Raw genomic sequence first — 452,778 nt, forward strand, 5'->3', positions numbered from 1 at the left:
CCATATTCAGCCGCTCGTCGGAAACCGGCGTGAAGTTGGTCATTTCGGTAATCTCGCCCTCAACCTCTTGCGCGCCGACCATCGTCGCAAAATAGCTGTCGCGTTCCTCGTCAGACAGCGCGGCGATTTTGGCCGCCTGTTCGGAGGGAAGCTCGACGAGGCGCCAGCCCTTGATCAGCAGGCAATTGCGGCGATTGGCGCGCCGCATCTGCCCCTCGACAATGGCTTTGCCGATGGCAGCGCCGATCCCCGAGGCGGCCCCGGCAGCCAGCGGGGACAGGGCGGAGTTATAGAGGTTCGGATCATATACCGGCACCGATCCCGCCGGGGTTTTGGACCCGCGCGCAATCATGCGGCAGGCTTGCCAATCGGCATCATATTCGGCGCGCGTTGCACCGGGTTTGTTATAAAAACGGCTGTCCTTCAAGTCACGGGCCGCATCCTTGGCGATTTCTTCCGCCGAATCGTCGCCCTTTTCACTTTCCTGCGCGCACAATGGTTGAACGAATAGGGCCGCAGCCGAGCAGCCCAGCAATATCTTCTTCATCTCTTCTTGTCCCCCAACGTCCCTCGATAAGCCGAGAGCCCCTCTTTGTCTGCCGCGCCGAAAAAAAATCGTCAATCGGCAAATAAACATAAAGTCACGCAGGCCAGATTTCTCAGTAAAATGAGCAGGGAAGGTCCGATGGACAGCCAAAAATCTTACGGCTCCGCCTTCTCACCTTTCCCCAAAAGGTCTAGGCTGGCGGCATGACCATCCCGGCCGGCGCCCCCATTTTGACGAGCGATGCGATGCGCGCGGCGGAGGCGGCGTGTGCGGAGTCGGGCCTCTCGCTCGCCGAGTTGATGGAGCGTGCGGGGGCGGCGGTGGCTGATCTGGCGTGGCGCATCGGCGCGGGGGCGCCGGTGCTGATCCTGTGCGGGCCGGGCAATAATGGCGGCGATGGCTATGTCGCGGCGCGGCGGCTTGCGGAACGCGGGGTGGCGGTGCGCGTTGCGGCGCTCGTCCCGCCCACAACCGACCTGGCGCGCGCCGCCCGGGCACGCTGGACGGGCGCGGTCGAGGCGCTGGCGCCGGGAATGAAGGGCGCGCCGCTGGTCGTCGATGCGCTGTTCGGCGTGGGTCTCAGCCGTCCGATTGCGAGCGAGCTTTCCAAGACACTGGAAGGTCTGGAAGCGCGGCGCATCCTCGCGGTCGATGTGCCGAGCGGGGTTGATGGCGATGGCGTCGAGCCTTGGCGCGCGCCGCTCAAGGCCGATGTCACGCTGGCGCTGGGCGCGCTCAAGCCCGCGCATGTACTGCTTCCCGCCGCGCGCGATTGCGGGACGGTGCGGCTCGCCAATATCGGCCTGTCCGCCGACGCCCGCTGGCAGAGCCTCCCTATCATCAAGCCCTCCGCTCCCGACGCGGCGGCGCACAAGTTCAGCCGCGGCATGCTACTGGTGCGCGGCGGCGCCATGCCCGGCGCAGCGGCACTGGCAGCCGGCGGCGCCGCACGCGCGGGCGCGGGCTATGTCGTGCTGAGCGGGGCCGGGGCGCAGGTGCCCTTTGCCGCGATCATCGCCGAGGATGGCGCGGCTTATGGCGCGCGGCTCGGCGACAAAAGGCTGGGCGCGGTGGTGATCGGTCCCGGCCATAACGCGGGCGCGGCGCTTGGCGCCGATGTCGCGGCGGCGCTGGACAGCGGCAAGGCGCTCGTCCTCGATGCCGCCGCGATAGAGGCCGCGCTGCCGCGACTGATCGACGAACGCGGCCAGCACCGTGCGATACTCACCCCGCATGAAGGCGAATTTGCGCGCGCCTTTCCCGGCCTCACGGGCAGCAAGATCGACCGCGCCTTGGCGGCAGCGGAACAGAGCGGCGCGGTCGTCATCTACAAGGGCGCCGACACGGTGATCGCCGCTCCCGATGGGCGGGTCGCGGCGGCATGGCCCGGAACCCCCTGGCTGGCGAGCGCGGGGACGGGCGATGTGCTCGCGGGGGCGTGCGGCGCAATGCTCGCGCGCGGGGAAGGGGCTTTCGACGCCGCGATGGCGGCGGTGCGCTGGCATATCGCGCGCGCGGCGCGTATAGGCCCCGGCCTTATCGCCGATGATCTGATTGGGACATGAGATGAATGACAGCGCGCTGATCGAGCGCATCGCCGCCCGCGGAGACGGGGTGACGGGCGATGGCCGCCATTTCGCGGGCACAGTGCCGGGGGACCGGATCGCTGCCGATGGCACAATCCTGCCCGGTCCCAATCGCGCCGAGCCTGTCTGCCGCCATTTCGGCAAGTGCGGCGGGTGCCAGCTTCAGCATGTGGCCGAAGCCGCGCTCGCCGATTTCGTCCGCGACCGGGTGGCGGGCGCGCTCGCCGCGCAAGAGGTTGAGGCGCAGGATATTTTGCCCGCGCATCTCTCGCCGCCGCAAAGCCGCCGCCGCGCGGCGCTGACCGCGCTCAAAACCGGCAAGCAGGTGGTGCTGGGCTTTAACGCCGCGCAGAGCAACCAGATTGTCGATATGCGCGAATGCCCGCTGCTGCGGCCCGAATTATTCGCGCTGGTCGCGCCCGTGCGGACGCTGCTGGCGCAAATCGCGCCGCAACGCCGCCCGGTAAAGGTCAAGATGCAGATGCTCGACCAGGGCGTCGAACTCATCCTCGAAGGCGTGCGGGCCGAGGGGCTGGACGCCGCCATGGCGCTCCAGGATTTCGCGGGCGCGCACAATCTCGCGCGCTTCGCGGTCGATCAGGGGGATGGGCTGGAAACGCTGTGGCAGCCCGAACCGCCGACGATGCGCTTTGGCGCCATCATGGTCGAGCCGCCGCCCTTTGCCTTTTTGCAGCCGACCGAAGCGGGGCAGGCCGCGCTGGTGAGCGCGGTGGAGGAGGCCATCGGCGATGCCGGCGCGGTCGCCGACCTGTTCGCGGGCGTCGGCACCTTTGCGCTGTCGGTCGCCGACGGGCGCAGAATCTATGCGGCGGAGGGCGCGCGCGATGCCATCGCCGCGCTCGCGGGCGCGGCGAACCGCGCGCAGGCGCTGGTCGCGACCGAGCATCGCGACCTGTTCCGCCGCCCGCTGGTCCCTGCCGAGCTTGACCGGTTCGGCGCGATCATCCTTGATCCGCCGCGCGCCGGGGCGGAAGAGCAGGTGAAACAGCTTGCCGCCTCCACCGCACCGGTCATCGCCTATGTCAGCTGCAACCCCGCGAGCTTTGCCCGCGATGCCAAGCGGCTGGTCGCGGGCGGCTATCGGCTCGACTGGGTGCGCCCCGTCGGCCAGTTCCGCTGGTCCACCCATGTGGAACTGGCCGCGCGTTTCAGCCGAAGCTGACGGCGGCGATCCTAGCCGCCAAAGACAAAGGCGCCGACCGTGCGAAGGCAGAGCGCCAGCAGGACGAGGCTCGCCAGCGCAAAGACCGAAAAGCGCCACAGCACCCGGTTCACCGTCACCTGAATCAGGCTGTGAACGATGCGCAGTGCGACATAGGCCCAGGCCAGCTGCGCGCTGATCCCGCCGCCCATACCGCCGATGGCGAGCGCCAGCGCGACGGCATAAAATACCGTCGGCTGTTCCATCAGATGATTGTAATTATGCGCTTTCCATTGGACCGAGGCGGGCAGCACGCCTTCCAGATTCTGCCCCGTTCCGCCGGTCGCCTGCCACACGTCGAGCTTAGCCTGCTTCATCGCGGGAATGCGGGTGGCGTAAAGCCACAGCCACATGATCATCGACCACAGCGCCAGAACGGCGACCGGCGCCAATATCGCCTGATTGTCCATCATCGCCCCCTCAGCCCAGCGTCGCGATCACGGCGAGCAGCGACAGGATGAACAGGCAGATGGTCGAAAGCAGGAAAATGCCAAAGCGGACGGGGACGCGGTTGACCGTCGCCTGCCAGAGGCTGTGGACGATCCGCAATATGACATAGGCCCAGGCGAGGCCGACGGTCAGGCCGGTCACCCCGCCCGCCAAATGCAGGAAGATGATCACGGCATAGAAAAGCGTCGGCTGTTCCAGCAGATGCGTATAATTATGCGACTTCCAATTGACATTGGGGGGCAGCACCCCTTCGAGGTCGGCGCCGCGTCCGCCCGGTGGGGCGGCCTTGAGATCGACCCCGGCCTTCGCCATCGCCGAAAAGCGGGTGGCTGCCACCCACAAAAGCATGATGAGGGTCCAGAGCGCCAGCACGGCACCCGGCGCAAGTAAGCTGTTCGACATAATTCCCCCTTTATTGTTACAGCGCCCCGTTGGGGTGCAGAAGGGGGATGCTAGGGCGCGCGTTGCAAGTTGCAACCGCCTATATCATCCAGCGCGGCGACGTTGGCGTCCGCTGGATAGGGTCAGGCCGCGGCGGGGGTCAGCGGGGCAGAGCTTTTCTGCGTCTCTTCCGGGGTCAGCGCGGTGATGAAATCATCAGCCCAGCCGAGCACGTCGGCGTCGCGCACGACGCGGTACAGCTTTTCCCAGCGTGCCTTGCGCTCGGCGAGCGGCATATGCAGAGCGGTCCATATCGCGCGCGTCACTTCTTCATGGTTGAGCGGGTTGACGAGCAAGGCGTCGGTCAACTGCTCCGCCGCCCCCGCAAAGCGCGAGAGGATCAGAACGCCGGGATCTTCGGGGTCCTGCGCCGCGACATATTCCTTGGCGACCAGATTCATGCCGTCGCGGATCGGCGTGACGAGGCCGATTTTGGCCGCGCGGTAAAAGCCGAAAAGCTCCGCCCGGCCAAAGCCCCGGTTCACATAACGAATGGGGACCAGATCGACGTCGGAATGCGCGCCATTGAACTGACCGGTCTTGCGTTCGAGAGTGGCGCGTATCTGGCGATAGGATTGCACATCCTCGCGCGATGGCGGCGCGATCTGGATATAAAGAAGCTGGTTCACCATATCCTCATGGCTGGCGAACAGTCGCTCCATCGCGTCGATGCGTTCGGGAAGCCCCTTGCTGTAATCGAGCCTGTCGACCCCGATCACCACCGTGCGGTTGCGCGCGCTACTTGCCAGCCGTTCATAGGCGCGCTTTGCTTCGTCGGTTTCGCCCAGCGCCAGAAATTCGCTGTGGTCGATGCCGATGGGAAAGGCGCGGGCGGTGGTCACATTGCCCTTGTGGCGAATGGTGCCGGTCGCCTCATCCACCTCGGCATGCAATTCCTTGCGGCAATAATGAAGGAAGCTTTCGAGCCATTCGACCGACTGAAAGCCGATGACGTCATAGTGCAGCATCGCCTCCACCAGCCGCTCATGATAGGGCAGCGATACGAGCAGACGCGCGGGCGGCCAGGGGATGTGCAGAAACAGCCCCAGCCGATTATCGAGACCGTGCGCGCGCAACCGTTCGCCCAGCGGCAGGAAATGATAATCCTGCACCCAGATGATGTCCTCTTCCTCGACCAGCGGGATCAGGCTGTTGGCAAATTGCTCATTAACCCGCTCATAGCCGCGCCCGAATTCATTCTCATATTCGGCCAGGTCAATGCGGTAATGGAACAACGGCCAGATCGTCCGATTGGCATAGCCATTATAATATTCCTCGACGTCATGGGGTTCGAGGTCGATGGTCGCGGTGGTGAAACCGTCGGCGCGCTGCATCGTCAACTGGCCGGTAAATTCATCGACTTCCTTGCCTGACCAGCCGAACCATATGCCGCCGCGCGCACGCAGCGCCCCGTTCATCGCGACGGCCAATCCCCCTTGCGCGCCCGCGGCGCCGCGACCTTTGGTGACAGACACACGATTGGAAACAACGATTAAACGGCTCATCGGACGGTATCCCAGCTGCGCGATAACAGCCCCGCGCAATTAATTATTCCTACGAGCGAATAAGTCTGGGGAAAGTTCCCCCACAGCTCGCCCGTTTCGAAATCCAGATCTTCGGAAAGCAGCCCCGAAGGGGTGCGATGCGCGAGCATGGTTTCGAACAATTGCCGCGCTTCCGTGGTGCGTCCGCAAAGATGGAGCGCCTCGATCAACCAGAATGTGCAGATGTTGAACGCCGTTTCGGGCTGGCCGAAATCATCTTCGCTGTCATAGCGTAGCATATGTTCGCCCCGGCGTAGTGCTTTTTCGATCGCGGCAAAGGTGGCCTGAAAGCGCGGATCATCGGCGCGGATGAAACGCAGCTCGACCATCTGGAGCAGGCTGGCGTCGAGATGGGCGTGGCCAAAGGCCGCGCCATAATGGCCCTCGGCCTCGCTCCACGCCTCGCGCTCGATGGTCGCGCGGATCGCGGCGGCGCGCTCGATCCACAATTTCTCGCGGTCCCTGCGCCCGATCCGTGCCGCCACATTGGCCAGTCGGTCGCACGCCGCCCAGCTCATCACCGCCGAATAGGTGTGGACAAGCTGCCGCGTGCGAAACTCCCACAGACCCGCGTCGGGCTGGTCGTGCATTTTCCACGCGACCTCGCCGACGCTTTCGAGGCTCTCGAAATCCCGTTCATCGGCAATGCGAAACAGCCGCTGGTCGAAAAAGCCCTGCGCGGTGGGCAGCACAATCTGGCCATAGGCGTCATGCTGCACCTGATGATAGGCGGCATTGCCGACGCGCACCGGTCCCATGCCGCGATAGCCGGGCAGATGATCGGCGGTGCTTTCGTCGAGTTCGGCGACCCCCATCACTGAATAAAGCGGCTGGATCTGCCCGCCCGCCGCGCGATCGACGATGTTTCGCAAATAGCCCAGATATTTTTCGAGCACATCGAGCGCGCCCAGCCGGTTGAGCGCCTGCACCGTGTAATAGGCGTCGCGTATCCAGCAATAGCGATAGTCCCAGTTGCGCTCACTATTGGGCGCTTCGGGGATGGAGGTCGTCAGCGCGGCGACAATCGCGCCCGTTTCCTCATGCTGGCAAAGCTTGAGCGTGATCGCGGCGCGGATTACCGCATCCTGCCAGTCCATCGGGGTTGCGAGGCCGCGCACCCAGCTGCGCCAGTAAAGGTCGGTGGCTTCTTCCATCGAGCGGACGGCCTCCAACACATTGCCGGTGAAGGGCTCGTCGGGTCCCAAGAAAAAATGCAGATCCTGCTCGACGCGAAAGGCCCGCCTTTCCATCACATAGCCGACGGGCGCATCGGTGGTCAGGCGAAGTGGCTGGGTGCCGACCAGATAGCGGATATGATTGGTGCCGCGCGTGGTTGGCGCCACCTCCGTCCCATAATCGCGCATCGGCGACAGGTTCATCTCCAGTCGCGGGTTGCCGGCGATGGGCCGAACAATGCGGACATAGGCGACGGGGCGATACATGCGGCCCGCGCGTTCGAAACGCGGACAGAAATCAATGACATCGACCGCGCTGCCATCCTCAGCCTCCAGTCGGGTAATCAAAATCGGGCTGTTGCGCCGATAATGCGGCGTTGCCTTGACCTGCCCCGCGAGACGAAAGCGCCAGACCCCCTGATGCTGTTGTTCGCCGCCCAGCAGTGCACAGAACACCGGGTCGCCATCGACGCGCGGCACGCATCCCCACACCAGGCCTGCCTCCCCATCGATCAGCGCGCTGACCTGGCAATTGCCGATGGGCCAGAGCGAGAGCGAAGTTACAGCGTCAGCCATTGATGCACCTCTGTCGGATTGTTCAGTCGATATCGGGCCGCGGTGGGCCGGTCGTGCCCCACCAATATGCCATAGCCGGCATCGGCGGAGGCGGCGGCAAAGCCATCCTCGTCGGTAATGTCGTCGCCGATAAAAATCGGTAGCGCGCCGTGAAAGGGCGCGCTCGTCATCAAGCTCGCCAGCGCCGCCCCCTTGTTCGCGCCGCGCGGCCCCAGTTCGACCACCATCTTGCCCCGCCGCTGCGCCAGCCCCTCGCGTCTTGCAATTGCTTCCATGACCTTAAAGACGGATGGCGCGGCATCGGGTTCCTGCCGGTAGTGAAGCGCGATGCCATGCGGCTTGGCTTCGAGCAGCAGGGCGGCGTGTGCACCCAGCAGCGCGTCGAGCTCGGCGCGGCTGGCGGCCGAGAGGACAAGATCGGGGCGATCCGCACCGCCGATCTCGGCCCCGTGCGAGCCGACGATCATCAGTCCCGGCACATCGAGATAAAGGCTGATATCGGCCACCGCGCGCCCGCTGACGATGGCAACGCGGCCCTCCAGCGCGGCGCACAGCGCCATCAGTCGCGCCGAAAGCTGATGGTCAACGGATATGCCGTCGGGCGTATCGGCAATCTCCACCAGAGTGCCGTCAAAATCGAGGAAAAGGGCGAGCGGATGCTGTGCCGCCAGCGCGTCGAGCGCCGGCGGGGGAGCGAGGTGCGTTCTATTGTGCATTGCGGCAAAAGCTAAGCCGCCTCAGCAGGATGTCAACCGCCGCTTGGAAAACGGCCCATATTCGCTGTCCACCCCAAGCCGTCACGCCTAAGCCGTTCCTCCCGAAACCGTCATTGCAAGCCCGGCATAGCCGGACGAAGCAATCCCCAGCCATCGTCCCTCAAGGAGCGCGGGCTGGAGATTGCGTCGTCGCCCGGACCAGTCCGGGCTCCTTGCAATGACAAATTTCGAAAGCGTCCTGGTGCCAACAGGCCTCAGAACAGCTTGGTCACCGTCGCGCTGCGGCGTTCCTGTTCCTCGACCTCGCCGGTGTAAAGGCTCGCCATCGGCTCATCCTTCACCACATGGGTTTCCTCGGCGCCAAAGCCGTTGAACTTGGTCCGCATCGCGCAGCCATAGGCGCCCAGCATCCCGATCTCGATAAAATCACCGGCCTTGATGTCGGCGGGCAGGTAAAAGGGGCCTGCCATATGGTCGAGATCGTCGCAGGTCGGGCCGTAAAAGCTGAACGGCACCAGCTCGACGCCCTCATCCTCTTCACGCTGCAGCGCGACGGGGAAGCGCCAGCCGACATGCGCGGCATCGAACAGCGCGCCATAGGCGCCGTCGTTGATATAAAGCTCGTCGCCGCGCCGCTTTTCCACGCGCACGATCAGCGAGCTATATTCGGCCGACAGCGCGCGGCCCGGCTCGCACCACAATTCCGCCGAATAGCTGATCGGCAGGCTTTCAAAGCTGCGGTGGATGGTGTCGAAATAGGCCTCCAGCGGGGGCGGCTCCATACCGGGATAGGAGGAAGGAAAGCCGCCGCCAACATCGACGATATCGACCGTGACCGATGCCGCGACAATCGCCGCGCGCACACGCTCCATCGCCTGGGCATAGGCATGGGGGGTCATCGCCTGGCTGCCGACATGGAAACAGATGCCAAGCGCGTCCGAAGCCTGGCGGGTCGCCATCAGCAATTCGGGCACATCTTCCGGCTCGGCGCCGAATTTGGCGGCAAGGCTCAGTTTCGAATGATCCGACGAAACGCGCAGGCGAACGAGCAGGTTGAGATCCTGCGCGCCTTCGGTCGCGCGGACGATCTTTTCCAGCTCTTCCATCGTGTCGAGCGAAAAGGTGCGGACGCCATATTTCCAATAGGCATCGGCAATCGCTTCCTCGGCCTTGACCGGGTGCATGAAGCACAGGGTCGCTTCTGGAAGCGTGCGCGCAACCAGCCGCACCTCGGCGATGGAGGCGACGTCATAATGGGTAACCCCGGCATCCCACAGGACGCGCAACAGGTCGGGCGAAGGATTGGCCTTCACCGCATAAAGAGTCGTTCCGGGAAAGCGATCGATAAAAAAACGCGCTGCGCGCCGCGCGGCATGCGGGCGGACAAGCGTGACAGGTTCGACCGGCGAAAGTGCCTGAATCAGCCCGTGGGCGCTATTGTGCTGGAGCAATGCAAGGGACCCCCAAAGGTTAAGTTAAACGACAAAGGCTGCCTTGCGGTTATTGGAAGTCCCCCTGGGGCAGCGGGGTGCGCATATATGGGCGGGGCCCCCCCCTGTAAAGACCCTTTCCGGGCCTTTTTCTGCGGAAATTTGCGGGGCCCGCGCCATGAAATAGCGAAAAAATGCCTGAAAACGGCAATTTGTGGCCCCGGCGGTTCGGGATGGGGGCAGGGGCGGGGGGATGTAACATGGGCGCCTCCTTTTGGCATCATCACTTTATGCGACGCCCCGCCCGCCCTTTTCGTTGCTTTTGCTGCGACGAGTCGCTGCCAAAGGAGCCAGGAATCAGCTCAGTCGCATCTTGAAATCCGCATAGTCAAACCGGCGTATCTCGGTCAGTTCGTCGCTTTCGCTGTCCCACAGCCAGATGGAGGGCAGGGGAACGCCGTTGAAGCTGTTGGTCTTGACCATTGAATAATGCGCCTGGTCCAGAAAGGCGAAGCGCTGGCCGACGCGCGCGCCGCCCGGCAGGCGGTAATCGCCGATCACATCGCCCGCGAGGCAGGACGGCCCGCCAAGCCGCACCGTGGGTCCTTCGGCTTCCTCGCCCAGCATCGCGGGGCGATAGGGGGCCTCGATCACATCGGGCATATGGCAGGTCGCCGAAATATCGGTGATGCCGATCGCGACGCCATTGTCGAACAGGTCGAGGATTTCGCCAACCAAAATGCCGGCGTCGAGCGCCACCGCCTCGCCGGGCTCGATCATCACCTCGCATCCGGTCGCCGCACGTACCTGTTTCAGAAAGGCGACCAGTTCATCGACCTGATAATCGGCGCGGGTGATATGATGGCCGCCGCCGAAGTTCAGCCACTTCAATTGCTTGAAAAAGGGACGCAGCATCGGCGCCACGGCCTTCCATGTGCGTTCCAGCGGCGGGAAATCCTGCTCGCACAGGCTGTGCATATGGATGCCGTCCACGCCTTCCATATGTTCGGGCAAAAGCTGGGTGATGGGAAAGCCCAGGCGGCTGCACGGTGCGGCGGGGTCATATTTGGCGACCTCGCCCTCACTGTGCATCGGATTGATCCGCAGGCCGATGTCAAAGCTTTCGCCGCCCGCGCGCAGTTCATCGAGCAGTGGGCGGAAACGGGCGAGCTGGCCGGGCGAATTGAAGATCAGATGATCGGACAGCCGCGCGATTTCCGGCAGGTCGTCGGCCTTGTAGCCCGCGCAATAGGTGGCAACCTCGCGGCTGCCATCCGCTCCCGTATATTCCTCGCGCCCCAGCCGTGCTTCATACAGACCTGAGGCGCACACCCCGTCCAGATAATCGGCCACGGTCGGGCCGAGCGACCACATGGAAAAGGCCTTGAGCGCGGCGAGCACCTTCGCCCCCGACGCATCGCCGACCTGCCGCAGCAGCGCCAGATTGGCGCGCACTTTCGCGGCATCGACGACAAAGGCGGGCGTCGGCACGCGCGAAAGATCAAATCGGGCAAAGGCTCCGGGGTCGCCGGCACGTGTTTCCATTGTCATAAGGTCCTGAAAAGGCCATCTTCGGCCAGATGAAATCGCTGCAAAAATAGGAAGATTGCCGCAATCGGCAAGGGGAAGCTTCAATCGGCGGCGGGGCCGATACGCTTTTTCAGGCGGCTGAGCGCGGGCGGGGTAATGCCGATATAGGCGGCGAGATCGGCCTGGCTGATCCGCGCCGCGAGCGGGCCAAGGCTTTCGAACGCGCGGCGATAGCGCGCCTCGGCGGGCAGGCAGAGCAATTCATATTCGCGCGCCTCCTTGCGCCGGGCATAGGCGGACAGAAAGGCGATGACGCCATTGGCCAGCGCCAGATCGCCGAGCGCCGCCGCCTCGACCCTGGCATAGGGCAGGGCGATCAGCGTCGCCGCTTCCAGCGCGATCAGGCTGAAGGTCGCCGCCCCTTCGCCACTCGCCGCGACCATGCTGCCGATCACCGCCCCCGCAGGGACAAAGCTTTTGACATGTTCGCGCCCGTCAGGCCGCAGATAATAAGCTTTGAGCAGGCCGCTCTGTACCAGAAACAGCCGGTCGCAATCCTCGCCCTGCCGGAAGAGATGCTCCCCCGCGCTCACCGCCAGCGCCGCGCCATTTTGCCGGATAAAGTCGTACAAGGGGGTCAACTTAACCTCGATCAATTACAGCGCGCCGCCGCCGGGCAAAGGGGCATTTCCCTTCAACAGCGAGACCCGGATTCGATGAACATCACCAACCAGCATATCGTCCTGACCGGCGCTTCGTCCGGCATCGGACGCGAAATTGCAACCATGCTCGCGCCCGATAACCGGCTGACCCTGATCGGCCGCCGCGTGCCCGAAGGAATCGAGCCTGCGCCCCACCGCTTCCTCGGCGCCGATCTCGCCGATGCCGCAGCGGTGCGGGCGGCGGCGGCGGCAGCAATTGCAGACGAAGGCACCGCCGTCGACGGGCTGATCAACTGCGCCGCCATCCAATATACCCCGCGTCTGACCGATGCCGATTTCGATCCGGAGCGCTCGATTCGCGAAATCGCAGTCAATCTCACCGCGCCTGTCTTGCTCGCCGCCGCCTTGCTCCCCGCGCTGCGCCGTGCACCCGCCGCCTTTATCTGCAACGTCAATTCAGGCCTCGCGCTCGTGCCCAAAAGCGAATCCGCCGTCTATTGCGCGACGAAGGCGGGGCTGGACAATTTCTCGCAAGGCCTGCGATTACAGCTTGCGGGCACCTCCATCGCCGTCCTTCAGGCTTTCCTCCCCCTCGTCGATACCCCGATGACGGCGGGACGCGGGCGCGGCAAGATGGACGCGGCGACAGCGGCCAAGGCGATATTGCGCGGAATCGAAAACCGCCATGCCGACAATGATATCGGCAAGGTCGGCCTCTTGCGCCTGCTCCGCCGCCTCTCGCCGGCGCTCGCGTCGCGGGTGATGCAGGGGGCGGCGCAATGAAAAGCCTGCTCAAGCTCATGGCGGGTCTCGCCGCCCTTTTTGCGACCACTTTCATCATTGGCCGCCTGCTCGGTCTCTTCACCGCCGACAATATTCGCGGCTGGCTCGATGCGGCGGCCCAATGGTCGGCGCCGACCGTCGCCATGCTGGTGATATTGCTGCTTTTCGCCGATCTCTTCATCGCCGTGCCGACGCTGACGGTGATGCTGCTTGCGGGTTATTTCCTCGGCTTCCTCCCCGGCTTTGCCGCCGCGCTCACCGGTTCCTGCCTAGCTGCCTTTGTCGGCTATGCCCTCGGCCGTCGCTATGGCACGCGCATCATCGCCCGGATCATCCGCGATCCCGCCGAGCGCGCGCGGATCGACGCCGCCTTTGCCGATCATGGCGGCGCGATGATCCTGCTCGCGCGCGCCGCGCCAATCCTGCCCGAAGTCACGGCCAGCATGGCAGGCGCGACCGTCATGGCGTTCCCGCGCTTCGCCTTGCTCTATCTCGCCGCGACCATTCCCTATGCCGCGATTGCAGCGTGGGCCGGGTCGGTGAGCACGCTCAGCAATCCGATGCCCGCCATTTACGCAGTGATCGGCCTCTACGCCCTCTTCTGGACCGCAGGCTTCCTCTATCGCCGCCGCACGGGGCGCCAGATGCTCTAGAAATCCAGCGGCGCGTCGAGTTCCTTCACCTGCCACGGCAGGCCATGTTTCATCAGCATGTCCATGAAGGGATCGGGGTCCATCTGTTCCATGTTGAACACACCTTCGCCCGCCCATGTGCCCGTCACCATCATCGCGGTGCCGATCATCGCGGGAACGCCGGTGGTATAGCTTACCGCCTGATTGCCCGTTTCGGCATAAGCGTCCTCATGGTCGCAGATATTATAGAGATAGAGCGTCTTTTCCTTGCCATCCTTGCCAAGGCCGGTGGCGATGACACCGATATTGGTCTTGCCCTTGGTCGTTTCGCCCAGGCTCGACGGTTCGGGCAGCACGGCCTTCAAAAACTGGAGCGGAATGATTTCCTTGCCCTCATAGATCACCGGGTCGATCCGCGTCATGCCGACATTCTGCAGCACATTGAGGTGGGTGATATAGGCATCGCCAAAAGTCATCCAGAAACGGATGCGCTTGATTTCGGGCAGATGCGTTTTCAGGCTCTCAATCTCCTCATGATACATGAGGTACATATTTTTCGGGCCAACCTCTTCGAAATCAAATTCCTGCTTCACCGACATGGCGGGAGTTTCGACCCATTCGCCATTTTCCCAGTGACGCGCGACCGCGGTGACTTCGCGGATATTGATCTCGGGGTTGAAGTTGGTTGCAAAATGCTGGCCATGGTCGCCGCCATTGCAGTCGAGAATGTCGAGCGTGTCGATCCGCTCGAAATGATGCTTCTTCAGCCAGGTGGTGAAAACGCTCGTCACGCCGGGGTCAAAGCCCGATCCCAGCAGCGCCATCAGCCCCGCTTCCTTGAACCGGTCCTGATAGGCCCATTGCCAATGATATTCGAACTTCGCCTCGTCGCGCGGTTCATAGTTGGCGGTGTCGAGATAATGCGCGCCGGTGTTGAGGCACGCCTCCATGATGTTGAGGTCCTGATAGGGCAGGGCAAGGTTCACCACATGGGTCGCGCCGATTTCGCGGATCAGCGCGGCGGTCGCGTCAATATCATCGGCGTCGATCTCGGCGGTCTTGATGACGACTCCGGTGCGGCTTTTCACCGATTCGGCGATGGCGTCGCATTTGAACTTGCGGCGGCTGGCGAGAGTGATGTGGGGGAAAATATTGGCGTTCATCGCCATTTTATGGACCGCCACCGACCCGACGCCGCCTGCGCCGATCACCAGAACCTTGCTCATCGAAAAATCTCCTGTCGCGGCGCGCGCCGCCTGCTAATCTGGCCCGCCATATAGGACCAAGCCATGACAGAACAAAGCCCCCATCCCGCCGCCGGTTCCATGCGCGCGCCCACTGCCGGGGGCGTGGCGCGCGCGGCGGAAAAAATTGCCGAAATTCTCCCGCCCACACCCTTGTTGCCGCTGGAGGTCGATGGCCGCACCATCTGGTGCAAGGCCGAATGCCTTCAGCCCGTGGGTGCGTTCAAGATTCGCGGCGCGTGGCACCGGCTGACCGATTTGAGCGCGGAGGAAGCCGCGGCAGGGGTCGTCGGCGTTTCCAGCGGCAATCATGCCCAGGGGGTCGCCTGGGCGGCGAAGCGGCTGGGCATAGCGGCGACCATCATCATGCCCAGCAATGCGCCGCGGATGAAACTCGACGCCACCCGCGCGCTGGGGGCCGAGGTCATCCTCTATGACCGCGTCAATGAATCGCGCGACGCGATCGCGGCGGAGCTTTTGCGCACGCGCGGCGGTACGCTCGTCCATGCCTATGGCGATCCCTGGATTATCGAGGGGCAGGGGACGACCGGCATCGAGGCCAGCGCCCAGCTTGCCGCGCGCGGGCTCGGCTCGCCCGACCGGATCGTCGCCTGTTGCGGCGGCGGCGGCTTGTCCGCGGGCCTCGCGCTCGCCTGCCCCGACGCCGAAATTATCGCGGTCGAACCCGAAGGGTGGGACGATGTCACCCGCTCGCTCGAGGCGGGGCGCATTCTCGCGGTCGAGGATCTTGCCTATCCCACCGAATGCGATGCGCTCCAGACGCCGCAAACCTGGCCGATCAACTTTGCGGTGCTGCAGGCGCGGGGCGTGCGCGGGGTGGCGGTGACGCGCGAGGAAGTGCGCCACGCGGTGCGCGTCGCCTTTGAACGGCTGCACCTCGTCGTCGAGCCGGGCGGCGCGGCGGCGCTCGCTGCGGTGCTGGCGGGCAAGGCTGGGTTCAGCGACACTATGCTTGTCACTTTGTCGGGCGGGAACATCGACCCGGCGCATTTTGCCGAGATTTTGCAGGCGCGCTGAGTTTCAAACTGACATGATGCCCCTTTATACAGGGTATCGAAAGCGGGAGATTGATTATGAAATGGCACGGACTGATGATGGGCGCGGCCGCAGCGATGCTGCTCGCGGGCTGCGAAAAGGCCGAAGCGCCTGCTCCCGACGAAACGGTGGCAGAGGTGGAGAGCGAAGCCAGCATGCCGGCGGCCGAAACAGGTGCCGAAGGGCATAAATTCGCCGACTGGGCCGGGCGCTGGATCGGGGTGGAGGGCATGTATGTCGACATCACCCCGACCGAACCGGGCCAATATGCGCTCGCCATGCAATCCGACCTTGATACCAAGGGCGAATATCAGGGCAGCGACAGCGAAGAGGGCATCAAGTTCGAACGCGGCGGCGAAAACCTCACCCTGCGCGCGAGCAATGGCGATGCCATTGGCCTTAAATATCTGGCGGGCAAGCAGGACTGCCTGATCGTCAAGCCCGGCGAAGGCTATTGCCGCGACTGAGCGGGCGCTTGGCAGGTTGATGCACCCCGGCGAAAACCGGGGTGCACGCCGCATAGCGCCGCCCCCTCCGGCCTCTGGCCTTCGCCGGGACGCCCATAATCTGTCGTCATTTTGTCACCGAAAGGACGCGGGAATCGCAAATTGACCTGCCATGCGCAGCCCTAGGGGACTTATTTTTCCGGGGTGCACATGATGGCCAGCCTGCCCAATCGCATGATTGCAACTGCCGTCGTCCGTCAGGATGGCGCGCAGAAACAGCGAATGCTCGACCGCGCCTTTGCGCTGGCGTTCAAGGGGCTGGTCTATGCCCAGATATGGGAAGACCCGCTGGTCGATATGGAGGCGCTGGCGATCCAGCCGGGGCAGCGGATTGCGACCATCGCCAGCGGCGGCTGCAATGTCCTCTCCTATCTCACTGCTGATCCGGCCGAGATCGTCGCGGTCGATCTCAACACCGCGCATGTCGCGCTCAACCATCTCAAACGCGTCGCGGTCCAGCGCCTGCCCGATTACCCGAGCTATCGCCGCTTCTTCGCCGACGCCGACAGCAATGCCAATATCGCCGATTATCGCCATTTCATTGCACCCCATCTCGACGATGTCAGCCGCCGTTATTGGGAGGGGCGCGATCTTGCCGGGCGCCGCCGCATCAACGGCTTTGCCCGCGGCGTCTACAAGCGCGGGCTGCTCGGCAATTTCATCGGCCTTGCCCATTTGCTCGCGCGGCTGCACCGCGTCGATCCGCGCGCCTTTCTCGAAGCCAAAAGCGTGGAGGAACAGCGGGCGATTTTCGACGCGAAATTCGCGCCCTTTTTCGACCGCAAGTTCATCCGCTGGATGACCGACCAGCGTTCCTCGCTCTTCGGCCTTGGCATCCCTCCGGCGCAATATGATGCGCTGGCGGGGGGCAAACCCATGGCGGACGTGCTGCGCGCGCGGCTCGAAAAGCTCGCCTGCGATTTTCCGCTTCAGGATAATTATTTTGCCTGGCAGGCCTTCGGACGCGGCTATGGCAAGACGCCCGCTGCGCCGCTGCCGCCCTATTTGCAGGCCGATCATTATGCCGCGGTCAAGGCGCGCGCCCATCGGGTGACGATGCTTCACGCCAATATGACCGACATGCTCGCGGCCAGCGATGCCGCCAGCTTCGACCGCTATGTGTTTCTGGACGCGCAGGATTGGATGAGCGACGCGCAGCTCACCGCGCTCTGGGCCGAAGTGACGCGCACCGCGCGTCCTGGCGCGCGCGTCCTCTTCCGGACCGCCGCGGAGCCGAGCCTCTTGCCGGGACGCCTGCTTGCTGCCTTGCTCGACCGCTGGGACTATCGGGCCGAGGAATCGCGCGATTACACCCGCCGCGACCGCTCGGCCATTTATGGCGGCGTCCATCTTTATGTGCTGCGGGGCGCCTGATCATGGCGGGGGGGCATGGCGAACTGATGGATCGCGTCTATCGGACGCAGCGGCATATTTATGACCTCAGCCGCAAATATTATCTGCTGGGGCGCGACGGGCTGATCGCCGATCTGGCGCCGCCGCCGGGCGGCGCGATATTGGAGATTGGCTGCGGCACGGGGCGCAATCTGGTCGCGGCGGCGCGGCGCTGGCCGCAGGCGCAATGTTTCGGGATCGATATTTCGGAGGCGATGCTGGAAACCGCGCGCGCTTCGATCCGCCGCGCCGGGCTGGCGGGCCGGGTGACGGTCGCGCGCGCCGATGCCTGCGATTTCGATGCCGATGCCTTGTTCGGAAGGGCCGCCTTCGACCGGATTTTCATCAGCTATGCGCTGTCGATGATCCCCGACTGGAAGGCCGCGCTGGTTCAGGCGGCGCAGCATGTCGCCCCCGGCGGGCGGCTCGAAGTTGTCGACTTCGGCCAGCAGGAAGGCCTGCCTTCCTTGTGGAAGCAGGGCCTCTTCGGCTGGCTCTCCCAATTCCACGTCGCCCCGCGCGCCGAACTCGGCCCGCTCATCGCCGGATTGGCAAGGGAAACCGGCAGCGCCGGCTATTGCCGCAGCCTCTATCGTGGCTACGCCCTGCGCTGCGGCCTCGTGCGATAACCCCGTCACTTTCGTCATCCCGGGCTCGACCCGGTTGGTCATCCCGGGCTCGATCCGGGATCCAGACGAGCCAGCAAGGTCGGGCAATATCCGTCAACCCCGCCGCACCAAACGAACGCTGCGCGGCACCTTTGCCAACATCCGCTCCGTTTCAGGCGGCCTTTTGCAGTTGCAATTCCAGCCGATCCCAGATTTCGACCAGCGCCGCGGTCAAATCGCGCATCATCGCTTCGTTATGCGCCGGCCCCGGCGTAAAGCGCAGCCGCTCGGTGCCGCGCGGCACGGTCGGGAAATTGATCGGCTGCACATAAACGCCATATTCGGCGAGCAAAATATCGCTGATCTTCTTCGCCCGCACCGGATCGCCGACCATCAGCGGGACGATATGCGTCGTCGAATCCATGACCGGCAACCCCGCCTCGCGAAAGCTCTGCTTGAGGAAAGCCGCCGCCGCCTGCTGCGCCTCGCGCTCGACGCTCGACTCTTTCAAATGCCGTACGCTCGCCAGTACGCCCGCAACGAGCACCGGCGACAGGCTGGTTGTGAAGATGAAACCGGGGGCATAAGATCGGATGACGTCGATGATATTCTTGTCGGCGGCGATATAGCCGCCCATCACGCCAAGGGCCTTGCCCAGCGTGCCTTCGATGATCGTCACGCGGCTGGCGGCCTCGTCGCGGTCGGTGATGCCGCCGCCGCGCGGGCCATACATGCCGACGGCGTGAACCTCGTCGCAATAGGTAATGGCGTTATATTTGTCGGCCAGATCGCAAATGGCGTGGATCGGCGCGACATCGCCGTCCATCGAATAGACGCTTTCAAAGGCGATGACCTTCGCCGCCTCGGGATCGTCGGCGGCCAGCATCTCTTCCAGATGGTCAAGGTCATTGTGGCGCCAAACGCGCTTTTCGCAGCCCGAATTGCGGATTCCCGCGATCATTGAGGCGTGGTTGAGCTCGTCCGAATAGATGATGCAATTGGGCAAAAGCTTGCCCAGCGTGCCCAGCGTTGCCTCGTTCGAAATATAGCCCGAAGTAAAGAGTAGCGCGCCTTCCTTGCCGTGCAGGTCGGCCAACTCATGCTCCAGATCGACATGATAATGGGTATTGCCGCCGATGTTGCGCGTGCCGCCCGATCCTGCGCCGACATCGTGCAGCGCTTCTTCCATCGCGGCGACGACCTTGGGGTGCTGCCCCATGGCGAGATAATCGTTCGAGCACCAGACGGTGATCGGCTTGGGGCCATTATGCCCCGCAAAACAGCGCGCATTGGGGAAAGCGCCCTTGTTGCGAAGAATGTCGATAAAGACGCGGTAACGGCCTTCTTCGTGGAGGCGATCGATCGCCCTGGCGAAAATATCGTTGTAATTCACTATGGCAGCCCCGCGGATCTTATCGGCGTGCGCCGCTTCCTCCAGCGACGAATTTGGCTCCCAATAACTTCGAATATGGCCGAAATCCAGTGCAAACGATTCGCAAGCCTGGGTCAAATTGTCTCAATGCTGCCGATCCCATAGGGCGCAAGCGTCGCCAGCGGCGGCGGCGGACGACCCGCGCTGCGCGTGAAAACGGCGATTCCGGGGGGCGCCCGGTCGGGCCAGACGCTCCCTTCGGTCAGATGGGCAACGCGCCGGGAAATGCCCTCCGCCCCGTCGATCATCGTCACGCTGTCGCCCAGTTCGCGCTGCAATTCGGCCTCCAGCAAGGGGAAATGGGTGCAGGCGAGCACGAGCACGTCCATGGCCGCGCCCTGCGGCTGTTCGCGCAGGCCCGCTACGGCGCGGGCCACGACCGCCTGATCGACGATGCCGCCGTGCAGCTTGGTTTCGGCTGCCGTTACCAATTCGGGGCTTCCATGGCGCAGGACGCATTGGTCCGCCGCAAACCGGCGCGAAAGATCCTCGACATAGGGTTGGCGCACCGTTGCCTCGGTGCCGAGCACACCGATGACGCCGCTTTTCGAAAGCGCCGCCGCCGGTTTGATCGCGGGAACGGTGCCGACGATCGGCAGGTCGAGCGCGGCGCGAATATGGGGAAGGGCGATGGTCGAGGCCGTGTTGCAGGCGATGACCGCAAGCCGCGGTTGATAGCGCTCCACCAGTCGTCCCAAAAGGGCAGGGACGCGGGACGCCAGCTCCGCCTCGCTTTTCTGGCCATAGGGCAGGCCGGCATAATCGGCCGCATAGACGATGGGCGCCGTGGGCAGCAGCGCGCGCGTCGGCCCCAGTACGGTAAGACCGCCGAGGCCGCTGTCGAAAAACAGGATAGGCGCGTCAGGGGAAGCAGAAGACATGGACGATGCGCGTAGCATGGCGGGGGATGAGGTCAATCGCGGGAATGCCGTGCTCCCGCGAAAAGCCTCCCGCCAATGCCGGAATCCGTTGATCGGGGGCGGCAATCGCGCCACAGTGGGGCGAAACAGCGGGGAACCGGAATGACCGTCTATCTTCTCATTTTGGCCGTATATCTGATCGGCTCCATCCCCTTTGGGGTGATATTGACCCGCGCGATGGGCGCGGGCGACCTGCGCCAGATCGGTTCGGGCAATATCGGCGCGACCAATGTGCTGCGGACGGGGCGCAAGGGGTTGGCGGCGGCGACCTTGCTGCTCGACGGTGCCAAAGGGGCGGTGGCGGTGCTGCTGGCGCGGCATTTCGCTCCGGAGCTGGGTAACGACGGCGCGATGATCGCGGGGGCGGCGGCGATGATCGGCCATTGCTATCCCGTCTGGCTGCGCTTTCGGGGTGGCAAGGGCGTCGCCACGCTGGGCGGCCTGGCGCTGGCGCTCGCCTGGCCCTTGGGGCTGATCTTTGCGGTCGTGTGGATTGGCACTTTGCTCCTTTCGCGAATTTCTTCCCTTGGCGGCATGACGGCCGCAGTGGCGGCGCCGGTTGCCGCGCTTGCGCTGGGCTATCCCGCCTATGCCGTGGGCCTCGCGGGGCTGGCGCTGATCGTCCTCTGGCGCCACCGGGCCAATATCGCCCGGCTACGCGCCGGGACGGAACCGCGCGTTGGCGGCAAGAAGGATGCTGCATGACGGCTGACGAGCGGCTGGCGCGGCTGCGCTTGATCCGCACGCCGCAGGTCGGACCGGTAAGCTGGCGTCAGTTGATGGCGCGCTTCGGTTCCGCCGAGGCGGCGATTGAGGCGCTCCCCGAACTCGCCGCGCGCGGCGGTCGGCGCTTGCGCGTGGCCCCTGCCGCCGTGGCGGAGCAGGAGATGGCGCGCGTCGCCGCGCTGGGTGCACGGCATATTTTCTGCGACGAGGCCGATTATTCCCCCTTGCTCCGCGAAATCGAAAGCGCGCCGCCGGTGCTCATCGCGCGCGGCGATGCGGCGATACTGCACCGTCCCTGTGTCGCCATCGTCGGCGCGCGCAACGCTTCGGCGGCGGCGTGCCGCTTTGCCCGGCAACTCGCCAGCGATCTGGCGGTCGAGGGGGTGACGGTGGTCAGCGGGCTGGCGCGCGGCGTCGATACAGCGGCCCATGTCGGCGCGCTGGGCGGCGCGACCGTTGGCGTGATCGCCAGCGGGATCGACGTCGCTTTTCCGACCGAAAATGCAGCGCTTCAGGAAAAGCTCGCCAGCGAGCATCTTCTCCTCGCCGAACAGCCGCCGGGCACCGAGCCGCTTGCGCGCCATTTTCCCTCGCGCAATCGCATCATCGCGGGCGCCGCGCAGGCGACGGTGGTGATCGAGGCCGCCCCCAAATCGGGATCGCTGATCACCGCCCGCCGCGCCGCTGACTATGGCCGCGAGGTGATGGCCGTGCCGGGATCGCCGCTCGACCCGCGCGCGCAGGGCTGCAATCTGCTGATCCGCGAAGGCGCGACGCTGATCCAATATGCTGCCGATGTGCTGGAGGCGCTGAACCCCATCGACCCTCGCATGATGCGCGAAACGCCCCGCGAATATGCCTTCGCGCCCTTGGAAGCGGCGATGGCGGACGCGCCCGTTGGCGAAGCGGAGCGAGAGGGGCTCGCCGCGCTCCTTGGCCCAACCCCGGTGGGCGTCGATGAGCTGGTGCGCCAGTCGGGCCAGCCTCCGTCCGCTGTGCAGCTCGTGCTTCTGGAAATGGAACTGGCGGGCCGGATCGAACGGCATGCCGGGGCGAAGGTCTCGCTCGCCTGATCCATCCCCCTTGCAGGGCGGCTTCCCAAATCCCTCTTGACGGCAGGGCAGGGCGCCCCCAACCCTCGCGCGTATGTGTAAGGGTTCCCAAGGAACGGATTTTCAATGCAATTGGTAATTGTCGAATCGCCGGCCAAGGCAAAGACGATCGAAAAATATCTGGGCCGCGATTTCAAGGTTCTCGCCAGCTATGGCCATGTGCGCGATCTGCCGCCCAAGGACGGATCGGTCGATCCCGATGACGGCTTTGCGATGCAGTGGCAGCTTTATCCCGACAAGGCGAAGCGGCTGAAGGAAATTTCGGATGCCGCCAAACAGGCCGACCGTCTGATCCTCGCGACCGACCCTGATCGCGAAGGGGAAGCGATCAGCTGGCATGTGCAGGAATTGCTGCGCAGCAAAAAGGCGCTGCCGGCCAAGGTCGATCGCGTCACCTTCAACGCCATCACCAAACAGGCCGTGACCGATGCGATGGCGCAGCCGCGCGGGCTCGACGATGATCTGATCGACGCATACCGCGCCCGCCGCGCGCTCGATTATCTGGTCGGCTTTACCCTGTCGCCCGTCCTGTGGCGCAAGCTGCCGGGTGCGAAATCGGCGGGGCGCGTCCAGTCGGTTGCGCTGCGCATGATCGTCGAGCGCGAGCGCGAGATCGAAGCCTTTGTCGCGGTCCAATATTGGTCGGTCACCGGCCTTTTCGAAATGGGCGGAACGCCGTTCAAGGCGCGGCTCGCGCGCTGGCGCGGCGACAAGATCGAGCGGCTGACGATCCAGAGCGAAGCCGACGCGCGCGCTGCCGAAGCCGATGTGAAGGCCGGCCATTTCACGGTCGAGGGCGTCGAAACCCGCCCGCTCACCCGTAACCCCCCGCCGCCCTTCACCACCTCCACCTTGCAGCAGGAGGCCGCGCGCAAGCTGGGCTTTTCGGCGAGCCACACGATGCGGATCGCGCAGGGCCTCTATGAGGATGGTGCGATCACCTATATGCGTACCGACGGCGTGCAGATGGACGGCAGCGCGATCAGCGCCGCGCGGCGCGCCATCGCTGACCGCTATGACGGCGGCTATGTCCCCGACAAGCCGCGCCAATATCAAAGCAAGGCGAAAAATGCGCAGGAAGCGCACGAAGCCATCCGCCCCACCGATTTTTCAAAGGACAAGGCGGGAAGCGGCGATCATGCGCGGCTCTATGAACTGGTCTGGAAGCGCGCGCTCGCCAGCCAGATGGCCTCGGCGCGGCTGGAGCGCACCAGCATCGATCTGGTCGATGGCACGGGCAAGACGATGCTTCGCGCGACGGGCCAGGTGGTGAAATTCCCCGGCTTCCTTGCCCTATATGACGAAGGGCGCGACGATGCGGGTGAAGAGGATGATGCGCGCCTGCTTCCTGCCATGGCCAAGGGCGATGCCCCGGCCAAGACCGGGGTGGAGGTCGAAGCCCATGAAACCCAGCCGCCGCCGCGCTATTCGGAGGCAAGCCTCGTCAAAAAGATGGAGGAGCTCGGCATCGGGCGCCCCTCGACCTATGCCTCCATTCTTCAGGTGCTCAAGGACCGCGCCTATGTGACGGTGGAGAAAAACCGCTTCATCCCAGAGGAAAGCGGGCGCCTGCTCACCGCCTTTCTGGAACGCTTCTTCGAACGCTATGTCCAATATGATTTCACCGCCGGGCTCGAAGAAGAGCTCGACGATGTGTCGGGTGGCCGCGCGCAGTGGCAGGCGGTGCTCGATCGCTTCTGGCGCGATTTCAAACCCCGCACTGGCGAGGTGATGGAGCAAAAGCCGTCGGAAATCACCGCGGCGCTCGACGAATTTCTCGGCCCCTATCTTTTCCCGGAGAAGGGCGACGGCAGCGACCCGCGCGTCTGCCCCAGCTGCACCACCGGGCGGCTGGCGCTGCGCGGCGGGCGTTTCGGCCCCTTCATTGCGTGCAGCAATTATCCCGATTGCAAATTCACCCGCAAATTCGCGCAGCCGGGGGGCAGCGATACTGGCGATACCGGCCCCGAAACGCTGGGCACCGATCCCGACACGGGCGAAGAGGTGACAAAGCGCAGCGGCCGCTTCGGACCCTATGTGCAATTGGGCGAGGGGAAGGAGGCCAAGCGCGCCTCCATCCCCAAGGATGTTGCGCCCGAGGATTTCGATCTCGACTATGCGCTGCGGCTGCTCAGCCTGCCGCGCGAGATTGGCGTGCATCCCGAAAGCGGAAAGCCGATTCTGGCAGGGCTGGGCCGCTATGGCCCCTATCTGCTCCATGACGGCAAATATGCGAAATTGTCGGGGACTGCCGAAATTTTCGAGATCGGGATGAATGCGGCAGTCGTCCGCATCGCCGAGGCCGCCGCCAATGGCGGACGCGGCCGCACCAAGGCCGAGCCGCTCAAGACATTCGGCGCCCATCCCACCAGTGGCGGAGAAATCAAGCTGATGGCGGGCCGCTATGGCCCCTATGTCACCGACGGTACCACCAATGCGACCTTGCCCAAGACAATCGAACCCGACGCGCTAACTGAAGAGGAAGCCGTCGCGCTGATCGATGCCAAGGCCGCCAAGGGACCGGCAAAGGGCAAGAAAAAGGCGCCTGCCAAAAAGGCTGCGGCGAAAAAGGCTCCCGCCAAAAAGGCGGCAGCGAAGAAGGCGCCTGCCAAAAAGAAGAAGGCAGAGGAAAAGGCGGCGGAATAGGGCGCGCGGGGGAACCCGCGTCATTGCGACGAGCATAGCGACGAAGCAATCTCCAGTCCTCATGCCATATCAAGGCGTGGACTGGCGATTGCGCCTCCCTCTCCGGGCGCAATGACCGCTGCCACGAACAAGCTGTTCCGCCTTCCTTTTCAGCGGGATGACGCCCTGGTTTGAATATGATAGCCTCCCCTTTAAATTGGGGAGGCTTTGCTTATGCGTTCATTGCTCGCCGTCTGCGCCGCGTCGCTTCTGGCCTTCGCCGCGCCAGCATCCGCCCAGCAGGTCGGATCGCTTGTTTCCGCCGATCCTGTCACCGACACGCCGCCGGGAATGCAGGCGTGGCGGATACGCTATTGGACGAGCAATGGCGCCGGCGCGCGGCAGGAGGTGACGGGCATGGTCGTCGCCCCGCGCGAAGCCATGCCGCGCACCCCGCGCCGGGTGATCGCATGGGCGCATGGCACGTCGGGCGTAGCCGAAAAATGCGCGCCGTCGAACAGCCCCGGCTTTTACGAGGCGACCCCGGGCCTCGCCGAGATGATCGCGCAAAATTACGTCGTGGTCGCGCCCGACTATCCGGGGCTGGGCAGCAAGGGGCCGCACCCCTATCTGATCGGGGTCGATACCGCCTATTCGGTACTCGACGCCGTGCGCGCCGCGCGCTCTGTTTCGGGCGCAGCTGCGGGGGATCGCTTTGCCGTGTGGGGCGAATCGCAGGGCGGGCACGCCGCTCTGTGGACCGCCGCCACCGCGCGCGGCTATGCGCCCGATCTGACCCTCGTCGGCACCGCCGCCGCCGCGCCGCCGACCGATCTTCCCGCAAACATGCGGCAGGCGAGCGATGCCAATGCGCGTGCGATGCTCCTCGCCTTCACCCTCTATAGCTGGTCGCAATATTTCGGCTATTCACTCGACGGCTTCACCAACAAGACAAACCAGGGCGTCATTCGCCGCCTTTCGGAAAATAACTGCATCGAATTGCACAACAAGCCGAAGCTTGGCACGATTCTCGGCATATTGGCGGTGCGGCAGGCGATGAAACGAAGGGATGTTACGCGGCTTCAGCCCTTCGCCGCGACGATGCAGGCGAACAGCGTCGATCCGGCCAGCGTGCCGGGACCGCTGCTGATCGCACAGGGGAGCAAGGACACGATCGTCGCCCCCGCCGTAACGCGCAGCTTTGCCAAGGCGGTGTGCAAGCGCCGCACCCCGCTGCAGTGGATCGAGGTAGAGGGCGGCAGCCATACCGACAGCGCGCGCGGCAATGCGACCGGGCAGACGCTGGACTGGATCACCGCGCGCTTTAATGGACAGGCGCCGCCCGACGATTGCGGACGCTTTTGATCTCCGCAAAGCGGCAGGGGCGCAGGAAAGGGGGGTAGGCGACCCGGGCGCCTCAATCCACCCAGTCAAGCCCCATGTCGCGGTACACGCTGCGGTCCTCGTCCCAATTTTCCTTGACCTTGACGTGCAGGAACAGGTGGACCTTGCGCCCCATCAGCTCTGCGAGCTCGGCGCGCGCGCGGGCGCCGATTTCCTTGATCCGGCTGCCGCCCTTGCCAAGCACGATCGCGCGCTGATTGTCGCGCGCGACATAAATTTGCTGGTGAATTTCGGCGCTCCCGTCGGGACGCGTCTTGAACAATTCAGTCTCGACCGTTGATTGATAGGGCAGTTCTTCGTGAAGCTGGCGGTAAAGCTGCTCGCGCGTGATTTCAGCCGCCAACATGCGCTCGGGCGCATCGCTCACCTCATCTTCGGGGAAGTGCCATGGCCCCTCGGGCATCAGGGTGGCAAGGTGCGCCTTGAGCTGCATCACCCCGTCGCCGCTGCTTGCCGCAATGAAAAATGTTTCATCAAAGGGCAGGCGCTGGTTCAATTCGGTGGCGATGGTCAGCAGCTTGTCTTTCTTGACCAGATCGACCTTGTTGAGGATCAGATATTTCTTCTCGGGCCGCCCCGCGACGCCTTCCAGCACGCGCTCGACGCGGCCCGTCAGCTTGGCCGCGGCATCGACCATCACCAATATCGCCTCGGCTTCTTCCAGGCTGCCCCAAGCGGCTGCGACCATGGCGCGGTCGAGGCGGCGATTGGGGGCAAAAATGCCCGGTGTGTCGATCAGGACGATTTGCGCGTCGCCTTCCATCGCGACGCCCATCAGCCTTGTGCGCGTCGTCTGCGCCTTGGGGCTGACGATCGCGACCTTCTGGCCGACAAGGGCGTTGACGAGCGTCGACTTGCCCGCATTGGGCGCACCGACTACCGCGACGAAACCGCAGCGCTGGGTCATTTTTCTTCTTCCTGAATCAATTTGTCGAGCAGGGCGGCGGCTGCCGCTTTTTCGGCGGCCTGTTTCGACGCGCCTTCGCCGGTGGCTTCGGCGAGCTTGCCGATGGTGGCCGCGACCAGAAAGCGCGGGGCATGATCGGGGCCTTCGCGCCGCACGATGCGATATTCGGGCGGGCGCCGTTTGCGCGCCAGCGCCCATTCCTGCAGCGCCGCCTTGGGATGTTTGGGCGCCGCGACCTGCCCGTCGATCATCTCGCCCCATTGGGCAGTGATAAAGGCGCGCGCCGCCGCTTCGCCGAGATCAAGCCAGATGGCGCCGATCAGCGCCTCCAGAACATCGGCGGCGATATTGTCGCTGTGCCGCCCGCCATCGCTGACCGCCTGGGCGCCGAAGCGGACATGGGCGTTAAGGTCGAGCCGCCGGGCAATGCGCGCGCAGGCTTCCCCCGAGGCCAGCGCGTGCAGCCGCGAGGATAATTCGCCCTCGCTTGCCTTGGGAAAGCGGCGAAACAATTCCGACGCGATGATCAGGCCCAGAACGCGGTCGCCCAGAAATTCCAGCCGCTGATAATCGCTTTCGCCGCTGCTCCCATGCGTCAGCGCCTGGTGATAAAGCGCTATGTCCTGCGGGCGCGCGCCGATAATCGCGGTCAGGGCTTCGCTGGAGATGGCTGCCTTCAAAAAGCTTCCCCGATACGGTCCCAGCGGGTGGCGGTAAACCAGCTGACGGGGTTGAACCAGCTCGCCGATCCGTCGGTCGAGAACATGCCGACCAGCGCGTGACCCACCAGATTTTCTTCGGGCACAAGGCCGATGCCCTGATTTTCAATCGCCGGGAAACGGCTGTCGGCGCTGCGGTCGCGATTGTCGCCCATCATGAACAAATGCCCCTCGGGCACGGTGATCAGCGGCGTGTCATCCTCGGCAATGGGCATCAGGTCGAGGATCGCATAGCTGCGACCGCCGGGCAGCGTTTCGCGGAACTGCGGATAGCGGCACTGGCGCTGGCCCGTCGCGGACACTTCCTCAAATTCGGGCGCGAAACAGGGCAGCGACCCCGTTGCGCGCGCCGCATCGATCATATTTTGCGTCACCGGAATGACGAAATCGGCCATGCGCTCGCGTTTCAGCGGCTTGCCGTTCAGCCAGACAATACCATCCTTCAGCTGGATCGTGTCGCCCGGCAGGCCGATCACCCGCTTGATATAGTCATTGTCGTTGAGCGGGGGCGCTTTGAACACCGCAACATCGCCGCGTTCGGGTGTGCGCGGAAAAATGCGGCCAGGGATCAGCGGCACACTGAACGGCAGGCTATATCGGGAATAGCCATAAGCCATTTTATTCACGAGCAAATAATCGCCGATCAGCAAGCGCGGCTGCATCGATTCCGACGGAATGTTGAAAGGAGAAAGAAAGAAACTGCGAAACACCAACACCGCCACCGCGAGGAGCGCAAGGAAGCGCACGGTGTCGACCGCTTCTTCCTTTGCGGAAACGGGGGCGGAGCTGGGTTTGTTGTCGGCGGTGGCGCTGGCGTCTGTCATGCCCATGGCATTGGCGATGAATAGGTCTGCGCGTCAAGCAAATATCGGCCAGCGATGCTGGCAAGGCGCTGATGGCTCGCCTATGGATCGCTCGACGATTTCCGTTCGCTTCCGCGCGGGGATGCTGCGGAGCAGAACGGTGAAGGGAACTCGTTCCGCCCCGGCCCATTTCGGAGGCGAGTAACAGAAGGAAGACCGATGACGGACGCTGCTCAGGCCTGGCAATCACTGGCCGATTGGAAACCGCAGAAAATCGCCGACCTGATCGCGGCGGGACCGGAAGCGCGACTGAACTCCCTTGTTCGCACCATCGCCGACATTCGTTTTGACTTCACCAAAACCCATTTGGATCAGCCCGCCATCGGCTTGTTGTCGGATCTGGCCGAAGCGCAGGATTTTGCCGGTCGTCGCAAGACGCTCTTTTCGGGCGGCATCGCCAACCCGACCGAAGACCGGGCGGCGGAACATAGCGCCGAACGCGGCGAAGGCGCGCCCGAATCGGTGCATCGCGCGCAGGCATTCCACCAGCGCATGCGGATGTTGATCGACGCGATTGAAGCGGGCGCTTTTGGCGAGATACGGCATTTGCTGCATATCGGCATCGGCGGTTCGGCGCTTGGCCCCGACCTGCTTGTCGATGCCTTGGGCCGTAACAGCGACCGCTATGATGTGGCGGTGGTTTCCAATGTCGATGGCGCCGCGCTGAGCGAGGCTTTCGCCAAGTTCGATCCGCAATATACGCTGGTGGCCGTCGCCTCCAAAACCTTCACCACCACCGAAACGCTGCTTAACGCCGCTTCGGCGCGTCAGTGGCTTGAAGAAGCGGGCGTGGATGACCCGACAGGCCGCTTTATCGCGCTGACGGCCAACCCCGACAAGGCGATGGAGTGGGGGATCGACGAAACGCGTATCTTGCCGTTCAATGAAACGGTAGGCGGGCGCTATTCGCTCTGGTCGTCGATCGGCTTTCCCGCCGCGCTGGCGCTGGGGTGGGAGGCTTTTGCCGAGCTGTTGGAAGGCGCGGCGGAGATGGACCGGCACTTCCGGCTGGCGAATGGCGCCGACAATGTCTGCCTGCTCGCCGCCTTTGTCGATCAGCTTTATGCCAATCGGCTCGATTGCCAGACGCGCGCAGTCTTTGCTTATGACGAGCGGCTGCGCCTGCTTCCCGATTATCTGCAGCAATTGGAGATGGAATCGAACGGCAAGGGCGTGACGCTGGACGGCCAGCCGCTGGGCCGGGCCAGTGCGTCCATCACCTGGGGCGGGGTCGGCACCGACGCGCAGCATGCGGTGTTCCAGCTTCTCCATCAGGGCACCCATCTGGTGCCCGTCGAATTTCTGGTTGCGCGCGAACCCGATCATAATCTGGATCTTACCCATCATGACACGCTGGTCGCCAATTGCATCGCGCAGGGCGCCGCACTGATGACCGGACGCGCCAGTGAAGATGGCGCGCGCCATTATCCGGGCGACCGGCCCTCGACCACCATATTGCTCGACCGGGTCAGCCCGCGCAGCCTTGGCGCGCTCATCGCCTTTTACGAGCATCGGGTGTTCGCCAACGCCGTGCTGCTGGGCATCAATCCCTTTGACCAGTTCGGGGTCGAGCTGGGCAAGGAGGTCGCCAAGGGGCTGGGCGAGGGCAGCATGGAATTTGATCCGGCGACCCAGGCCCTGATGGCGGCGGCGCTGGACGAAGGGGTCTGATCGCAAAATTCGATTGGCAAAGCTCGATCGGCTGACCACATAGGCGTCTGCCAACCAGCAGGGGCTTATCCATGAGTAAATTTGACTTCGACCTGTTTGTCATCGGCGCCGGGTCGGGCGGCGTGCGCGCAAGCCGCGTGGCAGCCTCACATGGCGCGCGCGTCGCGGTCGCCGAAGAGCATCGGGTCGGCGGCACCTGCGTTATCCGCGGCTGCGTGCCCAAGAAGCTGCTCGTCTATGGCGCGCATTTTGCCGAGGACCTGAAGGACGCGCGCCAATTTGGCTGGGACGTTCCCGATTGCAAGTTCGACTGGGACCGGCTGCGCGACAATGTGCTGAACGAGGTCACGCGGCTGGAGGGTCTTTATGGCCAGACGCTCGAAAATCACAAGGTGACGCTGTTCAAGAGCCGCGCGACGGTGACCGGGCCGCAGCAGGTAACGCTGGCGGACGGGCAGACGATCAGCGCCGAACGCATATTGATCGCGACGGGCGGCTGGCCCTTCGTCCCCGAATTTCCCGGCAGTGAATATGCCATCACTTCGAATGAAGTGTTCCATCTGGGTAAGTTGCCCAAGCGGATCGTGATCGCGGGCGGCGGCTATATCGCCAATGAATTTGCCGGCATTTTCAACGAATTTGGCAGCAAGGTCACCATCGTCAATCGCAGCGATACGATTTTGCGCGGCTATGATGAGCAAATCCGCGACCGGTTGCTGCAGATTTCGATGACCAAGGGCATCGAGTTCAAATTCAACGCCCCCTTCCGGTCTATCGAGAAAAAGGATGACGGCTCGCTGACCGTCCATCTCGATAATTGCGACCCGATCGACGCCGACGCGGTGCTGATCGCCACCGGCCGCGTCCCCAATACCAAGGGGCTGGGGCTGGAAGACGTCGGGGTCGAACTGGATGAAAAGGGCGCGATCAAGGTCGATGAAGCCAATCAGTCATCGGTTCCCGGCATCTATGCCGTCGGCGACGTGACCGACCGCATTCAATTGACCCCCGTCGCGATCCGCGAAGGTCAGGCCTTTGCCGACAGCGTCTTCGGCGGCAAGCCCACCACGGTCGATTATCGCAATGTGCCAAGCGCCGTGTTCAGCCATCCGCCCATCGGTGCGGTGGGCATGACCGAGGCAGAAGCGCGCAACACGCTGGGGAGCATCCGTACCTATACCAGCGATTTTCGCGCGATGAAAAATGTGCTCGCCGGACGCAATGAGCGCGCGCTGTACAAGATGATCGTCAACGCCGCGACCGATCAGGTCGTTGGCCTCCATATGATCGGCCCCGATGCGCCCGAGATTTTGCAGGCGGCTGCGGTCGCGGTAAAGGCGGGGCTGACCAAGGCGGATTTCGACGCGACCGTCGCGCTGCACCCCAGCATGGCCGAAGAACTGGTGCTGCTGAAATAGCCTGCCTCAACCCGAATTCCCGTTCGTGTCGAGCGAAGTCGAGACAGGTTGGGCCTGCCTTCGACTTCATGCGTCTCGACTTCGCTCGACACGAACGGAGCTTGGTGTAGCTCCCCTCGCTTCACCCAATCCGGTACGGCACCACATCGCGCCGGTCGGGATCGACCAATATCGGCCGGTCGCTGGGCGGAAAGGCGCGCTGGTCGCAGTCGTCGCGCGGGCAGATGCGGCAGGAGGGGCCGATGCGGGTTGCGGCCTGCGGGGCAGTGACATCGACGCCATCGGCATAGACGAAATCGGCGGCATATTGCGCCTCGCACCCCAGGGCCACGGCATAGCGGCGCGGGGCGCGGGTATAGCTGCCTGAGGCTTTGACCAGCCCCTTTGCCATGGAAACATAGCGCAGCCCATCGGGGGTTTCGGCAAGCTGGAACAGGATGCGGTCGGGGATGGCCGCAGCTTCATGGACGATCCACAAGGGGCAGGCGCCGCCGAAGCGCGCAAATTGCAGCCGCGTGGCGCTGTGCCTTTTGGTGATATTGCCTGCCATATCGACGCGGCAGAAGAACATGGGAATACCGCGCGCGCCGGGGCGCTGAAGCGTCGACAGGCGGTGACATGCCTGTTCGAAACTCACCCCATATTCCAGACGCAGCCGGTCGATATCATGCCGCAAGGCACGGGCGCTGGCGCGAAAGGCGCTGTAAGGCATGAGCAGCGCGCCCGCGGCATAATTGGCGAGGCCCACATGAAGCAATTGCCGTGCAGCAGTCGTGCGAAGCGGCGTGTCCTCGACCACTGCACTTATTTCCTTGGCCAGCGCAAGCGCGGCAAATTGATGCGCGAGCTGAAAGCGGCGGCTTTCGGCGGGCTGCGACGGGTCGATGACCAGATGGCGCATCGTTGCATCGAAATCGCGTAGCGCCTGCGCCTGCCGATAGACGATGGAAATGCCGAGCGCATCGCGCAGCCGCCGTTCGATCGTCTCGATCGGCGGCGAGGCGGCGGAACCGCGAAGCTGGCCCGCAAGCGCTTCGGCGGCGCGGTCGATGCTGTCGACATAATTGCCGGCATCATGGAACCAGTCGCGCACCTCTTCCCATGGCAGACGGCTGCCCTCAGCCGTGCCGCCGGTCAGCGCCTCGTCAATCATCTGGAGCCGCTGACCGGCGCGGCGATAGGCGGCATGGAGCGCGACAAACTGGTCGGCAAATTGCGGCTGTTGAAGCGCGGCGCGTTCAAGCTGGTCGGGGGGCAGGGGGGCTGCTGCAAAGAGCGGGTCGGCGGCGGCTTCGCGCAGCGCGGCGGCGCGCCGGTCGCCCGTCTCGGCGGCGACCTCCTCCCACTCCAGCGGGAAGAGCTTTTGCAGGCGGCTGAGCAAGGCGGGCGTCAGCGGGCGGTCGTCATGCTCGATCTGGCTGAGATAGGAGGGCGAAATGCTGAGGCGGGCCGCGAAATCGGCCTGCTTGATACCGCGGCTTTCCCGAAGTTGGCGAAGTTGCCGCCCAGCGTAGAGTCGAAGCTGCACCATCGGCGGTAACATAATTTGCAAAGATGAACTTCGCAACTTTGCAAATTCGCATTTGCATGGCGGGGCGGGGCGGGGCAGATGGGAGGCGGAAACAAGCTGGAGATGTGCATGTCCGCCAATATCGCCGAAATGGAACGCCGCCGCGCCGCTGCTGCCGTGGGCGGGGGGCAGAAACGCATCGACGCGCAGCATGCCAAGGGCAAGCTGACCGCGCGCGAGCGGCTCGACGTGCTGCTCGACGAAGGCTCGTTTGAAGAGCTTGATACCTATGTCGAGCATGACTGTGTCGATTTCGGGATGCAGGAACAGCGGATTCCCGGTGATGGCGTGGTGACCGGGTCGGGGACGATCAACGGCCGGCTCGTCTACGTCTTCAGCCAGGATTTCACCGTGTTCGGCGGCTCGCTGTCGAAGCGCCATGCCGAGAAAATCTGCAAGGTGATGGAAAAGGCGATGCTGGTGGGCGCGCCGGTCATCGGGCTCAACGACAGCGGCGGCGCGCGTATCCAGGAGGGCGTGGCCTCGCTCGGCGGCTATGCAGAGGTGTTTCAGAAGAATGTGCTGGCATCGGGCGTGGTGCCGCAGATCAGCCTGATCATGGGCCCGTGTGCGGGCGGCGCGGTTTACAGCCCTGCGATGACCGACTTCATCTTCATGGTGAAGGATTCGAGCTATATGTTCGTTACCGGCCCCGATGTTGTCAAAACGGTGACGAACGAAGTGGTGACGCAGGAAGAGCTCGGCGGCGCGATCACCCATACGACCAAAAGCTCGGTCGCCGATCTGGCATTTGAAAATGACATTGAGGCGCTGCTCGCGGCCCGCGATTTCTTTGATTACCTGCCCGCAAACAACCGCAGCGGGGTGCCCGAGCGGCCGACCGCCGACCCCTATGACCGGATCGAGGAAAGCCTCGACACGCTGATCCCGCCCAATGCGAACCAGCCCTATGACATGCACGAGCTGATCCGCAAAACCGTCGACGAGGGCGATTTCTTCGAGGTGCAGCCCGCGCACGCCGCGAACATCATCTGCGGTTTCGGGCGCATCGAAGGGCGCACCATCGGCATTATCGCGAACCAGCCGCTGGTGCTCGCGGGCGTGCTCGACATCAATTCGTCAAAGAAAGCGGCGCGCTTCGTGCGCTTCTGCGATGCGTTCGAAATCCCGATCGTCACCTTCGTCGACGTCCCCGGCTTCCTGCCCGGCACGGCGCAGGAATATAATGGCATCATCAAACATGGCGCGAAGCTGCTCTTCGCCTATGCCGAGGCGACGGTGCCCAAGATCACGGTGATCACGCGCAAGGCCTATGGCGGCGCCTATGACGTGATGGCGTCAAAGCATTTGCGCGGCGATCTCAACTACGCCTGGCCGACCGCCGAGATTGCGGTGATGGGCGCGAAGGGCGCGGTCGAGATCATCTTCCGCAAGGATATTGGCGACCCCGAAAGAATTGCCGAGCGCACGAAGGAATATGAGGACCGCTTCGCCAACCCCTTCGTCGCGGCGCAGCGCGGCTATATCGACGAGGTGATCTACCCGCACTCAACGCGGAAGCGGATTGCGTTGGGGCTGCGAAAGCTGCGGAACAAGCAGTTGGAGAACCCGTGGAAGAAGCATGACAATATTCCGCTTTAGGCTCTGTTCGTCATGCCGGACTTGATCCGGCATCCATGAAGACAGCGCAGGAAGAATGGACCCCCGGATCAAGTCCGGGGTGACGAAAGTTGGAGAGAGTTCGACATGAGACTAGGCCGCCTCAATCACATCGGCGTTGTGAAGCCTGCCATTGCCGACTTGCTGCAACGTGGCGGTGCGCTGCCAACAGATTTGGAGGACTGTCAGCATGGCCAAATATGAAGCATTGATCGAGTGGGAGGCTTCGCCGTCCGATGACGTGGCGGGCGGCAAATATGGGCGGGGGCACCGCTGGACTTTTGACGAGGGTGTGGTCGTCCCGGCGTCATCGTCGAAGCATGTCGTGCCGCTGCCCTGGTCGCTCGAAGCTGCCGTGGACCCCGAAGAGGCGCTCGTCGCCTCGGCTTCGAGCTGTCACATGCTGACCTTCCTCTATATCGCGGCGAAGGCGGGATATCCCGTGCGCTCCTATCGCGACGCTGCGGTGGGCACCATGGCCAAGGGCGAAGACGGGCGGGTCCAGATTACGCGGGTCGACCTTTTTCCCGAGATCGAGTGGCAGGGCCCGGCTCCCGATGCGGAAACATTGAGTAGACTGCACCATGACGCCCATGATCAATGCTTTATTGCCAATAGCGTCAAGTTTCCGATCGAGGTCATGGCATGAAACTAGGCCGCCTCAACCATATCGGCGTTGCGACGCCGTCGATTGCCGACAGCATCGTCTTTTACCGCGATGTGATGGGCGCGACGCATATTCATGAGCCTTTCGACCTGCCCGAACAGGGGGTGAAAGTGTGTTTCGTCGATACGCCGACCGACAGCGGCATGAATGGTACGCAGATCGAGTTGATCGAGCCGCTGCCCGGCAATACTTCGATTCAGGGCTTCCTCGACAAGAACCCGGCGGGTGGTCAGCATCATCTTTGTTACGAGGTGCCCGACATTCACGCCGCCAAGGCCGAGTTTGAAGCAATGGGCAAGCGCGTGCTTGGCGAGCCGCGGATCGGGGCGCATGGGACGCTTATTTTCTTCGTCCATCCCAAGGATATGGGCGGGGTGCTGACCGAGATTATGGAGACGCCGAAAGGCGATCATTGACGTTCATTCATCGTCACCCCGGACTTGATCCGGGGTCCATTATTCCCGCGCGGAAGGATGGGATGCCGGATCAAGTCCGGCATGACGAAAAGAGAGTAGAGATTATGATCGACAAACCCACCATCGCCGACTGGCAGGCCACCGCCGAGAGGGAGGTGAAGGGCCGCGACCTCACGTGGCACACGCCCGAGGGGATCGAGGTCAAGCCGCTCTACACCGCCGAGGATGTGACCACCGACCCGGGCCTTCCCGGTTTCGCGCCCTTCACGCGCGGGGTGAAGGCGTCGATGTATGCGGGGCGCCCGTGGACGATCCGGCAATATGCGGGCTTTTCGACCGCCGAGGAATCGAACGCATTTTATCGCCGCAACCTCGCGGCGGGGCAAAAGGGGCTGTCGGTCGCCTTCGACCTCGCGACGCACCGCGGCTATGACAGCGACCATCCGCGCGTCGTCGGCGACGTCGGCAAGGCGGGGGTCGCGATCGACAGCGTCGAGGATATGAAGATCCTGTTCGATGGCATCCCGCTCGACAAGATGTCGGTTTCGATGACGATGAACGGCGCGGTGATTCCGATCCTCGCTTTCTTCATCGTCGCGGGCGAGGAGCAGGGGGTCGAACGCGCGTTGCTCGACGGGACGATCCAGAACGACATTCTGAAGGAGTTCATGGTCCGCAACACGTACATCTATCCGCCCGAACCCTCGATGCGGATCATCAGCGACATTTTCGGTTACACGTCACGCGAGATGCCCAAATTCAACAGCATCTCCATCTCCGGCTATCATATGCAGGAAGCGGGGGCGACGCAGGTGCAGGAGCTCGCCTTCACCATCGCCGACGGCATCGAATATGTGAAATATGGCGTCGCCTCGGGGCTCGACATCGACAAGTTCGCGGGGCGCCTGTCCTTCTTTTTCGCGATCGGCATGAACTTCTTCATGGAGGCGGCGAAGCTGCGCGCGGCGCGCGTGCTGTGGCACCGCGCGATGACCCAGCTCGGCGCGCAGTCCGAACGCTCGAAAATGCTGCGCACGCATTGCCAGACGAGCGGCGTCTCGCTGACCGAGCAGGACCCCTATAACAATGTCATCCGCACGACGATCGAGGCGATGGCGGCGATGCTCGGCGGCACGCAGAGCCTCCACACCAATGCGCTCGACGAGGCGATTGCGCTGCCGACCGATTTTTCGGCGCGGATCGCGCGCAATACGCAGATCATCCTGCAGGAAGAGACGGGGATGACCAATGTCGTCGATCCCCTGGGCGGTTCCTATTATGTCGAGGCGCTGACGCAGGAACTGGTCGACAAGGCGCAGGCGATCATCGACCGCGTCGAGGCCGAGGGCGGCATGGCAAAGGCGGTCGCGGCAGGCTGGCCCAAGGCGATGATCGAAGAGGCCGCCGCCGCGCGGCAGGCGCGGGTCGACCGCGGCGACGATGTGATCGTCGGGGTGAACAAATATCGGCTGAAGGACGAAGACCTGCTCGAAACGCTCGAGGTCGACAACACCAAGGTCCGCGAGGCGCAGGTCGCGCGGTTGGGCAAGGTAAAGGCGAGCCGTGACGAGGCGGCATGCCAGGCGGCGCTGAAGGCGCTGCGCGATGCCGCCGCGGCGCCGCAGTCGGTCGAGACCAATCTCCTCGCCCATGCGGTCGAGGCAGCGCGCGCGCGCGCGACGCTCGGTGAGATTTCGGCGGCGATGGAAGAGGCGTTCGACCGCTATGCGACCGTGCCGACGCCGGTGAAGGGCGTCTATGCCGCGCCCTACAAGGACGACACCCGCTGGGCGCAGGTCGTCGACGGGGTGAAGGCGGTCGAGCGGCGGCTGGGGCGCAAGCCGAAATTGCTCGTCGCCAAGATGGGGCAGGATGGCCATGATCGCGGCGCCAATGTGATCGCATCGGCGTTCGGCGACATGGGCTTCGACGTCGTGTCGGGTCCGCTGTTCCAGACGCCCGAGGAAACGGTGGTGCTGGCGCTCGAGAATGACGTCGACGCGGTGGGCGCGTCGAGCCTTGCCGCCGGACACAAGACGCTGATCCCCGAACTGATCAAGGGGCTGAAGGCTGCCGGACGCAGCGATATCAAGGTGATCGCGGGCGGGGTCATCCCGCCGCAGGACTATGATTATCTGCGCGACGCGGGCGTGCAGGGCATTTATGGCCCCGGCTCCAACGTGGTCGAGTGCGCCGCCGATGTGCTGCGCCTGCTCGGCCATAATATGCCGCCCGCCGACGAAAGCGAGGCGGCCTGAGAGCCGGAGGAATTATGAGCGACCACAAGCCCGAAACGCTGGCCATCCATGCCGGAACCGCGCCCGACCCGACGACGAAGGCGCGGATCACTCCGATTTACCAGACCGCATCCTATGTGTTCGACGATGTCGATCACGCCGCGCGCCTGTTCAATCTGGAGGAATTCGGGAATATTTATTCGCGGATCATGAACCCGACCAATGGCGCGCTGGAAGGCAAGATTGCCGCGCTCGAACGCGGGCAGGCGGCGCTGGCGGTGGCATCGGGCCATGCCGCGCAATTCCTGACCTTTCACACGCTGATGGAGCCGGGCTGCGAAATCGTCGCGGCGAAAAAACTCTATGGCGGCTCGCTGACCCAATTGGGACAGAGCTTTCGCAAGATGGCATGGACCACGCGCTTCGTCGATGCCGATGATCCGGCCAATGTCGCCGCCGCGATCAACGACAAGACGCGGGCGGTCTTTATCGAAAGCCTCGCCAACCCCGGCGGGGTGGTGCAGGATATCGCGGCCATCGCCAAAATCGCCCATGATGCGGGCGTGCCGCTGATCGTCGACAATACGATGGCGACCCCCATGCTGTGCCGCCCCATCGAGCATGGCGCCGATATCGTCGTTCATTCGGCGACCAAATTCCTCAATGGCCATGGCAATGCCGTCGGCGGGGTGATCGTCGACGCCGGAACATTCGACTGGGCCAGCCATGGCAAATATCCGGCGCTGAGCGAGGCCAATCCCTCCTATCATGGCACGGTCTTTACCGAGGCGTTCGGTAATCTCGCCTTCATTCTCGCCGCGCGCACGCTGGGCCTGCGCGATCTGGGCCCCGCGCTGGCGCCGATGAATGCCTTTCTGGCGCTGACCGGCATGGAGACGCTGGCACTGCGGATGGAGCGGCACTGCGCCAATGCACTTGCGCTCGCCGAATGGCTGGAAAAACATCCGAAGATCGGCTGGGTTTCCTACGCCGGCCTGCCGGACAGCCCCTATCACGCGCTTGCCAAACAATATCTGGGCGGACGCGGGGGCGCGGTGTTCACCTTTGGGCTGAAGGGCGGATATGATGCGGGGGTGAAGCTTGTCTCTTCGGTCAAGCTGTTCAGCCATCTCGCCAATCTGGGCGACACCCGCTCGCTGATCATCCACCCGGCCTCGACCACCCACCGCCAGCTTTCCGGGGCCGAACAGGCAGAGGCGGGCGCCGGACCCGATGTGATTCGCGTGTCGGTGGGCATTGAACATATCAACGATATTATCGCCGATCTGGAACAGGCGCTGGAGACGATTGCATGACCGAGGAACTGATCCGCACCGACTGGAGCCGCGAGGAAATCGCCGCGCTGTTCGACCTGCCGTTCGATGAACTGATGTGGGAGGCGCAGAGCGTCCACCGCCGCCATCACGCGCGGGGCGAGGTGCAGCTTTGCACGCTGCTTTCGATCAAGACCGGCGGCTGCGCCGAGGATTGCGGCTATTGCTCGCAGAGCGCCCATGCTGACAGCGGGGTGAAGGCGACGAAGCTGATGGATGTGCGCGCGGTGCTGCAGGCGGCGGCGCAGGCCAAGGATGCAGGATCGAAGCGGTTCTGCATGGGCGCCGCGTGGCGCAACCCCAAGGATCGCGACATGCCCGCCATCGTCGAAATGATCGAGGGCGTGCGCCAGATGGGCATGGAAACCTGCATGACGCTGGGGATGCTGACGCAGGAACAGGCGCAGCAACTCGCGGTGGCGGGGCTCGATTATTATAATCATAATATCGACACCAGCCCGGAAAATTACGAAAATATCATCTCGACGCGCACCTTTCAGGACCGGCTCGATACGCTCGAACAGGTGCGTAATGCGGGGATCAACGTTTGTTCGGGCGGGATCGTCGGCATGGGCGAGACGCGCGCGGATCGCGTCGGATTCATCCATGCGCTCGCGACGCTCGAACGCCATCCCGAAAGCGTGCCGGTCAATGCGCTGGTGCCGGTGAAGGGCACGGTGCTCGGCGACATGCTCGCCGACACACCGCTCGCGCAGATCGACGAAATTGAGTTTGTCCGCACCGTTGCGGTGGCGCGCATCACCATGCCGCGCTCGATGGTCCGCCTGTCGGCGGGGCGCGAGAGCATGTCGGATTCGACGCAGGCGCTCTGCTTCATGGCGGGCGCGAACAGCATCTTCACCGGCGACAGGCTGCTGACCGCGGCCAATGCGGGCGACAGCAAAGACGCCGCGCTGCTCGCAAAGCTGGGGATGCGACCGATGGAGAGCGAAGAGCCGATGCGGATGGAGGCGGCGGAGTGAAGTTCGAACTTCCATCGTCAGTGCGCAAATTAGTCGCGGCAAGAAATGAACTGAAAGCCCACTTCTCGGACGTCGATTTGCACTTCACCTTTGATGGAAATTTGGTCGGCGATTTGGGTGAGGCCGTTGCGGCTGAACTCTACAAGCTTAAGCTAACTGGACGGAGCAACGAAGGCGTGGACGGATATGCGGCAGACGGTCGCTCCGTACAGGTAAAAGCGAGCGGTACAGCGCGAGGGGCGGCCTTCAGATTAGTCGAAACAAAGGCAGATCATCTGCTCTTTTTCCATTTCAACTACGACGAGTGCTTTGGCGAAGTGATCTACAATGGCCCGGAAGAGCAGGTGAGGAAGTCTCTTCCTGAAACTTGGGTGGGTCAACGAAGTGTAAGCGCAGCCACCTTTCGGCAGCTCAATGCCCTCGTGAACGATACCGATCGTCTTCCAATGCAAATGCCGAGGGAAAATTGATGTTTTCTAAAATCCTGATCGCCAATCGCGGTGAAATCGCCTGCCGCGTCATCAAGACCGCGAGGGCCATGGGCATATCGACCGTTGCCGTCTATTCGGACGCCGACGCGCGCGCGCCCTTTGTGGCGATGGCGGATGAGGCGGTGCACATCGGGGCTTCGCCCGCGTCCGAATCCTATCTGATCGCTGAGAAGATCATCGCGGCGTGCAAGGAAGCCGGCGCCGAGGCGGTGCATCCGGGCTATGGATTTTTGTCCGAACGCACCAGTTTTGCCGAGGCGCTGGCGAAGGAAAATATCGCCTTTATCGGCCCGCCGGTGAAGGCCATCGCCGCAATGGGCGACAAGATTGAATCGAAGAAGTTGGCGAAGGAAGCAGGCGTCAATGTCGTCCCCGGCTTTGTCGGCGAAATCCGCGATACCGACCATGCGGTCGAGATAGCGAATGACATCGGCTATCCGGTGATGATGAAGGCGTCGGCTGGCGGCGGCGGCAAGGGGATGCGGCTCGCCTATAGCGAGCAGGATGTCCGCGAAGGCTTTGAAAGCGTCAAACGCGAAGGGCTGAGCAGCTTTGGCGACGACCGGGTTTTCATCGAGAAATTCATCCTCAATCCGCGCCACATCGAGATCCAGATTCTGGGCGACCAGCATGGCAATATCCTCTACCTCAACGAGCGCGAATGCTCGATCCAGCGCCGCCACCAAAAGGTGGTCGAGGAAGCCCCGTCGCCCTTCGTCACCCCCAAAATGCGGAAAGCGATGGGCGAGCAATGCGTCGCGCTGGCGAAGGCGGTCGGCTATTATAGCGCCGGCACGGTCGAACTGATCGTGTCGGGCGCCGACCCGACGGGCGAAAGCTTTTACTTCCTCGAAATGAACACGCGGCTCCAGGTCGAGCATCCGGTGACCGAGGCAATTACCGGCATCGATCTGGTCGAACAGATGATCCGGGTGGCCGCAGGCGAAAAGCTGGCGATGACCCAGGATGATGTGAAAATCGACGGCTGGTCGATTGAAAATCGCGTCTATGCCGAGGACCCCTATCGCGGCTTCCTGCCGTCGACCGGGCGGCTGGTGCGCTATTCGCCCCCGGTGGAGGGGTGGAGCGACGACGGCGCGGAAAATGGCCGCCGGGGCCTTGCCGGCGTGCGCGTCGACGACGGCGTATATGAAGGCGGCGAGGTGTCGATCTTTTACGACCCGATGATCGCCAAGCTGATCACCTGGGGCGAAACCCGCGATGAAGCCGCGGATCTGCAAGTCGCCGCACTCGACCGGTTCGAGATCGAAGGGCTGGGCCATAATATCGATTTTCTGTCGGCGATCATGCAGCACCCGCGCTTCCGCTCGGGCGAATTGACGACGGGCTTTATCGCCGAGGAATATCCCGAAGGCTTTCAGGGCGCCGAAACGAGCGACGATGTGGTGCGCGCTCTTGCCGCCATTGCGGGCTTTATGGCGAGCGCCCATGCCGACCGGGCACGCCGGATCGATGGGCAGCTGGGCGACCGCCTCGCCCCGCCGGGCCATTGGCAGGTGGTGGTCGATGGCCGCGACCATGCGGTGAAGGTCGGCACCAAATATATCCAGGTCGATGATGAAAAGCTGGAACTGGCGCTCGAATATACCCCCGGCGACCGCCTGGTCATTGCCGAACTCGACGAGAGCGAATTGGCAGTGAAGGTCGCCAGAACCCGTACCGGCTGGCGCATGACGACGCGCGGACGCATACATGAGGTGCGGGTGCTGCCCGCCCATGTCGCGCCGCTGGCCGCGCACATGATCGAGAAAGTCCCGCCCGACCTTTCGAAATTCCTTATCTGCCCCATGCCGGGCCTGCTGGTCGCGCTGTATGTCGGGGAGGGCGATGCCGTCGAAGCTGGTCAACCGCTCGCAACCGTCGAGGCGATGAAGATGGAGAATATCCTGCGCGCCGAGAAGACGGGCGTGGTGAAAAGCATCAATGCCGCCGAAGGCGACAGTCTGGCGGTGGATGCGGTGATTTTGGAACTGGAATAATGGTCTGTGCTTCGTCATTGCGAGGGACGCAGCGACGAAGCAATCTCCAGCTATCGGCATTTGGGCCGATGGCTGGAGATTGCTTCTCGCGGCCCTTGCCGGGCTCGCCCTGACGGAATTGGAATATGCACCTTCACCACGCCCCCGATACCCCCGCCGCCGATCCCATCGCCTTCGACGATTTCCTGAAGGTCGATATCCGCATCGGCACCATCATCGAGGCGGAGGATTTTCCCGAGGCACGCAAACCCGCCTTCAAGCTGAAGATCGACTTTGGCCCCGCGATTGGCGTTCGGAAGAGCAGCGCGCAGATCGTCGCGCGCTATGCTCGCGATGAGCTGGTGGGGCGACAGATCGCCGCCGTGGTCAATTTTCCGCCGCGCCAGATCGGCAAATTTATGTCTGAAGTGCTGACATTGGGCTTCGCCGACGAAGAAGGCGCGGTGATCCTCTTCGCCCCCGACCAGGCGGTGCCCAACGGCTCGCGTCTGTTTTGACCGCTTTGACCGCAGACACAGGTCTGCACCGCCGCCGCGTTGACGGCGCGCCTTTACTGAATGGGATGATTATGAATTACCGCTTTCCGATGCTCGCCCTCGCGCTGTTTTGCGCGCCCTTCGCGGCGGCGAGCGAAACCCCGGCTGTCCCCTATGCGGTGAGCGTGACGCAGGACGCGGTCTATGGCGAGGGCGCGGTGACGACACCCGGCGGCAAGCTGACCGAGCGGGCGCTCAAAATGGACGTCTATCGCCCCGCACGGGACGGCAAGCTTCTGACCGACCGCCCCGCCGTCGTGATGATGTTCGGCGGCGCCTTTCATCGCGGCTCAAAAGGGGCCGAGAATTTCGAGGAGGATGGCGCTTCCGACAGTTCGATGGCCGATTATTGCACGCGTTTCGCGCGCGCAGGCTATGTCTGTACGGCGATCGAATATCGGCTCGCCCCCGAAAATCCGCAACTGACGCATCAGCCTGATCCCGGCCATCTGATGCCGCGCGAGATGATGACGGGGCCTGCCGCGACCGGGCGTGTGGAGCTGGTGCGCCAGCGCATGGGCCTTCCCCCGCTTGACGACGCCTCGCGCGATGCCCTGTGGCGCAGCTATCTTGCGGCGAGCGAGGATCTGGTCACCGCCGTCCATCATTTGCGCGGCCATGCAAAAAAATGGGGGGTGGCCCCCGACCGGATCGCCATCGGCGGCTTTTCCGCCGGCGCGATCAGCGTGGTCAACGCAGCCTATGGCATGGGCGCGCCGGTGCGCGGGGCGATCATGTTGTCGGGCGGCTTTGGCGCCTATGACCTGCGCCAGACGGTCCAGGGGGACATGCCGCCCGCGCTCTTCTTTCTGGGACAGAATGACCTTGGCGGCATCATGGCCGGAACGCGTGCCGCCATCGGCGTTCTGAAAGCTGCCGACGTGCCGGTCGAAAGCGCGTGGGTTCCGGGTTTCGGCCATTTTTATCCGATGGGTGCGGTGAGCCTCGGTAGCGACATGAGCCGCGCGACGGTGGAGCGCCGCATCCTCGACTTCCTCGACCGGACTATCGGAGAGGAAGCAGAGGGTAAGGGCGCGCGTTAAGCCGCTTTCTCGTCCAGCAGCGCCACCGCCCGGATCCAGCCCGCGCTCGCGCGTTCGATCTTCACCGGAAAGCAGGACAGCGTCCAGCCGGTCGGCGGCAGCGCGGCCAGATTGGCCAGCTTCTCGATCTGGTAATAGGGGCGGATACGCCCCGCCTTATGCCCTTCCCAGATGATCGACGGGTCGTGCGTTTCGGCCCAGCGTCTGGCGGTGTGACTGAACGGCGCGTCCCAGCTCCACGCATCGGTGCCGACGACCTTGACCCCGCGTTCGGTCAGATAGAGGGTCGCCTCCGCGCCCATGCCGCAGCCCTGATCGGTGAAATTTTCGCTGCCGTAAATCGCGCCCGACTGGACGAGCACGATATCGAGCGGCTGAAGATCGTGACCGATGCGCGCAAGCTCCGCCTCCACTTCGCCTGCGCTCACCACATGGCCTGCCGGGCGATCCGAAAAATCGAGCTTCACGCCGGGGCGAAAGAAAATGTCGAGCGGCGCCTCGTCAATGCTGGGGGCGGGGCTTTGGCCTTCATCGGTGGTCGAATGAAAATGCCAGGGCGCGTCCATATGCGTGCCATTATGGGTGGACAGCGTCAGGCTCTCGACCGCCCAGCCTTCGCCATCGGGCAGATCCTCTTTACGCAGGCCGGGGAAGAACATCGCGATCTGCTCCCAGGTGCTGTCATGGGTCATATAGGTGATTTGCGGCCGCATCACCGGCGGGTCGGATATGACATCATTGGTGATGGGGATGGACAGGTCGATGAATTTCATGGCGACCAGTCTGCCACGTGCCCCGGCTTTCGCCAACAAGTCTTGCGCGGCGCCGCAACTGCGATAGACGTAGGGTAAGCGCTGCATAAGGCACAGGACATAAGGGCGAGAGCGGATGGCTTCTCGCTGAGGGAGACGAGATGAGCGAACAGGCTGCCGCCGCCGATGCGGGCGCGGTTTATCAACCGACCGCGAAGGATATTCGCATGGTCATCGCCGCATCATCGGCGGGCACCGTGTTCGAATGGTATGATTTCTTCATCTATGGCACGCTGGCAGCGATCATCGGCAAGGCCTTTTTCCCCAGCGACAATGCCACGCTGGAAATATTGCTCGTCTGGGCGGGTTTTGCCGTCGGCTTCGGCTTTCGTCCGCTCGGCGCCGTGCTGTTCGGCTTTCTCGGCGACCGGCTGGGACGCAAATATACATTTCTGGTGACCGTGACGCTGATGGGCATAGCGACCGCGGGGGTCGGCATGATCCCGTCGGCGGCGACCATCGGCATTGCGGCGCCGATCATCGTTATTCTGCTGCGTATCTTGCAGGGACTGGCGCTCGGCGGCGAATATGGCGGCGCTGCCATCTATGTCGCCGAACATTCGCCGCCTGGAAAGCGCGGCTTTTACACCAGCTTTATCCAGGCGAGCGTCGTCGGCGGCTTTGTCCTCAGCCTGATCGTCGTCCTGGGGTGCAAGGCCTTGATGCCCGACGCCATCTGGGAAAGCTGGGGCTGGCGTGTGCCCTTCCTGCTGTCGATCATCCTCCTCGTCATATCCTTGTGGATGCGGATGAAATTGTCCGAAAGCCCGGTGTTCCAGGCGATGAAGCGCGAGGGTGAGCTGGCGAAAAACCCGCTGAAGGAAAGCTTTACCTATCCCGGCAATCCGCGCCGCATCTTCATCGCGCTGTTCGGCATCGCCGCCGGGCTGACAGTCATCTGGTATACGGCGATGTTTTCGGGCCTGTCGTTCCTCAAAGGGCCGATGAAGGTCGACGACACCGCCGCCGAAATCATCGTCGGGCTGGCGGCGGCGCTCGGCATGGGCTTTTTCATCTGGGCGGGCCGCCTCTCCGACCGGGTGGGGCGCAAAAAGCCGATCGTCTGGGGCTATGGCGCGACCCTGCTGCTGCTCTTTCCGCTCTTCTGGCTGATGGGCAGCGTCGGCAATCCCGCGCTGACCGCCGCCGCCGAAAAGGCGCCGGTGACGGTGACCGGGTCGCAGTGCAGCTTCGATCCCTTTGCCGAGCGGCAGGAAACCATCTGCGGACAAACGCTGGGCGAGCTGACGAAGCTGGGGGTCCCGTACAAGATTGCGGCGAGCGACACGCCTTTCGATACGGTGCAGGTCACCATCGGCGACCGCGAAGTGGCGAGCGAAGACCCCGCGCTGCTCAAACCGGCGCTGGAGGCGATGGGATATGATTTTGAAAAGCAGATCCCTGCGCCCTTGGGAATCGCCGTCATCTTCATCGCGCTATTGGGGCTGAGCGCGCTGTCGGGCTTTACCTATGGTCCGGTTGCGGCGCTGCTCGCTGAAATGTTCCCGCCGCATGTGCGCTATTCCTCGCTTTCCATCCCCTATCATCTGGGGACGGGATATTTTGGCGGCTTTCTTCCGCTGATCGCCAGCTTCATCATCGCCAAGACCGGCGATGCCTATGCCGGGCTCTGGTATACATGGGGGGTGGTGCTGATGGCTTTCCTCGTCACCGCCTTCATGCTGCGCGAGCCAAAGGAAGGGGAGTGGGACAAGCCGGCGGAGGCTTAGCCCTGGCCTCATAACTCTCCCCTTGGCGCGCCTTTCAAAAGGCGGCTAGGTGACGGGCATGATCACCATTCCGTCCCCGCTTCGTCTGCGCCGCGATTCTGCGGCCCTTGTGTCCAACTGGCGCTGGCTCGCGGCTCGCGGCAATGGCGCAGCCTGCGGCGCGGCGATCAAGGCGAATGGCTATGGCCTTGGCGCCGCCTGGGTGATGGACCATCTCGTGCCTGCCGGATGCCGCGACTTTTTCGTCGCCACCTGGGCCGAGGCCGCGGCGCTGATGCCCTTGCCCCGGGGCGTCTCGCTTTCGGTCCTCCACGGCGTGGGTGAAAGCGACATGGCGGCCGCGCGCCTGCTTCCTGCACGCCCCATCCTCAACAGCGTCGAACAGGTGGCGCGCTGGCGGACGGGCGGGGAAGGGCGGCCGTGCGACGTGATGGTCGATACCGGCATGAACCGGCTGGGGCTGCGCGTCGAAGAGGCGATGGGCGGGGCGCTCGACGGGCTAGCCATCCACACACTGCACAGCCATCTCGCCTCCGCCGACGAAGACAGCCCGCAAAATGAACAACAGCTCGCGGCCTTCCGCGCGGTGCGGGCGCATGTGCCCGCGCAGCGTTACAGCCTTGCGAACAGCGCGGGCATCTGTCTGGGGCCGGACTATGCGTTCGACCTGATGCGCCCCGGCATCGCCCTCTACGGCGGCATCCCCCGTGCAGAGGCCGAAGGGCATATCCGGCAAGTCGCCTATCCCGAGGCACGCGTCCTCCAGATGCGAACCGTGCCCGCGGGCGAAACCGTCGGCTATGGCGCCACCTGGACCGCACCGCGCGACAGCCGCATCGCCATCGTCAACATGGGCTATGCCGACGGCTATCTGCGCTGCCACGCCGGCCATGGCGGCGCGACATGGAAAGGCTCGCCCCTGCTCCTCGTGGGCCGCGTGTCCATGGACCTGCTGGCCTTTGAAGCGAGCGGGACCGACGGGATGAAAGACGGTGATTGGCTGAGAGTGGATTACAATCTTGCCGCTCTGTCGAAGCGAAGTGGTTTGTCACAATATGAATTGCTGACGGGATTGGGGCGACGGTTTGATCAAGGTATTAGGTCATAGAATTTTCATGGAAGGAGGAGGTGCGAAGCCCCCATGGGTCAAAATTATGGCGCCGTATCCAACGTGTGCAGATCCATTTAATACCCCGACTGACCGGCTGGCCTGCATGACGGCTCGGTAAATCCACATCTCCGTTGGGATGAGTGTTGGCAAAACATATCATATCGCCTCTTCTGCCTTTGATGGACAGTTGGATGCGGCAAAGCTGGTTTCTCCGCCCTGATAATCGTCATTGAGATAAGCAATGGCAGTGAACGCTCGTTGGTTGATTTCGCCCGGAAGGCAATCATGATGCTCTCGATATTGTTCTCCGGTCACATAACGAAGGATGGCAAGTGGCTCCCCTGCTTCTATCTGGGTATTGGTGGCGAGAGCTATTCGCATATTAATGGCATGGATCTCGAGATCCTGTTGCAGTGGGCCGAGGATTGCGCCTGAGGAGGTGCGAATAGGATCCGGGCGCTGCTGCCCGGTTTGAGGGTCCACTATGATCGACGGAGAAAGGTGAGGCGAAGCCAAGGTGATGAGATGTTCGCATTCCAGAGGCGTGAGAAAACCGGAATAATGCCGTACTGGCGCTTTGTCATGCACGCGCAACCGTGTTTGTGCTTCTGGTTTGGGCTTGCCCTCGGCATCGAGTTGCATGGCATTGAGAAGAGCCAGTTGTGCCTCGGCTTCTTTGTCACGATCGGCTATATTTCAAATATTTGTCTCGCCTGATTCCAGCTAGGTTTGCCGCCTGCGCCTAGCGCTACAAAACTGCGTGACGCTTTGCTGCCCACAGTCGCCTAATCGGGACGCTCGATCAAATAGCGTCCGTGCTAATCCGAAATTCCGTTGGACAGGATAGCCGTAGACTAGCCAGCGTCCGAGTTCCTACAATGCTTGGGGATCTCCTTGCTCTGCTGCATACCGCAGAAGAGTCAGGGCTTGCTCCGGTCGATTGTTATTTAAGAGCCGGATGGCACGAGGTGTCGGTTCGTCCATTTTTTGTCACAAGATAAGAGATAAAAAGAAAGGGTGGAAGGCAAGCTTCCACCCTAAGAATATTATATGAGTTTTAAAAGCGTGCGCGGAATCCCGCGTACAAATTGCGGCCACGAATGCTGTAGATTGCTGCGGCTCCCGCTGTGCCGGTCGATCCCAAAGGAGGCTGCTTATCCAAGATATTGTCTACCCCCAAGGTAAGTTGGAAATCTCGACCAAAGCCAGCCAGGTTCTTCAGATTCCATTGTAGTCGTACATCATGATAAATGACGCTTGGGTATGTGCGGATATCTGAATAGTCCGAATTGACCGGGGGACATCCGTTCGTAGTGCAGGCGGATGGGAGCTCGTTAAAGTCCTCATATGCATTCACGAACATGGGTCCGATATAATGCATGCCATATCCGAAGGTAACGTTCCCGACCTCTAGATCCACATCCCACCGGAACTCATTCTTGGGATCGCCAAGCTCACTCAGGATGCGGTTTTCAAAGTCAGGAAGTGACGGGTTCTCGAAGTTGCTATTCTGCAGCCCATGCACGAAGATAACGGTTGTATCGAGCTTTACGGCGTCGCTCAGGGCAGTCCGATAACCAAAATTGACATCGATCCCCCGTCGCACGCGCTTCGCAAAATTCAGCGGTGAGGAAAGGAGCGAGTTCGCCAAAATCTGCCCCGGTTGCTCGCCCAGAGGGCCGGTGCCTGGCCCCCGCCAGCGCGAGAAATTGCCGCATAGCGGGTTATTCAACGTTGGTTGGTCGTAACACCCATTTGCAATGGCCTGGGCGGTCAAGGAAACGATGACATCGTCGACTTTGATGTCATAATAATCGACACTTAATGACAGGCCCGGGATGAAGCGAGGCGCCAAAATCGCTCCTACTGTCAGCGATTTGGATGTTTCCGAAATCAACTCGGTGTTGCTGCCGCTGACAATCGGTAACGAGTAGGTTGAGGTTGGCAGTCCTGCGAGCAGGGCAGAGCCCAAATCTGCGAGACAGTTAGCCTGCCGATTGGGGTTGTTGCCGATGTTGTTCGAATTGCAGGGATCCTGAAAACCCGGCGCGAAGTTAGGCACTGCAGGGAAGCCCGTTTCGGACACGTTAGGAGCACGCACTGCTTTGCCATAGTTGGCGCGCAGGCGAAGATCAGGAATCGGTGCCCACGTTGCACCCGCGTTATAAGTCCAGACGGTGCCTGCATTGCCCTTATAATCTGAAACACGTCCTGCGCCTGTGACGGTTAATTCATGAGCGAAAGGGATGTCCGCCAAAAGTGGAAGGCGAATTTCTCCGTAAGCCTCTTTGACTTCGAAGGCCGGTGGGTCGAACACCCCAACATTAACCGCATTGGTAGCTCCGCTAACAATGAAGGGGTCATTAATATATTTCGCTCGCTCTCTGCGATATTCGCCGCCTAGGACAAAACCAATAGGCCCGCCAGGAAGGGAAATAAATTCACTCGTGTCTCCGTTGACGAATCCGAGTATATCTATCTGCTCCAAGCTCGCTTTATTTGTTGCGTTGTACGTGAAGTATTTTGCAGCAGCTGAGTTGTCGGCGGCGCCAAAAGGATTGTATGGAACACAGGCAGCGATGTCGCTCGCCAAGCGTGCAGCACCGTTCGCAGCGGGAAATGCATAGGCCGCCGCTGGGTCAAACTGTGACCGGCATTGAATTTCGCCCGTAGCCGGGTTGCGGCCCGCGTCCAGGGACAGCAGGAACCTCTGTCGATCCAAATAGCCGTAAGTTACAGTGGTTTCCTTGAATTTACCGTAGTTTGCGGATAGCTCGTAACCCCAATCATCGTTGAATGACCCTCGAACGCCTGCGACGATACGATATGTGTCGCGACGAAACTCTTCGTCACGAATGCCGGAATCAGCCAGCTGTCGCGAGGTAACGAAGCGATATGTTCCCGCGTTGATCGCTGCTATGTCGGCCGCATTGAGCGGACCGCCCACCCCTTGCCCTTCCCGTGAGGAACGGGTGAAGGAGCCGGAAACGCCTGTCACATTACAGGATGCGGTCAGGCTGGTGTTACAGCCTGAAGCTAGGATGGCATTTGCGATTGTGGCTCGGTCGGCAGGGTGAAGAAACGGGTTGTCGAGACGAATTCGTTCGCGCAGATCGAATTGGCTAAATGTGCCTTGAATAAACGACGGCCCGGCGTTTGATCCCAAAGTGTCGACACGATTCCACTTTGCTTCAATAAACGGCTCAAAACCTTCGCTGACGGTGAAATGAGCCAGAGCGTTGAAGTTCAAGCGCTGCTGATAAGGAAGCACCGAAAGCAATTTATCCTCGCGGCCGGTTTGGCCGTTGCCGCCGATGATGCCTCCAATAATTCCCGTACTGAAACGGCTGCCCGTTTGAGGGGTCAATCGCCCATCTGTTCCAAAAATATATGTGCAATTATAGGGCAGGCCTACGGATGCCCCGGAGCCCACTCCGCCTGCTCCATTCGTTTGGCCCAAACCTGTTCCACAGCCTGCGATAGACGAAGGTTGAGTAATCGGCACAAGGCCTTGACGATGAATGGAGGCACTACGCAAATCGCGGAAAAAGGCTCGATCTGGAAAGCCGTCTGAGCCGTTGGGTAAGCCGGAAGGGTCCACATCGATTATGCCCAAGCCATCCTGTCGGCGAAATGCGGGAATATCTGATCCAAATACGCGTTCCTGATGAGCGTATTCGGCATGGAGGGTGATATTGCCCCGATCATCCCCAAAATTGCTCCCGAACATAATCGAGGCATATTGGTTTGCGCCGAAGCCTTTATCGGCGATTCCAACTTTGCCGCGAAGTTGCAGACCTTCAAATTCTTTACGTAGAATGAAATTAACCACGCCGGCAATGGCATCGGATCCGTAAACAGCAGAATTGCCTCCGGTGACAATGTCGACACGCTCGATAAGGTCGTTGGGGATGCTGTTGACGTCCGGCGATACAGCGTTACTCAAAATGTCGGCTGGAACATGGCGGCGACCGTTTACCAAGACCAGTGTGCGCTGAGTTCCGAGGCCGCGGAGATCCAGCAGGTTCAAGCCGGCGATTCCTACTCCCAAGCCCGGGTTTTGTTGAGAACGGGTATTTCGCAACTGAGGCAGGTCGTTTAGTGCGTCGCCTATATTGCTGTTGCCTTGGCTGAAAAACTGCTCTCCGGTGATTGTCGTAACAGGGACGTTCGTCACCAGATTAGGGGTTTGGATACGCGATCCGGTCACCACGATCATGGTTTCGGGTGCTGAAGCGGTTTCCTCTGCGGCCCCTATTTCTTCTTGGGCCATCGCAGGGCTTATGCTGAACAGGGCAAGTGCCAGGGCGGAGCCCTGCACCAATAGATTGGTCTTTCTCATGTTGATGTTCCCCGTGCCGTTCGGAGTTGATTTGAACGGACAGCACATGAGGAATGCAGATTTTCAATCTTGGCAATAGGGTTAATTCAGGCGGGTGATAATCTTGTAACGATAGCGTAAAAATGTGATATTTTTGCTACAGGCTAACTTTCCTTTTGGCCTCATCGATCGGCAATATTATTGCGTCTTAATGAACGTATATTGCTGAAAATGAAGCAGCAGTTTCCTTCGGACCCTGTTGTTAGGTTTCAAGGGAAACTAAATTGCTTTACGCCGCTTTTTCGCGTGAGGGTGGGGGCTGCGGGAGAAAATCTCTAGCGCTTCCTGTAGTGGGGGCCTCGCTGCTCATATTTCCATGATGGCAACCGCCCTTCTTTCTCTACTTGCGAGGAGCGAATCGATGCCCATCGCCTTGGCGGGAGGATGTTGCGACGCGTCATAAACTGGTGCTAAGGCCGGGCTTTGGAAAGCTTAAGCGTATCTAGAGCCAAAAGGAGAGTGATTACGATGGCCAAGGCGAAGGCGCACCCGGATGGCGAAGCCGTCGTTATCAAAAAATACGCGAACCGGCGGCTCTATGATACCGAACGCAGCTGTTACATCACGCTTGATGATCTGGGAACGATGGTGCGGGACGGGCGCGAGTTTCGGGTGGTCGATGCGAAGAGCGGGGAGGATATTACGCATAATGTCCTGACCCAGATCATCATGGATACCGAAACGCGCGGCGAAACCTTGCTTCCCATATCGTTCCTGCGTCAGATCATCGGCCTGTACGGCGACAAGATGCAATCGATGGTTCCGCAATATCTCGAAGCCTCGATGGCGGCGTTTCACAAAAATCAGCAGGATGTGCGCGCGGCCTTTGAGGGCGCCCTCGGCGCCAATCCGCTTGCTGAAATGGCGCGGCGCAATATGGAATTGTTCCAGCAGGCGGCGGGCGCCTTCATGCCGGGCGTTGCGGCCAATCGTTCGCAGGATGCGGAGATTGCCGCGCTGAAGGCCGAGATTGCCGAGCTGAAGGCCGAGCTGGCGAAGCAAGACAAATAAGGGCCGCGTGCCCTCCATTACAAACGGAAACACAGAACGATCATGGTCAAACATGCGCTTAGCGTAACGCGGCAGGCCGATTTTGCCGCCTGGTATCAGCAGGTAATTGCCGAAGCCGACCTCGCCGAGGAATCGGGGGTGCGCGGCTGCATGATCATCAAGCCGTGGGGATATGGCATTTGGGAACGCATCCAGTTGGTGATGGATGCGCGCATCAAGGATGCCGGGGTCCAAAATGCCTATTTCCCGCTGTTCATCCCCTTGAGCTTCTTTGAGAAGGAAGCCGACCATGTCGATGGCTTTGCCAAGGAAATGGCGGTCGTCACCCACCACCGGCTGATCGCCGACGGAAAGGGCAAGCTGATCCCCGACCCCGAGGCAAAGCTGGAAGAGCCATTGATCGTCCGCCCGACCTCCGAAACGGTGATTGGCTCCGCGATGAGCCGCTGGATACAAAGCTGGCGCGACCTGCCGCTCAAGGTCAATCAGTGGGCCAATGTCGTGCGCTGGGAAATGCGAACGCGCATGTTCCTGCGGACCAGCGAATTTCTGTGGCAGGAAGGGCATACCGCGCACGCCACCCGCGAGGATGCGATGGAAGAGACGCTGCGCGCGCTCGAAATGTATCGCGCCTTTGCCGAAGATGTGCTGGCCATGCCGGTGATTGCGGGCGAAAAGCCGGAGAATGAACGCTTCCCCGGCGCCGTTGCCACCTATTCCATCGAAGCGATGATGCAGGACGGCAAGGCGCTGCAAGCCGGAACCTCCCACTATCTCGGCACCGGCTTTGCCGAAGCGGCGAATATCCGCTTTCAGGACAAGGACGGTGGGCACAGCCTCTGCCATACGACAAGCTGGGGCGTCTCGACCCGGATGATCGGCGGCGTCATCATGACCCATGGTGATGACGACGGGCTGCGCTGTCCGCCGCGCATCGCTCCGCATCAGATCGTCATCGTGCCGATGCTGCGCGACAATGAGGAGGATGCGGCGATCCTCGATTATTGCCGCGCGCTGGAAAGCGAATTGAAGGCGCTCAATGTCTTTCGTGAACCGCTCCGCGTCCTGCTGGATGCCAGCGCCAACAAGGCGCAGGCAAAACGCTGGGGCTGGGTCAAGAAGGGCGCGCCGGTCATATTGGAAATCGGACCGCGCGATGTGGCGGCGGGCAAGGTCGCCGCGATCCGCCGCGACCGCTTGTACAAGGAAGATGGCAAGCTCAACACCGCCTTCCTGACAAAAGAGGAATTTGTCACCGGCGCGGCGGCCATGCTGGAAGCGATTCAGCAGAGCCTTTATGCCGAAGCGAAGGAGCGGCTTCACGCCAATATCCGCCGCGACGTCACCGACCTTGCCGCGCATTTCGCGGGCGAGGAAAAATTTGCGGGCTGGGTGGAGGTGCAATGGGCGCGCCCCACCGGCGACGTGCTGGACGGGATCGTTGAGCAGCTCAAAGCGTTAAAGCTGACGATGCGAAACACCCCTCTCGATGCAGCCCCCGCCGATGACGCCTGCTTCTTTACCGGCGAGCCTGCGGTGGAACGGGTGCTGATCGGGCGGACCTACTGAGGCAGGCGGTGGACGGGATCGCCATCGTTGCTGCCGTCGGTGAAGCCGAAATTGCGACCGTCGCATCGCTTTTTCGAGATTATGCCGCGTCGCTCGATGTCGATCTTGCCTACCAGAATTTTGACGCGGAACTTGCCGGTCTGCCGGGAGAATATGCGCCGCCCCGCGGGTTGCTTCTGCTCGCACATGATAGCGATGGCACACCTCTTGGATGTATTGCCTGCCGCCCTCTTGACGATCGCATCTGCGAGATGAAGCGCCTGTTCGTCGCGCCGGCGGGACGCGGGCGCGGCATCGGCACGCTTCTCGTGCGGCGGCTTTTTTCCGCCGCCCGCGAGGCGGGATATGCCGAGATGCGGCTGGACACGCTTGCGTCGATGGCGGCGGCGCAGGCGCTTTATCGGGCCGAAGGGTTTGAACCCACAACCCCTTATTATGACACGCCGATTGCGCGCACGGTCTTCATGCGCCGCCCTCTCGCTTAATTGCCCGTTTCCGCTTAAAGGGGGGACTATGCCCTCTTCCAGAAAAGCTTCGCGCAATTCCACAAAGGCTGCGCCGACCGGTTTGCCTTCGCCCGATGACATTCTTCGCTTCATCGAACAAAGCCCCGGCGCCGTCGGCAAGCGGGAGATTGCCAAGCATTTCGCCTTGCGCGGCGCCGACAAGATCGCGCTGAAGGCGTTGCTCAAGGATATGACCGACGAAGGGCTGGTCGATATGGCGCCGGGGCGCGCCTTCCACAAACATGGCGGACTGCCCCGCGTCACCGTGCTGCGCGTAGCGTCCGTGGAGGGCGATACGGTCTGGGCCGTGCCTGAGCGTTGGGAAGGCAGCGCGCCGCCGCCACGCCTGCGCGTGATGGAAAAGGGCCGCCGCAACGCGCTGGGCGTCGGAGATCGCATCCTTGCGCGCACCGAGGAGCGCGGAAAGGGGCATGTCGCCCACCCGATGAAAAAGCTTCAGGCCGGGGGTGAAACGATCATCGGCGTGCTGGTCACCGATACCGGGCCGGGCGGCAAGCCCATGACCTGGCTGCGCCCTGCTGACAAGCGCGCGCGGTTCGATTTTGCCGTCGCCGATATGGGCGATGCCGCCATCGGCGACCTCGTCCGCGCCGAATTGTCCGGGCGCGGCCCCGCGACCAAGGCGCGGGTGGTGGACCGTATCGGCGATCCTTTTGCCCCGCGCTCGCTCAGCATGATCGCCATCGCCCGGCACGAAATCCCCCATGTCTTTGGCGAGGACGTCATCGCCGAGGCCGAGACGGCGGCAAAGCTCTCCCTCTCGCCCGAAGGGCGCGAGGATCTGCGCCATCTGCCGATATTGGCCATCGACCCCGCCGATGCGCGCGACCATGATGATGCGGTGTGGGCTGCGCCCGACGACGATCCCGCGAACAAGGGCGGCTGGCACGCCATCGTCGCGATTGCCGATGTCAGCTATTATGTGCGCGCCGACAGCACGCTCGACCGCGAGGCGCGGCGGCGCGGCAACAGCGTCTATTTCCCCGATCAGGTGGTGCCGATGCTGCCCGAAACCCTGTCTGCCGGCGTCTGTTCGCTGAAGGCGGGGGAGGACCGGGCGGCGATGGCGTGCCATCTGGTGATCGACAAGCAGGGTAGGCTGGTGTCGTGGCGCTTCACGCGGGCGCTGGTGCGGCTTCACGCCAATATCGCTTATGAACGCGCGCAGGCGGCCTATGACGCGGGGGAAGCGGACGCGGGTTGGGACGAGGCCGTGCTGCCGGCCTTGCAGAATCTCTGGGGCTGCTGGAAATTGCTCGCCAGGGCGCGCGATACGCGCACGCCGCTCGACCTAGACCTGCCTGAACGGCAGGTGATGCTCGACGAGGCGGGCAATATCGCCGAAATTCGCGTGCGCGAACGGCTCGACGCGCACCGGCTGATCGAGGATTATATGATCGCGGCCAATGTCGCGGCAGCGAAGGCGCTGGAAGCGAAGAAGTCGCCGGTCATGTACCGCATCCACGAGCCGCCGAGCCGCGAAAAGCTTGTCAGTCTCAAGGATTATCTCGACACATTCGACCAGAGTTTCGCGCTGGGGCAGGTGATCACCCCGGCGGTGTTCAACCGGCTGATCGACGGCTTTGCCGGTGACGACCGCTTGCCCGAGATCATGCAGGCAATCCTGCGCAGCCAGACGCAGGCCTATTATGGCCCCGCCAATGCCGGGCATTTCGGCCTTGCGCTCGGCAGCTACGCCCATTTCACCTCGCCGATCCGCCGCTATGCCGATCTGATTGTTCACCGCGCGCTTGTCGATGCGTACAAGCTGGAGGTGCCGGGCAAGCCCAAGGGGCTGCCCGAACGCACCGGGCTGGGCGAGGCCGACCGCAAGGGGCTGGCGCGCATCGGGGAGGCGATCAGCGCGCTCGAACGCCGCGCGATGGAGGCGGAGCGCGAAACGGTCGATCGCTATGTCGCGGCCTATCTTGCGGGCAAGGTGGGTGAGATTGTGCAGGCGCGGATCACCGGGGTGCAGCCCTTTGGCTTCTTCGCGACGGTTGACGGGCTGGGGGGCGACGGCCTTGTCCCCGTCTCGACACTGGGCAGCGAACGCTTCTATTATGACGAGGCCGCGCGCACGCTCGACAGCGAACATGGCCGGGTCAGCTATAGCGTGGGGCAGCGGCTCGAGCTGCGGCTGATGGATGCCAATCCCGTCAGCGGCGCGCTGCGCTTCGAACTGCCCGACGCACCCGAAGGCGGCGCGCGCTCCCGCCCGCCGCGCCGTGACGGAAAGGGCAAGCATGTGGTCGGCCGCCGCGGGCGTCCCGGCAATGTCCGCCACCAGGGACGGCGGCGCTAGGACCCGGCGCATAGCTATGCGGGTTGCTTTGTGCCCGCCGGACGACATGGCTGCGCCAAGGGACAAAGAGTGAGAGGGATGCGATGAGCGAAAAAATCGTCACGGTGGATATTGGCGGAACCCATGCGCGTTTCGCTATCGCCGAAGTCGAGAAGGGGCGCTGCGTCGCGCTGGGCGAGCCGACCACGCTCCACACCGATGATCATGCCAGCTTTCAGACCGCGTGGCAGGATTTCGAGCAGCGTCAGGGCGGTACTCTCCCGCGCGCAGTCGCCATTGCCATCGCCGGGCCGACGCGCGGCGATGTGATCCGCTTTACCAACACCCCCTGGATCATCCGTCCCGCGCTGATCGGCGAAAAGCTGGATGTCGACCGCTATGTGCTGGTCAATGATTTCGAGGCCGTCGGCCATGCGGTGGCGCGGGTCGATGATAGCTATTTCGAGCGGCTCGCCGGTCCCGACGAGCCGCTGCCCGTCGAAGGCACGATCAGCGTGATCGGGCCGGGCACCGGGCTGGGCGTCGCGCATATCTGGCGTGATGAAAACAGCTACCGCGTCCAGGCGACCGAGGGCGGGCATATCGACTTCGCCCCGCTCGACAATATCGAGGATGCGATATTGGCGCGGCTACGCAAAAGGCATCGCCGCGTCTCGGCCGAGCGTGTCGTCTCCGGCCCTGCCATCGTCGACATCTACGAAACGCTGGCCGCGCTCGAAGGACGGCCGGTGACCCCGCTGGAGGACAAGGAAATCTGGACCCGCGCGCTGGAAGGGCGCGACAGTCTCGCCGCCGCCGCGGTCGACCGCTTCTGCCTGTCTCTCGGCAGCGTCGCGGGCGATCTCGCCCTGGCACAGGGGGCAAAGGCCGTCGTCATCGCGGGCGGCCTCGGCCTCCGCATCCGCGACAGCCTGATCGGCTCGGGCTTTCCCGAACGCTTCGTCGCCAAGGGACGCTTTGAACATTATATGGCGAGCCTGCCGGTCAAGCTCATCACCCATCCCCAGCCGGGTCTCTTCGGCGCCGCTGCCGCCTTTGCGCGGCAATATGGGTGAGTGCGGGGAGAGCTGACTCATTGACACATATCTTACTCCCGTTAATTATACCTTGTATAATTAACGGGAGTATCCTGTGGTAACTGGACATATATTCATCGCCTCGAGCCTCGATGGCTTTATCGCTCGTGAAAACGGGGACCTTGATTGGCTTCTCAAATATGAGGGAGCAGGCGAGGATCATGGCTATGACGCCTTCATCCAGGATATCGACGTCATCATCATGGGGCGGGGCACTTATGAAGCGGTGCGAAAAATGGGGCCCTGGTTCTATACCCGCCCTGTCACCGTCCTGTCGGCCCGGCTTGCACAGCAGAAGGTGCCGCAGGAATTGCAAGGCAAAGTGCGCTTTTCGGACGAGACGCCAGCCGATGTCATGGCGAGGCTGAGCGACGAGGGTGCGCGCCGCGCCTATGTCGATGGGGGAGCAGTCATCCGCTCGTTCCTCGAGAATCAATTGATCAGCGACATGGTTCTCACGCGCGTACCCATTTTGCTCGGTGCGGGGCGTCCTCTCTTTGGCGGGGCTTCTCGCGATGTGGCGCTTGTTCACAGGGAGACCAGGTCCTTTCCGTCCGGTCTCGTCCAATCGCGCTATGAGGTAGAAAGGTGACGACCCGGCGGCGGGGGCGGCCCTCTGCTGATGGTCAGGCTGTTTCCCCCGACGCCATTGTCGCGGAGGCGTTGCGGATACTCGATGCCGAAGGTCTCGATCGTTTGACGATGCGCGCGCTGGCCCAGCGGGCAGGCGTCAACCCCATGACCATTTATCATCATTTCACCGACCGGGACGGGCTTATCAAGGCGCTGGCGGAAAGGGCCTATGCCCATCTTTCCGCGCCGCCCAGCGGCAGCAGGCAGGACAGGGTGCGCCACCTGCTTGGCGGATATTATTCCGGAGTCGTTCGCTATCCCGATTTGACCTTGGCGATCTTTGCGCGGCCTACATTATTTCCCGATCGCGCGCGGGCGATCACCGGCGCGCTGGCCGATTTGCTCGGGGAACATGGCGGCCAGCCTCGCTGGACCCATATATTGATTGATTACACCCACGGTGCAGCTCTCGCGGCAGCGCATCGAACGGTCGAGCCGAGGGATCACGCCTCAAAAGAGGCCCTGCGCGAAGACTTCGACGCCGGGCTCACCGAATTGTTGGAAGCCTTTGCCCAGTCGGCGGAGCGGACGACAACAGCATAACGCGGCGGGCGAGAAATCAAGATAAGCCGTGCTTGGCGGAGCGGGTGGGATTCGAACCCACGATACGGTTTTGCCGTATACTCACTTTCCAGGCGAGCGCCTTCGACCACTCGGCCACCGCTCCGCATTGCACTGGAAGGCGCGCCCTAATGGTTTCGCGGGGCTTTCGCAAGTCGCTTGGGCGTGGCAGACAGATGCAATGATCCATCGCCTTCTTGCGGCCTCCATGGCCCTCGCGCTCGCTCTTCCCGGCCATGCAGCCGAGAGCGGAGTTTCACCTGCCGAAATCGTCGCCACCGCGCCCGCTGCGGCCTGGGTTACGATTGCGCCCAAGGATCTGCTTGTGATGGATCTGGCACCGGATGCGGCGGGTAAGGGGCGCCAAGTTGTCATCCAGTTGATGCCCGCACCCTTCGCCCGGGGATGGGTCGGCAATATCCGCAAGCTGGCCGCTGCCCATTGGTGGGATGGCATGGCGATCACCCGCGTGCAGGATAATTATGTCGTCCAATGGGGCGACCCCGATGCCGAGGACGCGGCCAAAGCCAAGCCGCTGCCCAAGGATTTGGCGGTGATGGGCGAGGGGGACTATGTCGTCGCAGGCGCGCCACCTTCGCGCGGCCCGGAGAAGGACGCCTATGCCGCTGCTACCGGCTTTTATGCCGGCTGGCCCATCGCCTATGACAAGGAGGGGCAATGGCCCGTACATTGCTATGCCATGGTTGGCGTGGGCCGCAATTTATCGCCCGACACGGGAACCGGCGCAGAGCTTTACACGGTGATCGGCCATGCCCCGCGCCATCTTGACCGCAATATCGCGCTGGCGGGGCGGGTGATCAGCGGGATTGAGCATCTCTCCAGCCTGCCGCGCGGCACGGGGGCGCTGGGCTTTTATGAAGATCCGGCGGAACGGACAATGATTCGCCAAATTCGTATGGGAAGCGACTTGCCACAGGCGGAGCAGCCGCAACTGCAATATCTCTCGACCGAAAGCGCCAGCTTCACGCGCTATGCCGACGCCCGGGCCAATCGCCGGGATGCCTTTTTCATCCGGCCCGCGGGCGGCGCGGATATATGCAATATCCCGGTTCCGGTGCGCGTAACCCCGCAATAGCGGCGTGCGGGGACCATGGAGGATTTCACTGTCACGACCCGGCTCTGGCGCTGGCAGTCGGCGAGCGGGCCGGGGGCGTGGTTCTTCCTCACCATCGACGGGGAGGCGGCTGACAACATCCGCATGGCAGCGCTGAGCGGGCAATGGCTGGAAAAGCGGCGCGGGTTCGGCTCGGCCAAGGTGCAGGCGTGCATTGGCGCGACGCGGTGGAGCACGTCGCTCTTTCCGCACAAGCAGAGCGGCGGCTGGCTGCTGCCGGTCAAGGCGGCGGTTCGCAAGGCAGAGGGGCTGGCCGAAGGCGCTGCGGTGACGGTGACCGTCAGTCTTTAGCGCTGTTTTCGGCCTCGGCATCGCGAGCCTGCGCCTTGCGCTTGCGCAAATTGGCGCGGAGGGCTTCGGCGAGGCGTTTTTCGCGTTCTTGTTCGCTGGGGGCGGGTTTCCTGTTCACGCTGCGGCAATCGTGTGAAAAAGCATTTTCGTCAAGCCTCACGCCTTGACAGGCGAGGGGCGTCCCGCCATAGGCCGCGCCTGTCCGGCGAACTTATGTCGCCCGGCTTTCCGGCGCTGCTGTAGCTCAGTGGTAGAGCACTCCCTTGGTAAGGGAGAGGCCGCGAGTTCAATCCTCGCCAGCAGCACCACTTCCCGTTTTTGCAAAAGTTTCTTTCTCCCTCTTGCGTTCAAACGATCTCTCCATAAAGTCACTTAATGACACCGGTTACCAATGGGGAGAAGGCCATGACCATCAAAAAGGACATTTCGCGCTGGGCGTTGTCGTGCACGGCCGGATTGCTGCTGCTGGCTCCTTGGCACCAGGGGGCAGCCCAGGAGAAGGCTGCGGAGCTTCGAGTGGCACAAAATGGACGGCATTTGGTCGCCGCCGACGATGTTCCCTTTTTCTATCTCGCGGACACCGCATGGGCGATGTTCCATCGACTGAACCGAGAAGAGGTTGATGCCTATTTGAAGGATCGCGCAAAAAAGGGCTTTAATGTCATTCAAGCTGTGGTTCTGGCCGAGCTGGGCGGAATAACAGAGCCCAATTCTTATGGCGATATGGCGCTGCTGGATGGAAACCCTGCCACGCCCAACCCTGCATATTTTCGTCACGTGGACTATGCCGTTCGACGTGCGAACGAGCAGGGATTAGCCATTGGGTTGCTGCCGTCGTGGGGGCGCTATTGGCGGGATGGAAAGGAGCAGATTTTCGATGTGGAAAGCGCCGAAATCTTCGGAGAGTATCTGGGGAAGCGATATCGCCATGCCAATCTGATCTGGATATTGGGCGGCGATTCCAATGTCCGCTCTGCCAAGGAACGAAAAATTATTGATGCCATGGCCCGTGGATTGCGAAAAGGAGATGGCGGGCGGCATTTGATTAGCTTTCATCCACGAGGTCCCGGCTTGGCTTCCAAGCAGCTTGGCGATGCAAAATGGCTGGATTTTTACATGAGCCAGTCGTCCCATGCCGCCCGTGATCTGGATACCGGACTGTACATCGAACATGATCGTCGAATGCAACCCCGACGTCCGGTTATTGACGGCGAGCCACGCTATGAAGGCATTCCTGTGGGCTTTTACAATCAGGGCCATGATCCCAGATTGCGTTTCGACGACACTGATACGCGGCAAGCGGGTTGGTGGGCGCTTCTCGCCGGGGCGGCGGGGCATAGCTACGGGAATAATAATGTTTGGCAGATGTGGACGACGGCAAGGGAGCCCGCCATCGGAGCCAACCGCCCCTGGATCGAAGCCCTGGATGATCCAGGGGCCCGCCAGGCCGGATATCTGCGTCGCTTTGCAGAAGCGCATGATTTTGCAAATTGGGAGCCCCGGCAGGACCTCATTCTTGATGGTTCCCTGTCTGGTCCGGCCAAAATTCGTGCGGCGCGAGCCCGCGATGGGCACCGTATTATCGTCTACTCCCCGCGCGGAGAGCCGTTTACGCTCGACTTGGGAGAGGTGAATGGGGCCATGCACAATCAATCGTGGTTTGATCCGCGCTATGGCGTTTCCTACAAATTTCGAACAGAACAAAGCCATGGAATCCAGGCCTTTGTTCCGCCTTCATCGGGGCGCGGGCAGGACTGGGTTCTAGTGCTGGAGAGCCAATAGGGGGTTCGCCCCCTATGATAGCTTGGAACGCAGTCCGCGCATATTCTGCCCTACTGATCAGATTTTAGCCGCCAGCAGCCAGTCGTGGAACAGTTTGACCGCGGGTTGGCGGAGCGCGCGGGGGCGGCAGACGAACCAATAGCTGTAGGGGCTGTCGACATCATGGTCGAACAGGCGGACGAGGCGCGGGTCGTGGGCATCGTCGAAATGATGGCCGTGCATGAAGGCCACGCCAATGCCCTGCGCGGCGGCTTCGAGCATCAGCGGTCCCGAATCGAAATAGTCGGTCGCGGCGGGCTCCAGCCAGGGCATGCCGACCGCCTTTTTCCATTCGAGAAAGGTTTCGGGCATTTCGCGGTGGAGCAGGATCGTCACCCGCTGCAATTGTTCCGGGACGGTGATCGGCCGCTCGCCGTCATCGAGCGTGCGCGCGGCGATGGGGAAAACCTTGTCCTGATCGAGCCGCGCCGCATAAAGCGCCGGGTCGATCGAGCGGGCGAGGGTGATCGCCGCGTCGATCCCGTCGCCAAGCCGCGCTTCGGCATGCGACAGGGTTTCAATGTCGATATGCAGTTCGGGATGCGCGCGGCGAAGCTCGGGAAGGCGCGGAAACAGGCGCTGCTGCGCGAACAGCGGCAGGATATTCAGCCGCAGGCGCAGCGTCGCGTCGGGGCTGGACGCCTTTTCGATGACGCTGCGCAGATCATCGAGGATCGGCCATAGCTGCCCTTGCAGCTCGCGTCCGGCCTCGGTCAGGCTCAGCCCATGGTGATGGCGGTTGAAAAGCGGGCGGCCGATCGCATGTTCCAGCGTCTGGATACGCCGCGACAGGGCGGGCATCGACAGGCCAAGCTCCAGCGCGGCCGCCTTGACCGTGCCGTGGCGTGCGACCTCCAGAAAGGCCTCCATGCTGCTAAGGGGTGGAAGTCGTGCCATATTCCCGTCCTGCGCGATGATGGCATGATGCGCGCGGAACCGCCACAGGAAATTGTGCATTGCATCATGAAAGTGGAATCGCTGGGGGGTCGTAAAAGCAAATTGATCACCCTATCTTTCCGATATTCATAGCATTTCGCAGGAGAGACGCCTTGGCCGACGCGGCGACAAAAGAAAAACAGGTGAAACTGCAGGTGGCGAATGCCCGGGCCGAGGAAAGCGGTGGGGGCGTTGCGCGCATTCCCCGCGCGGTCATGGCCGAACTGGGCCTGGCCGAAGGCGATGTTGTGCAGATTCGCGGCAAGCGCGACACGGTCTCACGGGTGATGGCGCCCTATGCCGAGGATGAGGGGCTGAATGTCATCCGCCTCGACGGTCTGCAACGCGCCAACGCCGACGCCGGTGCGGGCGATATGGTGGTGCTGAGCCGGGTCGACATGCGCCCCGCGACCCGCGTGACCTTTGCTCCCGCACAGCAGAATCTGCGCCTGCAAGGCTCCGCAATCGCTCTGAAACGCAGCTTTTTCGGTCGGCCGCTGGTTGCGGGTGATGCGGTGGCGACCGCGGGGCAACAGCGCCTGCCCTCGGGCGATATGCCCCCGCAGCTTCGTCAGATGCTCAACGCACCGGCCTATGCCTTGGCCGAAGTGCGTCTGCTCGTCGTGTCGGCGGCGCCCAAGGGCGTCGTCTATATCGACGAGAATACCGAGGTAGAGCTGCTTCCCGAATATCAGGAGCCGCAGGATGCGCGGCGCACCGATGTCACCTATGACGATCTGGGCGGGCTGGGTGATACGATCGACCAGCTTCGCGAAATGGTCGAACTGCCGCTGCGCTATCCCGAACTTTTCCGCCGGCTGGGCGTCGACCCGCCGCGCGGGGTGCTGCTCCATGGGCCGCCGGGAACGGGCAAGACCCGGCTGGCGCGCGCGGTCGCCAATGAAAGCGACGCGCAATTTTTCCTGATCAACGGCCCCGAAGTCATGGGCTCTGCCTATGGCGAGTCCGAAAAGCGGCTGCGCGAGATTTTCGAGGCCGCGGCCAAGGCGGCCCCTTCGATCCTGTTCATCGACGAAATCGATTCGATCGCGCCCAAGCGCGGGCAGGTGCAGGGCGAGGCTGAAAAGCGCCTTGTCGCCCAGCTTTTGACGCTGATGGACGGGCTGGAGCCGCGCACCAATCTGGTCGTCATCGCCGCGACCAATCGCCCCGATGCGATTGACGAAGCGCTGCGGCGGCCGGGCCGCTTTGACCGCGAAATCGTCATCGGCGTTCCCGATGAAAGCGGGCGGCGCGAGATTTTGGGCATCCACACGCGCGGGATGCCGCTTGCGGAAGATGTCGATCTCGCCGAGCTCGCGCGCACGACCTTCGGCTTCGTCGGGGCTGATATGGCGGCGCTGACACGCGAAGCCGCGATTGAGGCGGTGCGGCGCATCATGCCGCGGATCAACCTCGAAGAAGGAACGATCCCGCCCGAAGTGCTGGAAGAAATCCGCGTTACGCGCGCCGATTTTCTCAACGCGCTGAAACGGGTGCAGCCCTCTGCCATGCGCGAGGTGATGGTGCAGGCGCCCTCCATTCGCTGGAAGGATATTGGCGGGCTCGACGATGCTCGCGACAAGATGATGGAAGGGATTGAGCTTCCGCTCAAGCATCCGGAGGCCTTCCGCCGCCTCGGCATTCGTCCGGCCAAGGGGTTCTTGCTCTATGGGCCGCCAGGAACGGGGAAAACCTTGCTCGCCAAGGCGACCGCGCGCGAATCGGACGCCAATTTCATCGCGATCAAATCATCGGACCTTTTGTCCAAATGGTATGGAGAGAGCGAGCAGCAGATTGCGCGCCTGTTCGCGCGCGCCCGCGCTGTTGCGCCGACGATCATATTCATCGATGAGCTGGACAGCCTGGTTCCCGCGCGCGGCAGCGGCGCGTCGGGTGAGCCGCAGGTCACCGAGCGTGTCGTCAACACCATCCTGGCGGAGATGGACGGGATAGAGGAAATGCAGTCGGTCGTCGTCATCGGCGCGACCAACCGCCCCAATCTGATCGACCCCGCCTTGCTGCGCCCCGGCCGGCTCGATGAGCTGATCTATGTATCGGTCCCCGATAAGGGCGGTCGGCAGCGCATCCTTGAGATCCATACGGCCAAAATGCCGCTGGCGGACAATGTCGACCTGCCGGCGCTCGCTGAAAAGGCGGATCGTTTCACAGGGGCCGATCTGGAAGATCTTGTGCGCCGGGCCGGGCTGGCAGCGCTCAAACGCTCCATGGACAGCGAAACGGTGACCATGGAAGACTTTGAATCCGCGCTCAAGGACACCCGCGCATCGGTGACCGAAGCGATGGAACGCGAATATGAAAAAATCCAGGGTGAGATCAAGCAGAAGGCGCGTAGCGCCGATCCTATCGGCTTTTTCGCGCCCGGCATGCTGAAGCCCGTGCGCGAGCAAAAGCATGAGCCGGAGGAAGCGGCGAAGAAGGAGCGCTGATCCTTGCTGTCAAGCTGGGCGGGCGGCGTGGATTATCCGCCGCTCTCCCGCTTGGCCTGTTCATGGTGGCGGATCACTTCCTCGATAATGAAGCGCAGAAATTTCTCGCTGAACTCAGGGTCCAGATCAGCTTCGCGGGCCAGCGAGCGCAGTCGTTCGATCTGACGTTCCTCGCGTCCGGGATCGGCGGGGGGCAGTCCTTCGCGGGCCTTGAGCTCGCCTACCGCCTTGGTCACCTTGAATCGTTCCGCCAGCATATAGACGAGCGCGGCGTCGATATTGTCGATGCTCTGACGATAATGGCTCAACTGATCCTGCATGACGGTGCGGCTCCCTTTTTGCGCCGCACGCTTGGCACCGACCAGGGGGCGGTGGCAAGCCGAAAGTCATTGCAAAATCCTCCCCGCTTGGCCAAGGCGAGGCCATTATGACTGCCGAAATTCATCAGCTCCACGGCGACCGCCCGCCTTCGCTCGAACCGATGATGGCGCTTGTCGCCGCCGATATGAATGAAGTGAACGCGGTCATATTGGACCGGATGCAGTCCGACGTGCCGCTGATCCCGGAACTCGCCGGTCATCTGATCGCCGGGGGTGGCAAGCGGATGCGCCCGATGCTGACCCTCGCTTGCGGCAAGCTGCTGGGCTATCCGGGGCAGCGCCATTGCAAGCTTGCCGCCGCGGTCGAGTTTATTCACACCGCGACGCTGCTTCACGATGATGTCGTCGATGGCTCTGACCTGCGGCGCGGGCGCAAGACGGCGAATATCATCTGGGGCAACAGCGCCTCGGTACTCGTCGGCGATTTCCTGTTCAGCCGCGCCTTTGAGGTGATGGTCGAAGATGGTTCGCTGAAAGTGCTCAAGATACTTTCGCGCGCCTCGGCGGTCATCGCCGAGGGCGAGGTCAACCAGCTTTCGGCGCAGCGCCGCATCGAAACCAGCGAGGATCAATATCTCGCGATCATCAATGCCAAGACGGCGGAGCTTTTCGCCGCCGCCAGCAAGATAGCCGCGGTTGTCGCTGAACGCGACGACGCGACCGAGGCGGCGCTCGACGCCTATGGCCGCAATCTCGGCATCGCCTTTCAGCTTGTCGATGATGCCATCGACTATGTCTCCGACGCTGAAACCATGGGCAAAGGCGTTGGCGATGATTTTCGCGACGGGAAGATCACCCTGCCGGTGATCCTCGCCTATGCGCGCGGCACCGCCGAAGAGCGCGAGTTCTGGAAACAGGCGATGGTTGGCCACCGCTCGTCCGATACGGATCTCGCCCATGCGACCGGCCTGCTCCACAAGCATGGCGCCATTGAAGATACACTCGCCCGCGCGCGCCATTATGGCCAGCGCGCGGTCGATGCCATCGGCACATTCGGCGCAAGCCAGGCCAAATCGGCGCTGACCGAAGCGGTCGCTTTTGCGGTGGCGCGCGCTTATTGAGCCTTCATCGGGGGAAGGGGAGCAGGCGATGAGCATGGGACCGGCAGCCTCCAGCCCCGATGCCTATATCGCCGCGCTGTCGGGGTGGCAGCGCGACCGGGCCGAAATGATGCGCGCGGCGATCATGGGTGCGGCCCCCTTTGAAGAAACCATCAAATGGACCAATCTGGTGTTTCTGGCCAAAGGGCCGTGCATCTTGATCCGTGCCGAGGAAAGCCGCGTGCTGCTGGGTTTCTGGCGCGGCATAAGGCTGCGGGGGCTCGACCCGCGGATCAAGGCCAGCGGCAAATATGAACTGGGCAATCTGATCCTGACCGAGGAGATGGTGGTGACACCGGACAGCGTCGCTGAGCTTGCCGCCGAGGCCTTTCGCCTCAATCAGCAGCTTGGCGATCCGACGGCGCTGCGCGCATGAAGGCGCTACCGATTGATGCCGTGTTGCCCGATGTGGCGGCAGCGCTGGCCCTGAAACCCAATGTCGTGGTCGTGGCGCCGCCGGGCGCGGGCAAGACGACGCGCATCGCCCCGGCTTTGCTCGATCAGCCCTGGTGCCGCGATGCAGTCTGGCTGCTCTCGCCCCGCCGCCTGTCGGCGCGGGCGGCGGCGGAGCGCATTGCCGAGGAAATGGGCACGGATATTGGCGAAACGGTGGGCTATGCCACCCGGCTCGACAGCAAACAGTCGGACAAGACGCGCCTTTTGGTGATGACGCCGGGTCTGTTCCGCAATCGCATCCTCGCCGACCCGGAGCTGAAGGGCGTCTCGGCGGTGCTGTTCGACGAAGTGCATGAGCGCAGCCTCGACAGCGATTTCGCGCTCGCCCTTGCCATCGACGCGCAGCAGGGGCTGCGCGAGGATCTGCGGCTGGTCGCCATGTCCGCCACGCTCGACGGCGCGCGCTTCGGCGCGCTGCTCGGCAATGCGCCGCTCGTCAAAAGCGAAGGGAAAAGCTGGCCGCTCGACATTCGCTATATCAGCCGCCGCGCCGAAGACCGGCTGGAGGCGAGCATCCTTGGCGCCGTGCGGCAGGCGATGGCGGAGGAGGCCGAGGGCGATATGCTCGCCTTCCTGCCCGGCGCGGCGGAAATCGAACGCGCGGCGAATGCGGTGGAGGAGGCGCGGTTGCCCTTGGCCGTCCACCGGCTTCACGGCCAGATCGACCCCGCGCTGCAACGCAAGGCGCTGCTTCCCGACGCGCACGGGCAGCGCAAGCTGATCCTCGCGACCAGCATTGCCGAGACCAGCCTGACGATAGAGGGCGTGCGGATCGTCATCGACGCGGGCCTGTCGCGGCGTCCGCGTTTCGACAAGGCGGCGGGCCTTGCCCGGCTCGTCACCGAACGCGCGAGCCAGGCCTCCGCCACCCAGCGGGCGGGCCGCGCCGCGCGGCAAGGGCCGGGGGTGGCCTATCGTTTGTGGGAAGAGGCGGCGACAGCGGGAATGCCGCCGTTCGACCCGCCCGAAATCCACGAAAATGACCTGATGCCCGTCGTTCTCGACTGCGCGAGCTGGGGTATTATCGACCCGCGCCAGCTTGGCTGGCTCGATCCGCCGTCCCCGGCAGCAGTCGCGGAGGCGAAAAAGCGGCTGCAGGGGATCGGCGCGCTGGGCGAGGATGGGCGCATCACCCCCGCGGGCCGCGCTCTCGCCTCCATTCCCTTGCCCGTGCCGCTCGCGCATATGCTGATCGAGGCGGGCCGGGCCGGTCATGCCGATGTGGCGGGGCGGCTCGCGGTATTGCTGACCGAGCCGGGGCTGGGCGGGCGCGACGTCGATATCGAAACGCGGCTTCAGCGGTGGCAGGGGGGCCGGGGCGGGCGCGGCGCAGCAGCGGCGCGGCTGGCGCAGCGGCTTGCCAGACTCGCAGCACAGGTCGGAGGCGAGCAGGGCTCATTATCGGCCGATGAGCGGTCACCCGGCGGCTGGGTCGCCACAGCCTGGCCCGAGCGGGTCGCGCGCAAACGCGCCGGGCAGGACGGCGAATATCTGAGCGTCGGGGGACGCGCCTATCGGCTCGATCCGCTCGACCCGCTGGCACGCAGCGAATGGCTCGCCATCGCCGATGCCCAAGGCCATGCGGCGGGGGTACGGATTCTCGCGGCGGCGGCGTTGACGGCGGAAGAAGTGGAGGCGCTCTTCGCCGACAATATCGTGCAGCATCACGCAAGCCTTTATGATGCCGACAGCGACCGGGTCGACCATCGGCGCGAGCGGCGGCTGGGCGCTATCGCCCTGTCGCGCGGGCAGGCCCCGCGCGGCGATCATGCCGAGGAGGATGTCGCGGTTCGCCTCGCGGTGGTGCGCGCCAAGGGGCTGGGACTCATCGAATGGGGCGCAGAGGCGCAGGCGCTGCGCCAGCGTGCCTCCTTTGCCGGGCTCGACACGCTGTCCACCGCCGCACTCGCCGACAGTCTCGATCTGTGGCTCGCACCGCTTTTGCCCCGCTGCCGGGGGCTGCGTGACATTGGCGACCGCGCGCTTGCCGATGCGCTTGCGGGGCTGCTCGACTGGCCCGCGCGGCAATTGCTCGAAAAGCTGGCGCCCGCCGATTATGCGACCCCGGCGGGCAGCCGGCACCATATTGACTATGGGGCGCCCGGCGGGCCGACGGTCAGTGTCCGGGTCCAGGAACTTTTCGGGCTGACCCGCCACCCCATGGTGGGTGATCCGCCGGTGCCGCTCGTGCTCGCGCTGACCTCGCCCGCGCATCGCCCCATCCAGACGACACGCGACATCGCCAGTTTCTGGGCCGGAAGCTGGCGCGAGGTCGCACGCGAAATGCGCGGCCGCTATCCCAAGCACAGCTGGCCCGACGATCCGGCGAACGCCCGGCCCACGCTGCTGACAAAGGCGGCGCAAGCGCGGCGCGATGCGCGATAAGCCTCTTTCCGCGGGCGCCGCAAAGGGCTAAGGGCCGCATATCGACATGAGCGTGAGGATGATGATGAAAGCGCGTATTTTCCAGAAGCCCAAAAATGCCATGCAGTCTGGCCGTGCCGGCACGCATCGCTGGATTTTGGAATTTGCGCCTGCCGAAGCGCGCAAGCCTGATCCGCTGATGGGCTGGGCAGGAAGCGGGGATACGCGGCGACAGATTCGGTTGAGCTTTGCCAGCCGCGACGAAGCCATGGCTTATGCTGAACGTTATGGCATTTCGGCCGAAATCATCGATACCCCGCCGCGTGCGCTGAAAATTCAGGCTTACGCCGATAATTTTCGGTGAATTAAAAAGGGCGCCTCAGGCGCCCTTTTTGCTTTGCCGGTAGCTCTAGATGGCCAGCCTGCTGCGGGCCCGTCCGGGCGGCTCAGCCTTCACCTTCGACATCGGGTTCCAGCAGCTTGTGCAGATGCACGACGACATACTTCATCTCGGCGTCATCGACGGTGCGCTGCGCGGCGGCGCGCCATGCTTTTTCAGCGCTTTTATAATCCGGAAAAAGACCAACGACGTCGAGTGCCCCCAGGTCTACAAAATCCAGACCTTGAGGGTCGCTGACGCGACCGCCGAAAACCAGATGCAGCTTGCTCATTACTTTCTTCCTTGACGTAAGGCGCGGGGGGAGGAGAGGGCAAAGCCCCTAACAGCGCCGCGCCGTTACGGCAAGCGGGTCAGTCTTCGCGCGATCCCGACCCCTTGGGCAGAAGCGAGCCCAAAATGGCACCCACCGCAATCGCGCCCGCGAGCAGGGTCAGCGGCTGCTCATGGGCGACCTGCTTCAGCTTGCTGTTCGCGCGCTTGGCCTGAACCTTGCCTTTTTCCAGCGCCTGGGCGGTGGCTTCGCGGGCGGTCTCGGCATGTTCGCGCCCTTTTGCGGCCAGCTCGCCAGTGGCGACGCGCGTGCGGTCGGCCAATTCGCTCGTCGCGGCGCGGGCGCGGCCATAGCCGTCCTGAATGCGCGCGCGCGCAGCATCGGCGGTCTGGCGGGCGGTGTCGGCGGTGCGCTCGGCCAGTTCGCTGGCCTTGGCGCGGGTGTCGCGGGCGGTTTCACCAAAGGGTTTCATGTCACTTTTCCTCTGCATATTGTGTCATATCATCATCCGAAGCGGGGCTAGCCTCCGCCTCTTCATCTTCATCACCGAAGGCCGGTTCATCCCCTTCCTCGGCTATATCCCCTTCCTCTTCGCCCGCCCTATCGCCGACCCCGAAGAAGGCGGCGACCCCGTCGGCCCATTCGCCCATTTTCTGCACCGCTTTCGGGGCATGTTTCTGGATCGGCTCGCGAAATACCCAGGCGAGCCCGGCTATGGCAGCCAGCGTCAGCGGGACGCGGTGCGCGCGAAATTCCTCATGCACGATATAGGCAATATCCTCCGCCGTTTCCTCGGCCCGGCGCTTGCCGCGATCGAGCAGCGCCTGCGGGCGAAAAGCGTCGCGCGTGGCGGTCGCCCGGCGGCGAAGTTCGGCGCGTTGCAGCATCGAGCGCCGCGCGGCGTTGATCAGGCGGGCACGTGATCCCGGCATCAGTCCGGCTCCCCTTCCTGTGAAAGATCGCGTTTCAGCGCGATCCGCACATCGTCGACGCCCTCCTTGGCGCGCCATCCCGCGAAAGCGGCAATGGCGAGCAGCAGGCCCACCACGATCAGCGTGGCGAACAGCGGGCCGACATGCGGGATCAGCGCCAATATCGCGCCAAAAGCGACGGCGAGCAACGCCACCAGCAGCGCGCAGGCCGCCACAAAACCCCAAGCTGACGCCCATTTGACGCCATAGCGCGCAAGGGCGACCCGCGCCTCGAGCAATTCCAGTTCGGTTTTGGCGGTTCTCGACAGATCGTTCACCAATCCCTCCACCATCGAATCGAGGGGAGAGAGCGGCGGGGAGGAAGGCGTCTGCTTTCCGGGGGCAAAGCCATGGCTCACCCCGTCAAAAGCGGCTCCTTCACTGGATTGCGAATGGTCCTTTGGTTTCGTTGACAAGATGTGATCAGTCGTTGCTCGATCCACCCTTCAACATGCGCGCAAGGACAAAGCCCAGCACGGCGGCGGCGCCGGCGGTCACCGCCGGGTTCTTCTTGACCATATCGCGGGTCGAAGCCGCGAGTTCGTCAAGATCCTTCTTGTCGAGCGTCGAGGCGAGGCCGGCCACCGTGCTGGCGGCGGTGCGCGCATAATCGCCATATTGCTTGCCAAATTTGCTGTCGACCGTGGCGGCGCTGTCTTCGAGCAGCTTGGCGAGGCTTCCGACCGTTTCGGCGGCCTTGTCCTTGCCCTTGGTCGCGGCATCGCGGGCCGCGGCCGAAGCCTGGTTTTTCAGCGTGGTCGCATCTTCCTTCAGCGACGCCGCCTTGCGGCTGGCTTCGGCCTTGATCGTGTCGCGCGTGGCGGCCAGTTGATCGCGAATGGGGCTGTCCTTGGCGGCGCTTTTGACACTGGCGGGCTTGCGCGCCGGCGCTGCCTTTGTCGCAGCGGCCTTGGCGGGGGCTTTGGCGCGGGGAGCAGCTTTCTTGGTGGCGGGAGTAGCGGCCTTGGCCATAAGGGTTATCCTCTTCTTCATTTGGGGGCATCGCCAAAAGGGGAGGCGGCGTCCCGATGCATTTATCAATATATAGCAGGGCGCGCGCTTTGGTTCCATAGGCGCACGAAATTCCTATGCGTCTTGCCTTGCGCGCGCTGCGCCGATAACAGGCACGCGCCTTTTCAACCGCCCCCACACGGGGGCGTCAGCAGGACAAGATCATGACCGCCATCATCGACATTCACGGCCGCGAAATATTGGATAGCCGGGGCAATCCCACGGTCGAGGTTGATGTTCTGTTGGAAGATGGCAGTTTTGGCCGCGCCGCGGTGCCTTCGGGTGCCTCGACGGGCGCGCATGAGGCCGTCGAGCTGCGCGATGGCGACAAGGGGCGGTATCTCGGCAAGGGCGTCACCAAGGCGGTGGCTGCCGTCAATGGCGAAATCGCCGAAGCGCTGATCGGCTTCGACGCCGAAGACCAGCGTGACCTCGACAAGATGATGATCGACCTCGACGGCACGCCCAACAAGGGCCGCCTCGGCGCCAATGCGATTTTGGGCGTCAGCCTGGCAGCGGCCAAGGCGGCGGCGGATGCGCGCGGCCTGCCGCTTTACCGCTATGTCGGCGGTGTCTCGGCGCGCACCTTGCCCGTCCCGATGATGAACATCATCAATGGCGGCGAACATGCCGACAACCCCATCGACGTTCAGGAGTTCATGATCATGCCCGTCGGTGCGGGCAGCATCGCCGAAGCGGTCCGCTGGGGCGCCGAGATTTTCTACACGCTGAAAAAGGGGCTGACGCAAAAGGGTCTCGCCACCGCAGTCGGTGATGAGGGCGGCTTCGCCCCCAATCTGGCCTCGACCCGCGACGCGCTCGATTTCATCGCCGCGTCGGTCGGGCAGGCGGGCTTCAAGCTCGGCAGCGATGTCGTGCTCGCGCTCGACTGCGCCGCGACCGAATTTTTCAAAAATGGCAAATATGAAATCAGCGGCGAAAATCTCTCGCTGACGCCCGAGGAAATGGCCGAATATCTGGCCGCGCTCGTCAATGATTATCCGATCCGCTCGATCGAGGACGGGATGGGCGAAGATGATTTCGCTGGCTGGAAAGCGCTGACCGACCTGATCGGCGATAAATGCCAGCTTGTCGGCGACGATTTGTTCGTCACCAATCCCGTGCGCCTTGAACAGGGCATCAAGGACGGCCTCGCCAATTCGCTGCTGGTGAAGGTCAACCAGATCGGCACCTTGTCGGAAACGCTCGATGCCGTCGATATGGCGCACCGCGCGCGCTACACCGCCGTCATGTCGCACCGTTCGGGCGAGACTGAGGATTCGACGATCGCCGATCTCGCGGTTGCGACCAACTGCGGCCAGATCAAGACCGGCAGCCTCGCGCGCTCCGACCGGCTTGCCAAATATAATCAGCTCATCCGTATCGAGGAGGAGCTGGGCGATATGGCCTATTATCCGGGCGCATCGATTTTCGCTTGATCGCATTGCCGGGGAAAAGCGGCTGACGCTGCTTGACGCCCCGAATCACTTGTGATTCAAGGGGCCTATGACGCAGCGCCATAAAATCCGGAAATCCCTGGGGCGGGCCATGGGCCCCACCCTTGCGCTGCTCGCGGTGACGGCGATGCTCGGCTATGCCATATTCGGCCCCACCGGCCTTTATGCCTGGGGCGAATATAGCCAGTCGGTCGAGAAAAAGAAGATTGTCCTCAGCAAGTTGACCAAGAAGCAGGGCGAGCTGCAAAATCGCGTCAACTTGCTCGACCGCAACCGCGTCGACCCCGATCTGGCGGAGGAATATGTGCGCGAAAAACTGGGCGCCTATCACCCCGACGAGGTGATTATTCCGATGGAGCCGGAGCCCAAGCCCTGACCCGTTGATGTCCTTGTCAGGGCAAAACGGGCTTTTCGACGCGTTGAGACTGGCTTGAAAGGCGCGGAAACGCGCGGGCCTGCCTCTGCATTCGTAACCGCTTCACTTCAAAGCTAGGCAGGCGTTGCCAAGCGGGGCGGGGCGGTCTTATAGGGGCCATGCCGTAACGGCTAGATGCAAAGGAAAACACCTTGGCCAAAGCACCTGCGCGCAAAAGTGACGCGCCAAAAAAATCTGTTTCCACCCCAGCTCCCGCGACCAATCGCGAACAGCCCCGCGACCCCGCGCCCTATGAGGCGACGCCGGAGGAGCTTGAAAAATTCTACCGCGAGATGCTGCTCATCCGCCGCTTTGAGGAAAAGGCGGGTCAGCTTTACGGCCTCGGCCTGATCGGCGGCTTTTGCCACCTTTATATCGGTCAGGAAGCCGTGGCGGTCGGCCTTCAGTCGGCGCTCGACGGCGACAAGGACAGCGTGATCACCGGCTATCGCGACCATGGCCATATGCTCGCCTATGGCATCGATCCCAAGGTCATCATGGCCGAACTCACCGGGCGCCAGGCCGGTATTTCAAAGGGCAAGGGCGGCTCGATGCACATGTTCAGCGTCGAGCATAAATTCTACGGCGGCCACGGCATCGTCGGCGCGCAGGTGTCGCTCGGCACCGGTCTTGCCTTCGCGCATAAATATCGCGGCGACGGCGGCGTTGCCATGGCCTATTTCGGCGATGGCGCGGCGAACCAGGGCCAGGTCTATGAAAGCTTCAACATGGCCGAGCTGTGGAAGCTTCCGATCATTTTCGTGATCGAGAATAACCAATATGCCATGGGCACCAGCGTCAACCGCTCCTCGGCGGAGGACCAGCTTTACCGCCGCGGCGAAAGCTTCCGCATCCCCGGTATGCAGGTCGACGGCATGGACGTGCTCGCGGTGCGCGGCGCGGCCGAATCCGCCCTTGAATGGGTGCGCGCGGGCAAGGGGCCGATCCTGCTCGAGCTCAAAACCTATCGCTATCGCGGCCACTCCATGTCCGACCCCGCCAAATATCGCAGCCGCGAGGAAGTGCAGGCGGTTCGCGACAAGAGCGACGCGATCGAAGGGCTGAAAAAGCTGATGGTCGAGGCCGGTATCGGCGAAGATCGCATCAAGGATATCGACAAGGAAATTCGCGCCATCGTTGCGGAATCGGCGGACTTTGCAGAAAGCGCCCCCGAACCCGACTTGTCTGAACTTTATACCGACGTGCTGGTGGAGCAATATTGAGATGGCGATCGAACTGAAGATGCCGGCGCTTTCGCCGACGATGGAAGAAGGTACGCTCGCCAAATGGCTCGTCAAGGAAGGCGATGAGGTCAAATCGGGCGACATTCTCGCCGAGATTGAGACCGACAAGGCGACGATGGAATTTGAAGCGGTCGACGAAGGCACGATCAGCCAGATATTGGTCGCCGAAGGCACCGACAATGTGAAGGTCGGCACCGTCATCGCGATGATCGCGGGCGAGGGGGAAGACGCCGCTGCGGCGCCTGCGCCTGCACCAGCCAAGGACGAAGCCGCTCCTGCTCCCGCGCCCGCGCCAGCGGCCCCTGCCGCTGCCAACGCGGCCGAGCGCCCCGCACCGACCCAGCGCGCCGCCGATCCCGCCATTCCCGAAGGCACGGCGATGGTGAAGCTCACCGTCCGCGAAGCCTTGCGCGATGCGATGGCCGAAGAAATGCGCAGCGACGACCGCGTATTCGTGATGGGCGAGGAAGTCGCCGAATATCAAGGCGCCTACAAGGTCACCCAGGGCCTGCTCGACGAGTTTGGCGCGCGCCGCGTCATTGACACGCCGATCACCGAACATGGCTTTGCGGGGCTGGGCGCCGGGGCGGCCATGGGCGGCCTGCGTCCGGTCATCGAGTTCATGACGTTCAACTTCGCCATGCAGGCGATTGACCACATCATCAACTCGGCGGCGAAGACCAATTATATGTCGGGCGGCCAGATGCGCTGTCCCATCGTGTTCCGCGGTCCCAATGGCGCGGCTTCGCGCGTGGGCGCGCAGCATAGCCAGAATTATGCGCCCTGGTATGCGAATGTCCCCGGCCTGATCGTGATCTCGCCCTATGACGCGGTCGACGCCAAGGGGCTGCTCAAGGCCGCGATCCGCAGCGAAGACCCGGTCGTTTTCCTCGAAAATGAGCTGCTCTACGGCCGCAGCTTCGAGGTGCCGGATCTTGAGGATTATGTCCTGCCGATCGGCAAGGCGCGCATCATGCGCGAGGGCAGCGATGTCACCATCGTCAGCTATTCGATCGGCGTCGGCCTCGCGCTCGAAGCCGCCGACACGCTGGCGGGTGAGGGCATTGAGGCAGAGGTCATCGACCTTCGCACCCTGCGCCCGCTCGACACCGCAACGGTGCTCGAAAGCCTGAAAAAGACCAACCGCCTTGTGGTGGTTGAGGAAGGCTGGCCGGTTTGCTCGATCGCCAGCGAATTGGCGATGGTCGCGATGGAGCAGGGCTTTGACGATCTCGACGCGCCGGTTACCCGCGTGTGTAACGAGGATGTGCCGCTGCCCTATGCCGCCAATCTCGAAAAGGCCGCGATTGTCGACACGCCGCGCGTGATTGCTGCGGTGAAGGCGGTCTGCAATCGTTAGTGCGTCGCCCCCGCGAAGGCGGGGGCCGTCATCGGCCCGTCGCTTCAATGCCGCATGATCCGCCCCCGACCCCCGTCTTCACGGGGGTGACGGGGGACGTCGGCAGCCTCCCCGACATTCGCGACCCGCGCGTGATGGTCGCCGTGCCGCGCGACCGCCGCGCGGCGATGGCGGCGCTGTGGGCGCTGGCTGAGCGGCTCACGACGCTGCTCATCGACGCGACCGAGCCGCTGATCGGCCAGATCAAGCTCGCCTGGTGGCGTGACATGATGACAATGCTCGCGAGCAATCCGGACGCGCTTCCGAAGGGCGAGCCGTTGCTCGCCGAATTGCAGCAGCATTGGGCCGGGTGCCAGGGACTGGATGCGCTGGTCGACGCGGCCGAGGCAATGCTCGTCGCAAATGAACTGGCGGAGCGGCATGACGCCGCCCTGGCCTTCGGACGCGCGCTCTTCACTCTCTCGGCGGACAGGGCGGGTGATGGCGCGCCGCTCTCGCCGCCATGGGCGCTGCTCTGGGGCGCGATGCTGCAGGGCGAGGAGAACGACGCCCGCGCGCTCCTCGCGGCGGCAAAGGCGGCGCCGAAAACCCCCCGCGCTCGCTTTCGCGGCGCGCGGGCGCTGTTGATGCTCGATCGCTGGGCCGCCTCTATTGCGGCGCATGACGGTGCGCGGCGCTGGCGCGGCGAAGGCCTGCTCCTTCTCCGGCTCGGTTTGTTCGGCCGCTGAGTTGCGGACGGATTAAGTTGCGCCGGGGGTAGAAATGCCTCCACCGAACATCTATCTTGTTCGCTACGCTTAAATCGCAGGGGAAAATGCGATGTTTAATGGCCTGATCGCTTATCTGGATTCGATCAAGGCGCGCGATCCCGCCCCGCGGACGCGCTGGGAAATCCTCCTCTATCCGGGGCTGCTGGCGGTCGGGATGCACCGCATCGCGCATTGGCTGTTCGAAGCCGACATGTTCTTTCTTGCCCGGCTGGTGAACCATATATCGCGTTGGTTGACGGCGATTGATATCCACCCCGGTGCCAAGATCGGTCGCCATCTGTTCATCGACCATGGTTTCACCGTGATCGGCGAAACGGCGGAGATCGGCGACAATGTCACCATTTACCAATGTGTGACGCTGGGCGGGACTGATCCCGCCAATGGTGTCGGCGGAAAACGTCACCCGACCTTGTGCGACGATGTGATCGTCGGGTCGGGCGCGCAGATATTGGGGCCGGTTACCGTGATGGAGCGCGCCCGCGTCGGCGCCAATGCCGTGGTGACAAAGGATGTGCCCGAAGGGGCGGTGATGGTTGGCATTCCGGCCCGTTCCACTCTGCTCGACGCTAGCGAATATTCGCGGGACTTCGTCCCCTATGGCACGCCCTGCAATGAAACATTCGATCCGGCGACACAAAAGGTCGAGATTCTGCAGTGCCAGCTTGAGGTCATGCAGAAACAGCTCGCGGCGCTGATCGCTGAACGCGAAACGGCGGAGGAGGGCGAGGCACCAGCGCGTAAGGGAGGGCGGAAAAGCGCCTGATGGGGACCGTCACACCCTGGCCCCATCCCGGGCGGGCCACCCCCCAACAGACCGGATTTGACCGGCAGGAACTGCTCCGCATCCTCGACCTTTACGGGCGCATGGTCGCGGCGGGTCGCTGGCGCGATTATGCAATGGACTTTCACCGCGACGTCGCGATCTTCTCGGCCTTTCGCCGCGCCGCCGAACGCCCCGAATATCGCATCGAAAAGCGCCCCGCGCTGCGCCACCGTCAGGGCATGTGGGCGCTGGTGTCCGAAGCCGGGGCGATATTGAAGCGCGGCGACGATCTGGCAAACATCCTCGCCCCCGTCGAACGCAAGCTGTTGAAGCTGGTCGAGGATTGAATATCCTTCCCCCGCTCGCAAAAGCGAACGGGGGAGGGACAAGATGCCTCAACCCAGCGCCTGAAGCGCCTTCATCACCACCATCGACTGTTCGCTGCCCGACTGGGGGATGATCTCGCCCTTGCGGTCGATGATCTTGTCCCAATGCTCCGCAATGGCTTCGGGCGTGCGCTCGCCTTCGGGAAGCGCGATGCCCGGCGTCGCGGTGACATAGGCGGCGTGATAGGCGCCTGCGCCCGCGCCGATGATCATATTGGTCGGCGCATCCTCGCTCACCAGATAAAGCGCGGCGGGAACGACATTGTCGGGGGTGAATTTCTCGAACAATTCGGGCGGGAAAATATCTTCGGTCATCCGCGTGCCTGCGACCGGCGCGATGGTGTTGCAGCGGATATTATATTTGGCGCCTTCGAGATGCAGCGTCTTGGTAAAGCCCGCGAGGCCCAGCTTGGCCGCGCCATAATTGGCCTGGCCGAAATTGCCGTACAGCCCCGTCGACGATGCCGTCATCAGGATGCGGCCATAGGCCTGTTCGCGCATCAATTCCCAGCACGCCTTGGTGACATTGGCGCTGCCCATCAGATGGACCTTCACCACCAGGTCGAAATCCTCCATCGTCATCTTGGCAAAGCTTTTGTCGCGCAAGATGCCGGCATTGTTGATCAGGACATGGACGCCGCCCCATTCTTCCTTCGCCTTGGCGACCATTTCTTCCATCTGGCCATATTCGGTGACGCTGCCGCCATTCGACATGGCGGTGCCGCCCGCCGCGCGGATTTCCTCGACCACCTGCAGCGCAGCGTCCGAATGGCCGGTGCCGTCGCGTGCGCCGCCCAGATCGTTGACGACAACCTTTGCGCCGCGCCGCGCAAGCTCAAGGGCATAGGCCCGGCCCAGGCCGCCACCGGCGCCTGTGACAATGGCAACGCGGCCGTCAAAATTGATCGTCATCTTTGTCTCCCCGAATGCGAGTCCCTGAAAAACAGGTTTTACGATAAAACGCGATTGTCCTTAACGCGTCGTCCCCGCGACACAAGGGGGAGAGATAATATTGGCCGCTGCAATATAAATGTCATTCGTCTGACGCCAATTTGTCATCATATATCCATAATGGCGACCGCGAAATGTCACCAATCCGCAATGGAGCGATTGTTCATGCGCCTCTTTCTGACTGCCGCCCTGATGGGCACCACTTCGCTTTGCCTGTCTTCCCCGGCGTTCGCCCAGCCGATGAGCGCAGAGGAGGCCGAGGCGCTGCGGGGCGAACTTGCCGCGCTGAAGGCGCAGGTCGCGGCGCTGGAGGAGCGGCTCGATCGGGCGGCCGATCGGCCTGCGCCTGTCGCATCCGTTGGCATGGCGCCCGCTTCCACCCCTTCTGCCGTCGCACCCGCCGCGCAGGCGCGTCCTGCTACCGAGATCGGCTGGAAAGGCGCGCCTGAGTTGAAAAGCGACAGCGGCTGGAGCTTCAAGCCGCGCGGCCGCATCCTGATCGATGCCGGACATGTCAGCGCGCCGGAGGGGATCAGCGACCCCGCGCTCGGCTTTTCCAACGAGATCCGCCGCGCGCGCTTGGGCGTCGAAGGAACGATGCCCGGCGGCTTCGGCTATAAGCTGGAGGCTGATTTTGCCGAAGGCGACGCCGAACTGACCGACGCCCATCTGACCTACAAACATGGTCCGTTCAAAATCACCGTGGGCCAGCATAACAATTTCCAGGGCCTCGAAGAATTGTCGAGCAGCAACGACACCAGCTTTATCGAGCGCGCGGCCTTCACCGACGCCTTTGGTTTCGAACGCCGCATCGGCGTGTCCGGCGAATATGGCCGGGGCGATATTCTGGTTCAGGCGGGGGTCTTTACCGATAATGCCAGCGATCTTGGCGACAGCGGAAACTCGTCGGTCAGCCTCGACGGGCGTCTGGTCTATGCGCCCAAGCTGGGCGAGACCCAGCTGCATTTCGGCACCTCGGCCCATTGGCGCAATCTGGGCGATACGGTCACCTCGGTTCGCTATCGCCAGCGCCCGCTGGTGCACAGCGCCGATATCCGCTTTATCTCCACCCCCAGCATCGGCGCCAAGGGCGAACGCGGGCTGGGGGCAGAGGCGGCCTTTATCCGCGGGCGCTTCCACGGCGCGGCAGAGGCTTTCTGGCAGACGGTCGAACGCCCTGGACAGGCGGACCCCACTTTCTTTGGCGGCGCCATTGAGGCGGGTCTTTTCCTTACCGACGATAGGCGCGGTTATCGCGACGGCATGTTCAAGGGCGTGAAGGTCAAGAACCCCGTCGGCAGCGGCGGGCTTGGCGCATGGCAGGTCAATTTGCGCTATGATCGGCTCGATCTCGACGATGCCGGCATCGATGGCGGCAAGCAAAATGGCTATATGGCCTCGCTGATCTGGACGCCGATCGATTATCTGCGTTTCATGATTAACTATGCGCGGCTCGACTATCGCGGCGCGGTTATTCCGGCGGGAACCGATCGTAACTATGGCGTCGATGTGGTTGGGATGCGCGGACAGATTGTCTTCTGATCGCCATTCGCAAAGCATAAAAAACGGCGCGGCTCTGCGGGGTCCGCGCCGTTTTTTATGAAGGGGCGGCAGGGAGTTTGCCGCCCGGAGCTTTGACCCTAAATGCTCTACCCCGCATCGAGCGCATAGCCCGCCGAGCGCACCGTGCGGATAATATCGCTGGTGCCGGGCAGGTTGATCGCCTTTCGCAGGCGGCGGATATGGACGTCGACCGTGCGAAGCTCGATATCGCTGTCCTGGCCCCACACGCTGTCGAGCAATTGCCCGCGTGAAAAGACGCGGCCCGGATGCTCCATGAAATGGCGCAGCAGGCGAAATTCGGTCGGCCCCATATTCACAATCTGCCCCGCGCGCACGACCTTGTGCGCCACTGAATCGAGCTCGATATCGGCATAGCTCAGCATTTCGCCCGCAAGCGCAGGGCGCAAGCGGCGGAGCACCGCCGACACGCGCGCTACCAGCTCGCGCGGGCTGAAGGGTTTGGTGACATAATCGTCGGCGCCGGTTTCCAGCCCGCGAATGCGATCCTCTTCCTCGCCGCGCGCGGTGAGCATGATGATCGGCACATTCGCCGATTTGGGATTGCGGCGCAGGCGGCGGCACACTTCGATGCCGGGCAGGCTTTCGATCATCCAGTCGAGCAGGACGATGTCGGGCACCCGTTCTTCGACCAGGACCAGCGCCTGTTCGCCATCGGGGGTCTGACGGACCGAGAAACCTTCGCGCGCGAAATGCCAGACGATGAGCTCGGCAATCGCCTCATCATCCTCGATCAGCAACAGGTCGGGCTGGGGCATCAGCCTTGCTCCTTCTCCGCGGTCGCCGCTTCCTCGGGGGTTTCGCCGCGCTCGCGCTCCTCCATCCGCTCGCCGGTGACGACATAATAGACCATCTCGGCGATGTTGGTCGCATGGTCGCCCATGCGTTCCAGATTCTTGGCGACGAACAGCAGATGCGCGCATTCCGAAATCAGCTTCGGATTTTCCATCATGAAGGTGACGAGCGTGCGAAAAATGCTGTTGTAGAAATCATCGACATTCTTGTCGCGGACCGTCACGCTGACGGCGAGTTCGGCATCGCGCGCGGCAAAGCTGTCGAGCGCGTCATGGACCAGTTCGACGACGAGGCTCGACATTGACATCAGCACCGGGATCGCCTCGATCGACCGGGTCTGGTCCATCAGCGCAACGCGCTTGGCGATATTCTTGGCATAATCGCCGATGCGCTCGACGACCGACACGATTTTCAGCGCGGCGATCATTTCGCGCAGATCGTCGGCCATCGGGGCGCGCAGCGCGATGGTCTGGACGGCAAGCTGTTCGACTTCGGCTTCCAGCGCGTCGATCTTCTTGTCGTCGCGCACGACCTGGCTTGCCAGTTCCTGATCGCCCTTGCTCAGCGCGGTCATCGCCTGCAGCAGCGCCTGTTCGGCACGGCCGCCCATTTCGCTGATCAAACCGCGCAGGCGATTGAGATCCTCGTCGAAAGCCTTGACCGTATGATCGTTCGTAACTGCCATTGCTTTGTCCTTTAAAGTCCGTTCCAACCCCGTTCGCGGAGAGGAGGGGCCATATTACCCATAGCGGCCGGTGATATAATCCTTGGTCCGTTCCGCCTTGGGATTGGTGAAAATATCGGTCGTCTTGCCATATTCGACCAAGGTGCCGAGGTGGAAAAAGGCGGTGCGCTGCGATACGCGCGCGGCCTGCTGCATATTGTGGGTAACGATCACAATCGCATATTTGCCGCGCAGTTCGTGGATCAATTCCTCGATCTTCGCGGTCGCAATCGGATCGAGCGCCGAACAGGGCTCGTCCATCAAAATCACTTCGGGATCGACCGCGATGGCGCGCGCAATGCACAGGCGCTGCTGCTGGCCGCCCGACAGCGCCGTTCCGCTTTCGCCCAGCCGGTCCTTCACCTCTTCCCACAATCCCGCGCGGGTCAGCGCGCGTTCGACGACCCCGTCGAGATCGCCCTTGTTCGGCGCCAGCCCGTGGATGCGCGGGCCATAAGCGACATTGTCATAGATGGATTTGGGAAAGGGATTGGGTTTCTGGAACACCATCCCGACGCGCGCGCGCAATTGCACCACGTCCATCGAGGGGGCGTAAATATCCTCGCCGTCCAGTTCGATCTTTCCTTCGACCCGCGCGCTGGCAACCGTATCGTTCATCCGGTTGAGCGAGCGCAGAAAGGTCGACTTGCCGCAGCCCGACGGGCCGATGAAGGCGGTGACGAGATCGGTTCCGACGTCGATCGAAACATCCTTGATCGCCTGTTTTTCGCCGTAGAAGACATTGACCCCCTGGGCCCGCATCTTGGGATCGGCGATGTGCAGTTCATCTTGGGTCATAGTCATATCGTCAGCTTCACCAGCGTTTTTCAAATTTGTTGCGAAGATAGATGGCCAGCGCGTTCATCGACAGCAGCACGACGAGCAGCACGATGATCGCGGCCGAGGTTTTCTCGACAAAGCCGCGGTCAACCTCGTCCGACCAGAGGAAAATCTGCATCGGCAGCACGGTCGAGGGCGAGCAGAGCCCGCCCGGAACGTCACCGATAAAGGCGCGCATCCCGACGAGCAGCAGCGGCGCGGTTTCACCCAGCGCGCGCGCCATGCCGATGATCGTCCCCGTCAAAATGCCGGGCAGGGCGAGGGGGAGGACATGGTGGAACACCACCTGCACCGGGCTTGCGCCAACCCCCAGCGCCGCGTCGCGGATCGAGGGCGGCACCGCCTTGATCGCATTGCGGCTGGCAATCACGATCACCGGCATCGTCATCAGCGCCAGCGTCAGCCCGCCGACCAGCGGGCTTGCCTGACAAATGCCGAACCAGTTGATGAACACCGCGAGCGCGAGCAGGCCAAAGATGATCGAGGGCACGGCAGCCAGATTGTTGATCGACACTTCAATCAGGTCGGTCCAGCGGTTCTTCGGCGCATATTCTTCCAGATAAAGCGCCGCGAGTACGCCGGTGGGAAAGGCGATGAGAAAGGCGATGAGGATCGTCAGCACCGATCCTTTCAGCGCGCCCCAGATGCCCGCGACGGCGGGATCGGTGGCATCGGCATTTTTGAAGAAGGGCCAGTGAATGCCCGTCGACAATTTGCCGTCCTTTTCCAGCGCCGCGACCTTCTGCCCCAGCGCGCCCTTGGCGCCTTCCTTGGCGGCAATATCGACGCGGCTCGACGCGGGCAGTTCAAAGACCGTCTCGCCCTTCAGCAAGTCGGGGTCCGCCTTGATCGCGCTGCGTACTTCCTTCCACGCATTTTCGCTGATCAGCGCCGACCCGTCCGCGCCCAGCGCCTCGTCGGCGGCAAAGGCGACAATGTCGGCCAGCCCCGCATTGGCGATCATCTGGTCGGCGTCGGGATCGTCGAGCCGGTCGGCATCGATGGTCAGCGGCATGGCCGCAAAGTCGATCGGCACGGCAACATGCGTATAGGTAAAGCCGCGCGCGCCATTGCCGACCATGACGAACAGCAGAAAGGCAAGGAAGGCGCCCGACAGCAGCACCGCGCCCAGCCCCATCAGCTTGAAGCGGCGTTCGGCGGCATAGCGGCGGGCGATCCGCGCCTGCATTGCGCTCGCCTTCCAGTCGGTGGGGGCGGTTTCGCTATTCATAAGCTTCCCGATATTTTTTGACGATCCGCAGCGCGACGATGTTGAGCAGCAGCGTGACGAGGAACAGCACGAGGCCGAGCGCAAAGGCGGCAAGCGTCTTGGCGCTGTCAAATTCCTGGTCGCCGGTCAGCAGCTTGACGATCTGCGCGGTCACCGTGGTGACGCTGGCGAAGGGATTGGCGGTAAGATTGGCAGACAGACCCGCAGCCATGACGACGATCATCGTCTCGCCAATCGCGCGGCTGACGGCGAGCAAAATGCCCCCCATCACCCCCGGCAGCGCGGCGGGGATCAGCACCTGGCGGATCGTCTCGTTCGGCGTTGCGCCCAGCGCCAGCGACCCGTCGCGCATCGATTGCGGCACCGCATTGATGCTGTCGTCGGCCATCGAGGAGACAAAGGGGATGATCATCACCCCCATGACGATACCCGCCGCCAGCGCGCTTTCGGTCGAGGCATTGGGGATGCCGATCATCACCGCAAATTCGCGCATCGCCGGCGCGACGGTCAGCGCCGCGAAATAACCGTAAACAACCGTCGGGATCCCGGCGAGAATCTCCAGGCACGGCTTTACCCATTTACGCACCGTCGGCGCGGCATATTGGGTGAGATAAACCGCGGTCATCATGCCGATGGGAATGGCGACGATCATCGCGATGATCGCCCCGATCAGCACCGTGCCCCAGAAAAGCGGAATGCCGCCAAAGGTGCCCGCGACCGCCGCGCCGCTTTGCGGGTTCCAATGCGTCCCGAACAACAGCTCCAGCGGCGAGACCAGCTGAAAGAAGCGGATCGATTCGAACAACAGCGACAGGACAATGCCAAAGGTGGTGAGGATCGCGACCAGCGACGCCAGCAACAGCAATCCCATCACGATCCGCTCGACCCGGCTGCGCGCGCGGAAATCGGGCTTGATCCGGGTAAAGGCATAAAGCCCGCCCGCCAGCGCCAGCGCCAGCATCGCCGCCATGCCGATCATGCCATAATGGCGCATCGCCTGGGCATAGGGTTTGACCAGCGGCGCGGCGCCCGCCATCCGCACCATATCCTGCTTGCCCTGCGCGACGGAGCGCGCATCGGCCAGCATGGCGGAGCGTTCAAAGCCAAAGGCGGGAAGCTGCTGCGCCGCCTCGCTCTCCAGCACGCTGTTGGTGATCAGCGCGGGCGACACGCTGGTCCATATGGCAAGGAAAATCGCGGCAGGGGCAAACAGCCACAGCGCGACATACCAGCCATGATATTGGGGGCGGGAATGCAGCTTGGTCTGCGCGCGGCCAGCCAGCAGGGCGGAACGCGCCCGACCGGCAAGCCATCCGATCAGGCCCAGCCCGGCGACCAGCAGCAAAAGAGCGGCGGGATTGAAAGTCACATGGTCCTCGTCATGGCGCCCTGTCAAAGCGGGGGCACGTGGCAGTTTGATGACTCGGCGTCATAATTCAACAGCCGTCATTGCGAACCCGGCGCAGCCGGGCGAAGCAATCTCCAGTCATCGGCCTTGCACAAGGCGTCCGGGCTGTGGATTGCCGCGTCTCCCGGCATTCGCCGGGCTCCTCGCAATGACGCACGCGGAAAAATCACAAGGCAGACCGGGCAGGCCTTCACCCACCCGGCCATTCGCCCTGATTACTTCAGCTCCGAACCGCTCAGCGGCGTCATATTCTTCGCATTGGCCGCGGCCTTAGCGGCCACATCCTTGGGCGCGGTGATCAGGCCCTTGTCGGCCAGATAGCCGCCCTCGGCGCCGCCCTTCAGAAACTCTGCGACATATTCGGCAATGCCGGGGATCACGCCGACATGCGCTTTCTTCACATAGATGAACAGCGGGCGCGAACCGGGATAGCTGCCATCGGCAATCGCGTCATAGGTCGGCGCAACGCCCTGGATCGGCACAGCCTTGATCTTGTTCTTGTTCGCATCAAGATAGGAAAAGCCGAAAATGCCAAGGCTGGTCGGATTCTTGTCGAGCTTGGAGATGATCAGATTGTCATTCTCGCCCTGCTCGACGTAAAAGGGCGCACCGCGCAGCCCCGTGCAGACCGCTTCATGCTTGTCCTTGTCGCTGTCTTTCAGCGCCTTCATCTCGGGATTGGCGTCGCACCCGGCGGCCAGGATCAATTCCTTGAACGCATCATAGGTGCCGCTGGTGGAGGGCGGGCCAAAGACGGAGATCGACACGGCGGGAAGCGCGGGGTTCACGTCCTTCCACGTCTTGGCGGTGTTGGGCTTGCCATAGGGATTGGCAGCCAGCGCCTTGTACACATCTTCTTCCGACAGCTCAAAGCCGGGGCCGCGCTGCGCTTCGCCCAGCGCAATGCCGTCGATGCCGACCTGAATTTCGACCACATCGGTCACGCCATTGGCCTGACAAGTGTCGAATTCCTTCTTCTTCATCCGGCGCGAGGCGTTGATGATGTCGGGCGTGTCGCCGCCGACGCCCTGGCAAAAGCGTTCAAAGCCGCCGCCAGTGCCGGTGCTGTCGATCTTGGGCGTCTTGTTCCCCGTCGCTTCGGCGAATTTCTCGCCGACCGCGGTGGCAAAGGGATAGACGGTGGAGGAGCCGACCGCGCTGATATAATCCCGCGCGGCGCCGCCCTGCGACGCCTGGTCCTGGCACGCCGAAAGCGCCAGCGCAGAAGAGGCGGCGAGGGCGGCAAGAGCGAATTTCTTGACCATGAAACTATCCTGTCGGGGGCCGTGACCAAAACAAGCCGCCCCCCCTGTCCGGCGACTCGCTGAGGGCCATTTGGGCGTTTTGTGTGACGTGTTTGTGACAGCGAGTGTCATGGAAGTGTCATGATTTCAATTAGCGCAGCATTGTGTTTGACTTGGCCTGCAAAGCTCGTCTCGTTGATAGTTTAGTGTGAGGTGAGCACATACAATTACCTATTTGTCGATTGTTTGTGGAATCTGCTTCCATTTAGGTGCTAGACATGTAGGGGATAATTCGATAGCGCCCGAATGGGAACATAAAGAGAACATTTGGCTTGTAGAGGGAGCGCACATGGACAATCGAGCGGTAGCGCTGAAGCTGATTTTGGACAGGCTGGAGATAGGCGACATCTCCACAGTTGATCAGCGGATGGAGGTTCAGAAAGCCGTTTACCTGGCACAGGCGGCTGGAGTCCCCTTGGGGTATACATATGGCTGGTACATTAAGGGGCCATACTCTCCATCGTTAACCAGAGATTATTATAGCCTGCTGGGAGAAGGGGTTCCTCATGGGACTACTCTTCGGGAGGCTGCGGCTGCGCGGGTCGATGAAATTGGCCAGCTTATGGAGGTGCCTATTGGTTCCCTAGATCGCCCGAAGCGATTAGAACTTTTAGCTTCGTTGCACTATTTGGTGAAGGCGTCCGGGTTATCGCGTGCAAGTGCGAAGAAACGGATCGCAACTGTGAAGCCGCATTTGCTTGACAATGTGGATGCTGGATTCAATGTGCTTGAAGGAAAAAATCTGCTGTAGAGGCGCTCGGTGTCCTTCAATCACAAGTCGATTACAGATCCGTTGTATGGCTATGTTGGACTCAGCGAAGCTGAAGCGGATATAGTCTCGTCTCCAATTTTTCAGCGTCTCCACAATGTACGGCAGCTTGGGTTGGTGCATCTTGTATTTCCAAGCGCTAGCTATTCTCGTTTTTCTCATTCCGTAGGGGCCTGCCACAATGCAGGACGCATCATTGATGCGATAAGAGAAAACTCCACCGTCAGAATTCCTGATAGTCGAAAGCAGCTTTATAGGCTTGCTGCGTTGTTGCACGATATCGGGCACTACCCTTTGTCGCATGCCACAGAGCATGCTATAACGTCTCATTATGTGGGGGAATCGATTCTTGATATGGGGGGGCTTTCACCTTCCAATTCAGGAAATGGAAAAGTGGGCCTCTCTCATGAAAAAGTAGGCCAGATAATTATCGAGAACGATCCTGATTTATCTAAGATTTTTGAAAAACACGGTATAAATAAGAAGAAACTTTTGGGGATATTTTCGAAGAAAGACCCCGATGCTCTATTTGGAATTATAAGTTCTGATCTAGACTGTGATAGGTTGGATTATTTGCCTCGGTCAGCTCATACGAGCGGTGTTCCTTATGGCGCTACGGATGTTGATTTTATTATAAGCAAGGCTACAGTCGACAAGGACGGAATTCTTTGTTTTGAGGCTAAGGCGGCGACGGCAATTGATCATTTTCTGGTTAGTCGGTTTTACGATTATATGCAGGTCGTTTTCCATAAAACGGTTATGGGGCTCGAATGGAGTCTGAATTTCTGTGTAACTCAACTACTAGAGCGACAAGAAATAGAAATTTCTGCCGAGGATGTGCAAAGACTCGTTGAAAGGCGCGAGTGGGCCAACTTTGACGACAGCCACATCTTTTCCAAATTTAAAAAACTTTCGGAATCATTAAATAATCATGCGGGAACGCAGGTCGTTTGTGATCACTTGAGAGCGATACTCTATAGGGCTCCTCCAAAGCTGGTCTATGAATGGGAGGCGCTTTTAAATAAGGATGATGAGCAAGTTAAACTACGATCAAAACTGATACATTCTAAGACAGATGAAATAGCTAGGGCCTTGTCATTGGACCCACAGCGTTTTCATATCGTCGGGAGAAATCCGTTTCCTTTTTCGAGTGATTTTTCGAAGCCCGCCAAAGAGTTAACATATGGCGAGCAAGCTAGGTCTGTGAGTATTCTTGAAAAGGGAAAGAAGAAGTCGGTGCTGCTCTCTGAAAGAAATGAATGCTTAATTGGTAGTATGTCTGGAATAAGAAATTACGCGATCAAGGTTCTGTATCTTCCTCGTGAGGGAGAGAGTAAGGAAATACGCGATAAGATTCGTAAGATGTTTTCTGAAATTTAGCGATTTCTTGTACTGTTGATGATCCTCGTCACCGGTCAGGTGTTTCCATCCCCGAAAATCACGATATCAGTTGGCGTCCGGATGACGGTGCATGATAGGCTTCCCACTCTTCTGATCATGTCGGGGGATGACTTGTGCGCTGTCGCCACAGCTGCTGGTGATGCGCGTGTTCGCCGCAGAGGATATATTCGCGTCGTTTAGACAGGATTGCCTCACGCAAAGGCGCGAAGAGCTGGCTTTCCCACGCTCGCGCCCCGCGCACATCGAGCGGCATCCAAAAGTCGCCGGACTTTGTCCGGCGATTGTCGAAACAGAGCCGTCGCTGGGCAACTCGTCGCTCACCCCGAAAGGCGGCCATCTTTGTGTCTTTGTGTGAGACACCCCGCCCGCAGCACACAGAGCGTCGCCAGCGACCAACAACCAATATCTTCGCGCCTTCGCGTCTTCGCGTGAAACAAAAGGAAACGGACGTCGCGCGGTCAACCGCGCCCCCGGGTCAAACCGCACTGGGGTGGGCATCCTCGCTCCCATCCCGCTTGCGGGGAGAGACTGGGCGAACCCAATTTCGTCATGCCGGACTTGATCCGGCATCCATGTGGCGCGGCGCTGCCGACCCCCGCTTCCATCCCGGCGCGGCACAAAGCGCCACCGCCGACGCGCGGGCGCTCCGCTACAGGCCGGACCCCATCGCCGCTAGCGCACGAAGGGCAGGAATAGGCGCTGTCCTACATGCTGCCGCTATGCCAAGCCTTGATCCGGCTCTTTCTATCGACGGACATTCTGGCGCAGCCATTCAGGGAGCGCCGCCCAAGGCGCGCGCCTCTCGCGCGCAGCCATCGCGGGAAAAAGCGCCACGGACACTAGTGTCACAAGGCTGAACTTTACTGAACTTTGAACCCGCGCCGCGCGAAAAACGGTGGAATTACGAGCGAAAAACGGGGCCCCAACGCCGTTCGTGTCGAACCCATCGACGGCCGGGGCAGGTGCTCAGGATAAACGTCGCCCACTAGGCCGAAGCCAAGGCCCGCCCCGGGGCCGTGCGTCACCGATGGGCATCTCGACTTCGCTCGATGCGAACGGGTTGGCAGGGTTGGGGCCGCCCCATTTTGTCAGGCCGCACCCTTCGACAGGCGCAGAACAGGCTTGATCCGGCAACGATTGCGCGGCGCCGCTGGACCCCGGGTCGAGCCCGGGGTGACGAGAGGGAGGGGGAGGCGCCTTGTCCCCGCCCGCAAGCGGGAGGGGCAGCGAGACTTGCGAACCCTGTTCGCTAGTCGCAGCGGGGTGGGCCTTCGCGCCGCCGCTGGCGCATCCCGCCGCTCGGGCAGGCAAAAGCGAGGAAAATCATTACGACAATAATGGCTTCAAATACTGCCCGGTAAAGCTGCGCTTTTCCTTCACCACCTCTTCGGGCGTCCCCGCCGCGACGATTTCGCCGCCCTTCACCCCGCCTTCGGGGCCAAGGTCGAGGATATAATCGGCGGTCTTGATGACATCGAGGTTATGCTCGATCACCACGACGCTGTTGCCCTGATCGACCAGCGCCTGCAGCACCTCCAGCAATTTGCGCACATCCTCGAAATGCAGCCCCGTCGTCGGCTCGTCGAGGATATAGAGCGTCTGTCCGGTCGAGCGGCGCGACAATTCCTTGGCGAGCTTCACCCGCTGCGCCTCGCCCCCCGACAGCGTCGTCGCCTGTTGCCCGACCTTGATATAGCCCAGGCCCACACGGCACAGCATCGCCATCTTGTCGCGGATCGCGGGGACCGCCTTGAAAAACTCCGCCGCATCCTCGACCGTCATGTCGAGCACGTCGGCGATGCTCATCCCCTTGAACTTCACCTCCAGCGTTTCGCGGTTGTATCGTTTGCCGTGGCACGTCTCGCACGTCACATAAACGTCGGGCAGGAAGTGCATCTCGATCTTGATCAGGCCGTCGCCGGTGCACGTCTCGCAGCGCCCGCCCTTGACGTTGAAGCTGAAACGCCCGGGCTTGTACCCGCGCGCCTGCGCCTCGGGTAGCCCGGCGAACCAGTCGCGGATCACGGTGAAGGCGCCGGTATAAGTGGCGGGGTTCGACCGCGGGGTGCGGCCGATCGGCGACTGGTCGATGTCGATCACCTTGTCGCAATGTTCCAGCCCCGACAGGCTGTCGTGCGGCCCCGCGACCATCCGCGCGCCGTTCAATGTGCGCGCCGCGGCGGCGTAAAGCGTGTCGATGATCAGGCTCGACTTGCCCGACCCCGACAGGCCGGTGACGCAGGTAAAGGTGCCGAGCGGGATCTTCGCGGTGACATTGTTGAGGTTGTTCGCGCGCGCACCCGTCAGCACCAGGTCGAACCCGTTGCCGGGGCGGCGGTGCGCGGGCACCTCGATCTTCTTCGCGCCGGTCAGATAGGCGGCGGTCAGGCTCTTCTTGCTCTTGAGCAGCGTCTTGAGCGGCCCTTCGGCAACAATCTCGCCGCCATGCACCCCGGCGCCGGGGCCCATGTCGACGACATAATCGGCGCTGCGGATCGCATCCTCGTCATGCTCGACGACGATCACCGTATTGCCAAGGTCGCGCAGCCGCCGCAGCGTCGCGAGCAGCCGGTCATTGTCGCGCTGGTGCAGCCCGATGCTCGGCTCGTCGAGTACATAGAGCACGCCCGAAAGGCCGCTGCCGATCTGGCTCGCGAGGCGGATGCGCTGGCTTTCGCCGCCCGACAGCGTGCCACTGGTGCGGTTGAGGTTGAGGTAATCGAGCCCGACATTGTTGAGGAAGCCGAGCCGCTCGTTGATCTCTTTCAGGATCGCCTTGGCAATCTGCCGCTGCTGCTCGTTCAGCTTCTCCTCAAGCGTGCCGAACCAGTGGAGCGCGTCGGCGACCGAGCGCCGCGCCGACTGGCTGATGTCCTCGCCCGCGATTTTAACCGCGAGCGGTTCGGGGCGCAGCCGCGCGCCATGACATGTCTCGCACGGCTGCGCGGTCTGATATTTGCCGAGCTCCTCGCGCATCCACGCGCTCTCGGTCTGGAGCATCCGGCGGTTCAAATTGCCGATCACCCCTTCGAACGCCTTGTGCGTCGTATAGCTACGCCGCCCGTCCTTGAAGGTCAGCTCGACGGGCATGCCGCCGCTGCCGAACAGGATGATCTGCTGCACCCCGCCGGGCAGGTCCTGCCACGGGGTGTCGAGTGCGAAATCATAGGCTTTGGCCAGGCTTTCGAGCACTTGCATATAATAAGGCGAGGGCGGGTTCGATTTCGCCCACGGCACCACCGCGCCCTTTTTCAGGCTCAGCGCATGGTTGGGGACGACCAGCTCGGGATCGAACTCCAGCCGCTCGCCAAGCCCGTCGCACGCGGGGCACGCGCCCTGCGGTGCGTTGAAGCTGAACAGCCGCGGCTCGATCTCGGCAATCGTGAAGCCGCTGACGGGGCAGGCGAATTTTTCGGAGAAGATGATGCGGTTCGCGGGGATGCCGGCGCCTCTCATCGCGCCGCCGGTATCTTCTTCTGCGCGTCCCGGCACGACGCCGTCGGCCAAGTCTACATAGGCCAGCCCCTCGGCGAGCTTCAGCGCCGTCTCGAAACTGTCGGCGAGCCGCGTCTCGATCCCCTCGCGCACCGCGATGCGGTCGACCACCACCTCGATGTCATGCTTGTACTTCTTGTCGAGCGCGGGCGCGTCCTCGATCTCGTAAAATTCGCCGTCGATACGGACGCGGGTAAAGCCTTCCTTCTGCCACTGCGCCAGTTCCTTTTTATACTCGCCCTTGCGCCCGCGCACGACGGGGGCGAGAAGGTAGGCGCGCGTGCCTTCGGGCAGCTCCATCACGCGGTCGACCATCTGGCTCACCGTCTGCGCGCTGATCGGCTCGCCCGTCGCGGGCGAATAGGGAACGCCGACGCGCGCCCACAAGAGGCGCATATAGTCATAGATTTCGGTGACGGTCGCGACGGTCGAGCGCGGGTTGCGGCTCGTCGTCTTCTGCTCGATGCTGATCGCGGGCGACAGGCCGTCGATATGCTCGACGTCGGGCTTTTGCATCATCTCCAGGAACTGGCGCGCATAGGCCGACAGGCTCTCGACATAGCGCCGCTGGCCTTCGGCATAGATGGTGTCGAACGCCAGGCTCGACTTGCCGCTGCCCGACAGGCCGGTGATGACGATCAAGCTGTCGCGCGGCAGATCGACGTCGACGCCCTTCAGATTATGCTCGCGCGCGCCGCGCACCGAAATATGGGTCAGACTCATGGGAGGGGCTTGTTCCAGATTTGTTCTATGCGCGCAAGGGGCACGGTGCGATGGACGAAAGGAGGATATAGGAAGGGTAGTTTAACCCCGCAATCGGGGAAGACTATGCGGACGAAAAGCCATTAATGCCAGCGAGGCGCCTGCCCCCAAAACGACGAACAATGCGGGAAATCCGCCGAGAACCGACATCATGCGAATCCCATCCAATCCTGATGCCGCGACCAACACTACGGCGACCAGCCCCACGACCACGCCCCAGGCCAGTTTTACGTGCAGCGGTGCTTCGGGCGATTCTGGCGTAATGCCATGCGTGGATAGCGCGCTCATAGCCGAGACATTGCTATCGGCGGCTGTCACATAGGAAAGAAAGATCGCCAGGATGAGCATTGCAAGAACGAAACCGCCTCCGCCGAGCTGACTGAAAAGGCTGTAAAGAAGCGGATCGGGGCCTGCCCGGACAAGCGTGTCATAAAGGGTGCCATGCAGGGACTGATCCAATGTAATCGTCGTTCCTGCAATAATCGTCATCCAGAGCGCACCGAAAAGGGCGGGAAAGAGCAGATTAAACAGGATGAAACTGCGAACGCTGTAACCGACCGCCAACCGTCCGAGGAACAAAGCCGTAATCGGCGCCCAAGCAAACCAGTTCGCCCAGTTGAAAATGGTCCATTGGCGGTGCCAGTTCAGGTTGACGTCAGTTCCAAAACTGCGCGGGATGAATGTTACGATATAGTTTTTGGCTCCCGCAAGGCCTAGGCTCGGCAATGCGCTGGCTACGCCGCTGAACAGAACGAACAGCAAAATGGCGAAGAAAAGCCAGATGTTGAGAAGCGACAATCGCGCGATTCCGCGGCGAAGGCCAAAAACTGCTGAGAGGATAAAGATCAAAACCAAGGCTCCCGCAATAGTAGCGCGCAGCCACTCGCCACCGCGAAAAACGAAAAGCCCCTCAATTCCTCCTGCAAGAGCGAGCACGCCGGCACCTAGTGAGGCTGACATCCCCGCTACCAGGGCGAAAAGGCAGACGATATCTATCCCGCTGCCGACCACCCCATGTGCCCGGCGCCCGATCAGCGGCACGAAAAGCGAGGAGATTCTGAACGGCTCGCGTTGATTATAATAGAGGAGGGCGAAAGCGAGGGCGGCCACGGTGTAAATTGCATAGGGCGTGAAGGTCCAATGCAGAAACATGGTCGACATAGCGAAAGCCGCAGCGCCCTCGCTGCCCGGTGTCAATCCCAACAGGGGAGGAGGGGCGTTCAAGTGAAATAGGGGTTCAGCAACGCCCCAAAACAGGATTCCTGTGGCAACGGTCGTGCACAGCGTCACGGCAAACCAGCGCCAGCGTCCCAAAAGAGGCGTGGCCTGCGCCCCTCCGATGACCGTACCCCCAAAGGGGGAGATCGCTATGACCGCTAGCAATGGGAGAAAGGCAAATCCTGCCAAGGCAAAGAGTCGGCCGAAATGAAGGAGTATCCAGTCATTGATATCAGTCTCAACCTGCAAGAAGAGACTGTTCCGCCACAGGCTGAAACCTATGGAAATGACCAGTATTGCCAGCGGAATGAAGAAAACCGGACGATTTACAGAATGTGCATTGGGGCTTGGCAAATTTCCGCCCTTCGGTCAAAGGAGGGAAGCATGACGGAGACTGTTCATGCGGTCAAACGGGCGGGAACATTTTTCCCGAACCGGGCGTTCGCTCCGTGCAGGAGCCTTTAAAGGAGACAGTCTGGTGAACAGATTCTATTTGCCGTTCGTTGCAATCGGCGCCGCGCTCGTCGCGACGCCGACACTGGCGGTCAATCCTGCGCAGTCATCGTCGGTCGCAGTCGACGCGAGCGTAGATCGCACCACGGCTGAAGAACGCGCCAATACCGCGCGTTTGAACGCTGAACAGGCGGCTCGGGCCAAGACTGATAATATTGTTTACGAGCAAGAGGTTTCCGCGGCTACGCAGCAAGTTGCGCATGACGAAGCGGAGTTTGTGGATGAGACTGCGGCTTATGAAGCCGAAAAGGCCCGCATTGCAGCGGAGGCGGCGGCGGAGCGGTTGCAATGGGAAGCTGATGTGGCCGCCTGCAAAGCTGGCGACCGGAACCGGTGCGCGAAAGTGGAAGTGCGGCCAGCCGGTGTACCTCAAAACGATCAATAATTCGGCGCTTCGCTATGGGTGATAAGCTATTGGGATGGGTCGCCGGGCTGAGGTTCGGTTTGGTCCTTGAGCGGCGAGGGAGCCGCCGATTTGCGCGGGGGTGAGAGCAGGTTGTTGTTCTTTTCTCTTGCTCCCGGCACACTTTGAGCATTGGGGCGTTCTAACGGCTGAGTTCCCAGAGAGTGGCTTTCGGGTAACAGATCCCGAGGAGATGGACTCAAAGAGGCTGAGGCTTCGGAAGAAAATGCCCTTGCCGAAAAACTGCCGCCATATTGGTAATCGCCTTCTTGTGCGTCGATAGGCGCTGGCTTGTTCATCTCGCCTGTATGGGAATCGTTTAACTCTACGGGCGCATAGGGATAGGCATAGCCATACTCGGTACGGCGATCGCGGAGTTTGGCCCCTACTCCAAAACTGTCCGGGCAGAATATACAATCAGGTTGTGCCACCGGATCCGCTGTGGCGGCATCCGGATTTGCGCTGAGGCTGGCAAATGGCTGCTGCTCCGGGCCCACCACACGGAGCCGGTCCCCTGCGATCATTTTGCCCAGAAGCGTGCCCATCAAGGTTGCGCCCATCACCAGCCACACCCACAACATAAGGCGTCGCGACCTAGGTCGACGAGTCGAATAGCGGCGGTTCGGCTCTTTCATCCCCGATGATGATCATGTGCGGACCTTCATTTCAACCCCCCGCCCTGCCATTTCGCCCGTTGGTCGACCCACAAATGCCATTCGTCCGCCAATCGACAGAGCAGCGGAACCGGTCGAAGCGTGCGTGAGGGCATCTGAAATCATGGGCATAAGGGTCTTGCGAGACAGAATGTCGCGGTCTCCCCGGTCCGGGTGTTCTGTCTCGCATCATAAAAGAGAGGACTCCCCCCATGTTGAAACTGAAAACCATAATTGCCACGTCGTTATTGGCTGTCACAACGACCGTATCCGTCGCCGGCGCCCAAGAGACGGATCGGCGCACTGTCGAGGTTGCAGTGGCTGATCTTGACCTGTCTACGGCGGCTGGACAGGCGGTACTTGATCGGCGGATCGAATTGGCACTGCGTCAAGTCTGTGCCACGGACCCGCGCCCTGATCTGCGCCAGCAAGCCCAGGCTCAATCCTGCCGCGCCCAGGCGATGCGGGAAATTGAACCTCAATTGGCCAGCCTGACGGGTGGCGGCAACACCATGCTGGCGAAGCGTGAGCAAAATTACGTCGCCGCACGCTGAGCGCGGGCGATGCGTGTCAGGACCGGTAACAGCCGGCCAGGAAGGCGGTCATGCTCCGTGCATGATCGCTTTCACGTCGTGGAGATAGGTGCGACCGATACGATGGAGGCCACCATCACCCAGATCGACGCTCCATGCGCCATCGCCATGATGCTTGAGGCCGATGATGCCATCTTTTCGGACCATTTTTGAACGATGGATCCGCATGAAACGCGCCGGGTCCATGCGCGCTTCCAGCGATTTGATCGTTTGATGAATGAGCCAGCTGCGGGCGCCGACGTGGAGGCGCATATAGTCTCGCTCTGCTTCGATCAAATCGACTTGCGCGGCGTCGACGCGCAGCATTTCCCCGCGATTCTGAACCCAGAATTCCGTGATCCACTGGCTTTTGTTCGACACAGGCCGATCCGCCGCGCGCCATTCGCGCACGCGATTGAGTGCGCGCTCCAGCCGTTCCGGTGAAACGGGTTTCAAGAGATAATCGACGGCGGCGACATCGAAAGCCGCGACGGCATATTGATCGAAGGCGGTGACGAACACCACCGCGGGCGGATTATCTGCCTTTTCCAGCGCTGCTGCGACGTCCAGGCCGTTAAGATCCGGCATGGCGATATCACAGAGGAGGAGGTCGGGGGCGAGCGCCTCGACCATGCGAAGCGCCGAAGCGCCGTCGCTCGCCGTTCCGACGAGGGATATGCCATCCTGCTGCCCGGCCAGAATCTGCAAGCGCTCAATCGCCAGCGGCTCGTCGTCGACAATCAACGTTCGCAAGGTTTGTAACATGGTCAGCACCCGTCTCTATTGAGTGGCAACCATAGAGAAACGAAAAAGCCGCCCGTGTCCAGCTGTCCCCATTCGCATCCTGCGGACGGGCCATAGCGCGTGAGCAAGCGCTCGCGCACATTGCCGAGGCCGAGGCCGGTTCCGGCGGGCGGCGTGGGGGCATGGGCATCAATGTCATTTTCGATACGCAGCACGAGCATGCCATGTTCGGCGCGGGCGTCGAGGCGGATGCCGATCTTCCCCTTGCTGGGCCCGACGCCATATTTGATCGCATTTTCGATGATCGGCTGCAGGATCAGCACCGGGACGCAGGCATGACGCAGATCGGGCGGCATTTTCACCTCCACCTGCAGCCGGTCGGGGAAGCGCGCCTGTTCGATGTCGAGATAGAGCCGCTGGAGGGCGATTTCCTCTTCGAGACTGACCAGCTGTTCGGGGTCGATCGCAAGGCTGGAGCGCAAGAAGGAGGAGAGATTCATGATCATCGCCTCTGCCTCTGCCTTTGACCCGCGCAGCACAAGCGTCGAGAGCGAGTTGAGGGTGTTGAAGAGGAAATGCGGATTGACCTGATAATGGAGCGCGCGAAGCTGCGCGTTTTTTGCCTCCATGCGAAAGAGATTGGCGCGGCGTTCAACCGCGCGCATTTCATTGGCGTAACCGAGCGCGACATAGAGGGCGGCCCAGACGGCGAAGAAGAAATACCAGCGGATCGAGCTGTCGACGACGAGGACGGTTTCCCACGCGACAGGAAATTTCGCCTGCACCTCTTCGATGATACGGGTCGTGTCGGGGGCGGGAAACCAGTAGAAAAACACCATCAGGTTGATGCAGGCATAGATAATGACCAGCGGCACCGCCGCGCCCATGGCGACGCCGAGGCGGGCGCCGAAGCCCTGCGGCTGGACGCGCTGGACAAGCTGATAGAGGACGAAGGTGCACAAGATGCCCGCGACCACGACCAGCGCGCGGCGTCCGACATAGGCCCATTGATCGGGCGCGCCGGTGAGCAGCGCGAGGCCGGTGGTGGTGAGGAAATAGATGACCCACATGGCGAAGATGGAGCCGATGGCGACGCGCGGATTGACGCGCGCGTCCGAGGCGCGCCAGCCGGGCGCCGCCGCGAGCATTTTAGCGCGCTGTTCGCGCAGCGCGGCCTTGGCCAAACCCATATTCATTCTCCCCGTTTAAATGCCGCGACCGATGCTGACCAGAGCGCGCGGGGTCGCCAGTCGAAGGGGCGGGCCTTTTGGTCGAAAGGCCGTCGCTTTGTCGCTCGCCGGGCGGCGTTCGGCGCTGTGGTGCCGAAGCCGGTGGAATGGCGCCAATGTTTGCGAAAGTGCCACGCAGCGTAACATGGGCTTGGCGCATTTCTGTTTATATATGCGTTGTTTATGAGATGGTTAAATGAACTTGAGATGATCTCTTTGGTGGTTTCGGGCTTGTATGTCGGCGCATGGGGGCGGTGGACCCCGGCTTTCGCCGGGGTCCATGCAGTTCGTCGGAGGGGGACACGCGCCGGGAGGGGCACGCAGCGATAAGCGCCGGTTCCTGTCAGCTTAGCCGGGCGAGGGCCGCCGTCAGGCGGTCGGCTTCGGCGGCTTTGGCTTCATGGTCGGCGCGCGCTTTTTCGACCGCTTCGGGTTTGGCACGTTCGACGAAATTGGCGTTCGACAGGCGCGCGGCGAGGCTGTCGCGTTCCTTGGTCGCGGCAGCAAGCGCCTTGCTCAGGCGTTCGCGCTCGGCGGCGAGGTCGATGACACCTTCGAGCGGGACGGTGATGGTTTCGCCCTCGACCACCAGCTGCGCCGACGCTCCGGCGGGCGCGGGATCGAAGCTGATGCTGTCGAGCCGCGCGAGCCGGTCGAGCTGCGCAGCGAGCTTGTCGGCGCGATTTTTCAGCGTTTCGGGGAAATGGGCGGCAAGGCGCGCGCCGGGGGGGAGGCCGAGCTCGGCCTTGGCCCCGCGCAATTCGCCGACCAGCTTGATCAACCAGTTGATGTCGGCGCTGGCCTCGGCATCGCGCGTCGCCTGCGGTTCGGGCCATTTGGCGGTGATCAGCGGATAGGCGTCGCGCTCGCCAAGGCTCGCCCACAGCTCTTCAGTGATGAAGGGCATGAAGGGGTGGAGCATGACCAGAATCTGGTCGAGCACCCAGCCGGCGACGGCGCGGGTTTCGAGGGCCTCAGCCCCTTCAGCCTGTTCCGAAACCGGCCCACCCCCGACCCCTCCTGCAGGCGGGAGGGGGGAAAGAACGGGCTTGATCAGTTCCAGATACCAGTCGCAGAAACGGTCCCAGGCGAAGCTGTAAATGGCGTTGGCGGCCTCGTCGAAGCGGAAGGCGGCGAGCGCCTTGTCGAGCGCGGCGACGGTGTCGGCCACTTCGCCGATGATCCAGCGGTTGAGCGGCAGCGTTGCAGAGGGTGCGGCGAGGCTGGTCGAGGCCGAAATGCCATTGCTCTGGCAGAAACGGGTGGCGTTCCACAGCTTAGTCGCGAAATTGCGATAGCCTGCAAGGCGCGCCTCATCCATCTTGATATCGCGGCCCTGGCTTTCCATCGCGGCCATGAAAAAGCGCAGCGCATCGGCGCCATATTGGTCGATGAGACCAAGCGGATCGACGACATTGCCCTTTGATTTCGACATTTTAGAGCCGTCGGGCGCGCGGACAAGACCGTGGAGATAGAGGGTCTTCCACGGCGGGATGCCCTTGCCCTTTTCGTCGCGCATGAAATGCATCCCCTGCATCGCCATGCGCGCATCCCAGAAGAAGAGGATGTCGAAGCCGGAGATGAGGACGTCATTGGGGTAATGGCGGGCGAGCAAATCCTCCCCGGAACGGGGAGCATCTTGTGGCCAGCCAAGGGTGGCGAAGGGCCAGAGAGCGGAGGAGAACCAGGTGTCGAGGACGTCGGGGTCGCGAGTTAGTGCGACGCCTTCGCCTGCTTCCGCTTGCGCCTCTTCTTCGCTTTCAGCGACGAAAATGCGCCCGTCTTCGGCGTACCACGCCGGAATCCGGTGCCCCCACCAAAGCTGGCGGGAGACGCACCAGGGCTGGATATTTTCCATCCAGTTGAAGAAGGTTTTTTCCCATGTCTTGGGGACGATATTGATGTCGCCGTTGCGTACGGCCTGAAGCGGAGCCTGTGCGAGCTTTTCGGCGTCGACATACCATTGGTCGGTCAGCCAGGGCTCGATGACCACGCCGCCGCGGTCGCCAAAGGGGGTCTGGATGGTGCGGGGTTCGGCGTCATGTTCGTTGCCGTCCTTGTCGACATGCGGGATCAGGAAGCCGCCTTCTTTCATCCGCGCGACGACCAGTTCGCGCGCGCCGTCCGTGTCGCCGTGCTTGAAGCGGTGGAGGCCCAGAAACTCGTCCGGAATCAGGCCGTCAGCGGTCTGGATGACGTTGGCGTCGCCGTCGAGCATGTTGAGCATTTCGCTCGCCTTGAAACCGGCGCGTTTGCCAACTTCAAAGTCGTTGAAATCATGCCCCGGCGTGATCTTCACCGCGCCGCTGCCGAGCTCGGGGTCGGCATGTTCGTCGGCAATGATGGGGACGCGGCGCCCGGTGATGGGCAGTTCGACGAACTTGCCGATGACGCTTTTATAGCGATCATCATCGGGATGAACCGCGACCGCCATATCGGCAAGCATGGTTTCGGGACGGGTGGTCGCAACTTCGATATAGTCGCGGCCATCGTCGAGGGTCACGCCATCGGCGAGCGGATATTTAAAGTGCCAGAAGCTGCCCTGAACCTCGCGCGTTTCGACTTCGAGGTCCGAAATGGCGGTTTTGAGCGCCGGGTCCCAGTTTACGAGCCGCTTGTCGCGGTAGATGAGGCCCTGCTTGTGGAGATCGACAAAGACCTTCACCACCGCCTTGGTGAAATGCGGGTCCATGGTGAACTGCTCGCGCGACCAGTCCATCGAGCAGCCGAGGCGGCGAAGCTGGCCGGTGATTTGGCCGCCGCTTTCGGCCTTCCATTCCCATACCTTGTCGACGAACGCGTCGCGGGTGAAATGCACCCGCTTCTCACCCTTCGCTTCGAGCTGGCGCTCGACGACCATCTGGGTGGCGATGCCTGCATGGTCGGTGCCGACGACCCACAGCGCATCCTTGCCGCGCAGCCGTTCGTAGCGGACGAGAACATCCTGCAATGTATTGTCGAGCGCATGGCCGATATGCAGCGCGCCGGTGACATTGGGCGGCGGGTTGACGATGGTGAAAGGCTGCGCGTCGGGGCGGTGCGGGCGGAACAGGCCGCGGCTTTCCCAGATATGGGCCCATTTCGCCTCGATGGAGGCGGGGTCGAAGGTTTTTTCCATTGGCATAGCGGGCGCGCTTTGCCAGCCACGCTGCGGCGCGGCAAGGGGGAATGGTCGTCGTGCGCGTTCCGTTCGTGTCGAGCCCTTCGACTGCCTTGGCAGGCGCTCGGGATGAACTTGGGCCTTTAGCCGAAGTCGAGACACCGCGAAGGCAAGCGCCAATGATGGGCATCTCGACTTCGCTCGATGCGAACGGGGCGGCGGCGGCGGCGCGGTCGTGGAACCCGGATCAAGTCCGGGTGGCGAGTGCAGCGGGGGGGGGGGCGGTTATTTCTTCAGATGTGCGCCCAGCCAGTCGAAGACGGTGCGATACCATTGGACGCTGTTCTTGCCCTTGAGCACCCAGTGATTTTCATCGGGGTAGATGAGCAATTCGCCCTTGATACCCTGCCGCTGGAGCGCGGTGAAGGCAGCGAGGCTTTGGGTGTAGGGGATGCGGAAATCCTTTTCGCCGTGGATCAGCAGCATCGGCGTTTTCCAGTTGGTCACATGATTGACGGGATTCCATTTTTCCGCGTCGCTGCGTTCCCACCAGGGGCCGCCATGATCCCATTCGTCGAACCACAATTCCTCGGTTTCGAAGGCCATGGCGCGCAGGTCGAAGACGCCGGCATGATTGACGAGGCATTTGAAGCCGTCGGGCCAATTGCCCGCAATCCAGTTCATCATATAGCCGCCATAGGAGCCGCCGAGCGCGCAGGCATTGTGGATGTCGATGCCCGGATCCTGCTTGCCCGCGGCGGCAAGACCTAGTTTGAGGTCGACGAGCGGTTTGCCGCCCCAATCCTTGTTGATGCTGTCGGTGAAGGCCTGCCCATAGCCCGTCGAGCCGTGAAAATCGATCATCACTGCGGCATAGCCGGGGGCGGAGAAGAGGCGCGGGTTCCAGCGGGTGGACCAGCTGTTGCCAAAGCTGCCCTGCGGGCCGCCATGAACGAGGAAGGCGACGGGGAGCTTGCCTATCGCCTTGGCAGGCTTGACGATCTGGCCCCAGACCTTGTCGCCATTGGCGCCGGAAAACTGCAGCCGCTCGACGGTGACCGGGTCGATCTCGGCCAGCCGGTCGCGGTTGGCGTTAGTCAGGCGCGTGATCTGCCCTTTGGCATCGCGCAGCCAGAGGTCGGTGGGGACCGATACACTGTTGCGTGAATAGAGAAGGGCGCCATCGGGAAGCGCGGTAACCGCGCCGATATTGCCTTCCCATTTTTCGTTCGTCGCCTTGATCCGTTCGACCTTGCCGCTGGCAACATCGACGCGGAACATCGGATGATCGAGCACATCCTGCGCGGTGACATAAAGGGATTTGCCGTCGGGGGCCCAGGCGATCGAGCCGACCGAACGGTCCCAGCCTTCGGTGAGCTTGCGCGTTTCGCCGCTTTCGAGATTGCGGAGCATCAGGACGAGGCGGTCGGCCTCGTAAGTGGGACGCGCCATTGCGGCATAGGCAAGCCATTTGCCGTCGGGCGACGGGGTGGGCAGCGTGTCGGTCGCCTTGTTCGCCTCGGTCAGATTGACTGGCGGCATGCGCGCATCGACGAGGGTGCGATAAATGTCGAGATTGGTCGAGCGCGGCTCATCCTTGTCGGCCTTGCGCAGCGTGAAATAGATGGTGCGGCTGTCGGGGCCCCACGCCAGCTCCTCGCCGCCGCCAAAGGGTTTGGACGGGGTGTCGCCGATCAGCCCGGCGTCGAGCGGGCGCGCGACGCCAGCCTTGCCCTTATCAAGGTTGAAGACGAAGGGGCGGCTGTAGGTGCCGGGCGTTTCCCAGCTGTCCCAATGGCGAACAAAGCCCGCGCCATCTTTGTAATGGCGGCCCGTGCCGGGGCCGGGGAGTTCGCCCTTGTCCTTTGCTTCGCAGCCGAAATCGGTGCATTCGCGGGGGATGTCGCCCCAGGCAAGGAGGCGCTTGCCATCGGGCGAAATCTTGAAGCCGCTGACATCGGCCTTTGTGTCGGTGACCTGTGCCGGGGCGCCGCCCTTGGCGGGGTCGATGCGCCAGACCTGGCTGCTGCCCGAGGCGCCCGAAAGGAAATAAAGCTGTCCATCGGGGCCAAAGGCGGGGTCGCTTTCGCTGTGGCCGGGCATGTCGGCGATGCGGACCGGGGCTGCCTTTGCCGTCTTGCGGTCGATGAGCCAGAGGCCGGTCGAGCGCTTGTAATCCTCGCCCGTCGTTTCGGTCATCGGATAGGCGATCCAGCGCCCGTCGGCTGAGGCGGCGGGGGCACCGACGCGGTTCATCGTCGCAAGATCTTCCGCCGTCATCGGGCGGGCCTGAACGGAAAGGGGGAGGGCGGTGAGCGCAGCGGCGCTGAGCATGAGAAGGTTACGCATGCAACAACTCTCTACCGCGCCTCCGGCCATGATCAAGCCCGGAAGGCGCGGCGGGCGCCTTTTCTTCGCCCGTTCAGGCGTTAAATCTGAGCCTCGAAAGCATTGCACTGGCGCGGATCGCCGGTTTCGAGCCCGCGGCGCAGCCAGGTCATGCGCTGCTGGCTGGTGCCATGGGTGAAGCTTTCGGGGACGGGGCGGCGCCCGGCGGAGCGCATCAGCGTATCGTCGCCAATGGCGTTGGCGGCGCGCATCGCTTCTTCCATATCGCCCGGCTCCATCACCGGCTGGCCCGCGCTGTTGCGCGCGCGAGCGGCCCAGACGCCGGCGTAGCAGTCGGCCTGCAATTCCATGCGGACCTGCAGCGCATTGCCCTCGGCCTGCGAAGCGCGGCCTTGCGCGCGGCGGACCTGATCCGAAATGCCGCTGATCGTCTGGATATGGTGGCCGACCTCATGCGCGACGACATAGGCCTGCGCCGCATCGCCCGCTGCGCCGAATTTGGTTTCCAGTTCGCGGAAGAAACTGGTGTCCAGATAGACGCCCTGATCGGCGGGGCAGTAGAAGGGGCCCATTGCCGCCTGCGCCGCGCCGCAGTCTGAGCTGTTCTGTTTGTCGAAGAAATTGAGCGTTGGTTTCTCATAGCCGCTGATCAGCGATTCCCAGACTTGATGGGTCGAGCCGAAGACATTGCAGGCAAAGCGTTCGGCCTGAGTGTCGCAGGGGACGCCCTGTGCGCTTTGGCTGTTGCCCGCCGGGGCGACGCTGCCGCCGCCGAGGCTGAGCATTTGCGAGCCGGGGCCAAGGAGAAAGAAAGCCGCCGCGCCGAGGAGCAGGATCGTCCCGCAGCCCATTTTTCGCCCGAGAAGCATGGGAAGAAAGGCGAAGAGGATGTTGCCCAGGCCGCCGCCGCCGCCGAAACCGCCAAAGCCTCCCCCGCCGCCGCGCCCGAGGTCGCGAATATCGTCGCCGGGATCATAATCGTCGAGGCGCATCCTGTTTCTCCAAAGCTCAGGGTCAGGACCCTATGGGGCGAAGACCCCATCTTTTGACAGTCGCATGCAATTATTGAAAGAGGCTTTACTCGCTTCGCACCTTGCAAAAAACTTTGCTGCGGTGCACAATTCCTGTTCCTTTCGTCCCCTGGTGAAGGATCACACCCATGCCACGACGCACGACGAAAGCCGCGCTGCCACTGCCCGATCTGGTCGTGCTGGTGTTGCAAGGCGGCGGCGCGCTCGGATCCTATCAGGCGGGGGTTTATGAGGCGTTGATCGAATTGGGCATTGAGCTCGATTGGGTCGCGGGCATTTCCATCGGCGCGGTGAATGCGGCGATTATCGCGGGCAATGACCGCGAAAGCGCGCCCGCGAAGCTGCGCGAATTCTGGAACGAGATATCATCGGCGCTGCCCGCGTTGCCGACGGTCGACAATGACCTGATCCGCGAATGGACGCATCTGGGGGCGGCCGCCCATGTCGCAACCTTTGGCGTGCCGGGCTTTTTCATTCCGCGATGGCCGCCGCCTGCATTTGCGGCGCGGCAGACGCCGGCGGCGGTGAGCCTTTATGATACAGCGCCTTTGGCCGCCACCTTGGACCGGCTGGTCGATTGGGACCGGCTCAACAACGGCGCGATGCGGCTGTCGGTCGGTGCGGTCGCGGTCGAAACGGGGAATTTCCGCTATTTCGATACGAAAAAGGAGCGGATTGACGCGCGGCATATCATGGCGTCAGGGGCCTTGCCGCCCGGATTGCCCCCGGTCGAGATCGACGGCCACTGGTATTGGGACGGCGGGCTGGTCTCGAATACGCCGCTGGAACATGTGGTGGCCGCGGCGGATCGCGACATGCTCGCCTTTCAGGTCGACCTGTTCCCGGCGCGCGGGGCGCGGCCGCATGATCTGGAAGAGGCCTGGTCGCGCGAGAAGGATATTCGCTATTCCAGCCGGACGCGGCGCATATCCGACGGGCTGGTGCGGCGACGCAAGGAACATCGGCTGATCACCCGCCTGCTCGACAAGCTGCCCGGTGATCTGGCCGAGAGCATGGAAGCGAAGGCTGTGCGCAAAATGGTCGATGCCCAGGCACTGAATGTCGTGCAGCTGATCCATGAGCCGACCATATGGCAGACCGGCGCGCGCGATTTCGAATTTTCCCGTTCGACGGTCGAGGTGAACTGGGCGCAGGGACGCGCGGCGGTCGAGGCGGCAATGAAGGACGGGCAATTGCTGGCCCAGAGCATCGCCGAGGGCCGTTCGGAAAGTTTTGCCGTGCATTCCGATGCGCTGCACGCCAAGGCTGATGAGGAGTCAGCCTGAAAATCCCCCATGGGCGAAAGGATAAAAGATGTTTCTCAAGGGAAAAACCGCGCTTGTTACCGGGTCGACGTCGGGCATCGGGCTGGGGCTGGCCAAGGCGTTTGCCGCCGAAGGCGCGCAGGTGATCATCAATGGTTTCGGCGAAGCGGACGCGATCGAGAAGGAGCGCCAGGCGCTGGAAGAATTGAGCGGAGCGAAGGCGATCTATGACAGCGCCGATCTGACCAAGGCCGAGGCGATTGCTGACATGTTTTTGCGCGCCGAGGCCGATTTTGGCGGGGTGGACATATTGGTCAATAATGCCGGCACGCAATTTGTGTCGCCGATCGAGGATTTTCCGCCCGAGAAATGGGACCTGATCCTGTCGCTCAATTTGACCTCGGCCTTTCATACCATTCGCCATGCGGTTCCGACGATGCGGAAAAAGGGCTGGGGGCGGATCATCGGCACAGCATCGGCGCATTCGCTCGTCGCCTCGCCGTTCAAATCGGCCTATGTCGCGGCCAAGCACGGGCTTGCGGGGCTGACGAAAACGGTCGCGCTGGAAGTGGCCGATGCCGGGATCACCGTCAATTGCATCAGCCCCGGTTATGTCTGGACGCCGCTGGTGGAAAATCAGATTCCGGACACGATGAAGGCGCGCGGGATGACGCGCGAACAGGTGATCGACGATGTGCTGCTCGCCAGCCAGCCGACCAAGGAATTTGTCACCGTCGAACAGGTCGCAGCGCTGGCCACTTTTCTTTGTCGCGACGAGGCGGCGAATATCACCGGCGCCAATTTGAGCGTCGATGGCGGGTGGACCGCACATTAAAAGCTGTTTTGCAGCGCCGCCATTTCCTTGGCGTTGCCCTTGAGCATTGCCCCACCCACCTTTATGGTTAATGGCGAATGAAGGGATTGGGGGCAATGCAATGAAGTTCGGTAAGACATTGATATTGGCGGCAGGGCTGCTGCTGGCGGGGTGCGAGACCGTACCGTCCATACCCGCCTCTGCAGCGGACGAAGCGCCCCCGGGAAGCTGGCGCGCGACGGCGACCGACGCTGACAAGGCGCGCATAAGGGGCTGGTATCGAAGCTGGCAGGCGGCGCTCGCCGATGCGCGGGCCAAAGGGCATGGCGCGGAGATTGCGGCGGAAGGGGTGTTGTTGCAGCCGTTAGCTGCGCTTCCCGGCCCCGAATTGCCCGCGGGCGATTATCTTTGCCGCACCATCAAGGTCGGAGCCAAGGGGCGCAGCGCGCTGGGCTATATCGCCTATGACTGGTTCCGTTGCCGCGTGACGGCAAAGCAGCTGGTTTCCAGCCTGACGAAATTGTCCGGGTCGCAGAGGCCGGTCGGGACGGTGTTTCCGGACAATCTCAAGCGCCAGATTTTCCTCGGCACGCTGGAACTGGGCGACGAGACGATTCCGCTCAATTATGGCAGCGACCGGATGCGCGATATGGCCGGGCTGATCGAACGGGTAGGCGACAATCGCTGGCGGCTCGTGCTACCCGCACCGGCCTATGAGTCCCTGCTTGATGTAATCGAGCTGGTGCCAGCGGGTTGAAGTGAAGGAAAAGATGATGCGGTTTTTGTGGATTGGTGGAGCGGCGATTGCCCTGGCGCAGGCATCCGTCGCGGCGCAGGGCATTGACGAACAGGTCAAAAGTCAGATGCCGTCATTGATGAAGATTTATGACGATCTTCACGCCAATCCCGAACTCAGCTTTATGGAAGTGCGGTCGGCAGGCATATTGGCCGCGGAGGCCCGCAAATTGGGCTTTAACGTCACCGAGAAAGTCGGCGGCACCGGGGTCGTCGCGGTGATGAAAAATGGCGCTGGCCCCGTGGTGATGGTGCGCGCCGATATGGACGGCCTGCCGGTGACCGAGCAGACCGGCCTGCCCATCGCGTCGAAAGTACGGGTTACGACCGATGAGGGGGTGGAAACCGGCGTGATGCATGCTTGCGGGCATGACACGCATATGACCGCGTGGGTCGGCGTGGCGCGGCTGATGGCGGCGAACAAGGATAAATGGTCGGGGACGCTGGTGATGATCGGCCAACCCGCCGAAGAGCGCGGTGCGGGCGCGCGGATGATGTTGGAAGACGGACTGTATGAGCGTTTTCCCAAGCCCGAATATGTGCTCGCCTTTCACGATGCGGCGCAATTTCCGGCCGGGATGATTGGCTATACCCCGGGCTATGCGCTCGCCAATGTTGACAGCGTCGATATCAGCGTGAAGGGCGTGGGCGGGCATGGCGCTTATCCGCAGACCGCGAAGGACCCGATCGTGCTGGCCAGCCGTATTGTTGGTTCGCTGCAGACGCTGGTGTCGCGCGAGATCAGCCCGCTCGACAGCGCGGTGGTGACCGTGGGAAGTTTCCACGCGGGCGCGAAGCATAATATCATCTCGGACGAGGCGCGGCTCCAACTGACGGTGCGCAGTTATACCGACGAGGTGCGCGACCATTTGCTCGACGGGATTGCCCGCATTGCGAAGGGTGAGGCAATTGCCGCGGGAATGCCCGAAGACAAGATGCCGGTCGTCACGATCGACCGCAATCAATATACGCCCGCCACCTATAACAGCCCTGAATTTACAGAAGAGATGGCAGGCTATCTCAAAGGGCGTTTTGGCGATCAACGCGTGGTTAAGCTGCCGCCGGTGATGGGTGGCGAGGATTTCGGGCGCTTTGGCCGCGAAGACAAGGATATCAAAAGCTTGATCATCTGGGTCGGCGGCGTTCCGCACGATGAAGTTGAAGCGGCGAAGAAGGAAGGCCGCCCTTTGCCCAGCCTCCATTCGCCTTTCTGGGCGCCCGATGCCAATGCGGTGGTTTCGACCGCCACCGAAGCACTGGCAGGGATGACGCTTAAGCTGATGGTGAAAAACTGATCGCCGCCGCATAGGGCACCGGAAACAGTTAGGCGGGGGGCAGGATGCCTTTTTTGCGCCGCCTCCTGCGACAGGGCGGAAGCGGAAAATTCGGTTTCGATGACTTCCTTTCAGTGTGATGATTTCCGCCTCTTGAAAGTCGGAGGGCGGCACCCTAAATGCGCCAAGTGCGGGCCGGGCCCCTCTGGCGTGGGCGGGTTATTATCCGTCTGTGTGATGTCGGACCGCATCGGGTGACACCGATGCATGGCGGCCGACCTCTCCCCCCTGATGGGCCCCGGCATCGGCGTCACCTGTTTCTTGAGCATGCTCAAAACAGGAGGCCCTATGTCCTTGAATAGCAAAATTTATCGTTTGACCGAATGGCATCGCCGTATCGATGAAGCCCTGCGGCGCGAAATGCGGCGGCGCGGCGCCGATCCGCTGCGCCTGCTGCGGCTGCGCCATTTGAAGCAGCGGGTGAAAGAACGGCTTCACCGCTCGATGCGTTCGCCCGCCTTTGGGTGAGCGCAGGGCCGCTGGCGACGTTTTGCGGCCGGTTTCACCCCCAACATTCAACTCACTACGTCCCTGCCGCCTGAGGCGGGGCGTGTCTTGTAACGGGATCTGATCCTATGGAATTTCTGTTTACCGACTGGCTCGGGACCCCTGCCTGGTTCTGGCTGGTCTTCCTGATATTGGTTGCCGGGCTGACCGCCTTTGACCTTGGTTTCCTGAACAAGGAAAACAAGGAGATGGGGATAGGCGAGAGTTTGAAGCTTTCCGCCCTTTATATCGGCATTGCGCTCGCCTTTGGCGCGTGGATCTGGGCCGAGAAGGGCGGGGAGGCCGGGCTTCAATATTATACCGGCTTCTTCATCGAAAAAGCGCTGTCGATCGACAATATCTTCGTCATTTCGCTTATTTTCGCGACTTTTGCCATTCCGCCGCGCTTTCAATATCGCGCCCTGCTGTGGGGCATTATCGCGGTGATCGTGCTGCGCGGGCTGATGATCGCAGGCGGCGTGGCGCTGGTCAGCGAATATGGCTGGGTGCTCTATATTTTCGCGGCCTTCCTGATCTTTACCGGGATCAAGATGCTGTTCGCCGATGAAAAGCCGATGGATGTCGCGGGCAATCCGGTGGTCAAATGGCTGTCACGCCATATTCCGATCACGTCGGAGCTTCATGGCGAGAAATTCTTTGTCCGCGTGGCCGATGCGCGGACGGGGAAGATCGCACTGGCGGCGACCCCGCTGTTCCTCGCGCTGGTCGTGATCAATCTCGCCGACCTGGTGTTCGCGGTCGATAGCGTGCCCGCCATTTTGGCGATCACTACCGACAGCTTCATCGTCTATACGTCGAATATAATGGCGATATTGGGCCTGCGCGCGCTTTATTTCGCGCTGGCGGCGATGGTGCATCGCTTCCATTATCTCAAATATGCGCTGGCGCTGGTGCTGGTGTTTATCGGATCCAAGATTTTCATCGCCGATTTTGTGCTGGGCGGCGGCAAATTCCCGCCGTGGATCAGCCTGGGCGTGACCTTTGGCCTGATCGCGGGCGGTATTATCTGGTCGCTGGCGAGCACGAGCAAGGAAGAGGGCGCACGCAGCGACGCCTGATTCGACAAACAAAGGGCCTCGCCCCCGCGTATCGCGGGGCGGGGCCCTTTCCGCTTATACGGCGAGGAGGAGAATATCCTTGTCGCTGGGCGCGCCCGGCTGGAAATCAGGAAGAGGGTCAAAGCCTTCTTCCTTCACCATGGTTTCGCCGAGTCCGTCGAGTTTGAAATGGCCGAGGCGCCGTTCCTCTTCGGATCGGAAATTCTTGCCGAGATTGAGCGCGCTGACGAACAGCGCACCATGCCGTTCGAACATCTGGTGCGGGGCCAGCGCCATTTCCTGCCCATTATAATGGGTGGAGACGATCCGCCTCCGGGCAATGGCTTCCATTAATTTCAGTCGCGTGTCGTTCATCGATCCGGGAGGCTTTAGGTGAATTTGGTTTTGTTGTGCGGTGCATCATAAACATGAGAGGGAGGGCATGGCAAGGGCGGCCTTTTGGTCGCTCCATGGATAAGAAGCCCGCAATTTTCGCATTTAATGGCCAATTAACTGTCGTCCTTTTATGACAAAGACATGACAAAGGGTGAGGGACGGGACCTGGCGACGCTGGCATTTGCCGCGATCGCGACGCTGATGCTCGAGCTGGCGCTCGTGGAGCGCAAATTCGCCATCTTTGGCGGAGGATATGGGCAATCGCATATATTGGACACGCCCATGGAAATCGGCTTGTTCCTTCTGGGAGCCCTGTTGGCCCACGGGCTGTTGTTCGGCCTTTTCTATATGCTGCTGCGCTGGCTGCATGGGCGCGAGCATGACCGGATGGTTTTCCGTTTCAATATGCTCTTTTTTGGCGTGGCGGCCTTTGCGGCGGCGCTGATCGCGAAATTCCAGCTTTTATCCTATTTCAGCGATGCGGTGAGTTTCCAGCTTATCCGCAATCTGGGCGGCGGCAGCCTGCTCGATGCGTTCCTGTTCGCGCTCAGCGAAAGCGCGTTGATGCTGATCGGCATAGCGGGAGCGCTGATCCTCTATGCGATAATCTTGCGCTGGTTGCGGCGCCGCAAGGGACATGCGGTGAAGCCGCGCGGAGCGTGGCGGGGATGGTGGATTGCGATATCGGCTGTGCTGCTGGTGCCGGTGGCGGTGGTCGCAAAAGGCATGCCCGATGTTCGCTATGGGCTCGACCGTATGGTGGGATTTGGGCTGGCGAACAAGGTGCTGGCCGACGTCACCGATTTCGACCGCGACGGTTATGGCTGGTTTTCGCCGCAGGTGGACCGGCATCCGTTTGACGCGTCGCGCCACCCGCTGGCGCTCGATATACCCGATAATGGCGTCGATGAAGACGGATTTGGTGGCGATTTGCGCTTTACTGGCGCGGATCCGAAGATTTCCGCACCGCAATTGCCGCCGCGGCCCAAACATCTGGTCGTGATCGTCATGGAAAGCACACGCGCCGACCTGCTCACCAAGCGGGTGAATGGAAAGGCGGTGGCGCCCAACGTCGCGGCTTTGGCGCGCGCGGGCAGCGCGTTTCCCTATGCCTATAGCCATGTCGGTTTTACCACTGCGTCGCTGAAAAGCCTGTTTTCGGGGGCGCTCGATCCGCGCGTGGGCGATGGGTCCCTGTTCAGCGACCTGAAGGCCAATGGCTATCGCATCGGGGTTTTTTCAGGCCAGCCCGAAAGCTTTGGTGATATTTCGGCGGTTGTCGGAATGCAAAAGGCTGCGGACGTCTATGTCGATGCCGAAACGCTGGAGCATGAGCGGGCATTCAGCTTTGCCGCCAAGGGATCGTTGCTGGTCGATGAGCGCAAGATACTGCGCGAGTTCGAGAAGCGCATGGGCGATGCGGCGCAATGGAAAAAGCCGCATTTCGTCTATTTCAACTTCCAGTCGGCGCATTTCCCCTATCATCATCGCGATGTTCCCGACCTGTTAGGCGTCAAGCCGTTGCCGCGCGGCCAGATCAAGGCCGCCAATGCGCGGCGGGTGCAGGACACTTATTGGAATGCGGTCGCCTATGCCGATGCACAGGTGGGAGCGGTGATCGCGCGGCTGAAGGCGCTGGGTGTCTGGGACGATACGGTGCTGATGGTCACGGGCGATCATGGCGAGGCTTTGTTCGAAAACGGCTTTCTGGGGCATGGCCATGTGATCGAACCGACCCAGACGCATATCCCCTTTGTGATCAATGTTCCGGGACTGGCGAGCGATGCGCCGCTGGGCTTGAAAGATATGCGTGCGGTGCTGCTTCAAGCCTTGGGCGGCGCGCCCGCGCCCGAGCGGAAGGCGCCGGTGTTTCAGCATATCGGGTCGGTCGATACGCCCGCCGCCATCGGCATGGTCGAGCCGGGCGGGAAGTTCACCACCATGATTTTTGCGACCGAAGAGGTCTGGTTTTCCGACCGCGACCGCCGGGCGCGCTATGATGATTTGAAGGGCGCGGACAAGGCGCGGGCCGACCGGCTGATCAGCGAATGGGGGCGGCAGCGCTGGATGCGGCATCTGGCGGATGAGAAAGCGGCGGCGCCGACATCCACGCCAGCCTCCCGATAAAAAATGCCCGCCGAAGGTCATCAGGACCTTCGACGGGCAGGCTTTCCTCCCCAGGAAAGTTCGGGAGGCGCGGGGTTGCAACGAACACCCCGCGCCACAAGCTCGGGTTCCTTAAAGGCCGGAGAGGGGGTGAGCCTCTCCGGCTGCGGTGTCAGGCCGCAAACTGGTTCATCGTATTGTCCTTGCCGGCGGCTTTCAGCGCGGCTTCGCCGGCGAAATATTCCTTGTGATCGTCACCGATGTCGCTGCCCGACATATTCTGGTGCTTCACACAGGCGATGCCCTGGCGGATTTCCGCGCGCTGGACGTTCTTGACATAGCCCAGCATCGCTTCGTCGCCGAAATATTCCTTCGCCAGATTGTCGGTCGACAAGGCGGCGGTGTGATAGGTCGGCAGGGTGATGAGATGGTGGAAAATGCCTGCCCGCTTCGCCGCGTCGCGCTGGAAGCTGCGGATGCGGTTGTCGGCTTCGACCGCCAGCTCGCTACCGTCATAATCGACGCTCATCAGCTTGGCGCGGTCATAGGCGCTGACGTCCTTGCCTTCCTGTTCCCAGGCGTCGAACACCTGCTGGCGGAAGTTCAACGTCCAGTTGAAGCTGGGCGAATTATTATAGGCGAGCTTCGCATTGGGGACGACTTCGCGGATGCGGTCGACCATGCCGGCAATCTGTTCGATATGCGGTTTTTCGGTCTCGATCCAGATAAGGTCGGCGCCATTCTGCAGCGAGGTGATGCAGTCGAGCACGCAGCGATCCTCGCCGGTTCCGGGGCGGAACTGATAGAGGTTTGAGGGCAGGCGCTTGGGGCGCATCAGCTTGCCGTCGCGGTTGATGAGGACGTCGCCGGGGTTGCCCGCGCCGTCCACCTCTTCGCAATCGAGAAAGCTGTTATACTGGTCGCCAAGGTCGCCCGGTTCGCGGGTGAAGGCGATCTGCTTGGTGAGGCCCGCGCCGAGGCTGTCGGTGCGTGCGACGATGATGCCGTCCTCGACCCCCATTTCCATGAAGGCATAGCGGATCGCGCGGATTTTCTGGAGGAAATCCTCGTGCGGCACGGTGACCTTGCCGTCCTGGTGGCCGCATTGCTTTTCATCCGACACCTGATTTTCGATCTGCAGCGCGCAGGCGCCAGCCTCGATCATCTTCTTGGCCAGCAGATAGGTCGCCTCGGCATTGCCGAAGCCCGCGTCGATGTCGGCGATGATCGGGACGACATGGGTTTCGTGATTGTCGATCGCATGCTGGATCTGCTTTGCCTTGACCTCGTCGCCAGCGGCGCGGGCGGCGTCGAGGTCGCGGAACAGGCCGCCGAGCTCGCGGGCGTCGGCCTGGCGCAGGAAGGTGTAGATTTCCTCGATCAGCGCGGGAACGCTGGTCTTTTCGTGCATCGATTGGTCGGGAAGCGGGCCGAATTCGCTACGCAGCGCGGCAATCATCCAGCCGGAGAGGTAGATGTAGCGCTGTTTGGTGGTCCCGAAATGTTTCTTGATCGCGATCATCTTTTGCTGCGCGATAAAGCCGTGCCAGCAGCCCAGCGACTGGGTGTAGTTGGCGGGATCGGCGTCATAGGCGGCCATGTCGGCGCGCATGATGCGGGCGGTGTAGCGAGCGATATCGACACCGGTCTTGAAGCGGTTCTGGGCGCGCATACGGGCGACATTTTCGGCGGCAATCGCATCCCAGCGACCATCCTGATCGCGGATGAGTCGGCCAGCCTGTGCCATGTCTTCGGTGTAGCTCATCATCTTCGTCCTTGGCTGCGCCCCTGGGCATTGGCCTTTGGGGCTTGGGATGAGCCGAAGTTGGCGCAACGGGCGTGGAAAGTGAAAAGCTTTGTCAATCTTTCTTGTGAATATCGCGGAACTAGTGCATTTTGCGATGTAAATTAGTAAAGAAAGTTACATTATGACCGAGCGGAAGCTGTTTGCGGGCCCCGCGGTTCGGCGGTTGCGGCGCGATGCGGGATTGACGCAGGCGGCGATGGCCGAGGCGCTGGACATCTCGCCCAGCTATCTCAACCTCATCGAAAATGGGCAGCGGCCCCTGTCGGCGAGCGTGATTGTCAAACTGGCGGAACGCTTTGCCTTTGACGCGGCGAGCCTGGGCGAAGAGGCGGTGCCGGGGGGTATGGCGGGGATGCGCCGCCGCCTTGCCGACCCGCGCTTTGCCGACCTCGGGATCGCGCCGCAGGACGTCGAGGAATGGATGCAGGCGGCGCCGGCGACCGCCGCCGCCTTTGCCCGCCTGTTCGATGCGGCGGGGGAAAATGCCGCCGCTGCGGAAATATCCGATGCGCCCGAAATTGCCGCCGTGCGCCGCGCGATCGAGAAATGGCGCAATCATTTCGCCGATCTCGACAGCCGCGCCGAGGAACTGGCCGATGAATTGCGGCTGGCGGGCGGCGATCTTTATGGCACGATTTCAGAGCGTTTGCGCACGCGGCATCAGCTGGGCATTCGCATATTGCCCGCCGATGTGATGCCCGACCGGCTGCGCTGGCTCGACTGGCATGCGCGGCAGCTTATGCTCAATGAATTGCTGCGCCCGGCCTCGCGCACCTTTCAGGCGGCGGCGACGCTCGCGCAGATGGAGGCCAAGGCGGAGATTGGCGCGCTGGTCGAAGGCGGCGAATTTGAACATGAAGCGTCGGCGCGACTGTTCGAGCGGCATCTGGTGCAATATTTCGCTGCCGCGCTGATGATGCCCTATGGCCGTTTTCTGCGCGCCTGCGATGCGACGGGCTATGATCTGCTGTTGCTCCAGCGGCGGTTCGGGGCAAGTTTCGAGCAGGTGGCGCACCGGCTGACAACCTTGCAGCGGGTGGGTGCGCGTGGGCTGCCCTTTTTCATGCTGCGCATCGACCGGGCGGGGCAGGGGTCGAAACGCTATGCCGGGGCGAGCCAGTCGCCGCTGGTCGACGGCGATGCGCGCTGTCCGCTGTGGGGGATTCACGAGGCCTTTGCCCGGCCCGGCGAAGTGGTCGCCGATCTGGTCGAGCTGGAGGATGGTGGCCGCTGGTTCACCCAGAGCCGCAGCGTCGCCGCTCCCGGTGCGCGCGGCGGGGGCACGCCGGCGCGCTTTGTGCTGTGCGTCGGGGTTGACGCCAAGGTGGCGGCGCCGCTGGCCGCCGCGCGCGGTATCGACCTGATGCGCGCACCCGCGACGCCGATCGGGCTGGGGTGCCGCCGCTGCACGCGCACCGGATGCGTCCAGCGATCGGCGCCGCCGATGGCGCGGGGGTTGCGGTTCCGCGAGGGCGAGCGCGGGGTCAGCGCCTTTGACTTTGCGGGGGATTAGGGGCGGGCGCCCCTGTCGCCCCTTTGCCTAGAGCCCTTCGGGGGCGGCGGTGGGGGCCGACTGGCGCGCTTTGCGGGCGTCGATTTCGGCCTGTAATTCGCGCTCATTCTGTTCGGCGAGGATGACGTCGGGCAGCCACTCGGCGCGAAATTCGAGCGTCATGCGATTTTCCATGACCTGAAATTCGAGGAATTGCGAATAGGGGTGGCCCTTGTTTCGCGAATCGAGCGCGGAGAAGAGCCGCTGCGCCGTCGCATCGCCCGCGAGGACGGCGGTGCATTCGCTCGGCACCGGCTTCGACACGTCGCGGCGGATGTCGGAGAGGCAGAAATAGCGGCTGATCTTGACCGGGCGCTGCCGGAACATTTCGAAATCTTCGCGGTTGTCGACCGGGTCGGCCTCATAGCCTTTGGGAAGCGGCGCCTGAATATAATAAAAGGCGGAGACATTGCCGGGCTGGCGGTTCGCCTTTGTCGGTTCGCCCAGCCGCTTTTCCAAAGTCGCGGCATAGGCGCGCGGGTCGACGCCGGGGTCGAAGGTGCGGCGATATTGCACCGAGAAGAGGCGCTGGACGCCCTGTGCATCGACATAGAACCAGGGCGCGATGCTTTCGGTGTTCGGCGGGCGCTGCTGGCTGGGCATATTGACGTCGCCGCCATCGGGGAGGCGGAACCAGTTATAATTGCGTTCCTGCCGCGTTCCGGGTTTTTGCTCGACGCGCGGCCCCATGCCCAGATCGAGCGAATAGCCGCGCACCCGCGGATCGCCGCGATCGGCATAGTCGGCGGGGATGCCGAAGCCCTGTTTGGTGAGCGCGGCGCGCACTTCATCGACGGTCATGTCGAATTTGAGACCAAAGACGTCCATGTCCATCGCCTCGCGCACACTGTAAAAGCGCGCGTCGAACTTGTCCGATGTGGCGGTGTCGGTCGCAGCGCTCGATGCGCTGCTGGCCCCGGCGTCGGTGCTTGCGTCGCCGCTCTTTTCGCTATCGGAGCCGCAACCGGCCAGCGCGAGCGCCGCTAGGCCGCAGAACATCATATGTCGCATTCATTCCCCCCTTAGTTACCTATCCATTGGCGATGGTGCGGATGGGAGGGGGGTGCGTCAACCCCGGAATGGCTGATTTCAGCCATTTTTTTGATTGTCAGGCTGGGATGGAGCCTAGTCGCCGCGCAACTGGGCGATGGCGCGCACCTGCTGCGCGCGGGCGAGGGGGATGATGAGAATGTCATCGCCATCGACGACGACCGCCAGATCCTCAACTCCGACGAGCGCGACACGCTTGCCGCCAGCGTGAACGAGATTGCCCCGGCTGTCGTGGAAAATCACGTCGCCGCTTTGGGCATTGCCATCGCCATCCTGCGGCGAAAGCGCGTGGACGGCGTGCCAGCTTCCAAGGTCCGACCAGCCCATGGCGACGGGGACGACCGCGACCCGGTCGGCCTTTTCCATCACCGCATAGTCGATCGACTGATTGGGCGAGGCGGTGAAGGCGTCGGCATCGGCGTGGAAGGCGTCCGCTTCCTCCCGCCCCTGCGCCACCGCTGCGGCGGCGGCCTGCCAAATGGCGGGGCAGTGGGTTTCGAGCGCGGCCTGCATATGGCCCGCGCGAAAAAGGAAAATGCCAGCGTTCCAGCTATAGCTCCCGGCGGCGAGCATCGCCTGCGCCTTGTCCAGCGGGGGCTTTTCGACGAAATGGTCGACGGCAAAGCCCGCTGTGCCGAGCGGCGCCCCGGCGGCGATATAGCCAAAGCCCGTTTCAGGGCGATCGGGGGTGATGCCGAAGGTAACGAGCCGGTCGTCGCGCGCGAGCGGCGCTGCCTGGGCGATGGCGGCGTGAAAGGCGGCGACATCGGCGATGACATGGTCGCTGGGCATGACGAGCAGCAGCGCCTGCGGGTCGGCGCGCGCGACGGCGAGTGCGATGGCGGCGGCGGTGCCGCGCGGGGCAGGTTCGATCAGCAGATGCACGGCGTGGTCGCCCATTTGCGCGCGCACCGCATCGACATGGCCGGTGCCGCAGATGACAAGCGGCGCGGCAAAACCCTGATCCTGCGGCACGCGGTCAAGGCTTTGGCGGAACAGGCTGGTTTCGCCGACGAGAGGCAGAAATTGTTTCGCCGCCTGTCCGCGCGAAGCGGGCCAGAGCCGCGTTCCGGCGCCGCCGCACATGATGATGGGCTGAATCTTGCTGGTCATCGCGCGGGTGTATCGCGGCGAAAGGAGCGGGTCACCCCCCGCTGCGCCTTGGCACGAAATTAGCGGCGCGATTGTCGCCATATTATAGGTGTAAAATTTACCGACAATTCACGCCTCCACCCTATAGGGTGCCCCGTGAAAGGGCCGTCCATTCGATCATGTTCCGTTTTTTCAAACATTATGTCTCTCACGCCGTCACGCTGATGGCGCTGATCGAGTTTCTGGCGTTGCTCTGCGCCGCCGAGGGCGCTTGGCATATCTATGCCTATCAGGCGGGGTTTCACGCCGGCCCCTTTGCCGAGCGCGCGGTGCCGGTGATGACCTTTGCCATTGCCAATTCGCTCGCGCTGATGGCGGTCGGCGCCTATAGCAGCGAGGCGCTGCGCTCGATGGGTTTTGCCGTCGTGCGGCTGCTCGCGGCGATCTCGCTGGGGGTGATTTTCCTCGCCGTTGTCGGCTTTGCCCTGCCCAATGCGACCATGTGGCGCGCGAACAGCCTCTATGCGATGGCCATCGCGCTGGCGGCGCTGTTCCTGATCCGGTTGATCATGTCGCAATGCGCGGGCGCGTCGACCTTTCAGCGGCGGATTTTGGTGCTGGGCGCAGGGCCGCGCGCGGCGCGGCTCGCCAAGCTGGCGGAGAAGCCGGGTAGCGGACTGGTGATGGCGGGATTTGTCGCCATGTCGGACAAGGAAAAAACGGTGAAGGGCGCGCTACCGCGCGACACTTTTGACAGCCTGTCCGAGCATGTCCTTGCGCTGCGCGTCGGCGAGGTAGTGCTGGCGCCAGAGGAAAGGCGCGGATCGCTGCCGCTGTCCGATCTGCTGCGTGTCAAGACGACGGGGGTGCATGTCAATGACATCGCAAGCTTTATCGAGCGCGAGACGGGGCGTGTTGATCTCGCAACGACCAACCCCAGCGGGCTAATCTTTTCCGATGGTTTTTCGGCGGGACAGCGGATGTCGAAGGTCGGCAAGCGGATTTTCGACATAGTCGCCAGCCTGCTGGTGCTGATCATCGGCCTGCCGCTGATCCTGATTGGCGGGCTGGCGGTCAAGCTGGATAGCAAGGGGCCGATTTTCTATCGCCAGTCGCGCGTCGGTCTGTTCGGCGAACCTTATGACATCTGGAAGCTCCGCTCGATGCGGACCGATGCCGAAGCGGCGGGCAAGGCGGTGTGGGCGAGCGAAAATGACCCGCGCATTACCCGCGTCGGGCGGATCATCCGCAAGCTCAGGATCGACGAATTGCCGCAGCTCTGGTGCGTGCTGAAAGGCGATATGAGCTTTGTCGGGCCGCGTCCCGAGCGGCCAAGCTTTGTCGCGGAACTGGAACGCGAACTGCCCTTTTATGCCGAACGCCATATGGTGAAGCCGGGGCTGACCGGCTGGGCGCAGATCAACTATCCCTATGGCGCGTCGGTCGAGGATGCGCGGGTGAAGCTGGAATATGATCTTTATTATGCCAAAAATTATTCGCCCTTCCTCGACCTGTTGATCCTGCTTCAGACGGTGCGCGTCGTGATGTGGCCCGAGGGGGCGCGCTGACCGTGCACCTGCCGCTTCTGTCCCATCTCCTGTCGGGACTGGCGCTGGTCGCGGCGCTGGGGGTCACGCTGTGGCTCTGGGTGCGGCAGCGCGACATTCCCCGCGGGGTGGCGCCGGGGCGGCTGTTGGCGATGGCGGCGGGTTTCGCGCTGTGGTGCGGGGCGCTTTATGCCTTTGGCTCGGGATCGCTTCAGGCTTTCGCTCTTGAAGGACTACGCGACCTCGGGATTTTATGGTGGCTGAGCGGGGCCTTTTGGGCGGCGCCGCGCCCGCCGATGACGGCGCCGCTGCGATTGATCTGGCGGTTGCTGATCCTGATCTCTCTGGTGACGCTTTTGACGGGCCTCGGCGCGCATATGCGCGGCGTTTCGATTGACCATGTGCCGCTGATGTTCGCGCTCAACATCGGCGCGATGATCGTCGCGGCGGCGGGACTGATCATTGTCGATGCCGGGGTACGGCAATTGGGGGCGGTTGGACGCGTTCCCGCCGCCGCCGCCGCGGGCGGCATTGCGATGCTGTGGGCCTATGAATTGAACGTCCAGCTGATCGGCGCGCTGACGGGGCAGGCGCCCACCACGCTGATCGCGCTGGTGCCCGCAGTCGTGGTGGGGGTGTTGCCCACTTTCGTTATCGCAGCGGTCGAGGCCGGACGCCGCCGGATCGGCCTGTCGCGGCCAGCGGCGATACGGGCGATATTGCTGCTGGGCGCGGCATGTTATCTGATCCTGATCGGGCTGGTGGCAGCCTTGTCGCGCGCCTTTGGCGGCGATTATGTGGGGCTGGCCCAGGCCGCCTTCCTTTGTTTTGCCATAGGGGCGGGGGGCTTGCTGTTATTTTCCGCGCGCGCCCGCGCGTGGCTGTCGGTGGTGATTACCAAGCATTTCTTTGAGCATCGCTATGATTATCGGGCCGAATGGATGCGCTTTACCGCCACGCTGGCGCAGGAAGCGCGCGACCGGGAGGGCGAGAAGGGCGATGACGCAGAGGAGGCAGCCGGAGAGGAAACCAGCCTGCATCGCCGGGTCGCCAAGGCGCTCGCCGAACTGACGGGAAGCCCCGGCGCGCTGCTGATGCTGCCCGACACATTGGGCGGCTTTCGCATCGCCGATCACTGGCGCTGGCCGGTGCATGTGGTGGAGGAAGCCGCCATATCGCTCCGCTCTGCCTTCATGCTGCAGGAAAGCCGGCATATCGTCGACCTCGACGCCCGGCGCGAAGGACGCGCGCCGGTGCAGGCGGAACTCGCCGACCTTGCCATTCCCGACTGGCTGGTCGCCGATCAGCGGGCCTGGGTGGTGGTGCCGATTTTGCATTTCAAGCGCATGATCGCGATTGTCGTCCTGCAGCGCCCGTCGGTTCCGCGCGCGCTGGACTGGGAAGATCTGGACGTGCTGCGAATCGCCGGGCAGCAGGCCGCGAGCTATCTGGCCGAGGCGCAGAGCGAACGCGCCCTTTCCGAAGCGCGGCGGTTCGACGAGTTCAACCGCCGTTTTGCCTTTATCATGCACGACATCAAGAATCTGGCGAGCCAATTGTCGCTGCTCGCGCGCAATGCCGAACGCCATGCGGATAATCCCGAATTTCGCAGCGACATGGTCGGAACGCTGAAATTGTCCGCAGGGCGGCTTTCGGACCTGCTGGGCCGACTATCGTCGCGCGAGCGCAGCCCCGTGGCCGAGGCGAGGCGGGTCGGGATCGAGCCGATGCTCGACCGGATCGCCGATGAACAGGCGGCGCGGCGCCAGATCTATACCGGTTGCCAGACAGGACTGGCGGCGTGGGCCGATGCCGGATCGCTGCACCAGATATTGGTGCATCTGGTTTCCAATGCCATCGAGGCGTCGCCGGAGGACGCCCCGGTCCAGATCCTTGCCATGGCGGAACAGCAGCGCGTGCGGATCGACATTATCGACCAAGGGGTGGGCATGACGCGCCAATTCATTCGCGACGAATTGTTCAAACCCTTTGTCTCCACCAAAAATGGCGGCTTCGGTCTGGGTGCCCCCGAAGCCTTGCAATTGGCCCAGGCGATGAACGGCACGATCGAGGTGGCAAGCGAGCCGGGACGCGGAAGCTGCTTTACGGTCTGGCTGCCCATCGCCGATGCGGCGCGGGAGCCCGGCGGATTGACTGACGAGACGCAATTTTCCGTGACACCATCCGACAAGAAGGCAGGAAGCCTGTGATCGCTCCCAATGCTTCCGAACAGATATTGCTGATCGTCGAGGATGATCCGGGGCTGCAGGCGCAGCTCAAATGGGCGTATGAAGATTATCGCGTGCTGATCGCGGGTGACCATGACAGCGCAATCGAGATGCTGCGCGCCGAGGAGCCGGCGGTGGTGACGCTTGACCTGGGCCTGCCGCCCGATCCCGATGGCACGGCGGAAGGCTTTCGCACGCTGGCGGCCATATTGTCGATGAAGCCCGATACCAAGGTGATCGTCGTATCGGGGCATGGCGAACGCGCGAGTGCGCTGGCCGCCATTGGCCATGGCGCGTGGGATTTTTACCAGAAGCCCATCGACATTGACGAACTGGGGCTGATCGTTCGCCGTGCCTTTCATGTTCATGCGCTGGAGGCGGAGAACAGCCGCCTCGCCGCCGAGGTCGGGAGCGACAAGCATATTTTGGGCGGCATGGTCACCGGCGCGCCTGAAATGCAGAAGGTCGCACGCACCATCGAACGGGTCGCCGACCGCAATGTGTCGGTAATGCTGCTGGGCGCGAGCGGGACGGGCAAGGAATTGCTGGCGCGCGGGCTGCATGAAGCGAGCGCGCGGCGCGACGGGGCCTTTGTCGCGATCAATTGCGCGGCAATCCCCGAAAATCTGCTCGAAAGCGAATTATTCGGTTATGAAAAGGGCGCCTTTACCGGGGCGGTCAAGACGACCGAGGGCAAGGTCGAACTGGCGCATGGCGGCACCTTGTTCCTCGATGAAGTTGGCGATATTCCCCTGGCCTTGCAGGTCAAGCTGCTGCGTTTCCTGCAGGAGCGCACCATCGAACGGGTGGGCGGGCGCAAGCCGATCAAGGTCGATACGCGCATCGTCTGTGCAACGCACCGCGACTTGGATAGCATGATCGCCGAGGAGCGGTTTCGCGACGATCTTTATTATCGGCTGGCCGAAATCGTGATCAAAATTCCCTCGCTCGCCGAAAGGCCGGGCGATGCAGTCTTGCTGGCGCGGCATTTCCTGCACAAATATGCGCCCGAGATGAACCCGGCGGTGCGCGGCTTTTCGCCCGATGCGCTGCAAAGCATCGACGAGGCGGCGTGGCCCGGCAATGTGCGCGAGCTGGAAAATCGCGTGAAGCGCGCGGTGATCCTGGCCGATGGCAAGCTGGTGACGCGCGAGGATCTCGACATGGCCGCGAGCGAGGCAAGGGACGAACAGGGCGGTCCGGACTGGCTGAATTTGCGCAGTGCGCGCGAGGCCGCCGACCGGGTGGCGATCCGCCGCGCGATGACGCAGAGCGAGGGCAATATTTCGCAGGCGGCGAAGCTGCTCGGGATCAGCCGCCCGACGCTTTACGATCTGCTCAAACAATATCGGATGCAAAGCTGAGTGAGCGCCAAGGGGGCCCCATTTCGCGCGCTGGGCGCGCTGATGCCGCTGGCGCTGATGCTCGCCGCATGCCGCGAGGCACCGCCCGCGCCCGCAGCGGGGGAGCAGGCCGAGCTGAGCGGTGGGAGCGCGGCCTTTGCCGACGATATCGCCGGGACCGACAACGCGGTGGTGCAGGCGGTGCGCGATGCCCGCGCTGCGCTGCGGCTGGGTGACGGCATTGCCGCAGAAGCCGCGATCCGCCGGGCATTGAGCGCGGGCGGCGATGCAGCGGCGCTGTCGGCGCCGCTGGCGCGCGCCTATGCCTTGCAGGGCGAGGGCGGACGGGCGCTGCGCGCGCTGGAGGAACATCCGCCCGTTGCGGCGATGGTGGGCGAAGCGGCGTGGGTCGCGGGCGATGTCTATTTGAGGAACGGCAATTTGCGGGCGGCGGGCGCAGCCTATGACCGCGCGTTGCAGGCAATGCCGCAAAATTCCGCGCTGTGGCTGTCGGTCGCGCGCTATCGCGCCGCCAATGCCGATATCAGCGGCGCCGATGAAGCGGCGAGCAATGCGGTCGATTTTGACCGACGCAATGCCGATGCGCTGGCGCTGAAGGCCAATCTGGCACGGACGCGCAGCGGGCTGAGCGCCGCGCTGCGCTGGTATGATGCCGCGCTGCAGGTCAATCCCGATCATGCCGGGGCGCTGATCGAGCGTGCTGCCACGCTGGGCGACATGGGCCGCTATCGGGACATGCTCGCCTCGCTGCGGCGCGCGGCGACGCTCACTCCCAATGAACCCCGGCTTTTCTATTTGCAGGCGGTGGTGGCGGCGCGCGCGGGCAATTATTTGCTGGCGCGCAGCCTGCTGCAACGCACGCGCGGCGCGATGGACGATGTGCCAGGCGTGATGCTGCTCAACATGATCGTCGAAATGCAGCTTGAGGGCGAAGCGGTGGCGGCGACCTGGGGCGAGCGGCTGCTGGAAATCCAGCCGCACAATCGCAGTGTGCGCCGCCTGCTTGCCGCGGCCGAATGGGCCGATGGCAATGCCGCCAATGCGCTGGAGGCGCTGCTCCCCGTCGTTGCGCGGCCCGATGCCGATAGCTGGTCGCTGCTTTTCGCCGCGCGCATGGCGGCGGAGCTGGAGCAGGCAGATGAGGCGGCGGCGCTGATGACGCGCGCCGGGGCGCTGGAGCGCGGCGGGGCGCCGCCCTTTGCTCCCGATGCCCCCTATGGCTTGCTATCCGCCGCGGCTGATGCCGCCCCGCTCGATCCCGCCAAGGTGATTCCCGCGATGGCCGCAGAGATCGAGCGCGGTGCCGGCGAAGCGGCGATGATGCGCGCCGCGGCGCTTCGCGATGCCAATCGCGGGGTTGCCGACGCGCATCTGCTGCTGGGCGATGCCGCGCTGGCCGCGGGGCGGATCGAGGTGGCGCTGGGCGCCTATCGCAGCGCGCATGAACTCGACAGCGGCGAGCGCACCAGCCTGCGGCTCGCCTATGGCTTGCAACGCGCGGGTTTCACCGGCGAAGCGGGAACCGTGATCGCGCGGTTGCTGGAGGCGCAGCCGTCGAGCCTTGCCGCGCACCGAATTGCGGGCGCGCGAGCGATGGCGGCGCGGCAATGGGATGCGGCGATTACCCATTATGAATTTGTGCGCCGCCGGATGGGCAATCGCGACGCGCTGGTGCTGCGCGAACTGGGCCGCGCGTGGGAAGCCAAGGGCGAGGTCGAGCGGGCCTCCGCCTATATCGACCGCGCTTATCGCTTGCAGCCGCTCAACCGTGAGACGATGCTGATCTATGCGCGGTTGATGAACAAGCGTGGCGACGCGCAGGCCGCCGCCGATTTGCGCGACAAGGCGGCGCAGATCGGGCGGTAAGCGGCGTTTTTTGGCGCATTTCGGCACCGGTGCGGTATTGAAATACTGGCCCTCAAACCAGCGGACCAAATTCCTCGACCAGCCCGCGATACAGCGTGCGTTTGAAGGGGACGATCAGCTTTTCGATTTCGTCAAGCTCCGCCCAGCGCCACGCGCGAAATTCCTGATGCTTGGTGTGGATATTGATATCCGAATCCTGTCCGGTGAAGCGCATCAAAAACCAGTGCTGGCGCTGGCCGCGATATTTTCCGCCCCAGATTTTGCCGATGAGATCGTCGGGCAGATCGTAAAAATATTCCTCGCGGCTGCGCGCGATAATCTGGACGAGGGCGGGCTCGATGCCGGTTTCCTCGCCCAGTTCGCGCAGCGCTGCCGCCTCTGCATCTTCGCCATCGTCGATACCGCCTTGCGGCATTTGCCAAGCCTCGGTGGTGGTATCGAGTCGCTGGCCAACGAACACGCGGCCGTCGCGGTTGGCGAGCATTACCCCGGCGCAGGGGCGATAGGGGAGTTTGTCATGGTCGATCATTCGTTCGCCATGGACTCAGCGACGATCGCTTTCAAGAGTTTGAGTGCGCCCGCTATATCCTGCTGCGCGCTGGGGATCGCCTGAGCGAGATTGATATAGCCGTGGATATTGCCCGCCGCCTCGCGATAGCTGGTGGCTACCCCCGCTTCGATGAGCTTGGCGGCATAGGCGCGGCCCTGATCGCGCAAGGGGTCGAGCCCGGCGGTAACGAGCAGCGTAGGCGGCAGGCCTTCGGCGGGAAAATCGAGCGGCGCGGCGCGATAATCGGCGGGGTCGGCGGCATAATGATTGCCGAAATATGTCATGCTGTCGGTGGTGAGCAAATGGCCCTCGCCAAAATCGCGATAGCTTTGCCAATCATCATGGGTGGTCACCGCAGGATAAATGGGGTGGAGGGCGATAACGGGTTTTGAGGCGGGTTTGTCGCGCAGCGTCAATGCGGTCGCGATGGTGAGATTGCCGCCCGCGCTTTCGCCCGCCAGCACAAGGCCGGTGCAGGGGATATGATCGGCAACCCAGCGCGCCGCCGCCTCGCAATCCTCTGGCGCCGCCGGAAAGGAATGCTCGGGGGCGAGGCGATAATCGACCGCGATCACCGGCATATCGAGAAGCCGCGCCGCCTCTGCACAATAGCCATCATGGGTGTCGAGATCGCCGATCACCCAGCCGCCGCCGTGGAAAAAGACCATTACCGGACCCGGCTCGCGATCGGGGCGATTGTCATAGAGGCGAATGGGGATCTCGCCCGCGGGGCCGGGGATGCTGCTGTCCTCCACCTTCGCAATGTCGCCGCGCGGGCGGTCGGCGAGCTGGCACATGGTGCGGAACATTTCGCGCGCGCCCTCGGGCGGCATTTCGTGCATCTTCGGCCCCTCCTGCGCGTTCAGAAAGGCGAGGAACATTGCCACATCGGCGCGCGGGGCGGACGGGCTGGCGGCTGGGGTGGATGCCTGGGTCATGCAGTGCCTCTCCTTGGTTTCATTGATGTAAGTTATTCGCTATGGGCGATGCTTATTCAATCGCAAAATGAAACCCGTTGGACTCTTTCGCTTTGCGGCGCACAATTTTTTCTGAATTGCGGCACGCGCCCGAGAGGCCTAGGCCATGGACAGAAGTTCGCAGGATTTGAAGGCAGAAACTAAATGGCGACAGCGGTAGAGGATCGGGCTGACGTGCCCCAGTCCCCCCTTTCCGATGCAGTGGTGGTGCGGTTCGCGGGCGACAGCGGCGACGGGATGCAGCTGACCGGCGGGCAGTTCACACTTTCGACCGCGCTTGCGGGCAATGACCTTGCCACTTTTCCCGACTTTCCTGCCGAAATTCGCGCGCCGCAGGGTACGCTGTTCGGCGTGTCGGCCTTTCAGATCAATTTCGGGTCGAGCCAGATCGACACGGCGGGCGATGCCCCCGATGTGCTGGTGGCGATGAACCCGGCGGCGCTGAAAACCAATGTCGGCGCGCTGAAACTGGGCGGGCTGATCATCGCCGACGAGGGCGAGTTCAACGCGCGCAACCTTGCCAAGGCGAAATATGACAGCAATCCGCTGGAGGATGGCAGCCTCGCGAAATGGCAGCTGTTGAAGCTGAACATCAGCCAGGCGACGCTCGATGCGGTGAAGCCCTTTGGCCTTGGCAATAAGGAAGCGCTGCGCTGCAAGAATATGTGGACGCTGGGCCTCGCGCTGTGGATGTTCGACCGCGACCGCCAGCCGCTGATCGACTGGCTGAAAGCCAAATTCGCGAAAAAGCCCGAGATTGCCGACGCCAATATTGCGGCGCTGAACGCGGGCCATGCCTATGGCGAGACGGCTGAACTGGCGGGGCCGCTGAAGCAGCATCATGTGCCTGCGGCGCCCGCCGAGCCGGGGCTGTACCGCACGCTGACCGGCGCCGAGGCGATTGCGCTGGGGCTGGTCGCGGGCGCGCAGCTTGCCAAATTGCCGATGTTCTTTGGCGGCTATCCGATCACGCCCGCCTCGGCGATTTTGCACCATCTGTCGCGGCTGAAGGAATATGACGTCACGACCTTTCAGGCCGAGGATGAGATTGCGGCCATTTGTTCGGCGATTGGCGCCAGCTATGGCGGGTCGCTGGGGGTCACCAGCTCGTCGGGGCCGGGGATCGCGCTGAAGGGCGAGGCGATGGGGCTGGCGATCATGACCGAGCTGCCGCTCGTCATCGTCAATTCGCAGCGCGGCGGACCTTCGACGGGCCTGCCGACCAAGACCGAGCAATCGGACCTGTATCAGGCGGTTTATGGCCGTAACGGCGATGCGCCGATGCCGGTGATCGCCGCGCGTTCGCCCGCCGATGCCTTTGAATGCGCGATAGAGGCGTGCCGGATCGCGGTTCAATATATGACCCCGGTGATGCTGCTCACCGACGGCTATATCGCCAATGCCGCCGAGCCGTGGCAGGTGCCCGACCTCACGGCCTACGAGGCTTTTCCGGTCGAGTTTCTGACCGACGTGCCCGAAGGCGGCTTCAAGCCCTATGGCCGCGACGAAAAGCTCGCGCGGCCGTGGGTCAAGCCCGGAACGCCCGGCCTGCTCCACCGCATCGGCGGGATCGAGAAGGAAGTCGATAGCGGGCACATCAACTATGCGCCCGAAAATCATCAGGCGATGACCGATATTCGCAAGGCGAAGGTCGATGGCGTGAAAGTGCCCGATCAGGTGGTGGAGCTGGGCGCCGAAGGCGGCAAGCTCGCCATTGTCGGCTGGGGATCGACCTTTGGCCCCATTCATCAGGCGGTGCGGCGCAAGCGCGCCGAAGGGGCCGACGTCAGCCATATCCACATCCGCCACATCTGGCCGATGCCCGCCAATCTGGGCGAACTGCTCAAAAGCTATGACAAGGTGATCGTGCCCGAAATGAACACGGGGCAGCTCAAGACCGTGCTGCGCGATCAATATCTGGTCGATGCGCGGCCGCTCAATAAAGTGTCGGGCCAGCCCTTCCGCATCGCCGAGATTGAAGCGGCCATTGATGAGGCGTTGGCCTGACGCGCGCGTCGGTGCCCCGAGAGGAATTGCCATGAACGAGATGACGACCATCGCCCCCAAGACGACGCTGAAAGATTGGGAAACCGACCAGGAAGTACGCTGGTGCCCCGGCTGCGGCGACTATGCGATTTTGAAGGCGGTGCAGCGCACCATGCCCGACATCGGCACGGCGCCTGAAAATACCGTGTTCATCAGCGGTATCGGCTGTTCGTCGCGCTTTCCCTATTATATGGAAACCTATGGCTTTCATACGATCCATGGGCGCGCGCCGGCTTTTGCCACCGGGCTGAAGCTTGCCAATCCCGATCTTGATATCTGGATCGTCACCGGTGATGGCGATGGACTGTCGATTGGCGGCAACCACACCATGCACCTGATCCGCCGCAATCTCGATTGCCAGATCATGCTGTTCAACAACGAGATTTACGGGCTGACCAAAGGGCAATATTCGCCGACCAGCCGGGTGGGCACCAACAGCCCCTCGACCCCCTATGGCTCGGTCGACCGTCCGGCGCAGCCTTGCGCCTTTGCGCTGGGGGCAGGCGCGCGTTTCGTGGCGCGGGGGTTCGACGTATCGAAGGAATTGCCCCATGTGCTGAAGGCCGCCCACGCGCACAAGGGCGCGGCCTTTATCGAAATTTTCCAGAATTGCATCGTCTATAACAAGGATGTGTTCGAGGATTTCGCCGCGCCCAAGGGCGCCGAGGACCGGCAGCTTTGGCTGAAGCATGGCGAGCCGATGCTCTTTGCCAAGGGGACGAAGGGCATTGCGCTCGACAAGGATGCGCTGGAGCTGAAGGTCGTCGATGTGGTCGATGGCGATTGGCAGGCGGCGGGGGTGATCGTCCATGACGTCACCAATCGCGGCATCGCGCATATGCTGGTCGAAATGCGCTTTGGTGAGTTTCCGATGGCGCTGGGCGTGCTTTATGACGACCCCCGCCCGACCTTTGAAGCCGATGTGGTGCGACAAAATGCCGCGGCGCGCGAAGGCAAGACGGCGGATCTGCAGGGGCTGCTGAAGAAGGGGCAGACCTGGACGGTGACGGAGGGTGGGCCGGAGCTTTAAAGACTCGCACAAAGCCACGAAGCCACAAAGGGGGTGGGGTTGTCGGTGGATGTCGAAGAACTGGCCCGCATCACCCTGGATTGCGGTTATAATCTACACCGGGAGATTGGGCCGGGGCTGCTCGAAACCGTTTATGAAATTCTGCTTGAGGAATTTCTGATCGAGCGCGGGTTGCGTGTGGAGCGGCAGAAGATTGTGCCAATCATGTTCCGTGGCAGACCGCTGGACGAAGCGTTTCGCGTTGATTTGCTGCTCGAAGGACGGCTGGTGATTGAATTAAAGTCCACGGAGCGACATGCGCCGGTCCATGCCAACCAATTGCTCACCTATCTGCGACTGATGGGTTTGCCGCTCGGGCTGCTGATGAATTTTGGCGCGCCGAGTTTCAAAGAAGGCGTAAAGCGCCTGGCCAATAATTACTATCGACCGCTTGCTTCATAAGCTCTTTGTGGCTTCGTGGCTTTGTGCGAGTCATTCCCAAGGCAACGAGTTGAGGTGAAATGGACAATCTGACGCATAGTCTGGTCGGGGCGGTGTTGGGGCAGATGGGGCTCAAGCGGAAGAGCGGCTTGGCCATGCCGACGCTGATTATCGCCGCCAATCTGCCCGATATTGACGCGGGATGTGCGCTTTACGGGATTGAGTCGCTGGCGATGCGGCGGGGGATTACCCATGGGCCGATTGCGCTCCTTGTCCTGCCGTTGATCCTGTGGGGGGCGATGATCGCCTTTGACCGGTGGCAGACGCGGCGCGGGACGCGGCCTGCGGGGCGCTTGCCGGTCGACAAGGGGTGGCTGCTCGCGCTGGCCTATATCGGCTGCCTTAGCCATCCGGCGCTCGACTGGCTCAACAATTATGGCATTCGCCTGTTGGAGCCTTTTTCCTCGCGCTGGTTTTATGGCGATACGCTGTTCATCATCGACTTGTGGATCTGGGCGATGCTGGGCGTGTCGCTGTGGCTGTCGATACGGCGCGAGAAAGTGGGATCGCCGCGCTGGACGACGCCCGCGCGCGCGGGTTTTGCCGCGGTTCTCGGCTATATTGTCGTCAACGGCCTGATCAGCCATGCTGCCGAGCGCACGACGGTTGAAGCGTTACGGGCGACAGGCAAAAAGGATGTGCTGGCGGTGGCGAGCCCGCCGCCGCTGTTTTTCTGGCGCCGCGATATTTTCTGGCGCGCCGGGGGGCGCTTTGGCAGCGGGGAGTTTGTTCCGGGCGTGGGCGGGAGCCTCGATATTTCTGGCGCGCCGACGGGGACGGAGGATGAGCAGGCGAAAGCGCGCTGGGCGAAGGCCGATCCGGCGGCGCGCGCCTTTCTCTTCTGGGCGCGCATGCCAATCGTCGAACGCGATGCCGATGGCGCCCGGTGGCTGCGCGACCAGCGTTACAACAGCCCCTTTGCCCGCGAACGCTTTCAGGTGCCTTTGCCCGCCACGCAGGGAAGCGGGACTGAGAGTAGCCGCGGCGGATGAGCGCGCCGCGCCTCGTCTGGCTGCGGCGCGACCTGCGCCTTGCCGATCAGGCGGCGCTGGCGGCGGCGGCAAGGGCGGGGCCGGTCCTTCCCGTCTATATCCTTGATGATGGGGCGCCGGGGCCGCGCGCGATGGGCGGGGCGGCGCGCTGGTGGCTGCACCATAGCCTGCAGGCGCTCGATGCGGCATTGCGGGCGCTCGGGTCGCAGCTGATCCTGCGGCGGGGACACACCGAGGAGCGACTCGCGCAGATTGCGGAGGAAAGCGGCACGGCCGAGGTGCATTGCCTGCGCCACTATGAACCCTGGTGGCAGGAGGCGGAGCGCGCGGTCGCGCAAAGGCTGCGGCTGGTGCGCCACGACGGCAATTATCTGGCCCCGCCCGGCGCGGTGAGAAGTGGCAATGGCACACCGTATAAAATCTATACGCCCTTCTGGCGCGCGCTGCGCCAGCAGATGCCCCCGCCGGTCCCTGCTGAAGCTCCGTCGATGCTGGCCGCGCCCGCACGATGGCCGACGTCCGAGCGGATCGTGGAGTGGGGTTTGACGCCGCACCAGCCCGACTGGGCCGCAGGCTTTGGCGAGATATGGACGCCGGGGGAAGCGGGAGCGAAAGAGCGCCTTGCGGTCTTTGCAACGCGTGCATCCGATTATGGGGCCCGGCGCGACCTGCCATCCGAAGAAGCGACGGCGCGCCTGTCGCCGCACCTGCATTTCGGTGAAATCTCGCCCGCCACCATCTGGCATGCGCTCGCCGATGCGGGAGGGTCGGTCGAGACTTTTCTGTCCGAACTGGCGTGGCGCGACTATGCCCAGAATGTCATTGCCGAATATCCCGATTATGCCGAGCGCAACGCGCGGACGGGTTTCGATGCGATGCGGTGGCGCATGGGCGGAGATGCTGACGCCGACCTGCGCGCCTGGCAGCAGGGACGCACCGGCTATCCGATCGTCGATGCCGGGATGCGGCAATTATGGGCCAGTGGCTGGATGCATAACCGGGTGCGGATGATCGCGGCGAGCTTTTTGATCAAACATCTGCTGATCGACTGGCGGCGCGGCGAGCGATGGTTTTGGGATACGCTGATCGATGCCGATTATGCCAATAATGCGGTCAATTGGCAGTGGGTGGCCGGGACCGGCATCGACAGCAATATGTTCAGTCGGATTATGGCACCGCTTGGCCAATCGGTGAAATTCGATGCAGCCGATTATATTCGCCGCTGGGTTCCCGAACTCGCGCATCTGGATGATGATGCGGTGCACGATCCGGAAGAAGCCGGACGTCGTCCCGCCGATTATACACCGAAGATTATCGGCCACCCCGAAGCGCGCGCGCGGGCGCTGGCGGCTCATGCGACGATGCGGGACCCCCGGTCTTAAACGGCCCTTGCGCCCTTTGGCCACGTAACTTGTCGGAAAGGGATAATCGCCCTTTAAACGCCATCCAAAAGCTTGCTTTTGCGCGAAACGGCAGGGCGCGAGAACGCCCGGCTGCCGGAGGCGGCGGACCGATTGTCAGGGGGGGCTTTTTCAGGCAGAAAGGCCTTATGAACCATCATGTCAGCCCCGGTCGCGGCAAGAATTTGCTGCGCGCGGACCGCGCCTATGGCGCGGCAGGGCTGCTCGCCGGACTGTTTTCGCGCGCCCCGACAGGGATTTTTCATCGCTTTCTCGACCGGCTCGACGCCGGGCTGGCTTGCGGAACGATCGAAGGCCATTTGCCCGATGGCAGCGTTCGCCTGCTGGGCGGGCGCGAGGATGGGCCGGTCGCTATCGTCCATCTTCATCGCTGGACCGCGCTGGTGCGGCTGGTGCTGTCGGGCTCGATCGGATGGTATCGCGCGTGGGAAAAGGGCGAATGGTCATCGCCCGACCCGGTGCCGCTGTTCGACCTGTTCATGCGCAACGCCGAAAGGCTGGGTGATGCCGGCCGCGCGCGCGGGCCCTGGCGGTGGTTCAACAGGCTGATTCACGCGCGGCGGCATAATGACCGCCGCGGGGCGCGGCAGAATATCCATGCCCATTATGATATCGGCAATGATTTCTATCGCCTGTGGCTCGATGCGGGGATGAATTATTCCAGCGCGCTGTTCGACGATGGCGCGGAGACGCTGGAGGAAGGACAAAAGCGCAAGGTCGATGCGATCCTCGACCGGCTCGACCTGCGGTCGGGGAGCCGGTTGCTGGAGATTGGGTGTGGCTGGGGCGCGCTGGCCGAGCGGGCGATTGAACGGCATGACGTCATTTATACCGGCATCACCCTGTCGACCGAGCAGGCCGAAATTGCCGAGGACCGCGTGCGTGCGCTCGACCTTTCCGGGCGTTCGCGGATCGAGATTTGCGATTATCGCGATGTACAGGGGCCGTTTGATGCCATCGCCAGCGTCGAGATGGTCGAGGCCGTAGGACAGGCCTATTGGCCCGCCTATCTTGATACGATTGCGCGGCTATTGCGACCCGGCGGCAAAGCGGCGATCCAATATATTTCGATCAAGGATGCGCTGTTTGAATCCTATGCGGCGAGCAGCGATTTCATCCAGGCCTATATCTTCCCTGGCGGATGCCTGATTTCCGAAAGCCGTTTTCGCGCGCTGGCCGAGGCGCGGGGACTGGTGTGGCGCGACCAGCACAGCTTTGGCCTCGATTATGCGCGCACCTTGCGCGAATGGCGTGAGCGATTTGACGCAGTCGTGGCGCGCGGTGCCTTGCCCGCCGGCTTTGACGAGCGCTTCGTGCGGCTCTGGCGCTATTATCTGCAATATTGCGAAGGCGGGTTTCGTGGTGGCGGGATCGATGTCGCGCAGGTGACGCTCGAAAAACGATAGCCCGAAAAATCATCGACCCGATAATCATAAACAGGAGAGAGGAATGAAGCGATTTCTGGCCGCCGCGGCACTGCTGGCGGTGACGACCGGCTGTAACGCGAGCGATGCGGCAGCCGATGCCATTACCCCCGATATGTTGCCAAAGGATCTGAATGTGCTGTTCTGGAATCAGGATCAACGCGACCTTGCTTTTCGCACGATGGAAAAAGTGCCGAAGGTTGTGGTGAACCAGATTGAGGCGGGCGACGATGTCTATCCGCTTCCCGAAGGCGCGCCGATTGATCTGGGCATGGATGTCGATGCCTATATGGCGAAACAGCGCAATGCCGGGCTGATCATCGTTGAGGATGGCAAGATCAGACTCGAAAAATATGCGCTGGGCTATGGTCCTGCGGGGCGCTGGACGAGCTTTTCGGTCGCCAAAAGCTTTGCCTCCACGCTGGTCGGCGCGGCGGTGAAGGATGGCTATATCAAGAGCCTGGATGACAAGGTGACCGCCTATATTCCGGGCCTCAAAGGATCGGCCTATGACGATGTCAGCGTGCGGCAATTGCTGACCATGACATCGGGGGTGAAATGGAATGAGGATTATACCGACCCCAAATCCGACGTCGCGATGTTCAACCGGCAACAGCCGGTGGCGGGCGAGGATATCACCGTCAGCTATATGAAGACGCTGCCGCGCGAGGCGCCGGCGGGATCGAAATGGGTGTACAAGACGGGCGAGACCAATTTGATCGGCGTGCTGGTGTCGAGCGCGACGGGCAAGAGCTTGTCGCAATATCTGTCGGAAAAGGTCTGGAAGCCCTTTGCGATGGAGCAGGACGCGGTGTGGATGCTCGGCGCGACCGGGCACGAGATCAGCGGCTGCTGCATTTCGGCGAGCCTCAAGGATTATGCGCGGTTCGGGCAGTTCATCCTGAATGGCGGCGTTGCGGGCGGGGAGAAGATGCTGCCCGACGACTGGTTGGCGGCGGCGACGACCAGGCAGGCCGATATTGGCGTGCCGGGGCGCGGCTATGGTTATCAATGGTGGACTAATGATGACGGCAGCTTTGCCGCGCAGGGGATTTTCGGGCAGGGGATTTTTATCGATCCCAAGCGCAAGCTGGTGATTGCGTCGAACGGAAACTGGCCGGTCGCTACGGACCCCGAAGGCGTGGGCGCGGAGCGCGAAGCTTTTTACAAGGCGGTGCAGGCGGCGGTGGACCGGGAGAAGCGGCGCTGAGCAGCGGGGCTTGCTATCCGCCCCCGCAAGTGCGGGGGCGGGAGATTGCCTCGCCCGGCTTTCGCCGGGTTCGCCATGACATCTTCAAGCGCAGCGTGGACCCCGGATCAGGTCCGGGGTGACGATGTTGTTCTGCTCGATCAGGCGGCGGCGGTGTTGCTCTTGGCCGTGGCTATGGCGCGTTCGGCCATCCAGACGGCGAGCAGCGGCAGAATCACGGCGAGGGCCATCACCCACCAGGCATCGGCGAGGGTGACCGCACGGTAAAGGGCGGCGCCGATGACCGCGCCCGCGACGATCCAGCCGACGCCGCTGCCTTCGGACATACGCATGGCGAGCCAGCTTCCCGCGAAGCTTCCCGCGAACCAGCCGATGAACAGGGCAATGGTAGATCCCAGCGGAATCAATATTTCGCCCGTCTCGGGGTCATAGACGATGGGGGCGAGGTTGCCGCCCGCATATTGGAGCAGCCAGACAAGGCCGAAGGCGACGATGATTCCCACTATGCCGGCGAGCGCCGAGCGGACCCACTTGTTTTTCATATTCTTGCCCCCCTGATCATGCCTTTGGACATGGACTTGTTCATGCTGGTCGCGAAGCGGCGTAGCATAAGAAGGCAAAAAGGGCGTTAAGCTTCTTCCATCACTTTGGGCAGCGAATGGAATGCCGTGCTGTCAAAGCCTTCGACCATCAGCCGCGCGACAAATTCGCCGACCGCTTCGGGATCCTTGATGCTTTTGGGGTCTTCACCGGGATAGGCGCGCGCGCGCATCTGGGTGCGGGTGCCGCCGGGATCGAGAATCGCGGTGCGGACCGGCGAGATATTCTGCATTTCGGCACCATAGCTCGTGACAAGGGCTTCGAGCGCCGCCTTGGAAGCCGCATAGGCGCCCCAATAGGCACGCGGGCTTCGCGCAACGCCGCTCGACAGCGCGAGCAGGCGGCCTTTGGCGGCACGGCGGAGCAGCGGGTCGAAATTGGCGATCAGTGCCTGCTGCGCGACGAGGTTAAGGGTCAGCAGCCGGTTGAATTCCTTGCCGTCAATCGCCGCGACCGGGGTCAGCGTGCCGAGCATGGCGGCGTTGAGTACTAGCATGTCCAGATGCTGCCAGCGTTCAGCCATGGCGCTCGCCAGCCGCGCAATGCTGTCGCCGTCGGTGAGATCGAGCGGCGCGATGGTCGCATGGCCGCCCGCGGCATGGATGCGGTCCTCCAGCTCTTCCAGCCCGCCCGCCGTGCGCGCGGTAATGACGACATGCGCGCCGCGCGCTGCGAGCGACTGGGCGATGGCGGCGCCAATGCCGCGGCTGGCGCCGGTGACGAGCGCAACCTGGCCCGCAAGCTGTTGAGAAGAATCGGTCATGGGTTAGACAACGCGCTCTGCGAGGAGGGAGAATTGATCGTCGGCGCTGCTTTCGTCGAAATCGGTCAGCGTGGTCGGATAATCGCCGGTGAAACAGGCGTCGCAATATTGCGGGCAATCATCGGTACGTTTTGCTTCGCCCAGCGCGCGATACAGCCCCTCGATCGTCAGGAAGGACAGGGTGTCGGCGTTGATGAAATTGGCCATCTGGCCCACCGTCATCTGCGCGGCGAGCAGCTTTGCCCGCTCGGGCGTGTCGACGCCATAGAAGCAGCTATGCTGCGTCGGTGGGCTGGCGATACGCATATGCACTTCGGCGGCGCCCGCGTCGCGCATCATCCGCACGATCTTGAGGCTGGTCGTGCCGCGCACGATCGAATCGTCGATCAGCACGATGCGCTTGCCCGCGATCAGTGCGCGATTGGCATTATGCTTGAGCTTGACGCCCAGATTGCGGACCTTGTCCCCCGGCTGGATAAAGGTGCGTCCGACATAGTGCGAACGGATAATCCCCAATTCAAAGGGAATGCCCGATTCCTGCGCATAGCCGATGGCGGCTGGCGTCCCCGAATCGGGGACGGGGATGACGAGATCGGCATCCACCGGATTTTCGCGCGCCAGTTCCGCGCCAATCGCCTTGCGCACCGAATAGACGCTGGTGCCGTCGACAATCGAGTCGGGGCGCGAGAAATAGACATACTCGAAAATGCACGGACGCGCGGGGCGGTCGGTGAAGGGGTGGTGCGAGGTTAGCTCGCCATCGCGCACAATCACCAGCTCTCCCGGTTCCACCGAGCGAACAAAATCGGCGCCGACCACATCGAGCGCGACGGTTTCCGAAGCGAAGATATAGGCGTCGTTGAGCTTGCCGATCACCAGCGGGCGAATGCCGAGCGGATCGCGGCATCCGATCATCCCTTCGGCGGTGAGGACGATCAGCGAATAAGCGCCCTCCACCTGCTTGAGCGCGTCGATGAAACGGTCGAGCAGAGTGCGATAGCTGGAGGTGGCGGCGAGGTGAATGATCACCTCTGTATCGCTGGTCGATTGGAAAATGGCGCCGCGCCGCACAAGGCTCTTGCGCAGCGCCGTGGCGTTGGAAATATTGCCATTATGCGCGATGGTAAAACCGCCGGTCGCGAGATCGGCAAAGAGCGGCTGTACATTGCGCAGCCCCGTATCGCCTGTGGTCGAATAGCGGACATGGCCGATGGCGGCATTGCCCGCGAGCTGACGCATCAGATCATCACGGTCGAAATTGCCCGCGACATGGCCGGTCGCGCGGTGCGTATGAAAATCCTTGCCGTCAAAGGCGGTGATCCCGGCCGCTTCCTGACCGCGATGCTGAAGCGCATGCAGGCCAAGAGCAACCGCAGCGGCGGCGCTTTCTGCGCCATGAATACCAAAGACTCCGCATTCTTCGCGGAGCTTGTCGTCGTCAAAAGCATGGGTCGTCAGCATGTCATTCCGGGGGCAGGGGGGCTGGGACTGGGGCGCATATAGGAGCGCGGAAGCGAAATGTCGCCCCCAATTTGGCTGCTTTTTCGCAAATCCCTTTATATTCCGCTCCCCCATCGGGCTTTTCAGGCCCCTGTCATCTGCTCTATGCCGCCTCCATGAACGCAAAAGCCGATGAGACCAATCAATTTCTACCGCGCTTTGACGCGGCGGGGCTGGTGACCGCCATTGTCGTCGATGCCGCGCACGGCACGCTGCTGATGGTGGCCCATATGAATGAGGAAGCGATCACGCAAAGCCGCTCCACGGGACGGGCCCATTTCTGGTCCCGGTCGCGTCAGGCCTTGTGGCGCAAGGGCGAAAGCTCCGGCAATGAGCTGGAGCTGATCGAAATGCTGGTCGATTGCGATCAGGACGCGATCTTGCTGAAGGTCCGCCCCATGGGCCCGGCCTGTCACACCGGGCGGCGGTCCTGCTTTTACCGCCGCATCGAATCCGATGGAACGCTGGCGTTTCTGGGCGACGATGATCAAGGTTGATCCAGCGGATAAAGGGCGGAGGCATTTGCTGACCGCTTTGTTAATGCTGGCGCTCGCCGGGTGCCAGGGGGAGGGGCCAGATGAGGCGGCGCGACATGTTGATGCCGATAATCCGCTGGAACGCGCCGCGCGGGCCCGCGGGCTGGTGCAGGCCGAGGCTGGGCCGCTGACGGGTGTGTTCGAGCGCACACATAATCTGGGGCGCGATGCCATGTGTGTGGTGCCCGATGGACCGGGGCGGTGGCGCTTTGCCTTGAGCGCCTCCTTTGGCGAGGCGCTGAGTTGTGCGGCACGAGGAAGCGTGAGCAAGACGGACGACGGCTGGCGATTGCAGTTCGGCGGTGCGGACAAGTGCGAACTCCGCGTAAGCGAGGAGGCAGACGAGCTTCGCTTTGACGGGGAATGGCCCGAATCCTGTGCGTCGCTTTGTCCGGGCCGCTCATCATTGGCGGGGTTGCGGCTGCCGCGCGCGAGCTGGGCCGAGGATGACGCAAGGGGCTTGCGAATGCGGGATAAAGCGGGCAATGTCATCCGGCCCTGCGCTGATTAAGGGCAGAACGGACCGCCGGCAGCCCGACGCTACGGCGCCGCCCAGTCGGGCTTGACGTTCACGTCAACGGAAACTAGTCTTTTCGCATGACCGACGAATACGGCCACGCCCATATCGACACGCCCGACCATTTGGGCCGGGAGCAGTTCAGCATCACCGACCTGTCGTCCGAATTTGGCGTTACCGCCCGGGCGCTGCGCTTTTATGAGGATGAAGGGCTGATCAGCCCGTCGCGCAAGGGATTGTCGCGCATCTATTCAAAGCGCGACCGGGCCCGGCTGGCGTGGATTTTGCGCGCCAAGCGCACCGGTTTCAGCCTGGCCGACATTCGCGAGATGATCGACCTCTACGACGTTGGCGATGGCCGCAAATTGCAGCGGCAGGTCACGATCGAGAAATGCGAACAACGTATCGCCTTGCTCCAGCGGCAGCGGGACGATATTGACAGCGCTGTAGATGAGCTGACACGGTTCATCGAAACGGTGAAGAAGGTCGACGCCGCCGAGAAAAAGAAGAAGGTCGGCTGAGCCCTTTTTCCTTTCTCCCCAGGCAGGACTTGTTCGCTGAAACCGCTTTTCGGAAGGATGATTCATGCCCGTCTATCGCGCGCCTGTCCAAGACACGCTTTTCCTGATCAACGATGTGCTCGGCATTGAGCGCTATTCGCATCTTCCCGGCTTTTCGAACGCCACCCCCGACATGGTCGAGGCGGTGTTGAGCGAGGCAGGGAAATTTTGCGAGGAAGTGCTGTTTCCGATCAACCAGTCGGGCGACCTTGAAGGCTGTACGCGCCATGACGACGGATCGGTGACGACGCCCAAGGGCTTCAAGGAGGCTTATCAGGCCTATTGCGAGGCGGGCTGGGGCCTGCTCACCGCGCCCGAGGAATTTGGCGGACAGGCGTTGCCGCATGTCATCGGTTTTCCGGTCGAGGAATATCGCAATGCGGCCAACCAGGCCTTTGCCATGTATCCCGGTCTGACCCAGGGTGCGGTCGCGGCGATCCTGGCCAAAGGGTCGGACGAGCAGAAAGCAAAATATACGCCCAAGATGATCGCGGGCGAATGGGGCGGGACGATGAACCTGACCGAACCCCATTGCGGCACCGATCTGGGCCTGATCCGCACGCGCGCGGTGCCCAATGGTGATGGCAGCTATGACGTCACCGGCACCAAAATTTTCATCTCGTCAGGCGAGCATGACCTGACCGAAAATATCATCCATCTGGTGCTGGCCAAAACTCCCGATGCGCCCGACAGCGTGAAGGGGATTTCGCTGTTCATCGTGCCCAAATTCCTCGTCCATGACGATGGCTCGCTGGGCGAGCGCAACAGCCTGTCCTGCGGGTCGATCGAGCACAAGATGGGGATTCACGCCAATTCGACCTGCGTAATGAATTATGACGGCGCGAAGGGCTGGATGGTCGGCGAGGAAAACAAGGGTCTCGCCGCGATGTTCATCATGATGAACGCTGCGCGGCTGGGCGTCGGCATTCAGGGGCTGGGCCAGGCCGATGTCGCCTATCAGAACGCCGTGCAATATGCCCATGACCGGCGGCAGGGCCGCGCGCTGACCGGGCCGCAGGAGCCGCAGGAAAAGGCCGATCCGCTGTTCGTCCATCCCGATATCCGCCGGATGCTGATGGACGGCAAGGCGACGGTCGAGGGGCTGCGCGCGCTGTGCACCTGGGGCGCGCTTCAGGTCGATCTCGCCCATCTGGCCGAAAGCGAGGAGGGGCGGCAGCAGGCCGACGACCTCGTCAGCCTGCTGACTCCGGTGATCAAGGGCTATGGCACCGACAAGGGCTATGAAGTCGCAACCAACGCCCAGCAGGTGTTCGGCGGCCATGGCTACATCGAGGAACAGGGCATGAGCCAATATGTCCGCGATGCCCGCATCACGATGATTTACGAAGGCGCGAACGGCGTACAGGCGATGGATCTGGTGGGCCGCAAGCTGGCGCAAAATGGCGGGCGCGCGGTGCAGGCTTTCTTTGCCATCGTCGATGCCGAATGCGCGGCGGCGAAGGACGGGCCGCTCGCCGATTTTGCAGGAAGGCTGGAAAAGGCCAATGGCGAGCTGAAAGCCGCGACCATGTGGTTCATGCAAAATGGCATGGCCAACCCCAATAATGTTGGCGCGGGCGCGCATCATTATATGCATATCATGGGCATTGTCGCGCTGGGGCTGATGTGGCTTCGCATGGCCGAGGCCGCGCAAAGGGCATTGGACGAAGGGCGCGGTAACAAGGCGTTTCTGGAAGCCAAGCTGGTGACCGCGCGTCACTTCGCCGAGCGCTTCATGCCCGACGCGGGCGCGCTGCGCCGCAAGATTGAAGCGGGCAGCGAAGCGATGATGGCGCTGACGCCCGAACAATTTTCCGTGGCTTGAGCCAGCGGCGACGCAACCATCGGCCTCGTCATGCGTGCCGAGGCCGATGAGCGTCGCACCCCCAACTTCTTCGCCATTGGCTCCCATTGTCCGGGAAGGGCATAATTGCTGGCGGATCGAGCGCGCCGACAAGGCGCGGATGATCGTCGATGCCGCCGATTATTATGCCCTGCTCGAACGATTGATGGAGGGCGCACGCGAGCGCATCCTGCTGATCGGATGGGATTTCGATCCGCGCATTTCGCTGCGCCCCGATGAACAGGGCCATGGCGAGGCGCTGGGACATTTCATGCTGCGTCTGGCGCATGACAAGCCGGGGCGCGACATTGATATTTTGCGCTGGAACTTTGGCGGGCTGAAGCAATTGTTCATGCCGCGCATCCTGGCGATGATCCTGCGCTGGAAGGCGACGCGATCGATCAGTTTCCGCCTGGACGGCGCGCATCCCGTGGGATGCAGCCATCATCAGAAAGTGGCGATATTCGACGATCATCTGGCGGTATGCGGGGGCATCGACGTCGGCGCGCGCCGCTGGGACACGCGCGATCACCGCGATGATGATCCGCACCGCATCGCCCCCGATGGGCGTGCTTATTTGCCCTGGCATGATGTGACGATGATCCTCGCGGGGAAGGTCGGTAATGCCCTGGCGGACCTTGGCAATGAGCGCTGGCAGCGCGCGACGAACAAGGCGCTGCGCGACCTGTCAGGCGAAGGCGAGAATTGGCCGGACGATCTGGAGGCTGATTTCGAGGATGTGGATGTCTCCATATCGCGGACCCGCGCCGCCTATCGCGATTGCACCGAAGTGCGCGAAATTGAGCAGCTTTATCTCGACATGATCGCGGCAGCCGAGCGCTTCATCTATTTCGAAAATCAGTATTTCACTTGCGGGAAGATCGCCGCCGCCATCGCCGCCCGGCTGGACGAGGATGATCCGCCCGAATTTATCCTGGTGATGCCGCATACTGCCGACGGATGGCTGGAGCAGATGGCGATGGATGCGGCACGGGTGGAGCTGGTGCGGCAGATTTCCAAGACGCGCCATGGCGACCGGCTGCGTATCTATTGCCCGCGGACGACAGGGGGCACTCCCATTTATGTTCATGCCAAGACGGCGATTGTCGATGACCGGTTGATCCGCGTGGGGTCCGCCAATCTCAACAATCGATCGATGGGGCTCGACAGCGAATGCGATGTCACCATCGACGCCGCGCTGCCTGCAAACCGGGAAACAGGCCCGGCCATCCGGCGGCTGCGCGAATCGCTGATCGCCGAACATCTGGGGGTGGAGCCGGAAGCCGTGGGCAAAGCCTTTAAGGCCCACGGATCGCTGATCGCTGCCATAGAGGAATTGCGCGGCGAAGGGCGTTCACTGGAATGGCTCGACCTGGTGGCGCCGGGCCCGCTCGACGAATTTATTGCGGCCAATGAATTGCTCGACCCGACGCGCCCCGATGCCATGTTCGAGCCCGTGGCCGAGCGCGGATTGCGGCGAAGCTGGCGGCGCGGGAAAAGCTGGATGAAGCGGCACCGGCCTTTTCGGCGGCGGTGATTTGGCGGCGTAGCCACGCACGGGAGCGCGAAGGGGAAGGCGGGCCCCGGATCGACTCCGGGGTGACGTTTGGCTTCAGTCCGCGAGGGCGAGGATATGCTGCGCCTGCTTCAAATGCGGCGCGTCGACCATCTTGCCATCGACCTGAAGCACCCCGACGCCGGGGTTGGCGGCAAAGGCGTCGACAATCGCCTGCGCGCGGGCAACCTCTTCGGTGGAGGGGGTGAAGGCGGCGTTGATCGGCTCGACCTGCGCGGGGTGGATTGCCATCATACCGGTGAAGCCGTCGCGGCGCGCGCGCGCCGCATAGGCGGCTAGGCCGTCCGTATCCTTGATCGCCGGAAAGACGGTGTCGATGGCGGCGGCGCCCGCGGCATGGGCGGCAAAAAGCGTGAGCGAACGGGCGACGCGATAGGGATCGGTATAGCTGCCGTCCGCCTCGCGGCTCGTCGCGGCGCCGATGGCGGCGGGCAAGTCCTCGGCACCCCAGGTGAGGCCGAGCAGACGGTCCCTGACCTCGCGGTAGCTGCCTACGGTGAAGATCGCCGCCGGGGTTTCCGTGGCGATGGGGAGGATCGGCGGCAGCGAGGCGCCGGAGGGTGCTTCGCTGCGTAAAATCGTGTCGAGCTGCGCGATGCTGGGCGCGCCTTCGGCCTTGGGCAGCATGATCGCATCAGGCCGCGCGGCGGCGATGGCGGCGATATCGGCGGCGGTCATATGACCATCGAGCGGATTGACGCGCACGAGAGTGACGCCGCTGCGTTCTTTCGCCAGATAATCGGCGATATGATCGCGCGCCGCCTGTTTGTTGGCTGGTGCGACCGAATCCTCCAGATCAAGGATGATCGCGTCGGCGCCCGACGCAGCCGCCTTGGCAAAGCGTTCGGGCCGGTCGCCGGGGACGAAGAGAAGCGAGCGGAGGCGCATCAGCTATCCTTCCTCTTGAGGAGTGCCGAGCGTTCGCACTGGCAGACGATTTCGGCGCGCTGGTTGATGCAGCGGTGGAGGAAGGTGACGATCCCGGCATTGGGGCGCGATTTCGACGGTTTGAGCGCGATGACTTCACTGGTCGCGCGCAGCGTGTCGCCGATGAACACCGGTTTGGGCATGACGAGCTTGTCATAGCCCAGATTGGCGACGAGCGTGCCGAGCGTTGTGTCGCCGACCGAGAGGCCGACCATCAGGCTGAAGGTGAAGGTCCCGTTGACGAGGATCTGGCCGAATTCGGACGCTTTGGCCGCCTCGACATCGAGGTGAAGCGGCTGGGGGTTGTGGGTCATCGTCGTGAAGAGCAGATTGTCGGTTTCGGTGACCGTCCGGCGGATTTCATGCTCCAGCGTGTCGCCGATGCTCCATTCGTCGAAAAATCTGCCGGCCATTCTGTCTGCTCCCGGGGGTGTGCGGTTATTCGGTCGAGCCATCGGGCGCGGGGGGCGCTTCCTTGGCGATCAGATAGCGATAGACGCCAATGCCATTGATGACCAGCAGCGCGATATTCTGCCAGCCAATGCCTTCGCTGTCCGATTGCAGAAAGCCCCAGGCGATGAGCGCGATGCTGCTGGTGACAAAGATGACAAAGGCCCAGCCGGTCCAGCGGCGGCCCAGATTGAGCGAGACGATCAGCGCGGCGAGCGTGGCGGCGCCCGCGCCATAATATTGCAGCGCATCGAGTATCGTTTGATTCATGGCCATCCTCCCACCAAGGCGAACAGACCCGCCGCCACCAGCGCAAGCCAGATGATATGGCGTCCACGGGTGTAGAGGGCATTGGCGAGCCCGGTAGCGAGCCAGCCTGACCCTATCAACAAAATGAGCCCCCCTGGCGTTCCCGGCCAGAGGATCGTCGCCGCCGACAGGAGCATCAGCACCGCGGTCGCATACCAGGCGAAGCGGAAGATGCGGCGGGCGAGCGGGTTCGCCATAATGCCATCGTCGAGCGCGAGCAGCGGGCGGAGCAGCCGGCGTTCGCCTGCAAGGCCGTGGATGAGCGCGGAGACCAGCATCGCCGCGGCGGACAGGGCGAGCCAGATCACCGGCGATGCCGGGACGGACGTGGGGACAGGAGGCATGGCATGGCGGCCCTTCCAAAGACTGGCTTGCAGGGATGAAAGGCCATACAGTTTGCGCGAGCGCCGCGACAGGGGCAATGCCATCCGCATGAGTGACACGCTGACCCATCTCGACCGGCTGGAGGCCGAGAGCATTCATATCATGCGCGAAGTGATGGCCGACGCCGCCAAGCCGGTGATGCTTTATTCGGTCGGCAAGGATAGCGCGGTGATGCTGCATCTTGCGCGCAAGGCCTTTTACCCTTCGCCGCCGCCTTTCCCGCTGCTGCATGTCGATACGACGTGGAAATTCCGCGCCATGTACGAAATGCGTGACCGCATGGCGGTCGAAAGCGGCATGGAGCTGATCGTCTATCAGAACCCGGAGGCCAAGGCGCGCGGGATCAACCCCTTTGACCATGGCCCACTGCACACCGACATGTGGAAGACCGAGGGGTTGAAGCAGGCGCTTGACCTCCATGGATTCGATGTCGCCTTTGGCGGCGCGCGGCGCGACGAGGAAAAGAGCCGGGCGAAGGAGCGCATCTTCTCCTTTCGCACCGTCAGCCATGGCTGGGATCCGAAGAAGCAGCGGCCCGAGCTGTGGAATCTCTATAATGCCAGGAAGGCGCCCCGCACCGAGAGTGGGGGCGAGAGCATTCGCGTCTTTCCGATCAGCAACTGGACCGAGCTTGATATTTGGCAATATATCGCCCGCGAGAATATCCCCATCGTCCCGCTCTATTTTGCTGCACCGCGTCCGACGGTGGAACGCGACGGCATGCTGCTGATGGTCGATGACGAGCGCTTCCCCTTGCGCGATGGCGAGGAGCCGGTGCTGCGCTCGGTGCGCTTTCGTACGCTGGGCTGCTATCCGCTGACGGGTGCGGTCGAGAGCGAGGCGGCGACGCTGAGCGAGGTGATCCAGGAAATGCTGCTGACCACGACGAGCGAACGGCAGGGCCGCGTCATCGACAAGGATGGCGGCGATGCGTCGATGGAGAAGAAGAAGCAGGAGGGCTACTTCTGATGACCGACCCCATCTATGTCACCGATGCGCTGATCGCCGAGGATATCGACGCCTATCTGGCGCAGCATGAGAAAAAGTCGCTGCTGCGCTTCATCACCTGCGGCAGCGTGGACGATGGCAAATCGACGCTGATCGGACGCCTGCTCTATGACAGCAAGATGATCTTTGAAGACCAGCTTGCCGCGCTGGAGGCCGACAGCAAGCGCGTGGGGACGCAGGGGCAGGAGATCGACTTTGCCCTGCTGGTCGACGGCCTCGCCGCCGAGCGCGAGCAGGGGATCACCATCGACGTCGCCTACCGTTTTTTCACGACCGAAAAGCGCAAATTCATCGTCGCCGATACGCCGGGGCATGAACAATATACGCGCAACATGGTCACCGGCGCTTCGACCGCCGATCTGGCGGTGATCCTGGTCGATGCGCGCAAAGGCGTGCTGACCCAGACGCGGCGGCACAGCTTCCTCGCGCAATTGCTGGGCATCAAGCATATTGTGCTGGCGGTGAACAAGATGGACCTTGTCGGTTATGACAAGGGGGTGTTCGAGCGCATCCTGCTGTCATACCGCAGCTTTGCGAGCGAGATCGGCATTACCGATTTTACCGCCATCCCCATTTCGGGGTTCAAGGGCGACAATATCGCCGCCGCATCGCCCCATATGCCCTGGTACAAGGGCCCGGCGCTGATCGAGCATCTGGAAAGTGTTGAAGTTGCCACGCAGCGTGAGGCGCGGTCAGAATTTCTGATGCCTGTCCAATGGGTCAATCGCCCGAACCTCGATTTTCGCGGCTTTTCGGGGCAGATTGCGGCCGGATCGGTCAAGCCGGGCGATGCCGTGCGTATCCTGCCGAGCGGCAAGCAGACGCGGGTTGAGCGCATTGTGACGCTGGACGGCGACCTGGAGGAAGGCGTTTCCGGTCAGTCGATCACTTTGACACTGTCCGACGAAATTGACTGTTCGCGCGGCGATGTGATCGCCGCCGCCGATGCGCCGCCCGAAGTCGCCGACCGGTTCGAGGCGACCATCGTCTGGATGGCTGATGAGGCGATGATTCCGGGCCGCGCCTATTGGCTGAAGCTGGGGACGCAAAGCGTGTCGGCGACGGTGCAGCCGCCCAAATATGAGATTAACGTCAACACGCTCGACCGGCTGGCGGCCAAGACGCTGGAGCTGAACGGCATTGGCGTGGCCGAAGTGTCGACCGACAAGCCGCTGGTTTTCACCCCCTATGCCGATAATCGCACGCTGGGCGGCTTTATCCTCATCGACAAGCTGATCAATGCGACCGTCGCGGCGGGGATGCTGCATTTCAGCCTGCGCCGCGCCCAAAATGTCCACTGGCAGGCCACCGACGTCAGCCGCGAGATGCGCGCCGATCTCAAGAATCAGAAGCCGGCGCTGCTGTGGTTCACCGGACTGTCGGGGTCGGGCAAATCGACCATCGCCAATCTGGTCGAAAAAAAGCTGCACCGCATGAATCGCCACAGTTTCCTGCTCGACGGCGATAATGTCCGCCACGGGTTGAACAAGGATCTCGGTTTTACCGAGGCTGACCGGATCGAAAATATCCGCCGCGTCGGCGAGGTCGCCAAGCTGATGACCGACGCGGGGCTGATCGTCATCACCGCCTTTATTTCGCCGTTCAAGGCGGAGCGGGAGATGGTGCGCGCGATGATGCCCGAAGGCGAGTTTATCGAGATTTTCGTCGATACGCCGCTGGAGGAAGCCGAGCGCCGCGACGTCAAGGGCCTGTATAAAAAGGCCCGCGCCGGGGAACTTAAAAATTTCACCGGCATCGACAGCCCCTATGAAGCGCCTGAAAATCCGGAAATTCATATCGACACCCGCGCGATGAGCGCCGATGAAGCGGCCGAACGCATCATCGACCATCTGCTGGGGTAAGAGGGACCATGCGCGAGAGCGACGAGAAGCTGGCCGAGCGGCTTGCGGACGCTGCGGGCGAATTGCTGCTGCACCTGCGCGCCGAGGGGCGCCATGCGGGCAAGGCGCTGGGGCAGGCGGGCGATGCCGCGGCCAATGCTTTGCTGTGCCGCGAATTGCGCGCGGCGCGGCCCGACGATGCGATCCTGTCCGAAGAGGAAAAGGACAGCGAAGCCCGGCTGGCGGCGTCACGCGTGTGGATCGTCGATCCGCTCGACGGCACACGCGAATATGGCGAGGGTCGCAGCGATTGGGCGGTCCATGTCGCGCTGGCGGTCGATGGCGAAGCGAAAATCGGCGCGGTCGCGCTGCCGGGGCTGGGCGTGACGCTGACCTCGGGCAGCCCGCCCGCGTTGAAACCCGCCAATGCGCCGCTGAAAATGCTCGTAAGCCGGACGAGGCCCGCGGCGGAAGCGCTGTTTGTCGCCGAACGCCTGCGCGCCGAACTGCTCGCCATGGGATCGGCGGGGGCGAAGGCGATGGCGGTGGTACGCGGCGAGGCCGATATTTATCTGCACAGCGGCGGCCAATATGAATGGGACAATTGCGCGCCCGTGGCCGTGGCCGAAGCGGCGGGACTGCACGCAAGCCGCGCCGATGGCACGCCGCTGCGCTATAATGCGCACGATACCTATTTGCCCGATCTGCTGATCTGCCGGAAGGAGTTGGCGGGGGAGGTGCTGCGGATCGCGGCGGGGTTTGCAGCCAGCAGCTAAGGGCGCGGCGTTTTCTCTTTTTCGTTATCCCGGACTTGATCCGGGACCCATGGTGCCGGTGGCTCGCCCCATGCAACACATCCGGAAAGATCTGCTCATGGCCCCGGATCAAGTCCGGGGTGACGATGCTGGGGCGGTGTGGGCTGCTGCGGATTTTTTCCAGCTCGCCTCATTGCCACCACCGACGCGCGCCCCTATTTCCGTTGCATCTGAAAACCAAAGCAAGGGAGACGCATGTGACCGACCTGCCCGATACCAATCTTGTCATGGTGACGCTGGTAAAGCCTGAAGGCGAGCTGGAGGTTTATTTTGAGCGGCGCGCCATGCCGACTCCCAAGCCGCATGAAGTGCTGGTGAAGGTGCTGGCGACGCCCATCAATCCTTCTGACTTAGGGCTATTGTTTGGCGGCGCCGACATGTCGACGGCGCGGGCGGGGGAGCGTGACGGGCTGCCGATGCTCAGCGCCGATGTGCCGCCGCCGGGGATGCGCGCGATGAGCGGGCGGATCGGCGATGCACTGCCGATCGGAAATGAAGGCAGCGGTGTCGTTGTCGCAGCGGGCGATTCGCCCGAGGCGCAGGCGCTGGTCGGCAAGACGGTCGCCCTGTTGGGCGGCGAAATGTATGCCGAATATCGCTGCCTGCCCGTCCAGATGGTGATGGAGCTTCCCGATGGCACCGATCCCGCCGATGGCGCATCCTGCTTCGTCAACCCGCTGACCTCGCAAGCCTTTGTCGAGACGATGCGGATGGAAGGGCATAGCGCGATCGTCCACACCGCCGCTGCGTCGAACCTGGGGCAGATGCTGGTCAAGATTTGCGCCAAGGACGGCGTGCCGCTGGTCAATATCGTCCGCAGCGAAGCGCAGGTGAAGCTGCTCAAGGATCTGGGCGCTGAATATGTCGTCAACAGCTGCGACGAGGATTTTCAGGCGAAGCTGATCGAGGCGATCACCGCGACCGAAGCGACGCTGGGCTTTGACGCCATCGGCGGCGGCAAGCTCGCCGGGCAGATTTTGTCGGCGATGGAAGTCGCCGCGGTGAAGCGGATGAAAAATTACAGCCGCTATGGCTCCGACACGATGAAGCAGGTCTATATTTATGGCGCGCTTGATCTGGGCCCGACGATCCTCAACCGCAGCTTTGGCCTGACCTGGTCGCTGTCGGGCTTTTTGCTGACGCCTTTCCTCCAGAAAGCAGGCCCCGAAGTCGCGGCGCGGCTCCGCAAGCGGGTGGTCGATGAGCTGACCACCACCTTCAAGAGCCATTATAGCCACAATATTTCACTGACCGAGGCACTGAGCCTTGATGTGGCGCAGGCCTATAATGCCAAGCGCACGGGCGAGAAATATCTGATCCGCCCGCATGGGTGACGGGTAACAAGGGGGCAGGCGGAGGCCGGCCCCCTTTTTGCTGGCCGGTAGCCGCAAGGGCGCGGGCTGGGGATTGCTTCGTCCGGCGTTGGGTTCGCAATGGCGATGGGCGTGGGCCTCTGGATGCCGGATCAAGTCCGGCATCCAGAGGGGGCGGCGTCCTGACTGGGACCTTTATCTTTTCATGCACTGACGCGGATTGTCGCGCTTATATTCGCCGCAGTTCCATAGCGCCTTTTCGAAACCCGCCTTGTCGTCGCGTAGATAGGAAAAACTCATCGCGTCGCGCTGATTGTCGGACATGGCCTCGCTTGCGGGCTTCGCCTTGGCGTCGGTCCAGCCCATCAGCTTGCAATAGCTGCGCGTGCCGCAGAGGCGCAGTGCGGTGGTGACGAAGCTTTCCGGGGCTGCGCCGCGGTCAAGCTGCACGATGATGGTGTCGCGGCTTTCGGTTTTGGCGGGCGCGCCGCCGGGGGCGGCCGAGGGCGTGACGGAGGGCAGGCCGGGTGCCGCCGGGGCCGGGAAAATCTGGACTTCGCCGACTTCGGCATTTTGGTCGATGGGCGAGAAGCTGCCCGTCAATTCAGTGGGAAAGACGCCGCCCGTTGCATGGGCGAGCGAGAGGGCGGCGAGCTTGGCGACGGGGGCGTCGTCGCCGCGCACGGCGCCGCGGAACGCACCCGGAGTGCCCCAATAACCAGGCCAGCGGAAGAAAAGATGCGTGTCGACCGCTGCGATTTTTTCGAGACTGTCGCTCCAATAAGGGCGCACCCAATCGGTGTGATAATGGGTGGCGAGGCCGACGGGGGCATAGGTGGTGCCCGACAGCATCCGGTCAGCATTGGCCTGCGCGCGGGTCCAGGCGGCGGCTGAATAGCGGCGCGCGAGGGCGCCGTCGCAGGTAAAGGTGAACTGGCAGCCGGTTCGCCGTTCCGACCCCTGAAAGACGACACCGCAAATGGATTTGGGGAAGGCAGGGTGCCGCGCGCGGTTGATCACCACCTGTCCCACCGCCAGCTGACCCTTTGCATCGTCGCCCGCTTCGTAAAGCATCGCCGTGGCGAGGCAGTCGCGGGCACGGGCGCGCGCTTCACCGCCGCCGGCATAGATGAAGGGGCGCGCCGCGGTCACATCGCGCGTGACGAGGGGGATGCGGGCGTTGGCGGCGCGCGCCTCCTCCTCTGCCAGCGGCGCCAATTCCATCGGCGGCGGCGGGGGCACGACATCGGGGCGCGGGGCGACGGGCTTGGCGCGCGGTGCGTCGGGCGCGAAGCCCGCACGGCCGTTGCTGTAAAGCACGGCAGCGATGGCGGCGACGGCGAGCAGGACGAACAGCCAGCCCGCGACGTCGCGCATCCACGCCTTGTCCGCGTCATCGGCGCCCCTGGCGCTGCGATCGGTGCGGCGCATGGGCGCGATCAGATCTCGGGCAGGAAATCGGGCACCGACAGATAGCGCTCGCCCGTGTCATAGTTGAAGCCAAGGACGCGGCTGCCCGGCGGAAGCTCGGCGAGCTTTTGCTGAATGGCGGCGAGCGTCGCGCCCGAGGAGATGCCGACGAGCATTCCTTCCTCGGTCGCGGCGCGGCGCGCCATATCCTTGGCATCGGCGGCATCGACCTTGATCACCCCGTCGAGCAGGTCGGTGTGAAGATTGCGCGGAATGAAACCAGCGCCAATGCCCTGGATCGGGTGCGGGGCGGGCTGGCCGCCCGAAATGACGGGGGAGGCGAGCGGTTCGACCGCAAAGACTTTCAAATTCGGCCAATGTTGTTTGAGGAACTGCGCGCAGCCGGTGATATGACCGCCGGTGCCGACGCCGGTGATCAGCACGTCGATCGGCGTATCCTTGAAATCGGCGAGGATTTCGGGGCCGGTCGTGCGGACATGGACGTCGATATTGGCGTCATTTTCAAACTGTTGCGGCATCCACGCGCCGGGGGTGGTTTCGACGAGCTCGATCGCGCGTTCGATTGCGCCCTTCATCCCCTTTTCGCGCGGAGTCAGGTCAAAGGTCGCGCCGTAAGCGAGCATCAGGCGGCGACGCTCGACCGACATGGATTCGGGCATGACGAGGACGAGTTTGTAACCCTTCACCGCCGCGGCCATGGCAAGGCCGATGCCGGTGTTGCCCGAGGTCGGCTCGACAATGGTGCCGCCGGGTTTCAGGCTGCCGTCCTGTTCGGCGGCTTCGATCATCGCGAGGCCGATGCGGTCCTTGATCGAGCCGCCGGGGTTGCTGCGTTCGGATTTGACCCAGACTTCGGCGCCGGGAAACAGTTTTGCCACGCGAATATGCGGCGTATTGCCGATGGTTTCGAGGATCGAATTGGCTTTCATTTGCTACCTGCCTTGAATTGGGGTTCGAAGGTGCGCGCGCGGCGCAATTCCGGGAACAGCCACGACCATAGCGCGGTGATCCCTATCGCGCCAGCGCCGCCGATCACGACTGCGCTGACCGGACCGATGAGTGCGGCCATCGCCCCGGCGCGCATTTCGCCCAGCTCGTTCGAGGCCGAAATGGCAAGACCCGAAGCCGCGCTGACCCGCCCGCGCATATGATCGGGAGTGTTGAGCTGGATGAGCGTACCGCGCACAAAGACCGAGAACATGTCGGCGCCGCCCATGATGACGAGCAGCAGCATCGACAGAAGGAAGTTGGTCGAAAGGCCAAAGCCGACGGTGACCGCGCCGAACACCGCGACCGCCCACAGCATCTTCACCCCGACATTCTGTTCGATTGGACGAAAGGCGAGGCCCACCGCAATCGTGACCGCGCCGATCGCGGGCGCGGCGCGCAGGAAGCCCAGCCCTTCGGGGCCCATATGCAAGATATCGCGGGCATAGACGGGAAGCATCGCGGTCGCCCCGGCCAGCAGCACAGCGAACAGGTCGAGGGTAATGGTGCCAAGGAGGAAGCGCTCGTTCCATACGAAACCCAGCCCGTCGACCATTTCGCGCAAGGGGTGACGGCGCACTTCGGCGGGCGGCGGCGGCACCGGGCGCACGCGGCTGATCGAAAAGGCCGACAGGGCGAGCAGCGCCATGGCGAAAAGATAGACGGCGGTGGGCTGCGCTGCATAGATGAGACCGCCCGCCGCCGGGCCGATGATTGTCGCCGCCTGCCACGCGATGCTGCTCATCGCCACGGCACGCGGCAGAACGTCGGTGGGGACGATATTGGGGGCAATGGCGGTGAGCGCGGGCCCCGAAAAAACGCGCGCGACCCCGTGCAGCGCGGCGAGCGTGAAAATCAGCGGCAAGGTCAGGGCGTCGGTCCAGGTGAACCAGGCGAGCGCGGCGGCGATCAGAAGGTCGATGAGGTTCGAGAAAATGGCGACGCGGCGCCGCTCGAACCGGTCCGCTGCCCAGCCCGCGACGGGGGTGAGGATGGCAAGCGGGACGAACTGGAAGAGGCCGAGCAGACCAAGCTGGAACGATGCTTCCTTGATCGACATGCCATAGTCGGTGCGTGCCGTGTCATAGAGCTGGTAGCCGATGACGACGACCATTGCGATGGTCGCCATGACAGCGGTGAAGCGCGCGACCCAGAAGAAACGGAAATCGACAAAGGCGAGCGGCGACGGCGGCTTGATGCGCGCGGCGGCAAAATCCGGTTCATCGACGGGGCCGCCGGTTGGCGGCGTGGATGGGGGCTTTGCCATTTGCTCTTACCCTGGAAAATGCAGTCGGCGCCCCATGACGTCAGGCGTCCGGTGCGCGCAGCCGCGCGATGAAGAAGCCGTCGATCCCGCCCTTATCGCCGAGCAATGTCGGGAGCGTACGGGTATGGCCCGCCGCATGGGGGGCGATGAAGGGGGGCAGTTCGTCGACCTGCGGTGGATCGACCTGCCAGTCCGGATGGGCGGAAAGGAAGGCCGATATCTGATCCTCCCCCTCGGCGCGTTCGAGCGAACAGGTCGCATAGACAAGGATGCCGCCGGGGCGAACCCAAGTGGCGGCGCGGGCGAGCAATTCAGCCTGAAGCTCCGCCATCGCAGCGATTTGCGGGGCTTCGACGCGATGGAGCACATCGGGATGCCGGCGGAAAATGCCGGTGGCGGTGCAGGGCGCGTCGAGCAGTACGGCGTCGGCGGGGGCGTCCGCCTGCCAGCTTCGAATGTCCGCTTGAACGATATCGGCTTCAAGGCCGGTACGCGCGAGATTATCCTGAAGCCGGGCGAGCCGCTTGGCGCTGGCGTCGAGCGCCGTGACGCGCCAGCCGGCGGCAGCAAGCTGCATTGTCTTGCCGCCGGGGGCGGCGCAAAGGTCGAGGACATGACGCCCATCGCCCGCCCCCAGCAGGCGCGCGGGAAGGCTGGCGGCGAGATCCTGCACCCACCAGCCACCCTCGGCATAGCCGGGCAGGCTTTCCACCGCCTGTCCGCGCGACAGGCGAAGGTGCCGGGGCGCGAGCTTCGCTGCGCCGGGCCATTGCGCGGCATCGGGCTCACCGGCGAAACTGAGGTCGAGCGGCGGCGCGTTGCTCCAAGCGGCGGAGGCGGCAGCACACATATCGACGCCCCATTGCGCTTGCCAGCGTTCGGCGGTCGCGGGAGGCAAGGTGGCGGTGTCGGGAAGGCGCCATTCTTCCTGTTGTGCGCGTGACAAGATCGCGTGGACGAGGCGGCGGGGTCCCCCCGCGACCAGCGGCAGGGCGGTCGCGACGACGGCGTGCGGCGGACTGCCAAGCGCAAGAAGCTGGGCGAGGGCGAGACGGAGCACCGCGCGCGACTTGACGTCATCGGGCAGCGGTTCGTTCGTCGCGCTGTCGATCAGCGCGTCGATATCCTGCATCCAGCGCAGCGCCTCTGACACAATCGCGATGGCAAAGGCGCGGTCGGCAGGGGCGAGGCCCTGCGTTGCAGCGTGAAGCGCAAGGTCGAGCGGGTCGCCGCGGCGCAGCACCGCGTCGATGAGGCGCAGCGCCGCGCGGCGCTGCGCCGTGCCGGGCGGATCGCCCTCAGCGGGTGAACGGCGTCGGCGCTGTGGGCGGCGATCAGCCATGAACTGTTTTCGTCCGACGCTTGGCGCGGGGCGCGCAAAAGCCTATAGGCTGGGGGTTATGAATAGCATAGCTCCCAAGGATCATATCGGCGGCACGGCGCGGGCGACCAAGCGCCCCGCGCATGTCAAGCCGCCTGAAGGATGGATCAACCCGCCGATACCCGCGCCGCGCGCCATGGTCGAGGATGCCCCCGAGGATCAGCCGGGCGGACGTAACCCGGTGCGCTATGGCGACTGGGAGCTGAAAGGGCTGGCGGTCGATTTCTGACGGGCGCGAAGCGGCCCGGCGACGGATGAGGATCAAAAGGGATTCATCCGTGCGAGGATTCCCGTGCGGTCGACCAATTGATGCTTGAGCGCCGCAAGAATATGGAGCGCCGCCAGCGCTAGCATCGACAAACCCAGAAATTCATGCCGTTCATGCATGGCATCGGCGAGCGCCTTGTCGGGGGCGACGAGCGCCGGAACCTCGAACAATCCGAAAAAGTCGATCGGATAGCCTGCGGCGGAAAACCAGATCCAGCCCGACAGCGGCAGAAGAATCAGCAGCACATAGAAAAGGAAATGCACCATCTTGCTGATCGGGCGTTGCCAGCCGGGCATGGCGGCAGGCGGCGGCGGCGCGCGGTGGCCGATGCGCCAGAGGATAAGCAGGATGGTCAGCGCGAGGACGGTAATGCCCAGCGGCTTGTGAATATCCATCAACGCCCCGCGCGTTTCGCGCGGCAGCCCTTCGGTCAGCATCGCGATGCCGATATTGGTCAGAACGGCAAGGCCGATGATCCAGTGGAGCCATATGGCCACCTTCGTATAGCGCGGCATAGGCGCAGCGGTATCGACGGTGGCCATAGGAAATCTCCTTATGCGGTCGGGGCTTCTGCGGTCGGCGCTTCGGTCACCTGCGGCATTTTACCGCTCTTCACCTGTTCCGCAAAAACTTCGCGCATCAGCTGGAGCGAGAAGAGATGGGCGAAGATGATCGGCAACATGCCATTCTGCATCATCTTACGCAGCACGTCGCCGCGCAGTTCGCGCAGCTTGTTTTCGTCGACCATCTGGAAACCGCGATAGACGAAGGGCTGCGGATTGCCTTCCTGCTGAATGCTGACTTCGCCGTCCATGAGCAGGTCGGCCTTTTTCAGTTCCTCGACAAAGGCGCCGGTGCGCTGGCCCGCTTCCTCGAAATTCTGGCAGAATTGCAGGATCGCGTTGGTCGCGTCCGACGGCTTGCCATCGGTGAACAGGTCGTCGCCTTCGTCGAACTTGCCGAGCGCATCGGCGGTCGGGTCGAAGCAGAGCGACAATTCTTCGCTGTCGGGACGCAGCCGCGCGAGCAGGAAGGGGTAACGGCGGATATAGGCCGGCACATAGACGGGGTTGATCAGCTTGCCTTCGGCGTCAACGAAGGTGTTGACCCCTTCGTTAAGGCCCATCAGCGCGAGCGGAACCGGATTGTCGCCCGCCGAGAAAACGATCGGGTAAAAGCGCGAGGCGGCAACAAATTCGTCGCTGGTCAGCGGCACGGCATGCTGGCTGATCAGGAAATCGGCGCGGTCGAGCGGGCGCGCTTTCCAATCGGCGTGATCGACGCTCGAGAGCGGAAGAAGGTCTTTATAGAAGATCGGCAGGTTGGAAGGGGCGGGCGCTGTCGCCATTATGATGCTCCGATACAAGGGCCCGGCGGATCCGGGCGAAAAAGGATAAAGCCGCGCCTTATTGACCTATGGCTTTCGACGCAAGGGCGCAGTAGCGGCGGCTTTGGCTTCGGCGCGGGTCCGAGCGATCAGGGCGCGATCAGCTTGCCGGGGTTGAAAAGCCCCGCCGGGTCCATCCCCGTCTTGATTGCGCGCAGCGCGGCAAGGCGCGCCGGGCTGTCGAGTTCAGCCATCACCTGCCGCTTCATCTGGCCAATGCCATGTTCCGCCGAAACGGAGCCGCCCCATTCGAGCACATGGGTATAGACGAGGCGGCTGACCGCTGCGCCATGCTCGGCAAGCCAGGCGGCGCCGTCGGCTTTTTCGGGCGGCTGGACGTGATAATGGATATTGCCGTCGCCCAAATGGCCGAAGGCGAGCGTGCGAATGCCGGGAAAAGCGGCGGCAAGCCGGTGCGGATTCTCGGCGATGAATTCGGGCATCCGGTCCACAGGCACGCTGATATCATGCTGAAGCGCGGGGCCTTCGGCGCGTTCTGCTTCGGAAATCGAATCGCGCAGCCGCCAGAAATCCTCGCTCTCGCTCTCGTTCTTCGCCAGAATCGCATCGGCGATCCGTCCGCTTTCGAGCGCAGCGTGGAGGGCGGTTTCGAGCGGCAGGCGCAATTCGGTTTCGCTGTCGCCGACGAGTTCAATCAGCGCATACCAGGGTTGGGGCGTGGCGAGCGGCGCCCGCGTCTGCGGGATATGGCGCAGCACGGCGTCGAGGCAGCCATGGGGCAATATCTCAAACCCTTCGAGCGCGCGGCCCATGTCATCGTCGAGCCGGCGCAGCAAGTCGAGCGCCCGGTCGGGCGAGGCGAGGCCGACCCAGGCGGTGAGCCGCGCGGCTGCCGCCGGAACAAGCTGAAGGCTGGCTGCGGTGACGATGCCCAACGTTCCTTCGGCGCCGCAGAAGAGATGGCGCAGATCATAGCCGCGATTATCCTTTTTGAGTGGTGCCAGTCCTTCGAACAAGCTGCCGTCGGGCAGCACCGCCTCGATACCGGTAACCAGCGCGCGCATCGTGCCATGGCGCAGCACCTGCGTTCCGCCGGCATTGGTCGAGACCAGTCCGCCGATGGTCGCCGACCCCTTGCCGCCGAGGGTGAGCGGGAAGCGCAGCCCCTCTGCCAGTGCAGCGTCATGGAAATGGGCGAGGATCACTCCCGCTTCGGCCACGGCAATGCGCGCGTCGCGGTCGATGACGCGGATGCGGTTCATCCGGCGCAGACTGAGCAGAAGCTGGTGGCCCGATGCGTCGGGGGTCGCGCCGCCGACCATGCCGCTGTTCCCGCCCTGCGGCACCAGCGCGGCCTTTGCTTCGCCGCACAGGCGGACGATCGTGGCGACGTCCTCGGCTGAGGCGGGAGAGAGCATGGCGGCGGCAGCGCCCTGATATTTGCCGCGCCAGTCGGTCAGCCATGGCGCCATTTCCTCGGCGTCAGTGGTGAAGCCCTTGGGGCCAAGCCGCGCGGCGAGCGCGTCGAGAAGCGCGGGGGAGGGTGGGCGCGTGGTCACGGGCGATCCTCTTTCTAAAGGCCCCGGCGGACCTAAAGGCGGCTGGGGACTCGACAGCAGTTCATTGGTTGTTCAAGCATATATGATATTGGGCGGGGCGATGGACGAAGAATCCCTGACCGTCCAGTCACGGAGCTTTGCGTTGGAATGAGCAGCAGGATCGGCCTATTTGCGCGAGGAGCGTTGCGGTTGCCGTGTTAAGCTGGGCTGTGTTCCTGTTTGTCGGCGCGGTGCCTGCCGCTGATACCGACTTGCCCGTCGCCATGGCGGAACTTCCTGTCATGGTGGTGCTGCCGGTTCCCGGCTATGTCGGGAATGAGTATTGGCAGATGGTGATCCAGCAGCGCATGATCATTCGCGTTCCCGCGCGGCGCACTCCTATCAACAATTTCGGCGCGGAACCGCGCGTGAAGCTGGTGCCGCGTGAACGGCCCGTCGTGTGGAAAGAGAAAAAAGCCCCCAAATGCGTGCCGATGCGGAATATATTGGGGATGCAGGCGACGCAGCGTGACAGTATCGACCTGATTACGCGCCAGCGCCAGCGGCTGCGCGCGCGGCTCAACGACGGGTGCAGGGCGCTTGATTTTTATGCGGGGTTTTACATGGAAGGAAATAAGGACGGCCGCCTGTGCGAACGGCGTGATCAGATCCATGCCCGCACCGGCGCGAAATGCGAGGTTGATAAATTCCGTCTGCTTGTCCCCGTGCCGGTCGAGGACGACTGATCGCAGCCACGATCATCACCGCCATTTAACAGGCTTTTCTTGACTTTCCTTCTGCCTTTGCCCAATGCCCGCGGCAGCGACGGTATGCGTGGGATGCCGAGCTGTCATATTTTTCCGGACATGATGACCTTATGAAATTTGCCGACCTCGGCCTTTCCGACGAATTGCTCCGCGCCGTTACCGAAGCGGGCTATGATGAACCGACCCCAATTCAGGCAGGCGCCATCCCTTCGGTCCTGATGATGCGCGACATGATCGGCATTGCCCAGACGGGAACGGGCAAGACCGCTTCCTTCGTCCTGCCGATGATCGACATATTGGCGCATGGCCGCGCGCGCGCACTGATGCCGCGCTCGCTGATCCTAGAGCCGACGCGCGAGTTGGCGGCGCAGGTTGCCGAGAATTTTGAAAATTACGGCAAATATCACAAGCTTTCCATGGCGCTGCTGATTGGCGGGGTCCAGATGGGCGACCAGATCAAGGCGTTGGAAAAGGGCGTCGACGTTTTGATCGCTACGCCGGGCCGCCTGATGGATCTGTTCGAGCGCGGGAAGATCTTGCTCACCGGGTGCGACCTGCTCGTGATCGACGAGGCCGACCGTATGCTCGACATGGGCTTCATCCCCGATATCGAACATATCTGCACCAAATTGCCCGCAAACCGGCAGACCTTGCTTTTTTCGGCAACGATGCCGCCGCCGATCAAGAAGCTGGCCGACAAATTTTTGTCGAACCCCAAAACGATCGAGGTTGCGCGTCCCGCGAGCACCAACAAGAATATCGCCCAATTCCTGGTCAAGACGAGCGAGCGCGGCAAGCGCGCGACGCTGCGCCGCTTGCTGGAGGAGGAAGATGTCGGCACCGCGATCATTTTTTGCAATCGCAAGACGACGGTGCGCGACCTTGCCAAATCGCTGTCCCGTCATCGCTATCGCGCGGGCGAAATCCATGGCGACATGGACCAGTCGAGCCGAGTGGCTGAGCTTGAGCGGTTCAAAAAGGGCGATATCAACATATTGGCGGCGTCCGACGTCGCGGCGCGCGGGCTGGACGTCAAGGGCGTCAGCCATGTGTTTAATTTCGATGCCCCCTGGCACCCCGATGATTATGTTCACCGCGTCGGCCGCACCGGCCGCGCGGGAGCAAAGGGTCGCGCCTTTACGCTGGTCACGCCGTCGGACGCCGAAGCCATCGACAATATCGAGAAGCTGACCGGCGCGAAGATCGAATATCTGACCTTGGGAGAGGATGCCGAAAACGGCACACCGCCAGCGGAGGATGACGCCGGTGCCGCGCGGTCCAGAGGCGGGCGGGGCAAGAGCGTCAGAGCCGACAAGAGCGACGACCAAAAGGCCGATACGGATACAGCCGCTGCGCCGAAAAGCCGGAGAAGCACCAGCGCCAAGGCGAAGAGCGAAGACGCCGGGACCGCACGCAAGAGCGCGCCCCGCCGTGATCGCGATGAAACCGCTCAACCCGACGAGGGCTGGAACGGCCCGATCCCCGGCTTTTTATCGGTGGACTTCAACCGCTGAACCGCAACGGACGCGCACGTGCAGCGCAGGGCGTGAGCGATACAGACATTGAATTTCGGCCGATTGAGACGGCCGACCTGCCCGCGCTTCGGCGGTGGTTCGGCGACAATGAACTGGCGCGGCGCCTGTCCTTTCCCGATGACATCTGGTTCGCACATGTGACCCGCGGGGCAGACGCAAGCTGCTGGGTCGCGGCGGCGGCGGGAACGCCGATTGCGCGGTTCCAGCTGGAGACGGCGGCGGGCGGTACTGCCTATATCGACATTGGTCTGCGCCCCGACCTGCGCGGGCAGGGGCTGGGGCGGCGCCTGCTTGAAGCGTTTTTGGCCGGCCCGGCCCGCTTTCATGCGCGGGTGGCGGCCTTCATTGAGCCGGACCATCATGCAAGCTTGCGCTGTTTTTCCGCATGCGGCTTTCGCCTGTCGTCCGAGGTCGATGCCGATGGCATGATCCGCGCAGATTGGACGGCGAAGGGCGAGGCTGCCTAGGATATGGCCGCCGGGGCCGCGTCCGCCCTTAAAGGCGCACCAGCATCTTGCCGATATTTTGTCCTGCAAACAGACCGCCGAAGGCGGTGGGTGCTGATTCGAGCCCGTCGTGCACGGTTTCGCGCATCTGAACCGCTCCGCTGGCGATCAGCCCGCCCATATCGGCGTAAAATTCCTCCATATAGCGGCTGAACAGATCCGAGTAGATAAAGCCTTCCATGCGGATGCGGGCGGCGATGGCGCGTCCGATATAACGCAGCGGTTGCGGGGCGGCGCCATTATAGATGTCGATCATCCCGCAGAGTGCAAAGCGGGCAAAGCCATTGGCCGTCGCGAGCGCGGCGTCGAGATGTTCGCCGCCGACATTGTCGAAATAAACGTCGATGCCGGGCTTGCCGAGCCGCGTAAGGGCGCCGCGAAGCTGATCCAGAACGCCGCCCTGTTTATAGTCGAAGACGGCGTCAGCGCCGAGGTCGCGCACCCACTCCCCTTTTTCCGGGCCGCCCGCCGAGGCGATGACGGTCATTTCCCGCGCCTTGGCCAGTTGCACCACCGCCGAGCCAACCGCGCCCGCTGCGGCGGACACAAAGACAACATCGCCCGGCCGCGCGGCGGCCACCTGGAGCAGGCCGATCCACGCGGTGCCCCCTGTCAGCCCCATATTATGGAGAAAGCATTGCGGCTTTATCCCGCTGTCGAGCCATTGGACGGGAAGCAGGCGCGGCATATGGTCGAGGGTGATGATGCCCCCGTCGCGCCAGCCGCCTAGATGAAGAATGAGATCGCCCGGCGCAAAACCTTCAATACGGCTTTCGAGCACTTCGCCGATGGCGCCCCCCGTTAGCGGCGTGTCGAGCGGATAGGCGGGGGCGTAGCTTGCCCCCTCATTCATCCGGCCCCGCATATAGGGATCGACCGACAGCCAATGGTTGCGAACCCGAAGCTGATCCTCGCCCAGCGGAAGATCGGGAAGGTCGCGCAAGGCAAAATTATCGGCGGAGGGCAATCCAGTCGGACGCGACGTTAAAAACCATGCTTTGGCCATAGTCCCCCAACCCCCTTTTTGATGCCGCCCCAGCGCATGTCGGCCATTGGTGAGAAAGCCGTTGCCACTGTCAAGCGGGATCGTTAAGACCCCGCGGTCCGGGGCCGTAGCTCAGATGGGAGAGCGCTGCAATCGCACTGCAGAGGTCAGGGGTTCGATTCCCCTCGGCTCCACCAATTTTCGAATATAACGGATATTATGCTGTGCGTGCGCGCTGGGGTATGGCCATTCCTCCGTTGCTTTGAAAAGCAGGCAGCGATCCGGTACTCAAATTCCCCACCCTTATTGCGATCCCGGCGTAGCCGGGGGAAGCAATCTGCAGCCAGCGTCTTTCGAATGGCCGACGGCTGGAGATTGCTTCGCTTTGCTCGCAATAAGGGTGGGGAGGCGGATCAAGTGGTGTGCGGGCCTTTAGCGGCGGCGTTCGAGCCACCAGCTTTGGCGCCAGCCATAGGGGCTGGCGATGGCTTCACCGCGATTGTTGGTCGCGGGGCGAAAGCGAAATCGCTGTTCAATCAGGCGGCAGGTGGTCGCGTCGATGGCGGTGTCGCCGCTGGAGCGTGAGACACGGCAACCAGTGACGCGCCCATCGGGCTGGACAGTAAAGCGCACTTCCACATCTCCTCCCACTTTGGCGCGGCTGGCCAAGGGGGGATAATCGCTGTCGCGGATTGTGCCGCTGCGCCAGGCAGGGCGTGTACCGCCGCCCGTGCCGCTGCCCGCCCCTCCCGCGCCGCGCCCGTCGCCCTGACCCCCGGCGCCGGTGCCCGGGCCGGGATCAGGCGCTGCGCCGGCTGAGGACTCATCGCCGCTACCTGGGGTCGGTGCGGCGGCGACCGGCGGCGTGACAGGGGGCAGCTTGGAAGGGGCGGCAAGGACGGGCGCGGGATCAGCGCGCTTGTTGGGCGCGGAGGCCGCGCCGCTTGCCGCATCGTCGGGCTGTTGGGGCGGGGGCGGTGGCTCGGGCGGGGGCGGGGCGGGAATGGCGATGGCGGTGATCGTCTCCCCCGCTTTGCGGACTACGGCGAAATCGAGGCCGCGCGCCAGCATAAAGCCCACGCCGCCGACGACAGCCAGCACGGCGACGGCCGAAATGAGCCTTTGCCGCGGTGAAATCCGCCCGCTGTATCGCATAGCGCCCCCTCAGCCTGTGACGCAGGCCGAACCGTCGCCGCCCGGCCCGTTACAAAAAATTGTCGAGTGTCGCCATGAAACGCTCGAACTGATCATGGTGCAACCAGTGACCGGCATTTTCAAATTCGATCACCTTTGCATGGTTGAAATGCCCGATGCGGCCATCGCGTTCCGGATTGGAGGCCCAGCTATTTGCTCCGTACAGCAGCAGGGTCGGGCAGGCGATCGCCGACCAGAGCGATTCGATATCCGCCTGGGGCATGTCGAATCCCGACCAGATGTTCAGATAGTTATCGAATTTCCAGCTCCAGCTTCCATCTTCATTGCGGCTGACGCCATGGATGGTGAGGTGCCGCGCTTGTTCGGGGGTCAGATAGCTGTTTTCGCCCATCATCCGGGCGAGCGCATCGTCTAGCGTCGCATAACGGCGGGGCGTGCGGCCCGCCGCCTGGCGTTTTTCGTCGATCCATTTGCGGAAGCGTTCGGCGAAGGGCGTGGCGGCGCGTTCGGCGAGCATTTTGGGGGAGGGGCCAAGGCCTTCAATCGCCACCAGCTTGGCGACATTTTTGGGATAAAGCCCAGCATAGCGCAGCGCGACATTGCCGCCCATCGAATGGGCGACGATGGAAACAGGGGCGAGATCAAGCTGGTGAACAAGCTGCGCCAGATCATAGACGAAGCCGTCCATCGGATAATTGCCATCGGGCGACCAGGCGCTGTCGCCATGGCCGCGCAGATCGGGGGCGATGATGTGAAAGCGGTCCCGCAGCCGTTCGGCCACCCAATCCCAATTGCGACAATGGTCGCGCCCGCCATGGATCAGCAGAAGCGGGGGCGCGGCGTCATTACCCCAATCGACATAGTGAAGCTTCAACCGTTGCGAGATGAAGCTGTTCGACGTCGGGCCTGTGCCTGCCATGCTGATTCTCCCCAATTTAATTCGGTTTCAAAAGGCCACGGAACAGGGTTCCGTCAACCCCTTGAGGAAAAGAGAGGGAAGGGAGGCGGGCCGGACGCCCGCGCCAGGGGCAGGTTTGACCCTGGGGCCAACCGCCTTGTTTTTCGGGGAATGAAAGGGAAATGGTGGGCGTGGCAAGGATTGAACTTGCGACCCCTGCGATGTCAACACAGTGCTCTACCACTGAGCTACACGCCCACATGTTTCCGGGGTGACGCGGCCCTTAAAGCGCTTGGCGCGGGCTGGCAAGCCCTTCGCGCCCCTTCGATGAAATTATTGTTGGCTGGACTGGCGGCTGACGCCGAACATGCTGTCGACTTCGCGCACCAGATCCTTGAGGTGGAAGGGCTTGGAAAGCATCTTGGCCTGGGGGACCTGATCTTCGGCGCGCAGCGTGACGGCCGCAAAACCGGTGATGAACATCACCTGCGTATCGGGGGATACTTTGGCGCAATGCTGCGCCAGTTCGATCCCGTCCATTTCGGGCATGACAATATCCGACAGCAAAAGGTCGAAAGTGCCCGAATCGAGCAGCGGAGCCGCCGCCGTTCCGCGATCGACCGATGTGACGTCATAGCCGCTCTGCACCAGCGCACGCTCCAGATAACCACGCATCGCGGCGTCATCCTCGGCGAGCAAAATCCGAATCATAGTGAAAATATCCCCCATCCGACCGAATCCCCACGGTCGCGCGATCATGACGTCCCGCGCGCCATAGTGCGAGACCTTTAACAAATTGCCGTGACACTGGCTTTGTTACCGCATTTTTGGCACGGATATGCGATGAATGGCCTCGCTGCCCAGGAAAAGTCGATCCATGTGGACCGTCCGGCTAACGCCGGCCCGGTTGTCGTGTCGGTGCCGCATGCCGGACGCATTTACCCCCCCGAACTGTTGGCAGCCGCGCGGGTCGACAAGCCGGTATTGGAAAGGCTGGAAGACCGCTGGTGCGATTTGATCGCCGCCGAAGCGAGCGCGGCGGGTGCGGTGGTGGTGCGGGCGTTGTGGGCGCGCGCCGTTGCCGACTGTAACCGCGGCGAAGGACAGATGGCCCCTGCGGAGGTTGCCCCCGCGATGCGGCCTCGCTTCACCGCGCCGGGGCGAAAGGAGCGTGCGGGGCTTGGGGTGGTGCCGACGCGGATTGCGGGCGCCGGACCGCTGTGGACCCGGACCGTTGATGAGGCGAGTTTTGAATGGCGGCTGACGCATTTGCACCGCCCCTATCATCGAAGGCTGGCCGAAGAGATTGAGGCCGCGCGCAGGCGGCACGGCAGAGCGATATTGATTGATCTGCACAGCATGCCGCCAATCGCGCGGGGACAGCCGGGGCATGGGGCGCAAATTGTCGTGGGTGATCATTTTGGCGAGTCCTGTGTCCCTTGGCTTTCCGACCTGGCGATCGACATGGCGGCGCGGCTAGGCGGCCCTGTCGCGCGCAACCAGCCCTATGCAGGCGGACATATTCTTCACGTCCACGGGCGTCCGCAGCGCGGTATCGATGCGATACAGATTGAAATCGACCGCAGCCTCTATCTGACGGCTGCGCGTCAGCCCGATGAGGCGCAGGTCGCCCGGCTGGCCCGCTGGTTTGCCGCGCTGGTTCTGGAAGCGGGGCGCGGAGCCCAATATGGGACGGAGCCGCTGGCCGCCGAATAAAAAAACCACCCCATATCGAAATATGAGGTGGCCAGGGTCCAGGGAGGACGCGCCCTGTCTTACGACAAGGCACTCACCGCAGTGGAAAGGGGGTAACCACAGCGGGTAAAAAACAATCTAGGATGAGTTGTCCCGCAAAACAAGGGGCGGGAGAAAATCTCATTCCAAGGGCGCATCACGGTCCAGAGCGAGGCGGATATTGGCGAAGGGCAGGCCTTCGTCGTCGACATCGCGGCGAGAGATTTCGCGAAACCCCAGCGCCGCGTAAAAGGCGCGCGCGCCATGGTTGTCGGCGTAAACTTCGAGCGATAACCGCCCCTTGAGCGCCAGTGCATGGGCAATCAGTGCGCGCCCCGCGCCACGCCCCTGCGCCTCGGGCGTGACGAACAGCCCACCGACATGCTCGCCCAGCAGGCCGATGAAGGCGATAGGGTGATCCTTGATGCAGGCGACCCAATTTTCAGCCTGCTCGAGATAAATATCCTCGACTGCCCGCTGTTGCTGGCGCAGCCTTTCTTCGCTGAGAAAAGGGTGGGCGCGGCGCGAGGCTTCGTACCAGATGGACGACAGGAGGCTCTTGTCCGCAGCCCGATAGGCGCGGATCGATAGCGATATATTTTTCATGATTAGAAATTCCACGAACATACACAGTAAGGCGGCGCGAAGGCCGGAATTGGTCCGCTTTAGCGGGGCAATATCATTTACTGCGCATCAAACTCCGTGGCTGGCCGACCGGAGGGTCCGGCGGAAAACTGGTCGGGGAGAGAGGATTCGAACCTCCGGCCCCTGCCTCCCGAAGACAGTGCTCTACCAGGCTGAGCTACTCCCCGACCGATGCCGCACCGGTTTCCCGGTGCGAAGGCAGGGCGGTCCTCTAGACGCGCTTTGGGCGAACTTCAAGCGCCAATCGTACGGGAGGAAAGCGATCGGCGGATCAGAGCAGCGCGGCGCGGCGAAAACTGAAATGTCCATTTTCGACAAAGATCAGATGGTCGGCAAGCTCAATGCCCAATGAGGCAAGGAGAGCCGCCGCCTTTTGTGTGCAGCGGCGGTCAGCGTCGCTCGGCCAAGGGGTGCCCGAGGGATGGTTGTGGGCCATGACGACATGATGGACCCCGTCGCGGCTCAGCGCTCGCCAGCAGCGCGAAGGCACAGCGCACAGATCGGCCTTTTCCGGCCGTGTCGTTTCAACCCCAAGCAAGCGGCCATAGGCATCGAAGCCAAGGAGGATGAGGCGCTCCTTCCCGGCAGGAAAGCGGGGGCGCAACAGGCAGGCCGTGACATCATCCTCCTGCGCGCGGCGGACGAAACCAGCCTCCAGAGCGGGAGCGGCGGCGGGGATATTCGAAAGGGTGGTAAGCATGAACCGGCCTGTGCCCCGGGGCGGCGAGACCCCCAAGCGGTGAATGACCCATTTCGGAGTGAGCGATGGCTCTTGCCCGCGCGCGCCTCGCCCCCTAGCAGAGAGACGACGGAGAGATTGTTGACCGATTCCATCCATTATGAACTGCAATATCTTGACCTGATGCGCCGCATCTGGACCGGGGGTGACGAACGGGTTGATCGCACCGGCGTCGGCACGCGCTCGCTTTTTGGCGAGACGATGCGATTCTCTCTGCGCGATGACGCGATCCCGCTGCTTACCACCAAGCGCGTTTACTGGAAAACCGCGCTGCGCGAGCTTTTGTGGTTCCTGACCGGTGACACCAATATTCGCGCGCTGGTCTCGCAAGGTGTGCGGATCTGGACCGACTGGCCGCTCGACCGCTATCGCCGCGAGACGGGCGAAGCGATCAGCGCCGAGGAATTTGAGCGGCGCATCATCGGCGATGATGCTTTTGCTGCGGCCTGGGGCGACCTTGGCCCCGTTTATGGCCATCAATGGGTGAATTGGCCGCTTTATGAAGCCGCGGAGGGCGGGCTGTTCCGGCGCGCCGAGGCGGGGCATAACCAGATTGCCGCGCTGATCGCGTCGCTGCGGAACAATCCGGGGTCGCGCCGCCATATTTTCACCGCCTGGAATGTCGCCGATCTGAACCAGATGGCGCTACCCCCTTGTCACATGACCTATCAATTTCATGTGCGCAGCGACGGCGGCCTCTCCTGCCTTCTGTTTCAGCGTTCGTGCGATCTGGGCCTTGGCTTCGCTTTCAATATTTTCGAGGCGGCGCTGCTGACGCGGATGATCGCAGAGCAGTGCGGCCTTCACGCGCATGAACTTGTTTGGACCGGCGGTGACGTTCATCTTTATCTGAACCATGGCGAATTGGTCGAAGAGCAACTCAAGCGCACGCCGGAGGGCGCGCCCAGGCTGCGCATCCTGCGCCGCCCGGCCTCGATTTTCGACTATAAATTCGAGGATTTCGCGGTCGAAGCCTATACACCGCAGGCGCATATCCCGGCGCCCGTCGCGGTCTGAACGCGCATATTGCAATGAGTTGGCGTCGGTAATATTATGTCGCCACATTGAAATATAACTAGACAGCGCGATGATTCGCGCTGGAAGGGAAGATGATATGCCTGAAACGCATCGGCGTCCGGCGCGCAATTTGCCGCCGCTGTCGCTTCACGTTCCCGAACCGCGTTATCGCCCCGGCGATACGCCGGACTTTTCCGATATCGAGGTACCCGCGGTCGATGCGACACCGCGCCCCGGAGAGGCGACCAAGGCCGATGCGATGCGCGAGCTTTGCTACGGGCTGGTGCGGGTTCTCGATTTCGACGGTGAGGCCAAGGGGCCATGGGACCCCAAGCTTTCGCCTGATCGGCTGCGCGTGATGCTGCGCTATATGATGCTGGTGCGCGCCTTTGACGACCGCATGTTTCGCGCGCAGCGACAGGGCAAGACCAGCTTTTACATGAAGTCGACCGGCGAGGAAGCGACCTCGGTCGCTTCAACGATGGCGATCGACCGCAATGACATGTGCTTTCCCAGCTATCGCCAGCAAGGCATTCTGATTACACGCGAATATCCGCTGATTCAGATGATGAACCAGATTTATTCGAACCGCGGCGATCATCTGCTGGGGCGACAATTGCCGATCATGTATTCAGCGCCCGAACATGGATTTTTTAGCGTGTCGGGCAATCTCGCGACCCAATATCCGCAGGCGGTGGGCTGGGCGATGGCCTCGGCGTCAAAGGGCGACAGCCGGATCGCGACCGTGTGGTGCGGGGAAGGGTCGTCGGCCGAAGGGGATTTCCATTCGGCGCTGACCTTTGCGACCGTCTATAATGCCCCGGTCATCTTCAATGTCGTGAACAATCAATGGGCGATTTCCAGCTTTTCGGGCTTTGCCGGGGGCGAGCGCACCACCTTTGCAGCGCGCGCCGTGGGCTATGGCATTGCCGGGCTGCGCGTCGACGGCAATGATCCGCTCGCCGTCTATGCTGCGACCCAATGGGCCGCCGACCGCGCGCGGACCAACAATGGCCCGACCCTAATCGAGCATTTCACCTATCGCGCCGAAGGGCATAGCACGTCGGACGACCCCAGCGCCTATCGTGCCGCACAGGAGGCAAGCGCCTGGCCTTTCGGCGATCCGGTCGCGCGATTGAAGCAGCATCTGGAAAAGTTGGGCGAATGGGACGAAGCGCAGCATGAGGCGCTTCAGAAGGAGCTCGAAGATCTGGTAAAGACGACTCAGAAGCAGTCGGAAAAACTTGGCATTTTGGGCCATGGGATGCACCAACCCTTTGAGACCATGTTCGAAGATGTGTTCGAGGATATGCCCTGGCACCTCAAGGAACAATGCGCCCAGATGCTCGCCGAACAGGAAGCGAAGTTCGGCCCCGATTGGAAGCCCGAATGATGGCCCCTGACACCATGGCCCCTGACGGGGTGGCAGCTACCCCCACCACGACCAAGACGATGAACATGATCGAGGCGATCAACAGCGCCATGGACATCATGCTCGATCGTGACCCCAGCACCATCGTGATGGGGGAGGATGTCGGCTATTTCGGCGGGGTTTTCCGCGCGACCGCGGGCTTGCAGAAAAAATATGGCAAGACGCGGGTGTTCGACACGCCGATCAACGAATGCGGCATCATCGGTGTTGCGGTGGGCATGGGCGCCTATGGTCTGCGCCCCGTGCCCGAAATCCAGTTCGCCGATTATATTTATCCGGGGCTCGACCAACTCGTCAGCGAGGCGGCGCGGCTGCGCTATCGCTCGGCCAATGATTTCATCTGTCCGATGACGGTGCGCACCCCCTTTGGCGGTGGCATTTTCGGCGGACAAACGCATAGCCAGTCGCCCGAAAGCATCATGACGCATATCTGCGGGGTGAAAACGGTGATCCCGTCCAACCCCTATGATGCAAAAGGGCTGCTTATCGCGGCGATCGAGGATAATGACCCGGTCGTCTTTCTGGAGCCCAAACGCATCTATAACGGCCCGTTCAGCGGCTATTATGACCGCCCGGTCGAGCCCTGGTCGCGTCATGACGCCAGCACGGTTCCGACCGATTATTACCGCATCGAACTGGGCAAGGCCGCGACGGTGCGCGAGGGGGAGGCGGTGACGGTGCTGGTTTATGGCACGATGGTCCATGTCGCCAAGACGGTGGTCGAGGAGCAGGGGATTGATGCGGAGATCATCGACCTGCGCACCCTGCTGCCGCTTGATATCGAGGCGGTCGAGGCGTCGGTCCGCAAGACCGGACGCTGTTTGATCATTCATGAAGCCACCCGCACCTCGGGCTTTGGCGCCGAACTGGCCGCGCTGGTTCAGGAGCGCTGCTTTTATCATCTCGAAGCGCCGGTCGAGCGCGTCACCGGGTTCGACACGCCTTATCCGCACAGCCTCGAATGGGCCTATTTCCCCGGACCCGTTCGCATCGCGACTGCGCTCAACAAGATTTTGAAGGACTGATCGCCATGGCTCGTTATTCCTTTCGTTTGCCGGATATTGGCGAAGGCATCGCCGAGGCCGAGATTGTCGCTTGGCATGTGAAAATCGGTGACCGTGTCGAAGAAGATGCACAGCTTGCCGATATGATGACCGACAAGGCGACGGTCGAGATGGAATCGCCGGTGTCCGGCGTGGTCGTTGAACTGGCGGGCGAGGTCGGCGATATGGTGTCGATTGGATCGACGCTTGCCGTGATCGAGACTGATGCCGAGGTCAGCGAGGATGTCGAAGCTGCGCCTGACAGGAAAAACGATATAACAGAAGACGTTGTGTCAAGAATCTTATCTTCGAAGGAGGATGAGGTTGAGGTGCCGGCGCCCGCCGTCACACCGGCAGACGCCAGCACGGAAGTCCGGGAGGCCTCGCCTGTTGCCGCGCAAGAGCGCGACCCTGCTCGGAAAATCCTTGCTTCCCCTGCTGTGCGGGCGCGGGCGAGGGATCTGGGGGTCGATCTTGCTGATGTGTCGGGCGATGGCGAGCGCATCCGGCACGCCGATCTCGACGCCTATCTGCGCTACCATGCGGGGCAGGGCTATCAGGCGCCCGGCGCATCGCGCGCGCACGTTGACGAGCCGGTCAAGGTCATCGGGATGCGGCGCAAGATTGCGGAAAATATGGCGGCTTCGAAAAGGGCCATTCCGCACTTCACCTATGTTGAGGAAATGGATGTCACCGCGCTGGAAGCGATGCGCGCCGACCTTAATGAAAATCGCGGTAATCGGCCTAAGTTAACGATGTTACCGTTCTTGATCGTTGCGATCTGCCGCACGATTCCGGCCTTTCCGATGATCAATGCCCGCTATGATGACGAAGCGGGCGTAGTGACGCGGCACGGCGCGGTGCATCTGGGGATGGCTACGCAAACCGACGCGGGATTGATGGTTCCGATAATCCGCGACGCGCAGGACAAGAATGTCTGGCAATTGGCGAGCGAAATCACCCGTCTGGCCGAGGCGGCGCGCAGCGGAAAGGCGAAACCCGCCGAATTGACGGGCGGAACGCTGACCGTCACTTCGTTGGGCCCGCTGGGCGGCGTGGCGACCACGCCGGTGATCAACCGCCCCGAAGTGGCGATTATCGGCCCCAACAAGATTGTCGAGCGCCCCATGTTCGCCCGAAATGCCCAAGGCGGTGAGGAAATCCGTCGCGCCAAGCTGATGAACCTGTCGATCAGCTGCGACCACCGCGTTGTCGATGGCTGGGATGCCGCCAGCTTCGTTCAGGCGCTCAAAAAGCTGATCGAAACGCCGGTTCTGCTGTTTGCAGAGTGATATAGCGCGCCTGCGGATTTTTGGCTCGCGGGTTACTATGTTTACATTGTTTTGCGGCTCTTTTTTGGGGCTTTTTTGCGCTCCTTCCGCTGCTTCAGAGGGAATGACGCAAGGAAAGTGGGGTTTGCGTGGTGTACGCCTCCGGCTTTTGTACAGCCAGGCATATTTTTTGAGCGGGCTATGCGGTGCGTCGCTTGAAAATCCTTGGAAATTCTGGAGCTCTTGATTTTAGCACTCAATGTGACGCGCGTTAGCATGGTCGATTTGTGGTCCTAAAGCCGCTCATCCGCTCCATGCTGAAGGTATTGAGGCTATTGGCACCCGGCCAGACGCCTAGGGCGCACAGGAAATCCTCTCTAAAGATGCGCTCGGGCGGTGCCTGGCGATGACGGAAGAGGCATTCGCCTTGTGCCGCGAAGAAGGCAATGGCTAACGGTCGCGTCTTTATGCTCTGCGCTCTGGCCCGCGTCAGACGCGAGCATCGCCGATTTGCCTTTAATCGCTTGTTCTGGTGCTACTCCTTGCACGTCCCTGTTCGCCGCCAAGGGGAATCTACGCGCCGCTATGTTAACCGTGTCATCCTGGCGCTTGTCCGCGAAAGAGGTTGCGGGCGCGGGGTGGAGAAATGGGAAGCAAAGGAACGGGGCTGAGTGCGCTTTTCTGGGTATCCCGCGCTTATGGCTAATGTTAACAATGTTAATGCGATATCGCAGTTCCGTGGGGCAAGCGGTTGTGCAGGCCAGAAGCTGCCAAACACCGAAGGACAGGCGTTCTCGGATCGGCAGGATGTCAATGAGTTTCGCAAAAAGACGCAAAGACATGACGATGTCTTACCAGCCATGAAGGGGCCAACGTGTTTACGACTCGCGAGGGGTCGGGCCGTGGATGAGGAAATGGGCCTCGCAGGCCAAACCACGCGGCGCTGGCGCGGCAAGCAAAGCTGGCGTAGATGGGGTACAAGGGAATGAAGGAGAGCGGGCGTGGCTGAAGACCGGGGGAAGGACGATGTGCGGCAGACGCCCATTAATCCCCTGCATCAGATTGAGATTGATGATTTTCGGCGCGATCGGTTGCTCGCCGCGCTGACGCTAATTCTGGGGGCGGCCTTTTGCTTGGGACTACCCTTTGCCTTGCAGGCGGGGGCGGAATTCTTTCTGCCCCTGACGGCGGCAATTGTCATTTCCATCGCGCTGGTGCCGCTGCTCGAATGGCTGGAACGGCACCGCGTGCCCTCGGCGCTTGCCTCCTTTCTGTCGCTTTCGGCCTTTCTGATGCTGGTCAATGCCGCACTGGCGATTATTGTCGTGCCGGCGACGGGGTGGTTTGGGCGGTTGCCGGAGGCTATTCCTCGCATTCAGTCTAACCTGGCGCCGCTGATTGATTTTTATTCGACGTTGCAGCGTTTCGTAGAACGCACATTGACGTCGGTGGCGAGCGGAACCGAGGCGACGGCGCAGGCGGTGGCCGATACGACGCCGACATCGGTGGTCGATTATTTCATCTCCGCCGCCCCGGCGGTCGCGATCCAGCTTTTCTTCGCCATTTTGGTCATCTTCTTCTTCCTTGCCGGGTGGACGCGGCTGCGCCAGCGGACGATTCGCCGGCGCGGAAGCTTTGACGGGGCGATGCAGACCGCGCGGGTGATCCAGAATGTCGTGGATGCCACCGCCGATTATCTGGCGACGATCACCATGATCAACGCGATATTGGGGCTGGTCGTCGCGCTGCTTTTGTGGGCGCTGGGGATGCCGTCGCCCTTCATGTGGGGCGGGATCGTCAGCATCTGCAATTTCGTGCCCTATCTGGGCCCCATCGTCGCCTCGGTGCTGCTGGGGCTGGGCGGGCTGATGACGTTCGACGTGGTCGGCCTTGCGCTGCTTCCCGCGATTATCTTTATCGGGGTGCATACGATTGAAGCGAATCTGATCACGCCGCTGGTGCTCGGCAAAAGGCTGACGATAAATCCCTTGCTGATTCTCGTCTCGCTGAGCTTTTGGGGATGGATATGGGGGGCGCCGGGCGCCTTGCTCGCGGTGCCGCTGCTGTTGATCCTGCAAACGATTTTGCAGTCGACCGGAACGCCGGATTTGGCGGGTTTCCTGTTCGAACGCGGCACATTGACGACCGCCGAGGAAATGCGCGAACGATTATTTCGCAAAGATAATGATCGCGACGGTTGACAGGTCGCGGCGCGCGTCATATTGGCGCGTCTCCCAAGCCCAAGCGGGTGTAGCTCAGTTGGTTAGAGCGCCGGCCTGTCACGCCGGAGGTCGCGGGTTCGAGCCCCGTCACTCGCGCCATTTCCTGTTTCTCTTCAACAGGATGGCGCGCTTGGTTTCCAGACATTCAAGATGATGACGAGGCAAGGGCGGCCTTTGTATGCGGCCCGCGAGGCTCAAATCTGTGGGCCTTTTCCTCTCGCTGTGCGCAGGAGAGGCCTGCCCTTCGGAGGGAGCGCAAGCCTGCTTCAGATTGGTGTCAGGCCGCGCGGGTCCGCAGATGGGTCCCTGTCGTCGCGGGGACACATGTTCTTTATCTTTAGTAACAGTTGGGTTGCCGATCAGCCGCGCCAGCGGCCCAGTTCCATCCAGCGCAGCAGCGGCTTGAGCGGCATGATCCAGATTGTGCCGGCGATCAGGTAGAAGATGGCTTGCACGAGCACCGGCCAGTCGCCGACCCGGCGCGAGAGGCTGGCGATGAGCACCGCCCAGACGAGGATGAGCAGCAGGATCATCGCCATGCCCGCGGGCTTGCGCCAGCTTGGCTGGGGGTTGGCGGGGTCGTCGTTCAAATCCTGTCTCCCATGACGATAAATTCCTGTTCGGTGAGTATGGCGTCGAGCGCCATGTCGGTGGCTTCGCGCGGAACGCTGTCAACTTCCTGCACCGCCCAGGCAATGCCGACGCGCAAGGCGTCGGGATGGGCGGCGAAATAGCGGTCATAATGGCCGCCGCCCTGACCCAGCCGCCCGCCGTGGCGGTCAAAGCCGAGGAGCGGGCAGAAGATAAGGCCCGGCTGCGCCGATGGCGCATTTTCTGCGGGTTGCGGGGTATGCCACGGCCCCGGCGCCAGCGGGTCGCCCGGTTTCCACAGGCGAAAACCCATATGCTCATCGCGTGCTTCATGATAGGGAAGGGTCGTTGTTAACCCTGTAAACATAGGCAGTATATCGGGTTCATGCTGCCAAGGCGCATAGAGGCCGATGACCCCATGCGCCTTAACCAGCGTGGCGACGGGATCGGGGAGGGCGCGAAAGGCGGCGAGGCGCGCGATGCCGTCGAGACCCGCCACAAAATGGCGGCGGCGAAAGCGGAGGCGGTCGCGCAGCGCCTGTTTCTGCTGTGTCAGATCGGAAGAACCCATATCGGGCGAAGATAGGGTCATGGCCGCGAGAGACTTTCCACTGTCCTGACCCCCATTGTCCTGACCCCAATGTCGGACACTGCAGGCCGACTGACTGCGGGCCGACTTGGCGCGGGGCGGGTTGGCGGGACCGCCATGGGGTCGTTTGCCGGAAGATCCTCTGACGCCAGTAACGTCAGGTGGGGGCCATATACGTCGGGCCAGGGCCCGGGCAGGGACAGCTCCCTTGGATGATGTATCGCCTCAGGGATTTTCGCAACGGCTCGTACCGGGCAGTGCCCGCCGTAGCCTATGTAGGGAGGCGGCGCTTCCGGCTCAAGCCCCATGCGCGTTTGTGCGATCAGGGGAGCTGTTCGATCCGTGTCGCGAGCGTTTCGATGCGGTCGGCGATGGCCAGCAGCGCGCGATCGTGCAGGCGGCCATTGCCATTCGGGGCCGGATAGGCTTTTTCGGAAGCCGCCTCGGCCAGGGCGTGCCGAAGCGCGCCAATTTCCTGGCGCGCAGCCTCCAGCTTCTTGTTGGCTTTCGCTTCACGCTCTTCGGCAAGCGTCAGGGCGCCGCGCAATTTTTCCGAAGCGGCATCGGTGGTGCCCGATCCCGATTCCTGAACTTCGTCGGCGAGCATCAGGGCAGCGAAGAGAAGCTGGCGCACCTCGGTCCCGCCGCCAAAGCTTCGTGCCTTTTCGTCGATCATTGCGGCAAGACGGAATAATTGCTGTTCCTCGCCATCGGCGCAGTGGACGTCATAGGTGCGTCCCGCGATGCTGAGTTTGACGTCAGCCACGCTGCGCCTCCGCAATTATCCGGTCGAGCTCGCCGATCACGGCGGCCACTTCCTGTTTCAACGCCGGATCGGGCGCGGAGGCTGTGGTGGGGGTTGGGCGATTCGACATGTCAGCCAGTTTTTTCTCGATACGGCTTAGCGCCCGCTCGATACGGCCGATGGCAAGGCTGGATTCGTCGAGATCGAGTTGCATGCGGAAAAAGCTAGCAGTCGCGGAAACCGCGCGCAAATATTTGTCGCTCCGTCCCGGTGAAGGAAAATGCGTAGCGGAATGGCCGCGCGCTATGGAATTTGCGCCCCGGACGGTTGACTCCTGCCCCTACGACCGCAAAGGGCTGTCGGCATCAACGGGCCGGCGCAAAAGGCTTGGCCCTTTACTGCTTTCAACCCAATTGATGCGGGGAAAAAATGACACTGCCCGAACGCCAGCTCGCCAACGCCATTCGCGCGCTTGCCATGGATGCCGTCCAGGCCGCGAACAGCGGGCATCCGGGGATGCCCATGGGCATGGCCGATGTCGCGACAGTGCTTTATTCCGACTATCTGAAATTTGACGCCGCCGACCCGCACTGGCCCGACCGCGACCGATTCGTCCTGTCGGCGGGCCATGGATCGATGCTCGCGTATGCGACGCTGCATCTTGCGGGATATGCGCGTCCCACCATCGACGATATTCGGGGTTTCCGCCAGATCAGCAGCCCCTGCGCGGGCCATCCGGAAAATTTCGAGCTGGAAGGTGTCGAGACGACGACCGGACCGCTGGGGCAGGGGCTGGCCACCGCGGTCGGCATGGCGATTGCCGAGCGTCATCTGAACGCGCTTTATGGCGACGATCTGGTCGATCACCGCACCTGGGTGATCGCGGGCGACGGATGCCTGATGGAAGGCATCAACCATGAGGCCATCGGGCTGGCGGGCCATTTGCAGCTGGGCCGGATGATCGTGCTTTGGGACGATAACAAGATCACCATCGACGGATCGACCGATTTGTCGACGAGCGAGGATGTGAAGGCCCGCTATGCCGCGACCGGCTGGCATGTCGAAAGCTGCGACGGGCATGACCCCGCCGATATTCGCCGCGCCATCGACGCCGCGCTCGCCGATCCGCGTCCCTCGCTGATCGCGTGCCGCACGATCATCGGCTTTGGTGCGCCGAACAAGCAGGGCACCTCGGCCACCCATGGCGCGCCGCTGGGCGGCGATGAAATTGCCGCTGCGCGTGCGGAGCTGGGTTGGGACGCCGAACCCTTTGTCATTCCCGCCGATGTGGCACAGGCCTGGAAAGGCTTTGGCGCGCGCGGGGTGAAAGTGCATAGCGAATGGAAGGATCGCCTTTCAAGCAGCGGAAAAGAAAAGGAATTTCTGGACCGCATGGCGGGCGACGTCACCCCCGGCGCGGCCTTTAAATCCTATCTCGACTCGCTGGTTGCCGAGCCGCCCAAGGTGGCGACGCGCAAGGCGTCCGAAAATGCGCTGGGCGCGCTGACGGCCGATATTGACGCGCTGATCGGGGGAAGCGCCGATCTGACGGGATCGAACAACACCAAAACATCGTCTACCAAGCCTTTGACAAAAGAGGATTATTCGGGTCGGTATATTTATTATGGCATCCGTGAATTCGGCATGGCGGCCGCGATGAATGGCATGGCGCTGCATGGCGGTGTCATTCCCTATGGCGGCACCTTCCTCGTCTTTGCCGATTATTGCCGTGCGGCGATCCGCCTGTCGGCGCTTCAGAAGCAGCGGACCGTCTATGTGATGACACATGACAGCATCGGCCTTGGCGAAGACGGGCCGACGCACCAGCCGATCGAGCATCTGCAGTCGCTGCGCGCCATGCCCAATCTGCTTGTCATGCGCCCCGCCGATGCGGTCGAGACCGCTGAATGCTGGGCGATTGCGCTGGCGCAAAAAGATCGCCCGTCGCTGCTGGCGCTGACCCGGCAGAATCTGCCGCCGCTGCGCCATGACGTCAGCGAAAATCTTTGCGCGAAAGGCGCTTACCGGATGCGCGCGGCTTCGGCGGCGCGCAAGGTCGTGCTGGTTGCGACCGGTTCGGAAGTGTCGCTCGCGCTGGCGGTGGCCGACAAGCTGGAGGCCGCAGGGCAGGGCGCCGATGTAGTGTCGATGGTTTCGACCGAGCTGTTTGACGAGCAGGACGCTGCCTATCAGGCCGATATGCTGCCGCGCGATGCGCTGATCGTTTCGATCGAGGCGGGCACGACCTTTGGCTGGGAACGCTATACCGGCCGCGATGGCCTGCGCTTCGGAATCGACAGCTTTGGTGCCTCGGCCCCGATCGAAGACCTATTCAAGCATTTCGGCCTGACCGCCGATGATATTACCCCACAAATCTTGGCAAAGCTGGGCGCCTGAGCCCCGCTCCCCTCGCAGAAAGGACGTTTCCATATGGCAGTGAAAGTCGCGATCAACGGTTTTGGACGTATCGGCCGCCTGGTGGCCCGCGCCATTCTTGAACGCCCCGATTGCGGGCTGGAACTGGTCTCCATCAACGACCTTGCCGATGCCAAGGCCAATGCGCTGCTGTTCAAGCGCGACAGCGTCCATGGGCCTTTCCCCGGCGATGTGTCGGCCGAGGGCGACAAGATGATCGTCAATGGCAAGGAAATCCGCGTCACCAAGGAACGCGACCCCGCCAATCTGCCGCATGGCGAGCTGGGCATCGACATTGCGCTGGAGTGCACCGGCTTTTTCACCGATGCCGAAAGCGCGGGCAAGCATTTGGGCGCGGGCGCCAAGCGCGTGCTGATCTCGGCCCCGGCCAAGGGCGTGGACCTGACCGTTGTTTACGGTGTCAACCATGACAAGCTGACCGCCGATCACAAGATTGTGTCGAACGCGAGCTGCACCACCAACTGCCTTGCGCCTGTCGCCAAGGTGCTGAACGACGCGCTGGGAATCGAGCGCGGGCTGATGACCACGGTTCACGCCTATACCAATGACCAGAAGATCCTCGACCAGATCCATGGCGACATGCGCCGCGCGCGCGCCGCTGGCATGTCGATGATCCCGACCACCACGGGCGCGGCCCGCGCGGTGGGCGAGGTTCTGCCCGAACTCAAGGGCAAGCTCGACGGATCGGCGATCCGTGTGCCGACCCCCAATGTCAGCCTTGTTGACCTGACCTTCACGCCGAAGCGCGACACGACGAAGGAAGAGGTGAACAAGCTGCTGAAGGACGCGTCGGAAGGCGCGCTGAAGGGCGTTCTCGCTTTCTCGGACGAGCCGCTGGTGTCGATCGACTATAACCACTGCCCGGCGAGCTCGACCATCGACAGCCTCGAGACGGCGGTGCTCGAAGGCAAGCTGGTGCGCGTGGTAAGCTGGTATGACAATGAATGGGGTTTCTCGAACCGCATGGTCGATACCGCTGGCGTGATCGCCAAGCTGCTTTGATGCATAATTGCCGCGGCGGATCGTTGAGGTCCGCCGCGGCGATTTATTGATGCCGGAAATGGCGCGCGGGTTTTCATAGGGAGTGACGGCAATGGCGGCGTTTAAAAGCCTGGACGATATGGGCGATGTCAGCGGCAAGCGCGTGCTGGTCCGCGTTGACCTCAATGTCCCCATGAACGAAGGCGCGGTCAGCGATGCGACCCGCCTGCAGGCCGCCGTGCCGACGATCCGCGAATTGTCGGAAAAGGGCGCGATCGTCCTGCTCCTCGCCCATTTCGGGCGGCCCAAGGGCGCGAAAAATCCGACCCAGTCGCTGAGCCTGGTCATGGGCGGGCTCGAAGATGTGCTCGGTCATTCGGTGATGTTCATCCCCGATTGCATCGGTGAGGGCGCGAAGGCTGGCATCGCAGTGCTGGCGCCGGGGGATGTCGCGGTGCTGGAAAATACACGCTTTCATCCCGGTGAAGAGAAGAATGATCCCGCTTTTGCCGATGCGCTGGCAGAAATCGGCGATTTTTATGTGAATGACGCTTTTTCGGCGGCGCACCGCGCGCATGGCTCGACCGAAGGCATTGCGCGGCGTCTGCCCGCCTTTGCCGGGCGCGCGATGGAGGCGGAGTTGAAGGCGCTCGATGCGGCGCTGGGCAATCCCGAACAACCGGTCGCGGCGGTTGTGGGCGGCGCGAAGGTGTCGACGAAGATCGACGTGCTGCGTAATCTGGTGGGCAAGGTCGATCATCTGATCATCGGCGGCGGCATGGCAAATACGTTCTTGGCCGCGCGCGGGGTCGATGTGGGCAAATCGCTGTGCGAGCATGATCTGGTGGAAACCGTTAATGCGATTTTCGACAGCGCCGATGCGGCGGGCTGCACTATTCATCTGCCCTATGATGTGGTGGTCGCGAAAGAATTTGCGCCCAATCCGCCGACGCGGACGGTCAATGTGCATGAGGTCGCGGGCGACGAGATGATCCTCGATGTCGGTCCGGCGGCGGTCGAGGCGCTGGGCGATGCGATCAAGAATTGCCGCACGCTGGTGTGGAACGGCCCGCTCGGCGCTTTTGAAACGCCGCCCTTCGATACAGCGACGGTTGCGCTCGCCAAGACGGCGGCGGCGCTGACGCGCGAGGGATCGCTGACGTCGGTGGCCGGTGGCGGCGACACGGTGGCGGCGCTGAACCATGCCGGGGTTGCCGCAGATTTCACTTTTGTTTCAACGGCGGGCGGGGCTTTCCTCGAATGGATGGAAGGTAAGCCGCTGCCGGGCGTGGACGCCCTGAAAGGCTGACGCACGCGGGCATTTGCATCCCGCGCGGCGGGAGGCTATGCGCGCCGCAACATACGTATGCAGACCATCGTGCAAATATCGGAGACGTTATGACCGCCAAGGCCGAAATGCTGGAACAGATCAAGTCGGGACAGGGATTTATCGCCGCGCTGGACCAGAGCGGCGGATCGACGCCCAAGGCGCTGAAAGGCTATGGCATCGGAGAGGATGCTTTTTCGAATGAAGAGGAAATGTTCGCGCTGATTCATGCGATGCGTAGCCGCATCGTGACGGCCCCCTGCTTTAACGGCGAAAAGGTGATTGGCGCGATCCTGTTCGAGCGGACGATGGACGGCGAAGCGGGCGGCAAGCCCGTGCCCGAGCTGCTGTGGGAACGCGGCGTCGTGCCTTTTCTGAAGGTCGACAAGGGGCTGGAAGCCGAAGCCGATGGCGTGCAGCTGATGAAACCCAATCCGGGGCTCGACGAGCTGTGCGCGCGCGCCGTCGCCAAGGGCGTATTCGGCACGAAGATGCGGAGCGTCGTCAACCTGGCCAATGCGGCGGGCGTCAAGGCTATCGTCGAGCAGCAATTTGCCGAAGCCGCACGGATCGCAGCGCATGGGCTGGTTCCGATCATCGAGCCTGAGATCAATATCAAGAGCCCCGAACGCGATGCAGCCGACCGGCTGTTGCTGAAGGAAATCAGCGTGGCGCTCGATAGCTGGACCGGGGAGCCGGTGATGCTGAAACTCTCAATTCCTGCCGAAGCCAATTTGTTCGCGCCGCTGGTCGATCATCCCAAGGTGCTGCGCGTCGTGGCGCTGTCGGGCGGTTTTTCGCGGCAGGAAGCGTGCGCCGAACTCGCGAAGAATCGCGGGATGATCGCAAGCTTCAGCCGCGCGCTGCTCGAAGATCTGCGCGCGTCGATGAACGATGAGGCGTTCAACCAGTCGCTGAACGGCGCCATCGACGAGATTCACGCCGCTTCGGTCGCCTGATGGAGGCGCGCTGGGAGGCGGTCGATGCCTATATCGGCGAGCATCTGCTCGCCGATGATCCCGGCCTGACCGCCGTGCTGGCGAATAATGGCGTGCACCGCCTGCCGCCGATCGATGTCTCACCCGCGCAGGGCAAGCTCCTCTATCTGCTGGCGCAGATGGCGGGGGCGCGGCGGATATTGGAAGTGGGAACGCTGGGCGGCTATTCGACCATCTGGCTGGCGCGCGCGCTGCCGGAGGACGGGCGGCTGATCACGCTGGAAGTGGACCGGCGCCACGCCGAGGTCGCGCGCGAAAATCTCGATGTGGCCGGAGTCGGTGACAAGGTGGAAATTCTTGTCGGGCCCGCGCACGACAGCCTTGCGACGATGGCCGATGACACGGGCTTTGATTTCATCTTTATCGACGCCGACAAACAGGGGAACCCCCATTATATGCGCGAGGCGATGCGGCTGGGGCGCAGCGGGGCGACGATCATTGTCGACAATGTCGTGCGCGCAGGCGGGCTGATCGAGCCCGATAGCGACGATCCGCGCATCCTCGCGACTCGCGCCTTGTTCGAGCAGTTGAAGGAAGAAGCCCGCATCGACGCGACCGCCGTGCAGACGGTCGGCGCCAAGGGCTGGGACGGATTTCTGATCGCGCGGCTGCGCTGAGTTCTGGTCAAAGGCCACCGTCGAAGCGCATCGAGAAGCGATAATCGCCGGGCTTTATCGAACGGTCGGTGCGTTTCTCGGGGCTGACCGATTGCAGCAGGATGGAGCCGTCGGCGATTTGGGTGCGCTCACCCAGCGTCACTTCAAAGGGCTTATGTTCACCGGTCGGACGCAGCCACAGCATTTTGACGCGTACCCGCCCCGGCCAGACGCATTGGGTGCCGACGGGACAACGGCTGTCTTCCAGCACTTCGACCGGCTGAATCAAGGGGCCATCGACATAGGCGCGCTGGCCCAGGGCGACATGGCTGCCATCGGGCAGCGGCGGATCGTCCGGAAGCGAGGCGCAGGCGGAAAGCAGGATCCCGGCAAGCGGGATGGCGAGGGCGGTGGGAAGTGATATCATCTGCATTTGCCCATGATAGGCAGCATCGCTATGAACCCGCAATGACCATAGATGCTTTGAATATTTGTCAACTTTATCTGATTTCGCCGCTGGATGTCGGCGGCGATTTCCCGGCCCGGCTGGAAGAGGCGCTGGCGGCGGCGCCCGTCGCGGCCTTTCAGTTTCGCGTCAAAAATGTCGATCAGCATGAAGCCGCACGGCTTGCCGAGCCCTTGCAGGCGATTTGCGCGGCCCATGACGTCGCCTTCATCGTCAATGACGATATGGCGCTCGCCAAGCGGATCAAGGCCGATGGCGTCCATCTGGGGCAGGGCGATGGCGACCCCAAAGAGGCGCGGCGCCTGCTGGGACCCGATGCCCAGATTGGCGTGACCTGTCACAACAGCCGCCATCTGGCGATGGACGCGGGCGAGGCGGGGGCCGATTATGTTGCGTTCGGGGCCTTTTTCCCGACCGAAACCAAGGCCGTCGCGCATCGCGCCGAACCGGAGATTCTGCGCTGGTGGCAAGGATTGTTCGAACTGCCCTGTGTCGCCATTGGCGGGATTACGGCCGAAAATGGCGGCGAACTGGTCGCAGCGGGCGCGGATTTCCTGGCCGTTTCAGGCGCGGTGTGGAAGCATCCCGAGGGGCCTGCTGCGGGCGTGCGGGCGCTCGCGGCGATTCTGCCGGGCGAGGGCGCTGAGGCGGGTTGATCGGCAATCGCCCGGCCATGGGGCAGGGGCGCGACGCCATTCGGCTTGCCTCGCGCGGCGTGGGCGGCTAAGGGCGCGCTCCTGATACCGGCGGGCGGAAGCCCAGGCCGGCGGCTCTTTTCCATCCTTGTTTGAAGCGAGTGTGCGCGATGAAAATCTCTGGCGTCGATATCCGTCCCGGCAATATTATCGAATATGAAGGCGGCATCTGGAAAGTTACCAAGATCCAGCACACCCAGCCGGGTAAGGGCGGCGCCTATATGCAGGTCGAGGCCAAGAATCTGATCGACGGGCGCAAGCTGAACAATCGTTTCCGCAGCGCCGATACGGTCGAGAAGATCCGGCTCGATACCAAGGATTTCCAATATCTTTATGCCGAAGGCGACGACCTCGTCTTTATGGACAAGGATACATATGAGCAGATCACCATCGGCAAGGATGTGGTCGGCGACGCGCATGAATTTCTGCAGGACGGCATGGATGTCGTTCTGGAGCTGTGGGAAGAGCGCCCGATTTCGGTCGAACTGCCCGAACAGATTGAAGCCACCATCGTCGAAGCCGATGCGGTGGTGAAGGGGCAGACCGCCTCTTCCTCCTACAAGCCCGCGATATTGGACAATGGCGTGCGCGTGATGGTGCCGCCGCATATCACCAGCGGAACGCGCATCGTGGTCAATGTCTATGACCGCGAATATGTCCGCCGCGCGGATTGAATAATGGCGCCCCTGCGAAAGGCGGGGGCCGCTGTCGATAGAGTGCAAATTTGCCAACGGCCCCCGCCTTCGCGGGGGCGACGTGTTGGAGGAAAATGAAAATGGCCGTATCCGGCATCATCACCGTTATGGAGCGCGCCGCGCGCAAGGCTGGTTCGAAGCTTCGCCGCGATTTCGGCGAAGTCGAGCATCTGCAGGTGTCGCAGAAAGGCCCGGCGGATTTCGTGTCCAAGGCCGATCAGGCCGCCGAACGCACCCTGTATGACGAACTGACCCATGCGCGGCCCGGCTGGGGGTTCCTGATGGAAGAGGCGGGCGAGATTGAAGGCGAGCCCGGCAAGCCGCGTTTCATCATCGATCCCCTCGACGGAACATCGAACTTCCTGCACGCGATTCCGCAGTTTGCGATTTCGATTGCGGTGCAGGAGCCGAAGCTTGGCGGTGGCTGGGGCGATATCACGGCGGCGCTCATCTATCAGCCGGTCACCGACGAAAGCTATTGGGCCGAGCGCGGACGCGGGGCCTGGCTCCACGACCGGCGCCTGCGCGTTTCCTCGCGCCGCAGCCTGCATGAATGTCTGATCGCCACCGGCATTCCCTTTATGGGCCATGGCGACATGGCGCAGTGGAGCCGGATTTTTGGCGCCGTGGCCCCGGAAGTTGCGGGCATTCGCCGTTTCGGCGCCGCGAGTCTCGACCTTGCGTGGGTGGCGGCGGGCCGTTTTGACGGTTTCTGGGAAAGCGACCTCAAAATCTGGGACGTGGCCGCGGGCATGTTGCTCGTGCGTGAAGCGGGCGGCTTTGTCAGCGATTTTCGCGGCGGCGACCGGGCGGTCGAGCGCAGCGAATTTATCGCGGGCAGCGGCGCGGTGCATTCGAAGCTGCAAAAGCTGGTCGCGGGCGCGCTTCGCAACGCCTGATCAGGCGCCAGCGACTCCATCATTGGGGCCGTCGGGACGGTGCGAGGCGGCCTTCGCCCCGGCCGTGATGGCGGTTGACCCCGGCCCCTGACACGGGGCGGAGGCGGCCTTTCCCTGACTTTTGCGAGTCGCTCCGCTAGCTGGCGCGATTAAAGCCGGAGAAAGGGCAAATTTCTGTCTCCAACGCTTGCGACCTTGGGCGGGCTGGCCTAAAGCGCCCCCCATAAACGGGTGGCACCGCCCGATAGATAATTGGACTGCGAGTTTCATGGTCGATCTGACTCAATATCTGCCCATATTGATCTTTCTGGTCATTGCGCTGGGCCTGTCGGTGGCTTTCGTGTTTTTGCCGATGGGCGTGTCGCGCCTGACCGGCGCGCACAAGCCCGATCCCGAAAAGCTGACCGAATATGAGTGCGGCTTTCCCGCCTTTGACGATGCGCGCAGCCAGTTTGATGTGCGCTTCTATCTGGTCGCCATCCTGTTCATCATCTTTGACCTTGAGGCAGCCTTCCTCTTTCCCTGGGCCGTGAGCCTGGACGAGATTGGCTGGGCGGGCTGGGGCGCCATGATGGTGTTCCTCGGCATTTTGACCGTCGGCTTCATCTATGAATGGAAGAAAGGGGCGTTGGACTGGGAATGAGCCGTTCATCGATCATTACCGACACGCGCGGATTGACCCCCGAAGGCGTGGAGCCGCGGCTGCATCTGCCCGAGGGGCAGGCACCCGATCAGGCCTATTTCGACGATCTGAATGCCGAGCTGGGCGACAAGGGTTTCCTCGTCACATCGACCGAGGATCTGTTCACCTGGGCGCGCACCGGTTCACTGTGGTGGATGACCTTTGGTCTTGCCTGCTGCGCAGTCGAGATGATCCACGTCAACATGCCGCGTTACGATATGGAGCGTTTCGGCGCCGCGCCGCGCGCATCGCCGCGCCAGTCAGACGTGATGATCGTCGCGGGGACCTTGTGCAACAAGATGGCTCCCGCGCTGCGCCGCGTTTATGACCAGATGTCGAATCCCAAATATGTGATCTCGATGGGAAGCTGCGCCAATGGCGGCGGCTATTATCATTACAGCTATTCGGTGGTGCGCGGATGCGACCGCATTGTGCCCGTCGATATTTATGTTCCCGGCTGCCCGCCGACTGCCGAAGCGCTGCTCTATGGCGTGATGCAGCTCCAGCGGAAAATCCGCCGGGTCGGAACGGTTGAACGCTGATGGCTCATCCTGCTCCCCTTGTTGCGCCGCAGCCCGCGCTGGGCGACGCACTGAAGAAATTGCTGGGCAAGGATTTGCTCGCGCATGACTTCGCTGCTGATGAAGACAGCGTCACGGTCCGCCGCGATTCCATCGGCGCGGTGATGGTCGCGCTGCGCGATAATCTGGAATATCAGCAGTTGATGGAAATTGCCGGGGTGGATTATCCCGACCGCGCCGAGCGGTTCGAAATTGTCTATCATCTGCTGAGCGTGACGAAAAACCATCGCCTGCGCGTGCGCGTGTCGACCGACGAAGCGACGCCGGTGCCGACGATCGTCCCGATCTGGCCGGTTGCGGGCTGGCTCGAGCGCGAAGTGTTCGACATGTATGGCGTGTTGTTCGCGGGCAACCCCGACCTGCGCCGCATTTTGACCGACTATGGCTTTGAAGGGCATCCGCAGCGCAAGGATTTCCCGCTGACCGGCTATACCGAGCTGCGCTATTCCGAAGAGGATAAGCGCGTCGTCTATGAGCCTGTGCGGCTGGCGCAGGATTTCCGCAATTTCGACTTTTTGAGCCCGTGGGAAGGCGCCGATTATGTGCTGCCGGGCGATGAAAAGGCCGGCGGCACACATGAAGCGCCCGGAAAGGGCGCGCCGACACCGATGAGCGCCAAAGAGGTCGATAAGGCGGACGACAAGGCCAAAGCGAAGGCTCCGCCGCCGCCCACGCCCAAGACGACCGACAATGCCGGACAGACCGGTGCGGGCAAAAAGGCCGACAAGGCCGCCGCCAAGCCGAGCAAGGATGGCGCGAAGGCCAAGGCCGGAGAGGGCAAGGGCAAGACACCTGCCACCGAAAAGGCTGAAAAGGCCTCCGCAAAGCCCCGCGCACCGCGCAAGCCCAAGGCGCCCAAAGGAGGTGACGCATGACCGACGCTCCTGAGGTCAGGCACCATGGCAGTGACATGTTTGCAGGCTATCCGGTCGACGCGGCCGAGACCGCCGGTGATCAGGTCGTTACCAATTATACGATCAACTTCGGTCCCCAGCATCCGGCGGCGCACGGCGTGCTTCGCATGGTCATGGAACTCGACGGCGAGATAATCGAGCGCGTCGACCCGCACGTCGGCCTGCTGCATCGCGGCACCGAAAAGCTGATCGAGCATAAGACCTATCTGCAGGCGTTGCCTTATTTCGACCGGCTCGACTATTGTTCGCCGCTCGCCATGGAGCACAGCTATGTGCTCGCGATCGAGAAGCTGCTCGACCTTGAGGTGCCCGAACGCGCGCAATATCTGCGCGTGCTCTTCGCCGAGCTGACGCGCATCTGTAACCACATGCTCAATATCGGTGCGCATGTCATGGACGTTGGCGCAATGACCCCGAACCTGTGGGTGTTCGAGCTGCGCGAAGATTGCCTGAACTTCTTTGAGCGGGCGAGCGGAGCGCGGATGCACAGCGCCTATTTTCGTCCCGGCGGGGTTCATCAGGATGTCCCCGAAAAGCTGCTGGTCGATATTGGCGAATGGTGCGAGACGCGCCTGCCGAAACTGTTTGGCGATGCGATGAGCCTTGTCATCGATAACCGCATCTTCAAGCAGCGCAACGTCGACATCGCGACGGTGAGTAAAGAAGATGCGCTGGCATGGGGCTTCTCCGGCCCGATGATCCGTGGCAGCGGCATCGCCTGGGATTTGCGCAAGTCGCAGCCCTATGACGCCTATGCCAAGATGGAATTCGACATTCCCGTCGGTACGCGCGGCGATTGCTATGACCGTTTCATGGTGCGCGTCGAGGAAGTGTATCAATCGGCGAAGATCATCAAGCAGTGCCTGCGCGACATGCCGAACGGACCGATCGCCAGCCTCGACCGCAAGGTGGTGCCGCCGAAGCGCGGCGAAATGAAGCAGTCGATGGAATCGCTGATCCATCACTTCAAGCTTTATACCGAAGGTTTCCACGTGCCCGCAGGCGAAGTCTATGTCGCCACCGAAAGCCCGAAGGGTGAGTTCGGCGTTTATCTGGTCAGCGACGGCACGAACAAGCCCTATCGCTGCAAGATCCGTCCGACGGCGTTTTCGCACCTTCAGGCGATGGACTTCATGAGCAAGGGGCACATGCTGGCGGACACCACCGCCATCATCGGTGCGATCGACGTCGTGTTCGGGGAGTGTGACCGGTGAGCGCGCCCGTCGTCGTCAATCTGGCGGAAAAGCTCGCGGCCTTTGACGAGCATTGGAAGCCGCATATCGTAGGCCATTATAATGGCAACGAGGTGCGCGTTGCCAAGATCGGCGGCGATTTCACCTGGCATTCCCATCCCGAAACCGACGAGATGTTTCTGGTGATCAAGGGCGAGATGGGCATCGAATTTCGCGACGGCGTTCGCCATTTCGGCGCCGGCGAGATGGTGGTCGTGCCCAAAGGCGTCGAGCATCGGCCCTTTGCGGCGGAAGAATGCCATATCCTGTTTCTCGATCGCGAAGGCGAACCCAACACCGGCGATACGCCGTCGCATCGCACACGCGCAAAACTGGAATCGATCTGATGACGGGCGTACCGAGATTTTTTGCTCTGGCCAATGGCGCCCCGATGGTGGGCGTGACCGGCGCTATCTTGCGGGAGTGCGACCAATGATGCTCCGCGAACTCGCGATCCTTATTCTCGCGCTCGCCGGCTTTGCGTCGGCGACCGCCGCATATCTCGCTGCCTTTCATGGCGAGGTAACGATAAAGGAAGTCGTCTCGACTGCATTTGCCGCCACGGTCGGCATGTATGTCGGGCGCTATGTTGAACGAGGTCTGGCCCGTGGCTGACGCACCCCAAATTCCCGATGAAGCCGAAGTCCGCGCACGCTGGGGCGCTTTTGCGTGGACACCGGAAAATGCCGAAAAGGCCAAGGCGGTCATCGCGCGCTATCCTGCCGGGCGGCAGCGGTCGGCGGTGATGCCCTTGCTCGACCTTGCCCAGCGCCAGGTCGGGGCGGAGACGAATACGCAGGGCTGGTTGCCGGTGCCGGTGATCGAATATGTTGCGGCCCAGCTCGATATGCCCTTCATCCGCGCCTATGAGGTCGCGACTTTTTACACTATGTACAATTTGGCGCCCGTTGGCCGCTATCATGTGCAGGTGTGCGGCACGACACCCTGCCTGCTGCGCGGGTCGGACGATGTTATGGCGGCGTGCAAGAATCGCGGCATGACCAAGGGCAAGACGACGCCCGACGGGCTGTTCACCCTGACCGAAGTCGAGTGCCTGGGTGTCTGCACCAATGCGCCGATGGTCCAGATTAACGACGATAATTTTGAAGATCTGGATTATGACAGCATGACCCGCATTCTCGATGAGCTAGCGGCGGGCAAGCAGCCCAAGCCGGGCACGCAAAATCCGGGACGCCACACGAGCGACCCCGAAGGCGGGCCGACGACGCTGGTCGAGATGGTCAAGGCCAATCATGATTATCGGAAGGAGTGGGGGGCATGAACAACGCTTCATTCCTTCGTCATGCCGGACATGATCCGGCATCCATTCCAGCGCTGAAGTCGTGGACCCCGGATCAAGTCCGGGGTGACGAATTGGGAGGGGTGGCATGAGCCTCGCCGACAAGGATCGCATCTTTACCAATGTGTACGGATTCCAGCCGTGGAATCTGAAAAGCGCGCAGGCGCGGGGTGATTGGGACAAGACCAAGGATCTGATGACTCGCGGCTCGGACGCGATCATCGAGGAGATCAAGGCATCGGGGCTGCGCGGCCGTGGCGGCGCGGGCTTCCCCACGGGGCTGAAATGGTCCTTCATGCCGAAGGAGCCGCGCGCCGACCGCCCGAGCTTCCTCGTCATCAACGCCGACGAATCCGAGCCTGGTAGCTGCAAGGATCGCGAGATCATTCGCCACGATCCGCACAAGCTGATCGAAGGCGCGCTGCTCGCCGGTTTCGCGATGCGCGCGCGTGCGGCCTATATCTATATTCGCGGCGAGTTCATCCGCGAGGCGGAGACGCTGTTCGCCGCCGTGCAGGAGGCGTATGACGCCGGACTGCTCGGCAAGAATGCGGCCAAGTCGGGCTATGACTTCGATGTCTTCGTCCACCGCGGCGCGGGCGCCTATATTTGCGGTGAAGAAACCGCGATGATCGAAAGCCTGGAAGGCAAGAAGGGCCAGCCGCGCCTGAAACCGCCTTTCCCGGCAGGCGCGGGCCTTTATGGCTGCCCGACGACGGTGAACAATGTCGAGAGCATCGCGGTTGTTCCGACGATCCTGCGGCGCGGCGCAAGCTGGTTCTCCTCCTTTGGACGCGAGAATAACAAGGGCACCAAGCTGTTCCAGATTTCGGGCCATGTGAACAAGCCCTGCGTCGTCGAGGAGGAAATGGGGATCAGCTTTCGCGAGCTGATCGACAAGCATTGCGGCGGCATCCGCGGCGGATGGGACAATCTGCTCGCCGTCATCCCCGGCGGATCGTCGGTGCCGCTGGTTCCGGCGGCGCAGATCATGGATGCGCCAATGGATTTCGACGGGCTGAAAGAGCTTGGATCGGGCCTTGGCACCGCCGCCGCCATCGTCATGGACAAGTCCACCGACGTGGTTCAGGCGATCAGCCGCATCAGCTATTTCTACAAGCATGAAAGCTGCGGCCAGTGCACGCCGTGCCGCGAAGGCACGGGCTGGATGTGGCGCGTGATGGAGCGGCTGCGCTCCGGCGATGCCGACATCGAAGAAATCGATACCTTGTTCGATGTGACCAAACAGGTGGAAGGCCATACGATCTGCGCGCTGGGCGATGCCGCCGCATGGCCGATCCAGGGGCTGATCCGCCACTTCCGCCCCGAACTGGAGCGTCGCATCCGCGAAAATGGCGGCGTGATGGAGGCCGCGGAATAATGCCTAAAGTTACCGTAGACGGCACCGAACTCGACGTCCCGCAGGGCGCGACCGTTTTGCAGGCTTGTGAGCTGGCGGGGAAGGAAATTCCGCGCTTTTGCTATCATGAGCGGCTGAGCATTGCGGGCAATTGCCGCATGTGCCTGGTTGAAGTGTCCCCGGGTCCGCCGAAGCCGCAGGCATCCTGCGCGCTGCCCGCCGCCGAAGGGCAGGTGATCAAGACCGACAGCCCGATGGTCAAAAAGGCGCGCGAAGGCGTGATGGAGTTTCTGCTCATCAACCATCCGCTCGATTGCCCGATCTGCGATCAGGGCGGCGAGTGCGATTTGCAGGACCAGAGCATCGCCTATGGCCGCGGCGCGTCGCGCTATGACGAAAACAAGCGCGCGGTGACCGAAAAATATATGGGCCCCATCGTCAAGACGGTGATGACCCGCTGTATCCAGTGCACGCGCTGCGTCCGCTTTGCGGAGGAAGTCGCCGGGGTCGAGGATATTGGTGCCATTTATCGCGGCGAGAACATGCAGATCACCTCCTATCTGGAACATGCGATCCAGAGTGAGTTGAGCGGCAATGTCGTCGATCTGTGCCCGGTGGGCGCGCTGACGTCCAAACCCTATGCATTCGAGGCGCGTCCGTGGGAGCTGACCAAGACGCTGGGCATCGACATGATGGACGCGGTGGGCACCAATGTGCGCATCGACAGCCGCGGGCGGCAGGTGCTGCGCGTGCTGCCGCGCGTCAATGACGATGTGAATGAGGAATGGGCGAGCGACAAGACGCGCCACCATGTCGATGGGCTGGTGCGCCGCCGTCTCGACCAGCCTTTCGTGCGCCGGAATGGCAAGCTGGAAGCGGCGAGCTGGGGCGAGGCTTTTGACGCGATCAAGGCAGCGAATGCCGGATCGTCGGTCGCGGCCATCGCGGGCGATCTGGTCGATTGCGAAACCATGTTTGCGGCCAAGGCGCTGGTCAATGCGCTTGGCGGCAATCTGCTCGAAGGGCGGCAGACGGGGCTTGACTATGATGTCACCAGCCTGTCGGCGGTCAATTTCAACACAACGATTGCCGAGGCCGAAAATGCCGATGTGATCCTGCTCGTCGGCACCAATTTGCGCTGGGAAGCGCCGCTGATCAATACGCGCATCCGCAAGGCGGTGTACAAGAAGGGCGCGAAGGTCTTTGCCATCGGTCCTGAAACCGATCTGACCTACAAGGTCGAATGGCTGGGCAATGACGCTTCGCTCGTTGCCAAGCTGCCCAAGGCGGCGCTGGATGCGTTGAAGGGTGCCGAGCGGCCTATGCTGGTCTTTGGCGGCGGCGCGCTGTCGGTGCCGGGTGTGCATGGCGCCGGGCTGGCGCTCGCCAAATCGGTGAATGCGGTGCGCGAGGGCTGGAACGGCTTTAACGTTGTGCATTTCTCCGCCGCGCGCATGGGCGCGCTGATGCTCGGCTATGCACAGCCGGGCGGGATCAAGGATGTGATTGCGGCCAAGCCCAAGCTCGCCTTTTTCCTGGGCGCAGACGAGGTAGATTTTGCCGCTTTTGCGGACACGGTCAAAGTCTATGTCGGCCATCATGGCGACAAGGGCGCACATGCCGCCGACGTCATCCTGCCAGCAGCGGCCTGGACCGAAAAGGATTTCACCACGGTCAATACCGAGGGCCGGGTGCAGCGCAGCGAAAAGGCGGTATTCGCGCCGGGCGATGCGCGCGAGGACTGGAGCATTTTCCGGGCGCTGGCCGATGTGCTGGGCGTTTCGGTCGGCTTTGACAGTTTCGATCAATGCCGTGCAGCGATGATCGCGGAGGTACCCGAACTGGGCGTCGAAGGCCTGGTCGATTATGGCTGGTCGGCGCCGAGTCTGCCCGCCAAGCCGGAAGCGCAGGAAATCCCGTCGCCGATCAAGGATTTCTATCTGACCAACGCCATTTGCCGGGCCTCGCCCACCATGGCACGCTGTTCGGAAGAAATTTTGCACGGCGCCGACTTTGCGGAGGCGGCGGAATGAGCGCTGTGTTCAAGGACTTCGTCATGCCGGACCTGATCCGGCATCCATGGACCCCGGATCAAGTCCGGGGTGACGACAGGGAGTGGTCGCTGTGACCGAGTTTTTTCAATCGCTTGGGCTTTCCTATGAGTGGGCTTGGGGGCTTGCGACCATTGCGGGAATCCTGCTGATCGCGCTGCCGCTGATGCTCAGCGTGGCGATGATCATCTATGCCGACCGGAAAATCTGGGCGGCGATCGCGCTGCGCCGTGGTCCGAACGTTGTCGGTCCCTTTGGTCTGCTGCAAAGCTTTGCGGATGGTTTGAAGGTTTTCCTTCAGGAAACGATCATTCCGACCTCGGCCAATCGCGGGCTGTTCCTGATCGCGCCGATAATCACCTTTACCGTCGCGCTGCTCGCCTGGGCGGTGATCCCGTTCAATTCGGGCGCGGTGCTCGCCGATATCAACGTCGGGCTGCTCTATATTCTCGCGATTTCGTCGCTCGGCGTTTATGGTGTGATCCTGTCCGGCTGGGCGTCCAACTCCAAATATCCCTTCTTTTCCGCGCTGCGCGCATCGGCGCAGATGATATCCTATGAAGTGTCGATCGGTTTCATCCTGATCGGCGTGGTGCTCTTTGCCGACAGCTTCAACATGAACGAGATCGTCAAGGCGCAGCAGGGGCATGGGCTGGGCATCGTGAACGCATTTGGGTTTAACCTGTTGCTCTTTCCGCTGGCGGTGATGTTCCTGATTTCGGCGCTTGCTGAAACCGCGCGTGCGCCCTTTGACCTGACCGAGGCAGAGAGCGAGCTGGTCGCGGGGTATCAGACCGAATATTCGTCGATGAGCTTCGCGCTCTTCTGGCTCGGCGAATATGCCAACGTGCTGCTGATGTGCGCGCTCAACGCCATTCTCTTCTGGGGTGGCTGGCTGCCGCCGCTCGACTGGGCGCCGCTTTATGCCGTACCGGGCATCATCTGGCTGTTCCTGAAGATATTCTTCTTCTTCTTTGTCTTTTCCTGGGTGAAGGCGACCGTCCCGCGTTTCCGCTATGACCAGCTGATGCGGCTGGGCTGGAAGGTGTTTCTGCCCATCTCGCTGATCTGGGTCTTCCTGGTCTCCGGCTATCTGATGCTGACGAGGTATTCATGAGTTACGTTGCCCATCTCGTCAAAACCTTCACCCTTTGGGAATTTGTGAAGGCGCATGCCCTGACGCTGAAATATTTTTTCAAGCCGAAGGCGACGATCAACTATCCGTTCGAGAAGAACCCGCTGAGCCCGCGTTTTCGCGGTGAACATGCGCTGCGTCGCTATCCCAACGGGGAAGAGCGCTGCATTGCGTGCAAGCTGTGCGAGGCAGTGTGTCCGGCGCAGGCGATTACCATCGAAGCGGAACCCCGCGATGATGGTTCGCGCCGCACGACGCGCTATGACATCGACATGACCAAATGCATTTACTGCGGCTTTTGTCAGGAAGCCTGCCCGGTCGATGCGATTGTCGAGGGACCCAATTTCGAATTCGCCACCGAAACGCGCGAGGAGCTGCTGTATGACAAGGCTAAGCTGCTCGCCAATGGTGACAAATGGGAACGCGCGATTGCGGCCAATCTTGCCGCTGACGCGCCCTATCGGTAAGGCGCGCCGCACATGATTCAGCTTATTGCCTTTTACCTTTTTGCCAGCATCGTCATCGCCTCTGGCGCGATGGTGATCCTTGCGCGCAACCCCGTCCACAGCGTGATGTGGCTGATCCTCGCCTTTTTCAACGCGGCGGGGCTGATGCTGCTTGCAGGCGCGGAGTTTATCGCGATGCTGCTCGTCATCGTCTATGTCGGCGCGGTCGCGGTGCTGTTCCTGTTCGTTGTGATGATGCTCGACATTGATTTCGCCGAGCTGCGCGCGGGATTTGTGCGCTATCTGCCGCTGGGCGCGCTGATTGCCATCATCCTTGCCGCCGAACTGATCTTCGCTGTGGGCGCCTGGAGCGCGGGCGGCGTTGATCTTGCGGCGCGCAGCGCCCCGATGGTCAGCGATATGAGCAATATCGAGCAGATCGGTGCGCTTCTTTATACGCGCTATATTTTCCTGTTCGAAGCGGCAGGCATCATCCTGCTCGTCGCCATGGTCGGCGCGATTGTGCTGACGCACCGCCGCCGTCCGGGCGTGCGCTCGCAGAATATCAGCCAGCAGGTGCGCCGCCGTCCGCAGGATGCGACGCGCCTCGTTGATCCGGGCAGCGGGAAGGGAGTTGAACTGTGATTTCCGTCGGCCATTATCTTGCCGTGTCGGCCGTGCTGTTCACGCTGGGCGTGCTCGGTATTTTCATCAACCGCAAGAATATCATCGTCATCCTGATGGCGCTGGAGCTCATTCTGCTGGCCGTAAACATCAATCTGGTCGCGTTCAGCGCCGCGCTCGGCGATATGGTCGGGCAGGTGTTCTCGATGTTCGTGCTGACCGTTGCTGCGGGTGAAGCGGCGATCGGGCTCGCCATTCTTGTTATCTATTTCCGCGGGCGCGGCACCATTGCCGTCGATGATGCCAACCGGATGAAGGGGTAAGCCGGTGATTCAGGCTATCGTATTTCTGCCGCTGCTGGCGGCGCTTGTCGCGGGCCTTGGCCAGCGCATCATCGGCACGACCGCGTCGAAGCTGGTCACGACGGGCGCGCTGTTTGTCAGCTGTGCGCTGAGTTGGCCGATTTTCCTGTCGTTCATCGGAGGAACCGGTGAAGCGGGCGTTGTTCCGGTGCTGCACTGGATCACCTCGGGCAGCCTCAGCTTCAACTGGGAATTGCGCGTCGATGCGCTGACCTCGGTGATGCTGGTCGTGATCACGACCGTCTCGGCGCTCGTGCACCTCTATAGCTGGGGCTATATGGAGGAAGATCCGGATCAACCGCGCTTCTTTGCCTATCTGTCGCTTTTCACCTTCGCGATGCTGATGCTCGTGACCGCGAACAATCTGGTGCAGATGTTCTTCGGCTGGGAAGGCGTGGGTCTCGCTTCCTATCTGCTGATCGGTTTCTGGTATAAGAAGCCGAGCGCCAATGCGGCGGCGATCAAGGCTTTTGTCGTCAACCGCGTCGGCGACCTTGGCTTCATGCTTGGCATTTTCGGCACCTTCCTTGTGTTCGGCACCGTGTCGATCCCCGAAATTCTGGCGGCTGCGCCGGGCATGGCGGGAAGCAGCATCACCTTCCTGGGTATGCGTCTCGACACGATGACGATCCTCTGCCTGCTGCTCTTCATCGGTGCGATGGGCAAGTCGGCGCAGCTTGGGCTGCACACTTGGCTTCCCGACGCGATGGAAGGGCCGACGCCGGTGTCGGCGCTGATCCATGCCGCGACGATGGTGACCGCGGGCGTGTTCATGGTGTGCCGCCTGTCTCCGATGTTCGAGGCTGCTCCGATTGCGCTGGGCGTTGTCACCTTTGTCGGCGCCGCAACCTGTCTGTTCGCCGCGACAATCGGGACGACGCAGTGGGATATCAAGCGCGTCATCGCCTATTCGACCTGTTCGCAGCTGGGCTATATGTTCTTTGCTGCGGGTGTCGGCGCTTATGGCGCGGCGATGTTCCACCTGTTCACCCACGCTTTCTTCAAAGCCCTGCTGTTCCTTGGCGCCGGATCGGTGATCCACGCCATGCATCATGAGCAGGACATGCGCTATTATGGCGCGCTGCGTAAGCGCATCCCCATCACCTATTGGGCGATGATGATGGGCACGCTGGCGATTACCGGCGTCGGGATCGCGGGCGTTGCGGGCTTTGCCGGATTCCATTCGAAGGACGGAATTTTGGAAGCCGCCTTTGCGGCTGGCGGCGGCGGTGTGATCGCCTTCTGGGTCGGTATTTTTGCCGCGCTGCTCACCAGCTTCTATTCGTGGCGCCTCGTCTTCCTGACCTTCCACGGCAAGCCCCGCTGGGCCGCGAGCGAGCATATTCAGCACGCGGTGCATGGCGATGATCATGATCATCCCGCCAAAGAAGATTCGGGAGATGACGTCCACCACGCTCATGGCGCGGAGGCCGAGGATGGCACGGCGGGATATAAGCCGCATGAAAGCCCGTGGCCGATGCTCGTACCCCTGCTTGTGCTGTCGGTCGGAGCGATTTTTGCTGGCTATGCTTTCAAATATCCGTTCATCTATCCCGAACAGGGACTTGCCTTCTGGAACGGCAGCCTCGCCTTTGACGCGCATCTAATGCACGCGGCGCATGAGGTGCCGACCTGGGTCAAGTGGACGCCTTTTGCAGTGATGGCGATCGGCCTGTTCCTTGCCTGGAACAGCTATATCCGCAATCCGTCGCTGCCCGCCAAATTTGTCGAGCAATTCCGTCTGTTGCACCAGTTTCTGTTCAACAAATGGTATTTCGACGAGCTGTATAATGTCTTGTTCGTCAAGCCTGCCTTCGCCCTTGGCCGCTTTTTCTGGAAGCGCGGCGACGAAGGAACCATCGACCGCTTTGGTCCTGACGGCGCGGCGGCGCTGGTGCAGGGCGGAACGCGGCTCGCGGTCCGGCTGCAATCGGGTTATGTATATGGATATGCGTTCGTGATGCTGCTTGGCCTTGTCGGCCTGGTCAGCTGGGCCATGGTGAATTTCCTGTGAGCGGCGGTATGAATATGCTTTCGCTGATGCTGGCGATCCCCGCGATTGCCGCCATCATCTGTTTGTTCGTCGGTGATGCGCGGGCCCGCTGGGTCGCGCTGGGGGCGACGCTGATCAACTTTGCGCTGGGCGTCATGCTGTGGGCGCAGTTCGATATTGGCGGCGCGCAGTGGCAATTTACCGAACGCGCCGACCTGTTCGGGCGTTTCCAATGGGCGCTTGGCATCGACGGCATGGCGCTGATGCTGATCATGCTCAGCGTGTTCCTCATGCCGCTGTGTATTTTGGCGAGCTGGGAAGCGATCCAGAAGCGCGTCGGCCTGTACATGGCGATGTTCCTGCTGATGGAAACGATCATGATCGGCGTCTTTGCGGCGCAGGATCTGATCCTTTTCTATATCTTCTTCGAAGCCGGGCTGATCCCGATGTATTTCATCATCGGTATCTGGGGCGGACAGAACCGCATCTATGCGGCGTTCAAATTCTTCCTCTATACGCTGCTCGGATCGGTGCTGATGCTGATCGCGATGATCGCCATGATCCGCGAGGCGGGGACGACCGATATCCCGACGCTGTTGAACTATGACTTCCCGGTCGAGATGCAGACATGGCTGTGGTTGGCCTTCTTCGCCAGCCTTGCGGTGAAAATGCCGATGTGGCCCGTCCACACCTGGCTTCCCGACGCGCATGTGCAGGCGCCCACCGCAGGATCGATGATCCTGGCGGGTGTGCTGCTGAAGATGGGCAGCTATGGCTTCATCCGCTTCATGATGCCGATGTTCCCAGATGCCTCGGCGCAGCTGATGTGGCTGGTCTTCATCCTGTCGATGATCGCCGTCGTTTACACGAGCCTCGTCGCGCTGGTGCAGAAGGATATGAAGAAGCTGATCGCCTATTCCTCGGTCGCGCATATGGCGATCGTGACGGCGGGCCTCTTCGCCTTTAACCAGCAAGGGATTGAAGGCGCGCTGATCATCATGCTGAGCCACGGTGTCGTGTCGGCCGCGCTCTTCTTCTGCGTCGGCGTCATCTATGACCGGCTGCATACGCGCGAGATTGACCGTTATGGCGGGCTTGCGGTGAATATGCCGGCCTATGCGCTCTTCTTCATGCTGTTCACCATGGCGTCGATCGGGCTGCCGGGAACCAGCGGCTTTGTCGGCGAATTCCTGAGCCTGCTCGGCATTTATGAAGCGTCGAGCCTGATCGCCTTTGTCTGCACCACCGGGATCATCCTGGGTGCCGCCTATATGCTGTATCTCTATCGCCGCGTTGTGTTCGGCGATCTTACCAAGGACGATGTGAAGGCCATGCCCGATCTCAATCCGCGCGAGTGGGCGATTATGGCGCCGCTCGCTGCCGTGGCGCTGTGGATGGGCGTCTATCCCGAAAGCTTCCTGGCGCCGATGCGGAATGACGTGACCACGGTGGTGGCGCGGCTCGCGCCGGCCAAGCCCACCGGCGACGCCCATCTGGCGATGGGCAAGCCCAAGGTGGCGGCCGAGGCCGGGGCGGGGAACTCCGCCAATGGTGAAGGGCATCATGGGGGAGGCGTGCAATGACCGCTGATCTTGCGCTTGTCTGGCCCGAAATCATCCTGTCGGTCGGCGGGTTGGTGACACTGATGATCGGCACCTATATGGGCGACCGGCGCGTTGCGCTTTATCAACTGGCGGCGATGCTGACGCTGGCGGGGGCGATGGCCGCCGTTGTCGCGCTGTTCGGCGTCAATAGCACCGCTTTTTCAGGAACGGTGACGGTCGACGCCTTTGGCGGCTTTGCCAAGCTGCTTATCTATGCCGCAAGCTTTCTGTGCGTGATGATCGCGCCGCGCTTTTTCGGGAGCGCGATGCGCGCCGAATATCCCGCGCTGATTATTTTCGCCGCACTGGGCATGGGGCTGATGGCGTCGGCGCGCGACCTGATGACGCTGTATATCGGGCTCGAGCTCAACAGCCTTGCGGCCTATGTGCTCGCAAGCTTCATGCGCAATGATGACCGGTCGAGCGAGGCGGGGCTCAAATATTTCGTGCTTGGCGCGCTGGCGTCGGGAATGCTGCTCTATGGCATTTCGCTCGTCTATGGCTTTGCGGGCAGCACCGAATTTTCGGTGATCGCGACCGCGATGGAAGGTGAGATCGGACTGGGGCTGCTCTTTGGTCTTGTGTTCATGATCGCTGGCCTCGCGTTCAAGATCAGCGCTGTTCCGTTCCACATGTGGACGCCCGACGTTTATGAAGGCGCGCCGACCCCGGTGACGACTTTCTTTGCGAGCGCCCCCAAGGTGGCGGCAATGGCGTTGATGACCCGTGTGGTGATCGACGCCATGGGCCCGGCCATTGGCGCATGGCAGCAGATTGTCATCTTCCTCGCACTCGCCTCGATCATTCTGGGAGCGGTGGGCGCCATCGGGCAGAAGAATATCAAGCGCCTGCTCGCCTATTCGTCGATCAATAACGTCGGCTTCATCCTGATCGGCCTTGCTGCGGGAACGCAGCAGGGGGTCGAGGCGGTGCTGACCTATTTGCTCGTCTATGTCGTGACGACGATCGGCGCTTTTCTGGTGGTGCTGCAATTGCGCGATGCCGAGGGCAAACAGGTGGAGAGCATCCCGGCACTTGCCGGCCTGTCGCAACGTCGCCCCGGCCTCGCCGCGGCGATGGCGGTATTCCTCTTCAGCCTGGCCGGTATTCCGCCGCTCTTTGGCTTCTGGCCGAAATATCTGGTGTTCGAGGCGGCGGTGAACGCCAATCTCGTGCCGCTGGCGGTGGCGGGTATCGTCGCCTCGGTGATCGGCGCTTTCTATTATATCGCCATCATCAAGACGATGTATTTTGATGAGAAGTCCGACGTCGATATGCCCGCCGGCAATGGTGTGGTAGTTGAGGATGCGGTGATCACGGCCAGCGCGCTGTGGTTGTCGGTCGTCGGCTATCTGTTCATCCCCCTGTTGGCGATGGTGTCAGCCAGCGCCGCCGCGGTGCTGTTCTGATCCCGCCCATCGAGCGGGTCCGGCAGACAGGCTCCACCAACGCCGACCTGCTGGCACGGCTGGCGCGCGGCGAGAAGGTCGGCGAAGGCCATTGGCTGGTCGCCGACCGACAGACCGCCGGTCGGGGGCGGCTGGGCCGCGCCTGGGGCGATGGGCTAGGCAATTTCATGGGTTCGACCGCGGTGCATCTGTCGGCGAGCGATCCGTCGCCTGCAGGCCTGTCGCTCGTGGCTGGAGTAGCGCTGGCGCGCGCGGTGCGCGTTGTGGCGCCAGAGGTTGAGGCGCGGCTGAAATGGCCCAATGACCTGCTCATCGACGGCGTGAAATGCACGGGCATCTTGCTGGAGCGCGCGGGGAACAGCGTTGTTATTGGCATGGGGGTCAATCTCGTCTCTTCCCCCGAATTGCCTGATCGTCCGACGATCAGCTTTGCCGACAAGGGCGTGAAGATCGACCGCGATCATTTTTCCGAAGTGCTCGCGCTGGCGTTTCTCGATGCGCTGGTCGAATGGCGGGGCGGCGGAATGGAGCTCATTGTGGCCGAATGGACAGCCCGTGCCCACCCGGTCGGAACACCGCTTCATGTCTCCGAACAGGGGATTGACGGCTTTTTCGACGGGCTGGCGCCTGATGGCGCGCTGCGCTTGCGCCGCGAGGGTGGGGAAGTCATGCTGATCCACGCGGGCGATGTCGAGTTGCGCCGTCCGGTCAGGGAAGGAAATTAATTCGTGCTGCTCGCCATTGATGTCGGCAATACCAATGCCAAATTCGCGCTGTTCGACGGCAAGGACATGCGCGCGCGCTGGCGTATCGCGACCGATGATCGCCGGACCGCCGATGAATATGCCGTCTGGCTCGATCAATTGATGCGGATCGAAGGACATGCGCGCGGTGATGTCGATGCTGTGATTATCTCGACCGTCGTGCCGCGCGCGCTCCATAATCTGCGCCTACTGTCGCATAAATATTTTGGCGTCGAGGCACTGATCGCCGGGCGCGACCCGGTGAGCTGGGGCATTGCGCTGAAGGTGGACGAGCCGCAAGCCGTTGGCGCCGACCGCGCGGTCAATGCCATTTCGGCGCAAGCATTGGAGCCGGGCAAGGACAAGCTGGTGATCAGCTTTGGCACCGCGACAACGCTCGATCATATCGATCCCGACGGCGCCTATATGGGCGGGATCATCGCGCCGGGGGTCAATCTGTCGCTTGAAGCGCTTGTCGCCGCCGCCGCAAAATTACCGCGCATCGCCATTGAAGCGCCCGCCACGCCCTCGGTTATCGGGCGCACGACTGAAAGCCAGATGTTGATTGGCGTTTATTGGGGATATGTTTCGATGATGGAAGGGCTGATTGGCCGCATGAAGGCCGAGATCGGCAAGCCGCTGACGGTGATCGCGACCGGAGGGTTGGCGACATTGTTTCAGGAACAGGCGCATTTGTTTGACCGCATCGACCCCGATCTGACCTTGAACGGCCTGATGCATCTTCATGCCCAGCGGGGCGCGGCATGACTTCTGCAGAAAAGAATTTTCCGGGTAAGGAGTTGCTGTTTCTCGCGCTGGGCGGTTCCGGCGAGATTGGCATGAACGCCAATCTTTATGGCTGTGACGGCAAATGGATCATGCTCGATCTGGGCGTAACCTTTGGCACGGCGGATTATCCCGGCATCGACATCATTATGCCTGACCTCGACTTTATCGAGGAACGCGCCGATGATCTGCTCGGCATCGTGCTGACCCATGGCCATGAAGATCATATCGGCGCCATTCCCTATCTGGCGGCCGACCTGGGCGTCCCTCTTTATGCCAATCGTTTCACCGCCGGGCTGATCGCGCACAAACTGGCCGAAGAGGGCGTGGAGAAAGAGGTGGATTTGCGCGTGGTCGATCTCGACGCGCAATTCGATCTTGGCCCCTTCCGCTGCCAGATGGTTCCGCTCGCGCATTCGATTCTCGAAATGAGCGCGGTGGTGATCGACACGCCCTATGGGCGGATTTTTCACAGCGGCGACTGGAAGCTGGACGAAGACCCGGTGCTGGGGAGCCCCGCGACCGCGGCGGGGCTTACCGCGATCGGCGATGAGGGCGTCGATTTTCTCGTTTGCGATTCAACCAATGCCTTCAATCCCGAAACATCGGGGAGCGAAGGCGGGTTGCGTCAGGGGTTGATTGATGCGGTCGGGGCAGCGCGAGGCCGGGTAGTTGTCACCACCTTTGCCTCCAACGCCGCGCGGCTTCACACGCTGGGCGAGGTGGCGCGCGCGACAGGGCGGACGCTTTGCGTCGCTGGACGCTCGCTCGACCGCATTTTGGGGGTCGCCCGCGCGACAGGCTACCTCAAGGATTTTCCGCCCACCGTCGATTTCGACGAAGCGATGCGCCTGCCGCGCGACAAGCTGATGGTGATCGCCACAGGCGGGCAGGGCGAACCCCGCGCCGCGCTGGCGCGCATGGCAGGTGATGCCCACCAGATCAAGCTGGAGGCAGGCGACAGCGTCGTTTTTTCTTCCAAGCAAATTCCTGGCAATGAGGTTGCGATCGGGCGGATCATGAATCAGCTTGCGGCCAAGGATGTGCTGACCGTGACCGAGAAGCAGGCGCATATTCACGTTAGCGGTCATCCGGGACAGCCTGAATTGGCGGCGCTTTATGGCTGGCTACGCCCGAAAACGGTTGTGCCCGTCCATGGCGAGATTCGCCATATGCATGAACAGGCACGCTTCGCGCTGGCGCAGGGCGTGCCTGATGTGCTGGTGCAGGAAAATGGGGACCTCGTTCGTCTGGCGCCGGGTCCGGCAAAAATCATCGAAAAGGTACGCGCGGGACGGCTGATCCTCGACGGCGACGTCATTTTGCCGGCCGATGGAGATACGATCAACGAGCGGCGCAAGCTCGCGATCAACGGACAGATTTCGGTCGCCGTTGTGATGAGAAAGGGTCGCTATGTCGCCAGCGACATTCGCTATCGCGGCGTTCCGGTCGAAGATGATCGCGACGAATTTATCGATGAGATGATCGCTGCCGCCGGGCGAGCCGCAGCCAAGCCTGCGCGCGACCGCGAGGTGCTGCGGGAGGGCGTGCGCCTGGGTGTGCGCCGCGTTGCAACCGACTGGACCGGCAAAAAGCCAATTGTCGATGTGCTGATCGTGGATATCTGACCGATGAAATGGACGTCGGCACTGGCGATTTTCTGTCTGTTCTGGGTGTTCAGCGCCTTTTTTGTCCTGCCCTTTCATGGGCGCCGCGCGGAAGATGACGCGGTGCCGATGATCAAGGGGCAGGATATCGGTGCCCCGGCCCATTTCCGACCGGGGCGCATCCTGCTGCAGATGACTATCGTTGCCGCCGTCGCCTTCGGCCTTTATTATGTCGCCTATGTCAATGGCTGGGCCGACCCCGATGTGCTGACAGGGCGGGCTTAGTTAGCTTGTTCTCACCTCTCGACGCATGGCAAACAGCCCGAGCAGCGGCAGAGCGATGTGGATGAGGATCAGCCACCACAGGTTGCCGGTTGCGGCGTAAGCGCCCGTGAATAGCAGGGCAGAGAGGAAGCTGACCGCGAACCGTTTGCGATCCTTGATTCCGTGCGAGGCGGTATAGGCTGCGGCGGCAATGAGGATGGCCAGAGGCAAGCCGACAAGGGGCGATAGATAAAAGAGCAGATATCCTCGATACAGAATCTCCCATCCGATACCCGCGAACAGAATGAAGAGCAGAAAGAGTCGCTTTTCCGGCTCTTTAACGGGCATGATAGAGCGGGCTTCGGGATTGACCTTCATCGCTGCGCTTTGATCGGGCAGCGGTCGCCACAGAGCGACGAGCAACAGCCCAGCGATGGTGGCTGCGCCGCCACCGAGCGCCCAGATCCCAATGGGAGATTGCGGCAACCCGAGGCCCAGCAAGGCCACGCCTCGCCCCTCAACGCGCCAAATCATGAAAAGACCAGCGAGCAGCAGCGCAATCATCAAGATGGAGCGTGTGTAGCGCTGTGATGGTGTAGAATGGAAAATCGCGCCATCCCTTTGGCGGATACAGATATAGAAGGGCAGCAGCAGGGTTAGAAGGACAGCAAAAAGGGCGTCCAGCATGGAGTGTCTCCAAAAATAGCGAAGGAAGAAGCCAGCTCGTCAGAACGGGCGGCTTAGGTGATTTGTGGGAAGGACAGCTGTATGCGGCGGGCCGATTAAACTTGGCCCGGCCCGCGGCACCTTGCCGTTGATCGCGGAGACTTCTCTCCGCCGATCTCAGTTTGTTGACGGAAACGATAATAGGGAATGCGGTTAGCCGCTGATCGCGCCATAATCGGACGAGGGCGGGTCAGCGGCTGGCGGGCCAGAAGATTGGAGACCACTGTCGGCAGATCGTAGCGCATGAGGCCGGGGGAGAAGGCAAGACTGCCGATTTCCAGAGCCAGGAACCAGCCGGCCAATGTCGAGCCGATAAGAAAAGCCGCGCTCACCCCGTCGAGATCATGTGCACACCAAATGGAGGCCATTTGCACGGCAAGGATCACGGCGCCGCCGATGAGAGCCGGGCCTATGTCAGGAGCGCGGACCATTCCTGTGTTTCGCAAGGCCCGACGACAGAAGCAAGCGTCTTTTACCCCCGCAGTCGGTCGATGGCCTGCGCCAGCGCCACGTAGAGTTTGCCGATGTCCGACGACAACAGGGTTACGCTGATCGCCGAGCCGTCGCGGGCGCCGAGGAGGAGGCGCAGCATGGCTTCGAAATCATGGATATATTGGTTGACCGCGCTGTGGAAGGCGCCCTCTTCCTGATAGAGGCGGAGAATTTCCTTCGCCTCACTATTTTCGACCAGCTTGACCGCGCGGCGCGAAAAGACCCCGCGATCACCCTTTAGATAGGCATCCCACGCGGTGTCGCTGACTTCGCTCGACAGGATTTTCGTGACGTCGATGGCGGTGGATTTTAAGGCTTCGGTCAATATGCCGACCTGCTTGGCGAGCGTGTCGCGGTCGCTCGCGGTAATCGCTTGCTCAGCCTCGGCGACGCGGGTCTGCAACGCACTACTGCCGTCGATGAGCGAGGCGAGCTGCTGCTTCAGTCGCCCTGCTGCGTCGTCGGCAGCCCTGATCGCGCGCTGTGACGCATCTTCTATGGCGGCGATCTGGCGCTTCGCTTCGCCTTCGAACAGTGTATCGAGCGCCTGCGCCGCCGCCCCTTGCATGGCCGCGCCGATGTCGGCGGCTATAGCATCGAACCGGGCGCGCGTGTCGGCAGCGATGGTGTCGGCGGTGTCGCGGACCGAACCAAGTGCGGCCATCATCTTCTCGCCGTCTGCGCGGCTGAACGCATCCGCATTTTCACGCAGCTTGGCAAAGCTCGCCTCGGCTTCCGCGAGCGAGGCCTGCAACCCCTGCGCCATCGCTTCCTGACTTTCGGCCTGGACGGCGAGTTTTGCCTGATTTTTCTTTAGGAGGGATTGGGCGGCGTTGACGTGTGAAAGCGTCGATTGGGCCACAAGCTCCGATGCCTCGAGCATCGGTTTGAGCGTGGCCAGCGCGTCTTCGGTTTCCTGTTTGTGCGCGCCGATACGATCGAGCGCGCGCGGCAATGTTTCGTCGAGCTCGCGCGTTACAGCATCGAGCGCGAGAAGCAGCGATTCGGCGTGGCCGACCAACTGCTGGGACGCCCCATTGCCCTTGCCGACTTCGGCCTGAAAGGCCGTCAGCTGTTCGCGCGTTCCTTCCAGCGCACGCGCAATATTGGCATTGGTGGCAGTGACTGCGGTTTCCACATTTTGCAACTGGTGCGAAAGCGTATCGACATGGCCGAAAAAGCGCTGGGCGAGCGCTTCGCTTGCCTCGCCATGACCGCTAAGCACCTCACCCATCGCCTCCCCGGCGGAACGGGCGTCGCGGAGCCGTTCATCCATATGATCCGCTGCCTCGCCGACATGGCGGCGGAAGGCCTGCCAGCTTTGTTCCATCCGGTCGGTGATGGTGGCGAGAAGTGTCGACATTTGCGTGTCAATGGCCGCGCTGCCTTCGTGCATGCGCGCCAGTGCCGTTTCATGTGCGTGGGTTATATGGTCAGAAGCGCCAAGCAAATCTGCTTCGGTTTCCTTCGCTTGCTGGGTGAGCGCGCCAATAGCCTCGTGAAGTTTTGCGGCCGATGCTTCGCCCAACTGCGCAGCTTTGGCGCCCTCTTCGGCGAGAGCGGCGAGATGCGCTTCCAGATTGGCGCCTTGTTGATGCGCGACCAGCCCGGCCTCGCGGAAATTGACTGCAAGCCGCTGCGCGACATCGTCGATACGGGGGAGGCCGGCGAGAAGCCCGTCCATGCGCTGCAAGGCGACATCGCCCGATCGGGCGAGTTGGTCGTGCGCATTGGCGATGACCGAGGCATTGCTGGCTAGACGGTCGCTGCTTTCGTTGAGACGCTGCACCGTATCGACGCCCAGCTGCTGGACCAGGCGGGCCTGTTCCGACAGGCCCTGCTGCGCAGTGGAAAGGTCGCGGTTGAGCTGGGCAAGAGATTCGCTCAGCGCTCTGTTTTCCTGCCGCAGGGCGGCGGCAACCCGCGCGAAGCGGCCCTGTTCCGCCCGGCCAGATCGTAAAAAGGCCATCCAGCCCAACAGCAGCAGCGCGACCGGCATCGACCAGGTGGCGATGATGGTGGGCAGATCGCCCATGGGCGGCACCTGTGTAAAGTCGTTGCTCCCCGCCCACGCGATAAAGAGCGTCCAGCCAGCCGCCAGCAGGAGGAGAAGTCCCCCCATCAGCCGATCGCGCGTCGATGAAGGCGGCGGACGCGATTCGTCCTGTTCCTGTTCGGTAAGCGCGGACATGTCGAGCCAGTCGGGTTGCGTTTGGGCTTTTTCGGCTTCTCCCTCACCAGTTATGGCGCGGTCGGCGGAGCGAGGGGCATTGCCCTCCGCCGCCTGAGCAAGCTGAGTGTCAGCGGATTCTTCCGCCCCGGTGTCGCGCCACAATCCGACGATTTTCTTATCCCCCGTCATCTTGTCATATTAGCAGCAAATGCCGCGCATGAAACGGAAACTTAACCATATCGTGCCAAGGCCTTCGCATGTCTTTCGACAGTGGCCCTCTTGATCGCTATCTGACGGCCGCTGTCGGCGATGATCCTGCCATGGCCGCCGAACTGCGCGCGAACTTCGTTCAGAACGCCCGCGAACTCGCAGACCTGATGCGACGGGCGCGCTGTGATGCCAATTGGCATATGGCGGCACTGCGGCTCAAGAGCCTTGCGGCGACTTTCGGCGTAATTCCGCTGATCGAGCTTGCGGAAGAGGCAATGGATGGCGCCCCTGGCGACCCGGCAGTACTGCGCCATATATCCGCCATGCTCGACGAGATGGGTTAAAGCCGCGTTCAGCCGCGTATTCTATGGTGATTTTCAATTACCCCTGTCTTGCCATGGCCACGCGGGAAAGCTAGCCGCGTGCTTGGACCGCGGTGAGCCTCGACGCGCCATGTGGGGCGGCCGACCTATTGAGGAGAGATTTTGATGTTCAACCGTTTCCGCTCCCTGCCCGCCACGGCGATGGCCGCTGTGCTGGGTTGCGCGCTGACGATGACGGCGACCCCCGCCGCTGCGCGCGAGAAGGCGAAGAAGGAAGAGGCAAGCAAAGGAAATCAGCTTGCCCCCAGCCGTGAATTCACACCCGCGCTCAAAAAACTGACCGATGCTGCCCAAGGCAAGGATGCCGCGGCCCTTCAGGCTGCGTTGACCGAGGCCGAAGCATCGGCGGCCAAGGCTGACGATCATTATCTCACTGCCTTTTATCGGCTGCAGCTGGGAATTTTGAACAAGGACCAGGCAATTCAGGCACAGGCGCTCGACGCCATGCTCGATTCGGGACTGACCCCGCCTGAGAATGCGGCGACCTATAATTTCTTCTCCGGCAATTTTGCTTATGCCGCCAAGGATTATGCGAAGGCGATTCAGCGACTGGAAGCGGCGCAGGCCGCCGGTTCAACCGAAGCCGCGCTCACCCCGATTCTGATGGACAGCTATTTGAATGCTGGCCAGATCGACAAGGGCTGGGCCATTGCCAAGGCCGAGATTGAAGCCCGTCGCGCGGCCGAGGAACGCCCCGGCGAAGAATTGTTCGTGCGCCCTGCACAGGCTTTTCAAAAGGCCAACCGCACGCCGGACGTGCTGGAAGTGCTGACGATGCGCGTTGAAGATTACAGCACCCCGGCCACCTGGCGGAATACGCTGTATATATTGCTGCAGCAGGCTGGCGGGGACAAGGATCTGAGCCTCGACATATTGCGCCTGATGCGCGCTACCGGCTCGATGACGGATCGCGCCGAATATTCGGAATATGCCGCGCTGGCGACCGAGGCCGGCTATCCGGGCGAAGTCGTGTCGCTGATCAAGCAGGGGCAGGCGAAAGGCGTGATTCCTGCAAGCGACGTGCATTTCAAGGGCGTGCTCGATTCGCAAACGCCGCGCGCGCGCGATGACGAGGCGGCGCTTGCCGCCGATGCGGGCAAGGCCTCGACCAAGGCTAATCCCAAGGTTGCGCTGGGAACGGCCGATGCGCTGGTCGGCAATGGCGATTATGCCAAGGCGATTCCGCTGTACGAAGCCGCGCTCGCCGCGGGTGCCAATCCGGTTGCCCAATATCGTCTGGGCGTCGCGCAGGTGCAGGCCGGCCAATATGACGCCGGCATCGCAACCCTGGCGAAGGTCGAAGGCAACCGGGCCCGCCTTGCGCGCTTGTGGTCCGTGCACGCCAAGCAGAAGGCAAGCGGGTCTGCCGGATAAGATCGACCCTGTCGGATAAGAAAAGGGCGCCGGTCCAAGGCAGGATCGGCGCCCCTTTTTATAAGCGAATGTCGGCGATGCGGCGTCAGGCCTGAACGGGAATGCCAGCCAATTGCTTCGCAGTGCGAATCGTGAGCGATGTTTTGACGCTTGTCACATTGGGTGCCGAGGTGAGCTGCGCGGTGAGGAAGGCCTGAAAGCTTTGCAGATCGCGCGCCACGACCTTGAGCAGAAAGTCGATTTCACCATTCAGCATATAGCATTCGCGGACCTCGGGCAGATCGGCGATATAATCTTCAAACGCCTGAAGATCGGATTCGGCCTGGCTACGCAGGCTGACCATCGCAAACACGGTAATGCCATAGCCCAGCTTGGCCGGATCGAGATCGGCGTGATAGGACCGGATAACCCCGCTTTCTTCCAGCGCACGGACGCGGCGCAAGCAGGGGGGCGCTGTTAACCCGACGTGATGGGCAAGCTCGACGTTGGTGATGCGTCCATTCTTCTGCAACTCGTCGAGAATTTGCAGATCAATTTCATCGAATTTCTGACTGGCCATTGCTGAAACTTCCATCGCGAATATCTGGCGCGACCATAATATTATTTCAGCCGATTGCAATTGTCCCACAATGCGACGTGGATGGTTAATGCACTTTCGCAGCAAGCCATTTCACGCTAGCCGCTAAGAATATGCTAACCAAACCGCTGGGGGAGGGGCCCGTGCGTCACTCGCCCGACCCGATGATCGACACAATTTTGCGTCAGTCGCCCGGTGAAGGGCGGGGTGCGGTGGCAGCGTGGCGCCAGTTGACCGATATATTGGCGCAGCGGGGCAACAGCCTTTCTGAATCGGATGTTCTCAGGGCCTTGCGCGCTTTGGCGCTGTTACGCCCGCGGATCGAGGAAAGGATAAGGCGCGATACCGCTTTGGCGGTGGCGCGGCATGGGCGTTTTGCGCCGCTTGTCGCCTTTTACGCGCATGATGTTCCATCGGTGGCAGTCGCAATGCTGCAAAATGCCCGCCTTGATGAACCGGATTGGTTGGCGCTGCTGCCCGCAACCGGGGCCATGGCGCGTTCAGTTCTGGCGGGTCGGGGGGATCTCCCGCTGCGGGTTCGGCGTGCGCTCGCCAGCCTTGGAGCAGCGTCGATGGCGCTTCCCGCCGCTTCGCACCAGGCGGCGGAAGTCCAAGCGGATGCGGAACCAGAACAAGCGCCTCCGCGCGCGGCAGGCGGAAGCCAGATCAGCGAACTGGTTCGCCGAATCGACAAGTTCAAATCGTCGCGCGCGCAAAAAGAATCGAGCGCGGAACGAACGGATCAGGTTGCCGCGTTCCGTTTTGAAACCGGTGCCGACGGCCTGTTTTGCTGGGTGGAAGGAGTCGCACGCGGGGCGGCCATCGGCCTTTCTCTGGCCGAGGCGGCCTATGGCGAGGAAACCGGTGTGGACGCCGCTGCGGCAGGCGCTTTTCGGCAACGCGCCGAAATCGTCAACGCGCAGTTGCGGCTCGCAGGACGCAACAAGGAGGCCGGGGAATGGCGGCTTTCGGCACGTCCGCGCTTCGATCCGGCAACGGGACAATTTATAGGGTATCGCGGTCATGCGCGGCGACCGTTGGCCAATGAGCGCCCCTATGGACGCTCCAGCGAAGAAGAATCGGGCGATTCGATTCGGCAGCTGATTCATGAGCTTCGCAGTCCCCTGAATGCTATTTCGGGCTTTGCGCAGATCATTGCAGGACAAATGTTCGGCCCCGTCAGCGGCGCTTACCGGGCGATGGCGGAGGGAGTCATTACCGATGCAGCATCGATTCAGGCGATTATCGACGACCTGCATCTCGCCACCCGGCACGAGCCTGCCCCTCCCGCTGATGATGAAGAGCAACGGGAAGCCGCCGATATCGCGGCCGTTACCCAGAAGGTAGAGGATGATCTGGCGCCCTTGCTCGCGGATCAGGGGGTGCGCCTCAGCCTTTCGCGCATTGGCGGGCCTTTCCTCGCGCATGTGGTCGAGCATGACGCCCGTCGCATGATCGGGCGCCTGGTCACTGCGATGGTCGATATTTGCGAGCCTGGTGCCAATTTGGTCGGCCAGCTTTTGCTGGATGCGTCGGAGACAGGGATGCTGCGGCTGCGTATCGTCAGACCCGCCGCTATTCGTTTTGCCTCTGCCGAAGAATTGCTCGATCCCGGCTTCAGCCCGGAAGGAGAGGCACCCGGTGCTGCGATTCTGAGTCTGGGATTCTCGCTGCGGTTGGTGGACCGTCTGGCCCGCGCCGTTGGCGGAGAGTTGGAGATCGGACACAACGCCTTGACCTTGCGATTGCGATCCGCCACGTCGAATCCCCGAACGGAGGATGAGCCTTCGCCGGATATTCAGCGAAACGAGTAATTCGCTATATCCGCAAAAGGTCAAGGAGACAGGGTGCAGTCCGCGAGCGATCTTCTCATGCCGCCGACGCCGCCAAATCTGGTGACTCTCTCCGAGGGTGAGGCTTCGCGTTTCTGGGTAACCATTGATGCCGAAGAGGATTTTGACTGGGCGGGGCCGTTTTCCCGTACCGGGCATCGGCTCGATTCGGTGCCGGCTCTGGCGGATTGTCAGCATTATTTCGAACAAGCCGGGGTGTGCCCCATTTATCTGGTCGACTGGCCCATCGTCGAGGATGACCGGGCCGTCGAGATATTGGGAAATGCCTTGCGAGGTGGACGATGCGAAGTCGGCGCGCAACTCCACCCCTGGGTGACGCCGCCGTTCGAGGAAGAGGTCAACGCCCATAATAGCTATACGGGCAATCTTCCGCCGGAGCTCCAGCGTGCAAAAATGGCTGCGCTGCAACGCGGCATAGAGGATCGGTTCGGGGTGGCGCCGCTGGTTTATCGCGCCGGGCGCTATGGCCTCGGCCATGACACAGCTACGATGCTTGCCGAACTCGGGTTCCGCTGCGACACATCGGTGCGCTCCGCCTTTGACTATCGGCCCGGTCATGGGCCCGATTATCGCAACGCACCGCTTCAGCCCTGGTGGGTCGAAACCGATGTTCAGCCTATTTTAGAAGTGCCGGTGACGACTGTTTTCGGTGGGCTGCTTGGCGGGAAAGGACGCGGGCTTTACCATCGGCTGACGCGCGGCGGGTCGCATGCGGGGGCGGCGCTGGCGCGTTCGCGGTTGGTGGAACGTATCGCGCTGACGCCGGAAGGCATTCCCGCCGAACGTGCGTGCAAGGCGATTGATATCGCCCTGGCGCGGCGCTTACCGATATTGAACTTTTCCTTTCATTCGCCTTCGCTGCAGCCGGGGAATACACCCTATGTGCGCGACGAGGCGGATCTGGTGCGTTTCTATCGCTGGTGGGATATCGTACTGGATCATCTGAAGCGCCGGGGGGTCGAACCGACCAGCGCGGCGGAAATTCTGGCCATGGCGGATCAAAAACGCGGCGCGCATTGAGCATCATGCTTGCCAATTGCCCGACGCCTCCGCTATCGCGCCTTCATCCCTTCGGGGGCCTGTAGCTCAATGGTTAGAGCTGGCCGCTCATAACGGCTAGGTTGCGGGTTCGAGTCCTGCCGGGCCCACCATTTCCGATCTTTATCTGCGCTGTCTCGATTGCGGCGCGGCAGGGTTGTTCGGGATAGACTTGCCTTGCTGCCCCGTCTAAGGGGCGGAGCCGGTCGGGGAGTAGCGCAGCCCGGTAGCGCGCCTGCTTTGGGAGCAGGATGTCGCAGGTTCGAATCCTGTCTCCCCGACCAAGCAGCTTTCTCTGCTGCCATTCATCTCCCCTTCCTCCGTCCAATTGGTCGCAGCTCTGTGCTTTCCGCGCGACGGAACGATGGAACATCGCCTTGATGGCTCCGTTGATAGAGCAGGTAGCGCGGGATGCTGCCGTCATAACCAAGGAGAAGGAGTATGACCGACACGTTGGAACGCAACGAAACCCATCGCCTCATTTCGTCTGAAAAGGTCGAGGGAACGGCGGTATACAGCCCTGAGAGCGACAAGCTTGGGACCGTCAGCCATGTGATGATCGACAAAAGATCAGGGCAAGCCGAATATGCCGTCCTGGAATTTGGCGGATTGTTCGGAATTGGCAGCGATCATTATCCCATTCCCTGGGATATGCTGAGCTATGATACGGACAAGGGGGGCTATATCGTCAACCTGTCGAAAGAGCAGATCGAAGGCGCTCCTCGCTATCAGCGCGATAGCATGCCTGTTTATGATGACAACTATGGACGGACGGTATTCAGCTATTACGGGCTGAATTATCCGGCCCTTTGACCATGAAACGCAAATATGGGGAGCCGTCGTTCCATAAAGCCCGGCACGTACGGGGCGGGGAAATCATATTGAACACGGATCGGCGCCGTTACATTTTCATGGGAGGGTTGATAGCCTTCATCCTGTTTGCGCTGGCGGCGGCGATTTTGGCCCCCAATTGATAGAAGCCATATCCTGCAGGTAAAAAAGGCGGCCTTCCAGTGGAAGACCGCCCTTTTTGTCAAAGCCCTTGAAAAAGGGCCGCGACTTACTTCGCTTCTTCAGCCGGAGCAGCTTCAGCAGCAGCGTCGGTTGCTTCAGCGGTCGCAGCAGCAGCAGCGTCGGTCGCTTCAACAGCAGCAGCTTCAGCGCCTTCAGCAGCAGCTTCAGCGCCAGCAGCGGCAGCTTCAGCGCCTTCTTCAGCAACAGCTTCAGCAGCCGGGGCGTCGACGGTTGCTTCTTCAGCAGCCTTTTCACCGCAAGCGGCGAGGGCGAACATGCTGGCAGCAGCAGCGATAGCAGCAAATTTCTTCATGGTCTGTGGGCTCCCTAAAATGCCTATCCGCGCCGGGAAGTTGTTTCCCGCTACGCGAGCGGCGGGATTTAGCTGTTCCGTAACAATCGTCAACAAAAATAATTGAGATGGCGATTAAGGCCAGAATAGCGTGTCTTTTTGGGAGAGGGGCGACGGCGTCCAAGGGTGCCTGGCGCCGCAAGAATCATTCAACCCTCTCTCTAACGCAGGTGGTTGGTCGATAAAAGGGGGCCGAGCTCGGCGGCGACAAGCACCCAAAAGGAGTGAGCGAGACGAAAGCGGGCTGAGGCGCCGATTGCCAAGGCGACGCCCATTCGCTAACCGGCGCGCGAGTAGTTCATGGCCGCTTTGCGGTCCCGCCAGCTTTTGGAGCAGATATGGCCGCCCAATATAGTTTTGTGATGAAGGGTCTGACCAAGACCTACCCCGGTGCCCAGAAGCCGACGCTGAACGGCATCCACCTGCAATTTTATCCCGATGCCAAGATCGGCATCGTCGGGCCGAACGGCACCGGTAAATCGACTTTGATGAAGATCATGGCCGGGATCGACACCGATTATAGCGGTGAGGCCTGGCCGGGTGAGGGGATTACCGTTGGCTATCTGGCACAGGAGCCCGAGCTGGATCCCAAAAAGACGGTGAAGGAAAATGTCATGGACGGGGTGCGCCCCGTTGCCGACATGCTCGACCGCTTCAACGAGATCAGCACGTTGATGGCTGATCCGCCCGAAGATGCTGATTTCGACGCGCTGATGACCGAAATGGGCGAGCTTCAGGAAAAGATCGACGCCGTCGATGGCTGGACGCTCGACAATCAGCTTGAGATAGCGATGGAAGCGCTGCGCTGCCCGCCGGGCGACTGGAGCGTTGAAAATCTGTCGGGCGGTGAAAAACGTCGTATCGCGCTCACTCGCCTGCTGCTTGAAAAGCCCTCGATCCTGCTGCTCGACGAGCCGACCAACCACCTCGACGCCGAAAGCGTCGCCTGGCTGGAGAAGCATCTCGTCGATTATCCGGGCAACGTCATCCTCGTCACCCACGATCGCTATTTCCTCGACAATGTGGTGAACTGGATACTCGAACTCGATCGCGGTCGCTACTTTGTCTATGAAGGCAATTATTCGACCTATCTGGAAAAGAAGGGCAAGCGCCTCGAACAGGAAGCGCGCGAGGATCAGGGACGCCAGAAGGCGATCAAGGACGAGCTCGAATGGATCCGGCAGTCGCCCAAGGCGCGGCAGGCCAAATCGAAAGCGCGTATCAAATCGTTCGACCAGCTTGTCGAGGCACAGGAAAACCGTGCACCCGGCAAGGCGCAGATTGTCATCCAGGTCCCCGAACGCCTCGGCGGCAAGGTGATCGAGGTCGACAATCTGTCCAAAGCCTATGGCGACAAGCTCCTTTTCGAAAATCTGTCCTTCACGCTGCCGCCCGGCGGGATCGTTGGCGTCATCGGCCCCAATGGCGCAGGCAAGTCGACGCTGTTCAAACTGATCACCGGACAGGAACAGCCCGATAGCGGCAGCATCAGCGTCGGCGACACAGTGCGCCTCGGCTATGTCGACCAGAGCCGCGACGCGCTCGATCCGGGCAAGAATGTCTGGGAAGAAATTTCGGGCGGCCATGACATGATGTCCATCGGCAAGCACGAGATGCAGACGCGCGCCTATGTGGGCGCCTTCAACTTCAAGGGCGTGGACCAGCAGAAGAAGGTCGGCATGTTGTCGGGCGGTGAACGCAACCGCGTTCATTTGGCCAAGATGCTCAAGACTGGCGGCAATGTGCTGCTGCTTGACGAGCCGACCAACGACCTCGACACCGAAACCCTCGCTGCGCTTGAGGAAGCGCTGGAGAATTTCGCGGGCTGCGCGGTGGTGATCAGCCACGACCGCTTTTTCCTCGACCGTCTGGCGACGCATATTCTTGCCTTTGAGGGCAATAGCCATGTCGAATGGTTCGAGGGCAATTTCGAAGCCTATGAGGAAGACAAGATCCGCCGTCTGGGCGAAGGCGCAACGCGGCCCCACGCGACGACGTATAAAAAGCTGTCGCGTTGACGTTGGAGGCAGCAGGGACGGCTCCCATATCGGCGAGCGCGATCCGCATGGATGTGGCCGCGCTCAACGCCTTTATGGAGAATGCCTTCCCTGAGCCGCGCCCCGGCGCGCTTCCCTATGTCGTACAGGCCGCGCCCGGGCATGTGCAGGCCCGTCTCGACCCGGGTGACCATGCGCTGCGCCCCGGCGGCCTGATATCGGGTCCCACGCAAATGGGCTTTGCCGATATGGTCGCCTATATGCTCGTTCTGGCTCACATCGGTCCAGTGGCCATGGCCGTGACCAGCGCGCTCAACTATCAGTTTTTACGCCCCTGTCGGCCCGGCCCGCTGTTCGCCGATGCTCATATGTTGCGCCTTGGCAAGCGGCTCGCCGTGATGGACGTGCGCATCTGGACAGAGGATGCCGCAAAAAAGCCCGTGGGGCAGGCCAATGTCACATATGCGATTCCATAGAGAAGTTTGAAAGCTTTGGCTTAGCGGGCAAGTCCCATATTACGGGCCAATCCATGATAGAGGCGCGTCGGGCAGATTTGCGCGCTGGCCCAATCGGCGATCAGCGCCGTTGCAAAAAGCGACACGATGATCCCCCGCGCTGCCGTGGCTTCGATCAGGATGATCACCGCGGTGAGGGGCGCGCGAACGACCCCCACGAAATAGCCCACCATGCCCATGATCACGATGGGGCCGACCGCGCTGCCAGGGAAAAAGGGCGTCAGCAAATTGCCAAATCCCGCGCCCACCGCCAGCGAGGGCGCGAAAATCCCGCCAGGAGCGCCGCTGAGCGTGGAGGCGAGGGCGGCAACGAATTTAGCGGGAAAGAACCAGAGCTTGCCATGATTGCCCTCGACCAGGAAGCGGGTGACATCATAGCCTGTGCCCCAGGTGGCGCCGCTGGTAATGACTCCGACCACAGCAACCACCATACCGCATCCTGCAGCAAAGAGGACGGGGCGCCTGGCGACGCGACGCGCCCAGCCAGTGGTCCGCTCGCTTGCCGCCAGAACGATGCGAGCAAAGAAACCGCCCGCCAGTCCTCCGCCAATGCCGGCGATGGGGGCGATAACCAGCACTTCCATCACCGGTAGAGTTTCGTGCATCTCGCCAAAATAGACATAATCGCCTGCAATCGAGAGGCTGACCAGTCCGGCGATCATCACCGCGCCCATAGTGAGAACGGCAACGCGCTGTTCATAGGCGGCGGCGAGCTCCTCTATGGCAAAGGCGATACCGGCAAGGGGCGTGTTGAAAGCAGCGGCGACGCCAGCGGCACCCCCCGCAATATAGACACCCGCCGTGACGGGCACCTTCAATAGGCGATGTGCGGCGACCATGATGGCGGCGCTGACCTGCACCGTGGGGCCTTCACGGCCAACCGATCCGCCTCCCGCCAGGGTGACGAGCGTCAGGCCCAATTTGGCAAAGGCGGTGCGCAGCGAGACCAGCGGCCCGCTTGCCTCCTGCTCTGGCCGCCGCCCTGCCGCGATGATCTGGGGGATGCCCGATCCGCGCGCTTCGGGGAAATGGCGGGTTGATATCCAGACGACCAAAGCGAAAAGACCGGGTGTGACAAGGAGCGGAAGCCACCAGGCCTGCCGCGCCATATAGCTGATCAACAGCTGGGCTTCGTCCCCTGCGCTGGCGAAAGCGAGGGCGACCAGGCCCAGCAAGACTGCGCCGCCGACCATGGCCGTACGGCGACGAATATCGATAACTTCGCGGTGAGCGCGGCGATGGAAACGCAGTTGCCAGAGGCGCAGCGCGCGTCGGAGACTCGGTTCGGCAGCCATGGCAGCGGATTGGACCCGCGCAGCGGAGAGTGCAACCCCGCGGAGAGAAACGGATCAGCGCACCCGCTTGACGCGGAGCGACCCCCCGGCGGCCTTGTCGGTCACAAAATTGGGAATATCCGCGATCAGTTCCGACAAACGGGCATAGCCATAATTGCGGACATCAAAGCTGGAGCGGTTGCCGGCAATTTGCCCAACCTCGCTGAGCGAGGCGAAACCCTGTTCGTCGCGGCGCGCGGCCTTCCAAGCATTGCTCAAAAGGTCGATCAACGCGGGGTCAATGCTTTTCCGCGCGCGTCCTTCTGCCGCGGGCGTCGCCCTGTCCGTATCGGCGTCAATCAGCGCGTCGACGTCGATAAAGCGCGTGCAGGCGCCTTGGAAGCCCTCCGGGGTTTTGGCGGCGCTGCCAAAGCCATAGACCGGAATGCCCTCCTGTCGCACGCGCATGGCGAGCGGCATGAAATCACTGTCGCTGGACATGATGCCGAGACCATCGAGCCGCCCGCGGTAAAGCAGGTCCATCGCGTCGATCGTCAATTTCATGTCGGTGGCATTTTTGCCCTTGGTGAGGTCGAATTGCTGCTGCGGTTCAATGCCGAAGCGGTGGAGTTGGTCCACCCAGCCCTTCAGCCCCTGTTTTCGCCAATTGCCATAGGCGCGGCGAATATTGACCGTGCCAAGTTCCGCCAGCGCGGTCAGCACGGGGTCCAGCCCTTGCGGGCGAGCATTATCAGCGTCGATCAACAAGGCGACATTGCCGTCCGCGCGCTTTACCATCGCTTGTCCTTCCTTGTCGGCGCTCCGCAGGGTAAAGGGGGCGCTAGGCACGTCCTCCCATCCCTCTTAGCTGTCAGGCAGGGCTGAAAGCGCCCTTGTCTTCATCCAGCACGTGCAAAATGCCATCGCTGATTGCGAAAAAAGCGCCGCGCAATTTAATCTCGCCGCTTCCCTCTTTCTCCTGAATGCAGGGGAAAGTGCGAAGATTGGCAAGGCTGACCTGTACGGCCGCCATTTCCATCGCGCGTCCCGCATCGCGGGTTGAAATGTCGTTATGATCGGCGCGCACAGCGGCGCTGGCGTCATCGAGCAAGCCAATCCAATCGGCGATAAAGCCGCCGCGCCCCGGCTCGGCGCCCGCCATGGTCTGATGAAGCGCGGCATGACAGCCGCCGCAAAGGCCGTGGCCCACGACCACGATTTCCTTCACCTTCAGAAACTGGACGGCAAATTCGAGCGCCGCAGATACGCCGTGGCGCCCCGGTGTGGTTTCAAAGGGCGGCACCAGCGCAGCGACGTTGCGGACCACGAAAATCTCGCCTGGATTGGTGTCGAAAATCTGCGCGGGCTCCACCCGGCTGTCGGAGCAGGCGATAACCATGACTTCCGGCGATTGACCCTCGGCCAATTCGCTCCAGCGATCACGCTGTTCCTGCCAGCCGCCTTCGCGAAAGCGATGATAGCCTTGGATGAGATCCTTGAATAGCGGCATATGTCCCCCTTGGCTGCGATTCGTCGATTGCGCTTTAGCATGCGCTGAAAGGTTGAGAAGAGCGTCCGGCGCGACTATGTGAGCGCGATGACAGCTTCACTGCCCACCGCGACGGGTCAACGCGCCCGCAAGCCCGACTGGATCCGCGTCAAGGCGCCGACCAGCCCCGGTTATACCGAAACGCGCAAATTGATGCGTGAACTTGGTCTTCATACTGTGTGCGAAGAGGCGGCCTGTCCCAATATCGGGGAGTGCTGGACCAAGAAACATGCCACGGTGATGATCCTGGGCGATACCTGTACCCGGGCTTGCGCCTTTTGCAACGTCAAGACGGGCATGCCGCGCCCGGTCGATCCGCTGGAGCCTGAACATACCGCGATTGCAGCGGCAAAAATGGGGCTGAGCCATATCGTCATCACCTCGGTGGACCGCGACGATCTTCCCGACGGCGGGGCGAGCCAGTTTGTGAAGGTCATTCAGGCTTTGCGCCGCGAAACGCCTCAGACGACGATTGAAATTCTGACCCCTGATTTCCGGAACAAGCCGGAAAGCGCCGTCGCCGCGATCGTCGATGCGCGCCCCGACGTATATAATCATAATCTGGAAACCGTTCCGCGCCTTTATCCCACCATCCGGCCGGGCGCGCGCTATTATGCATCGCTACGCCTGTTGGAAAGCGTGAAGCGCCGCGACCCCTCGATCTTTACCAAATCGGGGATCATGCTCGGGCTTGGCGAGGAGCGGATGGAGGTTCATCAGGTGATGGACGATATGCGCAGTGCGGACATCGACTTCATGACGATGGGGCAATATCTCCAGCCAACTCCCAAGCATGCCAAGGTCGTCGATTTTGTGACGCCGCAGGCTTTCGACGCTTATGCGCAAATCGCCCGCGCCAAGGGGTTTTTGCAGGTGGCCTCGTCACCGCTTACGCGCTCCAGCTATCACGCCGGCGATGACTTTGAGCGGATGCGCGCGGCCCGCGAAGCAAAGCTTGCCCGCGGCGAGGCAGGCTGACCTCTCTTGCCGCGCCACCATGAAAGTCGCGTTCTTCCCTATAGTGACGAGCAAATGTTTGCGCTGGTCACCGACATTGCGCGCTATCCCGAGTTTCTGCCGTGGGTGATAGCGCTGCGCGTCCGCAGCGAAAGCGAGCATGAGGCGGAGGCGGACATGATCGTCGGCTTCAAGGGGCTGCGAGAGAGCTTTTCCTGCCGCGTCCATAAAAAGCGACCAAGTGAAGTGAGCGTCGCCTATATCGACGGGCCGATGCGCCACCTTAACAATGAATGGCATTTCGAGCCCTTGCCAGAGGGCGGATGCCGGGTCGACTTCATGGTCGATTTTTCCTTTCGCAACCGCATGTTCGAAATGCTCGCCGGACAGATGTTCGACAAGGCGTTGCGAAAGATGATTGCCGCCTTTGAGGCGCGCGCTGCGGATCTCTATTCGGCGGGCAGCGAAACATCTTCCGATGGCCGGAGCGAATCCTTTTCGGGCTGAAGCAGCTCCAGCGCGAAAATAGTGGCCGCATGGCGGATGGCAGCCCGGTCGCCGTCTTCAAACAGGATGCGCTGCGTGAAATAATCGTCAGGGTCCTGCCCCCGCAGCGCGCGCGCAAAAGCGACGAGCCCGACGGGCTTTTTCTCGGAGCCGCCGCCGGGGCCCGCAATGCCGGTGACCGCAACCGCAACGTCGGCGTCGCTTCGGGCAAGCGTTCCGGCGGCCATGGCCCAGGCCGTGGCCAGCGACACTTCGCCGAAAGTTTCGATTATTTCGCTACTTACATCCAGCTGCCGCATTTTTGCATCCGCCGAATAGGTGACGAAGCCGGCGGTGAACACGTCGCTGGAACCGGGAATATCGGTAAGAGCGGCGCTGAGCATGCCCCCGGTGCAGCTTTCAGCGACGGCGATTTTTCGTCCGGCAGCCCGATTGGCGGCAAGCGCGGATGTGGCGGCTTTTTCGCGCGCCGATTGGCGCATTTCAATGGCATGCGGCACGGGGTTAATTCTCCGGGAGTTTCAGGGTGGCTACGGCCTGCGCTGCAATTCCTTCACGGCGACCGGTAAAACCCAGCCGCTCCGATGTTGTTGCTTTCACGCTTACCCGGCTAGGGCTGATATTTGCTATCTGGGCAATCCGCGCCTGCATGGCGGCACGGTGCGGCCCAATTTTGGGGGCCTCGGCGATGATGGTGAGGTCGAGATGGTCGATATGGCCACTCCTGTCCGATACACGCCGGGCCGCATAGGCCAAAAACTGATCCGAAGCGGCGCCGCGCCATTGTGGATCGCTGGGCGGGAAATGATCCCCAATATCGCCTTCTGCCAGCGCACCGAAAATTGCGTCGGTCAGGGCGTGGAGCGCGACATCGGCATCGCTGTGGCCATCAAGGCCATGACTATGCGCGATTTCCATGCCGCCAAGCCATAGCGGCTTACCGGTCACCAAACGGTGAACATCATACCCCATTCCAACGGCTATTCGCATGGCAGCTTCTTTCACCAACAAGGCAGAGAGGATCGCCATATCCTCGGCATAGGTCAGCTTGTGCAGCCGCGGGTCGCCTTCAATCAAATGCACCTCAATCCCCAAGCCCTGCACGAGCTGCGCGTCGTCCGTGGCGATGCTGCCGGACGCTTCTTCATGCGCTCGCCGCAAGACACCCAGATGAAACCCCTGGGGTGTTTGAACGCGCGCCAGGCGACTGCGATCGACGGCGCCCCCCGCACGAGGCCCATCGCGTTCAATGAGCGTATCGGGAACAGCGAGGGTGGGGATCACCGCCACATGCCTTTGCAAGCCGGCGAGGGTCCGGTCGATCATCGCTGTCGTAATGCCGGGGCGAGCCGCGTCATGAACAAGGATGAGGCTGTCGGCATCCCAAGCGCGAAGAGCTTGCAGCGCATTGGCCACCGATTGCTGGCGCTCGTCGCCCGGGGGGGCGATTTGCCAGCCGGGCGGAAGAGCGGGCAGAGCGGCGGCGACATCTGCCGCAGCAACCAATATGCCCCCCGCGACATTGGGGTGCGCGGCAAAGCAGTCGAGGCTCCATTGCAAAATGCTTTTCCGGCCCAGCATTTCAAGCTGTTTTGGTCGCGAAAAAGCTGCGCGTCGGCCCAGCCCGCCTGCAAGCAGCACGACCGCGACGCGCGGGGCGCGAAAGGAAGCCGAGTCGGTCATGGTGGGCGCGCGTTAGCGCAGCGGCGCCTTGCGGAAAAGGCGCTTAACGTGTAGTGGCCTGCTTAAATTTTAGGCAGTCATCGCGAAAGAGGCCTTATGGCGGCGCTGCGCCCCATTCAGATCGACAATATCACCATCCCCGATCCGGTGATCCTCGCGCCCATGACGGGCGTGACCGATATGCCGTTTCGCACGCTGGTGCGCCGCTTCGGTTCGGGTTTGAACGTCACTGAAATGATCGCGAGCCAGGCGGCGATCCGCGAAACGCGTCAGTCGGTTCAAAAGGCCGCCTGGCATCCGGTCGAAGAACCGGTGTCGATGCAGCTAGTCGGCTGCACTCCTTATGAAATGGGGGAGGCGGCCAAGCTGAATGAGGATCGCGGCGCGGCAATTATCGACATCAACATGGGATGCCCGGTTCGCAAAGTCACCAATGGCGACGCCGGTTCGGCGTTGATGCGCGATTTGAAGCTGGCGGCGGCACTGATCGAATCCTGCGTCAAGGCCGTGACGGTGCCGGTGACGGTGAAGATGCGTATGGGATGGTGCCATGACAGCCTGAACGCCCCGGAACTTGCGCATATTTCGGAAGATCTGGGGGCGAAAATGGTCACCGTCCATGGCCGCACCCGCAATCAAATGTATCGGGGGACCGCCGACTGGGGCTTCGTCCGCAAGGTAAAGGATGCTGTCTCCATTCCCGTTATCGTCAATGGCGATATTTGTTCGCCCGAGGATGCGCGCCGCGCGCTGGACCAGAGCGGCGCCGACGGGGTGATGATCGGTCGCGGGGCTTATGGGCGCCCCTGGTTGCTCAGCCAGGTCATCGCGTCGCTGCGCGGCGAAACGCCGCGCGCCGATCCGGGCGTCGACGAACAATATGACATCATCACATCGCATTACCGCGCGATGGTCGAACATTATGGCGAGATGACCGGCGTGAATATCGCGCGCAAGCATCTCGGCTGGTATGTCAAAGGCCTGCCGGGGTCGGCGGAGTTCCGCAACAAGGTGAACCAGATTCCAAGCAGCCGCGAAGTACTCGACGCGCTGGAGGCCTTTTATACGCCGTTCATGAGCAAGGCCGCTGCGTGACGGCCGCGACGTCGAATATTCCGACATTCGACCATGACGAACTGATTCAATCGCATCCCGTTGCGACCATGTTGATCGACCGCGCGGGGGTGCTGCTTTTCGTCAATGCAGCGGCCGAGCAGCTGTGTAACCTCGGTCGCGGAACCATGATCGGCCGGGTCGTCCATGACGTCATCACGATGGACCGCGGGTGCCGGCAAAGAATGCAGGATCCGGCGACATCCGCTCTTTTCGCGCATCGCGCCGAAATTTCTGTGGGCAGGCGCGGCGCCCTGTTTGTCGATTTGCAAATGGTGCCCTTTGGAACCGGCGGGCATCGCATATTGACCCTGCAACCCGTGCAGAGCGACGCCGATCTGATGGGCGGCACCATTGGCCGTTCGGGGCGCGCGGCAGGCGCCGCGGCGTCGATGCTCGCTCATGAAATCAAAAACCCGCTTGCCGGCATCAAGGGCGCGGCTCAGCTTCTCGCCCGGCGCGCCGATCCCGATGGTGAACGTTTTACCCAGCTTATCTGTGCCGAAGTGGATCGGATCACCAAGCTGATCGACCAGATGGAGCATTTCTCGCGGGGCCAGCCGATCGCCTGCGGGCCGATAAACCTGTATCAAGCCATTCATCAGGCGATGGAAACAATCCACGCGCGGCAATTCTCCTCGGTCCGTTTTGTGGAGGATTTCGACCCTTCGCTTCCGCTCGTTCACGGCAACCACGATGCCTTGGTCCAGATATTGCTCAATCTTCTGACCAATGGCTGCGAGGCGCTGGGCGGACGTCCTGACGCCATGCTCCGCGTGGCGACGGCATATCGTCACGGGCTTTCCATTGATAATGGCGATGGGCGGGGGCGCGTCGCTTTACCGATTGAGGTGAGTATCAGCGACAATGGCCCGGGTGTTCCCGCCGACATTCGCGGCGATCTTTTCGACCCTTTCGTCACCACCAAGCGGGAGGGGAGGGGCCTGGGGCTCGCACTCGTTGCCAAGCTTGTTCACGACATGGGGGGAACCGTGCGCCACACGCGTGATGAGGAATGGACCCGTTTTCGTGTGCATTTGCCCGCCGCCTCACAGGAAAGGCGCGGGTAATGGCCGGCGACAAGAAAATATTGCTGGTCGAAGATGATCCCGCGATTGCGATGATTATCCGTGAGACGCTTGCGGATGAATGCGCTGAGTTTGCGGCGGTGGCGACGCTTGCCGAACGCGATGCGTGGCTGGCTGAAAATCAGCCGGACCTGATCATCACCGATGTCGTGCTGCCCGATGGAGACGGAATCGACTCTTTGGAGCGCGCGCAGCTCGCAGAAGAAACGCCGGTCATCATCCTGTCCGCCCAGAACACCCTAGATACGGCTGTGCGGGCGGCCAGCAGCGGCAGCTATGATTATCTGCCCAAACCCTTCGACCTTGCCGAGTTGACGGCCAGTGTTCGCTCATCCCTACGGCGAGGGAGAAATGTGCAGGCTGACGGGGCCGCCACTGTTGTGGCGGGCGACAGCCACGGGCTCGTCGGGCGCGCACCGGCGATGCAGGCGGTGTATCGCACCATTGCAAGACTCGCATCCAACGATCTGGCTGTGTTGATTCTAGGGGAATCCGGCACCGGCAAAGAAGTGGTCGCCCGCGCCATTCATTCCACCGGGTTGCGCCGCAAAGGGCCTTTTGTCGCGATCAACATGGCCGCTATCCCGCGCGAATTGATCGAAGCTGAACTGTTCGGCCACGAAAAGGGCGCTTTTACCGGGGCGCATAGCCGCAATGCCGGGCGTTTTGAACAGGCGGCGGGGGGGACGCTGTTCCTCGATGAAATTGGCGACATGCCGCTGGAGGCGCAAACCCGCTTGCTGCGCGTGCTGCAGACCAGTGAATATTCGACCGTAGGTGGCAACCAGTCGCTTAGGGCCGACGTGCGGATCATCGCCGCCACGCACCGGGACATGCAGACCCATGTCGCCGATGGCCGGTTTCGCGAAGATCTTTTCTATCGCCTGAATGTCATTCCGGTCACCTTGCCGCCGCTGCGCGAGCGACGCAGCGATATTGCCGCGCTGGTGGGTCATTTCATCGAAAACGGTCAAGCATCGGGCCTCCCTTCCCGACAATTTTCAGCGCAAGCTATGCAGTTGCTCGAACGCTATGATTGGCCCGGAAATGTCCGCGAACTGGGCAATATGGTGCAGCGACTAGTCGTGCTCTCACGCGACATGGTTGTCTCGGCCGATGAAGTGCGGGCCGTCCTTAAAGATAGTAAAGAAGGCGAAGCAACGCTCGACCCTGCGGGCCAAATCCAGCGCGCGGTGGATGATTGGGCGCGCGACATGCTGGCAGGAACAGGGGCGGACGGAAAAATCCATGAGCAGTTGGAAGCCATCGTCGAGGCTGCGCTGCTACGCCGCACTTTGCGCGAAGTGGGGGGCAATCAGCTCGAAGCTGCGCGGCGACTGGGGATTAACCGCAACACATTGCGAAAACGGTTGGGACAGCTGGAGATCGACCCATCGGCGCCATAGAAGAGGCGGGCTGGTGCAGATTGTGTGTTTTCGCTGCAACAGCTTTGTCGTAAAGAGGCCACAATGGCTGGCAACGCCTCCTTGATCCGCGATAGCGATTCTGTGTCTGCATCGAAGGAAGATCGCGGCTGGCATTTCGCCGCCCCCGAATATTATACGCTTGCGCTGATCGTCAGCATTGCGGCCGCAACCTATATGATCGTCACCCGCGATGCACAGAGCGAGCGGTTGCTGACCCCGGCGCTGGTCGCGGCGATCATGGTTGCCAACCTTGTTCCGGCAATGGCGCTGATCGTGCTCGTCGGGCGCCGGATCGCGCGTGCGCGTGCCGAACGCACCATGGGCGGCGGCAATGGTCGGCTACACGTGCGGTTGGTGGCGCTATTCTCTTTGCTGGCCGCCGTGCCGACCTTGCTCGTGGTGATTTTCGCGTCCCTGCTTTTCCAGTTTGGCGTGGATTTCTGGTTCTCCGACCGTTCGCGCGGCATGTTTGAAAATGCTGCCAGTCTTGCGGAAGGATATTATCAGGAAAATCAGCGCGAAGTGGCTGCCAACACTGATGCCATGGCGACGGATATTGGTGGCTTTCTCGACCGATCCTCAACCGAAGATCCGGCCTTCTCCAACTTCTACCTTCAGCAGGTGGTCGTGCGGAATCTGAACGAATCTGCGGTGATTGAAATCGGTGACGACAATGTTGCGCGAACGGCCGCTGCCATCGACCCCGATAACCGTGCCGCGGAAAATCGCCTGACGCCGGAGATGGTTGCGCGGCTTGATGCCGGGGAAGACGTCGTGGTGGTGCGCCAGTCGGACCGGATCGAAGCCGCGACGCGCCTGCCTGGCACGCGCCGCGCCTATCTTTATGCCTCGCGCGATTTCAACGTGCCGGGGTTTCAGCAATCGGTTCGCGCGGGAACCGTCCTTGCCGATTATAATAATCTTTTTCAGCGCTCGCAGCAGTTGCAGTTGCAGTTCAACGGCGCCCTTTACCTGATCGCACTATTGCTGCTGGCTCTCGCCGTGGTGGCTGCAATTGTTGTGGCGGACCGTATCGTGCGTCCGCTGGGCACGCTGATTGGGGCCACGCGGACCGCTGCGGGCGGGGATTTGTCGGTACGGGTGGAGCCGCCGGTGCGCGACGATGAAATTTCGGTCCTGACGCGGGCGTTCAACCGCATGACGGAACAGCTCGAAGCGCAGACGGGGGCGCTTCTCAATGCAAATGAGCAACTGGAAGCGCGGCGCAGCTTCATCGAGGCGGTGCTGAGCGGCGTTTCGTCCGCTGTTGTGTCAGTGGATGGCAAGAACCGGATTTTGTTGGCTAATTCGGCCGCCGAGCGCCTGATCGGTCAAAGTGCAGAAGCGCTGACCGGCAAGCCGCTGGTCGAGGTCGCGCCCGAACTGGCTGGCCTGTTGGAAGGCGATGAGCGTGAAGCGGTGGTGCAATTGGCGCGCACCGATGCCGAGCCCGCGACGCTGGCGGCGAAAGCTGTGGCTCAAGGGGACGGTTTTGTTCTGAGCTTTGAGGATATCACGCAGCAGCTACTCGATCAGCGCCGCGCCGCCTGGTCCGACGTGGCCCGGCGTATCGCGCATGAAATCAAAAACCCGCTGACTCCCATTCAGCTCGCTGCCGAAAGGCTCCAGCGGCGCTTTGGTGAAAAGGTGCCCGGCGAGGAAACGGTGTTCCGCAAGCTGACCGATACGGTCATTCGGCAGGTGCATGACATGCGCCGCATGGTCGATGAATTTTCAAGCTTTGCGCGCATGCCGAAGCCTACCTTTGGCGTCGAGGATATTCGCGACATTCTGCGTCAGACGATCTTCCTGTTTGAAGTGGCCAAGCCCGATATCCAGTTCCGGGTGGAAACGCCCGACGAGATTGAGCCGCTCGTTTGTGACCGGCGCCTCTTGTCGCAAGCCTTGACCAACATCGTGAAAAACGCGGTCGAAGCGATTGAGGAAAGCGCAAAAAGTCCCGACGTGCGCGGACATATCGACGCGGAACTGCAATGCGATGCGGACGGGTTGCTCCACATCATCATCAGTGATGATGGCATCGGCTTGCCCGATGCGCGGGATGCCATTGCGGAACCCTATATGACGACCCGGCAGGGGGGCACCGGACTGGGGTTGGCAATTGTCAAAAAGATCGTCGAGCAACATTATGGCGAACTTGAATTTTCCGATAATCCCGCAGGCCGGGGCGCGCGGGTGCGGATGACCCTGCATCCCGATCGTTTGCGTCCGCTCAAGGGACGACCGGAAGAAGCAGTGAGGGGGCAAAGAGAGACCGTACCGGGGAGGGTACAACACCGGCTGGATAGAGAAGATTATGGCGCTTGATATTTTGATCGTCGATGACGAACGCGACATTTGCGATCTGGTCGCTGGGGTGATGGAGGATGAAGGCTATGAAGCCCGCACCGCATCCAACAGCGACGAGGCGCTTGAGGCGATACGCCAGCGCCGCCCTTCGTTGGCGTTGGTCGATGTGTGGCTGCAAGGGTCGCGACTGGACGGTCTCGGCCTCGTTGAAGCGATCAAGGATTTCGATCCGACCCTGCCGATCATCGTCATTTCAGGTCATGGAGGCATTGATACCGCCGTGGCGGCAATCCGGCGGGGCGCCTTCGATTTTATCGAAAAGCCGTTCGAAGCCGAAAAACTGCTTCATCTTGTCGCGCGTGCGACGGAGAATGAACGGCTGAAATTTGAGTATGAGCAGCTTCGGGAAAAAGCAGGCCCCGCTGCCGAACTGACCGGTACCAGCGCCGCGATCAACAATGTCCGGGCGACGCTGAAGCGCGTGGCGGGAACGGGAAGCCGGGTGCTGATCACCGGGGATGCCGGGGTGGGCAAGGAAGTCGCCGCGCGTGTTCTCCATGGCTGGAGTGGCCGGCAATCTGCGCCTTTTCGAGTAATTTCGTCGGCCCGCATGGACCCGGAAACGGTTGAAATCGAATTATTCGGCGCCGAAGCCGATGATGGTTCCATCAGGGTGGGGCTTCTGGAACAGGCGCATGGGGGTACATTATTCCTCGACGAAGTGGCGGATATGCCGCTGACGACGCAGGGTAAAATATTGCGCGTCTTGACCGATCAAAGCTTCACCCGGGTCGGGGGACGCACCATGATCCGCGTCGATGTGCGCATTATTTCCGGTTCGGCGCGCGATTTGATGGCCGAAATCAGCGAAGGGCGGTTTCGCGAGGATCTCTACTATCGCTTGAATGTTGTACCGGTGCACATTCCGCCGCTGCGGGAGCGGCGCGACGATATCATCAGCCTGTGCGACCATTTCATCCATCGCTATGCCGCCGACCGGCGCACAGCGCCACCTGAAATCAGCCATGAAGCCATGGCGGCGCTTCAGGCCTATGAATGGCCTGGAAATGTGCGCGAATTGCGGAATATGGTCGAACGCATCATGATCTTGGCGCCCAGCGAGCGCCTGTCGCGTATCGACCTTGATATGTTGCCGACCGAACTGGTGCGCGGCGGGAACGAGATATTGCCCAATAATGAATCGATCACGGCCATTCCGCTCAAGGAAGCGCGGGAAAATTTTGAGCGCGAATATCTGCGAATCCAGATTAGCCGTTTTTCGGGCAATATTTCCCGCACCGCGACCTTTATCGGCATGGAAAGGTCGGCTTTGCACCGCAAGTTGAAACTATTGGGGCTTACCGAGAGTTCCGATCCAGAGAAATGATGGCTTTATGCTAGACCTCTGGGAGGCTTTCCCGCATATTGCCCTTAAGACGGTGGGATATAAACGAAAAATCAATGCCATATCGCGGCTTTGCCGCCAAGAACAGGAGGCCAATGTGTCCGATAAAAATCAGAATCTTCAAGATATTTTCCTCAACGCCCTTCGCCGTAGCAAGACGCCGGTTACGATGTTTCTTGTCAAAGGCGTAAAGCTACAGGGTATTATTACCTGGTTTGACAATTTTTCGTTGCTGCTAAGGCGCGATGGTCAGTCCCAGCTTGTTTACAAGCATGCGATTTCAACGATCATGCCGTCCCACGACTTTGACCTCGCTTTGCTGGGCGATGCTGTCCACAATGCGCCGCCGTCAAAGGGTAAGGCGCTGCAGGACGTGTTTTTGAATGCGGTGCGCCGGTCCGAAGAATCCGTGACCATGTTCCTCGTCAACGGGGTGATGTTGCAGGGGGAAATTGCGGCGTTCGACCTGTTCTGCATGTTGCTGGAACGCGAACACCAGGTTCAGCTTGTATATAAGCATGCGATTTCGACCGTGCAGCCTAATGGTCCGGTCAACTTGCATGATAGCGGCGAAGCCGATGACGGCGATAGTGAGGCTGCCTGATCATTTTGACATTCTTACTTTGCGATAAAATTTCATGATGGACGCCGTTGAGGAGGTGCGCCGAGGCGGCATCGCCTTGCTGATCATACCCGAATGGCACGGGCAGGGATTGACGCGGTCGCTGGAGGCAAGGGCCGAAGAAGCGCAGGGGCTTGCCCTTGCCATCGGGCTGAAGGTCGCAGCGACCCACTGTCTGCGCCTGCGCCAGACGCGGGCGGCCACCTTGATCGGTGTAGGGCAGATCGAAACGATCAAACCTGCTGTGGCCGACAGCGGCGCGCAGCTCGTGATCGTGGACGCGGCGCTTAGCGCCATTCAGCAGCGCAATCTGGAAACCGAGCTGGGGGCCAAGGTGATCGACCGCACCGGGCTAATCCTCGAAATCTTTGGCGAAAGGGCCGCGACCGCCGAAGGGCGGATGCAAGTGGAACTGGCTCATCTCGATTATCAAGCCGGACGCCTTGTGCGGAGCTGGACCCACCTTGAACGCCAGCGCGGCGGTTTCGGCTTTCTCGGCGGCCCCGGCGAAACCCAGATTGAGGCGGATCGACGCATGATCCGCAACCGCATGGCGCGCATCCGCCGTCAGCTGGAGGATATGCGCCGCACCCGCCAGTTGCAGCGCAATAAGCGGCAGCGGGCGCCGTGGCCGGTAATCGCGCTTGTCGGTTATACAAATGCCGGAAAATCAACATTTTTCAATCGTCTGACAGGCAGTGACGTCATGGCGGAGGATATGCTTTTCGCCACGCTCGACCCAACAATGCGGGAAATTCGGCTTCCCGGAATCGACAAAGCCATATTGTCCGATACGGTGGGGTTCGTCTCCGATCTTCCGACCGAGTTGGTCGCGGCCTTTCGCGCGACGCTGGAAGAAGTCACCACGGCCGACTTGATCGTGCATGTTCGCGATATCAGCCATGATGATAGCGAAGCGCAGTATCGCGATGTCTCCTCCATTCTCGGCTCCCTCGGCGTCAATGACTGGGAAGAGGAGCAAGACGAGGGGGAAGGGGAGCAAAAGGGCGGCCCCATCCCGCAGATCGAGATATGGAACAAGATCGACAAGGTAAAAGGGGATAGCCGCGCAGCCGTGATGCAACAGGCAGCGAAACGAGATGACGTCGCCATCATCTCAGCCGGAACGGGCGAGGGGGTCGAGGACGCAAAGCGGCTGATAGCGACCGTTCTCACGATGAATCATGAAATCGTCACCCTGTTGCTGGAACATGGCCAGGGAGATGCCATCGCTTGGCTTCACGCGCGCGGGGAAGTGCTGCGCGAGGAAACCCATGCCGCGGGGCAGTCTTTAACCGTCCGACTGGCGCCCGCTGACAAGGCACGCTTTCGGCGATTGTGGCCGGATGTCGAGACCTCAGAGGGGCGGGGCGGTTAGTCTTTTTCGCAGGCCTTCACCGCTTGCCAGTGGCTTTCAAGCACATCAAGGGACAGGTCGGCCATAGGGGCGTTGATCCGTTGTTCGACCGCTTCAAATCGGCGGGTGAACTTGGCATTCGCTTCCCGCAGCGCATGTTCCGCATCGACGCCCAAATGACGCGCATAATTGACAACCGCGAACAGCAGGTCGCCGACCTCTTCGCGTCTCGCGGCGTCATTCTCAGCCGCTGCCACCTCGGCCAATTCCTCACTTATCTTGTCACGCGGACCTTCGGCGTCGGGCCAGTCGAAGCCGACGCGGGCAGCGCGCGCCTGCAATTTTTGCGCCCGCGCCAAAGCGGGCAACGACAAGGCGACGCCCGCCAATGCACCGGTTCGTCCGTCGGCCGCCCGCTCTTGCGCCTTGATGACCTCCCATTGTTCGCGCACGTCGGCGTTGGGTCGATCACCAAAAATATGAGGGTGCCGGCGTTCCATCTTGTCGGCGATCGCAGTGGCGACATCATCGAAATGGAACAAGTCTTCATCGGCTGCAATCTGTGCGTGAAATACCACCTGGAGAAGAAGATCACCCAGTTCATCGCAAATGGCGCGGGGGTCGCCCGACGCGATAGCATCGGCGACTTCATAAGCTTCTTCAAGCGTATAGGGAGCGATGCTGGAAAAGTTTTGCGCTAAATCCCATTCACAGCCGTGCTCAGGGTCGCGCAGCCTTCGCATCACCGTCAGCAGACGCTCCACAGGCGACAGGGAAGATGAAGATGATGTAGTGTCGCGGGACAAATTTCACCGATAATATATATTATGTTAAATTTATCCGGATCATTCTCGATCCGGAAGCATGCCTTATCGTTTTTGTGGCGTGTGCGTCGAGAAAAACCAAAGCCATACTGCTTCGATTTCTGGCGAGTCTAGAAAGAACGGCGTTGCTCACTCCCTTGACCGCGTCTTACTGAAACACCTGCTTCAGCATCGTCAAAACGGCCTCATGCCCTTTTTCCTGAAGGCGTACGATGACCCGCCTTCGATCCAGCGGATCGGAAAAGCGCTCAATCAGCCCGGCTTCCTCTAGACGGTCGATGCGCCGAATAGCCGCAGCGGCGGATTCACCGGAACTGAGCATCAGCTGCTTTACATAAAGGATGCCGCCTTCTTCCTGCGCGACAAACAGCTCGAGGATCATATCCCAGGCGGAATCGCGCAGAAGTCCTTTGGGAAGAAGCGCAGCCATCTTGTGACGCGCTTTCAGCAGATGGCGTGCGCCTTCGACGATTTGTCGTTCAGCGATCGTGCGATTATTTTGCGCAGCTTGCGACAGGGAGGCGACCGTCCGCACGGCGGATGGTGAGTGTCGTTCGGCTGCATGGGTGTATTCACGGCGATAATACATGATATTCCCCGTTCTGTTTCGTCATTGCGCGGTTTGCGACACACCCACTGTCGGCGGAACCGCTTGTCCTTTCTTCTCCTTTGCGTCGCCGATCATATCGGCGGTCATTTTTAACCATTCGACCAGCAGGTGCACGGCGCTGCCATGCGATCCCTTGATCATCAGCAGATCTCCATCCTGAAGATCAGCCATAAGCGCTGCCTGTAAATCGGTCAGGGCTTGCGCCCTCCCCCCTCGACATTCCTCAGGTAGCGCAGACCACAATTCATCATAAAGATTACCGACTAGATAAACTCGGTCGATTTTATTTGCGCTTATCAGGGGGGCAAGGGCCGTGTGGTAAGTTTTTTCTTCGGTTCCCAGCTCCAACATCTCACCAAGAACAACGATTTTGCGGGCCGCATATTCTGCGCCGACGCGTGTGAGCGCCGCCGCCATTGATCCGGGATTGGCGTTATAGCTTTCATCAATCAGGCATATCTGGCGCCCGGACAGGTTGATATGCAGATCGGCGCCCCGCCCTGCCACTGGCGCAAAATCGGCAAGAGCGCTAAGCGCCGCCTCGATCTCGTGCCCGGCGGCCCTCACCGCGGCGAGCGTCGCGAGGCTGTTGAGCGCCATATGTTCGCCGCGCGCGCCCAGCGCATAGTCATATTCTGCGCCAAAGACCGCGGCTTTCACGCGTCCGCTTGCCTGATCATAGGATAGCAGGCGAAAGTTCGCTTCGCCCGAGCGGCCATAATGGAGCACGTCTAGCCCATGCATTCGGGCTGCCATATGCACTTGTTCCCATTCGGCCATATCCCGATTGAGGATAGCAACGCCGCCAGGAGACATTCCCTGGAAAATGGCGCTTTTACGGGCAGCAATTGTCGCCAGATCGCGATGATATTCCAGGTGAGCAGGAAGAATATTGGTGAAAATGGCAATGTCCGGACGCGCGAGCCGGGCGTTGCGCGCCATCCGTCCGATGGCCAGTTCCAGCACAATATGGGGGACCGACCAAGCGATGGATGCGAGATTCCACGCTATTCCATGGGGAAGATTGGCGTTGTGCCGGGTTTGACCTACCTCGCCATAAGCGCCCAGCGCGTGGGCCAGCATGGCAACGACCGTTGTTTTCCCAGCGCTGCCTGTCACGGCCAGCACCTTGCCCTGCATACGTGCGCGGGCATAACGACCCAGGGCCAGAACCGCATCGCCGCCATTTGGCACGGCGAGCAGCGGAATATCGACACCCAATGCAGCAGGAGGCGGAGCGGGGGCGCGTTGTCGATCCGCAGCGACAATTTCGCTTTCTTCGCTTTCTACGACTGGGCCCCGACTGTCATCCTGTTCCGGCCTTCTCTCTTCGCTCGCCCCCGATCCCGCCGCATTATCGGGGACGATCAGCGCGGTGGGCGGGGCTGGCAGCCCCGTCAGGCGTTCGACGCTGACCCCGACCTGCCCCTCTGCCTGCCTTACGACAACCATGTCACCCGAACGCATGGTGACGGGCGCAATGCATAACCCGGTCGCTCGCCATTCAGAGGGCGGTGTGCGCAACCAGAAGCCGCCGGTTGCACGCTCTACATCATCGGGGGTCCAATGATGGAAAGCCGTGGTTTCCCTATCCTCCGCGCCATCCGGGCGATGATCGTGGCCGGCCGCGGTGGAGAGTAAAAACTCCCGATAGGCAACCAACCCCGACAGATAATGTTCGACATCGTCGATACGGATACGAAATGCGTGATGGCGAATGAAGAAGCTGCCCTCGATCGCGTCCGGCCGCGCGAAAAACATTGCCAGTTCCGGCCAGAAATGCCCGTTCAGCAGGTAATTGGCGCGGTGGTGCAGTGCGCGATAGAAAAGATTAAGGTCAAAATCGCGCAGCAGATGTTCATGGGCGGGATCGTCCCGTATCCGTTCGATCATCCGGGCCGCCGCCATCATCAATTCGAGCAAGGTCGGGAAGGTGGTGATGCGCTCCAGCACAAAATCGAGATAGTCGCGGACATTGTCGAGCCCGAATTGATAATAGGTTTCGGACGGGTCATGTCGGGTGAGTTCGTTGATGCAATAGCTCAGCCAATGGTCATGGGTGCGCCAATGTTCCTCGCGCATGAAATGGACGAATCCATTTTCAACGGCATGGAGCCAGCGCCGGTCGCCCGTGCGCTCAAACAACCGCATCAACGCGAAGGCGGCCTCGCCATCATAATAGATGGTGCGAAAAGACTCTTTCACGTCCAGCGCCGGATAGTTGAGCACATGGACGAAGCGTCCGCTCACATCATTTTGCATATAGAGGATGGTGCGGGCCAGTTGTTCGCACAAAGCCAGGTGCCGCTCATCGCCCGTTACTTGGCCATATTTGACCAGCGCCAGAATGGCGAGCGCATTGCCTCCCAGTTTAATTTCCCCGCCGCTATCGACCAGAAAGGCCGCGGCCTCTCCGCCCGGTAGCGGACCGCAATCCACGAGATGCTCGACCAGATAGGCGAGCGCACGGTCAATCGCCGCGTTCAAGACCTTATCGCGCGTCACCTCCCATGCTTCGATCATGGCATAAAGGCTGCTCGCGTGCCGCAGGCTGTTGTAAGCGGCAATCTCGCGATTGAAACAGGGATGCCAGCCATAGCGAAACCGCCCATCCGGGCCGACCTGCCGCGCGAGGTAGCGGCTTCCCCGCTCGATCAGTTGCAAGCTCGAGTCCGCGTCGAGCGGAGGCAAGCTGCGCCTTCCGGCATTGAGACCCTTGCCGCTCAGCGCCTGGACATCGTCGCCGACGGCATGAAAGGCGCCGCGCGTGGTGAACAGCCATATGTCGCGCTTGCCATCAAAATCGACGCGCTCAATACCATGACGTTGGGCAGCATAGCGATTGAAATTCGCTTCATTGACCATCGCCGCCGCTTCGCGCGGGCCGCCATATAGCATGGCATTGCCGTTAAGCTCGGTCTCCAGAAAAGCTTGTTCAAATGCGGCATCAAGCGCAATGCCCAGTCGGAAATAGTTGCGCTTGACGTCCTTCAAGCGCTCGCGAAGCGCGTTCCAACTGCTTCGCTCGACCGCATCGACCCATTCGATGCGAAGCCAGCGCGCAGCGCCGCCTTCCTGCGCCAATTTCTCGGCCGCGCGTTGCCACGCGCTGTCAGCAGTTCCGCCAGTGACGGTCGCCACCTGCGCACGCTGCTCGCCATCGGTCCAGGACAGGAAAAGGACAACCCGGCGGATTCCGCCCGTCACGACTGGCTGAACGGTGCCGAGAGCCTCGCGCATCGAAGCGAGGCGAAGGGCCAAATCCCTGGTCATCGCTCGCGCAGCGCCTCGCGCGCTCGATTGAGCGGCTTGACCAGATATTGCAGCACCGTCTTTTTCCCGGTGTGAATGTCCACCGTGGCGATCATGCCGGGGACGATAGGAAAGCGCTTTCCTTCCTTGTTTACCAAGGCGTCCGAGCCGGTTCGCACAAAGACGCGATAATAATAGATTTCGGGCTGGACCTCGTCACGGATGGTGTCGGGGGAAATGGTCGTCACCCGCCCTTCCAGCCCGCCATAGATGGAATAATCATAGGCGGAGACCTTAACCGTCGCGCGCTGGCCTGGATGGATGAAAGCAATGTCGCGCGGGGAAATACGCGCTTCGATCATCAGTTGATCGTCCAGCGGAATGATTTCCATCAACTTGCCGTTGGGCGGGATCACCCCGCCCTTTGTCGATACTTCGATGCTCTTGACCACCCCGCGCACCGGTGAGCGCAGGGTCAACCGCTCCAGAGTATCCGCGCGGCCGCGCACCACCGGCGCCAGTGCCTGCACCTCCTCATCGGCCTTGGCCAGTTGCTGCCGCGCCTCGACAATATATTGCGAGCGAAGGTCGGCTTTCTTGAGCTGAAGATCAGCATGCTGGCGTTTGAGCCGCAATACTTCGACATTGCTGGCCGCGCCCACCTCGATCAGCGACTCGCCAATGGCCACTTCTTTGCGGATCAGCGCCAGCGATTCGTCGATAAGGCTCAGGGAGGATTGAAGACTGCGCCGCCGTGCTTCGAACAAGCGGGTTTCTTCGGCGCGCAGTTCGGGAAAATCATCAAGCTCATCGGAAAATTTGATCGCGGTCTGGTTGACCTCTGCGCGCAGCCGGGCCGATGCGGCAAGTGCTGCGCGATATTTGGCGGCGCTTTCCTCGACGGTCGAACCGGCCTGTGTCGGATCGAGCTGCGCCAATATCTGCCCCGGCTCGACGATCATATCCTGATGTACGAACAGCTTGGCCAATATCCCTCCTTCGAGCGACTGGATAACCTGCTCGCGTGAGGTCGGCACAACGCGCCCGTCGCCGGTCGCGACCTCATCAAGCTCGGCGAACCATGCCCAGCCAATGGCCGCTGCGACAAGCGCGGCCAGGAGCCAGATCATTCGCGCGGGGCCGGACAGAGTTTCGCTCGGGCCTGCGCCCAGCGGCCAATCATCGGATGGCGGCTGGTCGGTCATGCCCCCCTCCCCTTGGCCTGCATGATTTCCAGCGCCTTGTTTTTCGGGGCATCGAGCGCGATCGCGCCATTTTGCACGACAAGAATGCGGTCGACCAGATCGAGAACCCGCATGCGATGGGTCGCGATAATCACAGTACGATCACGACTCCAATCGCGAAAACGGTCGATGAAAAGCCGCTCGGCAGCCTCGTCCATTGCGGCAGTCGGTTCGTCGAGAAGCAATATGCGGGGCTGGCGGATCAACAGCCGGGCGAGAAGCAGCGCCTGTATTTGTCCACCCGACAGCCCCCTCCCCCCTTCCAGGATCATTTGCTCCAGCCCCTGGCGTGATCGGCGGATGAAATCATCGGCGCCGACCATCGCGACGGCTTCCATGATTTCCTCGGTTGTTGCCTGGGGCCGGCCGAGCAGCATATTCTCCCGAATGCTTCCGTGGAAAAGACGGCTTTGCTGGCCCAGCAACCCGACGTCCCGCCGAACATCCGATGGGTCGAGCTGATGGAGCGCGAAACCGTCAAGAAGGACTTCGCCGGACACCGGCTGAAGAAGACCTGAGCATGCCTGAAGCAGAGTGGACTTCCCGGCGCCATTGCGTCCGACAAGGGCGACTTTCTCTCCCGGCGCAATGGTGAGGTCGGCCACGGTGAGGGCGGGCGGGGTCGACGGATCGCCGTAGCGAAAACTGGCGGCGCGCAGCTGGTAAGCGCCTTCGATCAGGGGGAGCTGGATCCGATGCTCGTCATCCGGATCATCGACCGGCAGTGCCATGATCTGGTCGATGCTTTCCACCCCGATACGGGCATGTTGCAGGCGATTGAGCAGCTGCGCGACCTGGGAGACCGGCGCGATCATACGCGATCCCAAGATGGAGGCGGCAACCAGGACGCCGGTGGTGATGCGACCATCCATCACGAACGGAGCCCCGACAAAGATGATGGCGGCATACACGCCATTCTGGACATTATGCGTCCACACCGTCAGGCTGTTCGTCAGTCCCCGTAGCCGTAAATGCGCCTCTGCAGTGGCCGCGTTGTAATGGTTCCACTGCTGCTGAAAACGCGATTCCGCCTGAAGAATCTTGATATCTTCATGCCCCTGCACGGCCTCGACGAGCATGGCATTGCGAAGCGACCCTTCGCGCATGGCTTCATTGGCAAGGGCGCGCAGCTTTCGCTGTGCCAGAAGGCCGGGGACGATCAAAAGGACAAGGGCCGCAAGCGGGATGAGCGCGAGCGGCCCGGCGATAAACCAGAAAATGGCAAGGAAAAGCAGAAAGAAAGGTATATCGACAAGCGCCGCTACGGTTGTTGAGGTCAACAGCTCGCGCACTTGTTCAAGATCGCGTAGCTGCGCGATAAACGCGCCCGTTGACGTGGGCTTGTCTGAATTGCGCACGCGCAGGGCGTGGCCGAACACGCGGTCGGACATGCGAAGGTCGGCGCGCTTGCCCAATATGTCGATCAAGCGCATTCGAAGCCGACGAAAGAGAAAATCGAAACCGATCGCCAGCAACACGCCCCCGAATAAAATGTAAAGCGTGGGCAGCGATTGGGCCGGGATAACCCGGTCATAAACCTGCATCGAAAAAAGAACCCCCGCCAGGGCCAGCGAATTGGCAACAAGCGAAGCGATAAGAACATGCCAATAAGCCCGCGCATCGCGAAAGAGGATACGCCGCAGCCAATGTTCTTCATAAGGGCGAATATAGGTATCTACCCGGGCGTCGCGCAGCATCCTGACCGGACGGGCTGCAATTAAACGCGCGGAGGCAGCGCACAAGGCCTCCAGCGTCATTTCATTGTCCTGCACTGCAGGGCCGCCCACCACCGTCAGCCTTGCATGCCCATCAGAGGAGATGGAGCGGACCACGACCAGTCCCTCGCCGCCGTTTAACTCAGCGATGAAGGGCAGCCGCGCCACGGTCAGAAAACCCGGCTGCGCAGCGAGGAATTCGACGCGCAGCCCGATCCGGCGGGCCATCGCGCGAATACGATCGTCCCGCTCTTCTGATGGATGCCAAAGACTGGCGAGCTTTGAATTTTCAGCAGGGCCGGGCAAGCGATAATAGCGCGCTATTTCGCCAAGCGCCTCGACCCATTCATTGGCGGCGAACTCGTTTTCAGCCGGAAGGGGTGCACCTGTGCTCACAAGATCACCCCCCTCACCCGCGATCCGGAAAGGCCATAGGCCTCGCGCTGTCGTCCCGCTGCATAGAGACACATTGCTTCCAAGCGGAGAATATCAAAGCGGATATGGACGAGATCGAAGCGAACCTGATGCAATTCCTGCTGTGCGTTCAGGAGATCGACGAGCGTACGGGTGCCCATGTCGAGATATTGGAGGCGATATAAATGCCCGGTTTCCGACATGCTGGCCTGCCTGGCGGTCAAAGTGTCGATGACCTCACGCAGACTTTGAAGCTGTTGCCGCGCCTCGGCAAGCTGGCGGCCGATATCGTTGCGGACGCGGGCTTCGGCTGCGTCGGCTGCCCGCAGTCCATATTCTGCCTCGCGTGCCCGCGCACCATAAGCCCCTCCGCTATAAAGGGGCGCGGAAATATTGAGGCCGATATTATAGTCATTGCGCCCGAACGGGTCGGTCAGGTTGCTCCCGCCGCCGCCGCGCAGCGCCAGCGTCGGCATCCGGTCCGCCCGGGCCCGGTCGCGTTCCGCGCGGGCTTCGTCGCGCTCCGCATGCGCCTGCATCATCGCGGGAATATCGTTCCACTCAGGCTCGCCCCGTTCACATGCCCCGCGAAGGGGTGGGGGCGGGTCCTGGGCCAACTGTGGCGGTTCCGCCCTGCCCAGAAGATAGACCAAATTTGCTTCCCAGCGTTTCCGCTCAGCGCCGATTTCGCGAATGGAAACCTCTGCCGCTTGCACACGGGCTTGCGCCTGGAGCCAATCTGACTTGGTACTCGCTCCCAAACGATAGCGGTGATGGACCAGATCGTTAATCTCGCCAATGCTCGCGAGCTGATCGCGTGCGACCCGTTCCAGTGCGCGCGCGCGTTGAATTTCAACAATGGCAAGGCTGGTGTCGCGCGCCAGAGCATCGACGGCCAGCAGGAGCGTTGCTCGTCCGATCCGCACGCCCGCCTCTGCCATCGCGACATCGCTTTTCAGCTTTCCGAAATCAAACAGCATTTGCGACGCGGATAATTCAGCGCGCGGGCGCCACCCTCCCTGTCCGATCGCGCCATTATATCCGGCGTTCAAACCGCCGCTGATCTGGGGGCGCCCCGCCGCCTCGGCGATCGAAATGCGCTCTTCGCGGGCCGAAAGGCGGGCAATAGCCTCCGTGACCGAAGGATGCCAGGCAACGGCCTCGCGAACCGCACCGTCCCAGCTTAGTTCACCGCTAGTCGGCGAAGCGCCAAAGGATGCGGAAGAGGTGGAGAATAAACCAAAGGAAGCCAAGGCCGAAAAGGCGATTGCCCGTGAAGACCAGCTATATTGCAGACGCCGTTGAAAAACCGGCATTCGCCCTCCGCCCCTTGAGCTCCACATTACGAGTTCATCCGGACAATGTGGACCGGATGAACCCGCTGGTATAGCTATTAGACTGGCGAAGGATCAGATCATCGTTTGATGCGTTGAACCCAGATTATCCTCTGTATCAAATATCAAATATCCCAGTGAATCCTCCATAACGGGGGGGATTTCACTTTCGATTGGTTCGTCCTTCACAGTCCCCGGCACCGATCCGACGCCAGGATCTTCTTGTTCCCCTATTTTCAAATAGTTTTCAAGAAGATTTGCGTCCTCAACCGGCGCCTCGAACAAGTCGTAGGTGAGCGGCGCGGACGGTGCCAGGGCGATCTGCCCCAGCGGAGCTGGCGCATCCATTTCCGCCAACATGATGACATCGCCGCCGTCGGGGATCATCATCATCGCAGCGGCGGGCAGCGCCCCGCCCGGGTCGACGACATCGACTGTCACCGTCAGCTCGCTTTGGGAAATCTCGCCATTGGGATGACGGATCTGATAGGCGAAGCTGTCGGTCAGGTCGACCGCTGAATAGGGCAGTGCCGGGTTCGGGACATAGGTATAACTTCCCGTCTCATCGATGGTCAGCGTACCATGCGCACCGACCAGCACCACTGGCGTGTCCCCAATTTCGGTGAAGCCGCCGCCGCTCTCGACCAGCACCGCGGTGAACAGCGAACCGGCGACATCATTGGCTAGCAGATTGCCCGAGGCCGAGGCGGTGGCATCCACTTCAAAGGCATTGAAGTTCGTGACAGTCTGCGTGAGATCGACATCGGAGGTAAAGCCGAGCGCGGGGCCCGCAGCCTGGACCGTGACCCGGTAATCACCGGGCGGCAATGTGCCGGCATTGACTGTTACCTGTCCCAGTCCCCCTACACCGATCACAGCGGTCAGCGATTGGGTATGAACCACCGCGCTGGTCGCAATATTGGTGACCGTGACCGTATAGGTCGGGACCAGTCCGCCGCTTGCCGTAATGTGGACGACGGCATTCGACTCGGTTCCTGCTGCAACCGAGAAGTTAGCATTGGCGGACTGCGGCCCTCCCAAAGCCGGATTGTTTAGCGTCAACAGATCCGACGTGGATGTGCTGACTTGATGCTTGAAAAGGACACCGGCACTGACGGCATCGCTGGATGCGACAAAGTCGATCGTTGCGTTGCTGCCGGGCGCACCCCAACTCAGCGCCACATCGGGGCTGCCGATCTGGATCGTGAGCGAGGCGCTTTCCTGAACCCCGTCGGGCCGGGCAATCACATAGGTGAAGCTTTCGGCCTTGCCGATGTTCGCGGCATCGCTTCCCGGCGTATAGGTGTAGCTACCGTCGAGATAGATCACCAGCGTGCCAAATTGTCCGGCCACAATGGTGCCGTCAACAATGACGTCGGTCGTTACACCATTGACGATGATGCTGTGCACGACGGTTCCTGCCGGCGCCAGGTCGGCATTCCCTTCGCCATCCACATCGGTGATCACATTGCCGCTGGCATTGATCGCGATGATGTTGGCGATGTCGGTATAATCGCTGTCGGTCCCGCTGACCGAAAGCTCGCCCAATATCCCAAGGCCGGCGACCCCTTCAAAGGCCATGAAGGCACGATATTCCCCGGCGCCCAGATCCTGCATGGCAGCAAGGTCGCCGCCCAGCAGTGAAACGTCGAGGAGGGTTGCCGTGCCGTTGCCGCCGACACCGACCCATTCGCCGTTGATCCGCTGTTGCAGAACAACGCGATAGTCGGAAGCCGCCCCTATATTGGCCAGCCCATTATATTCGAACAGCGCGTCCAATGTGTGGGATTGGCCAACGGTAAAGGTCACGGCACTGCTGAGATTGGCCGACAGATCAATGCTCGCGAGCGACAGCAACGCGACATAGGTATGGCTACCCAGGTCGACATTGGTTGTCGTCGGTATCAGATCGAGCGCGGCGTTATTCACATCATCGACCGCATCGAACAGATCGGGCGCTACGCCCGTTCCGGGGAGCGAGACATTGCCTGTCGCATCGGCCTGAACCGCAGTCAGCGTTTCCCCGTTGGTACGGGCGGCAATGGTGATGCTGTAATTGCCGTCGCCATCGACGGTTCCGGTGCCAAGCACCGTAACCCCGTCGACATCGAAGATCGTCACCGTCGCGCCGATTTCACCCACTCCGGTAACAATGGTGCCGGTGAGACCGTCAATATCGATGGTCGGCGCATCGGGCGGGGTCAGATCGGGCGCGATGCCCGAGCCGGGCAGCGAGACATTGCCCGCCGCGTCGGCCTGAACCGCGGTCAGCGTTTCCCCGTTGGTACGGGCGGCAATGGTGATGCTGTAATTGCCATCGCCATCGACGGTTCCGGTGCCCAGCACTGTAACCCCGTCGACATCGAAGATGGTCACCGTAGCGCCGATTTCACCAGTCCCCGTCACAATGGTTCCGGTGAGATCGTCAATATCGATGGTCGGCGCATCAGGCGGGGTCAGATCGGGCGCGATGCCCGTGCCCGGCAAGGAGACATTCCCCGCCGCATCGGTCAGCGTAACGAACAGTTCCTCGCCATTGATATGCGGCGGAATGTCCACGCTGTAATTGCCCTCGGCGTCCACATCGCCTTCGCCGATAATGGTGATGCCATCGGGCGCATAGACTTTCACCCGCGCATTGGCCTCGCCTACGCCACTGACCTTGGCGCCGGTCGCGACGTCAATAAAGACGCTCGGAGGTAGTGGCGGATCAACATCAGCGTCCGCATCGGCGTCCGCATCAGCGTCTGCATCGGCATCAGCATCTGCATCGGCGTCCGCATCCGCATCAGCGTCTGCATCGGCGTCCGCATCCGCATCAGCGTCTGCATCGGCGTCCGCATCCGCATCAGCGTCTGCATCAGCGTCTGCATCGGCGTCCGCATCCGCATCAGCGTCTGCATCAGCGTCTGCATCGGCGTCAGCGTCAGCGTCGGCGTCTGCATCAGCGTCTGCGTCCGCATCAGCGTCTGCGTCTGCATCAGCGTCTGCGTCTGCATCCGCATCAGCGTCTGCGTCTGCGTCCGCATCGGCGTCTGCGTCTGCATCCGCGTCTGCGTCCGCATCAGCGTCTGCATCGGCGTCAGCGTCTGCATCAGCGTCTGCGTCGGCATCAGCATCTGCATCGGCGTCGGCATCAGCGTCTGCGTCTGCATCCGCATCAGCGTCTGCATCGGCGTCCGCATCGGCATCGGCGTCAGCGTCGGCATCAGCATCTGCGTCGGCATCAGCGTCTGCGTCTGCGTCCGCATCAGCATCTGCGTCGGCATCAGCGTCTGCGTCTGCGTCCGCATCAGCGTCTGCGTCTGCATCCGCATCAGCGTCGGCATCAGCGTCTGCGTCTGCGTCGGCGTCCGCATCGGCGTCAGCGTCGGCATCAGCATCTGCGTCGGCATCGGCGTCCGCATCGGCATCGGCGTCAGCGTCGGCATCAGCATCTGCGTCGGCATCAGCGTCTGCGTCTGCGTCTGCGTCTGCGTCCGCATCAGCGTCGGCATCAGCGTCTGCGTCTGCGTCTGCATCCGCATCGGCGTCAGCGTCTGCATCTGCGTCGGCATCCGCATCTGCGTCCGCATCGGCGTCGGCATCAGCGTCCGCATCACCATCGTCTGGTGGCGTCCGGGGCGCCGGGCTTCCTCCGCCTCCACCGGCGGCGGCTGCAAGCCCCCCTGCTCCTAGCGCGCCGAGAGCGGGCAACAGAAACCCGCCGGCTCCACCGCCTTCACCTGCGGGTGCCAGGGCGGAACCGGGTACAAATTCACCCCAGTCGACGACCTCATAAAAATCGGTGCCGGGACGGGCGAGCCACATGCTCCCGTCCGATTCCTGAAGGATCAGGTCGTTCGTAATCTCGTCGGGATTGTCGGTATAGAAATTGGCAATTCGGATCGTCTCGCCCGATTTCAGGTGCACGACAAGGTCATTGCCTTGTTGCTCCAGCCTCGCCACCGCATCACGGCTCAATTGCAAGCGTACGACGCTTGGCGTTTCAAGTGTGATCTGGTCCAGCGCGACGGCTCGTGCTTCACCCGTTGCTTTGTCGAAAATTTCCGCCGACATTATAATCCCCCTTACGGAAGAAAATACTATCGGTCCCACGGGCGCCCCCGCGCCCATACTATATAGCATTTCATCGACCACGGAATTGTGGTCAAAATTGACATTACTTGGCTATGACAAGCCTATTCTTCCAACCTATTCGTAATAGTTAACGTTTCTCTGCAGATCCGTTTATGGAATCGATTGGATAAACTTTCAGGCAACTGAAATTTTGTAACCCGGCCACTGTAGCGAAGACGCGAGGGATTTTCGCGGGGATTTCAGTCCATTAATGGTTCCAGATCGGCGAAAAGGAACGGCGCCAACAGGGCGCAGGGCAAAAGGCCGCGATTTCCCGCGCAGGACGCGTGCCACCCTTTTGGATATATTTTGGCGCGTCAGGCGAAAAAAGGGGGGCGGAATCGGACAGAACGCCCGCGCCCCGCTCCCCGGCGGGGGCGTCAGCCCGCTCCCGAAACCATCTTGATGACCAGAAAGACGATCGCAAAAATCGCCACCCACGCGAGCCCCATCTTGAGCCAGTCGGCGGCAGGCAGGCGCCGCACGACGAGCGCGCTCAGCACCAGGGTAAAGGCCCCGGCAAACCAGAGCATCTGGACGGTCATGTCTCCGGTCATAATTGTACCTCCAGCCCGTCATAACCCGGCTCGACCCCCGGCGGCAACTCGCCCGCCAGATCGTCATAGTCCATCGTATTGTCCATATGGGTGATGATGGCGCGCGGATTGCCGACCTTTGCCAGCCCTTCCAGAGACATCGCCAGATGCGGATGGGTCGGATGCGGATAGCGGCGCAGCGCATCGATCACGAACAGATCGACGCCCTGAAAGAAATCGACCATTTCGTCCGTGAAGCGCGAAAAGTCGGTCGCATAGCCGATGCGGTGCGCGCCATCGCTGAAGATCAGCCCGCTCGCCTTGATCGGCCCATGCGGCATGTCGATCGCTGAAACTTCGAGCGGCCCGATCGACTGATGATCATGCAGTTCCACCGGATCGACCGAGGCGGGATAGCCCGCATTGCCCGCAAAGGCATAGGTGAAGCGCCACTTCAATATGTCGAGCACATGCGCGCGGGCATAGGCGGGAACCGCCGATCCGCGCAGATGCATGATTTGCCGGAGGTCATCGAGCCCGTGGCAATGATCGGCATGTTCATGCGTCCAGATCACCCCGTCGACCGCGCCTACCTCGGCGTCGAGCAGTTGCAGCCGCATATCGGGGCTGGTGTCCACCAGCAGGCGGAATCCGCCCAGCGAAACGAGGATCGACGCACGGCTGCGGAGATTGCGCGGATTATCGGGGTCGCACTGGCCCCAGTCATTGCCGATGCGCGGCACGCCGGACGAGGTACCGCAACCCAATATGCGAAGTTTCATGCCCGACATCGCATCAGGGTCGCGCCTTGGAAAACAGCCGGTAGAAGTTGGCGGCCGTCGCCTCCCCCAGCGCCTCGGCCTCTTCGCCGCGCAGTTCGGCCAGAAAGGCCAGCGTATCGGCGACAAAGGCGGGCTCCCCCGTCTTGCCGCGATGCGGGACGGGGGCGAGGAAGGGCGCGTCGGTTTCGATGAGCAGCCGCTCGCGCGGCAACCATTTCGCCGTCGCCTGAAGCTCGGCGGCATTTTTGAACGTCACAATGCCCGACAGAGAGATGTAAAATCCGATGTCCAGCGCGCGCCTTGCGAAATCATCGCTGGCGGTGAAGCAGTGGATCACCCCGCCAAAGGGGGCGCGTTCCATTTCTTCGCCCAGCAACGCCAGCGTATCGGCTTCGGCGTCGCGCGTGTGGACAATGATCGGGAGGCCCGTCTGCTGGGCCGCATGGATATGTCGCCGGAAGCTGTCCTGCTGCCGCACGCGGTCGCTCTTGTCATAATAATAGTCGAGCCCCGTCTCGCCGATCCCGATCACGCGGGGATGGGCTGCGCGCGACACCAGCTTGGCGGTATCGACGTCGGGATGATGGTCGGCGTCGTGCGGATGAATGCCGACGCTGGCCCAGACATCGTCATGCGTGACAGCAGCGCCCAGCACCTCATCCCATTCGCTTTCGCGCGTGGCGATGTTGAGCATGGCGGTTACGCCGCGTGCCCGTGCACGCGCGACCACCGCCTCCCGCTGTTCGGCGAGGCCCTTGTAATTGAGGTGGCAGTGCGAATCGACCAGCATCAGGCGGCGTCCTTTCCGCTCCCCTCCCCGGCCTCCGCGCCTTCGGGCAGTTCGAGGCGGGGGAAGATCGGAACGGGCTGTGCCAGCCGGAAATCGCTCGCGGCCAGCTTGGAGCACCAATTGGCATCCTCCAGCGCGGCAAAGTCGCGCGCATTGGACGCAATCCCCATCTGGTCGAGCAGCGCATCGGCTGCGGCGGGAACGACGGGCCGAATCGCGATGGCCAGTGTACGCACCGCCCGACACAGCGTCATCAGCACCGCGCGCATCCGTTCGGGATCGGTCTTGCGCAGCGTCCAGGGCGCCTGGGTGTCGACATATTGGTTGCAGGCGAACACCGCGCGCAGCCAGGCTTCGATACCGACCGAGAAATTCAGCCGCTCAAATTCTGCCGGCAATTGTTCGGTCGCCATGTCGAGCACCTGCCCCAACAGCGCCCAATCCTCATCACGCGCGGCATAATCGCTCGTAAGCTCGCCGCCGAGATTTTTGAAAATCATCGACAGGCTGCGCTGCGCCAGATTGCCGAAACTATTGGCCAGATCGGCATTGGCCGAGCGCACAATCGCCTCGGGCGAATAGGTGCCATCCTGCCCAAAGCTCACCTCGCGCAGCAGATAATAGCGCAGCGCATCGACCCCGAAATGATCGGCAAGCGCCATCGGATCGACGACATTGCCAAGCGATTTCGACATTTTCTCGCCGCGATTGAGCAGGAATCCATGGCCGAAAATCTGTTTGGGCAAGGGCAGATCGGCGCTCATCAGAAAAGCGGGCCAGTAAACGGCGTGGAAACGGACGATATCCTTGCCGATCATGTGGATGTTCGCGGGCCAGAAGCGCTCAAACTCGCTGCCCGGTTCGGGATAGCCAAGCCCCGACAAATAGGTGGTGAGCGCATCGACCCAGACATACATGACATGGCCGTCGCTGCCGGGCACCGGCACGCCCCAGTCGAAACTGGTGCGCGAAATGCTGAGGTCCTTCAGCCCGCCTTCGACGAAGCGCAGCACTTCATTGCGGCGGCTTTCGGGGCGAATGAAATCGGGCTGTTCGGCATAAAGGGCGAGCAACCGGTCCTGATAGGCCGACAGGCGGAAAAACCAGCTTTCCTCGACCGTCCATTCGACCGGCGTTCCCTGCGGTGACAGGCGCGTGCCATCCTCCGCCGTCGTCAGTTCGCTTTCGTCGTAAAAGGCTTCGTCGCGCACCGAATACCAGCCTTCATAGCGGTCGAGATAAAGGTCGCCCTTTTTCTCCATCGCCTTCCAGATCGCCTGCGAGGCCCGGTGATGCGCCGGGTCCGACGTCCGCATGAAATGATCATAGCTGATATTCAGCCGCCCATACATTTCGCGGAAATGGCCCGACATTTCATCGGCCAGATCGATGGTCGCCCGTCCCTGGTCGCGCGCCGTCTGAAACATTTTCAGCCCATGCTCGTCGGTGCCGGTAACGAGACGCACGTCGCGTCCGCGCGCGCGCTGAAACCGCGCCATGACGTCGGTGGCGATGGCTTCGTAAGCATGGCCGATATGCGGCCGCCCATTGGGGTAGCTGATCGCGGTGGTGATATAGAAGGGGGTTTTATCTGCGGACATGCCCGCGCCTTAGCGGGTGGAAGCCGATAGGAAAAGCGTCAGCGTGCGCTGGCCCCTTCGCGCGGCGCAAGTTCGGCCAGACAATTGCCGATTTCAAACCCCACCATCGCCCCGTCATAGGAGCCCCTGATCGCGTCGCGGGCATTGCGCTGCACCCGGTCCCATTGCGCGAGCACGGGCCCCAGTTCGGCAATGGGCCGTTCGCGCGCCAGCCGCGCGAGCAGCCCCGGCACAATGTCGATCACCAGTTCCAGCCGCGCGCGATTGCTGGCGCCGCCGACCTCGCGGGCGAGCGCCTCGCGCAGCCGGTTGCCGGGGTCGCCGCTTGTCAGAATGGCCAGCAGCTTTTTCTCCATCGCGCTGACATCGCTGTCGAGCAGGGCCAGCGCCTTGCCCGGAACCCCGCCCGACGCCGCCGCAATGGCGCGCACATCGGTCATATCGAGCATGGGGCGCAAATCATGCAGCCAGCCGACCATCTGCTCCATCTCCAGCGGCTGAAAGCGCAGGGTGCGACAGCGCGAGCGGATCGTCGGCAACAGGCGCCCCGGTGAATGGCTGACGAGGAGGAACAAGGTCTGGGCAGGCGGTTCCTCCAGCGTCTTGAGCAGCGCGTTGGCGCCGTCATTTTCCAGATCGTCGACCGCATCGACGATGATCACCCGCCAATGGCCGAGCGAGAGCGAGAGATGGAGTTTGCGGATCATCACGCGCACTTGATCGATGCTGATGCTGCGTGCCAGATCCTTGCCTTTGTCCTTGGCGATCCGTGTGAGGTGAAGAATCTCGGGATGATTGCCCGCATCGACCAGCCGCGCCGCGGCTTCATCGCCCACCGCGTCCAGCGACGGGACGCTTCCGCTTCCCGCCGGGCCATGGGTCACCAGAAAGCGCGCCGCCAGCGCGGCGAAGACGGCTTTGCCCATCCCCTGCGGCCCGGCCAGAAGCCAGGCGTGGTGAAGCCGCCCGCTATGCCAGGCATCAAGGAAGGCGCGGCGCGCGCCATCATGGCCGATCAGTTCAGCCATTCATCCAGATCCTGCATGATATGGGCCGTCACCTGCGACGCCGTGGCATCGGCATCGACGATCCGCCAGCGCTCGCCCTCTGCGCGCGCCATGTCGAGAAAACGGCTTGCGAGCCGCTGCTGATAATCGGCGGGTTTGCGTCCCATGCGGTCGGCGCCAAAGGGATCGCGCGCAGCCAGCCGCCGCGCCGCTTCGCCTTCGCTGACGGTCAGCAAAAAGGTGCGGTCGGGCAGCAGCCCCTGCGATCCGAAAAGGTGGAGCGTCAGAATATCATCGTCGGTAATGCCGCCGCCGCCGCCCTGATAGGCGCGGGTCGAATCAACAAAGCGGTCGCACAAGACCCAGGCCCCGCGCTCCAGCGCCGGGCGAATGACGCGCGCGACATGGTCGGCGCGCGCAGCAGCGAACAGCAAGGCTTCGCTGCGCGCGTCCCAGCGATCGTCGCTGCCTTCCATCAACAGGTTGCGGATCGCCTCGGCTCCGGCGCTTCCGCCCGGTTCGCGGGTCGCGATCACTTCGAGCCCGCGCGCGCGCAACGCGGAGCTGAGCGCGGCAATCTGGGTCGATTTGCCAACGCCCTCCCCGCCTTCCAGGGTGATGAAACGCCCGCTCACCAGCCGGTCAGCCGTTGAAAACCGGTCTGTGTCCGGTCCCACCAATTGCCCTTGGCCACGCTATTCGCCGCGATGAGCGGGGTTTTCTGGGGCGGCAAGCCTTCGGGCGTAACGACCAGTTCGGCAATGGGTGCGCCGGCCGCGATTGGTGTGGCCAGCGGAGACTGTGTCTGCATTACGGCGCGATAGCGGCCCGAATGCCCCTTGGGAATGGTGATACGGACCTTGCGCCCCGTTTCGGCGCCGACGGCGGGCGCGCTTCCATCATTGACGTCAACCTGCCCGACTTCGCGGCCCGCGGGCACCAAGTCGCGCCCTTGCCATTGTTCAAAGCCCCAGCGCATCAGCCGTTCGGCCTCCCGCGCGCGCGCAGCTTCGCTGGGCATTCCGGCAACGACCATGATCAGCCGCCGTCCGTCGCGCACGACCGATCCGAGCAGGCAATATCCCGCCTCATTGGTGTGGCCGGTCTTGAGGCCATCGGCCCCTTCGACCCGGCCCAGCAGGGGATTGCGGTTGCGCTGGACGATGGCGCTCCCGTCGGGCGCCTTGCCATGGCGCAGCGTCGGCATCGAAAAATAGCGGGCATAATCTTCGGGATGATCGCGGATCAGCCGGTTGGCGAGCACGATCAGATCGGCGGCGCTTACCTTCGTCACCCCGCCATCGGGCCAGCCGCTCGCTGTGCCAAAACGGCTCGATGTCATGCCAATGTCGGCGGCAACGCGGTTCATCCGCTTGACGAAAGCGGCTTCGCTGCCATCGATGCCATGCGCCAGCAGGGCGGCGGCATCATTGCCCGAAACGGTGATCAGCCCTTTCATCAGCTGATTGACCGACAATTTCTCCCCCGTGCGCAGAAACATGGTCGAACCGCCGTTGCTGCCATTCCATTTCTGCCACAGCGCTTCGGTCATGGTAAACTGCTGTTCGCGCTTCAACTCGCCTTTCTTGAGCATGTCGAGCACAACATAAGCGGTCATTACCTTGGCCATCGAGGCCGGGGCAAAGCGCCTGTCGGCGCCGCGCGAAAAGAGGATTGCGCCCGAATCCATATCCTTCAGCATCACAATCGGCGCTTCGGTGACATAGAGCGGGCGGCTGGCGGGACCGGCGACGGCCTTGGCCGGTGCAACCGGGTCCGCGCTGACGGCTGCCGAAAAGGCCGGAACCGCCACCGCCAGTATTGCCCCTGAAAGCGCTACCGCGGCGCAGCGGCGCGCGACCGGACCAGCGACAGAAAGGGTTTTAGCGGTCACGGACGACTACGGCGTCGCGGAACCCCTTGGCCTTGGCCTTGGCAAGCGCGCCGCCCGCATCGGCCTGGCTATGAAATGGCCCGATGCGTACGCGCCACAAGCGCCCCGCCGGGCTGACCTGTCCGCCGACCGCGCGTGCCGTCGTTTGCGCGCGCGCCTCGGTGCTGAACGCCGCAACCTGCACAAAATATTCGCCGCTGGCAGCGGGACGCGGCGCGGCCGCTTGCCCGCTCCGGGTCGAGCCATCCTCAACGATAAAGCCGTCGCTGCCGGGTTTCGCCTTGCTCGATGCAATGGGGGTGGTCGCGGTGGGCGCGGGCCGCGCGGGCGCGACATTGGCCGGCTTGGGCAAGGCCCTGGCCTTGTCGCGCAAAATGGTGAGAAGCGAATTGGGGGTTGCGATGCGTTCGGGCACCGGTTGCCCGGCACGAAGCTGCGCCCGCTCTCCCATCGGCGGGTTGGTGCGGCGCACGCGAACCGCGGTGGTGCCGGGTTGAAGCCCCAATTGCCGGGCGGCAGCATCCGACAGGTCGATCAGCCGGTCATTGACCATCGGCCCGCGATCATTGACCCGCACCAAAATCGTCCGTCCCGTATCGAGCGCGGTCACCTCGACATAGCTGGGCAGCGGCAACGTCTTGTGCGCGGCGCTGATGCGCGCGGGGTCATAGGTTTCGCCATTGGCGGTCGGTTGTCCCGCACGCGCGGCATCATACCATCCCGCATAACCCACTTCGTCATAATCGGCGACGTCTGCGGGAACATAATCCTTGCCGGCAATCTTGTAGGGCGCGCCGAGCATCGGCGGTCCATCGCTGGCGATTTCGGTCGTTCTGGCAGTGGCTCCATTGCTCGCCGGCAGGGGGGCGCCCTCCCGGCCACCGCCACAGGCGGGCAGCCCGAGCGATACCCCGCCTGCGATCAAAATCCCGACACCGCGCCTAACGATCAATTTCATCCGCCAGCAACCCCACCGATAATGCATAGAAGTTCGAACAATTATAATCGAGTATCGCGCGATAATTACCAGTTAGCAAATAGGCGGTCCGCCCCGGTCCATCGGGCTCCAGCAAGGTCGCCTGAATATCCCCTGCGGGCCAATGCCCATCGACCGGCTGAATGCCCTGTGCCCGCCATTCGGCCATCGTCTGCCAGCGGCTATGGCGACCGAAAACCCGCGAGCAGCGCGTCGGCACGAGGCGGCTTTCCACCCTGTCCCGGTTGAAACCGGTGGGAACGCGCACCGCAACGCCCCACGGCTGCCCCGCACGCCACCCGGCCCGGCGCAGATAGGCGCCGATCGATTCAATCGCATCGGCCTCGCTCGACCAGATACGCGCCTCACCATCGCCGTCGCCATCTTCGGCAACCTGCAAATAGACGGAGGGAAGAAACTGCGGATAGCCGAACGCTCCGGCCCAGCTTCCTTTCAGCACGTGACGCGGCACCCCCTTTTCCACCATTTCGAGCGTGGCGAGAAACTCGGGCTCGAACAAGCTGCGCCGCCGCCCTTCATAGGCCAGCGTTGCCAATGCCTCCGGCAAATCGAAATTGCCGGTCACTTGGCCATAGGCAGTTTCATGCCCGTAAATGGCGATCATCACGCTCGTCGGGACGCCGGTGCGTTGTTCGATGCGCGATAAAAGTGGCAACAGGCGATCATGGACGCGCCGCCCCCCGTTTATCCGGGCTGCATCGACATGTTTGGCCTTATAAGGGGCAAAGGGCGGAATAGGTGTATCCACACTGGGCGGCGCGCCCAGATTGTCGCGGTCCAGCGCAACGACGCGGCTGTTATACTGCAATCCCGCCGTCACCCGATCAAAGGTCGCGCGCGAAACTCCGCGCGCCTGAGCCTTGGGCCAAAGCGACTGGACATAAGCGTCAAACCCCGCATCCCCGCTCATCTGCGCATGAAGAGGAACGGAAGCCGTAAGGAGCCACGCTGAACAAAGCATGCCGAGTCCTGAAAAAAGCTGCCGGATTCTGAAACTTGTTTCGTGCGTCATAAGCCTCCCCATACGGAATATGTCGCATAGATGCACCCATTTTGGCTAGGCGGTGCAGAGACAGGCCGCGATATTCGCGCGACAGGGCGAAATGGCGAATTTCACTTGCCGCTCGCTGCGCACACGTTATGTCGGCGCGCCTAAGGACAGGTGGCCGAGTGGTTTAAGGCAGCGGTCTTGAAAACCGCCGTAGCGGCAACGTTACCGTGGGTTCGAATCCCACCCTGTCCGCCACCCGCCTTGTTGAGAAAATGAGGCACAGGAAATCGGGGCCTCGAAGGGCCGCAATGCAGGAAGCGCCCTTTACATCGCATATTCAGCGGCTGCCGGGCTTGCCACGCATCAGCCAAAGTCGGCGGCGTTTTGTCGAGCGGATGCATCTTTTCGCTCTGCTGAGGGGGGTGGGCTTTGTTGTCGAAGCCGATTATGGCGACTTTGACCGCACTCCTTCACCTCGTCATCGCCCGAAATTCTGATCCTGGCGCGATTGAGGGATTAATATGCCGGAATGGCTATCCGCGCCTTGCGGATAGCCGTTTTGCCAAGCCCTTCCCAAACGGTCGAAAGCTCCCTGCCGCGGAAGCGAAACCGCCCATCGACGGAAAATAACCTCGCCCACGCATTTTCTTCCAAGGTGAACCCAACATGACTCCGTCTTGTGATTGTCCCCGGGAGGACATTCCGATCGCGATCACAAGAGGAACAAAATGCGCAATATCCTGTTGGCTTCAACCAGCCTGGCTGCCGTTATTTCGGTGCCCGCCTATGCCGAGACGAGCATCGGTAACGCTGTTACCACGCCTGTCCGCACCTCGACGATCAAGGATGGGTCGCCCGACGATATTAAGATCACCTCGGCCGGATCGGTAAAGCCGGCTGGCGGCACGGCGGTCACCATCGACAGCAACCACAAGGTCGTCCACGAAGGCAATATCGAGATGACCAATGCCGACGGCGCGCGCGGCATCGTCGCCAATGCCGGCGTGACGAGCGGGATTACCATCGGTTCGACGGGCAAGATCACGCTCGACGAAAGCTATACCCCTACCGACATTGACAAGGACGGTGACCTGGATGGTCCCTTCGCCGTGGGCACCAATCGGGTTGCAGTCGAAACGCTGGGCGCGTTCACCGGCAATATTATCAACAGCGGGACTATCACGGTCGAAGGCAACGATTCGGCTGGCATCCGCCTCGGCGGCCCGCTGACTGGTAAATTCACCACCGATGGCAAAGTCAGCGTGCTGGGCGACAATGCGCTTGGCGTCGGTCTGCAGGATGTGGACGGCAATGTCCGCTTGGCCGGAACGATCAGCGCGGTGGGCAAGAATTCCACGGCAGCGCGCTTGTCGGGCGACATCAATGGCGCTTTGGAGGTACAGGGTACGCTGGCCGCCACTGGCTATCGCACCACGACGCCTCCCGCAGACCCCAGCAAGCTGGACGAAGATGATCTGCTGATCGGCGGCCCTGCCCTTTCCATCGAAGGCGATGTGACCGGCGGGATCATCCTCGCTGTCCCGCCCAAGGACACCAAGCCCGACGACAAGGATGAGGACAAGGACGGCATCGAGGATTCGAAGGAAGGCTCGGCTGCAGTCCGTTCCTATGGCACGGCGCCCGCGATGCGGGTTGGCGCGGCGGGCCGCGACATCACTATCGGTGCGGTTGCTGGCACGGGCACCGGCCTCGGCATCATTATCGACGGCACCGTGGTTGGTGACGGGCTTTATGCCGGAAAGGAAGGCAATGGCCTTCAGATCGGCGGCATGGGCGGCAATGTCACAGTCGCGGGCGGTCTTGGCATCAGCGGCGCTGTGGGCGCGGCTTCAAAGGATGTCGCCGCTACCGCGATCCGTATCGGATCGGGGGCGACGCTTCCTGAAATTCGCAACTCGGGCAAGGTCGAGGCCAATAGCGCGGGCAAGGAAGCCGCAGCCGTCGCCACCGCCATTCTGATCGAAGGCGGCAGCGATGTCGGGCTGATCCGCAACAGCGGCAGCGTGACCGCCAAGACCGGCGGGGACAATGGAACCGCGCGGGCCATCCTCGATCTATCGGGCAATGTCGATACGGTCGAAAACAGCGGCGCGATTAGCGCGAGCGGTGCCAAGGCCGATTCGGGGCGCAATATCGCCATTGACCTGTCGGCCAATAATGGCGGCGCAACGGTGAAGCAAACCGCGGTTGCCTCGGGCGTTACGGCGCCCAGCATCGCGGGCGATGTGCGCTTTGGCAGCGGCAATGATGTTTTTGATATCGCCGACGGCACGGTGAAGGGCGACACCCATTTCGGCGCAGGCGACAACCGCCTCGCCATGTCGGGCGATGCTGCTTATGCGGGCAAGGCGTTGTTCGGTGCGGGCAATGACACGATGGCGCTGTCAGGCACTTCGCAATTTATCGGCAGCGCGGACTTTGGCGGCGGCAGCGATACGCTGAGCATCGCGGGAACGTCGGTTTTTTCAGGCGCGCTGCTCAATTCGCAAGGGCTGGCCGTTTCGGTTAGCGGCGGTGCCTTTGACGTGACGGGCGCGGCGACCATCGCCTCGCTGGCCGTGACCGACAAGGGAATTTTGGGTGTCACGCTAGGCGGCGATGACGGCACCGCGCTGACGGTCACCGGCAATGCAAGCTTTGGCGAGGAGTCGAAGCTGCTGCTGAAGCTCAAGAGCATCGACGAAGCCGAAGGCGAACATGTCGTGCTGACCGCCGGGACGCTGACGGGTGCTGACAAGCTGACCGCTTCCTCGACCCTGCTTCCCTTCCTCTACAAGGGCGAGCTCAGCTCGACGGCCAATCAGCTGATCGTCGATGTCTCGCGCAAGAGCGTCGCCGATATGGGCCTCAATCGGTCGGAAGCCGGGGTGTTCGACGCAGCAATTGATGCGCTGGCGCTCGATACCGATATCGAAGGCGTGTTTCTGGGCATTGTCGAGCAGGATCATTTCCGCCATCAGCTGCAACAGATGATGCCCGAGCATGAAGGCGGTATTTTCGATACCGTCACTTCGGGATCGCGTGCGCTTGCCCGTTATCTGCAAGATCCCAATGCGCCTTACCAGGATGAAGGCAAATGGGGCTATTGGGTCAATCAGGCCGTCTGGAGCACCAAGAAGAGTGTCGACGACACGGCGGGCTATGACGTCAGCGGCTGGGGCATTTCGGCGGGCGCCGAGATCAAGACCGATGTCGGTAATTTCGGCGGTTCGATCGGCTATCTTGCCGGCAAGGACGGCAATGCGTCCAATTCGAACGAAGTCACCAGCAGCCAATGGGAAGGCGCGCTGCACTGGCGCCTCAATTCGAACGGCGTCATGGCTCACGCACGCGTTTCCGGCGCACCGGTCAGCCTGAAAGGTACGCGCATTTTCCGCGCCGAAGCGGGGGCGGAAGATATTGAAGAAACGATGCGCGGCAAATGGGACGCCAAACTCTATTCGGCGTCGGGCTCGGTTGCCTATGACACGCGTGCGGGCGGTTTCACCATCCGTCCCACCGTCGCGGTCGATTATTACAAGCTGAAGGAAGATGGCTATACCGAAACCGGCGGTAGCGATGCGCTTAACCTGACGGTTGCCAGCCGCGACAGCGACGAACTGGCGTTGAGTGGAACGGTTGCGGTCGGCCTCGAATTCGGCGGTGCCGACGAATATGACGGCTGGACCCGCTTCGAACTGGAAGGTGGCCGCCGCCAGATCGTCAGCGGCATGCTGGGCGCCACTACGGCGTCGTTCAAGGACGGCGATCCCTTCACCCTGACCCCCGATGACCGCACCAGCGGTTGGGTCGGACGTCTGCGCGGCCTCGCCGGAAATTCGGCGTTCCAGGTTGGCGGCGAACTCTCCGCGGAAGAACAGCAGGGTCATATGGCCTGGTCCTTCCGTGCGAGCCTGCGGGTCGGTCTCTAGCCCCCCTGACCGGCCCGTTTGCAAGGGGGAAGCCCCCCACCTGTCCTTGCTTCCCCCTTGCTTTGGCCTCCAACGGAACATCATGCCCGACCTCGCCGCCCTTGCCCCCTCCCCGCCGCAGTTGCGCCATCGCGCACAGCCGCTATATAGCTGCGTCATCAGGGGGGCCACATGCGTGGGAGGAGAATGGTCCCTGCCGCGACCGACAGTGTTGCAGAAACAGCGATCCATGACCGACGCGACCGACGATCCCGCCCAGCCCGCGCCAAAGCCCTTGCAAGGCATCGAAGCTGTGATGCTGGCGCATCGCGACCGGATCTTGCGCTTTCTGGGTGCGCGCGGCGCGGGCGACATGGCCGAAGACCTGTTCCAAGATCTTTGGATGCGCCTCAGCGAAAGGCATGTTGGCCCTGTGGCCGATCCGCTCGCCTATGTCATGCGCGCGGCCAATAATCTGATGCTCGACCGTTATCGCGCGGCGCGCCAGCGCGAAATTCGCGATGCAGCCTGGGGCGAAACCGCCGCCACGCCGCCGCCCAGCGCCGACGCAGCCCTCATTTCACGCGAACAGCTTGCGCAGGTCGAAGCGGCGGTGGAAGCGGTGGGCGAGCGGCCAGCGCAGATCTTCCGCCGCTTTCGTATCGACGGATTGCCCCAGCGCGCGATTGCGGCCGAACTGGGCATCAGCCTCAGCACGGTTGAGGCCGATTTGCGTAAAGTTTATGCCAGTATCACCGCCGTGCGGAGGCAATTCGATGCCTGACTCCATGCTTTCCGCCGCCGAACAGCAAGCCATCGAATGGCTGATCCGCCAGCGCGATCCCGATTTCAGCGATTGGGACGGCTTTACCGACTGGCTGTCGGCGGCGCCCAGCCATGCTGAAGTCTATGACGCGCTCGCCAGTCTCGACCGCGACCTTGATGATCTGAAAGCGCCCGCGCGCCCGGCGCAGCCGCTGATGCGCGACCCCGCGCTGCCGCAGCCGCGGCGCCAGCTGAGACGGCGCGCCTGGATTGCCGGGGCAGCGGTGGCCGCGCTTGCCATCATCACCCTCCCCAGCCTCGGCCTGTTCGATGGCGTCAAGCAGATCGAAACCGCGGCAGGCGAACAGCGCACCATTCAACTTGCCGATGGCTCCACGATCGCGCTGAATGGCAGCTCATCGCTCGAAATTGACGAGGCACGGCCGCGCTTTGCCCGCCTGGACCAGGGCGAGGCGATGTTCACCATCGTTCATCAGGCGAGCGCCCCCTTTGTGGTTGAGGCCGGGCCATCGAAAATCGTCGATTTGGGTACGGCGTTCAATGTCGTGCGCCGCGCCGATACCACATCGGTTGCGGTGTCGGAGGGGGTCGTTGTCTATAATCCTGATCATCATAATGTTCGCATGACCGCCGGCGAGGCGCTGGAAGCCAGGGACGGCGAGCAAGCCCTCGCCAAACGCCCGGTCGACGTCGCCAATGTGGGCGGCTGGCGCAGCGGCCTTTTGGTCTATAATGGCACACCGCTCGCCATTGTTGCGGAGGACCTGCGCCGCACCGCGGGCGTGGATATTCGTGTCGCGCCGGAAGCCGCCGATTTCTCCTTCCGCGGTGCCTTGGTGATCGATAAGGACCGCAGCCGTACGGTGGCCGATCTGGCGACCTTGTCAGGAACGCGCGCTGAACGGCGCGGTGAAGGATGGATGCTTACGCGCTGACGATTGCCGGTCGCCTCGTTCCGCTCGCGGCCCTGCTCACGAGCCTTTCCGTGCCAGCCCAGGCGGCTGATCAGCACGCTTTCGACGTGCCCAAAGGGCGCCTGTCGGCTGTTCTGCCGTTGCTGAGCCGCCAGGGCGGGGTGAGCATCAGCGTCACCGATGCGAGCTTGTGGAAAGCGCAGGTCAAACCTGTGCGCGGACGGATGAGCATCGAAGAGGCAATCGCCCATATGCTGGCCGGATCAAAGGCCCGCGCCGTACGGATGAGCGCCACAAGTTGGCGGATCGAGCCGCTCCGCGCCGCGCCGCGCAGACTGCCTTTGCAACAGCCTCGATCCAGTCCGAAGCCGCCGTCACCGCCGCCGCATGTGAGCGCCGCGCCGCAGGATGAAATCATCGTCACAGGCTCCAAGACCGACCTGCCCTATGCCCAATTTGCCGGGGCGGCGACGATGCTGGACGGAAAAGAGCTGAACTTCGGCGGAGAGCGCGGCACGGAATCCATTTTGTCGCGCACGGCCAATGTTTCCTCCACCTATTTGGGGTCCGGGCGCAACAAACTGTTTATTCGCGGCATCGCCGATTCCAGCTTCACAGGCCCCACTCAAGCAACCGTCGGCCAATATCTGGGCGATATCCGCCTTGCCTATAATGCGCCCGACCCCGATTTGCGTCTCTATGACGTGGACGGCGTCGAAATATTGGAAGGGCCGCAGGGTACGCTTTACGGCGCGGGGTCGCTGGGCGGCATAATCCGGGTGGTGCCCCGCCCGCCCGATCCGCAGGATCCGGAAATGCAGGTCATCGCCGGTCTGTCCGCAACACAGCATGGCGAACCAGGTGGCGACATCGCGGCCATCGCCAATCTCCCGGTCGGCGATAAGGGCCATGCGCTGCGCCTTCTTGGCTATAACATCAGCGAAGGCGGCTATATCGACAACCCGCTTCTCGGCAAAGATGATGTTAACCGCGTCCATATCTGGGGCGGGCGCGGCACGTTCCGGTTCAATGCGGGCGACGACTGGCTGATCGACGTGGGCGGTGTCTATCAGGCGACCGATGCCGACGACGCACAATATACCGACAAGGATGCCCCGCCGCTCGAACGCTATTCGCCGGTCGAGCAAAACTCACGCGCGCGTTATGGCATGGCGACGCTGGTGTTCCAAAAGGATTGGGACAGCCTGCGTCTGCAATCCTCGAACGCCTTCATCTCGCACAGCCTGTTCGAACGCTTCGACGCCGGGCGTTCCGGCGAACCGTCGCGGGCGCTTGATCAATATAATGATACGCGCATGTGGGTTAGCGAGACGCGGCTGTCGCGGCCCTATTATGACGGGCTGGGCTGGGTAGTCGGCGTCAGCGTGATCGACAATCGCACCCGTCAGCGGCGCGAGCTGAACGACCGGTTGTTCCGGTCCGCGCTGACCGGCGTGACCAATCAGATTACCGAATTTACCGCTTATGGCGAAGCCACCGTCGAATTGAATCCCTTGCTGGTCGCAACCGGCGGGGTTCGGCTGGCGCATGCCAGGCTCCGCGGCGAGGGCGAGGATGTGCCGCTGTTCAAAGCGCTGATGGGAGGCGCCGATACCGCAAAGCGCAACGAAACCGACTTTCTGCCCTCGGCATCGCTCCTCTTCACCCCGATGGACAACTTCCGCCTCTACGCCCGGTATCAGGAAGGTTTCCGACCAGGCGGGTTGACGGTCGAGCGCAGCTTTGTCCGGCATTTCCGCAACGATCGCGTGCATACATGGGAAGCGGGAATGCGCCTGGGCAAAAAGAGTGAAACCCCGGTCGACGCCAATCTCGCCCTCTCCTATTCGCGCTGGTACGATATTCAGGCCGATTTCATTGATGGCGACGGTTTTCCGAGTACGGCCAATATTGGGGATGGACGGATCGTCAGCCTGTCTGGCGCCTTTGCCATGCGCCCGACGCCGCAGCTCACTTTCGAATTGGGCGGCGTCTATAATCACAGCCGCGTGTCGGAATTGTTCGAAGGCGAATTGCGCTCCATCGCACTTGCCGCTGGTGCCGACACCGCCGAAAGCCAATTGCCCGCGCTGCTCGCACGCCTGGGGCAGATACCCAACGTCGCCCGCTATGCGTTTCGTGGATCGGCCACTTATGTGATGGCGATGGGACGCGAGGATTTTCGATTAAATGGCTGGGCCAATTATGTCGGTCCCTCGCGGGTTGGCATCGGGCCGGTGCTGGGCGAAAGCCAGGGCGATTATATCGATACGGGCCTCGCCATGCGGCTGGGCAATGAACGGCGCGGCCTGTCCTTCACCCTCACCAATTTGTTCGACGCGCGCGGCAACCGCTTTGCGCTCGGCACCCCCTTTGTGGAGGGATCGGCAGGCTATCTCACCCCGCTGCGCCCGCGCACGCTCCGCATCGCGATTGACGTCGCTTATTAGGTTTATGGAGATGTCGTGCTCCCGCGACAGCGCGGGGCCATCTCCGGTCGGCGCGGCGTAAGCCCACGCAAAATGGGTCCCCGCCTTCGCGGGAACCCATTTCAGGGGTCATCCCCTCACCTCCTCGCCGTTCAATCGGCGAGCGTCAGCCGTGCATAACGCTCCATATGATAATCATGGCTGCCGAACTGGCCTTCGATGATCGTCGCACGCTTGAAATAATGGCCGATGGCGAGTTCCTGCGTGATGCCGATCCCGCCATGCGTCTGGATCGCATTCTGGCCGACGAAATTGGCGCCGCGGCTGACCTTCGCCTTGCACGCCGACACCGCGGCCATACGCTCTGCCGCGGGCAGGTCGATCTTCAGCGTGCCCATGATCGTCATCGAGCGCGCCTGTTCGACCTCCATGAACATGTCGACCATGCGGTGCTGCAGCACCTGGAATTTGGCGATGGGAATGCCGAACTGCTTGCGCTGCTGCGTATATTCCAGCGTCCCTTCGTGCAGCTTCTGCATCACGCCAGTCGCCTCGGCGCAGATCGCGACCGTCGCTTCATCGACAATCTGTTCGATCAGCGGCAGCGCCGCGCCTTCGCCGCCGACCAGCGCATCGCCCGGAATGGCGACATTTTCGAAATAGATTTCCGACGCGCGGTTGCCGTCGACGGTCGGATAATCGCGCCGCACGATTCCAGGCAGCTTGGCGTCGATCAGGAACAGCGACACGCCCTCGGCATCGCGCTGGCCGCCGCCGGTGCGCGCGGTGACGAGCAAATGGGTCGCCCAAGGCGCGGCATAGACGACGCCTTTGTGACCATTGAGGAGATAGCCCGCGCCGTCCTTCTTCGCCGTCGTCTTGATATTGGCGAGGTGATAGCGCCCCTGCGGCTCGGCATAGGCAAAGGCGATGATGGCATTGCCCGCAATAATCTCGGGGATCATCGCATCGGCCTGCGCGCCGCCCACGGCTTTCAGCGCGCCGCCCGCGATGACGACGGTGGGCAGATAGGGCTCGATGCCCAGCACCTTGCCCAATTCCTCCATCACAATGGCATTTTCCAGCGCACCGCCGCCGAGGCCGCCATGCTCTTCGGCAAAAGGCGCGCCCAGCATTCCGAGTTCCTGCGCCAACGCGGTCCAGATGGCGGGGTCGCGCCCCGTGTCGCTGTTGATGAACTTCTGGCGCGTTTCAAACTCATAAGTGTCGGCGAGGAAGCGCGACAGCGTGTCGCGGATCATATCCTGCGTTTCGGTGTAGGTGAAATCCATTATTCTTGTCCTCGTCGCCCCCGCGAAGGCGGGGGCCGCTGGCGTTTCAAACTGCGGCGCTCGATCAGGCCGATGACGGTCCCCGCCCTGGCGAGGACAACACCTTCGTCAGAGTCCGAGCACCATCTTCGCGATGATGTTCCGCTGAATCTCGTTCGAGCCGCCATAAATGGTGGTCTTGCGCATGTTGAAATAGGTCGGCGCGGCGCGATGGGCATAATCGGGCCCGATCGGATGCTCATTGTCACCATCGCCAAAGCCGCGGAAATAGGGCGCGCCATAATGGCCGACCGCTTCCAGCGTCAGTTCGGTCAACCGCTGCTGGATTTCCGAGCCCTTGATCTTGAGCAGGCTCGATTCAGGGCCGGGGCCCTTGCCCGCATTGGGACCGGCCAGCCCGCGCAATTCGGTGAACTCGAGCGCGGTCAGGTCGACCTCCAGCTCGGCGAGCTTGCGCTTGAAGAAGGGGTTGGCGATCAGCGGCTTGTCGCCGTCCAGCTCGGTGCGGGCGATTTCCTTCACCTTCTCCACCCCGCGCTTCGACGACGCGACCCCGGCGATGCCGGTGCGCTCGTGCGCGAGCAGGAACTTGGCGCAGGTCCAGCCCTTGTTTTCTTCGTAAACGCGGTTTTCGACCGGGACGCGCACGTCCTCCAGCCATACCTCATTGACTTCATGCTCGCCGCCCAGCGTGATGATCGGGCGCACGGTGATGCCGGGCGACTTCATGTCGATCAGCAGGAAGCTGATACCTTCCTGCGGCTTGGCTTCCTTGTCGGTGCGGACAAGGAAAAAGCCCCAGTCGGCGTGCTGCGCCAGCGTGGTCCAGGTTTTCTGGCCGTTGACGACATAATGGTCGCCGTCGCGCACCGCCGTGGTGCGAAGCGAGGCGAGGTCGCTGCCCGCGCCGGGCTCCGAATAGCCCTGGCACCACCAGTCTTCGCCCGACAGGATGCGCGGCAGGAAGCGGGCCTTCTGTTCGGGCGTGCCAAAGGTGTAGATAACGGGCCCGACCATTGACAGGCCAAAGGGCAGCAGGCGGATGCAGTCGGCGCGCGCCGTTTCTTCGGAAAAGATAAAGCGCTGCGTCGGCGTCCAGCCGGTGCCGCCATATTCGACGGGCCACGCGGGGGCGACCCAGCCCTTTTTATACAGGATCTTGTGCCAGGCGAGGAAATCCTCCTTGGACAGTTCCTCCCCCTCATCCTGTTTGCCGCGCAGTTCGGCGGGGTAATTTTCGGCGATGAAGTCGCGCACTTCCTTCTGGAAGGCGAGATCTTCGGGGCTGAACTCCATGTCCATCTCGAATCTCCCTTGAGCTATGCGGGAACCATAGCTGTCACTCTCGTTTACGTAAACGGAAAGTTGCAGCTTGCAATGCTTCCAAGGAGACAGATTGGAACGGGCGTGTCGCTATGTCTAGAATAGATCAGGCTTTTTACGGCTCTCGTCCCGCTAGCGACGCCGCGCATCCCGGGATGGCTTTTTTGGCGCGAAGGGCAGCGAAAACTCGCTGCCCTTCAACTTAACCGCACCCCGATCTCTGGGGAAAGCGCGTGGAACCATTTAAAACATTGGTAAATAACAATAATATCATAAGGTGCGTGCCGCGCACAACTTACGCTACGCGACACTTTCGCAAACTTCCGCGCCCGTTCCCCGCGCCTCACCCATCAGCGGCTTCTGGCGCCAGCTTGTCCTGCGTCCGCAAGTCGAAATCCGACGCATCATGGCGCTCGTGAAGCTGGCTGGAGGGCTTTCCAGTCACCCGGTTCACCATCCGTCCCCGCTGCACTGCGGGCCGCGCGGCGATCAAGTCGGTCCAGCGCTGCACATGCTCATATTCCTGCACCTGCAGAAACTCGCCTGCATCATAGACCAGCCCCTTGGCCAGCGCGCCATACCAAGGCCAGATCGCCATGTCGGCGATGCTATAATCGGCGCCCGCCACATATTCATGCTCGGCCAGTCGCCGGTTGAGCACGTCAAGTTGCCGCTTCACTTCCATCGCATAGCGGTTGATCGGATATTCCTGCTTGAAGGGGGCATAGGCATAGAAATGCCCGAATCCGCCGCCCAGAAAGGGCGCGCTGCCCATCTGCCACATCAGCCACGACAGCGTCTCCGCCCGCACCGCGCCATCCGCGGGAAGAAAGGCGCCGAACTTCTCGGCCAGGTAAATCAGGATCGCCCCCGATTCAAACACCCGCACCGGATTGGTCCCGCTGCGATCGACCAGCGCGGGAATCTTGCTGTTCGGATTGGCATCGACAAAGCCGCTCGAAAACTGGTCGCCTTCATTGATCCGGATCAGCCAGGCATCATATTCGGCGCCTGTATGCCCCGCCGCGAGCAGTTCCTCCAGCATCACGGTGACCTTCACCCCATTGGGCGTACCGAGCGAATACAGCTGGAGCGGATGCTTGCCGACCGGCAGTTCCTTGTCATGCGTGGGCCCGGCAATCGGGCGGTTGATATTGGCGAAGCGCCCCCCGTTTTCCTTGTCCCATGTCCAAACCCTGGGCGGAACATATTCCTTCGCATCGCTCATCTACCGGCTCCTGTCATTTGGTTGCTCATCACAACGTAGGAAGCCGCCGCGCCCGCGTCCACCTCGCCCCCGGCCAACAAATGCTTGTCGCGGCTAAAGGCGAAGGCGGGCCGCCCGTCGATGCGCGGCGCCCTTTCGTCGAAGGTCGTGATTGGCCTTCCGCCTGCCAGAGCATATGCTGTCCTTTCGATTCAACCGGGGACCATCATGCACCGTTTTTCTGCGCTTTTCGCTGCGAGCCTGCTCGGCTCGGCCTCTGTCTTCGCCCAGACCGCACCCGCCAGCCCTGCTGCCGAGGGCGCGAAGGAGGCGGCGTGGGACGTCAACGCCCCGCCCGGAATGACGACGCGCAGCGTGCCCCTCGCGGTGGACGAGGGGAGCTGGATGAATATCGACGTCGCCCCCGACGGGCGGACGATCGCCTTCGATCTGCTCGGCGATATTTACACCATGCCGATCGAAGGCGGCACACCGACCCGCATCGCCGAGGGCCTCGCCTTTGAACACCAGCCGCGCTTTTCGCCCGATGGCCGCCGCATCGCCTTTGTGTCTGACCGGGGCGGCGGGGATAATATCTGGGTGATGAACCGCGACGGCAGCGACAAGCGCCAGCTCAGCAAGGAAGCCTTCCGCCTGCTCAACCAGCCAAGTTGGAGCCCCGACGGCGAATATATTGTCGCGAAGAAGCATTTCACCACAGGCCGCTCGCTCGGCACCGGCGAAGTGTGGCTTTATCATGTGTCGGGCGGTGAAGGCGTTCCGCTCGTCAAGCGTCCCAACGAGCGCCATCAAAAGGAATTGGGCGAACCGATTTTCGCTCCCGATGGCAAGAGCGTCTATTTCACGCGCAACGTCACGTCCGGCCCGATCTTCGAATATGCGCAGGACAGCAATGGCGACCTTTTTCATATCGAGCGCTATGATCTGGAAAGCGGCGAAACCTCGACCGCTGCATCGGGCAATGGCGGCGCCGTGCGCCCCACCCCCTCCCCTGATGGCAAGCGCCTCGCCTTCGTCCGGCGGGAGGCGACCCAGTCGAAGCTCTATGTGAAGGATCTGGCATCGGGCGCCGAGCGCAAAATCTATGATGCGCTCGATCAGGATATGCAGGAAACTTGGGCGGTAACGGGCGTCTATCCCAATATGGCCTGGACGCCCGACAGCCAGTCGCTGCTTTTCTGGGCAGGCGGAAAGCTGCGCCGCGTCAATGCCGCGGGCGGCGAAGCGCGCATCATCCCCTTCCAGATCGCCGACGACCGGGTGATCATCGACGCCCAGCATCCGAAGGTAGAGGTCGCGCCCGACAGCTTTACGACGCAAATGCCCCGCTGGGCCGAAGTCTCACCCGATGGGCGCCAGATCGTCTTTGAAACGCTGGGCAAACTCTGGATCAAACCCGCATCAGGTGGCGCCGCGCGGCGGCTGACCGCAGCCAAGGATGATGGCTTTGAACTCTGGCCGAGCTGGTCGCGCGACGGGCGGCAGATTGTCTTCGTGCGCTGGACCGACGCCGGGCTGGGCGAGATCCACAGCATCGGCGCAGGCGGCGGCGCTTCGCGCAAGCTCAGCACGACGCCTGGCCATTATGCCGAACCGCGCTTTTCCCCCGATGGCAAGATGATCATTTTCGAACGCCGCACAGGCGGCGGCTTGACCGCCGACCGCTGGGACGAAAATCCCGGCATCTATCGCATGGCGGCCAGCGGCGGCGACGCGGCCCGGGTGGCGTCCGATGGCGCGAAGCCCCAATTTGGTGCCGACAATGACCGTGTTTTCATGGTCACGGCGGACGGCGGCAAGAGCCAGCTGGTCAGCACCGATCTCAATGGCGAGGCCAAACGCGTCCATGCAAATGGCGACCTCGTCAGCGATTATGAAATTTCGCCCGACGGTCGCACCCTCGCCTTTCGGCAGAATTACGACATTTATGTCACCCCGCTGATGCCGGGCGGACAGGATGTGACGCTTGGCACCAAAAGCGCCGCGCTGCCCGTCACACGGGTGAGCGGCAGCGGCGCCGACTATGCCCATTGGTCCAACAGTGGCCGCCGCCTGCACTGGAGCCGGGGCGCCACGCTGTTCAGCGCCGACCTCGACCAGCTTTTTCCGCAAGCGCCGGGGCAGGACGCGGCCAAATTCACCCCGCCGACCCAGGGCGTGTCGCTGGCAATGACCCGCGCCGCTGACAAGCCGCGCGGGCGTGTGCTCATCACCGGGGCGAAAATCGTGACCATGGCGGACGATCAGGGCGGCATTATCGAAAATGGCGCGATCCTGATCGAGAATGATCGTATTGCCGCCATCGGTCCCGCCGCGGCCATAACCGTCCCTGCCGGGACCTTGACCGTCGATGCGGCGGGCAAGACAATCCTTCCCGGCTTCGTCGATGCCCATGCCCATGGTCCGCACGGCGCCGATGAGCTGATCCCGCAGCAAAACTGGTCCGAAATCGCCAATCTCGCGCTGGGCACGACGACGAGCCACAACCCCTCGTCGCGCGCCTCGGAAATCTTCGTCTCATCCGAAATGCAGCGCGCCGGACTGATCCTCGCCCCGCGTATCTTCTCGACGGGCGAAATCATCTATGGCGCCAAGGCGGCAGGCGTTTATGCGGAGATCAACAGCTATGATGATGCGCTCGCCCATGTCCGCCGGCTGAAGGCGCAGGGCGCGCACAGCGTCAAAAACTATAACCAGCCGCGCCGCGAACAGCGGCAGATGGTCGTGAAGGCCGCGCAGGCCGAGGGGATGACGGTCGTTCCCGAGGGCGGCTCGCTCTACACCATGGACGTGTCGCTCATTCAGGACGGCAATTCGACCATCGAGCATAATATCCCGCTGCACGTCTTCTATAAGGATCTGGTGCAGCTTTGGGGGCAGACAGTGGTCGATTATACCCCAACCCTGGTGGTGACCTATGGCGGCCCGGCGGGCGACCCCTATTGGCGGGCGCACAGCGATGTCTGGACGCACCCGCTGCTCAGCCGCCATGCTCCGCCCGGCGAACTTGCCGCGAATAACAAGCGCCGTGTCATCGCGCCGGAAAGCGATTATGTCGACGATGATGCCGCGCGGCAGGCCCTAAAAATTGCGAAGGTCGGGCGCAATGTCTCCATCGGCGCGCATGGCCAGCAGGCCGGGCTCGGCGCGCATTGGGAAATCTGGTCTTTCGCGCGCGGGGGGTGGAGCAATATCGACGCGCTGCGGGCTGCCACCATCATGCCCGCACGTGCGCTGGGCTATGCCGATGATGTCGGATCGCTGGAGGTGGGCAAGCTTGCCGATCTCCTCATTCTCGATGCCGATCCGACCGAGAATATCCGCAGCACCGACCAGATCCACCGCGTGATGCTGGGCGGGCGCCTTTATGACCCCCTCACCATGGACGAGGCCGAAACGGGCAATCGCAAACGCACGCCCTATTGGTGGGAAGCAGCCGAGTAGAGTGGATGGAGCGGTGGAAAAGCGCTCAAGCTTTTCCGCCGCTTATCCTCGCCCCCTGTTTCCGCCTGCCTCGCGCCGCGAATGAGCGCGGCCAGCCATCATCTCGTCAAAAGAAGGGTTGCAACGCGCGCGCGCCGTCGCTAGGGGGCACTCCTCTCAGCGAGGAGAGTTGGCTGAGTGGTCGAAAGCGTCGCACTCGAAATGCGAAGTGCCCGCAAGGGTACCGAGGGTTCGAATCCCTCACTCTCCTCCAATTTCTTATTTCCACACATCCACGACCATCCGCCGAGAGCCTAGGGAAACCTAGGCTCTCCGGGGTGTTTCGTATCCTCATGTATCCCATGTTGTCCAGACCCACACATTTGATTTTGTGGTAAGAAACGTGGGAAAAAATCAGCATGAAAAGGCTATCGGTCAGCGCCGTTAAGTCGGCTTCCCGTCCCGGTCGATTCTCCGACGGTGACGGTCTCTATCTCGTCGTGCAGCCGGGAGGCAGCAAGAGCTGGGTGTGCCGGGTCCAGAAGGCGGGCAATCGCCGAGACTTCGGCATAGGCAGCGCGGCAAAGGTCAGCTTGGGAGAGGCCCGCGAGCGAGCGCGGGAAATCCGTAGCCAAGTCGAGATGGGGCTCGACCCACTGTTCGAGCGCCGGAAGGCGCAAGGCATCCCGACCTTTCGCGAAGCCACCGCCAAGGTTCTGGCGGCTCATCGGAAATCTTGGAAGAACGAGAAGCACGAAGCGCAGTGGCAGCAAAGCCTTCGCGACTACGCTTTTCCGCATATCGGCAATGTCCGGGTCAATGAGATTACCGGCCCGATGATCCGCAATCTGCTTTCAGAGATTTGGCTGTCGAAGCCTGAAACCGCCCGCCGCGTTCGCCAACGCGTCGGTGCCGTCCTCAATTGGGCCTACTCGTCGGGCTATCGCGACAGTGAAGCGCCCATGCAGGCGATTACTAAAGGCCTGCCGCGCCAGCCAAAGCAGGACGGCCATTTTGCAGCGATGCCTTTCACGAAGGTCCCCGCTTTCATCCCTGCGCTGCGGGAGCGAGAGTCATTCAGTCGCCTTGCCCTCGAGTTCGCCATCCTCACGGCCTCGCGGTCAGGCGAGGTGCGCGGAGCCACTTGGGATGAGACGACCTTGCGGACCGCCTGTGGACCATCCCGAAGGGCCGTATGAAGGCAAACCGGGAGCATGTGGTGCCCCTATGCTCTCGCGCCATCCGCATCGTCGAGCGGTGCGCCGAACTTCGCCTTCCCGGTTGCCCCATTATCTTTCCCGGAGTCCGTGGAAAGCAGCCGATGTCGGATATGACGATGAGCAAGCTGCTCAAGGAAATGGGGCAGCCATTTACGTCCCACGGCTTCCGCTCCTCGTTTCGGGATTGGGTGAGCGAAGAAACCAACCATCCCAGCGACGTGGCCGAAGCCGCCCTCGCCCACATCGTCGCAAACAAGACGGAGGCCGCATATCGGCGCGGTAATCTCCTAGAGAAGCGCCGCGTGATGATGGCGGAATGGGCAGACTATTGCGAAGGCGACAAGTCGTGAGCCGCTACACCCGCGCGCGGCGGCACCTACTTCGCCGTTATGAGCGCGCCGTGGATCAGATCGACGAGGCGGATCGCGCCATCTCCTTAGGCCACCGCGTCGAAGAGCTAAGCTATCGCCAGCTTGCCGAGCGCCATGGCGTCAGCGTCCCGGAGGTCGAGCAAGCGATGATCCGCAGTTTGCGGGTCATCGCGCAGGCATTCGATGGAAAGAACCGCAGGTGGTGGCAATTCTGGCGCCGTTGACGGCGCTTCGACCTTGCCAATTAGCCGCCGTCTCGACAGGGTGCCGCCAGCATGAAAACCGACCTCGATCATCTTCCGGCCAACAAGCAACGCGAACTCGAACGCGTGAAAGCCATGCCGGTTCGGGAAGAATGAACCCAGCCGAGTTCAAACGGGAACTCGGCGGCGCGTTCCTTCACTCCCGCCTTCTCGAAATCGCCGTGATGATGCCCGACGTTGGGAATTTTGACGGCGGCGGTTCCGATCAGGGTTTCACCATCATGGAGCGTCACCAGCGCAACCGCCCGATCGACAAGGCCGGGAAGCGTTTGCGCGTTCACCTGACCGCCTTTCAGGACGAAGGCGATGAACTCCTGCCGCTCGTGTTCTGTCATTTCAGCGGCAGTACATACTCGCGGGGTCATGGTCATCTTACCTAGCTTTCGATGCGGCTATCCGGGCGGATGAAGTGCGAACGGGTGGCAACGACATATTCCAGTTCGGCGCTCGCTTCCTTCGCGACACCGGCGAGACTGAAATAGGTGAAATGGGTCTCCGGTTTCTCGAACCATGCGATCAGTGGGCCGCCGCTGATGCCGCCGAGATTTTTGTTTCGGGGTAGCTGAGGAACGCCCGGCACAGGAATGTGATGATCGTGATCGGGGGCCCAAGTGATCTGGTCTTCGGAGACGCGGCGGGAAATGCCGACGACACCGAGCATTCCCCAGCCGACCTGCCGGTTCGGAAGCTCCTGACGCTCCTCGCCGATATAGCCGCACATCATGATGCCACGCCCTTCCTGCGGCACATCCTGCGGACGACACAGCGAAACCGGCATGATCTCCTTACCGACCGACGCCAGCACCTTTTCATCAAGTCGGAGCGTCGCCAGATCGAGCCGCTCGTCCATGTCGATTATGTCCGCCGTGAACTCGGCGTTTCCGAGTTGAAAGACACAGCCGGGCTTTCCAGCATCCGATAGTTACTCGGCGATGACATGGGCGGCGGTGACGCCGAAAACATGTTCACCGGCCCGAACATAACTCAATGTGCCGTTGGCGCGGATGGGGCGGGCGCCGCTGTCGTCGGGCAAGTGCCAGTAGATGGGCGAGCAAATGCGAGCCAATATTTCGAAGTTATAGCGGCCAAGATCGCCACGCATCAGTTCCTTGGCACGGTCTACGGATACCGGATGATCTTCCGGCCACGAACCCTGATCAGTAAAGCTCATCGCCCCTCCTAGTCTTGGATATCAGTGACGATTAGCGATGACCCCTCTGCGAGCAATGCGTGGCGGCAAGGCCTTTGCAGTCGAAGGGCCGTTGTCGTAGTTATGACGGCTGATTGCCCGACTGCTCCAGCCCTATTATCGATCAGCCACGCGGTGATCGATTGCCATGTCACAGCCCATACTTCTCAACGACCGAATAGATCGCGATATAATCCTCGCGCCTAAATTTCGATGGATATGAAAAGCCGTGCTTCTTTGAGATGTGCGCCAGAGTCTTATAGTGATCCGGCAACGTGCGAATTGCAGCCGCGTTTATCTTGGCTAGCAGCACATCGTCGCGCACGGATGCATCGACCTTCCCCGACATGATGGCCGCGCACAGGAAATTGAGTTGCAAGAAATATTGATCGCCAGCGCGCGCAATCTCCACGAAGTTCGTCAAATCAGCATTCGAGGCGGCATCAAAGTCGGCCAGCGCCTTTGTATAGGCGTCGTAGGCCTTGTCGTGATCGTCACGAAGGGACTTGGCATTCTCGTAGTTTCTTTGTTCGAGATCCTTGCGGTCTTTCTTGGACATCCAAAATTGATTGCCGAACCATCCTGCGAGGCCTGTGAGGATCGGGAGGCCAAAATCTTTTAAAAGGTCGAAGGTCGTCGGATCAGCCTCAGTACTCATTTTTCCCGCGCCCGATTCAGCAAGGCTTCTATTGTATCGGCCTCGGCTTTGAGGATGAGATTTTCATTGATCGTGAAGAGATACTTGGCAGCTATGCGCCCAGCTTCCTCAGGTTGCACCCCTTCGCTGATGAGGTTTTGAACCTGCCGCGCCCATTCACGTGCCTGCTCTTCGGTCGGTATCTCTTCCAGCCGATACTTGATGCGAAGCGATGGGCCAAGGTCACGCATGGAACTCTCCTTTAATCTTTGGCAGCGGCACGGGCCAAAAGTGCCGCGATGGTATCAGCTTCGGAGAAAAGTAGGACTGCATCAAGCTCCCCGAAGGCCTCAAACGCTGCCCGTCGGCCAGCAACTTCCGCCTCAATGCCAACTTCAATAAAAGCATTGGTCTTATCCAACCAATCGGCAATCTGCGCTCCGGTCGGATAGTTGGTTAGGCCATATTTGATCCGCAAACGATGCGGCAGGCTGCTTATGACAGCTAATTCTTCCTGAAGGCTCATAAGAACACCCGTTTCTCGTCCAAGGTCGCGAAATATCTAAAGGCTACACGAATGTCGCTTTCAAGGCATGCACGATAACATTCGCTGATACATCTTTTCCAAAACTCCCGATTGTCATCGCGCTATAAGCGGTTCGAACCGTAGCCAGAATGACGAAGCGACAGCCAGCGTAAGCTATCGCAGTGCCGAAAACTATCGACAAGAATCGGCTATTCTGGCATAGAGAAATCGCGGTCTGAAACACGCATTCGGAATGCGTGAGGTAAGATGTGTGGTAAAAAAGTCGGGCGAGCGAGTTACCTAAATTATTACAAATATTTAGGTTTTTTCCAAAATCCCTCACTCTCCTCCATTTTTCCCTGACCATATTCCGATCGACCCGCGCCACTTTCTCCCCTGCTGGCGGCGGCAGGTCTATCGGACGGGCAAGCCTGTCACTGGGTCGCCAGCATCACCGGATCGACGGGATGGGCGAACTGGCTCGATATCGCGCTGATCAGGAACAGCAGGATCGCGGCGGCCACACCCACGGCGGCCACATAAACCCCTGCCTTGTCCTGCGGCACCTTCATCAACAGCGGCAGGCCGACGTAGAGCAGGTAAAGGCTATAAAGGCCCAGCATGCTGAACATGCCGATGGACGGGATCAGCCCGAAGGCTCCTGCCACCCAGGCGGCTGTTCCCGAATAGGCCGCAAGTTTCAGCGCCTGTATCGGGTTCTTCTGCGCGCCGAAGCTTGGCGCCAGCGCGTCGATCAAACGCGCGAGCAGAAACATCGCGACGAGCGTCAGCGCATAAAATAGCAGGGCCGATACGGCCGCGCTCGCCATGGGTGGACGATAGGTGATGTCCAATATCTGGTAGCCGAAAAGCTGCCCCCCCAGGAAGCGCGCGAGCGGCCCTATGGCTGCCAGCACCAGGACATAGGGAATGAAGATCGACCGCACGGTTGCCGGTTCATCGGCAATGGCGGCCCATGTCGCCCGCGGCCTGATCAACAGGTCACGCGCCCGGTGGGTGAGTTTGCCAAAGCCTTCGTTCAATTGTGCGGAAATACCGGTAGGAATATTTGTCATACGCTGCTTCTCCCAACATGCGCCCGCAAAAGAAGCGGTAAAGGTCGAGGAATGCGTCGCGTTACAAAGCTGGCCCTTTGCCCGATTCGCAAGGTCCATAATAGATCGAATTATTTGACAAGATATTGCCGCGCATCGCGGCGTTTCACCGCGATACAGAAATAGAGGCTATAAAGCTCCCTCGGCTTGAACCTCTGAAAAATGTGCATAAATGGGCCATATGACCAATTCTTTTCCCCTTGCTGTTGGCAAGACGACAAACGGCATTGCAGGCGCGCCTCTTGTCGAGTGCGCGCGCTTTGCGCCTGGCGATATTGTGCGTCACCGCCTGTTCGAATTTCGCGGAGTGGTTTTCGACATCGACCCCGTCTTTGCGAACAGCGAGGAATGGTATGCCGCCATTCCGGAGGAAATGCGTCCGGCGAAAGAGCAGCCCTTCTACCATCTGCTCGCCGAGAATGAGGACAGCTCCTACATCGCCTATGTCAGCCAGCAGAATCTGGTGGGCGATGCCGATGGCGGGCCGGTCGATCATCCACAGATCGACGCGCTGTTCGATGGCCTCGACAAGGGGCGCTATCGCGTCAAGCCGCTCCACCGCCACTAGGGCCGCCTGCCCTCATTTCATCGCCAAGCTTCAGGCCTTGAGCTTCCAGCCCGACGACAGCAGGCGATAGGTCGCATATCCCAGCAGGAGGTTGGTGACGACGAGCGCACCGATGGCCACCGCGACCGGGCTGGCGATGGTCGCATCGACCGTGCCGATAAAGCCATAGCGAAAGCCCATGATCGCATAATAGACCGGGTTGGCATGAGCGACCGACTGGAACCAGGGGGCGAGCTTGTCGACCGAATAAAAGGTGCCCGACAACAGGGCGAGCGGTGTGACCACGAAATTGGTGACGGCTGCCGCATGGTCGAACTTTTCCGCCCATACCGACGTGATCAGCCCCAGAAAGCCCAGCATCATCGCGCCCAGCACGGCGAAAAGCGCAACCGCCCACAGATGATCGGGCATCACATCGACGCCGGGCCAAAGCAGCATGGCGAGCCACAGCGCCGCTCCGACAAGCAGGGCCCGGGTGATCGCCGCGCCGACGAGCGCAATCATCAGCTCGCCCACGGCCAGCGGAGGCATCAGATAATCGACGATCGTCCCCTGTATCTTGCCGACCAGCAGCGAAAAGCTGGAATTGGCAAAACTGTTCTGCAGCATCGCCATCATAATCAGCCCCGGCGCGATAAAATCGGCAAATGGAACCCCGATAACCGTACGCCCCCGACCCCCCAGCGCCACCGTAAAGATAACGAGAAAAAGCAAGGTCGTGACGGCGGGAGCCCAGATTGTTTGGAGTTGGACCTTGAAAAAGCGCCGCACCTCCTTGACATAGAGGGCTCGCATCCCCGGAATGTTGAGAGCGCGGATATGTGGCACGCCGGGCTCCGACAGGGAGTGGCGGGATCTTTGCGGATCGAGCGAGGATCGCAGGCCGGAGAAATCCTCGGAGTCGCGGGCGGTAATTTGGGGCTGGTCGTTCATGGCTTTCTCGCCTATCGCCTCCCCGGCTTCATCGCAAGCGACCCCGTGCGAACATATGGTTGCAGCGACCCGACCGCCCTTGCTTTCCGGCAGGCGGCGACAGGAAGATAAGGAATCGATTATGTCATGGACCGACGAGCGCATTGAGCAATTGCGTAACATGTGGGAGAAGGGCCTCACCGCCAGCCAGATCGCTGAAGAGCTGGGCGGCGTCAGCCGCAACGCAGTTATCGGCAAAGCCCATCGCCTCGGCCTGAAATCACGCCCCTCGCCGGTCAAGGCAGCTGACAAGAGCAAGCCGGTCAAAGCCGCAGTTCCGAAATCGGCGCCGACGCCGCGCGCGGCCGCTGCCCCGCCGCGCCCCGCCGCTGCCCCGCCGCCGCGCGCTGATGCAAAGGCTGCGCCGCCCGCCGCTCCGGCGCCTGCCGCCACTGCGGCAGCTCCCGCGCCTGCGGCTGGCGACGCGCCCAAGAGTGACGCTCCGCGTATCGTTTCCATCGGTCCGGGCGGGTTCATCCGTCAGGGGCCGGGTGATCAGCAGGCGCCGATTCCGCCCGCCCCGCCCCGCCGTCTGGTGCCCGCCAAGCCCAGCCCCGAGATTGCGGACAAAACGAGCCTGCTCGACTTGAACGACCGTATCTGCCGCTGGCCGATGGGGCATCCGGGTGAGCCGGACTTTCATTTCTGTGGCGAAGCTGTGAACCCCGGCTTCCCCTATTGCGTCGAACATTGCGGCCGCGCCTATCAAGCGCAGCTTCCGCGCGGCACACGTCGGCCTCCCCCGCCCCCGCCCTTTGGCGGGCCGCGCGTGCGGTGAGGCCATTCGGTCAGGATTTTGAATTCGCGCGCATGCTCGGCCTGCAAATGGTCCAGCGTGGCGATGGACGATGCCGCATGGCGATCGAGATCGATCCCGTGCGGCATTTCAATCCGCATGGGGTAGCCCATGGCGGCGTTGCCTATTCGCTGGCCGATACAGCGATGGGTGGAGCGCTGACCAGCCGCCTCAACCCCGCTTTTTGGTGCGCCACGCTGGAGATCAAGTTCAACTATCATGTCGGAGTGCGCGCGGGCCTTTTGACGTGCGAGGCGGAAGTCCTGCATCAGGGCAAACGTATCGCCAATATGGAAGCCCGCTTGTTCCAGCATGACCGGCTGGTTGCGAGCGCCAATGGTAACTTTGCCATTTTTCCGGCGCCCACAGCTGGCGAGACCGAAAACGCCTGACCCGAACCTCTGTTCGGATTGTTTGGAAGTTGGCGAAAGTGCCGCGCAGCGTAGGTTGCAGGCGACAGGAATATTCGAAAATTTTTAATATTTATCAGCTAGTTAGCGGGCCTCTAAGGGATTGGGTGCGGCTAATTGAGCGCAGAGAAGCTGAGTGCCTGTATGGCATGAGCCTTTGGTCCGGCGGCCCAAAGAGAGAAAGGGCGCCGACCTCTTGACGAGATCGACGCCCCTTACCCTGAGACGTAATATGTTTAGCTAACGCAATTAGAAGCGATAGCTGACCGTTCCGCGAACACTGTGCGTGCGGAAATGCGGATCGCTGCGGCGAATATCGGTGCCGCCCTGTCCGAGGAAGGGATCGTTGATCGGGGCTGCGCCCGCACCCGCCTGAACGGTATAATCCTTGTCCTTCACATCGGTGTAAAGATATTCGAGGCCGAGGCCGAGGTTCTGCGTCAGCATAACTTCCGCACCGCCGCCGGCCGAATAACCCCAGGCATTGGTTTTTCCGTTATCGGTGAAGGCAGTGTCCGTGTCGGTCGTCGAAAATTTATTATCGAGACGCGCATAGGTAGGGCCACCCGTCACATAGAAGAGCGCGCCGCCGCCGGGGGTGAAACCAGCGCGAAGACGCGTGCTGACGATATAGTCGGCCTCGCGGCTCATGGTGTAGCTGTCGCCGTCCGACGAGAAACCGCTGACGTAGTCGCGTGCAGCGCTGTGGCCGCCTTCGACCAGCGCGCCGAGGACGAAATTGCCCATACGCTTGTCATATCCGGCGCGTCCGAAAAATTCGACGCCATCCTTGTCATTGCGGCAGCCTTCGCTGATGGCACCATTGGCCGCGCCATTGCAGAAGCCCGGGGCGAAGAAATCAGTGCCGCCCGAGGTGCGGACGGTGTCGCCATAGGTGCCGTCACCATCGGTGTCGAACACCAGCGTTTCACCGCGATCGCTTCCTTGAAGGGTGGCGCCGCCGCCAACTGCAACATAAGCACCGTTAAAGTCACGCGACAAATCGCGGCCTTCCTGCGCCATCGCGGGGACCGCGATTAAACTTACCGCTGTAGCAGCGAGGAGAGAGGCGAATTTCATTTCATTACTCCATTTCTTTTTATAACCTTGCAGGCGTGGGATTAAATCCTTTGGTCTGCTGCAAAGTTCCTTCCCATTGGGTCAGACCTGATGAATTTCACATGAATTAAAGTGAACGAGGCCGCGGCCTTCGTATGCAAACGCCGCTTGCCAGCGCTTGCGCGCGCCTCCTATAGCCAGCATATGAGTCACGATTTGTTCGATAGCGATGCTCCCGCCGGAGAAGCCTATGACGCCTCGCAAATTGAGGTGCTGGAGGGGCTGGAACCCGTTCGCCGACGACCGGGCATGTATATTGGCGGCACCGACGAACGCGCGTTGCATCATCTTGCCGCTGAAGTGATCGACAACAGTATGGATGAGGCCGTCGCAGGCCACGCCAACCGTATCGAAATCATATTGGAGCCGGGCAATCGTCTGACCGTGGTGGACAATGGTCGCGGGATTCCGGTCGACCCCCATCCGAAATATCCCGGAAAATCGGCGCTGGAAGTGATTTTGACGACGCTGCATTCGGGGGGCAAGTTCGAGGGTAAGGCTTATGCGACGTCGGGCGGGCTACACGGCGTCGGCGTCAGCGTCGTCAATGCGCTGTCGGTGGATACCGAAATTGAGGTCGCGCGCAGCAAGCAGCTTTACCGCCAGCGTTTTTCGCGCGGCCTTCCGCAGGGAGCGTTGGAGGAATTGGGGCCGACCCCCAATCGGCGCGGCACCAGCGTTTCCTTCGTCCCCGATCCGCAAATTTTCGGCGAGCATAATCGGTTCAGGCCCCAGCGCCTCTATCGACTCGCCCGATCGAAGGCCTATTTGTTCGCGGGCGTCGAAATCCGCTGGAAATGCGCGCCCGAACTGATCGGCGATGACACGCCGACAGAAGCGGTATTCCAATTTCCCGGCGGCCTCGCTGATCATCTGAAGGAACAGGTCGGAACCCGCGAATGCGCCACCGCCGAGCCCTTTGTGGGGCGGCAGGATTTTCCCGACGATCAGGGGCGCGCCGAATGGGCCATTACCTGGCCCCTCTGGTCCGACGGGTCGTTCAGCTGGTATTGCAACACCATTCCCACCCCCGCCGGCGGAACGCATGAAAATGGCCTGCGCGCGGCATTGACCAAGGGGCTACGCGCCTTTGGCGAACTGGTGGGCCAGAAAAAGGCCGCGCAGATCACCGCCGAGGATGTGTTCAACGGTGGCGAAATGATGTTGTCAGTGTTCATTCGCGACCCGCAGTTTCAAAGCCAGACCAAGGATCGACTTTCGAGCCCCGAAGCCGCCAAGTTCACCGAAAATGCGGTTCGCGACCATTTCGATCATTTTCTATCCGACAATATGGACCGCGGCCGCGCCCTGCTGGGGCTGGTGCTGGAGCGGATGGACGAGCGGCTGAAGCGCAAGGCCGAGCGCGAGGTCAAACGCAAAACTGCGACCAGCGCGCGCAAGCTGCGTCTGCCCGGCAAATTGACGGACTGTGCGAACAATGGTCCGGAAGGTACGGAATTATTTATCGTCGAAGGCGATAGCGCGGGCGGCAGCGCCAAGCAGGCGCGCGACCGCAAGACACAGGCGATCCTGCCTATTCGCGGCAAGATTTTGAATGTTGCGAGCGCGAGCGCCGACAAGATTCGTGCCAATCAGGAAATCGCCGACCTCGCGCTGGCGCTGGGGTGCGGGATGCGCAAGGATTGCGACGCTGACCGGCTGCGTTACGAACGTATCGTCATCATGACCGACGCCGATGTTGACGGCGCGCACATCGCCACTCTGCTGATGACCTTTTTCTTTCAGGAAATGCCCGACATTGTGAAGCGCGGCCATGTCTATCTGGCGCAGCCGCCGCTCTATCGCCTGACCGCGGGGGCCACCTCTGCCTATGCCCGCGACGACGAGCATCGCGCCGAGCTGGAAGCGACGCTGTTCAAGGGCAAGAAGGTCGATGTCGGTCGCTTCAAGGGGCTGGGGGAAATGAACCCCAATCAGCTCAAGGAAACAACGATGGACCCCGCGACGCGTAGCCTGCTGCGCGTGACGCTGCCGCAGGAATATGAAGAGCGGCATCAGGTCAAGGATCTGGTCGACCGGCTGATGGGCAAGCATCCCGAACATCGGTTTCAGTTCATTCAGGCCAATGCGGCGACGCTGGACGAGGCCGCCATCGACGCCTGAGCGCAGCGAGGAGAGACAGATGGGACAACAGCGATTTGGCCGTGCTTCTCTGGCCGCCGCACTGTTGGGCTTGTCCATCTTCATCGCGTCGCCGGGAACCGCGCAAACCCAGCCATCCGTCGCTGAAGCGACCGACAAGACTGGAAAGCCACAGGACGCAGCCGCGGAGGATAGCGCTTTTGAGCGGCGCGCGGCGCAACTGGTCGATCTTTTCAGCGGACGCCTGAATTATGGGGCATATTTTGCACCGCTGTTTCAGGCGGCGGTATCCGAAGCGCAGTTTGAGGCGCTGCGCGCCAATCTGATTACGGCCTATGGCGAGCCGCTTGCCGTCGAAGCGGTTGAGCCGCTCGATCCGTGGCGGGGGACAGCCAGGCTGCGCTTTGCGCGGGCCAGCGGCACGGTGACGATGGAGGTGTCCCCCGACGGCGAACAGCGCGTGACCGGGCTGCGCATCCAGAATTTCATCCTGCCGGGTGACAGTTTCGCGGCGGTGAGCAGCGAAATGGCGACGCTGCCCGGAAAGGCCGGGTTTCTGGTCGCCGAGATTGACAATGACGACATACGCCCTCTGGCGTCGCTGCACGGGGATGCGCAATTCGCGGTCGGGTCGACCTACAAGCTCTATCTGCTGGGAGAATTGGCCGCGCAAATCGCGGCGGGCGAGCATCGCTGGGATGCAGTGGTGCCCCTCACCCACCAAAGCTTTTCGTCGGCCGCGACGGCGGGTTGGGCGACCGATACGCCGGTGACAATCCAGACACTGGCCAATTGGATGATTGCGGTGAGCGACAATGGCGCTGCGGACACCTTGCTGCACTTGCTGGGGCGCGAGCGGATCGAGGCCTATATGCGCGGCACCGGGCATGAGGCGCCGTCGCGCAATATTCCCATGCTGAGCACGGTAGAGGCTTTTGCCCTGAAGGGCGTCAATTTTGCCAGCGAGCGGCGCGCGTTTATCGCGGCGGATGATGCGGCGCAGCGGCAGATGGTGGAAGGCTGGGCGGACCGGCTGACGCTGGCTAATGTGGACGGCGTCAGCTTTGCCGGGAAACCGCGCTATATCGATGCGCTGGAATGGTTTGCAAGCCCTCGCGACATTGCGCAGGCGATGGCCGCGCTACGCTCACAGGGGGCGCCCGAAGCGATGCAGGCGCTGGCGATCAACAATGGCGTGGGGCCGGAGGCCGCCAAAGGCTGGCGTTATCTCGGCTATAAGGGCGGGTCCGAGCTGGGGGTCATGTCGATGACTCTGCTCGGCCAGCGTGAGGCCGATGGCAAATGGTTCGTTGTGACCGCAAGTTGGAACAACCCGGACGCCGATACAGCGGCGGTAACGATGATCGGTCTCGTCGGGCGGCTGCTCCAGCTTGCGCTGAAGGCCGATTAGGCCGCGCTGCGCCTATCCTGCTGACAGGGCGGCGACAATCGCCTTTACCTTCGCCTGACGCCATTGCGGCAGCGGGGCAACCAGCCAATAGGCCTGTTTGCCCGGCAGCGCCTCGCCAATTTGCCGCACGCGGCCTGCCGCCAGATCGGCGGCGGCGAGAAGCGCGGGGACGCAGGCGCGGCCCAGCCCGTTGGTGGCGGCGTCAATCGCAAGCCCGGCATCGCCGAGACGCAGCGCCGCTTCGCCTTCGTCGGCGGGGCATCCGGGCCAGGCGATGCGCGTTTCGCTTTCGCTGGCCGGGCCGGCGACGGTGACCATCGCGGGATCGGACAGCGCAATGCCTTCATGCTCGCCGGGGCCGTCAGCCCAGAAAATGGCAAGGTCGAGATTGGCTTCGGTAAAGTCGATCCCGCCATCAGCCGACACGAGGGTGAAGCGCACATCGGGTGCCTGCTGGCTATATTGGGCGAGACGCGGGGCCAGCCATTTGGCGGTGAAGTCGCGCGGGGCGGCGATCGTCAGCGATTGCGACGATTGCCCCGCCTGCATCGCGCGCACCGATTCTTCGAACTGCAAAAAACCTTGCCGCAGCGCATCGAGGCCAGCATTGGCCTCTCCGGTCAGTTCCAGCCCCTTGGGCGTGCGGCGGAAGAGGACGACGCCCAGCATATCTTCGAGCGCGCGAATTTGCTGGCCCACGGCAGCGGGGGTGACCGCGAGTTCGTCGGCGGCGCGCGTGAAGCTGAGATGGCGGGCAGCCGCGTCAAATACGCGCAAGGCGTTCAGGGGCAGATGGGTGCGCTTCATTTGGCGGTCGCTGGCGCCACGAGCGGAAATTCGGGGATGGCGACTAGGCTTTGATCGCCGTCGCCCATTTCCATCATATAGCTGCCGACCATCGCCCCTTCGGGCGTGGCGAGCGGACAGCCTGATACATAATCATAAGCCCCGCCGGGCTGGATCACTGGCTGTTCGCCGACAACCCCCTCACCCTCGACCTCGCTGAGCTGGCCGTGACCGTCGGTGATGCGCCAGTGACGGCTGATCAGCTGGGCAGCGGCTTCGCCATGATTTTCGATGCGGATATGATAGGCCCAGAACCAGCGGCCCAGCGCCGGGTGCGACTGTTCGGGCAGATAATTAACGGCGACGCGCACCGTGATGGTGCCCGTGGTCGCGGCGAAGGGGAAGAAGGAGTCGATCATCGCGTGCCCAGCGTCGCTCAAAGCCCGACCTTGGTCAATGCCTGGTCGAGGTCGGCGATAATGTCCTCGGGGTCTTCGAGCCCGATATTGATGCGCAGCATGCCTTCGGCGACCCCCATTTCCTCCCGCGCTTCGGCGGAGACGCCATAATGGGTCGTCGAGGCGGGATGGCAGCAGAGCGTGCGCGAGTCGCCGATATTATTGGAAATATCGACGAGTTCGAGCGCGTTGAGCAAGGCCATCGCCTGCTCGCGCCCGCCATCGAGGATGAAGGAGAAGATGGGGCCGCACGCGCTCATCTGGCTTTTTGCAAGATTATGTTGCGGGTGGCTGGCGAGCCCCGGGTGAAGGATGCGGGGCACGCGGCCTTCGACAAAGGCGCCGACCTTCAACGCATTGTCCGATTGGCGCTGCGCGCGCAGATCGAGCGTCTCCAGCCCCTTCAGCACGACCCAGGCGTTGAAGGGGGCCAGATTGGGGCCGGTGTTGCGCTGAAAGGGGAGGAGCACATCGTTGATGAAGGCCTCGCTGCCGCAGACTGCGCCCGCGAGCACCCGCCCCTGTCCGTCCATCAGCTTGGTCGCCGAATAGGCGACGACATCGGCGCCATAATCCATCGGGCGCTGCAAGACGCTGGTCGCAAAGGCATTGTCGACGACGCTGGTGATGCCATGCGCCTTAGCGAGCCCGCAGACATGGCGCATGTCGACAATGTCCATCGTCGGATTGGCGGGGGTTTCGAAAAAGAATACCTTGGTATTCGGGCGGATGGCAGCTTCCCACGCATCATTGTCGCGCCCGTCGACGACCGTGGTTTCAATGCCGAAACGGGGGCAGAGATGATCGACCAGCCAGCGGCAAGAACCGAAGGCGGCACGGCCCGCGACAATATGATCGCCCGCCGACAATTGGCAGAGCAAAGCGGTGGTCATGGCGGCCATGCCGGTCGCCTGCGCGCGGCAAGCCTCGGCCCCTTCCATCAGCGCGATGCGCTCTTCCAGCATCGCGACGGTCGGATTCTGGAGGCGCGAATAGGTCATGCCGATTTCTTCCCCGGCAAAGCGGGCGGCGACTTCCTCGGCGCTGTCATAGGTATAGCCCGAGGTGAGGAAGAGGGCCTCCGAGGTTTCGCCATGCTCGCTGCGCCAGGTGCCGCCGCGAATTGCCTGCGTCGCCGGGCGCCAGTGGCGGGTCTTGTCACGGTTGAGGCCGGTCGTTTTCTTCATCCGTCTATCCGATCAATTGAGCGCGGCAACCACCGCGTCGCCCAGCGCCGCCGTGCCCATGGTGCCGCCAAGGTCGGCGCCCCGGCAACCGTCCGCCAAAACCTGCGCGACCGCCGCCTCGATCCGCGCGGCATTGGCTTCATCGCCGCCCGAATGGCGCAGCAACATGGCGAGCGAGAGGATCATGGCGAGCGGATTAGCGATGCCCTGCCCCGCAATATCGGGGGCGCTGCCGTGAATGGGTTCATAAAGGCCCTGCGTCCCCGCGCTGAGCGATGCCGAGGCGAGAAGGCCAATCGAGCCGACACACATCGACGCCTGGTCGGACAGGATATCGCCGAACAAATTGCCGGTGACGATGACGTCGAACTGGCCCGGATTACGCACAAGCTGCATCGCGGCATTGTCGACATACATGTGCGACAGCGTGACGTCCGGATAGTCGCGCGCAACGTCCGTCACCACATCGCGCCAGAGCTGCGAGGTTTCGAGGACATTGGCCTTGTCGACCGAGCAGAGTCGCCCGCGCCGTCCCTGGGCAGCCTTGAAGGCGACATGAGCGATGCGGCGCACTTCGCTTTCGCTATAGGCCATGATGTCATAGCCCTGCTTTTCACCGCTATCGGTGGTCCGCATCCCCTTTTCGCCGAAATAGACGTCGCCGTTGAGCTCGCGCACAATGAGCAGGTCGATGGCCGAAGCCACTTCGGGGCGCAGCGCGGAGCTATCCTCCAGCCCGGAAAAGAGCCGCGCCGGGCGCAGATTGGCAAAGAGGCCAAGCTCCGCCCGCAGACCCAAAATGGCCTGCTCGGGCCGCAGATGGCGTTCGACCGTGTCGAAGCGCGGGTCCCCCACGGCACCAAAGAGAATGGCGTCGGCGGCCTTCGCCTTTTCCAGCGTTTCAGCAGGCAGCGGGTACCCCGTGGCGGCATAGGCCGCCCCCCCGACCAGCGCATGGTCGAGCGTCACGGGAAGGTCGAGCGCCGCGAGCAGCTTCTCCGCTTCCGCCATGATTTCAGGGCCGATGCCGTCGCCGGGTAGGAGCAGGATTTTCACGCTATGCCTTTCTTGTCTCGCCTGCCGCTTAAGCAGCGGGGGCGAGTCACGCAACCGCCCTGTTGAGCCGGGCGATCAATCTTTCCCTTACGTCCAGCAAATCGCGGTTTCGCGCATCGAACAGGTCGCGTTCAAGAAAATGGCCCGTAATCGCCAGTGCGGCAATCACCTCGCGCATCGGCGGCGCCTCTCCTGCCCCGGCCAGAAAGGGCGGCAAGGGCAATAAGCGGCGTTCATAGCCGGCGGCGGCCCCGGCACTAACGGCGGCGCCCGATTTGGGACTGACGAATGCAAGCTCATCCCTGCTGCCCGTGACCACGCATTCATCAAGCGCAAGGCCGAACCCCAGTTCAGCGAGCAAAAGCAGCTCATAGCGGGCGAGCGCCGCCCCCCAGTGGCGCGCCGCGGGGGCGACGGCCACCGCATCCAGCACGGCGCCGAGCGTGTCGAACAGCGCCGGATAAGGCTGATTTTCAGGCAGGGTCGCCGCCGTCAGCGTCGCCGACCATTCGACCGCCGAGGCGTGCAGGGGTTCAGCAAGCAGGGGCGCACGGCTGAGCAGCAATTCGGCGGTGGCGCTCGCCAATTGCTCTTCGGTCCGGGCGCGCAGGTCGAGCGCGATCAGATTGCCGGGGATGAGAATGGGGCGCAGGCGCCGCGACCGCCCCCCGCGCACATAGCCCGCCACCAGCCCGGCCTCTCGCGTCAGCGCGCGCAAAATCGCGCCATGCTCGCCATGCGCGCGCAACGCGCAGACGATTGCCTCGGCGTTCAGCCGGGCCAAAGCACCATCTGCGTCTGGGTCACCAGCGCGACCTGGGCCCCGGCATCGGTGCGGATAAGTGTCTGCCATACCGACAGGCGTTTGCCGATCTTCACCGGGGTCGCTTCGCCGATCAGCGTCGAGCCGAGCGGCCCACCACCGAGGAAATTGGTCTTGCTTTCGATGGTGGTTGTGCTGCTGGCGCCTTCGGGAAGCGCCAGATAGGCACCAATGGCGCCCAGGCAATCGGCAAAGGCCATGATCGTCCCGCCATGGACGATCTCGCCCGCGGTGCAAATCTCCTTCCGGACGGGCAGGCGGCCTTGCACCTTTTCCCTTGTTACCAAGTCGAATTCGATCCCCAGCGTTGCCGCCAAGGGCATGGTTGCGGCCCAGTTCATCACCTTCTCCCCCTATCCACCGGGATTATAGAAATCATAGACGGCCTGCGCGACGGCCGCGCTGACTCCCGGCGCTCTTTGCAAATCCTCAAGGCTCGCCGAGCGCACCGCGCGCGCGGTGCCGAAATGCATGAGCAGCGCCTTTTTGCGTGCTGGGCCGATGCCAGGAACCTCGTCGAGCGGCGAGCTTCCCATCGCCTTGGCGCGTTTCTGGCGATGCGCGCCAATCGCAAAGCGGTGCGCTTCGTCGCGCAGCCGCTGAATATAGAAGAGCACTGCATTATTGGTTGGCAGCGTAAATTCACGGCCATCGGGCAGATAGAAGGTTTCGCGGCCCGCATTGCGGTCTGGCCCCTTGGCGACCCCGACAAAAGGCAGATCGTCGATACCGAGTTCGCCAAACACATCGGCCACCGCCGACACCTGCCCCTTGCCGCCGTCGATCAGGACTAAATCGGGCCACTCGCCCTTGCTGCGATCGGGGTCCTCCTCCAGCGCGCGGGCGAAGCGGCGGTGGAACACCTCGCGCATCATCGCGAAATCGTCGCCGGGCCGGGTTTCGGCGCGCTTGATATTGAATTTGCGATAGGCGCCCTTGATCCAGCCTTCAGGCCCCGCGACGACCATGGCGCCGAGGGCATTGGTGCCCTGAATGTGGCTGTTGTCGTAGATTTCGATGCGCTGTGGCGGAGCGTCGAGATCGAAGAGATCGGCAAGCTCGCGCCCCAGCTTCGCCTGGCTGCTGCTTTCGGCGAGGCGGCGGTCGAGTTCTTCGCCCGCATTGCGCACCGCCTGTTCGAGCAGCCGTTTGCGACTGCCGCGCTGCGGAACGCTGATTTCGACCTTGCGCCCGGCGGTTTCGCCAAGGGCTTCGGCGAGGAGCGCGCAATCCTCGGGCGCGCGGTCAACGAGGATCAGTTTGGGCGGTGGCACCCCTTCGTAAAATTGCATGAGGAAACTGGCCATCACTTCGGCCTCCGGCACCCCCGCGACATGGGCGGGGAAGAAGCTGCGATGGCCCCAATTCTGGCCACCACGCAGGAAAAAGCCGGCGATGCAGAGCTGCCCGCCCTTGGCGGCGAGCGCGAAGACATCGGCGTCGCCCAGCCCTTCGGCATGGACCGACTGGCTGCCCTGAATGAAGGTCAGCGCCTTCAGCCGGTCGCGAAGTACGGCGGCGAGTTCGAAATCCATCGCGTCGGACGCGCGGGTCATGGCGTCGCCAAGGCGCTTTTGCACTGCGGTCGAGCGGCCTTCGAGAAAATCCTGCGCGTCGCTCACCAGCTCGGCATAGTCATCCTTCGACACGCGATCGACGCACGGCGCCGAACAGCGGCGGATCTGGTAGAGCAGGCACGGGCGCGAGCGATTGGTGAAGAAACTGTCGGTGCAGCTTCGCAGCAGAAAGGTTTTTTGCAGCGCGTTGAGCGTGCGGTTTACCGATCCGGCGCTGGCGAAGGGACCGTAATAGCGGCCCTTCGCGCGCCGGGCGCCGCGATGTTTCTGCACGCGCGGAAAATCATGATCCATTCGCAGCAGAATGAAAGGGAAGCTTTTGTCGTCGCGCAGCAGCACATTATAGGGTGGGCGGTAGCGTTTGATGAGCTGCGCTTCGAGCAGCAGCGCCTCCGCCTCACTGTTAGTGGTGACGATCTCCATCGCGCGCGTTTGCGCGACCATGCGCTGGAGCCGCTGCGGCAGACGCGCGACCTGGGTATAATTGGTAACGCGGTTTTTCAGTGCACGCGCCTTGCCGACATACAGCACATCGCCGCGCGCATCGAGCATGCGATAGACGCCGGGGCGGCCCGGAAGCTTCCGCACCACCGTGCGGATAATGTCGGCGCCGCGCGCCAGATCGGGCTTGTCCTCCGCCTCCCCGCTGCCGCGCACGACATAGGTGGCTTTTTCCTCGTTGAACCGGTCGGGGGAATTGGGGCGAGCCATGGACGTCATGTAGGCGAAGCGGCGAGGCATCGCCATAGGGGGCGGAATATGCTGGGTCTGAAAATCAGCTGTTTCCCTTTTCCCTCGAAGGAAATGGTGGTTTCCAAGAACAGGCGGGTCCCGGGTCAAGCCCGGGATGACGACCGGGTCGAGAGTTTCAAAGCAAAACGCCCGCGGAAAACCGCGGGCGTCCTGTTTCGTTCAAGGCGAAAGCGCTTAGCCTTTGGCGACCGATGCAATCGCCTGATCGATCAGGGCCTTGTCGGCAGCCGCATCATGCCGTGCGGCAATGAGCGTTGCTGCCGCGTCGGTCGCCGCCTTCGCAGCGGCGCTACGCACCTCTGCAAGCGCGGTGGCCTCGGCAGCAGCAATGCGATCTTCGGCCATCTGCTTGCGGCGGGCGATCAGCGCGGTGGTATCGGCCTTGGCCTTGGCAACCAGTTCCTCGGCCTCGGCAGCAGCGCGGGCGCGCATCTCGTCGGCCTCCTTGGCAGCGTCGGCCAGCTTGGCTTCATATTCGGCCTTCAGCGATTCAGCGTCGAGACGCAGCTGTTCGGCTTCGTTGAGCTGCTTCGTAATCTCGGCAATTTTATTGTCGAGCATCCCGGCAATCATCGCGGGCACTTTCTTCCACACCAATATGGCGAGGAAGGCGAGCATCGCGATCGATACCCACACGGTGGCATCGAGACCAAAGGCCGTGGGCTCATTCGCCCCTTCGGCGAAAATTAGCGTCAGATTAGCCATGGAGCACCGCCTTCACCGCATTTTTGGCATCCGCTGCGGCGACTTTCACGCCCGACAGCTTGGCTACCAGTTCGCCAGCCGCCTCGGCCGCAACCGATTCGATCTCCGCCATGGCGGAGGATTTGGCGCTGGCCACTTCGGCTTCAGCCTTGCCCAGCTTTTCAGCCAGTTCGGCATCGACCTTCGCAAGGCGTTTTTCCGCGTCGAGCGCCGCCTTGCTCTTGGCGTCGGCGACCGCGGCCTGCGCCGCGGTGCGGGCCGCTTCGCTTTGCTGGCGGTAATTTTCCTCCAGCGCGTCGGCCGTGGCATGGGCCGCCTTGGCCGCCGCCAGATCGTCGGCGACCTTGCGGTCCCGGGCATCCACCGTCGCTTCGATTTTCGGCAACATGCCGCGGCCGATCACCACATAAATAGCGGCGAAAACGACGAGCAGCCAGAAAAGCTGCGAGGCAAGATACCAATTGTCAGCGGTTAGCTGGGCTATCTGTGGCATGAAAGGCGAGCCTTAAACTTATGAAATCCGCAAGGGAAGCCGACCCTAAAGGGCCGGCCCCAAATTCATCGTCGATCAGACGACGAAGAGCAGGATCATCGCAACGACGAACGCCAGCAGGCCGAGAAGCTCGGCAGCGGCGAAGCCGATGAACAGGCGGCCCTGCTGGCCGTCAGCCGCCGCAGGGTTGCGGAGCGCGCTTTCAAGGAAGCTGCCGAAAACATTGCCCACGCCGATGGCGGCCATGCCGGCACCGATAGCGGCGAGACCAGCACCGATCAGCTTTGCTGCTTCTGCGTCCATTATAATACTCCTTGGGATAAATGTTTGCTTTTAACGTCTTAGTGAAGATTGACCGCGTCGTTGATGTAGAGCGAGGTCAACAGGGCGAAAACATAGGCCTGAATACCGGCCACGAGCAGCTCAAGCGCGCTGATGCCGATCATCAGAATGAAGCTGAGCACCGATACGATCGAGCCGAGCCACAGCGTTTCGGCATTGAAGCCGTTGATCACGAAACCCGACAGAACCTTCAGCAGCACGTGACCAGCGGTCATCGCGACGAACAGACGCAGGCCAAGGCTGAACGGGCGGACCATGAAGGACACGAATTCGATCGGCGCGATGATCGGGATCATCGGCAGCGGTGTGCCTTGCGGAACGAAAAGCGAGAAAAAGTGCAGCCCGTGGCGCCAGAAACCCACGACCAGGACGATCGCAAAGCTGATCAGGGCGAGCACACCAGTGATCGCAATATGGCTGGTCACGGTGAAAGGATGCAGGCCGAGAACACCCAGCGGCAACATGCCAAGCAGGTTGCAGAAGAGGATGAACATGAAGAGCGAAAAGACATAGGGCGTATATTTGCGCCCTTCGCTGCCGATATTCTGCGTCATCATGCTGGAGATAAAGCCGGTGAAACCTTCGACCGCGGCCTGCCAGCGACCGGGCACGAGCTGACGGCGCATCCCGCCCCACATGAACAGGCCCAGGGCAATCGCCGCAACCACCATCCACAGCGCGCTGTTGGTAAACAGAATCTCCTGCCCGCCCAGCTCGAAACCGCCACCCATGGGGGTGACTTCAAACTGGTGCATCGGGTCGATCTTGCCGGATTCCGCCGCCACTATCATTCACTCCACGCGCATTGCGGATCGGCCTTAAGCGCCGCCCCCGCCGAAGAAACCTTACGCCGAACTATTTGCGCGGCGTCGAAGAGAGGCGAATGATGTTCCGGAACGCCACAACGACCCCCACGAACAACATCCCCAAAAACCCCCAGGGCGACGTTCCTGCGAAACGGTCGATCAGCCAGCCAAACAAGGCTCCGCCAATCAAGCCACCCAACAGTTCCGCCAGGACCCGGTTTCCGAGCCTGTAATTGGCATCGGATTCAGGCCCTGCCTTTACCGCATTCCGTTTCACCTCTGCGGCTTCGACCTGGCCCAATCGCTTTTGCAGCGACGCCAGGCGCGAATCCTCCGAAGTTGATTCCGGATCGCGACCATTCCCCGTCATCTTGCGCCATCCTCCTGAAACGGACGGGAATGCCCCGATTCCGCCTGCGAAAAAAGGCCCGAAAATTCGGGGGACCCCTAAGGCGCGGTCCGTTTAGGAATGCCGTCCCATTAAGTCAATGCCCGTGGAACGCCGGGGGGAAATCAACATGCGCTGCCCATAAAAATGCCGCCGCACCTAGCGGGGTGCAGCGGCATGAAAGAAACAGCGATTTGCCAGCCCGGAGTCCCCGGCCATGGCTTCATGGGCAGCGGGGATCGCGGACCGGCGGGCTGGCATCGCGCGTCCGCCAGTTGCCATCGGGATCTCTGTATTTCTCTCCGGGTCGCGTTTTGGCGATGAGGTTGCAGCCCGTCACAAAAGCAAATTGCTCCACGGTGCTGCCCTGGGGCGCGCCCTTGGTATAAGCTGCCTTGCGCTTGATGTTCAAATCCTGGACCAACGCGCGCACTTCGGCGGTCGGGGTGCTCGCGAAGCCCAGATAGCCATCGGACTGTTCGCCGATTTGCCCCGCAGCCCGCGCGGCTTCATAAGCTGGATCGCGCTGCGCCATTGCGGAGGGAACGGTGATGATCGTCGTGGCCAACAAGGCGGCCATCGCCCATCCCATCGGCATCCATTGCTTCCTGTTCGTCATGGTCATACCCCGTCAAAAAATCCCACTATTTTCTTCAATCAACTTTTTGGCGTCACCATCCAGCCTGTGCACGATTTCGTGGCGAATGTTGATGTTAAGGTTAATTTCAATCGGCTTGTCCGGCGTGTCAATCTGAACACAAGCGCCGAGCGACAGTGCCGACAAGAGCGCGGCCAAGGCCGGGCCAGTCCTCTGCCTATATTTCATTTCATGCTTCATCTTCATTGCACAGGTTCGCTTGCTGGGGGCTGAACGGGCGCAGACGCCCCATTTAGCCCAGCCTCCCTTTCCTGCTGGATGCGCAGCAGGGCCGGGAGATTTTGTTCGATCATTATCGACGGGTCGTAGAAGCCCTTGGCCGAGGTCACAAGCTGGCGGAAGGGCGCCTTGATCATTACGTTGAAGGCGAGCGGCAGCCTGGCGATCTGTTTGGTCAGGAAATTGCGGTCCGCCCCCTCCCCCTGCCCCACGCCGCCGAATCGGATATCCGTGATCATTTCGCCATCGAGATCGCCGTTCATCACAATCGACAGATCATCATATTTGAGCGAGCGCAGGGCGCCGAAAGCGAAATTGGCGATGACGCCCAGGTTGCGGTTCGACAGTTCCCCAACATAGGCGATACCGCCGCCGCCAAAGCGCGAATCGATCCGGCCATCGACAATCCGCCCGCCGAGACCGTCAAATTCCACGGGCAAGGTCCCGTCGAATTTCCCTGTGGCGTTGATGTTGTCGAAGCCAAATTGCTGAAGGAATACCGCCGCATCGACGCCCACCAGATCGAAAGACAGGCGGCGGGGCTTGTCGGCATTGAAATCAAGGGTGGCAGGATGCAGCAGCAACTCCCCCCCGGCAAAGGGCCAGCTCCCCCCTTCGACACGAATGCGGTTGTCACCGAGCAGTCGATATTCGATGATCCCTTCGCGGACGGGGATTCCCGGATTGACATCGTTCAATGAAGCCCGCTGCCCCGGAGCGGAGCGCAGGCCAAGCAGATCCTCAAAATGAAGCGTTGTCGTCAGGCCCGTCACGGGACCAAAAGCCGCCGCCAAATTCATATTGGCAGTTGCGAAGGTCCCCTCGCTGGTAACGCCCGCGTCGCCCCACAGAATTTTGCCGTCCCCGACCACCGAACCATCGACATTGGCGACTACGCCGAGCGCGAGACTGGTGAGCTGGTCGGGTTGAAATCCTTCGTCAAAGCGGATTTCCTTGACCTTGAGGTCCGCGCTCCCCGCCCCGGACGCCAGGTTGTGATGGATGACGGTATCAACGATGCGCCGTCCGCTGCCCTGCTCGTCAAAAGCCGCCTCTGCGGTGATGGTGCCATTGGCGAATCGCAATTGAGCCGCCTTGGCCACCAGCGGGAAGAAGCGCCGGTCGGGTTCCGCATCGGTTAGTCGCAAGGCACCATTCAGGGTAAGCGCCCCCGCGCTCCAGTTCCATTCAGCATCAATCTCGCTCATATCGAGAGGAACGGCGCCGATTTTGCCGTGCCCGCCGCGTAAGTGGCCGGACATTCCCCTTGCGCCTGCGCCTCCGTCGATCTGCGCGGCCGCAAAATACGTCTGGGCTTCATCGGTTCCCATGCGGATGTCGGGGTCGGCAAGCGTCCAGCGCATAGCGGCGAGATCGACGCTGGCGCGGCCGGCCGTAATATGGAGCGGCGAGGCGCCGCTGGTTCCGTGCAGCGCGAGCGCGGGAATGTGGATGCGCCCTTCCAACCCGCGCGGACCCGTGCGAAGCAAAGCTGCGCCAACCGCGCTGCAAAGCGCGAGTGCCGGTCGCGCAAGGGTGAAACCCGACGCTTTTATCTGTTCGGCGCGGATATTGTGGCACCCGCCATCGAGCGCCAGTTCCCCGGTGAGCGCAACCTTGCCCGAAAGCGGCATTGCCAAATCCTCCACCCGGCCGTCGGCGAGCGGCCCGGAAAGGCGCAGGCGGGTGGCAAAGCGCATGTGGCCACTGCCGTCCCCCGAAAAATCGACAGGGGCGAGCGCCAGTTGCGCACCGGGCGCGCTATAGGGCGCAAAAATGGCGCGGCCATCGAGCCGGCCATCGGCGCGCCGATCGAGCGCGACGGTGCCAGACGGAAGCTCCCCGCCGCCAAAGCGCCATAGGCCCGAGGCGACGACCGCCGGGCGGGACGCACCGAGAAAATAGCGAATATTGCTCTTATCGCTTCCGCGAAAATAGGCTCCACTGGTGCTGGTCAACTGCGGCGCGCGCAGTTCGAGGCGCGTCGTCGGCCCCTCCCCCGCCAAGGCGAATTCAGCGCTGCCACTTGCGTCGGATATCATCCTTGCCAAAGCCTGGGATGCGCGCGAAGCCAAGGGAGCCAGAGGCGTTCCCGACGCGGCCTTGGCGCCGTCGATGACCGCGGCGCGCCACCCCTCGCTTGCGCGCGCCTTGGCGAAGGAAAGGCGCCCGGTGAGCTGAGGGAGCTTGCTCCCCACGGCGCCTTTGGCGACCATAGCCACCGTTTCGGCGGTGAAGTCCGCGCCGCGAAGTCGGGCCATATGGGCGTCGATGCTGACATCGCTTTTCTCCGCACTGCCTTCAAAGCTAGCGAAGAAACCCAAATTTTCAGCTGTCATATCTCCGGCGGCCAGCCGCTCAACCCGCGCGCTTGCTTTGCCGTCCCAGCGGGTCAAATCCTCGGACAAGCCAAGGTCGAGCGCCAGTTGCGGCGCAACGGCCCGTATATTCCCCCCGCAGTCGACATGAGTGCCGCGCAGCGGTCCCACGAGATGCGGCCGCACATTGCGCACCGTCAGCGCCCCATAAAAGCTGAGATTCTGGGCTTGGCAATTGCCGGCGGCCATATGGGGTGCGAGCAGGGCCAGCTTGCCGGTAAAATCCCGGCGAAGATTGCCGTGTCCGTTCAAGACGGCTGCAACGGGGCCCCACGGCGTGGTGAAGCGCGCGCGGGCATCTTTGAGCGTAACGCGCAGATCGGGGAGCGAAAATGGATCGCGGTTCTCAGGGTCGCGAAACTTGTCGAGCGCGCCCAGCGAAAGCTGGCCATCGACAAATTTTCCGTAGAGCCGCACCCCATCGGCGCTAAGAGCGGCGACATAGGGGCCGCTGAAGCTATAATCGAGAGTCACTTCGACCGTTTTCGCGACGAGATCGGGTCGTCTGGGGTCCCCGATCACTACATCGGACAAGCGCTGGGTGCGAAGGCCGATCTTCTGGATCGTGTAGCGGGCGGGAACCCCGCGCGCTTTCAGCGCCTCCTCGACAAAATGCCCGGCAATGGGCGCGCGTCCGGCCCATAGGCCAGCGCCAATCGCCAAGATACCGGCGCCTGCGATCCAACGCCGACGAATACGCCGACCGCCCCGGCGGATGGGAGGGGGTGCATCAGGCTCCGGGGGGAGATCAGTCATGGGGGGCGCCAGGAACATGCCGGGCGCCGGGAGTCAGCGGCGCGCCTGCCTCCCTCCTCCTCATTGTCGGCAACAGATAGCAACGCGCCTTTGGGGGCAAGGCAATGGGGGTCGGCATAGCCAGTGACCTCTATGATTGTTGAGTGCCACCGGCAAGGCGGTTATTGGCGGTGGCATGGCCGATATGCCCGCCGATATGCCCGCACGAGGGCCCGCCCCTGGCGCCGATCATGCGGGCCACCGCGCCCGGCTTCGCGCCCGCCTTTTGGCCGAGCCGCAAAGTCTGGCCGATTATGAGCTAGTCGAATATCTCCTTACCCTTGCCATTCCGCGCCGGGACACCAAGCCGCTTGCCAAGGCTTTGCTGCGCGAGTTCGGCTCGCTTGCGCAGCTGATCAGCGCCGATCCGGAATCGCTGCGCCGGGTCGAGGGGCTGGGTGACGGCGCCATTGCCGCGCTCAAGATCGTTCAGGCGTCCAGCCTGTTCATGCTGAAAGGCGAGTTTCGCGACAAACCGATTCTGTCGAGCTGGGACGCGCTGCTTGATTGGCTGCGTGCCGATATGGGGCCCATCGATATCGAACGGGTGCGTGTTCTCTATCTCAATACGCGCAACATGCTGATTCGCGACGAACTGGTCAGCGAGGGGTCGATCGACCAATCGGCCATCTATACGCGCGAAGTGATCAAACGTGCGCTGGAGCTGGGAGCATCGGCCATGATTCTGGTGCATAATCACCCCAGCGGCAGCCCCGAGCCCAGCCGGCAGGATATTGCCATAACCCGTGATATCGCCGACGCCGCCGCGAAACTGGGGATCGCCGTCCATGATCATATCATCATCGGGGGAAGCGATTATCGTAGCATGCGGGCCATGGGCCTCTTGTGAATCCGCGAAAGCGGAAGGCAGGGAGCGCTTGTACGTGTGGACGCAATCCCCATATTCCCTGCTCCTCTTGTTCATTTGACAGGGCGTCACGGCAGGGACATCATAGGCCAATGAAGACTCGGCGCAGCCTTTACCGTTTTTGCCTCTCCGGGGGGCAACTCCTCGTGGGCCTTTAGCCCCGGGTTCGGCGCTCCCACGCTCGAAGCCGGGGGTGCCCTTTTAAATTTATATGATTTGCCGAGACGCCCCGCGCGCGTCGGGCTCTTATTCTTTGGAAAGCAGTAATATGACCACGCGCTTGGCGGCCCGGCGGCCGCGTATCCACATGATTGACACCGAAGCTGATGCGCTGACCAGCCTGGCGCTTGGCCATGAAGACCGGCTGCCGCAGGTGAGCGAGCTTTTGCTCGGCGAAATCGACCGTGCCATCATTCATACCGTCGATAAATTTCCCGACGATGTGGTGGCCATGGGCTCCACCGTCACCTTTATCGACGAAGCCAGTGGCGCGACGCGGACCGTGCAACTCGTCTATCCGCGTGAAGCCGATATCGCGAATGGCCGCATATCCATTCTGACGCCCATCGGCGCCGGATTGATCGGACTTCGTAAGGGGCATTCCATTCCCTGGCCCGACCGCGACGGACATAAGCGCAACCTCACCATCGTCGAGGTGGCACAGGCGGCGCGCGCGGAGAGTTGAATTGCCAATATGGAGCAGCCGCCGGAAATCCGGCGGCTGCTGGAGCGTCACGAGGCGATGCTTACGCGCCGCGTGACAGGAAAGCGGTCAGTTCATCCTTGCTGACGCTTGCGGACTGGTCTGCATCGGCGGCAGCAAAGGCCTGGCTTGCCCAATCACGCACGGCCTGCGATTCCGGATCCATGTTCGGATCGCTCGCCACGCGCAGCTTCTTCATCCATGCAGCAAATTCGCTGTCGCTCAACTGGCCGTCAGCGTCGCTGTCATAGGTCGCAAACTCGCTTTCCACGACGGCTGCGATCTGGTCGGAAGTCGGGGCCTGCGGCGAAGTCGCTTCAGGCACTGTTTCCGGCACTTCCGTGGCCGGAGCCTCTGTGGCGGGGGGGACTTCGCTCAAGTCCTGCGCAACGGCAGGAACACTGAAGGCAGCGGCGCCGACCAAAAGCCATTGTTTCAACATTTTCATTCTCCTAGCGGCGGCGATTTTCGGAATCGCGGCCTTTTATTGAAGGGGCATGGGATCAATCCGCTTCACCGGCACGAAGTTGCCGCAAACCGCCGATTGGCGAAGCGGCCTGGCGCTGCTAGGGGGCAGCGGAACCCGCATCTGCAGGAAAAGCGCGACAAGTCGCCTGACGAAAGGAATTACTATGGTCCCCCGTTACGCCCGGCCGGAGATGACTGCGATCTGGTCGGCGGAAAACCGCTTCCGCATCTGGTTTGAAATCGAAGCCCATGCCACCGAAGCGCTGGCGGAGCTGGGGACGGTGCCGAAATCGGCGGCGAAGGCACTGTGGGACTGGTGGGCGACCAACCCCACGATCGATGTCGCGGCAATAGATGCGATTGAAGCGGTCACCAAACATGATGTGATCGCCTTTCTGACGTGGGTTGCCGAAAATGTCGGCGAGGAAGCGCGCTTCATGCACCAAGGCATGACGTCGAGCGACGTGCTCGACACCTGTCTTGCGGTGCAGCTCAGCCAGGCGGCGGACATATTGCTCGCCGATCTCGACGTGCTGCTGGCGACGATCGAGCGCCGCGCGCGCGAGCACAAGCTGACCCCGACCATCGGGCGCAGCCATGGGATTCATGCGGAGCCGGTGACCTTTGGCCTGAAACTGGCGCAGGCTTATGCCGAATTTGCCCGGTGCAAGGAGCGGCTTGTGGCCGCGCGCGCCGAAGTCGCCACTTGCGCCATTTCGGGCGCGGTCGGCACCTTTGCCAATATCGACCCGCGCGTCGAAGCCTATGTCGCCGAAAAGCTGGGGCTCTCCATCGAGCCGGTGTCGACACAGGTCATCCCGCGCGACCGCCATGCCATGTTCTTTGCGACGCTGGGCGTTGTCGCCGGGTCGATCGAACGGCTGGCGACCGAAGTGCGCCATTTGCAGCGCACCGAAGTGCTGGAGGCCGAGGAATATTTCTCGCCGGGGCAAAAGGGCAGCTCGGCGATGCCGCACAAGCGCAACCCCGTGTTGACCGAGAACCTCACCGGCCTTGCGCGCATGGTGCGCAGCGCCGTGGTTCCGGCGCTGGAGAATGTCGCGCTGTGGCACGAGCGGGACATCAGCCATTCCTCGGTCGAGCGCTTTATCGGGCCCGATGCAACGATCACGCTGGATTTCGCGCTGGGCCGCCTGACGGGCGTCGTCGACAAGCTGGTCGTCTATCCCGAGCGGATGCAGAAGAATCTCGACCGCATGGGCGGACTGGTCCATTCGCAGCGCGTCCTGCTTGCACTGACGCAGGCGGGAGCGAGCCGCGAGGACAGCTATCGCCTCGTCCAGCGCAATGCGATGAAGGTATGGGACAGCGATGGGCAGCTTTCGCTGCTCGATCTGCTCAAGGCCGATCCCGATGTCACGGCGCGGCTGTCGAACGAACAGCTTACCGAGTTGTTCGATCTCGGCTATCATATGAAACATGTCGATACCATCTTCGCCCGCGTATTCGGCGCGGCGTAGCGACGGGGTGGAAAGCCACAGCAATCTTGCCTAGGGTCACGACCCTAGAAATGGGCGGAACTGGCGGGAGCAAATATATGGGCATGGTAAGAACGATTATCTGGGTCTTGCTGACCGTCATTCTGGTGGTGTTCGCCATGGCGAACTGGACCCCCGTGACGGTGACGGTCTGGCCCGATTACGTGCTCGACACCAAATTGCCGGTCGTCATTCTGGGATCCTTTCTGGTGGGCAGCCTGCCGATGTGGATTGCGCTGCGCACTTCGCGTTGGTCGCTGAAACGGCGGCTGGACCATAGCGAGAAGCAGCTTGCCGATCTGCGCGCCATGGCCAATCGCCCAGTCGAGCCCGCACCGGTGACAGCGGCGCCCGCGCCGGCGACTGTTGCCGATCCGGCCCCGGTCAATGACATTCCCCCTTCCCCGCTCGACAACCCGCCGCCGCTCGGCAACCGATGATGGACCTCGCATGACTTCGCCGCTTTATCTTGCCATCGACACCCCGCACCTTGATGCGGCGCATACGCTGGCGCAGAAGGTTCGCCATCATGTCGGCGGGCTGAAACTGGGGCTCGAATTTTTCTGCGCCAATGGCCATCATGGCGTGCATGAAATGGCGAAGCTGGGCCTACCCATTTTCCTCGACCTGAAATTGCACGATATTCCCAATACGGTGGCCAAAGCCATTCAGGCACTGCGCCCGCTGGAACCAGCGATATTGACCGTCCACGCCGGGGGTGGGCGCGCGATGATGGAGGAAGCGAAAGCTGCCGCCGGGGCGAATACCAAGGTCGTCGGCGTCACCATGCTGACGAGCCTTGATGCCCCTGACCTCGCCGATATCGGTGTCGGGGACAGCCCGCATGAGCAGGTGATGCGGCTCGCCGCGCTCGCCCGCACGTCGGGGCTGGATGGCATCGTCTGTTCAGGCAAGGAAGTGAAAGCTGCCCATGCAGCATGGCCGGACGGCTTTTTCGTTGTGCCCGGCGTGCGTCCGGCGGATGGAAAGGCCGGGGACCAGAAGCGCATTGTCACGCCTGCACAGGCGCGGGATGATGGCGCCTCGGTGATCGTGATCGGCCGCCCGATCAGCCAGTCGGCCGATCCCGACCAGGCCGCGCGGGCAATCGAAGCGACGCTTTAACCCGAACGCTTCGCTTTCCCGTCCCTCATTCCCCGTCAGACGGCGCGGTCTTGGCCCCGTGCAACTTCCAGCCCATTGCAAAAAAGGCTCGTTCATGTCCCCCCTCGTAAAAATCTGCGGTATCACCACCCCCGAGGCCATTGATGCTGCCGTCACCTGCGGCGCGACCCATATCGGCCTTGTCCATTTCGAGCCGAGCAAGCGCCATGTCGACCTAAAAAAAGCCGCGGCACTGCGCGAACATGCGCGCGGACGGATCAAGGTCGCGCTGCTTCTGGTCAATGCGTCGCAGCATCTGACCGGACAAGCGCTCAACCTTGTGCGCCCGGATGTCATCCAGTTTCATGGCGCCGAAACGCCCGAATGGCTGGCCGCGGTGAAGCAACTTGTCCCCGCTGAAGTGTGGAAAGCCGTGGGGTTGAAAGATGCCGGTACGCTGGAACGAATGAAGAAATATCAGGGGATTGCCGACCGCATCCTGTTCGACGCGCCCGCACAGGCGCTGCCGGGCGGCAATGGCACACGCTTTGACTGGTCGCTGCTGGCGGGACACAGCCACGTCATGGATTGGGGCATCGCGGGCGGGCTGACCATTGACAATGTGGGTCAGGCAGTGGCCGAGACCGGGGCGCCGCTCGTCGATGTTTCATCGGGCGTGGAAAGCGCGCCGGGCGTCAAGGATATGGACATGATCGCGGCTTTCCTTAAAGCGGCGGGACGATGACCAAAATACCCAACAGCCTTCGCAGCGGCCCCGATGAGCGGGGCCATTTTGGTGATTTTGGCGGACGTTATGTCGCCGAAACGCTGATGCCGCTGATCCTCGACCTCGAGCGCGAATATCGTACGGCGCGGCAGGATAATGAATTTCGCGCCGAGTTCGAACGCCTGCTCCGCCATTATGTCGGACGGCCCAGCCCGCTGTGGCTCGCCGAGCGGCTGACCGAAGAGGTGCGCGCGAACGCCGAGAAAGGCTTTGGCGCCAAAATCTATCTGAAGCGCGAAGATCTCAATCATACGGGCGCGCACAAGATCAACAATTGCATCGGCCAGATCCTGCTCGCGAAGCGGATGGGCAAGCAGAAGATCATCGCCGAAACCGGCGCGGGCCAGCATGGCGTGGCGACCGCGACGGTGGCCGCGCTGTTCGGCCTGCCCTGCACCATTTTCATGGGCGCGGTCGATGCCGCGCGGCAGCAGCCCAATGTGTTTCGCATGAAACTGCTCGGCGCCGAGGTGGTCGAGGTGGAGTCGGGCGCCAAGACGCTGAAAGATGCGATGAACGAGGCGCTTCGGCACTGGGTCGCCAATGTGCACGACACCTTCTATATCATCGGCACGGTCGCGGGACCGCACCCCTATCCGCAGCTTGTCCGCGATTTTCAGTCGGTGATCGGCGAAGAGGCGCGCGCGCAGATATTGGAGGCCGAGGGGCGCTTGCCCGATATGCTGATCGCACCGGTTGGTGGCGGGTCAAATGCGATCGGGCTGTTCCACCCCTTCCTCGACGACAAAGGTGTCGAACTTGTCGGCGTCGAAGCAGCGGGCGAAGGGCTGGGCAAGAAGCACGCCGCCAGCCTTGCGGGCGGGAAGCCCGGTATCTTGCATGGCAACAAGACCTATCTGCTGCAGGATGAGGACGGCCAGATCACCGAGGCGCACAGCATTTCGGCGGGGCTCGACTATCCCGGCATCGGGCCGGAGCATAGCTGGCTCCATGATATCGGCCGCGCGCGCTATGAACCTGTGACCGATGAAGAGGCGCTTGCCAGCTTCCAGAAGCTGACCCGGCTGGAGGGCATTATTCCCGCGCTGGAAAGCGCCCATGCCATCGCCGCCGCCGAACGCATTGCCCCGACACTGGGCAAGGACAAGATCATCATCGTCAATTGTTCAGGGCGCGGCGACAAGGATATCTTCACCGTTGCCGAAGCGCTGGGAGAGACCCTTTGATGGCCCTTGGAACCAGCATGAACATTGTCGTCATTCCGGACTTGATCCGGAATCCATTTACGCAGCATTGGTTCCCTGGATCCCGGATCAAGTCCGCGATGACGAAGCGGGAGAATAAGGCGAGGCGAGTGAATCAACTGGCATTTGTCACGGAGAAGGCTGCATGATCCGCTTTTCCGCCGCATTTGACCGGGGCCCGGCGCTCATCACCTTCATCACCGGGGGCGACGGCGACACCGGCGCCAATCTCGACGCCCTCGTGGCGGGCGGCGCCGATATCATCGAGATCGGCATGCCCTTTACCGACCCGATGGCGGACGGTCCCGCCATTCAGGCCGCCAATCTCCGCAGCCTCGCCAAAGGGACGCGCACAGCCGATATTTTCGCCATCGTTGCCAGCTTTCGCGAACGACATCCGGAGGTGCCGCTGGTGCTGATGGGCTACGCCAATCCCATGACGGCGCGCGGCGCCGACTGGTTTGCCGCCGAATGCGCCAGGGCGGGTGTGGACGGGGTCATCTGCGTCGATATTCCGGCGGAGGAAGACCCCGAACTGGGCCCCGCGCTGCGCGAGGCCGGCATTGCGCCGATCCGGCTGGCCACGCCGACCACCGATGCCGCGCGGCTGCCCGATGTGCTGAACGGCGCAGGCGGCTTTCTCTATTATATTTCGGTCGCAGGCATCACCGGGCTGCAACAGGCCGCCCAGGCGAGTATCGAGGAAGCGGTTACGCGCCTCAAGGCCGCGACCGATTTGCCCGTCGCCGTTGGCTTTGGCGTTCGCAGCCCCGATCAGGCCGCCGCCATCGCCCGCGTTGCCGATGGGGTGATCGTCGGTTCGGCGCTCGTCGATATCATCGCCGAACATGGCGAAGGCGCCCCGCCCCATCTGGAAAACTTCACCCGCTCGCTCGCCGATGCTATTCACGGCGCAAAGGAGAAAATGGGATGAGCTGGATCGACCGCGTTCGCAACGCTTTGTCCTTCACGGCCAAGCGCGATACTGCCGACAATCTTTGGCACAAATGCCGCAACTGCCAGCAGATGGTCTTCGTCAAGGAATGGGAAGATAATCTGAATGTCTGCCCGCGCTGCGACCATCATGACCGCGTCGGCGCCACGGAACGTTTCGCGCAGCTTTTCGACGGCGGCATCCATGACCTGCTGCCCGCGCCCGCGGCGCCCGAAGATCCGCTGAAGTTTCGCGACACGAAAAAATATGTCGATCGCATCAAGGCTGCGCGCACGCAAACCGGCGATCGCGACGCCTATCAGAACGCCTTTGGCCGGATCGACGGCAAGCCCGCCGTGATCGGCGTGCAGGATTTCGCCTTCATGGGCGGCTCGATGGGCGTCGCCGTTGGCGAAGCCTTTGTCGCCGGGGTGGAGCAGGCGATCAAGCGCGGCTGCCCCTATATCGCCATCACCGCCGCGGGCGGCGCGCGTATGCAGGAAGGCACGCTGTCGCTGATGCAGATGCCGCGCGCGACCGTGGCGCTGGCGCGGCTGCGCCGGGCGGGCTTGCCCTATATCGTGCTGCTGACCGATCCGACGACGGGCGGGGTCACCGCCAGCTATGCCATGCTGGGCGATGTGCAGATTGCCGAGCCCAATGCGCTGATCGGCTTTGCGGGCCAGCGGGTGATCGAGAATACGATTCGCGAAAAGCTGCCCGAAGGGTTTCAGCGCGCCGAATATCTGCTCGACCATGGCATGATCGACATGGTGGTGCATCGCAAGGATCTGCCCGAAACGCTGGGCCGGTTGATCGGCTATATGGCGCCCGAAAAGGCGGCGTAAGGCACAACGCCAATCTCTTATCGTCACCCCGGACTTGATCCGGGGTCCATGCAGACAAGCGCGGCAATGGATGCCGGATCAAGTCCGGCATGACGAAAGCTGAGAGGCTCGACGGCAGCCACTATCAAGGTTCGACGATGCCCGATCACGCCCACTCGTCCGATCCCGCCGTTCAGGCCCAGCTCGACCGCCTCGCGGCGCTGTCGCCCGGGCGCGACATATTGGGGCTGGAGCGAATAGCCGAGCTGTGCGCGCGGCTGGGCAATCCGCAGGAGCATCTGCCGCGCACCTTTCATGTCGCCGGCACCAATGGCAAGGGATCGACCTGCACTTTCCTGCGCGCCATGCTGGAAGCGGAGGGGCGCCGTGTTCATTGCTATACCAGCCCGCATCTGGTGCGGTTTAACGAGCGGATTCGCCTCGCGGGCGCGCTGATCGACGATGCCATGCTTGCTGCCTTGCTAGCCGAAGTGCTCGACATCGCGGCCGATCTGCGGGCGAGTTTCTTTGAAGTCACCACCGCCGCCGCGCTGCTCGCCTTTTCCCGCATCCCCGCCGATGATTGTATCATCGAGGTGGGCCTTGGCGGTCGGCTCGATGCGACAAACATCATCCCCGCGCCTGCCGTCTGCGGCATTGCCTCGCTGGGGATCGACCATGAGGCCTTTTTGCTCTCGCCCGAGGCCGGAACGCCCACCGATCCCGCGCAGCGTATCGCATGGGAAAAGGCAGGGATCGTCAAGCCCGGGGCCGCACTCGCCACGCTGGGCTATGCGGAGCCGGTGATGGAGGTCATTGCCGAGCGGGCAGCACAGGCGGGCGTCACGCCCTTTGCCGAAGGGCGGCATTGGTGGGTTGAACCCGACGACGGCGGCTTTTGCTGGAAATCCGGGTCGCGCAGCCTGCCTTCGCTTCCTCGCCCGGCCATGGCGGGGATGCATCAGATGCGGAACGCCGGGCTCGCCATCGCCATGCTGGACCTGGCCGAGCCGCGTCGGGACAGCGAGGCAGTGGCTTCCGGCATTGCCAATGCCTTCTGGCCCGCTCGCCTGCAAAAGCTGGCCCCCGGTCCCCTCTCGGCCCTGCTGCCCGCGAACACTGACCTATGGCTCGACGGCGCGCATAATGCCGATGCGGGGCGGGAAATCGCCCGATATTTCGCTGACGATGCGCGCCGCATTCACCTCGTCAGCGGAATGCTCGCCAACAAGCATCCCGACGCTATCCTCACGCCGCTGCAATCACGGCTGGCGAGTATTACGGTCGTTCCGGTTCCGGGGCATGACCATCATGGCGCCGCCACCTTTGGCCCGGACGCCCGCGACGCGGGTAGCGTGGAAGAGGCCCTTGCTGCGCTTGCCGTAGATCCGGCGCGGGAAATCGTGCTGATCGCCGGGTCGCTCTATCTCGCCGGCGTTGTGCTGGCGGCCAATGGGGAAGTGCCCGACTGAGCCTTCCCCTTCTATAAGGGGTTTTCCCTAGCCGCTCGTGGGCTTGGCCCTGCCTTCTTCGGGATGAACCAGCTCATGCCCGTCATCCTCGGTGCTCGGTTGCCGCACGCTTTGGACGACGAAGCCTTTGCGCCACAATATCCAGAGCAGCAACATGCCGGGAATGGCGATGATGACGGTGACGATCCAGAAGCCGACCCACCCGAGCCCCTCGGCCAGATAGCCGCCGGGCGTCGCGAGCCAGGTTCGTCCCACCGCCGCGAAAGAAGAAAGCAGCGCGAATTGCGTCGCCGTATAGGCAAGGCTCGACAGGCCCGACAAATAGGTGACGAAAACGGTGAGGCCGATGCCGCTGGTGAAATTTTCCGTTCCCACGGCGATAGCGAGCATCAGCGGCGAGTGGCCGACGGCGGCGAGCACCGCGAACAGGAAATTGCTGAACATCATCAGCAGTCCGGAGATAAGCAAGGCGCGGCCCATTCCCAGCCACGCGATAAAGGGCGCACCGCACGCCGAGCCGACGATCAGCGCAACAAAACCCACCCCCTTGTTGATCGCGACAAATTCGGTGTCAGTGAAACCAAGCTCGACGATCATGGGATTGAGCATCCCCTGCCCCATCGCGTCACCGACCTTGTAGACAAGGACAAAGAGCAGGATCAGGACGGCGCCATTGCGTCCCAGAAATTCGCGGAAAGGATTGATGACCGTATCCTTGAGCCACGCCGCGAAGCCGCTTTCCAGCGCCTTGGCGCGGGTCGGATCGAACCGCCCAGGTCCGGCGAAAAGAGCGCCGATCACGGCAGGGAGCACGGCAAGGCCGGTGAAGCCATAGGCCGCCGCCCAACCCAGGTTGAACCCCTCGGGTGAAGCCAGCGCGATTGTGCCGACCCCGGCAATCAGATTGCCGGTGCGATAGCCGAACTGGTTCATCGCGGTGCCGTGCGGCAATTCGGCGTCGGACAATATTTCGATGCGATAGGCGTCGATCACAATATCCTGCGTCGCCGACAGAAAGGCGACGGCGATGGCCCAGAAGGCAAAGGGCGCCAGATTGTCGTTGGTGGGATTGCTGGTGCCCAGATTCCAGATCGCAATGACCAGCAGCACCTGAATGAAGAAGAGCCAGCTGCGCCGCTGCCCGAAAGCGCGGGTGAGAAAAGGAAGCGGAAGGCGGTCCACCAACGGCGCCCAGAGAAATTTGAGCGTATAGGGCGTGGTCAAGCCGATAGCGAAGCCGATGGTGGATTTTTCGATGCCGACCTTGGACAGCCAGAAGGTCATGGTACCAAGAAGCAAGGTGAGCGGAAAGCCGCTCGATATCCCGAGCAGAAAGGCCACAATGGGGCGAGGCTTGCGATAGGGCGCAAAGCTGGGGATGACGAATGCAAGGCCGATGACCAGCGCGATGACCGCGACCAGAACCAGCGTATCAAGCCCCAATGACATCGGCATTCCCTTCCCATCCTCGATCGCGAAGGAAAAGGCCTAAAGATTTGGTTTGAAATTGGAAGCCGCGAATTTGCAACTGACCCCGGTCAAACCGCCTCCGGTCTCCAATATGTCTGGAGCCCCTGTATTTTTCGGGGCATTTTTTGTTGGCAAATCATCGTTTCGATGGCGCGCAAGGCACTGATCAATGCCGCCGCGCTGTGCGGCTTGTTGAGGCAGGCGAGCGCGATGTCGCTCGCGTCCTCGGGACATTGGCCGGTTACCAGAAGCACGGCGATCCCGCGATCGCGGGCAAGACGGGCGACTTCCCGCCCGGTCATATCTCCGGCCAGCCCGAGATCGAGCACAAGCGCATCAATCGGCTCCCCCGCCATGAGGGCGACCGCCGTTTCCCCCGAATCGACCGTTGAAATAACCTCATAGCCCGCCTGTTTCAGCGTCCGCTCATTATCGAACGCAACCAGCGGGTCATCCTCGATCACCAGAAGACGCTTGATGCAGGAGGGGCGGGACGCGAAGAGCATAAGGTCTCCCTTTGTTCGGCGACATGGCGTGCCGCTTGCCCCCGTGCAAGAGGCCTTTCGCGCACCATCGACGAAGCGACTTATTTCCGGCTATGACCGTTGCGCGAACGCAACAGATTATTCCCGAATAACGACAAGAAAGCCCGAAATGTTCCGATGACGAATCGCCGTCCCCCCTCTTCTCGCCCATCCAGCATCGCAGCGACCGAAGGTCGTGGCAGCCGGCGTCCCCGTCGCCCTCTGCCTGGTGACGGGCCGTCACAGGACAAGGCTGCGCCCCCGATTGAAAATGAGGGGCCGCAGCGCATTCCCAAACTGCTCGCCCGCGCCGGAATAGGCTCGCGCCGCGATGTCGAGCGAATGATCGAGGAAGGACGCATCGCGCTTCATGGCGAGATTGTCCGGCAGCCAGCACCGCTGCTGTCTTCGCTTGACGGCCTGACAGTCGACGGTCAGCCGGTCGCCAAGCCCGTTTCGACACGCCTTTATCGGTTTCACAAACCTGCAGGCTGCCTGACCGCCGCGCGCGACCCCAAGGGGCGAAAGACCATTTATGATGTCCTGCCCAAGGATTTGCCGCGACTGATGCCCGTGGGGCGGCTCGATTATAATACCGAGGGACTGCTGCTGCTGACCAATGATGGCGAATTCAAGCGCCAGCTCGAACTTCCTGCCAGCGGGGTCGAGCGGACCTATCGGGCGCGCGCCTTTGGCGACATAAGCCAGAGCCAGCTTGAGGATCTGGTCGAAGGGGTCGAGATTGACAGGGTTCGCTATGGCAAGATCGACGCCAATCTCGAACGCCGCACGGGGCGCAATCAATGGATTGAATTGACGCTGACCGAAGGCAAGAATCGGGAGGTTCGCCGGGTGCTTGAGCATCTGGGACTGCAGGTCAGTCGCTTGATCCGTACCCGCTATGGCGAGTTTGACCTGCAGGACCTCGATATGGGCGCGGTCGAAATCGTGCCGCGCGATGCCCTCTTCCAGTTTCGGCGGCGGATGGCGAAATGAGGGTCATCGCCGGCGAATGGCGCGGACGAAAGCTGGTGGCGCCGCAGGGCGACACCACCCGCCCTACCGCAGACCGCACCCGCGAAACGCTGTTTTCGATGCTCGCGAGCCGAGTTGGCAGTTTCGAAGGCCTTTATGTCGCCGATCTCTTCGCCGGTTCGGGCGCGCTGGGGATCGAGGCGCTGTCGCGCGGCGCCGCGCATTGCCTGTTCGGCGAACAGGATCGCGAGGCGCTGGACGCCTTGCGCACGAATCTCGCGGCGCTCGGTGCGGGCTCGCGCGCGCAGGTGCGCGCAGGATCGGTGCTGGCGCTTGGACCTGCGCCGCGCCCCTTTGATCTGCTCCTGTTCGATCCGCCCTATGACACGGGAGCGGCCTGTGTGGCGCTCGACAAAATGTCGCGGCTGGGCTGGGTCGGGCCGGAAAGCTGGATATCCATCGAAACCGCACAAAAGGAAAAGGTGGCGGTGAACGGATATGAGATTGAGGTCGAACGCCGGGTCGGGAAAGCGAAGCTGAGCCTGCTTCGGTCTTTCGCGTCTTAGTGCCAAGCCGTCAGACCGCCGCGCCGCGACGTTTGACGATCATCAGGCCGATCCAGCTTAACGCCCCGGCGAGTGCCAGATAAAGGCCGACCACTTCGGTGCCGCCCCAATCGCCCAGCGCTTGCGCGACAATGGGCGCGGCTGCGCCGCCCAATATGCCGCCCCCGTTGAAAGCGACCGATGCCCCCGTATAGCGGACATGAACAGGAAAAAGCTGCGTCAACCAGACACCCAGCGGACCATAAACCAGCCCCATGACAAAAAGCGCGGCGGCCAGGCCCAGTCCGACGACCGCAAGCGATCCCGACGCCAGCGCCGGACCGAAAAACAGACCGATAAAAATAGTCGCCCCACACCCAAGCCCCAGCACGCGCTGCGCGCTCGATGCGTCGCTTGCATAGCCGGCGTAGATGATACCCGCAGCCATGAAGAGAATCGCCCCCAGCTGCACAAGCAGAAAGGCTTCCTTCCCATAGCCGAGCGTCGTCGTACCATGCGCCAGCGCGAAACTGGTCGCGAGGTAGAAAATGGCGAAACAGGCGACGACCGCGAGAATGCCGGCAAGGGTGATGAGCAAATGATGCCGTAGCAATTGCCCCAGCGGCACGCCCGGCGGCGGCCCCGCCTCCATCGCTTCGGCAAAGGCGGGGGTTTCGCCGATCTTCAACCGCACCCACAGGCCGAGACCGACCAACAGGGCGGAAAAGAGGAAGGGAATGCGCCAGCCCCATGCCATGAACTCGGCATCGCTGAGCCACAGGCCAAGGAGCAGGAAAAGGCCATTGGCAGCGATGAAGCCCACAGGAGCGCCCAGCTGCGGGAACATGCCGAAGCGGGCGCGCCAGCCCGGCGGGGCATTTTCGACCGCGAGCAAGGCCGCACCGCCCCATTCGCCGCCAAGGCCGAGCCCCTGCCCAAAGCGCAAAATGCACAGCAACAAGGGCGCCACCCAGCCGACCATGGCATAGGTGGGCAGAAAGGCGATGAGCAAAGTCGAGGCGCCCATCAGCATCAGGGAAGCAACAAGCGTCGATTTGCGCCCGATACGGTCGCCGAAATGGCCGAAGACGACCGCTCCAACAGGCCGCGCAAAGAAAGCCAGCGCAAAGCTCATGAAGCTGAGCATTAATTGCGCGGACGGCGATTCAGCCGGAAAGAAGAGCGGACCAAAGACCAGCGCGGCGGCAGTGCCATAAATATAGAAATCGTAAAATTCGACCGCCGTGCCGACAAGACTCGCCGTAAGAACGCGGCTATTCTGGCGATACGGGGTGAGATTTATCAAGACGCAGGCTCTTTTTCTGTGAGTATCGTGATTCGCTGTTCCCTGTTTGATGCGCTTGCGCAAGCATAGATATGATCACTTCCTTTCTGGTGTCGAACCAGCCGCGGCGTTACGAACAGGCATGAATGATCTTTCCCAGCCTGTCGGCATAGTGGGCGCAGGGCGCGTCGGCCAAGCTCTGGCGCTTGGGCTCGCGGCCCCTGAGGCGCCGCCTCCCCTGTTATGGACGCGCTCCGCCGCAAGCCTGAAGGGTGTCTTGGCGCGCGTTCCGGTCGTACGTCCAGTCGCCTCGCTCGGGGCGCTGGCAGCGGAAACCAAGCTGATCGCGCTTGCCGTATCCGACGATGCATTGGAAGAAGTGGTCAGGGAGTTGGCGTGGGCGATTCCGGAAGGCCATGCGCCTTTCGTCTTTCATGTCAGCGGGCGGAGCGGTGCCGATATTCTCGCGCCCCTTGCAGCGGCAGGCGCGCTGACGGCAGCGGTGCATCCGGTGATGACCTTTACCGGCGAGCCGCAGGCCGAAGTTGCGCGCATGGCACGCGCACGCTTTGCCATTACCGGATCAAGCCCGGCAGCAACGCTGCATGCACGCGACCTTGTCGCGCGGCTGAAAGGCGTGGCCGTTGAAATTGGGGAAAATCAGCGCCCGCTCTATCATGCCGCTCTTTGCCATGCCTCCAATCATCTCGTCACCCTGATGGCAGATGCGTCGGAGGCATTGGTGAATGCCGGAGTCGAGGAGCCGGGACCGCTGCTGGCGCCGCTGGTGCGCGCCGCGCTCGCCAACAGCCTTTCGCGAGGTTTTTCGGCGCTTTCGGGGCCGATCTTGCGCGGCGATGCCGGGACGATTGCCGATCATCTGGCGGCGCTGGAGGCCGAATGCCCCGCGCTCTTGCCGGCCTATCGCGCCATGGCCTGTGCTACACTCGACCGGCTGGAACGCGACGCGGTGCCGGGCGACCGAACAGCTTTGAGGCAGCGGATCGGCTGACGGACCTTGCCGTCGCTGACGCGGGCCGGGTACTGGACAGCGGGGCTCATGTTCCCTAATCGTTCGCGCGTGAACAGCATTCCCCCCTCTCCTCTCGACCTGCCACCGCCCGACCCGTCGGACCCGCCCTATATCCTGGGACTGAACGGCCCGCAGCGACAAGCGGTGCTGACGACCGAAGGGCCGGTGCTGATGCTTGCGGGGGCTGGCACGGGCAAGACGGCGGCACTCACGGCACGGCTGGCGCATATCATCGCGACGCGGCGGGCCTGGCCGTCAGAGATATTGGCGGTCACCTTCACCAATAAGGCCGCGCGCGAAATGCGCGAACGGATCGGACGGATGATCGGCGATGCGGTGGAAGGCATGCCCTGGCTGGGCACGTTTCACAGCATCTGCGCGAAAATGCTACGCCGGCATGCCGAGTTGGTGGGCTTGCAGAGCAATTTCACCATCCTCGACACCGATGACCAGCTGCGCGTGCTCAAACAGCTCATCCAGGCCGAGGGGCTTGATGAAAAGCGCTGGCCCGCGCGGCAGTTGGCGGGGCTGATCGACAAGTGGAAAAATCGCGGCCTCACGCCGCCCGACCTCGATGAAGCCGACAAGCAGGCCTATGCCGATGGCAAGGGGCAGCATTTTTACGCGCTGTATCAGGCGCGGCTGAAGACGCTCAATGCTTGCGATTTCGGCGACCTGCTCCTCCACATGCTGGTGATCCTCAAAAAGCATCGCGACGTGCTCGAGCAATATCAACAGCGTTTCAAATATATATTGGTCGACGAATATCAGGACACCAATGCGAGCCAATATCTGTGGCTGCGCCTGCTCGCCCAGGAGCGCAAGAATATCTGCTGCGTCGGCGATGACGACCAGTCCATCTATTCCTGGCGCGGCGCCGAAGTCGCCAATATTTTGCGGTTTGAAAAGGATTTTCCTGGCGCGACGGTGATCCGCTTGGAACAGAATTATCGCTCGACGCCGCAGATACTGGCCGCCGCATCGGCGCTGATCGCGCAAAATTCGGACCGTTTGGGCAAGACCTTGTGGACCGAGCTTGATGCGGGCGACAAGCTGCGGGTGGTCGGCGTCTGGGACGGCCCCGAGGAGGCACGGCGCATCGGCGAGGATCTGGAAGCGTTGCAGCATCGCCAGATCAGCCTCGGCCGCGCCGCCATTCTGGTGCGCGCCCAGTTTCAGACGCGCGAGTTCGAGGATCGCTTTATCGCCATCGGAATGCCCTATCGCATCATCGGGGGTTTCCGCTTTTACGAACGCGCCGAAATTCGCGACGCGCTCGCTTATTTGCGCCTCATCCATTCGCCCGCCGACGATCTGGCGTTTGAACGCATTGTCAATGTTCCCAAACGCGGACTGGGGGACAAGGCCTTGTCGCGTATTCACCAGTTCGCGCGGATCGAGCGCAGCGCCCTGTTTCATGCTGCGGCGCGCATCGTCGAGACCGACGAGCTCACCCCGCAGGCCCGGCGCCAGCTCGTCCATTTCGTGGGATTGGTTCGGGGCTGGCAGGCCAAGGCCAATGAGCTTTCGCACTCCGAGCTTACGCAGCTCATCCTTGATGAATCGGGCTATACCGCCATGCTGCAGACAGACCGTAGCGCCGAAGCGGCGGGGCGACTCGAAAACCTCTCCGAACTGGTGCGCGCGATGGAGGAATATGAGTCGCTGGAGGCTTTTCTGGAGCATGTCAGCCTCGTCATGGACCGCGACAATGAGGATCAGAGCGAAGCCGTGACCATCATAACCATCCACGCCGCCAAGGGGCTGGAATTTGATCATGTCTTCCTCGCCGGATGGGAGGATGGCGTCTTTCCCTCACAGCGCGCGCTCGACGAGGGCGGCCTCGCTAGCCTGGAGGAAGAACGCCGCCTCGCCTATGTCGCCATCACCCGCGCGCGCCAGCGGGCGAGCATTTATCATGCGGCCAACCGCCGCATTTACGGTCAGTGGACCAGCAGCATTCCCAGCCGCTTTATCGCCGAAATTCCGCCCGAACATGTGGCGAGCGAGAACAGCTTTGGGGGCGGCCAGAGCCTGTGGCGCGCCAATTGGTCGGCGCAGGGCGACCCCTTTGCCCATGTCGCAAAGAATAATCCCGCCCGCACCATGACGCGCGGTCCCGCCTGGCAGCGCGCGGTGGCGCAAAGCTCCACCATCACCCGCGCACCCGCGCCCTCCGAAGGCGCGCCTGCCGCTTCTGTCGGCGCCAAGCCCCGGGCCGACCTGACCATCGGCATGCGCGTCTTCCACGAAAAATTCGGCTATGGCGAAATCATCGCCATTGACGGCAACAAGCTTGATGTCGAATTTGAGCAGGCGGGCAGCAAAAAAGTGCTCGACGGTTTCATCCACGCCGCCTGAAACTGCCTTCGCTTCCCCATCCCCTGTTTCGGGCTGGCCCCGCCCCGAACACATTGCTATTCGCAACTCAAATTTTTGGGGAGAATGTTGCGATGACCAAATCGGGAATGGACGCCGACGTCTATAACGCCTTCATCGAGCAGCTCGACCGCTATGTGCGCGAGCGGCTGATTCCGGCGGAGGATCAGCTCGAAGAGCTGGGCCGGGTACCCGACGATATTTTGGCCGAAATGCGCGACATGGGCCTGTTCGGCGTAACCATGCCCGAAGAATATGGCGGTGCCGGCATGAATATCAGCCAATATATCGGCTTCATCAAATCGCTTGCCTATGCGGCGCCCGCCTATCGCTCGATCGTGTCGATCAATATCGGCATGGTGTGCAAATCCATTCTCGCCTTCGGAACCGAACGGCAAAAGCAGCAATGGCTGCCCAAGCTCGCTTCAGGGGCCATCGCCGCCTTTGGCCTCACCGAACCCGATAGCGGGTCCGACAGCGCCGCGATGAAGACGCGGGCGGTGCGCGACGGCAATGGCTATGTGCTCAATGGCACCAAACGCTATATCACCAACGCGCCTTTCGCCGACATGATCCTGGTGATGGCGCGCACCAATGCGGAAGCCTTGCCCAAAAACGCGCATGTCAGCGCCTTCCTCGTCCCTCGTGACGTCGCTGGCGTGTCGATCGGCAAGCCCGATGGCAAGATGGGTCAGGCAGGATCGCAGATTGCCGATGTGATCCTGGACAATGTCCACGTCGATGGCGACGCCCTGTTGGGGGGCGAGGAAGGCATCGGTTTTCGCGCCGCGATGCAGAGCCTCGACAATGGTCGCCTGTCGGTCGCAGCGGCTAGCGTTGGCTATGCGAAAAGAATGCTCGACGCCGGACTGCAATATGCCATAGAGCGCAAGGCCTTTGGCGAGCCCATCGCCAATTTCCAGCTCATTCAGGCGATGCTCGCCGACAGCAAGGCCGAAATCTACGCCGCCGACTGCATGCTCGCCGACGCCTGCGCCCGCGCCGATCGCGGCGAGAAAATCATCGTCGAGGCGGCCGCGACCAAAATGTTCGCCAGCGAAATGTGCGGCCGCGTTGCCGACCGCATGGTCCAGATTCACGGCGGGGCGGGATATCTCAAGGAATATCAGGCCGAACGCTTCTATCGCGACTGCCGCATCTATCGCATTTACGAAGGCACGACGCAGATCCAGCAACTGGTCATCGCGAAAAATATGATCCGCGATTACGCTGGCTGATGGGGGCATGGGGATAGGTGGCGGAGACGGAGGGATTCGAACCCTCGGTACCGGATTTACCAGTACGACGGTTTAGCAAACCGTTGGTTTCAGCCACTCACCCACGTCTCCGCATGGCCTGCCGCGCTAACGACAGTCTGGCCTAGGCGGGCGCTATAGCCAGAGGTGCGGCGGGCTGCAATGTCTAACATCATCATTTTTTGGCATTAGACTTCGCCGATGCGGATTCGGTCCGACGCAAAATCGACTCGGGTCATCGCCGGTTCATTGCCGGAAAGGCAAAGCGAGTCATGATTAACCTTATTCAGCGGCGCGCTGCGCCGTTTTGGACCGCGGGGGACGATATGCGACGTCAATTCACCAATCTCGCCATTGCCATTGGCGCTGCGATTGCGATGTCGCTTTCGCCTGCGGCGCAAGCGCAGATGACAAGCATCGATCCCAATACAGCGATTGATGCCGATCTCGACAATCCCCCACCTCCGCCCCCCGCCGATTATAATAGTCCCAGCGACATCGACAGCGATCTCGCCACCGGCGACGAGCAATATGGCGCGCCTGCCAATCCTTCGGCAACAGCGCCGGCGACGGGATCGCCCTCGACGGCGACGACGGTCGATCCTGCCGAAACCTATAAGCAGGATGATCTAATCGGTGCTGCCGAAGGCGTGTTCGGCAAGGGCGCCCAGGGTCTCGCGGGGCTGATTGAAGATATTCTGAAGAAGCAGGGCGAGCCCAACGCGTATATCGTCGGGCGCGAAGCCGGCGGCGCGCTCGGCATCGGGCTGCGCTATGGATCGGGCACGCTTTATCACAAGATTGAGGGCGAACAGCCTGCCTATTGGACGGGGCCGTCCATTGGTTTTGATGCGGGGGCCAATGCGGGCAATACTTTCGTTCTGGTTTACAATCTGTTCGACACCGAAGATTTGTACAAGCGCTTTCCTGCCGGGGAAGGCGCCGCCTATCTGCTCGGCGGGTTCAACGCGAGCTATTTGCGCCGCGGTGATGTTGTGCTGATCCCGATCCGCGTCGGGGTCGGGGCCCGGCTGGGGGCAAATATCGGCTATATGAAGTTCCGCAAGAAGCAGAGCTGGGTGCCCTTCTGAGGCCCCCCGCCAGTCGCTGCTCCCTAGTCGCCCTCGAAGGCGATGAGCGTTTCGCAGCACAGCCCGGCATCGGCGAGGCGTTTTGATCCGCCGAGGTCGGGCAGGTCGATCACGAAAAGTGCCGCCGCCACGTCCGCGCCGACATTTTGCATCAGCTTTGCCGTGGCCAATATGGTGCCGCCGGTTGCCAGCAGATCATCGACAAGCAGCACGCGCTGTCCCGCGGCCACGGCGCCATCGTGCAGCTCCAGCCGGTCGGCGCCATATTCCAGCTCATAATCGACGCCGATGGTCACGCCGGGAAGCTTGCCCGCTTTGCGGACCGGGACAAGGCCGACCCCCATGGCGGTCGCCATGGCCGCGCCGAACAGGAAGCCGCGCGCTTCCACCGCCACGATCAGATCGGGATCATAGGCGGACGCACGATGCGACAAACGCCGCACGGCTTCGGAAAAGCCGGCGGCGTGGCCGATCAATGTGGTGATATCGCGAAACTGGATCCCCGGCTTGGGAAAGTCGGGGATTGTTCGGACCAGCGACGCAAGATCGAGATCCGGTTGAGGCGGAAGGGCGATCATCGGGGCAATCGCCCTTCCCTCTTTGCTCAATGTTCCTTGTTCGCCCAGATGTTGCGATAGGACAGGAAAGCGAGGATCGTGAAAATCAGCAGATAGGCCATGACAGCCCAACCGACCTGCACGCGCTTCACCAGCTTGGGCTCAGCAGTCCAGACGAGGAATGCCGTCACATCCTTTGACATCTGATCGACGGTGGCTTTGGTGCCGTCGGCATAAGTGACCTGATTGTCATTCAACGGCTTCGCCATCGCAAGGTTCAGGTTCGGGAAATAGGGATTGTAGTGAAGCCCCGGCCCCGGCTGCAGTTCCTTCGGAAGGTTGGCAGGCGGATTCTGATAGCCCGTCAGCAACGAATAAACATAATCCTTGCCGCCTTCGCGCGCCTTGGTGATCAGCGAAAGATCCGGCGGAATGGCATTGTTGTTGGCAGCACGTGCGGCAACCTCATTGGCATAGGGTGCCGGGAAATGATCCGAGGGCAAGCCATCGCGTGTCGCGGGTTCACCCGTGTCCGGGTTTATCGACGGAACCTGAAAGCTCTTTGCAAAAGCCTTCACCTGGCCTTCGGTATAGCCGAGATCCTGAATGTTGCGGAACGCGACCAGATCGAGGCTGTGACAGGCCGAGCAGACTTCCTTGTACACCTGCATCCCGCGCTGAAGCTGCGCGAGATCCCAGTGCGGAAACACGCCGTCGCTGGACAGTTTCAGATGCTTGGGGTGCTTGACGAAACTATAGGCGACATTGGGCTCATTCTTGAGCGGCGTCGTGAAGATCGCGAGCACCAGCGCGGTGATGAACCCGAGGCCAACGAGAAATCCGAGCGGACGAACCATGGCTGTATCAGCTCCTATAAATGTCCGGCGCTCAGGCCGTTGCCGCCGACGTTTCGTCGGCCTTTTTTGCAAGGACAGCTTCGGTGATCGAATTCGGCATCGGCAGCGGACGTTCGATCCGCGAAACGATGGGCAGAATGATCAGGAAGTGAGCGAAATAATAGATGGCGCCGATCTGGCTGAGAATCACCCAGGGCTGCTCGGCAGGCATCTTGCCGCAAATGCCGAGCAGAATGACGTCGGCCACCAGCACCCAGAAGAATTTCTTGTACAGCGGGCGATAGGTCGACGATTTGACCGGCGAGCTATCGAGCCAGGGCAGGAAGAAGAGGAGCGCGATCGACGCGAACATCGCGATGACGCCCCACAGCTTTGCGTCGATCCACAGGAAGTTGAAGGTGAAGGCCTTCAGGATCGCGTAAAAGGGCAGGAAATACCATTCGGGAACGATATGCGCCGGCGTCGACAGGGCGTTGGCGGGAATATAATTGTCCGCATGGCCCAGCATGTTCGGCGAGAAGAAGGTCAGCCCCGCAAACACAAGCAGGAAGACGCCGAGGCCGAAACCATCCTTGGCGGTGTAATAGGGGTGGAAGGGCACAGTATCCTGTTCGTCCTTCACCTCGATACCCGTCGGATTGTTCGAACCGGGAATATGCAGCGCCCAGATGTGCAGGATCACCACGCCCAGGATCACGAAGGGCAGCAGATAGTGCAGCGAGAAAAAGCGGTTCAGCGTTGCATTGTCGGGAACGAACCCGCCCAGCAGCCACTGGCGCACCGGTTCGCCTACCAGCGGGATGGCCGAGAAGAATCCGGTGATCACCTGCGCGCCCCAGAAGCTCATCTGACCCCAGGGAAGCACATAGCCCATGAAGGCGGTCGCCATCATCAACAGGAAGATCACGACCCCCAGCAGCCACACCATTTCGCGCGGCGCCTTGTACGAACCATAATAAAGGCCGCGGAAGATGTGCAGATAGACGACGATGAAAAACATGCTGGCGCCGTTCATATGCGCGTAGCGGATGAACCAGCCGGCATTGACGTCGCGCATCACATGCTCGACCGAATTGAAGGCAACGCCGACATTGGCCGAATAATGCATCGCCAGCACGATGCCGGTGATGATCTGGATCGCCAGCGCGGCACCGGCAAGGACACCAAAATTCCAGAAATAGTTGAGGTTGCGCGGAACGGGATAACCGGCGCCGATCGCATTATAGACAAGACGCGGCAGGGGCAGCTTCTCGTCGAGCCACTTCATCAGCGGCTGCTGCGGCTCATAGTTCTTGGCCCAGGGAAAGCTCATCTTATTCTCGCTCCTCAGCCGATCGTCACGACAGTGTCGCTGGTGAATTCATAGGGCGGCACAACCAGATTGGTCGGCGCGGGCCCCTTGCGGATGCGGGCGGCGGTGTCATAGTGCGACCCGTGGCACGGGCAGAAATAACCGCCATAATCGCCGCGATTCTCGCCTTCAGCGGCGCCCAGCGGCACACAGCCGAGGTGGGTGCACACACCCAGGGTGATAAGCCAGTTTTCCTTGCCCGCCTTGGTGCGCTCGGCCAGGGTTTCGGCGTCGCGCAGATCGCTCATCGGCACAGCATTGGCTGCGGCAATTTCCTGCGGCGTGAGGTTGCGGACGAACACCGGCTGCTTGCGCCAGCTCGTCTTGATGGCCTGACCCGACTGGATCGCGGAAATATCGATCTCCGTCGAGGAAAGCGCCAGCACGTCGGCCGACGGGTTCATCTGGTTGACCAGCGGCAGAACCACCGCGCCGGCACCGACCCCGGCAAAGCTGACCGCGGCAATATTGATGAAATCACGGCGTCGGACGCCGTCCTCCATATTGGTGCTGACTTCGGTTTCACTGGCCATGCGATCGCCCTTACCCTGGGTAAACAAAGGTTTTTCCCGAGATGTGGGTCGCCCTCTCCGCACGCATAGCATGGCGCATATCCCGACGGCCCCTCCGGGAATTTGGGGCCTGATAGCCGCACACACCATCCTTGCCAACAGGCAATTTCCCCTTTGGGCGCCCGCCATCGCCCCCCGGCCATTAACGCTCGATTTCAGAACGCTACGGCGATAAGGCGCCGCGCATGGAGATTGCCCTGTTTCAACCCGATATCGCGGGCAATGTCGGCACGACGCTTCGCACCGCGGCCTGCTTTGGCGTTCCCGCGCATATTATCGAGCCATGCGGCTTTCCCTTTTCGCCGCAGGCGTTGCGGCGCGCGGGGATGGACTATGCCGCGCAAGCCGCGCTGGAGCGCCATGGCGACTGGGAAAGCTTTGCCGCGAAACAGGCGCAGGCGGGAAAGCGGATTATCCTTTTGACGACGGCGGGCGCTACCCCCCTTCCCGCCTTTGCCTTCGAAACGCGCGATATCCTGTTGTTCGGTTCCGAATCGTCAGGGGTGCCGCCGCACGTGCATGAGGCGGTCAATGCGCGCGTTGCGATTCCTATGCGCGCGGGATTTCGCTCCTTGAATGTCGCGGTCGCCGCTGGCATCGCGCTGGCGGAAGCATTGAGGCAGACGAAAGGCTTTGCGGCATGAAACCCCTCGACCCCCAGCAGCAAGCAGCGCGCAGCTGGTTCGAAACGCTGCGCGACCGGATTTGCGCCGAATTTGAAGCGGTGGAGGCGGAAGCCGGGAGCGACGCGCGTTTCGAATATATCCCCTGGGACCGTGAAGCCGACGGGCTGGCGCCCGGCGAGGGCGGCGGCGGCGTGCGCGGGGTGATGAAGGGCAAGGTCTTTGAAAAGGTCGGCGTCAACGTCTCGACGGTGGGGGGCGAATTTGCGCCCGATTTCGCCAAGTCGATCCATGGCGCGGGGGATGACCCCAGCTTTTTCGCGACGGGGATCAGTCTGGTTGCGCATATGGCGAATCCGCATGTTCCCGCCGTGCATATGAACACGCGTTTTCTGGTCACGACCAAGCGGTGGTTCGGCGGCGGCGCCGATCTGAACCCACCCATCCCCTATCAGGAGGATAGCGACGCCTTTCATGCGCGGCTGCGCGCCGCGTGCGCGCCCTTTGGGCCCGATGTCTATGATCGCTATGCCAAATGGGCGGAGGATTATTTTTATATCCCGCATCGCGGCGTGCATCGCGGCGTGGGGGGCATATTTTACGACCATCTGGAATGCGGCGACGATGCCGAATTCGACCGCAATTTCGAGTTCACGCGCGGGGTTGGCGAGGCTTTCCTCGACATTTTCCCCAAAATCGTTCGCAAGCGTATGGACCATCCAGCCAGCGAGGCCGAGCGTGAGGCGCTGCTTGTGTGGCGGGGGCGTTATGCCGAGTTTAATCTGGTCTATGATCGCGGAACGCTGTTCGGCCTGAAAACCGGCGGAAATATCGACGCAATCCTGATGAGCCTGCCGCCGCTCGCGAAATGGGATTGAGGGCGCGGATGTTTGCGAAAGTGCCGCGCGGCATGGGGTGAGCGGACCAGCCTTTGCAGGCTCTCGCTTCGCCTCATCCCTCGACAGCTAGGCTATAATTTCCAATAAAAACAAGTAGTTGAAAGAAGAAGGGGGCGATCGGTTCGCGGAAGCTTCCGCTGACCGCCCCTTGCTCATCCTAGTCAAGGATTTGCGATGATCCTTGCACCGCCAATTGCCGATAGGCGGCGGCAGAAATCGCGAGCGATACGAGGCTGCCCACCGCACCGATGGCCGCCTCGAAAAAGCCGGTTATCATCTGCCCTGCACCCGGCGCCGTGCCGACAATGACGCCCATGAGCCCAATGACCAAAAGGGCGATGATGAAAATCACCACGGCGACGAGGAAGATAAAGAAGAATACGCGCCAGCCATTGCCCTGCGTCAACGCCCAGCTCGTGCGAATGGCCTCGACCGGATTGCGAAGCGAGCGATCCGCGAGCGCGGGAAGCGCCACGGCAAGGCGCCCGGTAAGATAAAGAGCGGGAATGATCAGCAGCAAGGCGCCGAAGCCGATAGCGACCCCGCTAAGCAGTTGCACCAGGAAGACTACGGGGAAGAAGGCCAGGCCGAACCGCAAGGCTTCGCCCACGCTGATTCCCGTCCGCGAAAGCCAGAGGCGCAGGATCGCCACGCTGCCGACCATTGCAAGCAGCCCCCCGATGATCTGATACGGCAGAGCGATCGAGACATTCTGCTGCATCACCGCCCATGTCTGTTCAAAGCTGGCGCCAGCGGGCGGTTCCACCCCCACAGGCCCGAACCAGGCGATGCACAAGGCAGGCAGGAAGAAAAAGACGGCCGCGACCGTGCCGGTCAAGGCGCTGTGCGACTTGAGCAAAGCCACGCTGTCTTCCCACGCCGCGCCCATGTCAAAATTAGCCATTTTTACCCCGTCGCTTTTAAAATGGTGGAGAATGAACGGTGGCGACCTTATCCTCCCCTGTCCAGTCCCGAAAGGCGGCGCACGCCATTTCCTGCCGCATCCTCGCTCTGCCCCCTTGCCTCGCCGCGACGAGGGAGGCAGGAAGCCGCGGTGATGAAATCGAAAACCGCCCCTGAATGGACTGTCAGCCCCGGCCTGACCGATTATGCCGCCGCGCTCGCGGATATGGAAAACCGCGCGGCCGCGATCCAGCGCGGCGATGCGAGCGAGCGCATCTGGCTGCTCGAGCATCCGCCGCTGTATACCGCAGGAACGAGCGCTGATCCCGCCGAACTGCTCGATCCGCATTTCCCGGTTTATGAGGCGGGGCGCGGCGGGCGCTATACCTATCATGGGCCGGGGCAGCGGATCGGCTATGTCCAGCTAAACCTCGCGCAGCGCGGGCGCGACGTGCGCGCCTATGTCTGCGCGCTCGAAGGTTGGGTGATCGACGCGCTGGCGGTGCTTGGCGTGGAAGCGCGGCGGGCCGAGGGGCGCATCGGGATATGGACCGACGCCCCCGACGGGCGCGAAGCCAAGATCGGCGCGATTGGCGTGCGGGTCCGCCGCTGGGTCACGCTTCACGGTTTCTCGCTCAATATTGCGCCCGACATGGCGCATTTCGGTGGCATCGTGCCGTGCGGCATCGCCGAATTTCCGGTCACCAGCCTTCGCGAGCTGGGACATGCAGCGGGCTTTGCCGAGGTGGATGCGGCGCTGGCCGCGACCCTTCCCGCCTTTCTCGACAAGTTGCCGGCAAAAGATTAGGAGAAGGCCATGATGCTTATGCCTCGCGCACCGCGCGCCCTCACCCTGACGCTTTGCCTTGCGCTCGCAGCCTGCGGCGGAAAAGAGAGCGAGGAGACGAACAGCACGCGGCTGGATGCGGTCGAAGTCGAACCCGGTACGATCAGCGATTCGATGATCATCCTCGACAATGTTGCCGAAGACGGCACCCCGGCGGAACCGGGAGAAGGCGTCGATGGCGAGACCAGCGACAGTAAGGACGGCGCCAAGGCGAAGGCTGACGAGAGCAATGACGCGGCTGACGATTCGAGCGATAGCGCAGCGGAAGAGGATGCGAGCACGGAGTAAGAATTGAGCCACCGCCTTTGGGGTGGGGCCTTCTGTTCTTCTCCATTCTGCGCCGCATGCGTAATCGGGGTTCGTCCGGAAGCGCGTCGATCTGTCGCATGCCCTGAGACGGATAGAGCTGGAGACTGGCGCCGGTTGAACGGCTCCCCGACCGCTATCGCAGGCTCAGGATCTTGTGCGTTTGCAGCGACAGCGTCCAGCGCGGGTCGTTCAGCACGAAATCGACGCAGGCCTGAATATTATCCGCCGACCGGGCGTCGTCGAGCGGCTGGATCAGGCGGTGGGTGAAGTCGAGCGTCGCGAGGCGGTCAGGGTCGCTACCCGGCTGGGGCCAGACGAGCTTTAATTCGTCGCCGCGCGTCTGGACCAGCTCGCTTCCTGCCTTGGGACTGACGCAGATCCAGTCAATCGTCGGTTCAACCGGCAAAGTGCCATTGGTTTCAATGGCGATGGTGAAACCCTGTTCATGCAGCGCTGCGACAAGCGCGGCATCGACCTGAAGCATCGGCTCGCCGCCCGTAAGCACGACATAGCGGTCCGCTTCGCCCGCGCCCCAGCATTCGGCGATGGTGGATGCGAGCGTCGCCGCATCATATTTGCCGCCCAGCGTGCCATCGGTGCCGACAAAATCGGTATCGCAAAATTGGCAGATCGCCTTTGCCCGATCCGCCTCGCGCCCCGTCCACAAATTGCATCCGGCAAAGCGGCAGAACACTGCGCGGCGCCCAGCCTGCATCCCTTCGCCTTGAAGGGTGAGGAAAATTTCCTTTACCGAATAGACCATCGCGTCATGCCTGAACCGCGTAGCGGGTCGGATCGGCCAACCCCGCGTCGGCGAAGCCCTTGCTGCGAAGGCGGCAACTGTCGCAAAGTCCGCAATGCAGCCCCTCCGGAGTCGGGTCATAGCAAGACCAGCTCATCCCAGCATCCATGCCGAGGCGCGCGCTTTCGGCCGCAATATCGGCCTTGCTCATATATTGCAGCGGGGCGTGAATGCGAAAGGCAACGCCCTTGTCGCCATCGCGCGTTGCAAGCGCGGCGAGATTTTCAAAGCCTGCGATAAATTCGGGGCGGCAATCGGGATAGCCCGAATAGTCGAGCGCGTTGACGCCGATGACGATATCGGCCGCCTGCCGCGCCTCTGCGAGGCCCAGGGTCAGCGACAGGAAAATCAGGTTGCGCGCGGGCACATAGGTGATGGGGACATCGGCCGCGGTTCCTTGCCCGGCAGGAGGCGCCGCCGCGCCCACCCCATCCTTGGGAACATCAATATCGGCAGTGAGCGCCGATCCGCCAAAGCGCGTCAGATCAAGGGGAAGGACGATATGCTCCGCCGCACCCACCGCCTTTGCCACGCGCGTGGCCGCTTCCAGTTCGACGCGGTGGCGCTGGTTATAATCAACGGTCAGCGCGATGATGTGTGCGCCTGCTTCCTCTGCCAGACCCGCGCAAACCATCGAATCCAGCCCCCCGGAGAGGAGGACGATAACCGGTTTTCCTTTGATTCCTTGCATAGGCGCCCGATACGCTGCCGCCCCCTTGCGCGCAAGAGTGGGCCTGTGTGGCCCCGCAAGGCCGCCTGCTATTCAAGAAAAGGGCCGCGAGGCGGATGCCGGGCGGCCCAAGGGCGGCAAGGGGCCGCTAGGGAGAAGAGCACACCGAAGTGCACGAACCCGTGTTAAGCCTATAAGATTAACAACAAGTGTTTGCTCATTGAAGCAACCGCCTCTTTTTATTCCGGTTTCGAAAAGAAAAGAGGGGACTGGCCCTAGCAGCTTCCTATTCGACGACCTTCCAGTGATTGCGAAAAAGGCTGCCCTTTCACAATTCCCTGCGTGGAAATTTGCACCACGCGACTGGTTTCCGCCCGGATCGAGGTGCGTCCCTGCCCGGTTCCGGTGCAGCTATAGCTGATGGTGACTTGATCAGGTTGATCCGAAATCACAAATTGCGAGCAACTCTGGCCGGGATGCTGGACTTGCACCAAATGTCGGCGCGCTTCACCAAGGCAAACGCTTCGCACGACCTGCTTTGCGCCGGCGCGGTCGCGCTCGCTCAATTCCCACCGGCCCTTTTCCAGCCGATCGAACATGGCAAGCGACGGCGCCTGTGCGGGAGCAGACACGCTGAGTCCGGCAAAAGCACCCATAAGCGCAGCGCCACGTAAAAAAGAATAGTTGTTCGTCATCCTGCCAATTCCATTGTCGCAAGCTGCGACCATCAACCCTATAGATAGGGTCGCAGCAGGCCGACTTCAACTATTCGGCGCCAATATCGCTCATTTCGTCGACAATGGCGGAGAGCGTGTTTTCTGGTCCCGATCAGCCTTTGGGAGGGAGCGCGGGCGTTTCCGCGAGCTTTCCGGCCTCGTCGATATCATCGAGCTGAATAGGGAAAATGCGCGAGCAAAAGGCGCAATCCACCATGATGCGTCCGTCCGCTTCGGCCATGTCGGCGCGTTCGGAAGCGGCGAATTTGGCGAGAACCGACGCATAATATTCGGTGCTGCACCGGCAACCACGATAAATGGCCGCCCCCGTTTCGACGCGCACCGTCTCTTCGTGGAAAAGCCGCCATGCCAGCGTGTCGAGGGACAGCGCGGGGTCGGTCAGTTCCTCGTCGCTGAGCGTCGCCGCAAGGGTGCGCGCATGGTCCCATTCGGGATGATCGTGGCGCACATGCAGCCGATCGCGCCCTACTTCGCCTTCGGGAAGATGCTGAAGCAGCAGGCCCCCGGCGAGGCATCCCGCCTCTGCATCGCGGCGCGCAGCGAGGCGGATAAGGCTGGGGATCTGTTCCGACTGGGCGAAATAATGTTCGGCAGCCTCGCCGATCGAACTGCCTTCGAGCGGGACGACGCCCTGATAGCGTTCGCCGGTCGTCGCCTGATCGAAGGTGATGGCGAGAAAGCCTTCGCCGAAAAGCGCGAACAAGGTCGGATCGGTGCCAGCCTCGGCCAGACGTTCGGCATCGAATTTGAGATAGCCGCGTAGCTCCCCGCCGCGATAATCGCAGACGAGCAGTTCGACAGGGCCGCCGCCGGTTTGCGCCTGCAGCGTCATCTGCCCCTTTTCATCCTTGAGCGTCGAGCCGAGGAGCGCGGTGAGAACCAAGGCCTCGGCGAGCAATTTTTCCGCCGCGGGGGGATAATCATGCGCGCTCAGAATATCGCGCAGCGCCGGGCCAAGGCGGACCAGACGCCCGCGCACATGGCGTTCGGCAATGGTCAGCACCAGCGGCTGATCGAACCAGACTTCGGCGTGGTCGCTCATAATTTGCCCAGCGCCCAGAGGAGCACCGACTTTTGTGCATGGACGCGGTTTTCCGCCTCGTCCCAGACGCGCGAGGCGGAGCCGTCGATCACCGCGTCGGTCACTTCCTCGCCGCGATGCGCGGGGAGACAGTGGAGGAAGAGGGCGTCGGCCTTGGCGTTGCTCATCAGCGCTTCATTGACCTGATAGGGGGCCATGGCCGCAAGCTTGGCCTGCGCATGATCCTGCCCCATCGAAATCCAGGTGTCGGTGACGACGACATCGGCGCCCGATACGGCTTCGCGGGCGTCGCGGATGAAGTCGATGCGCGCGCCCTTTGCGCGGGCGGCCTCGACAAAGGCGGGGTCGGGTTCATAGCCCTGCGGACAGCCGACACGGACATTGAAACCGAACAGCCCCGCCGCCTCAATGATCGAGGCGAGGACATTGTTGCCGTCGCCCAGCCAGGCGAGTTCGAGCCCCGGCAGCGCCTTGCCATTTTCGACGATGGTCAGAAGGTCAGCGACAATCTGGCAGGGATGCGACAGGTCGGTGAGGCCGTTGATGACGGGCACATCGGCATGATGCGCCATATCCTCGACCTTGGCATGATCGTCGGTGCGGATCATGATCGCATCGACAAAGCGCGAGAGGACGCGCGCGGTGTCCGGGATGGTTTCCCCCCGGCCAAGCTGCATCGAGCCTGCCTCCATCACCATCGCGCTGCCGCCCAACTGGCGGATCGCAATGTCGAAGGAAGCGCGGGTGCGCGTCGAGCTTTTTTCGAAGATCATCGCCAGCACATGATCGGCGAGCGGCGCATCGGCGTCCACGCGCGCCTTGGGCCAGCCCTGCCGCGCCGTCTTGCGGTCGAGGGCGTCGGCGAGCATGGCGGCGATAGCATCGCCCCCCGCGTCGCTGAGGTTCAGGAAGTGCCGCATCAGCTTTCCGGCGGCGTGTAGCTCGCCGCTCCTGCCGAAAGCTTTGCCACGCACTCGTCGATATGCGCCTGTTCGATGTTGAGCGGCGGTAGGATGCGCACGACATTGTCGCCCGCCGCAACGGTGAGCAGCCCGTGATTATCGCGCAGATGGGCGACGAAAGCGCGGCTTTCGCTCTTCATCTTGAGACCGAGCATCAGCCCCATGCCGCGCACACTGTCGAACAGCTGGTCATGATTGGGGATCATCTGTTCGAGCGCGGCACGCAGCCGGTCGCCGGTCGTCTTTACCTGTTCAAGAAAACCTTCTTCGAGGACGACGTCGAGCACCGCCTGTCCCGCGGCCATGGCGAGCGGATTGCCGCCATAGGTGGAGCCATGGGTGCCGATGACCATGCCGCGAGCGGCCTTTTCGGTCGCAAGGCAGGCCCCGATCGGGAAGCCGCCGCCCAGCCCCTTGGCACTCGCCATGATATCGGGGGCGATATCATATTGTTCATAGGCATAGAGGGTGCCGGTGCGCGCGACGCCGCATTGCACCTCGTCAAAAATGAGCATCAGGTCGCGCTGGTTACAGATGTCGCGCAGCCCCTGGAGGAAAGGCTGTGAGGCGGGGCGAATGCCCCCCTCCCCCTGCACCGGCTCGATGAGAAAGCCCGCCGTATTGTCATCGACGAGATCGAGCGCGGCGTTGAGGTCATCGAACGGAGCATAGGCAAAGCCGGGAAGCAACGGGTCGAACCCCTTACGCAGCTTGTCCTGATTGGTCGCCGAAATCGTGCCGAGCGTGCGGCCATGAAAGGCGTTGTTGAAGGTGATGAGCGTATTTTTTTGCTCATTGCCCGCGCTCGAATGATAGGCGCGCGCGGTCTTTATCGCGCATTCGACCGCCTCGGCGCCCGAATTGGTAAAAAAGACGGTATCGGCGAATGTGTTGTCGACCAGCCGCGCTGCGAGCGCCTCGCCCTGCGGACTGCCATAAAGGTTCGACACATGCATCAAAGTCGCGGCCTGTTCCTGAATCGCCTTCGTCAGATGCGGGTGGTCATGGCCGAGCAGGTTGACCGCAATGCCGCTGGCGAAATCCAGATATCGTTCGCCGCGCTCGCCGATCAGATATGCACCTTCACCGCGCACCGGACGCACAGCGCACCGGGGGTAAACGGGCATCAGCGGCGTAATCGACATGGGCAGAACCTTTCCAAATGAGAAAGCAAAAAGGCGACCCCCTATATGGGCCGCCCTTTGGTCGGGAGCTTTCTATACTGCCGCGGGCCAAGCCACGTCAACACGGGGGACGACGCACGGCGAGGCGCTGCAACCAAGAAAGCGGAAGCGCGTATCAACCGCCATGCGAGCCGCCCTTGCCCTGTTGCTTTTTTTGCCGCTCCTCCCCGGCTGCGACAGCCTGCCCCGCGATGCCGCCGGGACGCATGAGAAAGTGACCGCACGCAGCGCGCTGAATGTCGCGATCGTGCCCGGAACCCGCGACGCAAATCCAGCGCTGGCGCTGCTGCGCCGCTATGCGCAGGCGCGCGGGGCCCGTCTTGCCATTGAAGCAGTTGCGGGCGAAACGGCGCTGCGGCGATTGAGCGAGGGCGAGATTGACGCCGTGGTGGGCGATTTTTCGCGGCAGTCGCCATGGAAGACCGAAATCGCGCTTTCCAAACCACTGACCCGCAAGGAGCCCGACGACAGCAGGCAACCTGTGCTGCGGATCGCGCGGCGCAATGGAGAAAATGGCTTTATTCTGGCGACGGACCGGATGATCGCGGAGGCGCGGCGATGAGCCTTCATGGCGGCGTGGCAGACGACATTACCCCCGATTTGCAGCGCGGTGTTCGGCTGGCGTGGTGGACGCTCGGCTGGATGGGCAGCGTGGTGATCGTCATGTGGCTGGTCATGGGAAGCAGCCAGGCGATGAAGGCAGCGGTGATCGAGGATCTGTTGAGCCTGATCCCCGCCATGGTTTTCCTGATTGCGGCGCATTGGGAAAGAAAGGAACCGAACCCCCGTTTTCCCTTTGGCTATCGCCGCGCGAACAGCCTGGCCTTTCTGATTGCCGCGACAGCGCTAATCGCGGTCGGCGCTTTCCTTGCCTATGAAAGCGTCACCACGCTGATCCGGCGCGAGCATCCGACGGTGGGCGGCATCACCTTATTTGGCGAAACGCTGTGGCTTGGCTGGCTGATGCTGGCGGCGCTCGCCTATTCGGTCGTCCCGCCGCTGATCCTCGGCCATTTGAAGCTGCCGATTGCGGAGCGCATTCAGGACAAGGTGCTGCACACTGATGCGCTGATGCAAAAGGCCGACTGGCAGACCGGGCTAGCGGGCATGGCTGGGGTGATGGGTATTGGCCTCGGCTGGTGGTGGGCCGATGCGGCGGCGGCGCTGTTCATTTCGGTTTCGATCTTGCGCGACGGCTGGGGGGCGCTGCGTCAAGCGGTGGCCGAACTGCTCGACGGGGCGCCGCGCGCGCTGGAAAATGACGATCTGGCCGAGGATGCGGTAAAGCTGCACGCCGAATTGCAGCGCCGTTTCGGCGATGTTTCGGTGCGGCTGCGTGAGACGGGGCGCTATATCGCAGCCGAGGTCGACGCGCCCACCCCGCCGCATCCCCCCGCCGCGGAGGAGCTGATGGGACGCGAACGCGCGTGGCGGCTTTGCAGCTTGAGCTTTCGGACCGACTCGCCGGAGGCGGGGGCGGACGCCTAGGCAGCGCTGAGCCGGCGGCCCGCTTCCATCGTCAGCGTCAGCGATGTCTTGCGCGCTTCATGGTGGTAGATGGACGAGGCGATGATGATTTCATCGACGCCGGTGCGCGCGGCAAAGGCTTTTAATCCCGCCTCGACATCATCGACCGTGCCGACCGCCGAACATTGGAGCACATGATCGAGGATCGCGCGGGCATTGGGCGGAAGCGCATCCTTATAACCTGCAAAGGGCGGCGGCATCCGCCCCGGATTGCCGGTACGCAGCGCGACAAAGGCCTGTTGCTGCGAACTGGCGATCAGCTCTGCTTCCTCGCGTGTATCGGCGGCAAAGACGTTGAAGGCGGCGGCGGCATAGGGCTTGTCGAGCTGCGCTGAGGGTTTGAACTGGCGGCGATAAATGTCGAGCGCCTCGTCGAGCGCATCGGGTGCGAAATGGCTGGCAAAAGCATAGGGGAGGCCGAGCGCGGCGGCGAGCTGCGCGCCGAACAGGCTGGAGCCCAATATCCACAAGGGGACATGACTCCCCTCCCCCGGAACGGCGCGGATGCCAAGCGCATCGTCGCCCGCGAGAAAGGCCTGAAGCTCCACCACATCCTGCGGGAATTGACGCTCATCGCTCGCGAGGGTTCGGCGAAGCGCGCGCGCCACCTTTCCATCGGAGCCCGGCGCGCGGCCAAGGCCAAGGTCGATGCGCCCCGGAAACAAGGCCTCCAGCGTGCCAAATTGTTCGGCGATCACCATGGGAGCATGGTTGGGCAGCATGATCCCGCCCGCGCCGATGCGGATCGTCGAGGTCGCGGCGCCGATATGGGCAAGCACCACGGCGGTTGCCGCGCTGGCGATGCCCGCCATGCCATGATGTTCGGCGACCCAATAGCGATGGTAGCCAAGGCTTGCGACATGGCGCGCCAGATCGGCGGCATTGGCAAGCGATTGCGCGACGCTGCCCCGGTCGGTGATCGGCACAAGGTCGAGGAAAGAGAGTTTCGTCATGCAACGCGATATGCGGTGGCGGGTGGCGGGGTGCAAGCGCTGGCGGGGGAAAGATATTCTCTCCGGACGGAAAGCGGGAGGTGGAGCCAAAAGTTTCTTGAAGGAATAATCTCACACAAAGACACAAAGGCACAAAGAGGGGCCTTTGGATGGCGGTGCGCTACTCCATCTGGCCCCCGGCCTTCGCCGGGGTGCGCATAATTCGCGGGAACGGATGATCGCCCTTTTTCTTTCTACCGAACCTTGTGAGGCTTGCAGAACGGAGCGTGGCACAGGACCGGAACGGCGGGCAGTCTCTCCTTTCTTTGTGCCTTTGTGTCTTTGTGTGAGAAATATCGAGATCCCGCCTTGCGATTGCAGCGTGGGGTTTGAAGAGAAGGCGGGCCCCGGGTCTAGCCCGGGGTGACGATGGGGTGGCTACGGGGTGGCGATGGGGTGCGAGTAGCCAGGCGCGTCAGGCGCGTTCGTCTTTGGGGGAGTCCATCAGGACATAGGTGGTGATTGCATTCACCTGAGGGTGCACGCCGAGGACTTCGGTGTGGAAATGTTTGTAGGCTGCGAGGTCGCGGGTTTCGACGCGGAGCAGATATTCGATGGCGCCGGTGAGATTATGGCATTCACGCACTTCGGGCGCTTCGGCAATGGCGGCTTCGAAATCCGATTGCGATGCCTTGGTGTGCGACGACAGGCCGACGGTGACATAGGCGAGGAAGCTGTTGCCCATTTTGGCGGGGTCAATCGAGGCACGGTAGCCGGTGATCACCCCGCCGCGCTCCAGTTCCTGCACGCGGAGCAGGCAGGCGGAGGGGGAAAGGCCCACACGGTCAGCAAGTTCGATATTGGCGAGTCGCCCCTCGCGCGACAATTCGCGCAATATTCGCCGGTCAATATCGTCCATTTTTGCCATAGATTGCATATTATGCCGCACGTCAGGCAACCTTTGCAACCCACGATCCGGAAGGCCGCATTATATTGCGCCCATGGATCACGCCAGTTTTCTCGCGCTCGCCGCCTTTGCCTTCGTTTCCTCGATCACGCCGGGGCCGAACAATATGATGCTGATGGCATCGGGCGCCAATTTCGGGCTGCGTCGCACCATTCCGCATGCGCTAGGAGTGGGCGGCGGTTTTACGCTGATGATCATTTTGGTCGGCGTCGGGCTGATGGGATTGTTCGAGCTGGTCCCGGCCCTCAATCTTGCGCTGAAGGTTGTGAGCGTCGGCTATCTTTTGTGGCTCGCGTGGAAGATCGCCCATGCCGCAGCGCCCGAAAGCCAGGGTGCGGCGGCGGGGCGACCGATGCGCTTTGTCGAAGCCGCGCTGTTCCAATGGGTCAATCCCAAGGCGTGGACGATGGCACTGACGGCCATCACCCTTTATGCGCCGGAGCGCAATTGGGCCGCAGTACTGGTGGTCGCGGCAATTTTCGGGGTGATCAACCTGCCCTCGACCAGCCTGTGGGCGGTGATGGGAACGGGGCTGCGGCGCTGGCTGGGCACGCCAGGGCGGCTGCGCCTCTTTAACTGGACGATGGCAGCCCTGCTGGTCGCGTCGCTGGCGATGCTCCTCTGACAGCGGCGGCCGATTGCAAGGTTGCGCCTTGCAACCTAGAAAGGCGCCTTCCCTCCCCGCCAGCCGGAGAATTGCCAGCATGACCAGCCGCCGCCTTGGCCAGAGCGCCATCCATGTGTCCGACATTTGCATGGGTACGATGACCTTTGGCAGCCAGACCGACGAAGCCGAAGCTTTCCGCATTCTCGACCGCTGTTTCGATGCCGGGATCAATTTTTACGATACCGCCGAGGGTTATCCGGTGCCGCCCGACGTCAAATGGGTTGGGCGCACCGAGGAAATTGTCGGGCGCTGGATGAAGACCAAGCCGCGCGATGCGATCATATTGGCGACCAAAGTATCGGGGCCGAGCCATATCTGGTTCAAATCGCCCTGCCGCGGCGGGATGACCGCGCTTGATCGCCACAATATCATGAAGGCGATCGACGACAGCCTGATGCGGCTGCAGACTGATTATGTCGACCTGTACCAGACGCATTGGCCCGACCCTGACGCCCCCTATGACGAGATGATGGACGCGCTCGACGAGTTGGTACGCGCGGGCAAGGTGCGTATTCTCGGCTGTTCGAACGAAACGAGCTGGGGCTTGATGAAATCGCTCGCAGCGTCGGAACGGCTGGGGATCGCGCGGTATCAGACGATCCAGAATAATTTCAGCCTGAACAATCGACGGTTCGAGGATGAGCTGGCGCAGGTGTGCCGTCAGGAAGGCGTGAGCCTGATCCCCTATTCGCCGCTGGCGGGCGGGGTGCTTTCGGGAAAATATCAGGGCGGCGCGCTACCCGAAGGCGCGCGCTTTTCTCGCTATCTGAAGATGGAGGGACGACAGGGCGCGATGGGGCGGCGGTTCGTTAATGAAAAGACGCTGGCGGCGACCGAACGCTATCTGGCCATTGCCGAAGAGGCCGGACTGCACCCCATTACCATGGCGACCGCCTGGTCGAAACAGCATGATTTCGTCGCCTCGACCATTGTGGGGGTGAGCGCCCTTGATCAGCTTGCTCCGATCCTTGATGCGATGGAGCTGGTGCTGGACGCTGATGTAATGAAGAAGCTGCACAAGGTGGGGAAAGAGATACTCTATCCCATGGGATGAGGCCGCACGAGCATCGTGGACCCCGGATCAAGTCCGGGATGACGATTATCCAATTTTGCCGGACGGCCAATCGAGGACCAGCGCCTCGCCGACGTTCAGCGCACGCCATGCTATAGACAGGCGGTCGAAATCGGCGATGATCCGTGGCTCGGCTGCATTGATCCGCGCGCGTTCGGCTTGGCTGAGCGAGGCGCGCACCCGGTCAGCCTCGGCGAGCGCCGCGCGCTGCGCCGCGCTGTCGGGGCGTGAGCGGATGCGCCAGCCGATGTCGAACAGAAAGGCAGCAAGTTCAGACAATTCGCCCTCGCGGCCCTGCGCCTTGAGCTGCTTTGCGCCCTTTTCACCTTGTTTGCGCGCGGCGCGCTGGCGGTCTTTGGCGGACAGTCTGTCGTCCCTTTCGAGGCGGAACGAGCCGGCGTCGCCGCCTGCGGCAATTTGTCCGAACACGCCGCTTTTCAGCCCCAGCGCCGCTTCGACGATAAAATGCACCATATCGTGCGGTATATCGGGATCATAGCCGGGCGCCGGGTCCATGATCAGCGTCGGCGCATCACGGCGCTCGATCTGGATGCTGTAGCGGCGCTCGCCCGATCGGATGAAATGGACTTTCATGCGGTCATCCTATAGGCATGACGGCCTTCCGGTCAAAAAAAGCCTAAAGGATTTGCGATGCCTTCTGCCCGCCGCCTTTTCTTTACCCTCGCCGCGAGTGCTGCCCTTGCGGGGACCGCTCATGCCGCCAATCCGGTGATGTTTCGCGATGCAGGTTGCGGATGCTGCCTCAAATGGCTGGAGCAGGTGAAGGCGTCCTTCGGGGGCAAGGTGAGCGTGGTCAATTCGGCCGACATGGAGGCGGTGAAGGACAAGCAGGGCGTGCCGCAGGCGCTGCGTAGCTGCCACACCGTTCTGGTGGGCGGCTATGTGATCGAAGGCCATGTGCCCGCGAAAGAGATTGCACGGCTGCTCCGCGAAAAGCCCAAGGGGGTGAAGGGACTGGCGGTGGGTGGAATGCCGATCGGCTCACCCGGCATGGAATGGGGCAACCGGCGTGAAGCCTATCAGGTGATGAGCTTTGGCCCCGGCGGTCAGCGGGTCTATGCGAGCTATGCGGCCAGCAGCGGCGCGCACGCCCACTGATTTAAAGGGATTCCCCCTTCCCGCTCGCGCCGCGCGAAGCCGCGATGCCGATCATTGGCACAAGCGCTCAGCATGTCTCGACTTCGCTCGACACGAACGGAAAATCAGGCGGGCTTTAGCTCGGCCGCGAATAGCGCGAGTTGACGGCTCCACGCCTTTTCCGCTGCCGCCTCGTCATAAACGCGCCCATCGGGTGGGCACCAGCCATGCTGGGCCGGATAGACTTCGACCTCATACCACTGCGGACGGGGTTGGAGCACGGCCTTCAGCAAGAGCTTCTCGTTCGGCGATTCCTTGTCGTCATCCTCAGCGATAGCAAACAAATAGCCCGCCTTGGTGCCTGGGATCAGCAAATGCGGGCTGTCGGGCTTGTCGGTTCCGACCCCACCGCCGTGGAAACTCGCCGCCGCGCGCACGCGGTCCGGACGGTGCGCGGCCGTATAGATGGTCATGGGACCGCCCATGCAATAGCCGCTGGTGCCGATCCCGCGCGCCGTATCAACCTCAGCCTGGGCGTCGAGGAAGGCGATGTGTGCCGCCGCGTCGGTTTCGACCAGCGAGCGTGTCAATTGCTTCAAATAGCCGAAGAGCTTTTGCCGCAGTTCAGGCACGCCCCAATGGTTCTCGGCATCAACCACCGGCGCCTTTTGCCAGCGATAGAAGGGATTGACGCACAGCACCGCGTAACCGTCCTCCGCCAACCGGTCCGCCATCTGGCGAAAGGCGGGGCGCAGCCCGCGAGTATCGGGCCACATCACAATGCCGGGGTGCTTCCCTTCGGCAGGGGCGACGAAATAGGCATCGCAAAGGCCGTCCGCAGTGGTGATGGTAACATCGCGTCCCTTGATCGATCGCCCCGCCACCGCGCGCGCGGGGAGCGCTGCGGCTAGGGCACCTGCGCCGGCGAGCGCGGCAAAGCTGCGGCGTGCTACCGGCATTCCGGCACGATCGCGATCGGCTTCCATCTTTTCGGTGCACATGATTTTTCTTCCTGCCGCTTATGCGGGCTTGCTCCGCCTTTTCCCTTTCCTCGCGCTTGCGGGATGGAAAGGGGGGGAAGCTAGTCGAGGAGGCCGCTCGCCGACAATGATTTTTAAAAATCGCGAGACTTTAACCGTCAGCGCAGGAAGGCCGCGACCTCTTCAAAGTCCATGGCGACATGCGGCACGCCGACGCCGCGCAACATCGCGCCATGCGCCGCCCGATCCACGATATGCCCCGCGCCGCAAAAACCGATGACGGTCATCCCCGCCGCCAAGGCGGCCTGTGCTCCCGTCGGCGAATCCTCCAGCGCGAGACAGTGGGCCGGATCGATCCCCAACCCCTTTGCCGCGGCAAGATAGATGTCGGGATGCGGCTTGCCGCGATTCCAGCCGTCGGCGCTGTAGATATGGTCGCCGAAATGATGGCGGAGGCTAAAAAGGCCAAGCGCCCAGTCGATATATTCGGCGCGGCTGGATGAAGCGATGGCGCGCGGCATATCGCCTAGCCCGCCCAGAAAATCCGCGGCACCGGGAACCACATCAAAGCCATCCATGAAACGCGCACGCGCGCGGGCGCGGTGGGTTTCACGGAAATTCGGCGGAAGCGGCCGCCCGTAGCGCGCCTCGATCCGCCGCTGCGTCTCCTGCCAATTATGCCCATAATAGTCGCGCAGGCATTCTTCATAGGTTGCCGGCATACCGATTGCCGTCAGGCTTTCGGACAGCGACAGGTTCGCGCGCACCTCGCTGTCAGCGATCACGCCGTCGAAGTCGAAGATGATGGCGGCAAAGCGGCTCATATCACGCGACATGGAAAGGCCGATGCTATTCCACCGTCACCGATTTCGCGAGGTTGCGCGGTTGATCGACGTCGGTCCCCTTCGCCACCGCCACATGATAGGCGAGCAGCTGCACCGGCACGGCATAGACCAGCGGCGCGATCAGCGGGTGGACCTTGGGCATTTCAATGGTGGCCATGCAGCCTTCGCCCGCTTCGGCGAGGCCGTCGGCGTCGCTGATGAGGACGATCTTACCCCCGCGCGCCATCACTTCCTGCATATTGCTGACGGTTTTTTCGAACAAGGGCCCCGATGGCGCGAGGACGATGACGGGGACCGCCTCGTCGATCAGGGCGATGGGGCCATGCTTCATCTCTCCGCTTGCATAGCCTTCGGCGTGGATATAGCTGATTTCCTTCAGCTTGAGCGCCCCTTCCAGCGCCAGCGGATAGTCGGGGCCGCGCCCCAGATAGAGGACATCGCGCGCAGGAGCGACGAGATGCGCCATGGCGGCAATATCCTCGTCATGCGCGAGCGCGGCGTTGAGCGCGGCGGGCGCCTCGATCAGATGCTTGACGATGTCGCGCTCCTCTTCGGCGCTTAGTTTCCCCTTCTTGAGCGCGAGATGCGCGGCGAGCGCGGCGAGCACTGCAAGCTGGCAGGTAAAGGCCTTGGTCGAGGCTACGCCGATTTCGGGACCCGCGTGCGTCGGGAGGAGCAAATCGGCCTCGCGCGCCATGCTGCTGGTTGGCACGTTGACGACGACCGCAATCGTCTGCCCATTGGCCTTGCAATGGCGAAGCGCCGCAAGCGTGTCGGCGGTTTCGCCCGATTGCGAGATGAAGAGCGCGAGGCCGCCGGGCTGAAGCACGGGGTCGCGGTAACGAAACTCGCTCGCGACATCGATATCGACGGGAACGCGCGCAAAGGTCTCGAACCAATATTTGGCAACCATGCCAGCATAGAAGCTGGTACCGCAGGCGACGATAGTGATCCGGTCGATGCCCGCGAGGTCGAAATCCATCTGCGGCAATGCGACCGTTTGTTCGAGCGGGCGGATGTAGGAGGAGAGCGTCTGCGCAACCACCGTCGGCTGCTCGAAAATCTCCTTCTGCATGAAGTGACGATAATTGCCCTTTTCAACCGCCGCGGCGGTGACGCCGGAGGTGGTTATTTCGCGGGTGACACGGTTGTTGTCTGCGTCATAGATTTCGGCACCGCCCTGGGTGATGACGACCCAGTCGCCCTCCTCCAGATAGGCGATTTTCTGAGTCAGCGGCGCGAGCGCGAGCGCGTCCGAACCAAGATACGTCTCCCCTTCCCCATAGCCGACGACGAGCGGCGAGCCGAGCCGCGCGCCGATCAGCAGGTCGGGCTGGCTGCGAAAGGCGATGGCGAGCGCAAAGGCCCCCCGCAACTGGGGCAATATGGCCTGCACCGCTTCCTGCGGGGTTTTTCCGGCTTCGACCTGCTCGCTGACAAGATGGGCGACGACTTCGGTGTCGGTCTCGCTTTCAAATCTGCGCCCGCGGGCGGTCAGTTCCTCGCGCAGCGGCTTGAAATTTTCGATGATGCCATTGTGGACCAGCGCCACTTCGCCCGTGGCGTGGGGATGGGCATTGTTGGTGGTCGGCGCGCCGTGGGTCGCCCAGCGCGTATGGGCTATCCCCAGCGTCCCGGGCGCGGGATTGCCCGCCAGCTCCTTGACCAGATTGCCAAGCTTTCCCTCTGCACGGCGGCGGATGAGCTGGCCATTTTCGACCGTGCACACGCCCGCCGAATCATAGCCGCGATATTCCATGCGCTTGAGGCCATCGACCAGCCGGTCCGCCACCTGATCCTTGCCGACAATTCCGATGATTCCACACATGCTTGGCTGGCTTTCGTCTAGAGGGTGTAGGGGATACGAATACCCGGCATCGACGCCGGAAAAACTTTTATATTTCGGGTAACAAGAATGCGCCCCGTGATCTGCGCCGTCGCCAGCACAAAGGCGTCGGCGAGCGTCAGCCCCTTGCGCTCGGCGCGCAAGGCCGCCGCGCGGCGGGCGACCGCATCGCCGATTTCCTCGATCTGGAAACAGGCGAGGAAGGCCTCGACCGTCTTGATACTTGCGGGGTCGGCAGCCGACATGACTTCGGTCCAGCTCACACGGCTGATGCCTTTTCGGCCCGCGCGGCGGATTTCAGCGCGCGCCGCGTCAATCCCGCTTAGCGCGTCGATCAAGATATCGCTGTCGAACTGCGCCGCGATCATGTGCGCTTGCCCCGCAGGCGGCGCTGAAATTTCAGCCCGTCCCCAATATCGGCGCGGTCACGCCAGATCCCGAAGGCGTTGTCGATGGCGTCGCCCGACAATTCGGCGCGATAGGCGGCGATGGCACGGCGCACCAGTTCGGCACGCGACACGCCCTGATCCGCCGCAGCCGCATCGAGCCACTGAACATCATCATCAGGAATATCTGCAAGAAAGCGCATGCAATGCTGATATCATATCATGATATCAGTGCAAGCCCTTATCGGCGAGCCAGCGATCGAGGCCAAGGAGAAGCCCCGCGATGAGTAAAAATCCGGCGATGATCGTGGCAACGCTGAGCGCGAAAGCGCCCCAACCCTGCGTCACCGGATCGAGAAAATAATAGGCATACCAACCGTCATAAGCGCCCCGCATCAAGGCATAAGCGAGATAGGCCAGCGGAAAGGCCAAGGTCCATAGCCAATCGCGCCAACCAAGCCCGCCATGCGGCGCAGCGAGCCAGGCCAGAAGAAAAAGCAGCGGCGTGGCATCATGGAGACCATGATCGGCGACAGCCTGTGCGCCCTGCGGGTTCCAGACATGGCGCAAGGCCAGCGAATAGACGATGCCGACAAGAAGAATGGCGGCAAGCGCAGCCAGACGGCAGCGGGGGGCCGCCAGCGCATGACAGGGACGCAGCGCCGCCGTGCTTGCCACTATTGCGACGAACAAATTGGTGAGAATGGTGAAGAAGCCGAAAAAGCGCCACAGCGCCGCGGCGACGGACTGGCCATCGGCATCGAAACGCTGGACGAGGACAACAAGCTGAAGCGTCAAGGCGGCCCATGCGACCAGAGCGGCCAACAGGTGAAGCCATCGAGCGCTCTTCTGCATCGACCATCCCCTTCCCATGAGCGGCCCCGTCAGGTGCGGCGAAAATTGCGGTCGACGAAGAGTATCGCAAACTGGACGGGATCGGCGGCTTCCCCGTTCGCCTGAGCAAAGCGCGCTTGTCCATCCGTCCAGATTTTTTGAATCTGGGCAGCCAGATCGGGCGCGAACTTCATCTGCTTTGCAACAATGTCGGCCCAGCTTCCCTTATGCCCAAAAGATTTCTCGAGATTGGGGACCATGGCGGTGCAATAATCGTCGGTCGCCTGGTCGAGATGGCCGATCGCCTTTAGCACCCAGGCATCGACGAAGCGCAGGAAAGGCTGGTCGGTGTAACGGTCGCTCATGCATTCTCTCCCACGGCCGCGACATTCATCGATGCGCGAGCGGCGTTCCACTCGTCGCGCAGCAGGCCGAAGATCAGCGTGTCGCGCACCCCCATATGGGTTTCCCATTCCGCGCGCAAATATCCTTCGCGCTGAAAACCCAAGCGCTGGAGCATCGCGATGGACCCGTGATTTTCGGGGTCGGTATCAGCAAAGATACGGCGAAGCCCCAAATCGTCGAACCCATGGTCGATCACCCGCGACACAGCCTCGCGAGCGACACCGCCGCCCCAATGGTCACGGTGCAGAATATAACCGATCTCTTTCACGCCGGGCTTGCCATTATAGAGAACCACCCACCCCAAAGCGGTGTCGTCGCCCGAGAGCGTGATGGCCCAGCATCCGTATCCTTGGTCTTCTGCGGCATTTTTTGCGACATAGGATTGGGTTTCAGCAAGCGTTTCCTGCGGTGCGCTCGACCACCAGATCATCACTTGGGGATCCGACAGGACGGGGAAGAGCACCGGGGCGTCGTCGGCCCGAATCTGGCGCAGCACCAAGCGCTGCGTGGTCAATGTTGGCACAGGCATGACCGCTATTTCCCAGCCTTCTTCTTGCGCATCGCATCGTGGAAACGGTCGGCCCAGCCCGGCTTGACGAGCTGTTCCCCGCGCACGAGGCGAAGTTCGCCATCGGCGACATCGCGCGTGACGGCGCTGCCCGCTGCGACAATCGCATCCTGGCCAATCTTGACCGGCGCGACGAGCGCGCTGTTCGATCCGATGAAAGCATTGTCGCCTATCACCGTCTGATATTTGAAATATCCATCATAATTGCAGGTGATGGTGCCGGCGCCAATATTCGCGCCTGCGCCGATGGTGGCATCGCCCAAATAGGTGAGGTGATTGGCCTTGGCCCCCTTGCCCAGATGGGCCTTCTTCGTTTCGACGAAATTGCCGATCTTTGCCTTTTCCTCCAGCACGGTGCCGGGGCGGAGACGCGCGAAGGGACCGATTTCGCAGCCCGACGCGATTTTCGCCCCTTCGATATGGCTGTGCGCGCGGATGATGACCTGATCCCCCACCTCGACGCCGGGGCCAAAGACGACATTGGGTTCGACCGTAACGTCGCGGCCCAGCTTGGTATCCCAGGAAAACCAGACGGTTTCGGGCGCGCGCAGCGACGCGCCGCCCGCCATCGCTTCTTCGCGCTTGAACGCCTGCCACTGCGCCTCGGCCGCGGCGAGTTCGGCGCGGCTGTTAACCCCGGCGACCTCTGCCTCTTCGGTTTCGACGACGACGACCCTCGCCCCTTCGGCAATCGCGCCGGTCGCGACATCGGGAAGATAATATTCGCCCGCCGCATTGTCGTTTCCGACCGCTTCGAGCAGCCGCCACATATGCTGCGAATGGGCAACGATAACCCCCGAATTGCAAAGACCGGTCGCGCGTTCTTCGGGGCTTGCGTCCTTATGCTCAACCATTTTCAAGACATTGCCGTCCGCGTCGGCGATAATGCGCCCATAAGCGGCGGTGTCGCGCGGGCGAAAGCCCAGAACCGCGACCGTTGCCCCGCCCGAAAGCGCATCGCACAGACGGCGGACGGTGTTGCCGGTAAGCATCGGGCAATCGCCGAAGCAGACGAGAATCAATCCGTCAAATTCGGCGAGCGCCGCCTTAGCCTGAAGAGCGGCGTGGGCAGTCCCAAGCTGCGGATCCTGCACCGCCACGCTGGCGCCCGTGTCTACGAGGGCCGATTCGACCTGTTCGCGCTTGTCGCCAACGACGACGACGGTCGAAGCAGGACGCAGTGCGGCGAAACTGTCGAGAAGATGGAGCAGCATGGCCCGCCCGCCGATCGGATGGAGCACCTTGTGAAGATCGGACTTCATGCGGGTGCCCTTGCCCGCGGCGAGGATGATGGCGGCGATCGCGTGGTTCATGGGGGATGCCATGCCAGCAAATCATTGCGGTTTCCAGACTGTGCGGTCATGAAAGCGCCGAGACAAAGGACCACCTCCATGACTTTCCCCTTCCCCGTGGTCGGGTTCGACCTCGACGGCACCTTGCTCGACACCAGCGGCGAACTTACCGCCAGCCTGAACCATGCGCTGGCGCAGGCGGGATATCCGCCCCTGTCGGTGGCCGAGGTTCAGGCGCGGATCGGGGGTGGATCGCGCGCCCTGCTGGTCCGTGCCTTTATTCGCCACGGGGCGGAGGCCGCGGGCGAGGCTCTTGCCGAGCGTTATCATCCCATGATGATCGACCATTATCGCGCGAGCATGGGGCAAAACTGCCCTGCCTACCCCGGCCTGATTGAGGCTATGGATGCTCTGGAAGAGCGCGGGGTCACGCTTGCCGTCGCGACGAACAAGGCTGAGGCGCTGGCAAGGCCGCTACTGAAACGGACGGGATTACTGCACCGTTTTCCCGTGGTGCTGGGCGGCGATACACTGGGGCCTGGGCGCGCCAAACCCGCGCCCGACATGTTGATCGAGATGATTGCGCGATGCGGCGGCGGGCGCACCGCCTTTGTTGGCGATTCCATTTATGACGTCACGGCGGCAAAGCGCGCTGACGTCACCAGCATCGCGGTGCGCTTTGGCTTTTCTTCGGCCAGCGTCGAAACTTTGGGCGCTGACCATGTCATCGACCATTATGATGCGCTTGTGCCCTTGCTGGCGTCGCTATGACCCTTGCGCCATTTGATCCATAGGTGTCGCGCCAGCAAGGCGGGCGGCATACGCAGCCAGTGCGAACGAATATAGAAGACCTGTTGAAGCAGGAAATGAGTCGGCCGCCCCCAGTCGTCGCGGGCGAGAAGGCGCGTCTTGAACCAGCGGTCCGCCGGGTCGTGATCATCCCAGGCCGACGGGAGCTTTGCTCCATAAAGATCGCGCGCAAGCCGCGCCGCCCGGCGGACTTCGCCGCGCAGATCATGTTGCAGCGCCCGCGCGTCGAGCTGCTCCCAAAAATCCGCGTCTTCGGCGGAAAAATCACGGGTCAGGCAATGGAAATCCCAAAGATTGCGAAGTCCGCCCTGCAAATCGCCATCAGCCAGCATATGAGCGGCGCAGTGACAAACCATATCGGTTGGGCAGAGTATGGCAAAGCCGCTGTCGAGCCGCACCGCGTCGGCGATCATCGCCAATATGTCGGGGGTCAGCCGGTGGGTGCGCGGCAAAATGGTGTGATGAACGTCGATCATCCGGTCGCGCGCCTGATGGATTAGCGGTGGCAGTTCGTGCATATGTTCGCGGTAATAGGCATCGTCATAGGGATCGGATTTCACCCATTCCCATCCATCTTCGAGCAGCTCATTTTCCGCACGCCCCATATGATGCGCGCCGACCAATATATCGAGGTCGCCGATCTGACGCCCCGCCGCACATGACAGGCCCGCAATGGCATAGGCAGTGCCTTTGAGCAGGACAAACTCGATCCGCTCGGCGGCGAGGGCGCGCCGCGCCATTTCCGCCTCCCAAAGCGCCTGGCGCTGGGCGACGGCGGCGCCAGCCCGCTGGTCGGCGAAGAGCGCAGCGAGCGGCGGGGACAGCGGCGCCATTTCGAGATGGCAGGCAAGCGTTGCGAGCAAGGCTTCGGAACGGGCGACGCCGATGACGCCATCCCACTCGGCGCGCGCCAGCGTCGCTGGATCGCGGCGCCCGGCGAGGAGGTCGACGAGGATACGCGCCGCCTTCATAACGGGGCCTCTGCCCATAATTCTTCGGCGATGGCAATGCCGGTCGCGCTGTCGGGATAGCGGATGGCAAAGGCCGGGGTCGCGCGCACCAATTGGGTGAGCGCGGCAAAGCCCGCCTCCCCCAAGCTGACATAGTTGGTCGATGCCTGAGTCAGCCGTACGAACACCTCCCCCTCCCCCAGCCGCTCGATCGCGGGAGCGCTGCCAAATTGCGGGAAGAGGATGAGGCGCGGGCGGGCAGGGATGTGCATCGCCGTTATGGCGTCGGAGCGCGGGATCAGATGGCGGATATCGCCCTTTGGCGTGCGCGCCAGCAAGGGGCCCAGACGCGCGGGGTCGACGCGCGCCGCCATTTCGGCAATTGCTTCATTCTTCAGGCTGACCGCGCGCGGAAAGCCATAGGCATCGCCGCTGTCGGGCGCGATGAGTGTGAATTCATCGCCCATCAACCGCCAATCCCTTTCGCCCAGCAACGCCGCAAGGGTCGATTTTCCCGACCCCGATTCCCCCGACATAATGAGCGCGCGCCCATCCTGCGCCACCGCGCTGGCGTGAAGAAGCATATGCCGCCGCCACCCTAGCGCGACCTGCAAATTCATCCCCATTTCAGCCGCAAGCAAGCCCATCGACAACGGCAGGGGAAGGGCATCGGGCACAATATAATCGCCCCCGATATGCACCGATGGCCGCAACCAGCGGCGCCAAGGGCGCGATGCAAAAAGGCGTACGGTCGCGTCGGCCGGACGCTCCGCATCCTGCGGATAAGCGGCATAGAGACGATCGAGCGCGGCAATCGGCGCGCGCCAGTCGCTGCCGACACGAAATTGCACGGGGCCGACCGCGAGGCGAATGCTGTGCCTCACCGCGTCTTCACCAGACCTAGCGTGGCCAATTCTTTCAAACGATCGGACAAGATGGCCGCGACATCGGGATCGCCATCATCGTCACCTTGAAGATCAAATTGCTCCGCCAGCCGGTCGGCCAAAGCGGCGGCGGTACAGCCCTGTTGATCCAGCGCCGCCAATATTTCGGGCACGGGTGCGGCGACGAGATGCGTCTGCATCGAGCGACGGTCGAAAATGGCGGTCAATTCGCCCAGCGGCTCGACGCGCAGCGCGTCACGAGGCGGAGCGCAATAAATGCGCTCAATCATAATCTTCGGCAGCGGCAATCAGTTTGGCAAGAATCGACATCAAGGTTGCGCGTTCGCTAGCGCTGATCTGCGCTTCGAGCCGTTCTTCGCTTGCCAGCGCGGCGGGAACAATCATGTCGTAAAGCGAGCGTCCGGTTTCGGTGAGTTCGAGATGGTGCGAACGCCCATCGGCCTCATGCGCCTGACGCGCGATCAAACGCCGGTCGGCGAGCACCTTGGCCGCGCGGTTGACCGTTACCTTGTCCATGCGCGTCGCCTCGACCAGTTCGCGCTGGGTCATCGGCTTTCCTTCGCCCAGCACCGCCATCAACCGCCATTCCGGAATTTTGAGGCCGAAGCGATTTTGATATTCCGTCGCAATGCGGCCCGACAACGCGTTCGACGCGATCGAGAGGCGATAAGGCAGAAAATTATCGAGGTTGAGCGTCTTGGCAGCCATGCGTCATCCTATCGCCTAAGCCTTGGCGGTCAAATCATCAGAAATGGGCGCGCGCGCCAAGCCATAATGTGCGCGGCGTCGCCCGTTCAATCAGCCCCGATGCGGAGATGGAAGCGGGGACCAGTTCGTCAAAAATATTCTCGCCGCGCGCCTCGATACGGAAATTCTTCAGCACTCGCACCCACAGGCCGGCGTCGAGGGTCAGCGCATCGTCCAGCCTTTGCAGGCCGAGATCATCCTCGTTCTGGCTGCCGATATAGCGCAAGGTGGCAAAGCCGCCGACTGGCAGCCATTCATCATGAGTACGCAGTGACAGGCTACCACCATTTTTGGCGATTTGTGCAGGCCGCCGACCGTCGAGCTGGGCGGCGGCGCCCGACGCATCCACGCGCGCATCGGTAAACGCCCAGGTCGCGCGCAGCGATAGCGGACCGATATGCTGCTCTGCGGCGAATTCCAGCCCCTTGGCGTCGATGGCGTCGAGATTCTGCCGCTCGTTCAAATTGGTGCCAATGGTGACATTGGCAATGGGATTTTCCAGCTGATTGAGAAAGCCTGTCAGCGACAGGAAGGTGCCGCCATTGTCCCATTCCACTCCGGCTTCGCCGCCCCACAATGTTTCGGGCGCAAGATCGGGATTGGCGAGCGTGGTCTCGGCACCGACGCGATAGGGGCGGTAAAGCTCGTTGAGCGTGGGCAGCCGCCAGCCCCGATAGGCGGCGGTGCGCAGCGCGACCCGCCCCATATCATAGCGCAGCCCGGCGCGGCCGCTGCCTTCCCAACCCGTTCGAGCAGGAAAGCGGAGGTCGAGCGTCGGTGCGCCGCCAATCGGCGCCTCACGGCGATAGCCAGTGCCGAGGGACCAGCGGTCGAGCCGCCCACTCAACGTCCAGAGCAGCCCCTGACCGGCCTCGCCCTCGCTCCATTGGGCATAGGCGCCGATGACATCGCTGGTGCCCCCCGCGCTGCGGTGACGGTTGGGACGGAAGTTGGTGAAGAAATAATCTTCCTCGGTGCGGCCCACCGTCCGCCGCCAATCGGCGCCGATGCGCAGCAGATTTCTGTCATGGATCGCTGGGCGCAGTTCAACGCGCGCGCCCAGCCCCGTTGCGGGGACGCGCTGCTGAAGCGCGGGATTGGCACTGTCGCGGTCGGCAGAAACACTGGCAAAGCCGCTTTCAAATTCGCGAAGCTGGACATAGGCCAGCGCCATCCATTGGGTGCCGCCATCGAGCTCTTGAAGATAGCGCACACTGGCATCAAGGCCGTCGATCTTGCTGGCCGTATAGTCGACACCCCGGTCGCGCCGGTCAGAAAAGCCGCGCAGGCTCGCCTCGACCCGACCGCTGTCCCCGGTATCGAAGCGCAGCCGGATGCCCGCCCCGCCCTGCTCATAAGGCGCTGCACGATCAACAGCGCCGCGTTGGCCGGAGACGATGGGAATGAAGCCGTCGCCGCGGGCGTAACGCGCGTCGAGCGCAACTTCGCCGCTGCCGAGCGCTCCGCCCGCCGAAAGGCCGGTATCGAGGCTGTTATGGCTGCCATAAGCCGCACTCGCTTCGACCCCGTCGGTCATTTCGGAATGAAGGCCGATCGTGCCCGCGAGCGCGCCGGAACCGTCGGCGCCGCTTCCACCACCGCGCGCAATGATCACGCCGCCAAGACGGATCGCATCATAGGCGCTCCACGCCACCCAGCCGCCAAAGGGATCGGCCTGCGGAATGCCATCCAATGTGACCAGCGCGCGGCTCGACGCATTGCCGCCAAGCCCGCGCAGCGTCACTCCCTGGCTGGTCGGATGCGCGCTGCGCCCGTCCGAGCGGCGGAACTGGACGAGCCCGGCCTCGTCGCGCAGGCGGTTTTCAAGGCGCGCGCCCAGCCCATGATCAAGAGGCACAATAGAGCTGGTGGATTGCACCCGGTCAGCCGGCGACGGTGAGAGCAGGCCTGCACCGGTGACCAATATTTCCTGCAGCCTCCGTGGTTGATGATAGAATAGGATGGACTCAGCCTCCGCCTCCCCTTGCGACGGAGCAGCCTGCGCCGCGAGGGCTGCTGCGCTGACAAGCGATAGCATCATCCGGGCTTCACCGCTTCCGGACGCGCGCGCTGAAAAGCTTCCAGTTCCATGCAGGCCGCCTCTATCGCGGATAGGCGCGGATAGGGTGCGAGATCGACCTCGAAACGGCGGGCATTATAGATTTGCGGGACAAGGCAGATATCGGCGATGCCGGGCGCGTCCCCGCCAAGGAATGACCCCTCGCCTGCCATGGCTTCGAGCGCGTCAAAGCCTTCGACGATCCAGTGGCGATACCAGCGGTTCTTGGTTTCCTCGTTCAGCCCCAGATCCTTGGTCAGATATTTGAGCACGCGCAAATTGTTGAGCGGATGAATGTCGCAGGCGATGACATTGGCCTGCGCCAGCGCAACCGCGCGTGGCATCGCCTCTTCGGGAATCAGCCGGGGTTCGGGACAGGCGCGGTCGATCCAGTCGATAATTGCCATACTCTGAATGATCGTCTGTCCATCGGCGACGAGCATCGGCACAAAGCCCTGGGCATTTTGTTCAAGATAGGCGTCGCTGCGCTGTTCGCCCGCGATCAGGCTGACCTCGACATTGTCATAGGTCAGCCCTTTCAGATTGAGCGCGATACGAACGCGGTAGCTCGCCGAGGAACGAAAATAGCCATGGAGGGTGAGCGATGTGGGGGCATGAGTCATGGGGGAGACTAATGCTTGGATTCAGGCATCTCCGCAATCCATTGCCGCAATAAATCCGCCCCTTCGCGGTGGACGCTCGCGCGTCCGACCTCGGGCATGGCGATACCGGGGTCGAGGCTTTCCAGCCGATAGATCAGGAAGCTTTGTTCCGGCTGGCCGGGCGCAATGGCAAATTCCATCCCTCCACTTCCGCGCCCGGCAGCCGTCGGGCGCTTGTTGATCCCATAGTTGACGCCCGCCGGATCGTCGGTCCAGCGCAGAAAAAGGCCGCTGTTCGACGCGCTGCCCTGCGGATTATGGCAATGGGCGCAATTGACGTCGAGATAAGCGCGCGCGCGGGTCGCGACGCTGCCGCTTGCAGGATCGTCCCAGCGCGGCATGGCGGCCATCCCCGGCGGAGGCGCAGGAATATAGCGGGCAAATTCCGGCAGGCGCGCGGCGTCGCCAAAGTCGATATTCGCCGCCTTTGGCCCGATGGGGACGATTTCGCCGGACAGGCTGTGGCATTCCTTGCACTGGTTGCGGTTCGGGACGGGATAACGAATGTCGAGCTTCTCGCCCGATGGCGTGGTAAAGCTGACCGGCACGCGCCGCCCGCCCAGCACCAAAGTCGCATCGCGGCCATCCGCGTCCCAGACATAGGGAAGCGCCGCCCAACCCTCGGCGCGGTGGATGAGGAGTCGCGTTTCGACCGGACGCCCTTCGTTCCAGTCGGCCCAGCCAAAACTTTTTACGATCACTGTGCCGACAGGGAAGACATAACGCCCATCCTTGTCCACGCTCACTTTTTTGCCCGCTGGCACCCATATGGCGCGAAGCTTGTCGGCATAATCGCTGAACAGCGGCGTATGCAGCGTATAGGGCAGCATCGCGTCGACCGGGCGCGCGGATGCCATGTCGAACAGCCCGAATTCGGACAATTTGCGCGGCATGGCGTTGCTGTCGATCAGGGCCTGATCGGGAATCTCCTTGCCCAGATTGGCGCCCGCCGATCCGCTTGCACAAAGCAGCGCGGCGACAAGCGCCGCCGTAATGCGCTTCATCGAACTTTAGCCTCCATGCTTTCAGGCAGGCGGATTTCGGGAAGCGCGGCCGGCGCCTCTCCCTTGAGCACGACGGGCGCCGGCTGCGCCGCGGTCAGCGGCGCCTTTACATCGGCGAGGCTGAGCGAGAGCACGCCAACATCCTCGTTGACGAGGGCATCGCCCGCGCCGTCCCACAAGATAGGCGGGATGGCGCCGCCCAGCGCGGCGGCAATTTCGGCGCCGCCCGGAAAGGCCGGGGCATAGCCCGCCTTGCCATGCTGATTGTCACGCACGACGATAGCGCGGGGCAAGGGCTGGTAATCGGGGTCCTGATACTCGTAGCGATAGCCGACCAGCATCACATTGGCGGTGCCATTGTCATCGAACACATTGTCGAAAATCTCGACATTGCGGTTCGCCATGACAAGCACACCGGTTCCGGTCGGCACACTGGCAACAATATTCCCCTGGGGCGCGAAATTGGGGGTGCTGTTGTCGGTGATCTCATTGCCGAAGACGCGGACATTATGCCCGCCCTGCATCGGCAGGCTGGGTAGATCGAAAACCAAGATGCCGCCGGTGTTCTTGGTCGCGATATTGTCGCGCACATCGGCATTATAGCTATTTTCTATCTCGATCCCCGCGACGTTTTCGACCGCGGTTGAATTGCGAACGATGATATTTTTCGACTGGCCGACATAAATGCCTGCATCCGATGCACCGCGCACATAGACGCTGTCGACCAGCACATCGCTGCTTTCGACCGGATAAATGCCATAGGCGCCGTTGCTTTCCTTTGGCCCCGCCGTCCATTCGACGCGCAGCTTGTGATAGACAATGCGGTCCGCGCCCTTGGACTTGATGCCGTCGCCCTTCGAATTGATCACCGCAAATTCGGTGAGATAGACGTCGTCGGACGTCACCAGCAGACCTTCGCCCGCGCCCTGTTGTCCGGTAAAATCCAGAATGGTGCCGTCTGGCCCTGCTCCGGCGCCGCGCAGCGTAACGTTATCGACATCAAGGGACAGCCCGTCGGTCAGTTTCCATACGCCTGCCGCCAATTGAATTGTGTCGCCGGGTTCGGCGAGGATCAACGCTTCCTGAAGCTTTTCATTCGCGTCCGTGCCGCTTGCGCTCACCTCGATCACACCCGCCGAAGCAGGGGCGCTCACGCAGATCGCCGCCGCCACAGCGCCGCAAATTGCCAGATGGTCAAAGCCAATGATTCGCATAACACTCTCCCTTATCCCCATCAGGATGCGCCAAGCGCTTGGGAAAGCCAAGAGTGGTATTGACATGGGCGTCAGCAGGCAGGCCCACCGGCGAGATACCTCAAGCCGGGTCCGCTAACGGAAGCGATAAGTCAGGGCGCCGCGCCGAGAATCCAGTTGACGCCCGCTTCTGCATGAAAGCGCAGCGTGTCATAAATGGGGAGAACATTGGCTTCGGAATCGACTAGCATGTTCAGTTCCGTGCTGGCGAGGATCAGCGCGTCGATGTCCTGTTTGGCGATGTCGGTGATGAAGGTTCGCATGGTGCGCCGCGATTCCTGCGTCACCTTGCCCTGCATCAATTCGTCATAAATGATCGCATCAATGACGTCGGCGCGCGCATCATCATAGGGAGCAAGCGTGATGCCATGGCGGACAATCTGCTGGCGGAACCAGGATTCGGTCATGACATTGCGCGTACCGATGATGGCGGCGGATTTGACCCCGTCCGCGCGCATTTTCTCGCCCGTTCCATCGACGATGTGCAGCAAGGGGATCGAGATGGCATCCGCCACATCGTTCGCCAGCTTGTGCATCGAATTGGCCGCAATCATCAACGCCGTCGCCCCGGCGGCTTCCAGCCGCTGCGCCGACTGGGTCAATATGGTGCGGGCATGATCCCATTGCTCTGGCGTGGTGAGACGCGAAAGATCGCAATAATTCAGGCTCTCCAAGAGGATCGGCGCGGAACAGGATGGCCCGACGCGCCTTTGCACCCCCTGATTTATGCGGCGGTAATAAAGCTCGGTCGACGCCCAGCTCATTCCGCCGATCAAACCGATCTTCCGCATCGCCATTGCCCCTTTTTATTGTCCGACCAGCTTCGGAAAAGCGCGATGACAGTCTAGGCTGCCATTCCTTTCCAACTCTTTGCCGTGACGGGGCTTCAGGTCAATGCCCGCCGCTAATTGCCTTCACGATATCGTCGGCCATTTTCTTGGCATCGCCGAGCAGCATCATCGTCTGATCCATGTAGAAAACGTCATTGTCCACCCCGGCATAGCCGACGCCGCCCATTGAACGTTTCACGAAAAGGATGGTCTTTGCCTTTTCAACGTCGAGGACTGGCATGCCATAGATCGGCGAGGTCTTGTCAGTCTTTGCCGCCGGATTGGTCACGTCATTCGCGCCGATGACGAAAGCGACATCGCATTGGGCGAATTCATTGTTGATATCTTCCAGCTCGAACACCTCGTCATAGGGGACATTGGCTTCGGCAAGCAGGACATTCATATGGCCGGGCATACGGCCCGCGACCGGATGGATGGCATATTTGACGTTCACGCCTTCCTTTTTGAGCAGGTCCGCCATTTCGCGCAGCGCATGCTGCGCCTGCGCCACCGCCATGCCATAGCCGGGAACGATGATGACATTTTCGGCCTGCGTCATCAGGAAGGCCGCATCGTCGGCGCTGCCCGGTTTCCACGGACGCTGTTCCTTTGCCGCGCCGCCCGCACCGCCAGCATCCTCAGCGCCAAAGCCGCCCGCGATCACGCTGATGAAGCTGCGGTTCATCGCGCGGCACATGATGTAGGAAAGAATGGCTCCCGATGCGCCAACGAGCGCGCCGGTGATGATCATCGCGGTATTGCCAAGGGTGAAACCCATCGCCGCCGCAGCCCAGCCCGAATAGCTGTTGAGCATCGAGACCACGACCGGCATATCGGCGCCGCCGATCGGGATGATCAGCAGGAAACCGATCAGGAAGCTGAGCCCCGTGACCGTCCAGAAGACCCAAGGCGACTGATCGAGAGTGAAATAGGCCACCAGACCAATGATCGCCGCCAGCGTTCCCAGATTGATGAGATGGCGCAGCGGAAGAAGGATCGGGGCGCCCGACATATTGCCGTTGAGTTTCAGAAAGGCGATGACCGAGCCGGAAAAGGTGATCGCACCGATGGCGATGCCGAGGCCCATTTCGACGCGGCTGACGGTGAAGATCTGCCCCGCTTCATCCGCAATGCCGAAAGCGCCGGGGTTAAGATAGGCAGCGGCTGCGACCGCGACCGCGGCAAGGCCGACAAGGCTATGAAATGCGGCGACAAGTTGCGGCATGGCAGTCATGGCTATCTTGCGCGCCATGACGATCCCGATCACCGCCCCGATGGCGATCGCTCCCAGAACCTCGACGGGATTGGCGAGTTCATGGGTAAGCAAGGTGGTAATGACGGCAATCGCCATCCCCGCCATGCCAAAACGGTTGCCCCGACGCGACGAAGCCGGCGAAGACAGGCCTCGCAGCGCCAGAATAAAGCATATCCCGGCAACGAGATAGGCCAGCGCCACCCAAGGATTGATCGGTGCCAATTCGTGCATGATGTAACTTCCCCTGTCGAACCGCAGCCGCGGTTCGTGAAATCCTGTTATCGCCGCGCCTTAGCGCTCTTTCTTCTTGTACATCGCCAGCATGCGCTCGGTGACCGCAAAGCCCCCGAAAATATTGATGCTCGCCATAACCACCGCCGCGAGGCCAAGCCATTTGGAGGTGGCGGAGCCCGCAGCTGCGCTGGCGATCAGCGCGCCGACAATGATCACCGATGAAATGGCGTTGGTCACGCTCATCAGCGGCGTGTGCAGCGCCGGGGTCACCGACCAGACGACGAAATAGCCGATGAAACAGGCCAGAATGAAAATCGAAAAAATGGAAATAAAGTCCACGGCACGTTTCCTTTGCTAATTTCGCTGGCTTTGGCTGGTCGCCCGCTGCATCCGGCTTGCCGATGCAAAAAGGCGAGTGCTGACGACGCCCTCCTCGTCAGCCCAGCAAACGTTCGTTCACAACCTTTCCGCCCTGCGTCAGCCGGACGGCATTGCCGATTTCCTCGTCGAGCACGGGTTTGCCCGCTTCCTTGTCCCAAAAGGCGGAAAGGAAGTTGAAGAGGTTGCGACTGAAGAGCGCGCTGGTATCGGCGGGCATCAACGCCGCGATATTGCGTGCACCGATTACGGTGACGCCGTGGATGCGCTTTGTTTCGCCCGGCGCCGACCCTTCGACATTGCCGCCGCTTTCGGCCGCCATATCGACGATCACACTGCCGCTTCGCATCGTCGCAAGCTGAGCATCTGTAATCAAGCGCGGCGCGGGGCGCCCCGGAATGAGCGCAGTGGTGATGACGATATCCTGTTTGGCGATGTGCGAGGACACAAGTTCAGCCTGCGCCGCCTTATATTCATCGGACATTTCGGTGGCATAGCCGCCAGCGCCCTCGCCCTCGATCCCCGCGACATTTTCGACGAAGATCGGCTTTGCGCCCAGGCTGAGTATCTGTTCCTTGGTCGCTGAACGCACATCGGTCGCGCTGACCTGTGCGCCGAGGCGGCGGGCGGTGGCGATGGCCTGAAGCCCCGCGACGCCGACGCCCATGACAAAAGCCTTGGCCGCACTGACGGTTCCGGCGGCGGTCATCATCATCGGGAAGGCACGGCCATAGGCGTTGGCTGCCATCAGCACCGCCTTGTAACCCGCCAGATTGGCCTGGCTGGACAAAATATCCATCGACTGCGCGCGCGTGATGCGCGGCATGAATTCCATCGCCAGCGCTTCCAGCCCCAGCTTGGCATATTCATCAACCCGTGCGCGCTCGCCAAAGGGGTTGAGCCCCGCCGCAAGCCAGGCGCCTTCGGCAAAGCCCTTCAGCCCTTTGGGATCGGGTCCCTGGATGGCGAGGATGATGTTGGCGCCCTTGAGCACCTCGGCGCGGCTTCTGACATGTGCGCCGGCCGCGCTGTAATCGGCATCGGCGACCGAAGCTTGCTCCCCCGCCCCGGTTTCAACCGCGACCTCTGCGCCAAGCGCGATAAATTTTTTGACCGTTTCCGGCGTAGCGGCAACACGAGTCTCGCCTGCAGCGAGCTCTTTCAGCACAGCGATGCGCATGGCGGGAACGATCAGGACGCTAACAGGAGAACAACGAATGCGGCGATGATCACCGTCGCGACCGTGCCGAATTTGAGCATGGTGAGAAAGCCAGCATAAGTATCATTTGCAGCTTTCATCTGCTGATCCGCCATCATTTTTCCCCTTTATCTTTTGGTCGGCCCGACTGGCGCAAGGCTGTGCCTAGTCAGAATCGGATATCAATCTGGTCTTAGCCATGCCGTTGCCTAGGCTCAATAGCGGTTTGTGCGCAAAAAAATTGCGGGCGGCCAAGTTTCGCTTTGGCCTTAATCGCCCCTTTACCCCTCGCCCTCTATGCATCGCATTCCACCATATCCGGTTTTGAGCGGCGCAAGGGGCAAATTCAGGTTCATGGCTAGTTCGCGCGATATCCGCACCGTGATGATCGTCGACAGCGAGCCGGCGCAGCAGCGTTTCCTTTCGGCGCTGATCGCGCGCGGGGGCTGGCGCAGCGTGGCGGTGGGCGACACCGACACCGCGCTCGCCAAGCTTGGGACGCAGGAAGGCATGACGCTCGACGCCGTGCTTGTCGATCAAGGCGCGCCGGGAACGCCCCTTCCCGCCTTTATCGCCGAGCTGCGCCGCTGGCGCCCCGCTCTGCCCGTTATCGTCGTGACCATGCGCAACGGGGTTGAAGTAGCGGTCGCCGCCATGCGTGCGGGCGCCAATGATTTTGTGCAGAAGCCGATTGCTCCCGACCGGCTGCTGGGCGCCATCGAGCGTATCATCACCCCCGATGGTCCGCAGGATGAACTCCGCCCGCTGACTGAAAAGCTGCGCGCGCCGCTCGCCTTCGAAGAGATTATCGGGTCCAGCCCGAATTTCCGCAGCGCGCTGGCCATTGCCGCCAAGGCCGCACGCGCCCGCGTTCCGGTGCTGATCAATGGACGTCCCGGCACGGGCAAGGAAGTGTTCGCCCGCGCTATTCACAGCGCCAGCCCGCGCGCCCGCGCCCCGCTGGTGATGGTCGATTGTTCGGCGGTTTCGCCCGGCCTGATCGGATCGGGCTTGTTCGGCCATGAACGCGGCGCCTTTGCGGGGGCTTTTGACCGGCAGATCGGGCGATTGGTCCAGGCCGATGGCGGCAGCATCATCATCGACCATGTCGAATGCATCCCGCTCGACACGCAGGCGCAGCTCGTCGAATTTCTGAACAGCGGCGAAGTGCAGATGATCGGCGGCGCGATCCGGCAAAGCGTCGATGTGCGGATCATCGCGACCAGCGCCAGCCCGCTCGACAAGCTGATCGAGGCGGGACACTTCCGCGAAGACCTCTACTACGCCCTGTCGGCCGCGCATCTGACGCTTCCGTCGCTGAGCGAGCGGCGCGGCGATGTCGGCCCGCTTACCCGGCACCTGCTCAACCGCATCAGCGGGCTTCCCGGGATGAGCCAGATCGGCATTACCGACGATGCCTTGCGCCTGCTCGCCGCCTATGCCTGGCCCGGCAATGTTCGGCAGCTTCAGGATGTGCTGTTCCGCGCGGCGGTTGCCAGTGCAACGGGCGTGCTTACGGCGGCTGATTTTCCGGCAATCGACGGCGCGCTCGGAGGCGTCGGCGCGACGAGTGATGCCCAGGTGGCGATCAATGGCGAAGCCATTGGCGTGACACTTTACCTGCCCGACGGCAATTTGCGCCCGCTGGAAGATATTGAAGCCGATGTCATCCGCCTCGCCATCGGCCATTACCGGGGCCGAATGAGCGAAGTCGCGCGGCGGCTGGGTATCGGGCGTTCGACCCTTTATCGCAAGCTGAGCGATCTGGGAATCGACACCGCTGCCTGACCTGTAAATATGGACTTAGTTGTGGAATGACTATGCTTCGCCGGCGCTAGCGAAGGGGTTGATCAATGCAGTTTCCAAGCGATGACCACGAACATATGACCATTCGCGGGGTCAAGAATGTTACGCATGATGGCGTCGCCGCCCGCGCGACCATCATGTGCCGCAATTATGAGACCGATATCGAGGATTTGTGGAACGCCATAAGCGATCCGGAACGGATCGGACGCTGGATGCGCCCCATCAGTGGCGAATTGAGGCTTGGCGGCCATTATCAACTGAAAGACAATGCCCACGGCACGATAAACGAATGTATCCCGCCGCGCCGTTTTGCCGCGACATGGGAATATGGCGCGCAGCTGAGCTGGATCATTGTCGAACTGGAAAAATTGGGTGCCGATCGCACGCGGCTGAACCTGCGCCATATTGCGCCCTCAACCGCGCAGTCGAATGATTTCTGGGGTCGTTTCGGTCCGGGCGGCGCCGGAATCGGCTGGGACCTGACTCTGCTGATCCTCGGACTGCACCTGAGCAGCGGGGGATTGGTCGATCCTGCCCAAGCGGATGCCTGGATCCCCAGCGCTGAAGGCCAGCGCTTTATCGCCAGCATCAGCGACGCCTGGGTGGAAACCTCCATCGCCTATGGCACCGCGGTGGAGGCAGCGCGCGAGGCGGGCGCCAATGCCGCCGCCTTCTATACCGGGGAAATGCCGCGCGAGCGATAAGCCCCTTTCATCGCGCGTGGTCGTCGATCTTCTTTCCGCCGAATTCGGGATCAGCCAAGCCGCGGTCCAGCATTTGCGTATTTTGCGCGAAAGCGGCTTTGCTAACATGCACACCGAGGGCGCCGCCGCATCTATGCCGTAGCGCCCGAACGGTTCGACGAGATCGCCGCCTGGGTCCACATTTTCGACGGCAGCAGTGGAACCGAAACTCGAAGCGCTGGCTACCTAGGCCGCGCGTGGAGAATGACCGGGATTAGGCGGCGGCGATAGCCTGTTCAATCTGCTGCGTATCAACATTGGTGAGCGTCTTGGGAAGCTCTCCCACCAGGCGCTTTTGTAACTCACCATGATAATGATCGCGCATCACGCCCAAAGTCTGCGGATCGGCAACGATGAGCAGGCGCTCGATGGCGTGGGTGAGCACTTGCTGGTTCAAAAACTCGGCAACGCCAGCGGCATGGCCGCGCTCATCCAGATCCTGCGGCTCGGGATTGGCCCCGCTGCGATTGCTGTCCGAAACCGTCGGACTATCGGCATCGACGAGGTTCAGAATATCCTCGTCCCCATCGTTACGGAAAAGCACGAAACGCTGTCCATCGGCGACGGCTACATGGGTATCATGCGGAATTTTCATCCCTCTCTCCTTGACCAATATGGGCGCGACAGGGCGCCCTTCTTATCAGGGAGACGCATGGTGCGCGCGCGAAGTTGCCCGCCACGCGCGAGAAAGACGAAACAGCGATGAAGATGCGCTAGCGGGTCAGCGCAGCATCGCGCAGCGCCCGCCACATGCGAAGCGCCTGCCGCGTTTCGGGCACATCGTGAACGCGCAGCAATTGCGCACCGCGGTCCGCGGCCTGATAGTGAAGCGCAATACTGCCGCCCAGCCGCGCATCCGCCGGGGCTTCATTGTCGAGCGCGCCGATCAGTCGCTTGCGGCTCGCCGCGAAAAGCAGTGGGCAGCCCAGCGTGTGGAAAAGCGCAAGGCCATTCAGCAGATCGAGATTCTCGCCCACGCCTTTGCCGAAGCCGATGCCCGGATCGAGGATGAGGCGGCTCCGCGCGATTCCCGCCGCTTCGCACGCCGCAATCCGCTCTGCCAGCATGTCGTAAACATCGAAGAGCGCATGGACATAATCGCCGCCTTCATGCGGGTTTGATCCTGCTGAGGGCGCATGCATCAGAATGATGGGGCAGGATGATGCCGCCATCAACTCCAGCGCGCGATCGTCATAACGCAGCGCGGAGATATCGTTGATCACGCCGGCCCCGGCGGCAAGCGCCGCCTCCATCACCGCAGCCTTGCGCGTATCGACCGAGACCGCCACGCCGCCCTTGGCCAATGCGGCGACCACGGGTTCGATCCGCTTGATCTCATCGCCTTCCCACAGCGTTTCCGCGCCGGGCCGGGTCGATTCGCCGCCCACGTCGACGATGGCCGCCCCCGCCGCCCCCATGGCAAAGCCGGCGTCGATGGCCGCAGCGGCATCGATATGCTTGCCTCCGTCGGAGAAGCTGTCGGGGGTTATGTTCAATATCCCCATGATCTGAGGCTCGGCGAGGCGGATGGTGCGGTCGCCCAATTGGAGCGCGCCGCGAGGGTGAGCGAGCGCAGCGCGCTGGGCACCTGCCCCTTCAGCCAGCGCGTCGGGCATAGCAACGATCCACTCGTCGAGATCGGGCACTGCGACAACGGCCGAGCGGATGTGGGCGCCGTCGCGCAAGCTGATATGCCAAGCTGCAAACCAGAGCATCGTGTCGGCGATCCGCAGGCAGGCATCATCCAGCTCATGCGGGCGATCGATGAAGGCGGTGGGGCGCAGGTAAAGGCGCGCAGCCGTTGAGGCTGAAGCGAAATCGCGCTTGGTCAGGGGGGCAAACATGGCGCTTCCTTTGTCGGTCGTTGCCAGCGTCGAGAAGCAGTTCCGGGTGGCTTACGCGATTCTGGATTGCTTCGCTATGCTCGCAAGGACGTTATGCGCTACGCTTCGTTGGCGAGAAGCCAGTCTTGGCGAACGGCGTCGATGACCCGCAATTGCTGCCCATCGTCTATGTGCCAGAAGGTCCAGCCGTTGCAGCTGGGCGCGTTTTGCACGGCAGCGCCGATTTTATGGATCGAACCCGCGGCCTGGCCTTCGCAGTCGAGGCTGCCGTCGACCCGGACGCGCGCTTTCCAGCGGCGCTTGCTATCGGTGAGCAAGGTTCCCGGCGCAATCATGCCGCATTCGACCAGCGTGCCAAAGGCGACGCGCGTTGCCGCCTTGGGCGCCATCATCGTCTTGATTGTGCTTTCATCGAGCGGAAGCGCCATTTCGATGCGCTCTTTCGCGGCGGCGATATAATCGTCCTCGCGCTCGATACCAATATAGTGGCGGCCCAGCCGCTTGGCGACGGCGCCGGTGGTGCCGGTTCCGAAAAAAGGGTCGAGGATCACATCGCCGGGGTTTGAGCAGGCGAGGAGTACACGGTAGAGCAAGGCTTCGGGCTTTTGCGTCGGATGGACCTTGTGCCCGCCCTTTTTCAGCCGTTCCTGCCCCGCGCAAATGGGAATGAGCCAGTCCGAACGCATCTGAAGTTCGTCGTTCAACGTCTTCATCGCGCGGTAATTAAAGGTATAGCGCGATTTTTCGCCCATCGACGCCCATATGAGCGTTTCATGGGCATTGGTGAAGCGCGTTCCCTTGAAATTGGGCATCGGGTTTGCCTTGCGCCAGACAATGTCGTTGAGAATCCAATAGCCATTGTCCTGAAGCGCAGTGCCGACGCGGAAAATATTATGATAGCTGCCGATTACCCAGATGCTGCCATTGGGTTTCAGGATGCGCCGCGCTTCCTTGAGCCACGCATGCGTAAAGCGGTCATAAACGGCGAGACTGTCGAACTTGTCCCAATGATCATTGACCGCATCGACCTGGCTGCCATCGGGGCGATGCAGATCGCCGCCCAGCTGCAGATTATAGGGCGGGTCGGCGAAGATCATATCGACCGACGCGGCAGGAAGCGAACGCATCATTTCAATGCAGTCGCCCTGCAGAATCTTGTCCAGCGGCAGATTGGCTGGCGTCGGACTCGCCTTGGCCGACGCCTTTTTCGCCGGTAGCTTGACCCGTTCCATGACGCCCATTTTCATTCCTCAATTTGCTTCGACAGCGCCATGATGAATCCTTGCGACTCGGCAGTCAAGCACGAGTCGCGGGAGCCGAGCGATGTCGGCGGACCTGCCGGAGGAGAACGAAAGGAGTCTGGCACGACATATGGAGTCGCGGGCGCGGGATGGACTCAACCCATAGTGGTGTGATCTTGTGGACTCACCGGCAAATATTTTTCGCTTTTTCGCGCCCGCGGGCGCTCAGACCAGTTGCATCTGCGCGACGGGAGCGAAACTGTGGCGGTGGTGGGGCGTGGGGCCATGTTCACGAAGCGCCGCCATATGCTCGCGCGTGCCATAGCCCATGTTTCGGTCCCACCCGAAAGCGGGATAATCGCGCGCAGCGGCTTTCATCAGATGGTCGCGATGTTCCTTGGCAATGATGCTGGCTGCCGAGATACAGGGGTGAAGCGCGTCGCCCCCGACAATTGCGCGCGCGGGATAGCGCCAGCTCGGCAGCCGGTTGCCGTCGACAAGGACTTCTCCGGGTTCGCTGCCCAGCGCCTCGACCGCGCGGGTCATGGCAAGGAAAGTCGCCTGCAGGATATTGAGCCGGTCAATTTCCTCGACGCTCGCCAATCCCACGGCCCAGCGGCAGCGCGCCTTTATGTCTTCCTCCAGCGCCGCCCGGCGCTTGGGTGAGAGCTTCTTGCTGTCGTCGAGACCAGGGATACCGCCTTCGCAGAGGATCACGGCCGCAGCGACGACCGGCCCTGCCAACGGGCCGCGCCCGGCCTCATCGACCCCGGCGATCATGGGCGTCCTCACGGACGCAGTCATAGGCGCCATCATATGCGCCACGGCGGGTAACGCCGATATTCGGCGGCCTGAAACAGACAGAGAATATTGCCCGCCGGGTCGTTCAACCGCGCCTCGCGCCAGCCCCAGCTTTCATCGCGCGGCATATGCTCGAAACGCACCCCGCGCCGGGCGAGATAGGCGACCCAGGCGTCGAGCGCGCCCGATTCCAGATAGGTGATCGCGCCGCCTGCCTCACCCGCGCCGACGTGGACCGACAAGGTGACGCCGTTCGCCGCCTCAAAACGCGCATAGCCCTTGTCGGGACTATCGACGATCTGGGTCAGGCCCAATTGGCGGTAAAAGGCGACCGATGCCGCATAGTCTTGCGCGGGCAGGCTGATCTGGTTGAGCGCAGGCCCGGTAAACAACCCGTCATTGCGAACCTTTTGATGTCCCATCGGTCCATGGCCGCTCCCCAGCCCCGGTGCATCATGCAGCGCCAGACGCACAAAATCGCGGGCGCGGGCGATGGCAGGTTCCAGCGGCATGCCGTCGGCAAGCCCCGTCGCGATGGCGCTGGCGAGCGTGCAGCCGGTGCCGTGCATGTGCGGCGTATGGATCCGGGGCGCTTCCCAGCGCGCGACCTCGCCTGCTTCGCGTTCGAGCAGCCGGTCGATGACCATTTCGCCCTCGGCATGGCCGCCCTTGACGAGCAAGGCACAGCCATGCGCCAAGATGGCCTCTTCGCCGCCAAGGGCCTTGAGTTCGTCAAGATTGGGCGTGGCGACCGCGGCGCGGCGCATCAGCGCCCCGAAAGCCGTCACCGTGCCGGGGTCGGCAAGCGCCGCCCCGCTGGTGGTGATCATCACCGGATCGAACACCACAGCGGCGCCTGACATGTCGGGGCGCTGCAACCGTTCCGCAAGCGCCATGGCGGTGTCGGGCGAGCCGATCATGCCGATCTTGACCGCGTCGACGCCAATGTCCGAAACGACCGCGTCAATCTGCGCCATGACCATCTCGGTCGGGACCGGATGGACGGCGGTGACTTCGCGCGTATTTTGCGCGGTGATGGCGGTGATGGCGGTCATTGCATGACCGCCCAGCATCGTTACCGCCTTTATATCGGCCTGTATTCCCGCTCCGCCGCCACTATCAGAGCCGGCGACGATCAATACGCGCGCCGTCATGGCGTTCAGCGCGCGCCCGGATGACGGCGTTCGTCCGAAGCCGGGAAACGCGCAAGCGTGGGCCCGGCGCGCATCGGGCGATCAAGCAGGTCGCCGCCGCAATTGGGGCAAAGTTCGTCCAGCCGATCTGCGCATTTCGCGCAGAAGGTGCATTCCAGCGAACAGATGAAGGCGCCATGCTTATCCGCAGGCAGATCGCACCCGCAACGCTCGCAATCGGGTCGCATTTCTAACATATCAGGAAACTGCCTTTCTTACGGCATCGCAGACCATGTCAACGATGCGTTCCACTTGAGCCGCATCATCGCCTTCGGCCATGACGCGGATGAGAGGTTCGGTGCCCGAGGCCCGAATGACCAGACGGCCACGGTTCGCAAGCTCCGCCTCCCCTTCTGCAATGGCGGCCTTGACCGCCGGATCTTCGAGCGGCGCCCCCTTTTCGAAGCGCACATTTTTCAGCAATTGGGGCACCGCGTCAAATTGATGGAGCAATTCGCTCGCCGCCTTGCCCGTCCGCACCAGCTCGGCGAGCACATGCAGCGCGGCCAGCGTGCCATCGCCGGTGGTCGCATGGTCGGAGAGGATCATATGTCCCGACTGTTCACCGCCGACATTGAAACCGCCCTGGCGCATCCGTTCAAGGACATAGCGGTCACCGACCTTGGTGCGCTCCAGCCGCAATCCCTCTCCCTTCAGAAAGCGCTCCAGACCCAGATTGGACATGACGGTCGCGACAACGCCGCCGCCTTTCAGGCGGCCCTGCCGCGCCCAGCTCGCGCCAATCAGCCCCATGATCTGGTCGCCATCGACAATCGCGCCCTTTTCATCGACGATGATCAACCGGTCGGCGTCGCCGTCAAGCGCCACGCCGACATGCGCACCGCTGGCGACCACCGTATCCTGCAACGCCGCCGGCGCGGTCGAGCCGCAGCGATCATTGATATTGGTGCCATTGGGTTCGACGCCCAGGGGGATGAGGTCGGCGCCCAATTCCCAGAATACGGTCGGCGCGCTGTTATAGGCAGCCCCATTGGCGCAATCGATCACCATTTTCAGCCCGTCGAGCCTTATGTCCCCCGGCAGGCTTTGCTTGACCGCATGGATATAGCGACCGCGCGCATCCTCGATCCGCTTGGCGCGGCCGATCTGGTCGGGCGCGGCGAGCCGCGGCGAGGCGCCCAGCAGCGCTTCGATCTGCATCTCATCCTCGTCCGACAATTTATACCCATCGGGTCCAAACAATTTTATGCCGTTATCGTGAAAGGGATTGTGGCTGGCCGAAATCATCACGCCAAGGTCGGCGCGCATCGACTGGGTGAGCATCGCCACCGCCGGGGTCGGCATGGGGCCGACCTGTACTACGTCCATCCCGACGCTGGTGAAACCCGCGACAAGCGCATTTTCGATCATATAGCCTGACAGGCGCGTATCCTTGCCGATCACGACGCGATGTTTATGCTGGCCGCGCACAAAATGGGCGCCTGCCGCCATCCCGACCCGCATCGCAACCTCCGCCGTCATCGGCGATTGATTGGTGAGACCGCGAATTCCGTCCGTTCCGAAAAACTTGCGCATGTCATCCCCGCTACCTAGAGCCGAAAACAGGGTGGAGGCCCGGCCCGGCTGTCGCGACGGCCCTAGGTCAGCCTCCGTGGCTTGGCAAGTTGGCCGGGGGAATTGAACGTGAAATCGGCATGGATCATCCTGTCGGCGCTGGTGGCGGGAATGCTGCTGGGTGCCGGGATCGAAGCGGCATCGCCCGGCGCGGGGACGGCATCGCTGCCCTTTATCGAACCCTTTGGCATATTGTGGCTCAACGCCCTGAAAATGACGATCATTCCCCTGATCGTCGCGCTGCTCATTACCGGAATCACCGCCACCGCCGACGCCGCCCGCGCCGGGTCGCTGGCGGCACGGGCCGTGGCGATTTTCCTGGTCACCATTTTTCTGTCGGGGTTGATGTCGCTGGTGATGACACCGGTGCTGCTTCGGCTATTCCCGCTTTCATCCAGTGCGGCGGCGGCGCTGCGTGACGGATTGGGCGGCGCAAGCGAAGCGGCGAATTCCCCCAGCTTTTCCGATTTCCTGCTGTCGCTGATCCCTACCAATCCCATCGCGGCAGCCGCTGACACAGCCGTGCTGCCGCTTATCATTTTCACGACCGTCTTTGCCTTTGCCATCACGCGGCTGGCCCCCGAGCAGCGCGCCACCTTGTCTGGTTTTTTCAAGGCGCTGGGTGATGCGATGCTGATCGTGATCGGCTGGGTCTTGGCGCTCGCGCCCTTTGGGGTCTTTGCGCTGGGCTACGCGCTGGCGGTCAAAGCGGGTTTTGCGGCCTTTGGCGGCCTTCTCCATTATGTGCTGATCGTGTCGGGGATTGGCATTTGCGTGATCTTGCTTGCGCTGCTCCTCGCCTGGGCGGTCGTGGGTCTCTCGCTGCCGCGCTTTGCCAAGGCGATGGTGCCGACGCTGGCCGTGGCCATTTCGACGCAAAGCTCGCTCGCCAGCCTGCCTGCCATGCTCGGCGCGGCTGGGACGCTGGGGGTCGATCCGAAAAAAGCCGATATCGTACTGCCACTCGCGGTGGCGCTTTATCGTTTTACCAGCACGGCGATGAATTTGGCCGTGGTCGTCTATATCGCCTGGCTGTTCGGACTGGAGCTTACCATCTGGGAAATGGCGGTCGGCCTCGCGGTGGCGATGGCGGCGGCGCTGAGTGCGGTGAGCCTGCCCGGTTCGATCAGCTTTGTAACCTCGATCGCGCCGATCGCCGTATCCATGGGGGTGCCGGTCGCGCCGCTGGGGCTGCTGGTCGCAGTGGAAACCTTCCCCGATATTTTCCGCACGCTCGGCAATGTCATCGCCAATGTCGCGGTGACCAAATATGCCGCCGACGGGGTGAAGGACGAAGAAGCAGCGTCCGCCTAGAAGCCGTTTATCCCAGCCAGCGCCAGAGGCCCGCCGCCATATAGCCGAGCGCGCCATGCCCCCAGGTGGCGGCGAGCCACAGGGCGATACCGCCGAACAGCGCATGGCCGCGCGGGATGGTATCGCCCCAAGGCGTGATGCCCGACAATTGGCGGCCGAAGGGCATGAAGCTGGTACGCGCCGACCAGTGACGCCAGCAATCGCCCATCAACCGCGCCTTTTTATGATCCTGCCCCGCCGATCCGCCGAGTGCGAGGAGGGCGATGGCGCCTGACAGGATGAATTGCGAGGGCGTCGGCACCACCATCGCATGGGCCAGACCCCATAAGGCAAAAGCCCACATCATCGGATGGCGGGTGACCGCATAGACGCCGCGCGGCGCCGCTTGGGCGATTTTGGGCGCGGCGGGCGTCGGGAGCGCTGGGTTGCCGATGAGCGAGCCCATGAACAATATGCTCGCAAACAGCATGATCGCCGTAGCCACCGCCCACAGCGGGTCGCCTACGGCCCATAGCGGTACTTCGGCAGGAACGCCCCGCCACGCCTGAACGAGCATGATCAGCGTTGCGATGGCGATGATCGAATAGACGATGCGAAACCCTCCCTCGCCCAGCTGCGCAACCAGCGGTGCGCGCAACGGGTGCGAGAGGAGGAAATGCGAGCCGACAAAAAGCGCACATGTGACGATCAGCAGATTTATCGGCTCCATCGGCGCTCCTTATGCGGGGGCTTCATCCCCGTCGGTGAGTTTAACCCTAACGGTCATAGGCTTTGGGCAAGGCCCCCTCCTGCGGCGTCAGATAGCGCTCGCGAAGCCGGTCCTGCCGGGTCGTCAGCGATTGGGGCTTGCCGTCGATCCAGATCGCAGTCGGGCGGCTACCCAGTTCCAGCGGGTCCTTGTCCCATATCACCACATCACCGACGCGCCCCGGACGCAGCGAGCCGATGCTCGCTTCCATCCCGACACTGCGCGCGGGCGCGCTGGTGATTGCGGCAAAGGCCTGATTCCAGTCGAGCCCGCTCGCGCCCGGAACCCGGGTCAGCGCCACCAGATTGCCCGCATATTGGGTTGCATAACCCATTTTATGCGCATCATCATCGTCGAAAACGCCGACCGAGACATCGACACCCGCCGCCTTGAGCCGCCCTGCGTTCGACTGGGTCGCGGCGAGCCGCTCGAAGCTGTCGGGCAGATCGCTGAGCGGCGAAAGGATGACCGGCACATTTGCAGCGGCGATTTGCGGCGCCACCAGCCAGCCGTCGGTCGCGCCGACCAGCACCAGCTTGATCGCAGGGAAATCATCCTTGAGTTTCAGAACGTTCAAAATATCGGCGGCGCGGTCGACGCGGACGAACAGCGGCGTCGTGCCGTCGATCACGCGGCCCAATGCCTCGACATCGGCGCGCTGGAGCATCGCATCATTGCCCCATTCAGCGAGCGCTGCACCGCCGCGCGCATAGCTGCGCGCCGCGAGCAGTTGTTCACGAAAGAGGAGGAAGGTCGCCGCGCGGCTTCCCCCCGCCTTGGCCGCGCCCGTTTCGCCAAAGGCGACGAACTGCAGTGCGCGCGGGCGGGTGATCATATCCATATCATCGCCTAGATCGACCACTGCGCCCTGCCCCGCGAACAGGCTGCTGCTGCTGCCCGGTGCGACAATGGCGCGGGTGATGCCGGCGCCGCGATTGACCGCGACGGGCGAGCCCATGGGGTTGAGCGCGGGCGCGATATCGAGCCCCGCCGAAAAGCGGCTGCGCGTCGCCGACCGATCGTTGGTTCCGCCGACGGCATCGACTTCGGTGAGGCCGACGCGGCTGAACGCCGCGACAAGGCCCGGCGTAACCCAGCGGCCCGCGGCATCGACCTGCTCGACCCCTGCCGGGACCGCAACACCGGCACCGGCAGCAACAACCTTGCCGCCGCGAATGACGACAGTGCCACCCTCTATGGGCGCGCTTCCGTCGCCGATAACCAGCTTGGCATTGGTGATGGCGACATTCTGCGCCGCGGCGGGCGTTGCCGCCGCGATCATGGCGGCGGCGGAAAGAAGAAGTGCGCGCATCATTTCACATCTCCCTCACCGGGCTGCCCCAGTTCAAAGTCGCTGACCGGGCGCCGCTGCGGGTTCATCGCATCATACATCATCGCGCCGTCGATCCACACTTTCTCGGGCCGCGTATAGACGCTGAAGGGATTGCCATTCCACAGCACGACATCGGCCATTTTACCGGGCTTCAGGCTGCCGGTCTGCTCGCCGATACCCAGCGCTTTTGCCGGGTTAAGCGACAGCCAGGTCCAGGCCTCGGCATCGCTGATCTCCATGCCCATGCGGCGTCCGGCAGCGAGCGCCTTTGCCGCTTCCTGATTGAGCCGCTGGATCTGGTTGGCGTCGTCCGAATGGACGATGGTGCAGGCGCCCGCCTTGTAAACCAGCGGGACATTTTCATTCACCGCATCATAGGCTTCCATCTTGAAGCCCCACCAATCGGCCCACATCGCCGAGCAAATGCCTTCCTTGGCTAGAAGATCGGCAATCTTGTAGCTTTCCACCGCATGGTGGAAGGTCGAGACCTTATAGCCAAACTCCTTTGACATATCGATGACGAGCGCCATCTCGTCGGCGCGGTAGCAGTGATTGTGGATGAGGATGTCGCCCGACAAAACGCCCGCGAGCGTTTCCATGGCGAGATCGCGGTCGACCGCTTTGCCCTCATCCAGCTTTTTCTTGTAAGCCGCCGCCTTCGCCCATGTCTGGCGGTTGACCGCGAAATTGCCCATGCGGGTCGAGGGCATCCGCCCCTTGCCGCCATAGACGCGCTTCGGATTTTCGCCGCACGCCATTTTGAGACCATAGGGCGCTCCGGGAAATTTCATTCCCTGCACGGTGCGCGAGGGCACATTTTTGAGCGTGATCGAACGCCCGCCCATCAGATTCGCGCTGCCCGGCAAAATCTGGAGCGCGGTGACGCCGCCATTGGCGAGCGCACGGCTGAAACCGGGGTCCTGCGGCCAAACGCTATGCTCCGCCCACACTTCGGGCGTCGTCGGCGAGGTCGCCTCATTGCCGTCCGAATGGGCATCGACACTGGGCGAGGGATAGTCGCCCAAATGGCTGTGAATATCGATGATGCCGGGGGTGAGATATTTCCCCGTGCCGTCGAACACCGCAATATCCGCCGGGATCGGCAGGTCGGCGCCGCCAATGGCGGTCACCTTGCCGCCCGTCATCAAAATGGTGCCATTGTCGATCCGGCCGCCCTCACCATCAAAAATGGTGACATTGCGAACCGCGGTCGGCTGCCCCGGATAGGGGCGATAGGTCGAGGGGTAAGGGTTTTTGTCAAAACCCCCTGCCCCGCCAGCCTTCGCCGTCGATTTTGCAGCGGGCTTGTCGCCCGCCGACGCCACTGCGCCGCCATCCGCCGCACAGCCGGCAAAGGCGAGCGAAACGGCGGCCAGAAGGCCGCCCTTTACCGAAAGTTTCATGGTCACGCCCCCTTGGGTTCGGGATGCGTGCCCGCAGCCTGAGGTTCGGCAAGCTCATTCTGGCCAGCCAGTTCCTCTTCCGCATCGCGCAGCGTGTCGAGGTGCATCAGCTTGCGGATGAGCGGTGACACTAGGATCACCAGCACGCCAAAGCCGATCGCCCACAAACCAACGGTCTGATAGACATCAAGCACAAGCTCCTTGCCCGCGCCCTCTCCGCTCGCATGTTCCGATCCCGTCGCTGCCGCGATCAGGCCCGAAGCGAAATTGCCGGTGGCCGCGGCGAAGAACCAGGTCCCCATGATCAGGCTCGCCATATGGGCAGGCGCAAGCCGGTTCATCGCGCTCAGCCCCACCGGCGACAGGCAAAGCTCACCCGTCGTGTGGAGGAGGTAGATCAGGAAGATGAAGAGTACGGGCGTCAGATTACCCATGCCCGCTGCCTCGGCGCCCCATTTGAGGACAAGGAAGCCCAGCCCGAGCTGGAGCATCGCCAGACCGAATTTGGCTGGCGCCGAAGGCTCCCACCCCCGGCGGCCAAGCCAGGTCCACAGCGCCGCGAACAGCGGAGCGAGCAGGACAATATAGGCAGCATTGAGCGACTGGAACATCGAAGCCGGAACACCCGCACGATCAACGTGGCGATCGGTGAAGAGGTTGAGCGACGATCCGGCCTGTTCGAACAAGGCCCAGAAAAGGATCGAGCCAAGAATGAGGAAGAGCGCCGCGAAAATCCGGTCGCGATCCTCCGACGGCAGTTTGAGCACGGCTGTATAGATGACATAGGCCACGAGAATTGCGCCAGCGATCCCCAGCACGGTACCGACAATCGCCTGATTCTGGACCATCCACCAGCAGACACCGACGGCCAGAATGCCGACGATATACAGCAGCCATTCCAGCTTGATGCCCATGACGGGCGACGCAAGCTTGACGGGATCGGGTGCTTCGCCCCGGCCCAGAAGATAGGGCTTGCCCCAGACGAAAACGATCAAGCCAAGCAACATGCCCACGCCCGCCGCGCCAAAGCCATAGGCCCAGCCATAGGTTTCGCCGAGATAGCCGCAAAGCAGCGACCCAAAGAAGGCGCCGAGGTTAATCCCCATATAGAAGATGGTGTAGGCGCCGTCGCGGCGTACGTCTGTGCGCGGATAAAGTTGTCCCACGATCACCGAGATATTGGCTTTCAGAAAGCCCGAGCCGACGATGATAAAGGCCAGCGCCAGCCAGAAAACATTCAAATCGGCGGCATTTTGCCCGCCATCGCCTTCGAACCCCATGATAAAATGGCCAAAGGTCAAAAGCACCGCGCCGTAGAGCACCGCCTTTCGCTGCCCCAGCCATTTGTCGGCCAGATAGCCGCCAAGAACGGGCGTGATGTAAACGAGCGCGGTATAGGCTCCATAGATGACGCCCGCTTCGCCGTCCGAAAACAGCCAATGCTTGGTCAGGTAAAAAATGAGAAGCGCGCGCATCCCGTAATAGGAGAAACGTTCCCACATTTCGGCGAAGAAGAGGACGAACAGCCCCTTGGGATGGCCGAAGAAGGTTCCGGCTTCATCTCCGTGCTGGGCATAGGCTTTGGTCATGGCGACCCTTTCCCTGGAAGACATCGTGCATGGCCCCTCTGGCGGGGGCGGATCGGGGCAACCTAGCGTCTAAATTGCGTATGGGAAGAATCTAATTGCGTTTGAAACCGCTTATCGGTTTTGCAGAGTGTTGCGAATGAATCGCAACACTTGCATCGCAGGGAGCGAAGGTTCACAGGGCAAGCATGTTCAACGACACATCTTCGCTTCTCTCCCATCTTGCCACTCGCCGATCCGGAAAGGCCCGCGACCTCGTCGCCCCAGGCCCCGACATGGCGGAGCTGGAACGCATTATCACACTGGCGCTGCGCACCCCCGATCATGGCAAGCTGGCGCCTTGGCGGATCGTAACGGTCGCTGACGATCAACGCGGCGCTTTTGCGGCTCTGCTCAAAAAAGCATGGATCGCCGAACGCCCCGGCGCAGCGGGTCAGGACCTTGCGCCGCTGGAGCAGTTTGCGCATCAGGCGCCCGCTTTGCTCGTGCTCTTGTCAACACCGGTGCAGCCGAGCAAAATCCCCCTGTGGGAGCAGCAATTATCGGCAGGCGCGGTGGGGATGAACCTGCTCCATGCCGCCCATGCCCATGGTTATGCCGGAAGCTGGCTGACCGGGTGGGCTGCTTTTAACAGCGACGTCGCCGCGGCGTTCGGGGCGGGAGAGGTCGACCGGATCGTCGGATTTTTCTTCTTCGGCACCCCCGCGCAACCGCTTCAGGAAAGGCCGCGCCCGGCTTTTGATGACATTGTTCAGGCCTGGGACGACGGGACGGACGCCGATCCTGTCGGAAGCCGAGGCGGTTAAATTTTTGAAACGCCGCGATTTGACTGCCCTGCTGTCTTATGGCATTAAGGCAGCATGATCGATCAGTCCAAGCCCGTCTATCAGCGCCTCCGCGACGTGATCGCCAATGCCATTTTGGATGGCACCTATGGCGATGGCGACATGCTGCCGTCGGTTCGGGCGCTGGCTGCCGAAGAAGGGGCCAATCCGCTGACGGTCGCCAAGGCCTATCAGACATTTCAGGATGAAGGACTGGTCACGGTCAAGCGCGGGGTCGGCATGTTTGTCGCTGCCGGCGCGACCGAGCGGCTTCGCAACCTGATGCGCGAGGATTTCCTGACCAATATCTGGCCCCCCGTGGCCGAGCAAATGCAGCGCATCGGCCTTGATGCGCGCGAATTGCTCAAGCTCACCGACGCCTGATCGCCTGTACTAACCGCCGGGCTTGAGCGCCAGCGCCTTTTCAAAAATCGCGTCGAACATCGCGGGCGTCATCCGCCGCGTGTTCATATTATAACGCGAACAATGATAGCTATCGATCAGCAACCGGCCATCCGGCAAGCGATGGACCGCGCCGTGGCTGAAAGGATAGGCAGCGAGTCGCAAACCAAGCGCGCGCAGCAGACCGTCATGGGCAATACGCCCCAACGTCAAAAGAAGACGCGCCGACGGAAGCGCTGCCAGTTCAGCGAGGAAATAATCCAGGCAATTTGCGACTTCGTCGGGACGCGGCTTGTTTTGCGGCGGAAGGCATTTGACGACATTCAGGATCGCCGCGCCGCAAAGACGAACATGGTCATCCGCCCCGCCTCCATAAGCCCCCTGAACAAAGCCGAAGCGCGCAAGCGTTGCGAATAATATCTCGCCGGAAAAGTCGCCCGTAAAGGGACGACCTGTGCGATTGCCGCCGCGCAGACCCGGCGCCATGCCGATGATGGCAAGCCATGGCCGCGGATCGCCGAAAGCGGGAACGGGCGCATTCCACCAGTTGGGGTAGCGCCGACGGCAATCCTCGCGCAAATCTACCAGCCGGGGACAACGGCCGCATTCACGCGGCGGCGCAGCGGCGGCAAGCGGGCTGGCGTTCGTCATGCTGTGGGGATAGGAGCGCGCTCATGTCCGACGCAAGCCCCTTGCCCCTTTATGCCATCGGCCTAGGCTCCAATCGCCGCCATGCGCGCTTTGGCGACCCGCGCAGGGTGCTGCTGGCCGCGATGGCCGCGATCGAGGCCGAAGGGATCGAAGCCGTGGATGCAAGCGCCATAGCCATCACCGAACCGCTTGGTCCTTCGCGCCGCTGTTACGCCAATGCTGCGATGCTCGTCGCGACGCGGCTCGACCCGCCCGCCATGCTGGAACGGCTGAAGACGATTGAAGCACGATTCGGGCGGCGACGCGGGCAGCGCTGGGGCGCACGCACGCTGGATCTGGACCTGCTGCTCTGGTCGGAAGGCATATGGAGCGATGCGCATCTGACCGTCCCGCACGGACAACTGACACAGCGGCTTTTCGTGCTGGGACCGCTGGCCGCTATCGTCCCCAATTGGCGCCATCCGGTCAGCGGGCGGACCATAAGGCAGCATCACATGCAACTTCTTCGAGCAAAGCCGGTTGACCGCGAGCCATCGGCGCTCTAGGTGCGACCGCGCATCACGGGTGAAGGCCATGCCCCACCCCGATGGGCCCTTAGCTCAGTCGGTAGAGCAACTGACTTTTAATCAGTAGGTCGCTGGTTCGAACCCAGCAGGGCTCACCACCGCGCCTCCCCTTTCCGCCCGTCAGGCGAAGTGGAGGCGACGGTATTTTCCCCGGAAATAGAGCAAGGGATCGCGGTGCGGTTCGAATTGCGCGCGCACGACGCGCCCGACGAGAATGAAATGATCGCCGGCCTCATGCACCGCCTCGCGCTGGCATTCAAAGGAAACGAGCGACCCGCCGAGCAGCGGCACGCCGGTCTCGCCCGGCGCCCAGGGCAGGCCGGAGAAACGATCTTCGCCCTTGGTGGCAAAGCGGTTAGAGGCGGGCTGCTGCCCTATCTGGAGCACATTCACCCCGAAATGATCCGCCGCACGGAGCAGCGGCGCGGTGCCCGCGCTATTGGCGATGCAGACGAGCAGCAGGGGCGGATCGAGCGAGACCGAGGTGAAGCTGTTCGCCGTAAGCCCTGCCGGGGTGCCGCTGTCATCAAGCGCCGTGACGATGGTGATACCGGTCGCGAAACAGCCCATGGCGTCGCGCAGGGTGCGCGGGTCCGACCCCGCCTTGAACTCCATCGCCTCGCGCGGCTGGTGCCGTTCGAGGAAAGAAAGAAGCTGACCGAGCAAGGCTTCGCGCCGGTCGCTGGCATGATCGACATCGGCTTCGTCAATCTGGGCGCATTCGCCAACAGGCAGCGCCGCCACCAGCGCGTCGCTGGCATCGCTGCATTCGGCCGGCGCCAGCCCCCCGCGCATCACCAGCGTCGGCACTGAAAGCTGGGGCGCAACCTTGTCGCTGAGCAGGGCGCCATCCTCGGGCATATCGACGAGGATGAGACCCGCGGCCAGATGCGCCCCGTCGGGAGAGAGCGCCCGCGCGGCGATCCGCCCGGCGCCGCGCGCGGCGACGACGGCGGGGCGTGACCCCATCTGCGCCAGCACGGCGCGCAGATCCTCGACATGGACAGAGAGGGTTTCGGCATTCCACGGTGTCCGGCTTTGGCGCAGATCGATGCCGATCACGCGGCGCCCGGAAAGCACCAGCGCCTCGGCCACATCACGCCAGCTTGCGCGCCCTTCTCCCGCATCGGGCACGAGCAGCACCGGCGGATCATTCTCATCGCCCCATTGCTCGGCAAGAAGGCGCGCGCCGCCAAACCCCTTGAAATGGAAATCGGTCAAGAAAACCCCTTCGTTCCCGCCGCCGTCCCAAGGGCGACGATATGAGCTGGATCAATCAATGGAAGCCAACCCATATCGAATGACCCCGGCGCGCGCCAGCCGCACCGGGGTCATTTTTGGCCGGAAATCGGTGGGACGAGGGTCAGCGGCGAAAGGCTGCGAGCCGCTGGTCGACGATCGCATCGGCTTCGGCGATGATGCGGTCGATCAATTGCTGGCAGGTCGGGATATCGTGGATCAGCCCCTGCACCATGCCCGCCCAGAAAACGCCCTTGGTCAAATCGCCGGTCTGGAGCAGCTCGCGCCCCGCCTTGCCATTCACCAGTTCGGCGACATCCTCAAATTTCGCGCCCGGTTTTTCGAGGCGGCGGACCACTTCTTCGCTGACCGCGCTTTTCCCGACGCGCGCGGTGTTCTTGAGACTGCGAAAGATGAGGAAGCTCCCGCGCTCGTCATTGTCGACGTAGGCCTGTTTTACATTGTCATGGATGGGCGCTTCCTGCGTCGCGCAAAAGCGCGTGCCCATATTAATCCCCTCGGCCCCGAGGCTGAGCGCAGCGACGAGCCCGCGCCCATCGCCAAAGCCGCCCGATGCCAGCAAGGGTATTTTCACCTTGTCCGCCGCCGCGGGAATCAGGATCAGCCCCGGAATATCATCCTCGCCGGGGTGGCCCGCGCATTCGAAACCGTCGATGGAAATAATGTCACAGCCCGCGCGCTCGGCGGACAGTGCATGGCGAACGGCGGTGCATTTATGAAGGATGGTGACGCCATGGGGCTTCAGCATCTCCCATATTTCGCGCACCGCCTGCGTCCCCGCCGTTTCGACAATCTTGACCCCGCCGTCGATAATGGCCTGGGCATAGCCCTTGTAATCGGGCGCATTGATCGTCGGAAAAACGGTCATATTCACGCCAAAGGGCTTGTCGGTCATCGCGCGGCAGCGCTCGATCTCGTCGCGCAGCGCATCGGGGCTGGGCTGAGTCAGCGCGGTCAAAATGCCAAGACCACCGGCATTGGAGACAGCGGCGGCGAGTTCGGCATAGCCCACGCTTTGCATCCCGCCCTGCACGATCGGATGTTCGATGCCCAGCATCTCGGTAATGCGCGTCTTGAAAGCCATGCCTCTCCCCTGTTCCTGTCGGTAATGCTCGTGGGCGGACGCTACGGCCTCCGCGAAGCTTCGTCATGAAATAACTTGACGCTTACGTCAACGTCGGGTTGAGTGGCAAGATAGTTAGACATCAAAGGGAATCGCATGACCATCTCCGACCGCGCACGCCAGATCGCCGACCGGGTCGAGGCTTTTGTGCGGACAAGCATCATTCCCTATGAGCAGGATACCCGCCGCGATCATCATGGCGCACCGACCGACGCGCTGGTGATGGAGATGCGCGACAAGGCGCGCGCCGCGGGTGTATTGACGCCGCACATATTGGACGATGGCAGCCATTTGAACCAGCGCGAAACCGCAGAAGTGCTGATCCGCAGCGGCCTGTCACCGCTCGGCCCCCTCGCCTGCAACACCATGGCGCCCGACGAGGGCAATATGTATCTGCTCGGCAAGGTCGGAAGCGCCGAGCATAAGCGGCGCTTTCTCGATCCGCTGGTGTCGGGGCGCACGCGCTCCGCCTTTTTCATGACCGAGCCTGCCGAAGAGGGCGGCGCGGGCTCCGACCCCTCGATGATGCAAACGCATTGCCGGATCGACGGCAATCATTGGGTCATCAACGGCCGCAAATGTTTCATCACCGGCGCCGAGGGCGCATCGGTGGGGATTGTCATGGCCAAGGCCGAGGAAGGCGCCTGCCTGTTCCTCGTCGACCTGCCCGACCCGGCGATCCGCATCGAACATGTGCCCAACACCATCGACACCTCGATGCCGGGGGGCCATGCGACGGTGATCATCGACAATCTGCGCGTTCCCGCCGACCAGATGCTGGGCGAAGCAGGCGACGGGTTCCGCCTCGCGCAGATCCGACTGGCCCCGGCGCGCCTCTCCCACTGCATGCGCTGGCTCGGCGCCTGCATCCGGGCGAACGAGATTGCGACCGATTACGCCAATCGCCGCCACGCCTTTGGCAAGCCGCTGGTCGACCATGAAGGCGTCGGTTTCATGCTCGCGGAAAATCTGATCGACATCAAACAGGCCGAGTTGATGATCGACTGGTGCGCCGGCGTGCTCGACGGCGGATCGCTGGGCACCGCCGAAAGCTCGATGGCCAAAGTCGCGGTGTCAGAGGCGCTGATGCGGATCGCCGACCGCTGCGTCCAGATCATGGGCGGCACCGGGGTCAGCGACAAGACGATCGTCGAACAGGTGTTCCGCGAGGTTCGCGCCTTCCGCATCTATGACGGCCCCACCGAAGTGCACAAATGGAGCCTCGCGAAAAAGGTGAAGCGCGACTGGAAGGCGGCGCAACCCGCTTAACAGCACGCGGGGGCAGCCATGGCCTGCTCCACCAAAATGCTTGACGTTTACGTTAACGTTCGATCATCTGACCAAAAAGAAGCGAGAGGAGCCGGGTGATGAAATTGGATTCCACCACTGCCGCCATTGTCACAGGCGGCGCATCGGGGCTGGGCCGGGCGACGGCAGAAGCGCTGGCGGCGGCGGGTGTGAAAGTGGCCATTTTCGATATCAATGATGCGCTGGGCCAGGAGGTCGCGACGTCGATCGGCGGGCTGTTCGTCCACGTCGATATCACCGACGAACAATCGGTGCTCGATGGCTTTGCCAAGGCGCGCGATGCTCATGGGCAGGAGCGTATCTGCGTCCACTGCGCCATGACCTCGCGGCGCGGCAAGACGCTCGCCTTTGACAAGGAAAGCGGGCGCTATCGCCGCACGCCGACCGAGGATTATGAATTTGGCGTCGCCGGAATCTTGACCGCCAGCTATCGCATCGGCTCGGTCGCCGCCGAGGGCATGGCGAGCTTGCCCGAGCTTGCCGATGGCGAACGCGGGGCGATCATCTTCACCGCCTCGGTCGCGGCGCAGGATGCCCAGATCGGACAGGTCATCTATGGATCCGCCAAGGCGGGGGTGAACGGCCTCGTCCTGCCCATGGCGCGCGACCTGATGGAACTTGGCATAAGAGTCAATGCCATCATGCCCGGCGTGTTCGAAACGCCGCTGCTCGGCAATATGAACCCCAAGGTGAAGGCCAGCCTCGAGGCCTCCGTCCCCTTCCCCAAGCGGCTGGGCAAGGCGGAGGAATATGCAAGCCTCGCCATGGAAATGATCCGCAACAGCTATTTCAACGGACAGTCGGTGCGCCTCGACGGCGCAATCCGCATGGCACCGCGTTGACCCTCGCCACGCCCCCTCCCCCTTCGCATCGAGCGAAGTCAAGACACCCATCGGGGCCCGCACAGTGTCGCGAAGCTGCACGACGCGATTCGCATGGCAGCGCAATACCCCCCGCTCCCCCAACCGTTCGCATCGAGCGAAGTCGAGATGCCTATCGGGCCCAGCGCAATGTCGCGGCGTGTCTCGACTTCGCTCGACACGAACGGGAGTTGAAGGCGGGTCAGAACGAAAGCTGCCCCAATCAACCCATTCTCATTGTTGAAGAAGGACCCCATCATGGCCGAAGCCTATATTATCGACGCCGTTCGCACCCCGCGCGGGATTGGCAAGCCGGGCAAGGGCGCCCTGTCGCATCTTCACCCCCAGCATCTCGCCGCGACGGTGCTCGCCGCGATCCGCGACCGCAATCATCTCGACACCGCGACCGTCGATGACATTGTCTGGTCCACTTCCTCGCAAAATGGCAAGCAGGGCGGCGACCTTGGCCGCATGGCGGCGCTGTCGGCGGGCTATGACATAAAGGCGAGCGGGACGACGCTCGACCGTTTCTGCGGCGGCGGGATCAGCTCGGTCAATTTCGCGGCGGCCAGCGTGATGAGCGGCATGGAAGATTGCGTCATCGCGGGCGGGACCGAGATGATGAGCTATACCAGCGCCTATGCCGCCGAGCAGGCCAACGCCGGCCTGCCGCCGCGCCTGATGGGATCGGGGCATGAAGCGCTCGACGAAATCCACCCACAATCGCATCAGGGCGTCTGCGGCGACGCCATTGCCACCATCGAAGGCATCGGCCGCGAGGCGCTCGACGCGCTGGCGCTCGTCAGCCAGCAGCGCGCCAACCACGCGATCAAGGAAGGCCGCTTTGCCAAATCGCTCGTGCCGGTGAAGAACCCCGACGGCAGCATCGCGCTCGATCGTGAGGAATTTCCGCGTCCCGAAACCACCGCCGAAGGGCTGGCCGCGCTCAAGCCCAGCTTTGCCGCGCTCGCCGATTTCGACATGGGTGGCGGGCTGACCTTTCGCAAGCAGATCAACCGGCGCTATCCCGATCTCACCATCCAGCATTTCCACCATGCGGGCAATTCATCGGGCGTGGTCGACGGCGCCGCCGCGCTGCTGCTGACGTCAAAAGCCTATGCCGAAAAACATGGGCTCAAACCCCGCGCGCGCATCGTTGCCTATGCCAATATCGGCGATGATCCGACGTTGATGCTCAACGCCCCGGTTCCGGCGGCGAAAAAGGTGCTCGAAAAAGCGGGTCTGACCAGGGACGATATCGACGTCTGGGAAATCAACGAGGCCTTTGCCGTCGTCGCGGAAAAATTCATCCGCGACCTCGACCTGCCGCGTGACAAGGTCAACATCAATGGCGGCGCCATGGCGCTCGGCCACCCGATCGGCGCGACGGGGTCGATCCTGATCGGCACCGCGCTCGACGAGCTTGAACGCTCAGGCGGGCGCTATGGCCTTGTCACCATGTGCGCCGCCGGGGGCATGGCCCCGGCGATCATCATCGAGCGTCTTTAGAAAGGACCGCGGATCGCAAGCGTGCGCGTCGGGCTGTACAGATTGACGAACATGGTCGAACCGTCGGGCGAGAAGCACACGCCCGCCGGTTCGGTCTGCACCCTTATCCGGCCAAAGGCATAGACTTCGCCATGGGGAGTGACGCCGCGCAGATGATTGTCGACGACATCATCATATTGGTCTTCGCAGACGATCAGATGGCCGTTCGGCGCCACGGTGAGATTGTCGCCAAAGCTGAATTGCGCGCGGTCGGTCGATTCAAGGAAGAGCTGCAGCCGCCCCGGCAGTTTGCTTTCCGCCGCCGTCCCTTCGTGGCGCGACGGGCGATAGCGCATGATCTGCCCCTGTTTGGCGAGCCCGCCGGAGGTGCAGGTGAAATAAAGCTCATCCTCGCCCCAATGCACGCCTTCACCGCGCGCAAAGACCAGCGCGCCCTTGGCCGCGCCGCGCGTACGCAAATCATCGGCGGGGCTTTCGGGATTATCCAGGTCGATCCAGTCGGCGAAATGCCAGCTTCCCGGCTGCATCGCCTGTCCTTCCCAGTTGCGGCTGTCGCGAAAACTCCGGTTATGAAGGGCGAGCGCCTGCAGGCGTCCGCCGCGCTGCAGCGAGCCCGGCACATCGGGAAGGAAGCGGTAAAAGAGGCTGTCGGAGCGATCCTCGGTCATATAGACAATGCCGGTGCGCGGATCGACCGCCGCCGCCTCGCGGTTAAAGCGGCCCATCGCCTTCAGCGGCTCCGCCTTGACCAGCTTGCCCGCATCGGCGGGAACGTCGAACATCCAGCCATGCGGCTGCCCCACGCCATCCTCCGGGCCATCGACGCTTTCCTCGCAGGTCAGCCAGCTGTTCCACGGTGTAACCCCGCCCGCGCAATTGCGGATCGTCCCGACGAGGCTGAGATATTCCTGTTCCACCGTCAGGCTGGCCGGGTCGAGCACCAGCGTCGTCGTCCCGCCGGGCAGCGCCGCGCCATCGCGGCTGTCGAATGCCTCTGCCGGGTTGATCGCACTTTCGCCAAAGGGGCCCTTCGCCCGGTGGCGCGGCTGCAATTCATGGTTGCGAACCAGCGCGATGCGCCCCTTGTCCAGCGCAAAACAGCCCATGCCATCGGCGCGGTCGGGCACCAGCAGGCCGTCGCTCATCTTCTGCCCAAGCTGCGAAACAGTCCGATAAGAAAAGCCCGGCGGCAAATCGAGCAATCCCGCCGGGTCCGGCTGCAAGGGGCCATAGCCGGGCGTGGTCGCCATCAGGCCGCTGGCGGCGGCGCGGCTTTGTGTGGCAAGCCCGGCAAAGGCCAAAGCGGCCCCGGCGAAATGGCGGCGATTGAGCATGTCAGACCTTCTCCCTCTTTTCCTGATAGGACGCACTGCACGGCCTTTGGGACAAATCAAAGACAATATGGCGACACTTTTGTCGCCCGCGAACGAAGGAGTTTTTCATGGCTGGACCGCTAATGGGCCTCAGGATCATCGAATTTGCCGGCATCGGTCCCGGCCCCTTTTGCGCGATGATGCTCGCCGACCATGGCGCGGAGGTGATCCGCATCGACCGTCCCGGCGCGCAGCTTGATCCGCGCGATCCCCTGTCGCGGAACCGCCGCTCGATAGCGCTCGATATGAAGGCCCCGGGGGCGATCGACGTCGCGCGCGACCTTTGCAAAAGCGCCGATGCCATCATCGAAGGCTATCGCCCCGGCGTGATGGAGCGGCTGGGGCTTGGCCCCGACGTGCTGCTCGGCGACAATCCCCGCCTTGTCTATGGGCGGATGACCGGCTGGGGCCAGTATGGCCCTTATGCGCAGGCGGCGGGCCATGACATCAACTATATTTCGCTGTCGGGCGTGCTGCATGGCATTGGGCGCGCGGGCGAAAAACCGGTGCCCCCGGTCAATTATGTCGGCGACTTCGGCGGCGGGGCGATGATGCTTGCCTTCGGCATGGTCAGCGCCTTGCTCCATGCGGCCCGAACGGGCGAAGGTCAGGTGATTGATTGCGCGATGACCGACGGATCGGCGCTGCTCGCGGGCATGACTTGGGGTTTCAAGGCGATGGGGCGGCTCAAGGATGAGGCCGGCGTCAACCTGCTCGACGGCGGTGCGCATTTTTACGACAGCTATGCCTGCGCCGATGGCAAATATATCTCCATCGGGTCGATCGAGCCGCAATTTTACGCGCTACTCCGCGAAAAAACGGGGCTCGACAAGGATCCGGACTTCGATGTGCAACTTGATCCGGCCCGCTGGCCCCATCTCAAGCAAAAGCTGGCGGCGCTGTTCGCGACCAAGACCCGCGATAAATGGTGTGAAATCATGGAGATGACCGATATCTGCTTTGCCCCCATCCTGTCACTCGAAGAGGCACCAGAGCATCCGCATAATATCGCACGTGGCACTTTCGTAACCATCGGCGGCGCCGTCCAACCCGCCCCTGCCCCCCGCTATTCGGCGACCGAAACCGATCCGCCCAGGGCCGCGCCCGTGGTGGGCGCCGACAGCGATGCGCTGCTGACCGAACTCGGCTATGACGCCGCCCGCTGCGCAGAATTACGCGATGCCGGCGCGGTGCGCTGAGCTTTGGGCAGACTTCTGCTATAAGGATGATCCGGCCACCGCCGGGAAAGGATAAGGATAATGGGTGAATTTCTGAGTGTCGAACGGCGGGGCAAAATTGCCATACTGACGATGGACAAGCCCGAAAGCATGAACGCCATCGGTACGCATGAGGATTGCCAGGACATCATCCAGACCCTTGCCGCGCTGGGCGAGGATCGCGGGGTCAGCGCCATCATTCTGACCGGTCGCGGCAAGGCCTTCAGCGCGGGCGGCAATCTGAAGGGTATGAAGGAACGCAAGGGAATCGGCGTGCTCGACCAGCCCGATTCGACGCGCAGCAATTATCGCAAGGGCGTGCAGGCGGTGATCCGCGCGCTGATGGACTGCGAAATTCCGATGATCGCGGCGGTCAATGGCCATGCCATCGGGCTGGGCGCTGATCTGGCCTGCACCTGCGACATTCGTATCGCCGCCGAAAGCGCCCAATTCGCCTGCAGCTTCGTCAAGGTCGGGATCGTCCCCGGCGATGGCGGGGCGTGGCTGCTCCAGAAAGTGCTGGGCTATCCCCGCGCTGCCGAGCTTTTCCTGACCGGCGACCGTTTCGACGCCGCCGCCGCAAAGGAATTTGGCCTCGTCACCGAAGTCGTGCCCGATGCCGAACTGCTCGACCGCGCCATTGCCATCGCAGAGCGGATCGTGTGCAATCCGCCGCGCGCGCTGCGCCTGACCAAAAGGCTGCTTCGCGAGGCGCAGCATAGCCGGATGAGCGATATCCTCGAACTCAGCGCCGCCTATCAGGCGATTGTCCATGAAACCGCCGATAATCGCGAGGCCATTGACGCTTTTATCGAAAAGCGCGCGCCAGTGTTTACGGGAGAATGACGATGTCCAGCGAGCGTGTGTTGCCGCTGTCGGGGGTGCATAATTTCCGCGATTATGGCGGCTATGCCGTCGATGGTGGCGGGCGAGTGCGCGAGGGCCTGTTATGGCGCTCCGCGCATCATGAAGCGGCGACCGATGATGATCTTGTGGCCATAGACGCGCTGGGGCTGGAAACCGTCGTCGACCTGCGCGGTGATGACGAGCGCGCGCTTCACCCCTGCCGCCGCCCCGAAGGCTTTTCGGCGCGCGTCCTGTTCGCGGAGGGCAATACGGCAGGCCTTGCCCCACATTTGCAGGCCGCCAAGGGCGCCATCGACGTCGAGACGGCGCGGGCGCGAATGATCGACACTTATGCCGGCATGCCCTATCGACCCGTGCTGGTGGCGACCTTACGCCTCTATCTCGCGGCGCTGGCCGAATATGATGCGCCCAGCCTCGTCCATTGTGTGGCGGGCAAGGATCGCACCGGCTTTGCCGTCGCCATCGTCCACCGGCTACTTGGCGTGCATGAGGATGATGTGATGCAGGATTATCTCCTCACCAATAGGGCGGGAAAGATTGAGGAACGCATCGCGCAGGGCGGCGCGCATATCCGCGCGCGCTATGGCCGCGAAATCAGCGACGAGGCGATCCGCATGCTGATGTCGGTCAATCCTGCCTTTCTCGATGCCGCCATGGCGACGGTGCGCCGCGACCATGGCGATGTCGCGGGCTATGCCGAGGCGGTGCTGAACCTGACCCCCGCCATGCGCGAAGCCATTATGGACAAGCTGCTCGTCTGAACCCTGGCGTCGCCCCCGCGAAGGCGCGGGCAGCCAAAGGCATGAGACAAGATTGCGGGCGTCCCGGTTTACCCAGGCGACGGCGCGTCAGTTTCCCTTGACCTGCACCCCGCCCTTCACCACCGCATCGACGTTTTCCAGCGCGCGAATATTGGCGAGGGGATCTCCGTCGACGGCGATGATATCCGCATAGCGACCCACAGCGATGGCACCGAGATCGCGTTCGCGACCCAAAGCTTCCGCAGCATTGCGGGTTGCGGCCTGTATTGCCTGGATCGGCGTCATCCCATATTCGACCATCACGCGAAATTGTCCGGCGACATCGCCATGCGGCATCACCCCGGCGTCGGAGGCAAAGACCATGCGAACGCCCGCGCGGTGCGCCTTGCGGAAATTGTCGCGCTGAATCTGGGCAATCTCGCGGTCCTTGCGAAGATTATCCTCCAGCACACCATTTTTCGCGCCTTCGGCTTGGGTATATTCGGTGTTGAAAATATCCATCGCGAACCAGACGGGCCGCTGGCGCGCAACCGCCATGCGAATCCCCTCGTCATCGACCAGGCTGGCATGTTCGATCGTGTCGATCCCCGCCGCTATCGCTGCGCGTATTCCCTCCGCACCATGGGCGTGCGCGGCAACGCGGAGGCCCCATTGATGCGCTTCGTCCGCAATGGCGCGCAGTTCCTTTTCGGGGACCTGCAGCTGTCCCGGTTCGGTATTGCGCGAAAAGACCCCGCCGGTCGCGCAAACCTTGATGACTTCGGCGCCATATTTGCGCTGCCGCCGCACCTGATAGCGCAGCTCGTCGGGAGTATCGCCGATCCCTTCCTCCTTATGCGCTTTTTCAAGGCTGGGAGGCAGAAATGTGCTGTCGCAATGGCCTCCCGTCGCGCCAAGCGCATAGCCCGCCGGGACGATGCGCGGCCCCATCGCATAGCCCGCATCAATCGCCTGCTTCAGCCCGATGTCATTGCGGTCGCGCGAGCCGACATTGCGAACCGTCGTAAAGCCGGCGCTCAGCATGTCGCGCGCATTTTGCACCGCCGTCATACCCCAGAAACTGTCCGTAAAGCCCAGTCCGCGATAACCGCCGATGTCGGCGGGACCGTCGAGATGAACATGCATGTCGATCAGTCCCGGAAGGAGCGTGCGCTCCCCCAGGTCTATATGGGTGACATCCTGCCCCCAGCGCACCGTACGTGCATCAGCGATGCTGGTAATGCGCCCGTCGACCCCCACGAAAATCGCGGGATGTTCGACCATTTTGCCGGTGAGTACATCTATATAGCGGGCAGCCGTGATGACACGGCCCTGCCCCGCCGCTGCGGATGCGTCAGCCGCCCCCGCTAGAGCAGCGATCCCGAAAGCAATTCCCCATAGAATCCCGCCTGACTTGGCATGAAACCGCATATCCGCTCCGTCTCTCATTTCAGCTTCCAACAGGAATGGCAGAGCGCAGCGCCTTCGGATAGTTGAAAGTCACTCGCCGGGGAAAGGCACCGGACATTTGCCAGCCGGGATAGGCTGAAACTCTTCCCGCGGCTGTCCATTCACGGAATAAAGGCGCTCGGCAGGAAATTTGACCACCATTCCGCTGGACGGAAGCGGAAAGTCGTAAATCGCGCCCAGCAGCCCCGCCATCCGGTCGCCGCAGACGGGTACACCCATCGCCGCGAAGCCAATCGCCATGCCTTCGCCCATGCTGCCCGTCCATCGTCCGACGCGGACTGCCACAGGCTTGGGCCGGACCGCCTGCACCCGCGGCAGCACTTGTTCCACCCATTGACGCTCAATACCGGTTTCGCGCTTTTCGGAGGGCAGATTATGGATCTGATAGGCGGTCGGCTGGTTGACAAACCAGCCCATGGCGCCCCGCGCTACCGTGGTATTCCCGCCGCTGGGCGTATCGCGCAGGTCGATTACAACCGGGGCGTCTGCGGGAACAGTGGCAAGGGCAGCGTCAAAAGCGGCTATGGCCGCATTATCCCCCAGCGAATTATGATAGCGAATGGCATAGGCACCATTGGCCTCGCGCGTCACGCTGACGGGTGAAGCATGATCTTCTGCGGGCAGCGCATAGAGGCTGGTCAGCTTCACCCGCCATTCCCTGCCGCCGCGCGCAAAGCTGAGGTCACGATCGCGGTCGCGGCGTCCGGCGACAAGCATCCGCGCCGCATAACCGGCGCGCACGCCCCCATCGGCGCTCAGCCCCATCGCCTCCCAATAGGAAGCGATGGCGCGGTCCACCGGAACGCCGTCAACGGCAATCAGCCGATCTCCCACCGCGATACCCGCCTTGGCGGCGGGGCTGCCGGGGCGCACAGCTTCGACCCGGTAATGCGATCCGTCCGGGGATATCCACAGATCGCCATAGGTTGGCACCACCGCCCAGCTGTCGGCAAAGGACGCCCCGGTGATGGCATGATGATCCGCCAGCGAAGCGATACGCCGTTCCGCATAAGCAAGCAGCGAACGGTGGTCATGGACGGCCGCGCGCTCTTCCGCCAGCTTTGCCGAATCCGGCAACCTGCCCTCGGGCAAATGCTCTGGATAAGCATAATAATCCAGGATCATCTGATCGAGCGCACGGGCATCGCCCGCATAGTCGGGCGTATCCACGGGGTCGGTCGCGGCGGCGAACAAAAACAGTGCCGCCGCGATCGGAGAGGAAACAGCCATCAGACGTGCAGCACGCGCCCATAAGCTGCGAGGACGCTTTCGTGCATCGCCTCGCTGATCGTCGGGTGCGGGAAGACCGTGTGCATGAAATCTTCCTCGACCAGTTCGGCAGTCTTGCCGATGGTATAGCCCTGGATCATCTCGGTGACCTCAGCGCCGACCATATGCGCACCGAGCAGTTCACCGGTCTTGGCGTCGAAAACGGTCTTCACAAAACCTTCGGCCTCGCCCAGCGCAATCGCCTTGCCATTGCCGATGAAGGGGAAGTTGCCGACGCGGACCTCGTGCCCCGCTTCCTTCGCCTTGGCCTCGGTCAGGCCGACCGAAGCGATCTGCGGATGGCAATAGGTGCAGCCCGGAATGTTGCGCGCATCCATCGGATGTGGGTGGACATCCTTGTTGCCCAGTTCCTGCGCGATGGCTTCGGCGGCGATCACCCCTTCATGGCTCGCCTTGTGCGCAAGCCATGGCGGCGCGGTGACATCGCCGATCGCCCACAGCCCCTTTACATTGGTGCGGCAATAGGGGTCGGTGTCGATATGCCCCTTGGTCGTTTTGACCTTCAGCGCCTCCAGCCCGATATTCTCGGTGTTGGGGACGATGCCGATGGCGACGATGGCGTGGCTATATTCGCCCGCCTGAACCTTGCCATCCTTTGTCTTGATCTTGGCCGAAACGCCGTTCGCGCCCGCCTTCAGTTCTTCGACCCCGGCGCCGGTCAATATGGTCATGCCCTGCTTCTTCAGCGATTTTTCGAGGAAGCTGGACACGTCAGCGTCCTCGACCGGGACAATGCGGTCGAGCATTTCGACGACGGTAACGTCGGCGCCCATGTCATTGTAGAAGCTTGCAAATTCGATCCCGATGGCCCCCGACCCGATAACGAGCAATTTCTTGGGCATTTCGGGCGGCGTCATCGCATGGCGATAGGTCCAGATGCGCTTGCCGTCGGCGGGCGCAAAGGGAAGGTCGCGCGCGCGTGCGCCGGTGGCGACGATGATATGCTTGGCGGTCAGCGTCTCGCTGCCCTTCTCGCCCTTCACCTCCAGCTTGCCCGGCGCCGTCAGCGTGCCCGTGCCCATGTGAACAGCGATCTTGTTCTTCTTCATCAGGTGGGTGACACCCTGATTGAGCTGCTTTGCGACGCCGCGCGAGCGCTTGACCACCGCTTCGATATCGGCGCTGATATTGGCTGCGGTTAGGCCATAATCCTTCGCATGCTGCATATAATGATAGATTTCCGCCGAACGCAGCAGCGCCTTGGTCGGAATACAGCCCCAGTTGAGGCAGATGCCGCCAAGCAATTCTCGCTCGACAATCGCGGTTTTCAGGCCGAGTTGGGCACCCCGGATCGCCGCAACATAGCCGCCGGGGCCCGAACCAAGGACGATGAGGTCGTAGTTGGTGTCTGCCATCTTATGCCACCAGTCCCAGCGGGTTTTCGACAATCTGCTTGAACGCCTGCATCAGTTGCGCGCCGTCGGCGCCGTCGATGGCGCGGTGATCGAAGCTGCCGGTGGCCGACATGATGGTGGCGATCGAAACGGCGTCGTCGACGATCCACGGGCGTTTTTCACCTGCGCCAATCGCCATGATCATGCCCTGCGGCGGGTTGATCACCGCGTCAAACTGGCTGATACCGAACATGCCCATATTGCTGATGCTGGCGGTGCCGCCCTGATATTCATGCGGCTGCAGCTTGCCTTCCTTGGCGCGCCCTGCAAGCTCTTTCATCTCGGTCGAGATGGCGCTGATCGCCTTGCTGTCGGCGTGGGTGATGATCGGGGTGATCAAACCCGCCGGGACGCTGACCGCCACCGAAATGTCGGCGCGCTCATAACGGATAAGCTGGTCGCCCGCGAAGCTGACGTTGCAGGACGGAACTTGCACCAGCGCCTTGGCCAGCGCCTTGATAAGCAGGTCGTTGACGCTGAGCTTGATGCCCTGCGGTTCCAGCGCCGCGTTCAGCTCTCCGCGCAGCTTGAGCAGCTTGTCGAGCTGAATGTCTACAGTGAGATAGATATGCGGAATCGTCTGCTTCGCCTCGGTCAGGCGGCGCGCAATTGTCTTGCGCATATTGCTGAGCTTTTCTGCGCTGTGCGGAATATCGGTCTCGAACGGTTGCGCCGGGGCCGCAGGAGCCTGAGCACTCGCCGCGCTGGCCTGCGCCGGTGCCGCAGCAGAAGCGCCTTCCAGATCGGCCTTGACGATGCGGCCGCCGGGGCCGGTGCCGGTCAGGGTCGACAGGTCAATCCCGCGTTCGGCGGCCAGGCGCTTGGCAAGCGGGCTCGCCTTGATGCGTTCGCCCGATGCGGCGGGTGCCGGAGCGGGGGTGGGCGCCGGCGCTGGAGCTGGAGCAGGCGACGCGCTGGGAGCAGCAGGCGCGGGAGCCGCTTTGGCTTCCTCCTTGGCTGCGGGCGCCGGGGCAGGCGCCGGAGCGGCCTTGACCTTGCTCGCATCCTCACCCTCGGCTGCAATGATTGCAATCACGGTGCCGACTTTTACATTATCAGTCCCTTCGGGCACCAGAATCTGCGCGATGGTGCCTTCATCGACGGCTTCAAATTCCATTGTTGCCTTGTCGGTTTCAATTTCCGCCAGCAGATCGCCCGACTGGACGCTATCGCCTTCCTTCACCAACCATTTGGCAAGGGTTCCTTCCTCCATCGTCGGGGAAAGAGCGGGCATTTTCAGTTCGATCGACATTCTGGGGTTCGTCCTCGTCACTCTTGCAGGCGGCGTATACGGCAGATTGCCGTTACGGTTTCTCCCTCCCCATTATCATGGCTTGCGTCAAGGTCCACCGGGGGAAACTTGCCTTTCATACGAATGTGACGCAATCTGCCTGCAAAGAGGCGCGCCATCGCGCGGAAACAAGGGGTATCGAGGGTGCGAACCTATTTGGTCGTCGTGGATGACAGCCCGGAATCCTCGCTGGCGCTGCGCTTTGCAGCGCGGCGAGCGGCGCGGACCGGGGCCGGGGTAATGGTGCTGGCCGTGATCGAGCCACAGGATTTCCTGGCTTTCAGCGGGGCTCAGGCCACCATCGAGGCCGAAGCGCGCGAACATGCCGAAAAACTGGTCGCCGATGCCGCCGAAGCGGTCGCGCAGGAAGGCAATGTTTCCTCGCAGGTGATGGTGAAATCGGGCAAGCCCGCCGAGGTGGTGCGCGAGTTGCTGAACGGCGATTATGACATCACTGCGCTGGTGCTGGGAACCACCGCCAGCGGGGCGCCGGGGCCGCTCGTTGCGCATTTCACCGGGCATGATGCAGGCACGCTGCCCTGCCCGGTGATGATTGTGCCCGGCGGCATCGATGTCGCGCGGCTGGACGCGGTAAGCTGAACCCAGCGGCCTAAGCGGGGGATACCGCGCTCAACCGGGCCGCACCCTTGGCTTCTCCCCAGGCGAAGAGCAGGACAGCAGCAGCCTGCGCCGCGATTATGATGACACCCAGGGGCGTAAGCTGGGGCCAGAAGAAGAAGGCAAGGAGCACGCTCGCCGCCACCCACAGCAGATTGCCAAGGACGATCAACTGAACGCCCGCCGCGCGCGCGGGTGCTTGCAGCGCAACGGTCGCCATGATCGCGGCGGACGCCAACAGAATCCAACCCGCAACCGTCAGCACGATGGCGGGCAAGCCAGTCAGGCTGGATATCAGCGATGTTGCAAACAGGCAAAGCAGAAACATGACAAGGCAGCTGATCGCGTCGAGCGCGAGGATTTGTTTTAGATTGAGGGTCGGCATGGCTAATCTCCTTCAGTCAACGCCGACCATGTCCCGCAAATTCTTCGGCTGGTCTATTACGCCACAGGTAATGGAGTTTGCGCTGCCAACGCCCTAACCTTTCTCGGAAAGGAAACAGGCCATGCATGTTCCAAAGACGGACTCGCTAGGCGCACAATTGCGCGAATGGCGTACGCGGCGCCGGATGAGCCAGTTGGATCTGGCGCTGGAAAGCGAAATTTCGACCCGTCATCTGAGCTTCATCGAGACGGGCCGCGCGAAGCCAAGCGCACAAATGATCGAACGGCTGGCGACGCAGCTGCAAATGCCCCATCGTGCGCGAAACGCCCTGCTCCTCGCCGGAGGCTATGCGCCGCGCTATCCCGAGCGTTCGCTGGACAGCCCCGAGATGCAGGCGATGAGGGCCGTCGTGGAACATGTGCTGAAGGGTCATGAGCCCTATCCCGCGCTGGCGGTCGACCGGCATTGGAATATGATCGCCGCAAATGATGCTGTGGCGCTGTTGACCGAACAGGTCGCCGCGGCTCTGCTCGAACCACCGGTCAATGTCCTGCGTTTGGCGCTCCATCCCGACGGGCTGGCGCCGCAGATCGTCAATCTGGGCGAATGGCGAAACCATATATTGGCGCGGCTCGACGAACAGATTGATGCCAGCGCCGATGCCGAATTGAGCGCGCTACGCGCCGAACTGGCGGGCTATGGTTGTGAAGCGAATGATAATGCCGAATATCATCGGCACGGAATTGCCGTGCCGCTGGTCCTGAACAGTATCGCTGGACAGATACGCTTTGTATCGACCACCACCATTTTCGGCACGCCGGTCGATATTACCTTGTCCGAACTGGCAATTGAGGCCTTTTTCCCCGCTGATGCCGAAAGCAGCGCACTGCTGCGTCGGTTGGGCGGGGCTTAGAAGCAAAAAAGGCCGCGACCCTGTCGCGACCCTTTTCATGCGTCAGTTTGTGCAGCGCGACCTATTCAAAGTCGGGCCCGGCGCTCGCGGCGCTGCGCGGCGGCGCGGCTGCGGTCAGGCGCAGCGCTTCAGCCGAGCGGCTGATCGAGCTGATTTCATCGGGCGTGTCGTCATCGTCGATCACCACTTTTTGGAGCGAAACGACGAGCGATTCGCTCAGATCCGCCGGGCGGACCGTCTGCTCAGCAATTTCGCGGAGCGCCACGACCGGATTCTTGTCGCGATCCCGATCCACGGTCAGTTCGGAGCCGCCCGAGATTTCACGGGCACGATGGGCCGAAAGCAGCACCAGATCGAAGCGATTGGAAACTTTGTCGACGCAATCCTCGACGGTAACGCGGGCCATAATAATTCCTTAAATGGGGCAGGAGCCAGCTTTGCGCATGGCAGCAAGCGCTGCGCGCTATCAATGCATGGCTGAAATGTCAATAAAAGCCCCTCTTGAAGGAGAGCGGCCTTGCTGCCGATGGACCGCTCATCCTATTGAGGCGGGGATGACGGCCCCCTCCCTCCCTTTTGCATTGGGCGACACGCTGATTGCGCAGGTAGCGGAGCACCGATTGGAAATCATCCCCGGCGGTGAGGCACGTTTCAAACGCTTGCTGCAGCTGATAGATGGCGCGAAGCACAGCATCGACCTGATCATGTATATTTTCCAGGCCGATGAGGCGGGCGCGCCGATATTGGAGGCGCTTGTCCGCGCGGCCCGGCGGGGCGTGCGCGTGCGTGCCATCATCGACAGCTTCGGATCAGCAGACACCAGCGACGCCAGTTTCGAACCCCTTCGCGCCGCCGGGGGGAATATACTCTTCTTCTCGCGCAAATGGCGGTCAAGCTACCTGATCCGCAATCACCAGAAATTGCTGGTGATTGATGATGAAATTGCCGTCAGCGGCGGCTTCAATATCGCCGCCCCCTATTTGAGCGATGACCGGAGCGACTGCTGGTTCGACCTCGGGCTGATCGTGCAAGGCCCCTCGGTGCGGCAGATGACGCGCTGGTTTCAGAATATCCATGATTATTGCCGCGACCATGACGGAAAGCTTTTGATGCTGCGACGTCTGATCCGTCGCTGGCCCGTCGATCAGGGCGCGCTGACCTGGCTGGTCGGCGGGCCGACCGAACGGCTGTCGCCCTGGGCGCGCACACTGCGGCACGATATGGAGAATGGAAATCGGCTGAACATGGCGATGGCCTATTTCTCGCCGGGACAAGGCATGCTGCGTCGGCTGGGCCGCCTAGCTCGCAGGGGCGAGGCGCGCTTTGTCATGGCGGGCCAGTCAGACAATGCCGCCACCATCGGCGCCTCCCGCCTCCTTTATGGCTATCTGCTCCGCAAGGGCGCGGCGGTGTGGGAATATCGCGCTTGCCGCCTTCATATGAAGCTGATCGTCATCGACGACATCGTGTATATCGGCACGGCCAATTTCGACATGCGGAGCCTTTTCCTGAATGTCGAGCTGATGCTGCGCGTCGTCGACGCCGATTTCGCCGCTCAGATGCGGGACTTCATCCTGAACATGAAGAATGAATGCAATGTGCTGACCCCTGCCAGCCACCGCGCGCGCGCGGGATGGCTGACACGGCTGCGCTGGGCGCTTGCCTGGTTTGTCGTGGGGGTTGCCGATTATACGGTGACACGGCGGCTGAATTTCGGCCTGACCGCCGATCCGGAAACGGAGTTATGAGCGCCGTCTTAAGCCCGTTTCAGTCTGCTTTGTCTTTCCAGCCCCAGAAGAGGAAACAGGGCGGGACGTTCACCCATTCAAACCCCTTGTCGATCCGGGCGAAATGCGGCGCAAGGAAGTCGCGGGCACGCGCGCGAAACTGGTAGACGAGAAAAGCTCCTCCGGGGCGCAGCGCCCGATGGGTCGCCGCCGCAATGGCCGGTCCCACCCCGGTAGGCAGAGTAGAGAAAGGCAGGCCCGACAAGATATAATCGGCATGCTCAAACCCTTGATCTGCAATTATTTTTTCAACATCCGCTGCCGAACCATGAACGGCGATGAAGCGGCTGTCCCGAATATCCTTGCGGAGATATTCGACGAAATCTTCATTGGTGTCGATGGCGATCAGCGTCGCATCGCCGGGCAGATGTTCAAGAACGGGACGGCAAAAAGTGCCCACACCCGGGCCATATTCAACGAAAAGCCGGGTATTTTTCCAATCCACCGGGCGCAGCATGTGGCGAATGAGGGTCGGCGAGGAGGGGACGATCGAGCCCACCATCACTGGATGCTTGATAAAGCCGCGCACAAACATGCCCCACGGGCCGAAAAAACGTTGGAGCCGCGCTCTCACCCTCTTGGAAAGCGCGGTCTTTGTGTCTTGGGCCTGCGCCCGCGGATGAGTCATGATGGCTTTCGCGTTGTTGCGGTTGCCAAAGACGTGGCAAAATCAACGCGCTCGCGCAAGGGGGAGAGTAGAATGGACACTGGACAGCCACGCCTTGCGCTGTAGGAGGAGGCAGGCCTGCGACGACTGGCGTGAAAGGAGGGCGCAGTGACAACCGCATCGCGTTCGATCCCTGCCGATCGCATGGCCGTGCTTTTTGCCGTGATGCTGGTCGCTGCCGCGGGCAATACGGCGATGCAGTCGATTTTGCCGGCCATCGGCACCAAGTTGAACATTCCGGATGTGTGGGTGAGCCTGGCCTTCAGCTGGTCGGCGCTCTTGTGGGTGGCGACGGCCCCGCATTGGGCACGCCAGTCGGACAAGCGCGGTCGGCGCGCGCTGATGGCGCTGGGCGTGACCGGGTTTATGGCCTCCATGGCGCTATGCGGCGTCGTGCTGTGGGCGGGACTGAATGGCTATATCGCGGCGGGAGCCACGTTCATCGCCTTTGCCCTGTTCCGCAGCCTTTACGGCGGCCTCGGCTCTGCAGCGCCGCCTGCCGTCCAGGCCTATGTCGCCGCGCGTACCGATCCGGAAGAGCGCACCCAGGCGCTGTCACTTGTCTCATCCTCCTTTGGACTCGGAACCGTCATCGGCCCTGCGGTCGCGCCTTTCTTCATCCTGCCGATCGTGGGGCTGGCGGGACCGATGTTCGCCTTTGCGTTGATCGGCTTGATCGTCTTCGTGATGCTGCGCTGGCGGCTCCCCAACGACACGCCGCGCTTTGCCGCGCGCGGTGCCATCGCTTCCTATCCCTTGTCCGCAGGCCCCGGCGAACCGACGGCGGAGGAAGAGAATAGCAACGCGGCGCCACCGTCGCCGGAGCCTCTGCGCTGGAAAGACCCGCGCGTCCGGCCATGGCTGGCCGCCGGTTTTTTCGGCGGACAGGCACAGGCGATGATGCTGGGGGTGATCGGCTTTCTGATCCTCGACCGGCTTCACCTGCGCCAGAACCCTGATGAGGGCGCGGCTATCACGGGCATTGTCCTGATGGCGGGGGCCTTTGCCACGCTTCTTTCGCAATGGGGATTGATACCCCTCCTCAAAATGTCGGCGCGCGCCGCCGTGCTGCTTGGGGCGGCGCTTGGCGGAACGGGAATTCTGCTGACCGGCCTTTCGCAAGACCTGCATGGCATCATCATCGGTTTTGCACTTGCCTCGCTGGGGTTCGGCCTGTTTCGTCCGGGCTTTACCGCCGGCGCCTCGCTTGCGGTGCCGCGCCGCGACCAGGGGGCGGTTGCCGGCATGACAGCCTCGATCAACGGATCGGCCTATATCGTCTCCCCTGCGATCGGCGTGTCGCTCTATAATTGGCATCCGATGGCGGGCTATGGATTGATGGCGGCCTTTTGCCTGTGGTTGCTCCTGTGGGGCTGGACCGCGCTGCGACTGCCAGAGCAGGGCTGATTGCCTATCCCGCAGGCAGGCGGAGGCGGACGAGCAATCCGCCCAGGTCTTCGCTTTCTTCCAGCATGATCTGGCCGCCATAAATTTCGGCGACATCGCGCACGATGGCGAGGCCCAGCCCGGTGCCCGGCTTGCCGCTGTCGAGCCGCACCCCGCGATCAAAAATCCGCACCCGGTCGGCGGGCGAAATGCCGGGGCCATCATCTTCGATGATGATCTCGACCATCGGCCCGGCGGCCTCGATCGTCGCAAAAACACTGCCTCCGCCATATTTGGCCGCATTTTCGAGCAGGTTTCCGACCAGTTCATCCAGATCCTGCCGCTCGACACGCGCGATCAGGTCCTTGTCGCCCGCCGCATCGAGCCGCACCTCCGGGTAGAGATGCTTGATCGCGCGGGAAACGCTGTCGACGCTGTCCCACACGCGCGCGCGCGCCTGCGCTGCCCCGCGGCGCCCCACAGCGCGGGCGCGGGCGAGATGATGCTCCACTTGCCGCTGCATGGTCGCCGCTTCGCGCCGCACGGTGGCGGCCAGTTCGGACTCGCGGCCTGTCGCGCTGTTCACCAGAACGGTCAGCGGAGTCTTGAGCGCATGGGCCAGATTGCCCGCATGCAGCCGCGCTTCCTCGGCCTGCTTTTCATTATGTGCGAGCAGGGCGTTGAGTTCATCGACCATCGGCTGAACTTCCAGCGGAAGCGGCGCGACGATCCGGCGCTGCTGCCCCCCGCGCATCGCCGCGATGGCACGCCGGATATGGCGCAGCGGCCAGAGACCGTAAAATGTCTGAAGCGCTGCAAGGATAATCAACCCCAGGCCCAAAAGGCCCAGACTGGGAATCAAGGTTGCCCGCACCGCCCGGATCTGGGCATCCAGCGCCTCACGCGACTGAGCAATCTGGTAACGCCAATTGATCTCGCTGCCCGGCAGGATGACGTTGCGTTCGAGGATACGAAGCTCTTCATCGACAAATTGGTCGCTGTCATAGGTATGGATTTCATCATCGACATGCGGGGTCGGGGCTTCCAGCGTGCGCTCCCACAAGGAGCGCGAGCGATAGGGTTCCTGATCGCCGCCGCTGATCTGCCAGTAAAGCCCGCTATAGGGCTCCAGAAAACGTTGATCGCCCAACGGTTCGATCAAGCGCACCTCGCCATCCGGCCCGATTTCGGACGAGCGGATCATCGCGATCAGCACATATTCCAGGCTGGAGTCAAAATTGCGTGTGATCGCTCCGGTTAAAACCCGGTCGAGTGCAAGACCACCCCCGATCAGGAGGACGGATATCCAGATGGCCGCAATGGCGATCATCCGCCGGGCAAGCGATCCGGTCATGCGGCGTTGCTCAGGCGCGGTCACGCTGTCCGTTGCCGGTCCTTCTTTACCGCTCGCCGCCGCCGTGCCGGTCATGCCCGACCGGCTCAACCCTGCGGATCGTCGAGCTGATAGCCCAGGCCGCGGATCGTGGTGATAACGTCGGCGCCCAACTTCTTGCGGATGCGGGTGACGAAGACCTCGATGGTATTTGAATCGCGATCGAAATCCTGATCGTAAATATGTTCGATCAATTCGGTGCGCGAAACAACCTTGCCCTTGTGGTGGAGCAGATAGGAAAGAAGCTTATATTCCTGCGCGGTGAGTTTCACCGGCTGCCCATCCAGCGTGACGCGGCCCGAACGCGTATCGAGCCGCACCTTGCCCGCGACCAGTTCGCTCGACGCATTGCCGGATGCGCGGCGGATCAATGCCCGCAGCCGCGCGATCAATTCCTCTGTCTGGAAGGGCTTGGCGAGATAATCGTCGGCGCCCGCGTCCAGCCCGGCGACCTTGTCGGACCAGCTGTCGCGCGCGGTCAGAACGAGGACAGGGAAATTGCGCTTTTCCTTGCGCCAGCGATCGAGCACGGTCAGCCCGTCGACTTCGGGAAGGCCAAGGTCCAGAATGGCGGCGTCATAGCTTTCGGTCGAGCCGAGGAAATGGCCGTCCTCGCCATCGGTCGCAAGATCGACCGCATAGCCTGCCCCTTCGAGCGTCGCCTTGAGCTGCGGACCCAGCGTGGGTTCGTCCTCGACAATCAAAATCCGCATTCACAATGCCTTTCCCTGGATGGCGCCGTGGGACGGGCGCCTCGCCACTTTATCCATTTTCAGCGGGGTTCGCAAAAATTGCGAGAGAGTCTCAGGGCTTGCGCCCGACGATTCGACCGGTTCGCGCATCGACATAGACCACGACGACCTGACTGCCATCCAGGAATTTGAAAGCATAAAGCATCTGCCGCATATCGAATTGCGGCCCCCCCAAATAGGTCATGTCGCTGTAAGGGGGGCGTGACCGCACCTCCGCGATCAGCCGATTAAGCGGAATAACCTGTCCCTGCGCCGCCGCATCGCGCAAATGATTATGATCGCGATCACCGCGCGCGAAAGCCGGTCCAGCCGCAAAAAGCAGCGCGGCACAGGCCAGCGAAAATAAAGAAGAACGGATCATGGCCACACCCTAATGCGAAAGCATTGAATAGGCGATGAATGATCCCGATGGGAATGAACCCCCGGGATCATGGTGGGCGCGGCAAGGATTGAACTTGCGACCCCACCCGTGTGAAGGGTGTGCTCTACCACTGAGCTACGCGCCCGTCCCGGTCGCCCATGCGAACAACCGGAAGCGGGACGTCCATAGCCGCTGCGCCGATGATTGCAACGGGCTTTTGCATTCCATCCCCCTCCCCAACGCAAATCGGGCCGCAGCTTGCGCTACGGCCCGACTTTTTACGCATCTGCGCGTCATCAAATACATCCCGGAGGATTAGTTGACGGCATCCTTGAGCGCCTTGCCAGCCTTGAACTTGGGCTGGTTCGAAGCTGCGATGGTCATGGTTTCGCCGGTGCGCGGATTGCGTCCGGTCGAAGCCTTGCGCTGGCTGACGGCGAAAGTGCCAAAGCCCACGAGGCGAACTTCGTCGCCCTTTTTCAGCGACGAGGTAATCGCGTCGAACACGGCTTCGACAGCCTTGCTCGCGTCGCCCTTGGTCAGCCCGCTTGCGTCAGCGACGGCGGCGATCAGGTCTTGTTTGTTCATGCCTAAGGAACCCCTGCATATGGTTGGCTAAATGATTCATGGCCCGTAGCCATGGCGCGCCACTAACGACGTTTCCGGGCGGATTGTCAAAGCAAAAAACCGGGAAAAGCGCGATTTTTCGTTGATTCAGCGATGAAAAGAGGCTCGACAAACGCCTCTTTTCGCGCCGATCAATGACGAATCGCGTTTTCGCCTTCTCCGCCCGAGCCAATCCGGGGTGCAGCCGCAATCTCATCAGCCTCGGTCCATTCAATGGGTTCGACCGGACTGATCAAAGCCTCGGCCAGAACCTGGTCGACATGGCTGACCGGAATGATCTTCAGCTTCTCCGTGATGTTCGCGGGAATTTCCACCAGATCCTTCTCATTCTCTTCGGGAATCAGAACGGTAGTAATCCCCCCCCGCAACGCCGCCAACAACTTCTCCTTAAGCCCGCCGATCGCGAGAACACGGCCGCGCAACGTCACCTCGCCCGTCATCGCAACGTCCTTGCGGACCGCAATGCCCGTAAGCGTCGAGATCATGGCGGTGACCATGCCAATCCCTGCCGAAGGGCCATCTTTGGGTACAGCACCTTCGGGCAGGTGAATATGAATATCCTTGCGCGCAAACAGGCTGGGACGAATGCCATAAGCTGGTGCGCGAGCCTTCACAAAGGAAAGCGCCGCCTGCACTGACTCGGTCATCACTTCGCCGAGCTTGCCGGTGGTGCGGACCTGTCCTTTGCCAGCGGCTGTAACGGCCTCGATGGTGAGAAGTTCGCCCCCCACTTCGGTCCAGGCAAGCCCCGTAACGGCGCCAACCTGATCTTCACGGTCCGAAACTCCATGACGAAATTTACGCACGCCGGAAAATTCCGACAGATTGTCTGGCGTGATTGTGACGCTCTCGGCCTTACCCTCAAGGATCTTGCGCAGCGCCTTGCGGGCAAGGCGGGCAATTTCCCGCTCCAGTGTTCTAACCCCGGCTTCGCGGGTATAATAGCGGATGAGGTCGCGAAGTCCCGCCTCCGTCAGTTCAAATTCGCCTTCCTTGAGCCCATGCGCATCAACCTGTTTTGCGATCAGGTGACGAGTGGCGATTTCGACCTTTTCATCCTCCGTATAGCCTTCGAGCCGGATGATCTCCATCCGGTCGAGCAAAGGCTGGGGCAGGTTCAGCGAATTGGCAGTGGTAACAAACATCACATCGCTGAGATCAATGTCGATCTCCAGATAATGATCATTGAACTTGCCGTTCTGCTCGGGATCGAGCACCTCAAGCAGCGCCGAGGCGGGGTCGCCCCGGAAATCCTGGCCCAGCTTATCAATCTCGTCGAGCAGGAACAGCGGGTTCATCGCGCCGGCCTTTTTAAGGTTGCTGACGATCTTGCCAGGAAGCGAGCCGATATAGGTGCGGCGGTGGCCGCGGATTTCGGCCTCGTCGCGCACGCCGCCCAGTGACTGGCGCACGAACTGGCGCCCCGTCGCCTTGGCGATCGAACGACCGAGCGAGGTTTTGCCGACGCCCGGCGGGCCGACGAGGCAGAGAATCGGGCCCTTGAGCTTGTTGGTGCGCGCCTGCACAGCAAGATATTCGACGATCCGGTCCTTGACCTTTTCCAGCGCATAATGGTCGTCGTCGAGGACGCCCTGCGCCTTCGCAATATCCTTTTTGAGCTTCGACTTCTTGCCCCAGGGCAGGCCCAGCAGCGTATCGAGATAATTGCGCACAACTGTCGCTTCGGCAGACATCGGCGCCATGGCGCGCAGCTTTTTCAGCTCGGCCTCGGCCTTCGCCTTGGCTTCCTTCGACAATTTGAGCTCGTTGATCTTGGCTTGAAGCTCGGCCAGATCGTCGCCGCCCTCGCCATCGTCATTGCCAAGCTCGCGCTGGATCGCCTTGAGCTGTTCGTTGAGATAATATTCGCGCTGGCTCTTTTCCATCTGGCGCTTCACGCGACCGCGGATCTTCTTTTCGACCTGAAGTACGCCGAGTTCGCCCTCCATGAACGCGAAGACCATCTCAAGCCGCTTTGCGGGCTGATCCTCTACCAGTAGCGCCTGCTTGTCGGCGACTTTGATATTGAGATTGCCGGCGACCGAATCCGCCAATCGTGAGGCATCGTCGATCTGCGACAATTGCACAGCGGTTTCGGCGGGCATTTTCTTGTTCAGCTTCGCATAGGATTCGAACTGATCGAGCACCGAACGCATCAAGGCAGCGGTATCAACGCTGTCGTCGACGACATCAGCGATGGGATCGACGTGCGCGATCACGGCCTTGTCATCCGCTTCCAACGCCGTGAGGCGGGCGCGTTCCTTACCTTCCACGAGCACCCGCACCGTGCCATCGGGCAGCTTCAGAAGCTGAAGAACCGTGGCAATGACGCCGACATCATAAAGGTCGTCGCGCGCAGGATCATCCTCGCCGGGATCAAGCTGGGCTACGAGGAAAATTTCCTTGCCCGCCTCCATCGCCACTTCGAGCGCGGCAACCGAACGGTCCCGGCCAACGAAAAGCGGCACAATCATGTGCGGAAAAACGACAATGTCGCGCAAGGGGAGAAGAGGGTAAGATTGCGTCATCATGGCTCCTGGGCAACGCGCGGTTGCTGCGCGCCCCTTAACTATAGATCGTCATCGCTAATATGGCGTAACTTGCGCCGGGTTCAATGACAGCGGGATGAATGGCAGCGCAGCACACCATCCCCGGCGGATGACCAGCACGCCCGTGGCTGAACGCCATCATCTGCTACAGCCGGCCGCATCGCTGGCCTCTTACTGTCCCTCCGGAAGCATTTCGGGGTCAAAAGGGCAGCTTGAAACCCGGCGGAAGCGGAAGACCGCTTGTCATTTTGCCCATCTCTTCCTGACTGGCGGCGTCAGCTTTCTCGCGCGCATCGTTGAAGGCTGCCGCGAGCAAATCCTCCAGCATTTGCTTTTCCGCCGGTACGATCAGGCTATCCTCAATCGAGATCCCCTTGATCCGCCCTTTGGCGCTGGCGCGGATCCGGACAAGGCCGCCGCCTGAAACGCCTTCCACCTCGACCGTGTCGAGCTTGGCTTGCGCCTCCTGCATTTGGGCCTGAACAGTAGCGGCGGCTTCCTGCGCCGCCTTCATCATTTCTTCAATGGACTTCATGGGGCGGACTTATGGCGATTGTCATCGCTTTCGACAAGCTTTGCATCCGGAAAAGCCGTCAGGGCGGCCTTTACAACGGGTAGCTCGCGAATACGCGCCTCTTCATCGGCGGACTTTGCATCGCGCACCTCGCCCAGGCTGGGACGCCCCTCGCCCTCCGCAGCGCGTATCTGCCAACGCGAACCCGTCGCTGCGAACAAGGCATCGCCAAGCTCCCGGCTGAAGCTCCCGTCGAGCGCCGGAACCGCCGTAAATACCAGCAGCCCCGGCTCCAATTGGATAACGCGCAGATGTTCGAACAGCATAACGCCAAGCCGGTGGTGCCCGCCTTGCTCGAGCAGTTGGTGGATTTGCGCAATGGTAAGCGCGGATGCTGCCTCCGGTGCCTGCTCGCCGGATGGAGGGGTGATAGCGTCTGCACGCGGGGCTATCGCTTGCGCGACGGCTGGCCCGTCCTGCCCCTGTGGGACATGGGAAGATGCGGCCCCCAGCATATTTGCCGCGCCGCTATTTTCCAGCAGCTTCGCCAGCTCGCCCGGATCGGGCATCGAGGCTGCGTAAATCACCCGCAGCAAAAGCATTTCCAGATGCTCGACGGGATTATTGGCGCGCAGCACCTCGTCATGTCCCTTGAGCAAAAGCTGCCACAAGCGGTTCAAGGGCGCGAAGCCAAGCGCCTGCGCCCAATCGGCGATACGCCCGCGATCCTCTTCGCTCAGCGCGGGGTCGCTATGCCGCGCCACTTTGGCAAGGGTGATGGCATGGGTCAGGTCCATCAGACCCCGCACCACAGCCACGGGCTCAATCCCCAGTGCATATTGGGCGCGCACCAGATCGATGGCGCCGCCCGCATCGCCATCCAGAATGCTCGCCATCAGCCGGGCCGTGGCGGAGCGGTCGGACAGGCCCAGCATGGTTCGCACCTGGTCGGCGCTGACCTTGCCCCCGCCTTCCAGATCGGCATGGGCAATGGCCTGATCGAGAATCGACAGTCCGTCGCGCACCGATCCTTCGGCGGCATTGGCGATCAGCCAGATGGCAGGGGCCTCGGCCTCCACACCCTCCTTTTTTAGTATCTCGCCGAAATGATCGAACAATATTTCGGGCGTGATACGCCGCAGGTCAAAGCGCTGACAGCGCGAGAGCACCGTTACCGGCACCTTGTTCACTTCGGTGGTGGCGAAGAGAAATTTGACGTGCGGCGGCGGCTCTTCCAGCGTCTTGAGCAGTGCGTTGAAGGCATTGCGCGACAGCATATGCACTTCGTCGATGATATAGATTTTATAGCGCGCCGACACGGCTGCGTAGCGCACCGCCTCGATAATTTCGCGCACATCATCGACGCCGGTATTGGACGCGGCGTCCATTTCGATGACGTCGATATGCCGCCCCTCGGCAATGGCGCGGCAGGGCTCGCACACGCCGCAAGGATCGATGGTGGGCCCGCCTGTTCCGTCGGGGCCGATGCAATTGAGCGCCTTTGCAATCAATCGCGCGGTCGAGGTCTTGCCGACCCCGCGTACCCCGGTCATCAAAAAGGCATGGGCCAGCCGGTCGCGGGCAATGGCATTGCCCAGTGTACGAACCATCGCATCCTGCCCGATGAGTTCGGCAAAGGTTTGCGGACGATATTTGCGTGCAAGCACCCGATAAGGCCCGGACGATGCCTGCGGGGCGGCTTCGGGCAGATCCATGCCCAGCATCGGGGTTTCATCGGCGTCGGAATCGCTCATGCGCCCCGTCTTAGGGGCCGAAGCCGTGCTTGTCGAAGGGGGAAAGCTAAAGGCGCACTTTTTTGGCACTTCGCGGCGTTGGCGCCTGCACGCGGCGGCGCCTCGAACCCGGCAAGCCCTACGGCCGGCGTGACAACGCAGATGGCTCGACTGCGAAAGGTGGGAGCCGGAACGACCCGCAGCGAATTCGTTGCGGCTGCTTCCTTCCGGACCTGACCGGGTTGGCGAAGACTGCGTCCGCCCGACTCCCGCCGCGCATATGGCGCCGGGCCTCGCGAATTGCAAGGAGGAGCAGTCCGCTCCCCCAAACAAGCCTATCGCTGCCCCTGCATATTGCGGCTTTCGGGCGGAATATGGACGGTCAGCCCATCAAGCTCTTCCGTCAGAAGGATCTGGCACGCGAGGCGACTGGTCCGACGCGCCCCGGCGGCGAGGTCGAGCATATCCTCCTCCTCCTCGCTCGCAGTGGGAAGGCGCGCGAAATCAGCGGATTCGACGATGACATGGCAGGTCGAGCAGGCCATCTGCCCCTCGCACGTGCCTTCCAGCGGCATCAGATGTTGCTGCGCCACGTCGAGCAATATCTCGCCTGGCTGCACCTCCGCTTCGGTACGGCCCTTGCCATCGGCGTGGATAAAGATGACCCGCATCAATTCACTCCTTGCAGCCGCGCCGCTTCCCGGATCGCGGTCAGCCCCTCGCGCAGCGCTTCCTCGCTGGTATAGCGTCCCCATCCCAGGCGGATGGAAGCGCGCGCTTCGGCTTCGCTGAGCCCCATGGCGCGCAGCACATGGCTGACCTTCCCCGAACCGCTGCCACAGGCGCTGCCCAGCGAAAAGGCGATATTTCGCGCATCGGACATGAGGCGCAGGCCATTAACCCCTTCGCGCCGGATATTGAGATTGCCATGATAGCGCGGATTGTCTGCGCCGTTCAGCGTCCATTGGGGCAGCATGTCCCTCGCCAGCGACCAGAGCCGCTCCACATGCGCGGCATCGGCCTCCTGACGCTCGGCGGCGAGCGCGGCGGCGGCCCCAAAACCGGCACATAGCGCGGGCGAGACGGTGCCCGAACGCATCCCCTGTTCCTGCGCTCCGCCGACCATCAGCGGTTCGATATCGACGCCATCCCGGACCCACAGCGCGCCAATCCCCTTGGGCCCATGAATCTTGTGCGCCGAAATCGCGGCAAGATCGGGCCCCTCGGGAATGGCGATGCGGCCATAGCCCTGCACCGCGTCACAGAGCAGCAAGCTGTTTTTGGCATGAGCAGCAGCGGCAATGTCCGCCACCGGCTGGATTGTGCCCACTTCATTGTTAACGAGCATGGCGGCAACGATGCCGCCTTCCGGAACAAGGGCGTCGTCCACGGGCAGGGCGACGCCATCGGCACCAACGGGAAGGATGGCGGCATTGAGTCGCTCCAGACATTGAAGCGAGGCCGCATGTTCGATGCTGAGCCCAGCGACGCCGCCGGGCATGGCGGCACTGCCCCGGAACAAGGCCCAGTTGAGCGCCTCGGTCGCACCCGATGTGAAATAGACGCGCCCGCCCGCGGGCAGCAGCGCAGCGACCTGATCACGCGCAACCTCGACCGCGGCAGCCGCGGCGCGGCCCGCGCGGTGGGTGCTGGCCGGATTGCCGAACCCTTCCTCATCCCCCAGCCAGCGCAGCATCGCGGCGCGCGCTTCGGGCGCCAGCGGGGTCGTGGCTTGATAGTCGAGGTAGATCATTCCAGCAGCACCATTTCCTGTTCCGTTCGCTCCGGACGAGACGGAGACACCCATCGATTTGGCGCCAGGCGCGACGGGTATCCCGGCTTCGCTCGATGCGAACGGAGAAAGGCAAATTACCTATTGTTGCGAACGATTCGCAAAAGTTGCAACTTGCCACCCAATTTCTATATAGGCGGCAACTTCGTCCCGCCACCCCCGCCGATATGGCGGACGGAGGCCGTCCCAAAATAGAGGTGTGCTTTGCCCGACGTTATTTTCCCCGGCCCCGAGGGTCGCATTGAAGGCCGCTTTTCTCCGCCGCCGCGCCCCCGCGCCCCGCTGGCCCTGATCCTTCACCCCCACCCCCAGGGCGGCGGCACGATGAACGACCGCATCACCCAGGCCATGTATAAAAGTTTTGTGAAGCGCGGCTTTGCCGTTCTGCGCTTCAACTTTCGCGGGGTCGGGCGCAGCCAGGGCACCTTTGACAACGGGATCGGCGAATTGTCCGATGCCGCGTCCGCGCTCGACTGGGTGCAGTCGATCCATCCCGAGGCGCAAACCACCTGGGTTGCCGGTTTCAGCTTTGGCGCCTGGATTGGGATGCAGCTTTTGATGCGCCGCCCTGAAATTCGCGGATTCCTGTCGGTCGCCCCGCCCGCCAACATGTATGATTTCAGCTTCCTCGCCCCCTGCCCCTCCTCGGGCATTTTGGTTGCGGGCGGAGCGGACGAGATTGTTCCGCCGGCGGCAGTGCAAAAGCTGGTCGACAAATTGCGCACGCAAAAGGGGATCACCATCCACCATGACGAGATTCCGCGCGCCAATCACTTTTTCGAAAATGAGCTCGACCAGTTGATGAAGAGCCTCGACAATTATCTCGACATGCGGCTTGCGCCCGACTCGCCAATCCGGTGATCCGAGGTCGGTGATATCAGCGTCATTGCGAGCGTAGCGAAGCAATCTCCAGCTATCGACCGGCATGAAAGGCGGCTGGAGATTGCCGCGCCGCCTTCACCCCCCTCGCCATGACGGCGAGTCTATTTCACCGGAACCAGCCAGATGGCGACATTAGCAAAAAGTATCAGCGCCGCGATCAGCATCAACAGCGCGCGGCGGCGCTCGCCATGACGGAATAGCATCACCGCACCCCCGGCAAGCGCAAGCGCCGCCAGCATGACCAGAGAAAGCAGCATATCGCCCATGCCTGCGCTCTAGGCGCAGCGGGCGGGGTGCGTAAATGGTTTTTGTAACAAAAAGCGGTCGCGGCGGGTTGCAGCTTATGGCCAATTGCTCCGCCTTCGCCTAAAGCGCGCTCCATCGATTCCCTTTACGCTACGGGAGACGCGCCGATGCGTATCGCCATTGCCTCCGACCACGCCGCCCTCGATCTCAAGCCAGCGCTTGCCGACTGGCTGCGCGAACAGGGGCATGAGGTGACCGACCTTGGCCCCGACGGACCCGAAAGCGTGGATTATCCCGATTATGGCTATGCCCTCGCGCAAGCCGTCGCCGAAGGCCGCGCCGAACGCGGCGTCGCCCTTTGCGGTTCGGGCATTGGCATCTCCATCTCGGTAAACCGCCTGCCCGCCTGTCGCTGCGCGCTGGTCAGCGAGCCCCTCTCGGCAAAGCTCGCCCGCGAACATAATGACGCCAATGTCCTTGCCATGGGCGCGCGCCTGACGGGCATCGACATGGCCAAGGCCTGCCTTGACGCCTTTCTTTCGACCGATTTCGCCGGCGACCGCCATGTCCGCCGCGTCGACAAGCTTTCCAACCCGCCCCAGATGGAGACCAGCCGATGACCACCGACCTTGCCCCTTCCCCCATTCGTTCGGCCGGTTTCTTTTCCGAAAGCGTGACAACCGCCGATCCCGCGGTTGCAGCAGCGATGCAGAATGAACTGGAGCGCGAACAGCATCAGATCGAGCTGATTGCTTCTGAAAACATCGTTTCCAAGGCAGTACTGGAAGCACAGGGCAGCGTTTTCACCAATAAATATGCCGAAGGATATCCCGGACGCCGCTATTATCAGGGCTGCGCGCCGTCGGACGAGGTGGAAACGCTGGCCATTGAGCGGGCTAAGCAGCTCTTCAACTGCGGCTATGTCAATGTGCAGCCGCATTCGGGCGCGCAGGCCAATGGCGCGGTGATGCTGGCGCTGACCAAGCCGGGCGCGACGATCATGGGGATGAGCCTCGACGCGGGGGGGCACCTCACCCATGGTGCGGCTCCGGCCATGTCGGGAAAATGGTATAATGCGGTGCAATATGGCGTGCGCCCCGACGATCATCTCGTCGATTTCGACCAGGTCGAGGCGCTGGCGAAGGAGCATCGCCCCTCGCTGATCATCGCGGGTGGCTCGGCCTATCCGCGCACGCTGGACTTTGCGCGTTTTCGCGCCATTGCCGACGATGTTGGCGCGCTGTTGATGGTCGATATGGCGCATTTTGCGGGCCTCGTCGCGGGCGGCGAGCACCCCTCCCCGCTCGAACATGCCCATGTCGTCACGACCACCACGCACAAGACCTTGCGCGGACCGCGCGGCGGCATGATCCTGACCAATGACGAGGCGATTGCTAAGCGTATCAATTCGGCGGTGTTCCCCGGCCTGCAGGGCGGCCCGCTGATGCATGTCATCGCCGCCAAGGCGGTCGCCTTCGGCGAAGCGCTGCGCCCCGAGTTCAAAGATTATGCGAAAGCCACGATCGCCAATGCGCGGGCGCTAGCGGGTCGCCTGAAAGCGCGGGGCGCCGATGTCGTCGCGGGCGGCACCGACACCCACCTGGCGTTGATCGACCTGCGCCCGCTGGGCATTACGGGCCGCGACGCCGACGAAGCGCTGGAACGCAGCGCCATCACCTGCAACAAGAATGGCATTCCCTTCGACCCCTTGCCGCCGGTGAAGACGAGCGGCATTCGCGTCGGCTCGCCTGCCGGAACGACCCGCGGCTTCGGCGTCGCGGAGTTTGAGGAAATTGGCGATATGGTCGCCGATGTACTCGATGCACTTCGCGACAAGGGCGAAGCGGGCGATGCGGCGGTCGAAGCCGATGTTCGCGCCCGTGTGCGGACGCTCTGCGAACGTTTCCCAATCTATCAGGGCTAATCAGATATGGCGCGTCCCAATCCCGAAGAGCCGACCCTGCTGGAACGCGCGATCGAAGAAGCGAAAGCGATGGGACGCGGGGGAATAGACCATCCATCGACGCGCCCCGTCCTGATCGGCGGCGTAATCGGCGGCCTTGCGGGGCTCGCCATCGAGGCGGTGAGTTGGCCCATAGGCCTGTGCGCGGGCGCTGCCATCGCCCTTTATATGCGCGTGAAGCGCTGACATATGCGCTGTCCCTATTGCGGCCATGAAGACAGTCAGGTGAAGGACAGCCGCCCCACCGAAGACGGGGCGGCCATCCGTCGGCGCCGCCAGTGCGAGGATTGCGGCGCGCGTTTCACCACCTTCGAGCGCATTCAGCTCCGCGAGGTCGGCGTCCTTAAGGCAGATGGGCGCCGGGAGGCTTTCGACCGGGAAAAACTGATGCGGAGCGTCCAGATCGCCTGTCGCAAGCGTCCCGTTGACGGCGCACGGATTGAGCGGATGGTGTCGGGTATCCAGCGCCAGCTGGAGACCTCCGGGGAAAATGAAGTGCCAGCACAGCAGATCGGGGCGATGGTGATGGAAGCGCTGAAGGGCGTCGATAATGTCGCCTATATCCGCTTCGCGAGCGTCTATCGCGACTTCACCGAGGCGAAGGATTTTGAAGAGTTCGCCGCGACGATTAATGCCGCGGCGCATCAGGGCTAGGGCGGCGACGAAGTTGACCGAACAGGAAAATCCCATGGCGATGGAGGCCGCCCCTCCTCCGGTCTTTGTGCTTGTTCGTCCCCAGTTGGGGGAGAATATTGGCAAGGCCGCGCGCGCCATGCTCAATTTCGGCCTGACCGAGATGCGCCTCGTTGCCCCCCGCGATGGCTGGCCCAACCCCGACGCCGGGCCTGCGGCCTCGGGCGCGGATATTGTGCTGGCCCAGGCCCGGGTGTTCGACACGCTGGCTGAAGCCGTCGCCGACTGCACGCATATTTATGCCACCACAGTCCGAAAACGCGGCGTTACCAAGCCCGTCCTGACGCCCGAAAGGGCGGCGCAGGCGGTCCATGGCACGGCTGGCCGCTCCGCTTATGTCTTCGGCCCCGAAAGGTCAGGGCTGGAAACCGATGATGTCGCTTTGGCGCACAGCATCGTCACCGTTCCCATCAACCCCGAATTTGGCTCGCTCAATCTGGCGCAAGCCGTCATTCTGCTCGCTTATGAATGGTCGAAATATATTCCCGGGGAATTGGCGAGCCCGCCGGAAGTTCTGCTCGACCCGCCCGCCCCGCATGGCGAGATGGAAGGGCTGATCGATCATTTTGTGCGTGACCTTGACGCGGCGGGATATTTCTTCCCTGCCGACCGCACGCAGGCCACCTTGCGGACCTTGCGAACCATGCTGACCAAGACCGGCTGGTCCTATAATGATATTCGCATGATGCATGGCATCGTCACCACGCTGGGGCGTCCGCGCAAATCGGCGCGCGGCGAAACAGGTAGCGACAGCGGCGGCGCGCAATAAATCGCAACGAACCGCGACTGGCTGCCCTAGCCGCGCGTCCGATCCCAGCGCGCGAGTTCATACGCAATCGACTGCTCGACCAGTTCATTCCAGACCGCGCGCAACCGTTCGGCCTCCAGCCCCGCCGCCGCGGCTTCGCGCGCGACATTATCCAGCACTTCGGCCTTGCGCTCTTCGTCGCGGACGCTCGCGCGATCGGGCTTGATCCGCGCGGCGGCGTCCATATAGCCAAAACGGCGCACGAGCAGCGCGACCAGTTCGCGGTCGACCTGGTCCACTCCCGCGCGCACTTCCGCCATGGCTTCGCACTGTTCGGGCATTTTGGGTTCAGACATGCGCGCAGGCTTTAGCGGCTTTTCCTTCCATGTCGAGCACCCCTTGGTCGCTTGACTTTCGCCGCATCCCCGTCTAGTCGCGCGCCTTCGCAATGGACCCCGCATCCCGGTGAAGCGGTGGTCGCGCATGGACATTTCATGCGGTGCGACCCGGGAAAAGCCGAAATTCCTCGGCACACAGCAAATTGGAGACGATCATGTCAAAGCGCCAGAGCGCCAAGTATAAACTCGACCGCCGGATGGGCGAAAACATCTGGGGTCGCCCGAAAAGCCCCGTCAATCGCCGCGAATATGGCCCCGGCCAGCATGGTCAGCGCCGCAAGGGCAAAATGTCCGATTATGGCATTCAGCTGCGCGCAAAGCAGAAGCTGAAGGGCTATTATGGCGACATCACCGAAAAGCAGTTCAAGCGCAATTATTTCGAAGCTGCGCGTATGAAGGGCGACACCGGTCAGAATCTGATCGGTCTGCTGGAGCGCCGCCTCGACGCGATCGTCTATCGTTCGAAATTCGCGCCGACCATCTTTGCCGCGCGGCAGCTGGTCAGCCATGGTCACGTCTATGTTAACGGCGTGAAGTGCAACATCGCCAGCCGCCTCGTAAAGCCCGGCGATGAAGTCACCCTAGGCAAAAAGGCGCAGGAAATGGCACTCGTTGCCGAGGCCCAGAGCCTGCCCGAGCGCGACCTGCCGGAGTATGTCGCCGTCGATGGCACCAAGGCCACCTTTGTCCGCGTCCCCACGCTCGACGAAGTTCCTTATCCGGTGAAAATGGAACCGAATCTGGTCGTCGAATTTTATTCACGCTGATTATTTTCGTCAGACGAGAATGCAAAAGGGCGGTCCTGCGGGGCCGCCCTTCTTGCATCCGCCATGGGAGACTGGCACAATCCTTGGCTTCAAGAGAGTGAAGCCAAGGACCATTCATGTTTCGTTTCCCCAAAACCGCCGCAGCTATCGCGGCCCTGATAACTGTTGCGGCCTGCAACGCGGACCGTGACGCAGCCGACAATATTGCCGCGTCCATCCCCGAAGTCACCATTCCCGAAATTTCGCTCAAGACGATGCAGGACGTTGTCGGTGCACTCGCGTCGGACGCATTCGAAGGGCGCGCACCAGGGACGGTCGGGGAGGAGAAAACCGTTGCGTTGCTGATCGAGCGATTCAAGGCGGCGGGACTTGAGCCGGGCAATAATGGCAGCTGGACACAAGATGTCCCGCTGGTCGAAATTACCGCTGAAAATGTCTCTCCCTTGACGTTCACGGGAGGAAAGACGCCGATGTCGCTGAATTTTGGCAGCGAGTTTGTCGCAAGCAGCTACCGCGTCCAACCGGAAATTTCCGTCAAGGACAGCGATGTCGTCTTTGTCGGATATGGCATCAACGCGCCCGAGAAAGGGTGGAATGATTACTCCGGGCTGGACGTGAAGGGAAAGACCGTCGTCATCCTGGTTAATGACCCCGATTGGCAGACGGCTGAGGCCAAAGGCGAGTTTAATGGCCGGGCAATGACCTATTATGGCCGCTGGACCTATAAATATGAGGAGGCGGCGCGACAGGGAGCCGCCGCGGCGTTAATCGTGCATGACACCGAACCGGCTGCCTATGGGTGGAACGTCGTGCAGTCATCCTGGACGGGTACGCAATATCTGGCCGCTAGCGAAAATAATGGCGCCGATCAGACCGCCGCCAATGGGTGGATCCAACGCGACAAGGCGAAGCAGCTTTTTGCCAGTGCCGGGCTGGATTTTGACAAGCTGAGCACTGACGCAAAGAAAAAGGGATTCAAACCTGTCCCTTTGAGCGGCGTGAAAGCCTCGCTGTCGTTCAAGAACAAAATCGCACGCAAACAATCCAAAAATGTCGTCGGTCTGCTTCCCGGCACCCAGCGGCCCGACGAATATGTCCTTTACACAGCGCATTGGGACCATCTGGGCAAATGCGAGCCAGTTGACGGCGACGGCATTTGCAACGGTGCGATTGACAACGCTACCGGAACGGCCGCGCTTGTTGCGCTGGCGGAAGCCAATAAGAAGGCCGGTCCTGCTGACCGCAGCATGGTGTTCCTTGCGGTGACAGCCGAGGAATCGGGACTGCTCGGATCGAAATATTATGCCGAAAATCCGGTGTTTCCGCTGTCCAAGACGGTCGGCGGAGTCAATATGGATGCGCTGTCGGGCGCCGGGGCGGCCAAGGATATTGTCGTGATCGGTCGCGGCAAATCGGAACTGGAAGCCTATCTGGAAAAGGCAGTAGCGATGGACAAGCGCGTGATCGTCGATGAGCCGTCGCCGGAGAAGGGATATTATTATCGCTCTGACCATTTCAGTCTCGCCAAGCTCGGTGTGCCGATGATCTATTTCGATGGCGGGCAGGATTTGCTGGAAGGCGGTGAAGCGGCCGGAAAGGCTTGGGCCGACGCTTATACGGAAAAACGCTATCATGCGCCCTCCGATGACATGTCGGCGATCACGAGCTGGGACGGAATGATGGCCGACCTGCGTCTCTATTATGCGGTGGGCCGGATGCTGGCGATGACGACCGCCTGGCCCAATTGGAACGAGGGCGATGAATTCCGCAAGGCCCGGGACGAAAGCCGCACGGCCGCCTGATCGCGCTGAGATTCGCAGCAAAAGCAAAAGCACCCGTCATGGCCTTCCATGACGGGTGCTTTTCTTTTGCGGCACCTTGCCCGGAAACCGGCTTTGACGCATGGCGCCGCTCGTCCATTATCCGGTCGAATCAACCCAAAAGGATCCTTTCATGACCCTGTCCATGCCCGCTGAATGGGCACCACATGAAGCGGTGTGGATTGGTTTTCCCCATATGGCCGAGGAATGGTCGGGACATTTGGAGGCCGCGCGACGCGATGTCGCAGCTTTCGCCAATGCGGTTCATGATGGAGGGCGCGGCGAAGAGGTGCTTCTGGTGGTCAATGACGCAGCGCAGGCGGATATCGCCGTAAAGCTGGTCCATCCCGGCGTGCGCATTCTGATCCAGCCACTGGGCGACATATGGCTACGTGATACCGGCCCGCTGATCGTCGGGAAGGGCGCGACGCGGCGCGCGCGCAATTTCCAGTTCAACTGGTGGGGTGAGAAATTTGTCATGCCCGGCGACAAGGAGGTCGGGGCCGCACTGGCGGATGAATCCGGCTTGCCTGTAGACGATGTGGATTGGGTGCTGGAAGGCGGCGCTATTGATGTCGATGGTGAAGGCCTTGGCGTGACCACCGAGGAATGTTTGCTCAATCCCAACCGCAACCCGACGCTGACGCGCGAGGATATAGAGGAAGGCTTGCGCCAATCGCTGGGAATCGAACGGCTGTTGTGGCTGGGGCACGGCTTGAGCGGCGATCATACCGACGGCCATGTCGATAATCTGGCTCGTTTCGTGGGTAAGGGGCGATTGGCCCTTCCCATCCCCGCAGACAAGCACGACCCCAATGCCGAGATTTACGCTGATGCACAGAAAAGAGCCAAAGCTTTTGGCGGAATCGAGATTGTCGACCTGCCATCTCCCGGCGCGGTTGAAATCGATGGGGAGCTGGTCGCAGCCAGCTATATGAACTTCTATATCGGCAACAGCGTGATTGTTGTCCCTACATATGGCGTGGCCAACGATGGGACGGCGGTGGACGCGCTTGGGACCTTTTTTCCCGATCGCAGGGCCATTGGCGTTCCGGCGCGCGGGATCATCGCAGGCGGCGGCAGCTTTCATTGTTCGAGCCAGCAACTCCCGGCCTAGCATCCCGGAGGGGCCGCCCTATATTCTCTCGCCCTCACTTCTTTTCGGAATCCGCCATGACCCGCACTATCACCGTCGCCGCGCTGCAACTCCCCCTTCCCGGCCCAACGGAACCCAATATCGAAAAGGTTGCCATATTGGTGGAGGCTGCTGCAGCCAAAGGGGCACAGATCATCCTGCCGCCCGAACTATTTGAAGGCCCCTATTTCTGTCAGGTTGAGCAAGAAGAATTATTCGCAAACGCGCAGCCGACGGCAGAACATCCGAGCGTCGTCGCGATGCAGGAATTGGCCGAAAAGCTGAAGGTAGCAATCCCCACGAGCTTTTTCGAAAAGGATGGGCCGCATTATTACAACACGCTCGCGATGATCGGTCCCGATGGCGAAATCATCGGAACCTATCGCAAAAGCCATATCCCCGACGGCCCGGGTTATGAAGAAAAATATTATTTCCGCCCAGGGAATACGGGCTTCAAAACCTGGGATGTGTTTGGCACCCGCATCGGTGTGGGGGTGTGTTGGGATCAATGGTATCCCGAATGCGCGCGGGCAATGGCGCTGATGGGCGCGGAACTGCTTTTCTATCCCACCGCCATCGGCAGCGAACCTTATGACGCCGACCTCGACACCAGCCGCATGTGGCGGCGCGCCATGCAGGGTCATGCGGTATCCAACTGTATGCCGGTGATTGCCGCCAACCGGATTGGCACGGAAGGCGATGCGAATTTTTACGGCCACAGCTTTATCAGCGACGAATGGGGCGATCTGACCCAGCAATTTGGCGCGGGCGAGACCGGCGTCTTGGTCGAAACGATCGATCTGGACCGCGCCGCCAGGCACCGGGCCGGCATGGGCTTTTTCCGCGACCGCCGCCCGCAGCTTTACGGACGGCTGGTCGAAGACATCTGAGCGGCGGCCGCGCCGTTATTCGTCGTAAAAGCGGCGGATGCTTTCGAGGTCGGTGCGGTCGAGCGGCTGGGTTAGCCAGAGGCCGCCCTGGGTATCGCGCGACCAGCGGATGATCGCCTTGCGCCGGATGGTGTCGGTGAGGATAAGCTCAACCTCCTTCGCGACGGGCAAATGTCCGTCGTGAACGAAACCTGCGCCATTTTGCGAAAGATTGATCAGCTCGATTTCGCTCGCCTGATTATCGACGACAAGCTTTGCCCGCTTGCGAACCGGCAGGCGCGGCTGGCGATAGCCGGTAGCGCGCTGTTCGGCGGCAAGCTGTTTCAGCGTTTCGGCGACATCGACTTCGGCGTCAAAGGCAACGCCGCAGCGTCCCTCCTTGGCCCAGACAACCTTGCCGCTGACCACCACCGTATCGGAAAGGGCGATGCTGAGATGTTCCCCAACGGTGATCGGGACATCAGCGGCAAGCATCAATCCGCGGTTCGACATGTTGCGCACTCGCCACAGACCGACATCGGCTTCGCGCGTGACCTTGGCGATACGCCAGACGGTACGATAGCGGTCGCCGCTGCGCCGTTCCTGCGCGGGCGGGATGGTTTCGGGACGATAAGGGTCTGCGTTGGGGGGGGACGCATCATTCATGGCATGATCCTCATGCAAGGCGGCAATGGAGCGCAGGGAAGGGATGATCGGCAAATGGCTGTGACAAAGCCCAACTCATTGCTTCACGTCCTTCCACGACGGTCCTGATCGGTCCGGCGGACAGGATTTTTCGCCGACCACACCGCCTTCCGGGGGGAAAGGATGCTGACCCACTATGATTAATTTTCTCATCCTGTCCAATATAACGGTGCTACAACGGTGACATTAAATGTTAAAATGGGCCTATTCGCATATCGTTAATGTCGCAATGCTTTTGCGCCCATATTCGGAATAAAAATGAAAAATCGTTCGGAAATTCAGCACCATGACCGCATGAAGAAAGTGCAGGCGGCCCAAGCGCGCAAGCTGGCGCGCAAGACGGTCGAGAAAGGGTTAATCATCGTCCATAGTGGAAATGGTAAAGGGAAAAGCTCTGCCGCTTTCGGCCTGGCAATCCGCGCAATGGGACATGGAATGAAGGTGGGCGTGGTGCAGTTCATCAAGGGCGCGATGACCACCGGCGAGAAGGCGATGTTCGATCAGTTTCCCGCGCTGGTCGAGTTCAAGCCGATGGGCGAGGGCTTCACCTGGGATACGCAGGACCGCGCCCGCGACATGGCGGTCGCGGCCGCTGCATGGGAAGAAGTGAAGCGCATGATCGCCGATCCCTCCTATGCCATGGTGATTGCCGATGAGCTTAATATCGTGCTGCGATATGATTATCTGCCGCTCGATGACGTGCTGGAAACCCTGGCCGCCAAGCCCGCCATGAAACATGTCGTCATCACCGGACGCCATGCACCGGAGGCACTGATCGACGCCGCCGATCTGGTGACGGAGATGCGACTGGTGAAGCATCCCTTTCGCGAACAAAATGTGAAGGCGCAGGCAGGAATCGAATTCTAGCCTGTCGCCCCTCGTTGCTGCCGAGTCCCCTTTTTCTTCCTCCTATTGCAACGCAGCAATTGACCGGATGGGGCGGTTCGATGTAACGCCCCGCCCGCGACAGGTTCCCCCATCGGGGGGATTAAAAGGGAACGGGAAAAACCCGGCTGCCCCTGCAACTGTATGCGGCGAGCCCCAGGCCAGACGCCATTGGACCCGAAAGGGACCGAGAAGGCGGCCCGGCGGCGCTGACCCGCAAGCCAGGAGACCTGCCCGTCGCCGTCGTCTTTCGCGCGGACAGGGTGTGCCGGGCGAACGGGGGTGAACCCGCATGACGACAGGTTTGGTCGCCCTAGGGCGGAGTGAATGAGGTGTGCCCATGACAGGCCGCAGCATCAGCTTCGCGCGTGGGCGCCTTTGTCGATAGGGTATCAAATGCTGCGTAATATCATCTGCAATTCCGTCTCGCTCGGCGCCCTTGCACTGAGCTTTCCTGTGTTGGCGCAGGACGGGAGCGCCATGTCCACCACCAGTTCGGTCGTTGCCGCGGCTACCGATTCGATCATCGTCACAGCGACGCGCACGCCGGTCGATGTTGACGAGATTCCCGCATCGATCGCGGTCCTCGACAAGGCCGCCATCGACCGGGCGCAGGATCTGGGGGTGACCGAATTGCTGCTGCGCACCCCCGGCGTCTCCTATTCACGCAACGGCGGCTATGGCACGGCGACCTCGCTGCGCATCCGCGGCGCCGAAGCAGAACATACGGTCGCGGTGATCGACGGGGTGAAGCTCAACGATCCCTCCTCGACCGCGGGCGGTTATAATTTCGCCAATCTGATGGTCGGCGATATCGACCGGATCGAAATATTGCGCGGGCCGCAGTCGATCCTGTGGGGCAGTCAGGCGATTGGCGGGGTCGTCAATATTGTCACCGCTTCGCCCGAAAAATCGCTGGAGGGCAGTTTCGACATTGAAGCCGGATCGCGCGAGACGGTCAGCGCCCGCGCCGCCATCGGCGGACGGACCGGGCCCCTCGCCTGGCGCGTCGGCGCGCAGCATTTCACCACCGAAGGCATTTCGGCGCTTCGTCCCGAATTCGGCGGCGGCGAACGCGATGGCTATCGCAACAGCAATGTGTCGGGGCGCGCCGAACTCGCGCTGACGGAGAATGTGAGCGTCGATCTGCGAGGCTATTATGCCAAGGGCCGCAATGAATTTGACGGCTTCATGGGCGACAGCGCCGACTATGGCATCAACCGCGAATTTGTGGGCTATGCGGGGTTGAATTTCGACCTGCTCTCGGGGCGTTTCCGCAATCGCATCGCTTATGCCTATACCGATACCAACCGCGACCATTTCAACCCTGACCGCGAACGCCAGCGCAGCTATGAGGCCGATGGCCGCAACAAGCGCTGGGAATATCAGGGTGTGTTCGACCTCGCCGATGCGGTGACCGCGACCTTTGGGCTGGAAAATGAGCGTTCGTCTTTCAAGAGCCGTTCGCCTTCGGCCTCGGCCGCGACGCCGCTTCCGCCCTTTTCGCGGGGCGAGGCGGAAATCACCAGCCTCTATGGCCAACTCAGCGTTCAGCCGCTGGACGGCCTGACGCTGACAGGCGGGGTGCGCCATGACGACCATGAACGCTATGGCGGCAAGGCGCTGTTCGCAGCGGGCGGCGCTTGGCAGCTGGGCACCGGCACGATCCTGCGCGCAAGCTACGGCGAGGGCTTCAAGGCGCCGTCGCTTTATCAGCTGTTCAGCGATTATGGGAATGTCACGCTGGACCCCGAAAGGGCGCATGGCTGGGAAGCGGGGGTAGAGCAGCGGCTGCTCGACGACCGCCTCTCGCTTGGCGCTTCCTGGTTTGACCGGACGACCACCAACCAGATCATCTACAATGGCTGTGCGCCCGGCAGCAGCGATCCGCTCTGCTTTGTACCCGGCGATCCGACGACGCCGCGCTGGGGCTATTATCTGAACCTTGCGCGCAGCGAAGCGCATGGGATCGAGGCGATCGCGGCGCTGAACATCGGCAGGCTATTGCTGGACGGCAATTATAGCTGGGTCGTGGCCGAGGACCGCTCCGCGGGCTCCGCGACGGAGGGCAATTGGCTGCCGCGCCGCCCGCGCCACAGCGCCAATGCTTCGGCCAGTTATGAACTGCCCTTTGGTCTGACCCTGGGCGCGGCGGTGCGCTGGTCGGGGAAGAGCTATGACAATGCCAGCAATGCCCGCAAGCTCGATGCCTATACACTGGTTGATCTGCGCGCTGAATATCGGTTGGCCGAGGAGGCTGAACTCTTCGCCCGGGTCGAGAATTTGTTCGACCAGGATTATATGACGACCTATCGCTACGGCACGCTCGGGCGGAGCATTTACGCCGGTATCCGGGGGCGCTTCTGATGAGGGCGCGGGCAAACGCCCCTCGCGCTGGCACCTTGTGGATAACGCTGTTCACCGGGGCGAGCACGGCGACGACGCTGCTGCTCGCCTGCGCGACGCCTTTTCCGTCGCTGGCGGCGCTGGCGGCTACGCATATGCGGTTTCGGGACGGCATGCTGCTGATGCTGCTGGCCTGGGCGGTGAGCCAGATTGTGGGCTTTGGCCTCCATGATTATCCGCGCGATTGGAGCACGCTGTGCTGGGGCGTCGGCCTTGGCACCGCTGCGCTCGCTTCGGCGGGCGGCGCCTATGCAGCGCTGCGTCATGTGCAGCTTCGCTCGATGGCGGCGCGATTGGCGGTGGCTTATGGCGCGGCTTTTGTCGCGTTCAAACTGGTCGTCGCGGCCTGGGCGCTGGTGCTGGGCGGGCTGGAGATCACGCTGGCGCCGGAATTGCTGCTGAAACAGGGATTGCGCAACGGGGCGATATTGATCGGCCTGTTCCTGCTTTACCGGACGCTCGTCGCGGCGGGGGTCCCGGCGCTTCCCCGCCCCTCCCCTTTGGTCATCAGGGCGGCGGCGGCTTGATATGCTGACGCCCGTCGAACCGGGACCGGCGGTGGTGGTGTGCAATAGCTGCCGCCACCGCCCGGACGCGCGCCACGACGATCAGGGGCAGAGCGGCGGGCAGCGCCTGTTCGACGCGCTATGCCGGGTCAAAGATGAGATGGCCGCGAGCGCGGAGGTCGCGATACAGCAGATGCCCTGCCTCTTTGCCTGCGGGGAGGCTTGCACCATTCATCTGCGCGCACCGGGGAAAATCGGCTATATTCTGGGGCGCTTCAACGGCGATGAGGAAGGCTCCGCGCGCGCGATTATGGACTATGCGGTCCATTATGCTGCAAGCGCGGAGGGGCGCGTTCCCTATGGGGACTGGCCCGAAGGCATCAAGGGGCATTTCATCGCGCGCGTGCCCCCACCGGGCTTTGTCGCCGAATGACCGCCTTTCCCACCCCGGCGGCCTTTGCAGCCGCACTTTCGGAACTGCCCGCGCCCGATGGGCATGCCCGCGCAGCGGCAGCCGCGCGGCAAGCAGAGCTTACCAAACCGCAGGGGTCGCTGGGGCGGTTGGAAGAAATCGCCCTGTTTTTCGCAGGATGGCGGGGCATTGCGCGCCCGCGCATCCATAAGGGTCGGGCGGCCATTTTCGCGGGCAATCACGGTGTGACGCGCCACGGCGTCAGCGCTTTCCCGCCTGCCGTTACCGCGCAGATGGTCGCCAACTTTGAGGCCGGGGGCGCGGCGATCAACGCGCTGGCCCGCGCCGCCGATCTCGAACTGAAAGTCGTTGCGCTCGACCTCGATCGTCCGACCGCCGATTTCAGCGAAGAAGCGGCGATGAGCGAAGCGGAGTGCCTCGCCGCCATCAATGCGGGCGCCGCAGTTGTCGAGCCAGACCTCGACCTCATCCTGTTGGGCGAAATGGGGATCGGCAACTCAACCGCCGCCGCTGCGCTGTGCGCCCGAAGCTTTGGCGGCGATGCCGCGCAGTGGGTTGGCCCCGGCACCGGCGTCGACACCGAAGGGCTAACGCGAAAAAGCGCCGTAATCGACCGCGCGCTGGCACTGCATGGGACCGCGCCACCCTCCCCCTTTGAAACATTGCGCCGTCTGGGTGGCCGCGAAATTGCGGCCATTGCCGGGGCGGCGTTGCGCGCGCGACAATTGAGAGTGCCCGTCATCCTCGACGGCTTCATCTGTTCCTCGGCGCTCGCCCCGCTCGCCGCCGCGCACGCTGCAATTACCCACCATTGTCTCGCGGGCCATTGTTCCGCCGAGCCGGGACACCGGCGCCTGCTCGACCATTTGCGACTGACACCACTGCTGACGCTCGATATGCGGCTGGGCGAAGGGAGCGGCGGCGCCGTGGCGGTGAATGTGATCCGTGCTGCGCTCGCAGCGCATGACGAAATGGCGACCTTTTCCGAGGCTGCCGTGGCATCCGGCCTGTGAAGCCCTTCGCGCTCCATTTGCTGCGGCACGGGGCGCCCGAAGTGCCGGGACTGATGCTCGGCCATAGCGATATGGCGCCGACCAGCGATGGCATTGCTGCTTGCGCCGCGCAGGTGGGCGATCTCCACTTTGAACGGATCTTGAGTTCCGACCTGGCCCGCTGCCGCCGCGCCGCCGAGCATATCGGGGCGGCGCATCATGTGGAGGCCATCATCGACCCGCGCTGGCGCGAGATGAACTTCGGCGCATGGGACGGACAGTCCGCAACCGCTCTGGACCCCGCCTTGCTTGAACGATTTTGGGCCGACCCCGATGACAGCCCGCCGCCGGAGGGTGAAAGCTGGTCGGCGCTTGTCGGGCGCGTCTCGGCGGCGCTGGCGGAACTGGCAGAGCAAGCCCCCGTGCCAACGCTGGTCGTCACCCACGCCGGCGCCATTCGCGCGGCGTTGCATCAGCTTTGCGGCTTCCCGCTGAAAAGCCTCTGGTCCTTTTCCCTGCCCTATGGCGCGCTCATCTCGCTGACTATCTGGCCCGACGGCGATCGGACAGATACGCAGATCGAAAGACTGCAGCCATGAAAGGGCTGATCGTCGCGATCCAGTTTCTGACCCGGTTGCCCACGCCGCACTTGTCGGTCTCGGGCGAAGAGTTTGCCGCATCCATGCGCTGGTTTCCCGCCGTCGGCCTGATCGTCGGGTCTCTGGTGGCCTGCGGCGGCTGGGCGGGCGCGCGGATCGACCCATGGACGGGGGCGCTGGTCGCGCTGCTGCTGTGGGTGGGCATCACCGGGGCCTTGCACCTTGACGGACTGGGGGACGTCGCCGATGCCGCCGGGGCAGCGCATAAATGGGCGGGTGACGCCGCGCGGCTGCGTGCCGTTCTCGAGGACCCGCATATGGGGAGCTTTGGCGTTTGCACACTCATCCTGCAGCTATGCGCCAAGCTGATCTTGCTCCACAGCCTGATCGCGCTCGGTACTTCTCATGCCTATGTCGCCATCGCCCTGTCCGCGTTTGGCGCGCGCATCGGGCCGTTGGTCTGGTCGCGCTGGTTGCCCGACCTACACGAAGGGCTGGCTTCGAAATTTCGCAATGTGGTCCGCCCCATTGACCTGATCCTGTGGGGGCTGCTTCTGATCGTCGCCGCGACGGCCTCCCCGGGGTTGATGCTCCTCCCGCTTTTCCTGTTCCTGTGGGGCTGGTGGCTGATCCGCCGTCTGGGCGGCCTGTCGGGCGATGGCCATGGCGCGGGAATCGAGCTGGTGGAAACGGCGCTGCTCTTTGCAGCGCTGGTCTTCTTCCAACTCGCATGAAGCGCGAATGGACCTGGCATGGCGGCGCGCTGGAGGCGGCGAAGCGCGATTTCGGCAACCGCGATACGTCATGGATCGACCTGTCGACCGGGATCAACCCCCACGGCTGGCCGGGGGCCGCGCATCTGGACATCGACTGGCAACGCCTTCCCGAACGCGATGCGATTGCTGCGCTCGAAGCAGAGGCCGCGGCCTTTTTCGGAGTCGATCCGGGTCATGTCTGCGCCGTGCCGGGAAGCGAGATCGGGCTGAGGCTGGCGGGACGCCTGATCGGCGGCGCGGCACAGCATCTTGTTCCCGCCTATCGCACCCATGGCGAGATATTCGCCGCGAGCACCCCCGTGGAATTGGACAAAGCCAAAGCCGCGACGACCGGCGACGTGCATCTTGTCCTCGCCAATCCCAATAATCCCGACGGACGGATATTGAGGCCCGATGCGGTTGAGCGCTTGCAGCCGAAGCAGGGCTGGCTGCTGGTCGATGAAGCCTTTGCCGATTGCATGCCGGATATCAGCATCGCCGCCAGGGTCCATGACACAAGGCGGCTGGCGGTCTTTCGATCCTTTGGCAAATTTTTCGGCCTTGCCGGGGTGCGGCTGGGTTTTGTCATCGCGCCGCGTCCGCTGGTTGAGGAAATGCGCGCCTTGCTGGGGGCATGGCCCGTCTCTGCCGCCGCCGTGGCAATCGGGCGGGTGGCGTGTGCCGATGCGCGCTGGATTGCGATGACGCGCGAGCGCTTGCCGCGAGAAGCCGCGCGGCTCGATGCAATGCTGGCGCGGCACGGCTTTGCGGCGGAAGGCGCCTGTCCGCTGTTCCGGCTGGTCCGGCATGTCGAAGCCCCTGGCCTGTTCGAACGGCTCGCCCGCGCAGGGATATGGACCCGGCCTTTTGCCGAGCGCGCCGACTGGCTGCGTATCGGGCTTCCTGCCGGTGACGCGGCGTGGAACCGCCTCGATGAAGCGCTCGGCCATGGCTGAGCCGGTCGCGCTCGCCGCGATGGCGCTCGATGCCGTTTTCGGCTGGCCTGCACCGCTGTATCGGCGGATCGGTCATCCGGTCGGGCTGTTTGCGCGCTGGATCCATCGCTGCGAAGCACGCTGGAACCGGGCAAGCTATGGCAACGGGGCACGCCGCCTCTTCGGCCTTCTCACGCTGCTGATGATGCTGATTGTCGTGGGCGGTGCCGGCTGGGGTCTGCAGGCCTTGGCCGCGCGATTTCTTCCCGCGCCGCTGGGTTCGCTGGTCGTTGCGCTGCTCGCCTGGCCCGCGCTCGCACAGCGGAGCCTTTTCGACCATGTGCGCGCGGTTGCCGCGCCCTTAAGCGCTGGAGAGAGCGACAAGGCCCGCGAGGCCGTCGCGGCCATTGTCGGACGCGATACGGCACGGCTCGATGAAAGCGGGATAGCGCGCGCCGCCATCGAAAGCCTCGCCGAAAGCTTTTGCGACGGAGTTGTCGCGCCGCTGTTCTGGTTGCTGGTCGCGGGGCTTCCCGGCATATGGATTTACAAGGCGGTGAACACCGCCGACAGCCTGATCGGGCATAGAGAGCCGCGCTGGCGCGCCTTTGGCTGGGCCTCGGCGCGGCTGGATGATGGGCTGAACTTTCTGCCCGCACGGGCGGCGGCGCTGTCCCTGCTCGTCGCCAGTCTGCGTGACGGCTGGCGTGCCGGGATGCAAAGCTGGCGCGTCATGCGGCGCGATGCGCGGCGCCATGCCTCCCCCAATGCGGGCTGGCCCGAAGCGGCAATGGCAGGTGCATTGGGGGTGCGGCTGGCGGGGCCGATTGCCTATGACGGGGTAAAACTCGCCAAGCCGTGGATCGGTAGCGAAGGGCGTACGGCGCGGGGCGAAGATATCGACCGCGCGCTGCGCCTCTATATTCGCGCCTGCCTGCTGCTATGGCTGATGACGGGAGGATGGCTATGGCTGCTGGCCTGATGATACAGGGGACAGGGTCCGACGTCGGCAAATCGGTGCTGGTCGCCGGGCTGTGCCGCTTGCTCAGCAATCGCGGCCATCGGGTGCTCCCTTTCAAACCGCAGAATATGTCGAACAATGCCGCGGTCACCTGCGATGGCGGGGAAATTGGCCGTGCGCAGGCGCTGCAGGCGGTGGCGTGCCACGCAGAACCTCATAGCGACATGAACCCGGTGCTGCTGAAACCGCAAGCCGATCGCACGTCGCAACTGATTGTGCAGGGGCAGGTGCGCGGCACATTGGGCAGCGGCAATTTCAGGGAAGCGCGCGCGCCGCTGCTGGACGAGGTGATGGCGAGCTATCGCCGCCTGTCGGCGCGGTGCGATTATGTCATCGTCGAAGGCGCGGGATCGCCCGCCGAGATTAATCTGCGCGCCGGGGACATCGCCAATATGGGCTTTGCCCGCGCGGCGGGGGTTCCGGTGCTACTGGTCGGCGATATCGATCGCGGCGGCGTGATTGCCGCACTCGTCGGCACAAAGGCGGTGATCGACCCCGCGGATGCGGCGATGATCCGCGGCTTCCTGATCAACAAGTTTCGCGGCGACCCTGCGCTGTTCAGCGATGGCTATCGCGCAGTCGAAGAGCGGACGGGATGGCGCGGGCTGGGGATCGTCCCCTGGCTGCGCGCGGTGCGGCAGTTGCCGAGCGAGGATGCGGTGATCCTTGAGCGCCCCGCCGATCCGGGCGAAGGGCGACGGATCATCGCCTGCCCCATTTTGCCGCGCATCTCCAATTTCGACGATCTCGATCCATTGAAGGCCGAGCCCGGTGTCGAGCTGGTCATGGTGCCGCCGGGCCGCCCCATTCCCGCCGACGCAGCGATGATCATCCTGCCGGGGTCGAAGGCAACGATTGCTGACCTAGCGGCCTTGCGCGGCGAGGGATGGGACATCGACATAGGAGCACACCACCGGCGCGGGACGCTGATCATGGGGCTGTGCGGCGGTTATCAGATGTTGGGCCGCAGCATTGCCGATCCCGACGGGATTGAAGGCGCGGCCAGCGAAGCCGAAGGGCTGGGTCTGCTGGATATCGAGACGATGCTGACCGGCAGGAAAAGGCTTTGCCGGGTGGAGGGCGAGGCGCTGGGGGCAAAGCTGACCGGATATGAAATGCATATGGGGACAAGCCGGGGGCCAGGCTTAGAGCGCCCCTTTGTAACGCTGGCGGACGGGCGGAGCGACGGCGCGGTCGATGCGGCGGGACGGGTCATGGGAAGCTATGTCCATGGCATTTTCGCCTCCGCGGCCTTTCGCGCGGCGCTGCTGGCGCGGCTGGGCGTTGCGGGCGGGGCGCAGGATCATGCGGCGGCGGTCGATGCTGCGCTTGATACGCTGGCCGAGGAGCTGGAGCGGCATGTCGACGTCGCGGGTCTGCTGGCCATCGCCGATGGCGGGGTGGCGGGATGAGCGGGCATCGGCTGTTTGTGCTGGGTGGAGCGCGGTCGGGAAAGAGCCTTTATGCCCAGCAACGGGCCGAGGCACTGGGCGCGCCGCGCCTCCACTATATTGCGACCGCCGAGGCGTGGGATGCTGAGATGGTGGAGCGAATTGCGCAGCACCGCGCCGATCGCGGGCCGCGCTGGGCGACGGTCGAGGCGCCGCTTGAGCTGGCGGACCAGGTTGCGGCGATGGATGCTCCGGACGCGGTTTTGCTGGTCGACTGCCTGACGCTTTGGACCTCCAATCTGCTCCTCGCCGAGCGGGATGTGGAGGGTGCGGCGGAGGCGCTGTGCGATGCCCTTGCCCGCTTTTCGGGGCATATATTGCTGGTGGCCAATGAAGTGGGGCTGGGCATCGTTCCCGATAACCCCCTCGCCCGCCGCTTTCGCGATTTGGCGGGGCGGCTCAATCAGCAGGTGGCGGCGGTGGTGGATGAGGTGGTGTTTATGGCTGCCGGACTGCCGATGACGCTCAAACCAGCTGGACGATGAGAGGGTGGATGTTTGCGAAGGAAGGCTGCACCCCTTCTGCCATCGGATATTGACCCCGGCCTTCGCCCGGGTGCTTGCATCGAGCACCATTCAAAAAGAAGGCGCGCCCCGGGGTCGAGCCCGGGATGACGGGGTTGGTTTTCGGATCAGGACGCGTTGGACAGCAGCAAGGCACTGTCGAGCGCGTCGCGGTCGATGCCGCCGCCGGGTGAGGGAAATTTGCGGCCCAGCGTTTCGGCCTTTTCGGCATTGGCGACGACGCGCGCCTTGAAGCGCTGCGCCAGCGAATAGCGCACCGGGCGGCCGCCGCTGATCTTGATCCATGTATTCCAGCTGATGCCGATGCGGGTCATGATATCGGCCTGTCCGCCCACCAGCGGGGCGATATCCTCGACCAGCGCGGGATTGATCACGCACATGCGCTGCTTTGCCTGTTTCACTCTCTCTATCCTCCCTTGGTGGAACAGCGACCGGAGGAAAATCCGGCCTTCATGCAATTTTGAATTTGTTTATCGCGAAAATATCCGATCTATCAGAATCCTCTTTTGACCATTTGCGACAATCGCGGAGAATGATCAGTGCTGAACGACGCCGACCGACGCATATTGAAGGTGATCCAGAGCGAGGGGCGGATCACCAATCAGGAACTGGCCCATCGCTGCGGCCTGTCGCCCTCGGCCTGTTTCGACCGGATGAAGCGGCTGCGCGAGCAGGAATATATTCGCGGTTTTCACGCCCATCTCGATCCCGCCAAGCTCGACCGCGCACTGCTGATCTTTATCGAGGTGCTGATGGACCGCACCACCGGCGATGTATTTCAGGAATTTGCTGCCGCCGTGCTCGACATGCCCGAAATCCTCGAATGCCATATGGTTGCGGGGGGTTTTGATTATCTGATCAAGGTGCGGGTGCGCGACATGGCCGCCTACCGCTCCTTCCTCGCCGACACGCTGGTTCATGTGCCCGGCGTGCGCGAAACGCGCACCTATGCCGTGCTCGACGAGGTAAAGAATACCAGCGAACTGCCCTTTTAGGCGGCAGCTTTGAATATGGCGGCGATCAGGAGGGGAGAGCGGCATAATCGTCTGTCCGGCGGTGGGCGCGTCGCGTCCACCATTACGGGGGTCGGGTGGCGCCCCGCCGCAAGCGGCGGGGCTGGCCCGGCTATTGGCCGAGCCGCACCTTTTCGGATTCCACCATGGCGGCAACATCGGCGAGCAATTGCTGCGCGTCATACACAATGCCGTCCTTGACGGTATATTTGACCCCGCCGACCTTTTCCTGCCGGTTGGTTTCCGAATTGAGCCGCATGAAGCCCGTGCCATAGAGCGTCTTGAGGTTCTGAAGCGGGTTTTCCGGAACGATCACGAGATCGGCGAGCATCCCGGCCTTCACCGCGCCGATCGGCGGCTTTTCATTCCGGGGTTCATAGAGGGTTTTGGCACCCATCATCGTCGCGGCGCGGATCGCTTCCAGCGGCGTGAAGCCCGCTTCGCGCAGCAGCTCCAGCTCCTCGACATAGGCAAAGCCATAGGTTTTATAGATGAAGCCCGAGTCCGTGCCGACGGTGACGCGGCCGCCCATATTCTTGTAATCATTCACGAGCCGGAAGAAGAGGCCGTAGAATTTCTTCCACGCAAATTCATTCTCGGTCGTCCAGTCGAAGAAATAGGAACCGTGATTGTCGCGGGTCGACTGGAAATAATTCCACATTTGCGGCGTGGTATAGCGATTGTGCCAATCGGCATTGCGCGCGCGCATCAGGTCGCGTGAGGCGGCGTAGATATTGAAGGTCGGGTCGAAATTGACCCCATTCGCCTTTTGCTGTTCCAGATATTCGCGCCACTCGTCGGTTTCGGGGCCATGGACCTGGTTCCAGATTTCGGCGACTTCGCCGAAGCGATGCTGTTCATTATTATAGTCATAGTTGGACGGGAAATCCTGGATCGCCCGGTCCTTGAGCAGCGATTCCAGATGGCCATAATAATGGGTGATGGTGTTCAGCCCCGCCTCGCCCGCCTGACGCCCGTTGAAATTGGCGACGCCGATCTGCGACAGATGCGCGGTGGTGCCGAGGCCGAGCTTCTCCGCCTCTTCGAGCGCAGCGGTGAACACGTCGGGGGTTTCATTTTCGCGGTTGAAGAATTTGATCCCGTCGATGTTGTTCTTTGCCGCCCATTGCACCCATGCGCGCGCCTTGGCCGGGGTGTCGACGACCCCGCCCGACCAGCCCGCGCCCAGCGTCTGATAGTTGAAGATGCGCGGGGCGGTGATTTCATTGCGCGCCGAGCGATTTTTCTCGGTGCTGGCGACTTCGGGCGGCGCGAGCGGCACGCCGCGCACCGTCGTCACGCCATGGGCGAGCCAGAGCTTGTAGGCATAGCTGGCATTGGGCGCCTTTTCGGGACCGGGAAGATGGACGTGCATGTCGGTGAAGCCCGGCAGGATATACATGCCGGTCGCGTCAATTTCATAATCGGCGTCGCGCGGTTCGCGATTGGCCTTTGACGGCAGGCCGGGCCAGCCCGACTGGGTGATCGAGGTGATGCGATTGCCCTCGACCACAATGTCGAAACGCCCGCGCGGCGGCGCGCCAGTGCCGTCGATGATCGTCGCATTGCGGATCACCATCTTGCGGAACGGGCCGGCGCCCTCACCGCTTGAGCGCGCAGGAGCGCCATACATTTGCGGGGCAGTGGCAGCCCCCTGCCCCTCGCTGGTCTGATGCGCCGCGGCGGGAGCAGTGAAAACAAGGGCGGCCAGCGCCAGTTTCGTAATTTTAGACTTCATTATCCTCTTTTCCCTGTTCATTCTGGCGGTCGGCACCGCCCAGTCCGGTTCAATAGCATATCCCATCGGGAGGCGACGCGCGAAGCAACCCTGCGCCGCCGATCCGGTCAAGGCAAGGGAACCCCTTCGTCGGGCAGCCCCATGCGGCGTTTTTCCGCTTTCACCATCTCGGCAACATCGGCGAGCAGCTTTTTGGCATCGTAAACGATGCCATCCTTGATCGTGTAGCTGACCCCGCCGACGCGCTCGAGCTGTTGCGTCTGTTCGTTGAGGCGCAGCGCGCCGGTGCCATAAAGCGTCTTGAAATTCTGAAGCGGATTTTCCTTGACCAGCACCATGTCGGCCAGCTTGCCGACACGCACCGTGCCGATGGGCGGCGCGACAATGCCCTTGGGTTCATAGAGGGTGAGCGCGCCGTTGAGCGTCGCCGCCTGCACCACCTGTGAGGGGTTAAAGCCCGCTTCCTGCAAGAGTTCGAGTTCCTCGACAAAACCAAAGCCATAGGTTTTGAAGATGAAGCCCGAATCCGACCCCGTCGTCACCCGGCCGCCCATATTTTTATAGTCGTTGAGCAGCGTCATGAATTTCTTGTAGAAATTGCGCCAGCGCACCTCTTTCTCGGTCGTCCAGTCGAAGAAATAGGAGCCGTGGTTTTCGCGCGACGATTGGAAGAAATTCCAAAGTTGCGGCATGGTATAGCGGCCGTGCCAATCGGCATTGCGCGCATGCATCAGGTCGCGCGAGGCGGCATAGATGGTCATCGTCGGGTCGAATGTGACGCCATTGTCCTTCTGGCTTTGCAGATAGGATTTCCACTCGTCGGTGCCCGGCTCGAAGCTTTCGCGCGCGAGATTGGCCACATCGGCGAAACGATGCTGCTCATCCATATAATTATAGTCGGGATCCCAATTCTGGACCGGGCCATTTTTGAGCAGCGATTCCATATGGCCATAAAAATGGGTGACGGTGCCAAGGCCCGCGAGGCCCGCCTGTTTGGCGTCCATGCGCGCAACGCCGATTTGCGAGAGATGGGCGACGGTGCCGATATTCTGTTTCGCGGCTTCGTCGAAGATCGCTTCGAGCACTTCGGGCGGCTGGACCGGATCGGCGGTCAGCTTGATGCCGTCGATGCCCGCCTTGCTCGCCCAGCGCACCCATTCGCGCGCCTTTTCGGGCGTGTTGGTCAGCCCGCCGGTCCAGCCGCGTCCCTGTCCAGGGCGGTGATAGGAGAAGATGCGCGGGGCGACGATTTCATTGCGCGCCGACCGCGCGCGTTCGCTGAGCGCGATTTCAAAGGGGGCGAGATCGACCCCGCGCACCGTGGTCACGCCATGGGCGAGCCACAGCTTGTAGGAATAGCTGAGGTCGGGCGCCTTGTCATCGCTCGACCCATGGACATGCATGTCGATGAAGCCGGGCAGCATATACATGCCGGTCGCATCAAGTTCATAATCGGCATCGCGCGGCGCGCGGCCATCGACGAGCGGCAGGCCCGGCGTTCCCGCCGCCTCGATCGCGGTGATGATGTTATTTTCAACGACGACATCGACGGGGCCGCGCGGCGGCGCGCCGCTGCCGTCGATCAGGGTGACGCCGCGAATGACCATCTTGCGAAACGGCCCTGTCCCCTCCCCCGGTTGCCGCGCCGGAGCGGGCACGGCGCCCGCGCGCGGTTTCACCGCCTGCGCGGCCTCCTGTTTCTGCGCCATGGCGGGCGTTATCGTGCCCAAAGCCAGACTGACGGCCGAACCGGCCAAGAGCGCACATCGTGCGGCTGATCCCCACATATTCATCGTCGCGACCTTCCCCATTATGCCGATAAACGGCTTCCTATTTCAGCATGGAAAGAGGCGGCGAGCCGTGGCCCGCCGCCTCGTTGATGATCAGCGGAACCTTTTGGTCAGGCTGAGGCCGATGGTGCGCGGCGGTGCGCCGTGCGTCACCGTCAGGCCGCCGGTGTTCGAGCTGCTCGACTTGGTCGTGATCGCCAGCGCATCGAAGATGTTGTTCACATAGAGATGCGCACTCCAGTCGCTGTCGGGCGACTGGATGCCGATGCGCGCATTGACGAGGCCATAGGCATCGACCTTGCGGCGATAGGCGTCGGTGGCGGCGAGCGTCGAATAGGAAGAGCCGACATAGCTGGCGTCGAGCCGCATCATCCCTTCGAGGCTGTCGCTGAGCGACCAGATATACTCAGCCGATCCGCTGAGGTTCCACTTGGGAACGAAGGGCAGCCGGTCGCCCTTGCGGCCTGCGGCAACCACGACGTCGCTCACCTGATCCTCGGTCAGCTTGGCATCGGTGTAGCCGATGTTGCTGACGAGCGAGAGGCCGGGCAGCGGGGTAGCGTTGATTTCCGCCTCGACCCCACGGATCCGCGCCGCGCCGACGTTGGAGATGAGGCCGAACACCGAGCCGGTGCCCGACGTACGCGCCGACACCTGCATATCGTCCCAGTCGATCTGATAACCGGTCAGGTTGAAGTAAACGCCGCGGATCGGCTGGCTCTTCATTCCCAGCTCATAATTCCACAGGCTGTCCGACCGATAGGCCGCCATGGCCGCCGGAAGGCCGATCGCCTGATTGACCCCGCCGGGGCGGAAGCCCTGCGCCGCCTGGGCATAGATCATCAGGTCGCGGCTGAATTCATAGGAGAGATTCCCCTTGAACACGAAGCCGTTCTCGGTCGTTTGGGCCTCGGTATAGGCGCTGGGGACCGAGGCATAATGGATCTGCCCCTCTTCGACGATACCGCCGACCGTCTTGTCATATTCATACCAGCGCGCACCCGCCGTCGCGGTGAGCTTGTCGAAGAATTTATAGGAGATTTCGGCAAACAGCGCCTTTTGCTTCAGCCGGTCCTTGATCGTGCGGTCATAATAGATGTTTTCATCGACAAAGGGATAAAGCTCCCCCGTGCGCGGATCGGCGGCGAGCAGGGTCGAGCGCACCCAGCTTTTGCGATCCTCCAGAAAACCGCCCGCTGTCCAGTTGAAGGGGCCATTGCCCGTCGAACTGAAGCGCAGCTCGTTCGTCCAATTCTTCACATTCTGCGGCTGGTAAAGGCTGGAGAAGAGAATGGTGTTGGTGAGATCGAGATAGTCGGAAAGCTGCGACGACGAGCAGGGCGTCGCGGGATCGCGCAGCAGGTAGCGCGAGCAGCCCGCCGCCGTCGCGCGGCCGTTGAAGGTGTCGCTGACATCGCCCACGACGGTGCGGTCGCGGTCAAAATAGGTGCTGACCGCGGTCATGGCGACGGCGCCGAAATCATAGTTGAGCGTGCCGCTGTAAATACGGCTTTCGTCATAATTGCCCGATTCCGCGCGCGCATTGGTCGTGTGCCGCTCGCCGGTTTCGAAGAACCAGCGCGAGCTGTCGGTCGACACCTTGGTATAATAAGCGCCGAGGTCGAGCGTCAGCCGATCGGTCGGCGTGAAGCGCAGCAGCGCGCGGCCGCTGTAGCTGTGCCCGTCGTTGATGTTCTTCAGGCCATAATAGCTGTTGTCGATATAGCCGGCGAACTGCTGATAGCTGCCGACGACGCGCAGCGCGAGCTTGTCCTCGGCGATCGGCAGGTTGATCATGCCGTCGACCGAGGCGCCGGGGCTGCCGCCCTTGACCGCCGACAGATTGACCGCGGCGGCGCCTTCAGCCTGCTCGCTGTTCGGCTTTTCATAGATGATGCGGACCGTGCCGCCCATCGAGCCGGAGCCATAGAGGGTGCCTTGGGGTCCGCGCAGCACTTCGGCGCGCTGAACGTCGAAAACACGGAAATCGGGGGTGCTGCCCGCAGCATCGCTGGTCGTCCCGACCGAGCCCGATACGGGGGATTCGTCATAATAGACGCCAACGGTCGGCTCGCCGGCGCCGACGACGCCGCGCAGGATCACGCGGCGGTTGCCAGGGCCATTATCGACGATGCGAAGGCTGGGCGTGTTCGAGGTCAGCTCGGTAAAGCTGGTCGTGCCCGCACGTTCCAGAGAGTCACCAGTGACAGCGGAGATAGCGAGCGGCGTATCCTGAAGCCGCGTGTCGCGCTTGAGCGCGGTGACGACGATTTCGCCGCCGGTGGCTTGTGGCCCCTGAGCCTGCGAAGCCTGCGGCCGTGGCTGTTCGCTCGTATCCTGCGCGACGGCAGGCGATAAACTCACCAGACCCGCAACCGAAGCCAGCAGTGCGCCCCGCCGCACGCCGCGCCCACGACGTACAGATGTTCCAGCAATATCCATGTAACCTTCCCCTTTTTTTATATTCCGTCCGGATTTTGGAATTTTCGAAGGCTATCAAAGGGGCTTCCGAAGGTGCGTTCTATTTTGGACGGAAAGGCGAAGTTTATTCCCGATTTCACGGAGTTTTCGGATTATCTTCGGCGCGGCGGATCAGTCATCCATTGCGAACATGTGCCATTGTCATATATTTTTCATATATATCAAATGGATAAGATTATTTCGCCAATCTAAGGGCATAACCGGAGAAGTCAATCATGTGATTCGGCACATAATTTTCGTCTCTTATTGCGGGGAAATGAGAGGGCGCTAATCTGCCCGCCATGCTGATTCGCGCCGCCCAATCCGAAGATCATTCGGCCATCTGGTCTATCATCGAACCGGTTATCCGTGCCGGAGACACCTATACGCTGGACCGCGATATGGGACGCGACGCCGCCCTTACCTATTGGTGCGGCGCGGACAAGTTCACCTTTGTCGCCGAAGCGGATGGCGCGATCCTCGGCACCTATTATCTGCGCGCGAACCAGGCAGGCGGCGGGGCGCATGTCTGCAATTGCGGTTACATGACGGCCGCGGCCGCGTCAGGGCGCGGCGTGGCACGCGCCATGTGCGCCCATTCGATGGACGAGGCCCGGCAACGCGGTTTTCGAGCGATGCAGTTTAATTTCGTCGTATCGACCAATGTTCGCGCGGTGCGGCTGTGGATTTCGATGGGCTTTTCGGTCGTGGGCCGCCTGCCCGGCGCCTTTGCTCATCCGGCCGAAGGCGATGTCGACGCACTGATCCTTTATCGTCCGCTGTAGTCCGCGACAGCCCTCGCCTTCTACCCGTCCCCTTCGCCCGCGAAAGGCCGTGGGAGCACGTCGCCGCCAGGGGGTGGCAACCCCTTGTCAATCTCTTGCCCCTAGAGCGCATGCTTTGGACAAGTGACGGGGACCATGGGATCAGGGCTGTTTGACCAAAGGGCGCTGCTGAAGACGCTGCTGCTCCTTGTTGCGTTGGGAGCCGATTATCCGGCCATGGGCGCCCGCATAGGCTCGCTGGGCCTCTCCCCCAGCCTGCTTTTATACATCGGCCTCTATGGCTTGCTTGCCGCGACGCTGTGGGTTGCAGCCTTTATCGAGCGGGGTGCGGTGCGCTGGAGCGTCGCCCTGCTGCTGGCGGCGGGGGAGTTGCTGGTCAATGCCATCCGCACGGCGACCGCCGATGCCATGAGTTACGAATTATTCGTCACCATGATCCTGTCGGCGGGCTTTGCCGATGATGCGCTGGCCCAGCATGGGCGCGCCATCCTGTGGGCCGGACTGGGCGCGGCGGCACTGCTGCTCGGTATCGGGCTGCGTCCAGGCACCTGGCGCCCTATGCCCCGGACGATCGCCATGCTGGCTCCCCTTGGCGGGGTTGCGCTGCTCGCGCTGCTGCTCTTTTTCCGGGGCGGCGAAGGCGCGCGCGGATTGCCGAGCGCCATGGTCGGGGCGGCTTATTCCTCGCTCTTTGTCTATGAAGCAGCAACCTTGCCTGCGGCTATTCGGCAGTCGGTCAAGCTTGGCCGGTCGGGTAAGGAGGATCCACGCGACCTGATCCTGATCATCGACGAAAGCATTGCGGGCCGCTATCTGGACATTAATGACCCGGCGGGTGTCCAATCCGGCCTCGCCGCACCGCCGCCGGGCGTGCATGTCGCCAATTTCGGCCTCGCCGCATCCATCACCCATTGCAGTTTCGGGTCCAACCTGACGCTGCGCCACGGCGGAACCCGCCGCGCCTATCAACAGATTAACGCGGTGCGCCCTTCCATCTTTGCCTATGCCAAAAGAGCCGGCTATGCGACGGTCTATATCGACGCCCAGCGCACCGGCGGCGCCTATCAAAATGGCATGGACGACGCCGAGCGCCGCCATATCGACAATTTCATCCAGTTTGATGATACGCCCGTGCTTCACCGCGACATGGCGGTTGCCGATGCGTTAGTCGGCGCCCTTGCCAACGATCGACGCGAATTTATTCTGGTGAACAAGATGGGGGCGCATTTCCCGGTCGCCGACAAATATCCCGACAGCGCCCATATTTATCGCCCCGCCCTGCCGCGCGGCGAAAATGTCGAGGTTGCCGAAATGCAATTGCCCGCCAACCTGTATAGCGGCGCGGATGTGTGGCGGAGCTATCGCAATGCCTATCGCAACAGCCTGCGCTGGACGGTCGGCGCCTTTTTCGAGCGGCTTCTGTCCGACGGGCGGATCGACCGCGGGTTGATCCTTTATACCGCCGACCATGGCCAGAATCTGCATGAGCGTGGCGGCGATGGCACCACCACCCATTGCAGCCCCGCCCCGGCAGCGGAAGAAGGGGCGGTGCCGCTCGTCCTTATCGACACGCATGGCCGATGGCAGAAAGCGGCGCAGCGCAATTTCGACGCATCGAGCCATTATCGCATTTTCCCCACCCTGCTCACCGCCATGGGCTATGACAGGGCGGCGGTCCGAAAAATCTATGGCGAGGGGCTGGATGCTCCGTCGCGGGACGCCAATAGTTTCAACGCGCTGTTCCACGCGCGGCTGGGCCGTCAGCCGGAGTGGGTCGCGGTACGGCGCGCGGCGATTGCGCGCCCGCCCGCGAGCGACCATGACGAAAAATCCCCTTCGCCGGCCCCGACCCCATGACCTTATGCCGCCGCGCATTTCGCAATTTTCCATGCTAGGACGCGCCCATGTCAGGCCCGATTCCATCCGATCATAGCGAGGCCGAACCCGCGCCGTCCCCGGCATCGGCGGATTTCGGGCAGAAGGTGCGGCGCGCGGTCATCTGGCGGACGGGATCGCAAATTGCCGGGCAGTTGATCGCCTGGACCTCGACTTTCCTCGTCATCCGCATTTTGACGCCCGAAGATTATGGCCTGTTCGCGCTGACGCAGGTGATGATCATGCTGTTCACCATGCTCAACGGCCATGGGCTGGCGAGCGCGGCGATCCAGCGCGCCGAGATCGGGCAAAAGGAAATGCGGAAGATTTTCGGACTGCTCATCCTGCTCAACCTGGGCCTCGCCCTCGCGCAGATACTGACCGCGCCGCTGGCGGCGGCCTATTATCGCGAGCCGATGGTGGCTGAATTGCTGCGCGTGCAGGCGCTGCTCTATCTCACCATTCCGTTTGCCTCGCTCGCCTATGCCAAGCTCGCGCGCGCGCTGGAATTTCACCGGCAGGCGCAGGTCAATCTGGTCTCCGCCGTGATCGGTGCCATTGTCGCGCTGGGCGGCGCCTATGCGGGCTGGGGCGTGTGGGCGCTCGTCTGGGCGCCGATCGCCATGTTCGCATCGCGCGCGCTGGGGCTGACGATCGCGGCGCAAAGCTGGATGTGGCCGAGCTTTGACTTTCGGGGCGTGGGCAGCATCGCCCGCTATGGCGGGCTGGTCGCGATGGGGCAGATTTTCGCCTTTGCCCAGACCCAGTCGGACATATTGGTCGCCGGGCGCTGGTTCGACGCGCATCTGGTCGGGGTGTACACCACCGCGCTGATGCTGACCCAATTGTTCAACAACAAGGTCGTGCCGCTGCTGAATGAAGTGGCGTTTGCCGCCTATTCGCGGATGCAGCACGACCCCGCCGCCTTGGCGCGGGGCTTTGCGCGCGCCGCGAGCGCGATCATGGTCGCCGCCATGCCCTTTTTCCTGGGGTTGGCCGCCGTCGCCGAGCCGTTGGTGATCACCCTGCTCGGCGAAAAATGGCGTGAGATCATTCCCCTCATTCTGCCGCTGGCCCTCGCCATGCCCTTCTGGACGCTCTTTACTCTGCTCCAGCCCGCGACCGACGCGCTGGGGCGTCCCGGCATAGCGTCGGGCAATGCGATTGCGGGTGCGCTGCTGATGCCCGCAACCTTCCTGTTCGCGGCGCGGTGGGGGATAGAGGGCATCGCCTGGGCGTGGCTCTTTGCCTATCCCCTGCTGCTGCTGCTCGCGCTTGCGCGGGCGCTGCCGGTGATCGGTCTGGCGCCGCTGACCCTGCTGCGCGCCCTTGCGCCGCCGGTCCTTGCCGCAGGCGTCATGGCGCTGGCGGTGACGCTGGCCGACCGGGCGCTGCCCATGATGAGCGAGCCGCTGCGCCTTGCTGTGCTGGTGCCGCTGGGCGGAACGGTTTACCTGCTGTGGATGGCGCTGTTCGCGCGCGATACCGCGCGGGGGCTGGTGGAGATGATCCGTGGTCGCAAGCAGGCGGCGGCTTAGCCCCGACTATCCCGCCAGATGGGCGATGGCAGCGCGGGTGTCGTCGATATAGCGGCTGCCCGTATAGCGGTGCGTGCCGATATAATGGACGAAGACGGCGGCGTCCGGCACGCCCTCGTTCCAGAAATTCATATAGCGATCATAGGGGAGGAGCAGCGCATCGGGTTCATTGGCAATGACCATATTCGATGTCACCTGCTCGCTACCCCAGCGCGCCCAGCGCTCGGCGCCGAGAAGCGCGGTTGCGCCTCTCGAAAATTCTTCCGCCAGCGCGCGGCCCCCTTCGCGGCGGGCAAAGCCGGCAAAGCCCGAACAGCCGCGCACATAGAGCGGATTGGCGAGCATCGGCATCGGCACACGGTCGAGCCCGGTTTCAACCGCCCCCTGCACATGGGCATTCGGATTGTGGAGATAGTCGGCGTCGTCGGTCAGCGACGCCATTTCGGCAAAAGGCATGATCCGCGAGTCAGCATCGCCGCGCAGCGTGAAGCTGCGGTTGGCGGCAATGGCGTCGGCAATCTCATCAACCGGGCCGAGCGTGACGGTGTCAGAATCGAGCTGGATAACATAGTTCTGCGCGCGCAGGTCGAGCAGGGTCAGCAGCCTTTCCCATGTCCCGCCGCGCGGACAGGGGCCTGTATCGACGTCGTGGATCGAGAGGATTTGCGGGTCGCCAAGCTGTGCGTTCAAAATCGCGCGGTCGCCCATGGTGAGCGTGCCATCATCGAGGATGATGACGCGCCCGCGCCCCAGCCGGGCATGGAGCGATTTGACCGCGACCAGATAGGGAAGCAGCACGCGCGTCCCGATCATCGAGAAAAGAACCAGCCCATCATCCGCCGGGGTAAGGGGCGGGGTGCTGAGCACGGCGCGCGCCACCTGATGATGGCGGCGCTCTTTCCATATCTCGTTGAGTTTCTTGACGACCCTTTTCATGCGCGCGCTTTATCACGCAGCAATGCGCGTGGGTAGAGGGAGCGGGCAGGCATCTCATAACGGGATGCGGCGCGGGCAAGGGGTTAGCGGAAATGGTTATTCCGCGTCAGCCCTCGCCCACGCCGCGCCGCTTCACGCGTTCAGGAAAAGCTCTGCCGCCGCGTCGATGATTGCCTCGCTGTCGAGGCGATAGGCGCGATAAAGATCGGGCTGGTCGCCGGTCTGTCCGAAGCGGTCGGTGCCGAGCGGGCTTACCCGCATTCCCTTCACCCCGCCGAGCCACGAGAGGGCACCGGGTGCGCCGTCGATCACCGTCACCAGCGAGGCTCCGGGGGCAAGGGCGTCCAGCAGGCGTTCGATGTGCGAGCGATTGTCGCCCTCCCCTGTCCAGCGCGCGGCGCGCGCCGCCGACCATTGGCGGTGAAGAAGGTCGGGCGAGGTGACGTTGAGGAGGCCAAGGCCCGGAATATCGTCGGCCAGTTCCTCCCATGCCGCCAGCGCCTCGGGCGCGACGACGCCGGAAAAGACGATGGCGGCTTCGGCGCGGGGTGCGGGACGGCGGAGCCAATATGCACCCGCGACCGCATCCTCTTCCCACGCGTCATCCGCGCGCGCGATCTGGGGAATGGTGCGCGTCGAAAGGCGCAGATAGACCGAGCTGCCTTCGGGCCGTTGCATGTTGTCAAAAGCCCAGCGCATGAGCAGCGCGACTTCATCGGCATAGGCAGGCTCGAAACAGGTCAGCCCCGGCTGGCCCATGCCGATCAGCGGCGTGTTAATCGACTGGTGCGCCCCGCCTTCGGCCGCCAGCGTCAGCCCCGACGGGGTGCCGATCAGCAGGAAGCGCGCGTCCGAATAACAGCCATAGTTGAGCGCATCGAGCCCGCGCGCGATGAAGGGATCATAGACGGTGCCGACAGGCAGCAGCCGGGTGCCGAAATGCGGCGCGGCGAGCCCCAGCGAGGCGAGCATCAGGAAGAAATTATTCTCCGCAATGCCAAGCTCGATATGCTGGCCTGCTGCATGGGCGGCCCATTTCTGCGCCGAGGGGATTTTCGCCTTTTGGAAAACGTCAGCAAGCTCCTGCCGCCGGAAAAGCCCGCGCTGGTTGACAAAGGCGCCCAAATTGGTCGTCTGCGTGACGTCGGGCGCGGTGGTGACGATGCGGTCGCCGAGTTCCTCGCCAGATTTGGCCAGATCGAGGAGGATGCGGCCAAAGGCGGCCTGCGTCGATTGTTCGGCGCCGTCGGGCACCGGCAGCCGCGCGGGGACGGGCACGGACGGCGCCTCGGCCTCCTTCGCCTTGCGCGCGAGCGGGCTGGTCTCGACAAAGGCCTGAAGCTGCGCGGCGGCATTGTCGCCCAGCCCGCCCCACGGTTCCCACTCATCGCCTTGCGCGACGCCTTGCGCGGTGCGGAAGGCTTCCATCTGCGTCGGGTTCATCATCCCCGAATGATTGTCCTTGTGCCCCGCGAGCGGCAGGCCATGGCCCTTGACCGTATAGGCGATGAACAGGGTCGGGCGATCGTCATTGGCGCTGTCGAACGCATCCATCAGCGTTTCGACGCAGTGGCCGCCCAAATTGGTCATCAGCCGCGCGAGGGCATCATCATCATAGCTGTCCAGCAGCTTTTTCACCCCCGCCCTGGCGCCGATATCGGCCTCCAGCCGCTGCCGCCACGCCGCGCCTCCCTGGAAGGTCAGCGCCGAAAATTCGGCATTGGGGCAATTGTCGATCCAGTCTTCCAGCGCCTTGCCGCCGGGGCGCGCAAATGCCTCGCGCTGCAATTTGCCATGTTTCAGCGTGATAACGCGCCAGCCGCAGGTTTCGAAAATATCGTCGAAACGGCGGAACATGCGATCAGCCGTGGTCGCATCGAGCGACTGGCGATTATAATCGACCACCCACCAGCAATTGCGAAGGTCATGCTTATACCCTTCGATCAGGCATTCATAGATATTGCCTTCGTCGAGTTCGGCATCGCCCATCAGCGCGATCATCCGCCCCGCCGCTTCCTCGCGAAGCTGGCCATGGGCGATGAGATAATCCTGCACCAGCGAGGAAAAGGCGGTGATGGCGACCCCCAGCCCCACCGATCCGGTGGAGAAATCGACAGGAATCACATCCTTGGTCCGGCTGGGATAGCTTTGCACCCCGCCAAGGCCGCGAAACCGCTCCATCCGCTCGCGCGTCTGCTGCCCCAGCAGGTAATGGACAGCGTGAAGAACCGGCCCAGCATGCGGCTTGACCGCCACCTTGTCCTGGGGGCGCAGCGCGTGGAAATAGAGCGCCGCCATGATTGTGGTCATCGACGCGCAGCTCGCCTGATGACCGCCAACCTTCAGCCCGTCGCGCTTGGGACGGATATGATTGGCATGGTGGATCATCCAGGAGGAGAGCCACAACAGCCTTTGTTCCAATTGCTCGATAGCGCCGATGCGATGCTGCCGCTCTGCGCCAATACCCTTCGTTGTCACACCAAATCCTCTGCAATTTTCCTCTGCCTCTCATAGCCGTTTCGGCCGCTTTTGTCCTTTCAACGACGGCATTCGAAATAAGAATTATCGGCAGAAAATTGCGAAAGAGCCTGGGATTGCGTCAGCAAATTCCAGGACGGAAAAAACGCGCAGCGCGGCCAATGGCGAGGCACGGAATATCGGCAAGGAAGGAAGCGATTGCTCGCATTTTGTGGATGGTGCCCCTGGCCGGACTCGAACCAGCACTCCTTGCGGAACTCGATTTTGAGTCGAGCGCGTCTACCAATTTCACCACAGGGGCCCGTGGACGGCGACAAGGGAATCGATTCTGTCCCCCGCACCGCTGAGCGCAGCCCGTTGCCACAAAAAGGGGCGCGGCGTCCAGTCCTCACATTTCCGCCGTACGGGTTGCTTTCCTGCGCGCGGCCCGTCGCGAGCCGCTTGCGCCCGCCCATGGCGCAGCTAAGGTGCGCGCGATGAAGGACAGCGAAACCCCCTCGCCCATTGGTTCGGCGCGCGTTGCGAGTGCGACGCTGACGGTGATCGCCATTGTCGGAACGGCGTGGCTGCTTGTTGAGCTGACGCGCTTTTTCTTGCTGATCTTTGCCGCGGTCGTGCTGGCGTCGGTTTTTGGCGCGATTGCGGGCTGGCTGTGCCGCCGCACGGGGATGAAAAGGCCGCTGGCGCTGGCGCTTTCGGTGATAGGAATCGTCGCGCTGTTTGCCGGGGTCTTCACCCTTTTCGGGTCCCAACTGGGCAAGGAAATGGCGACAATCCGGGAATCGATCCCGGACGCGCTGGCCGATGTGGAGGCCTTTCTTGATCGCTATGGCTGGGGCGAACGGGTCCGCAGCCTGGCGCAAGTGGGCGGCGCCGATTTGTCCGATCTGCTCTCGCAAGCAGGCGGCTATGCGCTCGCGGCGGGCAGCGGCCTCGCTGATTTCGTTCTGGTGCTGGTCGGCGCGATCTTTCTGGCAAGCGACCCCGCCACCTATCGCCGCGGGTTGCTGCTGCTCATCCCGCGCAAGGCGGAGCCGACCGCCGCGCAGGCGCTTGATGATGCGGGGCACGGGCTTCGCGGCTGGATGATCGGACAGGGCGTCTCCTCGCTGGTCGTCGCGGCCCTGACCTGGGCGGGGCTGGCGATGCTGGGCGTGCCCGCGGCGGGCGGGCTTGGGCTGATCGCCGGGCTCCTCGACGTTATCCCGATGATCGGGCCGATCATCGCAGGGATTCCCGCCGTTCTGCTTGCCTTTACCGTGTCGCCTGCAACCGCGCTGTGGACGCTGATCCTGTTCCTGATCATTCAGCAGATACAGGGGAATTTCCTCCAGCCGATGATCCAGAAACAGGCGGTCGATGTGCCGCCCGCCGTGCTGCTCTTCGCCGTGGTTGCGGCGGGGCTACTGTTCGGTTTTCTGGGGGTACTGCTCGCCGCGCCGCTCACCGTGGTCGTCTTTGTGCTGGTGCAGCGGCTTTATGTGAAGACATTGCTGGGCAAGGATATCAAGGTGGCCGGACGAGATTGAGGCGCAGGCTTATTCGCCGGGTGTCTCGACTTCGCGCGACCCGAACGGGGACTTCATTCGCCATGAACGAAGAGGTATCCGGTGAACGCGGCGTCGCTATTTCTTCAGTTCCTTCGCCAGCGTCTTGGCGGTCGCCTTGCCATAAGGGGGCTTGAACCCCGCCAGCCCGGCAACGTCGAGCTTTGGCTGGCGGTAGACGGCGCGCGCGTGGCTGAAGGTGCGGAAACCGTCGATCCCGTGATAATGGCCCATGCCCGACGGGCCGATGCCGCCAAAAGGCAGTTCCTCCATCGCATTGTGGAAAAGCACGTCATTGACTGTGACACCACCCGAAAGGGTGCGGGTGAGTACGCGCTCCTCCTCGCTCTTGTCCTGCCCGAAATAATAAAGGCCGAGCGGTCGGTCGTGAGCGTTCACATAGTCGATGGCTTCGTCGATATGGCCATAGCGTTTCACCGGCAGGATGGGGCCGAAGATTTCCTCCTGCATCAACTTCATATCGTCGGTCGGATTACGCACGATGTGGAGCGGCATTTTATGGCCGTTGGCACTCGCAAAATCCTCCTTCGCGGGATTGACCTCGATCACCTCGGCGCCCTTTTCGCGCGCGTCGGCGAGATAGGATTGCAGCCGGTCATAATTGCGCGTGTTGACGACCGATGTGTAATCGTCATTTGCAAGCAGGCTGGGGTAAAGCGCCGCCGCGCTTTTTGTCACGCTGTTGATCACCTCCGCTTCCTGATCATCCGGGACGAGCAGATAATCGGGGGCGAGGCAGATTTGCCCGGCGTTCATCATCTTGCCCAGCGCCACCCGCTGGCCCACCAGACCCTTGTTCGCGCTGCGCCCGATGAAGGTCGGCGATTTTCCGCCCAACTCCAGCGTCACGGGCACCAGATTATCTGCCGCCGAGCGCATTATATGCCGCCCCACGCTGGTCGCGCCCGTGAAGATGAGATGATCAAAGGCGAGCTTGGAAAAGGCAATGCCGATATCGGCGTCGCCGGTGAACACCGCCATTTCGTTTTCTTCGAAATAATCGGGGACCAGACGCGCCATCAGCGTCGAAACATTTTCGGTAAATTCGCTGGGCTTGATCATCGCGCGGTTGCCCGCGGCCAATATGCCCGCCATCGGCACGAACACCATGCCAATGGGGAAATTCCACGGGGCGACGACCCCGACGACGCCTTTGGGCTGAAACATCACCTCGGCCTTGGCGCCCAGCAGGCCGAGCGGAAAGGTCGGCTTGCGCTTCTCGCCCCTCGCCCAGCTCGCCATATGCTTTTTTGCATGTTTCAGCGCGCTGACCGAAGGCATGATGTCGGTCATCAGCGTCTGTTCGCGGCTGCGATGGCCGAAATCCTCGCTCACCGCGCGGGCAAATTCCTCCGCATTGTCGACGAGCAGCGCGATGGCGCGGTCGATACGGTCGCGCCGTACACCCAGCGCCTCGGGCATGGCGGCGGTAAAGCTGGCCTTTTGCGCGGTGAGCACCGCCTGCATCCGTTCAGCTTCACCTTGTATGTCGTTGCTCATCGCGCCCTCCCTGATCGGTGTTGGCGTTTGACCATGAAGCCGGGCGGGTTGCAAGATGCAACGCGCTGCCCATCTTCGACCTTGTTTCGCGTAGAGCCTCGCGCAAGCCCCGCCCCTTTCGCACGTGCAGCATTTACGCTAATCGGGCGCCAAAATCATATTCACTGGAGTCTTTTGCCATGACCGCGACCGATCCGATCGTCTTTCTCTCCTTTGCCCGCACGCCGATGGGCGGCATGCAGGGCGCCCTTTCCGATGCCAGCGCGACCGATCTGGGCGCGGCGGCGGTCAAGGCGGCGGTCGAGCGCGCTGGCGTTTCGGGCGACGATGTCGAACGCATCTATATGGGCTGTGTCCTTCCCGCCGGCCTCGGCCAGGCGCCCGCGCGGCAGGCGGCGATCAAGGCGGACCTGCCCAAATCGGTGCAGGCGACCACGGTCAACAAGGTCTGCGGTTCGGGCATGCAGACCGTCATCATGGGCGCCGAGGCGCTTGCCGCGGGCAGCGTCGACCTGATCGTCGCGGGCGGCATGGAGTCGATGACGAACGCGCCCTATCTGCTCAAGAAGCACCGCTCGGGCGCGCGCATCGGGCACGACACCGCCTATGACCATATGTTCCTCGACGGGCTCGAGGATGCCTATGACGCGGGCCGCGCGATGGGCACGTTCGCGCAGGACACCGCCAATGCCTATCAGTTGAGCCGCGAGGCGATGGACCAATATTCGATCGAATCGCTGCGCCGCGCCCAAGCCGCCATCGCCGACGGCGCCTTTGCTGCCGAAATCACGCCCGTAACGATCAGCAGCCGCAAGGGCGACGTCGTCGTCGATACCGACGAACAGCCGGGCAAGGGCCGCCCCGACAAGATTCCGACGCTGCGCGCCGCCTTTGCCAAGGATGGGACGATCACCGCCGCGACCAGCAGCTCGATCTCCGACGGCGCCGCCGCGGTTGTTCTGGCGCGCCAGTCGGTCGCCAACGCCAAGGGGGTAAAGCCCGTTGCGCGGCTCGTCGCCCATGCCGCACATGCGCAGGAGCCCAAGGATTTCACCACCGCCCCCGTCGGCGCGATCAACAAGCTGCTGGAAAAGGCGGGCTGGTCGATCGACGAGGTTGATCTGTTCGAAGTCAATGAAGCGTTTGCCTGTGTCGCAATGTTCGCGATGCACGACCTTGGCATATCGCACGACAAGATCAACGTCCATGGCGGCGCGACCGCGCTCGGTCACCCCATTGGCGCGAGCGGCACGCGCATCATCACCACGCTCATCGCCGCGCTCCAGCGTCACGGCAAGAAGCGCGGCGTCGCCAGCCTGTGCATCGGCGGCGGTGAAGCCACGGCAGTGGCGATCGAACTGGTCTGAAACAATCTGTGCCCCTGCTAAGGCAGGGGCACGGTCCAGTGATGATCGCGCGCGCCTACCCGCCAGCTCTCCGCGACAATTTGCGACACTGATGACCCGAAGATAAACGCGGCATTCCGCCTTCGTTCAAAAGGCCTCGCCTAATCCTTTCCCTGTCATCGGGCAGTTCCCCTCCCCCGACGGACTGAAAGGATAGGCATATGAAGAAGAGCAAATTTCTTGCCGCCGGCCTGATCGCCGCAATGATGCTGCCCGCCGCCGCGCAGGCGCAAAATCGTGAAATTCGGCAGGACCGGCGCGAGGTACGCGAAGAACGGCGCGACTATAACCAGGCGCTGCGCCATGGCGATCGCAAGGATATTCGCGAGGAACGCCGCGAATATCATGATGCACGCCGCGATTTGCGCGACAGCAAGCGCGACTGGCGCCGCGACCAGCGTTACAGCCATTATCGGGCGCCTTTCCGTTATCAGCAGTTTCGGGTGGGTTCGGTCCTGCGGCCAACCTATTATGCCCCGACCTATCGGCTGAATTACGACAGCCGCTGGGGTGTACCGCGCGCGAACGGCAATCTTGCTTATGTCCGCCATTATAACGATTTGCTGCTCGTCAATGTTCGCAGTGGACGCGTAATGCGCGTTTATCACAACCATTTCCGCTGGCGCTGAGGCGGATAGCGCGGGGGAGCTGGCCCGATGCCCGGTCCCCCGCACAATTAATTGGAAGCGGCGAGGTTAAGCCCGCTTCGCCTGCCACCCCGTTTTTGTGTCAGCAGCCGAAGCCATGGGACCGAAACCAGGCGGTCGGAAAGAGCAATACAAGCCACGGCAAGAGCAACACCAGCGATGACGTCGACAAAATAATGGGCGCCGTCCACGGGCGTGGCGGCGAGCATCAGCGACGCCCAGAGCGCGCCCGGCCAACCCCATGGTCCGAGCTTTATGAAGCCCCAGATAAAAATGGCTCCGAGCGCCGCGTGATAGCTTGGAAACGTGATGATACCCTGCATCGTCCCGATATCGAGCATGGTCAGCGAACCCGCCCGCACTGCAGTGAAATCAGCATAGTGAATATAGGCGGCCGCAGGGTGAAGATTGGGAAAATCCTCCGGCCGCAGATTCAGGTGCACGAAATTGCTCGCCGCCGGAAAGTAGCCGGAAATCAGCACAGCGAGAATTCCTGAAAGAATCGATGCGCAGGCGACTCTCCGCAAAAGCCGATCTCTCCCCGTGACGGCCAAAGCCATGAGCAGCACGACCAATTGGGGGATCAGGGTGACATAGGCCCAGTGATACAGGTTTCCCAGCAGCGGCCGGGCGTTGATCCAGCCAAGATAGGCGAGCCAATCGAGCCCCAGCCCCTGATCCCAGCGTGTCAATTCGGCATCCCACAACGCCCCACCGCGCGCCGCCACCATATAGCTGAGCAGCAAGCCCAGGATAGAAAAGAGGATGATCTGCGACATGGCCGCGAACAGCGCCGCCAAGGCGGGGCGCTTGCGGTGAGCTGTGTAAAAATATTGCCCTATCTGCAGGCAGCAAATGACCAAAGCCGCGGATACCAGCGCTCCCGCCCGGATACCGAAGGGCTGCACCATCTGGAAACCGGCCAATAATAGCAGACACAGCGCCACCAATAGCCAGGATGCATCATCATAGCCTGGATGGGATCGTGGGAGCGGCATGGAACTCATGCGCCTGCCCCTATCCTGCTATGGCAAAAATTCGATTAATCAGGACGGCTGGGTGAGGCATTTCATGGTCCGAGATGCCGGGTGGCGCATCCCCGCTTCATCCTCCCATGGGACGACCAGACTTAATCGCCCCAGATATGGTCGGTACGAATCCAGCCCTTTCGGCCCTTTACGTCGAGCAGGCACCAGTCATTCTGACACTCCGTGATCCGGCCAACGACGCCCGGTTCAGCACGGTAGCTGACTGCTGCGCCGTCATCGGCCTCGGCGCGCATCGGGCGGATCGCCCCGGTCACGATCGCTGTGCGCGTGCGGCTCAGCAGCCGTGCCGCCATCCAGCCCTGCGTCCCGTCGGGGTCCTCAATTTTGCGCCAATTTTCGTGGCGTGCGATAACCTTTACGGGCAAATCCTTGCGCCGATATTCCCATATCACGGGCACATCCTGCGACGGCCCCTTGCGCATCCGCGCCTGATCTACGCTGATCGACGCCCAATAGGGCAGTTCGGGATCGGCGCTTTGCGCGGCGAGCGGGGTTGCGTGCGAGAGGGCAAGCGCCGCCGTGGCGCTTGCGGCCACGGCGAAAAACAGAAACAGACGTTTAGTCATCTGCCTGCCTTGTCAAACTCCACCCCTTTTATCAACCGGGGAGGCCGCCATGGGCGCGACTTATCAACAGGCTTTGGCACCCCATCCCGCGCCGACCATTGCCACCCAACCCTCTTGACCCCCGCGACGGCGCGCGCTCTATCGACGCCATGTCCGATTCACCTCGCCCGAAACGCCCGCGCGTCATCGTCACGCGCCAGTTGATGCCGCATGTCGAGGCGCGCATGGCTGAATTATTCGATGTCGCCCTGTCGGCGCAGGACCATGCGTTTTCCAAGAGCGAGCTAAAAAAGGCGGTAAGCGAATGCGATGTACTAGTGCCGACGGTGACCGACCGGATCGACGCCGAGGTGATTGCAGCGGCCGGAGATCGACTGAAGCTGATTGCCAATTTCGGCGCCGGGGTCGATCATATCGACCTGGCGGCGGCGCGCGCTGGGGGGATTATGGTGGCGAACACCCCCGGCGTCTTTACCGAGGATACGGCCGATATGACGATGGCGCTGATCCTCAGCGTTCCGCGCCGCCTGGCCGAAGGCGTCAAGCTGATGCGGTCAGGCACATGGGAAGGCTGGGCGCCGAGCGCGATGCTCGGTCACCGGGTTGGCGGCAAATTGCTCGGCATCATCGGCATGGGGCGCATCGGGCTGGCGGTCGCGCGGCGCGCGCGCGCCTTTGGCCTGTCGATCCATTATCATAATCGCAAGCGCCTGCCCGCGGGACTCGAGGAGGAATTGGGCGCAAGCTATCATGCGAGCATCGACACGCTGCTGCGGATCAGCGACGTCGTTTCCATCCATTGCCCGCATACCGATGAAACGCATGAGATGATCAACGCGCCGCGCATCGGGGCGATGAAGCCCACCGCCTATCTGATCAACACGGCGCGCGGCGAGATTATTGATGAAAAAGCGCTGATTGCAGCACTGAAAACGCGCCGGATCGCGGGCGTCGGCCTTGATGTCTACACCAACGAACCCGACGTCAATCCGGAGCTTTTGACCCTCGACAACGCCGTGCTCCTGCCGCACCTGGCCTCCGCCACGATTGAGGGGCGCGAGGCATCGGGCGAAAAGGTGATCGCGAATATCCGCGCCTGGTCCGACGGCCACAGACCGCCGGACCAGGTGCTGGAGGGCTGGGTTTAAGCGAAACAGGCGTTCCTCTACGAAGGCGAGGCTGCGATGCTTAGTCCTCCAGTTGCGGCCCCCGCCTTTGCGGGGGCAACGCTTTTTAATCCCCCGTCAGGATGCGGTCCACAAGTTGCTTCACCGTGGGGGTGAAGTTGTTGGAATAAAAGGGGTCGGTCTTGAAATTGAAGGCGGCGTGGCCCGCAAACATCAGATTTTGCTCGACATCGCCATGGTGCGCAATGTCTTGCAAGGTTTTCTGAATGCAAAAGCTGCGCGGATCGGCGAGATAGCCGGTGGTGTAATCATCATGGTCTTTCCAAGATGAAAAACCGCAGTGTGACAGACAGCCCATGCAATCGGCCTGATCCTTGCGGATGATTTCGCGGTCGCTTTCGGTCACAAAAACCACAGTATTGTCGGGCGTTTTCAGCGCCGCCGTATAGCCTTCGGCGACCCAGTCGCGCGCGCGATCACGGTCGTGCGGGGTGACCCAGAAATTCTTGCCCTTTACCCCGGCATCGAGCTGGACGACATGATCGCCCGCTTCCTGTTTCGAATAGGGTATCTGACGCTCAGACCGCGCCTCAAGGTCGCGCAGGAAGGGATTGCGAACAGCACTGGAATAAAAGCCGGTGGGCGAGAAGCGGTGCAGCAGAACATCGCCTTCATCGAGGGTACGGAGCCGGTCTTTCCACTGCTGCGGAATCGGGCTTTCCTCGGTCAGGAGCGGGCGCGTGCCATATTGAAAGACAATCTGGCCAAGCTCGGGATTGTCGATCCAATCTTCCCAGTCGCGCAAAAACCAGACACCGCCAGCCATCACGATGGGGACATCGTCTGAAATGCCTTCGGCGCGCATCGTGTCGCGCAGCGCTTTCACCCGGGGATAAGGGTCCTGCGGCTTCAGCGGGTCTTCGGCATTGGATAGGCCGTTATGACCGCCCGCAAGCCAGGGATCCTCATAGACCACCGCGGCCATCAAATCTGCGACCTTGTGATAGGCGCGCTTCCACAACGCACGGAAAGCGCGCGCCGAACTGATGATCGGCAGATAATGGACATTATGCTTCGCGGCGATCTCGCTGAGCTTGTAGGGCATGCCGGCACCGCAAGTGACGCCGGTGACGAGGCCCTTGGCGCGTTCGAGCACGCCTTCCAGCACCTGCTGCGCGCCGCCCATTTCCCACAGGACGTTGATATTGATCGCGCCCTTGCCGCCCGCAATATCATGGGCGCGCTTCACCTGTTCGACAGCGCCGTCGATGGCATATTGAATCAGTTCCTGATGCCGCTCGCGCCGCGTCGCGCCGCGATAAATTTGCGGAATGATGTTGCCATCGGCATCATAGCTGTCGGCATTGACGGCCGACACGGTGCCAATCCCGCCCGCCGCGGCCCACGCCCCACTCGACATATGATTGGTAGCAGAAACGCCTTTGCCACCCTCTACCAGCGGCCAGACTTCACGTCCGCCGTAAAGGATGGGCTGTAAACCTTTGAACACTATAAACCTCTTTCTCTCCACCAATGACCTATCGGTCATCGGCCCCCGGTTGCCCTTTTCCGTAAACGGAAGCGGCATCACTTTGTCAATCGACGCATCCTTCTCCTAGGAAAAGAGCCGATATCCTCCCAAAGCCGCTCCATAGAGCTTTTCATAAGCGGCGACCATCCCGGATTCGTCGAAACATTGGGCCGCCACCCGGCGGTTTTCCGCCCCAACGCTGTTTCGCACGGCTCCATCCTCCACCATGTGCCGCAAAGCCGCGCGAAATTCCGCTTCATTGGCCGCGATAAAGGGCCGGTTGCGAGGGCTGACAATCGTCGCAACATCGCCCACTTCGGGACTGACCACCGGAAGACCCGCCGCCATAGCTTCGATGACCGCAATCGGCGCCTGTTCACTGCGCGATGAAAGTGCCAGCATATCGAAATGGCCGATCCAGCGCCAAGGCTCAGCCATAAAACCCGGCATCACCAGCCGATCCGCCATGCCCAGCGCCGCCGCTTCGTCCGCAATGGCCGGGCGTTCCGGCCCCTCCCCCACGATGACCAGGCGAATATGGGAAGGCAGTTGCGCAACAGCCTGAACCAGTCGCGGGAGGTCCTTTACCTTGCGCAATCCGGCAACGGTCCCGATCACCACCTCGCCCGCGCGGCGCTTAAATCCCGGAATATCCCGCGAGGGCGGTGTCGCATAGGCGGCGACATCGATGCCGTTGCGGATCAGGTGAAGACGGTCGCCCCTCACCTTCCATTCAGCCTTGGCGATATCGGCCAGTTTTTGCGACGGCACCGCCAGCGCGGCCGCGTCGCGTAACGCGAAGCGCCGGAAAAGATTGCGCTTCCAGTTGCGCCGATGGCTTTCATCTTCGTTGAAGCCGTCTTCATGGTGAATGAGGAATGGTGGCGCATCATACCAACGGCCCTTTGCGAACAGTCGGTGCGCCATCACCCCGTCCATTGCGCCCCAATTATAACTGAGGATCAGGTCGAAGCGAAAACTGTAATCGGCAAGGGCGCGATAGCGGTTGAGCGACGGGCGTCCGGCAAGCGGGGGGGCGTCGGTCGGGAACAGGACATCGACGCCAGGATCAATGGCATCGCGCGCGCCCAGCGCATCGGGAACGGCGGAAAGGATTGTGTGCTGCGCTCGGTCTTGCATCAGATTCATCAGGCGAACAGCGCGCGCTTCTTT

General features: G+C 62.3%; 433 protein-coding genes, 14 tRNA genes, 1 other RNA gene, 1 pseudogene and 1 riboswitch (2 of these 450 only partly in view). Of the genes and pseudogenes, 229 read left to right on the plus strand and 220 right to left on the minus strand.

What is annotated here, in order from left to right; genetic code table 11:
* Positions 1-547 carry the 5' end (the start) of a hypothetical protein gene (locus tag JV18_RS0101345; protein ID WP_052071665.1) on the minus strand. 680 nt of this gene lie to the left of the window's left edge, so only the first 547 of its 1,227 coding nucleotides appear in the window; the start codon lies at positions 545-547; its stop codon lies beyond the left edge, outside the window.
* Between the two features lie 203 nt (positions 548-750).
* Here JV18_RS0101345 and JV18_RS0101350 point away from each other — a divergent pair, with 203 nt between their 5' ends.
* Complete coding sequence (locus tag JV18_RS0101350) at positions 751-2,112, plus strand: NAD(P)H-hydrate epimerase (RefSeq protein ID WP_033073111.1); 1,362 nt, start codon at positions 751-753, stop codon at positions 2,110-2,112.
* Position 2,113: 1 nt separating this feature from the next.
* Entirely contained in the window at positions 2,114-3,316 is a 1,203-nt protein-coding gene (locus JV18_RS0101355) for a class I SAM-dependent RNA methyltransferase (RefSeq protein WP_033073112.1), read from the plus strand.
* A gap of 11 nt (positions 3,317-3,327) precedes the next feature.
* Here the strand turns inward: JV18_RS0101355 and JV18_RS0101360 are convergent, their stop codons facing one another.
* The 8 genes from JV18_RS0101360 to JV18_RS0101395 form a co-directional block, all read right to left on the minus strand.
* The gene (locus tag JV18_RS0101360) at positions 3,328-3,765 is read right to left on the minus strand and encodes an MAPEG family protein (RefSeq protein ID WP_033073113.1); all 438 of its coding nucleotides are present in this window, start codon (positions 3,763-3,765) and stop codon (positions 3,328-3,330) included.
* Between the two features lie 10 nt (positions 3,766-3,775).
* A complete protein-coding gene (locus tag JV18_RS0101365) occupies positions 3,776-4,207 on the minus strand; it encodes an MAPEG family protein (RefSeq protein ID WP_033073114.1) in 432 nt (143 codons plus the stop codon).
* A gap of 122 nt (positions 4,208-4,329) precedes the next feature.
* Entirely contained in the window at positions 4,330-5,751 is a 1,422-nt protein-coding gene (locus tag JV18_RS0101370; protein ID WP_033073115.1) for an alpha,alpha-trehalose-phosphate synthase (UDP-forming), read from the minus strand.
* Positions 5,748-7,541, minus strand: a complete 1,794-nt coding sequence (locus tag JV18_RS0101375) for a glycoside hydrolase family 15 protein (RefSeq protein ID WP_033073116.1) — start codon at positions 7,539-7,541, stop codon at positions 5,748-5,750. Before JV18_RS0101375 ends, JV18_RS0101370 begins: the two co-directional genes overlap by 4 nt.
* Entirely contained in the window at positions 7,526-8,257 is a 732-nt protein-coding gene (otsB, locus tag JV18_RS0101380; RefSeq protein WP_033073117.1) for a trehalose-phosphatase, read from the minus strand. The genes JV18_RS0101375 and otsB overlap by 16 nt, the downstream gene beginning before the upstream one ends.
* Positions 8,258-8,511: 254 nt before the next feature.
* Positions 8,512-9,708 carry a type III PLP-dependent enzyme gene (locus JV18_RS0101385; protein ID WP_033073118.1) on the minus strand — a complete coding sequence of 399 codons (1,197 nt, stop codon included), beginning with the start codon at positions 9,706-9,708 and terminating at the stop codon, positions 8,512-8,514.
* 336 nt (positions 9,709-10,044) lie between these two features.
* On the minus strand, positions 10,045-11,232 hold the full coding sequence (locus JV18_RS0101390) for a carboxynorspermidine decarboxylase (RefSeq protein ID WP_033073119.1): 1,188 nt from the start codon (positions 11,230-11,232) through the stop codon (positions 10,045-10,047).
* Positions 11,233-11,318: 86 nt separating this feature from the next.
* Complete coding sequence (locus JV18_RS0101395; protein ID WP_033073120.1) at positions 11,319-11,873, minus strand: Crp/Fnr family transcriptional regulator; 555 nt, start codon at positions 11,871-11,873, stop codon at positions 11,319-11,321.
* 60 nt (positions 11,874-11,933) lie between these two features.
* Here JV18_RS0101395 and JV18_RS0101400 point away from each other — a divergent pair, with 60 nt between their 5' ends.
* Together JV18_RS0101400 and JV18_RS0101405 are read left to right on the plus strand one after the other, a co-directional pair.
* A complete protein-coding gene (locus JV18_RS0101400) occupies positions 11,934-12,662 on the plus strand; it encodes an SDR family NAD(P)-dependent oxidoreductase (protein ID WP_033073121.1) in 729 nt (242 codons plus the stop codon).
* Complete coding sequence (locus JV18_RS0101405; protein ID WP_033073122.1) at positions 12,659-13,315, plus strand: TVP38/TMEM64 family protein; 657 nt, start codon at positions 12,659-12,661, stop codon at positions 13,313-13,315. Before JV18_RS0101400 ends, JV18_RS0101405 begins: the two co-directional genes overlap by 4 nt.
* Here the strand turns inward: JV18_RS0101405 and JV18_RS0101410 are convergent.
* Complete coding sequence (locus tag JV18_RS0101410) at positions 13,312-14,520, minus strand: saccharopine dehydrogenase family protein (RefSeq protein WP_033073123.1); 1,209 nt, start codon at positions 14,518-14,520, stop codon at positions 13,312-13,314. The two genes, JV18_RS0101405 and JV18_RS0101410, sit on opposite strands and share 4 nt — an antisense overlap.
* 63 nt (positions 14,521-14,583) lie before the next feature.
* Between JV18_RS0101410 and JV18_RS0101415 the strand changes: the two genes are divergently transcribed.
* From JV18_RS0101415 to JV18_RS0101430, 4 genes are all read left to right on the plus strand, one after another.
* On the plus strand, positions 14,584-15,576 hold the full coding sequence (locus JV18_RS0101415; protein WP_033073124.1) for a threonine ammonia-lyase: 993 nt from the start codon (positions 14,584-14,586) through the stop codon (positions 15,574-15,576).
* A 56-nt stretch (positions 15,577-15,632) separates the two neighbouring features.
* The gene (locus JV18_RS0101420) at positions 15,633-16,061 is read left to right on the plus strand and encodes a hypothetical protein (RefSeq protein ID WP_033073125.1); all 429 of its coding nucleotides are present in this window, start codon (positions 15,633-15,635) and stop codon (positions 16,059-16,061) included.
* A gap of 192 nt (positions 16,062-16,253) precedes the next feature.
* Positions 16,254-17,474: a DUF3419 family protein gene (locus tag JV18_RS0101425; RefSeq protein ID WP_081944792.1), complete on the plus strand. Its 1,221-nt coding sequence runs from the start codon at positions 16,254-16,256 to the stop codon at positions 17,472-17,474.
* A gap of 2 nt (positions 17,475-17,476) precedes the next feature.
* Positions 17,477-18,121 (plus strand): class I SAM-dependent methyltransferase, encoded by a 645-nt coding sequence (locus JV18_RS0101430; RefSeq protein WP_033073127.1) that lies wholly within the window; start codon positions 17,477-17,479, stop codon positions 18,119-18,121.
* Between the two features lie 151 nt (positions 18,122-18,272).
* Here the strand turns inward: JV18_RS0101430 and hemA are convergent, their stop codons facing one another.
* Together hemA and murI are read right to left on the minus strand one after the other, a co-directional pair.
* Positions 18,273-19,493, minus strand: coding sequence for a 5-aminolevulinate synthase (gene hemA / locus JV18_RS0101435; protein WP_033074806.1), 1,221 nt, complete (start codon positions 19,491-19,493; stop codon positions 18,273-18,275).
* Positions 19,494-19,606: 113 nt separating this feature from the next.
* Positions 19,607-20,413 carry a glutamate racemase gene (gene murI / locus JV18_RS0101440; RefSeq protein WP_033073128.1) on the minus strand — a complete coding sequence of 269 codons (807 nt, stop codon included), beginning with the start codon at positions 20,411-20,413 and terminating at the stop codon, positions 19,607-19,609.
* Positions 20,414-20,554: 141 nt separating this feature from the next.
* Here murI and plsY point away from each other — a divergent pair, with 141 nt between their 5' ends.
* The 4 genes from plsY to JV18_RS0101460 all read left to right on the plus strand — a co-directional run bounded on the left by plsY (position 20,555) and on the right by JV18_RS0101460 (position 26,280).
* Positions 20,555-21,157 carry a glycerol-3-phosphate 1-O-acyltransferase PlsY gene (gene plsY, locus JV18_RS0101445; protein ID WP_033073129.1) on the plus strand — a complete coding sequence of 201 codons (603 nt, stop codon included), beginning with the start codon at positions 20,555-20,557 and terminating at the stop codon, positions 21,155-21,157.
* Positions 21,154-22,251, plus strand: coding sequence for a DNA-processing protein DprA (gene dprA, locus JV18_RS0101450; RefSeq protein ID WP_033073130.1), 1,098 nt, complete (start codon positions 21,154-21,156; stop codon positions 22,249-22,251). The genes plsY and dprA overlap by 4 nt, the downstream gene beginning before the upstream one ends.
* A gap of 105 nt (positions 22,252-22,356) precedes the next feature.
* Complete coding sequence (topA, locus tag JV18_RS0101455; RefSeq protein ID WP_033073131.1) at positions 22,357-24,936, plus strand: type I DNA topoisomerase; 2,580 nt, start codon at positions 22,357-22,359, stop codon at positions 24,934-24,936.
* Positions 24,937-25,149: 213 nt separating this feature from the next.
* Entirely contained in the window at positions 25,150-26,280 is a 1,131-nt protein-coding gene (locus JV18_RS0101460) for an alpha/beta fold hydrolase (protein WP_052071666.1), read from the plus strand.
* Between the two features lie 52 nt (positions 26,281-26,332).
* Here the strand turns inward: JV18_RS0101460 and era are convergent, their stop codons facing one another.
* Genes era through lepB form a run of 3 tightly spaced genes read right to left on the minus strand, consistent with a single transcriptional unit; the run spans position 26,333 to position 28,769 of the window.
* Positions 26,333-27,226, minus strand: a complete 894-nt coding sequence (era, locus tag JV18_RS0101465; protein WP_033073132.1) for a GTPase Era — start codon at positions 27,224-27,226, stop codon at positions 26,333-26,335.
* Entirely contained in the window at positions 27,223-27,906 is a 684-nt protein-coding gene (gene rnc, locus JV18_RS0101470) for a ribonuclease III (RefSeq protein WP_033073133.1), read from the minus strand. The genes era and rnc overlap by 4 nt, the downstream gene beginning before the upstream one ends.
* Positions 27,903-28,769 (minus strand): signal peptidase I, encoded by an 867-nt coding sequence (gene lepB / locus JV18_RS0101475; protein WP_144243838.1) that lies wholly within the window; start codon positions 28,767-28,769, stop codon positions 27,903-27,905. The genes rnc and lepB overlap by 4 nt, the downstream gene beginning before the upstream one ends.
* 198 nt (positions 28,770-28,967) lie before the next feature.
* On the opposite strand from lepB, the gene pgi reads away from it, so the two are divergent.
* Both pgi and gor read left to right on the plus strand, forming a co-directional pair.
* A complete protein-coding gene (gene pgi, locus JV18_RS0101480) occupies positions 28,968-30,479 on the plus strand; it encodes a glucose-6-phosphate isomerase (protein ID WP_033073134.1) in 1,512 nt (503 codons plus the stop codon).
* Between the two features lie 71 nt (positions 30,480-30,550).
* Positions 30,551-31,897, plus strand: coding sequence for a glutathione-disulfide reductase (gene gor, locus JV18_RS0101485; RefSeq protein WP_033073135.1), 1,347 nt, complete (start codon positions 30,551-30,553; stop codon positions 31,895-31,897).
* Positions 31,898-32,018: 121 nt separating this feature from the next.
* Here gor and JV18_RS0101490 read toward each other — a convergent pair whose 3' ends face one another.
* On the minus strand, positions 32,019-33,440 hold the full coding sequence (locus JV18_RS0101490) for a helix-turn-helix domain-containing protein (protein WP_235302718.1): 1,422 nt from the start codon (positions 33,438-33,440) through the stop codon (positions 32,019-32,021).
* Positions 33,441-33,536: 96 nt separating this feature from the next.
* On the opposite strand from JV18_RS0101490, the gene JV18_RS0101495 reads away from it, so the two are divergent.
* From JV18_RS0101495 to JV18_RS0101540, 10 genes are all read left to right on the plus strand, one after another.
* Entirely contained in the window at positions 33,537-35,069 is a 1,533-nt protein-coding gene (locus tag JV18_RS0101495; protein ID WP_033074809.1) for an acyl-CoA carboxylase subunit beta, read from the plus strand.
* Positions 35,070-35,277: 208 nt separating this feature from the next.
* The gene (locus tag JV18_RS0101500; protein ID WP_033073137.1) at positions 35,278-35,736 is read left to right on the plus strand and encodes an OsmC family protein; all 459 of its coding nucleotides are present in this window, start codon (positions 35,278-35,280) and stop codon (positions 35,734-35,736) included.
* Positions 35,733-36,170, plus strand: a complete 438-nt coding sequence (mce, locus tag JV18_RS0101505) for a methylmalonyl-CoA epimerase (RefSeq protein WP_033073138.1) — start codon at positions 35,733-35,735, stop codon at positions 36,168-36,170. The genes JV18_RS0101500 and mce overlap by 4 nt, the downstream gene beginning before the upstream one ends.
* A gap of 104 nt (positions 36,171-36,274) precedes the next feature.
* Entirely contained in the window at positions 36,275-38,428 is a 2,154-nt protein-coding gene (scpA, locus tag JV18_RS0101510; protein ID WP_033073139.1) for a methylmalonyl-CoA mutase, read from the plus strand.
* Positions 38,429-38,442: 14 nt separating this feature from the next.
* Positions 38,443-39,723: an O-acetylhomoserine aminocarboxypropyltransferase gene (locus JV18_RS0101515; protein WP_033073140.1), complete on the plus strand. Its 1,281-nt coding sequence runs from the start codon at positions 38,443-38,445 to the stop codon at positions 39,721-39,723.
* Positions 39,720-40,724 carry a biotin synthase BioB gene (gene bioB / locus JV18_RS0101520; protein WP_033073141.1) on the plus strand — a complete coding sequence of 335 codons (1,005 nt, stop codon included), beginning with the start codon at positions 39,720-39,722 and terminating at the stop codon, positions 40,722-40,724. Before JV18_RS0101515 ends, bioB begins: the two co-directional genes overlap by 4 nt.
* On the plus strand, positions 40,721-41,194 hold the full coding sequence (locus JV18_RS0101525; RefSeq protein WP_033073142.1) for a DUF6998 domain-containing protein: 474 nt from the start codon (positions 40,721-40,723) through the stop codon (positions 41,192-41,194). Before bioB ends, JV18_RS0101525 begins: the two co-directional genes overlap by 4 nt.
* Entirely contained in the window at positions 41,194-43,215 is a 2,022-nt protein-coding gene (locus tag JV18_RS0101530) for an acetyl-CoA carboxylase biotin carboxylase subunit (RefSeq protein ID WP_033073143.1), read from the plus strand. The genes JV18_RS0101525 and JV18_RS0101530 overlap by 1 nt, the downstream gene beginning before the upstream one ends.
* Positions 43,216-43,340: 125 nt before the next feature.
* Positions 43,341-43,712, plus strand: coding sequence for a tRNA-binding protein (locus JV18_RS0101535; protein WP_033073144.1), 372 nt, complete (start codon positions 43,341-43,343; stop codon positions 43,710-43,712).
* Between the two features lie 71 nt (positions 43,713-43,783).
* Positions 43,784-44,794, plus strand: coding sequence for an alpha/beta hydrolase (locus tag JV18_RS0101540; RefSeq protein WP_144243839.1), 1,011 nt, complete (start codon positions 43,784-43,786; stop codon positions 44,792-44,794).
* Here JV18_RS0101540 and JV18_RS0101545 read toward each other — a convergent pair.
* On the minus strand, positions 44,791-45,567 hold the full coding sequence (locus JV18_RS0101545) for a cyclase family protein (protein ID WP_033073146.1): 777 nt from the start codon (positions 45,565-45,567) through the stop codon (positions 44,791-44,793). The genes JV18_RS0101540 and JV18_RS0101545 overlap by 4 nt on opposite strands.
* 140 nt (positions 45,568-45,707) lie before the next feature.
* On the opposite strand from JV18_RS0101545, the gene JV18_RS0101550 reads away from it, so the two are divergent.
* A complete protein-coding gene (locus tag JV18_RS0101550; protein WP_033073147.1) occupies positions 45,708-47,336 on the plus strand; it encodes an MFS transporter in 1,629 nt (542 codons plus the stop codon).
* A 58-nt stretch (positions 47,337-47,394) separates the two neighbouring features.
* Positions 47,395-48,444 (plus strand): alanine racemase, encoded by a 1,050-nt coding sequence (alr, locus tag JV18_RS0101555; protein ID WP_033073148.1) that lies wholly within the window; start codon positions 47,395-47,397, stop codon positions 48,442-48,444.
* Positions 48,445-48,603: 159 nt separating this feature from the next.
* Here alr and JV18_RS15125 read toward each other — a convergent pair whose 3' ends face one another.
* Both JV18_RS15125 and JV18_RS14800 read right to left on the minus strand, forming a co-directional pair.
* Positions 48,604-49,089: a 2OG-Fe(II) oxygenase gene (locus JV18_RS15125; protein WP_144243840.1), complete on the minus strand. Its 486-nt coding sequence runs from the start codon at positions 49,087-49,089 to the stop codon at positions 48,604-48,606.
* Between the two features lie 415 nt (positions 49,090-49,504).
* Entirely contained in the window at positions 49,505-52,789 is a 3,285-nt protein-coding gene (locus JV18_RS14800) for a TonB-dependent receptor domain-containing protein (protein WP_033074810.1), read from the minus strand.
* A 507-nt stretch (positions 52,790-53,296) separates the two neighbouring features.
* Between JV18_RS14800 and phaR the strand changes: the two genes are divergently transcribed.
* From phaR to JV18_RS0101600, 7 genes are all read left to right on the plus strand, one after another.
* Positions 53,297-53,839: a polyhydroxyalkanoate synthesis repressor PhaR gene (gene phaR / locus JV18_RS0101570; protein WP_033073150.1), complete on the plus strand. Its 543-nt coding sequence runs from the start codon at positions 53,297-53,299 to the stop codon at positions 53,837-53,839.
* A 42-nt stretch (positions 53,840-53,881) separates the two neighbouring features.
* Positions 53,882-55,408: a proline--tRNA ligase gene (proS, locus tag JV18_RS0101575; protein WP_033073151.1), complete on the plus strand. Its 1,527-nt coding sequence runs from the start codon at positions 53,882-53,884 to the stop codon at positions 55,406-55,408.
* 8 nt (positions 55,409-55,416) lie between these two features.
* Positions 55,417-55,893 carry a GNAT family N-acetyltransferase gene (locus tag JV18_RS0101580; RefSeq protein WP_052071671.1) on the plus strand — a complete coding sequence of 159 codons (477 nt, stop codon included), beginning with the start codon at positions 55,417-55,419 and terminating at the stop codon, positions 55,891-55,893.
* A 28-nt stretch (positions 55,894-55,921) separates the two neighbouring features.
* Positions 55,922-58,240, plus strand: coding sequence for a ribonuclease R family protein (locus JV18_RS0101585; protein WP_033073152.1), 2,319 nt, complete (start codon positions 55,922-55,924; stop codon positions 58,238-58,240).
* 83 nt (positions 58,241-58,323) lie between these two features.
* A complete protein-coding gene (locus JV18_RS0101590) occupies positions 58,324-59,295 on the plus strand; it encodes a glucokinase (RefSeq protein ID WP_033073153.1) in 972 nt (323 codons plus the stop codon).
* A 76-nt stretch (positions 59,296-59,371) separates the two neighbouring features.
* Positions 59,372-59,908: a dihydrofolate reductase family protein gene (locus JV18_RS0101595; RefSeq protein WP_033073154.1), complete on the plus strand. Its 537-nt coding sequence runs from the start codon at positions 59,372-59,374 to the stop codon at positions 59,906-59,908.
* On the plus strand, positions 59,905-60,492 hold the full coding sequence (locus tag JV18_RS0101600) for a TetR/AcrR family transcriptional regulator (protein WP_033073155.1): 588 nt from the start codon (positions 59,905-59,907) through the stop codon (positions 60,490-60,492). The genes JV18_RS0101595 and JV18_RS0101600 overlap by 4 nt, the downstream gene beginning before the upstream one ends.
* Positions 60,493-60,525: 33 nt before the next feature.
* Here the strand turns inward: JV18_RS0101600 and JV18_RS0101605 are convergent.
* Positions 60,526-60,616, minus strand: a tRNA-Ser gene (locus JV18_RS0101605).
* A gap of 75 nt (positions 60,617-60,691) precedes the next feature.
* Here JV18_RS0101605 and JV18_RS0101610 point away from each other — a divergent pair.
* Both JV18_RS0101610 and JV18_RS0101615 read left to right on the plus strand, forming a co-directional pair.
* The gene (locus tag JV18_RS0101610) at positions 60,692-61,606 is read left to right on the plus strand and encodes a peptidylprolyl isomerase (protein ID WP_033073156.1); all 915 of its coding nucleotides are present in this window, start codon (positions 60,692-60,694) and stop codon (positions 61,604-61,606) included.
* Positions 61,607-61,621: 15 nt separating this feature from the next.
* The gene (locus JV18_RS0101615) at positions 61,622-61,936 is read left to right on the plus strand and encodes a DUF1905 domain-containing protein (RefSeq protein ID WP_033073157.1); all 315 of its coding nucleotides are present in this window, start codon (positions 61,622-61,624) and stop codon (positions 61,934-61,936) included.
* Here JV18_RS0101615 and JV18_RS15695 read toward each other — a convergent pair.
* Entirely contained in the window at positions 61,926-62,054 is a 129-nt protein-coding gene (locus tag JV18_RS15695) for a hypothetical protein (protein ID WP_268746257.1), read from the minus strand. The two genes, JV18_RS0101615 and JV18_RS15695, sit on opposite strands and share 11 nt — an antisense overlap.
* A 115-nt stretch (positions 62,055-62,169) precedes the next feature.
* Here JV18_RS15695 and JV18_RS0101620 point away from each other — a divergent pair.
* Together JV18_RS0101620 and JV18_RS0101625 are read left to right on the plus strand one after the other, a co-directional pair.
* A tRNA-Thr gene (locus JV18_RS0101620) sits at positions 62,170-62,244 on the plus strand.
* A 97-nt stretch (positions 62,245-62,341) separates the two neighbouring features.
* On the plus strand, positions 62,342-63,718 hold the full coding sequence (locus JV18_RS0101625; RefSeq protein ID WP_052071672.1) for a glycoside hydrolase family 140 protein: 1,377 nt from the start codon (positions 62,342-62,344) through the stop codon (positions 63,716-63,718).
* A 57-nt stretch (positions 63,719-63,775) separates the two neighbouring features.
* On the opposite strand, the gene JV18_RS0101630 is transcribed toward JV18_RS0101625, so the two are convergent.
* Positions 63,776-64,654: a LysR substrate-binding domain-containing protein gene (locus JV18_RS0101630; RefSeq protein ID WP_033074813.1), complete on the minus strand. Its 879-nt coding sequence runs from the start codon at positions 64,652-64,654 to the stop codon at positions 63,776-63,778.
* Between the two features lie 152 nt (positions 64,655-64,806).
* On the opposite strand from JV18_RS0101630, the gene JV18_RS0101635 reads away from it, so the two are divergent.
* Entirely contained in the window at positions 64,807-67,143 is a 2,337-nt protein-coding gene (locus JV18_RS0101635; protein ID WP_033073158.1) for a CDC48 family AAA ATPase, read from the plus strand.
* Positions 67,144-67,175: 32 nt separating this feature from the next.
* Here JV18_RS0101635 and JV18_RS0101640 read toward each other — a convergent pair whose 3' ends face one another.
* On the minus strand, positions 67,176-67,463 hold the full coding sequence (locus JV18_RS0101640) for a chorismate mutase (RefSeq protein ID WP_033073159.1): 288 nt from the start codon (positions 67,461-67,463) through the stop codon (positions 67,176-67,178).
* A gap of 107 nt (positions 67,464-67,570) precedes the next feature.
* On the opposite strand from JV18_RS0101640, the gene JV18_RS0101645 reads away from it, so the two are divergent.
* The 4 genes from JV18_RS0101645 (at position 67,571) to JV18_RS0101660 (ending at position 71,807) form a co-directional block, all read left to right on the plus strand.
* On the plus strand, positions 67,571-68,584 hold the full coding sequence (locus JV18_RS0101645; protein WP_033073160.1) for a polyprenyl synthetase family protein: 1,014 nt from the start codon (positions 67,571-67,573) through the stop codon (positions 68,582-68,584).
* Between the two features lie 28 nt (positions 68,585-68,612).
* Positions 68,613-68,999 carry a DUF1801 domain-containing protein gene (locus tag JV18_RS0101650; RefSeq protein ID WP_033073161.1) on the plus strand — a complete coding sequence of 129 codons (387 nt, stop codon included), beginning with the start codon at positions 68,613-68,615 and terminating at the stop codon, positions 68,997-68,999.
* Complete coding sequence (gene hrpB, locus JV18_RS0101655; RefSeq protein WP_033073162.1) at positions 68,996-71,464, plus strand: ATP-dependent helicase HrpB; 2,469 nt, start codon at positions 68,996-68,998, stop codon at positions 71,462-71,464. The genes JV18_RS0101650 and hrpB overlap by 4 nt, the downstream gene beginning before the upstream one ends.
* Positions 71,465-71,528: 64 nt before the next feature.
* A complete protein-coding gene (locus JV18_RS0101660; RefSeq protein WP_033074814.1) occupies positions 71,529-71,807 on the plus strand; it encodes an ETC complex I subunit in 279 nt (92 codons plus the stop codon).
* Between the two features lie 82 nt (positions 71,808-71,889).
* Here the strand turns inward: JV18_RS0101660 and JV18_RS0101665 are convergent, their stop codons facing one another.
* From JV18_RS0101665 to JV18_RS0101685, 5 genes are all read right to left on the minus strand, one after another.
* Positions 71,890-72,114: a DUF4170 domain-containing protein gene (locus JV18_RS0101665; RefSeq protein ID WP_033073163.1), complete on the minus strand. Its 225-nt coding sequence runs from the start codon at positions 72,112-72,114 to the stop codon at positions 71,890-71,892.
* A 79-nt stretch (positions 72,115-72,193) separates the two neighbouring features.
* Positions 72,194-72,586: a hypothetical protein gene (locus tag JV18_RS0101670; RefSeq protein ID WP_033073164.1), complete on the minus strand. Its 393-nt coding sequence runs from the start codon at positions 72,584-72,586 to the stop codon at positions 72,194-72,196.
* Between the two features lies 1 nt (position 72,587).
* A complete protein-coding gene (locus tag JV18_RS14545; protein WP_052071673.1) occupies positions 72,588-73,046 on the minus strand; it encodes a hypothetical protein in 459 nt (152 codons plus the stop codon).
* Positions 73,046-73,444 carry a phage holin family protein gene (locus JV18_RS0101680; protein ID WP_235302720.1) on the minus strand — a complete coding sequence of 133 codons (399 nt, stop codon included), beginning with the start codon at positions 73,442-73,444 and terminating at the stop codon, positions 73,046-73,048. Before JV18_RS0101680 ends, JV18_RS14545 begins: the two co-directional genes overlap by 1 nt.
* A 64-nt stretch (positions 73,445-73,508) precedes the next feature.
* Positions 73,509-74,057: a hypothetical protein gene (locus JV18_RS0101685; RefSeq protein WP_052071674.1), complete on the minus strand. Its 549-nt coding sequence runs from the start codon at positions 74,055-74,057 to the stop codon at positions 73,509-73,511.
* Between the two features lie 203 nt (positions 74,058-74,260).
* Here JV18_RS0101685 and eno point away from each other — a divergent pair, with 203 nt between their 5' ends.
* The 7 genes from eno (at position 74,261) to JV18_RS0101720 (ending at position 80,452) form a co-directional block, all read left to right on the plus strand.
* Positions 74,261-75,535 carry a phosphopyruvate hydratase gene (eno, locus tag JV18_RS0101690; RefSeq protein ID WP_033073165.1) on the plus strand — a complete coding sequence of 425 codons (1,275 nt, stop codon included), beginning with the start codon at positions 74,261-74,263 and terminating at the stop codon, positions 75,533-75,535.
* A gap of 109 nt (positions 75,536-75,644) precedes the next feature.
* Positions 75,645-75,929, plus strand: coding sequence for an FtsB family cell division protein (locus JV18_RS0101695; RefSeq protein ID WP_235302721.1), 285 nt, complete (start codon positions 75,645-75,647; stop codon positions 75,927-75,929).
* A gap of 191 nt (positions 75,930-76,120) precedes the next feature.
* Positions 76,121-77,191 (plus strand): pyruvate dehydrogenase (acetyl-transferring) E1 component subunit alpha, encoded by a 1,071-nt coding sequence (gene pdhA, locus JV18_RS0101700; RefSeq protein ID WP_033073167.1) that lies wholly within the window; start codon positions 76,121-76,123, stop codon positions 77,189-77,191.
* A 1-nt stretch (position 77,192) separates the two neighbouring features.
* Entirely contained in the window at positions 77,193-78,572 is a 1,380-nt protein-coding gene (locus tag JV18_RS0101705; protein ID WP_033073168.1) for a pyruvate dehydrogenase complex E1 component subunit beta, read from the plus strand.
* A 47-nt stretch (positions 78,573-78,619) separates the two neighbouring features.
* Positions 78,620-79,300 (plus strand): hypothetical protein, encoded by a 681-nt coding sequence (locus tag JV18_RS0101710; RefSeq protein ID WP_033073169.1) that lies wholly within the window; start codon positions 78,620-78,622, stop codon positions 79,298-79,300.
* A gap of 91 nt (positions 79,301-79,391) precedes the next feature.
* Positions 79,392-80,105 carry a serine O-acetyltransferase EpsC gene (gene epsC, locus JV18_RS0101715; RefSeq protein WP_033073170.1) on the plus strand — a complete coding sequence of 238 codons (714 nt, stop codon included), beginning with the start codon at positions 79,392-79,394 and terminating at the stop codon, positions 80,103-80,105.
* Positions 80,105-80,452 (plus strand): DUF2794 domain-containing protein, encoded by a 348-nt coding sequence (locus JV18_RS0101720; protein WP_033073171.1) that lies wholly within the window; start codon positions 80,105-80,107, stop codon positions 80,450-80,452. Before epsC ends, JV18_RS0101720 begins: the two co-directional genes overlap by 1 nt.
* A gap of 48 nt (positions 80,453-80,500) precedes the next feature.
* Here JV18_RS0101720 and JV18_RS0101725 read toward each other — a convergent pair whose 3' ends face one another.
* Positions 80,501-81,403, minus strand: a complete 903-nt coding sequence (locus tag JV18_RS0101725) for an SDR family oxidoreductase (RefSeq protein WP_033073172.1) — start codon at positions 81,401-81,403, stop codon at positions 80,501-80,503.
* Positions 81,404-81,607: 204 nt separating this feature from the next.
* Here JV18_RS0101725 and JV18_RS0101730 point away from each other — a divergent pair, with 204 nt between their 5' ends.
* Positions 81,608-82,984: an OprO/OprP family phosphate-selective porin gene (locus JV18_RS0101730; protein ID WP_052072012.1), complete on the plus strand. Its 1,377-nt coding sequence runs from the start codon at positions 81,608-81,610 to the stop codon at positions 82,982-82,984.
* A 107-nt stretch (positions 82,985-83,091) separates the two neighbouring features.
* Here the strand turns inward: JV18_RS0101730 and phoB are convergent, their stop codons facing one another.
* The 6 genes from phoB to JV18_RS0101760 all read right to left on the minus strand — a co-directional run bounded on the left by phoB (position 83,092) and on the right by JV18_RS0101760 (position 89,286).
* Positions 83,092-83,781 carry a phosphate regulon transcriptional regulator PhoB gene (phoB, locus tag JV18_RS0101735; protein ID WP_033073174.1) on the minus strand — a complete coding sequence of 230 codons (690 nt, stop codon included), beginning with the start codon at positions 83,779-83,781 and terminating at the stop codon, positions 83,092-83,094.
* On the minus strand, positions 83,781-84,503 hold the full coding sequence (phoU, locus tag JV18_RS0101740) for a phosphate signaling complex protein PhoU (RefSeq protein ID WP_033073175.1): 723 nt from the start codon (positions 84,501-84,503) through the stop codon (positions 83,781-83,783). Before phoU ends, phoB begins: the two co-directional genes overlap by 1 nt.
* 54 nt (positions 84,504-84,557) lie before the next feature.
* On the minus strand, positions 84,558-85,340 hold the full coding sequence (pstB, locus tag JV18_RS0101745) for a phosphate ABC transporter ATP-binding protein PstB (RefSeq protein ID WP_443027757.1): 783 nt from the start codon (positions 85,338-85,340) through the stop codon (positions 84,558-84,560).
* Between the two features lie 16 nt (positions 85,341-85,356).
* A complete protein-coding gene (pstA, locus tag JV18_RS0101750; RefSeq protein WP_033073177.1) occupies positions 85,357-86,613 on the minus strand; it encodes a phosphate ABC transporter permease PstA in 1,257 nt (418 codons plus the stop codon).
* Positions 86,606-87,982 carry a phosphate ABC transporter permease subunit PstC gene (gene pstC, locus JV18_RS0101755; protein ID WP_033073178.1) on the minus strand — a complete coding sequence of 459 codons (1,377 nt, stop codon included), beginning with the start codon at positions 87,980-87,982 and terminating at the stop codon, positions 86,606-86,608. The genes pstA and pstC overlap by 8 nt, the downstream gene beginning before the upstream one ends.
* 254 nt (positions 87,983-88,236) lie before the next feature.
* A complete protein-coding gene (locus JV18_RS0101760) occupies positions 88,237-89,286 on the minus strand; it encodes a substrate-binding domain-containing protein (RefSeq protein WP_033073179.1) in 1,050 nt (349 codons plus the stop codon).
* A gap of 328 nt (positions 89,287-89,614) precedes the next feature.
* Here JV18_RS0101760 and JV18_RS14550 point away from each other — a divergent pair, with 328 nt between their 5' ends.
* The 3 genes from JV18_RS14550 (at position 89,615) to JV18_RS15130 (ending at position 91,850) form a co-directional block, all read left to right on the plus strand.
* Positions 89,615-90,076: a hypothetical protein gene (locus JV18_RS14550; protein ID WP_052071675.1), complete on the plus strand. Its 462-nt coding sequence runs from the start codon at positions 89,615-89,617 to the stop codon at positions 90,074-90,076.
* Positions 90,077-90,085: 9 nt separating this feature from the next.
* Positions 90,086-91,474 carry an HD domain-containing protein gene (locus JV18_RS0101770; protein ID WP_081944646.1) on the plus strand — a complete coding sequence of 463 codons (1,389 nt, stop codon included), beginning with the start codon at positions 90,086-90,088 and terminating at the stop codon, positions 91,472-91,474.
* A gap of 127 nt (positions 91,475-91,601) precedes the next feature.
* Entirely contained in the window at positions 91,602-91,850 is a 249-nt protein-coding gene (locus tag JV18_RS15130; protein WP_144243841.1) for a hypothetical protein, read from the plus strand.
* Positions 91,851-92,821: 971 nt separating this feature from the next.
* Here the strand turns inward: JV18_RS15130 and uvrA are convergent.
* Positions 92,822-95,713: an excinuclease ABC subunit UvrA gene (uvrA, locus tag JV18_RS0101775; RefSeq protein WP_033073181.1), complete on the minus strand. Its 2,892-nt coding sequence runs from the start codon at positions 95,711-95,713 to the stop codon at positions 92,822-92,824.
* 81 nt (positions 95,714-95,794) lie between these two features.
* Positions 95,795-97,324, minus strand: coding sequence for a BCCT family transporter (locus JV18_RS0101780; protein ID WP_033073182.1), 1,530 nt, complete (start codon positions 97,322-97,324; stop codon positions 95,795-95,797).
* Between the two features lie 124 nt (positions 97,325-97,448).
* Here JV18_RS0101780 and JV18_RS0101785 point away from each other — a divergent pair, with 124 nt between their 5' ends.
* The gene (locus JV18_RS0101785; protein ID WP_033073183.1) at positions 97,449-97,868 is read left to right on the plus strand and encodes a hypothetical protein; all 420 of its coding nucleotides are present in this window, start codon (positions 97,449-97,451) and stop codon (positions 97,866-97,868) included.
* Between the two features lie 26 nt (positions 97,869-97,894).
* Here the strand turns inward: JV18_RS0101785 and JV18_RS15135 are convergent, their stop codons facing one another.
* Positions 97,895-98,521 (minus strand): hypothetical protein, encoded by a 627-nt coding sequence (locus tag JV18_RS15135; RefSeq protein ID WP_144243842.1) that lies wholly within the window; start codon positions 98,519-98,521, stop codon positions 97,895-97,897.
* Between the two features lie 230 nt (positions 98,522-98,751).
* On the opposite strand from JV18_RS15135, the gene JV18_RS0101790 reads away from it, so the two are divergent.
* A complete protein-coding gene (locus tag JV18_RS0101790; protein WP_033073184.1) occupies positions 98,752-99,093 on the plus strand; it encodes a UrcA family protein in 342 nt (113 codons plus the stop codon).
* 48 nt (positions 99,094-99,141) lie between these two features.
* Here JV18_RS0101790 and JV18_RS0101795 read toward each other — a convergent pair whose 3' ends face one another.
* From JV18_RS0101795 to ypfJ, 5 genes are all read right to left on the minus strand, one after another.
* Positions 99,142-99,876 (minus strand): LytR/AlgR family response regulator transcription factor, encoded by a 735-nt coding sequence (locus JV18_RS0101795; RefSeq protein WP_033074819.1) that lies wholly within the window; start codon positions 99,874-99,876, stop codon positions 99,142-99,144.
* Positions 99,877-99,878: 2 nt separating this feature from the next.
* Positions 99,879-101,045 carry a sensor histidine kinase gene (locus JV18_RS0101800; RefSeq protein WP_235302723.1) on the minus strand — a complete coding sequence of 389 codons (1,167 nt, stop codon included), beginning with the start codon at positions 101,043-101,045 and terminating at the stop codon, positions 99,879-99,881.
* A gap of 382 nt (positions 101,046-101,427) precedes the next feature.
* Positions 101,428-104,208 carry a valine--tRNA ligase gene (locus JV18_RS0101805; RefSeq protein WP_033073186.1) on the minus strand — a complete coding sequence of 927 codons (2,781 nt, stop codon included), beginning with the start codon at positions 104,206-104,208 and terminating at the stop codon, positions 101,428-101,430.
* A 261-nt stretch (positions 104,209-104,469) separates the two neighbouring features.
* Positions 104,470-106,533 (minus strand): S9 family peptidase, encoded by a 2,064-nt coding sequence (locus tag JV18_RS0101810; RefSeq protein WP_033073187.1) that lies wholly within the window; start codon positions 106,531-106,533, stop codon positions 104,470-104,472.
* 80 nt (positions 106,534-106,613) lie between these two features.
* Entirely contained in the window at positions 106,614-107,525 is a 912-nt protein-coding gene (gene ypfJ, locus JV18_RS0101815) for a KPN_02809 family neutral zinc metallopeptidase (protein ID WP_033073188.1), read from the minus strand.
* A 167-nt stretch (positions 107,526-107,692) separates the two neighbouring features.
* Here ypfJ and JV18_RS0101820 point away from each other — a divergent pair, with 167 nt between their 5' ends.
* The 6 genes from JV18_RS0101820 (at position 107,693) to JV18_RS0101845 (ending at position 113,337) form a co-directional block, all read left to right on the plus strand.
* On the plus strand, positions 107,693-108,850 hold the full coding sequence (locus JV18_RS0101820; protein WP_033073189.1) for a patatin-like phospholipase family protein: 1,158 nt from the start codon (positions 107,693-107,695) through the stop codon (positions 108,848-108,850).
* 28 nt (positions 108,851-108,878) lie between these two features.
* Entirely contained in the window at positions 108,879-109,664 is a 786-nt protein-coding gene (locus JV18_RS0101825; protein ID WP_033073190.1) for a 3-hydroxybutyrate dehydrogenase, read from the plus strand.
* 100 nt (positions 109,665-109,764) lie between these two features.
* Complete coding sequence (locus tag JV18_RS0101830) at positions 109,765-110,400, plus strand: DUF4893 domain-containing protein (RefSeq protein ID WP_033074820.1); 636 nt, start codon at positions 109,765-109,767, stop codon at positions 110,398-110,400.
* A 13-nt stretch (positions 110,401-110,413) separates the two neighbouring features.
* Positions 110,414-111,733, plus strand: a complete 1,320-nt coding sequence (locus JV18_RS0101835) for an amidohydrolase (protein WP_033073191.1) — start codon at positions 110,414-110,416, stop codon at positions 111,731-111,733.
* Between the two features lie 333 nt (positions 111,734-112,066).
* Positions 112,067-112,240 (plus strand): hypothetical protein, encoded by a 174-nt coding sequence (locus tag JV18_RS15465; protein WP_200879062.1) that lies wholly within the window; start codon positions 112,067-112,069, stop codon positions 112,238-112,240.
* 107 nt (positions 112,241-112,347) lie between these two features.
* A complete protein-coding gene (locus tag JV18_RS0101845) occupies positions 112,348-113,337 on the plus strand; it encodes a TerC family protein (RefSeq protein ID WP_033073193.1) in 990 nt (329 codons plus the stop codon).
* A 54-nt stretch (positions 113,338-113,391) separates the two neighbouring features.
* Here the strand turns inward: JV18_RS0101845 and JV18_RS0101850 are convergent, their stop codons facing one another.
* Positions 113,392-113,691, minus strand: a complete 300-nt coding sequence (locus JV18_RS0101850) for a hypothetical protein (RefSeq protein WP_033073194.1) — start codon at positions 113,689-113,691, stop codon at positions 113,392-113,394.
* A gap of 162 nt (positions 113,692-113,853) precedes the next feature.
* Here JV18_RS0101850 and JV18_RS0101855 point away from each other — a divergent pair, with 162 nt between their 5' ends.
* A complete protein-coding gene (locus tag JV18_RS0101855; RefSeq protein WP_033073195.1) occupies positions 113,854-115,839 on the plus strand; it encodes a sulfatase-like hydrolase/transferase in 1,986 nt (661 codons plus the stop codon).
* A gap of 151 nt (positions 115,840-115,990) precedes the next feature.
* Here the strand turns inward: JV18_RS0101855 and JV18_RS0101860 are convergent, their stop codons facing one another.
* On the minus strand, positions 115,991-117,583 hold the full coding sequence (locus JV18_RS0101860; RefSeq protein ID WP_033074821.1) for an isocitrate lyase: 1,593 nt from the start codon (positions 117,581-117,583) through the stop codon (positions 115,991-115,993).
* A 163-nt stretch (positions 117,584-117,746) separates the two neighbouring features.
* Here JV18_RS0101860 and JV18_RS0101865 point away from each other — a divergent pair, with 163 nt between their 5' ends.
* Positions 117,747-119,138, plus strand: a complete 1,392-nt coding sequence (locus JV18_RS0101865) for a helix-turn-helix domain-containing protein (RefSeq protein WP_033073196.1) — start codon at positions 117,747-117,749, stop codon at positions 119,136-119,138.
* Between the two features lie 27 nt (positions 119,139-119,165).
* Here JV18_RS0101865 and JV18_RS0101870 read toward each other — a convergent pair whose 3' ends face one another.
* Together JV18_RS0101870 and JV18_RS0101875 are read right to left on the minus strand one after the other, a co-directional pair.
* Positions 119,166-120,188 (minus strand): hypothetical protein, encoded by a 1,023-nt coding sequence (locus JV18_RS0101870; RefSeq protein ID WP_144243843.1) that lies wholly within the window; start codon positions 120,186-120,188, stop codon positions 119,166-119,168.
* 114 nt (positions 120,189-120,302) lie between these two features.
* The gene (locus JV18_RS0101875; RefSeq protein WP_033073198.1) at positions 120,303-121,340 is read right to left on the minus strand and encodes a mannose-1-phosphate guanylyltransferase; all 1,038 of its coding nucleotides are present in this window, start codon (positions 121,338-121,340) and stop codon (positions 120,303-120,305) included.
* Between the two features lie 158 nt (positions 121,341-121,498).
* On the opposite strand from JV18_RS0101875, the gene JV18_RS0101880 reads away from it, so the two are divergent.
* The 4 genes from JV18_RS0101880 to JV18_RS0101895 are packed head-to-tail and all read left to right on the plus strand — an operon-like array spanning position 121,499 to position 128,324.
* On the plus strand, positions 121,499-122,887 hold the full coding sequence (locus JV18_RS0101880; RefSeq protein WP_033073199.1) for a TIGR03013 family XrtA/PEP-CTERM system glycosyltransferase: 1,389 nt from the start codon (positions 121,499-121,501) through the stop codon (positions 122,885-122,887).
* Positions 122,888-122,889: 2 nt separating this feature from the next.
* Entirely contained in the window at positions 122,890-125,076 is a 2,187-nt protein-coding gene (gene prsK / locus JV18_RS0101885) for an XrtA/PEP-CTERM system histidine kinase PrsK (RefSeq protein ID WP_235302736.1), read from the plus strand.
* Positions 125,073-126,458 carry a PEP-CTERM-box response regulator transcription factor gene (gene prsR / locus JV18_RS0101890; RefSeq protein ID WP_235302738.1) on the plus strand — a complete coding sequence of 462 codons (1,386 nt, stop codon included), beginning with the start codon at positions 125,073-125,075 and terminating at the stop codon, positions 126,456-126,458. The genes prsK and prsR overlap by 4 nt, the downstream gene beginning before the upstream one ends.
* Positions 126,459-128,324 (plus strand): tetratricopeptide repeat protein, encoded by a 1,866-nt coding sequence (locus JV18_RS0101895; RefSeq protein ID WP_235302740.1) that lies wholly within the window; start codon positions 126,459-126,461, stop codon positions 128,322-128,324.
* 52 nt (positions 128,325-128,376) lie between these two features.
* Here the strand turns inward: JV18_RS0101895 and JV18_RS0101900 are convergent, their stop codons facing one another.
* Together JV18_RS0101900 and JV18_RS0101905 are read right to left on the minus strand one after the other, a co-directional pair.
* Positions 128,377-128,853, minus strand: coding sequence for an RNA pyrophosphohydrolase (locus JV18_RS0101900; protein ID WP_033073200.1), 477 nt, complete (start codon positions 128,851-128,853; stop codon positions 128,377-128,379).
* The gene (locus tag JV18_RS0101905) at positions 128,850-129,812 is read right to left on the minus strand and encodes an alpha/beta hydrolase (protein ID WP_033073201.1); all 963 of its coding nucleotides are present in this window, start codon (positions 129,810-129,812) and stop codon (positions 128,850-128,852) included. Before JV18_RS0101905 ends, JV18_RS0101900 begins: the two co-directional genes overlap by 4 nt.
* 183 nt (positions 129,813-129,995) lie before the next feature.
* Here JV18_RS0101905 and JV18_RS0101910 point away from each other — a divergent pair, with 183 nt between their 5' ends.
* The 7 genes from JV18_RS0101910 to JV18_RS0101940 all read left to right on the plus strand — a co-directional run bounded on the left by JV18_RS0101910 (position 129,996) and on the right by JV18_RS0101940 (position 138,454).
* Positions 129,996-131,858, plus strand: a complete 1,863-nt coding sequence (locus tag JV18_RS0101910) for a 2-oxoacid:acceptor oxidoreductase subunit alpha (protein WP_033073202.1) — start codon at positions 129,996-129,998, stop codon at positions 131,856-131,858.
* 31 nt (positions 131,859-131,889) lie between these two features.
* Positions 131,890-132,927, plus strand: a complete 1,038-nt coding sequence (locus JV18_RS0101915) for a 2-oxoacid:ferredoxin oxidoreductase subunit beta (protein ID WP_033073203.1) — start codon at positions 131,890-131,892, stop codon at positions 132,925-132,927.
* A gap of 45 nt (positions 132,928-132,972) precedes the next feature.
* A complete protein-coding gene (locus JV18_RS0101920) occupies positions 132,973-133,368 on the plus strand; it encodes a GxxExxY protein (RefSeq protein WP_033074825.1) in 396 nt (131 codons plus the stop codon).
* A 59-nt stretch (positions 133,369-133,427) separates the two neighbouring features.
* Entirely contained in the window at positions 133,428-134,399 is a 972-nt protein-coding gene (locus JV18_RS0101925) for a metal-dependent hydrolase (RefSeq protein ID WP_052071676.1), read from the plus strand.
* Positions 134,396-135,781 carry a cryptochrome/photolyase family protein gene (locus tag JV18_RS0101930; RefSeq protein ID WP_033073204.1) on the plus strand — a complete coding sequence of 462 codons (1,386 nt, stop codon included), beginning with the start codon at positions 134,396-134,398 and terminating at the stop codon, positions 135,779-135,781. The genes JV18_RS0101925 and JV18_RS0101930 overlap by 4 nt, the downstream gene beginning before the upstream one ends.
* A gap of 167 nt (positions 135,782-135,948) precedes the next feature.
* Positions 135,949-137,226, plus strand: a complete 1,278-nt coding sequence (locus JV18_RS0101935) for an SAM-dependent methyltransferase (protein WP_033073205.1) — start codon at positions 135,949-135,951, stop codon at positions 137,224-137,226.
* A gap of 43 nt (positions 137,227-137,269) precedes the next feature.
* Complete coding sequence (locus JV18_RS0101940; protein ID WP_033073206.1) at positions 137,270-138,454, plus strand: serine hydrolase domain-containing protein; 1,185 nt, start codon at positions 137,270-137,272, stop codon at positions 138,452-138,454.
* 140 nt (positions 138,455-138,594) lie between these two features.
* On the opposite strand, the gene JV18_RS0101945 is transcribed toward JV18_RS0101940, so the two are convergent.
* The 3 genes from JV18_RS0101945 to purF form a co-directional block, all read right to left on the minus strand.
* Positions 138,595-138,996, minus strand: a complete 402-nt coding sequence (locus tag JV18_RS0101945) for a hypothetical protein (RefSeq protein WP_033073207.1) — start codon at positions 138,994-138,996, stop codon at positions 138,595-138,597.
* Between the two features lie 86 nt (positions 138,997-139,082).
* The gene (locus JV18_RS0101950) at positions 139,083-139,817 is read right to left on the minus strand and encodes an SDR family NAD(P)-dependent oxidoreductase (RefSeq protein ID WP_033073208.1); all 735 of its coding nucleotides are present in this window, start codon (positions 139,815-139,817) and stop codon (positions 139,083-139,085) included.
* 3 nt (positions 139,818-139,820) lie between these two features.
* Positions 139,821-141,278 carry an amidophosphoribosyltransferase gene (gene purF / locus JV18_RS0101955; protein ID WP_033074827.1) on the minus strand — a complete coding sequence of 486 codons (1,458 nt, stop codon included), beginning with the start codon at positions 141,276-141,278 and terminating at the stop codon, positions 139,821-139,823.
* A 155-nt stretch (positions 141,279-141,433) separates the two neighbouring features.
* Here purF and hisI point away from each other — a divergent pair, with 155 nt between their 5' ends.
* From hisI to JV18_RS0101980, 5 genes are all read left to right on the plus strand, one after another.
* Positions 141,434-141,814 (plus strand): phosphoribosyl-AMP cyclohydrolase, encoded by a 381-nt coding sequence (gene hisI, locus JV18_RS0101960; RefSeq protein ID WP_033073209.1) that lies wholly within the window; start codon positions 141,434-141,436, stop codon positions 141,812-141,814.
* A gap of 25 nt (positions 141,815-141,839) precedes the next feature.
* Positions 141,840-142,364: a hypothetical protein gene (locus JV18_RS0101965; protein ID WP_235302742.1), complete on the plus strand. Its 525-nt coding sequence runs from the start codon at positions 141,840-141,842 to the stop codon at positions 142,362-142,364.
* Positions 142,365-142,450: 86 nt separating this feature from the next.
* Positions 142,451-142,891 carry a MerR family transcriptional regulator gene (locus tag JV18_RS0101970; protein WP_033073211.1) on the plus strand — a complete coding sequence of 147 codons (441 nt, stop codon included), beginning with the start codon at positions 142,451-142,453 and terminating at the stop codon, positions 142,889-142,891.
* Positions 142,892-142,955: 64 nt separating this feature from the next.
* A complete protein-coding gene (locus JV18_RS0101975) occupies positions 142,956-144,755 on the plus strand; it encodes an acyl-CoA dehydrogenase C-terminal domain-containing protein (protein WP_033073212.1) in 1,800 nt (599 codons plus the stop codon).
* A gap of 76 nt (positions 144,756-144,831) precedes the next feature.
* Positions 144,832-146,310, plus strand: coding sequence for a phospholipase D-like domain-containing protein (locus tag JV18_RS0101980; protein ID WP_235302744.1), 1,479 nt, complete (start codon positions 144,832-144,834; stop codon positions 146,308-146,310).
* A 75-nt stretch (positions 146,311-146,385) separates the two neighbouring features.
* Here JV18_RS0101980 and JV18_RS0101985 read toward each other — a convergent pair whose 3' ends face one another.
* Genes JV18_RS0101985 through JV18_RS0102000 form a run of 4 tightly spaced genes read right to left on the minus strand, consistent with a single transcriptional unit; the run spans position 146,386 to position 148,379 of the window.
* Complete coding sequence (locus tag JV18_RS0101985; RefSeq protein ID WP_033073214.1) at positions 146,386-147,237, minus strand: HpcH/HpaI aldolase/citrate lyase family protein; 852 nt, start codon at positions 147,235-147,237, stop codon at positions 146,386-146,388.
* The gene (locus JV18_RS0101990) at positions 147,237-147,689 is read right to left on the minus strand and encodes a MaoC family dehydratase (RefSeq protein WP_033073215.1); all 453 of its coding nucleotides are present in this window, start codon (positions 147,687-147,689) and stop codon (positions 147,237-147,239) included. The genes JV18_RS0101985 and JV18_RS0101990 overlap by 1 nt, the downstream gene beginning before the upstream one ends.
* A 25-nt stretch (positions 147,690-147,714) precedes the next feature.
* Positions 147,715-147,996, minus strand: coding sequence for a hypothetical protein (locus tag JV18_RS0101995; protein WP_033074828.1), 282 nt, complete (start codon positions 147,994-147,996; stop codon positions 147,715-147,717).
* On the minus strand, positions 147,993-148,379 hold the full coding sequence (locus tag JV18_RS0102000) for a hypothetical protein (RefSeq protein ID WP_235302746.1): 387 nt from the start codon (positions 148,377-148,379) through the stop codon (positions 147,993-147,995). The genes JV18_RS0101995 and JV18_RS0102000 overlap by 4 nt, the downstream gene beginning before the upstream one ends.
* Between JV18_RS0102000 and cysD the strand changes: the two genes are divergently transcribed.
* The 4 genes from cysD (at position 148,378) to JV18_RS0102020 (ending at position 153,417) form a co-directional block, all read left to right on the plus strand.
* The gene (gene cysD, locus JV18_RS0102005; protein WP_268746258.1) at positions 148,378-149,388 is read left to right on the plus strand and encodes a sulfate adenylyltransferase subunit CysD; all 1,011 of its coding nucleotides are present in this window, start codon (positions 148,378-148,380) and stop codon (positions 149,386-149,388) included. The genes JV18_RS0102000 and cysD overlap by 2 nt on opposite strands.
* Positions 149,388-151,289, plus strand: coding sequence for a sulfate adenylyltransferase subunit CysN (gene cysN, locus JV18_RS0102010; protein ID WP_033073217.1), 1,902 nt, complete (start codon positions 149,388-149,390; stop codon positions 151,287-151,289). The genes cysD and cysN overlap by 1 nt, the downstream gene beginning before the upstream one ends.
* 8 nt (positions 151,290-151,297) lie before the next feature.
* On the plus strand, positions 151,298-152,044 hold the full coding sequence (locus JV18_RS0102015; protein WP_033073218.1) for a 3'(2'),5'-bisphosphate nucleotidase CysQ: 747 nt from the start codon (positions 151,298-151,300) through the stop codon (positions 152,042-152,044).
* A 236-nt stretch (positions 152,045-152,280) separates the two neighbouring features.
* A complete protein-coding gene (locus JV18_RS0102020) occupies positions 152,281-153,417 on the plus strand; it encodes a zinc-binding dehydrogenase (RefSeq protein ID WP_160174154.1) in 1,137 nt (378 codons plus the stop codon).
* Positions 153,418-153,591: 174 nt separating this feature from the next.
* Here the strand turns inward: JV18_RS0102020 and JV18_RS0102025 are convergent, their stop codons facing one another.
* The 4 genes from JV18_RS0102025 to JV18_RS0102040 are packed head-to-tail and all read right to left on the minus strand — an operon-like array spanning position 153,592 to position 158,423.
* Positions 153,592-154,827 carry a cell wall hydrolase gene (locus JV18_RS0102025; RefSeq protein WP_235302753.1) on the minus strand — a complete coding sequence of 412 codons (1,236 nt, stop codon included), beginning with the start codon at positions 154,825-154,827 and terminating at the stop codon, positions 153,592-153,594.
* Positions 154,828-154,835: 8 nt separating this feature from the next.
* Entirely contained in the window at positions 154,836-155,756 is a 921-nt protein-coding gene (gene cysK, locus JV18_RS0102030) for a cysteine synthase A (RefSeq protein ID WP_033073219.1), read from the minus strand.
* The gene (locus JV18_RS0102035; RefSeq protein ID WP_081944648.1) at positions 155,753-157,081 is read right to left on the minus strand and encodes an MFS transporter; all 1,329 of its coding nucleotides are present in this window, start codon (positions 157,079-157,081) and stop codon (positions 155,753-155,755) included. Before JV18_RS0102035 ends, cysK begins: the two co-directional genes overlap by 4 nt.
* Positions 157,082-157,121: 40 nt before the next feature.
* A complete protein-coding gene (locus tag JV18_RS0102040; protein WP_033073220.1) occupies positions 157,122-158,423 on the minus strand; it encodes an RsmB/NOP family class I SAM-dependent RNA methyltransferase in 1,302 nt (433 codons plus the stop codon).
* A gap of 58 nt (positions 158,424-158,481) precedes the next feature.
* Here JV18_RS0102040 and JV18_RS0102045 point away from each other — a divergent pair, with 58 nt between their 5' ends.
* Positions 158,482-158,691: a DUF1674 domain-containing protein gene (locus tag JV18_RS0102045; RefSeq protein ID WP_033073221.1), complete on the plus strand. Its 210-nt coding sequence runs from the start codon at positions 158,482-158,484 to the stop codon at positions 158,689-158,691.
* Positions 158,692-158,723: 32 nt separating this feature from the next.
* Here the strand turns inward: JV18_RS0102045 and JV18_RS0102050 are convergent, their stop codons facing one another.
* From JV18_RS0102050 to JV18_RS0102060, 3 genes are all read right to left on the minus strand, one after another.
* The gene (locus tag JV18_RS0102050; protein ID WP_052071678.1) at positions 158,724-159,272 is read right to left on the minus strand and encodes a cytochrome b; all 549 of its coding nucleotides are present in this window, start codon (positions 159,270-159,272) and stop codon (positions 158,724-158,726) included.
* 11 nt (positions 159,273-159,283) lie between these two features.
* A complete protein-coding gene (locus JV18_RS0102055) occupies positions 159,284-160,078 on the minus strand; it encodes a SapC family protein (protein ID WP_033073222.1) in 795 nt (264 codons plus the stop codon).
* A 128-nt stretch (positions 160,079-160,206) separates the two neighbouring features.
* Entirely contained in the window at positions 160,207-161,637 is a 1,431-nt protein-coding gene (locus tag JV18_RS0102060) for an FAD-binding oxidoreductase (RefSeq protein WP_033073223.1), read from the minus strand.
* 194 nt (positions 161,638-161,831) lie between these two features.
* Here JV18_RS0102060 and JV18_RS0102065 point away from each other — a divergent pair, with 194 nt between their 5' ends.
* From JV18_RS0102065 to JV18_RS14555, 3 genes are all read left to right on the plus strand, one after another.
* Positions 161,832-162,362 carry a hypothetical protein gene (locus JV18_RS0102065; RefSeq protein ID WP_052071679.1) on the plus strand — a complete coding sequence of 177 codons (531 nt, stop codon included), beginning with the start codon at positions 161,832-161,834 and terminating at the stop codon, positions 162,360-162,362.
* A 131-nt stretch (positions 162,363-162,493) separates the two neighbouring features.
* Complete coding sequence (locus tag JV18_RS0102070; protein ID WP_033073224.1) at positions 162,494-163,897, plus strand: DEAD/DEAH box helicase; 1,404 nt, start codon at positions 162,494-162,496, stop codon at positions 163,895-163,897.
* A gap of 32 nt (positions 163,898-163,929) precedes the next feature.
* Positions 163,930-164,385 (plus strand): GNAT family N-acetyltransferase, encoded by a 456-nt coding sequence (locus tag JV18_RS14555; protein ID WP_052071680.1) that lies wholly within the window; start codon positions 163,930-163,932, stop codon positions 164,383-164,385.
* A 28-nt stretch (positions 164,386-164,413) separates the two neighbouring features.
* On the opposite strand, the gene JV18_RS0102080 is transcribed toward JV18_RS14555, so the two are convergent.
* Entirely contained in the window at positions 164,414-165,430 is a 1,017-nt protein-coding gene (locus JV18_RS0102080) for an NADP-dependent oxidoreductase (protein WP_081944650.1), read from the minus strand.
* Positions 165,431-165,530: 100 nt separating this feature from the next.
* On the opposite strand from JV18_RS0102080, the gene JV18_RS0102085 reads away from it, so the two are divergent.
* Positions 165,531-165,606: transfer RNA gene (locus JV18_RS0102085), tRNA-Ala, on the plus strand.
* A gap of 235 nt (positions 165,607-165,841) precedes the next feature.
* Here the strand turns inward: JV18_RS0102085 and JV18_RS0102090 are convergent.
* The 4 genes from JV18_RS0102090 to cpdR form a co-directional block, all read right to left on the minus strand.
* Positions 165,842-166,510 (minus strand): energy transducer TonB, encoded by a 669-nt coding sequence (locus JV18_RS0102090; RefSeq protein ID WP_235302795.1) that lies wholly within the window; start codon positions 166,508-166,510, stop codon positions 165,842-165,844.
* 103 nt (positions 166,511-166,613) lie between these two features.
* Positions 166,614-167,483 carry an alpha/beta fold hydrolase gene (locus tag JV18_RS0102095; protein ID WP_033073227.1) on the minus strand — a complete coding sequence of 290 codons (870 nt, stop codon included), beginning with the start codon at positions 167,481-167,483 and terminating at the stop codon, positions 166,614-166,616.
* 162 nt (positions 167,484-167,645) lie between these two features.
* A tRNA-Val gene (locus tag JV18_RS0102100) sits at positions 167,646-167,720 on the minus strand.
* Positions 167,721-167,795: 75 nt separating this feature from the next.
* Positions 167,796-168,173, minus strand: a complete 378-nt coding sequence (gene cpdR / locus JV18_RS0102105; RefSeq protein WP_033073228.1) for a cell cycle two-component system response regulator CpdR — start codon at positions 168,171-168,173, stop codon at positions 167,796-167,798.
* A gap of 132 nt (positions 168,174-168,305) precedes the next feature.
* Here cpdR and JV18_RS0102110 point away from each other — a divergent pair, with 132 nt between their 5' ends.
* Complete coding sequence (locus tag JV18_RS0102110) at positions 168,306-169,178, plus strand: N-formylglutamate amidohydrolase (RefSeq protein ID WP_033073229.1); 873 nt, start codon at positions 168,306-168,308, stop codon at positions 169,176-169,178.
* A gap of 159 nt (positions 169,179-169,337) precedes the next feature.
* Here JV18_RS0102110 and JV18_RS0102115 read toward each other — a convergent pair whose 3' ends face one another.
* From JV18_RS0102115 to JV18_RS0102125, 3 genes are all read right to left on the minus strand, one after another.
* Positions 169,338-169,802: a GNAT family N-acetyltransferase gene (locus JV18_RS0102115; protein ID WP_033074836.1), complete on the minus strand. Its 465-nt coding sequence runs from the start codon at positions 169,800-169,802 to the stop codon at positions 169,338-169,340.
* A 129-nt stretch (positions 169,803-169,931) separates the two neighbouring features.
* Positions 169,932-170,008, minus strand: a tRNA-Pro gene (locus JV18_RS0102120).
* Positions 170,009-170,112: 104 nt separating this feature from the next.
* On the minus strand, positions 170,113-170,541 hold the full coding sequence (locus tag JV18_RS0102125) for a JAB domain-containing protein (RefSeq protein ID WP_052071681.1): 429 nt from the start codon (positions 170,539-170,541) through the stop codon (positions 170,113-170,115).
* A 120-nt stretch (positions 170,542-170,661) separates the two neighbouring features.
* Between JV18_RS0102125 and thyA the strand changes: the two genes are divergently transcribed.
* The 6 genes from thyA (at position 170,662) to JV18_RS0102155 (ending at position 177,664) form a co-directional block, all read left to right on the plus strand.
* Positions 170,662-171,597 (plus strand): thymidylate synthase, encoded by a 936-nt coding sequence (thyA, locus tag JV18_RS0102130; protein ID WP_033073230.1) that lies wholly within the window; start codon positions 170,662-170,664, stop codon positions 171,595-171,597.
* A gap of 97 nt (positions 171,598-171,694) precedes the next feature.
* Positions 171,695-172,990, plus strand: coding sequence for a 3-methyl-2-oxobutanoate dehydrogenase (2-methylpropanoyl-transferring) subunit alpha (locus JV18_RS0102135; protein ID WP_033074838.1), 1,296 nt, complete (start codon positions 171,695-171,697; stop codon positions 172,988-172,990).
* 59 nt (positions 172,991-173,049) lie between these two features.
* Positions 173,050-174,054 (plus strand): alpha-ketoacid dehydrogenase subunit beta, encoded by a 1,005-nt coding sequence (locus JV18_RS0102140; protein ID WP_033074839.1) that lies wholly within the window; start codon positions 173,050-173,052, stop codon positions 174,052-174,054.
* A gap of 5 nt (positions 174,055-174,059) precedes the next feature.
* Positions 174,060-175,364: a dihydrolipoamide acetyltransferase family protein gene (locus JV18_RS0102145; protein WP_033073231.1), complete on the plus strand. Its 1,305-nt coding sequence runs from the start codon at positions 174,060-174,062 to the stop codon at positions 175,362-175,364.
* 1,022 nt (positions 175,365-176,386) lie between these two features.
* Positions 176,387-177,544: an AI-2E family transporter gene (locus JV18_RS0102150; RefSeq protein WP_033074840.1), complete on the plus strand. Its 1,158-nt coding sequence runs from the start codon at positions 176,387-176,389 to the stop codon at positions 177,542-177,544.
* A gap of 43 nt (positions 177,545-177,587) precedes the next feature.
* Positions 177,588-177,664, plus strand: a tRNA-Asp gene (locus JV18_RS0102155).
* Between the two features lie 260 nt (positions 177,665-177,924).
* On the opposite strand, the gene JV18_RS0102160 is transcribed toward JV18_RS0102155, so the two are convergent.
* The 4 genes from JV18_RS0102160 to JV18_RS0102175 all read right to left on the minus strand — a co-directional run bounded on the left by JV18_RS0102160 (position 177,925) and on the right by JV18_RS0102175 (position 179,704).
* Positions 177,925-178,155 (minus strand): DUF2842 domain-containing protein, encoded by a 231-nt coding sequence (locus JV18_RS0102160; RefSeq protein WP_033073232.1) that lies wholly within the window; start codon positions 178,153-178,155, stop codon positions 177,925-177,927.
* Positions 178,152-178,748 (minus strand): 5-formyltetrahydrofolate cyclo-ligase, encoded by a 597-nt coding sequence (locus JV18_RS0102165; protein ID WP_052071682.1) that lies wholly within the window; start codon positions 178,746-178,748, stop codon positions 178,152-178,154. The genes JV18_RS0102160 and JV18_RS0102165 overlap by 4 nt, the downstream gene beginning before the upstream one ends.
* A gap of 319 nt (positions 178,749-179,067) precedes the next feature.
* Positions 179,068-179,511: a cell division protein ZapA gene (locus JV18_RS0102170; RefSeq protein ID WP_033073234.1), complete on the minus strand. Its 444-nt coding sequence runs from the start codon at positions 179,509-179,511 to the stop codon at positions 179,068-179,070.
* Entirely contained in the window at positions 179,504-179,704 is a 201-nt protein-coding gene (locus JV18_RS0102175) for a hypothetical protein (protein ID WP_144243844.1), read from the minus strand. Before JV18_RS0102175 ends, JV18_RS0102170 begins: the two co-directional genes overlap by 8 nt.
* Before the next feature lie 215 nt (positions 179,705-179,919).
* Here JV18_RS0102175 and tkt point away from each other — a divergent pair, with 215 nt between their 5' ends.
* The 5 genes from tkt to JV18_RS0102200 all read left to right on the plus strand — a co-directional run bounded on the left by tkt (position 179,920) and on the right by JV18_RS0102200 (position 185,849).
* Positions 179,920-181,887, plus strand: a complete 1,968-nt coding sequence (tkt, locus tag JV18_RS0102180) for a transketolase (RefSeq protein ID WP_033073236.1) — start codon at positions 179,920-179,922, stop codon at positions 181,885-181,887.
* A 33-nt stretch (positions 181,888-181,920) separates the two neighbouring features.
* Positions 181,921-182,928, plus strand: a complete 1,008-nt coding sequence (gene gap / locus JV18_RS0102185) for a type I glyceraldehyde-3-phosphate dehydrogenase (protein ID WP_033073237.1) — start codon at positions 181,921-181,923, stop codon at positions 182,926-182,928.
* Positions 182,929-183,019: 91 nt separating this feature from the next.
* Positions 183,020-184,216, plus strand: coding sequence for a phosphoglycerate kinase (locus JV18_RS0102190; protein ID WP_033073238.1), 1,197 nt, complete (start codon positions 183,020-183,022; stop codon positions 184,214-184,216).
* A gap of 89 nt (positions 184,217-184,305) precedes the next feature.
* Positions 184,306-185,193, plus strand: coding sequence for a fructose bisphosphate aldolase (locus JV18_RS0102195; RefSeq protein ID WP_235302800.1), 888 nt, complete (start codon positions 184,306-184,308; stop codon positions 185,191-185,193).
* Positions 185,193-185,849 carry an O-methyltransferase gene (locus JV18_RS0102200; RefSeq protein ID WP_033073239.1) on the plus strand — a complete coding sequence of 219 codons (657 nt, stop codon included), beginning with the start codon at positions 185,193-185,195 and terminating at the stop codon, positions 185,847-185,849. Before JV18_RS0102195 ends, JV18_RS0102200 begins: the two co-directional genes overlap by 1 nt.
* Before the next feature lie 7 nt (positions 185,850-185,856).
* Here the strand turns inward: JV18_RS0102200 and JV18_RS0102205 are convergent, their stop codons facing one another.
* Entirely contained in the window at positions 185,857-186,261 is a 405-nt protein-coding gene (locus JV18_RS0102205; protein ID WP_144243845.1) for a hypothetical protein, read from the minus strand.
* 35 nt (positions 186,262-186,296) lie between these two features.
* On the opposite strand from JV18_RS0102205, the gene thiE reads away from it, so the two are divergent.
* The 23 genes from thiE (at position 186,297) to JV18_RS0102320 (ending at position 207,697) form a co-directional block, all read left to right on the plus strand.
* Positions 186,297-186,950, plus strand: coding sequence for a thiamine phosphate synthase (thiE, locus tag JV18_RS0102210; protein WP_033073240.1), 654 nt, complete (start codon positions 186,297-186,299; stop codon positions 186,948-186,950).
* 149 nt (positions 186,951-187,099) lie between these two features.
* A complete protein-coding gene (efp, locus tag JV18_RS0102215; protein ID WP_033073241.1) occupies positions 187,100-187,663 on the plus strand; it encodes an elongation factor P in 564 nt (187 codons plus the stop codon).
* A gap of 101 nt (positions 187,664-187,764) precedes the next feature.
* The gene (locus JV18_RS0102220) at positions 187,765-188,583 is read left to right on the plus strand and encodes an inositol monophosphatase family protein (RefSeq protein ID WP_033073242.1); all 819 of its coding nucleotides are present in this window, start codon (positions 187,765-187,767) and stop codon (positions 188,581-188,583) included.
* A gap of 268 nt (positions 188,584-188,851) precedes the next feature.
* Positions 188,852-189,226, plus strand: a complete 375-nt coding sequence (locus JV18_RS0102225; protein ID WP_033073243.1) for an NADH-quinone oxidoreductase subunit A — start codon at positions 188,852-188,854, stop codon at positions 189,224-189,226.
* Entirely contained in the window at positions 189,223-189,807 is a 585-nt protein-coding gene (locus tag JV18_RS0102230) for a NuoB/complex I 20 kDa subunit family protein (RefSeq protein ID WP_081944651.1), read from the plus strand. Before JV18_RS0102225 ends, JV18_RS0102230 begins: the two co-directional genes overlap by 4 nt.
* Complete coding sequence (locus tag JV18_RS0102235) at positions 189,807-190,721, plus strand: NADH-quinone oxidoreductase subunit C (protein ID WP_033073244.1); 915 nt, start codon at positions 189,807-189,809, stop codon at positions 190,719-190,721. The genes JV18_RS0102230 and JV18_RS0102235 overlap by 1 nt, the downstream gene beginning before the upstream one ends.
* A 35-nt stretch (positions 190,722-190,756) precedes the next feature.
* Positions 190,757-191,974, plus strand: coding sequence for an NADH-quinone oxidoreductase subunit D (locus JV18_RS0102240; RefSeq protein WP_144243934.1), 1,218 nt, complete (start codon positions 190,757-190,759; stop codon positions 191,972-191,974).
* Entirely contained in the window at positions 191,971-192,339 is a 369-nt protein-coding gene (locus JV18_RS0102245) for a cupin domain-containing protein (protein ID WP_033073246.1), read from the plus strand. Before JV18_RS0102240 ends, JV18_RS0102245 begins: the two co-directional genes overlap by 4 nt.
* An 85-nt stretch (positions 192,340-192,424) precedes the next feature.
* Positions 192,425-192,607, plus strand: a complete 183-nt coding sequence (locus JV18_RS0102250) for a hypothetical protein (RefSeq protein ID WP_033073247.1) — start codon at positions 192,425-192,427, stop codon at positions 192,605-192,607.
* Entirely contained in the window at positions 192,600-193,274 is a 675-nt protein-coding gene (locus JV18_RS0102255) for a complex I 24 kDa subunit family protein (protein ID WP_033074844.1), read from the plus strand. The genes JV18_RS0102250 and JV18_RS0102255 overlap by 8 nt, the downstream gene beginning before the upstream one ends.
* A 106-nt stretch (positions 193,275-193,380) precedes the next feature.
* Positions 193,381-194,673 (plus strand): NADH-quinone oxidoreductase subunit NuoF, encoded by a 1,293-nt coding sequence (gene nuoF / locus JV18_RS0102260; RefSeq protein ID WP_033073248.1) that lies wholly within the window; start codon positions 193,381-193,383, stop codon positions 194,671-194,673.
* The gene (gene nuoG / locus JV18_RS0102265; RefSeq protein ID WP_033073249.1) at positions 194,673-196,685 is read left to right on the plus strand and encodes an NADH-quinone oxidoreductase subunit NuoG; all 2,013 of its coding nucleotides are present in this window, start codon (positions 194,673-194,675) and stop codon (positions 196,683-196,685) included. The genes nuoF and nuoG overlap by 1 nt, the downstream gene beginning before the upstream one ends.
* A gap of 91 nt (positions 196,686-196,776) precedes the next feature.
* Positions 196,777-197,820, plus strand: a complete 1,044-nt coding sequence (nuoH, locus tag JV18_RS0102270; protein ID WP_033073250.1) for an NADH-quinone oxidoreductase subunit NuoH — start codon at positions 196,777-196,779, stop codon at positions 197,818-197,820.
* Entirely contained in the window at positions 197,817-198,305 is a 489-nt protein-coding gene (gene nuoI, locus JV18_RS0102275; protein WP_033073251.1) for an NADH-quinone oxidoreductase subunit NuoI, read from the plus strand. The genes nuoH and nuoI overlap by 4 nt, the downstream gene beginning before the upstream one ends.
* Before the next feature lie 12 nt (positions 198,306-198,317).
* Positions 198,318-198,929, plus strand: coding sequence for an NADH-quinone oxidoreductase subunit J (locus JV18_RS0102280; RefSeq protein WP_033073252.1), 612 nt, complete (start codon positions 198,318-198,320; stop codon positions 198,927-198,929).
* Positions 198,926-199,231 carry an NADH-quinone oxidoreductase subunit NuoK gene (gene nuoK / locus JV18_RS0102285; protein WP_033073253.1) on the plus strand — a complete coding sequence of 102 codons (306 nt, stop codon included), beginning with the start codon at positions 198,926-198,928 and terminating at the stop codon, positions 199,229-199,231. The genes JV18_RS0102280 and nuoK overlap by 4 nt, the downstream gene beginning before the upstream one ends.
* 4 nt (positions 199,232-199,235) lie before the next feature.
* Positions 199,236-201,284, plus strand: a complete 2,049-nt coding sequence (gene nuoL / locus JV18_RS0102290) for an NADH-quinone oxidoreductase subunit L (RefSeq protein ID WP_033073254.1) — start codon at positions 199,236-199,238, stop codon at positions 201,282-201,284.
* Between the two features lie 8 nt (positions 201,285-201,292).
* Positions 201,293-202,846 carry an NADH-quinone oxidoreductase subunit M gene (locus tag JV18_RS0102295; protein WP_033073255.1) on the plus strand — a complete coding sequence of 518 codons (1,554 nt, stop codon included), beginning with the start codon at positions 201,293-201,295 and terminating at the stop codon, positions 202,844-202,846.
* The gene (gene nuoN / locus JV18_RS0102300; protein ID WP_033073256.1) at positions 202,843-204,276 is read left to right on the plus strand and encodes an NADH-quinone oxidoreductase subunit NuoN; all 1,434 of its coding nucleotides are present in this window, start codon (positions 202,843-202,845) and stop codon (positions 204,274-204,276) included. The genes JV18_RS0102295 and nuoN overlap by 4 nt, the downstream gene beginning before the upstream one ends.
* Positions 204,198-205,001, plus strand: coding sequence for a biotin--[acetyl-CoA-carboxylase] ligase (locus JV18_RS0102305; RefSeq protein WP_081944652.1), 804 nt, complete (start codon positions 204,198-204,200; stop codon positions 204,999-205,001). Before nuoN ends, JV18_RS0102305 begins: the two co-directional genes overlap by 79 nt.
* 3 nt (positions 205,002-205,004) lie before the next feature.
* On the plus strand, positions 205,005-205,787 hold the full coding sequence (locus JV18_RS0102310) for a type III pantothenate kinase (protein ID WP_033073257.1): 783 nt from the start codon (positions 205,005-205,007) through the stop codon (positions 205,785-205,787).
* Positions 205,784-207,433, plus strand: a complete 1,650-nt coding sequence (locus JV18_RS0102315) for a ribonuclease J (protein WP_033073258.1) — start codon at positions 205,784-205,786, stop codon at positions 207,431-207,433. Before JV18_RS0102310 ends, JV18_RS0102315 begins: the two co-directional genes overlap by 4 nt.
* A 3-nt stretch (positions 207,434-207,436) precedes the next feature.
* Positions 207,437-207,697, plus strand: a complete 261-nt coding sequence (locus JV18_RS0102320; protein ID WP_033073259.1) for a DUF1467 family protein — start codon at positions 207,437-207,439, stop codon at positions 207,695-207,697.
* Here JV18_RS0102320 and JV18_RS0102325 read toward each other — a convergent pair whose 3' ends face one another.
* From JV18_RS0102325 to JV18_RS0102335, 3 genes are all read right to left on the minus strand, one after another.
* The gene (locus tag JV18_RS0102325; RefSeq protein ID WP_033073260.1) at positions 207,698-208,363 is read right to left on the minus strand and encodes a CPBP family intramembrane glutamic endopeptidase; all 666 of its coding nucleotides are present in this window, start codon (positions 208,361-208,363) and stop codon (positions 207,698-207,700) included. It lies immediately after the preceding gene.
* 95 nt (positions 208,364-208,458) lie between these two features.
* Entirely contained in the window at positions 208,459-208,833 is a 375-nt protein-coding gene (locus JV18_RS0102330) for a hypothetical protein (protein WP_033073261.1), read from the minus strand.
* A 41-nt stretch (positions 208,834-208,874) separates the two neighbouring features.
* Positions 208,875-211,256, minus strand: a complete 2,382-nt coding sequence (locus JV18_RS0102335) for a hypothetical protein (RefSeq protein WP_033073262.1) — start codon at positions 211,254-211,256, stop codon at positions 208,875-208,877.
* A gap of 68 nt (positions 211,257-211,324) precedes the next feature.
* On the opposite strand from JV18_RS0102335, the gene JV18_RS0102340 reads away from it, so the two are divergent.
* Together JV18_RS0102340 and JV18_RS0102345 are read left to right on the plus strand one after the other, a co-directional pair.
* Complete coding sequence (locus tag JV18_RS0102340; RefSeq protein WP_033073263.1) at positions 211,325-211,621, plus strand: Hpt domain-containing protein; 297 nt, start codon at positions 211,325-211,327, stop codon at positions 211,619-211,621.
* A 144-nt stretch (positions 211,622-211,765) separates the two neighbouring features.
* Positions 211,766-213,034, plus strand: coding sequence for a tetratricopeptide repeat protein (locus JV18_RS0102345; RefSeq protein WP_033073264.1), 1,269 nt, complete (start codon positions 211,766-211,768; stop codon positions 213,032-213,034).
* An 85-nt stretch (positions 213,035-213,119) separates the two neighbouring features.
* Here JV18_RS0102345 and JV18_RS0102350 read toward each other — a convergent pair whose 3' ends face one another.
* Positions 213,120-213,593, minus strand: a complete 474-nt coding sequence (locus JV18_RS0102350) for an Lrp/AsnC family transcriptional regulator (RefSeq protein WP_033074846.1) — start codon at positions 213,591-213,593, stop codon at positions 213,120-213,122.
* A gap of 131 nt (positions 213,594-213,724) precedes the next feature.
* Here JV18_RS0102350 and JV18_RS0102355 point away from each other — a divergent pair, with 131 nt between their 5' ends.
* The 5 genes from JV18_RS0102355 (at position 213,725) to JV18_RS0102375 (ending at position 217,315) form a co-directional block, all read left to right on the plus strand.
* The gene (locus tag JV18_RS0102355) at positions 213,725-215,425 is read left to right on the plus strand and encodes a sensor histidine kinase (RefSeq protein WP_235302803.1); all 1,701 of its coding nucleotides are present in this window, start codon (positions 213,725-213,727) and stop codon (positions 215,423-215,425) included.
* A 33-nt stretch (positions 215,426-215,458) separates the two neighbouring features.
* Positions 215,459-216,484, plus strand: a complete 1,026-nt coding sequence (locus tag JV18_RS0102360; RefSeq protein ID WP_235302805.1) for a polysaccharide deacetylase family protein — start codon at positions 215,459-215,461, stop codon at positions 216,482-216,484.
* Between the two features lie 55 nt (positions 216,485-216,539).
* Positions 216,540-216,615, plus strand: a tRNA-Ile gene (locus JV18_RS0102365).
* Between the two features lie 94 nt (positions 216,616-216,709).
* Positions 216,710-216,786, plus strand: a tRNA-Pro gene (locus JV18_RS0102370).
* Between the two features lie 157 nt (positions 216,787-216,943).
* On the plus strand, positions 216,944-217,315 hold the full coding sequence (locus tag JV18_RS0102375) for a PRC-barrel domain-containing protein (RefSeq protein WP_033073265.1): 372 nt from the start codon (positions 216,944-216,946) through the stop codon (positions 217,313-217,315).
* Between the two features lie 117 nt (positions 217,316-217,432).
* Here JV18_RS0102375 and JV18_RS0102380 read toward each other — a convergent pair whose 3' ends face one another.
* Positions 217,433-217,819, minus strand: a complete 387-nt coding sequence (locus tag JV18_RS0102380) for a hypothetical protein (protein ID WP_052071683.1) — start codon at positions 217,817-217,819, stop codon at positions 217,433-217,435.
* A 387-nt stretch (positions 217,820-218,206) separates the two neighbouring features.
* Here JV18_RS0102380 and ettA point away from each other — a divergent pair, with 387 nt between their 5' ends.
* Entirely contained in the window at positions 218,207-219,886 is a 1,680-nt protein-coding gene (ettA, locus tag JV18_RS0102385; RefSeq protein ID WP_033073267.1) for an energy-dependent translational throttle protein EttA, read from the plus strand.
* Positions 219,883-220,341 (plus strand): PaaI family thioesterase, encoded by a 459-nt coding sequence (locus JV18_RS0102390; RefSeq protein ID WP_235302807.1) that lies wholly within the window; start codon positions 219,883-219,885, stop codon positions 220,339-220,341. Before ettA ends, JV18_RS0102390 begins: the two co-directional genes overlap by 4 nt.
* A 20-nt stretch (positions 220,342-220,361) precedes the next feature.
* On the opposite strand, the gene JV18_RS0102395 is transcribed toward JV18_RS0102390, so the two are convergent.
* From JV18_RS0102395 to JV18_RS0102405, 3 genes are all read right to left on the minus strand, one after another.
* Positions 220,362-221,675, minus strand: a complete 1,314-nt coding sequence (locus JV18_RS0102395; protein ID WP_033073268.1) for a chloride channel protein — start codon at positions 221,673-221,675, stop codon at positions 220,362-220,364.
* 54 nt (positions 221,676-221,729) lie between these two features.
* Positions 221,730-222,452, minus strand: coding sequence for an NYN domain-containing protein (locus tag JV18_RS0102400; RefSeq protein ID WP_033073269.1), 723 nt, complete (start codon positions 222,450-222,452; stop codon positions 221,730-221,732).
* A gap of 73 nt (positions 222,453-222,525) precedes the next feature.
* The gene (locus tag JV18_RS0102405) at positions 222,526-223,164 is read right to left on the minus strand and encodes a carbonic anhydrase (RefSeq protein ID WP_033073270.1); all 639 of its coding nucleotides are present in this window, start codon (positions 223,162-223,164) and stop codon (positions 222,526-222,528) included.
* A gap of 87 nt (positions 223,165-223,251) precedes the next feature.
* Here JV18_RS0102405 and lipA point away from each other — a divergent pair, with 87 nt between their 5' ends.
* A complete protein-coding gene (lipA, locus tag JV18_RS0102410) occupies positions 223,252-224,181 on the plus strand; it encodes a lipoyl synthase (RefSeq protein WP_033073271.1) in 930 nt (309 codons plus the stop codon).
* Positions 224,182-224,187: 6 nt separating this feature from the next.
* Positions 224,188-224,667, plus strand: a complete 480-nt coding sequence (locus JV18_RS0102415; RefSeq protein ID WP_033073272.1) for a type II toxin-antitoxin system RatA family toxin — start codon at positions 224,188-224,190, stop codon at positions 224,665-224,667.
* Here the strand turns inward: JV18_RS0102415 and JV18_RS0102420 are convergent.
* Positions 224,610-225,149 carry a CinA family protein gene (locus JV18_RS0102420; RefSeq protein ID WP_033074850.1) on the minus strand — a complete coding sequence of 180 codons (540 nt, stop codon included), beginning with the start codon at positions 225,147-225,149 and terminating at the stop codon, positions 224,610-224,612. The two genes, JV18_RS0102415 and JV18_RS0102420, sit on opposite strands and share 58 nt — an antisense overlap.
* A 22-nt stretch (positions 225,150-225,171) precedes the next feature.
* The gene (ispF, locus tag JV18_RS0102425) at positions 225,172-226,350 is read right to left on the minus strand and encodes a 2-C-methyl-D-erythritol 2,4-cyclodiphosphate synthase (RefSeq protein ID WP_033073273.1); all 1,179 of its coding nucleotides are present in this window, start codon (positions 226,348-226,350) and stop codon (positions 225,172-225,174) included.
* Positions 226,351-226,446: 96 nt separating this feature from the next.
* Between ispF and dusB the strand changes: the two genes are divergently transcribed.
* The 7 genes from dusB (at position 226,447) to hflX (ending at position 235,693) form a co-directional block, all read left to right on the plus strand.
* On the plus strand, positions 226,447-227,445 hold the full coding sequence (dusB, locus tag JV18_RS0102430) for a tRNA dihydrouridine synthase DusB (RefSeq protein WP_033073274.1): 999 nt from the start codon (positions 226,447-226,449) through the stop codon (positions 227,443-227,445).
* A complete protein-coding gene (locus JV18_RS0102435) occupies positions 227,442-228,533 on the plus strand; it encodes a two-component system sensor histidine kinase NtrB (RefSeq protein ID WP_033073275.1) in 1,092 nt (363 codons plus the stop codon). The genes dusB and JV18_RS0102435 overlap by 4 nt, the downstream gene beginning before the upstream one ends.
* Entirely contained in the window at positions 228,533-229,957 is a 1,425-nt protein-coding gene (locus tag JV18_RS0102440; protein ID WP_033073276.1) for a sigma-54-dependent Fis family transcriptional regulator, read from the plus strand. The genes JV18_RS0102435 and JV18_RS0102440 overlap by 1 nt, the downstream gene beginning before the upstream one ends.
* Before the next feature lie 102 nt (positions 229,958-230,059).
* On the plus strand, positions 230,060-232,306 hold the full coding sequence (locus tag JV18_RS0102445; RefSeq protein WP_235302809.1) for a sensor histidine kinase: 2,247 nt from the start codon (positions 230,060-230,062) through the stop codon (positions 232,304-232,306).
* Positions 232,296-233,675, plus strand: coding sequence for a nitrogen assimilation response regulator NtrX (gene ntrX, locus JV18_RS0102450; protein WP_033073277.1), 1,380 nt, complete (start codon positions 232,296-232,298; stop codon positions 233,673-233,675). The genes JV18_RS0102445 and ntrX overlap by 11 nt, the downstream gene beginning before the upstream one ends.
* A gap of 115 nt (positions 233,676-233,790) precedes the next feature.
* Positions 233,791-234,297 (plus strand): RNA chaperone Hfq, encoded by a 507-nt coding sequence (hfq, locus tag JV18_RS0102455; RefSeq protein ID WP_033074852.1) that lies wholly within the window; start codon positions 233,791-233,793, stop codon positions 234,295-234,297.
* Positions 234,298-234,331: 34 nt separating this feature from the next.
* Complete coding sequence (gene hflX, locus JV18_RS0102460; RefSeq protein WP_033073278.1) at positions 234,332-235,693, plus strand: GTPase HflX; 1,362 nt, start codon at positions 234,332-234,334, stop codon at positions 235,691-235,693.
* On the opposite strand, the gene mazG is transcribed toward hflX, so the two are convergent.
* The 18 genes and pseudogenes from mazG to JV18_RS0102545 all read right to left on the minus strand — a co-directional run bounded on the left by mazG (position 235,690) and on the right by JV18_RS0102545 (position 257,752).
* A complete protein-coding gene (gene mazG / locus JV18_RS0102465) occupies positions 235,690-236,478 on the minus strand; it encodes a nucleoside triphosphate pyrophosphohydrolase (RefSeq protein WP_033073279.1) in 789 nt (262 codons plus the stop codon). The genes hflX and mazG overlap by 4 nt on opposite strands.
* 166 nt (positions 236,479-236,644) lie before the next feature.
* Positions 236,645-237,085: a MarR family transcriptional regulator gene (locus JV18_RS0102470; RefSeq protein WP_052071684.1), complete on the minus strand. Its 441-nt coding sequence runs from the start codon at positions 237,083-237,085 to the stop codon at positions 236,645-236,647.
* A gap of 21 nt (positions 237,086-237,106) precedes the next feature.
* Complete coding sequence (locus tag JV18_RS0102475; RefSeq protein ID WP_081944654.1) at positions 237,107-240,379, minus strand: Mur ligase family protein; 3,273 nt, start codon at positions 240,377-240,379, stop codon at positions 237,107-237,109.
* Positions 240,376-241,563 (minus strand): HlyD family type I secretion periplasmic adaptor subunit, encoded by a 1,188-nt coding sequence (locus tag JV18_RS0102480; RefSeq protein WP_033073280.1) that lies wholly within the window; start codon positions 241,561-241,563, stop codon positions 240,376-240,378. Before JV18_RS0102480 ends, JV18_RS0102475 begins: the two co-directional genes overlap by 4 nt.
* The gene (locus JV18_RS0102485; RefSeq protein WP_033073281.1) at positions 241,560-243,713 is read right to left on the minus strand and encodes a type I secretion system permease/ATPase; all 2,154 of its coding nucleotides are present in this window, start codon (positions 243,711-243,713) and stop codon (positions 241,560-241,562) included. The genes JV18_RS0102480 and JV18_RS0102485 overlap by 4 nt, the downstream gene beginning before the upstream one ends.
* Positions 243,710-245,047 (minus strand): TolC family outer membrane protein, encoded by a 1,338-nt coding sequence (locus JV18_RS0102490; protein WP_081944655.1) that lies wholly within the window; start codon positions 245,045-245,047, stop codon positions 243,710-243,712. Before JV18_RS0102490 ends, JV18_RS0102485 begins: the two co-directional genes overlap by 4 nt.
* A 93-nt stretch (positions 245,048-245,140) precedes the next feature.
* A complete protein-coding gene (locus tag JV18_RS15540) occupies positions 245,141-247,696 on the minus strand; it encodes a BapA/Bap/LapF family large adhesin (protein ID WP_033073283.1) in 2,556 nt (851 codons plus the stop codon).
* A 17-nt stretch (positions 247,697-247,713) separates the two neighbouring features.
* A complete protein-coding gene (locus JV18_RS15545) occupies positions 247,714-248,727 on the minus strand; it encodes a hypothetical protein (RefSeq protein ID WP_033073284.1) in 1,014 nt (337 codons plus the stop codon).
* Positions 248,728-248,845: 118 nt separating this feature from the next.
* Positions 248,846-249,193: pseudogene (locus tag JV18_RS15775) on the minus strand (BapA/Bap/LapF family prefix-like domain-containing protein); the annotation flags it as partial.
* A 371-nt stretch (positions 249,194-249,564) separates the two neighbouring features.
* On the minus strand, positions 249,565-249,741 hold the full coding sequence (locus JV18_RS15355) for a hypothetical protein (RefSeq protein WP_160174156.1): 177 nt from the start codon (positions 249,739-249,741) through the stop codon (positions 249,565-249,567).
* Positions 249,738-250,502, minus strand: coding sequence for an MBL fold metallo-hydrolase (locus JV18_RS0102510; RefSeq protein WP_033073286.1), 765 nt, complete (start codon positions 250,500-250,502; stop codon positions 249,738-249,740). Before JV18_RS0102510 ends, JV18_RS15355 begins: the two co-directional genes overlap by 4 nt.
* Positions 250,503-250,515: 13 nt before the next feature.
* On the minus strand, positions 250,516-251,292 hold the full coding sequence (locus JV18_RS0102515; RefSeq protein WP_033073287.1) for a TatD family hydrolase: 777 nt from the start codon (positions 251,290-251,292) through the stop codon (positions 250,516-250,518).
* On the minus strand, positions 251,292-252,893 hold the full coding sequence (gene metG, locus JV18_RS0102520) for a methionine--tRNA ligase (RefSeq protein WP_033073288.1): 1,602 nt from the start codon (positions 252,891-252,893) through the stop codon (positions 251,292-251,294). Before metG ends, JV18_RS0102515 begins: the two co-directional genes overlap by 1 nt.
* Before the next feature lie 38 nt (positions 252,894-252,931).
* Complete coding sequence (locus tag JV18_RS0102525; RefSeq protein ID WP_033073289.1) at positions 252,932-253,921, minus strand: DNA polymerase III subunit delta'; 990 nt, start codon at positions 253,919-253,921, stop codon at positions 252,932-252,934.
* Complete coding sequence (tmk, locus tag JV18_RS0102530; protein WP_033074855.1) at positions 253,909-254,538, minus strand: dTMP kinase; 630 nt, start codon at positions 254,536-254,538, stop codon at positions 253,909-253,911. Before tmk ends, JV18_RS0102525 begins: the two co-directional genes overlap by 13 nt.
* A complete protein-coding gene (locus JV18_RS0102535; RefSeq protein ID WP_144243848.1) occupies positions 254,532-255,794 on the minus strand; it encodes a D-alanyl-D-alanine carboxypeptidase family protein in 1,263 nt (420 codons plus the stop codon). The genes tmk and JV18_RS0102535 overlap by 7 nt, the downstream gene beginning before the upstream one ends.
* A complete protein-coding gene (locus JV18_RS15700) occupies positions 255,784-256,752 on the minus strand; it encodes a septal ring lytic transglycosylase RlpA family protein (protein ID WP_033073290.1) in 969 nt (322 codons plus the stop codon). Before JV18_RS15700 ends, JV18_RS0102535 begins: the two co-directional genes overlap by 11 nt.
* Positions 256,736-257,752 (minus strand): lytic murein transglycosylase, encoded by a 1,017-nt coding sequence (locus JV18_RS0102545; RefSeq protein WP_033074857.1) that lies wholly within the window; start codon positions 257,750-257,752, stop codon positions 256,736-256,738. The genes JV18_RS15700 and JV18_RS0102545 overlap by 17 nt, the downstream gene beginning before the upstream one ends.
* Before the next feature lie 195 nt (positions 257,753-257,947).
* On the opposite strand from JV18_RS0102545, the gene JV18_RS0102550 reads away from it, so the two are divergent.
* From JV18_RS0102550 to JV18_RS0102575, 6 genes are all read left to right on the plus strand, one after another.
* A tRNA-Ser gene (locus tag JV18_RS0102550) sits at positions 257,948-258,037 on the plus strand.
* Between the two features lie 53 nt (positions 258,038-258,090).
* Positions 258,091-258,279 carry a hypothetical protein gene (locus JV18_RS0102555; protein WP_033073291.1) on the plus strand — a complete coding sequence of 63 codons (189 nt, stop codon included), beginning with the start codon at positions 258,091-258,093 and terminating at the stop codon, positions 258,277-258,279.
* Between the two features lie 231 nt (positions 258,280-258,510).
* Positions 258,511-261,714: an autotransporter outer membrane beta-barrel domain-containing protein gene (locus tag JV18_RS0102560; protein WP_033073292.1), complete on the plus strand. Its 3,204-nt coding sequence runs from the start codon at positions 258,511-258,513 to the stop codon at positions 261,712-261,714.
* 229 nt (positions 261,715-261,943) lie between these two features.
* Complete coding sequence (locus JV18_RS0102565) at positions 261,944-262,477, plus strand: RNA polymerase sigma factor (RefSeq protein WP_052071686.1); 534 nt, start codon at positions 261,944-261,946, stop codon at positions 262,475-262,477.
* Entirely contained in the window at positions 262,470-263,414 is a 945-nt protein-coding gene (locus tag JV18_RS0102570) for a FecR family protein (protein ID WP_052071687.1), read from the plus strand. Before JV18_RS0102565 ends, JV18_RS0102570 begins: the two co-directional genes overlap by 8 nt.
* Complete coding sequence (locus tag JV18_RS0102575) at positions 263,396-265,843, plus strand: TonB-dependent receptor domain-containing protein (protein WP_033073294.1); 2,448 nt, start codon at positions 263,396-263,398, stop codon at positions 265,841-265,843. The genes JV18_RS0102570 and JV18_RS0102575 overlap by 19 nt, the downstream gene beginning before the upstream one ends.
* A gap of 131 nt (positions 265,844-265,974) precedes the next feature.
* On the opposite strand, the gene JV18_RS0102580 is transcribed toward JV18_RS0102575, so the two are convergent.
* The 3 genes from JV18_RS0102580 to yghU form a co-directional block, all read right to left on the minus strand.
* Positions 265,975-267,114: an acyl-CoA dehydrogenase family protein gene (locus JV18_RS0102580; RefSeq protein WP_033073295.1), complete on the minus strand. Its 1,140-nt coding sequence runs from the start codon at positions 267,112-267,114 to the stop codon at positions 265,975-265,977.
* 108 nt (positions 267,115-267,222) lie between these two features.
* Positions 267,223-268,416, minus strand: coding sequence for an acyl-CoA dehydrogenase family protein (locus JV18_RS0102585; RefSeq protein ID WP_033073296.1), 1,194 nt, complete (start codon positions 268,414-268,416; stop codon positions 267,223-267,225).
* Between the two features lie 364 nt (positions 268,417-268,780).
* Complete coding sequence (yghU, locus tag JV18_RS0102590) at positions 268,781-269,665, minus strand: glutathione-dependent disulfide-bond oxidoreductase (RefSeq protein WP_033073297.1); 885 nt, start codon at positions 269,663-269,665, stop codon at positions 268,781-268,783.
* Between the two features lie 207 nt (positions 269,666-269,872).
* Here yghU and JV18_RS0102595 point away from each other — a divergent pair, with 207 nt between their 5' ends.
* The 5 genes from JV18_RS0102595 (at position 269,873) to JV18_RS0102610 (ending at position 274,903) form a co-directional block, all read left to right on the plus strand.
* Positions 269,873-273,109, plus strand: coding sequence for an amidohydrolase family protein (locus JV18_RS0102595; protein ID WP_052072022.1), 3,237 nt, complete (start codon positions 269,873-269,875; stop codon positions 273,107-273,109).
* 163 nt (positions 273,110-273,272) lie between these two features.
* A tRNA-Ser gene (locus JV18_RS0102600) sits at positions 273,273-273,362 on the plus strand.
* Between the two features lie 145 nt (positions 273,363-273,507).
* Positions 273,508-274,287, plus strand: a complete 780-nt coding sequence (locus JV18_RS14470; protein WP_235302813.1) for a tyrosine-type recombinase/integrase — start codon at positions 273,508-273,510, stop codon at positions 274,285-274,287.
* Positions 274,284-274,658 (plus strand): tyrosine-type recombinase/integrase, encoded by a 375-nt coding sequence (locus tag JV18_RS15750; RefSeq protein ID WP_327195744.1) that lies wholly within the window; start codon positions 274,284-274,286, stop codon positions 274,656-274,658. The genes JV18_RS14470 and JV18_RS15750 overlap by 4 nt, the downstream gene beginning before the upstream one ends.
* A complete protein-coding gene (locus JV18_RS0102610; protein ID WP_033073298.1) occupies positions 274,655-274,903 on the plus strand; it encodes a sigma factor-like helix-turn-helix DNA-binding protein in 249 nt (82 codons plus the stop codon). Before JV18_RS15750 ends, JV18_RS0102610 begins: the two co-directional genes overlap by 4 nt.
* A 68-nt stretch (positions 274,904-274,971) precedes the next feature.
* On the opposite strand, the gene JV18_RS15150 is transcribed toward JV18_RS0102610, so the two are convergent.
* The 7 genes from JV18_RS15150 to JV18_RS0102645 all read right to left on the minus strand — a co-directional run bounded on the left by JV18_RS15150 (position 274,972) and on the right by JV18_RS0102645 (position 278,370).
* Positions 274,972-275,313 (minus strand): hypothetical protein, encoded by a 342-nt coding sequence (locus JV18_RS15150; protein WP_144243850.1) that lies wholly within the window; start codon positions 275,311-275,313, stop codon positions 274,972-274,974.
* A 5-nt stretch (positions 275,314-275,318) separates the two neighbouring features.
* Positions 275,319-275,792, minus strand: a complete 474-nt coding sequence (locus JV18_RS0102620; protein ID WP_033073300.1) for a hypothetical protein — start codon at positions 275,790-275,792, stop codon at positions 275,319-275,321.
* Positions 275,793-275,864: 72 nt separating this feature from the next.
* A complete protein-coding gene (locus JV18_RS0102625) occupies positions 275,865-276,113 on the minus strand; it encodes a hypothetical protein (protein ID WP_033073301.1) in 249 nt (82 codons plus the stop codon).
* A gap of 169 nt (positions 276,114-276,282) precedes the next feature.
* Positions 276,283-276,789: a hypothetical protein gene (locus JV18_RS0102630; RefSeq protein ID WP_033073302.1), complete on the minus strand. Its 507-nt coding sequence runs from the start codon at positions 276,787-276,789 to the stop codon at positions 276,283-276,285.
* The gene (locus JV18_RS0102635) at positions 276,786-277,019 is read right to left on the minus strand and encodes a hypothetical protein (RefSeq protein WP_033073303.1); all 234 of its coding nucleotides are present in this window, start codon (positions 277,017-277,019) and stop codon (positions 276,786-276,788) included. Before JV18_RS0102635 ends, JV18_RS0102630 begins: the two co-directional genes overlap by 4 nt.
* An 11-nt stretch (positions 277,020-277,030) precedes the next feature.
* On the minus strand, positions 277,031-277,294 hold the full coding sequence (locus tag JV18_RS0102640; RefSeq protein WP_033073304.1) for a hypothetical protein: 264 nt from the start codon (positions 277,292-277,294) through the stop codon (positions 277,031-277,033).
* A gap of 434 nt (positions 277,295-277,728) precedes the next feature.
* Positions 277,729-278,370, minus strand: a complete 642-nt coding sequence (locus tag JV18_RS0102645) for a Yip1 family protein (RefSeq protein ID WP_081944801.1) — start codon at positions 278,368-278,370, stop codon at positions 277,729-277,731.
* A 220-nt stretch (positions 278,371-278,590) separates the two neighbouring features.
* Here JV18_RS0102645 and hspQ point away from each other — a divergent pair, with 220 nt between their 5' ends.
* Positions 278,591-278,977 (plus strand): heat shock protein HspQ, encoded by a 387-nt coding sequence (hspQ, locus tag JV18_RS0102650; protein WP_052072027.1) that lies wholly within the window; start codon positions 278,591-278,593, stop codon positions 278,975-278,977.
* 30 nt (positions 278,978-279,007) lie between these two features.
* Here hspQ and JV18_RS0102655 read toward each other — a convergent pair whose 3' ends face one another.
* Entirely contained in the window at positions 279,008-279,910 is a 903-nt protein-coding gene (locus JV18_RS0102655) for an ABC transporter permease (RefSeq protein ID WP_081944802.1), read from the minus strand.
* Between the two features lie 121 nt (positions 279,911-280,031).
* Here JV18_RS0102655 and JV18_RS0102660 point away from each other — a divergent pair, with 121 nt between their 5' ends.
* Together JV18_RS0102660 and JV18_RS0102665 are read left to right on the plus strand one after the other, a co-directional pair.
* Positions 280,032-280,727 carry a GcrA family cell cycle regulator gene (locus JV18_RS0102660; RefSeq protein ID WP_033073306.1) on the plus strand — a complete coding sequence of 232 codons (696 nt, stop codon included), beginning with the start codon at positions 280,032-280,034 and terminating at the stop codon, positions 280,725-280,727.
* Between the two features lie 32 nt (positions 280,728-280,759).
* On the plus strand, positions 280,760-281,137 hold the full coding sequence (locus JV18_RS0102665; RefSeq protein ID WP_268746260.1) for a PaaI family thioesterase: 378 nt from the start codon (positions 280,760-280,762) through the stop codon (positions 281,135-281,137).
* A 267-nt stretch (positions 281,138-281,404) separates the two neighbouring features.
* On the opposite strand, the gene JV18_RS0102670 is transcribed toward JV18_RS0102665, so the two are convergent.
* Complete coding sequence (locus JV18_RS0102670) at positions 281,405-282,235, minus strand: outer membrane protein (protein ID WP_033073308.1); 831 nt, start codon at positions 282,233-282,235, stop codon at positions 281,405-281,407.
* A 183-nt stretch (positions 282,236-282,418) separates the two neighbouring features.
* Between JV18_RS0102670 and parE the strand changes: the two genes are divergently transcribed.
* Together parE and JV18_RS0102680 are read left to right on the plus strand one after the other, a co-directional pair.
* On the plus strand, positions 282,419-284,398 hold the full coding sequence (gene parE, locus JV18_RS0102675) for a DNA topoisomerase IV subunit B (protein WP_033074862.1): 1,980 nt from the start codon (positions 282,419-282,421) through the stop codon (positions 284,396-284,398).
* A 19-nt stretch (positions 284,399-284,417) separates the two neighbouring features.
* Positions 284,418-285,788 carry a serine hydrolase gene (locus JV18_RS0102680; protein WP_033073309.1) on the plus strand — a complete coding sequence of 457 codons (1,371 nt, stop codon included), beginning with the start codon at positions 284,418-284,420 and terminating at the stop codon, positions 285,786-285,788.
* 12 nt (positions 285,789-285,800) lie between these two features.
* Here JV18_RS0102680 and JV18_RS0102685 read toward each other — a convergent pair whose 3' ends face one another.
* From JV18_RS0102685 to JV18_RS0102755, 15 genes are all read right to left on the minus strand, one after another.
* A complete protein-coding gene (locus JV18_RS0102685) occupies positions 285,801-286,595 on the minus strand; it encodes a LysR family transcriptional regulator (protein WP_033073310.1) in 795 nt (264 codons plus the stop codon).
* Complete coding sequence (gene apaG, locus JV18_RS0102690; RefSeq protein WP_033073311.1) at positions 286,592-286,993, minus strand: Co2+/Mg2+ efflux protein ApaG; 402 nt, start codon at positions 286,991-286,993, stop codon at positions 286,592-286,594. The genes JV18_RS0102685 and apaG overlap by 4 nt, the downstream gene beginning before the upstream one ends.
* A gap of 17 nt (positions 286,994-287,010) precedes the next feature.
* Positions 287,011-288,219 (minus strand): trans-sulfuration enzyme family protein, encoded by a 1,209-nt coding sequence (locus JV18_RS0102695; protein ID WP_033073312.1) that lies wholly within the window; start codon positions 288,217-288,219, stop codon positions 287,011-287,013.
* A 12-nt stretch (positions 288,220-288,231) separates the two neighbouring features.
* Positions 288,232-289,275 carry a 3-isopropylmalate dehydrogenase gene (gene leuB, locus JV18_RS0102700; RefSeq protein ID WP_033073313.1) on the minus strand — a complete coding sequence of 348 codons (1,044 nt, stop codon included), beginning with the start codon at positions 289,273-289,275 and terminating at the stop codon, positions 288,232-288,234.
* Between the two features lie 46 nt (positions 289,276-289,321).
* Positions 289,322-290,059, minus strand: coding sequence for a DNA repair protein RecO (gene recO / locus JV18_RS0102705; protein WP_033073314.1), 738 nt, complete (start codon positions 290,057-290,059; stop codon positions 289,322-289,324).
* On the minus strand, positions 290,047-290,439 hold the full coding sequence (locus JV18_RS0102710; RefSeq protein WP_033073315.1) for a PaaI family thioesterase: 393 nt from the start codon (positions 290,437-290,439) through the stop codon (positions 290,047-290,049). The genes recO and JV18_RS0102710 overlap by 13 nt, the downstream gene beginning before the upstream one ends.
* Positions 290,440-290,451: 12 nt before the next feature.
* On the minus strand, positions 290,452-292,386 hold the full coding sequence (gene uvrC, locus JV18_RS0102715; protein ID WP_033074863.1) for an excinuclease ABC subunit UvrC: 1,935 nt from the start codon (positions 292,384-292,386) through the stop codon (positions 290,452-290,454).
* A 216-nt stretch (positions 292,387-292,602) separates the two neighbouring features.
* Positions 292,603-293,133 (minus strand): F0F1 ATP synthase subunit B family protein, encoded by a 531-nt coding sequence (locus JV18_RS0102720; RefSeq protein ID WP_033073316.1) that lies wholly within the window; start codon positions 293,131-293,133, stop codon positions 292,603-292,605.
* Positions 293,126-293,626 (minus strand): F0F1 ATP synthase subunit B family protein, encoded by a 501-nt coding sequence (locus JV18_RS0102725; protein WP_033073317.1) that lies wholly within the window; start codon positions 293,624-293,626, stop codon positions 293,126-293,128. Before JV18_RS0102725 ends, JV18_RS0102720 begins: the two co-directional genes overlap by 8 nt.
* A gap of 75 nt (positions 293,627-293,701) precedes the next feature.
* Positions 293,702-293,929, minus strand: coding sequence for a F0F1 ATP synthase subunit C (locus tag JV18_RS0102730; protein ID WP_003044110.1), 228 nt, complete (start codon positions 293,927-293,929; stop codon positions 293,702-293,704).
* Between the two features lie 38 nt (positions 293,930-293,967).
* Positions 293,968-294,753 carry a F0F1 ATP synthase subunit A gene (locus JV18_RS0102735; RefSeq protein WP_033074864.1) on the minus strand — a complete coding sequence of 262 codons (786 nt, stop codon included), beginning with the start codon at positions 294,751-294,753 and terminating at the stop codon, positions 293,968-293,970.
* Positions 294,754-294,823: 70 nt separating this feature from the next.
* Positions 294,824-295,144 (minus strand): AtpZ/AtpI family protein, encoded by a 321-nt coding sequence (locus JV18_RS0102740; RefSeq protein WP_033073318.1) that lies wholly within the window; start codon positions 295,142-295,144, stop codon positions 294,824-294,826.
* A 241-nt stretch (positions 295,145-295,385) separates the two neighbouring features.
* Positions 295,386-295,781 carry a YdbL family protein gene (locus JV18_RS0102745; protein WP_081944803.1) on the minus strand — a complete coding sequence of 132 codons (396 nt, stop codon included), beginning with the start codon at positions 295,779-295,781 and terminating at the stop codon, positions 295,386-295,388.
* 12 nt (positions 295,782-295,793) lie between these two features.
* A complete protein-coding gene (locus JV18_RS0102750) occupies positions 295,794-295,958 on the minus strand; it encodes a YnbE family lipoprotein (protein ID WP_235302819.1) in 165 nt (54 codons plus the stop codon).
* Positions 295,959-296,002: 44 nt separating this feature from the next.
* Positions 296,003-299,080 (minus strand): intermembrane phospholipid transport protein YdbH family protein, encoded by a 3,078-nt coding sequence (locus tag JV18_RS0102755; RefSeq protein ID WP_235302821.1) that lies wholly within the window; start codon positions 299,078-299,080, stop codon positions 296,003-296,005.
* Between the two features lie 289 nt (positions 299,081-299,369).
* Between JV18_RS0102755 and radC the strand changes: the two genes are divergently transcribed.
* Together radC and rnk are read left to right on the plus strand one after the other, a co-directional pair.
* Complete coding sequence (gene radC / locus JV18_RS0102760) at positions 299,370-300,062, plus strand: RadC family protein (protein ID WP_033074868.1); 693 nt, start codon at positions 299,370-299,372, stop codon at positions 300,060-300,062.
* A gap of 286 nt (positions 300,063-300,348) precedes the next feature.
* Positions 300,349-300,765, plus strand: coding sequence for a nucleoside diphosphate kinase regulator (gene rnk, locus JV18_RS0102765; protein ID WP_033073319.1), 417 nt, complete (start codon positions 300,349-300,351; stop codon positions 300,763-300,765).
* A gap of 61 nt (positions 300,766-300,826) precedes the next feature.
* Here the strand turns inward: rnk and JV18_RS0102770 are convergent, their stop codons facing one another.
* Positions 300,827-301,225: an EF-hand domain-containing protein gene (locus JV18_RS0102770; RefSeq protein WP_081944805.1), complete on the minus strand. Its 399-nt coding sequence runs from the start codon at positions 301,223-301,225 to the stop codon at positions 300,827-300,829.
* Between the two features lie 190 nt (positions 301,226-301,415).
* On the opposite strand from JV18_RS0102770, the gene purB reads away from it, so the two are divergent.
* From purB to JV18_RS0102810, 8 genes are all read left to right on the plus strand, one after another.
* On the plus strand, positions 301,416-302,732 hold the full coding sequence (gene purB / locus JV18_RS0102775) for an adenylosuccinate lyase (protein ID WP_033073321.1): 1,317 nt from the start codon (positions 301,416-301,418) through the stop codon (positions 302,730-302,732).
* 77 nt (positions 302,733-302,809) lie between these two features.
* On the plus strand, positions 302,810-303,190 hold the full coding sequence (locus JV18_RS0102780; RefSeq protein ID WP_033073322.1) for a lipopolysaccharide assembly protein LapA domain-containing protein: 381 nt from the start codon (positions 302,810-302,812) through the stop codon (positions 303,188-303,190).
* 10 nt (positions 303,191-303,200) lie between these two features.
* On the plus strand, positions 303,201-303,875 hold the full coding sequence (gene pyrF / locus JV18_RS0102785) for an orotidine-5'-phosphate decarboxylase (protein WP_033073323.1): 675 nt from the start codon (positions 303,201-303,203) through the stop codon (positions 303,873-303,875).
* Positions 303,876-303,969: 94 nt separating this feature from the next.
* Positions 303,970-304,599 (plus strand): phosphoribosylanthranilate isomerase, encoded by a 630-nt coding sequence (locus JV18_RS0102790; RefSeq protein ID WP_033073324.1) that lies wholly within the window; start codon positions 303,970-303,972, stop codon positions 304,597-304,599.
* The gene (trpB, locus tag JV18_RS0102795; RefSeq protein ID WP_033073325.1) at positions 304,596-305,828 is read left to right on the plus strand and encodes a tryptophan synthase subunit beta; all 1,233 of its coding nucleotides are present in this window, start codon (positions 304,596-304,598) and stop codon (positions 305,826-305,828) included. Before JV18_RS0102790 ends, trpB begins: the two co-directional genes overlap by 4 nt.
* 163 nt (positions 305,829-305,991) lie before the next feature.
* Positions 305,992-306,780, plus strand: coding sequence for a tryptophan synthase subunit alpha (gene trpA, locus JV18_RS0102800; protein ID WP_033073326.1), 789 nt, complete (start codon positions 305,992-305,994; stop codon positions 306,778-306,780).
* On the plus strand, positions 306,777-307,628 hold the full coding sequence (gene accD / locus JV18_RS0102805; RefSeq protein WP_033073327.1) for an acetyl-CoA carboxylase, carboxyltransferase subunit beta: 852 nt from the start codon (positions 306,777-306,779) through the stop codon (positions 307,626-307,628). The genes trpA and accD overlap by 4 nt, the downstream gene beginning before the upstream one ends.
* A gap of 137 nt (positions 307,629-307,765) precedes the next feature.
* Complete coding sequence (locus tag JV18_RS0102810; RefSeq protein WP_033074869.1) at positions 307,766-309,079, plus strand: bifunctional folylpolyglutamate synthase/dihydrofolate synthase; 1,314 nt, start codon at positions 307,766-307,768, stop codon at positions 309,077-309,079.
* A 27-nt stretch (positions 309,080-309,106) separates the two neighbouring features.
* Here the strand turns inward: JV18_RS0102810 and JV18_RS0102815 are convergent, their stop codons facing one another.
* Both JV18_RS0102815 and JV18_RS0102820 read right to left on the minus strand, forming a co-directional pair.
* Positions 309,107-310,528: an AmpG family muropeptide MFS transporter gene (locus JV18_RS0102815; RefSeq protein WP_052072029.1), complete on the minus strand. Its 1,422-nt coding sequence runs from the start codon at positions 310,526-310,528 to the stop codon at positions 309,107-309,109.
* An 89-nt stretch (positions 310,529-310,617) separates the two neighbouring features.
* A complete protein-coding gene (locus JV18_RS0102820) occupies positions 310,618-311,055 on the minus strand; it encodes a response regulator (protein ID WP_033073328.1) in 438 nt (145 codons plus the stop codon).
* A 156-nt stretch (positions 311,056-311,211) separates the two neighbouring features.
* Between JV18_RS0102820 and JV18_RS0102825 the strand changes: the two genes are divergently transcribed.
* Together JV18_RS0102825 and rsmD are read left to right on the plus strand one after the other, a co-directional pair.
* Positions 311,212-312,069, plus strand: coding sequence for a pseudouridine synthase (locus JV18_RS0102825; RefSeq protein WP_033073329.1), 858 nt, complete (start codon positions 311,212-311,214; stop codon positions 312,067-312,069).
* A complete protein-coding gene (rsmD, locus tag JV18_RS0102830; RefSeq protein WP_033073330.1) occupies positions 312,066-312,614 on the plus strand; it encodes a 16S rRNA (guanine(966)-N(2))-methyltransferase RsmD in 549 nt (182 codons plus the stop codon). The genes JV18_RS0102825 and rsmD overlap by 4 nt, the downstream gene beginning before the upstream one ends.
* A gap of 10 nt (positions 312,615-312,624) precedes the next feature.
* Here rsmD and JV18_RS0102835 read toward each other — a convergent pair whose 3' ends face one another.
* Positions 312,625-313,899 (minus strand): MFS transporter, encoded by a 1,275-nt coding sequence (locus JV18_RS0102835; RefSeq protein ID WP_033073331.1) that lies wholly within the window; start codon positions 313,897-313,899, stop codon positions 312,625-312,627.
* Between the two features lie 121 nt (positions 313,900-314,020).
* On the opposite strand from JV18_RS0102835, the gene JV18_RS0102840 reads away from it, so the two are divergent.
* The 3 genes from JV18_RS0102840 to JV18_RS0102850 all read left to right on the plus strand — a co-directional run bounded on the left by JV18_RS0102840 (position 314,021) and on the right by JV18_RS0102850 (position 318,528).
* Positions 314,021-314,890 carry a Rossmann-like and DUF2520 domain-containing protein gene (locus JV18_RS0102840; RefSeq protein WP_033073332.1) on the plus strand — a complete coding sequence of 290 codons (870 nt, stop codon included), beginning with the start codon at positions 314,021-314,023 and terminating at the stop codon, positions 314,888-314,890.
* A 48-nt stretch (positions 314,891-314,938) separates the two neighbouring features.
* Positions 314,939-317,272 (plus strand): UvrD-helicase domain-containing protein, encoded by a 2,334-nt coding sequence (locus JV18_RS0102845; RefSeq protein WP_052071689.1) that lies wholly within the window; start codon positions 314,939-314,941, stop codon positions 317,270-317,272.
* 92 nt (positions 317,273-317,364) lie between these two features.
* Positions 317,365-318,528 (plus strand): acyl-CoA dehydrogenase family protein, encoded by a 1,164-nt coding sequence (locus tag JV18_RS0102850; protein ID WP_033073333.1) that lies wholly within the window; start codon positions 317,365-317,367, stop codon positions 318,526-318,528.
* Between the two features lie 18 nt (positions 318,529-318,546).
* Here the strand turns inward: JV18_RS0102850 and JV18_RS0102855 are convergent.
* A tRNA-Ser gene (locus tag JV18_RS0102855) sits at positions 318,547-318,639 on the minus strand.
* 233 nt (positions 318,640-318,872) lie between these two features.
* Here JV18_RS0102855 and JV18_RS0102860 point away from each other — a divergent pair.
* Positions 318,873-319,637: a DUF1134 domain-containing protein gene (locus tag JV18_RS0102860; RefSeq protein WP_235302825.1), complete on the plus strand. Its 765-nt coding sequence runs from the start codon at positions 318,873-318,875 to the stop codon at positions 319,635-319,637.
* Positions 319,638-319,660: 23 nt separating this feature from the next.
* Here the strand turns inward: JV18_RS0102860 and JV18_RS0102865 are convergent, their stop codons facing one another.
* From JV18_RS0102865 to petA, 4 genes are read right to left on the minus strand one after another with little or no spacing between them, the layout of a single operon-like run.
* The gene (locus JV18_RS0102865; RefSeq protein WP_033073335.1) at positions 319,661-320,215 is read right to left on the minus strand and encodes an adenine phosphoribosyltransferase; all 555 of its coding nucleotides are present in this window, start codon (positions 320,213-320,215) and stop codon (positions 319,661-319,663) included.
* Positions 320,216-320,241: 26 nt separating this feature from the next.
* Positions 320,242-321,051, minus strand: coding sequence for a cytochrome c1 (locus tag JV18_RS0102870; protein WP_033073336.1), 810 nt, complete (start codon positions 321,049-321,051; stop codon positions 320,242-320,244).
* Between the two features lie 31 nt (positions 321,052-321,082).
* Entirely contained in the window at positions 321,083-322,363 is a 1,281-nt protein-coding gene (locus tag JV18_RS0102875; RefSeq protein ID WP_033073337.1) for a cytochrome b, read from the minus strand.
* Between the two features lie 14 nt (positions 322,364-322,377).
* Positions 322,378-322,935 carry a ubiquinol-cytochrome c reductase iron-sulfur subunit gene (gene petA / locus JV18_RS0102880; protein WP_033073338.1) on the minus strand — a complete coding sequence of 186 codons (558 nt, stop codon included), beginning with the start codon at positions 322,933-322,935 and terminating at the stop codon, positions 322,378-322,380.
* 224 nt (positions 322,936-323,159) lie between these two features.
* On the opposite strand from petA, the gene JV18_RS0102885 reads away from it, so the two are divergent.
* Both JV18_RS0102885 and hemF read left to right on the plus strand, forming a co-directional pair.
* A complete protein-coding gene (locus JV18_RS0102885) occupies positions 323,160-323,618 on the plus strand; it encodes a tRNA (cytidine(34)-2'-O)-methyltransferase (RefSeq protein WP_033073339.1) in 459 nt (152 codons plus the stop codon).
* A complete protein-coding gene (gene hemF, locus JV18_RS0102890) occupies positions 323,615-324,475 on the plus strand; it encodes an oxygen-dependent coproporphyrinogen oxidase (RefSeq protein WP_033073340.1) in 861 nt (286 codons plus the stop codon). Before JV18_RS0102885 ends, hemF begins: the two co-directional genes overlap by 4 nt.
* A gap of 178 nt (positions 324,476-324,653) precedes the next feature.
* On the opposite strand, the gene JV18_RS0102895 is transcribed toward hemF, so the two are convergent.
* Positions 324,654-325,400: a glycerophosphoryl diester phosphodiesterase membrane domain-containing protein gene (locus JV18_RS0102895; RefSeq protein ID WP_033073341.1), complete on the minus strand. Its 747-nt coding sequence runs from the start codon at positions 325,398-325,400 to the stop codon at positions 324,654-324,656.
* Positions 325,401-325,553: 153 nt separating this feature from the next.
* Here JV18_RS0102895 and lipB point away from each other — a divergent pair, with 153 nt between their 5' ends.
* Positions 325,554-326,207 (plus strand): lipoyl(octanoyl) transferase LipB, encoded by a 654-nt coding sequence (lipB, locus tag JV18_RS0102900; RefSeq protein ID WP_033073342.1) that lies wholly within the window; start codon positions 325,554-325,556, stop codon positions 326,205-326,207.
* A 9-nt stretch (positions 326,208-326,216) separates the two neighbouring features.
* Positions 326,217-326,534, plus strand: a complete 318-nt coding sequence (locus JV18_RS0102905) for a hypothetical protein (protein WP_081944658.1) — start codon at positions 326,217-326,219, stop codon at positions 326,532-326,534.
* Between the two features lie 154 nt (positions 326,535-326,688).
* Here JV18_RS0102905 and queE read toward each other — a convergent pair whose 3' ends face one another.
* The 6 genes from queE to JV18_RS0102935 all read right to left on the minus strand — a co-directional run bounded on the left by queE (position 326,689) and on the right by JV18_RS0102935 (position 331,913).
* A complete protein-coding gene (gene queE, locus JV18_RS0102910) occupies positions 326,689-327,318 on the minus strand; it encodes a 7-carboxy-7-deazaguanine synthase (protein ID WP_033073343.1) in 630 nt (209 codons plus the stop codon).
* A gap of 4 nt (positions 327,319-327,322) precedes the next feature.
* On the minus strand, positions 327,323-328,048 hold the full coding sequence (gene queC, locus JV18_RS0102915; protein ID WP_033073344.1) for a 7-cyano-7-deazaguanine synthase QueC: 726 nt from the start codon (positions 328,046-328,048) through the stop codon (positions 327,323-327,325).
* 254 nt (positions 328,049-328,302) lie between these two features.
* Positions 328,303-328,722, minus strand: coding sequence for a DUF3617 domain-containing protein (locus JV18_RS0102920; protein ID WP_033073345.1), 420 nt, complete (start codon positions 328,720-328,722; stop codon positions 328,303-328,305).
* Positions 328,723-328,855: 133 nt separating this feature from the next.
* The gene (gene hslO / locus JV18_RS0102925; protein WP_052071690.1) at positions 328,856-329,806 is read right to left on the minus strand and encodes an Hsp33 family molecular chaperone HslO; all 951 of its coding nucleotides are present in this window, start codon (positions 329,804-329,806) and stop codon (positions 328,856-328,858) included.
* Entirely contained in the window at positions 329,803-330,729 is a 927-nt protein-coding gene (gene argF, locus JV18_RS0102930; RefSeq protein ID WP_033074874.1) for an ornithine carbamoyltransferase, read from the minus strand. Before argF ends, hslO begins: the two co-directional genes overlap by 4 nt.
* On the minus strand, positions 330,726-331,913 hold the full coding sequence (locus JV18_RS0102935) for an aspartate aminotransferase family protein (protein ID WP_033073346.1): 1,188 nt from the start codon (positions 331,911-331,913) through the stop codon (positions 330,726-330,728). Before JV18_RS0102935 ends, argF begins: the two co-directional genes overlap by 4 nt.
* Positions 331,914-332,076: 163 nt before the next feature.
* On the opposite strand from JV18_RS0102935, the gene JV18_RS0102940 reads away from it, so the two are divergent.
* Together JV18_RS0102940 and JV18_RS0102945 are read left to right on the plus strand one after the other, a co-directional pair.
* A complete protein-coding gene (locus JV18_RS0102940) occupies positions 332,077-332,514 on the plus strand; it encodes a hypothetical protein (RefSeq protein WP_033073347.1) in 438 nt (145 codons plus the stop codon).
* Positions 332,511-333,440 carry a cation diffusion facilitator family transporter gene (locus tag JV18_RS0102945; protein WP_033073348.1) on the plus strand — a complete coding sequence of 310 codons (930 nt, stop codon included), beginning with the start codon at positions 332,511-332,513 and terminating at the stop codon, positions 333,438-333,440. The genes JV18_RS0102940 and JV18_RS0102945 overlap by 4 nt, the downstream gene beginning before the upstream one ends.
* On the opposite strand, the gene JV18_RS0102950 is transcribed toward JV18_RS0102945, so the two are convergent.
* Together JV18_RS0102950 and JV18_RS0102955 are read right to left on the minus strand one after the other, a co-directional pair.
* Positions 333,437-334,432 carry an LLM class flavin-dependent oxidoreductase gene (locus JV18_RS0102950; RefSeq protein WP_033073349.1) on the minus strand — a complete coding sequence of 332 codons (996 nt, stop codon included), beginning with the start codon at positions 334,430-334,432 and terminating at the stop codon, positions 333,437-333,439. The genes JV18_RS0102945 and JV18_RS0102950 overlap by 4 nt on opposite strands.
* 454 nt (positions 334,433-334,886) lie before the next feature.
* A complete protein-coding gene (locus JV18_RS0102955) occupies positions 334,887-335,330 on the minus strand; it encodes an Lrp/AsnC family transcriptional regulator (protein WP_081944806.1) in 444 nt (147 codons plus the stop codon).
* Positions 335,331-335,412: 82 nt separating this feature from the next.
* Here JV18_RS0102955 and JV18_RS0102960 point away from each other — a divergent pair, with 82 nt between their 5' ends.
* Together JV18_RS0102960 and JV18_RS0102965 are read left to right on the plus strand one after the other, a co-directional pair.
* Positions 335,413-336,003: a LysE family translocator gene (locus JV18_RS0102960; protein ID WP_033073351.1), complete on the plus strand. Its 591-nt coding sequence runs from the start codon at positions 335,413-335,415 to the stop codon at positions 336,001-336,003.
* A 79-nt stretch (positions 336,004-336,082) separates the two neighbouring features.
* On the plus strand, positions 336,083-337,099 hold the full coding sequence (locus JV18_RS0102965; protein WP_033073352.1) for an aldo/keto reductase: 1,017 nt from the start codon (positions 336,083-336,085) through the stop codon (positions 337,097-337,099).
* Between the two features lie 45 nt (positions 337,100-337,144).
* On the opposite strand, the gene JV18_RS0102970 is transcribed toward JV18_RS0102965, so the two are convergent.
* Positions 337,145-337,711, minus strand: a complete 567-nt coding sequence (locus JV18_RS0102970; RefSeq protein ID WP_033073353.1) for a hypothetical protein — start codon at positions 337,709-337,711, stop codon at positions 337,145-337,147.
* Positions 337,712-337,768: 57 nt separating this feature from the next.
* Here JV18_RS0102970 and JV18_RS0102975 point away from each other — a divergent pair, with 57 nt between their 5' ends.
* A complete protein-coding gene (locus JV18_RS0102975; RefSeq protein WP_033073354.1) occupies positions 337,769-338,236 on the plus strand; it encodes a DUF411 domain-containing protein in 468 nt (155 codons plus the stop codon).
* 104 nt (positions 338,237-338,340) lie between these two features.
* On the opposite strand, the gene JV18_RS0102980 is transcribed toward JV18_RS0102975, so the two are convergent.
* From JV18_RS0102980 to glmU, 9 genes are all read right to left on the minus strand, one after another.
* Entirely contained in the window at positions 338,341-339,216 is an 876-nt protein-coding gene (locus JV18_RS0102980; protein WP_033073355.1) for a dienelactone hydrolase family protein, read from the minus strand.
* Between the two features lie 137 nt (positions 339,217-339,353).
* On the minus strand, positions 339,354-340,031 hold the full coding sequence (locus tag JV18_RS0102985) for an HAD family hydrolase (RefSeq protein WP_052071691.1): 678 nt from the start codon (positions 340,029-340,031) through the stop codon (positions 339,354-339,356).
* Between the two features lie 13 nt (positions 340,032-340,044).
* The gene (glmS, locus tag JV18_RS0102990; RefSeq protein ID WP_033073356.1) at positions 340,045-341,868 is read right to left on the minus strand and encodes a glutamine--fructose-6-phosphate transaminase (isomerizing); all 1,824 of its coding nucleotides are present in this window, start codon (positions 341,866-341,868) and stop codon (positions 340,045-340,047) included.
* Between the two features lie 17 nt (positions 341,869-341,885).
* Positions 341,886-342,254, minus strand: coding sequence for a PIN domain-containing protein (locus JV18_RS0102995; protein WP_033073357.1), 369 nt, complete (start codon positions 342,252-342,254; stop codon positions 341,886-341,888).
* On the minus strand, positions 342,251-342,475 hold the full coding sequence (locus JV18_RS0103000; protein WP_033073358.1) for a CopG family transcriptional regulator: 225 nt from the start codon (positions 342,473-342,475) through the stop codon (positions 342,251-342,253). Before JV18_RS0103000 ends, JV18_RS0102995 begins: the two co-directional genes overlap by 4 nt.
* Before the next feature lie 25 nt (positions 342,476-342,500).
* Positions 342,501-343,127: a Pr6Pr family membrane protein gene (locus JV18_RS0103005; protein WP_033074876.1), complete on the minus strand. Its 627-nt coding sequence runs from the start codon at positions 343,125-343,127 to the stop codon at positions 342,501-342,503.
* A 29-nt stretch (positions 343,128-343,156) separates the two neighbouring features.
* A complete protein-coding gene (locus tag JV18_RS0103010) occupies positions 343,157-343,471 on the minus strand; it encodes a hypothetical protein (protein WP_033073359.1) in 315 nt (104 codons plus the stop codon).
* The gene (locus tag JV18_RS0103015) at positions 343,468-344,040 is read right to left on the minus strand and encodes a GNAT family N-acetyltransferase (RefSeq protein WP_033073360.1); all 573 of its coding nucleotides are present in this window, start codon (positions 344,038-344,040) and stop codon (positions 343,468-343,470) included. Before JV18_RS0103015 ends, JV18_RS0103010 begins: the two co-directional genes overlap by 4 nt.
* Before the next feature lie 5 nt (positions 344,041-344,045).
* On the minus strand, positions 344,046-345,404 hold the full coding sequence (gene glmU / locus JV18_RS0103020) for a bifunctional UDP-N-acetylglucosamine diphosphorylase/glucosamine-1-phosphate N-acetyltransferase GlmU (protein ID WP_033073361.1): 1,359 nt from the start codon (positions 345,402-345,404) through the stop codon (positions 344,046-344,048).
* Between the two features lie 66 nt (positions 345,405-345,470).
* Here glmU and JV18_RS0103025 point away from each other — a divergent pair, with 66 nt between their 5' ends.
* Positions 345,471-346,142, plus strand: coding sequence for an HAD-IA family hydrolase (locus JV18_RS0103025; protein WP_033073362.1), 672 nt, complete (start codon positions 345,471-345,473; stop codon positions 346,140-346,142).
* On the opposite strand, the gene JV18_RS0103030 is transcribed toward JV18_RS0103025, so the two are convergent.
* The 13 genes from JV18_RS0103030 to JV18_RS0103090 all read right to left on the minus strand — a co-directional run bounded on the left by JV18_RS0103030 (position 346,106) and on the right by JV18_RS0103090 (position 357,775).
* Complete coding sequence (locus JV18_RS0103030; RefSeq protein ID WP_033073363.1) at positions 346,106-347,152, minus strand: nucleotidyltransferase domain-containing protein; 1,047 nt, start codon at positions 347,150-347,152, stop codon at positions 346,106-346,108. The genes JV18_RS0103025 and JV18_RS0103030 overlap by 37 nt on opposite strands.
* Positions 347,149-348,015, minus strand: coding sequence for an HprK-related kinase A (locus JV18_RS0103035; protein WP_033073364.1), 867 nt, complete (start codon positions 348,013-348,015; stop codon positions 347,149-347,151). Before JV18_RS0103035 ends, JV18_RS0103030 begins: the two co-directional genes overlap by 4 nt.
* The gene (locus JV18_RS0103040; RefSeq protein WP_033073365.1) at positions 348,012-348,305 is read right to left on the minus strand and encodes an HPr-rel-A system PqqD family peptide chaperone; all 294 of its coding nucleotides are present in this window, start codon (positions 348,303-348,305) and stop codon (positions 348,012-348,014) included. Before JV18_RS0103040 ends, JV18_RS0103035 begins: the two co-directional genes overlap by 4 nt.
* On the minus strand, positions 348,298-348,744 hold the full coding sequence (locus JV18_RS0103045) for a MarR family winged helix-turn-helix transcriptional regulator (protein ID WP_033073366.1): 447 nt from the start codon (positions 348,742-348,744) through the stop codon (positions 348,298-348,300). The genes JV18_RS0103040 and JV18_RS0103045 overlap by 8 nt, the downstream gene beginning before the upstream one ends.
* A gap of 37 nt (positions 348,745-348,781) precedes the next feature.
* Positions 348,782-350,824, minus strand: coding sequence for a TonB-dependent receptor (locus JV18_RS0103050; RefSeq protein WP_033073367.1), 2,043 nt, complete (start codon positions 350,822-350,824; stop codon positions 348,782-348,784).
* Positions 350,821-351,465, minus strand: coding sequence for a maleylacetoacetate isomerase (gene maiA, locus JV18_RS0103055; protein ID WP_033073368.1), 645 nt, complete (start codon positions 351,463-351,465; stop codon positions 350,821-350,823). Before maiA ends, JV18_RS0103050 begins: the two co-directional genes overlap by 4 nt.
* Before the next feature lie 8 nt (positions 351,466-351,473).
* Positions 351,474-352,508, minus strand: coding sequence for an SO2930 family diheme c-type cytochrome (locus tag JV18_RS0103060; protein ID WP_033073369.1), 1,035 nt, complete (start codon positions 352,506-352,508; stop codon positions 351,474-351,476).
* A complete protein-coding gene (locus tag JV18_RS0103065) occupies positions 352,505-353,722 on the minus strand; it encodes a parallel beta-helix domain-containing protein (RefSeq protein ID WP_052071692.1) in 1,218 nt (405 codons plus the stop codon). The genes JV18_RS0103060 and JV18_RS0103065 overlap by 4 nt, the downstream gene beginning before the upstream one ends.
* A gap of 131 nt (positions 353,723-353,853) precedes the next feature.
* On the minus strand, positions 353,854-354,552 hold the full coding sequence (locus tag JV18_RS0103070; RefSeq protein ID WP_033074878.1) for an aspartate/glutamate racemase family protein: 699 nt from the start codon (positions 354,550-354,552) through the stop codon (positions 353,854-353,856).
* A 100-nt stretch (positions 354,553-354,652) separates the two neighbouring features.
* Positions 354,653-356,077, minus strand: coding sequence for an NAD(P)(+) transhydrogenase (Re/Si-specific) subunit beta (locus JV18_RS0103075; protein ID WP_033073370.1), 1,425 nt, complete (start codon positions 356,075-356,077; stop codon positions 354,653-354,655).
* Between the two features lie 60 nt (positions 356,078-356,137).
* Positions 356,138-356,419, minus strand: coding sequence for a proton-translocating transhydrogenase family protein (locus JV18_RS0103080; protein ID WP_033073371.1), 282 nt, complete (start codon positions 356,417-356,419; stop codon positions 356,138-356,140).
* A gap of 97 nt (positions 356,420-356,516) precedes the next feature.
* Complete coding sequence (locus JV18_RS0103085; protein WP_033073372.1) at positions 356,517-357,638, minus strand: NAD(P) transhydrogenase subunit alpha; 1,122 nt, start codon at positions 357,636-357,638, stop codon at positions 356,517-356,519.
* An 11-nt stretch (positions 357,639-357,649) separates the two neighbouring features.
* Positions 357,650-357,775 carry an aa3-type cytochrome c oxidase subunit IV gene (locus JV18_RS0103090; RefSeq protein ID WP_144243851.1) on the minus strand — a complete coding sequence of 42 codons (126 nt, stop codon included), beginning with the start codon at positions 357,773-357,775 and terminating at the stop codon, positions 357,650-357,652.
* A gap of 235 nt (positions 357,776-358,010) precedes the next feature.
* Here JV18_RS0103090 and JV18_RS0103095 point away from each other — a divergent pair, with 235 nt between their 5' ends.
* Positions 358,011-359,444 (plus strand): sigma-54-dependent transcriptional regulator, encoded by a 1,434-nt coding sequence (locus JV18_RS0103095; RefSeq protein WP_033073374.1) that lies wholly within the window; start codon positions 358,011-358,013, stop codon positions 359,442-359,444.
* Between the two features lie 65 nt (positions 359,445-359,509).
* On the plus strand, positions 359,510-360,166 hold the full coding sequence (locus JV18_RS0103100) for an SRPBCC domain-containing protein (protein WP_052071693.1): 657 nt from the start codon (positions 359,510-359,512) through the stop codon (positions 360,164-360,166).
* A 253-nt stretch (positions 360,167-360,419) separates the two neighbouring features.
* On the opposite strand, the gene JV18_RS0103105 is transcribed toward JV18_RS0103100, so the two are convergent.
* The 7 genes from JV18_RS0103105 to glmM all read right to left on the minus strand — a co-directional run bounded on the left by JV18_RS0103105 (position 360,420) and on the right by glmM (position 366,820).
* Positions 360,420-360,800, minus strand: a complete 381-nt coding sequence (locus JV18_RS0103105) for a host attachment family protein (RefSeq protein ID WP_033073375.1) — start codon at positions 360,798-360,800, stop codon at positions 360,420-360,422.
* 118 nt (positions 360,801-360,918) lie between these two features.
* A complete protein-coding gene (folP, locus tag JV18_RS0103110) occupies positions 360,919-362,049 on the minus strand; it encodes a dihydropteroate synthase (RefSeq protein WP_033073376.1) in 1,131 nt (376 codons plus the stop codon).
* A gap of 98 nt (positions 362,050-362,147) precedes the next feature.
* Entirely contained in the window at positions 362,148-363,290 is a 1,143-nt protein-coding gene (locus JV18_RS0103115; RefSeq protein ID WP_033074880.1) for a site-specific DNA-methyltransferase, read from the minus strand.
* Between the two features lie 225 nt (positions 363,291-363,515).
* Entirely contained in the window at positions 363,516-364,070 is a 555-nt protein-coding gene (locus JV18_RS0103120; protein ID WP_052071694.1) for a ribonuclease HII, read from the minus strand.
* A 32-nt stretch (positions 364,071-364,102) separates the two neighbouring features.
* Entirely contained in the window at positions 364,103-365,245 is a 1,143-nt protein-coding gene (gene thiD / locus JV18_RS0103125) for a bifunctional hydroxymethylpyrimidine kinase/phosphomethylpyrimidine kinase (RefSeq protein WP_033073377.1), read from the minus strand.
* 5 nt (positions 365,246-365,250) lie between these two features.
* Complete coding sequence (locus JV18_RS0103130; RefSeq protein WP_033073378.1) at positions 365,251-365,481, minus strand: DUF1272 domain-containing protein; 231 nt, start codon at positions 365,479-365,481, stop codon at positions 365,251-365,253.
* Position 365,482: 1 nt separating this feature from the next.
* Positions 365,483-366,820 (minus strand): phosphoglucosamine mutase, encoded by a 1,338-nt coding sequence (glmM, locus tag JV18_RS0103135; RefSeq protein ID WP_033073379.1) that lies wholly within the window; start codon positions 366,818-366,820, stop codon positions 365,483-365,485.
* A 108-nt stretch (positions 366,821-366,928) separates the two neighbouring features.
* On the opposite strand from glmM, the gene JV18_RS0103140 reads away from it, so the two are divergent.
* Positions 366,929-368,173, plus strand: a complete 1,245-nt coding sequence (locus JV18_RS0103140; protein ID WP_033074882.1) for a dicarboxylate/amino acid:cation symporter — start codon at positions 366,929-366,931, stop codon at positions 368,171-368,173.
* A gap of 7 nt (positions 368,174-368,180) precedes the next feature.
* On the opposite strand, the gene JV18_RS0103145 is transcribed toward JV18_RS0103140, so the two are convergent.
* From JV18_RS0103145 to JV18_RS0103160, 4 genes are read right to left on the minus strand one after another with little or no spacing between them, the layout of a single operon-like run.
* Complete coding sequence (locus JV18_RS0103145; protein WP_033073380.1) at positions 368,181-368,882, minus strand: NnrU family protein; 702 nt, start codon at positions 368,880-368,882, stop codon at positions 368,181-368,183.
* A gap of 46 nt (positions 368,883-368,928) precedes the next feature.
* Complete coding sequence (locus tag JV18_RS0103150) at positions 368,929-370,236, minus strand: amidohydrolase family protein (protein ID WP_033073381.1); 1,308 nt, start codon at positions 370,234-370,236, stop codon at positions 368,929-368,931.
* The gene (locus tag JV18_RS0103155) at positions 370,233-371,657 is read right to left on the minus strand and encodes an amidohydrolase (protein WP_033073382.1); all 1,425 of its coding nucleotides are present in this window, start codon (positions 371,655-371,657) and stop codon (positions 370,233-370,235) included. The genes JV18_RS0103150 and JV18_RS0103155 overlap by 4 nt, the downstream gene beginning before the upstream one ends.
* A 2-nt stretch (positions 371,658-371,659) precedes the next feature.
* Entirely contained in the window at positions 371,660-373,246 is a 1,587-nt protein-coding gene (locus tag JV18_RS0103160; RefSeq protein ID WP_033073383.1) for a peptide MFS transporter, read from the minus strand.
* Positions 373,247-373,431: 185 nt separating this feature from the next.
* Here JV18_RS0103160 and JV18_RS0103165 point away from each other — a divergent pair, with 185 nt between their 5' ends.
* Positions 373,432-374,049, plus strand: a complete 618-nt coding sequence (locus JV18_RS0103165) for a nitroreductase family protein (RefSeq protein ID WP_052071695.1) — start codon at positions 373,432-373,434, stop codon at positions 374,047-374,049.
* Between the two features lie 54 nt (positions 374,050-374,103).
* Positions 374,104-374,451: a GntR family transcriptional regulator gene (locus JV18_RS0103170; protein ID WP_033073384.1), complete on the plus strand. Its 348-nt coding sequence runs from the start codon at positions 374,104-374,106 to the stop codon at positions 374,449-374,451.
* 9 nt (positions 374,452-374,460) lie between these two features.
* Here the strand turns inward: JV18_RS0103170 and JV18_RS0103175 are convergent, their stop codons facing one another.
* Positions 374,461-375,120, minus strand: coding sequence for a uracil-DNA glycosylase (locus JV18_RS0103175; protein WP_033073385.1), 660 nt, complete (start codon positions 375,118-375,120; stop codon positions 374,461-374,463).
* A gap of 23 nt (positions 375,121-375,143) precedes the next feature.
* Between JV18_RS0103175 and folK the strand changes: the two genes are divergently transcribed.
* Positions 375,144-375,665, plus strand: a complete 522-nt coding sequence (folK, locus tag JV18_RS0103180; protein WP_033073386.1) for a 2-amino-4-hydroxy-6-hydroxymethyldihydropteridine diphosphokinase — start codon at positions 375,144-375,146, stop codon at positions 375,663-375,665.
* Between the two features lie 43 nt (positions 375,666-375,708).
* Positions 375,709-375,784 (plus strand) — tRNA-Lys (locus JV18_RS0103185).
* Positions 375,785-375,806: 22 nt separating this feature from the next.
* On the opposite strand, the gene JV18_RS0103190 is transcribed toward JV18_RS0103185, so the two are convergent.
* Positions 375,807-376,907, minus strand: coding sequence for a flavin reductase (locus tag JV18_RS0103190; RefSeq protein WP_033073387.1), 1,101 nt, complete (start codon positions 376,905-376,907; stop codon positions 375,807-375,809).
* A 142-nt stretch (positions 376,908-377,049) separates the two neighbouring features.
* Positions 377,050-378,030 (minus strand): NAD(P)H-dependent flavin oxidoreductase, encoded by a 981-nt coding sequence (locus JV18_RS0103195; protein ID WP_033073388.1) that lies wholly within the window; start codon positions 378,028-378,030, stop codon positions 377,050-377,052.
* A gap of 135 nt (positions 378,031-378,165) precedes the next feature.
* Here JV18_RS0103195 and JV18_RS0103200 point away from each other — a divergent pair, with 135 nt between their 5' ends.
* The 3 genes from JV18_RS0103200 (at position 378,166) to JV18_RS0103215 (ending at position 381,746) form a co-directional block, all read left to right on the plus strand.
* The gene (locus JV18_RS0103200; protein ID WP_033073389.1) at positions 378,166-379,338 is read left to right on the plus strand and encodes an acyl-CoA dehydrogenase family protein; all 1,173 of its coding nucleotides are present in this window, start codon (positions 378,166-378,168) and stop codon (positions 379,336-379,338) included.
* A gap of 98 nt (positions 379,339-379,436) precedes the next feature.
* On the plus strand, positions 379,437-380,219 hold the full coding sequence (locus tag JV18_RS0103205; protein WP_033073390.1) for an SDR family NAD(P)-dependent oxidoreductase: 783 nt from the start codon (positions 379,437-379,439) through the stop codon (positions 380,217-380,219).
* A gap of 276 nt (positions 380,220-380,495) precedes the next feature.
* Complete coding sequence (locus tag JV18_RS0103215; protein WP_033073392.1) at positions 380,496-381,746, plus strand: acetyl-CoA C-acetyltransferase; 1,251 nt, start codon at positions 380,496-380,498, stop codon at positions 381,744-381,746.
* Here JV18_RS0103215 and JV18_RS0103220 read toward each other — a convergent pair.
* Positions 381,743-383,080 (minus strand): alkaline phosphatase PhoX, encoded by a 1,338-nt coding sequence (locus JV18_RS0103220; protein ID WP_033073393.1) that lies wholly within the window; start codon positions 383,078-383,080, stop codon positions 381,743-381,745. The two genes, JV18_RS0103215 and JV18_RS0103220, sit on opposite strands and share 4 nt — an antisense overlap.
* A 107-nt stretch (positions 383,081-383,187) precedes the next feature.
* Between JV18_RS0103220 and JV18_RS0103225 the strand changes: the two genes are divergently transcribed.
* The 3 genes from JV18_RS0103225 to JV18_RS0103235 are packed head-to-tail and all read left to right on the plus strand — an operon-like array spanning position 383,188 to position 385,964.
* On the plus strand, positions 383,188-384,318 hold the full coding sequence (locus JV18_RS0103225) for a CaiB/BaiF CoA transferase family protein (protein ID WP_033073394.1): 1,131 nt from the start codon (positions 383,188-383,190) through the stop codon (positions 384,316-384,318).
* 60 nt (positions 384,319-384,378) lie between these two features.
* The gene (locus tag JV18_RS0103230) at positions 384,379-385,182 is read left to right on the plus strand and encodes a crotonase/enoyl-CoA hydratase family protein (protein ID WP_033073395.1); all 804 of its coding nucleotides are present in this window, start codon (positions 384,379-384,381) and stop codon (positions 385,180-385,182) included.
* The gene (locus JV18_RS0103235) at positions 385,179-385,964 is read left to right on the plus strand and encodes a tyrosine-protein phosphatase (protein WP_052071696.1); all 786 of its coding nucleotides are present in this window, start codon (positions 385,179-385,181) and stop codon (positions 385,962-385,964) included. Before JV18_RS0103230 ends, JV18_RS0103235 begins: the two co-directional genes overlap by 4 nt.
* Before the next feature lie 87 nt (positions 385,965-386,051).
* Here the strand turns inward: JV18_RS0103235 and JV18_RS0103240 are convergent, their stop codons facing one another.
* The 4 genes from JV18_RS0103240 to JV18_RS0103255 all read right to left on the minus strand — a co-directional run bounded on the left by JV18_RS0103240 (position 386,052) and on the right by JV18_RS0103255 (position 391,349).
* Positions 386,052-387,374, minus strand: a complete 1,323-nt coding sequence (locus tag JV18_RS0103240) for a Xaa-Pro dipeptidase (protein ID WP_033073396.1) — start codon at positions 387,372-387,374, stop codon at positions 386,052-386,054.
* Between the two features lie 69 nt (positions 387,375-387,443).
* A complete protein-coding gene (locus tag JV18_RS0103245; RefSeq protein WP_052071697.1) occupies positions 387,444-388,643 on the minus strand; it encodes a S41 family peptidase in 1,200 nt (399 codons plus the stop codon).
* Positions 388,643-390,058, minus strand: a complete 1,416-nt coding sequence (gene lpdA / locus JV18_RS0103250; protein WP_033073397.1) for a dihydrolipoyl dehydrogenase — start codon at positions 390,056-390,058, stop codon at positions 388,643-388,645. The genes JV18_RS0103245 and lpdA overlap by 1 nt, the downstream gene beginning before the upstream one ends.
* A 1-nt stretch (position 390,059) precedes the next feature.
* Complete coding sequence (locus JV18_RS0103255) at positions 390,060-391,349, minus strand: pyruvate dehydrogenase complex dihydrolipoamide acetyltransferase (protein ID WP_033073398.1); 1,290 nt, start codon at positions 391,347-391,349, stop codon at positions 390,060-390,062.
* 183 nt (positions 391,350-391,532) lie between these two features.
* Between JV18_RS0103255 and JV18_RS0103260 the strand changes: the two genes are divergently transcribed.
* Entirely contained in the window at positions 391,533-391,988 is a 456-nt protein-coding gene (locus tag JV18_RS0103260; protein ID WP_033073399.1) for a universal stress protein, read from the plus strand.
* Positions 391,989-391,998: 10 nt separating this feature from the next.
* Here the strand turns inward: JV18_RS0103260 and JV18_RS0103265 are convergent, their stop codons facing one another.
* Positions 391,999-392,391 carry a hypothetical protein gene (locus JV18_RS0103265; RefSeq protein WP_033073400.1) on the minus strand — a complete coding sequence of 131 codons (393 nt, stop codon included), beginning with the start codon at positions 392,389-392,391 and terminating at the stop codon, positions 391,999-392,001.
* A 121-nt stretch (positions 392,392-392,512) separates the two neighbouring features.
* Between JV18_RS0103265 and JV18_RS0103270 the strand changes: the two genes are divergently transcribed.
* The gene (locus JV18_RS0103270; protein WP_033073401.1) at positions 392,513-393,304 is read left to right on the plus strand and encodes a helix-turn-helix domain-containing protein; all 792 of its coding nucleotides are present in this window, start codon (positions 392,513-392,515) and stop codon (positions 393,302-393,304) included.
* Between the two features lie 61 nt (positions 393,305-393,365).
* Here the strand turns inward: JV18_RS0103270 and rpoZ are convergent, their stop codons facing one another.
* The gene (gene rpoZ / locus JV18_RS0103275) at positions 393,366-393,710 is read right to left on the minus strand and encodes a DNA-directed RNA polymerase subunit omega (protein ID WP_033073402.1); all 345 of its coding nucleotides are present in this window, start codon (positions 393,708-393,710) and stop codon (positions 393,366-393,368) included.
* Between the two features lie 148 nt (positions 393,711-393,858).
* On the opposite strand from rpoZ, the gene JV18_RS0103280 reads away from it, so the two are divergent.
* On the plus strand, positions 393,859-395,052 hold the full coding sequence (locus JV18_RS0103280; RefSeq protein WP_033073403.1) for a phospholipase D-like domain-containing protein: 1,194 nt from the start codon (positions 393,859-393,861) through the stop codon (positions 395,050-395,052).
* Positions 395,053-395,071: 19 nt separating this feature from the next.
* Here the strand turns inward: JV18_RS0103280 and JV18_RS0103285 are convergent, their stop codons facing one another.
* A complete protein-coding gene (locus tag JV18_RS0103285) occupies positions 395,072-395,719 on the minus strand; it encodes a class I SAM-dependent methyltransferase (RefSeq protein WP_033073404.1) in 648 nt (215 codons plus the stop codon).
* A gap of 147 nt (positions 395,720-395,866) precedes the next feature.
* Here JV18_RS0103285 and JV18_RS0103290 point away from each other — a divergent pair, with 147 nt between their 5' ends.
* On the plus strand, positions 395,867-397,165 hold the full coding sequence (locus JV18_RS0103290) for an MFS transporter (protein WP_033073405.1): 1,299 nt from the start codon (positions 395,867-395,869) through the stop codon (positions 397,163-397,165).
* Positions 397,166-397,169: 4 nt separating this feature from the next.
* On the opposite strand, the gene JV18_RS0103295 is transcribed toward JV18_RS0103290, so the two are convergent.
* The 11 genes from JV18_RS0103295 to JV18_RS0103340 all read right to left on the minus strand — a co-directional run bounded on the left by JV18_RS0103295 (position 397,170) and on the right by JV18_RS0103340 (position 406,826).
* Positions 397,170-398,474, minus strand: a complete 1,305-nt coding sequence (locus tag JV18_RS0103295) for a sensor histidine kinase (protein ID WP_033074886.1) — start codon at positions 398,472-398,474, stop codon at positions 397,170-397,172.
* A gap of 110 nt (positions 398,475-398,584) precedes the next feature.
* The gene (locus JV18_RS0103300; RefSeq protein ID WP_033073406.1) at positions 398,585-399,250 is read right to left on the minus strand and encodes a response regulator transcription factor; all 666 of its coding nucleotides are present in this window, start codon (positions 399,248-399,250) and stop codon (positions 398,585-398,587) included.
* Positions 399,251-399,341: 91 nt separating this feature from the next.
* Positions 399,342-399,650, minus strand: a complete 309-nt coding sequence (locus tag JV18_RS0103305; protein WP_033073407.1) for a hypothetical protein — start codon at positions 399,648-399,650, stop codon at positions 399,342-399,344.
* 70 nt (positions 399,651-399,720) lie between these two features.
* A tRNA-Val gene (locus tag JV18_RS0103310) sits at positions 399,721-399,795 on the minus strand.
* Positions 399,796-399,965: 170 nt separating this feature from the next.
* Positions 399,966-400,238 (minus strand): HU family DNA-binding protein, encoded by a 273-nt coding sequence (locus tag JV18_RS0103315; protein ID WP_033073408.1) that lies wholly within the window; start codon positions 400,236-400,238, stop codon positions 399,966-399,968.
* Positions 400,239-400,408: 170 nt separating this feature from the next.
* Positions 400,409-402,805 (minus strand): endopeptidase La, encoded by a 2,397-nt coding sequence (lon, locus tag JV18_RS0103320; protein WP_033074887.1) that lies wholly within the window; start codon positions 402,803-402,805, stop codon positions 400,409-400,411.
* Between the two features lie 220 nt (positions 402,806-403,025).
* Positions 403,026-403,361, minus strand: a complete 336-nt coding sequence (locus JV18_RS0103325; protein ID WP_033073409.1) for a YbaB/EbfC family nucleoid-associated protein — start codon at positions 403,359-403,361, stop codon at positions 403,026-403,028.
* The gene (locus JV18_RS0103330; RefSeq protein ID WP_081944660.1) at positions 403,358-405,094 is read right to left on the minus strand and encodes a DNA polymerase III subunit gamma/tau; all 1,737 of its coding nucleotides are present in this window, start codon (positions 405,092-405,094) and stop codon (positions 403,358-403,360) included. The genes JV18_RS0103325 and JV18_RS0103330 overlap by 4 nt, the downstream gene beginning before the upstream one ends.
* A 155-nt stretch (positions 405,095-405,249) precedes the next feature.
* An RNA gene (gene ffs, locus JV18_RS14805) (signal recognition particle sRNA small type) lies at positions 405,250-405,347 on the minus strand.
* A gap of 61 nt (positions 405,348-405,408) precedes the next feature.
* Positions 405,409-405,747 carry a 2Fe-2S iron-sulfur cluster-binding protein gene (locus JV18_RS0103335; RefSeq protein WP_033073410.1) on the minus strand — a complete coding sequence of 113 codons (339 nt, stop codon included), beginning with the start codon at positions 405,745-405,747 and terminating at the stop codon, positions 405,409-405,411.
* The gene (locus JV18_RS0103340) at positions 405,744-406,826 is read right to left on the minus strand and encodes a cysteine desulfurase family protein (protein ID WP_033073411.1); all 1,083 of its coding nucleotides are present in this window, start codon (positions 406,824-406,826) and stop codon (positions 405,744-405,746) included. Before JV18_RS0103340 ends, JV18_RS0103335 begins: the two co-directional genes overlap by 4 nt.
* A 243-nt stretch (positions 406,827-407,069) precedes the next feature.
* Between JV18_RS0103340 and JV18_RS0103345 the strand changes: the two genes are divergently transcribed.
* Positions 407,070-407,726, plus strand: a complete 657-nt coding sequence (locus JV18_RS0103345) for an alpha/beta hydrolase (protein ID WP_033073412.1) — start codon at positions 407,070-407,072, stop codon at positions 407,724-407,726.
* A 122-nt stretch (positions 407,727-407,848) separates the two neighbouring features.
* Here JV18_RS0103345 and JV18_RS15470 read toward each other — a convergent pair whose 3' ends face one another.
* On the minus strand, positions 407,849-408,013 hold the full coding sequence (locus tag JV18_RS15470) for a hypothetical protein (RefSeq protein ID WP_235302828.1): 165 nt from the start codon (positions 408,011-408,013) through the stop codon (positions 407,849-407,851).
* 147 nt (positions 408,014-408,160) lie between these two features.
* Here JV18_RS15470 and rpiB point away from each other — a divergent pair, with 147 nt between their 5' ends.
* The 5 genes from rpiB to JV18_RS0103370 are packed head-to-tail and all read left to right on the plus strand — an operon-like array spanning position 408,161 to position 411,418.
* Positions 408,161-408,613, plus strand: a complete 453-nt coding sequence (gene rpiB / locus JV18_RS0103350; protein WP_033073413.1) for a ribose 5-phosphate isomerase B — start codon at positions 408,161-408,163, stop codon at positions 408,611-408,613.
* Positions 408,610-409,917 carry a serine hydroxymethyltransferase gene (glyA, locus tag JV18_RS0103355; protein ID WP_033073414.1) on the plus strand — a complete coding sequence of 436 codons (1,308 nt, stop codon included), beginning with the start codon at positions 408,610-408,612 and terminating at the stop codon, positions 409,915-409,917. The genes rpiB and glyA overlap by 4 nt, the downstream gene beginning before the upstream one ends.
* Positions 409,918-409,923: 6 nt before the next feature.
* Positions 409,924-410,142 carry a hypothetical protein gene (locus JV18_RS0103360; RefSeq protein WP_033073415.1) on the plus strand — a complete coding sequence of 73 codons (219 nt, stop codon included), beginning with the start codon at positions 409,924-409,926 and terminating at the stop codon, positions 410,140-410,142.
* Positions 410,143-410,145: 3 nt separating this feature from the next.
* Positions 410,146-410,610, plus strand: coding sequence for a transcriptional regulator NrdR (gene nrdR, locus JV18_RS0103365; protein ID WP_033073416.1), 465 nt, complete (start codon positions 410,146-410,148; stop codon positions 410,608-410,610).
* 40 nt (positions 410,611-410,650) lie between these two features.
* The gene (locus JV18_RS0103370; protein ID WP_052072038.1) at positions 410,651-411,418 is read left to right on the plus strand and encodes an RNA methyltransferase; all 768 of its coding nucleotides are present in this window, start codon (positions 410,651-410,653) and stop codon (positions 411,416-411,418) included.
* Positions 411,419-411,444: 26 nt separating this feature from the next.
* Here the strand turns inward: JV18_RS0103370 and JV18_RS0103375 are convergent, their stop codons facing one another.
* Positions 411,445-411,753, minus strand: a complete 309-nt coding sequence (locus tag JV18_RS0103375) for a chorismate mutase (protein ID WP_052071698.1) — start codon at positions 411,751-411,753, stop codon at positions 411,445-411,447.
* 197 nt (positions 411,754-411,950) lie between these two features.
* Here JV18_RS0103375 and rpsD point away from each other — a divergent pair, with 197 nt between their 5' ends.
* The 4 genes from rpsD to aguB all read left to right on the plus strand — a co-directional run bounded on the left by rpsD (position 411,951) and on the right by aguB (position 416,407).
* Positions 411,951-412,562 carry a 30S ribosomal protein S4 gene (gene rpsD, locus JV18_RS0103380; RefSeq protein ID WP_033073419.1) on the plus strand — a complete coding sequence of 204 codons (612 nt, stop codon included), beginning with the start codon at positions 411,951-411,953 and terminating at the stop codon, positions 412,560-412,562.
* Positions 412,563-412,678: 116 nt separating this feature from the next.
* Complete coding sequence (locus tag JV18_RS0103385) at positions 412,679-414,364, plus strand: M28 family metallopeptidase (protein WP_033073420.1); 1,686 nt, start codon at positions 412,679-412,681, stop codon at positions 414,362-414,364.
* A gap of 151 nt (positions 414,365-414,515) precedes the next feature.
* Positions 414,516-415,499 (plus strand): agmatine deiminase family protein, encoded by a 984-nt coding sequence (locus tag JV18_RS0103390; protein ID WP_033074889.1) that lies wholly within the window; start codon positions 414,516-414,518, stop codon positions 415,497-415,499.
* 56 nt (positions 415,500-415,555) lie between these two features.
* Entirely contained in the window at positions 415,556-416,407 is an 852-nt protein-coding gene (gene aguB, locus JV18_RS0103395; protein WP_033073421.1) for an N-carbamoylputrescine amidase, read from the plus strand.
* A gap of 15 nt (positions 416,408-416,422) precedes the next feature.
* On the opposite strand, the gene JV18_RS14560 is transcribed toward aguB, so the two are convergent.
* A complete protein-coding gene (locus tag JV18_RS14560) occupies positions 416,423-417,052 on the minus strand; it encodes a PilZ domain-containing protein (RefSeq protein WP_052072041.1) in 630 nt (209 codons plus the stop codon).
* Between the two features lie 297 nt (positions 417,053-417,349).
* Between JV18_RS14560 and cobO the strand changes: the two genes are divergently transcribed.
* The 11 genes from cobO (at position 417,350) to cobU (ending at position 427,559) form a co-directional block, all read left to right on the plus strand.
* Positions 417,350-417,958, plus strand: a complete 609-nt coding sequence (cobO, locus tag JV18_RS0103405) for a cob(I)yrinic acid a,c-diamide adenosyltransferase (protein WP_033073422.1) — start codon at positions 417,350-417,352, stop codon at positions 417,956-417,958.
* An 84-nt stretch (positions 417,959-418,042) separates the two neighbouring features.
* Positions 418,043-418,228, plus strand: a riboswitch (cobalamin riboswitch).
* A gap of 144 nt (positions 418,229-418,372) precedes the next feature.
* Positions 418,373-420,343, plus strand: a complete 1,971-nt coding sequence (locus tag JV18_RS0103410; RefSeq protein WP_033073423.1) for a TonB-dependent receptor plug domain-containing protein — start codon at positions 418,373-418,375, stop codon at positions 420,341-420,343.
* A complete protein-coding gene (locus JV18_RS14565) occupies positions 420,343-420,909 on the plus strand; it encodes a hypothetical protein (protein WP_052071699.1) in 567 nt (188 codons plus the stop codon). The genes JV18_RS0103410 and JV18_RS14565 overlap by 1 nt, the downstream gene beginning before the upstream one ends.
* A 1-nt stretch (position 420,910) precedes the next feature.
* Positions 420,911-421,321: a DUF1636 domain-containing protein gene (locus JV18_RS0103420; RefSeq protein ID WP_033073424.1), complete on the plus strand. Its 411-nt coding sequence runs from the start codon at positions 420,911-420,913 to the stop codon at positions 421,319-421,321.
* Positions 421,318-422,334 carry a nicotinate-nucleotide--dimethylbenzimidazole phosphoribosyltransferase gene (gene cobT, locus JV18_RS0103425; RefSeq protein ID WP_033073425.1) on the plus strand — a complete coding sequence of 339 codons (1,017 nt, stop codon included), beginning with the start codon at positions 421,318-421,320 and terminating at the stop codon, positions 422,332-422,334. The genes JV18_RS0103420 and cobT overlap by 4 nt, the downstream gene beginning before the upstream one ends.
* Positions 422,331-422,912: a histidine phosphatase family protein gene (locus JV18_RS0103430; protein WP_033073426.1), complete on the plus strand. Its 582-nt coding sequence runs from the start codon at positions 422,331-422,333 to the stop codon at positions 422,910-422,912. The genes cobT and JV18_RS0103430 overlap by 4 nt, the downstream gene beginning before the upstream one ends.
* Positions 422,909-423,646, plus strand: coding sequence for an adenosylcobinamide-GDP ribazoletransferase (locus tag JV18_RS0103435; protein WP_033073427.1), 738 nt, complete (start codon positions 422,909-422,911; stop codon positions 423,644-423,646). The genes JV18_RS0103430 and JV18_RS0103435 overlap by 4 nt, the downstream gene beginning before the upstream one ends.
* Complete coding sequence (locus JV18_RS0103440) at positions 423,643-424,623, plus strand: threonine-phosphate decarboxylase (RefSeq protein ID WP_033073428.1); 981 nt, start codon at positions 423,643-423,645, stop codon at positions 424,621-424,623. The genes JV18_RS0103435 and JV18_RS0103440 overlap by 4 nt, the downstream gene beginning before the upstream one ends.
* Positions 424,616-425,584, plus strand: a complete 969-nt coding sequence (cbiB, locus tag JV18_RS0103445) for an adenosylcobinamide-phosphate synthase CbiB (protein ID WP_033074892.1) — start codon at positions 424,616-424,618, stop codon at positions 425,582-425,584. Before JV18_RS0103440 ends, cbiB begins: the two co-directional genes overlap by 8 nt.
* Positions 425,569-427,035, plus strand: a complete 1,467-nt coding sequence (locus JV18_RS0103450; protein ID WP_033073429.1) for a cobyric acid synthase — start codon at positions 425,569-425,571, stop codon at positions 427,033-427,035. Before cbiB ends, JV18_RS0103450 begins: the two co-directional genes overlap by 16 nt.
* Positions 427,032-427,559 carry a bifunctional adenosylcobinamide kinase/adenosylcobinamide-phosphate guanylyltransferase gene (gene cobU / locus JV18_RS0103455; protein ID WP_033073430.1) on the plus strand — a complete coding sequence of 176 codons (528 nt, stop codon included), beginning with the start codon at positions 427,032-427,034 and terminating at the stop codon, positions 427,557-427,559. The genes JV18_RS0103450 and cobU overlap by 4 nt, the downstream gene beginning before the upstream one ends.
* A 146-nt stretch (positions 427,560-427,705) precedes the next feature.
* On the opposite strand, the gene JV18_RS0103460 is transcribed toward cobU, so the two are convergent.
* Positions 427,706-427,999 carry a hypothetical protein gene (locus JV18_RS0103460; RefSeq protein ID WP_144243853.1) on the minus strand — a complete coding sequence of 98 codons (294 nt, stop codon included), beginning with the start codon at positions 427,997-427,999 and terminating at the stop codon, positions 427,706-427,708.
* Positions 428,000-428,137: 138 nt separating this feature from the next.
* On the opposite strand from JV18_RS0103460, the gene JV18_RS0103465 reads away from it, so the two are divergent.
* A complete protein-coding gene (locus JV18_RS0103465) occupies positions 428,138-428,593 on the plus strand; it encodes an Lrp/AsnC ligand binding domain-containing protein (RefSeq protein WP_033073432.1) in 456 nt (151 codons plus the stop codon).
* Between the two features lie 130 nt (positions 428,594-428,723).
* On the opposite strand, the gene JV18_RS0103470 is transcribed toward JV18_RS0103465, so the two are convergent.
* The 3 genes from JV18_RS0103470 to JV18_RS0103480 all read right to left on the minus strand — a co-directional run bounded on the left by JV18_RS0103470 (position 428,724) and on the right by JV18_RS0103480 (position 434,542).
* On the minus strand, positions 428,724-430,349 hold the full coding sequence (locus tag JV18_RS0103470; protein ID WP_033073433.1) for an amidohydrolase family protein: 1,626 nt from the start codon (positions 430,347-430,349) through the stop codon (positions 428,724-428,726).
* Between the two features lie 107 nt (positions 430,350-430,456).
* A complete protein-coding gene (locus JV18_RS0103475; protein ID WP_033074893.1) occupies positions 430,457-432,136 on the minus strand; it encodes an amidohydrolase family protein in 1,680 nt (559 codons plus the stop codon).
* Positions 432,137-432,232: 96 nt separating this feature from the next.
* Positions 432,233-434,542, minus strand: coding sequence for a TonB-dependent receptor (locus JV18_RS0103480; RefSeq protein ID WP_235302830.1), 2,310 nt, complete (start codon positions 434,540-434,542; stop codon positions 432,233-432,235).
* Between the two features lie 359 nt (positions 434,543-434,901).
* Here JV18_RS0103480 and JV18_RS0103485 point away from each other — a divergent pair, with 359 nt between their 5' ends.
* The 3 genes from JV18_RS0103485 (at position 434,902) to JV18_RS0103495 (ending at position 438,797) form a co-directional block, all read left to right on the plus strand.
* Positions 434,902-435,384 carry a GNAT family N-acetyltransferase gene (locus JV18_RS0103485; protein WP_033073435.1) on the plus strand — a complete coding sequence of 161 codons (483 nt, stop codon included), beginning with the start codon at positions 434,902-434,904 and terminating at the stop codon, positions 435,382-435,384.
* A gap of 135 nt (positions 435,385-435,519) precedes the next feature.
* Positions 435,520-437,241, plus strand: coding sequence for a sulfatase-like hydrolase/transferase (locus JV18_RS0103490; RefSeq protein WP_052071700.1), 1,722 nt, complete (start codon positions 435,520-435,522; stop codon positions 437,239-437,241).
* Positions 437,242-437,288: 47 nt separating this feature from the next.
* The gene (locus JV18_RS0103495) at positions 437,289-438,797 is read left to right on the plus strand and encodes a lipopolysaccharide biosynthesis protein (RefSeq protein ID WP_081944662.1); all 1,509 of its coding nucleotides are present in this window, start codon (positions 437,289-437,291) and stop codon (positions 438,795-438,797) included.
* A 6-nt stretch (positions 438,798-438,803) separates the two neighbouring features.
* Here JV18_RS0103495 and JV18_RS0103500 read toward each other — a convergent pair whose 3' ends face one another.
* The 3 genes from JV18_RS0103500 to JV18_RS0103510 form a co-directional block, all read right to left on the minus strand.
* Positions 438,804-439,733: a hypothetical protein gene (locus JV18_RS0103500; protein ID WP_052071701.1), complete on the minus strand. Its 930-nt coding sequence runs from the start codon at positions 439,731-439,733 to the stop codon at positions 438,804-438,806.
* Positions 439,734-439,865: 132 nt separating this feature from the next.
* Positions 439,866-442,211: a transketolase gene (locus JV18_RS0103505; protein WP_235302831.1), complete on the minus strand. Its 2,346-nt coding sequence runs from the start codon at positions 442,209-442,211 to the stop codon at positions 439,866-439,868.
* Positions 442,212-442,427: 216 nt separating this feature from the next.
* Positions 442,428-442,512 (minus strand) — tRNA-Leu (locus JV18_RS0103510).
* Between the two features lie 175 nt (positions 442,513-442,687).
* Between JV18_RS0103510 and JV18_RS0103515 the strand changes: the two genes are divergently transcribed.
* Positions 442,688-443,740, plus strand: a complete 1,053-nt coding sequence (locus JV18_RS0103515) for an AI-2E family transporter (protein ID WP_052071702.1) — start codon at positions 442,688-442,690, stop codon at positions 443,738-443,740.
* A gap of 96 nt (positions 443,741-443,836) precedes the next feature.
* On the opposite strand, the gene JV18_RS0103520 is transcribed toward JV18_RS0103515, so the two are convergent.
* Positions 443,837-445,279, minus strand: coding sequence for a coniferyl aldehyde dehydrogenase (locus JV18_RS0103520; RefSeq protein ID WP_081944663.1), 1,443 nt, complete (start codon positions 445,277-445,279; stop codon positions 443,837-443,839).
* 179 nt (positions 445,280-445,458) lie between these two features.
* Here JV18_RS0103520 and JV18_RS0103525 point away from each other — a divergent pair, with 179 nt between their 5' ends.
* Positions 445,459-446,646: an acetyl-CoA C-acyltransferase gene (locus JV18_RS0103525; RefSeq protein WP_033073437.1), complete on the plus strand. Its 1,188-nt coding sequence runs from the start codon at positions 445,459-445,461 to the stop codon at positions 446,644-446,646.
* Between the two features lie 200 nt (positions 446,647-446,846).
* A complete protein-coding gene (locus JV18_RS0103530) occupies positions 446,847-447,314 on the plus strand; it encodes a hypothetical protein (RefSeq protein ID WP_033073438.1) in 468 nt (155 codons plus the stop codon).
* 47 nt (positions 447,315-447,361) lie between these two features.
* Here the strand turns inward: JV18_RS0103530 and JV18_RS0103535 are convergent, their stop codons facing one another.
* Together JV18_RS0103535 and JV18_RS0103540 are read right to left on the minus strand one after the other, a co-directional pair.
* A complete protein-coding gene (locus JV18_RS0103535) occupies positions 447,362-448,339 on the minus strand; it encodes a phosphatase PAP2 family protein (RefSeq protein WP_081944664.1) in 978 nt (325 codons plus the stop codon).
* Positions 448,340-448,461: 122 nt separating this feature from the next.
* The gene (locus JV18_RS0103540) at positions 448,462-448,947 is read right to left on the minus strand and encodes an SH3 domain-containing protein (RefSeq protein ID WP_033073439.1); all 486 of its coding nucleotides are present in this window, start codon (positions 448,945-448,947) and stop codon (positions 448,462-448,464) included.
* 149 nt (positions 448,948-449,096) lie between these two features.
* Here JV18_RS0103540 and JV18_RS0103545 point away from each other — a divergent pair, with 149 nt between their 5' ends.
* Positions 449,097-450,095, plus strand: coding sequence for a 2-hydroxyacid dehydrogenase (locus JV18_RS0103545; protein ID WP_033073440.1), 999 nt, complete (start codon positions 449,097-449,099; stop codon positions 450,093-450,095).
* An 85-nt stretch (positions 450,096-450,180) separates the two neighbouring features.
* Here JV18_RS0103545 and JV18_RS0103550 read toward each other — a convergent pair whose 3' ends face one another.
* Together JV18_RS0103550 and JV18_RS0103555 are read right to left on the minus strand one after the other, a co-directional pair.
* Complete coding sequence (locus tag JV18_RS0103550; RefSeq protein WP_033073441.1) at positions 450,181-451,584, minus strand: NAD(P)H-dependent flavin oxidoreductase; 1,404 nt, start codon at positions 451,582-451,584, stop codon at positions 450,181-450,183.
* 105 nt (positions 451,585-451,689) lie between these two features.
* Positions 451,690-452,778 carry the 3' portion of a glycosyltransferase gene (locus JV18_RS0103555; protein WP_033073442.1) on the minus strand. 78 nt of this gene lie beyond the right edge of the window, so only the last 1,089 of its 1,167 coding nucleotides appear in the window; its start codon lies off the right edge, out of view; it ends in the stop codon at positions 451,690-451,692.

This window comes from Sphingopyxis sp. MWB1, assembly GCF_000763945.1.
Taxonomy (GTDB): domain Bacteria; phylum Pseudomonadota; class Alphaproteobacteria; order Sphingomonadales; family Sphingomonadaceae; genus Sphingopyxis.

What these genes read in the sequence shown, in the direction of transcription:
- JV18_RS0101350 (WP_033073111.1), top strand. Translation starts at nt 751, where the DNA reads ATGACCATCCCGGCCGGCGCCCCCATTTTGACGAGCGATGCGATGCGC.
- JV18_RS0101355 (WP_033073112.1), top strand. Translation starts at nt 2,114, where the DNA reads ATGAATGACAGCGCGCTGATCGAGCGCATCGCCGCCCGCGGAGACGGG.
- JV18_RS0101360 (WP_033073113.1), bottom strand. Translation starts at nt 3,765, where the DNA reads ATGGACAATCAGGCGATATTGGCGCCGGTCGCCGTTCTGGCGCTGTGG.
- JV18_RS0101365 (WP_033073114.1), bottom strand. Translation starts at nt 4,207, where the DNA reads ATGTCGAACAGCTTACTTGCGCCGGGTGCCGTGCTGGCGCTCTGGACC.
- JV18_RS0101370 (WP_033073115.1), bottom strand. Translation starts at nt 5,751, where the DNA reads ATGAGCCGTTTAATCGTTGTTTCCAATCGTGTGTCTGTCACCAAAGGT.
- JV18_RS0101375 (WP_033073116.1), bottom strand. Translation starts at nt 7,541, where the DNA reads ATGGCTGACGCTGTAACTTCGCTCTCGCTCTGGCCCATCGGCAATTGC.
- otsB (WP_033073117.1), bottom strand. Translation starts at nt 8,257, where the DNA reads ATGCACAATAGAACGCACCTCGCTCCCCCGCCGGCGCTCGACGCGCTG.
- JV18_RS0101390 (WP_033073119.1), bottom strand. Translation starts at nt 11,232, where the DNA reads ATGGAAACACGTGCCGGCGACCCCGGAGCCTTTGCCCGATTTGATCTT.
- JV18_RS0101400 (WP_033073121.1), top strand. Translation starts at nt 11,934, where the DNA reads ATGAACATCACCAACCAGCATATCGTCCTGACCGGCGCTTCGTCCGGC.
- JV18_RS0101405 (WP_033073122.1), top strand. Translation starts at nt 12,659, where the DNA reads ATGAAAAGCCTGCTCAAGCTCATGGCGGGTCTCGCCGCCCTTTTTGCG.
- JV18_RS0101410 (WP_033073123.1), bottom strand. Translation starts at nt 14,520, where the DNA reads ATGAGCAAGGTTCTGGTGATCGGCGCAGGCGGCGTCGGGTCGGTGGCG.
- JV18_RS0101415 (WP_033073124.1), top strand. Translation starts at nt 14,584, where the DNA reads ATGACAGAACAAAGCCCCCATCCCGCCGCCGGTTCCATGCGCGCGCCC.
- JV18_RS0101420 (WP_033073125.1), top strand. Translation starts at nt 15,633, where the DNA reads ATGAAATGGCACGGACTGATGATGGGCGCGGCCGCAGCGATGCTGCTC.
- JV18_RS0101425 (WP_081944792.1), top strand. Translation starts at nt 16,254, where the DNA reads ATGGCCAGCCTGCCCAATCGCATGATTGCAACTGCCGTCGTCCGTCAG.
- JV18_RS0101430 (WP_033073127.1), top strand. Translation starts at nt 17,477, where the DNA reads ATGGCGGGGGGGCATGGCGAACTGATGGATCGCGTCTATCGGACGCAG.
- murI (WP_033073128.1), bottom strand. Translation starts at nt 20,413, where the DNA reads ATGTCTTCTGCTTCCCCTGACGCGCCTATCCTGTTTTTCGACAGCGGC.
- plsY (WP_033073129.1), top strand. Translation starts at nt 20,555, where the DNA reads ATGACCGTCTATCTTCTCATTTTGGCCGTATATCTGATCGGCTCCATC.
- dprA (WP_033073130.1), top strand. Translation starts at nt 21,154, where the DNA reads ATGACGGCTGACGAGCGGCTGGCGCGGCTGCGCTTGATCCGCACGCCG.
- topA (WP_033073131.1), top strand. Translation starts at nt 22,357, where the DNA reads ATGCAATTGGTAATTGTCGAATCGCCGGCCAAGGCAAAGACGATCGAA.
- JV18_RS0101460 (WP_052071666.1), top strand. Translation starts at nt 25,150, where the DNA reads ATGCGTTCATTGCTCGCCGTCTGCGCCGCGTCGCTTCTGGCCTTCGCC.
- era (WP_033073132.1), bottom strand. Translation starts at nt 27,226, where the DNA reads ATGACCCAGCGCTGCGGTTTCGTCGCGGTAGTCGGTGCGCCCAATGCG.
- lepB (WP_144243838.1), bottom strand. Translation starts at nt 28,769, where the DNA reads ATGACAGACGCCAGCGCCACCGCCGACAACAAACCCAGCTCCGCCCCC.
- pgi (WP_033073134.1), top strand. Translation starts at nt 28,968, where the DNA reads ATGACGGACGCTGCTCAGGCCTGGCAATCACTGGCCGATTGGAAACCG.
- gor (WP_033073135.1), top strand. Translation starts at nt 30,551, where the DNA reads ATGAGTAAATTTGACTTCGACCTGTTTGTCATCGGCGCCGGGTCGGGC.
- JV18_RS0101490 (WP_235302718.1), bottom strand. Translation starts at nt 33,440, where the DNA reads ATGTTACCGCCGATGGTGCAGCTTCGACTCTACGCTGGGCGGCAACTT.
- JV18_RS0101495 (WP_033074809.1), top strand. Translation starts at nt 33,537, where the DNA reads ATGTCCGCCAATATCGCCGAAATGGAACGCCGCCGCGCCGCTGCTGCC.
- JV18_RS0101500 (WP_033073137.1), top strand. Translation starts at nt 35,278, where the DNA reads ATGGCCAAATATGAAGCATTGATCGAGTGGGAGGCTTCGCCGTCCGAT.
- mce (WP_033073138.1), top strand. Translation starts at nt 35,733, where the DNA reads ATGAAACTAGGCCGCCTCAACCATATCGGCGTTGCGACGCCGTCGATT.
- scpA (WP_033073139.1), top strand. Translation starts at nt 36,275, where the DNA reads ATGATCGACAAACCCACCATCGCCGACTGGCAGGCCACCGCCGAGAGG.
- JV18_RS0101515 (WP_033073140.1), top strand. Translation starts at nt 38,443, where the DNA reads ATGAGCGACCACAAGCCCGAAACGCTGGCCATCCATGCCGGAACCGCG.
- bioB (WP_033073141.1), top strand. Translation starts at nt 39,720, where the DNA reads ATGACCGAGGAACTGATCCGCACCGACTGGAGCCGCGAGGAAATCGCC.
- JV18_RS0101530 (WP_033073143.1), top strand. Translation starts at nt 41,194, where the DNA reads ATGTTTTCTAAAATCCTGATCGCCAATCGCGGTGAAATCGCCTGCCGC.
- JV18_RS0101535 (WP_033073144.1), top strand. Translation starts at nt 43,341, where the DNA reads ATGCACCTTCACCACGCCCCCGATACCCCCGCCGCCGATCCCATCGCC.
- JV18_RS0101540 (WP_144243839.1), top strand. Translation starts at nt 43,784, where the DNA reads ATGAATTACCGCTTTCCGATGCTCGCCCTCGCGCTGTTTTGCGCGCCC.
- JV18_RS0101545 (WP_033073146.1), bottom strand. Translation starts at nt 45,567, where the DNA reads ATGAAATTCATCGACCTGTCCATCCCCATCACCAATGATGTCATATCC.
- JV18_RS0101550 (WP_033073147.1), top strand. Translation starts at nt 45,708, where the DNA reads ATGAGCGAACAGGCTGCCGCCGCCGATGCGGGCGCGGTTTATCAACCG.
- alr (WP_033073148.1), top strand. Translation starts at nt 47,395, where the DNA reads ATGATCACCATTCCGTCCCCGCTTCGTCTGCGCCGCGATTCTGCGGCC.
- JV18_RS15125 (WP_144243840.1), bottom strand. Translation starts at nt 49,089, where the DNA reads ATGCAACTCGATGCCGAGGGCAAGCCCAAACCAGAAGCACAAACACGG.
- JV18_RS14800 (WP_033074810.1), bottom strand. Translation starts at nt 52,789, where the DNA reads ATGAGAAAGACCAATCTATTGGTGCAGGGCTCCGCCCTGGCACTTGCC.
- phaR (WP_033073150.1), top strand. Translation starts at nt 53,297, where the DNA reads ATGGCCAAGGCGAAGGCGCACCCGGATGGCGAAGCCGTCGTTATCAAA.
- proS (WP_033073151.1), top strand. Translation starts at nt 53,882, where the DNA reads ATGGTCAAACATGCGCTTAGCGTAACGCGGCAGGCCGATTTTGCCGCC.
- JV18_RS0101585 (WP_033073152.1), top strand. Translation starts at nt 55,922, where the DNA reads ATGCCCTCTTCCAGAAAAGCTTCGCGCAATTCCACAAAGGCTGCGCCG.
- JV18_RS0101590 (WP_033073153.1), top strand. Translation starts at nt 58,324, where the DNA reads ATGAGCGAAAAAATCGTCACGGTGGATATTGGCGGAACCCATGCGCGT.
- JV18_RS0101610 (WP_033073156.1), top strand. Translation starts at nt 60,692, where the DNA reads ATGATCCATCGCCTTCTTGCGGCCTCCATGGCCCTCGCGCTCGCTCTT.
- JV18_RS0101615 (WP_033073157.1), top strand. Translation starts at nt 61,622, where the DNA reads ATGGAGGATTTCACTGTCACGACCCGGCTCTGGCGCTGGCAGTCGGCG.
- JV18_RS0101625 (WP_052071672.1), top strand. Translation starts at nt 62,342, where the DNA reads ATGACCATCAAAAAGGACATTTCGCGCTGGGCGTTGTCGTGCACGGCC.
- JV18_RS0101630 (WP_033074813.1), bottom strand. Translation starts at nt 64,654, where the DNA reads ATGGCACGACTTCCACCCCTTAGCAGCATGGAGGCCTTTCTGGAGGTC.
- JV18_RS0101640 (WP_033073159.1), bottom strand. Translation starts at nt 67,463, where the DNA reads ATGCAGGATCAGTTGAGCCATTATCGTCAGAGCATCGACAATATCGAC.
- JV18_RS0101645 (WP_033073160.1), top strand. Translation starts at nt 67,571, where the DNA reads ATGACTGCCGAAATTCATCAGCTCCACGGCGACCGCCCGCCTTCGCTC.
- JV18_RS0101650 (WP_033073161.1), top strand. Translation starts at nt 68,613, where the DNA reads ATGAGCATGGGACCGGCAGCCTCCAGCCCCGATGCCTATATCGCCGCG.
- hrpB (WP_033073162.1), top strand. Translation starts at nt 68,996, where the DNA reads ATGAAGGCGCTACCGATTGATGCCGTGTTGCCCGATGTGGCGGCAGCG.
- JV18_RS0101660 (WP_033074814.1), top strand. Translation starts at nt 71,529, where the DNA reads ATGAAAGCGCGTATTTTCCAGAAGCCCAAAAATGCCATGCAGTCTGGC.
- JV18_RS0101665 (WP_033073163.1), bottom strand. Translation starts at nt 72,114, where the DNA reads ATGAGCAAGCTGCATCTGGTTTTCGGCGGTCGCGTCAGCGACCCTCAA.
- JV18_RS0101670 (WP_033073164.1), bottom strand. Translation starts at nt 72,586, where the DNA reads ATGAAACCCTTTGGTGAAACCGCCCGCGACACCCGCGCCAAGGCCAGC.
- JV18_RS14545 (WP_052071673.1), bottom strand. Translation starts at nt 73,046, where the DNA reads ATGCCGGGATCACGTGCCCGCCTGATCAACGCCGCGCGGCGCTCGATG.
- JV18_RS0101685 (WP_052071674.1), bottom strand. Translation starts at nt 74,057, where the DNA reads ATGGCCAAGGCCGCTACTCCCGCCACCAAGAAAGCTGCTCCCCGCGCC.
- eno (WP_033073165.1), top strand. Translation starts at nt 74,261, where the DNA reads ATGACCGCCATCATCGACATTCACGGCCGCGAAATATTGGATAGCCGG.
- JV18_RS0101695 (WP_235302721.1), top strand. Translation starts at nt 75,645, where the DNA reads ATGGGCCCCACCCTTGCGCTGCTCGCGGTGACGGCGATGCTCGGCTAT.
- JV18_RS0101705 (WP_033073168.1), top strand. Translation starts at nt 77,193, where the DNA reads ATGGCGATCGAACTGAAGATGCCGGCGCTTTCGCCGACGATGGAAGAA.
- JV18_RS0101710 (WP_033073169.1), top strand. Translation starts at nt 78,620, where the DNA reads ATGCCGCATGATCCGCCCCCGACCCCCGTCTTCACGGGGGTGACGGGG.
- epsC (WP_033073170.1), top strand. Translation starts at nt 79,392, where the DNA reads ATGTTTAATGGCCTGATCGCTTATCTGGATTCGATCAAGGCGCGCGAT.
- JV18_RS0101720 (WP_033073171.1), top strand. Translation starts at nt 80,105, where the DNA reads ATGGGGACCGTCACACCCTGGCCCCATCCCGGGCGGGCCACCCCCCAA.
- JV18_RS0101725 (WP_033073172.1), bottom strand. Translation starts at nt 81,403, where the DNA reads ATGACGATCAATTTTGACGGCCGCGTTGCCATTGTCACAGGCGCCGGT.
- JV18_RS0101730 (WP_052072012.1), top strand. Translation starts at nt 81,608, where the DNA reads ATGCGCCTCTTTCTGACTGCCGCCCTGATGGGCACCACTTCGCTTTGC.
- phoB (WP_033073174.1), bottom strand. Translation starts at nt 83,781, where the DNA reads ATGCCCCAGCCCGACCTGTTGCTGATCGAGGATGATGAGGCGATTGCC.
- phoU (WP_033073175.1), bottom strand. Translation starts at nt 84,503, where the DNA reads ATGGCAGTTACGAACGATCATACGGTCAAGGCTTTCGACGAGGATCTC.
- pstB (WP_443027757.1), bottom strand. Translation starts at nt 85,340, where the DNA reads ATGACCCAAGATGAACTGCACATCGCCGATCCCAAGATGCGGGCCCAG.
- pstA (WP_033073177.1), bottom strand. Translation starts at nt 86,613, where the DNA reads ATGAATAGCGAAACCGCCCCCACCGACTGGAAGGCGAGCGCAATGCAG.
- JV18_RS0101760 (WP_033073179.1), bottom strand. Translation starts at nt 89,286, where the DNA reads ATGGTCAAGAAATTCGCTCTTGCCGCCCTCGCCGCCTCTTCTGCGCTG.
- JV18_RS14550 (WP_052071675.1), top strand. Translation starts at nt 89,615, where the DNA reads ATGGACAATCGAGCGGTAGCGCTGAAGCTGATTTTGGACAGGCTGGAG.
- JV18_RS15130 (WP_144243841.1), top strand. Translation starts at nt 91,602, where the DNA reads ATGACTTGTGCGCTGTCGCCACAGCTGCTGGTGATGCGCGTGTTCGCC.
- uvrA (WP_033073181.1), bottom strand. Translation starts at nt 95,713, where the DNA reads ATGAGTCTGACCCATATTTCGGTGCGCGGCGCGCGCGAGCATAATCTG.
- JV18_RS15135 (WP_144243842.1), bottom strand. Translation starts at nt 98,521, where the DNA reads ATGAAAGAGCCGAACCGCCGCTATTCGACTCGTCGACCTAGGTCGCGA.
- JV18_RS0101790 (WP_033073184.1), top strand. Translation starts at nt 98,752, where the DNA reads ATGTTGAAACTGAAAACCATAATTGCCACGTCGTTATTGGCTGTCACA.
- JV18_RS0101795 (WP_033074819.1), bottom strand. Translation starts at nt 99,876, where the DNA reads ATGTTACAAACCTTGCGAACGTTGATTGTCGACGACGAGCCGCTGGCG.
- JV18_RS0101800 (WP_235302723.1), bottom strand. Translation starts at nt 101,045, where the DNA reads ATGGGTTTGGCCAAGGCCGCGCTGCGCGAACAGCGCGCTAAAATGCTC.
- JV18_RS0101805 (WP_033073186.1), bottom strand. Translation starts at nt 104,208, where the DNA reads ATGCCAATGGAAAAAACCTTCGACCCCGCCTCCATCGAGGCGAAATGG.
- JV18_RS0101810 (WP_033073187.1), bottom strand. Translation starts at nt 106,533, where the DNA reads ATGCGTAACCTTCTCATGCTCAGCGCCGCTGCGCTCACCGCCCTCCCC.
- ypfJ (WP_033073188.1), bottom strand. Translation starts at nt 107,525, where the DNA reads ATGCGCCTCGACGATTATGATCCCGGCGACGATATTCGCGACCTCGGG.
- JV18_RS0101820 (WP_033073189.1), top strand. Translation starts at nt 107,693, where the DNA reads ATGCCACGACGCACGACGAAAGCCGCGCTGCCACTGCCCGATCTGGTC.
- JV18_RS0101825 (WP_033073190.1), top strand. Translation starts at nt 108,879, where the DNA reads ATGTTTCTCAAGGGAAAAACCGCGCTTGTTACCGGGTCGACGTCGGGC.
- JV18_RS0101830 (WP_033074820.1), top strand. Translation starts at nt 109,765, where the DNA reads ATGAAGTTCGGTAAGACATTGATATTGGCGGCAGGGCTGCTGCTGGCG.
- JV18_RS0101835 (WP_033073191.1), top strand. Translation starts at nt 110,414, where the DNA reads ATGATGCGGTTTTTGTGGATTGGTGGAGCGGCGATTGCCCTGGCGCAG.
- JV18_RS0101845 (WP_033073193.1), top strand. Translation starts at nt 112,348, where the DNA reads ATGGAATTTCTGTTTACCGACTGGCTCGGGACCCCTGCCTGGTTCTGG.
- JV18_RS0101850 (WP_033073194.1), bottom strand. Translation starts at nt 113,691, where the DNA reads ATGAACGACACGCGACTGAAATTAATGGAAGCCATTGCCCGGAGGCGG.
- JV18_RS0101855 (WP_033073195.1), top strand. Translation starts at nt 113,854, where the DNA reads ATGACAAAGGGTGAGGGACGGGACCTGGCGACGCTGGCATTTGCCGCG.
- JV18_RS0101860 (WP_033074821.1), bottom strand. Translation starts at nt 117,583, where the DNA reads ATGAGCTACACCGAAGACATGGCACAGGCTGGCCGACTCATCCGCGAT.
- JV18_RS0101865 (WP_033073196.1), top strand. Translation starts at nt 117,747, where the DNA reads ATGACCGAGCGGAAGCTGTTTGCGGGCCCCGCGGTTCGGCGGTTGCGG.
- JV18_RS0101870 (WP_144243843.1), bottom strand. Translation starts at nt 120,188, where the DNA reads ATGCGACATATGATGTTCTGCGGCCTAGCGGCGCTCGCGCTGGCCGGT.
- JV18_RS0101875 (WP_033073198.1), bottom strand. Translation starts at nt 121,340, where the DNA reads ATGACCAGCAAGATTCAGCCCATCATCATGTGCGGCGGCGCCGGAACG.
- JV18_RS0101880 (WP_033073199.1), top strand. Translation starts at nt 121,499, where the DNA reads ATGTTCCGTTTTTTCAAACATTATGTCTCTCACGCCGTCACGCTGATG.
- JV18_RS0101900 (WP_033073200.1), bottom strand. Translation starts at nt 128,853, where the DNA reads ATGATCGACCATGACAAACTCCCCTATCGCCCCTGCGCCGGGGTAATG.
- JV18_RS0101905 (WP_033073201.1), bottom strand. Translation starts at nt 129,812, where the DNA reads ATGACCCAGGCATCCACCCCAGCCGCCAGCCCGTCCGCCCCGCGCGCC.
- JV18_RS0101910 (WP_033073202.1), top strand. Translation starts at nt 129,996, where the DNA reads ATGGCGACAGCGGTAGAGGATCGGGCTGACGTGCCCCAGTCCCCCCTT.
- JV18_RS0101915 (WP_033073203.1), top strand. Translation starts at nt 131,890, where the DNA reads ATGAACGAGATGACGACCATCGCCCCCAAGACGACGCTGAAAGATTGG.
- JV18_RS0101925 (WP_052071676.1), top strand. Translation starts at nt 133,428, where the DNA reads ATGGACAATCTGACGCATAGTCTGGTCGGGGCGGTGTTGGGGCAGATG.
- JV18_RS0101930 (WP_033073204.1), top strand. Translation starts at nt 134,396, where the DNA reads ATGAGCGCGCCGCGCCTCGTCTGGCTGCGGCGCGACCTGCGCCTTGCC.
- JV18_RS0101935 (WP_033073205.1), top strand. Translation starts at nt 135,949, where the DNA reads ATGAACCATCATGTCAGCCCCGGTCGCGGCAAGAATTTGCTGCGCGCG.
- JV18_RS0101940 (WP_033073206.1), top strand. Translation starts at nt 137,270, where the DNA reads ATGAAGCGATTTCTGGCCGCCGCGGCACTGCTGGCGGTGACGACCGGC.
- JV18_RS0101945 (WP_033073207.1), bottom strand. Translation starts at nt 138,996, where the DNA reads ATGAAAAACAAGTGGGTCCGCTCGGCGCTCGCCGGCATAGTGGGAATC.
- JV18_RS0101950 (WP_033073208.1), bottom strand. Translation starts at nt 139,817, where the DNA reads ATGACCGATTCTTCTCAACAGCTTGCGGGCCAGGTTGCGCTCGTCACC.
- purF (WP_033074827.1), bottom strand. Translation starts at nt 141,278, where the DNA reads ATGCTGACGACCCATGCTTTTGACGACGACAAGCTCCGCGAAGAATGC.
- hisI (WP_033073209.1), top strand. Translation starts at nt 141,434, where the DNA reads ATGAACGCAAAAGCCGATGAGACCAATCAATTTCTACCGCGCTTTGAC.
- JV18_RS0101970 (WP_033073211.1), top strand. Translation starts at nt 142,451, where the DNA reads ATGACCGACGAATACGGCCACGCCCATATCGACACGCCCGACCATTTG.
- JV18_RS0101975 (WP_033073212.1), top strand. Translation starts at nt 142,956, where the DNA reads ATGCCCGTCTATCGCGCGCCTGTCCAAGACACGCTTTTCCTGATCAAC.
- JV18_RS0101985 (WP_033073214.1), bottom strand. Translation starts at nt 147,237, where the DNA reads ATGCGCCTCCGCTCGCTTCTCTTCGTCCCCGGCGACCGGCCCGAACGC.
- JV18_RS0101990 (WP_033073215.1), bottom strand. Translation starts at nt 147,689, where the DNA reads ATGGCCGGCAGATTTTTCGACGAATGGAGCATCGGCGACACGCTGGAG.
- JV18_RS0101995 (WP_033074828.1), bottom strand. Translation starts at nt 147,996, where the DNA reads ATGAATCAAACGATACTCGATGCGCTGCAATATTATGGCGCGGGCGCC.
- cysD (WP_268746258.1), top strand. Translation starts at nt 148,378, where the DNA reads ATGGCATGGCGGCCCTTCCAAAGACTGGCTTGCAGGGATGAAAGGCCA.
- JV18_RS0102000 (WP_235302746.1), bottom strand. Translation starts at nt 148,379, where the DNA reads ATGCCTCCTGTCCCCACGTCCGTCCCGGCATCGCCGGTGATCTGGCTC.
- cysN (WP_033073217.1), top strand. Translation starts at nt 149,388, where the DNA reads ATGACCGACCCCATCTATGTCACCGATGCGCTGATCGCCGAGGATATC.
- JV18_RS0102015 (WP_033073218.1), top strand. Translation starts at nt 151,298, where the DNA reads ATGCGCGAGAGCGACGAGAAGCTGGCCGAGCGGCTTGCGGACGCTGCG.
- JV18_RS0102025 (WP_235302753.1), bottom strand. Translation starts at nt 154,827, where the DNA reads ATGCGCCGCACCGATCGCAGCGCCAGGGGCGCCGATGACGCGGACAAG.
- cysK (WP_033073219.1), bottom strand. Translation starts at nt 155,756, where the DNA reads ATGAAAGCCAATTCGATCCTCGAAACCATCGGCAATACGCCGCATATT.
- JV18_RS0102035 (WP_081944648.1), bottom strand. Translation starts at nt 157,081, where the DNA reads ATGGCAAAGCCCCCATCCACGCCGCCAACCGGCGGCCCCGTCGATGAA.
- JV18_RS0102040 (WP_033073220.1), bottom strand. Translation starts at nt 158,423, where the DNA reads ATGGCTGATCGCCGCCCACAGCGCCGACGCCGTTCACCCGCTGAGGGC.
- JV18_RS0102045 (WP_033073221.1), top strand. Translation starts at nt 158,482, where the DNA reads ATGAATAGCATAGCTCCCAAGGATCATATCGGCGGCACGGCGCGGGCG.
- JV18_RS0102050 (WP_052071678.1), bottom strand. Translation starts at nt 159,272, where the DNA reads ATGGCCACCGTCGATACCGCTGCGCCTATGCCGCGCTATACGAAGGTG.
- JV18_RS0102055 (WP_033073222.1), bottom strand. Translation starts at nt 160,078, where the DNA reads ATGGCGACAGCGCCCGCCCCTTCCAACCTGCCGATCTTCTATAAAGAC.
- JV18_RS0102070 (WP_033073224.1), top strand. Translation starts at nt 162,494, where the DNA reads ATGAAATTTGCCGACCTCGGCCTTTCCGACGAATTGCTCCGCGCCGTT.
- JV18_RS0102080 (WP_081944650.1), bottom strand. Translation starts at nt 165,430, where the DNA reads ATGGCCAAAGCATGGTTTTTAACGTCGCGTCCGACTGGATTGCCCTCC.
- JV18_RS0102095 (WP_033073227.1), bottom strand. Translation starts at nt 167,483, where the DNA reads ATGGCAGGCACAGGCCCGACGTCGAACAGCTTCATCTCGCAACGGTTG.
- cpdR (WP_033073228.1), bottom strand. Translation starts at nt 168,173, where the DNA reads ATGATTCGGATTTTGCTCGCCGAGGATGACGCCGCGATGCGTGGTTAT.
- JV18_RS0102110 (WP_033073229.1), top strand. Translation starts at nt 168,306, where the DNA reads ATGAATGGCCTCGCTGCCCAGGAAAAGTCGATCCATGTGGACCGTCCG.
- JV18_RS0102115 (WP_033074836.1), bottom strand. Translation starts at nt 169,802, where the DNA reads ATGAAAAATATATCGCTATCGATCCGCGCCTATCGGGCTGCGGACAAG.
- JV18_RS0102125 (WP_052071681.1), bottom strand. Translation starts at nt 170,541, where the DNA reads ATGCTTACCACCCTTTCGAATATCCCCGCCGCCGCTCCCGCTCTGGAG.
- JV18_RS0102135 (WP_033074838.1), top strand. Translation starts at nt 171,695, where the DNA reads ATGCCTGAAACGCATCGGCGTCCGGCGCGCAATTTGCCGCCGCTGTCG.
- JV18_RS0102140 (WP_033074839.1), top strand. Translation starts at nt 173,050, where the DNA reads ATGAACATGATCGAGGCGATCAACAGCGCCATGGACATCATGCTCGAT.
- JV18_RS0102145 (WP_033073231.1), top strand. Translation starts at nt 174,060, where the DNA reads ATGGCTCGTTATTCCTTTCGTTTGCCGGATATTGGCGAAGGCATCGCC.
- JV18_RS0102165 (WP_052071682.1), bottom strand. Translation starts at nt 178,748, where the DNA reads ATGACCCTATCTTCGCCCGATATGGGTTCTTCCGATCTGACACAGCAG.
- JV18_RS0102175 (WP_144243844.1), bottom strand. Translation starts at nt 179,704, where the DNA reads ATGCAACTCGATCTCGACGAATCCAGCCTTGCCATCGGCCGTATCGAG.
- tkt (WP_033073236.1), top strand. Translation starts at nt 179,920, where the DNA reads ATGACACTGCCCGAACGCCAGCTCGCCAACGCCATTCGCGCGCTTGCC.
- gap (WP_033073237.1), top strand. Translation starts at nt 181,921, where the DNA reads ATGGCAGTGAAAGTCGCGATCAACGGTTTTGGACGTATCGGCCGCCTG.
- JV18_RS0102190 (WP_033073238.1), top strand. Translation starts at nt 183,020, where the DNA reads ATGGCGGCGTTTAAAAGCCTGGACGATATGGGCGATGTCAGCGGCAAG.
- JV18_RS0102195 (WP_235302800.1), top strand. Translation starts at nt 184,306, where the DNA reads ATGACCGCCAAGGCCGAAATGCTGGAACAGATCAAGTCGGGACAGGGA.
- JV18_RS0102200 (WP_033073239.1), top strand. Translation starts at nt 185,193, where the DNA reads ATGGAGGCGCGCTGGGAGGCGGTCGATGCCTATATCGGCGAGCATCTG.
- JV18_RS0102205 (WP_144243845.1), bottom strand. Translation starts at nt 186,261, where the DNA reads ATGCAGATGATATCACTTCCCACCGCCCTCGCCATCCCGCTTGCCGGG.
- thiE (WP_033073240.1), top strand. Translation starts at nt 186,297, where the DNA reads ATGACCATAGATGCTTTGAATATTTGTCAACTTTATCTGATTTCGCCG.
- efp (WP_033073241.1), top strand. Translation starts at nt 187,100, where the DNA reads ATGAAAATCTCTGGCGTCGATATCCGTCCCGGCAATATTATCGAATAT.
- JV18_RS0102220 (WP_033073242.1), top strand. Translation starts at nt 187,765, where the DNA reads ATGGCCGTATCCGGCATCATCACCGTTATGGAGCGCGCCGCGCGCAAG.
- JV18_RS0102225 (WP_033073243.1), top strand. Translation starts at nt 188,852, where the DNA reads ATGGTCGATCTGACTCAATATCTGCCCATATTGATCTTTCTGGTCATT.
- JV18_RS0102230 (WP_081944651.1), top strand. Translation starts at nt 189,223, where the DNA reads ATGAGCCGTTCATCGATCATTACCGACACGCGCGGATTGACCCCCGAA.
- JV18_RS0102235 (WP_033073244.1), top strand. Translation starts at nt 189,807, where the DNA reads ATGGCTCATCCTGCTCCCCTTGTTGCGCCGCAGCCCGCGCTGGGCGAC.
- JV18_RS0102240 (WP_144243934.1), top strand. Translation starts at nt 190,757, where the DNA reads ATGTTTGCAGGCTATCCGGTCGACGCGGCCGAGACCGCCGGTGATCAG.
- JV18_RS0102250 (WP_033073247.1), top strand. Translation starts at nt 192,425, where the DNA reads ATGATGCTCCGCGAACTCGCGATCCTTATTCTCGCGCTCGCCGGCTTT.
- nuoF (WP_033073248.1), top strand. Translation starts at nt 193,381, where the DNA reads ATGAGCCTCGCCGACAAGGATCGCATCTTTACCAATGTGTACGGATTC.
- nuoG (WP_033073249.1), top strand. Translation starts at nt 194,673, where the DNA reads ATGCCTAAAGTTACCGTAGACGGCACCGAACTCGACGTCCCGCAGGGC.
- nuoI (WP_033073251.1), top strand. Translation starts at nt 197,817, where the DNA reads ATGAGTTACGTTGCCCATCTCGTCAAAACCTTCACCCTTTGGGAATTT.
- JV18_RS0102280 (WP_033073252.1), top strand. Translation starts at nt 198,318, where the DNA reads ATGATTCAGCTTATTGCCTTTTACCTTTTTGCCAGCATCGTCATCGCC.
- JV18_RS0102295 (WP_033073255.1), top strand. Translation starts at nt 201,293, where the DNA reads ATGAATATGCTTTCGCTGATGCTGGCGATCCCCGCGATTGCCGCCATC.
- nuoN (WP_033073256.1), top strand. Translation starts at nt 202,843, where the DNA reads ATGACCGCTGATCTTGCGCTTGTCTGGCCCGAAATCATCCTGTCGGTC.
- JV18_RS0102315 (WP_033073258.1), top strand. Translation starts at nt 205,784, where the DNA reads ATGACTTCTGCAGAAAAGAATTTTCCGGGTAAGGAGTTGCTGTTTCTC.
- JV18_RS0102320 (WP_033073259.1), top strand. Translation starts at nt 207,437, where the DNA reads ATGAAATGGACGTCGGCACTGGCGATTTTCTGTCTGTTCTGGGTGTTC.
- JV18_RS0102325 (WP_033073260.1), bottom strand. Translation starts at nt 208,363, where the DNA reads ATGCTGGACGCCCTTTTTGCTGTCCTTCTAACCCTGCTGCTGCCCTTC.
- JV18_RS0102330 (WP_033073261.1), bottom strand. Translation starts at nt 208,833, where the DNA reads ATGGTCCGCGCTCCTGACATAGGCCCGGCTCTCATCGGCGGCGCCGTG.
- JV18_RS0102335 (WP_033073262.1), bottom strand. Translation starts at nt 211,256, where the DNA reads ATGACGGGGGATAAGAAAATCGTCGGATTGTGGCGCGACACCGGGGCG.
- JV18_RS0102340 (WP_033073263.1), top strand. Translation starts at nt 211,325, where the DNA reads ATGTCTTTCGACAGTGGCCCTCTTGATCGCTATCTGACGGCCGCTGTC.
- JV18_RS0102345 (WP_033073264.1), top strand. Translation starts at nt 211,766, where the DNA reads ATGTTCAACCGTTTCCGCTCCCTGCCCGCCACGGCGATGGCCGCTGTG.
- JV18_RS0102350 (WP_033074846.1), bottom strand. Translation starts at nt 213,593, where the DNA reads ATGGCCAGTCAGAAATTCGATGAAATTGATCTGCAAATTCTCGACGAG.
- JV18_RS0102355 (WP_235302803.1), top strand. Translation starts at nt 213,725, where the DNA reads ATGCTAACCAAACCGCTGGGGGAGGGGCCCGTGCGTCACTCGCCCGAC.
- JV18_RS0102375 (WP_033073265.1), top strand. Translation starts at nt 216,944, where the DNA reads ATGACCGACACGTTGGAACGCAACGAAACCCATCGCCTCATTTCGTCT.
- ettA (WP_033073267.1), top strand. Translation starts at nt 218,207, where the DNA reads ATGGCCGCCCAATATAGTTTTGTGATGAAGGGTCTGACCAAGACCTAC.
- JV18_RS0102395 (WP_033073268.1), bottom strand. Translation starts at nt 221,675, where the DNA reads ATGGCTGCCGAACCGAGTCTCCGACGCGCGCTGCGCCTCTGGCAACTG.
- JV18_RS0102400 (WP_033073269.1), bottom strand. Translation starts at nt 222,452, where the DNA reads ATGGTAAAGCGCGCGGACGGCAATGTCGCCTTGTTGATCGACGCTGAT.
- JV18_RS0102405 (WP_033073270.1), bottom strand. Translation starts at nt 223,164, where the DNA reads ATGCCGCTATTCAAGGATCTCATCCAAGGCTATCATCGCTTTCGCGAA.
- lipA (WP_033073271.1), top strand. Translation starts at nt 223,252, where the DNA reads ATGACAGCTTCACTGCCCACCGCGACGGGTCAACGCGCCCGCAAGCCC.
- JV18_RS0102420 (WP_033074850.1), bottom strand. Translation starts at nt 225,149, where the DNA reads ATGCGCCAATCGGCGCGCGAAAAAGCCGCCACATCCGCGCTTGCCGCC.
- ispF (WP_033073273.1), bottom strand. Translation starts at nt 226,350, where the DNA reads ATGACCGACTCGGCTTCCTTTCGCGCCCCGCGCGTCGCGGTCGTGCTG.
- dusB (WP_033073274.1), top strand. Translation starts at nt 226,447, where the DNA reads ATGGCGGCGCTGCGCCCCATTCAGATCGACAATATCACCATCCCCGAT.
- JV18_RS0102440 (WP_033073276.1), top strand. Translation starts at nt 228,533, where the DNA reads ATGGCCGGCGACAAGAAAATATTGCTGGTCGAAGATGATCCCGCGATT.
- ntrX (WP_033073277.1), top strand. Translation starts at nt 232,296, where the DNA reads ATGGCGCTTGATATTTTGATCGTCGATGACGAACGCGACATTTGCGAT.
- hflX (WP_033073278.1), top strand. Translation starts at nt 234,332, where the DNA reads ATGATGGACGCCGTTGAGGAGGTGCGCCGAGGCGGCATCGCCTTGCTG.
- JV18_RS0102470 (WP_052071684.1), bottom strand. Translation starts at nt 237,085, where the DNA reads ATGTATTATCGCCGTGAATACACCCATGCAGCCGAACGACACTCACCA.
- JV18_RS0102475 (WP_081944654.1), bottom strand. Translation starts at nt 240,379, where the DNA reads ATGACCAGGGATTTGGCCCTTCGCCTCGCTTCGATGCGCGAGGCTCTC.
- JV18_RS0102480 (WP_033073280.1), bottom strand. Translation starts at nt 241,563, where the DNA reads ATGACCGACCAGCCGCCATCCGATGATTGGCCGCTGGGCGCAGGCCCG.
- JV18_RS0102490 (WP_081944655.1), bottom strand. Translation starts at nt 245,047, where the DNA reads ATGCCGGTTTTTCAACGGCGTCTGCAATATAGCTGGTCTTCACGGGCA.
- JV18_RS15355 (WP_160174156.1), bottom strand. Translation starts at nt 249,741, where the DNA reads ATGACCGGAGACATGACCGTCCAGATGCTCTGGTTTGCCGGGGCCTTT.
- JV18_RS0102510 (WP_033073286.1), bottom strand. Translation starts at nt 250,502, where the DNA reads ATGAAACTTCGCATATTGGGTTGCGGTACCTCGTCCGGCGTGCCGCGC.
- JV18_RS0102515 (WP_033073287.1), bottom strand. Translation starts at nt 251,292, where the DNA reads ATGCTGGTCGATTCGCACTGCCACCTCAATTACAAGGGCCTCGCCGAA.
- metG (WP_033073288.1), bottom strand. Translation starts at nt 252,893, where the DNA reads ATGTCCGCAGATAAAACCCCCTTCTATATCACCACCGCGATCAGCTAC.
- JV18_RS0102525 (WP_033073289.1), bottom strand. Translation starts at nt 253,921, where the DNA reads ATGGCTGAACTGATCGGCCATGATGGCGCGCGCCGCGCCTTCCTTGAT.
- JV18_RS15700 (WP_033073290.1), bottom strand. Translation starts at nt 256,752, where the DNA reads ATGAAATTGATCGTTAGGCGCGGTGTCGGGATTTTGATCGCAGGCGGG.
- JV18_RS0102545 (WP_033074857.1), bottom strand. Translation starts at nt 257,752, where the DNA reads ATGCTTTGTTCAGCGTGGCTCCTTACGGCTTCCGTTCCTCTTCATGCG.
- JV18_RS0102555 (WP_033073291.1), top strand. Translation starts at nt 258,091, where the DNA reads ATGCAGGAAGCGCCCTTTACATCGCATATTCAGCGGCTGCCGGGCTTG.
- JV18_RS0102560 (WP_033073292.1), top strand. Translation starts at nt 258,511, where the DNA reads ATGCGCAATATCCTGTTGGCTTCAACCAGCCTGGCTGCCGTTATTTCG.
- JV18_RS0102565 (WP_052071686.1), top strand. Translation starts at nt 261,944, where the DNA reads ATGACCGACGCGACCGACGATCCCGCCCAGCCCGCGCCAAAGCCCTTG.
- JV18_RS0102570 (WP_052071687.1), top strand. Translation starts at nt 262,470, where the DNA reads ATGCCTGACTCCATGCTTTCCGCCGCCGAACAGCAAGCCATCGAATGG.
- JV18_RS0102575 (WP_033073294.1), top strand. Translation starts at nt 263,396, where the DNA reads ATGGATGCTTACGCGCTGACGATTGCCGGTCGCCTCGTTCCGCTCGCG.
- JV18_RS0102580 (WP_033073295.1), bottom strand. Translation starts at nt 267,114, where the DNA reads ATGGATTTCACCTACACCGAAACGCAGGATATGATCCGCGACACGCTG.
- JV18_RS0102585 (WP_033073296.1), bottom strand. Translation starts at nt 268,416, where the DNA reads ATGGACATGGAGTTCAGCCCCGAAGATCTCGCCTTCCAGAAGGAAGTG.
- yghU (WP_033073297.1), bottom strand. Translation starts at nt 269,665, where the DNA reads ATGAGCGATGCGAAGGAATATGTTCCGCCCAGGGTTTGGACATGGGAC.
- JV18_RS0102595 (WP_052072022.1), top strand. Translation starts at nt 269,873, where the DNA reads ATGCACCGTTTTTCTGCGCTTTTCGCTGCGAGCCTGCTCGGCTCGGCC.
- JV18_RS14470 (WP_235302813.1), top strand. Translation starts at nt 273,508, where the DNA reads ATGAAAAGGCTATCGGTCAGCGCCGTTAAGTCGGCTTCCCGTCCCGGT.
- JV18_RS15750 (WP_327195744.1), top strand. Translation starts at nt 274,284, where the DNA reads ATGAAGGCAAACCGGGAGCATGTGGTGCCCCTATGCTCTCGCGCCATC.
- JV18_RS15150 (WP_144243850.1), bottom strand. Translation starts at nt 275,313, where the DNA reads ATGACCATGACCCCGCGAGTATGTACTGCCGCTGAAATGACAGAACAC.
- JV18_RS0102620 (WP_033073300.1), bottom strand. Translation starts at nt 275,792, where the DNA reads ATGGACGAGCGGCTCGATCTGGCGACGCTCCGACTTGATGAAAAGGTG.
- JV18_RS0102625 (WP_033073301.1), bottom strand. Translation starts at nt 276,113, where the DNA reads ATGAGCTTTACTGATCAGGGTTCGTGGCCGGAAGATCATCCGGTATCC.
- JV18_RS0102630 (WP_033073302.1), bottom strand. Translation starts at nt 276,789, where the DNA reads ATGAGTACTGAGGCTGATCCGACGACCTTCGACCTTTTAAAAGATTTT.
- JV18_RS0102635 (WP_033073303.1), bottom strand. Translation starts at nt 277,019, where the DNA reads ATGCGTGACCTTGGCCCATCGCTTCGCATCAAGTATCGGCTGGAAGAG.
- JV18_RS0102640 (WP_033073304.1), bottom strand. Translation starts at nt 277,294, where the DNA reads ATGAGCCTTCAGGAAGAATTAGCTGTCATAAGCAGCCTGCCGCATCGT.
- JV18_RS0102645 (WP_081944801.1), bottom strand. Translation starts at nt 278,370, where the DNA reads ATGACAAATATTCCTACCGGTATTTCCGCACAATTGAACGAAGGCTTT.
- hspQ (WP_052072027.1), top strand. Translation starts at nt 278,591, where the DNA reads ATGACCAATTCTTTTCCCCTTGCTGTTGGCAAGACGACAAACGGCATT.
- JV18_RS0102655 (WP_081944802.1), bottom strand. Translation starts at nt 279,910, where the DNA reads ATGAACGACCAGCCCCAAATTACCGCCCGCGACTCCGAGGATTTCTCC.
- JV18_RS0102660 (WP_033073306.1), top strand. Translation starts at nt 280,032, where the DNA reads ATGTCATGGACCGACGAGCGCATTGAGCAATTGCGTAACATGTGGGAG.
- JV18_RS0102665 (WP_268746260.1), top strand. Translation starts at nt 280,760, where the DNA reads ATGCTCGGCCTGCAAATGGTCCAGCGTGGCGATGGACGATGCCGCATG.
- JV18_RS0102670 (WP_033073308.1), bottom strand. Translation starts at nt 282,235, where the DNA reads ATGAAATTCGCCTCTCTCCTCGCTGCTACAGCGGTAAGTTTAATCGCG.
- parE (WP_033074862.1), top strand. Translation starts at nt 282,419, where the DNA reads ATGAGTCACGATTTGTTCGATAGCGATGCTCCCGCCGGAGAAGCCTAT.
- JV18_RS0102680 (WP_033073309.1), top strand. Translation starts at nt 284,418, where the DNA reads ATGGGACAACAGCGATTTGGCCGTGCTTCTCTGGCCGCCGCACTGTTG.
- JV18_RS0102685 (WP_033073310.1), bottom strand. Translation starts at nt 286,595, where the DNA reads ATGAAGCGCACCCATCTGCCCCTGAACGCCTTGCGCGTATTTGACGCG.
- apaG (WP_033073311.1), bottom strand. Translation starts at nt 286,993, where the DNA reads ATGATCGACTCCTTCTTCCCCTTCGCCGCGACCACGGGCACCATCACG.
- JV18_RS0102695 (WP_033073312.1), bottom strand. Translation starts at nt 288,219, where the DNA reads ATGAAGAAAACGACCGGCCTCAACCGTGACAAGACCCGCCACTGGCGC.
- JV18_RS0102710 (WP_033073315.1), bottom strand. Translation starts at nt 290,439, where the DNA reads ATGAACTGGGCCGCAACCATGCCCTTGGCGGCAACGCTGGGGATCGAA.
- uvrC (WP_033074863.1), bottom strand. Translation starts at nt 292,386, where the DNA reads ATGGCTCGCCCCAATTCCCCCGACCGGTTCAACGAGGAAAAAGCCACC.
- JV18_RS0102720 (WP_033073316.1), bottom strand. Translation starts at nt 293,133, where the DNA reads ATGGCTAATCTGACGCTAATTTTCGCCGAAGGGGCGAATGAGCCCACG.
- JV18_RS0102725 (WP_033073317.1), bottom strand. Translation starts at nt 293,626, where the DNA reads ATGCCACAGATAGCCCAGCTAACCGCTGACAATTGGTATCTTGCCTCG.
- JV18_RS0102730 (WP_003044110.1), bottom strand. Translation starts at nt 293,929, where the DNA reads ATGGACGCAGAAGCAGCAAAGCTGATCGGTGCTGGTCTCGCCGCTATC.
- JV18_RS0102740 (WP_033073318.1), bottom strand. Translation starts at nt 295,144, where the DNA reads ATGACGGGGAATGGTCGCGATCCGGAATCAACTTCGGAGGATTCGCGC.
- JV18_RS0102745 (WP_081944803.1), bottom strand. Translation starts at nt 295,781, where the DNA reads ATGACGAACAGGAAGCAATGGATGCCGATGGGATGGGCGATGGCCGCC.
- radC (WP_033074868.1), top strand. Translation starts at nt 299,370, where the DNA reads ATGCCCGCACGAGGGCCCGCCCCTGGCGCCGATCATGCGGGCCACCGC.
- rnk (WP_033073319.1), top strand. Translation starts at nt 300,349, where the DNA reads ATGACCACGCGCTTGGCGGCCCGGCGGCCGCGTATCCACATGATTGAC.
- JV18_RS0102770 (WP_081944805.1), bottom strand. Translation starts at nt 301,225, where the DNA reads ATGTTGAAACAATGGCTTTTGGTCGGCGCCGCTGCCTTCAGTGTTCCT.
- purB (WP_033073321.1), top strand. Translation starts at nt 301,416, where the DNA reads ATGGTCCCCCGTTACGCCCGGCCGGAGATGACTGCGATCTGGTCGGCG.
- JV18_RS0102780 (WP_033073322.1), top strand. Translation starts at nt 302,810, where the DNA reads ATGGGCATGGTAAGAACGATTATCTGGGTCTTGCTGACCGTCATTCTG.
- pyrF (WP_033073323.1), top strand. Translation starts at nt 303,201, where the DNA reads ATGACTTCGCCGCTTTATCTTGCCATCGACACCCCGCACCTTGATGCG.
- JV18_RS0102790 (WP_033073324.1), top strand. Translation starts at nt 303,970, where the DNA reads ATGTCCCCCCTCGTAAAAATCTGCGGTATCACCACCCCCGAGGCCATT.
- trpB (WP_033073325.1), top strand. Translation starts at nt 304,596, where the DNA reads ATGACCAAAATACCCAACAGCCTTCGCAGCGGCCCCGATGAGCGGGGC.
- trpA (WP_033073326.1), top strand. Translation starts at nt 305,992, where the DNA reads ATGATCCGCTTTTCCGCCGCATTTGACCGGGGCCCGGCGCTCATCACC.
- accD (WP_033073327.1), top strand. Translation starts at nt 306,777, where the DNA reads ATGAGCTGGATCGACCGCGTTCGCAACGCTTTGTCCTTCACGGCCAAG.
- JV18_RS0102810 (WP_033074869.1), top strand. Translation starts at nt 307,766, where the DNA reads ATGCCCGATCACGCCCACTCGTCCGATCCCGCCGTTCAGGCCCAGCTC.
- JV18_RS0102815 (WP_052072029.1), bottom strand. Translation starts at nt 310,528, where the DNA reads ATGTCATTGGGGCTTGATACGCTGGTTCTGGTCGCGGTCATCGCGCTG.
- JV18_RS0102820 (WP_033073328.1), bottom strand. Translation starts at nt 311,055, where the DNA reads ATGCTCTTCGCGTCCCGCCCCTCCTGCATCAAGCGTCTTCTGGTGATC.
- JV18_RS0102825 (WP_033073329.1), top strand. Translation starts at nt 311,212, where the DNA reads ATGACGAATCGCCGTCCCCCCTCTTCTCGCCCATCCAGCATCGCAGCG.
- rsmD (WP_033073330.1), top strand. Translation starts at nt 312,066, where the DNA reads ATGAGGGTCATCGCCGGCGAATGGCGCGGACGAAAGCTGGTGGCGCCG.
- JV18_RS0102840 (WP_033073332.1), top strand. Translation starts at nt 314,021, where the DNA reads ATGAATGATCTTTCCCAGCCTGTCGGCATAGTGGGCGCAGGGCGCGTC.
- JV18_RS0102845 (WP_052071689.1), top strand. Translation starts at nt 314,939, where the DNA reads ATGTTCCCTAATCGTTCGCGCGTGAACAGCATTCCCCCCTCTCCTCTC.
- JV18_RS0102850 (WP_033073333.1), top strand. Translation starts at nt 317,365, where the DNA reads ATGACCAAATCGGGAATGGACGCCGACGTCTATAACGCCTTCATCGAG.
- JV18_RS0102860 (WP_235302825.1), top strand. Translation starts at nt 318,873, where the DNA reads ATGCGACGTCAATTCACCAATCTCGCCATTGCCATTGGCGCTGCGATT.
- JV18_RS0102865 (WP_033073335.1), bottom strand. Translation starts at nt 320,215, where the DNA reads ATGATCGCCCTTCCGCCTCAACCGGATCTCGATCTTGCGTCGCTGGTC.
- JV18_RS0102870 (WP_033073336.1), bottom strand. Translation starts at nt 321,051, where the DNA reads ATGGTTCGTCCGCTCGGATTTCTCGTTGGCCTCGGGTTCATCACCGCG.
- JV18_RS0102875 (WP_033073337.1), bottom strand. Translation starts at nt 322,363, where the DNA reads ATGAGCTTTCCCTGGGCCAAGAACTATGAGCCGCAGCAGCCGCTGATG.
- petA (WP_033073338.1), bottom strand. Translation starts at nt 322,935, where the DNA reads ATGGCCAGTGAAACCGAAGTCAGCACCAATATGGAGGACGGCGTCCGA.
- JV18_RS0102885 (WP_033073339.1), top strand. Translation starts at nt 323,160, where the DNA reads ATGGAGATTGCCCTGTTTCAACCCGATATCGCGGGCAATGTCGGCACG.
- hemF (WP_033073340.1), top strand. Translation starts at nt 323,615, where the DNA reads ATGAAACCCCTCGACCCCCAGCAGCAAGCAGCGCGCAGCTGGTTCGAA.
- JV18_RS0102895 (WP_033073341.1), bottom strand. Translation starts at nt 325,400, where the DNA reads ATGGCTAATTTTGACATGGGCGCGGCGTGGGAAGACAGCGTGGCTTTG.
- lipB (WP_033073342.1), top strand. Translation starts at nt 325,554, where the DNA reads ATGAAATCGAAAACCGCCCCTGAATGGACTGTCAGCCCCGGCCTGACC.
- JV18_RS0102905 (WP_081944658.1), top strand. Translation starts at nt 326,217, where the DNA reads ATGATGCTTATGCCTCGCGCACCGCGCGCCCTCACCCTGACGCTTTGC.
- queE (WP_033073343.1), bottom strand. Translation starts at nt 327,318, where the DNA reads ATGGTCTATTCGGTAAAGGAAATTTTCCTCACCCTTCAAGGCGAAGGG.
- queC (WP_033073344.1), bottom strand. Translation starts at nt 328,048, where the DNA reads ATGCAAGGAATCAAAGGAAAACCGGTTATCGTCCTCCTCTCCGGGGGG.
- JV18_RS0102920 (WP_033073345.1), bottom strand. Translation starts at nt 328,722, where the DNA reads ATGACGAACAACTATTCTTTTTTACGTGGCGCTGCGCTTATGGGTGCT.
- hslO (WP_052071690.1), bottom strand. Translation starts at nt 329,806, where the DNA reads ATGAGCGACCACGCCGAAGTCTGGTTCGATCAGCCGCTGGTGCTGACC.
- JV18_RS0102935 (WP_033073346.1), bottom strand. Translation starts at nt 331,913, where the DNA reads ATGTCGATTACGCCGCTGATGCCCGTTTACCCCCGGTGCGCTGTGCGT.
- JV18_RS0102940 (WP_033073347.1), top strand. Translation starts at nt 332,077, where the DNA reads ATGCGAGCCGCCCTTGCCCTGTTGCTTTTTTTGCCGCTCCTCCCCGGC.
- JV18_RS0102945 (WP_033073348.1), top strand. Translation starts at nt 332,511, where the DNA reads ATGAGCCTTCATGGCGGCGTGGCAGACGACATTACCCCCGATTTGCAG.
- JV18_RS0102950 (WP_033073349.1), bottom strand. Translation starts at nt 334,432, where the DNA reads ATGACGAAACTCTCTTTCCTCGACCTTGTGCCGATCACCGACCGGGGC.
- JV18_RS0102955 (WP_081944806.1), bottom strand. Translation starts at nt 335,330, where the DNA reads ATGGACGATATTGACCGGCGAATATTGCGCGAATTGTCGCGCGAGGGG.
- JV18_RS0102960 (WP_033073351.1), top strand. Translation starts at nt 335,413, where the DNA reads ATGGATCACGCCAGTTTTCTCGCGCTCGCCGCCTTTGCCTTCGTTTCC.
- JV18_RS0102965 (WP_033073352.1), top strand. Translation starts at nt 336,083, where the DNA reads ATGACCAGCCGCCGCCTTGGCCAGAGCGCCATCCATGTGTCCGACATT.
- JV18_RS0102970 (WP_033073353.1), bottom strand. Translation starts at nt 337,711, where the DNA reads ATGAAAGTCCATTTCATCCGATCGGGCGAGCGCCGCTACAGCATCCAG.
- JV18_RS0102975 (WP_033073354.1), top strand. Translation starts at nt 337,769, where the DNA reads ATGCCTTCTGCCCGCCGCCTTTTCTTTACCCTCGCCGCGAGTGCTGCC.
- JV18_RS0102980 (WP_033073355.1), bottom strand. Translation starts at nt 339,216, where the DNA reads ATGTGCACCGAAAAGATGGAAGCCGATCGCGATCGTGCCGGAATGCCG.
- JV18_RS0102985 (WP_052071691.1), bottom strand. Translation starts at nt 340,031, where the DNA reads ATGTCGCGTGATATGAGCCGCTTTGCCGCCATCATCTTCGACTTCGAC.
- glmS (WP_033073356.1), bottom strand. Translation starts at nt 341,868, where the DNA reads ATGTGTGGAATCATCGGAATTGTCGGCAAGGATCAGGTGGCGGACCGG.
- JV18_RS0102995 (WP_033073357.1), bottom strand. Translation starts at nt 342,254, where the DNA reads ATGATCGCGGCGCAGTTCGACAGCGATATCTTGATCGACGCGCTAAGC.
- JV18_RS0103000 (WP_033073358.1), bottom strand. Translation starts at nt 342,475, where the DNA reads ATGCGCTTTCTTGCAGATATTCCTGATGATGATGTTCAGTGGCTCGAT.
- JV18_RS0103005 (WP_033074876.1), bottom strand. Translation starts at nt 343,127, where the DNA reads ATGCAGAAGAGCGCTCGATGGCTTCACCTGTTGGCCGCTCTGGTCGCA.
- JV18_RS0103010 (WP_033073359.1), bottom strand. Translation starts at nt 343,471, where the DNA reads ATGAGCGACCGTTACACCGACCAGCCTTTCCTGCGCTTCGTCGATGCC.
- JV18_RS0103015 (WP_033073360.1), bottom strand. Translation starts at nt 344,040, where the DNA reads ATGCCTGTGCCAACATTGACCACGCAGCGCTTGGTGCTGCGCCAGATT.
- glmU (WP_033073361.1), bottom strand. Translation starts at nt 345,404, where the DNA reads ATGGCATCCCCCATGAACCACGCGATCGCCGCCATCATCCTCGCCGCG.
- JV18_RS0103025 (WP_033073362.1), top strand. Translation starts at nt 345,471, where the DNA reads ATGACTTTCCCCTTCCCCGTGGTCGGGTTCGACCTCGACGGCACCTTG.
- JV18_RS0103030 (WP_033073363.1), bottom strand. Translation starts at nt 347,152, where the DNA reads ATGAAGGCGGCGCGTATCCTCGTCGACCTCCTCGCCGGGCGCCGCGAT.
- JV18_RS0103040 (WP_033073365.1), bottom strand. Translation starts at nt 348,305, where the DNA reads ATGATTGAGCGCATTTATTGCGCTCCGCCTCGTGACGCGCTGCGCGTC.
- JV18_RS0103045 (WP_033073366.1), bottom strand. Translation starts at nt 348,744, where the DNA reads ATGGCTGCCAAGACGCTCAACCTCGATAATTTTCTGCCTTATCGCCTC.
- JV18_RS0103050 (WP_033073367.1), bottom strand. Translation starts at nt 350,824, where the DNA reads ATGATGCTATCGCTTGTCAGCGCAGCAGCCCTCGCGGCGCAGGCTGCT.
- maiA (WP_033073368.1), bottom strand. Translation starts at nt 351,465, where the DNA reads ATGACTCATGCCCCCACATCGCTCACCCTCCATGGCTATTTTCGTTCC.
- JV18_RS0103060 (WP_033073369.1), bottom strand. Translation starts at nt 352,508, where the DNA reads ATGAAGCGCATTACGGCGGCGCTTGTCGCCGCGCTGCTTTGTGCAAGC.
- JV18_RS0103065 (WP_052071692.1), bottom strand. Translation starts at nt 353,722, where the DNA reads ATGCGAATCATTGGCTTTGACCATCTGGCAATTTGCGGCGCTGTGGCG.
- JV18_RS0103070 (WP_033074878.1), bottom strand. Translation starts at nt 354,552, where the DNA reads ATGCGGAAGATCGGTTTGATCGGCGGAATGAGCTGGGCGTCGACCGAG.
- JV18_RS0103075 (WP_033073370.1), bottom strand. Translation starts at nt 356,077, where the DNA reads ATGCACGAATTGGCACCGATCAATCCTTGGGTGGCGCTGGCCTATCTC.
- JV18_RS0103085 (WP_033073372.1), bottom strand. Translation starts at nt 357,638, where the DNA reads ATGCGCATCGCTGTGCTGAAAGAGCTCGCTGCAGGCGAGACTCGTGTT.
- JV18_RS0103090 (WP_144243851.1), bottom strand. Translation starts at nt 357,775, where the DNA reads ATGATGGCGGATCAGCAGATGAAAGCTGCAAATGATACTTATGCTGGC.
- JV18_RS0103095 (WP_033073374.1), top strand. Translation starts at nt 358,011, where the DNA reads ATGGCTAGTTCGCGCGATATCCGCACCGTGATGATCGTCGACAGCGAG.
- JV18_RS0103100 (WP_052071693.1), top strand. Translation starts at nt 359,510, where the DNA reads ATGCAGTTTCCAAGCGATGACCACGAACATATGACCATTCGCGGGGTC.
- JV18_RS0103105 (WP_033073375.1), bottom strand. Translation starts at nt 360,800, where the DNA reads ATGAAAATTCCGCATGATACCCATGTAGCCGTCGCCGATGGACAGCGT.
- folP (WP_033073376.1), bottom strand. Translation starts at nt 362,049, where the DNA reads ATGTTTGCCCCCCTGACCAAGCGCGATTTCGCTTCAGCCTCAACGGCT.
- JV18_RS0103115 (WP_033074880.1), bottom strand. Translation starts at nt 363,290, where the DNA reads ATGGGCGTCATGGAACGGGTCAAGCTACCGGCGAAAAAGGCGTCGGCC.
- JV18_RS0103120 (WP_052071694.1), bottom strand. Translation starts at nt 364,070, where the DNA reads ATGATCGCCGGGGTCGATGAGGCCGGGCGCGGCCCGTTGGCAGGGCCG.
- thiD (WP_033073377.1), bottom strand. Translation starts at nt 365,245, where the DNA reads ATGACGGCGCGCGTATTGATCGTCGCCGGCTCTGATAGTGGCGGCGGA.
- JV18_RS0103130 (WP_033073378.1), bottom strand. Translation starts at nt 365,481, where the DNA reads ATGTTAGAAATGCGACCCGATTGCGAGCGTTGCGGGTGCGATCTGCCT.
- glmM (WP_033073379.1), bottom strand. Translation starts at nt 366,820, where the DNA reads ATGCGCAAGTTTTTCGGAACGGACGGAATTCGCGGTCTCACCAATCAA.
- JV18_RS0103145 (WP_033073380.1), bottom strand. Translation starts at nt 368,882, where the DNA reads ATGGAGCCGATAAATCTGCTGATCGTCACATGTGCGCTTTTTGTCGGC.
- JV18_RS0103150 (WP_033073381.1), bottom strand. Translation starts at nt 370,236, where the DNA reads ATGATGCGCGCACTTCTTCTTTCCGCCGCCGCCATGATCGCGGCGGCA.
- JV18_RS0103155 (WP_033073382.1), bottom strand. Translation starts at nt 371,657, where the DNA reads ATGAAACTTTCGGTAAAGGGCGGCCTTCTGGCCGCCGTTTCGCTCGCC.
- JV18_RS0103160 (WP_033073383.1), bottom strand. Translation starts at nt 373,246, where the DNA reads ATGACCAAAGCCTATGCCCAGCACGGAGATGAAGCCGGAACCTTCTTC.
- JV18_RS0103165 (WP_052071695.1), top strand. Translation starts at nt 373,432, where the DNA reads ATGTTCAACGACACATCTTCGCTTCTCTCCCATCTTGCCACTCGCCGA.
- JV18_RS0103170 (WP_033073384.1), top strand. Translation starts at nt 374,104, where the DNA reads ATGATCGATCAGTCCAAGCCCGTCTATCAGCGCCTCCGCGACGTGATC.
- JV18_RS0103175 (WP_033073385.1), bottom strand. Translation starts at nt 375,120, where the DNA reads ATGACGAACGCCAGCCCGCTTGCCGCCGCTGCGCCGCCGCGTGAATGC.
- folK (WP_033073386.1), top strand. Translation starts at nt 375,144, where the DNA reads ATGTCCGACGCAAGCCCCTTGCCCCTTTATGCCATCGGCCTAGGCTCC.
- JV18_RS0103195 (WP_033073388.1), bottom strand. Translation starts at nt 378,030, where the DNA reads ATGGCTTTCAAGACGCGCATTACCGAGATGCTGGGCATCGAACATCCG.
- JV18_RS0103200 (WP_033073389.1), top strand. Translation starts at nt 378,166, where the DNA reads ATGACCATCTCCGACCGCGCACGCCAGATCGCCGACCGGGTCGAGGCT.
- JV18_RS0103205 (WP_033073390.1), top strand. Translation starts at nt 379,437, where the DNA reads ATGAAATTGGATTCCACCACTGCCGCCATTGTCACAGGCGGCGCATCG.
- JV18_RS0103215 (WP_033073392.1), top strand. Translation starts at nt 380,496, where the DNA reads ATGGCCGAAGCCTATATTATCGACGCCGTTCGCACCCCGCGCGGGATT.
- JV18_RS0103220 (WP_033073393.1), bottom strand. Translation starts at nt 383,080, where the DNA reads ATGCTCAATCGCCGCCATTTCGCCGGGGCCGCTTTGGCCTTTGCCGGG.
- JV18_RS0103225 (WP_033073394.1), top strand. Translation starts at nt 383,188, where the DNA reads ATGGCTGGACCGCTAATGGGCCTCAGGATCATCGAATTTGCCGGCATC.
- JV18_RS0103230 (WP_033073395.1), top strand. Translation starts at nt 384,379, where the DNA reads ATGGGTGAATTTCTGAGTGTCGAACGGCGGGGCAAAATTGCCATACTG.
- JV18_RS0103235 (WP_052071696.1), top strand. Translation starts at nt 385,179, where the DNA reads ATGACGATGTCCAGCGAGCGTGTGTTGCCGCTGTCGGGGGTGCATAAT.
- JV18_RS0103240 (WP_033073396.1), bottom strand. Translation starts at nt 387,374, where the DNA reads ATGCGGTTTCATGCCAAGTCAGGCGGGATTCTATGGGGAATTGCTTTC.
- JV18_RS0103245 (WP_052071697.1), bottom strand. Translation starts at nt 388,643, where the DNA reads ATGGCTGTTTCCTCTCCGATCGCGGCGGCACTGTTTTTGTTCGCCGCC.
- lpdA (WP_033073397.1), bottom strand. Translation starts at nt 390,058, where the DNA reads ATGGCAGACACCAACTACGACCTCATCGTCCTTGGTTCGGGCCCCGGC.
- JV18_RS0103255 (WP_033073398.1), bottom strand. Translation starts at nt 391,349, where the DNA reads ATGTCGATCGAACTGAAAATGCCCGCTCTTTCCCCGACGATGGAGGAA.
- JV18_RS0103265 (WP_033073400.1), bottom strand. Translation starts at nt 392,391, where the DNA reads ATGCCGACCCTCAATCTAAAACAAATCCTCGCGCTCGACGCGATCAGC.
- JV18_RS0103270 (WP_033073401.1), top strand. Translation starts at nt 392,513, where the DNA reads ATGCATGTTCCAAAGACGGACTCGCTAGGCGCACAATTGCGCGAATGG.
- rpoZ (WP_033073402.1), bottom strand. Translation starts at nt 393,710, where the DNA reads ATGGCCCGCGTTACCGTCGAGGATTGCGTCGACAAAGTTTCCAATCGC.
- JV18_RS0103280 (WP_033073403.1), top strand. Translation starts at nt 393,859, where the DNA reads ATGACGGCCCCCTCCCTCCCTTTTGCATTGGGCGACACGCTGATTGCG.
- JV18_RS0103285 (WP_033073404.1), bottom strand. Translation starts at nt 395,719, where the DNA reads ATGACTCATCCGCGGGCGCAGGCCCAAGACACAAAGACCGCGCTTTCC.
- JV18_RS0103295 (WP_033074886.1), bottom strand. Translation starts at nt 398,474, where the DNA reads ATGATCGCCATTGCGGCCATCTGGATATCCGTCCTCCTGATCGGGGGT.
- JV18_RS0103300 (WP_033073406.1), bottom strand. Translation starts at nt 399,250, where the DNA reads ATGCGGATTTTGATTGTCGAGGACGAACCCACGCTGGGTCCGCAGCTC.
- JV18_RS0103305 (WP_033073407.1), bottom strand. Translation starts at nt 399,650, where the DNA reads ATGATCCGTTCTTCTTTATTTTCGCTGGCCTGTGCCGCGCTGCTTTTT.
- JV18_RS0103315 (WP_033073408.1), bottom strand. Translation starts at nt 400,238, where the DNA reads ATGAACAAACAAGACCTGATCGCCGCCGTCGCTGACGCAAGCGGGCTG.
- lon (WP_033074887.1), bottom strand. Translation starts at nt 402,805, where the DNA reads ATGACGCAATCTTACCCTCTTCTCCCCTTGCGCGACATTGTCGTTTTT.
- JV18_RS0103325 (WP_033073409.1), bottom strand. Translation starts at nt 403,361, where the DNA reads ATGAAGTCCATTGAAGAAATGATGAAGGCGGCGCAGGAAGCCGCCGCT.
- JV18_RS0103330 (WP_081944660.1), bottom strand. Translation starts at nt 405,094, where the DNA reads ATGAGCGATTCCGACGCCGATGAAACCCCGATGCTGGGCATGGATCTG.
- JV18_RS0103340 (WP_033073411.1), bottom strand. Translation starts at nt 406,826, where the DNA reads ATGATCTACCTCGACTATCAAGCCACGACCCCGCTGGCGCCCGAAGCG.
- JV18_RS15470 (WP_235302828.1), bottom strand. Translation starts at nt 408,013, where the DNA reads ATGGGCGATATGCTGCTTTCTCTGGTCATGCTGGCGGCGCTTGCGCTT.
- rpiB (WP_033073413.1), top strand. Translation starts at nt 408,161, where the DNA reads ATGCGTATCGCCATTGCCTCCGACCACGCCGCCCTCGATCTCAAGCCA.
- glyA (WP_033073414.1), top strand. Translation starts at nt 408,610, where the DNA reads ATGACCACCGACCTTGCCCCTTCCCCCATTCGTTCGGCCGGTTTCTTT.
- JV18_RS0103360 (WP_033073415.1), top strand. Translation starts at nt 409,924, where the DNA reads ATGGCGCGTCCCAATCCCGAAGAGCCGACCCTGCTGGAACGCGCGATC.
- nrdR (WP_033073416.1), top strand. Translation starts at nt 410,146, where the DNA reads ATGCGCTGTCCCTATTGCGGCCATGAAGACAGTCAGGTGAAGGACAGC.
- JV18_RS0103370 (WP_052072038.1), top strand. Translation starts at nt 410,651, where the DNA reads ATGGAGGCCGCCCCTCCTCCGGTCTTTGTGCTTGTTCGTCCCCAGTTG.
- JV18_RS0103375 (WP_052071698.1), bottom strand. Translation starts at nt 411,753, where the DNA reads ATGTCTGAACCCAAAATGCCCGAACAGTGCGAAGCCATGGCGGAAGTG.
- rpsD (WP_033073419.1), top strand. Translation starts at nt 411,951, where the DNA reads ATGTCAAAGCGCCAGAGCGCCAAGTATAAACTCGACCGCCGGATGGGC.
- JV18_RS0103385 (WP_033073420.1), top strand. Translation starts at nt 412,679, where the DNA reads ATGTTTCGTTTCCCCAAAACCGCCGCAGCTATCGCGGCCCTGATAACT.
- JV18_RS0103390 (WP_033074889.1), top strand. Translation starts at nt 414,516, where the DNA reads ATGACCCTGTCCATGCCCGCTGAATGGGCACCACATGAAGCGGTGTGG.
- aguB (WP_033073421.1), top strand. Translation starts at nt 415,556, where the DNA reads ATGACCCGCACTATCACCGTCGCCGCGCTGCAACTCCCCCTTCCCGGC.
- JV18_RS14560 (WP_052072041.1), bottom strand. Translation starts at nt 417,052, where the DNA reads ATGAATGATGCGTCCCCCCCCAACGCAGACCCTTATCGTCCCGAAACC.
- cobO (WP_033073422.1), top strand. Translation starts at nt 417,350, where the DNA reads ATGAAAAATCGTTCGGAAATTCAGCACCATGACCGCATGAAGAAAGTG.
- JV18_RS0103410 (WP_033073423.1), top strand. Translation starts at nt 418,373, where the DNA reads ATGCTGCGTAATATCATCTGCAATTCCGTCTCGCTCGGCGCCCTTGCA.
- JV18_RS14565 (WP_052071699.1), top strand. Translation starts at nt 420,343, where the DNA reads ATGAGGGCGCGGGCAAACGCCCCTCGCGCTGGCACCTTGTGGATAACG.
- JV18_RS0103420 (WP_033073424.1), top strand. Translation starts at nt 420,911, where the DNA reads ATGCTGACGCCCGTCGAACCGGGACCGGCGGTGGTGGTGTGCAATAGC.
- cobT (WP_033073425.1), top strand. Translation starts at nt 421,318, where the DNA reads ATGACCGCCTTTCCCACCCCGGCGGCCTTTGCAGCCGCACTTTCGGAA.
- JV18_RS0103435 (WP_033073427.1), top strand. Translation starts at nt 422,909, where the DNA reads ATGAAAGGGCTGATCGTCGCGATCCAGTTTCTGACCCGGTTGCCCACG.
- JV18_RS0103440 (WP_033073428.1), top strand. Translation starts at nt 423,643, where the DNA reads ATGAAGCGCGAATGGACCTGGCATGGCGGCGCGCTGGAGGCGGCGAAG.
- cbiB (WP_033074892.1), top strand. Translation starts at nt 424,616, where the DNA reads ATGGCTGAGCCGGTCGCGCTCGCCGCGATGGCGCTCGATGCCGTTTTC.
- JV18_RS0103450 (WP_033073429.1), top strand. Translation starts at nt 425,569, where the DNA reads ATGGCTGCTGGCCTGATGATACAGGGGACAGGGTCCGACGTCGGCAAA.
- cobU (WP_033073430.1), top strand. Translation starts at nt 427,032, where the DNA reads ATGAGCGGGCATCGGCTGTTTGTGCTGGGTGGAGCGCGGTCGGGAAAG.
- JV18_RS0103470 (WP_033073433.1), bottom strand. Translation starts at nt 430,349, where the DNA reads ATGAAGTCTAAAATTACGAAACTGGCGCTGGCCGCCCTTGTTTTCACT.
- JV18_RS0103475 (WP_033074893.1), bottom strand. Translation starts at nt 432,136, where the DNA reads ATGTGGGGATCAGCCGCACGATGTGCGCTCTTGGCCGGTTCGGCCGTC.
- JV18_RS0103485 (WP_033073435.1), top strand. Translation starts at nt 434,902, where the DNA reads ATGCTGATTCGCGCCGCCCAATCCGAAGATCATTCGGCCATCTGGTCT.
- JV18_RS0103490 (WP_052071700.1), top strand. Translation starts at nt 435,520, where the DNA reads ATGGGATCAGGGCTGTTTGACCAAAGGGCGCTGCTGAAGACGCTGCTG.
- JV18_RS0103495 (WP_081944662.1), top strand. Translation starts at nt 437,289, where the DNA reads ATGTCAGGCCCGATTCCATCCGATCATAGCGAGGCCGAACCCGCGCCG.
- JV18_RS0103500 (WP_052071701.1), bottom strand. Translation starts at nt 439,733, where the DNA reads ATGAAAAGGGTCGTCAAGAAACTCAACGAGATATGGAAAGAGCGCCGC.
- JV18_RS0103515 (WP_052071702.1), top strand. Translation starts at nt 442,688, where the DNA reads ATGAAGGACAGCGAAACCCCCTCGCCCATTGGTTCGGCGCGCGTTGCG.
- JV18_RS0103520 (WP_081944663.1), bottom strand. Translation starts at nt 445,279, where the DNA reads ATGAGCAACGACATACAAGGTGAAGCTGAACGGATGCAGGCGGTGCTC.
- JV18_RS0103525 (WP_033073437.1), top strand. Translation starts at nt 445,459, where the DNA reads ATGACCGCGACCGATCCGATCGTCTTTCTCTCCTTTGCCCGCACGCCG.
- JV18_RS0103530 (WP_033073438.1), top strand. Translation starts at nt 446,847, where the DNA reads ATGAAGAAGAGCAAATTTCTTGCCGCCGGCCTGATCGCCGCAATGATG.
- JV18_RS0103535 (WP_081944664.1), bottom strand. Translation starts at nt 448,339, where the DNA reads ATGAGTTCCATGCCGCTCCCACGATCCCATCCAGGCTATGATGATGCA.
- JV18_RS0103540 (WP_033073439.1), bottom strand. Translation starts at nt 448,947, where the DNA reads ATGACTAAACGTCTGTTTCTGTTTTTCGCCGTGGCCGCAAGCGCCACG.
- JV18_RS0103545 (WP_033073440.1), top strand. Translation starts at nt 449,097, where the DNA reads ATGTCCGATTCACCTCGCCCGAAACGCCCGCGCGTCATCGTCACGCGC.